Here is a 461,373-nt window from a genome sequence, read left to right as displayed (position 1 = left end):
GCGGTAAATTATTTGGTTCAGTAAGTACTAAACAAATCGCCCAAGCGTTACAAGAGCAACATGACATTAAAATCGATAAACGTAAAATGGATTTACCAAATGGAATTCATGCATTAGGTTACACTAATGTACCTGTAAAATTAGACAAAGAAGTTGAAGGTACAATTCGCGTGCATACAGTAGAACAGTAATAAGGATGAAATAAGAGGTGTAATCATTATGGATGGAATGTATGAACAAAACCAAATGCCTCATAATAACGAGGCAGAACAATCTGTCTTAGGTGCCATTATTTTAGATCCAGAATTGATTAACTCGACTCAGGAAGTATTGCTTCCTGAGTCATTTTATAGAGGTGCGCATCAACACATCTTTAGATCGATGATGAACTTGAACGAAGATAATAAAGATATTGACGTCGTCACAATCATGGATCAATTGTCACAAGAAGGTAGATTGAATGAAGCGGGTGGACCTCAGTATCTTGCAGAATTAGCGAACAACGTACCAACAACTCGAAATGTACAGTTTTATACAGATATCGTAGTTAAACACGCAATTAAACGTAAAGTGATTCAAGCGGCCGACAGTATTGCGAATGATGGTTATAACGATGAACTCGATCTCGATACAATACTTAACGATGCCGAACGACGTATATTAGAACTCTCATCTAGTCGTGAAAGTGATGGATTTAAAGACATTCGAGATGTGCTCGGAGACGTATATGAGAATGCAGAATTATTAGATCAAAATAGTGGTCAGACCCCAGGGATTCCGACTGGCTATCGTGATTTAGATCAGATGACTGCAGGCTTTAACCGTAATGATTTAATCATTTTAGCGGCACGACCATCAGTAGGTAAGACTGCCTTCGCTCTTAATATTGCACAAAAAGTTGCTACACACGAAGACCAATTTACAGTTGGTATATTTTCACTTGAGATGGGTGCAGATCAGTTAGCTACGCGTATGATTTGTAGTTCAGGAAACGTGGACTCTAATAGATTAAGAACTGGTATGATGACAGAAGAAGACTGGAATCGATTTACTATCGCAGTCGGTAAATTATCACGTACAAAGATCTTTATTGATGATACACCTGGTATTCGTATTACAGATATCCGTTCCAAATGTCGACGTTTAAAGCAAGAACACGGATTAGACATGATTGTGATTGACTATTTACAGTTAATTGCAGGCAGTGGCTCACGCTTTTCAGATAACCGTCAACAAGAAGTTTCTGAAATATCACGTACTTTAAAAGCGATCGCCCGAGAAATTGAATGTCCTGTTATCGCATTAAGTCAGTTATCCCGTGGCGTAGAACAACGTCAAGACAAACGTCCGATGATGAGTGATATTCGTGAATCAGGTTCGATAGAGCAAGATGCGGATATCGTTGCTTTCTTATACCGTGATGATTATTATAACCGCGGTGAAGAAGATGAAGACGATGACGACACAAACTTCGAACCCCAAACGAATGATGAAAATGGCGATATAGAAATTATCATTGCAAAGCAACGTAACGGCCCAACGGGTACTGTAAAACTACATTTTATGAAACAATACAACAAATTTACAGATATAGATTATGCGCATGCAGATATGTAAAAAATAGTATAACAAATTTTTTCCGTACGATATTAACAAATTTTGTTTAATCGTACGGTTTTTATTTCCGAACAAACGACATTTTATAAAGTAAAGTATGTATCACGTTTATTTATGAATGATTTTAAAAACATTGATATTAATGAGTTTAGTAAGATTCAATGATATGCTATAGATAGAGGTCATTTTGATAATTTATAAAAATATAATGTTCGAATTTTGTTTGCAATATACTTGTGGTATTGATAAAATACGAAATGGTTAATTGAGAAAACTTGGAGGTGCTCATATGTCATCAATCGTAGTTGTTGGGACACAATGGGGAGATGAAGGTAAAGGTAAGATTACAGACTTTTTAGCAGAACAAGCTGACGTGATTGCACGTTTTTCAGGCGGTAATAACGCAGGACATACAATTAAATTTGGTGGAGAAACTTATAAATTACATTTAGTACCATCAGGTATTTTTTACAAAGAAAAACTAGCAGTCATTGGTAACGGCGTTGTAGTCGATCCAGTTGCATTGCTAAAAGAATTAGATGGTTTAAATGAAAGAGGTATCTCTACAGATAATTTACGTATTTCAAACCGTGCGCAAGTTATTTTACCTTATCATCTCAAACAAGATGAATATGAAGAAGAACGCCGTGGAGACAATAAAATCGGCACAACTAAAAAAGGTATCGGTCCAGCTTATGTAGATAAAGCTCAACGTATCGGTATCCGTATTGCTGATTTATTAGATAAAGAAACATTTGAACAATTATTAAAACAAAATATTGAATATAAATCAGCTTACTTCAAAGGCATGTTTGATAAAGACTGCCCATCATTTGATGAAATTTTTGAAGAATATTATGCAGCTGGTCAGCGTTTAGCACCATTTGTTACAGATACTGCGAAAGTGCTAGACGACGCATTAATCGATGAAGAAAAGGTATTATTCGAAGGTGCCCAAGGGGTAATGTTAGATATTGACCATGGTACATACCCGTTCGTCACATCAAGTAACCCAGTTGCAGGTAACGTAACAGTCGGTGGCGGTGTAGGTCCTACATCAGTATCTAAAGTTATTGGTGTTTGTAAAGCTTACACATCTCGTGTAGGAGATGGCCCATTCCCAACAGAACTCTTTGATGATGACGGTCATCATATTCGTGAAGTCGGCCGTGAATACGGTACAACTACAGGTCGTCCGCGTCGTGTAGGTTGGTTTGACTCAGTAGTGTTACGTCATTCATGCAGAGCCAGTGGTATTACAGATTTATCTATCAACTCAATCGACGTACTGACTGGTTTAGATAATGTTAAAATCTGTACTGCTTATGAAATTGATGGAAAAGAAATTACAGAGTATCCAGCAAACCTTAAAGATTTAGAACGCAGTAAACCAATCTTTGAAACATTACCAGGTTGGACTGAAGATGTAACACAATGCCGTTCATTAGAAGAATTACCATTGAATGCACGTAAGTATCTAGAACGTATTTCAGAATTATGTAATGTAGATATTTCAATCTTCTCTGTCGGCCCAGACCGTAATCAAACAAATTTACTTAAATCATTATGGTAAACACTAAATAAAAGACCTTGTAGCTAGACCAATTCAGGTTTAGACTACAAGGTTTTTTCTTATATTAAGACTTACAATGTGCATCGCGGAAAGCAATTACACGATCCGCTGCTAATTCAAATCCAGGTTTCTGTTGTTGTTTGTTATCTATAATCTTACTTATATTACGCTTATATTCGTCTTGTTTGTCTAACATTGTCTTTACCGCTTCCTTTATATCGGTAGGTGTGACTGCTTCAGAATTTAACTGAATACCTAAGTTTAAATTTTCAATTTGTTGAGCCACAACAGGTTGATCTGCACTCTGTGGCATTGCAATCATCGGAACCCCTGATAAAATAGCTTCGTTTGTACTATTCATCCCTGCATGTGTAATAAATAGAGAAGTATGTTCTAATACTTCCATTTGAGGCACATAAGACTTTAGGATAAAGTTATTAGGTATTTTATCAAAATCTTCAAGTTGTTTATCCTCGCCTACAGAAGTGACTACAGTGATATTTAAATCTTTAAGCGCTTGAATACATTTATTGAAAAAACCAATATTTTTGTTAAATACTGTGCCGAGCGAAATATAAATTAATGGTTTCGAAGTATCTAAATTTTGTACAAATTCTGACGGTTGTGGTTTCTTAACAGACGGACCTGCAAAGTAATATCTATCTGAATCGAACAGTTCTTTGTTAATTTGGAAGTTCTCCATAACATAAGACAAGTTTAAATCACCGGGGTTATGCATAACTTCAAACCGATTAGGCACACGAACGTCATATTTAGTTTCAACTGCTTCTTTTAATTTATTGAAATTTTTATCTGCTTGTTTTAATTCATCTTCAGAAAGTATCTCTGCAAATTTATTTAATAGAAAGTCAAAGGTTTGTTTAGTATGTGCAAACGAAGTAACTGACGCAATAGTAGGTATGTTTAACTTTTGAGAAATAATATTGCCACAACCGAACATTGAATCATAGATTAAATAATCATACTGTTCATCTTGAATTTCTTCTAAAATTTGCGGAACAATGTGGTCTACGGTATTTAACAGTCCATTAATAACATTGTACAAATTATTTGGCTTAAATGTTGTGAATGCTTCTATGATAGGTTGCGTAGGAAGCGTTCGAACTTCCATATCAATATGATTGAACTTATCTTTGTATTGATCACTTGCATAATACACAATCTCTTCTCCGCGTTCGACTAATGCTTTACATAAAGCGATGGTTGGGTTGAGATGTCCTGTTGAACCAGGATTAACGAATAATATTTTAGACAACTGTTTAACCTCCTATTATGTATGTCCATTCATGCTATCAAACAACGATTAATATAAAAAATATTTAAATGCTTATTGCATCGTTGAATTGTTAAAAGAAAGGTTCATTTTATTGACTTAACATTTATCTTTTTTAATAATTTTAACCATTTTCAAAAGTTTACTTACTTTGTACAACAAAAGAGGAAAAATATACTAAAAACATTAAAAAAAGAGCTTGTCATCGATATAGAGAGTTGATATAATTTATTTTGTGCTTAAGAGAGGCTCCTTGGTCAAGCGGTTAAGACACCGCCCTTTCACGGCGGTAACACGGGTTCGAGTCCCGTAGGAGTCACCATCTTAGGTCCCGTAGTGTAGCGGTTAACACGCCTGCCTGTCACGCAGGAGATCGCGGGTTCGATTCCCGTCGGGACCGTATTGCCCATCCAAGAGGATGGGCATTTTTTATGCGAGAAAATAGCGTGATCTTGTTAAGAATCTGAGACTCAAATAGATAGCTCAGATTTTTTGTTAATTAGGCAGTAGACGTCGCGCTTATATTAAGCTCTACCAATCATCGTTATCATTGCAGGGGTGGGACAATGAAATCTCTATTAGAAAATGCGATTTCTGTCCTACTCTTTTTATTTTGCCGAAAAAGAGTATATTATTTATACTAAAAAGAACTCTATCATCACTTATTATTAAAAGACATATCAAATAAGTTACGATATGATAATAGAAGTGATATTATAATATAATCCAGTATTATAACTTTTTATTTACAAAGATAGAATTAGGCATGTATAAATGGTAAATTATAGGATAAGGGAACATGTAGATTCTTAAATGAAAAGTAAGATAATGAAGAAATGAGGTTTAATAATGGCTAGAAAAATTGTTGTAGTCGATGATGAAAAACCAATTGCTGATATTTTAGAATTCAACCTGAAAAAAGAAGGTTATGAAGTATTTTGTGCATATGATGGAAATGATGCTGTAGATTTAATTTACGATGAAGAACCAGACATCGTATTATTAGACATCATGTTACCAGGTCGTGATGGTATGGAAGTATGTCGCGAAGTACGTAAAAAATTCGAAATGCCGATTATCATGTTAACAGCAAAAGACTCTGAAATTGATAAAGTGTTAGGTTTAGAATTAGGTGCAGATGATTACGTAACGAAACCATTTAGTACACGTGAACTTATTGCACGTGTGAAAGCAAACTTACGTCGTCATTATTCACAACCAGCCCAAGAGGTTGAAGAAGGTACAAACGAAATTATTATTAAAGATATTGTGATTTATCCTGATGCTTATTCAATTAAAAAGCGTGGCGAAGAAATAGAATTAACACATAGAGAATTTGAATTGTTCCATTATTTATCAAAACATATGGGGCAAGTAATGACACGTGAACATTTATTACAAACTGTTTGGGGTTATGATTATTTTGGTGATGTACGTACAGTAGATGTAACAATTAGACGGTTACGTGAAAAAATTGAAGACGATCCTTCACATCCTGAATATATTGTGACACGACGCGGTGTCGGATATTTTTTACAACAGCATGATTAGAGGCTATTTTCGATGAAATGGCTTAAGCAACTTCAATCTTTACACACGAAACTCGTTATCGTCTACGTGTTACTGATTATTATCGGTATGCAAATTATCGGTTCTTACTTTACCAATAAACTTGAAGAAGAATTAACTTCAACTTTTAAGAGTAATATTCAACAATATGCGAAGCAGATAGAGATTAATATTGAAAAAACGTACGATAAGAAAAAGCAAGGTAACACTCAAAAAGCAGTACAAAACTTATTAAGTGAATATGCCAACAGACAAGAAATTGAAGAAATCCGGTTTGTGAATAATGACCAAATCATAATGGCAACTTCAAAGCAGGCTACACGTAGTTTAATTGGTCAAAAAACGAACGATAATTCAGTACAAAAATCATTATCTATAGGTGAGGCGAATAGTCACACTGTATTAAAAGATTACGGTAATGGTAAAAAACGTGTATGGATTTATAATTTACCGGTTAAAACTTCAAACAATAAAACAATTGGCGATATTTACATAGAAGCAGATATTAATAGTGTTTATAATCAATTGAGTGATATTAACCGAATCTTTATTGTAGGTACAGGTATTTCATTATTAATTACTGTAATATTAGGTTTCTTTATCGCAAGAACAATCACGAAACCTATTACTGATATGAGAAACCAAACTTCAGAGATGTCTAAAGGTAACTATACACAACGTGTGAAGATTTACGGAAACGATGAAATTGGTGAGCTCGCACTTGCCTTTAATAACCTATCTAAACGTGTTCAAGAAGCACAAGCGAATACTGAAAGTGAGAAACGTAGACTAGATTCCGTAATCACACACATGAGTGATGGTATTATCGCAACAGATAGACGAGGTCGTGTGCGTATCGTAAACGAAATGGCACTGACGATGATGGGTACTATTAAAGAAGAAATCGTTGGTAAACATATGTTGAAACTTCTTAAACTGGAAGATGATTTCTCTTTAGATGAAATACAAGAGAACAACGATAGCTTCCTGTTAGACATCAATGAGACGGAAGGCATTATTGCACGTGTTAATTTCAGTACAATCGTACAAGAAACAGGCTTCGTTACAGGTTATATTGCCGTGTTACACGATGTTACTGAGCAACAACAAGTTGAACGTGAACGTCGAGAATTCGTTGCCAACGTTTCACATGAGCTACGTACACCGCTTACATCTATGAATAGTTATATCGAAGCCTTAGAAGAAGGCGCTTGGAAAGATGAAAGCTTAGCCCCTAAATTCTTGTCCGTTACGAGAGAAGAAACTGTCCGCATGATTCGACTCGTGAATGATTTATTACAACTTTCTAAAATGGACAACGAATCTGAACAAATCACAAAAGAAATTGTCGATTTTAATCGCTTTATCAATAAAATTATCGATCGTCACGAAATGTCAGCGAAAGATACGACATTTGTACGAGAAATGCCAGAACAAGCCATCTTTACAGAAATTGATCCAGATAAGATGACACAAGTGTTTGATAACGTTATTACAAACGCGATGAAATATTCTCGTGGTGATAAACGTGTTGAGTTTCACGTGAAACAAAACGCATTATATAATCGTATGACGATACGCGTGAAAGATAATGGTATCGGTATCCCGATTAATAAAGTAGAGAAGATTTTTGATCGCTTCTACCGTGTAGATAAAGCACGTACACGTAAAATGGGTGGTACTGGATTAGGTTTAGCGATTTCTAAAGAAATTGTAGAAGCACACAATGGTCGTATTTGGGCTAACAGTGTGGAAGGTCAAGGTACCTCAATCTTTATTACATTACCGATTGAGATAATAGAAGATGGTGATTGGGATGCGGAGTAAAGATTTTATTAAGTCAATCATCCTATTGCTATTAGTATTGATGAGTATCATATTGACGTATAAGACTTGGAACTTTTCACCGAATTTAACTACAGATATTAAAAGTGAAAACGATAGTGATAAAGAAACCAAAGCACGACACATTGGTAACCCTAAAGACCATGCAACAAATCAAGTCATCACTCCATATCAGATCGTTCATTCAAATAAGGACGAAACGAAAGGTTTAATTGCTACGCATGATAATATCGATGCAATCATTAAACCATTAAGAAATAAAACAGTACTTAAATCAGATCAAATGCATAGTAACCATAACCTCATTATTCCTGATTTAAGTAATGACTTTTTGGTACTTGATTTTTCATATGATATGCCATTATCAACATATTTAGGTAGGGTATTGAATATCAAAGCGAAAGTACCTAAAAACTTTAAATTTAATCGACTCTTAATTGATAATTACAACAACGGTAAAATAAAATTATACGCAATTAGTGAAGACCGACATGACGTCGTACGTATGAAAACAAACATCAAAGACCAACAAATTAATAACAAATTAAAAGAAAAGCATAAAGAAATGCAACCTTATACTGAAATCATCACAAATAAAGATTCAGTAGACAAAGCGACGCATATTTTTGCACCAAGCAAACTTAAAAACTTAAAAACATATCACACGATTTATAAAAATATTGGTGTTGAAAGTATGAATTCGATCCTCTTTGACGATTCTGTCGTTGTAAGAAGTTCCAACAGTGGTAACACAACTTACAACAATAATACAGGTGTTGCAAATTATAATGATAATAACCAGAAATATCGTTATACTAATTTAAAAGAGAATCAAGATCGAATAAAAAATATGAAGACGACCATCCCGAGTACAGTAGACTTTATTAATAAACATGGTGGATTTACTGATGATTTCCGTCTTTTCTCAACTGACAACAAAAAAGGTAATCTTACTTATCAAATGTTTATTAAAGGGCGACCAACATTTAGTAATGATAATTTGAATAGTATTGATATTTCATGGAGTGAAAGAGGCCTATTCAGTTACGCTCGTACACTCATCAAAGCGAACGTCACTATCGATAGTGGTGCCGATGACGTGAACTTACCAGGCGCTGAAAAAGTGCGTTCCGAATTAGCAAATAACCATGATATTGACTTTGAAAAGGTAACAGACATGACGATTGGTTATAAGATGGAAAGTCAATTAGATAGTGATAATGAAACGCAGAGTAACAGTGAGTTTAAACCAGAATGGTATGTCGAATATGATGGTAAATGGCGAGCATACAATGATGGGAGGCTAGAATAAATGAACTGGAAAAAGACGAAAACGTTATTAATCTTTGTATTTATTCTAGTGAACATCATGTTGGTCTTTACTTACATCGATAAAGTTAAAAAATCTAACATCAACGATATCGGTAAAGAAAATGCTGTAAACTTCCATCAAGAAGGCATTGAAATTCCTGATAAACTACCCAGCGTTAAAAACGTAAAAATGCAATTAGTCACTGCACGTTCATTTGATTTCACAAATTTTGCCAAATCTCATTCAGATGTTACACGTACAAAATCAGGAGAAGCAGCCAAAGGTAATCTTAGCGATGAGATTGATGTAGGAAATGATCAATACAGCGATTTAAAATCATACATCCAAAAGAATGTCTACAAAGGCGATGATTATGAACTCAGTAAGATTGACGATAATGAAGTCACTTTCGAACAAACTTATAATAATTATCCGATTATGGACAATGTCAAAGCACGTTTAAAGTTTAAGGTAGATAGCGATGGAAAGACTTCAAGTTATACTCAAACAGCGATGAAGTCTATCAAACCATCAAATGGTGCGAACAATGATAAAAAACAAGTAAACAGCGCTAAAAAAGCTATCGAACAATTATACTTTAACCGCTACTTGAAGCGGAATGATGAAGTCAGAAATGCGCGTCTTGGCTATTATACAGTAGTCGAAGAACCTAACGTACAAGTGCTTCAAGCCAATTGGGAAATCAAAGTCAATCATAAAGGTAAGATTACGACATATTACGTCGAAGCGGCATCAAATAACCCTAAGATTAATAAGAAAGATTAACCAATTGAATGTGCTTGGAGGGGTTTATCAGTCTATTACACATAAGCTGATAAACCTCTCTTATTTTTGTAGAATTTGAAAATGATGGGGGGTTAACGCAGTATTTAAAAATTGTAAACTGAGTTGGGTGAAATAATCCAATTTACAGTCATCAACGTGGAAAGTATGTTAAAATTAAATACTGTTAACGACAAACGTGTGAAATAAAACACACTATTTTAGATAAAAATAATTGAAATAATTTAAAAATATAGACTGAAGGTACAGTTACATCACACAAACGGAAGACTACCTTCGATAAAACGAACACCTTTACGCTAAGTGAAAAAGCTTGATTTAAAGGCGTTCTGGCGATGTTATAGATTAGAAAGGGTGAATCGCTTGATACAAATGAGTGTATTAGCAAGTGGTAGTACAGGTAACGCCACTTATGTAGAAAGTGATAAAGGCAGTTTACTAGTAGATGTTGGTTTAACAGGGAAAAAAATGGAAGAACTGTTTGGCCAAATCGACAAACAAATCAAAGAATTAAATGGGATTCTCGTTACGCACGAACACTCAGACCATATTAAAGGTTTAGGAGTGCTGGCACGAAAATATGGACTGCCTATTTATGCGAATGAGAAAACATGGACAGCGATTGAAAAGAAAGATAACAAAATTCCAATCGATCAGAAATTTATCTTTAATCCATATGAAACGCATTCCATTGCAGGATTTGATGTTGAATCATTTAACGTTTCACACGACGCAATAGATCCACAATTTTACATTTTCCATAACAATTATAAGAAGTTTACGATGATTACCGATACAGGTTACGTTTCAGATCGAATGAAAGGAATGATCCAAGGCAGCGATGCCTTTATCTTTGAAAGTAACCACGACGTCGATATGTTACGCATGTGCAGATACCCTTGGAAGACGAAACAACGTATACTAAGCGACGTTGGACACGTATCTAATGAAGATGCGGGACATGCAATGGCTGATGTAATTACAGGTAATACAAAACGTATTTATCTTTCTCATCTATCACAAGACAACAATATGAAAGACTTAGCACGTATGAGCGTCGGTCAAGTACTTAATGAGCGTGATATTGATACGGAAAGAAAAATTTTGTTATGCGATACAGACAAAGCACAAGCAACACCAATATATACACTTTAAATGAGTTGGATAATTAAAATAATTTATTTCATGAAGCTGAGGCAAGAATAGTTGTCTCAGCTTCTTTGTGAATTAGTGGGACTGTGAAATCTCTATTAGAAAATTCAATTTCTGTCCCACCCCCATTAATGATAGTTAAAGTTTATGCACAGGATTATAAATATAAACTTATAAGAAGGTAAGACGGACTCGTACGTGAATATAAGTTTAGAGTAATTAAACTTGAATTGTGAATAAGTATGTATATTGGACGTAAGTTATCCACTAAGTTGTTCATAGTTATCCCAAACTGTGCACAATACACAAGGAAATGCCCACATTATACACAGAGTTATCCACATAAACACAAGTTATACACTCTTTTCTGTGTATAATATCCATTTATTGTTCATAAAAACACTGCATAATTGGTATAATAGAGAAAAGTACTGTTAATAAGTTGATAACCTGTGGATAAGTTATTGGATTTATCCACTTTGATATATAGGAGGTCACAATGAAAATTACAATCCTTTCAGTAGGTAAACTTAAAGAGAAATACTGGAAACAAGCTATTGCAGAATATGAAAAACGCTTAGGCGCATACTCTAAAATAGAAATCGTCGAAGTTCCAGATGAAAAAGCCCCAGAAAACATGAGCGATAAAGAAGTCGAACAAGTAAAAGAAAAAGAAGGGCAGAGATTACTCGCTAAAATCAAACCACAATCCACAGTCATTACCTTAGAAATTAAAGGCAACATGCTCACTTCAGAAGGACTTGCTAAAGAATTAGAAGGAAGAATGACACGCGGCCAAAGCGACTTCACATTTATTATTGGAGGCTCAAACGGCCTGCATCAAGACGTCTTAAATCGCAGCAACTACGCACTCTCATTCAGCAAAATGACCTTCCCACACCAAATGATGCGCGTCGTCTTAATCGAACAAATCTATCGTGCATTTAAGATTATGAGGGGCGAGGCGTATCACAAATAAAACTAAAAAGAGAGTGAGACAGGAATCGAGTTTTTTATAAAGATTTCGTAGTCTCACTCTATTTTGTATTTAGAAGTACAATCATTAAAATTTTAAAGTTGTGTGGTATTTAAAGACTTTATATTTAATTGTTGTTCAAAAGCATGTAAATCTAATGAAGTCGACAGTGATTGCTTAGCCACAGTGATTGTTTTTGGCATCGTAGGAGTTAAATCAAAATAGTTATCACTGAATATACAATCATCTTTATTTAGATCAAGTTCGACGTATTTTGCCATTTGAGTAGAAGTCAAATGAATGATATATTCTTGCTTGTTTTCTTCAATTGAATACGTAATTTCTGGTGTTTTAAACTGGAACGCTTTTGGTGTTACAAAAAGCTTAACACCTGTGGCTATGATAGAATTTGATTCATATAATGTATATTCAAGATATACTTCTTTTAATTGTGCTTGAGTTAAATTATGGAATTGCAATGGTGTGTATTCACTGTGTTGATGGACATCCACATATACGTCAATAACTGAAGTGTCTAATGTATGGTTATTTTGTTTAAGTGACCATTTTAAAGAACCGTGAAATGGCGATGGTGAATCATTAGCGACCGTTATCGAAACGGTGTGGTTTTTAATAGTGACAACGGGTAAAATAGGAGCGTAAAAACGCTTGGTTAAATATTGCTGTGCCTTCCATCGACCAAAGTAATCTATGCCTGACCATGAAATGGTTGGCCAACAATCATTCATCTGCCAAATAAGGACACCTCGACAGTAATCATTTTCTGAACGGAAATGTTCAATTGAATATTGCATTACAATAGCTGCTAGCACTTGTGACAGATATACATAATCTGTAAAATTTTGAGGCCTTTTAAATTCAGTTTGCATATAGTTATCGATAATAGCATTACCATCTTTACACTTCTGATGTGCCAACATGATAGGTGAATTTGGTGATTGTGCTGATTTATCTGCAAATGTGCGAATGGTTTTTATGTTGGGATAACTTTGGAAACCCATTTCAGAAATAAAACGTGCATCTATATTTTGAATCGATTCGTAAGGTGCTTGCCCATCATATGCTAGATAATAATGAAAATCACCGTCTCGTGCGTAATCGAAAATGGATTGTGTATCTTTTTCAGATTTGGTATTGGGTGATGAATGTGCATAAGGTATTTGAGGTGCGATCTTGTGGACAATATCAGGTATTAATTCAATAAATATTTTCTTGTAGCGTCGTTGCATTAAACTTTTAATATGTTCATCCGTAATTTTAGGTGCATCAAAGAAGGCACGTGTATTTTTTGTAAGTGGATCATCACTTGTTAACATCGTGTAGGTCATGTCGATTTCATTATTGCCAAATAATAAAATTAAACTTGGATGATGTGCAATACGTTTAATATTCTGTGTGAGTTCAACAGTAATATTTTCTAAAAACGCTGCATCGGTTGGATAAGATTGACTCGTAAACATACAATCTTGAATGACTAAAATGCCATATTGATTACATAAATCAAAGAATTGAGTTGAAGGGTAGTATGCCCCGCCCCAAACACGTATACAGTTGATATTTGAATTTACACAATCTCTAATTTGAGCAGGTAAATCATATGCACGTGTCTGATTTAATATCGCATCACCAATAATCATATTGGTACCTTTAATAAAAATAGGCGTGTTATTGATAAGAAATTCGAATTTAGAACCGTCGCGATCATTCTCGCGATTTAATTCAATGGTTCTGAGGCCAATTGCATAATCTGTACAATCAATTAATTTATCTTCTTTATACAAGGTAACGTTTACTGTGTATAAAGATTGCTCACCATAGCCAATGGGCCACCATAAATGTGGGTGCTCAATCAAGAATGTGTGTTCTAGCATTTGCTCATCGTTTACAGTGACTGAGGTTATCAGTTTCTTATTAGGATCATATAAAGTAAGTACTAAAGATAGGTCTTGCGTAACGACTGAATCAGAGCTGACATTTAATTCAACAGTGTCTTTATGATGTGTTTGCTTAAATTGAAGCTGTGGAATATTTGCATCATTTCCAAATTGAATTGAAATGGACTTCCATATGCCAGAATCAGGCAATTTAATGCCCCAATCCCATCCAAACATGCATTGTGCTTTTCTTAAATAAGCTAAATCATTCGAACCTTGTTGTTCCATATTTTTTAAATACTGTACAGGTGAAGAGAACTTAATTTCTATTGTGTTTTCACCGTTAACTACATAAGGTTTGATATCAATGTCATAGTGACGATACATATTATTTGTTTCTATGATTTTATGATTATTGATAAAAATTGTCGCCAAGGTATCAAGACCGTCACAACTTAATACAATTTTATTACTACTTAATACGTTAGTGTCTATAGTAAATGTTCTAGAAAAACTATAATCATAATTAAATAAATGTTGAATTTGGTTTTCATTATTTGCGTAATAAGGATGATCGATTAAACGGTTTTCAAGTGCGCCACTTATGACAGTACCAGGAATTGTTACCGGAATATCATGTAAATATTTATTGCCTGTTAGATTATTTAATATCCAAGTCCCATTTAAATCTATTACATTCATTTTATCGAACTCCTCAAAAATTTTACTCTTCGTATAATTTATAAAATTCTCTGTGTTAGACCACGTATGTTTTGATTCGGAAATTCAAGGTGTAAGTACATAAAATGTATAGAACAAACCAGGATAAATAATTAACCGAGCTTGTACTCCGCTTTGATTAACTTTAGTGCGATAGTTCTACTCTCACTTAATAACATTTCGTCTGCGCCCATTTAAATCAACATTGACAGTATATGTTTATAGTACCACAAGCAGGTGAAACATACGGATTCGTTAATTGATCGTTCTGTTCATACGTTATATTAATATTTGTTGTTTCTTTTATGGTCGGTGGTTTGAAACAAAAATCACATCTTTACAGACATCAGGTTTATCCTTTACAAGCGATCGAATAAAAAATATTATTTAATCAAGTTGGAGTTATGAATATAAGTATTATAGATTGTACTTATAATAGAATGCACAGATACAGTGTATTGCTTAAATCGATTATCCAAACTTTAATAGAAAATAGTGATGATGAATTTACAAAAGGAACACTTACACAGCGTGAAATTTATATGTTAATTAAAAATGTAGATGAATTCAAAAAGAAAGAAATAACAATTGAAGAAGTCGATAATATGTTAAATTTACTTTCTAATCCTTTAATAGGTTGTGTTGGGAAAGAAAAGGATGGTTATTATGCAAAAGGTTCTCTCGTAGATGCACAACTAAAATTTGGATTTTACTATTATTGCATCAATTAAATAATAATTTCTAGGCGTCTCTAGAAACAGATGTGCTGCTAAAACAATTTTATAAATTAAAAAGAGACATTAGCTATTTGCTAATGCCTCTTTTTATTGCCCACACCCTCATCAAAATTACAAAAGTTTCAAAAACTGTATTACGATTCTTGTTCGTCCATTTGGGCTTCAAATTCATCGAGTAATGCGACTGCTTCGTCAGTTGTGTTTGTTTGCATCAGTTGATGTCGTAGTTCGCTAGCCCCTCTGATGCCACGGACATAGATTTTAAAGAATCTGCGTAATGGTTTGTATAGGCGAGGTTCATCTTTTGAATATTTGTTGAATAATGCTAGATGTAATCTCAATAAACCTAATAGTTCTTTACTTGTATGTTCGCGAGGTTCTTTTTCAAATGCAAAAGGATTATGAAAAATGCCTCTGCCAATCATGATACCGTCGACGCCATATTTTTCAGCAAGTTCAAGACCTGTTTGTCTATCTGGGATATCACCGTTAATAGTTAATAGCGTATCTGGTGCGATTTGGTCACGCAGTTCTTTGATCGCTTCAATTAATTCCCAGTGTGCATCGACTTTACTCATCTCTTTTCTAGTACGGAGATGGATTGATAAGTTTGCAATGTCTTGTTCGAAGACGTGTTTCAGCCAATCTCTCCACTCATCTATTTCATAATAACCTAGACGTGTTTTAACACTGACCGGTAGACCTCCCGCTTTAGCAGCTTGAATGATTTCAGCTGCAGTTTCAGGTCGCAGAATCAGGCCAGAACCTTTACCTTTGCTTGCGACATTAGCTACTGGGCAACCCATATTTAAATCAATACCTTTAAAGCCCATCTCTGCCATGCCGATACTCATTTCTCTAAAATGCTCTGGCTTGTCTCCCCATATATGAGCCACCATAGGCTGTTCATCCTCACTGAACGTTAGACGTCCGCGTACACTATGAATACCTTCAGGATGGCAGAAACTCTCAGTATTTGTAAATTCAGTGAAAAACACATCTGGTCTACCTGCTTCACTCACAACGTGACGAAAGACGATATTCGTAACGTCTTCCATAGGTGCCAAAATGAAAAATGGACGTGGTAATTCACGCCAAAAATTTTCCTTCATAATATATTTAAACCTTCTTTTCTATAAATGTTTCTACTTTTTATCCATAATGATATTACTATAAATTATCAAATTACACAAAAGGATTTTTTCCAGTAACTAACTTTATAAAGAAATATTTGTTCGTTATCCAAATTGGTCATGACTATGATAATTCTACCAACGCAAATTATTACAAACAATTACTTTTTATATAGATATTTTTGATACAGTTTATTTCCTGGAAAATATTTATAAGTAAAGGTTGAATGAAATAAATGTGTATTTATGCTTTATAAGAAAAGATTGAACTACTTCAAAATTAAAAAAGTTTTGTTTTATTCGAAGATTGCTAAACTACAACTATTTGTTATAACCCTGTGACATTGTTGATATAACGCGGATGTAACAGGTTTGTTTCTTTTTATTTTCGTCTTATTGTGTAATCATAAAATTATCCTAGATAAGGAAAAAGAATATGTTGTATAAAAAATTAAAATCGGCACGAGAAGAAAGTGGATTAACTCAATCAGAAGTAGCTAAAAAATTATATGTAACTAGGCAAACTGTTTCTCGGTGGGAACAAGGTAAAACATTACCTAATATTTATGTTATTCAAAAATTGAGTAATCTTTATTGTCTATCCTTAGATGAATTAGTAGAAAATACCGTGTTTGAAAAAGAAGAGGTGAAAAATATGAAAAAAATAAATTTCTTTGCATTATTTGGAGCATTAGTTTTTAATATTTTTCTATTTTCCTTAGTTATTTTGTTTTTAAGTGGAATATTAATACTTTCATATGGAATTTCATTAATAATGATTTTTAGTCCTTTAATTTTTGTTGTTTTTGTCTTAACAGGTATACAAGATTTTAATGTATTTCAATTAATTTTGACTATATTTTTCATAGGTATTGGTTTATTTTCTATTCCTTTACTAAAAAAATCACTTTTACGTCACTTGATTTTATTAAAGGCTATTTAAAATATAACCATAAATCAATAATGTATTGATTATGGTGAACTTAGATTATTTATTTATTTACGAAAATTTCATAAAAAATTCAAATTAAAGAGAGTAAGTTAACTTACTCTCTTTCTAAATGCGTGTAAATGTTAATGATGGCACCAATAATAAATATGATGAAGAAAATGATAAATCCATATATTTCAGTAGAATGCACTTCTTCATGGGATAAAAATTTATTCATTAACAAGAATAAGGTGTCTAATGAAAATATTAATAGTAAATGTAGGTAAATCGTTAGGAACCCGGTTTGACTCGTAGTGTTTTTGTCGGTCATTTTATAATGATAAGTGTAGAAAATAAATAATATAGTGATGAATATGAAACTAAATACGTATTTAATGTCTAGATCTGTCAATTTTATATTCTGAATTAATAATACAAGACCTTCGCCAAATATTAATATTACTAGTAAGCTTAATCTTTCAGTTAAATGATTGAAAAATACAGGATTTCTATGTGAAATTTTGTAAAAGTATAAAGGAAATGTAGCTACTATTAATATTCCGACAAAATAAACCCAAAAGTTAATCGGTGCAGGTAAAAATAGTGAAATGATAGAAATAATAATTGTTAGTATTAATCCTGTTGTATACGTTTTCACTAGTTTTCCTTCAACATCTTTATTATCAAGGAAGTGGTTCATGTAATATTGTATGACGATACTTAAATATATGATTGTTGACATGATAACAAACGGTTTAAAGGTTTGTTGGAATTCTGCGTTTATTGCTTTTGATAATATAATAATTAAATACATATCTATAAATACGAATAGGTATTGATACCATTTTTTGTTAAAAAATCGATTTACTAAAAGTGTTCTGTAAATCCATATAGAGAAAAACACAAGAAATAGCATGAAACTTTTTCCTAAATCTTCATAGGCCATTAAATTGTCCGATATACTTTCTACAGTTTGATTTATGGTTGATAGAACATAAACGAATATTAAATCAAAGAATAATTCCGTCATACTGACATCTTTTTTATCTATTCTTTCCATTATTTCACATCTTAATTTTATAAACAGCCATCTTCATATTACAACATGAGACATTATTTATTAATGTGTCTTATAACTATCGTTAAACTATTTACCTCTTATGAATAGGGTTTAATCATAATCATCAAAATGAAGCTTTTAGTAAAACACCCAATTCAATGTTTATAATCACACATTAATGTATAATTTAAGTGAAAATCTTAAGAAGAAATGTGTATTTTAAATTTTCTCTAGGTATGTAGCTTTTTATAACTTAAATAAGTTAAAGGAGACTAGGATTATGAGTAAAATTATGATTGTTAATACAAGTACGAATAATTTTGAAGGTACTAGTAAACCGACAGGTCTTTGGCTTGGAGAACTTGTTCATTTTTATGATTATTTTAATGCTTATAATCATGAAATTAATTTATTTAATATTGATGGTGACACTACGCCAATTGATCCTGTTAGTTTAAAACCATTGATGTTAGATAGTGTAACGAAAGCGTATTTCAATGATGAATCATTTATGGAATTATTAAGAAATTCTAAGTCTATTGAAGAAGCAAATCCTACAGAATATGATGTGATTTATTTTACTGGTGGGCATGGTGTGATGTTTGATTTTCCTAATAATGACACGATTCAACATGCAGTAAATGAAGTATATAATCATGACGGCGTGGTTGCTGCAGTTTGTCATGGTATAGCGGCTTTATTAAATGTAAAAGATAAAAATGGTAGATATTTTATTGATAAAAGAGAAATCACGGGCTTTTCAAACATTGAAGAAGTATTAGCAAATCGTAAAAATATCGTGCCATTTATGTTAGAAAGTGAAATTAAACGACGTGAGGCACGTTATAGCAAAGCCAAAATTCCATTTACGCCTTATGTTAAAGTGGATAATAGATTGGTAACAGGACAAAATCCACAGTCGCCAAAACAAGTTGCAGAAGCGGTTGATCATATACTTAGAAATGATGTTTGAGAATAAATTTATTCATAATTTAAAAATATTTCATGCACGGCATAATAATAAATGAATTTTACAAGTTTATATAAAGTTTAACTGTCTGAGACAAAAATAGATGTCTCAGACTTTTTTCAACTAGGCAGTAAATCTCTTAATTAAAAACGCTCTTATATCAATAATAATTATCCTTGCAGGAATAGGACTACGAAATCCCTATTAGAAAATTATATTTCTGTCCTACTCTTTTTTTATAATTTATAAAAAAGAATAAAACAACACAATATTTATGATATATTGTTATTGGAATACATATTTTAAATTTATTTGTATTACTTTCAAATTTTAAAAGGGGTGGAGAAAATGAAAAATATTAACAAATTTTTATTAACATTTGGTTCACTTAGTTTGGCTATGACTTTAACGGCGTGTAGTAATGGGGAAAAAACAGAAAAGCATGATAATAATAAGGAAAAACAAGAGGCTACGACGGATAAACAAGACAAACCAAAACAGGAAAGTAATCAATCTGAGACACAAAAAAATGAAAATAAGAAAAATGACAATTCACAAGAAAATGAACAGAAATTAGACGATAAAACTAAATTAGCTTTAGCATTTTTCGCGAAAGGCACTGAAAAACACATGTTGTCGAGAGACGAAGTTTTAACAGGTGTTTTCACAGTAAGAAATGGTAGTGAGTCTGAAAAGAAACAATTATATAAGCTCGTGTTGTCAAAAGAGGATTCGGTCGTAAATGCACCTCAAGGTATGAAATTTTACAAAGTTTATCCATCTATTGGTAATTTTACGTCTATCATCGGTATCAGTGATAAAAAAATAATTGCAGCTAGTACCCAAAGTAGACTAGACTACAAACAACTCTTGAGAACAGGAAAAGAATTTAATACACAAGATTTATATAAGCAATTTAAAAATAATTCATCCTTACCGGAATTAGCGAATAAAATCGAAATTTCGAACCAAAGCCCTGCGGAAGATAAAGAGAAACTAAAAGTTATGAAGAACATGAGAGCACGGTAACTATGGTACATTACCGATCACAAATTTATCAAATAATTACAGAATTTAACGGTCAACCGATTGATACAGATAAGTACTTAGTTGATAATGTAAAGCAAAAAGATGATGGTGGATGGCTAGTTAACTACCGTGATAAAAGAACCGCAGAAATCGTAGGTACTTTTACAACAGAAGGAGAAAATAAAATTGTTAAAAAAGACGCTGATGGTAATGTCATTAAAGAAAAAACATATGAAGAGTAACTTCAATCAAATTAATTTTCTTCCATAAAACGTGTAAGGGTATTTGAAGATAATACTAACAATAAATGCAGTCTAGCATTATAAAAAAATGGCAAGAATGGAATTAACCATTCTTGCCACTTTACTATTTATCATAGACTTTTAATTAAAATTTGTCTTTTAAGTCTTTCGCTTTGTCTTTAAGTTCTTCTTGTTTATCTTCGTCATTTTTGATTTCTTCGGCTTTATCTTCTGCTTGTTCTTTGAATTCGTCAAATTTACTCATAATAAATGCCTCCTTTAAATGATATATAACTATTATTCCTCAAAAGCAGGACTTTAAACATTTATTGGAAAACAATATTTAAATTCAGTAATAATTGTCAATTTTCATTTGAGGTTAGACTGCCGTTTTAGTGACCTCACTGTGACTTGCGTAAGGAATCAATTGCTGACACCATATCGTCGTTAATGACTAATGTCGCATCATCATCGTAAGGCGTTGTATCTTTATTAATAATAATTAAGTTCTCTCCTTCAAAATTTGAAATGAGTCCTGCTGCGGGTTGAACAATTAACGACGACCCTAAAACGACGAGTGTGTCTGCAGTTTTTAATTTATGAAGTGCATTAAAAATAGTACCTTGATTTAACATTTCACCATATAAGACAATATCGGGTCTAATAGGGTTTCCGCATTTATCACAATGGCGTAAATGATTTTGTATAACTTCATGTTTTGTATATTTATGTTGGCAATGGAGACAGAAGAATTGATTTAACGTTCCATGTAACTCGTCCACGTTTTGACTACCTGCATCAGAATGTAGACCATCTATATTTTGAGTAATAACACCGTTGGATTGATGTTTCTTCTCAAGTTCTGCAATCCATTGGTGTACAGTATTTGGTTTTTTATCGGCGAATAATAAATATCGGTGACAAAAATCTATAAAGCCTTCTGGGTCACTTTCTAAATAATCGGAACTTAATATATATTCAGGTGAGTAGCCTTTTTTAGTGATTTCATCGTTTAGACCACCGATTGAGCGGAAATCCGGTATCCCGCTTGCGACAGAAATACCTGCCCCTGTGAAGAAAGCGATATTTTCTGAATTTCTAATAATATCATCTAGTTGTTGTATTTTATGATTCATTGATTTCACTCCAATAAATATTAATATCAGGACCAACGATTTCACGTTAATTGTAAAATGCTGCAAAGCGTTTAGCAAATTTCAAAGTTATGTAATGTCTGTCAGTTCGCTCCGCATACCAACCCCAAAAAACCCTCACTAATATTTACTATTTACATCATTTGAATATTCTGGTAACTTTATAAGTAGTAAACGCTACATAAATTAATTTTATGTAGTTTTTATTTCAATTAATTTTGAAAGCGCTTTCTAAAACAAAGGGGAACGAGGCTATGAAACAAAAATTAAAAATGCCGAATACTTTTGTCATATTATTTGGCCTTTTATTCATCGTATGGATATTAAGTTTCATTATTCCTTCTGGTGAATTTGCGAGAAAGGGTTCAAATGATGAAGTTGTAGCTAATAGCTTCAAGTATATTGATCATGTTTATCTCAATATTTTAGATTTCTTTATGGCTATACCTAAAGGAATGATTGAGACCGCTGATTTAATATTTTTAGTGTTAATTATGGGTGGGCCGTAGCGGTAATTGAAAAACAGGGGACTTTCAATGCTGCGGTGTCAAAACTTATTGATAAGTCTGGCGGTAATAAATACATTTTAATTGTAGTTATTGGTATCGTATTTGGTTTTATTCATGCTTTTGGTGTGAGTGCGAATGCAGTTATTGCGTTTATTCCATTGGGGATTATTTTAGCTAAGAAATTGAAATTGGATGCCATCGCAGGTATCGCAATCGTCTATTTAGGTTACTATGTTGGGGCCGTTGCACCGATATTTGATCCAATTGCGTTAGGTGTCGCTCAAACGATTGCTAAATTACCTATTTTCTCAGGAACTATGATGAGAATTTATATGTTCATTGCATTTATGATTGTCACTTTGATTTATACGTGTATGTATATTCGAAAGATTTCTAAAGATCCGAGTAAAAGTATTATGGGTGAAAAGAAGTTTTCTGATGAGATTATTCAAGATAACCCGGATAGAGACGTTCCATTCACTTGGAGACAACAATTGATCATCTTATGCTTTTTCTTAACGATAGGTATTTTTGTATATGGCTCATTACAAAAAGGATGGGGCGTTGAAGAATTAGCAGCATTATTCATTATTGATGGGATTGTTACCGCAATCATTGCTAAAGTGAAACCGAATGATTTTGTTGCAACGTTTATGGATGGGGCTCGAAATATTTTATTCGGCGCATTAGTAATTGGTGTAGCACGTGGTGTGACTGTGCTTATGGAAGATGGGAAATTTATCGACACGATTGTTAACGGCGTGTTTGTACCTTTAAGTCATCTGTCACCAATGACTGGTGCAGTAGCAATGTTTATTTTTAACCTATTATTCAATTTATTAATTCCTTCAGGTAGTGGTCAAGCAGCAGTTGTCATGCCTTTAATGACGCCATTGGCAGATATTTTACATGTTACAAGACAGACGGCAGTCATCGCATTTAAAATGGGTGACGGTATTACTAATATGATTACACCAGTTTCAGGAACACTTATGGCAGTACTTGCGATTGGTGGAGTTCCATTTGGAAAATGGTTTAAATTTGCGTTTCCACTCGTAATTTATTGGTCAATTGTAGCGATTATATTTGTAATTATCGCTGTTCTAACAAATTATGGTCCTACGTAAGAGGAATATATTTAAAGGAGTGCTTCCATTATGAAAGAAATAACTTTCCAAAACCCAAGTTTATCTACTTATGATGTATACGAGTTTAACGATAATGAGGAAGGTCCAGAAATTGTTTTTACAGCTGGGATTCATGGTGTAGAACAAACTGCGATTCACGTAGCATTTCAGTTAATAGAATTACTACCTAACTATTCAATAAAAGGTAAGGTAAAGATTATTCCGATTGTAAACAAACCAGCTTATTTTAATAGAACGAGAACATCGCCTTATGATAATTTGGATTTGAATCGAATTTTCCCAGGTAATAAAGATGGTTCCCAATCGATGCAATTAGCGCATCATATTTGGCAAGAAACACGGGAGGCAGATTACATCATTGATTTGCATTGTTGTGGGCAGCATGGATCGAATTACGTGATGAGTTTGTATCAGGATTATGAAGAACAATATAAATTAGCAAGCCAGATTGGAATTAAACATGTGGTGCGTTCAGGCGGCGCTTCTGGACAATTGTTTTTAGAAGCTTGTAAAGTTGGTCAGCAAGCAGCACTTTTAGAATTAAAAGGTGGCCAGCCTGATGGAATGGTTGATTTAGAAACTGCTCAATTCGCACTGAAACGCATGTTTAGTTTATTGAATTCAATCGGTGTCATTAAGACACAACATGGTAAAAATGATGTTGCAATAGATGACCTTATTTTTCATGAAAATATAGAAACAATAAGTGCAACCAAACACGGCTTCTTTAATCCTAAACGACACTCAGGTGAACATTGTTTCAAAGGAGATGCATTAGGTGAATTAGATGATGAAGCAATTTTAGCACCGTATGATGGTTTAATTGCCGCAATTAATTATCCATGTTATACATTTTCAGGGGAACGAATGGTAAGATATGCTAAACTTTATGAAAATAATTAAAGGAGCTTAAGTATGGCGAATGTTATTACATCAATCATTGAAGATAAATACAACACACTTTCCACAGGGAAGCAGAAAGTAGCTAACTTTATTTTAGACAATTTAAATGAAAGTTCTTATTTAACTTTGATTCAAATGCAGAAAAAGGTTGGCGTCAGTGAAGCAACGATAATTCGCTTTGCATATACAATCGGATTTAGTGGTTATTCTGAATTACAGGCAGCTATAAGAGATAGTATCTTTCAGACCAATCAAGATGTAGATGAGACGAAAGGGACATTTGATTCAATTGAGAGAGACGTTCAGTTGATACGCGAAGGTGCTGATAAAATAGACCACGCTACTTTAACAAAGGCTGTTAATTTAATACATGAAGCAAATAAAGTTTACATCATTGGTAAAAACACTTCGAAAGCGACTGCAGAATGGTTCGGATATGTATTAAGCACTTATAGATCTAACGTGATAATTGTTTCTCAAAGTAATTTAAATCAATATAAGTTAGATATGATGGAGAACGATTTACTCATTACAATTTCATTCCCAAGATATCATCGCGAAACTTTTGATTTCTTTAATTATGCAAAGTCACTAAATCTTAAAACAATCAGTGTTACAAATAATACTTTATCTCCATATTATCAACCTTCTGATGTGGCGATTTTAGCCAGAACAAATAGAGATGTGAGTGGGTATAACGAAATAGCACCTGTGATTAGTATTTTAAACCTTGTATTTAGTAGTTATAGAGAAGAATATAATGAAGAAGTTCAAAAACGTATTCAAAAATTAGAAGAACTCAATGATGATTCAAATAATTTAATTGAATAGGAGCGTTAGGCAATGAACGTGATACAAACATATTTAACTGAACATGAACAAGAAATTATAGATGATATTAAGACATTCGTGAAAATAGAATCACCAACCGCTGATAAGCAAGCAGTTGATGAAGCGGGTGCTTGGCTATGTAACAAGATTCAGTCATATTTAGACATTAAACCTCAAATAATTGAACAAGAAGAGACCGGCAACCACATTCGTTTTGAATTTGGTGAAGGTGAAGAGCAAATATTAATTAGTGGTCATTTTGATACGGTGTGGCAAAAGGGTGACTTACCTTTAGTCGAAGAAGATGAAACCATTTATGGCCCTGGTGTCATTGATATGAAAACAGGCGATGTCCAAATATTATGGGCATTAAGAGCGTTAAAAGAACATGATACGACAACGAACAAAAAAATAGTCGTCTTATTTAATGGCGACCATGAAGGTATTGCATCTCCTACATCACGTCCTTACATTGAATCAGAAGCACGCAACAGTAAATTTGGTTTAGTGGCGGAAGCTGCAACAGGTGAAACTGGTGCACTTAAAACCTTTAGAAAAGGCATCAATAGATATACGATTCAATTTAAAGGGAAAGGTTCGCATTCAGGCAATGATCATCAATCAGGACAAAGTGCGATTCAGGAAGCTGCACATCAAGTCATTGATCTGGAAAATATGACCGATTATGAACAAGGTACAACAGTGAATGTTGGAGAAATTCAAGGTGGTTCTGGAATTAATGTAAGACCTGAACATGCACAAATTAAAGTTGATGTTCGTATAACGACACCACAAAATGGCAAAGAGATTAATGAACGCATCCATGCTTTGAAACCATATAATAATCAAGTTGAGATTGAGATTCAAGGTGGAGAAGTACGACCAGTGATGATGAAGACCGAACAAACAGAGGTATTATTCCAACAAGCCAAAAGCTATGCTCAATCAATAGGCTTTGAACTCGAACAAGTTGCCGTTGGAGGAGGAAGCGATGGGAGCTTTATTGCTGCTCAAGGAACACCTACCTTAGACGGATTAGGGGGCGTAGGCGGTGGCCCTCACGCAAGAAACGAACATATAAATAAAAAGTTTGTAGTGCCAAGAACAACATTACTTACTGAGCTAATCAAAAACCTATAAAGTCTTTCATAAGGTACAAAGAAGAAATTTCGTAAAATTAAGCGCTGGTTACGAACCAGCCTTTTTTTAATGATAAGATTTATAAAATCACTATATAAGCTCCTTTTTAAGTATGGTATTATATAATTAAAATAATAAGGTTTTTTAGAATATTATTACTATTGAATGTTTGTCAATCGTTATATAATTCATACAATTGGGGGCATCTGAGATGAAAAAATTAATAATAGGCATCGTGTTTATAAGCATAATCCTCATGGCGTGCTCAAATCAGTGGCGTAAGGATGACGCTAAGCCAGGTAATACAGACGCACATAAAAAACAAGGAACCAATAACAATCATAAGAAAAAGATAAAAAATGGAGTAACATTTATAGACGATATTTTAATCGTAAATAAGAAAATACCACTACCATCAGATTATAATCCAGGTGTTGATAAATCTGCTAGAACTGCTTTAACGAAGCTACTAAATGATGGAAATAAAAAAGGACTCAAGCTCACAATCACGAGTGGTTTTAGAAGTTATCAAAGACAACAAACATTATTTAATAATTACGTGAAAAAAGATGGGGAGAAAGCAGCAAATAAATACAGTGCGAAACCCGGTAGTTCAGAACATCAATCTGGGTTATCGTTTGATATAGGCTCAACTAAGACACCTCAAGTTAATTTCAATACAGATTTTGTTAAGACGAAAGCAGGTAAATGGTTGAAAGCACACGCACATGAATATGGGTTTATTATAAGATATCCGAAAGGCAAAGAAACGATTACTGGGTATCAATACGAACCTTGGCATATACGTTACGTTGGTAAGAAACATGCTAAAGCTATTTATGAATCTCATCTTACATTAGAAGAGTACCTTGGGTTATAACCTGGGAAATAAAAAGAGTCTGAGACAACTATTTTTGTCTCAGACTCTTTTTCAACTAGGCAGTAGAGGTCTGAATTGAATATGCGCTTATATCAAGCTTTTCTCAATTCTAGTCATCCCTGCCAAGGTGGAACTACGAAATATCTATTAGAAAATTCGATTTCTGTCCTATTCCCTAATTCATATGTGTTTTAAGTTCCAGTTGAAGCGGCTAATGGGTAATGATCTGAATAATCGTTATATTGATAATCTTTACCCCATGATGTGACCGACCATTGTGGTGACTTAGCTTTGTGTACTTTGTTATCCCATGAACTTGGTTGTGCATGATCTTTATCAGGTAGAATGTAATCTAAATGTTGCGGTGCTAGTTTTGGATAATTGTAATGTGCAATACCATTTGTTTGCGTGTCCCAACTATAATTATGCCCACTGAAAGATGTAGGTTGCGTGACATTTAAATGATCGAACATTTGACTATATTCATCAGATCCTTTGATTACATTAAGGTCACCACCGATAAAGACAGCTTCATCTTTAGGGATTTGTTTATCTTTAATGAACTGGCGAATTTCATGCATTTGACTTTCTCTAATTGTGCGGTCTTTTCCTTTTATACATGAACCATCTTCAGCTTGTAAATGTGTTCCAATGATATGATACGGTTTTCCATTTTTATTTATTTTAATATATGCAAAACCTTTATTACTGAATCCATCTGCGCCACAGCCATTTTTATAAATGTGTTGTTCTTTTTCTAAAATAGGCCATTTACTCACAATATTTACACCCCCATTTACTACTTTAGCAGGGTTATAAGAGCCTGAAGTACGATTCCAACCTTCTTTATTTTTTCCAACGATAGGTGTTTGATATGGATATTGTGATGATAAATTATTTAAAAATTGAGTTGTTGCTTGTTTATCGAATAATTCATTAAAAATGATAACGTCTTGATTTTGTATGTAATTTGCTTTTGGAATTAAATTAGCGCGTTGCATTTGTCCCCAGTTTGGATAAATTGCTTGTGGCATAAAGTAGACATTATGTGTCGTAATTTTAAAATCATCTGGGTATTTCGCAGCATCTGCTTTATGATAAGAAAATATTGATACACTCGTAAGCAGTGTAATAATCAATATTGCAATAAATTTACGCCCATTTAAGTAGTTTTTTAAAATCAGAAGCGCCTCCTATAAGATGTTTATTTCAATATTAATATATCAAATAAGTTATTCTATTTTTTCAAATTTACTATTTATTTAAAAAGTAATATGAGTGTAATGGAATTCGAGTTGCTCTCAATGCTTAATAATTGTAATACTTTAAATATCTAAACAACAAAATAATATAGATATTAGTATTTTGATGAAGTATATATATTTCTACCTTAATGTAATTGTTTTTTACAATTATGTTTCGTATAATATAATTATCAAATTATGGGGGAAATATGTATGGAAGATACTCAAAATCAAGTAGTGAAAAGTTACAAAGAGTTTTGGACAAGGTTTTTAGATGTAAAGGGAAGATCTAGAAGAGCGGATTATTGGCATCAATTTTGGATTAATTTTGTTATTTCATCACTTTTAGGGATTGTTTCTGCTGGGTTTCTTAGCAGTCTGTTTGCTTTAGCGATCATTATTCCAACATTTACAGTCATGGTGAGACGTCTACATGACACCAATCGTACGATGGCGTTAGCGATAGTGTCATACATTAGTGGATTTATTGCAACGTTTGCTGCGGTTATGTTTGTATTTGCTATAGTCGCCGCTGCAAGTGCGAGTGGTTCTGGTGTGATTGGACTTACATTAATCGCAGGCGCGTTTGGGACAGTCGTTGCAGGTCTAGTGGCACTTTATACGTTAATCGTGTTAATCATTCCTGGTGACAACACACCAAATAACTATGGTGATGGCGGAAGTTGTTTAAAGCATACTCAAGGAAACTTCTATAATCAACGACCTCAATCTGAATCATATGCACAAAATTCTACTGGTACTACAGCTACCAACAATAGTGTACAAATTGATGAGAATACAATGACTCAAAATGAAAATAATAAATCACAATATTAAAGTTACATAACTTACCAAGAATCGAAACGATAGAGATGTCGTTTCGATTTTTTGATTTCTATACCTAAAATTTAATCAGTAATTTTCTCAAATGTGGTTAAACAATAATTAAATAGAAATTTAAAAGGAGTGTTTAGCGTGAAACAACAAAACGATATTGAAGTTGTAACATTACAGTTTGAAGATGATGGGGCTATTCCTAACAACCCCCATTTTCCCGTACTCATTTATAAAAATGCAATGGACAGTAACGACCAATTAACAGAAATAATAAATGAAAATATATGGGGGAATTCATGGGTAAATGGTGTTTTTCCATATCATCATTTTCACAGTAATGCACACGAATTACTTATTGTTCTGCAAGGGGAAGCTCAAGTGCAATTAGGTGGAGAACAAGGTGAAACGGTGCATGCTGAAACAGGAGATGTTGTTATCTTACCAGCAGGAACGGGACATAAGCGATTAGATGCAAGTTCAGACTTTAAAATTTTAGGTGCCTATCCAAATGGTGACACGCATGATATGTGTTACGGAGAACAAAGTGAACGTCCTCAATCACTTGAAAATATAAAATCAGTACCACTTCCAGAAAGCGATCCAATTTATGGCAAAGAAGGTCCGCTATTCGAGCATTGGAAAGCGTAAGAATGTGATTGTTGTGCTATTTAATAAAATCCCTCCCTCTTAATATATGAGCTGAATATTTTAATAATTCATTTTAAAATCATATAATATAGTAACAAACAGAATATAATTCGAGTTATAAGCAAATGTATATAGATATGTGTTTTTAAAATATAGCACGGTAAGGAGTGTATAAATATGACAAACATTAACGTTAGAGATTTTATCAATGAAAGTTATGGTCTATTTATCAATAATGAATTCCAACAAAGTAGCAGTGGCGAAACACTTACTGTATCAAACCCAGCAAACGGTGAGGATTTAAGTAAAGTCGCACGTGCAAATAAAGATGATGTCGACAAAGCTGTGCAAGCTGCGACAGATGCTTTTGATAGTTGGAGTAAGATTTCTAAAGAAAAACGTGCGGATTATTTATTAGAAATTAGTAGAAAAATGCATGAAAATACTGAGCGTTTAGCAACAGTTGAATCATTACAAAATGGTAAGCCATATCGCGAAACATCAACAATTGATATTCCTTTCGCGGCAAATCATTTTAAATATTTTGCTAGCGTCTTAACAACGGACGAAGGTTCAGTGAATGAAATCGATGAGAATACAATGAGTCTCGTTGTACATGAACCTGTGGGTGTTGTCGGTGCTGTTGTAGCATGGAACTTCCCAATGTTATTAGCATCATGGAAATTAGCGCCAGCACTTGCTGCAGGTAATACAGTTGTGATTCAACCTTCTTCTTCAACTCCGTTATCATTAATTGAAGCGGCTAAGATTTTCCAAGAAGTATTACCAAAAGGTGTGGTAAACATCTTAACTGGTAAAGGTTCTGAATCAGGTGACGCGATCTTTAAACATGAAGGCGTGGACAAATTATCATTCACTGGTTCTACTGATGTAGGTTATGGCGTAGCTGAAGCTGGTGCAGAACGCATTGTACCAACAACGTTAGAGCTTGGTGGTAAGAGTGCCAACATTATTTTCGATGATGCGAACTTAGATCAAGTCGTTGAAGGTGTACAACTTGGTATCTTATTCAACCAAGGTGAGGTTTGTAGTGCAGGATCTCGTTTACTCGTACAATCATCAATTTATGATAAATTAATTCCTAAATTGAAAGAGGCATTTGAAAATATTAAAGTCGGAGATCCATTTGATGAAGATGTGAAAATGAGTGCTCAAACTGGTCCAGAACAAATTGAAAAAATCGAAAGCTACGTTAAAATGGCCAAAGAAGATGAGGGTGCTAACATTATCACAGGTGGCGAACGCATCACAGATAATGGCTTAGACAAAGGTTATTTCTTCCAACCAACAATGATTGAAATTGACAGTAACAAATATAAATTAGCGCAAGAAGAAATCTTCGGTCCAGTACTAGTAATCGAGAAATTCGAAGATGAAGCAGAAGCTGTGAAAATTGCTAACGATTCAGAATATGGCCTTGCAGGTGGTATCTTTACAACAAATATCAACCGTGCATTAAACGTATCTAAAGCAATGCGTACAGGCCGTATTTGGATTAACACTTACAACCAAATCCCAGCAGGCACACCATTCGGCGGTTACAAAAAATCAGGAATTGGTCGTGAAACTTACAAAGGTGCTATCAAAAACTATCAACAAGTTAAAAACATCTTTATTGATACAAGTAATGACACAAAAGGTATGTACTAAATTCTGAATTAAGGACTACTCAGTTTTAAAAATACCTTAAACCAATCGCTAATAAATTTTAAAAATTAAACAAATATCAGTAACTACCCAAAGTTTTAAGACAAAGCTTTGGGTAGTTTTTTTATTTTATGAAATTCTACACGGCTCAACGAATTCAGCCATTCTGTATAAAGCGTAAAAATGCACATTTTTTGAAAACGCTTACAAACAGAGTTATAATATACTAAAAATTTCAAAGGGGTTGTTATGATGGTAAATGTTAAGAAAGAACGCATGAAGATTTACGTATTGGACAATGGGCGCATGCAGATGGACAAAAATTTGATGATCGCGAACTCGAACCAAGCAACGACCGACAACCCGAATCAACCCAATGAATTACACGAATTTCCGATTTACACAGTGTTTATTGATCATCCTGATGCGAAGATTTTATTTGATACTGCTTGTAATCCAAATGCGATGGGAGACGAAGGACGCTGGATTACGGCTACGCAAAAGGCCTTTCCTTATTTCTCAGATGAATCATGTCACTTGCCAAATCGACTAGAACAACTAGGCGTAGATCCAAAAGAAGTCGATATCGTTGTCGCTTCACATTTACATCTAGACCACGCTGGCTGTTTAGAATACTTTACGAATGCAACGGTCATCGTGCATGATGATGAACTAAGTGGTGCGATGAAAGGTTACGCTCGTAATCAACAAGAAGGGGCATATATTTGGAGTGACATCGATGCATGGATTAAAAATGATTTAACTTGGAAGACAATTGCACGTGATCAAAATTACTTACATTTAGTCGATGGCGTTAAAGTCTTAAACTTTGGCAGTGGTAATGCATGGGGAATGATTGGCCTAGAACTTGAAACTGAAGAATTAGGCACACTGATACTAGCATCTGATGCAATTTATACCAAAGAAAGTATGGAGCCTACGTTGAAACCACCTGGCATTTTATATGATTCAATCGGTTGGGCAAGATCTGTAGAAATGATTAAGCGTCGAGCTAAGGAAAAGAACGCCAAAATTTGGTTTGGACATGATCGTGAACAATTTGCTGGCTTCCGAAAATCTACAGACGGTTATTACGAGTAAGGGGATGGTACAATGGAAACAAGAGCAGCAGTATTGTATGAAATGGGACTTGAAGCACCTTATGAAAAATCAAAACCTTTAAAGATTGAAACGTTACAGTTAGATGAACCGAAACCACATGAGGTACTATTAAAAATTCATGCGGCAGGCTTATGTCACTCAGATTTATCAGTGATTAATGGTAGTCGTCCGAGACCATTACCGATGGCTTTAGGTCATGAGGCGACTGGTGAGATCGCGCAAGTTGGGAGCGATGTAACTGATTTCGAAGTGGGTGATCACGTAGTTTGTACATTCATACCGAGTTGCGGTAAGTGTATCCCTTGTAGAGAGGGACGTCCAGCACTATGTGAAAATGGCGCTGCTTCTAACGAGGCCGGTGAAATGTTAGAGGGAGGCTACAGACTCTCTAATAAAGATGGTACAGTACATCATCATCTCGGTGTTTCTGGCTTTGCTGAATATGCGGTCGTATCTGAGAACTCTTTAGTTAAAATCAATCCTGAAATTCCATATGAACGTGCGGCAGTCTTTGGATGTGCGGTGATCACAGGTATCGGTGCAGTAATGAACACAGCACAAATTCGTCCGGGTAGTAATGTGGCAGTCGTTGGACTCGGTGGTATTGGTTTAAATGCGATTCTCGGCGCGAAACTAGCGGGAGCTAATGAAATCATCGCTTTAGATATTAATGAAAATAAATTCGAACTAGCAAAAACATTAGGCGCGACAGCTGTCTTCAATTCAGGCGACGAAGATATCGTGGATCAAATTAAAGATTATGTATCAGGCGGTGTCGAGTATGCTTTCGAAACAGCTGGCGTTGTCCCTGCTATGAACGTAGCATATGCAATTACAAAGTGCGGTGGCACAACAGTGCCAACAGGTCTTCCAGATCCTAAAGCTAAATTCGCCTTTCCACAGGTTACTTTAGCTGCTGAAGAACGTACAATTAAAGGTTCGTATGTAGGAAGTTGTGTCCCATCTCGTGATATCCCTCGATTTATTAGTTTATATCAACAACAGCGATTAAATGTTGATCCATTGATTAGTAAAACGATTAAACTCGACGAAATTAATGAAGGCTTTGACCAATTGGCAAGTGGTGACGTAGGTCGCTTAATTGTCACAATGTATAATTAATCCCCATTGAAAGTTCAAAGTTTAAGTATGGCTAAAATAAATATTACCCAGGAAATATAAAGAGCCGATGATTCGGCTCTTTTTTTATGTCTTATATGAAATATAATCATTGTTTAACACGAAAATAATGACATTTGTCATATTTAATTGATGACAAAGTGAACTAATCACCCTTATGAATATTTGATAATCTTTAATTAAAGAAAAGGAGGGTGTTGTATGATAGAAATTAATGACTTATCAAAACGATTTGGAAAGCAACAAGTACTTGAACATATTTCTTTAAATATAGAAGAAGGCCAATGTACCGCATTAATTGGAAAAAACGGCGCAGGCAAATCGACACTTATTAATATTATAATTGGTCACAGTGCTTTAGACACTGGAACAATCAGTGATCCAGAACAATTAATCAATAATCAAAGTATGGGAATCTTATTTCAAAGAACACAATTTCCTAAATTAATGAAAGTAAAAGACTTATTTAATTTGTATCAATCATTGTATAAAAACCCGATGAGTAAGCAACGTTTTCTAGAAATTACACAGTTCAGTGCACGACAAATGAATCAAATGGCGACAGCGCTATCAGGTGGGCAACAAAGAATATTAGATTTTGCTCTGACTTTAATAGGGAACCCACAATTAATTATTTTAGATGAGCCTACGTCAGCAATGGATATTGAGACTAGAGAGCATTTCTGGTCAATTATTCGTGCGTTAAAGAAAGAAAATAAAACAATTCTATATACTTCTCATTACATTGAAGAGGTTGAGAGAATGGCTGATCATATTGTGTTACTCGACAAAGGTAAGATACAAATGGACGACACACTCGAAAGTATGAAAGAAAAAGAACGTCTATCAATCCTTTATTTACCAAAAAAATATGAAGAAGTGACTGAAAAACTGAGTGAAGGTTGTAAAGTGATTCAAGATGATTCAATCACTAAAGTTCAAACGACCAACGTGAACGAGGTTCTACCCGTTTTAGTTCAATATGATGTCGATTTAAACGAAATTGAAGTTCGCAAGACGTCATTATTAGAGATGATGTTCCAAGATAGTAATGAAGAGGAGGTGACGTCATCATGATGGCTGTCTATTTATCAACAGAATTGAAAGTATTATTCCGTAAAAAGCTTTATTTATTAATCTCGATATTGCTTCCAGTTGCATTTTATCTATTGTTTACGTCTATAATAGACTTACCAGCGAATCAACAGCAACAGTATTATAAAGAATACATGTATAGTATGGCGGTATTTAGTTTAATGAGCTTTTGTTTAATGTCCTTCCCATTAGATATGATTGAAGAGAGAAATAACGGTTGGTATCGTCATTTGATGGCGACACCGCTGAGAGCTAGTCAGTACTTTAGCGTCAAAGTGATTCGTACGATGATTCAGTTCGCGCTAGCAATTATCATTATGTTTACGGTTGCTCATGCCTATAAAGGTGTGACAATGTCTCTTCAAAACTGGATATTATCAGGGATTACTTTATGGTTTGGGGCAAGCTTGTTCCTTACTTTAGGATTAGTTATTGCTCAACTGAAAGATAGTCAAAAAGCAAGCAGCCTAGCGAATTTACTCAATTTAGGGTTAGCGATTGTAGGTGGATTATGGTTTCCAGTCAACACCTTTCCTAAATGGATGCAACATATCGCCACTAAAACACCGACCTATTATTTAAAAAATATCGCATACGATTTTGGTAAAGACCATGGCGTTAACATAGACTCGTTTGTAAAGCTCGTTGGATATAGTTTAATCTTCTTATTTATTGCTTTAATGATTAATAAAAAAAGAAAAGAGATTTAAAATGCAAAACAAAAATCAATTAAGGAAACAGTCTAAAGATGTTGGTAAAGATCTAGGTAAAATGTATAAAAATAATAATCCTTTATTAATGCGGTTTGTAGCGCTTGTTTACATTTTATTTCCTATATGGGGATTATTTTCTGATAAAAAGAGCGACCAATCATTGTATATCGTCGTCTTAATTATATTTTCATGTTCCTATATCATTATGATTTTTTATGCACACGTTTTGAAACGAAATACGACTTTTATATTGCTCGTGATACATTACATCGGGATTTGTTATTTTGTCTATGCTGGTTTACCTTTCAATTGTTTATTTTTATTCTATAGCTCTTTTGCATTACCATTTATATTTAGAGTAAAAATAAAGTCGAAAGAATTTTACGCTTTTATTTCGACGATGTTGATTTGTGCGATTATCATTATCATACTGTATCCAGATTCATTTGTGGAAATAGTAATATTTTACTTTGTAATATTAGCGATCATGTTAAACAACTATAGAATGTTAAAAGAGCACCAATTTAAGAAAGATTTAGAAGAGAAAAATCAACGTATCAATGTCTTAATTGCTGATCAAGAGCGGAATCGAATTGGCCAAGATTTACATGATTCGTTAGGCCATGTATTTGCGAGTTTAACTATGAAATCTGAGTTGGCCACGAAATTGATCGATAAAGATCCAGAAGCTGCGAAAAACGAAATGATTGCAGTAAACGAACTGTCCCGTGACGCATTGAATAAAGTAAGAGTAATCATTGATGACCTCAAAGTCCAATCTTTTGAAGAAGAAGTGACATCGGTTGAAAGGGTTTTACATGATGCGAATCTCAATTTTGAATTCCATAACAAAAGTGCTGCCCAATCACTTAATCCTGCAAAACAATCCATACTGTCTATGATATTAAAGGAAGCCATCAATAATGTGATTAAGCACGCACAAGCAACGAAAGTAACGGGTGAGCTAACAGAATCTCAAGAAACGTTAACTATGATTATTTGTGATAATGGTGTTGGTATCGATACAAACAAAGTCCCACAATTAAAAAGTATTTCCAATCGAGTGAAATTACTCAACGGTTCGCTCACCGTGAAATCTGATAACGGGACGAAAATAGAAATTGAGATACCTAGAGGTGAAGTACAATGATTTCAGTCGTAATAGCAGAAGACCAACGCATGTTAAGACAGGCCATGGTGCAACTCATTAACTTGAATGAGGATTTAGAAATAGTAGGAGATTTTGAAAATGGTATTGAAACCTTACTATTTATAGAAAAATCTCATCCCGATGTCGTCATTTTAGATGTTGAAATGCCCCAAATGACAGGACTAGAAGTGCTCGCAAAAATTCAAGAACTGAATATTCCCACGAAAGTTATTATCGTAACGACATTTAAACGTCCAGGCTACTTTGAACGCGCAGTTGCTAATGATGTAGATGCATATGTACTCAAAGAACGCTCAATTGATGATTTAGTGGATACAATCCATAAAGTAATGGAAGGGGGCAAAGAATACAGCAGTTCTTTAATGACGTCGTTATTTACGGATTCGAATCCACTCACACATAAAGAACAAGTCGTACTTCGAGAAATCGGTGAAGGACTCAGCAGTAAAGAAATTGCAGAAAAACTGTATTTATCCAATGGCACAGTCAGAAATTACACTTCAACAATCATTGATAAACTCGAAGCCGAAAATCGCTTCGATTCATGGAAAAAAGCCGTGGATAAAGGGTGGATTTAAGTATTAGATAAGAAAATAAAAAGACAAGCGTCTGCACTTTTGATGAAAAAGTACAGCGCTTGTCTTTGTTTGTGGAAGATTTGAAACTCAAAATCTCCTATATTTAGATGTGAACGGCTTATTCAGGGTCGCCGTTTTCATCATATTTTGTAACATAACCGTCTTTATCAATAATATAAGATCCTGCTAAATTACCATCTTTATCAGTAAATGAGAATCCCCATTCTCCATTGCCTTTCTTTTCAGGCTCTTTATAATTATATTCAGATGTATCTAAATAGTCACCTTCATACGATTCAACAATATCTATTACGTTATCACGTGTAACATAAGGCGCATCATTACTGTTTTGAGCTACACCGTCTTTGGAATTATTGCTATTAGCTGATGTATCGTTGTCTGGATTATCATCATTTTGCGCATTATTGTTGTTATTAGATGAAGCGTTATTGTTCGAATCAGAGTTGTTGTTTTCGTTATCATTACTTTCTTTATTATCATTGTCTTGTTCATTATTCTTCTTATCATCTTTACTCTGAGATTGCTTACTCGATTTATCAGAGTCATCCCCGCCACCCGTATTGATGTTAATGTCACATGCCGTCAATAAAATTGAAGCGGCAAATAATGGAATTGTTACATATTTAAATTTCATATACATACCCCTTTTGCTAATATTTAATAACTATTATATACAAAAAGAGTGATAAAATCTAATTAATTTTATAAAAAGTTGTATTGAATTTTAAGGCTTATTCCACTTTTCTTACATTAATTTTATGATTAGGTTTTATTTTTTTCGTATTTTACCTCGTTGGTTTGAAGTTTAAATTATTTGTAAAGCCGAGATTTTGATATTCTTTCCGATTAAAAATAAATTCCTCTCTTTTATAACTCAATGCTGTACCTGTTGAATTTCCCGTACTCTGCAATTCTAATTTTGGTGCTTTTTTCGTTGGTATATTATATTTTTCTCTCAATTGTTTAACATTATAATCTTCGTTTGAAAGTTGATATTCAACAGTATATATAGGTACATTCGGGTTATAAGAAAAGTTTCCATTAGTATAACTTGACAAATCTTTGTATATCGCATATTGGGAGAAAAATTTGAAACTTTCTATTTTATCTTTTAATTTCGTATCATTAACTTTTTTTGTTAAAATAATTTTATTATTTTTTAGTTTAACAGGGTATTTCTTTTCGTGAGAAGTTGGAGCCCCCTTTTCATCTTCATAAATATTATCGATGAAGTAGAATCCATGCGCTTTCTTTGTATTTCTATCTAAATAGAGTGTCATTCCTTCTGCTGTTAATGCGCTTCTATTTTCATGGACAAAGGAAGAACTTAAAATCCATTGACCTTTATCATCTTTATCGAAGTTTTCATCACGATGGCCTTCTTTATCATAAAGATCTTCAAGATTTTTGATAGGGTACATTCCTAATGTACTAGAAAATTTTTCTCTAATTTGTTGCTCGTGGTATGATTTGTACAACGTCCAAGCACCGCCTATTAAAAAAAGAATAAATGATAAAATGATGATTATAATATATCTCTTTTTAGTTTTCATAAATTCACACCATTTCTAAAATTGGTAACTATTCAAATATTCAATGTTATTTGGAAAACGATGTTCGTCTTTTATTTCATCAAATTGAGCAAGAATTTCTCTATCTGATACGCCATAAAACTTAGCTTTTTCAATTTCATAACTAATCATTGAAACAACACTCATTGTTTCGGAATTTGCAGTTAAATTTTTAGGGTCTATTCGAAATTTTGTATTCTTATTAAACATATGCTCACCTCGTAGGCTGATATTTAATATAGTCATTTGATTTGACAAGTTTTTGTTTGCTTCGTATGAATAAATATTCTACTTTTTTGTATCCGACTGAGGAACCTTCTAAATTTCCAGTTCCACTCAATTCAAGTTTTGGTGCTTTATTGGAAGGAATATCATAGTGTTTTCGTAATTGTTTAACATTGTAATCATCGTTTGAAAGTTGATATTCTACAGAATACATTGGTACATTAGGATTATATGAAATATTATTTTGGTCATAGTTTGATAGTTCTTTAAAATTTGCATATTGTGAGAAAAACTTAAAATTCTTTATTTTATGTTTCAACTACCCAAACCTTTCATTTAAAAACCATAAAAGATATAGAAAAAATAAACAAAAGATTCAAATCTGATATTTCTAAATCAATTAAAAAATTTGAAGGCGAAGTCGACAATAGTCATTCAGCTATATTGGTTGAAGACCAAATTAATAAATACCAAAGAGAACTCAAAAATATCTTGAAGGGTGTTAATGAGTCGGGTGACCATGCAAATAATGCCATATCTAACGTTTCACATTTAACTACTGCTAAAAAAATTAAATTAGATCGTTTTGATAATGAAAAACAAGACTTGGATAAGCATATTGATAAGACTATTGAAAAATTAACAGATTTCGATGCGAATAATTCAATAGATGGTGATAGAACAGATAATTTAATTACTGAGTTAGATGGGTTAAGTTCTTATGTGAAAAATTTATCACCCAATCGTTCACGAATTAGCTCTACTAGTAAAAAAATTGAAAATGCTAAAGCAAGACACAAAACAAGTGAAACTCTAATAAGATGGCAGAAGTTTATGGAAACGACAAGTGAAAAAATATATGATATGCCTGGATTAAGCCATAAATCATATCAAGCAATGAAACAAGCAGGGCAAGAATATTTTGCAGTAAAGCAAGTAGGCGATGGGAGTGCATATAGAGGGTTCAAGAAATATATTAAAGTGAGAGATATAAATCAGATTATAAATAATATGGATCAAAAACGTCTAAGTAAAATGGCTACCGTATTAAATACTGACAGAGGTAACATAAAAGTTAAAAATGTTTTAAAACATGCAGGAGAATTTACAAAAAACAACCCTTTTAAAAAGGGAAATTTAGTTACATGGATGTCAAAAGTACAGAATTACGATAGCCAAAGTGCAGAAGTTTTACGGCGAAGTTTAAAAGAGAAAAACTTCCAATTTACTTTTAGTGAAAGTAAAAAGTTTTTTGATACTGCAGAAATGAAAAAAGCAGCAAGTACAGAATTTAAGAATACATTTACTGGTGAAAACTTTAGAAATGCATTTTTAAAGAAAGAAAATTTCAAATCTAAAACAGCTGCCAAAAATAATATTAAAAAATATTGGAACGATGATGTTAAAGGTAGAACAAAAGGATTCGCAAAAGAATTCAAAAGTAATAATGTACTAGGCAAGTTAGGTAAATTAACGAAACTAGGTGGCAAAGTGTTAAAACCCTTAGCAGTTGTTTCTGCTATAACTGATAACTTAGATAAAAAATCAGGACAAGAAAAAGCTATTGGGATGGGGGTTGATTTAGCTGCTATTGGTGGTAGTGCTGCAGCTGGAGCAGCTATAGGAACTGCAATACCAGTGCCAGTCGTAGGTACTTTAACTGGAGCTGTATTCGGAGCTGTAGTAGGAACGCTAATGGATATGAAAATACCTGGCCTTAACAAATCAGCAACACAATTGGCTAAAGATGGTATAAATGCGGGGGTTAATAAAATTAAAGAAGGCGGAGCTAGCGCGTGGAAGAGTGTAACATCAGGTTTTAAAACTGCATTTACATAAAGGAGATTAAATTTATGAATACAAAAGAAATTTTACAACATTTAAAGATGGCTTATTTAACGCCATATTCATTAGTTTTAAATATAATTATTTCAATTTTTTACATTATCCCATATTTCACAATAAAAAAAGATTTAGATACATCGATACCTTTATATTTAAAAGTGTTTATATTTTTATGGATATTATTTGTAATTTTATCACTTATACAGGAACGAAGAGTGCTAAAAGTAAAAAATTCCAAAATGACAGCTATCAGATATTTAGTTATTACCATATTGGCAGCATTCGTGATACCACTAGCTACAAGTACAATTTATATTTTTGCTGCTGAACTTCAGTATCATGAAGTGTTTGATATTTGGTTACGGTTGGCATTAAGTGTAATTATTTCTTGGTTTGGTTCACATTTGGTGTTAGGAAGAGCATTCGAAGTAACTAAATTATTTAAATTGAAATTATTTACTTATATAGGCTTTATAATAATTATTATTCCTTTTATTTATTTAGCTTATATAGGATTTATTGTACCAGCCGGGCAGGATGAATCAAATAAATTTATTTGGGTTAGTTTATTGGTACTATTTGGTGCCCATTTATTTATAATAACCCCTTATGCTTATCTCGGTGAATATTTTAAAAAATTAAAGAATCCTACTGAAGAAGGTGGAGAATGATGGAACTTGGAATGTTAGTCATGCCTTTTTGTGTGAAAATCACTTTTGACATTGATGAAGATGATGACTGGATTGAAGGGCTTGATACTGTTAATGAATTTTTCAAGGACAAAGATATTTATCCCACTGGACCTATTGTGTTTCAAAGAAAACCAATAGGTATTGGGGAATTTGAGTATACTGCTTATATTTCATTAAATGATGAATTGAAAGATATACCAGAACTAAATATTGAATATATTGAAATGTTAGAAGTAGGACCTACACTTTCTGAAAAATGTTTTGAAGAAGAGGAATTTGAACAAGTTTATAGCCAAATAGAATTTGCAGCTAAAGAAAACAACCTCCAAATTAAAGACCAACCTTATTATCACGTTATGGTAGATTATTTTGGTGGCACGGCGTTTGAAATTTATGCTCAATTAGAACTTAGTGATGGTGATGTCTATGAATAAACATAGCTATTCCAACATTATGTTAAAAAATGTTGCCTATAGAACATATTTAGACATTACCACTGATGACTATCAAAGTGTATTTAATGATTTTATTGATTTGTGTGAAAGTAAAGGTGTTAAGCCAACAGGACCATTGAATTTTGCTATTACACAGGTCGATTTGCAAAAAAGGATGAATATAGAGCTATTTATACCTGTTAATAAAGCTTTTAAATCAGATGCAAGTTTGAACTATAGAACATACTTTTATATTGGTATGTTATTACAAGGCAGAATTACTTCTAACAACTTTATAGAAGATGAAATTGCTTTGTTAGAGGAAATGACACAATTTGCTAAAGAAAATAATCTAACATTTGTATCACCTTATTATCATACTTTTAGAACGGATAATAGTGGTGAAAGAGCTTGGATTGATGTAAAAGCTAAAGTATTTGAAAATGATTAAATATTTTAACTTGAGCACGTAGTATGAAATGAGGAGTTAGTCACATGGTTATCGCTGTCCTAATTGGATTATTCTTATTATATTATGCAGTTATTGTTGTAAGTTTATTTAAATCAGAAGGATTTTCCTTCATCTCGTTGTTAATAGATATTGGAATTGTAACAGGCTTAATCGCTATTTACTTTATATCAGGCAATTTGTTTGGCCACGATTTGAGTAACATATATTTCTTCACGATTAATGGATCATTTGTTTATATGTATTTTGCAATTAAATATTTTTGGATTAAGCCTAAATTATTACAATACATTATTCAAAAAGAACATGGCGAGACTGAAGCTGAAATGGAAGCGGCAGATGAATTAGAAGTTGATTTACAAACTTCTAGAATTCGCTCAATCTATTATGTCATTATTGCGATTGTCTTATTAATTATATCTAAAGTACGCATGGTTCCAGAATTAAAAGCTGATGCGCTATCAATGAATCCAGTCTATATATTCCTTGGTATCATCATAATATTCATCTGGTTAATCATAGATATTTATCGAAAGAAAAAGTATGGCATTTTCTTATTTAAAACATTTGTGCCATTAGTAGTAACAATATGGATAATTATCGCAACAATTATTTTACAATAGTTAGCTATTGCTATTTAATTGTTGGGTTTTTATAAAAAATTATATGTTTAAAGGAGTTTTATTCAACATGGAAAAATCAGGAAAAGCTTTAAAAGTCTGGACTTGGATTTTTATCGTATTAACAGTAGTAGTACCATTATTTGCGATAGGAAGTATCATTTGTAGTATTAATTATAAAAAATATGATGCTGAAAAAGGAGCGAAATTACTTAAAATTTCGATTATAGTAGGCTTAGTTGTCTTCATCTTAAATGTCTTCTATTTGTTAACTTAAAATAGATTATTAAGTCCCATTTTGAAATATTCATTTTTAAAGGGGGATTAATTTGTTCAGGAGTACGATAACAATGCGTATATTTTAAGGTTTACAGGCACAGTAGGTCCTATAGGCATCGATATTGACACAGTACTCAAGAGCAGTAAGATGAGTGGTAAAGGAGTTGAAGATGTTGGAAAAAGTGACAAACTATGATGAGCTATTACAGAATGTGGACTCACAAGATTTCTTCATGGTCTATGTGATGTCAGAAGGTTGTAGTGTGTGCCATGCAGATTTCCCAAAAGTGCAAGACCTCGCGAAAACTTATAGTATCCCCAGTGTCTACATGATGATTAACGAAATCCCAGAAGCGGTAGGTCAACTTTCACTCTTCACATCGCCCGTTGTTATCCTTTATTTCGAGGGAAAAGAAATCCATCGCCAAGCACGTTTCATCAACTTTGAAGAACTCGAATATAGAGTAAGACAAGTGAGTGAATTGTAAAATGAAAAGCTGGAATAGATCGTTGATACAAATTGCATAATTAGTTGTGAGTATATTCATCTAGTCTTACAATTATCATATACAACATTTTGAAAGGACGGAATGTTATGACAAACGAAAAAGGTTGCATGAAATGTGGTCATACAGAAGTTGAAGAAGGGACTGTTTCCATGACTGGCTCAGGGTTGTCTAAAATGTTTGATATACAACACAATAATTTTAAAACAGTGACATGCAAAAATTGTGGTTATACAGAGTTTTATAAACAAGGCGTTAATGAGTCTATGGACATTTTAGATTTGTTTTTTGGGTAAGACACAAAACGAGAAATTTATGTAGTACAGAAGTACAACTTCTTATTTTCATGGAATAATATTGTTAAAAGAAAGGTAGATGACTAACAGTCACCTACCTTTCTTTTTAAGCCTCATTAATTATTTTTTAACGGCTGGAATGTCTGCAGGTGCCCATTCTAATTCTTCTAGACTTGCAATATCTTTCCAAATGATTTCTTTATGCTCTGTTAACGTTGGGTGTTTTTCATGTAATTTACATTTGTATGTATGAAGATTTACGATACCAAAGTCATACTCGTAAGCTGTGGAAGTAATCTTATCACCGACTTCTACATCACATAACATTTCTTCATTAATTTCTCTTTTCAATGCTTCTATTTCAGATTCGTTTTTTTCAACTTTACCACCCGGGAATTCCCACATTAAAGGTAAACTCATATTTTCACTTCTTTGAGCGCACAGCACTTTATTTTCAGAAAAAATCACTGCGCCTACAACTTCAATTTGTTTCTTCACACTACGACCTCCAATATCTTATTATCAACTTTATTGTAACAAAATTAAATATATGTAGTAACGATTTCCGAATTTCTGAAAAATGACAGTTTTAACAATCATTAAAATGAATAAGGTATGTCTAGTATAGAAAACGACTTAGTCGAAATTTTTGAAGGGGTTAGCATATTGAGTGCAAATTAACTAAAATACATGAAAAAACCGGACTGATGTTAGACATCGGTCCGGTTTTTTTGGGCTATATAATTTTTGCGATTGATGAAATAATGTTTCATCTCCGCATACCTACATTTTATATTAAAATCGATAGAAAAAAAAGACCTTTTTATATAAATTTATATTAAATATTTTGTAATAATGATGAAGTTTAGTCTAATTTTCAGTAATTATATTTGAGTAAATTTATCAAGTTTATCAATTATTTCATTTTATAAAAGGGCTTTCACAACGTAATTAGTCGAAATATTCAGTTAATTGATTTCTGTATTTTATGTTTTTACTTCATTTTTGCTTTGTAGAAAAAAATCATTCAATCTAACACCTTAACGCAACGAGGGTGGGAGATTCACCGTATTTGGTCTATCGATTGGTACGAAAATAAAGATAAAGAAATTGAAAAACTATTGAATAAAATTGTTTAATTTAATATTATTAAACTTAAGAAAGATAAAAACTAAAAGGGGATGTCTAACATGATTAAACGAACGGCAGAACGTGTATTAGCATGGATTGGTGTAGGTTTCCATGTACTTTCTTTACTATCCATAATATTCTTTTTATTTGCATTTAGTGTTGGTGGTTCTTCAGCAAAGCAAAGTATTATTTCTGAAGGAAGCACACCAGCTGATGCAGAGGCAGCAGTTGGAATGATGACTGGCATATTTATTGCATTATTAATTGGTGGCCTTATTATATTAGCATTAGCGATTTTTGCAGCAATTAAAATTGGCAAAAAGAACAAAATGTCAGGTATTATTTTAATTATAATTGGTATTTTATCTATCTTTAGTGCAGGTATTTTCTGGTTAATCTCAGGAATTATGCTATTAGTTAGAAAGCCAAAGCAATCTATTTATGACTCAAATGGATATTCTAACGATCATTACCAAAATTCAACTCATAACAATAATAACTTAAACCAAAACAGAAATAACGATTATAATCCAAATCATAATAATAGCTACGAAAACAATAACAACAATGACTTTAACCGCAACAATCAAGACAACCAACGTAATGAGTTTAATCAAAATAATGACCAAAATCGTGATTTAAATCGAGACAACAATGAACGCCGTGATTTCGAACAAGATAATCATGAACGTCGCGATTTTGACCAGAATAATCATCGTCAATCGGATGCTCAAAGTAATGATAGCTTTGCACAAGACAAATCTGATTATGACAAAAAAGTAGATGACGACCCGTATAAATACTAATATTGAATTGATAGTAACAACAATTTTATATTAACTAAACTTGGCTGTATAAAGAACAGCCAAGTTTTTTTATTAAACTTTAACCCAATATAGATTTTTTATAGATTTATATTCAATTATCTAATAAAAGTTAGGTTTTCTTTAATAATTTAACAATATGGGAATTACAAAGTTATTTTACAGTGTAGGGTGGAGGTGGCGAAATTGAAATCAATTTTAGTTAAAGGTATGGCGGTGGCGACAACTTGTGCGTTTTTGTTACCTATAGGTAAAGCACATGCGGCGGCTGATCAGTATGAAGTGAAGGTTTTTGCAGATGCGGATAAAGTTGTTAAGGATAATAGACATATTGATCACGATATTTTAGAAAAGTTAGGTTCTGAAGACAAAGATGAGGACTTCAACGTACAGTATATTGATGATCAGAATGAATCAAATCACCAAAATGGTGTTACATATCGTGTCAGAAAGTCAGAAAATGATGACACACATAAATATCAATATAAGAAAAGATATCCAATCGAAAATGGCAATGTTGATGCTGCGATAAATCAAGCTAAAGCAGATGGTTTTGATGGTGATGAGTTTGAAGTTGAATATGGTGAAAATAAACAAACTTTAAGTGTCACTAAAGAATCGGAAGAAGATTTGAATTTAGATGGAACAGAACTACCAAATGCTTCAGATAGCCTGAAGTCGTTAAAGTCTTTTGCATCTTCACCGTATGACGCGCTATTAAACAAGATCAATGATCCGAAAGCAGTTGGTCCTGTGCATTTCGAACGTCATAAAGGTAAAATTGATGACAATAACGTTAAAATTGAAAACTGGGAAATTGGTAACAAAAATGTTGTAGAACTTTCTGCAAAAGTTAATACCGAATCAGAAGCTAAAGCAGTACAACAATCAATTGTAAACAAATTAGATAATTTAGATATTCATGAAACGCAAGATCAGTTAAAAACTGATTTGATATTCTCTATTTACTAATATTTATTAAAAGGACACGTTATTTGGGTGATTTCTCAAATAGCGTGTTTTTCTATATTAAAAATACTTTCCCTTATTCTTTATGTTACGTTGTTTATAGACAAACTAACAGAAATATTTTCACGAAGATTCTATATTTGAGAAAAGCCATTGAGATGGAGGGTTAATTTTGTTAACTAATAAAGAAAGTTTCAGGTTATTATATCAATCAATTAATGAATTATCGGTAGAGCTAGGAAGTAATCAATTGGATACGAAATCTATAAGCTTATTGTTTTTAGAGTTTAATTTTGAATATGAAGTTTTTGAGAAAGTCCATATAGCAATTATTAAATATATTGCCCATCGCCAGGTCGAAGAAATTAAATATAAGGATTTATGTTCAATTATTGATGACAATATACCTGATGATCGTTTCGTCACTGAATATATCAAATAGCACATGATTATAGGATTTGCTAATAATTATCATCCGGAATTACGACTTTTAGCTTCTACAATCCAAAACGAATTAGCTACTTCTATGAATAGTTCAATCGACTTATAAACACTTTGAATAAACTATCACATAAACAACAAAGCGTCTGGGACTTCGATAGCCCAGGCGCTTTTCTATGTTTACCGTCGTTTGATGTGAACTTGTATCCGGTATTTCCCGGGTAATTTGCTTAAATAAAAGAAATTAATATTTCACACGCTTGTTAACCTACATTTATTGATTGTTTTTCTTGTTTATCCAAGAAGTAGAGATGTCCATTGCTTCACGCGCTGCGTTTGTTTGATCTAGTGGGTTCAGCATTACGAAGTCATGGATTGTACCTTGGAAGCGGATTTGCGCAACGTCTACACCAGCTGCTCTTAATTTGTTTGCGTATGCTTCGCCTTCGTCACGTAATACGTCGGCTTCTGCGTTTAAAATCATTGCTGGTGGTAAGCCTTCAAGTTCTTTTTCATCTGCACGTAATGGTGAAGCTGTGATTTCAGCTCTTTCGTCTGGATTTGTTGTGTACTGATCCCAGAACCATTGCATGCCCTCTTTAGTAAGGTAATAATCTTCTGCAAATGCATTGTAAGACTCTGTATCAAATTCAGCATTTGTTACAGGATAATATAATAACTGTTGACTAATTGGTAAGCCTTCACGCTGCTTTGTCATGATTGTCATTACGGTAGACATATTGCCGCCTACTGAGTCACCAGCGACTGTTAATCTTGTGATATCTAGATTCTTTTCTTCTGATACATTTCTTAATTGTTGTAAGACGTCATAGTTTTGCTCAATTGCTGTTGGGTATTTTGCTTCTGGTGATAATGAATACTCAGGAAATACAACAACTGAATTCGTTCTTACAGCTAATTCTCTTACTAATTTATCGTGCGTGTTGGCATTTCCGAAGACCCAACCTGCGCCGTGAATATAATAAATCACTGGCAGTTTCTCTTGATTACCTTCAGGGCGAATAAATCTGACTGGCACGTCGCCCCAGTTCTCAGTTGAAAATGTTGTATCTTCAATGTCTACTTTATGTTTTTCTACCGGAGATGATTGTACTTTTTCAAGTAATGCTCTACCATCTTTTGGTTCTAATTCGTAAATGCGCGGATGCGGTTTATTATCGTCACTAAATTGTTGAGCAGCTTGTTCTAATACAACTTTATTATTCATCATCATGCTCCTTTGTGGAAAGAATTATATTTTTCACTTTCCTCTTGTTACACATTTACAAACATTTGAACGAGCGTTTCAATATGATGTTGCAACTAACTACATGTTCTTGCCTTCCAAATAGAATTGATTAATAAAGTTTTGAATCATTGGCGATATAAAGCGATCATCACGATAGATGATTGAGATGTGGCGGTCGGATGGTTGGTTAGGTAATGGTTTCGCAATAAGGTTGGAATAATGTTCAATTGCCGTCGCGCTCAGTAAACTTAACATCTTTGAGTCGCTTATTGTCGAAATGATGCTACTCATACTGTTTGATTCCATGCGTACGTTGAGATCAATTAAATGATCTTTACGCCATTCATCAATACTTTCACGTGTTGAGCCACTATGGTGAATGACGAAAGGGTATTTTAGAATTTCTTTTAGTTCTAAATTATCTTCTTGAGCGAGTGGGTGTTGACGATCCATGACGAGCATTAAGGGATTTTTAAATAATCGTTTAATTTTAACGTCAGAAGTTTGTAAACCTTTCTCTGCAATGACACCGACTTCTACTTCTCCTGCTTTCACTTTTTTAATAATAATAGGTGCGGTATCTACAGTTAATGAAATATCGATGTCGGGATATTCGTTGATATATTTTTTTAATGTATTAGGTAGAGCGCTGTATATCGGTGAATGACTGGCACCAATTTTCAAAGTACCTCGGTTAGACTTCTCGAAGTCTTTCATCGTATCTTCGGTTTCTTGCATGAGGTGTAAGATTTTATTGGCATTAAAATACAGTGATTTTCCAGCTTCTGTCAGATTAAAATGTTTACCTTTTTTACTATACAGTTTGACCCCATAAAGTTCGTTTAAGTTCTTCAAGTGAAAAGTGACAGTCGGTTGTGTAATACCTAGAATTTCCGCAACGGCGATTTCATTTTGCTCTTCGACAAAGTATTTAAAAATCATCAATTGTTTTGTATTCAATGTGTCCGCTCCTTAATATAAAGTTTCTCTATATAATTATATATCATACATGTATATCTTTGATTTGTAGTTAACAAGTTATTTAATGTTTATTAACAATCTTTTTATATAGTGTAACCAGAGGTGAAGGAATCGTGTTTAAAGTAGTTAATTTGAAAAAGTCGTTTAACGGAAAAGAAGTTATCAAGAATATTGATTTAACGATTGAGCACGGTCGGTTTATATCGTTGTTAGGTCCTTCTGGTTGTGGGAAGACGACGTTATTAAGATTAATCGCGGGTCTCGAACAGCCGGATCAAGGTCGCATTGTGAATGGGGATGACGTTTTTTACTCGGATAAAGATAATATTTTCAAAACACCGAGTAAGAGAGAAATTGGTATGGTGTTTCAGGACTTTGCATTATGGCCACATATGACCGTTTTCCAAAATGTTGCATATCCACTGAAGGTGAGAAAGGATACGAACAACATGAAAGAACGTGTCATGCAAGCATTGTCGGAAGTACAGTTAGCAGATTATCATGATTTACCGATTCATCAATTATCAGGTGGTCAACAACAGCGTGTGTCGCTAGCAAGGGCAATCATTTCACAATATAAATTAATATTGATGGATGAGCCATTATCAGCACTCGATGCTGGATTACGAGAAGATATGCGTCTATTGATTCAACGTTTAGTTAAGAATTACCACATGACAGCAATATTTGTAACACATGATCAGTACGAAGCGATGACGATGTCGGATGAAATCGCGGTGATGCGCAATGGTAAAATCGTCCAATTCGGTTCTCCAGAATCGTTATATCATCATCCGAAAAACAAAGAGGTTGCTACATTTATTGGTAAAGGTACTTTTGTAGAAGGACAAGTACGCAACAATGTGTTTACAAGCACATCAGGCATTGAGGTTAAGAGCGAATCAGAAATTGCAGACGGACATTACGGTTTACTTGTGAGACCGGAACTTGTACATATTTCAGAGCACGGCTTAGATGCGAAAATATTAACGAAGAGCTTTACTGGTGAACGTTATCAATATACTGCACAAGTTAAAGATAACGAGATGATGTTTTACGACGATAAAGCTTATCAAATTGGAGATAACGTTAAATTAACATTTGCATTATCACAAAATCATTTTATTTCAATGGAGGGGTAAGAAATTATGAAAAAATATGTTAAACATTTGGGTGTAGCATTAACAGCAGCAGTCGTATTAACGGGGTGTCAAAACAAAGAGGAAACAGATAGCGGTAATAGCAACGGGGGATCAGGAGATAAAAGTTCAGGCGGCAAAGGGGATTTAGTATTATACACAGCTGGACCAGATGATTTAGTAAAAGATATGGTTAAAGACTATGAAAAGAAATCTCATAAAAAAGTAAAAGTGTTCCAAGGTACTACAGGTGAAGTACTTGGACGTCTAGAAGCAGAACAAGATAATCCGAAAGCAGACGTAGTACAATTAGCTTCTTTACCAGCTGCGATAGATTATAAGAAAAAAGGTCTAATCGAACCTTACAAAGTTAAAAACCACAAAAAATTATACAAAGACTGGATCGATAAAAAAGGCTATTATTATGGATTTAGTGGTAGTGCTTTAGGTATGTCATACAACACTGACAATGTTAAAAAAGCACCAAAAGACTTAAAAGATTTAACAGATAAACGCTTTAAAGACAAAATTGCAATTCCTGACCCATCTGAATCAGGTACAGCGCTTGATTTACTTTCAATTAAAGTAAATAACGAAGGTCAAAAGGCTTGGGACGACTACAAAGCATTAAAAGAAAACGGTATGAAATTAGCAGGTGCGAACAAACCAGCATTAGAAACAGTCATCAAAGGTAAAAATGATGTCGTATACGGTGGCGTAGACTATATGGTTTACAAAGCTAAAGCAAAAGGTGAACCAGTTGATATTAAATATCCTAAATCAGGTACAGCGATTTCACCAAGACCAGCATTTATCTTAAAGTCTTCAAAACATAAAGATGAAGCAAAAGATTACATGGACTATGTAACGAGTAAAGACGGTCAAAAAGAAGTTGACGATCATTACTTAATCCCTGCTGATAAGTCACAAGAGAAAAATAAACACAAAGCAAAACGTTCAGAAATTAAAGAATATAAATATGATTGGGAATCACTTTCAGATAAGAGTGAAAAAGTTCTAAAACAATTTACAGAAATGATGAGATAGTATGAAATCAAACTTATTCATGAAACGTACGAATCAAATTATCGCATTTATTGTGCTGTTTCTACTCATTATCTTGCCGCTAATAATGATATTAGTGAAAGGATTTATTCCAGAAGCGGGCACATCATTTTTCGGTAATGTGGCTCAGTTATTCAGCAGTGATAGTTTAAAGGTATTGTGGAATTCGATTATGCTTGGCATCGCGGTCGTAATATTGAGCACGGTGCTAGCATTACCTTTAAGTTATATTATGACAAAGACACCGTTAGCGAAGTATCAGTTTTTAGATATTTTAATTATGATTCCGTTCATGACACCACCGTATATTGGTTCAATGGGTTGGATGTTAACGATGCAACGCAACGGTTTGTTGGAACAAATTAGTCCAATCTTTGCGCACATCACACCGTATTTCTTTTCATTCTTTGGAATGGTCTTAATCATGAGCTGTCACTTGGCACCATTTCTATACGTTGTGCTGAAAAATGCATTACTCAAAGTACAACAGTCTCAAGAAGAGGCAGCATTGATTTATGGCGGCGGCTTTATGTACCGTTTCCGTAAAATTGTAGCTCCGTTATTCATGTCAGGTTACAGCATGGGTGCGCTATTAGTCTTCGTCAAAACAATCGGAGAATTTGGTACACCGGTAACAATGGGTAACCGTATCGGCTACCGTGTGTTAACTTCAGAAATTCACCATAGTACATCAATTTGGCCGATTGATTTCCAACATGCTGCACTATTATCGACACTATTATTAGGTGTCAGTATGGCAGTTTGGGGCTTCCAACAATGGTTCCAATCACGTACAAACTTTAAAGTGAACGTGGGGAAAGGCCAGAAAGTCATGATGCAGACAAGCAAGAAATGGTTGATTATCGGCATTATCTTCGTAGTATTTGAGTTATTTTTAACAATCGTATTACCGTACATCAGTATCTTCTTAAGTTCATTTATGAAGAAATCGTCGGCAGGACTGAAATTAAGTAATTTCACCTTACAAAACTTTGTCGATGTGCTAGTTGGTAATGGTGGCATCGCGTTAACGAACAGTTTCATTTTAGCCATATGCTCAGCAACTTTAGCATCAATCATTGGTTTATGGGTCGTTATGGTTACGCAAAAACGCAATAAACTTGGTAAATTTATCGACTTTTCAAGTTTACTACCTAATACAGTGCCAGGTATCATTGTTGTTATTGGTATCATTTTACTATGGAACAATAAAGCGAATCCTGTGCCACTGTACAATACAATATTAATATTAGTGTTAACATATACTATTTTATATATTCCGTATGCCGTGCAGAATATTAAAAACGTTAACCAAAACATTAGTAAGAATTTAATTGAAGCGGCAGAAATATCTGGCAGTACAGGCTGGACGTTGTTTAGAACAATCACGTTACCATTATTAAGACCAGGCATCATTTCTGGATGGATTTTAATATTCTGTATTTCAATGCGTGAATTAGTCGGGTCATTAATGTTAAGACCTCCGAATACAGATACGTCATCTACGTTTATTTACCGACAATTCGAACAAGGTAACTCTGCCCAAGGTATGGCGATGGCACTGTTATCTATCGGTATAACGTCAGTTATCTTAATTGCGATGGAACGTTGGCAACGTAAAAAATCATTAAAGTAATAAAGTTATAGTGTATGAACGATTGAGGGGGTATCAACGATAGGATATCAAAGCAGGCTATTCGTATCATCAGATATCCATGGTTACGGTACTTTATTCGTAAAGTTACTAAAAAAAGCAGGCTATGATGCGGATGTAGATCGATTATATTTATTAGGAGATTACGTCAACAAAGGACCCAGTTCAGTCGGTACACTACGTATTATCAAAGATTTACATCAACAGGGAGCGACCGTATTACTCGGCAACCACGAAATGAAATGGCTACAAAGTGATCAACCAAATGTACAACCGTGGCTCCCTTTTATTAAGAAAATGAAAACACTTGCTATGGATTCGTCATATCTGTTTGTACATGCAGGCATTGAGGCCGGACGTCCATTAGACAACCAAGTTCAAGCTCACGTGACAGGACATGAAAATGTGCCACTCGCACGCAAATACAAAGGCCATAAAATTATTCATGGCCACGTACCAACATTTCGATATGGCTGTGAATTAGATGAGGTTTATATTGATAAAGATTCGATGTGTATCGACACAGGTGCAGGTCATCAAGGTTACGTGTCTCTCGTAGACTTAACAAACAACATACAATACTTTATCAGTGTTGTAGAAGGAAAAACCGTGTATAAAAGAAATTTGAAATAATGAATAAAGAAGCTAAAACATAAATACTAGCAATAAGCCCATCAAAGATTCTTTAATCTTTGATGGGCTTAACTATATATTAATACTTCGTATATAGAGACACTTACCGACGTTACTAGGTATGGTGATTCTTATTGAAGATGATAAAAATTACTTTAATAATATTGTTGCTCGCTTACCTAGGGGGCTGGGTCGAGCCTCGGTCTCGACACTCATCCTTCTCCCTTAGGTGTCTCGCAAACTATACTTAGATCTTATATGTTATTCAAGAACCTTTTTGTATGTGTTAGTTGAGTGTATATATTCTATATCTAACAATTAGGGACTTTTCTTTCTAGGCAATTTGAATTTTATACTCTTAGTGAAACTTAAAATATCCAATTAAATTAGCTTAGTAACTTTATGAGTAATCGTGTTAATTCGTTTTTGAACATGAGTACTGTGAGTAGCCGACCGATTTAAATTATCGATATAGAAAGTTGTAATATCAAATATACCTGAAATATTTAAGGGATATTTAAGTACACGATAACCTAGACGTTTATTTAAGCGGTGAAACCATTCGCTGCCACCTAAAGTATAGATAATAATTGCCTTTTTATCTTTCCATAACCCATTTTTTAAAAACTTTTTATCTTTAAAACTAAAAGCGTAATCAGGCCAAAAGGTCGTATCAACAAATCCTTTCAATAACATTGGCATATTGAACCAATAGAGAGGATAAATAAAAATCAGAGTATCACTCTGTTCCATTATTTGAATATGTTGTTTCCATGTTTCCGATAATGGTTGATGATAACCTTGAGTTAGGCGAAAATCATATTGATTACACTGTAAATCAATAACATTGACCGTTTGTGAGAAGTTGATATGAGTACGGATGTTTTTAAATAATTCCGCACATACACCGTCTCGGTTGCCAGCATAAATAATACTAATCATTTAGTATCACCTCGCTCGAGTAAATCCAATATGATCTCTTCATTTTCTTGATATTTCATGTCTTTACATAAAACATTAATTTGCTTGAATTGATTTAATATATGCCTTTGCAGATTAATGTGTTGCTCTAATTCCTCAATTTTATTTCCTAGGTAATCACTAGAAGCCATGTTGCATTCAACAGAAATAGGTTGATTAAATAAATATACGATGTATTTAATCTCTTCCAAAGATAGATGGAATAACTTTAAATTACATATTAATTTTAAATTTTTGATTGTTTGCTTATCAAAATAGCGATAACCATTACTATCTTTAGGTACTTTAAGTATACCTTGTGTTTCGTAATAGCGAATCATAGACTTTTTAATACCTAATTGATTGGCGACTTCTCCAATGTACATAACCATCATCCCCTTAATCTTTAATTACAATAAACATAGCATTAAAGTTTACTTGAAGGTCAAGACTAAAGGAATTTTAAGACTTCCGGGTGTGTGACGTATGACAAACGGGAGACTAACCTTACATTGTTAATAGTGGACTTATATAGGTTTTTGAACTTTACGTTTAAATTGTAGTTTAAAATACGTTTAAAAATGTAAGATAATTCTTTCTATTGTGAAAAGTCTGAAAATAGTCTTGACTTGGATGTTTTTCTTGCCTATAATCAAATATCATATCATTTTAGTAAGAATTACATAGGAGGGAATTGGAGTGATCGAATTTCACAATGTAAATAAAGTATTTCGGAAAAAAGATGAAGAGATACACGCCTTAAAAAATATCACGTTTACTGTTGATAAACACGATATTTTCGGTGTGATTGGGTATAGTGGTGCAGGAAAAAGTACATTAGTGCGACTCGTTAATCAACTCGAAAGAGCAACAGATGGTCAAGTGATTGTAGATGGACATGAATTAGATACATATAAAGAGAAAGATTTAAGGAACGTAAAAAAAGATATAGGTATGATTTTCCAACATTTTAATTTATTAAATTCTAAAACAGTGTTTAAAAATGTTGCCATGCCACTAGTTTTAAGTAAAAAAAGTAAAGAAGAGATTACTCAAAAAGTGAACGAAATGTTAGAGTTCGTTGGTTTGGCTGATAAGAAAGATCAATTTCCAGATGAACTTTCAGGTGGACAGAAACAGCGTGTGGCAATAGCTCGTGCGTTGGTCACAAATCCCAAAATTTTACTTTGTAATGAGGCAACGAGTGCGTTGGACCCAGCAACGACACAATCTATATTAAATTTATTGAGAAATGTTAACCGCACCTTTGGCGTAACGATATTACTAATAACACATGAGATGAGTGTGATTCAGAGTATTTGTAATCGCATAGCAGTGATGGAACATGGAACAGTTATAGAATTAGGAACGGTGAAAGAGGTTTTTAGTCAACCTCAAACGCATACGGCAAAGAATTTTGTATCTACAGTTATTGATACAGAACCAACGCAAACATTGCAAGATAGTTTTAATCAACGTGAGGATCATAATTACACGGATTACAAATTATTCTTAGATTCAAATCAAATTCAACAACCACTCGTAAATGATTTAATGCATAAACATCAGTTAAATGTAAATATTTTATTCTCATCAATGTCGACGGTTCAAAATGATACAGTTTGTTATTTGTGGTTGAGATTTGAACATGATGCCCATTTTAAAGATACCGATATCGAAGCTTTTTTCAAACAACGATATATTCAATATGAGGAGGTGTAATAATATGTTTGGTTCAAGTATTACGAGTTCTCAGTTATTTGAAGCACTTTATCAAACTTTATATATGGTAACGGTGGCGCTTGTCATTGGTGCATTAATTGGTATTCCATTAGGGATATTACTCGTTGTAACCCGTAAAAATGGAATTTGGCCGAACAATATTTTGTATCGGACTTTAAACCCGATAATAAATATATTTAGATCCCTTCCATTTATTATTTTACTTATTGCGATTGTACCCTTTACTAAGTTGATTGCTGGAACTTCAATAGGAACAACGGCTGCAATTGTCCCATTAACAGTCTATGTGGCACCTTATATTGCACGTTTAGTAGAAAATTCCTTGCTAGAAGTTGATGATGGTATTATCGAGGCTGCTAAAGCAATGGGCGCTTCACCTATTCAAATCATACGTTATTTCTTGTTACCTGAAGCATTAGGGTCACTAATTTTAGCAATAACGACTGCAATTATTGGACTTATTGGAAGTACGGCAATGGCCGGAGCAGTTGGCGGTGGTGATATTGGTGATTTAGCACTCGCTTATGGCTACCAACGTTTCGATACGACCGTCATTATCATTACTGTTGTTGTATTAGTTATCATCGTCCAAATCATTCAGTCATTAGGTAATTATATTTCAAAACGTATACGCAGAAATTAAACAAGGAGTTGTAAAAGTTATGAAAAAGTTAATAGTATTAGCAATTGCAACATTATTTTTATTAGCAGCATGCTCAGGTGGTAAAGACAAAGTTACAATAGGTGTTGCTTCAAACGATACAAAGGCTTGGGAAAAAGTTAAGGAATTAGCTAAAGATGAAGGTTTAGATGTTGAAATTAAACAATTCTCAGATTATAATGTTCCTAATAAAGCTTTGAGTGACGGTGACATTGATATGAATGCTTTTCAACACTTTGCATTTTTAAATGAGTATAAAAAATCACATAAAGACGCTAAAATCTCAGTGGCTAGTACGACAGTATTAGCACCTCTGGGTATCTATTCTGATAAAATTAAAAACGTGAAAAAAGTTAAAGATGGTGCAAAAGTTATTATTCCAAATGATGTTTCAAACCAAGCACGTGCATTAAAATTATTAGAAAAAGCAGGTCTAATTAAGCTAAAAAATAACTTTGGATTAAATGGTACGACTAAAGATATTAAATCAAATCCAAAACATTTAAAAATTAAAGCCGTAGATGCTCAACAAACCGTACGTGCATTGTCAGATGTTGATTTTGCAGTCGTAAATAATGGTGTTGCATCAAAAGCTGGTAAAGATCCGAAAAATGATCCAATCTATTTAGAAAATGCTAAATCAGATTCAGTAAAACCATATATTAATGTAGTCGCAATCAATGATAAAGATAAAGACAGCAAGAAAATTAAAAAAGTAATTAAATTATATCACTCTAAAGAAGCTCAAAAAGCATTAAAAGAAGATACGAAAGATGGAGAAAAAGCTGTAAACTTATCTAAAAAAAAATTAAAGATATCGAAGACAGTTTAGAAAAATAAGTGAATGTAAAAAGAGCTTAACGTAATGATGGTGAAGTACAAATTATTAAAAAAGATAAACCTGTATCGAATCACTTCAAATTTCATAATTTAGTCGGTGTTTCTATATGTATACATCTAGTGAAGGTACAAAAGGATACGATGAATCAGCGAAGCGACTATCGAATGTTGAAGGTTACCAGGCCGTTGCGAATATGAATAAATCGGTTAGGAAGTACTTGTTTGCTGATAACGGTAAAGTATACTACTATATCTTTAAACCAGATGATACGATAACGTTATCTAGTGGTTTCTCATATAAAGATTTCAGTGACAAAGATCCAAACTTAAAGCCTAACGTTGTGTTCAAAGAAACACACAACAAAACATTGAAAAAAGAATGGAAAAACAAGTTGAAACAGTATAAAGATGTTAAATAAAAATTTTTACAGTTGCGTAACATATGATTCAAACTCCCCCTTTGTATGAAGGGGGAGTTTCTTTTTTATCAAGTATATTTCACACCCCACTTTACTTTAAATTATCGTTAAATGTGTTAGTTTGAAAATATGCATTATCACAAAACTGTTTTTATAGACATAAATGTAACTTTAAGTTATTAATTTTTTATTTATATGATATATTTAAAAGGAATACATAGAGAATTGAGGGGATAGGTTTGGCATACCAAAGTGAGTATGAACTTGAACAAGCATTAATTGAACAGTTGAAAGGAAATAGTTATGAAACGGTGACTATCAACAATGACCAACAAATGCTCGACAACTTTCGTGCGATTCTGAATGAACGACATGCCGACAAATTAGATGGGCAACCACTAACAGATAAAGAGTTCCAGCGTTTGTTAACGATGATCAATGGTAAGGGGATCTTTGAGAGTGCACGCATACTCAGAGATAAGTTACCGTTAAAGCGTGACGATGAATCAGAAGTTTATTTATCATTTTTAGATACGCGTAACTGGTGTAAAAATAAATTTCAGGTGACGAATCAAGTCGCTGTGGAAGATAAATATAAAGCGCGTTATGACGTGACGATTTTGATCAATGGTTTACCTTTGGTTCAAATAGAATTGAAGCGTCGTGGTGTAGATATTAACGAAGCGTTTAACCAAGTGATGCGTTATCGTAAACAAAATTTCACAGGTTTATTCCGTTACATTCAAATGTTTGTCATTAGTAATGGTATCGAAACGCGCTATATTTCGAATAATGATGGTGAAATATTCAAAAGTCATATGTTTTATTGGAGTGATAAAAATAATAAACGCATTAACACTTTAAGTGATTTTGCGGATTCATTTTTACGTCCATGCCACTTAGCGAAAATGATTTCTCGCTATATGATTATTAATGAAACGGATAAATTATTGATGGCAATGCGTCCGTACCAAGTTCATGCAGTAGAAGCATTGATTAATCAAGCTACGGAAACTGCAAACAATGGCTATATTTGGCACACGACGGGAAGCGGTAAGACGCTCACTTCATTTAAGACGAGCCAAGTCCTCTCAGAACAAGAAGATATTAAAAAAGTCATTTTCCTCGTTGACCGTAAAGATTTAGACAGTCAGACAGAAGAAGAGTTTAACAAATTCTCTAAAGGTGCCGTTGATAAAACGAATAACACACAACAATTGGTACGTCAGTTAAACGATAAAAGTTTACCACTAATTGTTACAACTATTCAAAAAATGTCGAAAGCAATCCAAGGTAATGCGGAATTATTAGAGCAGTACAAGACAGACAAAGTCGTGTTCATCATTGATGAGTGTCACCGTAGTCAGTTCGGTGATATGCATCGTATCGTGCGTCAGCACTTTAATAATGCGCAATTCTTTGGTTTTACAGGAACGCCTCGATTTTTAGAAAATAGCAGTCAAGATGGCCGTAGTACAGCTGATATCTTCGGCAAATGTTTACACACATATTTAATTAAAGATGCGATTCACGATGGTAACGTGCTCGGGTTCTCAGTTGACTATATTAATACATTTAAAGATCAAGCCATTAAGACTGAAAATGAAGATATGGTTGAAGACATTGATAAAGATGAAGTGTGGATGTCTGACCGCCGTGTTGAATTAATCGCACGTCATATTACAGAAAATCATAATAGCTATACGCGTGATCGCCAATATTCAAGTATTTTAACAGTGCAAAGTATTCCTGCACTCATCAAATATTATGATGCATTTAAGAAGATTGCTTCAGAATATAATAAACCGCTAACGGTTGCAGGTATTTATTCATTCCAAGCGAATGAAGATGATAAAGAAGGCGAGCAAACGTATCATTCTCGAGATAAATTAGAAGAAATGATGCAAGATTATAATGCACGCTTTGGCACTAACTTTACAACAGATACGTTCTCGGAGTACTTTAACCACCTGTCAAAAAATGTGAAAAAAGGTGTTAAAGATAATAAAATTGATGTACTTATTGTCGTAAATATGTTCTTAACTGGTTTCGACAGTAAGGTATTAAATACACTTTACGTCGATAAGAATTTAAAATATCATGACTTAATCCAAGCGTATTCGCGTACAAATCGTGTGGAAAAAGAAACGAAACCTTTCGGCAAGGTCGTAAATTATCGTAATCTCAAGAAAAATGTCGACGATGCTTTAAAGTTGTTCTCTCAAACGGAAGACACAGATCGTGTGTTAATGCGTAGTTACGGTGAATATAAATCAGAATTTGAAGAAGCCTTGAAAGAGTTGAAGCAAATTGCACCATCACCTCAATTTATGGATGAAGTGCAAGACGAAGAAGGTAAAAAGGAATTTGTTGAAGCGTACCGACTTCTTTCGAAATTAATATTAAGAATGAAAGCGTTCGATGATTTTGAATTTACTGTAGACGAAATCGGTATGGATGAACAAGACTTCGAAGATTATAAGAGTAAATATTTCGCAATTTATGATGAAGTTAAACCGAAAAAAGGTCAAAAGAACAAAGTCTCAATCCTCGAAGATATTGATTTCGAAATTGAAATTTTAAGTAATGATACAATCAACGTTTCATATATTATGAATCTGGTAAGACAAATCGATCTTGAAGACAAGCATGAACAACAACGTAACCGCGAACAAATTCGTCGTATTTTAGACAATGCGGATGATCCAACATTACGCCTAAAACGTGACTTAATTAGAGAATTCATTGATGAAGTCGTGCCGAAATTAGATCAAGAAGACGATATTGATGAAGTTTATATCGAATTTGAAAATGCGAAACGTGAAGAAGATTTTGGTAACTTTGCCAAAGAAAAATCACTCGACGAACAAGCTTTAAAGACGATTACATCAGAATTTCAATATAGTGGTGTTGTAGATAAGAATAGCTTAAAAGATATCGTCGGTAAGATGCCACTTAAAGAAAAGCGTAAGACGAAAGCTGCAATTGCGAACTTTGTTGAAGAAGTAACCGAAAAATATAGCGTGTAGAGAGATAGAATTTCAAGAGTTAGGACATCACCATCGTTACAATGCGCCCGTGATGTCCTTTTTCATCATAAATGTGATATACATCAGTAAAATGTTATACTCAATATAAAGAAAAACGTCGCAAACAATACAATTATTTAGGAGGCAGTAAGAATGTCAATTACTGAAAAACAACGCCTGCAACAAGCAGAATTACATAAAAAGTTATGGTCGATTGCCAATGACCTTCGTGGCAATATGGATGCCAGCGAATTCCGAAATTACATATTAGGGCTTATTTTCTACCGATTTTTATCAGAAAAGGCCGAACAAGAATATAATGAAGCTCTAGAAGGCGAAGACCTTACATATGAAGAAGCATGGGCAGATGAAGACTACCGCGAAGACTTACAGGAAGAACTTATCGATAATGTTGGTTACTTTATTGAACCGAAAGATCTCTATGCGAACATGATTAAAGAAATCGAGAACCAAACTTTCGATATTGAACATTTAGCGAATGCGATTCGTAAAGTTGAAACGTCTACACTTGGTGAGGACAGTGAAGAAGATTTCATCGGTTTATTCAGTGACATGGATTTAAGTTCATCACGTTTAGGTAATACGGTGAAAGAACGTACAGCACTTATTTCTAAAGTTATGGTTAACTTAGCCGATTTACCATTCGTACATAGCGAAATGGAAATTGACATGTTAGGTGATGCATACGAGTTCTTAATCGGTCGATTCGCCGCTACAGCAGGAAAAAAAGCTGGAGAATTCTACACTCCACAACAAGTGTCTAAGATTTTAGCGAAAGTAGTGACAGATGGTAAAGATAAATTAAGAAACGTATACGATCCAACATGTGGTTCAGGGTCATTATTATTACGAGTTGGTAAAGAGGCCAACGTTTACCGTTACAATGGGCAAGAACGAAACAATACGACATACAACTTAGCGCGAATGAACATGTTATTACACGATGTACGCTATGAAAACTTTGACATTCAAAATGATGACACATTAGAAAATCCAGCTTTCCAAGATGAAAAGTTCGACGCCGTAGTAGCCAATCCGCCTTACAGTGCGAAATGGTCTGCGGATAGTAAATTCAATGATGATGAACGTTTCAGCAATTATGGTAAATTAGCACCTAAATCGAAGGCAGATTTCGCATTTATTCAACACATGGTGCATTACTTACATGATGATGGCACAATGGCTGTCGTGCTTCCTCACGGGGTGCTATTCCGTGGCGCGGCAGAAGGCACAATTCGTAAATATTTAATCGAAGAGAAAAACTATTTAGACGCTGTAATTGGTTTGCCAGCCAATATTTTCTACGGTACAAGCATTCCAACATGTATCTTAGTCTTTAAAAAGTGCCGTAACACAGACGACTCCGTGTTATTTATTGATGCATCAAATGAATTTGAAAAAGGAAAAAATCAAAATAATTTAACCGATGAAAATGTAGAAAAAATCATTGAAACATACAAAAACAGAGAAACTGTAGAAAAATATAGCTACAACGCACCATTATCAGAAATCGAAGAAAACGACTTCAATCTTAACATTCCACGCTACGTTGACACATTCGAAGAAGAAGAACCAGTTGATTTAGACCAAGTCCAACAAGACCTAGATGAAATCGATAACGAAATCTCAAAAGTCGAATCTGAAATCAACAGTTACTTACAAGAATTAGGAGTGCATAAACGTGACTAATGAAAAAAAGAATGTACCGGAGTTAAGATTCCCTGAATTTAGTGGGGAGTGGGAAGAAAGGAAGTTAGGAGATGTAGCAAAAATTACAATGGGGCAAAGTCCTGAAAGTAAATATTATACAGAAGATGAGAGTGAGACAATACTAGTCCAAGGGAATGCAGATTTAAAAAAGGGACGTGTCTTTCCTAGGATATATACAAAGCAGGTTACTAAAATGGTGACTAAAGGCGACATATTACTAACAGTAAGAGCACCTGTAGGAAAATTAGCCATCGCTCAAATGAATGTATGTATAGGACGAGGTGTTTGTTCAATTAACTCAGGATTATTTACATACTATTTTTTAGAAAAATTTTATATAGATGGAAAATGGTTTATGTTTTCACAAGGAAGCACTTTTGAATCTGTTTCAGGAAAAGACATTAAGAAATTGAAGATATTATTGCCTAATAATGTCGAAAAAAAACATATAGTGGATTTCTTCAGCAAACTCGATCGTCAAATTGAACTCGAAGAACTAAAATTAGAAAAGTTGGAAGAACAGAAAAAAGGTTACATGCAAAAAATATTCTCACAACAACTTCGATTCAAAGATGAGAATGGGAACGATTTTCCAAAATGGGGAAGAATGAGTCTAGATGATTTAGGTAGATCATATACTGGTTTATCTGGAAAAACAAAAAAAGACTTTGGATATGGAGAATCATATTTTATAACATATAGGAACGTTTTCAAAAATACTATTGCATCGTCTGACTTAGTTGAAAAAGTTAATATTAACGAATTTGAAAACCAAAATAAAGTAGAATATAAAGATATATTAATTACAACTTCCTCAGAAACTCCACATGAAGCAGGAATGAGTTCAATATGGTTATATAGTGCAAAGAATATGTATTTAAATAGTTTTTGTTTTGGGTTTAGGGTGACCACAAAAAATATTGAACCAATATATTTAGCGAGAATTTTAAGAAGCAGTCAGTTAAGAAAGAGAATAACTATAATAGCTCAAGGCTCTACACGTTTTAATGTTTCAAAAAATGAACTTTTAAAATTAAAAGTTCATTTACCTATATTAGAAGAACAAAGAAGAATTGTTGATTTTTTAGATAATATCGATAAAATGATTGAAAATCAATCTAAAAAAATCGATTTATTAAAAGAACGCAAAAAAGGCTTTTTACAAAAGATGTTTGTTTAAGATTTCCTACAAAAGTTCGTGAAGGAGGCTAAGGATGGGTGATATCAAGTTATTTGATATATCTGGTGAGAAAGCTTATGAATTGAAGGGAGCGGCTGTTGTTATAGAAAGATCGCTCCAAGAGATTATTGAACATAATACAGAAAGTTTATTAGGTATTACATTTTTAGCCTCAGAATATACAACTGGTAAAAAGCATTCAGGTCGCATTGATACTTTAGGAATTGATGAGAATTATTCTCCTGTGATACTAGAATATAAACGTGCGACAAATGAAAATGTTATTAATCAAGGGCTATTCTATTTAGATTGGTTAATGGATCATAAAGCAGAATTTGAATTATTGGTAATGAAAAAGGTTGGTAAAGAGGTTTCTGATAAGATAGATTGGAAAACGCCTCGCTTGTTATGTATTGCTGGCGGGTTTACGAGATATGACGAATACGCTGTTCAACAAATTAATCGTAATATTGAACTCTACCGTTACAAACAATTTGATAACCAATATTTAATGTTAGATTTAATTAATGCTACAGTAGCGAAAAATGCTGAGAGTTACGTAAATCAAAAATCATCAAGTAGTACTGCCAATCATCCAATACAACTTACAGTTAATGAGAATATTGAAAAAGCAGGTCAAGAACTGACGGATTTATATCATGAACTGTATGATTATTTAGATGCATTGGGTGATGATGTACAAGTGAAGGAATTAAAGTATTACATTGCCTTTAAACGAATTAAAAACTTTGTTTGTGTAGAAGTGTACCCTAAACAAAATAAAATACAACTTTACGTTAAAGTAGATTTAACACAAGTAAACTTTGAATCAAGCTTCACTCGTGATGTGACGAATGTTGGACATTACGGTACGGGGAATTTATCTATCACAATTAAAAACCAACATGACTTAGAAAAAGCAAAACCATATATTGAAGAAAGTTATAATAATAATTAAGCGTCCGGGTCACACACCCAGACGCTTTTTCATATCACATTTTAGTCCGTGTTCTACGTGAAACATTCATGCTTTTAAATAATGAAATCTAAATCGAAATAATGATCAACTTTCTGAGTAAACCAAAACTTAAAGGTCTTGTTTTTTGAATACATTTAACGATAATAGGTATGAGCCAACAATACTGATCAGACCAAAAACGCCAAATATGCCTGCGCCGATAAATGTGCTAGGTATTTCTGCAGCTGCTGTATAAGAAAAGTCAGATTTGATGATGTTTGGCAAAATAATACCAAAATAGAATACAAAATAAATTAATAACATAATGATTGCGACAGCTATCATTATCACGTTTGAATTTTCAGGACCGAATTTAAATGTTAATGGAAAGATAATGGTATATACACCAGCAGCTCCAATTCCAATTAGGGCAGTAACTAACATGACTTTAAAGCTTTGTGTAAATATTAATGAAACTATACTCCCGAGGATGAGGCCTGCTAATATGAGTATCCCGAAATATGCGTAATAACCTTTAACATAAAGGCTGCGTCCTGTCGGTAAAGTCGAAATGTAATACATCCATTTTGAGTCCTTTTCATGTTTGATGTTGTCTGTAACAGGTGAAATTAGGAAAACCATAGGTAAAAAACAACACATGTATGGGTTGATGAATGCGAATAGAATACTAGCAATAATGCCTATAACGAGATTTGTATACAGTGATTTTTTCGAAGTATAAAAACTACTTAACATTAAACCTTTCATTATCTATCACCTCGCATAATCAGTTTGGTGGCATCGTCTATACCTTCAATTGGACGTGCTCCTGTGACTTCTTCTCTACGATTGACTAGTGTTATACATGTATTATTTCGTTTTCTCGTCGCAACTAAAGTATGATTTGGAATGTTGAATTCTGCTTCAGGTTGTTCAATAATGCCGTAGTGGTCTAATAAATACTGTTTATCTTCTTCTAAGATGATTTGACCATTTTTCATAAATACCAATCTTGTAGCGAGTTGCTCAATATCTTCTGAAATATGAGAAGAAATCAACACACCGTTACCTTCAGCAATATAGTCTTCCAATATTTCCATCACTTCTTCACGCCCTGAAACGTCCATTCCTGCAGTAGCTTCGTCTAAGAAGAGTAAACGACTGTCATGTGCTAATGCGATGGATAGGGCAGCTTTCATACGCATGCCTCGTGAAAATGTTTTGATGAGTCTGTCTTTAGGTAAGTCAAAATAATCGATAGTTGAGAAAAATTTATCACTATTCCAAGTTTCAAAGATATTCTGAAACACTTTATTAATATCGGTTAACGCTAATTTATTTGGAACACGTAAATCATCAAACACGACACCGATATGTTCTTTATGACTTGAATCATTGCCAGTCACAATTTGGTCGAAAATTTGAATTTCACCAGAATCTTTAAAGCGATTACCTACTAACGTATTGATTAAAGTTGATTTACCTGAACCATTCTTTCCAATTAAACCAACAACCTCTTTCGGTTTAATAGATAATGAAATATCAGAAAGTTTAAATTCTGCTTTATCATAAGATTTATTTAAATTATGTACGTTCAATAGATGTTCCATGACGAGCCCCATTTCTTTAAGATATTCGATATTTCCCAAGTGACACAATTAAATTATTATTTATAAAATTTACGAATTTTAAATATATAACCAAATGTATTATAACAAAATAATATTAATATAATGAGTAATCCAGGTGCTTGGTTGATGTTTGTTCTTAAAGAGAATATGCCCAATAATAAACCAGCTGCCATGAGCATAATAATATTGAATGTATATATTTTATACATTGATACCAATGCAATATGACGTTCACCTTCATCCATCATATATAAAGTTTTTTCTGTATAATTTTTTTCACCTAATTTTGGGTAACGCGAGTCAAACTTTTGAATAAAGAAACCATACATCACACTAGGGATAACTGTGATTATATTTGGTAGTAGCATATATAATTGGTCACTGTCATTGGTACTATTTCCTATTGCAACAAGAAAGACTACCAATATTCCTATAAAAATACTTAAATAAGTAATGAAATTAGATTTTAGGAGTTCAATGTTTGCTTTTCTTTCGTATAAGTCTGCATCAGTATCGCTTTCATCATTATCTATCTTTCTTTTATAACTTAATGCCTTTTTTTGTACGAAAAATAAAGCGATCATTAAGCATATATTTATAACTATGCCAATAGTGGACACAATGCTTACGTAATGATGATTAGCAAAATTATTGCGATCTAATAAATTGATATTTTCTGATACACCAATCAGTCCGCCAATTATTCCACCAACTATCCCCCCAAAAAGTACCATCATTAAATAACGTCCTACTTTCATAAATCTTCCTCCTCTACGATAAATATGTTTTCTACAGGTTCGTTAAATATACGTGCAATCTTGACTGCGGTTAGAATGGATGGCGTGAAGTCGTTTCGCTCGATTAAAGAAACGGTTTGCCGGGAGATGCCGGCTTTCTTTGCGAGTTGAGTTTGATTGTAGCCATCGCGTGCACGTAATTCTTTCAATCGATTTCTCAATATTTATCAACTCCTCGCCTATAATATATATTACTTTAGTCATTTTGACAACTATATTTGTCAAAATGACGTGTATATTAGACGGTTTCTGACTCGAAATGATGTCGTTCAGCCTTGTCATAAAGGTTATTTGAGATGTATGAAACTTTTTCAGAAAAAATTCAATTAAATCACAAAATTGTTAGGGTAAGGGTATATTTGAAGTGGAAAATTAGAAGACATATGAAATTATCTTTTCATGATTCCGAGGGTTTTGAGCTTCTAGTTGTTTTAAACGAGTTCGGTGTAACACAATATGCTTTAACAATTAATATCAATAAAAAAACAGTCGAGCACCTGTTTAAGATGCACGACTGTTTCTATTTATACTTTATTCTCTTTAACGTTGTTGTCTATGTTGATCTCTTGCTTTTTGTTTTACGTCAAGTTGTGCTAGTAATGGATCGTGGTCACTCGCACGACCTGAAACTTCTGTAAAGTCACTATTTACGTGTACTGGATCTAACTTTGTATAATTTGCAAGGTTATCAGAAACGAGTACGTGGTCTAATGCTTGTGAATTACCTTGGTAATTATAAGAATAACGTTGAGATGTTGGTAAGCTATAAATCATATTGTGCATATGATTACCTTCTAAAGTTTTTAATGGTTTAGACCATTGGAAATCGTTGTAATCGCCGACTGACACAATGTTTGCGTTAGGGTTCTCTTGATGAACTTGTTGCACGAAACGGCCAACTGCATTAGCGATTTCAGTTCGTTGCGTTTCACTTGGTAATTGTGGTGGTTGTTGGCTACCGAAGTATGGCGTGTCACCACGTTTAGAGTTCCAGTGATTTGCAAGTACGATGACTTTTTCGCCATGGAATTTAAATTGAGCAGCTAATGGCTTTCTTGAATCATCGAATGCTGGATTTTGTGGATCGATACGGCCAGGATTTAAAGTTAAATTACCATTTTTATAAGAAACTGGTGTATTCGCGTCACCTTGTTTGATTGAATCATCGAAGTCTACACGTTCAGGATTATATAAGAAACCTACACGGATGTTTGCGTTAGGTTGACCACCATCAGCATTCATCACAGGGTCGATATTAACGTATTTGTATTCAGGACCACCATTTTGTTTAATTTTATTAATTAAACGTTGGTAAGATTCGTTGGCATTTGGGCCACCAGCATTAGGACCGTCGTTATCTTGAACTTCAGTCACACCGATAATATCAGGGTTTTTCATGTTTTTAGTAATACCACCAGCGATTTTATTAGCTTTATCTTCAGTTGTCGTTTTTGTATTGTTTGAGAAATTCTCTAAGTTATAAGAAGCGATATTTAACTTTTGGTTACTTGGTTGGATTGTTGTCGGTTCAGGTTGTGATTGACCATCTACATGTGCACGTTTCATATCATCTAAATCAACGTTCAGTTTATAGTTTTGGAAACCGTAGTTTACATAACCGATAATAGGGCCTTTAAACTTATCGCCAGTCTTCACATCGAAGTCACGGGCTTGATAGTTGTCATACATTTTGAAAGGAATGCGTTCGCCATGTTGATTGTTTGGTGTTAATCTTACGCCGCCATGTGTCGTTTCTTCTGGTTGACTATCTTGTACTGTAAAGACGTCTCCGTGTTCTTGTGGGCCAACCGCTCTCACATCATTTGTCTGAACGCGCATGCCTTCAAGTGATTCCCAGTAATCAATTGCGTATTTGTTTCGGTCGAATGTCTGGAATTGATCATTCGCTGAAATTTTATTTGGTACGTTTTTGATTTGAACCGGTTGAGGTAATTGTTGATTACGTTTCTCTATAGAAACGTTGCCACCACGGTCATCACGTGCATTGATTTGTGTCACAGGTAAGTCAGTTTGTTGTTTATCGGCATATCCATCGATGTAATATTCATCAACTGTCCCTTTAACGTTGACTAAATCACCCTTTTGTACGCCGTAATCATTTTTACCCATGTAGACAATCAAACCTTCAGAAGTATTTGGATTATCGTCTTTCATGCTATCGGGTGTTTGAATATGTACGTATTTCGCACCATATAGTTCGTATTCATATGTAACAATACCTTGTACGTTATTTACCTTTTTACCGTCGTATGGTGAGTGATGTCCTTCACCTTGAATATCGTGAATAGAAACACCTTGATTATTTGAAGTTTGTTGTGTTTCTGATTGAGAAGATTGTGTTTGTGGCTGTGTTGAAGTTGTTTGTTGTGTCGTAGATGTTTGCTGAGTCCCTTGTTGTGATGCTTCTGGTTGTTGTGTACTTGCAGCTGGTTGCTTAGTTGTAGTGGCATGAGATACAGAAGGTAAGAGTGCAAGTAATGCCGCAGAAGCCATTAAAGTCGTAGTGATCTTCTTCAAAATTCATTCCCCCTTAATTGAAAATTATATATTCAGTTTAGCAAATCTATTTAGTCGTAAAGTAAATATCACGTAAACTTATATTAAATATTAAGTGTAAAATGAAATAATTACGCGATATTTTAATTGTGATTTAAAATGTTTTGAGATAACTAACAACATGACTTTTCTTATAAAAAATTAATTTTACAAAGTATGTTAAGCTATAAATGTAAAAATACTTTGAGCGAAAGGTGATAACATGTTAAGTAAAGATAATAAAGCATCTATTAAAATTGTGCTTGCTTATCTAAGCTTTATTGTTGGAGCTGGTTTTACAACGGGTCAAGAGTTGTTGCAGTTCTTTGTAAATTATGGGAATTTTGCTTATATTGGAGCTATACTAACAGGCATTATCGTTACGTTTGGTACGAGACAAATTTCGAAACTTGGTTACAGAGTAGATGCAGATACATATGATATTTCTTTAAATCACTTATTTGGAGACAAACTCGGAAAACTTATTGATTTCTTAATTATATTCTTCCTATTTGGGTTGACCGTTGTCATGGTAGCAGGTGGGGGTTCAGCGTTAAATCAAGGCTTTCATTTGCCTATTTGGGTAGGATCTTTACTTATTGTCATTTTATTATTTATCGTATTGCAGTTGAATTTTGACAAGATATTAAAGGTATTAGGGTTTGTCACACCGTTTCTAGTTATCGTAGTATTTATCATTGCTGGAACAAATATATTACATCCGACAATTCCATTTTCAGAAGTGGGTCGTCATATTGATAGTTCAAAGACCTCAAGTCATGTTTGGTGGTGGGATGCGGTAGTATATGGTGGTTTAATCATTGGCAATAGTTTCAGTTTCTTAACAATAGTAGGGAATGATGCGATCAGTCATAAAACTGCAAGACGAGGCGCTTTTTTAGGTGGTCTTGCATTTAGTATTTTATTAATCATCATGGTTGCAGGTTTATTGGCCAACATTGAAACAGCCAATAAAGTTGATATTCCTACGTTATTATTAGCGAAAGATATTCATCCTTTAGTCGCTATACTCATGTCAGCCGTTATGTTCGCTGTAATCTTCAATAGTTGTATCGGGATGTTGTATCCTTTCTTAAAAAGATTTACCCAACCTCGAACAAAACAATACACAATACTACTTACAGTATCATTAGTATTATCATTCGTGCTCAGTTTTGTTGGTTTTGTCGACCTTGTTAACTTTGTTTTTAAAGTATTCGGTTATATTGGATTATTTATTACATTCACTTTACTTATGAGATGGATTTATAATAAATTCAGTAAAGATAAGTTGATTTAGTTCAAAGTAGGAAAATTTTATATATAAAGATAACCAACCTCAAAGCTTGTTTGGAGTTTTGAGGTTGGCTTTTTTAAAATCTTCCGCAAAGACTTAATCTACCATTTTAATAATCACTTAACAGTTATGAGATACAATAAATGGGTATTACATAAATTTCTGAAAAGGGTTTGATTAGATGAAACAGTTGCAGGTGTGTAACAAACGTGACTTACTAGAGATTGTCGAAAATATTGATACGCAAAAGACATCGAAAATGTTGTTATTTATTGCGCTAGGGACGGTATTCTTAGATGCATATGATCTAACAATATTAGGTACGTCGACTGATCAGATTAAAAAGGAATTTCACTTAAGTCCTACGATGTTATCAGTCGTTATGACAGTGATGCCATTCGGTGCATTATTCGGTGCGATATTGGGCGGGCGTTTCGCTGATAAAATTGGCCGAAAAAAGATATTTTCCGTGTCGCTCCTTCTATTAATTATCACAGCATTAGGTGCTGCATTTTCACCGAATGTGATTTTACTCATTCTATGTCGGTTTGTAATGGGATTTGCGATAGGAATGGATAGTCCAGTCGTATTTACATATATCGCAGAAATTAGTAATAAAAGTGATAAAGGTCGTAACGTCAACTACTGGCAAGTGGTATGGTACATTTCTATGGTTGCTTCGGCTCTTTGTGTCATTATGTTCTTCTTACTTGGGACAGGCGATCATTTATGGCGTTTCGCAGTAGGTTTTGGGGCAGTCATTGCACTCGTGTTGTACATTTTAAGACTGAAATATTTAGATGAAAGTCCGATATGGATTGTCAATCACAGACCGTTAAACGAAGCGGCTCAATTTGTAGAACAACATTATCATCTCAAGGTGAATTTAATTGAAGATGATACAACGACACCAGTGAAGAAGCAATCAGATCAAGCACTTCAAGCGTTATTAAGTAAACGCTACTTCCCTCGACTAGCTTTAGCAACCGCCATCGCAACTTTACAAGGGATGCAATACTATGCGATAGGGTTATACATACCACTCATCGCAACTTACATTATTGGTGACGGGAAACTAGAAAGTTTATTAGGGACAGCAATCGTTAACATTGCTGGGATTGTAGGTGCTTATTTCGGTGCAAAGTTCACATTGCGTTTCGGAGCACGCAAGCTAACGATGATTGGTTTCGGTTTAGTACTGCTAGCCATGTTATGTATCGGTTTAATGTATAAATCATTACCAATGATCTTTAACACGTTATTTGTAGCAGTGTTCTTATTTGGCCATGCTGGTGGTCCAGGTACACAAGGTAAGACAATTGGGGCGATGTCCTTCCCGACAAGTCTACGTGGACGTGCAACTGGAGTCGTCGAATCCGTGAGTCGCTTAGGTAGCATTAGTGGGACGTTTGTCTTCCCGGTCGTCTTAGCTGCGGCAGGTCTGTCTAACACAATGTTAATACTCGCGGCGGTTCCTTTTGTCGGTTTCCTTGTTACTTTCTTAATTAAATGGGAACCTGTTGGTAAAAATGTTGAAAATGAAGCATAATTTAATATTTAAAAAAAGAGCCACGTCAGTGTTAGAACTGAGGTGGCTCTATACGTTGCTATAGATTCAACAGTGAATCCTTTGCCGTGTTTCTTCCATTTAAATGGGGGTTTCTCATACTTTACCTATAAATTGAATAAATCATTAAAGGATTCAATCATTGTCGGATGCGTATAAATATTATCTCTTAAGACGTCATAGGTAAGGTTTTGATCTATAGCTAATTTAACCATATTGATTAATTCTTCAGATTGCAGACCATAAAGGGATGCACCGAGAATATGTCCTGTTTCTTTGTTTGCCACAACTTTAAATAAACCGCGTGCATCGTTATTGATTTTATGACGAGGGATAGCTTTGACTGGTAAACGATTTTCTAAAATTTCATAACCTTGCTCGCGTGCTTGCTCTGCAGTTAAACCGACACGGGATAATGGGGGATCAATAAACATCGTATATGGGATAGCCCCTCTATTGTCAGTTGTACGCTTGCCTGTATCAAATAGTTGGTCACGAACAATTCTAAAGTCATCTAACGAGACATATGTAAATTGAGGACCTCCTTTTACATCACCTAAGGCGAAGATATGAGGGACGTCCGTACGTAAATGTTCATTCACTTTAATCTCACCGTGAGAACCAAGTTGTACATCTGTTTGTTCAAGGTTTAAGTCAGTATTAGGTTGACGCCCCGTTGCGACTAATACTGCATCGGCATGAAAATCACCTTTCGTAGTAGAAACTGTCACACCTTGATCATTGTCAGTAAAGTTTGTAGTCTCCACATTGTGTACGATATTAATCCAATTATCGTCCAAATCTACCTCTATAGCTTGAACAATTTCTGCATCTTCATTTGGCAAGATAGACTCATGTCGATTTAACACAGTGACTTGTGTTCCAAAATTGGCAATGATTGAAGCGAATTCTAATGCGATATAACCCGCACCAATAATCACAAGTTGTTCTGGTTGTTTAGTCAAATTCATAATACCCGTTGAATCATAAATATGTTGTGAAGATTCGATTCCTTTAATTTGCGGGATAACAGGTGTTGCACCAGTATTGATAACAATATGATCTCCTATGATGGTTTGTTGATGATTGCCATCTTTATCATATAAAGCGATTTCGTTATTAGATACAAATTGTGCCTTATTATCAAATATCGTTATATTCTCTTCATCAGCTAAGTTGTGGTAGTTTTTACTATTGAGTGCTGAGACCACATTAAATTTTCGTTGAATCGCATCTGAAAATTGTTTCCCTAAAACGCCATCATGTACAAGAGTTTTCGAAGGGATGCACCCTATATTAATACATGTGCCTCCATACATCTTTTGTGACTGTTCAACTACCGCAACCGATTGACCTTGTGTTGCAGCATATTTAGCTAAAGTTTTTCCTCCTTTTCCAAATCCAATGATAATTAAATCAAAGTTATTCATTTTTTTCCTCCTCTAAAATACTATGCAATGTCTCTTCAATCGTGAATTTTTCATAATAGTTCGTTAAAACTTCGCATTCGTGTTGTGCATGTTTTTCCATCACTTTGCTTACGCGACTCGCTATTAAGCATTCACTACTTTGGTTGCCCGTATATAAACGGCGTGTTGATTTTGTAGATTGAAATAATTGGAAGAGCTCTGATAGTTTAACCTTTTTAGTTTTTTCATTTGCTTTATAACCACCACGTTGTCCTTGAGTGGAAGTAATAAACTGTTTCTCTAATAATGGTTTGCTTACTCTACGTAATTGCACAGGATTAACACATACTAATGTTGCTAATTGTTTGCTGCTAAATTGTTCATCATCATGCTTAGCTAAAAATGTTAACAAATGAACTGCAACGTTAAATTCAAAGTTCATAACTATCTATTCCCCTTTTTAATGTAACTATTATAGTTACATTAAAACACATTTAAATTTAAGAAGAAAGTATTTACATACTTGAGTTAATGTTATCTCTTTATTAATATTTTTAACTTTTGAACTATTCCAGTTTGTAAAAATACAACAGGGTATAATTAAATTGCGGGGTATTTGATGAGGGTTTGCAAACTATTTTCATCGATTGATTCGTGTCAAACTATGTTAAGTACGTGGGATTAATAAAATATTTCTATTATTACGAATTCGTATCAAAAAATTTTCTGTTGCATTACAACATTTAGGGTGGTATCTTATATCTAAAGAATAATTTGTAATTATTCATATTTTATTGGGGAAGATCTTTTGAATATGAAAAAATCTAAAAGACTAGACTTTTTGCCAAACGTTCAAAATAAGTACTCGATCCGTAAATTCACGGTGGGAGCGGCTTCGATTTTAGTTGGAGCTACATTAATTTTTGGGGCAAGTGGCGATGCAAAAGCTGCTGAAGAGACATCATCAAATAGCACAAGCGATCAATCAACATCTGGGGATGCTAACAAAGAAGAAAGCACAACAGATACATCAAATACAACCGCATCAAGTGAAACAGTAACTGAAAGCCAAACACAAAGCACAGAAGAAGCGACAAAAGAAGAACCAACATCAACTGAACAATCGAGCACAGAAGCACCTTCTACAGAACAAAACAATGTTGATACTACAACAACACAAACTAACGATACAACTGCCGATATCACTTCAGTAAATGACGAAGCTTCAGCGGTTGAATACTACAAAGAAGCTGCTAACGTTTCACAAAGTGACGCTGAAACAGCTGTTAACGATTTAAACTTAGATACTGAAAACGTAACTTCATAACAACTTCAATTCGCTTTACTTAACCAAATTGCAAATGAACAAGATGCAAATACAGCATTAGCAACTTCATCAAGAATTGCGAGTGTTAACGAAGAATCAATCAGTCTTTTATCAAACGAAGCATTCACTACAGAATCTGTAGGATCACCTTCAGAAGTAATTGTAGCTGATGCAATTGCGAATGGTTATATCGATTCAGCAACAGACATGACAAATGCTGCGAACACATTATCAGGTCGTGCATGGGTAGTTGATACAGGTACACCTTCAACAATGAGTAACGGTTTAACACCAGTTCCAGAAGGTACAACAGTATACATGCAATGGATTGATAAAGATGGTTCAGTATCTCCAACATATTCTGCTCAAACAACGAACCAACTTTCAAGTTCAGACGGTTCACAAGCGGGTCCTGGGGCTTACGCTTTCGATTTAAGAGATGGTTGGACAGATGCTAACGGAACTACACATACTTATAATGCGACAGATGGTCAATATTACCGTTTATGGATTCCAGACTATCAAACTGCGGACGGTAATACAGCAACAATGATCCGTCAAGCTGGTGGATTCTTCCCAGGTTCATTTGTTAACTCAGTAACAAATTCAAACTTAGGTCAATTCCCATTAATCGGTACAAATATGCAACGTACTGGTATTTATATGACGGTGGAACCTGAAAATAATTACATGACTACAGATCAATCACAATGGATTCATGATACTGAAGGCCCATTAAGTGCACCAGCAGTAAGTTTAGACGCACAAAATAGTATCTCAGGTCAAGTATGGTTAGAAACTGGGGCTGGAGACCAAGCTAACTCAGGTACAGGTCCTAACAACAATATTGCTGATCCAGAAGCTGCAGGTTACACAGTTGTGATGTCATCATTAACAGCTGAAGGTGCTCAAGCTTATAAAGATCAAGTTGAAAGTTTAGCTGAAGATCAAAGAGCTGCAGCAGCAAAAACTTTATTAACAGATCACCCAGAATATATTTCAGCAACAGTTTATGGTGAAACAGACGAAAACGGTCGTTACACATTACGTTTCCCTGAAGGAACTTTAAATGATGATTACATTTATGGTTATGTAATGGATCCTGACGGTAATGTGGTTAATGCTTATTCTTCTTATACGAGTCCAGAATTTAGAAGACCTAACGCAAACCTTTCATGGACACCACAAACTGCACCAGCGCAAAACTTAATTGAAAATCCAATGTGGTACAACGTAAACTTCGCATTAGTACCAACTACAGATTTAGGTATTGATATTCTTGATTACAACAATACTGATAAACCTGCAGTCGCTGGCGATGTTGTAAACATTGATTTAACAGGAACTCAATTATCACCTTTACCAACTCATATCGAATGGAGAGATAAAGATGGTAATGTAGTACAATCTACTGGAGACATTACTTCTTTAACTGATGGTGAACAACAAGCGACATTCACTGTACCTGATACTGCAGTTGATGGAGATGTTTATACAGCAGTAATCGTATCAGGTGGTAACGATATTGCAGCTGATTCATTCATCGTAAAAGTAACAGATGCTCGTACTTACGAACCAACAGTTGGTAGTGTAGAAAAACCATACGGAGAAGCAACAACAGATGCGGACGTAACAGGAGCAGTAACAGTACCTGATTATCCAACAGATGGAGAACAACCGGTTATCACAGTAGACGATCCAACACAATTACCAGACGGAACAGTACCAGGAACATCAAATGTAGATGTGACAGTGACATACCCAGATGGCACAGTAGATCACGTCCAAGTACCAGTAACAGTTGGAGAGCAAGCAGATAACGATGCATACGATCCAACAGTAGGAACAGTAGATAAAGACTACGGTCAACCAACAACAGAAGGTGACGTAACAGGAGCAGTAACGTTCCCAGATTACCCATCAGAAGAAGAACAACCAGTAGTAACAGTAGATGATCCTTCACAATTACCGGACGGTAATACACCAGGTACAACAAACGTAGACGTAACTGTAACATATCCAGATGGCACAGTAGATCACATTACAGTTCCAGTAACTATTGAAGAACCAATTGATTCTGATGCAGATGCTGACGCAGATGCAGACAGCGATGCTGACGCAGATAGCGATGCGGATGCGGACAGCGATGCTGATGCAGATAGTGACGCCGACGCGGATGCGGACAGCGATGCCGATGCAGACGCAGATAGCGATGCGGATGCGGACAGCGATGCTGATGCAGATAGTGATGCCGACGCAGATAGCGATGCGGATTCAGACAGTGACGCAGACTCAGATAGTGATGCCGACGCAGACAGTGATGCGGACTCAGATAGTGACGCAGATGCAGACAGTGATGCCGACGCAGATAGCGACGCTGACTCAGACAGTGATGCCGATGCAGACGCAGACTCAGACAGTGACGCAGACGCAGATAGCGACGCAGACTCAGACAGTGATGCGGACGCAGACAGCGATGCAGACGCTGATAGCGACGCAGACTCAGACAGTGACGCCGATGCAGATAGTGATGCCGATGCAGATAGCGATGCGGACGCAGATAGTGATGCAGACGCAGACAGTGATGCAGATGCAGACTCTGACTCAGACAGCGACACTGACAACAATGTAGACGATGAAGATGATGATAATTCTGAAACTGGTGCAGTTGCAGGAAATGACAACAATAACCAATCAGGTTCATCTTCACACAATGGAGAAAAAGCAAATAACGCTAATAACCACGGACACAAAGCGGATAATGCTAAAGGACATGACAAACATGATTCAAAAGCATTACCAGATACAGGTGAAAATGGAAATAACAATGCTACAATCTTCGGTTCATTATTTGCAGCATTAGGTTCACTACTACTATTCGGTAGACGTAAAAATAAAAAAGAAGATAAATAATATCTGATTTTCAGCCAGGCCTTTAATTAGGCCTGGTTTTTTTAATTTATGCTAAATATTTTATATTTAAGTGCCTGACTGTAATCGTTAAATCATTCTTTTATAAGAAAAGGGTTGATTTTCTATAAATCTATAGTAAAATTTTAAAACGTAACTATTACGATTTAAGGAGAGGTTTAAATGTACAAAAAAGGTCTCGGTTTACTGTGTTCAGGAGTTTTAACGGTGGCTTTAGTCGGATGTAATAATACAGATAATAAAGAAGGTAAGGGAGAAAAGGTGACGACGAAAGATAAATTAGAAGTTAAGACGACTGTCTATCCACTAAAATCGTTCACTGAACAAATAGGAGGCAAATATGTCGATGTTAACTCTGTTTATCCAAAAGGCATGGATACCCATACATATGATCCAAGTCAAAAAGATATGGTTAACATAGGAAAATCAGATTTATTTATATATACAGGCGATGATTTAGATCCAATTGCTAAAAAAATAGCTAAATCTATTAATAAAAAGGATAAAACTTTATCATTAGAGCCTTCTATCAAAAAGGATTTACTAAAAAATGAAGAGCATGAACATAGTCATGAAGAGGAACACGACCACGAAGGGCACGAACATGAGCATGAACATGAACATCATCACCACGGTCAATATGACCCACATGTATGGTTAGATCCTGTATTAAGTCAAAAGTTTGCAAAATCAATAAAAGATGAACTCGTTGAAAAAGATAATAAACATAAAGACTATTATGAGCAAAACTATAAAAAGCTAAGTAGTGATTTGAAATCAATAGATAAAGATATGAAGAAGATAGGTAAAGATAACAAAGGAGAAACTGCCTATATTTCACACGATTCTATTGGTTATTTAGCTGACAGATATGGTTTCAAACAAGAAGGTATACAAAATATGAATGCTGAAGAACCTAGTCAAAGTGATTTAACAAAAATCGCGAAGCAAATTAAAAAAGATAAAGTAAGATATGTCTTAACTGAAGAAAATGTATCTAATAAGGTTTCCGAAACAGTAAGAAAAGAAACAAAAGCAGAACCTTTAAAATTCTATAATATGGGTTCTCATACGAAGCAACAAGATAACGAGAAAAACAATTATCAAACATTTATGAAGAAAAATATGAATCATATTGAAAAGGCGTTAAGTGATAAATAAGGCTTTTTATTTTTAACGTTTAATCGTAATGATTTCAATTTAAGGTGGTATAAAAATGAAAAAAGTACCAGTGACGGTATTAAGTGGATATTTAGGTTCAGGTAAAACAACATTACTCAATCACATTTTAAATAATCGAGAAGGACGTCGTATTGCAGTAATTGTAAATGATATGAGTGAAGTGAATATTGATAAAGATTTAGTTGCAGATGGTGGTGGTTTATCGAGAACGGATGAGAAACTCGTTGAACTATCTAATGGTTGTATTTGTTGTACTTTAAGAGATGATTTATTGAAAGAAGTAGAACGCATCGTACAGAAAGGCCATATTGATTATATTGTTATAGAATCTACTGGAATTTCAGAACCAGTACCTGTTGCACAAACATTTTCTTATATAGATGAAGAGATGGGGATAGATTTAACTTCAATTTGTCGATTAGATACGATGGTTACGGTGGTTGACGCGAATCGTTTTACGAATGATATCAAATCAGAAGATTTACTCGTGGATCGTGACCAAGGTGTGGACGATACGGATGAACGTACGATTGCAGATTTATTAATTGATCAAGTAGAATTCTGCGATGTATTGATTATTAACAAAACAGATCTAATCTCAGAGGATGAATTAGTTAAACTGGAACAGGTATTAACGCAGCTACAACCTGAAGCGAAGTTAATTAAAACGACACAAGCGCAAGTTGATATTGATGAGGTGTTAAACACGCAAAGATTTGATTTTGAAAAGGCAAGTCAGTCTGCCGGATGGATAAAGGAACTCACAGACGGCGGTCATGCGAACCATACTCCAGAAACTGAAGAATATGGGATTAGCTCGTTTGTTTATTCGAGAAGGTTACCATTTCACGCAGAACGTTTCCATAATTGGCTAGAAAGTATGTCAGACAATATTGTTCGGTCTAAAGGTATTGTATGGTTAGCTCAATACAATAAGGTAGCGTGTTTATTATCCCAAGCAGGATCGTCTTGCAATATCAGTCCTGTAAGTTACTGGGTAGCAGCGATGTCACCAAATCAAAAAGAAAGTATATTACGCGAAAGACCGGATGTAGCTGAAAGTTGGGATATAGAATACGGAGATCGCAACACACAATTTGTGATTATCGGTACTGATCTAGATCAGAAACAACTTGAAGCTGAATTAGATGCATGTTTATTAAATGGTGAAGAAATTGAAAGTGATTGGTCACAATTGAATGACCCATATCAGTGGAAAATTCGACCTGCCACATCAGTATAATTGAAAAAAAGTCTGAGACAACTATTTTTGTCTCAGACTCTTATTTTAGATAAAGTAATTTTAATGATTTACGCATTTTATAATATTGGTAGTCACCTTGTCCTGTTTCTCCTATAAATTGATAGCCTTGCTTTTTATAGAGTCTTTGGGCAGGGACTTTCTCAACATCTACCGTTAAGGAAATATGCGTAAAGTTTTTATTTAATGCAAGTTGTTCAGCGTAAGTTAACAATTTTTGGCCCAAGCCATTGCCTCGATAAGATTCTAATGTTGCTAACATGCTAACGTGATATTCGTTAAGATCTCCTTCGTCTAAGTTAATGACCGTAAGGAGGTCTTATTTTGATTTTTGACACTTGAACAACCTCCATTTTATAGTTTCCATTCACAATCCATATTTCAAAATTGGTATAGACGAGATAAGTTCAAATTTATCATAGCATCGTTCATTGTTTGGATAAAAGTTAAGTAAAATTCATTAGCGATTAATTGGAAAAATAATTAATTACTTTTAATTGGAAATATATATGTAATATTCATTTTATTAGAAATTAACGCTACATTAACAATGGATATATATGATAGATGTTGTATGAAGTTTTTTTATCGTATAGGAAAGGATGGTCATCGTGGAAGAGTATTTTGCTAAAATTTTAGAATGGATCCCGCGCTTAATCGTTAATATCTTTATCTAATCACTTTGCCATTTATGACATTTTATAAAATTAAATAGAGGTGCTAAAAATGAAAACGAGACAAAACAAATATAGTATTCGTAAATTCAGTGTAGGTACGGCATCTGCTTTAATTGGTGCGCTACTATTCATCGGTGGAGGCCAAGCGCAAGCAGAGGAATCACAAGAACAAACATCACCAGAGACAACACAAGCACAATCTATCGATAATAAATCTGATGAAACGCAACAATCTCATTCAACAACTCAAGATAATCAACCAACAATACATAAAGCACAAAAGCCTTCACAATCTGAAAATAAACAGAAAAATGAAACCATAACAAGTGATAAACATTCAGAAAATTCAGACGAAAATAAACGATTACAACAACAAGAACATTCAAATGTAGATCATTCTAGGCAAGAAACACCTAAATCTTCAGAACAAACTTCATCAGAAACACAACCTTCATCTAAAAAAACAGACGATACAACATCAGAAGTAACAGACAAACACTCTGACAAAAAAGAAAACCAGCAAGAAGGACTATCTGATGACCAACAGAAAAATGCTAAACAAGAAGATCGTTCTGATGCGGAACAACTTAATGAAGACAAAGGTTTCAACACGCAATTATACGATCACAAAGAAGAACAAACTAATAAGAAATCGGAGCATCAACCACGAGCTGAAAAAGAAGATAAAGCACAAACTGAAAAAGAAGAGGCAACACAAACATCTGAAATTAATGACGAGGACAAATCAACAGAAACACAACCAACATCACATGTTTCTACGGAACATACATCAAAGTCAGATGAAACAACAACTGAAGATAAAGATGAGAAAGACGTAGCAACAAAAGATTCTACAGAAACGCAAACAGAGGAAGCACCACAAACTGAAGAAAATCAACCATCAGAATCTAAGGGTGACAATGATTCATCTGAAGACGAACAAAATAACGAAGAAGAATCAACGAAAGAAGCATCAACTAAAGACGATGAAAGAACAGAACAACAACCTTCAGAAGGTGAAGAAGACACATCTTCATTAGAAAAGTCACAAGAAGATTCAACTGAGGAGAAAGCAACTGAAGCACAACCTAAAACAGATGAACCACACGATGTATCTCAATCAAATGAAACAGAAACATCATCTAGCGAAGTAGCTTCCACAGAAGAATCGACTTCAGAGGATCAATACACACAACAGACAGAAGAGGTTCCTACTGAAGACACGTCTCAACAATCAGAAGAAAATCGAAATGATGAGAATCGTTTCCCGTTAGCAGGTGAACGTACAAGTGAACAAACACAAGATAGACCAACTACGCAACAGCAACCCAATCGTACTGTTTCACTTGAAGATTTAGAAAATACACCAATGTTACCTGGAAGTTCTCAAAATCAAGATGATAAACAACAACAGAAAGAACTTGCTGCTTTAAAAGCTAATTCACAAGCAACGACAAATAACAACAATACTAAGCTCACGCCAGAAGCAACGACAGATCAAACAAATAAAGTTGCAAAGCAAGCGGAATACAAAAATGAAGATCCAATCATTTTAGTTCATGGATTCAATAGTTTCGTCGGTGAAAATGCAGACGGTGAAAATAACTGGGGCGGAGAAGTATTAGATATCGGACAATATTTAGAAAATAATGGATACGAGTCTTACCAAGCGAGTATTAGTGCTTATGGAAGTAACTATGACCGCGCAGTAGAGCTCTATTATTACATTAAAGGTGGTACTGTCGACTATGGTGCTGCCCATGCAGAAAAATACGGACACGCTCGTTACGGTAAGACATACGAAGGTGTTTATAAAGATTGGCAACCAGGTCAAAAGGTGCACCTCGTAGGCCATAGTATGGGTGGTCAAACTGTACGTTATTTAGAAGAAATGTTGAGAAACGGTAATCAAGAAGAAATTGAATACCAAAGACAACACGGCGGTGAAATTTCACCTTTATATCAAGGTGGACATGATAATATGGTATCTTCAATTACTACAGTTGTGACACCACATAACGGTACGCACGCTGCTGATTTATTAGGTAATGAAGACTTTATTAGACAAGTGGCTTACGATTACATTACGTTAAATGGTAGTAAAACGGCTAAAGTTGATTTTGGTTTATCACAATGGGGTCTTAAACAACGTGAAGATGAGACATATCTTGAATATGTTGATCGCGTGAAGAAGACGAGCAAGATTTGGACTACAAAAGATAATGCTTTCTATGATTTAACTACACAAGGTGCAGAAGAACTTAATAATAAAACGACTTTAAATCCTAATATCGTTTATAAAACTTACACTGGTGAGTCTACATATGAAGGACTTAACGGTGAGCAAAAAGCAGATATCCATATGGCACTATCTAAAATCTTAACGGCCAACGTCATTGGTAAGGTGCCTGAGAAAGAATGGCGTGAAAATGACGGACTCGTTTCAGTGATTTCAGCACAACATCCATTTGGTGAAAATAGCACAGCTGCTACTGATCAAGTTCAAAAAGGTATCTGGCAAGTGACACCAACAAGACATGACTGGGATCACAGTGATTTCGTAGGTCATGACAAAACAGAACAAAATGTAGATGCAGAAGAATTAAAGAAATTATGGGGCGGTATTGCTGAAGACGCCGTGAAAGCCGAACATGTAGTAGGTTAAATTTGATTTTAGAAATGATAAAGGAGGTCTTGTGATGACTGCTTCAATTCCTGAATTAATCGAATCATTCTTCAATGTAGTGAAAGTATTATTTTCATAAAATATTAAATATATCAAAGGGCTAGCGACTTGAACATAGCCCTAAACATATATGAACCCTTCACACATAGGCGTGTAGGGTTCTTTTATTTATTGAGTTATTATATTTAGTCTTTTTTAAAATTTTATAATTCATCAGATATTAAAATATAGAACACAGTATCTTTCATTTTTGATTAAATCTAATCATGTTACAATAATTAAGTTGAATTAAGCGTATAACTAGGGGCTGAAACTTAATTTAATAGACTTTGAATGAAGGAGTTTTTTCAGTGAAAGATGAACAATCACTTAAGAAGCAATTATTGTCCTTAGATGGGCAAAAGTATGGCGCTTATAAACGTTTGAAGGGAACATATCAATTTAAAACGTTTCAACTTGCGATTGATCATGTACAAGTAGATCCATACGCACCACCTTCAAAGATGCGTGTGATTATCGACCGAGATACAACTGAAATACCAAATGAACTATTGGATTCTAAAGCGAAGCGTATTGCAGTTTCTGACTTTCTGGCTAGAACTTTTCATCAAGCGATTCGACACAACCAAAGTGGTAATAAACGAATGAATATTTCTATAGATCGTTGTGGACAAGAAATGTTAGAGCGCAGTGCGGTTGTAATAGGTGAACGTCAAATTGAAGCACGAATTGAAGTTGGTTTACCAGCAGCGGGACGTAAAATATTAGGTAAAGCAGCGATGCATACGATTATTGATACACTGCCACAGATCGTACAAAAAGGTTTAATGTACCATCAATTTGACCATAAAGCTTTAGAAGAACAAGTTACGTTAATGTTAGATCAAGAATATATAAGACAACAATTAGAAACACAAGGACTTGTCGCATTTATTGGTAATGATGCTGTACTACCGCGTAAAAGTGGTGTGTCAGATCAACCATTATCAAATGCAGTGTCATTTACGAGTCCTGAACGTTATGAAATCAATATGTCATTACCAAGTGGTAAGCAGTTGAAAGGCATGGGTATTCCTGAAGGTATTACGTTAATCGTCGGCGGTGGTTTCCATGGTAAGTCTACGATTCTCGAAGCACTCGAACGTGGCGTTTACAATCACATTGTTGGCGATGGTCGTGAATATGTGATTACACGTAACGATGCGATGAAGATACGTGCTGAAGATGGTCGTCATATAGAAAGCGTGAATATTAGTCCATTCATAGATAACCTTCCAGGTAAAAAGGATACACAACAATTTACGACTGAAAATGCCAGTGGTAGTACATCACAAGCAGCCAATGTGATGGAAGCCTTGGAAGCACAATCTTCACTATTACTCATAGATGAAGATACATCTGCGACTAACTTTATGATTCGAGATGCGCGTATGCAACAATTGATCGCACCAGATAAAGAACCTATCACACCATTTGCTAGTAAGGTAGCTCCTTTATACGATGATTATCATGTTTCTACTATATTAATTGTTGGTGGTTCTGGAGATTACTTTGATGTAGCAGACAACGTGTTGATGATGGATGAATATGTATTGAAAGATGTCACTTCAGATGCCAAAGCGATTGTTCAATCAGAAGCGGAAACTAATAAAGAAGCGAAACAACAATCATTTGGTGACATTCCGCACAGAACTCCGCTACGCTCTAGCTTTTCTAAACGTGGTAAAGACGATCGATTTAAAGTTAAAGGTAAGTATACGATAATGTATGGTAAAGAGCCGATTGATATTACTGGTTTAGAGCAATTGGTAGACCATAGTCAAACGCAAGCACTTGGAATGATGATTGATTACTATCAAAAACATCTGCTTAATGATCAAGATACGTTAGCAGAAGCGGCCGATAAATTGTACAACTATATTGAAACGCATGGATTAGATGCGATTTCACCTCATGATGGTCATCCTGGTAACTTAGCTTTACCAAGAAAACAAGAATTCTGTGGCACGTTGAATCGATATCGTGGATTGAATATTGCACATGGGAACCAGTAACGCTTTTTTAAATTTAAAAATATAGCACGTCTAATTAGAAATATTTTAATTAGTTGAAAACCAGGGTATAACAGACTAACGACATGACAAAAAGGGGTAGATGGTGTGAACTATATTAAATATTTAACTTCGGACGATGAAACGCGTATTTATACGAAAATTAATGATGTCGCCCAGCCTAAAGCAAATGTCATTATAGCCCATGGTTTAGCAGAATCATTAGAGAGATATGATGCAGTTACGGACTTTTTAAATATTAATGAATTTAATGTTATCCGATATGACCAGAGAGGACATGGTCGATCAGGCGGTCAAGAAACATATTATAGTCGCGTAGATGAAATAACTGAAGATTTATCGACAGTATTATCATTTGTAAAACAACACTTTGAAGGGCCAGTTTATTTACTAGGGCATAGTATGGGTGGTTATACAGTTACGTTATTTGGTACGAAATATCCAAATCAAGTGGACGGAATCATCACGACGGGCGCACTGACACGTTATAATACTAAGCTGTTTGGTACGCCTGACCAAAATTTGTCACCGCAAAGTTATTTTGACAATGAATTAGGTGACGGTGTGTGTAGTGACCCAGAAGTGATTAGAAAATATGAACAAGATGATTTAAATGCGAAACGTATTTCTATGGGGCTTGTCTTTACATTAATGGACGGTATAGATTACTTAAAAGCAAATGCTGAACAGTTCACAGATAATGTGCTGATTCTACATGGTAAAGAAGATGGCTTGGTGAGCTATAGAGATTCATTGCAACTGTTTGAACAAATAGGATCTAAACATAAATCTATTCATATATACGATGGTTTACAACACGAGATATTGAATGAAAGTTCGTATAATTACAGTATTTTTGGAGAAATTGTAGATTGGCTTAACAATGAATTGGAACATTAACCTTTAAAAATATATTGTGGATTCGACCAGAGTCACATCTTAAGTAGGTGTGTGGCTCTGGTTTTTTTACATTATAAGACATTGGATGCACGAGGTTATAAATATTGCTTATATAAAAAATTTCATTATACAATTAAAAATACTATCTCTAATTTTTAGTAAGATAAACTATTAAAAAATATAAAATTATAGTTGTTTAGTTTTTATGTTGTGATAAAATATATTTATATCAATTGAAAAGGGGATAAATATATGAAAAGATTTATTTAGTAGGTTTAGTTATTATTTTAACGTTAGTGCTATCAGCGTGTAGTGATGCACAAGATAAAGCACAAGGTAAATGGGAAACAAAGACCGCACAAGGTAAAATGACAATGGTTATTAAAAAAGACAAAATGAAAGTCGATGCTTCAGGTGTGACTTTACTTGAAGGTAAAATCATCGATAAAAACAAAGATAGTTTTATTGTGAAATTAAAAGATTATAAAACGAAACATAAGTTTACTTTCAAAGGGGACGACAAGTTGAAAGCTAAAGAAGGCAATACTTGGAAGAAAGTAAAAGATAAAAAATGGTTCTGTTGCAAAGTTGAATTTATAGTATAATTTTAACAAAAAGGAGTCTTCTGTATGAACTATTTCAGATATAAACAATTTAACAAGGATGTTATCACTGTAGCCGTTGGCTACTATCTAAGATATGCATTGAGTTATCGTGATATATCTGAAATGTTAAGGGAACGTGGTGTAAACGTTCATCATTCAACGGTCTACCGTTGGGTTCAAGAATATGCTCCAATTTTATATCAAATTTGGAAGAAAAAGCATAAAAAAGCTTATTACAAATGGCGTATTGATGAGACGTACATCAAAATAAAAGGAAAATGGAACTATTTATATCGTGCCATTGATGCAGAGGGACATACATTAGATATTTGGTTGCGTAAGCAACGAGATAATCATTCGGCATATGCATTTATCAAACGTCTCATTAAACAATTTGGTAAACCTCAAAAGGTAATTACAGATCAGGCACCTTCAACGAAGGTAGCAATGGCTAAAGTCATTAAAGCTTTTAAACTTAAACCTGACTGTCATTATACATCGAAATATCTGAATAATCTCATTGAGCAAGATCACCGTCATATTAAAGTAAGAAAGACAAGATATCAAAGTATCAATACGGCAAAGAATACTTTAAAAGGTATTGAATGTATTTACGCTCTATATAAAAAGAACCGCAGGTCTCTTCAGATCTACGGATTTTCGCCATGCCACGAAATTAGCATCATGCTAGCAAGTTAAACGAACACTGACATGATATATTAGTGGTTAGCTATATTTTTTTACTTTGCAACAGAACCATTTTTATTCTGTCTTACTCAGATTAATAATTATGCCCCTCTTTTCGATAAGTTGGCTTTCACCAAACACACGCAGGGTATAAAATAGATTTATAGACTAAGAAAAGTAATATTTATATAAAATGTGATTGAGCGCATTTGGATAATAGGAGGGAAAGACACGTTGGAACTCAAACATATGCAGTATTTTGTAGAGGTTGTAAATGAAAAGAGTATGACCAAAGCTGCAGCAAAGCTTTTTATTACGCAACCTACGATCAGTAATACAATTAAATTAATTGAAAATGAACTTGAAGTTACTTTATTTAGAAGGTATAAGAATCAAATCTACTTAACTGATGCTGGAGAAGCGTTTTTCTTTCAATGTAAAGAAATGTTGAAGATGTATGATAATATCCCAAATGAGTTAAGTAATTTATTAGAAATGAAAACAGGTCATCTTAAAATTGGTATTCCGACTATTATTAACATTAGAAAGTTAATTAAATTGATTTCACAATTTCATAAATTGTATCCTAATGTCTCTTTCCAACTTTTCGAAAACGGTAGTAAGAAAATAGAGCATGATATCTATTATGGTGATCTTGATATGGGGATTACTGTGTTGCCTACAAATAATGAGATATTCGATAATTTCTCTATATTGGAAGAGCGTCTAAAGTTAGTGGTGCATAAAGACCATGAACTAGCTAGTAAATCATCGATTGATATACAAGATTTAAAGGATCAAGAATTCATATTATTTAGTTCTGACTTTTTCTTAAATGACAAAATTATTAATACGTGTCGTAATCATAATTTCAATCCGAATGTCATCTTTGAATCAACGCAATGGAGCTTTATTGAAGAAATGTTACTCAATAATATGGGAATCTGTATTTTGCCTGAAGGTATTTTGCAATTGCTGGATAGCGATTTACTCACAATCGACATTAACGAGCCAACGATGAAATGGGAATTGGCTATTATTTGGAGAAAAGATGTCATTGTTGATTCCTTAACTAAAAATTGGATTAAGTTTATTCAAGAAAACTATTTACTAAAAAAATATTAGCTAAGGTCATTTGTGAAATTTATACCTTTATAAAAAATGGATATTTTATATTTATCTGCTCATCACATAAACTATAATACGTAAAAATAAATATTACGGGAGTTTTTTGATGGAAAGATATAAGTACCCTAAAGAAAGTAAGATTGTCAGTACGGATCAAGTTTTGATTAATGACTTGAACAATTACAATACCCTTTTCGGTGGCGTATTGATGAAGAAAATCGACAATAACGCGACCCTATCAGCACGTAGACATGCCAGAGTTAAAGAATGTGTTACAGCCTCAACTGACTCTGTAGAATTTTTACACCCCATTACACAATCTGATTCCGTTTGTATTGAGTCTTCTGTCGTTTATACGGGAACAAAATCAATGGAAATCTTCTGTAAAGTGATTTCAGAAGATATGATTACAGCAGAAAGAAAGATTGCTGCCATTGCATTTCTTACTTTCGTAGCCCTAGATGAGGATAAAAAGCCTATTACAATCCCTAAAATTAAACCCCAAACGGATGAGGAACAGTTTTTATACGATCACGGCGCAGAAAGAGCAGAAATTCGTAGAAATAAAAGAAAGCAAAGTAAGTTAATTCTAGAAGCATTAGATATCAATAAACCTTGGGAAGTGGAGTAGTGATTGAAGATGATTAAATTAAAAAATGAAATGGAAGAACTAAATCAATTAACTCAAGATTTCGACGAATTAAGAAAATCTAACCCTGATTTATTTAGCAATTTAGAATATATTGCCAGTCTCACAAGACAATTAAGTGTGCCATATAAATATTTAGGGCTCTTAATTTTTTCAAACGATGAAAAGACATTAGAGTTAAATAGACCCGCATTAATTAGTAATTCAGTACTAGATTTATACGAAGGTGAAGTTAAAAAGGTAAGCACGCATCCAGAGTTTAACGCTTTTGTAGAACTCGTTAATGATTATCAAAACGTGACTTACTCACAAATGTTTTTATTAATATTAGGTGCTGAGCCTAGCTTCGTATTCCAAAATACAATTATTAAATAATGAAGCGTAACCCCCAAAAAAAGAGGTTTTTGCAGTAGTTTCTGCAAAAATCTCTTTTTTTATCTATAATTCTTCTTCTATAAATTTTATGAGTTCTTTCGGTGTAAATTCATATTTATGGACTAACCATTGACGCAATACTTCAACTAACATCATACTCTTTACATCACAAATTAAATGCGGGAATCGTGACTCACGAATATGAGCGGCAAGTTCATCTTCGTGTTCTTCGCAATCCGTTTTAGCAAAAGCCCCTTCAAACATTTCATTGCTAATAATTTGTTGGAAGTCACGGAAGACATCCTCTTGTTTGGAAGAAAGTAATAAATGTCTGAATGTACTTCGGTGATCATCAATGTAATGAAATAAACTCTCAATCGCGTTTCGCTTTTGATGTATATGTTTGGTACCAAATAGTAATTCTCCAATATATTGCATAATATGGTACAATAAATCATTTTTATCTTCAAAATAACGGTAAAAGGTACTTCGATTGATTTCCGCTTCCTGACATATTTGTTGTACGGTAATGCTATCAAAGTAATGATGTTCTAATAGTTGATAAGATGTACTAATAATATGTCTGACGGTTCTTTTTTGTGCAGAAGTTTCCATTCCAACACTCCTCATTAACGCCTACATTTTCTCGAACTATAAATTTCAATAAATTTAAGGTACCACAATTATTCGTATTTTTCCAAAATGTAATAGCGCACATTATATTTTAGCGTATACTTTTATAAAAAACTGGGACATATCTTTACGATAATGTCCCAGTCGTCTGGAGAATTTAACAATTTTATTTATTAACTTTGGAGGTTTTATTTATATGAAAAATATAACAGCATCTTTATCAACTATTTTTTAATATCTTTAATCCAGTCATCTACTTTATTTTCATTGTTATCCACGTAGTCTTTCGCTACATCTTCAGGATTTTTTCGATCGACGAACATTTTCTTAGCTATTGTTTCTTCGTCTGAATGACTCCAATCATCTGACATACGTGTTCCAATTTGATATGCAGCTGGATGTGTTTTTTCAAAGTCTTTATTAAATACTAGATTAATATGTTGGTTATCATCACCATAAATTTTATTAGGGTCATCTAGCATTTTGAATTTCAGCTCTTTAGCAATCCAACTCGGTTCCATAGCTGTGAATAGAATTGGTTGTTGTGCTTGATGTGCTTTTTGAAGTTGTTTGAACTGTGCTTGGTCTGAAGATTCATTAAGTTCATAGTCTTTTAGATCGCCCGAACCAATTTCATCTTTCGTAGCCTTCATCACACCGTTTCTTGCATCAGTTCCTTGAATTTTGTGATTTACAGCTTTACCAAATTGTTCGTTGTCTTTTAAGTCACTGATAGAATTAATATTTTGTGCATATTGTGGTACAGCTAAACCAACTTTCACATCATCTACAAAGCTGTGTTTATCATACTTAGTTATCTTACTCTTGAACTTATCGTAGTATGATTTATCAACTGTTGGGAAGATCCCTGAAGCATGAAAAGCATCTTTATTGCCTGAAACGTCAGCATATAATGGACCACTTGCTTGTACAGGTGTTGTCGTCACATCATAGCCTGCTTTTTTCAATACTTCTGCAATAACTAAGGAACGGGCTGCAGAATTATCTGTCGCCACATATGGAATCTCTATATCTTTGTTACCAAGAGAAGGTTTTTTCTGACTAGAAGATCCATTACCACATGCACTTAGCACAATGGCTAAGGCAAGTGTGGCAATCAAACCCAGTATTTTTAAACTTCTGTGTTTGAACATTCACGATTCCCTCCTTTTTAATGTTTATTATCGTCATGAGCGTCATCATGGTGGTCATTCATGTAATACTCATCTTCATGATATTCATCGTATACTTCTTTGTGATGTGCTTTTGCATAGAGCATCAATGCATTGTATAGAATATTATGATCATCTGTTTTCCATACTAACGTTTGGTATAAATTTGTTGTTTTCAGTTCTCTTATTTTATGAGCATCTCCATGATGTGTATCGTCATTAAACTTTGAAAAATGCATGTAATTTTCATTATTAGATTTATCATTTTCAGAATGACTATCAACGCTATGATCTGTGTGTGTATGGTCATCATCATCATTATTATTATCTGATTCTAATGCCTTACCTTCAACATCTACATTTGGAATAATCGCTGCTAACCATTTTGGTAAATACCAAGAAGCGTTACCGAACATTTTTGTTAATGCTGGGATTAAAGTCATTCTTACGATAAATGCATCAAATAATACACCGAACGCAAGCGCTAATCCCATAGATTTAATTGTTGTATCATCTTGGAATACAAAGGCGATAAATACACTGAACATGATTAATGCTGCAGCTACTATGACAGGACCACTTTGTTTAATACCTGTGCGAATTGCATAATCGTTATCACCTGTCTTACTGTACTCTTCATGCACACGTGTCATTAAGAACAATTCATAGTCGATCGCTAAACCGAAGAGCAATCCAATTACTATAACAGGTAAGAATGCGAGTACTGGACCTGTGTTATCAACGCCAAAGAGACCGCCTAAGAAACCTTGTTGCATAACTAATGTTGTGAAGCCTAATGTCGCTAGTAACGTAAGTACGAAACCGAGTACTGCTTTCAACGGAACTATGATTGAACGGAATACAATCATCAATAATACAAAGGCTAATGCTACGATGACACCTGCGAATACTGGAATGGCACCGTTAAGTTTTTCTGACATATCGATGTTGATTACGCTTTGACCTGTGATTTCTGTATCGAAGTGGTAATCTTGTTGCGCTTGGTCATGATAATCACGTAGTTCATAAGTTAAATCTGTTGTTGATTTCGCGTTTGGCCCTTCTTCTGGAGTAATTGCAATCAATGCATAATGATTATTACCATTTAGTTTTGGTTTTGCTACTGAATCAACATGATCTAAATCTTGAATATCATGACGAATATTATTTAAATCATTATTAATTGATTTTTCGTTGCCACCATCTTTAGTATTTACAAGCATTACAATTTGGCCGTTATGACCAGCACCGAAATTATCTGAAATCAGTTGATATGTTTTATGCTCAGGTGAACCATCTGGTTTAATTCCATTATCTGGCATACCTAATCTCATTTGACTAATTGGTATAATTGCTAATGCTAAAATAAATATACTTAAAATCGCTGCAATCCATGGTTTACCAACTACAAATTTAGCCCAAGGATTATCTTTCTTTTCAACGGCTTTATTTTTCTTTCTATCTTTAATTTTAATTTGTTTATGGAAAATTGAGATTAACGCAGGTAATAATGTTAAAGCTGAAAATACAGCGAATAACACACTCAATGCTGAAGCAAAGCCCATCGTTGCTAAGAAATCAATGCCTACAAGGGATAAACCACAAACGGCCATGATAACTGTAGTACCTGCGAAGATTACTGCACTACCTGCAGTACCAACAGCTAAGGCAATTGCTTCAATAGGTTGGATGCCTTTTTTCACATTTTCTTTATATCTGAATAATATAAAGAGCGAGTAGTCGATACCGACTGCTAAACCAATCATAACTGCTAAGGTTAAAGTTACATTTGGAATATCAAATACCAATGTGAGTAGTGAGATGATACCAACACTAGAACCTAATCCAATGATGGCACTTACGATTGGCATACCTGCTGCAATTAGCGAACCAAACGTGATTAGTAGAATGATAAATGCTACCACAATACCAATCATTTCTGAATTACCGCCAACATCTGACTTCATCGCAGATGCACTTGCTTTTTCTATTTCAAGATTATGGTCTGCTTTTATATCTTGAATTTCATCATCAATGATTTTTTTAGATGAATCTTGTAATGATGTTTGTGGCGTAACGTAATTCACTGTAGCAATTGCAGTGTCGCCACCTTTATCAATTTGACCATCTTTATATGGATCTGACACGTTTAATACGTAATCATCTTTTTGTTTAATGTTATCTAATGCATCTTCAATATCTTTCTTCGTATCTTTATCTTTAATGCCATCATGTTTATGTGAATGGAAGACGACTTTCATCGCTGCCTTCTGACTATCCTGATGGAATTCCTTACTCATCTTATCGTTCGTATCTAGTGATTTTAAGCCATTCATAGTGATATCACTATTAAATTTAGGAGCATGGCTCATTAATGGTAGGATAATCACGAGTAGTAATATTAACCATGCAATGACACTAAACCACTTATGATTAGCTATAACTTTCCCTAGTTTGTATAAAAGTTTTGCCAATATTTTCCCTCCTATTTTTCTATTTTCACATCGGGCACGTATCTATTAATTAGTTATTGAACGTGTCATGTAAATTACATCAATTAATATATCAACTATTTTTTCATCATTACACCATTACTTTTTTTAATGTGTTGAAAAATGCAACACATTTTAAAAAATGACCAACTTTTGTTGTTTTTTATGATAAAAATGCAAAAGAAAACCTTGTGTTATAGTATTTTGTTTTTATTGATGTAAAAACATTTTTGCAACACGATGTATATATGTAGAATTTTTCGAGGTAAAATCAACATATTTTTAGTATTTAATTACATACGTATAGTGTAAAATTTATTGCGATGTTTGACCTGTTTTAATGAATATTTCTTCTAAACTTGGTTCGTGTAAATCAATCGCGTATACTTCCACATCATTGAGGACAAGTATTTTATTGATTGTTGAGACGTCCTGTTTAGATTTTAATGTTGCTTGGAGTCGATGCGGTTTCCAATGGCATTCCGTCACAAACTCACTCAATTTCTGTTCAATACCAGCTGTATCCAACGTTGAATCATTCATGAACTTAACATCTACTTTAATGTCTTGTTCTATTGAAGACTTTAAATATTCCATATCTCCTTGAACTTTAATACGTCCTTGATCCATGATTGCGATTTTATCACTTAGCTTTTCGACTTCATCGAGGTTATGTGAGGTGAAGAATACTGTAGTACCTTGCCTTGCAAGTTTTTTCATTAAATCATGAATCGTCAAAATTGAATTTGCATCAACACCAGACGTAGGCTCGTCTAAGAATACAATTTCTGGATTATTCAACATCGCTTGTGCAAATGCTAACTTTTTCTTCATACCAAATGAATATTTTTTCGCTTTTAAATGAATCGCATCATTCAGGCCAACGTCCTTTAATAATTGAACTAATTGGTCATTTTGCATTTCAGCTTTTAATAATTTATTGAAATATTTCAAATGGTCCAGTGCTGTCATATCGTCATATAATGTCGAATAATCAGGTAGTACGCCTACTTTTTCCTTGCGTGAAGCAAGTTGATACGTCCCGCTTGTAGGTTGAGTTAAACCAGTAAGCATATTAATAAATGTTGATTTCCCTGCTCCGTTTTTCCCTAAAAATCCAAAAATTATACCTTTTTCAACGTTTAAATTTACCTTGTTAACAACTGAATTCGTTCCATACACTTTTTCCAAATCTTTAGTTTCAATTGCATTCATTATAAATCCCTCTTTCTCATAACTAAGATACTAATAATGACGAATATAATTGATATTAAAATTGGCCCGACTGCAAATAGGGAAGTATTTTCGTAAAAAAGATAATGATACGGTGTAATGAAACTAATTATTTTTAGCAAGATATTGTGGGATACCGCTGACCATATACCAACTACTGTAAACATAATCGATAAAAATATACCTAACAAATTAGTAACTAATGGGTTCTTTATCAATGTTGAAAGTAGAATTGTTAAACCGATAAAGTATGTAACAAATGAAAATAACGAAAACCCTCTTACAAAATAGAACTGATGCGCAAAAATCATAATTAATAATAAAGAAACTAACAAACAAATAAACCAAAATATGACAATACTTAAATATTTACCAATGATGATATTCGTCCTACTTGTCTTCGTAGCAATAAAGCGTATCGTTCTCGTTTTCATTTCTTCATTAATAATGTTATGTGACAATGACAAAGTAAATAATGGGCCTGCAAACAATATGGTTAACATCAACCCTGTCGTATAAACATCATTGCCTGGCTGCATATCGATAAATGCAGCATATCTCTTCACACCCGCTGCCACTCCAACTGTTACTGCAAAGATGATGAACACAACAATTATTGATTTAATGCTCTTCATCTGTTTCTTCAACTCATGTAATGTAACGCTAAGCAAGCTGTTTCCTCCTTAAGTCCTTATGATTATTTTTATAAAATTATATTTATTCATCTATTATTATAAATTCCAACGGTATGATTAATGCATTAATTTTAATTTTAAAAGCGCAAAACAAAGCAGTTGAATTTATATAATAATGACATAATAATTTAAGGTTATCACACTAACGCTTATGCGTTAATTAAAATAAAGAAAACGTTAACAATTTTAGAGAAAAACCACTTATTAAAAATAATATATGTTACGGTAAAAATAAGTAATTTAATAATGAGGGATAAAATGACTATATTAATATTATTTTTAGATGCATTATTTTTTACGATTTTAATGATCGGGAGTTTATTCGGTTTATTTAAAGCTGTTTTTGATCCAATGGTAGTTTTAATTTTTTGGATAGCTAGTATTATTTGTTTAGTTGCAGCAATTTATATTAGAAAACACAATTTAAATAAATTCAAAAAGGAAGTTTCAGAGAAAGAGGAAAGCCCTTATTTACGTAAAAATGAATATTTTTACCAAGCACCTTTTTATTTATTTGGTGATATGCATATTAAAATACATGGGTTAGAAGATGGTCTTTGGAAACCTTATTTTAATAATAACTTTTTAAAATGGTTAAGTGACTATAACTTTATTTCTGCAACAGGTGTTAAAGTAACTTCTATGAATAATAAAGTCATATTAAAAAGAACAAAATTATACCAAATCCGTCCTTATTACCAAGTCTTTTTAAACGATAAAGAAATTGGGACACTTGAAATGGAAAGACTAATTAAGGGTGGAATTAAACAACAAACACCTTTTGTCTTCAAAGATAAGCATCATACATACAAATTTCACAATGCTTACTTTTCTACTTCAACAACAATAACAAATGAAGATAAACTAAAAATATTAAAATCTAATCGCTCGATATGGGATTTAAGTACAAATAGCTTTACGAATCGTAAAGGTGAAACGCATAACATTAAGCTAACTGAAGAAGCGACACCATATCCAGTGACGTTATGGATTGGATTATATATTCAAGTAATGATTAATAAGCAACAACAAAAATAATATGACATACTAAAAACCACCTGTAAGTTAAATACTTTCAGGTGGTTCATTCGTTAACGTTTTAATTTTCAGCTATACTACGATACTTTATAAATGAATAAAGTGCAGGTATTAACACTAATATAATAATGAGAATTATTGTGGCAGTAGTATTAATTAAATGAAAGATACTGAGTAATATTAAAATCACTCCACAAATTAAGTAAACACGTGAAGTAAATCTGTGTGTCTTTTTCCAAATCATTTCACTACTTCTTGTCCATTTATTACTTATACCTACCGTGTTGTTTTTGGGAACTTTGGGAAGATAATTACCTACGACGATTAATAATATCCCTACGATGATAGGTGTCACAAATTGAGGAGAAATATTATAACCAAATGCTTTTAAAATCATCATTAAACTTATGATATATACAAACAGTTGAATTATTGAATTCAGAAGGCTATTTAAACGATACGTATGCGAATATGCTCGTTGCTTATGATCTTTCAACAATTTTATATTAGAAATAAAGTATATCACTATAGCTAGGCCAATCATAAACAACGCTGCTAATACTTTGTGCGTTGACCAATTAACGTCACCATTTGAACTATATTGCATAGGTATCTCTTTTCTTAAAAATGGTAATGTACATAACCATGTTAAAATGTGCAATACAATAATCGACCACGTAAACTTTGTTTCTTTTAAAAGTGTTTTCATACAATGTCCCCTTTTTATTTATGAAATTGCGTAATCCACTTTATGACTTCCTCAAATACTGATAAATTCAAATGATAATAAATATACTTACCTTGTCTCTCAGAATAAATTAGGTCATTATACTTCAAAATCTTCAAATGCTGAGATACGCTCGCTTGACTCATATCAAAATGACTTGAAATTTCACTCGCCGTTAACTTCTTATCTTTAAGCATTTCTAATATGTCCCGTCTAGTCTGGTCCGACAAAGCTTTAAATACATCCCTCATAAAACACACCTTTCTACTACTCATTTAATCATTTAAGTAACTACTTAAATGTTATAGCTAAATTCATTAGATGTCAAATGCGTATATTAAATAAGCCTTTCGATAATAGCACTTAATTTTTGTAAAGTTGAATCTATTTCATCTCTTTTAATATATGAATATGAAAAACGTATGTGGTTGGCCGCTTCTTGGTCATATATTTCTCCTGGCTGTATGAGTATATTTTCATTTAGTGCATGATTAAATAGCTGTTTAACATTGACTCTACTATCTAATTCAAACCAAATGTAAAAAGACCCTTCAGGCACTTTCCATGTACCAAAAGATGATAAATATTTGTTTAAACATCGTATAAATTCATCTCGTTTACTTTCTAACTGTTTATTTAAATTTTCAATATGATTTACGTGATATTTTTCCAACCATTCTTTCGCAATGTACTGAGAAATAGAACTCGCACCATAATCATTTTGCATTTTCAAATCTGATAAATGTCTAATCACCTTTTTATCAGCAACTATCCATCCAATTCTTAAACCAGGGCTTACCGTTTTTGATAAACTCCCTAAATATAAAACATTATTACTATTTTCTAAAGATTTCATTGGCATTGTTTCTCGACTATCAAACATTAAATCCGCATAAATGTCATCTTCAACTATTGGTATGCCTCTTACATTACATTGATCTATTATTTTTTGTTTTTCACTTTTTGTATATGTATTTTGCGTAGGGTTATGTAAAGTTGGAATACAGTAAAAAATACTATTATTATAATCGCTGTTTACTTTAAATAGATTATTAATATTTCGCTTAATGTCTTCTATTTTAAAAGGAATAATATTAGCTCTAATATTGTGCCATGTACGAACTGAATTAATATAAGAAGGTGTTTCAATTATTATTTTAGATTGTGGTACTAATAATCCGTCAGCTATTAATTTTAATGCCTGTAATGCTCCGGAAGTAATACAAATATTATCTGTTTCACACTCAACATTCTTCCTCTTCATATACTTAACTATTTGCTGTCTTAATAATAAATTTCCTTTAGGTTCTTCATAATTAGTTGATAACTCCGTACCAGCAGATTTAACTATATCTGCAAATTTATCATTAGGAATCATATCTGGCCCTAACTCTCCCGTACCAACCCGAATTATATTATTATCAAATTCTAATTCATTAATCTTTTGTATGTAATAATGATTATTTTTAGAAATACTATTTCCAATAAAGTCTTGCCATCGTATATTACTTGTCATATACACGTGCCATTTATTCTCTGAAACAAATATTCCTCTTTTTTCAAATGAATCTAATATCCCATAACTTTTTAAAATATCTAACGCCTGAACTACAGTTGATCTATTCACGTGGTATTGGTTGGCTATTTCACGTTGAGACTGTAATTTATCTCCAGGTTTCAACAAACCATCATTTATTTGTTGTATCACATCATCCACTATCTTTTTATATTTGAACTCAGTCATAAAATCATCCAATCTGGTTGGTATTTTATTTCAATACTGGTAGGTTTTAAAAATTTGTTTTTATTATATCATACAACTATCGCAACAAATTAAATCGTTAGATTTATCATAAAATTACAAAGGTGTGGCATTTATGCAATCTATTATTCATGGATTTTTGTTATCCTTAGGTTTAATTTTACCTTTAGGTGCTCAAAATGTATTTATATTTAACCAAGCAGCAAACCATAAAAGTCTTTTCAAAACATTACCAGTTATTATTGCAGCAGGACTTTGCGATACATTTTTAATCACTTTAGCAATATTAGGCGTTTCTCTCATAATCATCTCCATGCCTATTTTACAAATTATGATTTACATTATTGGACTCATATTTTTAATGTATATGGCTTGGAGTTTATGGCATGAAAAACCTAGTACTTTCAATACCTACAATTCGATGAGTGCTAAAAAACAAGTCAGTTTTGCTTTATCTGTATCTTTACTTAATCCTCATGCAATTATGGATACAATTGGTGTTATTGGAACAAATGCTAATATTTACGATGGATGGGACAAAATCTTCTTTAGTTTAACGACTATTTCAGTTTCATGGATTTGGTTTCTCTTTTTAGCTATCGTTGGTAAAAAAATTGGTCATATAGATAAGTCTGGTAAATATATCGTTCTCATCAATAAATGCTCTAGTATCATTATTTTAATAATCAGTATTCTTATATTTAAAAGTCTTTTTGAGTTAATTTTTTAAATAACATCAAATTTCTATTTCAACATGACAATTTTGTAAGTTGATAGCCGAAATTGTCACTTGATTCAAATTACTTCTTTTTTGTATAGATTTACAATGAATATTGTAGAGAAATTGAACAGGAAAGGAGTAATTACTATGCAACTGCGTATTACGTCCCTTGATATTATACGAGGCCTTGCTATATGTGCTGTACTTTTCGTGAATATGCAATATATGACACCCGTTCCATCAGATACACACAATTTTACAAACGTTGATAAGGTTATTGAATCGATTTATTCTATTGTTATTAGAGGAAAATTCATTAGCGTCTTCACTATTTTATTTGGTATTGGTATAGGCATTTTTATAGATAATGCAAAGTTCAAAGAAAGACCGCCTTATAAATTAATGTTTAGACGTTTAATCTTTTTATTTGTCGTTGGTATTCCTTGTATGATTTTAGGTATGCCTTTCTTACAATACGCTTTCGTAGGATTCTTTGTAATGTTTGCAACTAAAATTAAGAAACCTTGGGTTATATTAGCAATATCATTTATTCCATTAATTTTTTCTCTTATAAATCTAATTATTCATAATGGTAATACGCCTAGTATGACATTAACTTTATTCTTCCTAATGTTATTCGGATTATATTTAAGCGAAAGTAAAATCATTTACAATCTTAAGCGTCATTACTACTTCTTATATACGACTTTACTTATCGCATGCATACCTGTCATAATTTGTTTAACTTTATACTATACTGGCACAATAAGTGGCAAGCTTGCACATGGTCTAGCAGAACCTTTCCAAGCAATTGGTTATTTAATGATTCTATTCCTTGTATTCCAATCATCATTTATGAAAAAAGTATTTACTCCATTTGAAAAAATAGGAAAAATGGCCTTTACTAACTTTATATTACAAGGCTTACTTATCATTATTACGTTAAGAATATTTGGATATCTCACACCAAAAGTAGGCATTTTTGTTTCAATCATCATTATCGTAATTAATGTATTACTCTCACACTATTGGTTAAAACACTTTAAACAAGGACCTCTTGAAAAGTTATGGCGCAAATGGACATATAAAAATGTAACTCAATCAAAAACGCAGTCAGCACAACATACAGTTAAAATATAAATATATTTTCAATACAAATAAGCCCCCAAAAGATAGAAAAATCTTTTTGGGGGTTTTTCAAAACCTTTTCACAATTTATCCAAAAATTATCAATAACGTCCCTAACATGAGTAGTATCATCTCAGTGGTTTTGTGTTTGATTAATTCACTTAAAGCAATCATAGCTATACCGATGATGAGTATTTGACCATCAAATTCCACATACCCTAATAAATCACTAATCATCATAATCACACCGTAAATCAATATGCCAATAAATATAATATTTAAAATAATGTTTAAAGCTTTCATCACATGACTCTCCCTACTTAGTTGAACATCCAAATTACCATTATTCATTTAATAAAAAATATTTCATTTCTTCTAAAAACACCTTTGACGCTTCTGACAATGGTTTGTCTTTTTTCCAAATTAAACTTAACTCTGATTGTATTGAGGGGTTAAAAGGAATAAATTTTAAAGGTTCTGTTGCAAAGTAAAAAAATATAGCTAACCACTAATATATCATGTCAGTGTTCGTTTAACTTGCTAGCATGATGCTAATTTCGTGGCATGGCGAAAATCCGTAGATCTGAAGAGACCTGCGGTTCTTTTTATATAGAGCGTAAATACATTCAATACCTTTTAAAGTATTCTTTGCCGTATTGATACTTTGATATCTTGTCTTTCTTACTTTAATATGACGGTGATCTTGCTCAATGAGATTATTCAGATATTTCGATGTATAATGACAGTCAGGTTTAAGTTTAAAAGCTTTAATGACTTTAGCCATTGCTACCTTCGTTGAAGGTGCCTGATCTGTAATTACCTTTTGAGGTTTACCAAATTGTTTAATGAGACGTTTGATAAATGCATATGCCGAATGATTATCTCGTTGCTTACGCAACCAAATATCTAATGTATGTCCCTCTGCATCAATGGCACGATATAAATAGTTCCATTTTCCTTTTATTTTGATGTACGTCTCATCAATACGCCATTTGTAATAAGCTTTTTTATGCTTTTTCTTCCAAATTTGATATAAAATTGGAGCATATTCTTGAACCCAACGGTAGACCGTTGAATGATGAACGTTTACACCACGTTCCCTTAACATTTCAGGTTCTGTTGCAAAGTCAGAAAAAATATAACTAATTATCATTTTAACATGGTAGTATTCCCTTAACTGGCCAACATGTGATTAATTTCGTAGCACGGCGAAAATCCGTAGATCTGAAGAGACCTACGGTTCTTTTTATATAGACCATAAATACATTCAATACCTTTGAGTGTATTCTTTGCCGTATTGACGCTTTGATATCTCGTCTTTCTCACTTTAATATGACGGTGATCCTGCTCAATGAGGTTATTAAGATATTTAGATGTACAATGACAGTCGGGATTAAGTTTAAAATCTTTAATCAACTTAGACATTGCCACCTTCGTCGAAGGTGCCTGGTCTGTAATTATCATTTGAGGTTTACCAAATTGTTTAATAAGTCGCTTAATAAACGCATATGCTGAATGATTATCTCGTTTCTTACGTAACCAAATATCCAATGTATGACCATCTGCATCAATGGCACGATATAAATAGCACCATTTTCCTTTTATTTTAATGTATGTCTCATCAACGCGCCATTTATAATAAGCTTTTTTATGCTTTTTCTTCCAAATTTGATACAAAATAGGAGCATATTCTTGAACCCAACGGTAGATCGTTGAATGATGAACGTTAACGCCGCGTTCTCTTAGTATTTCAGATATATCACGATAACTAAGCGCGTATCTTAAGTAATAGCCGACGGCTACAGTTATTACATCTTTATTAAATTGCTTATATCTAAAATAATTCATAGAGAACGCTCCTTTTTTGTTAAAATTATACTATAAAATTAACTTTGCAACAGAACCATATTTCAGATATATCACGATAACTCAATGCATATCTTAGATAGTAGCCAACGGCTACAGTGATAACATCTTTGTTAAATTGTTTATATCTGAAATAGTTCATACAGGGTTCTCCTTTTTGTTAAATTATACTATAAATTCAACTTTGCAACAGAACCAAAATTATTATCCTCATTTAAATGTCGGAATGTCATTTATTAGAGGTGCCGGCTATCCAAAACAACAATTTGATCAATCGCCAGATCATAGAGAAGCATTAATGGTTGGTAGTACACAGCAAATCGTTGAAAAGATTTTATATCAACATGAATTATACAACCACCAAAGATTTATGGCTCAAATCGACTTTGGTGGCGTACCATTTGACCAAATCATGAAAAATATCGAACTCATCGGTAATGATATTATCCCTCAAGTAAACAAACACCTCAAAAATAAATAATTTTAATATTAACTTAAAAAAAGAGTCTGAGACAACACGTGTTGTCTCAGACTCTTTTTCAACTGGGCAGTAGATGACTAAATTGAAACTGAGCTTATATCAAGCTTTTTCAATCCTAGTCATTCTAGCCGGGGTGGGACTACGAAATCATTGTTAGAAAATCGATTTCTGTCCCACTCCTTTTTCAATTTAGATAACTATTTCAAGCTTTTTAACAACGTATGATATAACGCTTCAGCTTCACCCTCTTGTTGTATACCGTATACATTCATACGCCCATCTTTAAATAAGGTCATTTCATAGTCTTTATAAGTCATCACTTTAGCAAATGGATTACTTTTCAACACACGTGTAGGGAGATACGCTACATGGTCGAAAGTATTACTATTAAATCTAAATAAGAAGACGTCACCACAACGTCCTTCAATTTTATTTTCTGTACGTTGGTTTAATAATTCGTAATTACCTTTAGCGCATACTGGACATTCAGAATCTTTCAATTGGTCGATATTTAAAGTACGATAATTAAATTCAAAGCAATCTAATGTGATTAATTTTCTAGAAAATCCATGTCCTGAGAGCCACCTTAATAGTTCTGATACTTGCATACTTGCAACTTGTTGAACTGCTGGTGGTAATACACCATTAATCGCACAACTTTCTCCTGTTTCAGGGATGGTTTGTAGCATGCATTTTAAACAAGGACCTTGATAATCTATCGCATAAACTGTACCTTTACTACCTACAGCAGCACCGTATATCCATGGTAATTGTAATTTGTGGCATGCTTCGTTGATTAAATATCGTATTTTAAAATGATCCATGCCGTCCATCACTATATTTGGGTTTACATTCGCAATTATTTCTTCAATGTTAGTATTCATCAGCTCTTGATATAACGCCTCTACCTCAACCTCTGAATTAATTTGTGTTAAGTGTTGTTGCAAAGCAATCACTTTAGGTAACATGTCCTGTGCATCGTATTCGTCATAAGTGGCTTGGCGATGCAAATTATCTATTTCTACGATATCCATATCAACTACCGTCAATTTACCGACGCCCATTCGAACTAACATCTCAGCACAATGACTGCCTAATGCGCCTGCACCCAATATCATGATATGTTGAGTTCCGAGTTGTTGTTGGCCTTGTTCACCAAAGCCATGAAATCGAGCTTGACGGTTATATCTCTGAATCATAAGAAACCTAAACCTTCTGTTGGACTAGATGCTTGAGCTGTATATTTAACAGGAATTCTTCCCGCTTCATAACTTAATCTACCAGCATTGATGCCAAGTTTCATTGCTTCAGCCATTTTCACAGGGTCTTTAGCACTAGATATAGCTGTGTTGAGTAAGATGCCATCTGCACCGAGCTCCATAGCGTGACAAGCATCTTTAGGAGAGCCGATACCTGCATCAACAATTACAGGGACATTCACTTTTTCAACAATATAGCGAAGGTTGAGTGGGTTATTGATACCTCTTCCTGTACCAATTGGTGAAGCTAGTGGCATAACTGCATGCACGCCTAATTCTTCTAGTCGTTTTGCTAATACGACATCGTTAGAAATGTAAGGACATACTGTGTAACCTTTATCTAGTAATACTTTACAAGCTTCAACTGTTTCTAATGGGTCTGGCAATAGTGTTTCATCATCGCCGATTACTTCAACTTTAATCATGTCACATACGCCTGCATGATTTGCAATTTCAGCTATACGAATCGCTTCTTTAGCTGATTTCGCACCTGCCGTATTTGGAAAAGTGACAAAGTTTGATAAATCTACTTCTGCTAATGGGTTTGGTAAGTCTTTGTCATATAAATTCATTCGACGTACTGCGAAAGTCAATACTTCAGTTTCTGATGCTTTAATCGCTGAAGTTTGTATTTCCTGATTCTCAAATTTACCTGTTCCTAATAATAACCTAGAGTTTAATTCAAATTGTCCAATTTTTAACATTTTATCCGCCTCCTACAAATTCTAATAATTCTAATCGATCTTGTTCTCTAACGATTTGATTGGGGAATTGTTCTCTCTTAATCAATTGTTCATTGTGCTCGACAATCACACGTTGTTCATCTAATTCAAGGCTTTGGAGAATCTCTTGAATATTCATTGATTGATCGAAAGTAAATTGATCACCATTGATGATGCAATGCATTGCGTTGCCTCCTTTCTATCTGAAAGCTTTCTAATATTTGAGGTCTATGCTGATTAAGTATCCATTGACTCATCAGTTCACCGATAATCGGCGAAAGTAATATTCCATTACGGTAATGACCTGTAATGACAAATAAATCTCTTGAAACTTCATCCATAATAGGTTGTTCATTTGTGCAATAAGGTCTTACCCCTGACCATTGCTTTAAGATTTTACTTTCTTTTAATCCTGGGACATGTTTGGTAGCACGCTCTAATAACCAATTTCTTCCTTCCTCAGAAACACCAACTGAGTAATCATCAAAATAGCTCGTTGCTCCTATTAAATAACGGTCTTTTTGTTTAGGGACGATATAACAACCGCTTGTCGTAAACAATGTAGTATCGAGATTGAGGTGTGGTTGTTCGACTAACAATACTTCTCCTTTAACACCTGTCACGCATTTATCTTGGATGTATGACCCTAATAATTGGCCACTCCAGGCACCACCAGCTACGACAACTTGTTGACCGATTAACACATCGTCTTGTGTTAATACTTTGTATCCTCCACCTTCGACTGATTGAATTGATTCGACCTCCGTTTTAAAGATACGGTCGATATTTCGTCTTTTTAATGAATGAAATAATGCTTTCGTATAATAATTTGCATTAATTTGATGGTCGTCTGGAATGTACATTGCTGTCCGGTTAGCTAAATGGCTATTACCACCTGTTAATTGATGCATACGATCTTCATTTAATAGCTCAACATCAGGATTATGTTGATGTAAAAATTGATATTGTTGTTCAATTGTAACGTTATCATTAGACTCATCAGCTAATTTGATGAGACCACTTTCGATATATTGAATATCAATACCAACTTCAGAATTTAATTCGTCACTCAAAGTTTTAAACATCTTTTGTGAACGTGTGGCGAGTTTGAATAAGTCACTATCTTCCAGAAATTCATTCTGAGCACCTAACATGCCACCCGCCTTATAAGAAGCATGCATACCAGGAACATCACGATCAATCACTGCAATATGCAAACCCGCTTCACTTAGCTTTCTCGCAACGGACATGCCCATCACACCAGACCCAATAACGATGACATCATACATAATCTTGCCACACCTCCTTTAAAGCACTCAGTTCATCCTCATGCGCTTTATCAAAAATTGAAATGCCTGCAATTCCACTAAACCCTTGAGGTAAATGTTTGAGTGTCTTACTGTTTATCCCACCTAGCGCTATTATGGGAATATCGTATTTCAATACACTAGAAATTTCTTGATCCGTTCTAGGTGGTTGACCAGGTTTAGACCCTGTTTCAAAAATATGACTAAACAATACAAAGTCTAAGCCTAGCGATTGTGCCTCACCCACGGAAGTTTCATAATGTGTTGATGCACTTACTTGAACGTTTGGATTATCTTGTTTAAATTGTGCTATTCTCGCATCTTGCTCTTTAAAATGAATTGCCCATAGTTCACATCGTTCAAGCACATCGATGTCACTATGAATAATGATTTTGTTTATAGGAAAGTAATTAAGTTTTAACTGTTCAATCCATTCGACTAAAAGTTCAACTTCCATCGGGGTCCGAATCATTAGAAAGTCTATATCTTGCTCAATCCTTCGATAATGTTCAATATCATGCTCATTTAATACTTTATACGGTGTAATCGCAATAAACATTTCCTCACCTCTATACAAAAAAACGTTATCTTTCCCGTAGGAAAAATAACGTTTAATAAAAGTATTTCGCTGATAGTAACGCCACTTTCCTACGCCAGTATAAACTGGATCAGGTTCAAGGAATTCCTCCGTCGTTACTTCGGTCTCAGCCCTTCTTCAAAGGCACTTCCAGTGGTTTATATATAATTTATAGTTTTTCGTTGTAATTTAATATAATTGTCATTCACATTTAACTTCATAATATCTTTAATTAGACGAGAATTCAACTCTAAAAGTTCAACTTAACGTGAACGTTTTAAGAGCTCTGATGTAATTGATTGTGTTTGTTGATAAACGTTTTGATAAATATCGAAATAGTTCATATACTGTTCATGCATTTTTGGGTCAGGTTTAAAAGTTGTGTCATAAACAATAAATTGATTTAACACGGCTTCCAAACTTTCGTACCAGCCTAGACCATTTACTGCTATAATCGCTGCCCCCATGCTTGGTCCTTCTTCATATTTTAATTTACTCACTTTTGTATTAAATACGTCTGCTTGTAATTGTAACCAGAAATTACTTCTAGCACCGCCACCAATGGCAACAACATGATCAATAGACTTTCCTTGGGATCGTAAATATTGAATAGAATCAAATAATGAGTATGTTACACCTTCAATTACTGCACGCGCCAAATCATTGTTTGTATGCATCACACTTAAGCCAATGAAACTACCTCTTATTGATGAATCTCCATGGGGCGTACGTTCACCTGACAAGTACGGTGTAAATAGCAACCCTCTACTTCCTACAGTTGATTGGCTCGCCATTTTAACAATTTCTGGATAATCAAACTGCGTTAACACATTATTCTTCAACCAATTTAGACTGCCACCAGCTGCTAATGTGACTCCCATTACATAGTCCATATCGTCTAACACGTGGTTAAAGTAATGCATATTATGTCTATATTCTTTACTTTGTTGATCTTCACATGACAATACAACACCTGAAGTGCCGATGCTACAAAGCGTGTCATTCGGATGGATAATACCAGCTCCAAGTGCTCCGCAAGCATTATCTCCTCCACCTGCAAACACTGCTACATCTTCGTTCAATCCTAACTCCTCTGCAACAAGCTTATCTACCATTCCTACAAAGTCTTGTGACGCAACAAGTTCGGGACAAATATCGCCAATTCCAAACAGATCTGCAATATCTTTGCGCCACTTCTTCTCCTTTGGATCTAGTAACAATGTACTTGAAGCATCAGAATATTCCATATGAACGTTGCCTGTTAATTTAAAGCGTACATAATCTTTAGGTAACATGAATGTTTTGATCTTACGCCAGTTATCAGGTTCGTTATCTTTCACCCATAACAACTTCGTTAATGTAAAGCCTTCTAACACTGGATTAGACACCACGTAGTCTCCTATTGTTCGAATGATTTGTTCACATTGTGGTGTAGAACGCGTATCATTCCACAATATCGCTGGTCTTATAGGCTGATTATGTTCATCAATAATAACTAAACTGTGCATTTGCCCTGAAAAAGATAATCCTTTAACTACGGCGTGCTTCATTTCATTTTGAGTTAATAACTGTTTAATCGCAGAGATTGTTGCTTGATACCAATCATCTGGATGTTGCTCACTATAGCCAGGTTGTAATTGCATGACTTCTAAAGGCTCGCTCTTCGTTTGAAGTACGTGACCACCTTTATCGACTGCAATCACTTTCACAGAACTCGTACCAATATCAATACCTAAAACAACGTCTGTCATTTTTCCAACCGTTCCTTTTTGAATTTATTTTATTGCTTTGGGAAAATTGCTTAATTTAAATATTCATTATATTTATAACACGATAAAAAATAAAATCAAATATATCGAGATAGAATGCTTTAACTTTAAATTAAAAATGCAACGGGACACTAACATTTTTAAAATAACAGTTTGGAACAATAAATCACGACAACTACGGTTATAGCACTTAATAAAGTTGATAAAAATACGATTTCTGCAGCTAATTCTGGATTATTATCGTATTCTTGAGCAATCACCGAACTATTAACTGAGGTTGGCATAGCTGAAGCAATAAATAACGTTTGTGCAATAACACCATCAATGCCCATAATTTTTATGATAAAGAATGCGATGACCGGTCCAACAACGAGTCGTATGAATATAAAAATATATGCGCGTGACCATTTCAATTTCATTTTAATTTTAGAAATTTGGGCACCTAATAATATTAAAGCTATCGCGATCATTGCATCCGCTACATAATTCGCTGGGGTCCATATAAATTTAGGTATAGGGATATTGGCATAATTTAAAATTAATGCAAACAATAATGCGTAAAGTACAGGCATCTTCAAATAACCAAGCAGTGCTTTCAATTTACCTACTTGTATTTTCTGTATTGCGAAAATACCATAAGAAAAAGTGAAGATATTTTGTAAAGACAATACGATGACTTGAACTGACATTGCAATCGGGTCACCTTTAAACACGAGATCGTTTACAGGTACACCATAATTACCAGAATTAAAAAATAAAATACTATTTTTTAAAGTTGTCGCTTCACCTTCTTCAACATTTCCTAATTTAGTAATTAACCATCCAATTATATAAAGTACGAGGACATAAAGTACAAAAAACAAAGCAATATAAAGCAACATACTAAATTTAAAATCTGTCTTGTAAAACTTAACAAAGATATAGCCTGGTACAAAGACATAAATATTGAGTTTAGCTAACGTATTTAAATTGAGTTGGAATTTCTTGTGTAAGATGTACCCCAAGCCAATCATAATGAATATCGGTAATAACACCGATTGAAAAATAAATAACATTGCACTCATCACGCATCCTCCTTTTTCTATAACTACTCACAAACTGAAGCATGATGATACATTTATCTTTTAACTATGTGAACGACTGATGAAATACTTTATTTCTTATTTTTACGTTTTTTCTCTTCCATGATGGATAATATTATAAATCCGATAACAAATATTGGGGATAACATTACTAATATCATCATTTTAACTCACCTCAAAATTTTCCTTCCGTTTTCTTAATTAAAGCTAGTATATATTAATTTAAAGCGATTTAGTTTAATTTTACGATTTTTATACATCAATATCATTGGTTTTGCTTTAATTTTATTATGCAATGACCTAATCGTATTACTTATATTTTAACATTAAAAAAAGAAGACATTTCACTCTTTTGAATGAAATGCCTTCTAAAGTTTACTTTTTATTTTTCTTAAATACATCGTCGATATGGGTTAATTGATCAACGAATTGTTCTATTTCTGCTTGGGTGAAGTGTTGTACTAATCTTTCTTTCACAGCTTCTGTCATAACGGCGGTAGCTTTTTGTAAAAACTGCTCACCCTCGTCACTTAATTGGATTAACTTAATTCTTTTATTTTCGGTATGTGCTCGCGTAACGTAGCCCATTTCTTCTAACTTACTAATACGTTTGGATGCCGCCGTTTTAAAAATATTTTGCAGTGCTGCAAGTTCATTAATCGTCACTTTGCCCTCAATTTGTATAATACGCATGGCTTCAATTTGTTCGCGTGAAAGTAAATTATCTAAACCTGTTTCTTTAACAATGCCGACAATTTCCTTATTCAAGCGCAACATGACGATTTGAAACCTATTGATTGCCTCTTCAATCGTTTGATCCATATTTTCCATTATAGATCCCCCTTGTTATGAAATCCTTATTTAAAGTTCATCGTAAATGGCAGTTTTTCTCTTTTATGAAACCATGTTAACACTATGAATTGTAATATCATCATCACGATAATGATAGAAATTAGCACAATCATTACGACAGTATAGCTGTAATGTCCTGCATTTGTAAAAATAGCTTCTCTGTATCCTTGAATAGCATACGACATTGGTGAAAACGGATTGATGACTTTAAAGAATTTAGCTGAGAGATCTATAGGAAACATACCTTCGCTCGAACTTAGTTGTAATACTAATAATATCATTGATAAAAACAACCCAATTCTATCAAGTAGCAGTACTAGGAACGACGTAATTGTGATTGCTGTAATACCCCATACCATTCCATTTAAAAAGAATAATCCTACACGATCAATTGGCATTTGCAATGCGAAAATAACCCAACAACTCATTAACAATGCGGCTACCGCACCTTGTATTACATAAAGTGTAAACTTGCCTGTAAGTTGTTTCAAAGGTGACACATCTTTAGTAATTGTCTTTCTTAGTGGATATACGGCACTAAACGATAGAGCAACTACAAATAAACTTACACTTGCCATATATGGAACGATTGATTCACCATAGTGGTCTACTGAAGTAGGATTGTTTTCAGTCGTTTTCGTAACTTCATTGATAGCTTTTTCATTGTTTTTCTCTAAATATGTGCCATTTTGTTGTGCGATTGAATTATCTAATTTTGATTTTAGTTCATCGTTATTTTTCTTAAGTTGATTTAAACCATCTGTTACATCTTGGTTGCCTGAAATTAATTTTTGAGCCGGTTGGCCGACCTGTGGTTCAAGTTGTTTTAAACCGTCCGTAACTTGTTGATTACCTGAAAGTAATTTAGATTCTGAGTGAGACATTTTACCTAATGCATCAGACATATCTTGATTGCCTGACTTGGATTTACTAGCACTAGCGAACATGTCCTCTAGATAATTGGAGCGAATATTTTGTTTAATAGAATCTGTTACAGTATTAATAGCTTTTTGTGATATTTGACTACCTGTGTAACTTGATCCAGGGTTGACTTGTGTTTCTAAATTAATTTTTTTAGGGTGTTTATTTAATAAAGTTGTCGCATTTTGTGAAGCATTTTCTGGAATAATGATAGTTCCAGTGGCTTCACCTGTTTTCAATTGATCAGCTGCCTTTTTTTCTGATACTTCTTGGAATTTAAAATTATCTTTGTCTTTTAATTTATCTACTAAATCATCACCAATCGTCACCTTCTTACCATTTAACTTTGCTGGTTTATCGTGGTTGACGATTGAAATTTTTAAGTTCTCTGTTTTTTCGTAAGGATTATAAATGGATCCTACAAATAAAGCAACATAGATTGTTGAAACTAACGCTATTGCAATAAGTGATACCAACAACATCTTATTTCTTAAAATAAATTTTAATTCATTAAACATATTTACCTTCCTTTTTCTATAGTACACCTGTTGTACTAATCGTTTTAAATTTATATAAGCACCCTTATTTTTATCGTTAACACCCAAAACAGTACACCCTGTGTACCATTACTCAAAAAAAATAATCCCAATAAAAGTTACAGATTAGAAATTTAGTACACCCCATGTACAATTAAGCATATTACTCCCTTTTAATTTTAATGTCAAGAAAAATTTACAATTAATTTACTTGTATTTATTCATTAAAATTGGTGGTATATGACAGTAATCATTGGGATATTTTTCTAAATGGTTTTGATGAATGTCTGCGCTTTTTACATAATTGCTTAAAGGTTTTACTTCGACCATAATACGTTCTTTATCATTTCGTTCATTTATAAATGCTTGAGCGACTTCTAAATGTGAAGCATCCTCACTGTAAAATCCTGTACGATATTTTGGACCTACATCTTCGCCTTGGTGGTTAACTGCATAGGGATCTATAATTTCAAATAAATAATTCATTAAATCTGACACTGACACTTGATGTGGATCATACGTAGTCTTCACGCATTCTGCATAACCATCGTATTCACCATCTAACGTATTTGTGTCACCATTCGCTCTGCCCGCTTCCGTTTCAATTACACCAGGCAACGTATTAATAAATGCTTGTACACCCCAGAGACATCCTCCAGCAAGATAAACTGTTTCCATTAAAATCCCTCTCTTAACAAGTATATAATTCAAAAATGCTCATGCGTTAAACTCACATGTATACAATGAAAATGAACGCATCAGCATAATTTAGTTTAATATTTATAAATCTAACATATCATAATAATTCCCACATACAGATTCAATAAGTGCTTTATTTCTTATTTGATGTAGCCATTCATCAGGAATATTATCATAACCGTAATAAAGCGCAGCAAGTTGTCCTACAATAGATGCAATTGTATCTGTATCTTCCCCTAGATTCACGGCTTGAAGTACGATTTCTTTATAGTCATCCCCTTGCATAAAGCATCAAATGACCGCTTCAAATGTATGCACAACATAACCTGAAGATGGAATTGCTTCAATATTTTTACCTTTTATCGTTGGACTGAGAACGCTTTTGTAAAATTGTTGATATTCCTTATTCAATTTTGCATATGAATGCTCACTAGATAAAAATTGAGTAATACGTTGCTCAGTTTCAATTATAATATCCTCTTTATCACGATTATCTTGTTCTAAATATTGAATAACAGTTTCTAACAACTGCAAATATACAAAACAACCAACAACTGAACGTTCATGACCATGTGTCAAACTAGAATATCGACGAGCTAGTGTTAAACACATTTTCATTCCCTGCCCATAAGTTAGAGGGAGGATTGCTGCAATTCTCATCAATGAACCATTGCCATTACTTCGTTCATCACTTAAACCGCAATGTTCTGCATCTGTCTCCAAATATTTCCATCTTTCAATCGCATTTTGAGTTTGTATACCGATATCAAATAGACCTGACGACGTCGTCATATAGTCCTCTTCTGCATATGCTACAAATGCATCCATAAGCTGATTTAAAGTTGTGTGTTTGGCCACGTGTTCAACTGTACAGAGTGTCATTGAAATATCATCTGACCACGACCCAGCAGGTAAATCATAGGTCCCATTTCCTATCATTTCTTGCGCTTGAAATTGCCCTCTTAATTTAAACTCATACGGAACCCCTAATGCGTCCCCAACAACTCCTCCCCAAATCATTGATTTTAAATAATTATTTTTCATCACATATTCACACCTATCCCTACTTAATAACCATCTTGAAAGTGACTTATAGAAGAAATTCCATTTATTTCGTCGATTAAAGTACTCATTTTTCTAATTATTTTATCACACTCTATCGAAATATTTTCACTACTATTAAAAAAATTATAATTTCATTATTGAGTCACAAATATTGATTCATTATGTAAATTTGATAAAATATATATTTGAACTTTTTAATACGATTAATAATGATATATCGCATAATGCTTAATATATAGATAAAGATTTCATTTTAAGAAAATAAAAATTTAAAAGGAGCGTATAAATATGGATTATAGAGTATTGCTATATTATAAATATACAACAATTGATGACCCAGATACATTCGCAATGGAACATTTAGATTTCTGTAAAAGTTTAGACCTAAAAGGACGTATCTTAGTATCAACAGAAGGTATTAACGGTACTGTATCAGGTACAGTTGAGGCTACAGATCAATATATGGAACAATTAAAATCTGACGCACGTTTCGCTGATATCACATTTAAAATTGATAAAGCAGAAGGTCATGCATTCAAGAAGATGCACGTACGTCCACGCCAAGAAATCGTAGCTTCTGGCTTAGATAATGATGTGGATCCAACTGACGAAACAGGTAAATATCTTTCACCTAAAGAATTTAAATCTGCATTAGAATCAGAAGATACAATCGTTATCGATGCCCGTAATGATTATGAATATGACCTCGGACATTTCCGTGGGGCAGTTCGTCCTGATATTAGACGTTTCCGAGACTTACCTGAGTGGATTAAAGAGAATAAAGATCAATTCATGGATAAGAAGATCGTCACATATTGTACTGGTGGCATTCGCTGTGAAAAATTCTCAGCATTCTTATTGAAAGAAGGATTCGAAGACGTAAGCCAACTTGAAGGTGGCATCGCAACTTATGGTAAAGACCCTGAAACACAAGGTGATTTATGGGACGGTAAGATGTATGTCTTCGATGAACGCATTAGTGTCGACGTCAATAACGTTGAGAAGACAGTAGTCGGTAAAGATTGGTTCGACGGCACGCCATGTGAACGTTACATTAACTGTAGTAACCCTGAATGTAATAAACAAATCCTTTCATCTGAAGAGAATGAACACCGTCATTTAGGTGCTTGCTCGTATGAATGTGCAATCAATGAACGTAACCGTTATATTAAAAAGCATGATTTAAGCGAAGCAGAAATTGAGCAACGTTTAGAAAATTTCAAAACACCAATAAATCAATAAAATGATATATCAAAAAAACCCTTCAACACAAGTTGCAATTAACTTGAACCGTTGAAGGGTTTTTTTGATTTAATTTAATTTCATAAAGCCGTTACCTAACACATCTCTTACGTCGTGAATAACAAGAAATGCATTTTCATCATTCGCATTAACAATCTTCTTAATACGACCAACTTGGTTTTGGGCGACTACAACGTAAAGAACTTGGCTTTTTTCTTGGCCATATCCACCTTCACCATTTAATAACGTTGAACCGCGTCCCGTCTCAACATTAATTTGTTGGCTGATTTCTTTATTATATTTCGACATAATCGTAATTGCTTTTTTAGGATTGAACCCTTCAATGACGAAGGACATACTTTTCTCTACGATAAACAACATGATAATTGTATATAATACATTTTCAACAGGTAAGACTAGCAAGAATGAAAGTACAATCAATGTATCGAGTATAAATAAAGCTTGAGATGTCTTGATTTCAGTATATTTGTCTATAATCTTAGCAATAACTGAAGTGCCACCTATCGTACTGCGAGCAGAAATGACAAAACCTGTCCCCATACCTATTAATAAGCCTGAAAATACACAATTTATAAAATCAGAACCGATATGCAAATTGAATTTCTCTGTTAACCCAATAAAAAACGAACTTGAAATAACAGTGATTAACGTGTAAATTGCAGCAGTCTTGCTTAAATATCTCCAACCAATAATAATAACGATAATATTAATGATTAGAGAAGATAGTGCTGGTGAAATACCTAAAGTGTACTTAAGATTTAACGAAATCCCTACTGTTCCACCTTCACCGAGGTTAGAGGCAAGTATAAACGCATTTACACCAATTGCAATTAAAAATGTCCCTAACAAACAAAAGAAAATATTTTTTAAATGTACACGATATTCCAAAAATACTCACTCCTTTATCGCAGTCTATTTTAAAGCACAGAATAAAAATTATTGCTGAACACAATGTTCTATATTATTAAACATATATGACTCTTTCAAATTTTTAAATGGTCATTTTTAATTTAATGAGTATTTTTATATTTTATATGATTTATTTTACATTTATCGGGAACATAGAAATTGAGGGGGATGAATATGCCAAAAGTAGAAGAAAGAATGATGAAAGATTTAGAAGTTAAATCACCAAGAGCGCGTAGCGACGAAGAATTCGAGCAAGATTTACAGCTTAACGCATTTGAGCGCTTAGGTAAAGACGTCGTAATTATTGAAACATTATCAATTATGAATATTGTTTTTGTAGTAACTATTTTCAGTTTAATCGGTGCTATTTTATTTTTATTTAAACGTAATTAAAGCACAAAGGGACAATTAAAATGATAAGACCTACCCGCAAAAGTGGTAGGTCTTAATTTTTTGATCAACCTATTAAGTCTCTTCTTCTATATCCAATATATCCTAACACTATTAAGACAATGCTTATTATCATAATGATTGTAAAAGGCATGACCTCAAACTCATCTTTAGGCATCTGTGGCAGCAAGTTGAGCACTGAAGTATGCTCCAGCCATTCAGGGAAGTCTAATAGGTTACCGAAGTAATCAATAACGAACGTATAGATTAAATAAGCATAAGCGTATTTACCGAATTTCGGCGCCCACCCAAGTGCTAGTGCAGTTATTCCGATAAATAATACTACAAATGGCAAATCATTATAGCCTGCCGTAATAAAGTCCATTAATGCTAAGTCACTGTTATGTTTCATCGATGCTTGTGCTACAAGACCTAAACCTAATGTTGTCACAACTATACCTAGCAAACCACTTAGAATAGCTGTGATGATACCTGTCCAATAAACTTTACTTCGCGACACATGTGTTGCATAGATTTGAGTAAAGTGTAATTGCTTTTCTTCAGAATATAATTTATTTACTAATATCATAGGTAATATCGTCACTAAACTAATTAAGACCACCATAATCGTACTCGTAAATGATACCTCTAGTGAATGATCTTTTGATGCAAACATTTGTTGCATCATTTTATTATTCTCTAAGAAATCTTGCATATCTCCATAAATTGAACCATAAGCAGCTCCCATCAATATAAATGTGAGAAGCCACCAAAAGATTAGCCCTTTAGTTATTTTGAAAAATATACCAGGAATAGAAATGAGAAATTTAGAGGCATGTGCTTTCCCTTTACGTTCAGGAATAAAGCTCGAACCCATGTCTCGTGAATTTTCTAACATCATTGCAATGAATATTAAGAGGATACAAAGTATCAAATTATAAATGATTGGTGACCAGTTGTTATCTGTAAACGGATAAGTGAGGTATGCCCACCCTAGTGGATTAATCATTGAATAATCTTTATTCGAAACGTCTGTCCCTGCTCGGATAATATATAATATGCCAATGATACCAAGTGATAATCCATTGGCGGAGGATGATGTTGGCATTAATTGGGCCATGACTAGCGCAATACTTGTCCCAAACATACCTGCCATTCCGATTGTTATCCCAAAAATTATTGCACCTTTAACAGAAATTGTATCCATCTGATAACTTACTATTATCAAAGTACTTAGTAATGCTATCAACACATTAACAACTAGCATTTCAACGATGACTGCAAGTGAATTAGCTTGTCGTCCTATTTGATATGATCGAACCAATTCCGTAAGTCCCGACTCTTCTTCCTTACGTGTATGTCCAACCACATGTAAGACAGATAATATCAATGCTAATAACGCACAAAATAATAGCATTTCTTGTGCGTATAATGCCCCTAAAGTATAATCTGAACCTGAATTTATAGGCGTGGGACCGACCATTGAAATCATAGCAGGATTTTGAAATGTTTCATATAAACCTAGTAAAGCTTTGTCTTCACTCATTTCTTTAAAAGACGGTATAAAACCTACTGAAAATAATGTAACACATAAAATCCATAATAATAATTTCTTCCAATCGCGTTTAAGATATTGCAATAACAACATGTGCGAACCATTAAATCTTTCTTTCATCAACGAGGACCTCCTTTCATCATTTATTTCTCATAATGATGGATAAATAATTCTTCGAGTGTAGGTGGTTTTGATTCAACATTTTTGATATTCAGTTGCGTCGCTTTACTAAATACATGGTTAAGATCTTTCTTATCTACCGTAAAGGTTGCTTGATTATTACTCTGGCTGAAATCACTGACACCTTGTAAAGTTGATAATTGCGTAACATCTTCCTCTGTTTCGATTAATATTTTAGTACGCGTTAAGTGACGTAATTCATCGAGTGTGCCCGTCTCAATTACCTTGCCTTCTCTAATAATCGCAACTCTATCTGCCAAACGTTCTACCTCGCTTAAAATGTGGGAAGATAGTAAAATCGTTTTTCCAGCTTTTTTAAGCTTTTCAACTTCTTTTTGGAACACAACTTCCATCAACGGATCAAGACCAGATGTTGGCTCATCAAAAATATATAAATCTGAATCTACTGCCAGTGCTGCGATAAGACCGATTTTTTGACGATTCCCCTTGGAATAGCCTTTTGCTTTTTTTCTAGGATCTAATTCAAATCGTTTAATAAGCTCGTCACGTTTTTGTTGGTTTCCTTTACCGTGTAATTTCATAAATAAATCGATAATTTCGCCACCTGTTAAATTACCCCATAACGCAATATCACCTGGAACATAAGATAACCGTTTATGAATTTTTATACTTTGTTGCCAAACATCTTCGCCAAATATTTTAGCCTCCCCTCCGTCTTTTTTAATGGAACCTAATAAAATGCGCAACGTTGTGGACTTACCAGCACCGTTAGGACCAATAAACCCTAAGACTTCCCCCTCATTTATTGAAAAAGAAACATCTTGCAACGCTTTAAATTTACCAAAAGACTTGTGCAAACCATTGACTTTCATAATTTCTTCCATAGTCATAACCTCCCTTTGTTTAAAATGACCTATTTATAAAATGCACGTTTTAATATTTGGGCGTATGCGTTCCATTCCTTTAAATATTGATCACCAAATTGGGATATATCTTCAAAAGTTTCTATTTGTTGCATCGCTTTGTCTCCAGAACCTAACATTGTCCAATTTAGTATTTCTGTTGCTTTTTCTATATCTATATCATCACGAAACTTTGAATAATCTATATTGGAATATATCTTTTGCATCCCATGCTCATATAAAGTAGATAATTTACTTTCAATCATTGGTTTCACTTCTATTGATGTCTCATTAACTGTAGATTTTAGAAAATCAAATATCTCAGGGTGTGTTTTTTGAACTTTTAACTTTTGAAAGCCAACATTTTCAATCCTTTTAAATAAATCCGTTTCGTTCAGATCGATTTTTTCATACATTTCTTCTAATATTTGCACACTATAATCTATTAAATAGAGAAATAGGTCTTTTTTATTATTAAAGTAATTGAACAAAGAACCTTTTGAAATGTTGGCCTGTTTTACGATTTCATTTGTCGACGCTTTATCAAACCCGTTCTTTTCGAACGTTTTAATAGCGGCGTTAATAATTATTGTTTTTTTAGTGGTAGTTAAATTTTCGAATTTTGAATGAGTCATTATGAGTGCCTCCATATATAATGTGACCAGTTTGGTCAATTACAGATTACACCTTTTGACCATTTTGGTCAATTAGTTTTTAAAAATAAAAACATCCCTCATGATTTTTTGAACAAATTGGTTTTATAATATATATGGGTGTAGTTGTTTTAAATACATAATATATATAGAAAAGAAGTGATTACATATATGAAATTTGACGCATTTAATGTCGGCGATACTTTTAAAACAAATACATATCACATTACCGAAGAAGATATCATGCAATTTGCGACATTTTATGATCCACAGTATATGCATATTGATAAAGAGAAGGCAGAACAAGGACAATTTGGAGGTATTATAGCTTCTGGGTTTCAAACATTATCTTTGTCGTTTAAGTTGTGGGTTGAAACGGAAAATTATGGAGAAGATATTATTGCAGGTACACGCATGGATAACGTGAAATTTACTAAACCTGTGTTCCCTAACGACACAATATACGTCGTTGTCGAAGTAATTGATAAAAAATCAACAAAAAAAGAGAGCGGTTTACTCACAATACGCATGTCCACCTATAATCATCATGATCAACTCGTATTTAAAGGGGATTTAGCAACGATTATCGCTAAATAATATAGAAGAAGCCGATGAAGTCACTGACTTCATCGGCTTTTTTAAATTACATGATTAATTGAATTATGCAGTTACCCATTGTGAAGGGCCAGCTGTGTTGTAAAGATCCATTGCTGCTTGGTCTTGTACTGACTCTGGAGCTTTAGTTGGTGAAACACCTTTGTATTCATCAGGTGCTACTGAATCCCAAGTGCTTTGTAGGAATTGATATTTACCTGCTGCACCCGTAGATGGGTTAACAGCGTGAGTATCGCCACCTGATTCACGTTGAGCGATTTGTTTTAAGTGATCGTTAACTTGTACTGATGAACCTGAAGAAGCTTCGTTTGATGATGATTTGCTTGAAGTTTGTTGTGCTTCTTGGTTTGGTTGTTGTGTAGTTTCTTGTTTAGGTTGTTGCGTTGTTGATTGTTTTGGTGCTTCTTGTTGTGGTGATTGTTCAGCTGAAGCTTGTTTAGTTTGTTGTTGTGATTGGTGAGAAGTTTGGTCACCATGGTTTGCTGAACCTGGGCCATAACTCCATGACCAATATGTGCCATCTGATTCAAAGTCATAGTTTAATTTGTCATAGTTAAAGTTATAGTTATAAGAACCTTCATGTAAAGGTGCTTTGTTTAATTTTTCTGGGTTATGTTGAGCTGTATTCGCTAATTCAGCTTTATCTACATTTTGTTCTGCTGCGTCTGCTGAATGTCCTGCTGCAATTCCTGTAGCGCCTAATCCTAATGCTAATGTTGAAGTAATTAATGTTTTTTTCATTATATAAGTCCTCCTAATAAGGTAAATTGTTTTTTGATTAATTTGCTAATTACTACTGTAACATTCGAGAATAGGGCGTAGGTTACAGCGAAATAAAAAAAACACCTACTTCATTACACCAGAATTACATCATTCAATGCATATTACACGACTACTTTCGACGGCTGAAGACTGGCATGCACCTTTAGATTTATTTTAATTGACAAAAAATACTGTAACACATGTGAAATAAAGTATTCACACATATCTGATTTGAACGAATATTCATTTTATTATTCCTAGACTTTCACCTTTTATAAATGGAAAATCTTTGAAAGTTAATTTAGTTCGATTCATCTTATAAATTATTTACCCAACCTACCAATAAGAATATGCACAATCAGGTTCTGTTGCAAAGTTGAATTTATAGTATAATTTTAACAAAAAGGAGTCTTCTGTATGAACTATTTCAGATATAAACAATTTAACAAGGATGTTATCACTGTAGCCGTTGGCTACTATCTAAGATATGCATTGAGTTATCGTGATATATCTGAAATGTTAAGGGAACGTGGTGTAAACGTTCATCATTCAACGGTCTACCGTTGGGTTCAAGAATATGCTCCAATTTTATATCAAATTTGGAAGAAAAAGCATAAAAAAGCTTATTACAAATGGCGTATTGATGAGACGTACATCAAAATAAAAGGAAAATGGAACTATTTATATCGTGCCATTGATGCAGAGGGACATACATTAGATATTTGGTTGCGTAAGCAACGAGATAATCATTCGGCATATGCATTTATCAAACGTCTCATTAAACAATTTGGTAAACCTCAAAAGGTAATTACAGATCAGGCACCTTCAACGAAGGTAGCAATGGCTAAAGTCATTAAAGCTTTTAAACTTAAACCTGACTGTCATTATACATCGAAATATCTGAATAATCTCATTGAGCAAGATCACCGTCATATTAAAGTAAGAAAGACAAGATATCAAAGTATCAATACGGCAAAGAATACTTTAAAAGGTATTGAATGTATTTACGCTCTATATAAAAAGAACCGCAGGTCTCTTCAGATCTACGGATTTTCGCCATGCCACGAAATTAGCATCATGCTAGCAAGTTAAACGAACACTGACATGATATATTAGTGGTTAGCTATATTTTTTTACTTTGCAACAGAACCTTATATTTTAAATAGAGAATTTGATAAATAAAATTTAGAAGTCAGGTGGATTATTGATGTCTATTATAGAAATATTAATAAAGTTAAGTCCAGTAATAGGTATATTATTACCATATTGCATTAAATTAATAAGCAAAGTTTTTATAGGGAAAGATAATGTAAAGCTAATAACACGCAGCTTTACATTATCGATATTTACACTTATTAGTTCTATCATACTGTTAGTATTCATCATGCTACTCGCACATATAAAGATATCGAATAATGATACAGATATCATAAATGCTTTCACAATTTTAGTCTTAGTGATTTTATCATATGCTGCTTTAGCAAGCTTAATGATAAAACTATACTATAAATCCAAACATGCTTACTCTATTGCAGCAAATAGTATGAATGCAAAAAATCATAGTGAGCATATACAAAAGGTCTTTGATGAGCAATTAACCATTATTAGTAATAGAGTTGAGGATGGGAACTTTAAAATAGATGGTAAATTAAAATATATAGAAAGCCTAAAATATAAAAAGGAATCAAAGCAAACTAGGAATTACAGATGGTTTTCAATTATAAGTTGGCATGTTATACCATTAGGTTCACTAATAGCTATTTATAATTTAAACGGAACTCATTTTAATACGTGGTATGTAAGTATAAGCATATTGTCTTTATCTGTAATCATAAACAGTTTTATAATTCATTCAGATATTAAAATATTTGATGGAATTATACCATTAACAATGAAATTAGTAGAAAGACACCATAATGAATATAAGAAACAAATGAATAAATACTATAAAAAGTAATCTAAGTATTCTCTTATTTAAAGAGAATACTTTTTTATTTGTTTAAATTAAGACGCTGAGAAATGGATTACATTGCATCGAAAATTAAAAACTAAGGAGTGTTATACGTTTATGTTAGCAATTATGTTCACCTTAACTTTCATAATTTTTATGATTTCAGTAACATTTGAAATTTTTTACGAAGTATTATTAAAACCATTATTTAATATATATCTTAAGCATAATAATAAACATAAAATTATGGTTGATAAATCAACCAATTAGTAATTTACAAAATATTTCACTAAAAAGAAAGGTGATAATTATAGATCAGGGCATAAACATGTGAAGCAATATAGAAAAAATTAAAAAAGCAAAAGAAAAGAGGATATTTGTTATGAGTAGTTTTGTTCATACAGAAAAAGAATTTAATAAGTTAGGTAAATTTTTCAAAGAAGAAATAAAATTAGATTCAGAGCTAACAGATAATATTATATTTAATTTATATCAATTTGAAATAATCAGTGTAAATGCAAGATATAAAGAAAATAATCCTGCTGATATTCAAATGTACAAAGGTTTTAAGTATGATGAGTTAGAATTGTTAACTGGTTATGATGCTTTGAAGCTTTTAGATAGTATCAAGTACCAAGCAGCTGATATGAAATCAGAAATTCTTTGGGAAACTGTTTTGAATGTTCATCAAAAACTAACTAATGGCATTATCAAAGTTCAAAGTTTAGAAAAAGATTATCAAGAAACAGCAGACTATGAAATGTCTACATGTTGGTAATAACATTTAAAAGAAACGTTTATTAATCATAAACGTTTCTTTTTAATAATATAATTAAAAAATGGAGTGAATAAAATGAATCAAACATTAAAAGAAGAAATTAAAGATATAGGGTTCCAAACAGCCAACGTCGAAAAAGATCAATGGTATGAAGAAGATTTTGAAAATATCCAACGAACATTACTTAGTTTATATGATGGTATCTATGGATTAGATAATGATTCAAAACAATCATTTTTAGAAAATTTATTAATCGAACCTAGCAGAAGCAAATACTTGAAAGATAACTTTGAATATTTAGAACTATCCACTTTTGGTTTAATTGATGAGTTTGAATTTTGCGAAACTATGAATGATTTTGTGGAGTCGGTACTCGATGGTTATGGAGTTATAACGAAGAATAATTTTATTGTTACTTTACAAACATTATAAAGGAGACATTAATATGACAAAAGAAAATCAATATAGTCAATTTAAAAGTATGGTCAGTGATAAATTAGAAATTATCAAAGAACAAAACTTTTCAAACGATGATTTCGATGTCGATATATTTGGATGTATCGTTGAACTAACAACAATGATTTTTACTACTATAAGATTAACAGAAATAACAGAACAACAAATTGAAAATTTTATTAAACATGAAATCAATATGTCGCTTGATGAGTTATCTGAATTAGAAAATTCATTCTATTAATTATAAGTATATTAATAAAAATAGGAGTGATCAAAATGGTAAAAAAAGAATTTGGAAATTTAAATGTTGAGTTAGTAAAAGGTAATTATACAAATGGTAGATTAGCAATTAATATGTTAGATTGTGCTACAAAAGAAATTATGTGTAGTTTAACAGTGAATATTCCAGAAGCAATGTTTTTTGGTGAAGTATTAGAAGATACAAATACAAATGAAGCATTGGTAAATCATATTGATGGATTTGATTATGTTTTTATACTTCAATGGTTGGAAGATAATAATTTGATTGAAGATAACACTTTCGTTGGTGAAATACAAAGTGGTTTTAATTTCTATAAAGGTGTAGAGTTTAAATCGAATGTAATTTCAAACATGAGATCAATTGATGAATATTAGAGAGGACATTTTAGTTCTCTCTTTTTTTAAAATCAAATTATTCAATCAATGATTTGTATAATAATATTATTTCTGTAATACTCAAAATAAAATAATTAATAGTGATAGCAGAAGCTATCACTTAGTAAATAATAAAACAAAATAAAAACGAAAAGGATGATCTATATGAATAATAATAATATTAAAAATGTACTAGGGTATTTCGTTGAACAATTTAATACTAATAATGCGTATGAATATGAAGTAATTGATTTATATGACTTCGATAGCAGTAACGAATTTAATGTATCAGTTATCGAAAATTATGAAGGTAGTGCAGTAAACATGAAAGACATTTTGATTAATAAAAATCAAAAAGATTTATCAGTAAGTGACTTAAAAGATGCAGCTAAACAAATTTGTGCCTAATAAAAAGGGAACTATGTGTAATTACATAGTTCCCTCTTTTTTGTAATAGTTAAAATGAAATTAATTAATAGTGATAGCAGTAGCTATCACTTAGTAAATAATAAAATAATAAAAAAGGATAAGGTGATTACAATGAGTGAATTACAAGTAGGAAATATTTTAAATTATTATTTAGAAGAAGCAGATTTAAATTATAGAACATTTGATATTTATAACTTTGAAATTAATGATAAAGGTGAAGGTGTTTGGAATACAGATTATTCACAAGTTGAATTAGAGGGAGAATTTGGACAAAAAATTATTACGTTCAATAAAGATATTAAAGATCTATCTTTATTAGATTTAAGAAATGCAGTAAAAGAACTTTGTGCTTAATGCATAGGGTTCTTTTTTTAGTTTCCTCTTTTTTTAATGAATAAATCTAAAAGATAATACCAGTGTTACTTAATGAATTAAGTAACACTATTTTTATAATTTAAAAACTAAAAAGGAACTATTTAAATTATAAAAGTATATCTAATGTTCCTATTAGCGTCACATTTTCTATACATCTATTTGCTGATGAGCAGCTAAATAGAAGTACTAAATACTAATTTTCTCGTATTTAGTACTGTTTGATTGTAATAAAATCTCGTTATTCACTTTGACTTTATTACTAATCAATTATTTTTTATGCTAAAAGCAGAATAAAAAATAAGAGCATAAGGAAATCCAGTACCACTTTAGGTGGTATTCAGCATAGCTGAAGGATTATCTTATGTTCGTCTTGATTAAGTGTTCTTTTTAAAATTATCATAAACGCTGATATAACAATACTTATAGTTAATATTAAATAAGAATTGATCGATACTATAACCTCTAATATTGCATACTATTTACAATTGTTACAAGACCACTTTAAATTGTCTTAATACTATTATTTTTGTTGATTTCATAGGCTTCAGTCGACGTCAATCCTATAAATAGGATTGATTTTTTTACCCAAATCCTATTAATCCTATTACTTTTTAACTTTTTTATTATTCTATAAATATTTCTAAATGCTCTAAAAAGTATCTTAAAATTGCAATAAGAGTATTTAAAATTTAAATAGTTCTTGTGATAAAGTTTTTTTAAAAGTAGTGATTTAAATCGTGAAAATTATAAGTATTATTTTAGGGATTTTAGTTATTCTTTCTTAGTTATTTGCGATGAGAGAATATAGAAAAGGGAACGAAAAGACGGAAAAAGGGAAGTTAGTTATATTACTTGCTTGTTTGTTAACGATTATTATGACTTTAATGCGAATCTTTGATTAGACTATGCATTTGTTTTTATTCACTTTAAATAAAAAAACGTGAAGTAAGAGAACTTGCAACTTACCTCACGTTTTATACCTAAAATATCTTATTCACTCATAATTTGACATTTATTCACATAGCCATTATAAATATAAAATCTCACATCTTTATTACCAATTTTGTACTTATATACTTCACCCCATGCTGAAGTAGGAGAGTAAGAATTTGGTTGGCCATAATTTTGAGTTAAAGTATTTTTATTAATAGATTTTCCATCGAGAGAGAAGAAAACACCATTAGCTTTATTCTCAGATACACCATAAAGTGTTTGATCGTATAAATTTATTCGATTGTCACCGGTTGGATTCTTTGATATTTGATAGCCGTTGATAGTAAAATTATCGTATTTCAATGACTCTTTGAAATTTTTGTCTAATATAAATCCACTTTGATACGCAGTATAACCGTCATAATTATAATAAGGTTCAATAGACTCTTGCGCCTGTGCTTCCGTTGCATTAAATAGTTCGGGCGTTACAGAGAAACCCAAAACAATACCACTAGCTAGAACAATTTTAGAAAATTTCTTCATAAAAAACCCTCCTAATTATTTATAATTCATCTATCATTATTACAAAGATATCACGAAAATTCATCAATTATTACAAAATTATTACAAAAATATTACATAAAATTCATCTGAAGTTATCGCTTTATCAAATTCGAAATTTAAAACACCAACTCTTTTTTTCGTGACTATAATAGTTAAACTTTGTTTAATTATGAGTTCTTTTTATGTAGTGCCCATAGACAAATTGGGGTTCTGTTGCAAAGTTAAAAATCATGTAATATTTATACTGAAAAACGAAAAAAAATTAATACTAACAAAACTCTTTACTGTTAAAACAATATTTGCTTTTATAGTTTTGTATAGATGTGCATATAATTTTAACTTTGCAACAGAACCGTTTAATATCTAGATATACAAATTAAGAACAAAAACATCAACTGTTTTTCTTTAAGGTAAGTCGCTATCACAAACTTTGGCGAGGGAGTGAGCGACTTCTTTTTATTTTGATATTAATATAACACTATCAAAAGACTTGGTCTAATTAGATCAGGTCTTTTTTAGTACCAAAACTTATTACATAATCAAAATTAAAATTATCTATAAAGCAAGTTACATCAAGGAACTTAAAATCTGTCGGTACGGGAACTTAAATTTTGTTGCTTTATTCCAATTGCTTTATTGACGTTGAGCCTCGGAACCCTTAACAATCCCAAAACTTGTCGAATGGTCGGCTTAATAGCTCACGCTATGCCGACATTCGTCTGCAAGTTTAGTTAAGGGTTCTTCTCAACTTCAATAAATTTTCTCGGCATAAATGCGTCATTTAAAGCTAGTTAATCATCTATACTTAATTTAAAAATTTCTTCTTTCTTCTCAGTTAATTCTTTAAATATAATTTTCGGTTTTTTTTCAGAAAGCAATATGTCAAAAGCCTCATTATAGATAGCTTTCGCTTCTTTAGATTTAGATGTAGAAACTCTACTATAAATATTTCCTATCTCTTCAAGTAAACTAGCGCTTTTTTTATAGTAAACTAAGCCGTCTTTATTCGCTTCAAGGTCAACCAAACCATTTCTAATTCCATATTTTAAAGCGTAATAAAGTAAAATAGCCGAAAATATTATATATATAAATATCAAATTAATACCTCCTTTTTTAACAAACTTTATCACAAGAACTATTTAAATTTTAAATACCTGTTATAATATTAATATAGCAATGAGAAGTGACGGCTTCTCCTTCAGAAATCATCAATCAATGATTTCTTTTATAAGCGTTAATAAGGCTTTTAACGGATTAATTATTTCTGTTAAAAGCCTTATTTTTATCTATCCAAATCAAAACCTTTACCTTTGCCTTTACTACGCATCTTACTATTCTCAAATTGCATACGTTTCACTTCGTTATCTTTTCGTTGGAACATACGTTTATCATTGTCATCAACAATAACCATTTCTCTGTATTTATCTTTAAAATTACTTTTAACTTTATTATCAATCATATTAATCCCTTTATGATAAACATCTTCCCCAACTGCTTGTTTGATTATTTTACATCCACTTTTCACAAGACTTATATCTGATTTATGCTCTCTTATCACTTCATCACGTTCATTTGCTACTTTTTTATTTTGTTTCTTAAGTTTTGAATTTTCATCCTGTAAACGACTAATATGCTCTTTATCTTGCTTACGTTCTTTTCCTGAGTTTAATTCTGTGAATGTTGGTTCTAAACGAGCAGCTAACGCTGATCGTTGTTTAAGTATTTTATAATCATCTTCAGAAATAATTACCTTACCTGTTGGCTCTTTCTCTTTTGAAAATATACTCGGCTTTTTATATTCATGCTCATATTCGTCATTTATAGGCTCATTTAGGACTTTCACTAAATTTTGGTATTGTTCTTCTTCTTTTTCTTTATCAGCTCTTATTTGGTCTCTCAGTGCCTTCTCATGCTCTCTTTGCTCTTTATATTTCTCGATATCACTATCTATCTTCTCAAATGTGCTTATAAGGTCATCTTGTTTCTGTTTTAAATCATCTATTTTTCGAGACTCTTGAGCATTTTGATTATTTAATTCTTTCACTTTCTGTTTCAATTTCGGTATTTTAACTTTCTCCCAATCATCAACTTCATTTTTCATCTCGTCATATTGTTTTTTCATCGGTTGCAATTCTTCGTCATAATGTCTTAGCAATTTGTTCTTATCAGATACTTGTTTTTCAGCATGCGTAGCTAATCTTCTAGCTTTATTTTTCTCTTTCTCATGATATTGCGTTTCACTCTTATATCTTTCAACCTGCTTATGCTTACGCTCTGTTTTATGTTTGGATTCTCCACGCTCTAAATTATGCCCTTTATCATTCAAGTATTGATTAAATCTATCTTGAAATTCCGTTAAAGCTTTTTTATTCCCAACAACATCTTTAGCACTTAAACGACCATCATCTGTAATTGGCACAACACCATAATGCATATGTGGGGTTTTCTCGTCCATATGAACGGTTGCATAGAGTAAATTATCTTTTCCGTACTCATCTTCTAGAAATTGCTTTGAATCTTCAAAAAAGGCCTGTATTTGTTCTTGTGACTTAAAATCAAAAAATTCATTATCTGACGTAATAATGCCATCAACATGTTTAACTGCATCACTTCGTATTTTTCTATTGCCTGTATAATTTTCTTCAATTTTTTCATCAATCATCGAATTAAATTCAATCGGCTCATCATTAACTAAATCATAATTTAAATATGATTTTTCTAAATCTATATCTAAATTTTCATAGTTTTTATTTTCTCTTTGTACATGTTTTTGAATACCTGTTGTATTTGTTTTTCCTTTGACTTTAGCAACTCGAATTATGGAATAAGACATATTAAATTCCCTCCACTCATTATGTTTTTAAGGACTTTATTTCTATTAAGTATAAACACACTAGACTTATTTTATAAGTCGTTAAATCGTGTGCTCTGCGAGGCATGTTTTTGCTTACGCAAAAAATGGACTGAACAAGTCAGTCCATAAGTTCAAAACCGAAAACCCCAGCAACCAAAAATGGTGGTTGCTATATATTCATAAATTCTAAAAATAATTTATTTAAACGCCTTAGTTTTAATATTCTTATCTCTTAAGAATTTTTCTACTTCTTTTTGCTTCTTACCATTTACTTCTTTTTTATATTGTTTATTAATTCTATCTATTTTAGCTATATCTTTTGTTGATAGATTATCTGAATCAGAATTTTTATTTATTTTTTGAACTTGATTATTTAATTTTTTTAGATATTGATTAGAAGATGTTACATAATCCTTAGTTTTAAGAGAACCATCTTTATATCCCTTTGGTAAATCATTATTTTTTACATAGTTAGAAAAATTATTATCGTTCTTATTATTCATTTCAGTTAGATCGTTTAATTTTTTTAACTCGCTCTTATTCAATTTATCTTTACTACTTAAATGTTCTATATTCTTGAATAACGCATGATATGTATCTAAATATTCTGAGATACTACTTCTAATTTCTTTTTTACTAATTTTTTTATTATTTTCGTCAGATGAAAACACCTTTTTAGGTATTGTAGGTAGTTCATTTTTTTTATTCGAAGTTTCCTTTTTTGACGTTTCTCCAGAGTTACCACAAGCAGTTAAACCAAGTAATAAAAAGGAAATCACTACTAATATGAAAATCTTTTTTGCATTCATCTAAAAATCCCCTTTTTAAATATTTTCTTCTAAAAATAAATACTATCATAATATAGAACTAAAATAATTTAACTATTTCCAAAAACTAAAATCATGCTGCCAAAAATCAATCTGCTTTTGCAATTGTTTTTCGTTCGCTTTTAAAGTCGATTTCATTAATTCCGTTAAATCAATTGGAGATATTTCTCTAATCAATTTTTTAAATTTAGTCTTAGTATTCTTACTTAGCTTTCCCCACATACTTTCTTCATGCAACAAAGTATAAACCATAGCTTGCTCATTAATTTTTGCTAAAGTAGTCCACGCAGGTTTTAAAATATGTAAATCATTAAAACAATCATTCCAGTAATCAACCATATCTCTTTTTAATTCAACTTCTACACGCCATAGATGTTCAGACATAACTTCAACATCTGCATTATCTTTACGTTCTTGTTTTTTATTATAAATTCTAATAAATCTATCACTATCCCGAACGCCAAAATATTTTGTTTCTGGCTTGCCATTACGACCATAAAAAATAGTTTTCTTAACTGCTTTATCAGTCATTGCATAGTAATCGCTCAAATCATCTTCAAAATCAAAGGCTAAATCTAATCTTGTAAAACCGTCATCTTCCATGTAGTCGATAATATTTTGTTTTAACCAAAGCATTTCTTCATGTGTAAGTTTATTTGGATTAAATTCAACACGCATATTACGTCTATCCCACGCATCTGCTTTTACTTTGTCATACTCAATATAGACTTTTTGGTTCTGTTGCAAAGTTAAAAATCATGTAATATTTATACTGAAAAACGAAAAAAAATTAATACTAACAAAACTCTTTACTGTTAAAACAATATTTGCTTTTATAGTTTTGTATAGATGTGCATATAATTTTAACTTTGCAACAGAACCAATTGTACTACCATGTTTTTGATGTTAAAATCATACAAGTATTAAAAACAAAAAATTCAGATAATAAATCATTATACTGCAAGTAAATTTCAAGTAATGGAGGAAAATATGTCGAATAAAAACCAAAAATTAAATGAGAGTTTTGCAGAAGAAAAAGCGAGAGTGCGACTATACAAATCTGGAAAGAATTGGGTTAAAGCTGGAATTAGAGAAATACAACTAATGAGAGTGATGGGTTTACCTTTTGCAGGTCAAAAAGTGTCTATTGGTGAAGAATTGAATTCTCAAAAATCAAAATTCAAAAAAAATGCGTTGAAAACATCAGCTTTAGTAGGTGGAGCATTTACTTTCAACATGTTAAATAACCACGAAGTATTTGCTGCATCGGAAACACCTGTAACTTCTGAAATAAGTTCTAATAGTACTACCGTAGGTGATCAAACATCTACTACAGAAAGTAAAGACAGTACTGCAAGTACAGAAAGTAAAGACAGTACTGCAAGTACAGAAAGTAAAGACAGTACTGCAAGTACAGAAAGTAAAGACAGTACTGCAAGTACAGAAAGTAAAGACAGTACTGCAAGTACAGAAAGTAAAGACAGTACTGCAAGTACAGAAAGTAAAGACAGTACTGCAAGTACAGAAAGTAAAGACAGTACTGCAAGTACAGAAAGTAAAGACAGTACTGCAAGTACAGAAAGTAAAGACAGTGCTGCAAGTACAGAAAGTAAAGACAGTGCTGCAAGTACAGAAAGTAAAGACAGTGCTGCAAGTACAGAAAGTAAAGACAGTGCTGCAAGTACAGAAAGTAAAGACAGTGCTGCAAGTACAGAAAGTAAAGACAGTGCTGCAAGTACAGAAAGTAAAGACAGTGCTGCAAGTACAGAAAGTAAAGACAGTGCTGCAAGTACAGAAAGTAAAGACAGTACTGCAAGTACAGAAAGTAAAGACAGTACTGCAAGTACAGAAAGTAAAGACAGTACTGCAAGTACAGAAAGTAAAGACAGTACTGCAAGTACAGAAAGTAAAGACAGTACTGCAAGTACAGAAAGTAAAGACAGTGCTGCAAGTACAGAAAGTAAAGACAGTACTGCAAGTACAGAAAGTAAAGACAGTACTGCAAGTACAGAAAGTAAAGACAGTACTGCAAGTACAGAAAGTAAAGACAGTACTGCAAGTACAGAATTAGGATCATCTATAGTTCAAAGTAGCGATAATTCAACGAGTACTTCGACAACTCCATTACGTACATTTAGTAGGATGGCTGTAACTACATTCGCAGCAGCAGCAGCAACTTCAACAACAAATACTTATACAGGTGCAGGGACTGATACAAATTATAACATTCCAATTTATTATAAATTAACAACTGTTAATAATGGAACGTCTATGACTTTTACGTATACAGTTACTTATGATAATCCTGCTACTACGACGGTTGAAAAACCTACAGCATTGTCTAATAGTTATGCAATATACAACACAGGAACAACTTATCAACCGATGTTTACACTAGGCAGTGCATATGGAACACCTTCAACAGCGACAAGTTATATTACCGATTCAACAGGTGCTCAAGTTAGTAATCCAAGAGCAAACACAACTAATATAAACAAACAGGGTAGTGGATATACTTGGGCAAACGGCTACCAAATGAATGGATCCCAAGCTAAACAAGGATATGGTTTAACCACAACTTGGACAGTTCCTATCAATTCTAGTGGAGACACTTCTTTTACATTTAACCCATACTCTACATCTGTGACAGGTGGGACAAACTTCTTTAATGGTCAAAAAGTGACTGTAACAGATCCAACTAGTGCGTCAACAAGTACTGCAAACTCACAAAGCGCGTCAACAAGTACTGCGAACTCACAAAGCGCGTCAACAAGTACTGCGAACTCACAAAGTGCGTCAACAAGTACTGCGAACTCACAAAGTGCGTCAACAAGTACTGCGAACTCACAAAGTGCGTCAACAAGTACTGCGAACTCACAAAGCGCGTCAACAAGTACTGCGAACTCACAAAGCGCGTCAACAAGTACTGCGAACTCACAAAGTGCGTCAACAAGTACTGCGAACTCACAAAGTGCGTCAACAAGTACTGCGAACTCACAAAGCGCGTCAACAAGTACTGCGAACTCACAAAGTGCGTCAACAAGTACTGCGAACTCACAAAGTGCGTCAACAAGTACTGCGAACTCACAAAGTGCGTCAACAAGTACTGCGAACTCACAAAGCGCATCTGATTCAACATCAGTAAGTGCATCTGATTCAACATCAGTAAGCGCGAGCGATTCAACATCAGTAAGTGCATCAGACTCAGCGTCAACAAGCGCATCAGATTCAACATCAGTAAGTGCATCAGACTCAGCGTCAACAAGTGCATCAGATTCAGCGTCAGTAAGCGCGAGCGACTCAGCGTCAACAAGCGCATCAGATTCAGCGTCAGTAAGCGCAAGCGACTCAGCGTCAGTAAGTGCATCAGATAGTGCGTCACTAAGCACAAGCGTGTCTGATTCGAACTCAATGAGCGCATCTGATTCAACATCAGTAAGTGCGAGCGACTCAGCGTCAACAAGTACATCTGACTCAGCGTCAGTAAGTGCATCAGATAGTGCGTCACTAAGCACAAGCGTGTCTGATTCGAACTCAATGAGCGCATCTGATTCAACATCAGTAAGTGCGAGCGACTCAGCGTCAACAAGTACATCTGACTCAGCATCAGTAAGTGCGAGCGACTCAGCGTCAACAAGTACATCTGACTCAGCGTCAGTAAGTGCATCTGACTCAACATCAGTAAGTGCGAGCGATTCAACGTCAGTAAGTGCATCAGATAGTGCATCACTAAGCACAAGCGTGTCTGACTCAACATCAGTAAGTGCGAGCGATTCAACGTCAACAAGCGTGTCTGATTCGAACTCAATGAGCGCATCTGACTCAACATCAGTAAGCGCAAGCGATTCAGCGTCAGTAAGTGCGAGCGATTCAACGTCAACAAGCGCATCAGATTCAGCATCAACAAGTACATCAGATTCAGCATCAACAAGTGCATCTGACTCAGCGTCAACAAGTGCATCTGATTCAACATCAGTAAGTGCGAGCGATTCAACGTCAACAAGCGCATCAGATTCAGCATCAACAAGTACATCAGATTCAGCATCAACAAGTGCATCTGACTCAGCATCAGATAGTGCGTCACTAAGCACAAGCGTGTCTGATTCGAACTCAATGAGCGCATCTGATTCAACATCAGTAAGTGCGAGCGACTCAGCGTCAGTAAGTGCATCTGACTCAACATCAGTAAGTGCGAGCGATTCAACGTCAACAAGTGCATCTGACTCAGCATCAGTAAGTGCGAGCGATTCAACGTCAACAAGCGCATCAGATTCAGCATCAACAAGTACATCAGATTCAGCATCAACAAGTGCATCTGACTCAGCGTCAGTAAGCGCATCAGATAGTGCGTCACTAAGCACAAGCGTGTCTGATTCGAACTCAATGAGCGCATCAGATTCAGCATCAACAAGTGCATCTGACTCAGCATCAGATAGTGCGTCACTAAGCACAAGCGTGTCTGATTCGAACTCAATGAGCGCATCTGATTCAACATCAGTAAGTGCGAGCGACTCAGCGTCAACAAGTGCATCTGACTCAGCATCAGTAAGTGCGAGCGACTCAGCGTCAACAAGTACATCTGACTCAGCGTCAGTAAGCGCAAGCGACTCAGCGTCAACAAGCGCATCAGATTCAGCGTCAGTAAGCGCAAGCGACTCAGCGTCAGTAAGTGCATCAGATAGTGCGTCACTAAGCACAAGCGTGTCTGATTCGAACTCAATGAGCGCATCTGATTCAACATCAGTAAGTGCGAGCGACTCAGCGTCAACAAGTGCATCTGACTCAACATCAGTAAGTGCATCTGACTCAACATCAGTAAGCGCAAGCGATTCAGCGTCAGTAAGTGCGAGCGATTCAACGTCAACAAGCGCATCTGACTCAGCATCAGTAAGTGCGAGCGACTCAGCGTCAACAAGTACATCTGACTCAGCGTCAGTAAGCGCATCAGATAGTGCGTCACTAAGCACAAGCGCATCAGATTCAGCATCAACAAGTGCATCTGACTCAGCATCAACAAGCGCATCAGATTCAGCATCAGTAAGCGCAAGCGACTCAGCGTCAACAAGCGCATCAGATTCAGCGTCAGTAAGTGCATCAGATAGTGCGTCACTAAGCACAAGCGTGTCTGATTCGAACTCAATGAGCGCATCTGATTCAACATCAGTAAGTGCGAGCGACTCAGCGTCAACAAGTGCATCTGACTCAACATCAGTAAGTGCATCTGACTCAACATCAGTAAGTGCATCTGACTCAACATCAGTAAGTGCATCTGACTCAACATCAGTAAGCGCAAGCGATTCAGCGTCAGTAAGTGCGAGCGATTCAACGTCAACAAGTGCATCTGACTCAACATCAGTAAGTGCATCTGACTCAACATCAGTAAGCGCAAGCGATTCAGCGTCAGTAAGTGCGAGCGATTCAACGTCAACAAGCGCATCAGATTCAGCATCAACAAGTACATCAGATTCAGCATCAACAAGTGCATCTGACTCAGCGTCAGTAAGCGCATCAGATAGTGCGTCACTAAGCACAAGCGTGTCTGATTCGAACTCAATGAGCGCATCTGATTCAACATCAGTAAGTGCGAGCGACTCAGCGTCAACAAGTGCATCTGACTCAGCATCAGTAAGTGCGAGCGACTCAGCGTCAACAAGTACATCTGACTCAGCGTCAGTAAGCGCAAGCGACTCAGCGTCAACAAGCGCATCAGATTCAGCGTCAGTAAGCGCAAGCGACTCAGCGTCAGTAAGTGCATCAGATAGTGCGTCACTAAGCACAAGCGTGTCTGATTCGAACTCAATGAGCGCATCTGACTCAACATCAGTAAGCGCATCAGATAGTGCGTCACTAAGCACAAGCGCATCAGATTCAGCATCAACAAGTGCATCTGACTCAGCATCAACAAGCGCATCAGATTCAGCATCAGTAAGCGCAAGCGACTCAGCGTCAACAAGCGCATCAGATTCAGCGTCAGTAAGCGCAAGCGACTCAGCGTCAGTAAGTGCATCAGATAGTGCGTCACTAAGCACAAGCGTGTCTGATTCGAACTCAATGAGCGCATCTGATTCAACATCAGTAAGTGCGAGCGACTCAGCGTCAACAAGTGCATCTGACTCAGCATCAGTAAGTGCGAGCGACTCAGCGTCAACAAGTACATCTGACTCAGCGTCAGTAAGTGCATCTGACTCAACATCAGTAAGTGCGAGCGATTCAACGTCAACAAGTGCATCTGACTCAGCATCAGTAAGTGCGAGCGACTCAGCGTCAACAAGTACATCTGACTCAGCGTCAGTAAGCGCAAGCGACTCAGCGTCAGTAAGTGCATCAGATAGTGCGTCACTAAGCACAAGCGTGTCTGATTCGAACTCAATGAGCGCATCTGACTCAACATCAGTAAGCGCATCAGATAGTGCGTCACTAAGCACAAGCGTGTCTGATTCGAACTCAATGAGCGCATCTGACTCAACATCAGTAAGCGCATCAGATAGTGCGTCACTAAGCACAAGCGCATCAGATTCAGCATCAACAAGTGCATCTGACTCAGCATCAACAAGCGCATCAGATTCAGCATCAGTAAGCGCAAGCGACTCAGCGTCAACAAGCGCATCAGATTCAGCGTCAGTAAGCGCAAGCGACTCAGCGTCAGTAAGTGCATCAGATAGTGCGTCACTAAGCACAAGCGTGTCTGATTCGAACTCAATGAGCGCATCTGATTCAACATCAGTAAGTGCGAGCGACTCAGCGTCAACAAGCGCATCAGATTCAGCGTCAGTAAGCGCAAGCGACTCAGCGTCAGTAAGTGCATCAGATAGTGCGTCACTAAGCACAAGCGTGTCTGATTCGAACTCAATGAGCGCATCAGATTCAGCATCAACAAGTGCATCTGACTCAGCATCAGATAGTGCGTCACTAAGCACAAGCGTGTCTGATTCGAACTCAATGAGCGCATCTGATTCAACATCAGTAAGTGCGAGCGACTCAGCGTCAACAAGTGCATCTGACTCAGCATCAGTAAGTGCGAGCGACTCAGCGTCAACAAGTACATCTGACTCAGCGTCAGTAAGCGCAAGCGACTCAGCGTCAACAAGTGCATCTGACTCAGCATCAGATAGTGCGAGCGACTCAGCGTCAACAAGTGCATCTGACTCAACATCAGTAAGTGCATCTGACTCAACATCAGTAAGCGCAAGCGATTCAGCGTCAGTAAGTGCGAGCGATTCAACGTCAACAAGTGCATCTGACTCAGCATCAGTAAGTGCGAGCGATTCAATGTCAACAAGCGCATCAGATTCAGCATCAACAAGTGCATCTGACTCAGCATCAGATAGTGCGTCACTAAGCACAAGCGTGTCTGATTCGAACTCAATGAGCGCATCTGATTCAACATCAGTAAGTGCGAGCGACTCAGCGTCAACAAGTGCATCTGACTCAGCATCAGTAAGTGCGAGCGATTCAACGTCAACAAGCGCATCAGATTCAGCATCAACAAGCGCATCAGATTCAGCATCAACAAGTACATCAGATTCAGCATCAACAAGTGCATCTGACTCAGCGTCAGTAAGCGCATCAGATAGTGCGTCACTAAGCACAAGCGTGTCTGATTCGAACTCAATGAGCGCATCAGATTCAGCATCAACAAGTGCATCTGACTCAGCATCAGATAGTGCGTCACTAAGCACAAGCGTGTCTGATTCGAACTCAATGAGCGCATCTGATTCAACATCAGTAAGTGCGAGCGACTCAGCGTCAACAAGTGCATCTGACTCAGCATCAGTAAGTGCGAGCGACTCAGCGTCAACAAGTACATCTGACTCAGCGTCAGTAAGCGCAAGCGACTCAGCGTCAACAAGCGCATCAGATTCAGCGTCAGTAAGCGCAAGCGACTCAGCGTCAGTAAGTGCATCAGATAGTGCGTCACTAAGCACAAGCGTGTCTGATTCGAACTCAATGAGCGCATCTGACTCAACATCAGTAAGCGCATCAGATAGTGCGTCACTAAGCACAAGCGCATCAGATTCAGCATCAACAAGTGCATCTGACTCAGCATCAACAAGCGCATCAGATTCAGCATCAGTAAGCGCAAGCGACTCAGCGTCAACAAGCGCATCAGATTCAGCGTCAGTAAGCGCAAGCGACTCAGCGTCAGTAAGTGCATCAGATAGTGCGTCACTAAGCACAAGCGTGTCTGATTCGAACTCAATGAGCGCATCTGACTCAACATCAGTAAGCGCATCAGATAGTGCGTCACTAAGCACAAGCGCATCAGATTCAGCATCAACAAGTGCATCTGACTCAGCATCAACAAGCGCATCAGATTCAGCATCAGTAAGCGCAAGCGACTCAGCGTCAACAAGCGCATCAGATTCAGCGTCAGTAAGCGCAAGCGACTCAGCGTCAGTAAGTGCATCAGATAGTGCGTCACTAAGCACAAGCGTGTCTGATTCGAACTCAATGAGCGCATCTGATTCAACATCAGTAAGTGCGAGCGACTCAGCGTCAACAAGTGCATCTGACTCAACATCAGTAAGTGCATCTGACTCAACATCAGTAAGCGCAAGCGATTCAGCGTCAGTAAGTGCGAGCGATTCAACGTCAACAAGTGCATCTGACTCAGCATCAGTAAGTGCGAGCGATTCAATGTCAACAAGCGCATCAGATTCAGCATCAACAAGTGCATCTGACTCAGCATCAGATAGTGCGTCACTAAGCACAAGCGTGTCTGATTCGAACTCAATGAGCGCATCTGATTCAACATCAGTAAGTGCGAGCGACTCAGCGTCAACAAGTGCATCTGACTCAGCATCAGTAAGTGCGAGCGATTCAACGTCAACAAGCGCATCAGATTCAGCATCAACAAGCGCATCAGATTCAGCATCAACAAGTACATCAGATTCAGCATCAACAAGTGCATCTGACTCAGCGTCAGTAAGCGCATCAGATAGTGCGTCACTAAGCACAAGCGTGTCTGATTCGAACTCAATGAGCGCATCAGATTCAGCATCAACAAGTGCATCTGACTCAGCATCAGATAGTGCGTCACTAAGCACAAGCGTGTCTGATTCGAACTCAATGAGCGCATCTGATTCAACATCAGTAAGTGCGAGCGACTCAGCGTCAACAAGTGCATCTGACTCAGCATCAGTAAGTGCGAGCGACTCAGCGTCAACAAGTACATCTGACTCAGCGTCAGTAAGCGCAAGCGACTCAGCGTCAACAAGCGCATCAGATTCAGCGTCAGTAAGCGCAAGCGACTCAGCGTCAGTAAGTGCATCAGATAGTGCGTCACTAAGCACAAGCGTGTCTGATTCGAACTCAATGAGCGCATCTGACTCAACATCAGTAAGCGCATCAGATAGTGCGTCACTAAGCACAAGCGCATCAGATTCAGCATCAACAAGTGCATCTGACTCAGCATCAACAAGCGCATCAGATTCAGCATCAGTAAGCGCAAGCGACTCAGCGTCAACAAGCGCATCAGATTCAGCGTCAGTAAGCGCAAGCGACTCAGCGTCAGTAAGTGCATCAGATAGTGCGTCACTAAGCACAAGCGTGTCTGATTCGAACTCAATGAGCGCATCTGATTCAACATCAGTAAGTGCGAGCGACTCAGCGTCAACAAGTGCATCTGACTCAACATCAGTAAGTGCATCTGACTCAACATCAGTAAGCGCAAGCGATTCAGCGTCAGTAAGTGCGAGCGATTCAACGTCAACAAGCGCATCTGACTCAGCATCAGTAAGTGCGAGCGACTCAGCGTCAACAAGTACATCTGACTCAGCGTCAGTAAGCGCATCAGATAGTGCGTCACTAAGCACAAGCGCATCAGATTCAGCATCAACAAGTGCATCTGACTCAGCATCAACAAGCGCATCAGATTCAGCATCAGTAAGCGCAAGCGACTCAGCGTCAACAAGCGCATCAGATTCAGCGTCAGTAAGTGCATCAGATAGTGCGTCACTAAGCACAAGCGTGTCTGATTCGAACTCAATGAGCGCATCTGATTCAACATCAGTAAGTGCGAGCGACTCAGCGTCAACAAGTGCATCTGACTCAACATCAGTAAGTGCATCTGACTCAACATCAGTAAGTGCATCTGACTCAACATCAGTAAGTGCATCTGACTCAACATCAGTAAGCGCAAGCGATTCAGCGTCAGTAAGTGCGAGCGATTCAACGTCAACAAGTGCATCTGACTCAACATCAGTAAGTGCATCTGACTCAACATCAGTAAGCGCAAGCGATTCAGCGTCAGTAAGTGCGAGCGATTCAACGTCAACAAGCGCATCAGATTCAGCATCAACAAGTACATCAGATTCAGCATCAACAAGTGCATCTGACTCAGCGTCAGTAAGCGCATCAGATAGTGCGTCACTAAGCACAAGCGTGTCTGATTCGAACTCAATGAGCGCATCTGATTCAACATCAGTAAGTGCGAGCGACTCAGCGTCAACAAGTGCATCTGACTCAGCGTCAGTAAGCGCATCAGATAGTGCGTCACTAAGCACAAGCGCATCAGATTCAGCATCAACAAGTGCATCTGACTCAGCATCAACAAGCGCATCAGATTCAGCATCAGTAAGCGCAAGCGACTCAGCGTCAACAAGCGCATCAGATTCAGCGTCAGTAAGCGCAAGCGACTCAGCGTCAGTAAGTGCATCAGATAGTGCGTCACTAAGCACAAGCGTGTCTGATTCGAACTCAATGAGCGCATCTGATTCAACATCAGTAAGTGCGAGCGACTCAGCGTCAACAAGTGCATCTGACTCAGCATCAGTAAGTGCGAGCGACTCAGCGTCAACAAGTACATCTGACTCAGCGTCAGTAAGTGCATCTGACTCAACATCAGTAAGTGCGAGCGATTCAACGTCAACAAGTGCATCTGACTCAGCGTCAACAAGCGCATCAGATAGTGCGTCACTAAGCACAAGCGCAAGCGACTCAGCGTCAGTAAGTGCATCTGACTCAACATCAGTAAGCGCAAGCGACTCAGCGTCAACAAGTGCATCTGACTCAGCGTCAGTAAGCGCATCAGATAGTGCGTCACTAAGCACAAGCGCATCAGATTCAGCGTCAACAAGTACATCAGATTCAGCATCAACAAGTGCAAGCGATTCAGCGTCAGTAAGTGCATCAGATAGTGCATCACTAAGCACAAGCGTGTCTGACTCAACATCAGTAAGTGCGAGCGATTCAACGTCAACAAGCGTGTCTGATTCGAACTCAATGAGCGCATCTGATTCAACATCAGTAAGCGCAAGCGACTCAGCGTCAACAAGTACATCTGACTCAGCGTCAGTAAGTGCATCAAATGTCACTTCGAATGCAACTTCTAATAGTGCATCAACTGGAGAAAGTACAAACTCATCTAATGTAGTGCAACAATCAAATCATAAAGATAATAGTGATGAGAACAAAGAACTTCCTGAAACCGGTAATAGCAATGACGCTAATAATACAAATGTATTAATGGGAGCTGTTCTTTCATTACTTGCTGGATTAGGTTTAATGAAGAGATCACGTAAAAACAAAGAAGATAAAAAATAACAATAGATTTTAATCTATAATAATATGAAGTAAAACAAAGAGGCTAAGACATAATATTGAGTTTACGTGATAGTAAATCAACTATGTTTTTAGCCTCTTTGCACTCATATTAAAATTTAAGAATTTTAGGTGAAAAAATGTTAAGAAATAAAGAATTCAAAGTTTTGCATAAAAGAATTATTTTTACAATACTCATTCTTGTCATATACATACTAGGAAGTAATATTTCTATAATTGGTAATGAATCAATTAAATTTAACCATGACAGTTTTTTTAAATTAGCTATTTCAAACGTCGGTGGAGATTTAAACTCATTGAATGTATTTTCATTGGGGTTAGGCCCATGGTTAACAGCAATGATTATTATCATGTTATTCAACTATAGAAATGTAGATAATATTGTTAAGCAGACTCGTTCTGAAAAGCAAATAAAGGAAAGACTATTAACAATACTCATAGCAACGATACAAGCATATTATGTTATCCATACCTATGTTCAGAATAATATAATACAGAGCACAAATATTCTGTTACTTGTATTAGTTTTACTAACAGGGACATTATTTTTGGTCTGGTTGGCTGATCAAAATACTACTTATGGAATTGGTGGACCAATGCCAATTGTATTAATGAGTTTAATAAAATCGTTATTTCATCAACAATTATCTAATATAAATATAACAACAACATTATTTATTGTGATTGGTTTATTAATTATAGCGATGCTAATACTTCTCTATATAGAATTATCAGAGTATCGGATTCATTATAAAGATATAATGAACATGGCTACACAAAATTCACATTCATATCTTGCCTGGAAATTAAATCCAGCAGGAAGTATGTCTATAATGATAAGTTTATCTTTGTTTCTATTGTTAAATAGTGCTATTAACTTAATTGGAAACTTACTTCTGAATAAGGAAATGAATGTAGCAATTTTTGGTTTTGATAATCCTGTAGGTATTACAGTATATATTGTAATACAAATCATTTTTGGATACTTACTATCTAGATTTTTGATTAATACTAAAAGGAAATCTAAAGAATTTTTAAAAAATGGAAATTACTTTGTAGGTATTAACCCTGGTGAAGAAACTGAGCGATATTTAAATAAAAAAGCAAGAAGAATTTGCTGGTTTGGTTCAATTACAGTGACATTGATTTTAGCAGTGCCCTTGTATTGTTCATTATTGATTCCAGAGCTTTCAAAAGAAATATATTTTTCAATACAACTTATTGTATTAATTTATATTGGTATAAGTATAACCGAAACATTAAGAGCATATTCTTATTTTGATAGATATAAAAGCATATTAGACAAATATTAGGGAGGAATTTTTAATGAGATATTTTATACCGGCGTGGTATAGTAGACAAAACTTGTGGAAAGACCATACCCTCCCCTTCTATTATAAGCCGGATAAAACAGAGTTTGATGACATGATTAGCTTAATGTCTATGCATAAGAAAAATGGTTATAAATATAAGGTGCTAGTATTAAATTATTCACCTAATTTAAGGTTGTTTTTACATAGACACGATTTATTTGAAAGTGATTATTGGTCTGTTTTTGATGTGTTACAAAGTGCTCCAAACACATTACCTAGAGCTATTGATTATTTAGATTTGAACTGGCCTAAAGACACAGAGTTTGTATATTCACCGTTTATGGTAGAAGCAGTTATAAGCGAAAATACGTATTCTCAAGTTACGTTTAATCAAGAGGGATATGTACTTCATATACATGAATATGAAAATGGATTGCAACAACAAAAGATGATATTTGACGATAGAGGATTTATATCTTCAATTATTAAATATGAAAATGATAATGAGGTTAAACAAACTTATTTAAATGTATTGGGTGAAAAGATACTAACTGAGGACTTAATAACAGGAGAAGTATTAGTTAATAATACAGTTAAAAACTTATTAGACCATAGTAAATATTTGAATATGTTGGAAATAATAGAAGAGATTGTTGAAAAATTTTATAAAGATCAAATAACATTATCAGACAATTTTATTGCTGCTTCTGATGAAAGACATAATCAGTTAATCACACGTTATTTTGAAGCAAATCAATTATGTTTTTCTCTATTTTCAAATAGAAATAGAGAAATAACGCCACATTTAATTCACTCCATGCAACCTGCAAAAAGTTGCTTAGTTGACACAAAAGAAAATGAAAGAGAATGTAATCTTATTGCTAATAACAATTCAATTGACATGAAAGTGTCTAGAATTACACCCTTTGATACTGAAAAAATACCAAATATAAGTTCACAGTTATATAATGTGCATATTGGTTTTTGGATATATAATTTATCAAGAGATGTAGTAGAGACTACAATAAATCAATTATATAATTATATAAAAAATAAAGAAAACTATAAAGTTACTATTTTAATGAAAGATATAACAAGCAAAACGCCGAAATGGTTATCAGACATAGTAAAAGAAAAAAATGAATTATATAATGAAGAACAAAAAACTTTAAGTGAAGAAATGGCTGATGTGTTAGAAGAAGAAATAGAATTTATAGAAATAATTAAAATTGAATCAGTCCTATTTGAAGAAGATTTAATTAGAACAATGTCACAATTAAGAGTAGTTATAGATTTGGGTGATGAACCGGATTTATATCTACAAATTAGCGCAATAAGTGCAGGAGTACCTCAAATTAATATGATAGAAACGGATTATGTGACACCTAATGTAAACGGGTTAATAATACCAAGTTCATCTAATATTACACAGGCACTAGATTACTTCTTACTAAGTTTGAAAAACTGGAATTATTCTTATGCATCTTCCATAAAATTAGTAGATGAATTTAGTTCGACTAAGATAATAAGAGAAGTGGACCGTTTGATAAAAGGAGAGTTACATGGTTAGAAAATTTAACATATTGCAAATCGGCGGAGAAGATTTAGAACCTATTTTCCATGATAAAAAAAACGTGTACATCGATTATCTTGATCCAATACTATTTACATTTGAAAGTGGATATGAAGAAGCAATTGAAAATTTAATAGATGAAATTGGTTCCTTTAATTTAGTATTTATTCAAACAACGTATTCTCAAGAATTGATGAAAGTTATTGAATTAGTAGGAGAGCCATATACGATTTATGTAGATGAAAAATACTGGGATTTTCAATTTGAAAATGATCCTCGAGTAAAATATAAATTTATTAAACCATTACTTTATAAATCAACAGATGAGTTGCATCATAAATTAAAAGCGGGTGCTTTTACTAAGCAATACGGAGATAAAGTCTTTCCAATTAAAGGAGAGGTAAGTCCTAGTTTTGAAGGAGAATTTGAATACTTAGGTAACAAGGAGCTCGTTTTATCTGGAGATTTTGGGGAGTCGTATACTCCAATTGTTAGCTGGAACCAAAATTTAGTTTATGATAAGAATATGATGGTACAATTATGGCCAGAATTTTTTGTAGAGGGAAATGTTGATATCCAATATGTCATTAGATTAATCCCATTTGGCTCATTAGAACATACAAAAGATGTTATAACCGTAACAAAGGATGATTTAAAACAACCTTTGGAATTGATGCCAAGACCTTATGATGCAAACATTTCTATAGTGGTAAAAGCTAAGGGGACGGGTGTTGTACATCTTAGGGCAATCCATAAACGTTGGTCTCGTGCAGAAATGGGCCAATTTATAATGGGTGGTCAACGTTATAACGATGAAAATGGCGAAGAGTTTATACACTATTTCAATCCTGGTGATTTAAAGCCTCCACTAAATGTATATTTTAGTGGGTATCGTTCAGCAGAAGGGTTTGAAGGATATTTTATGATGAACAGTCTAGAAGCCCCATTTCTACTTATTGGAGATCCTAGAATCGAAGGTGGATCCTTTTATCTTGGCTCTGAAACCTATGAAAATAACATAAAAAAAATTATTAAAGAAGCATTGGAATATTTAAATTTTAAAGAAGATGATTTGATATTATCTGGATTGTCGATGGGATCATTTGGCGCATTATACTATGGTTCACAATTAACCCCAAGAGCTGTGATTGTTGGTAAACCTTTAGTTAATATTGGTAGAATTGCTGAAAATATGAAACTAAAACGACCCAATGATTTTGGAACGGCACTAGACATTTTGATGTCACAAGCAGGCACATTTAGTAAACAAAATATCAATCATTTGAATAAGCGTTTTTGGGAAAAATTTAAGCAAAATGAAGTTGAAAATACTACTTTTGCTATCGCATATATGCAAAATGATGATTATGATGATATAGCTTTTGATGATTTAATGTCTTTGCTAGGAGAATCCAGAACACATGTCATGACACGTGGCGTTCCTGGTAGACATAATGATGATTCGGCAACTATAACAAGTTGGTTTGTAAACTTTTATCATATTATTTTAAATAATCAATTCGGGAGAGAGTAATATGAACCAAAACAATCGATTTGATATCACCTGGACAAAGATACATAAAAGTACTTTTATGTATGGAACTAAGCTAAAATTTAAGAACAATTTTGTCAGCATGGACAATTCGTTGATGCCCTCAGGAATGGTGATACATGAATGGAACATGTTATCAAGTTATACAACAAATAAACAAGTGCCTTCATTACCACTATTGAAAAAAGGGAACAATTATAAAATTAATTTTGATTATGATGTCACACCTGAAAGATCAGTGTATTTTAAAATTGTTTTATCTAAAAAGAATGGTGAAAAAATTAAAACTATGATTATCGAAGATGATGATATTGAGTTTAAATATCCAAAAGATGCCTATTCTTATAAGATTGAATTAATGAATGCTGGATTTCAGCATTTACAATTTCGCCGAATTATTATTGAAGACCAACATATAGAGAACAGTCACTCAACTATATCAACTGATATTAGTGAAATGATAGATAAAATCAGACACAATAAAGTATAAAATTCAGAAAGAGGTGTCATAATGACAGGTAAATTTGATAATACTATTAATAAGATGCGGTTAAAAAAACTAAATAAAACATTAAATAGTATCAATAAAATGAGTCATGTTTTTTCTGAATATACTGATGAAGCATTAAAAGCAAAAACTCAAGAATTTAAAAAGAGAATAATGGAGTCTAAAGCGACTTTAGATCAAATTTTGCCAGAAGCATATGCTGTTGTAAGAGAATCTGCCTACCGTGTACTAGGCATGTACCCCAAAGATGTGCAAGTGCTAGGAGCTATAGTAATGCATCAGGGAAATATAGCAGAAATGCAAACCGGAGAAGGCAAAACGCTAACTGCAACGATGCCCTTATATTTAAATGCATTAACAGGTAAAAGAGCATTTTTAATTACGACTAATGATTACTTAGCCAAAAGAGATTGCATGGAAATGAAACCATTGTATGAATGGTTAGGCTTAACTGCATCATTGGGATTTATAGACATTCCAGATTATGAATATGAAGCTGGTGAAAAGCAAAATCTATATGCACATGACATCATTTATACTACAAATGGGCGTTTGGGCTTTGATTATCTTACAGATAATTTAGCAGATCACAAACGTACTAAATTTTTACCTGAATTACAGTTTGCAATTCTAGATGAAGTTGATTCAATCATTTTAGATGCAGCACAAACACCACTCGTTATATCTGGTGCACCACGATTACAATCTAATTTATTTGATATTGTAAAAGAATTTGTACATACTCTTAAAGATGGGCAACATTTTAAACTAGACAAAAATAAAAAAGAAATTTGGCTAACAAAACAGGGTATTGATAAAGCAAGTAACTACTTTAAAGTTCATCATTTGTATGATGAAATTAATTTTGATTTGGTCCGTATTATCAATTTATCACTGAGAGCAAAGTATTTATTTGATTACAATTTAGATTATTTAGTATCAAATGGAGAGATTGTGTTGATTGATAGGATTACAGGTCGAATGCTTCCAGGTACAAAATTACAGTCAGGTTTGCATCAAGCAATTGAAGCTAAGGAAGACGTTGAATTATCCATTGATAAGAGTGTGATGGCTACAATTACATTTCAAAACTTATTTAAACTCTTTGACAAATTTGCAGGAATGACTGGAACAGGCAAACAAGGAGAAAAGGAGTTTTTTGAGTTATATTCGAAAATCGTAGTTGAGATTCCCACTGACAAACCTATTCAGAGACAAGATTTAGAAGATAGAGTATTCGCAAATATGGAAGAAAAAAACCAAGCTATCATTGATTTTGTGGTTGAAAAACATAAAAAATCTCAGCCAGTTCTTTTGATAACTAGAACTGCAGAAGCAGCTGAATATTTTTCAGCTAATCTATTCCAATTAGATATACCTAATAACTTATTAATTGCTCAAAATGTTTCTAAAGAAGCTCAAATGATTTCGGAAGCAGGCAATAGAGCAGCAGTCACTGTGGCTACAAGTATGGCAGGACGTGGTACAGATATTAAATTAGCAGAAGGAGTTCATGAAATTGGTGGTTTAGCAGTCATCATTAACGAACATATGGAAAATAGTCGTGTAGATAGACAGTTAAGAGGGCGTTCTGGTCGTCAAGGTGACCCAGGGGTATCTCAAATATTTGTTTCATTAGATGATTACATTGTTAAAAAATGGAGTCAATCTAAAATGATAGAGAACGACAAGTTGAAAAAAATTAATAGTGAAATTTTAGAAAATAGTAAGATTTTCCAAATGAAAGTTAATAACATTGTAAACAAAGCACAGACTGTTTCAGAAGAGACATCTATTGTTCAACGTGAGATGGCTAATGAATTTGAAAAAAGCATTAGTGTACAAAGAGATTTAATTTATAAAGAAAGAGACCGTATTTTAGATATGGTTGACAAAAACCAATTTGATTATAAGCAATTAGCTAAGGATGTTTTTAGAAACGATTTAAAAAAATTTAATATAAATGATAAAAAAGACATAATTAGCTATATCTATAAAAATCTATCTTTCAACTTTGAATCGAATAATGTAAAGATAGATGTATTTAACCAAGAGGCAATTGTTAACTTTTTAATACAACATTTTATACATCAATTTGAGGATAATCAAAAGAAAGCATCAGATCCATATTTCATATTACGCTACATACAAAAATCAATTATTAAAGCAATCGATATGGCATGGATTGAACAAGTAGATTATCTTCAACAACTAAAATCTAACGTTAATAATCGTCAAAATGGCCAAAGAAATGCCATATATGAATACCATAAAGTTGCATTAGAATCATATGAAATTATGACTATGAAATTAAAGCGAAATATTATAAGGAATTTGTGTTTAAGTATTATTACATTTGATAAACATGGAGATCTTGTGATTTATTTCCCATAACATATAGGGGGGGGTACGATGACTGTATATAATGTGAATTTTGGCATAGGTTGGGCAAGTAGTGGTATTGAATATGCTCAAGCATACAGAGCTAAATTATTGAGACAGTTGAATAGAAATATAAAATTTATTTTTTTAGATTTCATATCTTCTGAAAACATCCAAACATTGACTGATAATCTAGGATTTAAAGATGATGAAGTAATTTGGTTATATCAATATTTTAGTGATATAAAAATCGCACCAACAACTTATACTTTAGATGATTTAATAGGTGAAATCGGTAACGAAATTACACATATAGAGGATAATGGCAAAATCAAAAGATTGTATTTTGATTATGATAAAAGTTCATTTTCAACATGTTATATGAAAAATGCAGATAAAAATTATGTGGATAGAGTGGAGTTTGTCATTGAAGGCTATTTAGTAAGAAAAGATTTCTTTAGTTATACGAGAGTGTTTTCTGAATATTATGCCCCTTATCAAAATTATGCCAAGATATATATGAGACAGTTTTACAATGAAGATGGAACAATTGCATATAAGGAATATATAGATGATAAAGAAAGTGTCTTTGTCTTTGACGATGCACAGCTCTATAGTAAATCAGAATTTGTTGCATATTTCATGAATAAATTAAATTTATCAAATAAAGATATCGTAATCTTAGATAGAGCTACAGAAATTGGTCAAGCAGTATTACAAAATAAAGGCGCTAGTAAATTAGGTGTGGTAGTTCATGCAGAACATTTTATTGATAATGCCACCGATGGCGATAATATATTGTGGAATAACTACTATGAATATCAATTTAGAAATGCAAAATTTGTGGACTTCTTTATTACTGCGACCGATTTACAAAATCGTATTTTAAGTCAACATTTTTCTAAATATACTTATGATAATCCATTAATCAGAACAGTTCCTGTAGGTAGCTTAAATCAACTTATTCATCCAGAGAAAAAGAGACTGCCATATTCAATGCTAACAGCATCACGACTGGCTAAAGAGAAGCATGTAGACTGGATTGCTAAAGCAGTTGTGAAGGCCAAAAAAGAAATTCCTAAATTAACGTTTGATATATATGGTCAAGGTGGAGAAAAAGATAAAATAGAACAAATTGTTTATGAAAATAATGCGCAAGAATATATTACATTAAAGGGCCATGTTAATTTGCAAGATGTTTATTCAAAGTATGAATTATTTGCATCTGCTTCACAAAGTGAAGGTTTCGGTTTGACATTGATGGAGGCTGTAGGCTCTGGTTTAGGAATGATAGGATTTAATGTAAATTATGGTAATCCAACATTTATTCGTAATGGTGAAAATGGATATCTGATGTCTGAAAATGTAGAATCTGCAGATGAAGAAGAGAAGATTAATGAACTAGCTTCATATATTGTGAAATATTTTAAAAATGGACCAAAAAATCCAGAACGCACATCATATGAAATTGCTAGCGAATTTTTAACTCAGAAAATAGTAGAAAAATGGAGTATGCTAATTAACGAGGTGCTACATGATTAATATATTTGATAATTATCATTTTAATTCACAATTATTACATCGTTCATTGAAACTTGCAGGGTATCAACATTTGACAATTTGTTTAGAGGATGATGGCTTTTTACCAGATGATGTTACCTCTCCTTACCAATTTTTCGCTCAAAATCCAATTAAACAAACTGATAAACCTTTATTCTTTAATGAAGTAGAGGTGCCAACCCACTGGGAAATTACAGGTACAAATGATATGGGTAAAATAAAAAATTTAGGGGAAATAAGAGGTAAAATTTTCTATCAATCCAATTTCAAGTCTCGTATTGTAAACCGAGTTGAGTGGTTGGATAATAAGCAACGATTACGCATAGTTGATTTTTACAATAAGAAGGGGTTTAAATTTGCTGAAGCTATTTATGATTTAGCTGGTAAAGCTATAATGAAAAAGTACTTTGATCACCTAGGCAAAGAAATTATCTATGAAAATTATGTGACTGGAGACTACGTATTAAACTGGAAAAACAAGACACACTTTTTCAAGTCTCAAGAAGCATTTGTCATATATTACTTAAAACAACTAAATGTAGATTTGGATGTAATTATCTTTAATTCACTAGCGATGCCTTTTATCGCGTTATATAGAATGAATACAATTGGAAAGGGAATTCTCGTTTGGCAAGAAAATAGTCATGGAACTATTCCAGGAAATATGAAACTTATGTTTGATGAATCGTTAAATAGAAATTATTCAATCATAATACCAAATAGAGATGAATATCTAAAAATTCGCCAAGGGCTTTGTGATAAAGAACGTGATAAAGTAATTAGAGGTGGCTATCTTTATAGTTACCGAAAGCAAAACCAATTTACTAGAAATATATTAACTTTAACAAATTCCGATCAATTGCTCTGTATTGAAGAATTAGTAAAAAGTAATAGTGAATATCAATTTCATATAGCAGCTATTACAGAAATGTCTAATAGGCTATTAGATTTAATGAAATATGATAATGTTCGATTGTATCCAGTGGCGAATGAAGAGACAATTGAATCATTATATCAACGATGTGATATTTATTTAGATAACAATAAAGGTAATGAACTATTGAATGCAGTTGGTCGAGCATTTGAAAATGATATGGTGATATTTGCAACGCATGATGAAGCACATAATCGTATGTTTACAGCGCCTGAAAATATTGTTATGAAAAAAGATATTAATAATTTGACAACAATGTTGCAAAAAATGTCTAATAGTAAGAAAACATATCTAACTAGATTACAATTACAGAAAAATTATTCAAATGAAATTGAACCTGAAAAACTCATTAATAAAATTAAGGTTATGTTGCAAAGTTAATTTTATAGTATGATTTTAACGAAAAATAGATATAAGCAATTTAATAAAGAAATAATCACTGTAGTCATTGGCTACTACTCATCTAATATAAATTATTTACATAATAAATGATTATGTAAACCAAATACAAATGGACAAACGGCGTCATATATGTCACTTTACTTGATATATGAGAATGATTTTACCTAATAAATAAGAAAAGCAATGTACAATATCAAAGTGTACATTGCTTTTCTTATTATCGATTACTATGACTAAACTATTACTCAGTTTTTTTATAACCCAGTAAATTTTTAACTGACAAGATAAATCCAATAAATAAAATAATAGAAGCCATAATCCATAGGACAATATACCCATGAATCATATTATGGTGGTTCTTAAATATTTGTATAGTGATAGAACTTACAGATGAATATAAAGCAATTCCCAAATTTTGAATCATTCTTTGTAATGATCCAGCTGTAGCTTGTTGTGATTTTTTGACTAAATTTAAAATACTTCTAGTATTAATAGGTAAGTATATACCACATCCAAAGCCAAAGAATAATAACAGTACAATAAGTTTCCATATCAATAGGTTATATTGAAGTAGACCAATAACTAAATAAGATATTCCCATCAGTAATATACTTAAAGTTAGCAATAATTGATTGTTGAATTTTTTTGTTAGTTTATTAGAAAATTGTGACATAATAACCATTCCTAATGGCGCAGAAAGGTTAACTATTCCTACAATCAATGTATTTAACTTAAGATTTTGTTCTATATAAAAAGGTGGGATAATGAAACCTAAAGACATAGAACCTCCTAAAGTGAAAATGCCAAATAGTAGGGACAACATCATTTTATTTTGTAACCATGTTACAGGAATTAATGGGAATTTAACTTTTGATTCCCACTTTATAAATAGCCATAAACTAATCAAAAATATTATCAAAAGAACGATTATAAACTGAGATTTTAAAAAAGTTATAGCTAAAATGAGTGAGGATAACATTACAACCATTAAAATATTGCCTATAAAGTCAAAATTTAATTTAAATCTTTCCTCGTTTAATTCTCCTATGAAAACCTGGTTTATGACTACTATAAGTATGATGATAGGTATATTAATCCAAAAAATCATAGACCAATTACTAAAGTTTAATAATATAGAGCCTATACTTGGCCCAAGTATAGGTCCTAAGCCGAGTGCCATACTAAATATACCTAAACCCTTTCCTTGTTTATCATTAGAAACATAAGATGTAATAAGTGCAGCTGCCGTTGCTTGTACCATAGCTGCTCCTATACCTTGTATAGCTCTAAAAATAATAAGGAAATACTCTGTTGAAGATAATGCGCATAATAAAGAAGCTATTCCAAATAAGATTATGCCGAAATTAAATATTTTTATTTTTCCTATAGCGTCTGATATTTTACCAAACAGAGTGATAAATGATACTAACATAAGTGTATATAATGTTACTGTCCACATCATTATAGTTAAATTTGAATCAAATACGTTTGTTAGTGTAGGTAAGGCCACATTAATAATGCCAGTATCTAATGTTGATAAAAACATACCTAAACTGGTGACTAGTATAATTAAATTTTCGTGAATGAGGCTGTTTCTTTTCATTTTAAAACCCACCTTTCAACTTTTATAAAACAAGTATAAAATAAGAATATTTAAATGAATGTCGAAATAAATGCTTGTTATACTAGTGATATATAAAGGGGGTATTAACTATGAATATTTACAGTAATATTACTCAAACTGCTCAATTAATAGGTGACGCTACAAGAATGTCAATATTAATGGATTTATCTGGTATGCACGCACTAACAGCAAGTGAATTGGCAAAGTCAGCAAATGTTTCTCCCCAAACAGCAAGTTCTCACTTAAAAAAATTAATAGAAGGTAATCTTATTATAGTAAGACGGCAAGGCAGGTTTAGATACTACCAGTTATCTAATGAAGAAGTAGCTAAAGCTATTGAGTCAATTGCCAATGTATCAGGACCTTTAGTTTCCAATTCGTTAAATGATTTTACAAAAAAGAAAAAACTAGAATTTGCTAGAACATGTTATGGACATTTGGCTGGAGAACTGGGTGTTAAAATTACAAAGGCTTTAATGACAAAAGGATACATAAAAGAAACTGATAATTCTCGTTATAAACTGACACATGACGGAGAATTATGGATTAGTAAGTTAGGTATTAATATTGCCAAACTAAATATTAATGTTCATTCATTGCCGTTACATATTGATTGGACGGTAAGACAAAACCACCTGGCTGGCCCTTTATCGTTAGCTTTAACGAAAAAATTTTTAGAACTAGGATGGTTAAGAGAAGGGAATATGAAAAGAGAAATAATTCTCACACCATATGGCAAAAAAGCATTATGCGAAGAATTAAATTTATGGTCAACGAAAGTGTGCAAAAAATAACCATTTTCTGTACACTCGTTTTTTATGTCTAAATAAGTATGTATTACATAGAATTATGTGTTCAAAAACCCAACAAAAAATCTATGTTCAAAAAAGATCTTGTGATTAAGTTATGGTACACTGAAGGTGTATATAGGAGGTTTGTATTTTGAAAATAGGTTATGCAAGAGTTTCAACTGGATTACAAAATTTAAATTTACAGGAAGATCGATTAAATACACATGGTTGTGAAAAGATATTTAATGACCATATGAGTGGTTCAAAAAGTAAAAGACCTGGTTTAGATAAAGCAATTGAATTTGCGAGGTCAGGAGATACCATTGTTGTTTGGAGACTAGATAGACTAGGACGTAACATGGAGGATTTAATCACATTAGTTAATGAACTTAACGAACGAGGCGTGAGTTTTCATAGTTTAGAAGAAAATATAACGATGGATAAATCAAGTTCTACAGGACAATTATTATTTCATTTATTCGCAGCATTTGCAGAATTTGAACGTAATTTAATTTTAGAACGTTCTTCAGCTGGCCGAATTGCGGCACGTGCAAGAGGAAGATATGGAGGGAGGCCTGAAAAATTAAATAAACAAGATTTGAATTTACTTAAGACGCTTTATGATAATGGCACACCCATTAAAACAATAGCAGAACAATGGCAAGTTTCACGTACAACTATTTATCGTTACCTCAATAAATTGGAGGACAAGGAAGATGAAAAACAAGGAGAAGTATCTAACTAATTTTTCTGAAGCCAAACGTAAAGAAGCTACTCAAAAGTACAATATAATAAAACCTTTTATCTTGGGAAATCAATCTTTATCAAGTATTTCTAAAAATAAGGACATTGCATTAAGTACACTTTATAGGTGGAATAAATTATATAAGGAAGAAGGGCTTACTGGTCTAATTCATAATACAAGAGTTGATAAAGGTGATCATAAATTAGAACAAAACATAATTGACGAGATTAAACGCCTTTCACTCAAGAATAAAAGAAATAGTATTGCTACAATTCATAGGAAAATCGTTAATTATTGTATAGAAAATAATTTTGATAAACCAAGCTACAAACAAGTTTATAGTATTATTAAAGCAATGCCTAAGTCTGTTATTGATTTCTCTAACCAAGGTGAAAAATACTATCAAAATAAGTACGATTTAATACAAATAAGAGAATCCTCAAGACCCAATGAAATATGGCAAGCCGACCATACTTTGCTAGATGTCTATATATTAGATCAAAAAGGTAACATCAATAGACCGTGGTTAACCATTATTATGGATGATTATAGTCGTGCAATTGCAGGCTACTTTTTAACATTTGATAGTCCTAATGCCAAGAATACTGCCCTAACACTACATCAAGCTATTTGGAATAAGAGTGATACAAGATGGCCAATATGTGGGATTCCTGAAAAGTTCTATACTGACCATGGAAGTGACTTTACTTCACATCATATGGAACAAGTCGCTGTTGATTTGAAAATTAATTTAATGTTTTCAAAAGTTGGCGTGCCACGAGGTCGTGGAAAAATAGAAAGATTCTTTCAAACAGTCAATCAAACATTCCTAGAGCAAATTCCTGGATATATAAACAATAACGATGAGTTTAAAAATTTACTAGAATTTCAAGAGTTCGAAGAAAAATTACGCCAATTTTTGATTGAAGACTATAATCACAAAGAACACAGTTCTATTGGTTGTTCACCAACAAGTCGATGGAATAGTAATCTCTTTTTCCCCAATATGCCCAGTAGTTTAGAACAACTCGATTTACTCTTACTAGAGATTCCTAAATCTAGAAAAATCCATTCAGATGGTATTCATTTTCAAGGATTTAGATATAGTAATACGAATTTAGCAGCTTATGTAGGTGAATATGTACTGATTCGTTACAATCCCAATGATATGGCTGAAATACGCGTGTTTTATAGAGATGAATTCCTTTGTACAGCTATATCTCCTGATTTATCTGATTATTCAATTGATATAAAGGATATACAACATGCTCGTAGTCAGAGAAGAAAGCACTTGAAACAAAACGCTATTAGCCCTAGTACGACTGACTTAATAAAAGAAGAAAAAAATCAAAGTTATTCACCTCACAAGATAGACAAAAATGTCAAAAAGCTAAAGAGGTATCATAATGACTAAAAAACAGAAGTTCATTGAAACAAAAGAGTACAAACGATTTGCTGAATTTTGTGATGCTTGTATTAAATATCAGTATATTGGTATATGTTATGGTCAACCAGGTGTGGGTAAAACATTATCTTCACGATATTATACCAATTGGGATATTATTGAAAACCAGGTTAACCATAGGGGCTGGAAAGATTTAGCTAATAAAACAACGGACGATATATTATCTGTAGACAAAATATTTTATACTGCACCAGCAGAAAAGCAAACAAGATTGAGTAGTGACTTACACAGTATTAATGGAAGTATTGATTTGGGTCAAAAATTACATGTTTTAAATAAATACGAGCATGAACATAGTGAAAATTTTAGTGATGCATTCCAAGACATTGAACTCATTATAATAGACGAAATTGATAGACTTAAAGTGCAACATTTAGAGCAATTAAGATCTATCTATGATGAACGTGACCTAGCAATGGTATTCATTGGTATGCCAGGTATTGAGAAAAAACTATCTCGTTATCCTCAACTATATTCTCGTATAGGTTTTGCACATGAATTCGATAATTTAAGCAAAGATGAAACACATCATATATTAGAGTATAAGTGGCAAGATCTAGGAGTTGATTTAAAACTTGAAGACTTCACTGACTATGAAGCTATAACAACTATTATTAAAATCACTAAGGGTAATTTTAGACTTATTCATCGCTTGTTTGCGCAGATAGATAGAATTATGGATATAAATGGCTTAGATAAAATCAGCACCGAGGTTGTAGAAACAGCAAGAGACAGTTTGGTCATAGGTATACGATAATAGAAAAAGCAACGTACCATATTAAAGTACGCTGCTTTTTCTCATTTATTAAGTGAAATTATTCTCATATACCAAGTAAAGTGACATACTGATATGATGATACACTTATGTTGTCATTAGGGTATTACACCTATAATGTTTGTGGCGTTCTAAAATGAAATTTGAGGAGTACTTAACAAAATGAAATTTGGATATGCAAGAGTCTCAACTGAGGAACAGCATCTGGAAAATCAAATCAATTGGTTAATTGAGCAAGGAGTTGATCGCAAGAATATATTTGTAGATGAGATAAGTGGTACAACAAGTCCTTACGAGCGTGATGGTTTTAAAAGTTTATTAAATGCCAAAATCAGACAAGGTGATGATCTATATGTTTTCAAATTAGATCGTCTAGGACGTAAGGCAAATGTCGTTGAAGAAATGGTACGTGAGTTGCTAAATGATGGTATTATACTTCATTCCAAAGATTTACCCGATATACCAGCCAATGATAAATATGGCATGGGTAAGTTATTGCTTAATGTAATGTTGTCCGTTCTAACATTTCAAGCCGAAACAGAACGTTTATACATGCTTGAGCGTCAGCGTGTAGGTATTGAAAGAGCTAAAAAAGAAGGACGTTATAAAGGTAAGAAAGTAAAGTATTCAAAAGATAGTGATAACCCTCAAGGTCGAGTTATTTATGAAAAAGTAGTAGAGGTATTAAAGAATGGAGGAACAATCAGGGGCACAGCTAAAAAGTATGGTCTAGGTATGAAAACTGTTCAACGTATAAAAAATGAAATCAAACGTGAATCGGAGTGATCTTACAATGATAAAAGATAATAAAATAATTCAAAGAATGATCCAAGATAAAATGAATGAGCAAAATTTAGATCTATTGTTACGTATATTAAATAACTTATTTGAATTAGAACCAAGAGAATACACAAGAATAAAAAATAGTACTGAACAAATAGTACCTACATTAGAAAAGAAGGGTGGTTATTTACCTGAACATTCAAAACATATTCTTGAAAAAATATTCTTTAGGTTAGCTGATTGTGAATGCGAAGTAGAATCGGAAATGAACTTGTATTTTATAATAATTGATCAAGAAGTAATTTACGAAAATATAGTAAACGAATTACGACCTAATAAAGATAATTTAAATGTTGAACTTGATGATAATGGTGAAATAGGAGCATTTATAAAGGATTATAAAGAAATACAACGAATATCTGAAAAATATGATGTTGATATTACATTAGTAATCAAAATATTACACAAATTACAGAATGAATCGGAGGAATAAAATATGAATGCTAACTTTGCTGAATATGTAACAGAAGAAGAAAAAGAATATTATATACAGAATTATTTAGATGAGTATGAGCCTAAAGAGTTTAATAAAATACTTTATGGATTATTGAATTACAAAGAGAAAGAGAGAGTTGTTGATTTAGAAAAAGATATTGAACACTTTAGATCTAATTCAGAAAAAGAACTTGGTGATTTTATGGACTTAGTAGACATGCAACAAGCAAAAGGTGAATTACAAGAGTTTGAAGAAGATCGAATGGAGGCGTATCACGATTATGTATAGCAATGAAGATATCAAAAAATTAAGAAGTAATTTTTTAGAAAAGACCAAAACATTATCAATTTGTATATGTAGAAGAATTGGAATTTGAAGAACCTTAAAAACCTAAAAATCAGTCTAGGCGTTAGTCCTAGACTTACGTTTTTTAGGTTAAAAGAAAGGAGCTAACCTTTAAGGTTAGCTCCTTTTTGTGTTCTCTATTTTGATAATTCACTTGTCCTTATGATAATTCACAAAATTAATAACGTATACTATTGTCATTAAAAGAAATGGTATTGTTAGCAATAATGTATTTAAACGCCCTATATTCGATACCCATAAAAAGAGTGTTAGCATTAATACATAATTGATTATTACTATAAAGAGTATAGGCCATCTGTACATTTTATTCTCCATAATTATCACACCTTAATTAGCAACCTGCTACGTAGCCACCTGAAGCACCGCCGATACCTCCACCGACTGTACCTACAACGCCACCACTTACTGTACCTACAACTGGTAATGTAACTGTACCCACACCAGCACCTGTAAGACCTCCTGCTGTTGCTCCTCCTACAGCACCGCCTGCTGTTCCGATAACACATTTAGCAACAGACCCTTTTTTCTTTTTACGGTCTTGTTGATTAGGAACTACCTGCATACCTAATTTACCTTTTTCTTCAAAATAAACTATGTTTACATTTTTACCGTTTTTGTCTTTAGCTGTTGATGGTAATTGTTCTGTTTTATTTGTATTTTTATCTTTTAATGTAGCTATACCATTTTCATCTACATTGTATGTAATATTTTTATTTAAATCAATTCTACCCATATTGTCATCAATTTTTACTATTTCACCAGCACTTTTAGATGATGCTTTTTGTGTTTGGTTATTTTCAGCAGCTTGTGAATGATTGTCCGCTAAACCAGTGCTAACAGTCATACCAGTTATGATAGCAAATGCAGCAAAGCCTTTAACTACTTTTGATTTTACGTTATATGCTTTTTCCATATGTCATCTCTCCTAATATGTATTTGTTTTGTATCTATCTATAAATTACCATTTATATAGTTTTAAAAGTTATTGTAGTTCATAAGTGTCTGTATTTTATTCATATTCGTTGAAATATTGACTTTATTAATTAAATTTAAATATAATATGTCAAAAAAAGGATGTAACTATTTTATGAAACGAATGTTATTTTGCTTTCTAATATTATTATTTTTAGCAGGATGTTCAAATAGTAATCATCATAAACCTAAAAATAAAATTGTGGAGTATGGTGATTTCAAATGTCCTTATTGTAAGCAAGTAGATGATCACATCATGCCTAAACTAGAAAAAGATTATATTGATAAAGGGAAAGCTGACTATCAATTCGTGAACATGGCTTTTTTAGGTAAAGACTCAGTAACAGGTTCTCGTGCCGCTCATGCTGTTGAAAATATAGCGCCTAAAAAGTCTTTAAAATTCCAAAAACTTATGTTTTCAAAACAACCTAACCATGAGAACAAATGGATTACTAGAAAGTTAATTGATAAGCAAATAGACAAATTGAATTTAAGTAAGAGTAAAACAAATAAAATCAAAAAAGATTATAGAACGAAAAATAGCCAATCATGGAAAGATGCTAAAAAAGATGTGCGACGCTATAAAGATAAAGGTGTGAAAGAGGCACCAACGGTTTATGTGAATGATAAGAAGTTGAAAGATCCTTATAGTTATAAGGAATATAAAAAGTATCTAAAATAAATAAAATTTATAACGACATAGATAAAACATCTTTGTTATTTTGTTATATTATAGGTTCTGTTGCAAAGTTGAATTTATAGTATAATTTAACAAAAAGGAGAACCCTGTATGAACTATTTCAGATATAAACAATTTAACAAAGATGTTATCACTGTAGCCGTTGGCTACTATCTAAGATATGCATTGAGTTATCGTGATATATCTGAAATATGGTTCTGTTGCAAAGTTAATTTTATAGTATAATTTTAACAAAAAAGGAGCGTTCTCTATGAATTATTTTAGATATAAGCAATTTAATAAAGATGTAATAACTGTAGCCGTCGGCTATTACTTAAGATACGCGCTTAGTTATCGTGATATATCTGAAATACTAAGAGAACGCGGCGTTAACGTTCATCATTCAACGATCTACCGTTGGGTTCAAGAATATGCTCCTATTTTGTATCAAATTTGGAAGAAAAAGCATAAAAAAGCTTATTATAAATGGCGCGTTGATGAGACATACATTAAAATAAAAGGAAAATGGTGCTATTTATATCGTGCCATTGATGCAGATGGTCATACATTGGATATTTGGTTACGTAAGAAACGAGATAATCATTCAGCATATGCGTTTATTAAGCGACTTATTAAACAATTTGGTAAACCTCAAATGATAATTACAGACCAGGCACCTTCGACGAAGGTGGCAATGTCTAAGTTGATTAAAGATTTTAAACTTAATCCCGACTGTCATTGTACATCTAAATATCTTAATAACCTCATTGAGCAGGATCACCGTCATATTAAAGTGAGAAAGACGAGATATCAAAGCGTCAATACGGCAAAGAATACACTCAAAGGTATTGAATGTATTTATGGTCTATATAAAAAGAACCGTAGGTCTCTTCAGATCTACGGATTTTCGCCGTGCTACGAAATTAATCACATGTTGGCCAGTTAAGGGAATACTACCATGTTAAAATGATAATTAGTTATATTTTTTCTGACTTTGCAACAGAACCCGATGTTTACTAGTTTTAGTAAAGATAAAGCAATCCCATCTTTACCCATATTAAAAAAGGGTTGCACGTATCATTTTAACTTTGATTACACAGTAACACCTGAAAATAGTATTTATTTTAAATTGATTTTTTATAAGAAAAATGGGTCTGTCATCGATACAAAAATTATTAACGACCTTGATATAGAGATTTATTATCCTAAAGATGCACATACGTATAAATTACAAATGATCAATGCTGCGTCACAATCACTCAAATTTAAAAAGCTTACAATCTGTGAAGTGAATGAACAGATAAATACTGTACAAATAGGTGAGTTATTAAACAAAAATGAAGCACATCAAATGTTAAATATAATCTTTGTGGAACCTACTACGCAACAACAAACGACTGTATCTTCAGAAGCTATACGTAAGTTTGAAAACGTGTTACTTATTAAAGGTTGGTATAACGGAAAGTTAACGGACGGAATGTCTATGATAAAGCAGCATCTCACTCAGAATTATTCTGATTGCGAGTTGAATTTAATTGGTTATGGCCCTTTATCAAATGAATTTTCTAAAGCCATGAGTCATATAATAGAGGGTCAACCTTTTATAACATTCCATCAAAATACTTCGTTTGCCAAAAAATTATCTGAAGTCATAGGTGAAAATAATCAATCCCATCCAATCACAAAACCATATGTATACTTTGATACGGAAACACATCGACCACATGGTATGGAGGTCATGCAACCTGTATTAAATAAAACGCGTTATTTGGAGTATCTTGATATACGTACTGTAAAAAACGGAGGTACCAATGAAACAAAAAATAGATTCAATAATTAATTCAATGAGATTAAGCCGTTTAGAAAAGACTTTACGTAAAATCAATGAATATAGCACGAAATTTGAGTCATTCACTGACGAAGCACTTCAACAAAAAACAAGTGACTTTAAACAAAGACTCAAGGATGGAAAAGTAACCTTGAACCAACTATTACCCGAGGCGTATGCAGTTGCACGTGAAGCGAGCAGACGTGTGTTAGGCATGTACCCGAAAGAAGTACAAGTATTAGGAGCCATCGCTTTACATGAAGGTAATATCGCAGAAATGCAGACAGGTGAAGGTAAAACATTAACAGCAACCATGCCACTGTATTTAAATGCATTGACTGGACGCGGTGCATTTTTAATCACAACCAATGATTATTTAGCCAAACGTGACTTTCTCGAAATGAAACCTTTATACGAATGGCTTGGTTTAACGAGTGCGTTAGGTTTTGTTGATATCCCTGATTATGAATATAAAAAAGGCGAGAAGAAAGCCATCTTCAATCATGACATTATTTATACGACAAATGGTCGTTTAGGGTTTGATTATTTAATCGACCACTTAGCCGATCATATAGATGACAAATTTTTACCAGATTTGAACTTTGGGATTATTGATGAGGTGGATTCTATAATTTTAGATGCTGCGCAGACACCTTTAGTTATTTCAGGTGCACCACGTGTGCAATCGAACTTATTTAATATTACAAAAGGTTTTGTTGACACATTAGTAGAAGATGAACACTTTGAAATGAAAAAGTCTAAAAAAGAAATATGGCTAACTGAAAAAGGTATCCAAGCAGCGAATGATTATTTCAATGTTGAAAATATATATGGTGAAAAATACTTTGATCTAGTTCGAAATATTAATTTAGCGTTACGTGCACGTCACCTATTTGAATCGAATTACGATTATTTTATAAATAATGGTGAAGTTGTATTAATAGATCGTATTACAGGTCGTATGTTGCCAGGTACAAAATTGCAATCCGGATTACATCAAGCGATAGAAGCGAAAGAAGATGTTGAAATATCTAGAGATTTGAGTGTTATGGCTACAATTACATTCCAAAATCTTTTTAAACAATTTGATGAATTTTCAGGGATGACTGGTACAGGTAAGTCGGGCGAAGCAGAATTTTTCGATTTATACGCTAAAGTTGTTATCCAAATACCTACCGACAAGCCTATACAACGCATAGATTATAAAGATCGCGTATTCTTAAATATTAATATTAAAAATAAAGCCATTATCGAAGAAGTGAAAAGGTTACATGAAGCACAACGCCCCGTGTTACTAATAACGCGTACAGCTGAAGTGGCTAAATATTTTTCTACTCAGTTATTCCAAATGGATATTCCGAATAATTTACTTATCGCACAAAACGTAGCGAAAGAAGCACAAATGATTGCTGAAGCAGGACAACTAGCTGCTGTAACTGTTGCGACAAGTATGGCAGGGCGTGGTACCGATATTAAATTAGATCGTAAAGTGCATGAACTTGGTGGACTAGCCGTTATTATTAGTGAACATATGGAAAATAGTCGTGTAGATAATCAATTAAGAGGTCGTGCGGGAAGACAAGGTGACCCAGGAACTTCGCAAGTTTTTATATCACTAGATGATTTCTTAGTGCAAAGATGGGGCGAGACCGCGCTGAATAAAAATAAACAGTTACAGTCTATGGATAATTCCAAGTTAGAACATAGCCGTGTGTTTCAACGTCGAGTTCATAAAGTTGTGACGAGAGCACAACGTGTGTCAGAAGAACAAGGTGTTGCAATGCGAGAAATAGCTAATGAACATGAAAAAAGCATAAGTATTCAAAGAGATTTAGTTTATAAAGAAAGAGATAAAGTTTTATCTTTGAAAAATGTTGATGATTTTAATTTACAATCATTAGCGCGTGACGTATTCAAAGAAGATTTCATTTTAAAACACAATCAAATTACAGAATCATTATTGTTAGACTATATTTATAAAAATATAAGTTTTAAATTTGATGGTGATCTTTCTACTATTAACATTACAAATAAATCAGAAGTTCTAGAATTTTTGATGGAACAATTTAACAAACAGCTATCGGAAAATAAAGCTCAGCTTAAAGATGATTATTTTCATCTAAGATTTACTCAAAAATCAATCTTAAAAGCGATTGATAGTGGTTGGATTAACCAAGTTGATAATTTACAACAGTTAAAGGGTAGTGTGAATAATAGGCAGAATGGTCAACGTAATGCGATTTTCGAATACCATAAAGTAGCATTAGAATCTTTTGAATATATGGGAAGTAAAATAAAAGGAAATGTAGTTAAAAACCTATGTCAAAGTATTATTACTTATGATGATGGTGATTTAGTAATACATTTCCCATAATTATGAGGTGTACTGAGATGACAATTTATAATATAAACTTTGGTATAGGTTGGGCCAGTAGTGGTGTTGAATATGCTCAAGCATACCGTGCTAAGTTGTTGAGGAATACGAAACATGACATGAAATTCATATTTTTAGACTTTATTCAATCTGAAAATATACAAACGTTAACGCAAAATCTTGGATTTAAAGATGATGAAGTCATTTGGTTGTATCAATATTTTTCTGATATAAAGATAGCTCCGACAACATATACGGTTGAAGATGTCATCGCAAGTTTAGGAAATAAAGTGACCAAAACTGAACAAAAAGGAAAGATAAAGCGTTTATTTTTAAATAATGCACAGACGTTTGTGACGTGTTATTTAAAGGATCAGGAGAAAGATATTGTAGATCGTGCGGAATTTGTTGTTAATGGCATGCTCATTAGAAAGGATTTTTACAGTTATGTGAGGATCTTTTCAGAATATTACGCTCCGCATGATAATAAAGCGAAACTTTACATGCGCCAATTCTATAACGAAGATGGATCGATTGTTTATAATGAATACATCGATGGTGATTCGAGCGTTTATGCTTTTAAAGATGCGAAACTCTACAGTAAAGAAGCATTTGTAGGTTATTTTATTCAAAAACTAGAGCTGACGAACCAAGATATTTTAATTTTAGATAGAGCTTCTAAGATTGGTCAGTCAGTGTTGCAGAATAAAGGTCAAAGCAAAATTGGTGTCGTTGTACATGCCGAACATTTCAGTAAGAGCATCCAAAATAAACAACATATTCTATGGAATAATTATTATGAATATCAGTTTTCAAATGCGCATGAGATTGATTTCTTCATAACGGCGACAGATTTACAAAACGATATTTTAAGTAAACAGTTCGAACAATACGTCGGTTATATTCCTCGCATTCGAACGATACCAGTTGGCAGTTTAGATCAATTGAAAAAATCTAAAAAACGTCGTAATCCTTATGCGATGATTACAGCTTCACGCTTAGCAAATGAGAAGCATATTGATTGGCTCGTGCGTGCAGCTATAAAAGCGAAAAAACAAGTTCCGGAACTTACCTTTGATATTTATGGTGAAGGTGGAGAAAAAGGTAATATTGCGCGTATCATTGAAGAAAATGACGCCAATGATTACATTAAATTGTTAGGTCACGTCAATTTAGACGATGTTTATGTAAATTATGAACTATTTGTTTCTGCATCGACGAGTGAAGGCTTTGGTTTAACGTTGATGGAAGCGGTCGGTTCAGGATTGAGTATGATTGGATTTGATGTAAATTATGGAAATCCAACATTTATTCGTCATAAAGGAAATGGCTATTTAATTCCAATTGATTTAGATGAAGACAGTAACGAGGTCATTGTAAACTGTTTAGCTAAACATATGGTTAACTATTTCAATAAAGGTTTAAAGCAGTCGCATGAAACTTCATATGAAATAGCTGAGCCATTTAAAACTACTAAAATCGTGAAAAAATGGAAAAATCTAATTAAAGAGGTGCTCCATGATTAATTTATTTGATTATTTTGATGCTAAAACTGAACTGCTATATAAATCATTACAACTTGCAGGGCACAACAATCCGACGATTGTGCTACATGATGACGGCTTTCTACCTGATGAGGTAATGTCCCCGTATCGATTCTTCGCACATAATCTCGTTTCACCTCAAGATAAACCAAGATTTTTTAACGAAATCGAAGTACCTAGATTTTGGGAAATTGAAGGGAATAACGATGAAGCGTGGATTAAAGAGTTAGGCGAAAAACGTGGGAAAATTTGCTATCGCCCTAATGATAAACCGAGAATTGTTCAGCGTGTTGAATGGTACGATAAAGACAAAGTTGTGCGTTTTGTTGACCATTATACAAAAACAGGTATTAAATATGCGCAAACGGTATATGATAAAAAAGGTAAAGCTATTTTGAAAAAATATATGGATAGAAACGGCAAAGAAATTATCTATGAGAATTACGTCACACGTGATGTTGTACTAGATTGGGAAGGTCAAACATATTTCTTTGATTCTGAAGTTGCTTTTATTTTGTTTTATATTGAGCAATTAAATATCGAAATGGATGGATTTATTATTAATTCACTTGCGACTTCATTTGGCGTGTTATACAACCTCGAAACAAAAGGTGAAGACGTTCTGTTTTGGCAAGAACAAAGTAACGGTGTCATTCCTGGCAATATGAAAATGATTTTTAATAACGAGATGAGACGCAAGTTTAAAGTGAATGTGCCAAGCCGTTTAGAATATCAAACGTTGATGAACTATACACAAGATTCAGAGAAGAAATTTATACGCCCATCAGGTTATCTGTTTAAATATGACAAGAAAAACCAACATTCGGAAAATGCATTAATCATGACAAATTCGGATCAAATTGAACATATTGAAACAATTGTTATGACATCACCGAATATTACATTCCACATAGCTGCAGTTACAGAGATGTCTTCTAAGTTGATGAACTTAGAGCAACACCCTAATGTCAAACTGTATCCAACGATTACAAATGATAAAATACAGAAACTATATAAGACATGTGACGTCTTTTTAGATATTAATGAAGGCAAAGAAATTGTAGGTGCCGTACAAAAAGCATTCGACAACGACATGCTTATCCTTGGTTATAAGGAAATAGCTCATAATCGTAACGTTACGTCACCGACCAATTTATTCTCTAAAGTGAATGAATTACCTAACTTAAACGAAACTTTAACGTATATCTTTGAAAGTAAAGAAGCATTCGACCAACGTTTAGAGAGCCAAAAATTAAACGTCAACGAAGTGTCTAAAGCACAATTTAACGCCGCTTTAAATGCTGTTATTGAGTAAGCTATAATAGGATAAAGTAAAACAAAGAGTCTGAGACCAAACAAATGTCTCAGACTCTTTGTCAATTAGGCAGTAGGTGACTGAATTGAAAAGGCGATTATATCAAGCTTTTCCACTCCTAGTCGTCCTTGCTGGGATGGGATTACGAAATCTCTATTAGAAGATTTGATTTCTGTCCCATTCCCAAAAAACTGCTGATAAGAGGAATTTATTGCCGACAGTTATAAGCTACACGTTTTAAATTTTGTAATACATACATATCAGTTTGGTAAAAACTATTTTTTAGAACACTGTGAACAATAAACTTTTTGATTCTTTGCCCATTGTTTTACGTTTGTTATTCCCTTTAAATCCTTATTATTTATGGCAATCATGATGTCTTCATTGTCGTCGATTTCTTTTTTACAGTTATAACATTCTAATTTTGCTAAAAACATTTTTAACCACCTCTACTAAATAGTAGCATTAAATTTTATTCATTTTAATTAATGATGTGGTTGGTTTCAAAAACTATAAATCAATCTTCAAATAAGTATTTCAACTTCCCTATAGAGACTATCATCCTACTCTTCCGGTTGTTGGGCCAACAGTAAAGTATAAACAGTATCAAGTATCGGTGTGTGTAGTTGATGTTTTCGTGCACATTGATATAAGAATCCTTGGATACCATCAATTTCAGTTGGTCGTTGTGCTAACATATCGTAATACATGCTCGTTCCCATTTCAGGAGGATAGCTCTCATAAATATCCATAATGTCACTGACGGTGGAAGGTTCCAACACTATTCCTTCAGCTTTTGCAATAGAGATGCCTTCGTTAAGTAATTGATTGCACAACTGTTTCATATTTGGCTTTTCCATCACTTTGACGGGTTGTTGTGTCAAAGCAGTTATTGTATTAATACCTGAATTAACGAGTAATTTATACCAAATTTTTTCTTCTATTTGATCGGTCAATTCAATAGATAATTTAGTATTCTGAGCAATCTCAAATAACTGTTGAGTACGTGAATTATTGTCCATAATCAGAGTATGATCTTGAAAATGTGTGATGTGATTCTCTTGTTTCTGACCACTTATATATACGACAGCTTGATAGACATTTGGGTGTTTAATATGACCTAGTTGGCCATAGCCATTTTGAGCGAGAATAATAGTAGTATGGGAACCAATTAAATGATTTATTTGTGATAAGACGTTCTGAAGTTGAGGGATTTTTACGGCTATGATTAATATATCAACAACTTTTGAGAAATCATTGATTGCAGTTACTTGTAATGTCGAAGTTTGATCAGGCGTTTCATATGAGTGATAGTTCAGTTGTTTATTCGAACGACCGAGTAAGTGGACGTTGTTATATTTCTCTTGTAAATCTTTAGCAATCGTACTACCTACTGCACCAGGACCAATAATTGCAATTTGAGTCATATTGTCATTCCTTTTTATGTATAGTTTGTTAATATATGGATATTATTAAAAATATAACAAATTATGGGTGGGATTTTAATTGAAAACAATAAAACAATTCATCACGATGAAAGAAGAACAAGAAAAGATTTCAATGTTAACAGCATATGATTATCCGAGTGCAAAACAAGCTCAAGAAGCTGGAATTGACATTATATTAGTCGGAGATTCACTTGGTATGACGGTACTAGGTTATGAGAGTACAGTTCAAGTAACGATGAGTGATATGATTCATCATGCGAAAGCGGTGAAAAGAGGGGCGCCTGACACATTTACAGTCGTCGATGTACCATTTGGTGCAGTTGGTATTAGTAGTTCTAAAGATCTTGAATATGCAGTTAAGTTATATCAAGAGACAGAAGCAAATGCGATTAAGATGGAAGGCTCCTATCTCACTGAACATATTAGAAATTGTACGAATATCGGAATTCCTGTCGTATCTCATTTAGGCCTAACGCCACAAACAGTTGGTATCACGGGCTACAAAATGCAAGCTTCGACAAAAGAAGCAGCACAACAATTAATTAACGATGCCATTACTGTTGAAGAAGCAGGTGCAGTGATGGTGGTATTAGAGGCTGTTCCTAGTGATTTAGCAGAGGAAATTGCTCATAAATTAACGATTCCAGTTATCGGTATAGGTGCAGGTAAAGGCACAGACGGACAAGTATTAGTTTACCATGACGTTGTGAATTACGGTGTCGATCATCAGCCTAAATTTGTAAAACGCTTTGGAGATTTTTCATCGGGCGTGGATGCACTTGCTCAATATAATAAAGAAGTTAAAGCTAATGCATTTCCAGATGAAGCGCATACTTATAAAAAACAAGTGTTAGGTGAGGAATCATAATGACTGAATTAATTACTACCATTCGAACTATGAATTTAATATCACAACGTTATCATCAACAAGGTAAATCAATAGGGTTTGTTCCAACGATGGGGTCACTACATGAAGGACATTTAGAGATGATGAAGCAATCTGCATCCGAAAATGACATTACTGTAGTGAGTATCTTTGTTAATCCTCTTCAATTTGGTCCAAATGAAGATTTAGACAACTATCCAAGAGATATCGATAGTGATTTTGAAAAAGCTCAAAGTGTTGGGGTCGATTATGTATTTTATCCGAGTGAACAAGAAATGTATCCGGAAAGACCAACAATCGAAGTTAAAGCTGGAGAGTTGGCGACTGTACTTGAAGGTAAACAACGACCTGGACACTTTGATGGCGTTGTCACAGTTGTGAATAAATTATTTAATATTGTACGTCCACAGCGTGCGTACTTTGGTAAAAAGGATGCTCAACAATTAGCAATTGTAGAAAAAATGGTCGATGACTTTAATCAACAAGTACAAATCGTTCCTATAGATATAATACGAGAAGCGGACGGTTTAGCTAAAAGTTCACGTAATGTTTATCTTACTGAACAAGAAAGAACGGAAGCGCCACATCTTTATCAAAGTTTAAAGTTAGCGCACTCACTATATGAAGATGGCGAACGTAATAGCGATAAGATTATTGCAGAAACGACTGCTTATATTAAAGCGCACACAAGTGCTGATATTGAAACTGTCGCAATTTATAGTTATCCAGAACTTGTAGAACAGTCGCATATTTCAGGCAGTATATTTATTTCGTTAGCGGTTAAATTTACGCAAGCACGTTTAATAGACAATATTATTATCAAATCAGAGGAAAGCTAACTACATTATAGTAAGCCAAAAATTATTTTAGGCGTGAAATTAATCTCTATTTTACAATTGTATGACGTTGATTTATCATATTTATGAAGGGGTATTGTACGTATAGTACGCTTATAGTGAATTTCTATAATAAAGACGTCAAGGTCATTATTATTTATCAATTAGCTATAGCTATCTTAGTAAAAATAGAAAGGTGGTAAATAATGAGTAATTCAGAATCTAAAGACGTCATTTTAATCGGCGCCGGAGTGTTAAGTACGACATTTGGTTCATTTATTAAAGACTTAGCACCAGATTGGAATATTAAATTATTTGAAAGACTAGAAAAACCCGCAATTGAAAGTTCAAACGAACGAAATAATGCCGGAACTGGACATGCCGCATTATGTGAGTTGAACTATACAGTTGAACAAAAAGATGGTTCAGTAGACGTAGAAAAAGCAAAAGAAATCAACGAGGAATTCGAGATTTCTAAACAATTTTGGTCTCACTTAGTAAAGAGTAACCAAATTCAAAACCCACAAGAATTTATCCGTCCTTTACCACATATTAGCTTTGTGCAAGGGCCACGCAACGTGAACTTCTTGAAGAAACGTTTTGAAGCGTTATCAACTGTTCCAATGTTCAAAGAAATCGAATACACAGAAGACCACAACAAAATTAAAGAATGGATGCCTTTAATGATGGAAGGCCGTGATCCTAACGAAACAATCGCGGCAAGTAAAATCAATGAAGGTACAGATGTTAACTTTGGTGAATTAACTAGAAAGATGGCTAGCAATTTAGCAAAGCAAGATAACATCGATATGTATTATAAACACGAAGTTCTTGATTTCAACCGTCGTAAAGATGGCAAATGGGAAGCTAAAATCAAAGATCTTAGAACGAAGAAGATTGAACACCATATCGCTGATTATATCTTCATCGGTGCAGGTGGACATGCAATTCCATTACTACAAAAAACTGGTATCCCAGAAAGCAAACACTTAGGTGGATTCCCAATTAGTGGTGCATTCCTAGTTTGTAACAACCCAGAAGTTGTTGCTAAACACGAAGCCAAAGTTTATGGTAAAGAGCCACCAGGCACACCACCAATGACAGTACCACATTTAGATAGACGTTATATTCAAGACCATAATTCATTATTATTTGGTCCGTTCGCAGCAATCGGCCCTAAATTCTTGAAAAACGGCTCTAACTTGGACTTATTTAAATCAATCAATCCAAGCAATGTGTTAACAATGGTATCTTCAGCATTCAAAAACTTCCCATTAGTTAAATACTCTATTCAAGAAGTATTAGCTAAAAAAGAAGATCGCATGAAAGAATTACGTAGATTCGTTCCAGATGCTAAAGATGAAGATTGGGATATCCACGTTGCAGGTAAACGTGTTCAAGTTATCAAAGATACAAAAGAACACGGTAGAGGTTATATCCAATTTGGTACAGAAGTCGTTAATTCTAAAGACCATTCAGTGATTGCATTATTAGGTGAATCACCAGGGGCTTCTACTTCAGTTTCTGTAGCATTAGAAGTACTTGAAAAGAACTTCCCAGAGTACATGGATAAATGGACTCCAGAAATTCAAAAAATGATTCCATCATATGGTAAATCATTAATCGAAGACGAAGCGTTATTAAGACAAGTACGTCAAGCAAGTGCTAGTGAATTACAACTTAACAACGTATAATTCGTTTTAAGTCTAAGATATAAATAAAAACCAACCCGAAAGATTAATTTCTTTCGGGTTGGTTTTCTTTATATTAATTATATTGTATTTGTTCATATACATAGAGAGTCGTACGAACAATACTCATACTTTATATATTGATATATAATATAAAGTTATAACACACATTAGATAATAATTTATAAGAGTGAGATTGAAGACTATTGTTGTAAACAAATTGCGTAAAATTTGAAAATTTTATGTTTAAAAAGGGTGTAAAATGTATATAGATTAGTAAATCAATCTATAGAGGGTGTCGTTATATGTTTATGATTATTCGCTATAGTAGAGGGAACACATTGTTTTATTTGAGAAATAATTCAAATGATCCTATCTATTCTAGAGTAGTCGCAATGCCTGATTACCAGTATAAAGAAAGTGTAAGTATTTTTGCTGAAAAGTTAACAAAACACGTCGATGCGACTATTAATTCAGTAAGGTTTATCGTCCTTGAAATGAACCACTTAGAACAATCTAACATAGATGACATTGATGAAGTTCGAGATTACCTCGAGGATAGTTTAAATACGCAAGTGATCATGACCAATGATATTATGGAATTTGATTATGATATGTATTTAGCTAAAAGTTAATAATCAAAAGAGAGGTTGAGGCTGAGGCAAAATAGTTGTCTCAGCTTCTTTGTCACCTATTGTGACTACGAAATCTCTATTAGAAAATTCGATTTCTGTCCCACTTCCAACCTCTTAAATTTATTTAATAAGACAAATTGATTTATTCACTTTTAATAGTTAATGCAATAATGAATGCACAAACCATAAATAAAGTAATCATTAATACTACGCCCGGCCATTGTATGAAATTATAAAATACTCCAGCTAATGTACCGCCGACCGATGAACCGATGTAATAAAATAGTAAATAAAGGCTAGATGCTTGAGCTTTATGATGTTCTGCACGTGTCGCAACGATAGAGCTCGCGATAGAGTGTCCACTGAAAAATGCATACACTGAAAATGCGAGTCCAAGTATTTTAAATATTAGGAATGGTAACATCGTCACCCATACACCAAAAATCAATAAAAGTATGCAAAATTTTAATGCGTTTAAAGTGCCTAATTTAGCACGTAACTTCGCATTTAAAATAGAAGACATCATGCCAATTAAAAATAATAGATAAATTAAACTAATCATACTTTCTGACATGTTGTATGGTTTGTGACCCAATACAAAACCAATATAGTTAAAAGCTGCTATATTACAACCAAGTAATAAAAAACCTAGCGCAAATGGTTTTAAGAGACGTTTATTCTTCAGATGATGGCTATAACTTTTCAGTAAAGTAGATATTGAAAAACTTTGCTTTTCAAAATTCTTTGAAGCTGGCACTAAAATAATAAAAAGTATTGCAGCCACTACACTGATAATACCAATTGCACCAAGACCGACTTGATAACCATATATACTTGAAATATAGGCAGTAAATATTCTACCAAATGCACCGCCGACTGCATTACCACTAATGTAGATGCCCATTGCTTCAGGTAAATTCGTAACTGAGATTTCTTCACCAATGTAGGCCATGGCAATCGAAGGTAGACCTGCTAAACAAATACCTTGTATAAATCTGATAATAAGAAATACATTAAAATCTGTGACAAATGCTTGTATTAAAGCCAGTATCGAAACAGAAATTACTGAGAATATCATTACAGGTTTACGACCAAGGACTTCGGATATCGCTCCGAAAAAGAGCATTGCTATGGCGAGCGTTAACGTAGTTGTTGATAGTGCCAAACTGGATAATGTTTCACTAACATGGAACGCTTTCGTGAAATGAGGTATCAAAGGTTGAACACTGTATAATATTGAAAATATGGTGAAACCTGAAATAAATAAGGCGATAATAATTCGCGTATACGCCTTTGTCCCTTTTGTTGCGCGAAGTTCGTTGGCTAATTCCATCTGTGTCATCCTTCTCTATAATTGTTAGTTTTATGGTAGCATGGAACTAAGGATTAAAAAAATGCATAATAATCATGATATCTATGCGTTTCGTACATAAGGAGGGGTAAGATGGAGTGGCATCACCTTGAATACTTTAAACATCTTGCGAATACTGAAAATATGTCATTATCAGCTGAACAATTAATGGTCAGTCAATCGGCCTTGAGTAGAGCGATTAAACATTTGGAAACGGAACTCGGTGTGCCATTATTTCATCGTACAGGACGAGCGATTACATTGAGCAACTATGGTAAATCTTTTTTAATAACGGTGAATAATATTTTAGATGAGATGGCTATTTTTCAAACAAATATTTCAAATGCAACAGACGAATACTCTGGTGAACTCACAATTGGCTTTTTGCATTCAGTTGGAGCAGGTTATATGTCAGAATTTCTGAAAACATTTAAAAAACAATATCCCAATATTCGATTAAAACTCGTTCAAAATCATGCTAATAAATTATTGAAAATGCTAGACGATGGTGAAGCTGATATTGTAATAACGTCGTTAGTTAATAAAGATCCAAACACAATCTTTGAACCGTTAATTACTGAAAAATTGTATATTACGATTAATGAAACGCATCCATTTTCGAACTATAATCAAATTGAAATAAATGCATTACGTGATGAAAATTTTATTTTATTGAAAAAAGGTTTCTCGTTACGAAAGCAAGTAGATGATATTTTAAAATCATACCAGTTACAGCCTCAAATCAGCTTTGAAGGTGATGAAATTATAACCATCGCTGCATTTATTAGTTCAGATTTAGGTGTGTCCATATTACCGCATTTAAGAGAAATACAAATTCCTAATTTAAAGCAAATACCTATAAAAAACCATGATGCTACACGTACGATAGGCATTGGTTATAAAGCAAAGAACATAGCCATACCTGTCATTGCGGAAACAAGAAAATCTTTATTAGCTTATTTTAAAGATTTCGAGTAAATCTACGTTAGATAAGTTGTAAAATCTGAGGTTTCATATCATAATAACTATAAATTCATTATAAAGGAGTGGCGTTATGTTTACGGTTTATGGTCATAGAGGGTTACCGAGTAAAGCCCCTGAAAATACGCTTGCTTCATTTCATGCTGCAGCAGATATAAAAGAATTAAATTGGTTAGAATTAGATGTAGCAATAACAAAAGATAAACGGTTACTCATTATTCATGATGATTATTTAGATCGTACAACGGATATGGTAGGAGAAATTACACAGCTAAACTGGTCTCAAATGCAACAAAGTTCAGCAGGTTTATGGTTTAGTGATGAATTTGAAAATGAAAAACTACCGACATTTGAAGATATTATTGCTTTAGCTAATGATAAAAAAATGAATTTGAATGTTGAATTAAAAGGCGTTTCTGGACCGAATGGACCACAACTATCCGAAGAAATGGTACGCCAAGTTTCTGAAAAACTTAAACAACTTGATAACAGTTTAAAAGTATTAATTTCTAGCTTTAATATTCCATTAGTACATTTATCAAAGCAATATATGTCGGAATACCCAAGAGCTGTATTATTTAAGACAGCAGCTTTTAAAGATGACTGGCGCACAATTATGGATTTTTGTGACTCTCAAATCGTCAATATTGAAGACGCACGCTTAACAGAAAAGCGCGTGAAGATGATTAAAGATGCTGGATATCAACTTAACGTTTGGACTGTTAACAAAAAAACACGTGCGAACCAATTAAAAAATTGGGGTGTAGATGGTATTTTTACAGATAAAGCAGATCAAATGATGCAATTACAAGATGAAAAGTCAAAATAATAACAAAAATTTTTAAAGGAATGTGGATGATGACATTAGACAATAACGACTATGAAAATCTATTGTTTTATTTTGCCTATAAAACTTTTATCAATACAGCTGACGAAATTATAGAACAACATGGATTGAACCGACAACATCATCGTTTTTTGTTTTTTATAGAAAAAGTACCAGGCATTACAATTAAAGATTTGTTAAAGAGTATGGAAATTTCTAAACAAGGCAGTCATGCTTCATTAAAAAAATTAAGAGATGAAGCTTATATTGAAGAAAAAACGTCTGAATATGATAAACGTGTTAAAGTGTTATATCCGACTGCCAAAGGGACAAAATTAGTGAAAGAACTCAATAAAGCTCAAAATGATTTGTTCCAGGATATTCAGAAAAAAGTTGGCAATGATTGGTATGCCATCATGGAAGAATTCGCCTCACATCGTCCAGGCTTCCACGAAGTTAAATATTTGAAAAATGAAGTAAACAAATAAAAGAATAGTTGAGGATATTAGTTTCTGATATTAAGCCCATTAAAAGGATTTTAATAAAATCTTTTTAATGGGTTTTTACTTTCCAATGATTCGTATTTTTAAACAACGTTCGGACGTAAACGCATTGTATTAAAGTAACGTTCAGTTCGGATTGTTGAAGTGTAAAATTATTAGTTCTACTATAAATATAAAGAGGAGTGATATGATGAACAAAATTGCTATTGCTGGTGCTGGCGCAATGGGTGGTCGTATTGGAACACACATTGCTAATGCTGGTTATGATGTAACTTTAATAGATTATTGGGAAGATCATGTGCAACAAATCAACAATAATGGTCTTGAAATTCAGACAGAAACTGAAACTTACACAGTAGACATTAAAGCGAAACATCCAGAAGATGTGTCAGAACAATTTGATTTAGTCATTATTTTGACTAAGGCGATGGAATCGGAACGTATGATTAACGATTTACTGAATGTAGATGCTATCCAAGATGATACTGCTATATTAACGATGATGAATGGACTAGGACATGATGAACGATTTTCAAAAATTGTACCTATGAAACAAGTATTCCTTGCTGTAACAATGTGGACGGCTGGTCTTAGAGGCCCTGGACAGTTGCTATTAGAAGGTACAGGCACAATTGAATTGCAACGTGCAGATGGGCATGCCGATGATCGTACTGAAAAGATTAATAATATATTCAACTACGCACAGCTCAACTCTAAAATTAGTGACAACGTATTTCATTCTATATGGTCTAAGGCGACATTAAATAGTGTATTAAATCCGCTATGCACAATTCTAGACAAAACAATAAATGAATTTGCGCAATATACTAATGCTCGTAAAATGATTACTCCTATTATTGAAGAAATTGTTGAAGTGACTAAGCAAAAAGGCGTGTCATTGTCAGTAGATGAGTTGGTAGAAAAAATAGAAAATGCTTATCCTATCGAAGCTCAAGGTTTACATTATCCTTCAATGCACCAAGATTTATACAAGGGCCGTTTAACAGAAGTTGACTATCTCAACGGACAAATAGTTGAATATGGTAAAGCGTTTGATATCCCTACGCCAAATAATGAAATGTTAACGCATTTAGTACATCAACTAGAGATGAAAAAGTAAGAAGGGACGCAATATAAGTCAATATTATTGACCTTATTTATTAAATACGATACCTTGATAATGTAAGAAGTTCTTATGAAGGGGAATGATAATATGAAAAAACGAGTAGGACAATATTTATTAGATTGTATTCACGCGTTAGACATAGATAAGATTTTCGGAGTTCCTGGTGACTTTAATTTAGCATTTTTAGATGATGTTATTGATAGACAAGATATGCAATGGGTAGGTAACACAAACGAATTAAACGCAAGTTATGCAGCAGATGGATATGCACGTATCAATGGTATGGCTGCTATGATTACGACATTTGGTGTCGGAGAATTAAGTGCAGTTAATGGTATTGCAGGATCATATGCAGAACGTATACCTGTTATTCAAATTACAGGTGCGCCTACAAGAGCTGTTGAAAATGCTGGAAAATATGTACACCATTCTTTAGGTGAAGGTAACTTTGATGATTACCGCAAAATGTATGAACCGATTACAACTACACAAGCTTATATTACACCTGAAAATGCACAGACTGAAATTCCAAGAGTGCTTGAAGCAGCGTATAATGAACGCAGACCTGTGCACATTCACTTACCTATAGATGTAGCAGGTGAAGAAATCGAAGTTAAAGAATCATTCCAATTATCATCAACAGAAAGTAATGATATTGACCGTTATATAGAAATGGTGCACGAGAAATTACAAAGTGCATCTAAACCTGTGATTATTGCGGGCCATGAGATTAATAGTTTTGATTTACATGATCAATTAGAACGCTTTGCACGAGAAAAACAAATTCCAGTCGCTCAATTATCACTAGGAAAAGGTGCATTCAACGAAGAAAGTCCATACTATATTGGTATTTATGATGGCGTATTGGCAGAAGACCAAGTTCGAGAATACGTTGACCAAAGTGATGCGATATTAAATATCGGCGCTAAATTGACAGATTCAGCAACAGCTGGTTTCTCATACGAATTTGATTTAGATGATGTTGTGATGTTGAATCATCGTAATTTCAAAATGAATGAAACAACTGCAGATCATATTGCACTTCCAGAATTATTAGAAGGACTAAACAATATGGATTACAAAAATGATTCAGATTTCCCACAATATCAACGTGTTGAAAATCAAGATTTTGAATTGAATAACAATGCTTTAACACAAGAAACGTATTTCAAAATGATGCAAACGTTTATACAACCAGATGATGTTATTCTTGCAGAACAAGGGACATCGTTCTTTGGTGCATATGACCTAACATTAAGCCGCAGTAATACGTTTATAGGTCAACCATTATGGGGCTCAATCGGTTATACGTTACCATCAACTTTAGGTTCACAAATTGCAGATACAACACGTCGTAATTTATTACTCATTGGTGACGGTTCACTACAGTTAACAGTTCAAGCGATTTCTACAATGATGAGAGAACAAATTAAGCCAGTGATTTTCGTTATAAACAATGATGGCTATACAGTTGAACGTAAAATTCACGGAGAAACAGCTCGCTATAACGATATTAAAATGTGGAACTATCAAATGTTACCTGCTGTATTCGGCGAAGATGAAGCGGTATCAGTGCACGATGTAAATACAAGTGAACAACTTCAAGCTGCATTTGATCAAATAGAACGTGAAACAGATAAGATGCACTTAGTAGAAGTGAAAATGGCAGTACACGATGCGCCAGAAAAATTAAATGAAATGGGTAAAGTTTTCGCTAAGCAAAATGGCTAAGTAAAGGTTCACTCAAATTATGCAAAAAATTAAGTGGGACAGAAATCGATTTTTCATATAGAGTTTTTGTACGCTCACCTAATTGACAAAGAGTCTGAGACATAAATTTTTGTCTTAGGCTCTTTTTTTATATCAATATGCACTATTTAAAAAAGTAACTAACTATTCACTCATTTGTGGAAAATTTATTTCACTGTTCATTCTATAAAAACAAGTCATATCAAGTGTTTGAGCAAACAATTTATATAAAAATGGAAAATAGATAACGATATATCTTGACTGATAACGATATATCGTTTATTATTTCGATATATCGAAATAAAGAAAGGTGATTTATATGTTTAAAAGACATTTTCAAAAAAGACAAGCAGCATTCGCACATCGTTTAATGGATAAAGACGGCTTTGGTTTTGGCAAAGGTCATGAAAGATTCGGAGGACCATTTGCAAAAGAAAGATTTTTCAAAAAAGGTAATTTACAATTTGTTATTTTAAAAATGTTACAAGGCGAGTCTAAACACGGATATCAAATCATAAAAGATTTAGAAGAACAATTTAGAGGATTTTATTCACCAAGTCCTGGCTCAGTGTATCCAATATTACAAATGTTAGAAGATAGAGAGTTTGTATCTATCGAAAAGGACGGTAAAAAGAAAGTTTATTCTATAACTGAAGAAGGCGAAACATTTTTAGCTGAAAATATGGATGACGCCATGTTACAAAGATTAGAACAATTTAAAAATATGGACTTTGAAAAAATGAAAGCTTTTAGAGCACAACTTCAAGATTTATTTAAGACATTTATTATAAAAAGTAAAGAAGCAATGAAAGATAAAGAGAAAAAAGCAAAATTCGACGCATTTGTAGAAAAAACGAAAAACGATTTAGATGACTTATATAGTGAAAGAGAGGGATAAAAATTGGCAGTAAATAAAAACCATAAAATCGCTATTATCGGTGGTGGCCCTGGTGGGTTAATGCTCGGATTGTTACTTCAAAATGCAGGATACCAGTTCACTATTTTTGAAAAAGGAGAACCGACTATTAATAGTGAGAGAGGCGGTTCACTAGATATTCATGAAGAAAGTGGGCAAGTTGCATTAAAAGAAGCAGGTATTTTGGAAGAATTTAAAAAACTTGCACGTTACGATGGTGAAGATACAAAAATTGTAGGCAAAGATGGTACAGTCTATTACGAAGAAACTGCAGAAGGTGAAGGCGGTCGTCCTGAAATTGATAGAGGAGAGTTATGTGATTTAATCAGAACACATATCGATTCAAGTCATATTCAATACGGTTATAAGTTCAAGTCATTAGAGCAATTCAAAAACGGTCAAGTAGAAATCACATTCAATGAAAATGAAAAACAAATTTTTGATTTTGTGATGGGGGTAGATGGTGCATTTTCTAAAGTAAGACCTTACCTCACATCAACAGATATTGAATATACTGGAATTTCAATGATAGAAATCAATATAGATGACGTAAAAAACAAATATCCAGATTTAGCTGCCTACAATAAAAACGGGAAAATGATGGCACTCGATCAAAATCAAGCTTTATTAGCACAACTTAACGGCGATGGACGAATAAAAGTTTATGCTTCATATAGAATGGATTATGATAAATTAGATGACTATAAGAAACTGTCACCATCTGAACTAAAACAACAATTATTGAGAGATTTCCATGACTGGGATGCTTCATTATTACAATATATAGAATCTATGAATGATGACATTTTATTTAGACGTATTTATAAACTACCAATTAGCTTAACGTGGGAAAGTAATGGTTCAATTTCATTGATGGGTGATGCAGCGCATGTCATGAGTCCGTTCGCAGGTGAAGGCGTGAATGCAGCTTTATATGATGCGTATCTATTTGTTGAAGCTCTAAAGCAAAAAGATACATTATATCCAGCAATTCAATATTATGAACAAGAAATGTATAAACATTCTCGTGAAAGTGCTCAAGGCTCACAAGACAATTTAGAACGCATGTTTTCACAAAATGCAGCTGAAAAATTAGTAGAGCTTTTCAAATAATTTAGTTGAAAGAATTGTAAGTGAAAATGATTTTAGTATCAGATTGACCTTATGATAATTAATTGACATATAAGATTGAGTGATTAAGATTATGAGTAAGATCTTATTCTTAAATAAATAAAAGGGGTCAATAATTATGAACATTGGAATCGTTGGTGCAGGCAAAATTGTAAAAGAAGCTTTACCAGTATTTGAGCAAATGCAAGATGTGACGTTTCACAGCATCGTCTCATCCGGCCGTAACCCTCAAAATATTGAAACATTACAGAAACAATATAATATCAAGCATGCATACGAAGATTTCACCCAATTTATAACAGATGAATCGTTAGATGTTATTTATCTTGCTGTACCTAACCATTTACATTTTAAATTTGCAAAGCTGGCCATTGAACATCAGAAACATGTTATTTGTGAAAAACCCTTCACATTGACGAAAGCAGAGTTGCAAACGTTACAAACATTATCACAAGAAAATAATGTAATCATCATTGAAGCAATTAATAATTTATATTTAAATAACTTTGAAACTTTAAAAAATTCACTGCAAGAAATAGGACATTGTAAAATAGTGCAATTCAACTATTCACAGTATTCTTCTCGTTACGATAAATTTAAACAAGGAGAAGTTCAACCTGTATTCGATCCCGATAAAGGTGGCGGAGCATTAATGGACTTAAACGTTTACAACGTGCATCTTGCAGTTGGATTGTTCGGCATGCCTCTTCGTGTGACATATTTCCCAAATATAGAACGAAATATTGATACTTCAGGGGTGCTCATTCTAGAATATGAAAGTATGAAAGTCGTTTGTGTGGGAGCAAAAGATTCAACATCACCAAATCAGTCCACGATACAAGGCGATGTTGCGACATTACAAATTAATGGTCCAACCAATGAACTAAACGAAATAGAATTAAGATATAACGATGGTGGCGTTCAAATGTTTAAAGATCATCAAGATAAACATCGCATGTATGATGAATTTTTAAAAATCACTGACATCCTCCAACATAAAGATTACACATTTGCTCAACAACAACTAGAACATAGCATTAACGTAATGGAAGTGTTGGAACTGGCGTTAAAGAGCGCGAATATTGAAGTAGGACCATCTATATAATAAATAATATTTTTAGTGAGAAAGGTTCAGCGATTTATTGAAATTGCTGAACCTTTTTTGTATTACTTACACTATAAACTATGAAAATAAGTACTTATAATGTTTTGAGTTAATTTTTTTAGCAATTGTGGAGAGTGTTGTATCGTATATTCAAGGGATTGAGGTCGATCTGTTAAACTAAATGCTCCGATGACACCGTGTTGTTGGCATTGTTTGAAATCTACATCAACTGTGCCCCCAATAAATATCACTGGTACATTAAAGCGTTGTGCACAATGAGCAATACCAATAGGTGCCTTTCCAAAAAAGGTTTGGTGATCAATCTTTCCTTCGCCTGTAATGACTAAATCAGCATGTGGTAAATAGCTTTCTAAATTTGTATGTTTAATTACTACTTCAATGCCATCTTCAAAATAACTAGGGAAGAACGCTTTAAAAGCACCACCAAGTCCACCTGCAGCACCTGCACCAGGTAAATGATGAAGTTTCACATTTTGATATTGATTAATCACATCTGCCCAATGTTTAAGGTTGTTATCAAGCTGACGTTGTTCTGTTGTCGTTGCGCCTTTTTGTGCGCCAAACACAAATGACGCACCATTGGAACCAATAAAAGGATTTTGGACATCTGTAGCTATGATAAATTTGCTTGTTGAGATGCGTTGATCAAAATGTGATAAGTCGATGTGTTCGACTTGGCTTAAAGACTCGCCTCCGAAACCAATTTCATTACCGGCCTTATCAGTTAATTGAGCCCCCAATGCTTGTAACATACCAGCGCCACCATCATTAGTCGCAGAGCCCCCAATTGCCAAAATGAAATCTTTGTAACCTTGATCTAAAGCATGTTTAATCAGTTCTCCTGTACCAAATGTTGTTGCTTTCATGACGTTCATTTGGGATGAATTCACATGTGTGAGTCCTGATGCTTCTGCCATTTCAATGACACAAGTGCTTCGGTCGCCTAACACGCCATATCGTGCGTTAACTTGAGCATCTAATGGACCTGTTACGTTAACTTCGATAAACTGTCCATTTGTTGCATGTACTAATGCTGGCATCGTGCCTTCACCACCATCGCCAATAGGGAGGTCGTGAACTGTAGCATCAGGAAAAAGTTCATATATACTTTCTGACATATATTGTGTAATTTCAAAGGAAGTCATACTACCTTTAAATGAATCGGGTGCTAAAATAATATTCATCATTTTCACCTTCCGTACAACGTAATTTATTTCTATTATATCTTTTTTAGTACCGTTATATATATGAAGACACTTTTTCATCTATATAGGAAAAGGGTAAATAACAAAAAACTGTAGAGCATTATTAGCATGATTTGATAATTAAAAGTTTAAAATCACAAAAATAAAACTTCACAAATTGCAAATTTGATTATATAATTTAATTAAGTTATTACCTAACATTACTATACAAATTATTCTATATAGTTTTTGGCGTGAAATCCTAGGTCATTTATGTCAGGCAATGTATATTGTTAAGTAGTAACCTAAAATAACATCAATTGGTGTATTACATAGTGAAGGAGATGAACAACACGACAACATAGACTTACATGAATTCCTTAGTTATAAAGTCACTATGCTTTGAAGGGTGAAGGTGTTATTTATTTAAAATAAAACACAAGCCGTTAATTTGTGTTTTTGAATTGTTACTTTTATGTATCAACTATACTTTTTGACATTATGCATTGAGTTTAACGTGAATAGTGGTATAGGCGTCCCAACGTTTATATCATGTTCTGACAGAAAGTTGAACTACCTTACCGAATAATTACGTATTGATTTACCTCTCAAATTGTATTCCACTCATTTATGAATTACATAGAGTTTAAACAAATTTTATGTCCTCGTTTAATTTTTGAATTTCCTAGATCAACTTTTCCTCTTGAAATAAATTGATTCTGCAGAATTATTAAAAGGCATGTGCTTCCCTTTGGTAATTGTCGCTACCAATATGGATAGCATCACTTTTAATTAAACATAGTTTGTTTTCCCGTAGCTATTTTTATATTCATTTATAGTAACCGGTACTTATGTAAATTTTAATGAGCGTGAACTACAATGCCAAGTATCCATTGGGTACTTGGTTTTTTTGTGCGCTAAATAATGCTATTGCTTGAAAATGAATCTATGCCACCTATACTTAAATTAGAAAGTATTTAATATAAAGAATAATTGACTTAAACAAAGGAGACTAATTATGTTAAAAACAGTTACACCTTATTTATTTTTCAAAGGTAATTGTAAAGAAGCGGTAGAATTTTATAGTGAAGTATTTGAAGGTAAAGTATCTGAAATGAAAACATATGGAGAAGTAGATGAAAAATCTGTCGATAATCCAGATCGTATCATCCATGCGCGTTTAGAAGTAGATGACCAAGTATTTATGTGCTCTGACGTACCAGATGAAGATTTAAACGTGAGAGACAATAGAAATGTTTATCTAGTATTAGAATTTGATAGTGAAGAAGCAATCAAAGATGTATATGAAAAGCTTAAAGCTGATGGCGACGTTCAAATGGAACTTGCTGACATGTTCTGGGGCGCAAAGTATGCTAAATTAATTGATAAATACAACATTGGTTGGGATTTAAACTATACTAAACCTCAAAATAAATAATATTGGTTGAGGTTAGTGACAGTGACGCCTTATACGGAAATACGTTTATAGAAAAAAGCGACTCATTTTGACTGAGTCGCTTTTATTTATTGTATTGAATAAGGATTAACCTTGGATTTTGTTTACTGAAGCATCATAGATAGAGTCTACAGTTTCAGCTAATACTTTATCGAATTCTTCTTGTGATTGACTTACGTTTAAGTCGTTGATTAGTGCACGTGAGAAGCTTGCGATTAAACCATCGTTTTGTTTAAGTACTTCATTTGCATGTGCTCTGCTATAACCACCAGAAAGTGCTACTACACGTACAACATTTGGATGATCAATAAGTGATTGGTATTGGTTTACTTTTGTAGGAATTGTTAATTTCAACATAACAAGTTGATCATCGTTTAAGTTATTTAGTTCTTCTAAGATTGCATCTGATAAGTAAGCTTCGATTTCTGCTTTGTCTTCAGCTTCAATATTTACTTCTGGTTCAATGATAGGTACTAAACCAGCTTCGATAATTTGTTTAGCAACTTCGAATTGTTGCTTAACGATTGCGTCGATACCTGATTTGTTAAATTCAAGGATGTTTGAACGCATTTTTGTGCCGAAGATTTTATGATCGTTAGCACGGTTTAATAAGTCATCTAAATCAGGATTAGGCTTCATTAATTGAACGCCATCTTTTTTCTCGTCTAAACCTTTGTCGATTTTTAAGAAAGGTACAACACCTTTATCAGCTAGATAATCTCCAGTATGTTTACCTTCAACTTCACGGTCCATTGTTTGTTCAAAAAGGATTGCGCCAATGATTTTATCTGATGTGAATGAAGGTGAAGAAACGATTCGTGTACGCATATCGTGAACAAGTTGGAACATTTCGTCATCATTATTGTATTGATCTTCTTCAACGCCGTAACCTCTAAGTGCTTTAGGAGTACTGCCACCACTTTGGTCTAATGCTGCGATGAAACCTTTACCATTTTTAACTTTGTCTAATTGTTCTTGATTCATACTTACAACTCCTTTTCGTATTGTCACTTCATAGTATGATAAAATTTCCTCTCTAACGCAAGTGGGGAGCCTCTTTATTCACAATGAGTACATATCTATTTTAAAAATTTTAGAAAAAGGTATTCACCTAAATAAGTACTAAAAATATTCGTTACAAATTTAATCAAATAAGGGTTGGTTTGTTTAAACTCAATAAAATATTTATTCGTCTATTATGAATAAATATGCATAAAAACAAATTTGTAATGTTTGTTCAGTTTGTTAAGTTAAAATTTAACACTATGATTGTGGAGATTTTAAACAGCGCTAAAAATATTGTAACTATATATTTATTCATAAAATGCATTTGTGAAAATTGAATGCGGTTTGCATTTTTATTTAATCTTCGTTAATCTCAAAGTTATGAAAACAAGAAAAGGGCGATGGTAGTTAGTCTAATCAATGTAATCAATTTCCATACAATTTTATTATGAGGAGTGCTCAGAAATGAAAAAATCTAAAGTTATGGATTGGCCTACCTTTATAGGTACAGTAGCTGTATTATTATTTTCAGTTATACCTATGATGGTGTTCCAAAAGGCAAGTGCTGATGTAATTACGAAACTCAACGATGCTGTGTCAAATAGCATTGGTGCAGTTTATCTCTTACTCGGGCTTGTAGTATTTGGATTTGTATTGTACATAGCATTTGGGAAATACGGGAATGTAACGTTAGGACGTGCTACGGACAGACCAGAGTTTAATAACTTCAGTTGGGCTTCTATGTTATTCTGCGCCGGTATCGGTTCAGACATTCTTTATTGGGGTGTCATTGAATGGGCGTACTATTATCAAGTACCACCACATGGCGGCAAAGGAATGACGGATAGTGCGTTGTCTTACGCTACTACATACGGTATGTTCCACTGGGGTCCTATTGCCTGGGCAATATATGTACTTCCAGCTTTACCAATAGGTTACTTAGTATTCGTTAAAAAGAAACCCGTCTTCAAAATTAGTCAAGCTTGTCGACCAATATTAAAGGGGCAAACAGATAAGCTATTAGGCAAAATTGTTGATGTTGTATTTATCTTCGGTTTATTAGGTGGTGCGGCCACTTCACTAGCATTAGGTGTACCGATGATAGCAGCAGGTGTTGAGAAATTAACAGGGTTAGATGGACAAAATATGTGGATGCGAACACTTATCCTTGTATTAATCACAATCGTATTTGGTTATAGTTCGTACAGTGGTTTAAAGAAAGGTATTCAAATATTAAGTGATGTGAACGTTTGGATTTCATTATTCTTATTAGTATTTGTGTTTATTGTAGGACCAACAGTCTTTATTTTAGAAACGACTGTTACATCTGTTGGTGAATTATTGAAAAACTTCTTCCAAATGGCGACTTGGCTTGAACCGTTCGGCGGTATTGGAGGAAGAAAAGAGACAAACTTCCCACAACAATGGACAATCTTCTATTGGTCATGGTGGATTGTGTATGCACCATTTATCGGGTTGTTTATCGCTCGTATATCAAAAGGACGTACTTTAAAAGAAGTCATTTTAGGTACGATTTGTTACGGAACGTTAGGTTGTATTTTATTCTTCGGTATCTTTGGAAACTATGCGGTATATTTACAAATTTCAGGACAGTTTAATGTCATTGAATTCTTAAATAAACATAGTACTGAAGCAACAATTATCGAAGTGATGCATCAGTTACCGATGGGTAATATTATCGTTATTTTATTCTTATTGGCAGCGTTCTTATTCTTAGTGACAACATTTGACTCTGCCTCATATATTTTAGCTTCAGCTACGCAAAAGCGTGTAGTCGGTGAGCCTATTAGAGCAAACAGATTGTTCTGGGCGTTTGCATTAAGTTTATTACCATATTCATTAATGTTAGTAGGCGGAGAACAAGCGATGAATGTGTTGAAGACTGCATCGATACTAGCGAGTGTCCCTTTAATAGTGATATTCGTCATCATGATGGTCTCATTTATTAAAACGCTTGAAGGAGATCGACTTAAATTACAAGAACGTGCAGATAAATATAAGAAAGTTGAAAGAAGATCATTAAGAATCGTTCAAGTAAGTGAGAAAAATAAAGAAGAAGACAATTTATAATAAAAGATTAAAAACCGGTCAAACAGCGAAAAGTTTGATCGGTTTTTTCTATATTATTGAAAGAAATGTCGGTACATTTTTTGAAAGAACTATTGGAAGAGATTGAGCTGTATATAATTTGGAATATCGGTACAACTGTCTTAATATGGGGGTGAAGAGGTGTGTCATTTTACATTTGACACTGTATTATTGGCTATGCTAATATAACTTTATAAAATTTGTTAAATAAAAATTTAACAAACTTAACGGAGGTCGTACTGATGGAACTTGAACTTGTAAAAAATTTATCACGCCGTCAATATATTGATGGTGAATGGGTAGATGGAAGCAACAATGAAACGAGAGAAATCATAAATCCATATAACCAAGAAGTCATCTTTGAAGTAGCAGAAGGAACAGAAGAAGACAGTGAACGTGCTATTCTAGCTGCTAGAACAGCTTTTGAAAATGGCGAATGGACAAATGAAACAAGTGAAAATAGAGGTAAGAAAGTTAGAGCGATTGCCGATAAGATTGTAGAACATAAAGAAGAATTAGCTAGACTTGAAACATTAGATACAGGAAAGACACTAGAAGAATCATATGCAGACATGGATGATATTTCAAATGTGTTCTATTTCTTTGCTGGATTAGCAGATAAAGATGGTGGCGAAATCATTGATTCTCCAATTCCAAATTCTGATGCTAAAGTTGTGAAAGAACCAATTGGTGTTGTGACACAAATCACACCATGGAATTACCCATTATTACAAGCATCATGGAAGATTGCTCCAGCATTGGCAACAGGTTGTTCTTTAGTTATGAAGCCTAGTGAAATTACTCCGTTAACAACAATTCGCGTATTCGAATTAATGGAAGAAATTGGCTTCCCTAAAGGTGTAATTAACTTAGTACTTGGTGCAGGTGCTAAAGTAGGAAATCCATTATCAACACATAAAGATGTAGACTTAGTTTCATTTACAGGTGGTATTGCTACTGGTAAACAAATTATGAAACAAGCTGCTGACCACGTAACAAACGTAGCATTAGAATTAGGTGGTAAGAACCCTAATGTCATCTTTGATGATGCAGATTTCGATTTAGCAGTAGACCAAGCTTTAAACGGCGGTTTCTTCCATGCTGGTCAAGTTTGTTCAGCAGGTTCACGTATCATCGTGCACAACGATATTAAAGCAGACTTTGAAAAAGCTTTAATCGAGCGTATTAAAAATATCAAAATGGGCAATGGTTTTGATGAAGAAACAGAAATGGGTCCTGTCATTTCAGCTGAACATAGAGAGAAGATCGAAAAATATATGGAAGTTGCAAAATCAGAGAACGCAACAATCGCAATTGGCGGTAAACGTCCAGAGCGAGAAGACTTACAAGACGGATTCTTCTTTGAACCAACAGTAATCACAGATTGTGATACTTCAATGCGTATAGTTCAAGAAGAAGTGTTTGGTCCTGTTGTGACAATCGAAGGATTTTCAACTGAAGAAGAGGCAGTTCAATTAGCTAACGACTCTATTTATGGATTAGCAGGTGGCGTATTCACTAAAGACATCGATAAAGCTGAACGTGTTGTTAAGCAAATGAGAATGGGAACTGTTTGGATTAACGACTTCCATCCATACTTCGCTCAAGCGCCATGGGGTGGCTATAAACAATCAGGTATCGGTAGAGAATTAGGCCATGAAGGTTTAGCAGAATACCAAGTTGAAAAATTAATCCTACGTAATACGAAACCAGAACCAGTGAATTGGTTCGGCAAACAATAACAGCAAAATTTTTGCGATGATTTAACTTTAAACTAACAAGGAGGCATATACATGAAGAAATCATATGATTATATCATTATTGGTGGAGGTAGTGCAGGTTCTGTCTTAGGTGGCAGAATCAGTGAAGATGCATCAAACAGTGTACTTGTTTTAGAAGCAGGACGCAGTGACCATCCATGGGACTTATTAATACAAATGCCAGCAGCGTTGATGTATCCAGCAGGTAGTAAATTATACGATTGGATTTACGAAACGAACGAAGAACCTCATATGGATGGCCGTAAAGTAGGTCATGCACGTGGTAAAGTGCTAGGTGGATCAAGCTCAATTAACGGTATGATTTACCAAAGAGGTAACCCAATGGACTATGAAAAATGGGCGAAACCTGAAGGGATGGATAAATGGGATTTCGCACATTGCTTACCATATTTCAAACGTTTAGAAACAACATTTGGTGCTGAGAAAGATGATAAAATGCGTGGTCATCATGGTCCAATCAAGTTAAGACGTGGACCAGCAACGAACCCATTATTCCAAGCATTCTTCGACGCAGGTGTTGAAGCAGGTTATAACAAAACTCCAGACGTAAATGGTTTCCGTCAAGAAGGCTTTGGACCATTCGATAGTCAAGTACACAATGGTCGTCGTGTTTCAGCATCAAGAGCTTACTTACATCCAGCGATGAAGCGTAAAAACTTAGACGTACAAACACGTGCATTCGTTACGAAATTAAACTTCGATGAATCAGGTAAGAAAGTAACTGGAGTTACATTTAAGAAGAATGGTAGAGAACATACTGTAACTGCTAAAGAAGTTATTTTATCAGGTGGTGCGATTAACTCACCACAATTATTACAACTATCTGGTATCGGTGATTCTGAACATTTACGTTCTGTAGGCATCGAACCACGTTTACACTTACCAGGTGTAGGTGAAAACTTTGAAGACCATTTAGAAGTTTATGTACAACATAAATGTAAACAGCCTGTTTCTTTACAACCAAGCTTAAATTTATTCAAAATGCCATTTATCGGATTACAATGGATCTTTGCGCGTAAAGGTGCAGCTGCATCTAACCACTTTGAAGGTGGCGGTTTCGTACGTTCAAACGATGAAGTTGATTATCCTAACCTTATGTTCCACTTCTTACCAATCGCAGTAAGATATGATGGTACGAAAGCACCAACAGCACACGGTTACCAAGTGCACGTTGGTCCAATGTACTCAAATTCTCGTGGACACTTAAAGATTAAATCTAAAGATCCATTCGAAAAACCAGATTTCGTGTTTAACTACTTATCAACTAAAGAAGACGAACGCGAATGGGTAGAAGCAATTAGAGTAGCGAGAAATATCTTATCTCAAAAAGCATTAGATCCATTTAACGGTGGCGAAATTTCACCAGGACCAGAAGTTCAAACAGATGAAGAAATTCTTGAATGGGTTAAACGTGATGGTGAAACTGCATTACACCCATCATGTAGTTGTAGAATGGGTCCTAAATCAGACGAAATGTCAGTTGTAGACCCTAACACATTCAAAGTACATGGTATGGAAAATTTACGTGTCGTTGACGCTTCAGTGATGCCACGTACGACAAATGGTAACATCCATTCTCCAGTATTAATGTTAGCAGAAAGAGCTGCTGACGTTATCCGTGGTAAGAAACCACTTGAACCAGAATATGTAGATTTCTATCGTCATGGTGTACATGACAAAGACGCAGGTACAATGAAATAATAAGTAGACAATAAGGGACGTTTGATTTATTTTAGCCCTTGTTAAACCTTAAAATCGTTGGTGCTTAAAGTTTAATGTAGCGCCTAAAGAGCTTTTAAAATTATAGCTATGAAAATCAGGTTACCACCCGATTTTCATAGCTTATTTTTTTATTTTTTATACAGTCTCTAATTTTGATCCTTCTTGATTGATATTAGATGATGATGAAGTGTTCAATATACTACTTGAAGTACTGTTGACACTTTTAGAATCTTGTTGTGCTGCTTCAACCGTTCCCCCAACTGAACCTATAAAGAAAGTCGCCACTGACACTGTAATAATACTTTTTATAAAATTCTTTTTCACAATATAAAACCTACAATTAAAATAAAAATATGATATAATAACAATTAATTATAAACGCAAAATTTTGTTTTTAGAAAGGGGCTATATAGCTGTGAAATTATATGACAATGTCATGCGAATACTAGTAGTAATAAGTTTTATCGTTTGTATAAATAGTTTATTTAATTTCAATGAAGATCTTAAAGTTTATATTAATATTGCAGCAATAATAATAATTATATTGCTAGCTGTTATAGGTTTTATACTAGCTAGAGTTAAAAATAACAATGATTAGAAAATAAAAAGATAAATAATATATACAGTTTGAGTTCATATAACACTTTATTATGTTAACTCCAATAAACGCCCTCAAACCTGTGATATCAAGCTTTGGGGGTGCTTTAGATTATACGTTGTTTATACAACTTAAATTGACCTGTTTTCAGGTATTTTCATCTGAATATGTTTTGTTTCTTTATTTAGTTTGAGGTGGTAAATATTTTATTCATGCCCTAAGCTTGTGAACATGTATAGTAATTACTTAAACATTTTAATTTTACTTAATGAGGTCGCCGGTTTGTTTCTGTTGGAGTGATTGACATAAAAAAGTTGGGAGTGGGACAGAAATCGAATTTTCTAATTGAGATTTCGTAGTCCCACTCCGGCAAGGATGACTAGATTTGGAAAAACTTGATATAAGCGCTTTTGCAATTCAGTCATCTACTGCCTAATTGACAAAGAAGCTGAAACAACTATTCTTGTCCCAGCTTCAAGCAGTATTGTTAACGTTATTATTGTTGTGAATCTTCTACGATAAGTTGGGCAATCTCTTTCGATGATTTGCCTTGTTCTACTGAGCAGAAATCTTCATAAAATTGCTTAATGTTAGATTTATAATCTGTTGCAATTTTGTCTATATGTTTCAAGTCTTCAGCTAGTTGATAAGCGTCTTGATAAATAGGACCTGGTAGATCTTTATGATAGTCCAGGTAGAAACCTCTTAAATCTTTACCATATTTGTCTAAGTCGTACGCAAAGAAGATTTGTGGGCGTTTTAATACACCGTAATCGAACATTACAGATGAGTAATCAGTGATTAAACAATCTGTAACTAAATATAGTTCTGAAATATCATTATAATTTGAGACATCGATTGCAAAATCTTCATAACCACGTAAATCTAACGCGTTTGAAATGAGGTAATGCATTCTTAATAGGACTACATAGTCGTCTCCTAATTGTTGTTGTAAATTATCCAAATCGATTTTTAAATCAAATAAATACTTACCTTTTTTAACAAATTCATCATCACGCCATGTTGGTGCATACATGATTACTTTTTTGTCGGCTGGAAGATTTAAGTTTTCTTTGATTTGTGCAATGTAGTCTTCATCATTTGCATGGTTAACTAATACATCATTACGCGGATAGCCAATTTCTAAAATTTGTTCAGGTGGCATCCAGAATGCTGTTTCAAAGATTTTTGAAGAATATGCGTTTGGAGAAACTAAGTAATCCCAACGACTTGTTTCTTCTCTGAAATTACGTTTGTAATTTTCAGTTGTCGTCCCTGGCATACGAATGACTTTCATATCGTTAGCTAGACGTTTGAGTGGTGTACCGTGCCAAGTTTGAATGTAAACTTGGTTCTCTTTTTTATTTAAATAAAGTGGTAATCTCGCATTTGAGACCCAATATTTTGCTTTAGCATAAGCATCATAATATGCTGCAGAACCTTTTTTCACCTTTTTACCTGGACCAGGTAAATGAACTTTACTTGGGTTTTTAAAGACCCAAATAAATTCGAAATTTGAATGGTATTTCATCATATATTCATAAATATACTTTGGACTGTCGCTATAGTTTTTACCACCAAATGATTCAAATACAATCGTATTTGATTGAACTTTGTCTTTGTTATCAGTTAGTTGATAGCGTGCTCGGTTTTTATTTTTACTACCTAAGACGATGCTCTTAACAAGACGTGCAGTTTTGCGGAAACGGTTCACTTTAGCTGCTTGTTCTTTCTTATTAAGCATCAACATAAGCGTTTCAAAGATAAATAATGGCTTTTCATTTTTAAATACAATTGGCGCAATCTCGCGTGCCATATTTGGTAATATATCAGAATGTGTTTGATAACGTGTAGCTGTCTTTCTTGCTGAAGGCTCAAATGATTGTTTGAACATCGTTGCCATTTTTTTCTTAATAAAAGTTTGGTTTTCAGATGGGGCACGTTGGATTGAATCAAAGAAACTGTGTACGTAGTCATCGAATATAATGTTAAAGTCTTGTTGTGATAATGCTGGATTTAAGAAAGGATCATAAACCTCTCCTCGAATATAGAATGGGAAACGGCTAACACGTACGAATGTTTCTGCGTATTTAATATATTCTAAAACGAACGACCAGTCGATAAATACTGATAAATCTTCATTAAATTCAATTTGATGACCACGGACAATCGCAGTTTTGAAAATAATATTACTCGCAGAATGTTTACGTAAAAATTGATTTGATTTCGTCTTAGTATATAAATAATCTGCCTTTACTAAATCTTGGTCAATGTATTGTGGTACATCTAACGTAAATGAATGGATAGGTGCAATCAATGCATCCATTTGATTTAATTTCTTCATATAATAATTTAAAGCATATGAAGCTAAATAATCATCCGAATCAACAAAAATAAAGTATGGTGAAGTCACTTGCTCCATAGCGACATTTCTCGCATGGGCATGACCCATATTTTGTAGTAGGTCGACTTCTTTAACATTGATGTCCCAACCTTTTAATTGTTCGGTTGCGATAGTTTTCGATTGGTCTGTCGAGCCATCATTAACTAAGATGAGCTCAAAATCTTGATATCTTTGTTGCTTTAAGCTATTAATGCATCTTTCTATATAATCTTCTGAATTATAATAAGTAACGATTACTGAAATAGAATTCATTGTATAACCTCTTTTAACTGTTTTATATCATTATGTATCGCATTTCGTAAGTCTGATACATAAAATGGTTAATTTGTAATAATAAAATTCGACGTAAAAATTGTTCGAATAACTTTAAAGTATATATTATAACATTTTTTTGTATAAATTATGAAATATTTAGTGTTTATATAAATGGTTTTATATGCATTTTGACCAGAAATTCACATTAATACGTTTCATTATACTACAAAAGCAGTTATAAATACTCGGACATAAGATTGAGATGGGAGTGCGACAGAAATCGAATTTTCTAATAGGGATTTCGTAGTCTCACCTAATTGACAAAGCCTCTAAGTCATCTATTTTTCTCAGGTTCTTAGTTCAATAAATTTTAAGCAGCTTAAAATATTACTTGTGCAAACAGTTTAGTTGAAATAATTAATTAATTGAGTATAATTTGTTGTTGTGAGTAATAATAAAGGAGTAATATCAATGATTAACAATAATTTTGAAGATATTTTAATGAATCGTAAATCAGTAAAAGTGTTTGATGAACAAGTCAAAATCCCTGAAGAAGAAATGCAAGAAATGATACAAAAGGCAACTAAAGCGCCATCCTCAGTTAATATGCAACCTTGGCGTTTCTTAGTTGTACAGAGTGAAGAAGGTAAAGACAAATTACGCCCCCTAATTAGATTTAATACACGTCAGAATGATACATCAGCAGCCATGGTTGTTGTATTTGGAGACATGCACAATTATGAGTTTGGTGAAGAGATTTATAATAACGCGGTCGCACACGGAATGATGCCAGAAGATGTTAAAGAAGAAATGTTAGCTAAAGTGATCCCATATTATAAAAGTTTATCTAAAGCAGAGATGAATGATATCGTAAAAATTGATAGTAGTTTAGCTGCAATGCAATTTATGCTTGTAGCAAGAGCTTATGGATATGATACAAATCCAATCGGCGGATTTGAACGCGATCAAATTGCGCAAGCCTTTGATTTAGATGAAGAACGTTACGAACCTGTAATGATTATAGCGATAGGTAAAGAGAAAAACCCAGGACATGATTCATATAGACTATCTACTGATCAAGTTACGCGTTTCGTATAATCACTTAGAAAATTAATAATGAAGTTAAAAAATTTCGTATTTTCCTTAAGACATATTATGCATAGTAACTTCGGTAAGCGTCTTTTATAATAAATAAGCCCATCAAAGATTGATAATCTTTGATGGGCTTAATGCTGAGTAGCTATGTCTTAAACTCGGTTATTTTTAAACGTCAAAACCAACAGTTACACAGCATTATTGAATAGGTTATTTCACCTTTTTGGCTAGATTTGTAATGTATTCAAAGAAAGCATCATGTCGGACATTGTGTATCAACGAAATCTCACGTCCTGAGTCATTGTCTATCATCGTACGACCCTGGCTAGGCCCTTCTGCAATAACGGTAGTATAACATTGCGTTTTGTCGACGAGTTGTGGTTGGCCCACGTATGCCGTAGTCAATACATCCCATAAGAAATATGTCTCGTTTGTTTGGAAATGTGTTAACGGTGGAACAAGTGCGTAACTGATGCCTAAAAAGTCTACGCCTTCAAATTGTCGTTGGCGTGCCCACATTTGTCTAATGTCCCATGTAAGAGGGACTTGGTTTGTGCTTTCTAAAGCTACCATATCTATTGTAATATCTGAATCAAATACGCACTTTACTGCTTCTGGATCCCAAAAGGCATTCCATTCAGCTGTACCATCGTGCTCTGGCTCTTCAACATTACCTCGTTCAAGAAAAGTGCCGCCCATCCATACTAAACGCTCTATAGATTTAGTGATTTCGGGACGCATGTGTAGTGCTTTAGCTAAATCTGTAAGCGGACCTGTAAATAATAAAGTAACTGGTTCAGTACTCAACTGTAATTGTTCGATGATATCTTCATATGCTTCTCGCTTTGTGGGTTGGGCGTTTTGTAATGGTTGTTCATTTAATATAGGTAATGCGTCCATGTAGAACGCATGCATACGCCATTCTTTAGGGAAGGGATTCTTACCACGTTCTTTTGAAGCGGTCACTTGTAACGGTTTGTGACTAAAACGGTTGATGATTTTTTGAGATGCGCTTACGGCTGGCTCTACATAACAATCTGCACCAATCACACTTACACCTAGTAAGTCTACATCATCCATTTGTGAAAGAAGAAATAAAGAAATTAAATCGTCTACACCACCATCGTGATTAAAATATACTTGTTTCATATACATGATGCCTCCTTGAACACTAATTCATAGTTATTATAGCAAAAATCTTCATTACTCAATATGTTGTACATTTTAGTGATGGTTATTTTTATAAATTATGTTGTTTGCCTAATATATGTCATTGTACGCTTTTGTTTACAAATGACATCTTAGGTTATGCTAATAATAAAAATGATTAGAACGGGGGATATATGTGAAATTTAATAAGAATAAAGTGCATCACGTCGATCCGAATCAGACTAAAAAAAGTGTGATTGCTACTGGGATAGGCAATGCGATTGAGTGGTTTGATTTTGGGCTCTATGCACAACTTGCAGTGATACTCAGTGCGAACTTTTTTGGGGATTTACCTGAGGAAATGCAAATCATTTCGACGTTTGCTGTCTTTGCATTTGCTTTTATTGTTCGACCTATTGGGGGTATTTTCTTTAGCCATTTAGGTGATAAATTGGGAAGAAAGGTAGTATTATCTACCACAATCACTTTAATGGCACTATCTACGTTAGTTTTAGGTTTACTACCTACCCAACACCAAATAGGCATTTGGGCGCCCATTTTATTACTATTAGTTAGAATGATTCAATCATTTTCAACTGGCGGAGAATACGCAGGTGCAATGACTTATATAGCGGAAACTGCTCCGGATAAAACGAGAGGAAAATTAGGTAGCGGTTTAGAAATAGGAACATTAATCGGAAATATCATGGCCGCTATTTTAGCAGGTTTGATGTACAGCATATTGAGTGATCATCAAATGGAACAATGGGGATGGAGAATTCCATTTATCTTAGCTGCACCATTAGGTATTGTTGGTGTGCTTCTAAGATCTAGATTAGATGAAAGTCCCGCCTATGAATCCACGTTAGAAGAAAAGGAAGAATTAGAATACTCCTATATTGATATTGCTAAATACTACTGGAAAGATATTATTGTTTGCTTTACAGGTGTTGCATTCTTAAACGTGGCAAATTATATGGTGTTATCGTATATGCCATCATTTTTAAACAAAACAATAAATTTAGGTGGTACGGTAGGCTCCATTTTAAGTACAGTAGTCATGGGGGCGATGATACCAGCAGTATTTTTCTTTGGTTGGTATAGCGACAAGGTAGGGAACAAACGTACAATCATCTTCGGCCTGGCAGGATATAGTTTATTCTCTGTACTTGCGTTCTGGCTTATGTCTATACCAGTGTTACCTATTGTGATTGTAGGCTTAATCATTATTGCTTTATTTATGTCTACATTTGAAGGTGTTATGCCATCCTTACTGCCAAGCATGTTCCATACGAAAGTACGCTTACGAACTTTATCGCTCGTATATAATATTGGCGCAGCGATATTTGGAGGTCTAACGCCGTTTATATTATCAACATTGGTTCAAACAACGGGGCAACAAATTGCACCATCTTATTATTTAATGTTGATTAACGTAATTGGACTCATTATATTTTTAACTATGTTTAAGTCAACTTCTAATAAATCATTAAGAGGTTCCTATCCAAACGTAGAAAGTGAAGAAGAATATAAAGAAGTGATTCAAAATCCTAAAGATGCTTTATGGTGGGATGATGAATCAAAATAAGATTCGACATCAGTAAGAGGAAGCGTTTCTTTTTCTAAATAAATATTTTCTTTAGTTCACTAAACGTCACAATTTCTAATAATATATATTTGAGTAACATCATATTTTTAATGAAACTTGAGAACTGTGAGGCATAATTAGGATATTTTTAAAAGAGTGTGTAAAAAAATTATTATAGAGTATTATGTAAATAATTTGTTTTATTTAGTTTAAAAATAAGATCTAAAAGCTTGATATAACAATGATTTTAGCATTTCAAACTTATAAAAAATGTATTTAACGAAAAATTGTATTTTGTATAATTAAGTAACGTGTAAAAATAGTCGTTAATCAATGAGAACGATAACGTTGAAACCGATTTATAGCTTAAATTGATTATGCAGAAATTAACGTAATAACGTATGAATATACATTAATATTAATAGATTTATAGTTTTTATGCCTCGTTGACTAGAATGTTAATGAGAGTATAATAACATGTATACATGAAGTTGTATAATTCATACATATACATTCATGGATATAAAAGACAAATAGTGGGAGTTTTTATGGAAAATCAACAGAAAAATAAAAAAATTAATTTGGCGCAGCTTGTACTTTTAGGATTAGGGTCATTAATTGGTTCTGGGTGGCTATTTGGTGCCTGGGAAGCCTCATCAATAGCAGGACCCGCTGCTATCATTTCTTGGATTATTGGATTTATCGTTATTGGTTCTATTGCATATAACTATATTGAAATAGGAACAATGTTTCCCCAATCAGGTGGTATGAGTAACTATGCGCAATATACTCATGGTTCTTTACTTGGATTTATAGCTGCATGGGCGAATTGGGTTTCACTTGTAACAATTATTCCAATTGAAGCCGTATCAGCCGTACAGTATATGAGTACTTGGCCGTGGGACTGGGCCAAATTCATGGGCGGTTTAATGAAAAATGGTTCAATTAGTAATGTTGGTTTAATGGCTGTATTCGTAATAATCATTATCTTTTCATTATTAAATTATTGGTCAGTTAAACTCTTAACTTCATTTACAAGTTTAATTTCTGTATTCAAGTTAGGTATTCCATTATTAACAATTATTATGTTAATGATATCAGGATTTGACGCAGGAAATTATGGACATTCAGCAAGTACGTTTATGCCTTATGGTTCTGCACCTATTTTTGCTGCTACAACAGCATCAGGTATTATTTTCTCATTTAATGCATTCCAAACAATTATTAATATGGGATCAGAAATTGAGAAACCGGAAAAAAATATTGCACGTGGTATCGCGATTTCACTTACATTAAGTGCAGTGTTGTACATTGTTTTACAAAGTACATTTATTACATCAATGCCAAGTGATATGATTCATAGTAAAGGTTGGAGTGGTATTAACTTTAACTCTCCATTCGCAGATATGGCGATACTATTAGGTGTAAATTGGCTAGCGATTTTACTTTATATTGAAGCAGTTGTATCACCATTCGGTACAGGTGTTTCATTCGTTGCAGTAACAGGTCGTGTTTTACGTGCGATGGAAGAAAACGGACATATTCCAAAGTTCCTAGGTAAAATTAACGACAAATACAAAATTCCACGTGTTGCGATTATCTTTAATGCAATCGTCAGTATGATCATGGTTTCACTATTTAGAGATTGGGCCACTTTAGCAAGTGTTATTTCGACAGCAACGCTAGTAGCATACTTAACTGGTCCTACTACAGTCATTTCACTTAGAAAAATGGCTCCTAAAATGATGCGACCATTCCGTGCGAACATGTTGAAATTCATGGCACCATTCTCATTCGTTCTAGCATCATTAGCGATTTATTGGGCAAAATGGCCTACAACAGCTGAAGTTATCTTTATTATCATTCTAGGTTTACCGATTTATTTCTACTATGAATATAAAATGAATTGGAAACATACAAAACAACAAGTGGGTGGAAGTTTATGGATTATATTATATTTAGTCGTCCTTTCCATCATGTCATTTATTGGTAGTAAAGAATTTAACGGTATGAACTGGATTCATTACCCATATGACTTTATTGTGATTGTTATCGTAGCGATTATATTCTATATTCTAGGTACGACAAGTCACTTTGAAAGTAAATACTTCAGACGCGCTAAGAAGATCAACAAAGATATGCGCACGAACTTAAGAGAAGAACGTAAAGCAGAAAGATTAAGCGAACAAGAAAATGCATAAGTCAGTTTAAAGATTAAGAACATATGTCCTGTAAAAGAGCCTGGGACATAAATCCCAGAAAAATAGCACTCAGATGATTTAATTCAATTCATCTGAGTGCTTCTTTTTTTACAATACTTCGTATTGTTGGCTCGCTTTCTTAGGGGGCAGCTTCAGCCTGTAGTCTTCAGCTTGTCCAGTTCCCTCAAGAGTCTCGCCAAAATACTTCACATTTATATATAATTTTACGCTAAAATACTTTAAAAAAATAAGGCCTTACGTATAATTTAATAAACGCTTTTTTATATTATTTTAATAAACGGTAAAGAACAGTGAATTCGATGTTCTAGACGGTTTTTGGTTTTCAAAAATCTTTATATGGATGATCCGATTGTATAACGTTATTTTGTACTGTACGTTGTTAAAAGCTCGATATAAAAATCGATGAATTTTAAGTACATATCTTTTTCAACAGCTTCATCAACTTGATGGGCGCCACTACCAGGTCCAAATACGACAAATGGGAATGATTCATCTTTACTACGTAATAAGTTTGATGCATCTGTTACGCCGCCGAATGCTGAAGATTTAAGTTCTTTATCAAACATGCGCTCACCAATCGATTTAGCAGTGTCGACGAGTTTGTTTTGGCCAGATGTACTTACGTGTTCTAAATCAAGATATAAATCACTTTCTAATTGTGCACCCTTTGCGTTATGTCGTTCTAGTGTGTTGTCGAATAGTGATTTAACCTTTTCGTTATTATATTCAGGAATCGTACGTATATTAAATTCAGCTGATGCAGCTTCTGGTACAGAATTAACTTGGTTACCACCATTGATAATTGTGTTGCTAATCACAAGTCCGTTTAATACATTTTCTAATTCACTGTCAGAAATATCTGATGAAAGTGACTCTTTAAATTTCTCTTTGATATTTGTGAAATCTAAAGTTTTACCTTTAACATCTTCTGTGATTTGAGCGTAAGATTCATCTATATCTCGAATAAATGAAAGTAACGGAGTAATTGCATTTTCACCTACAACTGGCATAGAACTATGTGCAGATTTACCTGTAGAATTGATGCGATAATCCATAGAACCTTTATGAGCATAAACAAGGAAGTCTTGGGATGGTTCAGCAATAACTAAAGCATCTACATCGTCCATATAGCCTTTTTCATGTAATTGAGCAGAACCTTTTTGTTCCACTTCTTCTCCTGTTGTGGCTAAAAATCTAATTCGACCTTGTTTAAGTGCATTTGCATTTTTAATCTCAATAAGAGAAATTGCTAATGCTGCTAAGCCTGATTTCATATCTGCTGCACCACGACCATATAAAAATCCATCTTTTTCTGTTAGTTTGAATGGATCATAACTCCATTGGTCACGGTCACCTTCTGAAACGACATCCATATGGCCAGAAATACCGATAACTGGAGATCCTTCTCCAATTTCAGCAATTAAATTTGCACGACGTTCATCAACTTTATCAATCGTTGAATCAATGCCATGTTGTGCAAATAACTTTTGGAAGTATTCACAAACCTCAAGTTCGTTGTCATTTACAGTATTAATTCCAACAATATCTGATAATATTTGAATTTTGTCTTCTGTTGAAAATGTGCTCATTTTATCCACTCCTTTAATTAAATTATACATCTGTGAAATATATTTGATAAGCAATGCCCATTATAAGCAAGAACAAATCATATAGATTAATGGTAAATACTTAAATTTATTTATGAAAAAAGACACGTCCTCTCATGAAATAGAGACGTGTCTTTATATAAATTTATTGATTGTAAGTTTTACTTATTAGCTTTGTTTTACAACTGGTATCCACATTTCACCGTAATAATTATCTTCTTGTTTACCCATTATTACAGCTGCGTTAGGTCCGCCTTGATAAGCTACATCGTTTAATTGAGGTAGCACTTCACCAAATGCTGAACCTGTTAATAATTCGCTTAATGCTTTTTCAGTTTCTGCCTCGCCTTTAACGACAAGATAATCGCTTTCAGGGAATTCTATAGCTCTTGTTGCTTCAGGTAAGCTCTCTTCAGTCATAACACCTGCATAATGCATCATTTTATTATTTACTGCTTCATTTGCGATGAATAAATAATCATTTGTGGCTACTGACTTTAATTTTTCAATGTCGCCATTTTCGTGTACGTTGTCCCAGAATTCTGATTTTTCCTTACTAATGCCCTCGTAATCTGTATAATCGCTTTTAAGTTCTGTGCCAATACCTAATACTGTAAAACTGTCTTTTTGCTCTACTGAATATTGTGTCATCTGAAAATGCCTCCTTAAAAAGTTAGATCGATATCATTTCTCTTGATGTTAAGTTTATAGTAACATTTAATCATGTCAAAAAATGATACTGTTTAGGAGTGTTTATGAAAAAAGTTGAAAGAATTAATACAATGATGCGCTATATAAGTAACCGTTCTTTTTTTACGATTAGTGAAATTATGCATGAGTTCGAAATTTCTAGATCTACAGCTATTAGAGATATCAATGAAATTGAAAGTATGGGGATGCCTTTAGAAGCGGAAGTCGGTAGAGATGGGGGATATACAGTTATGAATAATTCTGTACTGCCTTCCATTCATTTTACAGATAATGAAGTGAAAGCATTGTTTATTGCATTTATGGCGTCTCGAAATCAGCAGTTACCTTATTTAGAAAGTCGACAATCGATTGCTGAAAAGTTATTAGGCCTCATCCCTCAAAATCAGCAAGATAATCTTGTTTTATTAAATCAAATACTATTATTTGAAAGTACACATCCAAATAACCCGAATATTTTAGATCTCTCTGATTTACCGAACCCGATTTTAGAAAAACTGATAGGACTATTTTTAGAGCACAGATATATTTCTATCACAATAGAGGGACAGGATCAGCATGTCGGTGTTCCTATTTATCTTCTACATCTTTATCGTGAAAAACATTTGTGGTTGATGGAAGGCTTTGATTTGAATGATGAAATTAAAAAGACATTTCATATTGATCGGTTAATAGATGTGGAAGTTTATAAACCTCATAAGAAATGGAGTAAGCGTAAAATCAAACATAAATTAGCTCATCAAGAACTCGACCCCAATTTAATGATTGAATTAGGCCCTCAAGCAATAGCTCAATATCATAAATATCACCCATTTAAGTTTACATTATCATTTATGGATCCATTTCAGACACAAGCTATTTTAAAGGAATGGGTCGACATGAGTGACAAACAGGTAATAGCAGATATTACAAACTGGATTTTATTTTTAGGAGAAGATATAAAATTGAAGTTAGTACCTAATGTTATTTTAGATAATTTAAAGCAGAGGTCACAAACATATCAATGAAACTGAAGAGATAGACGAATTATAGAAGGGGATCGTGAGGTAGGGTATTGTAGTTAAATAATGAATGATGTATTACTTATTATCAATAAACCATTGTTCATTAATATAAGATAAAGTAAAACGTGTGGTTTCAATTTTTATTGGATAAGCTTTTGAAGATTGATCAGAGAAATCCCATTTCTTTTCTTCAGAAGTTAGTATAATATAACTTTCATCCTGGGAGTCCCCGATGAAATTGAAATTTTCAGCAGTAGGATAAGCATGGTTTACAGTTTGAAGATGGTAATCAGAAAGTGCTGCATAAACATTTAACAAATCGTTACAGACAAAACCAATTTCACTAATTCTTATAAATTGCGCATAATCACTTATGTTTGAATTGCGAGCGATTAATTCTACGACATTCCCAGATGGATCATTAAAATAAAATGAATGAGCATAAAAAGTATCAAAGGTGGCTGTGTGTTGACCTTTTTCAGTTAATAAAAATAATATGTTCAAATAATGACGCTTCATTTCATTAAAGTGATTATATGGAATATCAATTGCAAAATGGTAAAACGGTTGGTTCATTTCGTGTGACTTTTGAAATAGTAATTGCGTTTCGCCAATCGTAACTTTAAACGCCATTGCGTTTATAATTTGAACTGGGCATTCTAATGTATCTTTATAAAAGTGAAATGTATCTACTAAATTTGCAGTAAATAATGTTATCGATTTGAGCTTCATAAGCGTACACATCCTAACTCAAGCTTTCCAATATATTTATTTGTACTGTATCAAAAAATAGACTTAGTTGGTAATATTAGACGGCTCAATGAGAAAAAAATATAATACATTATTTAAAGAAGGATATTATCAAATAAAAAACCCTCATGAACTGAATTCATGAGGGTTTTGTTTGGGGAGATTCGAACAAATGTAATAAGGGATAGTTTTTTGGGATAGTTAACTCATTTGCCTTTTTAAATTTTGTAACGAATAGAAAAATAAATTTGGGGTTAGGGTTTTTTAATGAATTGTTTAAAAATTATTTCTCTTGGAAACCGCCTGAAACGAATTGAGAAGCGATTTGTTTGATTACTTTGATGATTAAGTCGAACATGGTACTTCACCTCCGTGGTAATTATATTTACATCAATATTGTAAAACTTTTTACTTAATTTTTTATAAATAATGCATAAATCATTAAAAAAACTTCAAAATTGTACTTTTTAACATAATTTTTTTGCCTAACTGATTAAAATGAATACCCATTTTTAAATCCAATATTTTCATCAATCTCACTTATCAAATTCAAAAATATGCAGAAAAATGCATAAAAATTATTGAAAATTGCGTAAATTTAGATTATTATGAATTGAAATAGAATATATAGGAGTGATTTATATGGGGCGTACACAACAGATATAAAACAATTAGGTTTGTTTAAAGGTAAACATTTTTTAAAAACTTTAGACTTTACCAAAAAAGAATTAAATAGTTTAATCGATTTCACAGGTGAATTAAAGGAAAAGAAGAAACATGGTATACCACATCCATTTTTAAAAGGAAAAAACTTAGCTTTACTATTTGAAAAGCCCTCAACGCGAACACGTTCTGCATTTTGTGTTGCAGCGAATGATTTAGGAGCGCATACTGATTACTTTGGTCAAGGTGATCTTCATTTAGGTGTGAAAGAATCTATTGAAGATACTGCTAAAGTGTTAGGGAGAATGTATGATGGAATTGAGTTTAGAGGTTATCACCAGAAAGATGTGGAAACATTAGCACAACATGCAAATGTCCCAGTATGGAATGGTTTGACAAATGAATGGCATCCTACACAAATGATTGCTGATTTCTATACAATGAAAGAAAATTGGGGAACATTTAAGTCTAAGACATTAACCTACGTAGGAGATGCAAGAAATAATGTCGCTCATGACCTATTAATTACAGGGGCAACATTAGGAGTAAATATCAGAATAGCAGCACCTAAATCTTTGCAACCTTCCTCAGAAGTACAATTACAGGCAAAGAAAATTGCGCAAATGAATGAAAGTGACATTTTAATAACTGATGATCTTCAGCAAGCCGTGTACCAAACGGATGCACTATATACTGATGTATGGTTTTCGATGGGTGAAGATCAATCTGTAATAGAAGACCGCATAAAGTTATTATCACCTTATTGCTTAAACCAAAGTGTGATTGAACAATCAGCCAACTCGAATGTTATCGTATTACACTGTTTGCCTGCATTTCATGATTTGAATAGTCAACTAAGTAAACAGATTTATGATAAATATGGTATTTCAGAAATGGAAATAACTGATGAAGTCTTTAAAGGCGCACATTCTGTAATTTTCGAACAATCTGAGAACAGATTACATTCCATTAAAGCAATTATGGCAGTGACGTTAGGTGATTTATTTTAATATTTAGATAACCAAGTGGTTGAAGCTAATTAAATTTAGGATAACGTATATTTCGTACTTAAATTTAATGTAGCAACAATCACTTTTTGTGTTTTTGAAAATCTTCAACAATTAACAGTTTAAGGCGTTTATGAAATTAATATTGTAAACGAAATGATGAAATTAGTTTACATTAGTGGTATCCTCTAATTATATTAAAGTTATGGGGGAATTTTAATGGAAATTGCAAAACGCATATTAGATGGTGAGGACTTAACAAAAGAAGAAGCGTTATCCATCTATACTGATGATTCAATTGATACTTTAGATTTAGTTGATGAAGCGTATCAATTACGCAAACATTATTATGGCCATAAAGTTAAATTAAATATGATTTTAAATGCTAAAAGTGGTATTTGTCCTGAGGATTGTGGATATTGTGGCCAATCACGAGATATGAAAGTTAAGACACGTTACGCACTTGTATCAAAAGATAAGATTTCACAAGGTGCTACTGTTGCGAATGATAACAAAATAGGTACATATTGCATTGTAATGAGTGGTAGAGGCCCAAGTGATAAAGAAGTCGATTACATAGCGGATACAGTTGAAGAAATTAAAGCGAAACATCCACAATTAAAGATTTGTGCATGTTTAGGTATTGCGAACGAAGACCATGCTAAAAAGTTAAAAAACGCTGGGGTCGATCGTTATAACCATAATTTAAATACAAGTAAAAACTATCATAGTGAGGTAGTTACTACGCACACATATGAACAACGTGTGGAAACGGTAGAAACGATGAAGAAACATAATATTTCACCTTGTTCTGGCGTGATTTGTGGTATGGGTGAATCAAATGAAGACCGTGTGGATATGGCATTTGCTTTAAAAGCATTAGATGCAGATAGTATCCCAATTAATTTCTTACATCCAATTAAAGGAACTAAATTTGGTGATATGGATGAATTAACACCGATGAAATGTTTGAGAATTTTAGCGTTGTTTAGACTAATCAATCCATCTAAAGAAATTCGTATTGCAGGTGGACGTGAAGTAAACCTTAAAGCATTACAACCTATCTCATTGATGGTTGCGAATTCGATTTTTGTTGGTGATTATTTAATTACAGGAGGACAACCTAACAAATTAGATTTTGACATGATTGAAGATATGGGATTTGAAATTGATGAAAATCATATGATGTCAGAAGTATAAGAATGATTTATCGTTAAGATAATCGTTGTTAATAATAGAAAAAGGGCAGGGCCATATATGTCTTAGCGCAGGCGTGTGATGTACAACGCGTGTTTTAAGTTTAAAACATAAGCGGTCCTACCCATTTTTTATATTTATTCACGCATTTCTTTATAAACTTGGTGACTTTGATATACGCATGATAATAGTGGAGCTTCAATATTATACTGTTGTGCTAACTCTAGTAAATAACCTTGTAAATGATCTGTTTCTATTTTATGTCCTTTTTCCATGTCGCGTTGCATTGAAGTCTTGAAATGATAAGATAATTTATCAAATGCTGACATATACTTTTCAACGATATTATCTGAAAGTGGGGCTCCATGTTGTTGCATAATTGAAGCGACTTCATCATAAAGTGATCTGACAAAGTCAGTTCCTCCATTACTATCGCGAATCGGTCCAACGGGTGCATGCATTAATGTTGTAACACTAGAAAGTACTGTTATCATTAGATATTTATTCCACATACCTTTATTAATTTGAGTACTATGGATAAATTCAGCTTTCGTATTAGAAAAGGCTTGTTCTATTTGTCGTGCACGTTCACTATCTTTATTATTTAATTCGCCAAAGAATAGTTTATCAAAATCACTCGAATGCACAACTTCACCATTCGCATTGAGTGTAGTTTCAATCACACAGTAGCCACCCATGACTTTTTCATTACCAAATTCAGCTTGTAGTTCTTCAATGTGTTCGATACCGTTCAATACAGGTATGATTACTGTTTGATCATGTACAAAAGGTTTCAAATCTTCTATTGCATGTTTCAAGTGGTATGATTTTGAAGAAAAAATAACGACATCAAATGGATCTACTTGTTCTTTTTTAGTGATTAGTTGTGGAGTGAAATGATAATCTCCTTTTTCACTTTGTATGGACAACCCACGTTTTTCTAGCGTGGCTTTACGTTTTGGTCTTACAAGAAAAGTGACATCTTGTCCACTTTCAGCTAAACGACCACCAAAGTATCCACCGATGCCTCCAGCACCTAAGACGAGAATACGCATCGACACCAACTCCTCTATGTATATTAATTGTACTTAATGTTTATATACCACTATTTTAATGCTCTACGCATATACAAAGAAATTCAATGGTGTAAAAATGATATGTGAGAAGGTGAAAATAAAGGGGAATGAACAAGTATATTAAAAAGTAATTATATACTTATAAAGCTACAAAGTAGGAAATAATAATTATTTTTCAAAATTAATGTACTTATAAATGAATTGTAAGAGGTGATGATTTATGAAAATTAGAAATAATAAAAAATATGGTTGGAAGGATATTCAATGGAATGATTTCTCCTTGATATTATTCTATATATTTGGACTTATATTTGTATCGCTTATTAGTATGATTGTGGTAAATAGTATCCCCGGTTTAAAGTTTAATGAAAAAGGCGAAAGTGGACATATAAGAGCGTTATTAACTGACATAAGTGTTTGTATACTATTAATTTTAGGTTGGATTATTTTACATAAAGAAACATATCGCCGACAAATAAAGCAAGGTTTATACAATATTAAGAAAAATTGGAAACTGATTGTGATGACACTTATCATTGTCATAATTTTAAAGATTGTTATCGGCTCATTGATAGATCAATTTGCTCCTCCACAATGGCAGTTTAAGGAGTCTGAAAATGATCAATCGATAAGTGAATTATTAACAGGATTTTGGTCAAAAGTTTTCATGTTTATATCAGTAGTCATTGTAGCCCCATTAATTGAAGAGTTTTTATTTAGACATTTGTTAATTGGTGAGTTAGGTAAAAAGTTCAATTTTGTTTTTATGTCGATTGTTTCTATAGTGGCCTTTGCTTATCTTCACGTAACGAATGCCAAGTCACCGCTAGAAATTATATTGTATTTAATAATTGGTGCAGCACTGGTCTTTGTCTATATGAAGTCAAACCGTAGCTATGCAACTTCAGTATGTTTACACAGTGTATATAATTTGGTTTCATTTATAGGAATGATTTCAATTTCACAATAAGTGAGCCGGTGTTTCACAAGGAACAATTAAAGAAATGTAAAAAACAAGTGACATGAATAATTATTGAATGGCATTTTTGAATTATTAATTTAATTTTAAGTTGAGTCGTATTTAAAAACCGAGTAAAGTTGTAATTTATATCTTTTAAAATACCGAATAATATTGATTTAACAGTATTTGTTGAATTTGATATTATTCGGTATTTTTAACTGAATATAATAAATTCCAAATTTATATAAAGATTTTGTAAAAATAATGATTATTTTAAGTAATTACTTTTTGATAATGATATGGTGTATTTATGTGGAAATATAGAGGGGAGGATTAATGACGAAAAATGCAACTAAGCAGAGTCAAACGATTATATAGTCATAGGTATCTGCCTGGTTTAGATGGCTTTCGTGCAATTGCGGTAATTGCAATTATCATCTTTCATTTAAATGCACAGTGGTTGCCAGGTGGTTTTTTAGGGGTAGACACATTTTTTGTAATTTCAGGTTATTTGATAACAGCTTTACTATTGTCGGAATATGAAAGAGAAGGTTCTATTGATTTAATAGCCTTTTGGAAGCGGAGAATCAAACGGTTAATACCAGCAGTTATATTCTTACTTGGGGTTGTACTAACTTATGTCGTATTATTTGAACCGAAATTAATACTAGACATTAAGCAGGATGTTGTTGCAGCGTTTTTCTATGTATCGAATTGGTGGTACATCATTCAAAATGTAGATTACTTTAATCAATTCGAAAGTGCACCGTTAAAACATTTATGGTCTCTTGCGATTGAAGAACAGTTCTATTTAGTTTACCCAATTATTTTATTATTATTATTGAAATTCGCAAAAAGGCGAGAAACTTTCTTCACCTTATTAATTGTTTCGTTAATTTCATTATTATTGATGATTATTTTATCTCATTTCAATAATGGGCAATCACGGGTTTATTTTGGTACGGACACCCGTTTACAAACATTGTTACTCGGTGCTTTATTAGCAATGGTTTGGTCCCCATTCAGCATGAAATCTAATATTCCTAACTCCCGAAGATCTTTAATAGATGTGCTCGGTGCTTTAGGATTTATAGGTTTAATCATCATGTTCTTTACTACATCTAGTAAAGCGGGATGGTTATACAATGGTGGATTTTATATTATTTCATTTTTCACGTTATTTATAATCGCTAGTGCGGCGCATCCATCAGGTTGGTTCGCTAAGCTTATGGGAAATAAATGGTTTGTTTATATAGGTAAACGATCATATAGTTTATATCTATGGCACTATCCAGTTATTACGTTTGTACATAGTCACTTCGTAGATGGTCAGATTCCATTTTATGCATATTTATTGGATCTTATATTGATGTGTCTCATGACAGAGTTCTCTTATAGGTTTATCGAAAAACCTGTTAGAAAACACGGTATCAAAGCGTTTGCTATTTCACCTACAAAGAGAAAACAATTTTACAGAATGGCCATTGCTGCCATCTTAGTTGTTCCTACTCTATTGTTGTTTAGTGGACAATTTGATGCGAAAGGTAAGAAATTCCAAGAACATAAGCAAACTTCTTTTAATAGCACAAAATCAAAAGATGACAAACAATCTAACAAGCAAAAACAAGGATTTGAAGGTCAAATTAAACCTATGCTTATTGGTGACTCAGTCATGGTTGATATCGGTAAGTATTTCCAAAAACAAGTACCGAATGCGAAAGTTGATGGTAAAGTAGGCCGACAATTGACAGACGCAAATAACTTAATTAATAGTAAATACGAAAATTATTGTAAGCCTAACAAAGACATCGTTCTTGAATTAGGTACAAACGGTGACTTTACTGAAGGTCAACTTAATACACTTATTAAAAAATGTAATGGCGCTAACATCTACTTAACGACGACTCGCGTGCCAAGAAAGTATGAGCAACATGTCAATCAGTTAATTCATGAAGCAGGTAAAAAGCATAAAAACGTTCATGTTGTTGAATGGTATAAAGCCTCAGAAGGCCATCAAGAATACTTTGCGAAAGATGGTATCCATCTACAACCTATAGGTTCGAAAGCATTATCTAATTTAATTATTAAGGAAATTAAAAAAGTGCATAACGCAGGATAAAAACCAACTGTAGTGCTAAATACCTTTTACACATTCAATATAACATGTATATGTATCCATTAAATTTCATTGGGATAACGTTTTATTACAATTATGTTTTGTTAATGTTTAGATTAGATTGAGTTTAATTTTAGTAATTTGTTAAAGTAATGGACTGATGTGTGGGTTTGCCTACGCATCAGTCTTGTTTTATTTTCTTAAAATATTCAATAATAGTAATTGTAACGGCATATATGAGAGTTTAAAAATTGAATTAAATCCATTGGAGGTTAAGCTATATGAAAATCAATTCAGTTTTATCAGGGGTAATTTTAATTATTTTGCTTATCGGTTCTATATTATTGAACATATTCGGTGTACCACGTATGGTAAGCATAAGTTATGATTTAGTTGCAATTATAATAATTATCTCTTTATTTTTTATTCCTACGAAAAGAAAATGATGTTAGTAGAGTGTTAAAAAGAAAAAATATTATATAAAAAAACGTTAACTTCCCAAGTTAACGTTTTTTTAATAAGTTAAGTGATTAATTTTCTATAATTTCTCATATTAATTTCATTCACTTATCTTTTTCCCAAAATAGACAAAATCAATTTCGGTTGGGCAATTCCTATTAATAATGATAAGTTAATTAAATTCATTTCTTTACATGAATTGGTATACGTTTCTTGTTTAGTTAAATAATGAGGATTGGAAATATAATTTATTAGAATTTTTATATCTTATCAAATCAAACTATTGTCCCAACCGTTGCGTAAATGAAAAAGTTTCGGAGAATCACGTAAGCTATGATATGTGACGTTTCAAACAAGGGGTATAATCGTTTATGCTAAAAGGAATACAATTTAAGATAAAATTTCGCGGATTTTATCGCAAGCATATTTATATTCAACTTTAGAAGGGTTTACGTCGAATTTGAACTCTAAATATGCTAACAACTTGTGATATTCGAAAGTAGACAAATCATTCGGAATATCAATAGAACGTAGTTTTAAACTTTCCATAATATAACACCTCACACTTTTGATTACTTATTACATCTTAACACTAAAATATGCCTTTGTTTTTTCAAGAACATTACAATGTAATTAAGTTTAAAACGGCGAACGTTTCAGTTGTTGAAGGGGGTTGTGACATTAAAAATGGGATATTATGCATGTTGAAAGACGGGCGATTTTTACTCGTCTTTTTTATGTGACATTTGTGTAATAGACTTTGTAATATTTCATAATTTTCATTAAAGATAGTAATTTATTTGAACAGAATATCGAGTCATGACAAGTCGTTTAAATTGCTTTATTATTAGTGTTGAAGACAATTAACGGAGGTTTACGTATATGCCATTATTTTTAGAACCAGTATTTCAGGAACGTATTTGGGGTGGCGCAGCACTCAAGTCTTTTAATTATGATATACCTAATGATTCTACTGGAGAATGTTGGGCGATTTCAGCTCACCCTAATGGACCTAATATCGTGAAAAATGGAAAGTACCAAGGGGAAACTTTAGACGAAGTATGGCGAAATGACCAAGCTTTATTTGGTGAAAATGAAGAAAGACCTTTCCCTTTATTGACGAAAATATTAGACGCTAATGATAAATTATCCGTTCAGGTCCATCCTAACGATGATTATGCTCAGAAGCATGAAGGAGAGTTCGGTAAGACAGAATGTTGGTATATTTTAGACGCTAAAGAAGGTGCTGAAATTATTTACGGAGTTAATGCTGAGTCTCAAAAAGAACTAATTCATATGATTGATCACAAGCAATTTGATCAACTATTTAATAAAGTGAAAGTCCAACCTGGTGAATTTTACTATGTGCCTGCGGGAACTGTTCATGCGATTGGCGCAGGGATATTAATTTTAGAGACGCAACAGTCTTCTGATACTACTTACCGGATATATGATTATGAACGTACAGATAAAAATGGTAAACAACGAGAATTACATTTAGAACAAAGTAAAGATGTAATTAATTTGGATGAAACGTCTCCAAATACGAAACCAAAATATGAAACGATTCAAGGTCATTCGTATACACAGTTTGTCTCTAATTCATTTTTTACTATTGAGCGTTGGATAATAGATGGCCATTTAGATTATTCTAAACCATATCAATATTGTTTAGTTTCTGTTATAGATGGTCACGGCACTGTGCGTACCGAACAACAATCTTATGATGTAGAAAAGGGGACGCATTTTATCTTAACTGTAGAAGATGAAAACATTGAATTTAACGGTGACATGACGTTTGTTGTGAGTCACGAATAAAAAACAACGCGCCATATAGGCCATTTATAATAGAGGTGACAGAATATGTTAAAACTTTGTGTTGATATTGGCGGCACAAAAACAATTGTTGGAGTCGTGAATGAACATTCTGAAATTATAGATCAGAAAAGATTTCAAACTTTCACATCCGACCCACAACAACAATTTAGTGAGATTATTGAAATAGCCCATCAATTTACGCAGCATTATGAACAACTAGATAAATCTATTTTGAATATTGCGATGCCAGGTCCTTGTGATTATAGAAAGGGAATATTTTTAAATCCACCGAATTTGCAAGCTTATAATCAATTCGACGCTGGACAGTATATCGAAATGAATAGTGATTTCCAACCGAACTTTGTAAATGATACGGATGCAGCAATCATTTCTGAGTATCAGCATATTAAAGATGAAACTGATAATTTTATCTATATTACCATTAGTACAGGTGTAGGGATGGCATATGTTAAAGATGGTCTTTTGGTTTCCGGGGTTGATGGAAACTTTGGTGAAGTAGGTCATACAATTATTAAAGGTAATAGCGATTATCTGTGCCCTGTGTGTCAGCAGTATGGATGTGTTGAAAATGAAATCTCAGGTACTGCAATGAGTAGAAAGGCAAGTGACTTATTACAAAGAGACGTTTCAACACGTGAAGCTATCGATATGTATATGAAACGAGAAAATCAAGCTATTACTGAAATGATAGATGAGGTATTAACGCTGACGCAACAACTGTGTACAAATTTAATAAGTATATTTAATACGTACCATATTGTGTTAGGTGGTGGCGTGACGCAAAGTAAATTACCTTATAGTGAGAAAATAATAGACTATGCAAAAGCACACCATCTCATAAAAGATGTACCACTGAAAGTTAAAGTCAGTGATTTAGAAGCGAACGTTTTAACAGGTTTATATTATATTAATGAATAAAATTAAAGTCGAGATTGGGTTTTCTATTTGCCAACCTCGACTTTTTATATTTGTATTTACAGCAGATTAATTTCAATATTTATAGTCTGTTTCTTTTTACCTTCCAAAGATGACTAATGTTCAATGATTTAGACAGTTGATCAGAAATTAATAGTCCTAATGCGATAGATCCCGCAATCAGTATTGCACGAATAAATGTATCTGATGCTTCTGCGAAATTTAAAGTCACGAGTTGTTGTGTAGCTCTAAATGCGATACTTCCTGGTACAAGAGGAATAATGCCTGGAATCATAAATAATACCACTGGCGCCTTAAAGACACGACTCATAATATGACTGAGTAGTCCTAATGTTAGGCTTCCTAATAAACTGCAATAAATGCTATCCATATTAAGATATTCGTGAAGAATAAAGTAAACTAAATATCCCGAAGCGCCAGCAAATCCAGCTGGAATAAATATTCTTCTAGGTGAATCATAAATGACATTAAAGAAATAAGAAGCGCTAAAACTACATATAAATGTAAATAAGATTGTCATATGTCATCCTCCTTAAAATATTGAGTAGGCAATAGCAATTCCTGAACCTATAGCAAATGCTATGACTAAAGCTTCTAGAAATTTAGCAGTGAACATTATCATATGGCGACTAAATAAATCTTGAATAGCCGTTGTAATTAAAACTCCAGGAACAATTGGCATAACGGAAGCAATCATCGAAGGTCCGAAGCGGTCTCCCACATGAAAGAATTCTGAACCAAGAATAACGATAGAACCTAACACAATTGATCCGATAAATTCAGGTATAAACATCGTTAATGATTTTCGTTGCAACAATTCAATAATGCAAAATCCAATAGCACCAGCAATTAAAGTCGTAATTAACTCTTTCAATGAACCACCTTGTAGATATAAAAAGCTAATCGATATTAACCCAGCAGCGATGACCTTTTTCCATAGCGCAATGCTTAATGACGATTGATCCACACGTTTAAGCAATGTATATGCTTCGTCAATTGAAATCTTGTTGCTCGTTAACTGTCGTGAAATAGAATTAACTTGGTATATTTTAGATAAATTTGTAATATTTTTATTGATTCTCAGTATTCGTGTATCATGCTCTTCGCTTAATGAAAAGTTGATAAACACATTAATAACATAACCTTGACTTTGATAATATCCCATACAAATTGCAATACGACGCATCGTATCTTCTATTCTGGAAACTTCTGCACCAGATGCTAAAAGAATCTTTCCGGCGAGCAGTATGACATTCATCGTAATTTTATCTTGTTGACGTTGCATATACTGACCTCCTCAAATTAATAATTAAAATTATTATCCCAATATTGTGAAAACAAAGCAAAGGGTAATGTTTATTTTACAATGTGGTCACATAGGAAGATCGACCGAGAGGAGTCTGAGGGTTGTGTCACCGAAGTCTCCCAAGTAGTCTAAAAGTGGGACTACTAAGCTGGTTTTCAATTTAAAAATTTGCAATACGTACGTTTTTTGTCTATAATCCTTAGCTGTGTGGTAAGATTTAATGGTATTAATATTTGGAGGTTAACGATGATAACTTTTGACTTAATAGGTCATACGCCACTAGTGTTGTTAAAGTCTTTTAGCGATGAAAATGTTCAAATTTACGCTAAATTAGAGCAATTTAATCCTGGTGGCAGTGTGAAAGATCGATTAGGTAAATATTTAATCGAGCAGGCAGTGGAGGAACATGGTTTAAAAAGTGGAGATACTATCGTGGAAGCTTCAGCTGGTAATACAGGTATAGGTTTAGCCATTGCAGCGAATCATTTCGATTTGAAAACAGTAATATTTGCGCCTGAAGGATTTTCAGAGGAAAAAATTTCTATCATGAAAGCGCTAGGTGCAGTTGTTAAACGTACGCCTAAGGATGGGGGCATGAAAGAAGCGCAAAGAGTAGCTAGAGCTTATGCTAAATCAAATGGTGCATTATATATGAACCAATTCGAGTCGGAACATAACCCACGAGCTTATGAAGACACTTTAGCTAAAGAGATAACAGATGAGTTGCCAGAGGTTGATTATTTTGTAGCTGGTGTAGGTTCAGGTGGCACATTTACAGGGGTAGCTCGTCATATGTCTACTTTAAATGTTGAAAATGTTATCGTCGAACCAGAAGGATCTATTTTAAATGGGGGACCACAACATCCTCATGATATAGAAGGGATAGGTTCTGAACAATGGCCTCAATTTTTACCTAAGTCATTAGTGAGTGATATTATAACAGTCAGTGGTGCAGATGGCTTTAATAATGTAGCGCAAATAGCTAAAAAAGAAGGTCTGTTAGTAGGAAGTTCGTCAGGTGCCGCATTACAAGGTGCACTTGAAATTAAAAAACATTTAAATAAAGGTGTAATCGTAACGATTTTCCCAGATGGAAGCGATCGTTATATGTCTAAACAAATATTCAATTATAAGGAGAATGTATGATGAATAAAAAAACACAATTAATTCATGGTGGCAAGACAACGGATCCGTATACAGGTGCAGTAACAACACCTATTTATCAAACGAGTACGTATGAACAAGATGCTATAGGTGATTTACGCCAAGGTTACGAATATTCTCGTTCAGGTAATCCAACACGTACTGCATTAGAAGGATTAATTGCTGATTTAGAACATGGTCAACATGGCTTTGCCTTTGGTTCAGGAATGGCCGCAATTAGTGCAGTAATAATGTTGCTAGACGAAGGAGATCATTTATTAATTAATTCGGATGTGTATGGTGGTACGTACAGAGCCTTAACTAAAGTATTTACACGCTATGGTATAAAAGTAGACTTTATAGATACGACACAAATTGATTCTGTAGAATCATATATTAAACCTGAAACGAAGATGCTTTATATCGAAACACCATCAAACCCATTATTACGTGTCACAGATATTAAAAAAACAGCTGAAATTGCTAAAAAACATAATTTGATTTCAGTCGTTGATAATACGTTTATGACACCATATTTCCAAAATCCATTAACTTTTGATATCGATATCGTATTACATTCAGCAACGAAATATATCGGCGGACATAGTGATGTAGTAGCTGGTTTAGTTGCAACAAATAATGCTGATTTAGCAGAACGCATCGGTTTCATTCAAAACTCAACTGGTGGTGTGCTTGGACCACAAGATAGTTATTTATTAATCCGCGGTATTAAAACACTTGGCTTACGAATGGATCAAGTTCAACGTAATACACTAGCGATTGTTGAGATGTTACAAAGTCATGAGGCAGTACAAGCAGTATTCCATCCAAGTATTGAATCACATTTAAATCATGACATTCACCAATCACAAGCAAGTGGACACACAGGTGTAGTAGCATTTGAAGTAGCTGATATTGAAACAGCTAAGAAAGTCATCAAGGAGTCTAAACTGTTCACACTTGCGGAAAGCTTAGGCGCGGTAGAAAGTTTAGTATCAGTTCCTGCATTAATGACACATGCTTCAATCCCTAAAGACGTTCGTGAAAAAGAAGGTATTGCTGATGGCTTAATTCGTTTATCCGTTGGTATTGAAGATACTGAAGACTTAGTAGCAGATTTAAAACAAGCTTTAGAAAAATAGTTTCAATATGAATCATAAATAAAGGTCAGAAAGCTTAAATGTTTAGAATATTTGGGCTTTCTGACCTTTTTAATTTATGTGCAATTTTTATTTTACTTGTCAAAGTATTCGCTGATTTTATCTTTTATTGAAGATAACTTGTCATCAATATCATTTAACAGATTGTTCACCTTAGATTGATCTTCGTTGTTTTGTTGTGCAGTATTCGCTTTTTCTAATTTATCAGCTTGTTGTTGAAAATCTTGTGTGAGTTGTTGGTCTGTATCATTTTGAACGTTGCTTTTCAGATTATCGATTTTATCTTGAATTTTGTTAATAAGATCTTCACTATTTTGATTATCTTGTATTTGTTCTTTAGCTGTTGAAATTTGATTGTTGATATCACTAGATTGCGCTTGTTGTTGATAATCTTGAGATGCGTTAGGTTGCTTATCGCCAGTCTGTTGATTATTAGAGCTTTGTTGTTCATTAGCAGTTTGTTGTTGATTATTAGATTGTGTATCGTTCTTATTCATGAAGAAAATTGTGAGACAAATTGCGACGATAGCAACGAGTAGTATGATAATACCAGTTAACCATTTTTTGGATTTTGATGATTTTTCATTTTCATATTCTAATTGTTGTTCACGTCTTTGATCTCGTTCATTGTAATAGCGTTGTTCCATCTTTCTATCGTCTACATAATCATATTTATTTTTTTCCGTTCTTTTCATATAACCACTTCCTGTTATTTTAAAGAAATTACATCTTTTCATATATTTTAATGACTTTTATCAAATTTTGGAAGTTATTTTCTTAATGATAGGGCCAAAGTATGACAAAGATCATTTTGAAGTGGTTTATTTGTTTCTCGGTATTCCTATAATATGTCCTAATTGTTTAGGAATTTCAAAATCCGGTTGTTGATTATAATAATTAATAATTTTTTCATATATTTCATCTGGGAAAGTAGCACTGCGGCGTGTACGATTATTAACAGCCATCATCATCACTTCATAAGTTGCAGCCCGTTCATCGTGTTCATTATACATCGTTAAAAATAAATGTACTCGTTTCTCATCGTAATCATATAAATGAGACTTAATATAAAATGTTTCATTTAGTAGTAATTCATTTAGGAAAGAGACATGAGCCTCTATACTAAAAATTGTAATTTCTTGGTTTTGTCTATAGGAAATTGAAAAATCTATAGATCGGAAGAAATCCACGACTGCATCACTAAAAACTGAGTAATACTGTGCATCGTGCATATGGTTGTTATGATCAATCCAATTAGGTTGGACTGTATTTCTGTAAATAAATTCGTTAGACATTCAATCACGCTCCTAGTTTTAAAATGCGAACCTCCGCCATTGTATCAATAATTGTATTAAGTATATATCAATAAGCTAGAAATCAGAAAGCTGATTTTAGTAATACAAAAAAGAGTGAGATTACTATCTCACTCTTTTACATAACCTTATGCTTTATGTTTTTTTGAATGTCTTACACCGTAAATGAAATATATTAATAGTCCAAATATGAACCAAATAAGGGTGTAAAGTTTTGCTTCTCCACTTAATCCCCAAAATACAACCGCTACACAGATAAACGAAATAATTGGTAACACTGGATAGAGTGGCATTTTAAATTGTGGAACGGGTAAATCTTTCCCTTGTCTTGGTCTTAAAGCAAACATTGCAATAGATACAAACATAAACGCCACAAGTGTTCCTGCTGAAATAAGTTGTGCTAAGAATGAGAACGGGAACATTGATCCGATGATTACTGCAATGATTGTTAATATGACTAATGATCTGTTAGGTAAGTTATTTTTATTTAAACCACCTAACCAAGAAGGTAATAAGCCATCACGACCGAATGAGTACAACAGACGAGAACCTGCCATCATCATACCTATAAGTGCGGTAAACATACCGATGACTGAGATTGCTTGAACAATTGCGGCAACAACGCCAAAGCCACTTTGTCGTAAAGCCCAACCTACTGGTTCTGCGTTTCCAGCATAGTCTGAGTATTTAAACATCCCAACGAGCACGAGTGCCACGGCAACAAATAGTATGACCGCAATTGCTAGTGAACCTAAAATACCTCTAGGCATTGTTTTTTGCGGATTTACAGCTTCTGCAGAGTTTGCAGCAATTGAGTCAAATCCGATATACGCTAAGAAAATCATTGAAACCCCAGCGTATATACCTTGCCATCCACCAAATGATCCTGCTTTCGTCATACGGTGTTCAGGTATAAATGGCACGTAGTTATTTATATTAATCACTGTTAAACCTACAACGATAAATAATAAAACTGCTAATACTTTAAGTACTACGAGAATATTTTCGATACGAGCTGTAGAAGTTGTCCCTTTAGCTAATAATAATCCCGTTAAAATAATAACGATTGCGGCAGTAATGTCGATGACACCACCATCTGTCCCAAAAGTATTTGCTAATGACTTAGGTAATTTGATACCTAATGGCGATATCAAACCTCGTAAGTTTGCGGAAAATCCAGATGCTACAAATGCCACAGCTATAAAATACTCGGCTAATAATGCCCAACCTGCAATCCAGCCAAACACTTCCCCAAATAATACATTGATCCAAGAATATGCGGATCCAGCATACGGCATGGATGATGACATCTCAGCATATGCAAACGAAACGAGTGCAGCAACAATCGCTGCGAAAATGAAGGATAATGCTACAGCAGGACCTGTATGATCAGCTGCAACAACCCCCGGTAATGTGAAGATAGATGTTGAAACAATTGTACCCACACCTAAAGAAATAAAATCCTTAACGTGTAAAGTACGATCTAAGTGTGCGTCTTTCCCTTTATAAACGGAAGGATCTTCTTTGGTAAATATCTTTTGCATAAAATTTGTCACTTTAAACCTCTCCCATAAAAATTGCAATTCACTAACATGAGTAAAAATATAATTCATATCATAACACATTTTCACTATAGATTTTAGATAATTCTGAAATTTCTTTTATTTTTTTGCTTTAAAACGGTAACGTGTCTTCTGTAATTTTATAAATAAGCTAAATGAATAACTCTATATCTTTAGTTTTTATATGATTAGTGTACAGAAATATGTTTTACTGAGTATAACTAAATTAAATTGAAAGTGGTGAATCAAATGGAAATACAATCAGCTTGGCTTAACTTACCTGTAAAAGATTTAGAGGCGAGTGAAAAGTTTTTTGAGGAAATTGGTTTTACAATTAAGAAACAAGAAGGCGTAATCGATAAAATGAGAGGCATTGAGACGGTAGATAACAAAGTGATAATGCTGATCGAACAAAGTCAATTTGAAAAAGTAGCACGTTTAAATGAAATCGGTAAAAATGAAGCACTCGTTTCAATTTCAGTTAAAACAAACGAACAAGTAGATGAATTGTTAGAACTTGTAGAACGTGCGGGTGGTAAAGTATTAGAGAAAGGAACTGTACACGAAGGTTTCTATGGCGGCTTATTTAGTGATGTTGATGAGCATTTATTTAATGTGATTGCAATGTAATCAAAATAAAACTCAATTTGCCGTAAGACAAATTGAGTTATTCACTGAGTGTTATTTAATGATAAGTACTGGGATGTTAGCACTATTTGCAATTTTATGTGTTACATTACCCAGTACATTTTTTATATTGGGACGTGCGCGTTTATTACTCATCACAATGACATCGTAATTGTTTTCGTTAATTTCTTCTAAAATAGATTGCTTAATATAACCTGATTTGAATTTAACTGAGACATTTAAATCACGAGATTTTAATTCGTCAATAAAAGGTTTGAGCTGTTCTTTTTTCTCTTCAACAAGCTCTTCGAAATGTACATTTTTATAGCGTACAGATGTTTCTAATTCACTCTCACTTATAACATTAAATATAGTAATTTGTGAGTCGTCAGAGGCTGAAGTGAGACGTTCAAGCTCTGCAGGGACGTTATTGAACTTATTATCGAAATCATAGGCTAGTAATATATTTTCATACATACGATGACCTCCTTTAGTTCTATTATAACGCAACGTTGTTAACTGTGAGAGAAAATTGATTCAAGTTATTACTCAACATCTAGACCGATAATTTCGCTAACATTTTGGTATCCGTTTGACTCTAAATATTGTGCAAGTGATTTATTTAATTTTTTAGTTAAACCAGGTCCTTCATAAACGAGAGAACTATATATTTGCACAAGTGATGCACCGTTTCTTAACATTTTTATTACGTCTTCACTAGTGAAAATACCACCAGTACCAATGATTAAGAATTGGCCTTTTGTATATTTGTACGCGTAATTTATCATTTTTAAATTACGTTCAAATAGAGGTTTACCACTAAGCCCACCAGATTCTTGGCGATGATCAGAGCTTAAACCGTCTCGTTGCTGAGTTGTATTGGCCAATATGATACCATCAAATGTTTCGACGATATGGTCGAGCATACGTCCTAGATCTTCAAGTTTTAAGTCTGAAGTTAACTTAATAAAGATTGGAACAGAAAGTTCTGTTCTTTGTCTGAAGTTCTGAATGGCTTCACATAGTTGTGAGAATTCACTTTTATCATGGAACTTTTGAAGATTTTCTGTATTAGGTGAACTAATATTAACAGTAAAGAAGGTTACATCGTGTTTAAACGTCTCCATTACTTTAATGTAATCTTGATAACGCTCTTCGTAAGGTGTAACTTTATTTACGCCGACATTTAATCCGACTGGGATGTCATAGTGGTATTTACGTAAATTACTTAACGCTTTATTCATTCCTAAGTTGTTAAAGCCCATACGGTTGATAAGCGCTTGGTCTTCTACGAGACGGAACATTCTTGGTTTAGGGTTCCCATGTTGAGGTTTTGGTGTGATACCGCCTAATTCTATTGCGCCGAAACCAGCGTTTTCCAAAGCTTTAGGCACTTCACATGATTTATCGAATCCCGCTGCCAATCCAATAGGGTTACGAAACTCAATGTTATTTAAATTTTGTTGTAAACTCGGATGGTCATAGTGGTACATTTTTTTAATTAATGGTAAGAGTTGTGAATAATGTTGGACAAATTTTAAAGCATCTAAAGTTTTACCATGTGCTTGTTCAGGTTCATATTTAAATAAAAAAGGTTTGATGATTTTATACATAACAGTCAACTCCGTCGTTGAAATTTTTTGTTAATCATGATTGGGAGTGGGACAGAAATCGAATTTTCTAATAAAGATTTCGTAGTCCCACCCCGGCAAGTATGACTAGGATTAAAAAAAGCTTGTTATAAGCGCATTTTCAATTCAGACATCTACTGCCAACTTGATAAAGTGTCTGAAAAACTTATTTTTGTCTCAGACTCAATTTGTTTTATTTACCTCTATTAGACTAGCATTTTCTATAGATTATGCCTAGCGGAAATTAGTGATTAAATATGTATGTGAAGATTAATTTTCGAAAATAAGGAAATATAACAATATGTTAGATATCCAATGATGAAGGAATGTTAATGGCACAATTATGGGAAGAACAACTTCCATTAAATAATATTAAATCGATTAGGCCAGTAGCTGGTGGTGATGTCAATGAAGCATTTAAAGTTAACACATCAGATGAAACATACTTTCTACTCGTACAACGTCAGAGAAAATCATCTTTCTACGATGTTGAAATAGCAGGTTTGGAACTGTTTGAGAAAGCAAATATCACTGCACCTCGTGTCATAAAAAGTGGAGAGATCAACGAAGATGCCTATTTATTATTAACTTTCTTAGAAGAAGGTACGACCGGGAGCCAAGAAGCATTAGGGGAACTTGTCGCGAAGCTACATAGCGTGCAACAACCTGATAATAAGTTCGGATTTGATTTACCACATGAAGGTGGCGATATTTCATTTGATAATACGTGGACTGAATCATGGGTAACATTATTTGTTGAACGTCGATTAGACCATTTGCGCGATGAATTGGTTAGAAAAGGCTTGTGGGCAGATGTTGATGTAGAAACGTACGAACAAGTACGCTCACGAATTGTTGAAGAATTAAGTAATAAACGTAGTAAACCCTCACTCTTACATGGTGATTTATGGGGAGGGAATTATATGTTCCTAAATGATGGCTCTCCAGCGTTATTCGATCCAGCCCCATTTTATGGTGATAGAGAGTTTGATCTAGGTATTACAACTGTGTTCGGAGGCTTTACAGAATCATTCTACGAGACATATGATAAACACTTTCCATTGGGAGATGGTGCACAAAAACGTTTAGAATTTTACAGATTATATTTATTGATGGTGCATTTAGTTAAATTTGGTGCGATGTATGATAGTAGTGTACGTCGTTCGATGCAACAAATTATAACTGATTTCCCTCGTGGATAGATCAGTTTACAATTTATATTTGATTAATTTTAGGTTTTTCTATAAATTTAAATCATAAAACAATTTTAGTGGAGGTTTAGAAACATTATGAAAAAAACGCTTGCGGGTCTTACATGCTCGTTAACTTTATTATTGCCGTTAGCCGCAAATAACGCTTCAGCACATGCAGAAACAAATTCACAAGATACGCAACAACAATCGACACAAACACAACAAAAGACAAATGATACTGAGCAAACACCACAAGTTATCAATGAAGTTATTTTACCGAACGAAGATCGTCATCAAATTACGAATACAACATCAGGACATTATCAATCAATTGGTTTTATTAACGCAGGACAAAACATTGCTTCAGGTGTCGTAATAGATGACAATACAGTGTTAACAAATAAACACGTAGCGAATCTTTCAGATAATTTGACTTTCGCACCTGCAGCTAAAGATAGTGCTACATACCCATATGGAAAATTCACTGAGAAAGACGTGCAAGCTTATCCAGGTGATTCAGATTTAGTGCTTGTACACTTTAATAAAAATTCTAAAGGTCAATCTTTAGGTGACGTGGTACAACCAGCTTCAATTCAAGATGCTTCAACTGCTAGCAAGGGCGATGCTATGACTGTTACTGGTTATCCAGGTGATAAACCAATGGCTACGATGTGGGAAAGTAAAGGTAAGATTATTGAAAATCAAGGCACAGAATTAACATATGGTGCAAGTACGTTTGGAGGAAATTCAGGTTCTCCTGTATTTAATAGTAATAACCAATTAATCGGTCTTCATCATGGTGGCGTTGATGGACAAACAAATAACGCTGTGGCTATGACTGGAGATGTACTACAGTTTATTAACAACAATAAATACTAAGTCAGTTCACTATTCTATAAAGATTTCCCCCTTTGGTAGATTGTTCAATTGCCTTATACTTTATTGTATTTTGCAATACAAACAATTTATTAAAGGGGATTTTTATATTTTTATAGCTTTATGATGAATTATTTTGTCGATAAAATAAAACAGTTTCAAAAAAATAAAAATCGTGCTAAATGTAGTTATGATGCATTGTTTACGAATTCAGAGGAGGTTACAGAAGAAAATTTAAGGTTAATATTAAACGATTCGGGGAAAGATGTAAGTTATGAAAGGGCTTTAAATAAAAATTAAGGGGTAGAAACGATGTCGAAACAATTAAAGAGAGAGTTAAGTAATCGACACATACAGTTAATTGCCATTGGTGGTGCCATTGGTACTGGATTATTTTTAGGAGCAGGACAGTCGATTCATTTAGCAGGGCCGTCTATTTTACTTACATATATTATAGTTGGTTTTGTATTATTCATGTTTATGAGAGCTATGGGGGAAATGTTATTATCCAACACGGATTTTAACTCATTTGCAGATATTACACATAAGTATGTTGGGTCGTTAGCTGGATTTATTACAGGTTGGACTTATTGGTTAACGTGGATTGTGTCTGGTATGGCTGAGGTAACAGCAGTTGCAAAATACGTTTCATTTTGGTTTCCTCAAATACCGAACTGGTTAACAGCACTAGCCTGTGTACTTCTATTAATGTCTTTCAACTTACTTAGCACAAAGTTATTCGGGGAATTAGAGTTCTGGTTTGCATTAATCAAGGTTGGTACGATATTAGCACTCATTGCAGTTGGGATTGTAATGATTGTTATGGCTTATAAGACATCTTACGGACATGCAAGTTTGACTAATATTTATAGTCATGGTGGCATGTTCCCTAACGGTGCATCAGGCTTCTTTATGTCATTCCAAATGGCCATATTCTCATTTGTTGGAATTGAAATGATTGGGATTACTGCTGGAGAAACGCAAAATCCACATAAAACAATTCCAAAAGCAATTAATAATGTGCCATTTAGAATCTTAATATTTTATGTAGGTGCGATTGCTGTTATCATCTCAATCGTTCCTTGGAATAAGTTAGATCCAGATGGCAGTCCATTCGTAAAATTATTTTCATTAATTGGTATTCCATTTGCAGCAGGATTAATCAATTTTGTAGTGTTAACAGCTGCAGCGTCAGCTTGTAATAGTGGTATCTTCGCGAATAGTAGAACATTATTTGGACTAGCTGACAGAAAGCAAGCGCCACCGAAATTTCAAGTTACTAACAAGAAAGGTGTTCCGCTTACAGCAATTATAGCTACATCATCATGTTTATTAATTGCAGTACTATTAAATTATTTCATTCCAAATGCAACGACCGTATTCGTTTATATTAGTACAATTTCTACGGTATTAAATATTGTAATTTGGACATTGATTATTTTTGCATATTATCGTTATGCTAAATCACAGCCTGACTTACACAAGAAAAGCAAATATAAACTACCAGGCGGTAAATTGATGGCATTGTGTATTATCGCATTCTTTATATTTATCTTTGGTGTGTTATTAGTCAATCCTGAAACGCGTATCGGAGTAATATGTGCGCCGTTATGGTTCTTGTTACTCGCACTGATGTACAGACAATATAAAAAGCATACTGCTGAGGATGAAAGTTAAAATACAATATAATGAAGAAACTCGGAATATTTAGTAAGAGCAGTTATTTCTATTTAATGCGTTTAAATAGAAATAACTGCTTTTTTGTGGAATAGTTAAAGATAAAATATTTAAAATAGGACAATCGTGAGAGAAAAACAATAGTAGTTTTAAAGGATGAACCATATTATGAGAAAAATAATCACATTATCGGTAATATATATTGTCATCATTTCAGTTCTTATCATGTTATGGATGTACAAAGATCCAATTCAATATAACGTAAGCAGTTATGTAGAAGAATTCAATCAAAGTATGAATGAAGATAGTAGTGGAAAATTGTCTCATGTTTTTGATCAAAGTAGAGAAACTGAGACATTTGGAGAATACAAATATAATGACTTCAAAGGTAAGCATTACGGTATTGATTACGATATTCCTAAAAAAACACCAGTTAAAGCAGCGTCCGATGGAGAAGTAACACGCACGTTCAACGATGAATATGGAGGGAAGGTCGTACAAATTTCTGAAGATAATGGACGATATTATCAATGGTATATGCATTTAAATGAAATTAAAGTAAAGGAAGGACAACGTGTTGAAGCGGGAGAAGTGATTGCTCTATCAGGTAATACTGGTAAAAAGACTTCCGGGCCACACTTGCACTTTCAACGTATGAAAGACGGGTTAGGAAATGATTATGCAGAAAATCCACACAGTTTTATAGATAAACTTCCAGATGGAGAAAAAAGCTTATATAAATTAAAGAAGTAGTAAATGTATATTACTTATGATTTGAAATATATGTTTATATGTATAGTTTTAATTGCATATTAACTTCATTAACAAATGTTAATTGAAGTTAAACACACTGAAAATTCATCAAACACACCATAATCAAGCACTTTCTGTAACTTGTAAAGTGATTTTTTTAGAAAAAATACTTAAAAAATATCAAAAAAGAACCCCCTAATTATATTACGTTATTGTTACATTGGATTACGTTGTAATATTTCTGAAAATAAAGACATAGAAGTGTGTTCGCTCTAAAAGGTTGTTGTAAAGGTGTTTATAACTATTTTTGTATAGTTAAATCAATCATTTAATCATTACAATACAAAACTAATAGGTGTCAATATTACAGAAAAGGTCTGTTTTTGTAAATTTTTGTTATATAGGTGTAATACAAATCTGTGAAATTTATGATATATTACTTATGGTCAAAAAAAACGAACAACAATTTTAAAAATTAACTTGCACAAACGATATTAAATTAAAAAAGTAAAACAAAACTTAAATGGAGGATTTTTTTATTATGAAAAAGTCAATTTTAGCATCGTCATTAGCAGTAGCATTAGGTGTAACAGGATATGCAACTCAAGCAGATAACAATGAAGCACACGCTTCTGAATCAAATATCGATAAAGCACATTTAGCTGAATTAGCACAAAGCAATGCTAAAGAATTAAATGAAAAACCATTACACGCTGGTGCGTACAACTACGATTTCGTATTAAATGGTTTCGAATATTCATTTAAATCAAATGGTGAAAAATGGTCATGGAGCTACAAACAAGTAGGTTCACAAAGCGCTGCTTCACACAGCACAGCTTCAAACACTTCACATAAAGATGTAAGTGCTCAAGTATCTCACCATTCAAATGAAAAATCATCTAACCAAGTTAGTGCTCAAAAACAATCAAACAACGTTCAAGTTGAAGCAGTTCAAGCTCCAAAAGCTTCTTCAAACAACAACGTTCAAAAAGCACAAACAAGCACTCAATCATCAGCATCATCAAATGATACTTCAAGCATTGATGCAATTGCTCAACAAATGGCAGAACGTACTGGTGTATCTGCATCACAATGGAAAGGTGTTATCCAACGTGAAAGTGGCGGAAACCCACATGCAGTTAACGCTTCATCAGGTGCATACGGTTTATTCCAATTATTAGGTCACGGTGAACATTCAGGTATGTCAGTTCAAGAACAAATTAACACAGCTGCTCAAGTTTACAAACAACAAGGTTCAGGTGCATGGGTAGGTTGGTAAGCCGACCTTAACTAAGTAAGTAATATTTAGTTAACCTAATTAAAGAGCGACTCTTCGGAGTCGCTCTTTTTCTATTCGCTTTATTTATTTGAATATTCTGATAAAATAAAAGTAATTGAAATATTTTGTTGAGAAAGATGGGAGTGGGACAGAGATCGATTTTTTAATAAAGATTTTGTAGTCTCACTAGTAGACATAGAGTCTAAGACAAATATTATTGTCTCAGACTCTCGTATTTTTAATGAAGGAAGGTATTATATGGAACTATCAAATCGACTAGCTCAAATACCGGATAGCTATTTTGGTAAAACAATGGGCCGTAAAGTAGAACATGGCCCTTTACCACTTATAAATATGGCTGTAGGCATCCCTGATGGCGATACGCCTAAAGGTATATTAGATGAATTTTCGAACGCATTATATAAACCTGAAAATCAAAAATATGTCGCTTTCCATGGTAAAGATCAGTTTAAACAAGCGATTGTTGATTTTTATGAAAGACATTATCAAGTTTCTTTAGATAAAGAAGATGAGGTTTGTATCTTGTATGGAACTAAAAATGGACTTGTGAATTTACCTCAATGTATTGTAAATCCGGGCGAGACCGTTCTATTACCTGACCCTGGTTATGCAGATTATCTTGCTGGTGTGCTACTTGCTGATGCTAAACCACAATCTTTAGTGTTAGAACCGCCTCGTTATTTACCAAAATGGGACCAAATTAACAAAGAAACTTTAGAAAATACACGTCTTGTTTACTTAACTTATCCAAATAATCCAACTGGATCAGCTGCGTCACAAAAAGTGTTTGATGATACGATAGCACAATTTAAAGGGAGCAAAACAAGGATTGTGCATGACTTTGCTTACAGTGCATTTGGTTTTGAACATGACAATCCTAGTATTTTACAATCTGAGGGTGCTAAAGATTTAGCGATTGAAATTTATTCATTATCAAAAGGTTTTAACATGTCAGGTTTTAGAGTAGGTTTCGCAGTTGGAAATAAAGAAATGATTCAAGCTTTAAAGAAATTCCAATCACACACTCATGCAGGTATGTTTGGCGCTTTGCAAGATGCAGCTACGTACGCTTTAAATAATTATGATGACTTTTTACAGCAACAAAATACAACATTTAAACGTCGAAGAGATCAATTTACTGCAAAACTAGATGAGGAAAATTTGCCTTATGAACCAATGACGGGTGGGATATTCCTTTGGTTAAAAACGCCACCTGACTTTGATGGTGAAAGTTTCGAAAAATATTTACTAAAGGAATTATCTATACTCGTAGCTCCTGGAATACCATTTGGTGAACACGGTCGCAATTATGTGAGAATCTCATTAGCCTTAGATGACGATCAATTGATGGAGGCAACAGAAAGGTTGTTATCCATTAGTCATTTATATCAATAAATCATGTACAGGAGATGGTCAGTCATGACAAAAATAAAATTATTTGGAGTTAGAGAAGAAGATGTTCCTTATATTGAAAGTTGGGCAAATCAACATCAGGTAGAAGTTGATTTAGACGCTGAATTATTAACAGTTGATACAGTGGATCGTGTGCAAGGATTTGATGGTGTTTCATTATCACAACAAATCGAACTAGATGAAGAAGTTTATAAAAAGTTAAATGAATATGGTATTAAACAAATTGCTCAGCGAAGTGCCGGCTTTGATTGCTATGATTTCGAGTTAGCAGAAAAATATAACTTAATTATATCTAACGTGCCATCATATTCTCCACATTCAATCGCTGAATATACCGTTTCACAAGCGCTAAATTTAATTAGAAACTTTAATGATATCCAGCAAAAGACTGCCGAATACGACTTTAGATGGCAACCTGCTATACTATCTCGTTCAATTAAAGATTTAAAAGTAGCAGTAATCGGTACAGGGCGTATAGGGCGTATTGTGGCGAAAATCTTTAGCCAAGGCTTTGGTGCAGAGGTAGTCGCATACGACGTCATACAACATAAAGAAAATGAATCATTTTTAACGTATAAATCTACATTAGATGAAGCAATTAAAGATGCAGATATTGTCACAGTACATATACCTGCAACAAAAGATAGTACGTATTTATTTAATGAAGAAAGATTTAATACTTTCAAAAAAGGCTCTGTCTTTATCAATTGTGCGCGTGGATCAATTGTTGATACGAAAGCGCTATTACGAGCTTTAGATAATGGTACAATAAAAGGCGCTGCGCTGGATACGTATGAAGGCGAAAAAGGTTTGTTCCCAAGCGATTCTCGTGGAAAAGGTATTAAGGATGAAATATTAAAGCAATTAATAGCAAGAAAAGATGTTATCATTTCTCCACATATTGCATTTTATACAGATGATGCCGTTAAAAATTTAATCGTTGATGCACTCGATGCCACACTCGACGTTATAAATAATGGTGACACAGCGTTACGTGTAAATTAATTGTTGATTATGATTGAGAAAAAATAAACGCCAATTTCTATTTAAATAGATAGAAATTGGCATTTTTTGTTGAATTATATATTTTTTTAATGCTTGTTATTTAACATCGTAACCTTGATCTTCTATCGCATCTTTCATGTTATCGAAAGATACGTCCGTTTCATCATAGTTTACTGTGACGTTGTTATCTTCTAAACTTACATCCGCTGAAGATACCCCATTAAGGTTTGTTAATGCAGATTCTACTGCGTGTTTACAATGATCACAACTCATGCCTTCTACTTGAATTGTTTCAGTTGTCATAAGCACACCTCCTTAAGATAAGCATTTTTTCTATATATACTTTATACCCATTGTAACTATAATTTCATGCGTTTCAATCTGAGTGCATTGGTTACAACACTGACAGAACTTAAAGCCATCGCTGCGCCAGCAATCCATGGTGCAAGCAGACCGAAAGCAGCGATAGGTATGCCAGCTACATTGTAACCTAATGCCCAGAATAAGTTTTGGCGAATATTACGGATTGTTAATTTACTTGTATTAATAGCTTTTGGTAATAGCATTAAGTCTCCGCCAAGTATGGTAATATCTGCAGCTTCAATGGCAACTTCCGTACCTGTTCCGATAGCAATACCGATATCAGCTTTTACTAATGCAGGTGCGTCGTTAATACCGTCACCGACCATCGCAACTTTTTTATTTTCTTGTTGGAGTTTAGAGATGGTTGAAGCTTTTTCTTCTGGTAAGACTTGCGCATACACAGTATCTATATTGACTTGTTTAGCGATAGATTGTGCAGTTCGCTCGTTGTCACCCGTTAGCATCGCAACTTGAATACCTAAATCGTGCAATTGTTGAATTGCTTGAGCTGCGGAATCTTTTACCGTGTCTGCTACAGCGATAATACCACTGAGTTGTTGATCAATTGCAATCAACATAGCTGTTTTACCTTCATCTTCAAATTGAGTCATTTGTGATGTTAACTCAGTATGGGCAACGTTAGAATCTTGCATTAATTGACGATTACCGATGAGTAGTTGTTTGCCATCGACTTTAGCTTGGATACCACGACCAGGTAAGGCGTTAAATTCATCAACATCATAAAGGTCTAACTGTTGCGAAGTTGCGTAATTAACGATTGCTTCGGCTAATGGATGTTCTGATTGGTGTTCTGCACTTGCTAATAATTTCAATGTAGTGGTATCACCTTTAAAATCAGTCACCTCTGGAACACCTTTAGTAATCGTACCGGTCTTATCCAATACGATCGTATCTATTTCGTGTGTGCGTTCAATGTGTGCGCCACCTTTAAATAAGATGCCATTTTCAGCAGCTTTCCCAGTTCCTACCATTATAGAAGTAGGAGTAGCTAAACCGAGTGCACAAGGACACGCGATAACGAGTACCGCAATAGCAGCAACTAATGCAGGTTCGAATTGTCCTGTTTGTACGAGCGTAATCCATATTATAAACGTTAAGAGAGCAATACCTACAACGATAGGGACAAAGTAACCTGAGATGATATCAGCTAGTCGTTGAATCGGTGCTTTTGAACCTTGGGCTTCTTCGACGACATTTATAATAGAAGAAAGTGCAGTATCTTTACCTACTTTCGTTGCTTTCATTGTAATCGTACCGTTGTTATTCATAGTGGCACCGATAACGCTATCATTTTGTGCTTTATCAATTGGTAAAGATTCACCTGTTAACATCGATTCATCTACGGAAGTTCGACCTTTGATAATTGTACCGTCTACAGGTATTTTTTCCCCCGGTTTGACGATAAGCATATCGCCTTCATTGACTTCTTCAAGTGGAATCATAATTTGTTTGTCATTGCGAATAACGCGTGCTTCTTTAGCTTGTAATTGTAACAATTCGCTTAAAGCATTGGTTGTTTGACTTTTGGCGAGTGTTTCTAAATATTTACCAAATAAAATGAGTGTGATCAGTACTGCGCTCGTTTCAAAATAAAGGTGCGGTTCATAATTTGAACGTACTAACCATTTAATTAACTCGTAAATACTGAAAACATACGCAGCACTCGTGCCTAATGCTACAAGCACATCCATATTTGCTGAACCATTACGTAAGTTTTTGTAAGCTCCAACATAGAACTGCCAACCGATTATAAACTGTATTGGTGTCGCGAGTGCGAATTGGAACCACGGATTCATGATGAAATGTGGTAACGGTAAATGAAATAAATGTACTAGCATCGTCAACAATAAAGGTAAAGTGAGTATCGCAGAAATGATGAGCTTTGTACGTTTACGTTTGATTTCTTGATGTTTTGCGGACTGTTTCTCTTTAGCACTTTGTTTAAGGCTCGCATCATAACCTAAGTGTTGAATCTTAGCTATAAAATCAGATTCTGAAACAGTGTTTGGATTATAAGATATGACTGCATTTTCAGTCGTTAAATTCACATTTGCATTTGTGACTCCATCCATGCGATTGAGTCCTTTCTCAATGCGATTAGAACAAGCAGCACAAGTCATCCCTTGAACATCTAGCTCTATCTTTTCTGTGGCAATGTCGTAGCCTGTCTTTCTAATAGTGTTCGTTATTGCTTCTGGAGTAGTGTTATCTGGGTTGTAGTGAACAGTAGCCTTTTCAGTCGTTACGTTGACATTGGCATCAACGTCTTCCATACGATTGAGGTTCTTCTCAATGCGATTGGCACAAGCGGCACATGTCATGCCTGTCACATTGAAAGTAGTCTTTTTAGTTTCGCTCATAAATTCCCTCTCCTTACATTATAAGATTGTGTAATGAATACGTTTTTGTTAACTCTAATATACCCCCGTAAGGTATATGGGTCAATGACTTTGTTTATAAAATGAATTGAGTTAGCTATTATAGAATTACTCAAATACATAAAGGAAGTGACAAATTTGTCATTTCACAGCGATATTTTGTTAGTTAAAACAAACGATGAATATAAAAATCTTTAATATGATATAGATGTAGAACAAAAGAAGGAGTGAAATAGATGTCAATTTTAAAAGTTGAAGGTTTAAGAAAAACTTACGGAAACAGATATAAAAAACAAGAAGTATTAAAAGGGTTAGATTTTGAAATTGATAAAGGTGAATTTGTGACAATCATGGGACCTTCAGGGTCTGGGAAAACAACTTTACTTAACGTAATCAGCTCAATCGATTACATTACGAGCGGGATTGTCGAAGTGAACGGCAACCAAATTAACAAAATGAGCAATCGTCAGTTAGCAAACTTCAGAAAAAGAGAAGTAGGATTTATCTTCCAAGATTACAGTGTGCTACACACATTAACAGTCAAAGAAAACATTATGCTACCTCTATCAATCCAAAAAATGTCTAAAAGTGAAAAAGAAAAAAGTTATAAAGAAGTAACTGAAGCTTTAGGCATCGATGAACTAGGTGCGAAATATCCAAACCAAATTTCTGGTGGTCAACAACAAAGAACAGCTGCAGCACGTGCTTCAGTACACAAACCGGCAATTATCTTTGCCGATGAACCAACAGGCGCACTCGACTCAAAAAGTGCACAAGACTTATTAAAACGACTACAAGATATGAATAAAAACATGAATTCTACAATTGTTATGGTCAGTCACGATCCAGTTGCTGCAAGTTATTCAAATCGTGTCATTATGTTGAAAGATGGCAACATTCATTCAGAAATACGCCAAGGAGATGACACAAATCAAGAATTCTATAAAAATATTATCCACATGCAAACAGCCTTAGGTGGTGTGGCAAATGAACTTTAATCAAATCGTATTAAAAAACTTCCGACAAAATTTACGACATTATGCGATGTATATATTTTCACTAATATTGAGTATTATTATTTACTTCAGCTTTGTCACATTAAAATATACACATAGTATTAATAATGATAATTCCGCAAAAATAATCCAGAAAGGGTCTGAAGTTGGTGCGAACTTTCTATTCGTTATCATTATTGTATTCCTAATGTATGCCAATTACTTATTTATTAAACGTCGTACACGGGAATTTGCACTGTTTCAACTAATCGGATTAACACGTAAAAATATCATGCGTATGATTATTATTGAACAGTTGGCAATGTTTGTTTCTACCGGGGTAATCGGTATATTAATCGGTATATTTGGTTCTAAGTTATTGTTGATGATTGTTCTGAAAATGTTGAATATATCCATAAGTGTGAAACTCACTTTACATTCACAAGCGCTAATACAAACAATTTTATTACTGTTTTTAGCATTTGTTTTCATCGTTATTCATAGTTACCTCTTTTTACGTAGACGTAGTATATTAACGATGATGAAAGATAATACGCAAGGGGATGCAAAAAACGCGAAGATTTCAATTTTCGAAGTGATCTTCGGTATTATTGGAATTGTGATGATCGTATATGGTTATTATTTAGCCAAACACTTTATGAATTATCTTGACAAGTTACAAATTATATTACCATTTATAATTTTGTTCCTAACTACAGTTGGGGCGTATCTATTCTTTAGAAGTTCAGTTTCCATGATTTTCAAGACATTGAAACGCTCTAAAAAAGGGAATGTCTCTATCACTGATGTAGTATTTACGTCTTCTATTATGCATAAAATGAAGAAAAACGCGCTTGCATTAACGATTATTGCTACAATTTCAGCTATAACGGTAACAGTTCTATGTTTCGGTGCTATATATAAAGCAAGTACAGAAACTATAGTGAATGAAACATCGCCTCAAGACTTCAATGTATATAAAGAAAAACAGGCACAACAATTTGAGAATAAGTTAGATGAGCACCATATACCTTTCAAAAAAGATTATAAAGAAACTGCTAGCGTAAAATTAAAGAAAGATAATGTATTTGAAAAACCTAAAGCGATGCCGAAACAAGATAATATAATGACTGTTACTAGCAATAAATTTTTCCATGATGATGATATCCATGGTAATCAGATTAAACTCATTAATACACAAACTATGGGGGCAGGTATGTTTAAACATCATTTAGGAAATTCTATTCAGTTCGATGGACTAAATAATTCAACTTTTAAAGTTAATAAAGAAGACAAGAAAGTAGTATTTTCTGGAGAATTAACTCATAATGCTCCTGTAATATTAGTTAAAGACCAAGATTACAACAAGTTGAAACACCATGCTAAAGAGATACATTCACAATACGGTTTTGATTTGAAAAATCAAAAAGATTGGTCAAAAGCTAATAAACTGTATAAGTCATTATTCCCTAAAAAAGAACAGCAGAGTCACACTACTAAAAAGGAAATCACTAAAACACTCGATTCTTCTAATGGAATTATATTATTTGTTTCTTCATTCTTAGGACTTGCATTCTTAGTGGCGGCAGGTTGTATTATTTACATTAAACAAATGGATGAAACGGAAGACGAAATTTCAAACTTCCGTATTTTACAACGTATGGGATATACACATAGAGATATGATGACCGGTTTAGGATTAAAAATATTCTTCAATTTCTCATTACCACTTGTCGTATCGCTATTACATGCATTCTTTGCATCAACGATTGTCATGAAATTATCCGGTGTTATCTCGATGATGCCTGTGTTTATTGTCATGGTAATTTACACACTAGTTTACTTCATCTTTGCTATAATGGCATTTATACATTCTAACCGAGTAGTTAAACATTCTATTTAATAAATATAAAAAAGCTCCAATGAGTGGTGATTCCCTCTCATTGGAGTCTTTTTTTGCTGGTTTTAAATATTGAATGAATTTTAGTCATTGGATTTTACAAAAAGTTAGTTTGAGTTTTTCGTTGAACGTAATTAAAAGAAATCTGAAGGTTTGATATCATCAAAATTTATATTTTTAAGTCCTTCGAAATTAAGGTTTTCAACGTTTTCTAATACATGGCTATTTTGTAATTGCGCATAATAATTCGAAGCTTCAGATGCAACGTCGTGTTCTTGGAACGTTTTTGCTATACCTAAGATTAACAAAATGGCAATGGCAGCTCGTAAAATTGTTTTCATTATACATGACTCCTTTATAGGTTTATATCAATATTATAATTGAGATGTATCATGTATACATGCGTCCGAAGTATAGAAAGTGTGTCATACTTTGGCTGTATAATGCACGTTGAATAGCTATAGACCAAACGCAATCGGTAGCCAGAAGTATGAAAAGACTGAGATGACAATAATCGCCACAATATTCAATATAAAACCAGCTTTAACCATGTCTTTCATTTCGAGTTCATCTGCACTAAAGACAGCGGCATTCGGTGGTGTTGAAATAGGTAACATAAATGCACATGTTGAAGATAGTGCTACGATACCCATTATAATAAATGGATCTGCATGAATTGCAGCCGCAAACCCGATACTGACTGGCATCAACATATTAGATACTGCCGTGTTAGACATCACTTCAGTTAAGAATAAAATCGCTGTCGTTAATACGATAATAATTAATATGATTGGTAATGGTTTCACGACGCCGAGAAGTCCACTAAACCATTTCGTAAGTCCTGAATCTTCGAATGCAGCAGCTAATGAAAGACCACCACCAAATAATAGTAGAATGCCCCACGGTAACTTCGTCATATCATCCCAGACGAGAAGGCCACCTTTTTTAGATTTCGCAGGAATTAAGAACCAATAGGACAGCACCAAACATTGCGATTGTCGTATCTGTAATATGGAGCGAGTCAGGTAATACATTGCCTGCCATCCATAAAATACTTACGAGTAAGAACACGAGCCCTGTTAACTTTTCTTCGATAGACATAGGTCCTAAATCTCGCAACGCTTTTTTAGCAAAATCAGAAGAAACGCTATTGGCATCTTCTACTTTGAACAACCATTTCGTTAAAATGAAATAAAGTGCTGTTAATAGAATAATTGTCAATGGTACGGCGAATAACATCCATTGTGCAAATGATACTGATCTATGTAAGCTCGATTTCGCTACAGCGGCGAATACTGCATTTGGTACGGAACCAATTAATGTAGCAAGGCCACCAATAGATGCTGAATAGGCGACTGTTAATAACAATGATTTACTAAATTTATTCGCAGACTGTGGTTTCAGGAATTGTGCTTCTTTAATTTCTTTAATTAATGCGAGAGCAATCGGTAACATCATTAAAGCGGTCGCAGCATTTGAAATCCACATTGAAATAAACGCAGTCGCAATCATCGTTCCTAATATGATGCGATTACTATTTGCTCCCATCATCGAAATAATATTCATTGCGATACGTTTATGTAAATTCCATTTTTCAATGGCTAAGGCAATAATAAAACCACCCATATACATAAAGACGATTGGATCAGCGTACGCACTTGCAGCAACCTCTTCTTTAGTACCACCAGTAATCGGTAACAAGATTAAAGGAATTAATGATGTGACTGGAATAGGTAAAGCCTCGGTAATCCACCAAGTTGCAACTAATAACGTGACCGCTAGAACAGCTCTCGGTGCGTGCTCCAATCCGGTTACACTAGGTATAAAATAAAAGATGATAAATAATATAGGTCCTAGTATAAGGCCGATTTTCTCTTTCATAATAAACATCCCCTTTGTTTAAAAAAGCTATAATTTTAAGATATCAGTATAATTCTTGTAAAACAATCACTTTTCAGAAAATTAAAAAAATAAGTTGTGAAGCGGAAAAATGTCGTTTAGTATGAAATACCATTACATCTTAGTTAATACAATTCCTCAAAAGAGATGACGCTTAGTCTTTATCGTGTTAATGTAATAAATGGATTTTAAAATGATGGAGGGTAAAAAATTGACTGAAAAAGACAATATGATTAATGGCGAATGGTATAATGCAAGTTCTGACCACACATTAGTTGAAGACCGTTTACAAGCTAAAGATCTATGTGCTGAGCTCAATCAAACAAAACCAAGTAATAAAGAAAAACGTACAACGATTTTAAAAGATTTATTTCATTATGAACCAAATCATTTAGAGCTGTTAAGTCCATTCCAAGTAGATTATGGATATAACATTTTTCTAGGGAAAAATATCTTTATTAATCATAATTGTTATTTAATGGATTGTGCGCATATCGTAATTGGGGATAACGTATTTATCGGTCCAAATTGTGGAATATATACCGCAACGCATCCATTAGGTGCTAACGCCCGTAATTTAGGTATTGAGAAAGCATCACCAATCACAATTGGTAATAACGTTTGGATTGGGGCAAACGTTATCGTATTACCAGGTGTAACAATTGGTGAAGGTGCAGTCATCAGTGCTGGAAGTATCGTTACTAAAGATGTTCCTGAAAATGTATTAGCAATGGGATCACCAGCTGAACCTTATAAAAAAATTGATAACGAATAATATAAGCAAAAGCACGACCTCGCCGTTGAAAAACGACTTGGTCGTGCTTTTATTTTAATATGGTATATCATTAATCCATTTTGCCTACTTGATAACTTTCGTAAACTTTTTCATATTTAATCTTACCAATGCCTCCTACAATATACTTACCGAATTTAAATAAATTAAAGAGATAGGCAACGCATATAGATAGACATAGCGTAATAATTAAATTAAATACAATATTCTTAAACGGGTTATCTCCATTTAACAATCCTAAATCATGTACGAAGAAATAATGTATCGCATAAATGCAAAATGAGTAATTACTAATGTACAGAATAAACTTTGGAACGTATTTAATATATGCTGAAAATAAGAAAAACATTAAAATTACCATCGTTACATAAAACGGAATATCAAATCGTTTAGATTCAACCCATGTGCTAAAGCCCGAAACATAATTAGTGACAAGTATCGTTATGGCCAATAATGTTCCGAGAATGATTGCCCACGTATACTTTTTTATCTGTGTCATAAATGTTTCGTAATAAATACCAATATAAAAACCGAGTAAGAAATAACTGACCCAACCAAAGAACAACATCCAACCTTCACGTTCCCAAAACAATCCAATGATAGGAAGGTCTGGTTGAGGCCAGAATTGTCTGAACGCCCAATAAATTGTAGCGAATATGATTGAGCCAATAACAACAGGCAGTGGCTTCAATTTCACAAGATATTTCGCGAATAAATAATGTAAGGCATAAAACTGGAAAATGATTACAATAAAATACGTAATTGCACCACCGTGAAACATCGTATCACCGACGTTTCTTATATATTGTTGTAATGAATCTGGTTTTAAATAGAAATAGGAGATTCCCAAGTTTATCAATATGTAAGGAATACCTAGGTAGATTAACTTTTCTTTGAAGAAGCCTGGCTTCGTAGTTACGTGATAATTTTTAGCTAGTAAAAATTCTGAAATAAAAACAAATAACGGCGTGCTAAACATTAATAGCAATTGTATTAATCTGATTAGCGTATCGTGTTCAACGTGATTCATCTTTGAAAAAGTAGTCGTGATGGAATGTATACACACAATACTAAGACAAGCTATCGTCCGCATCCAAAAGATAACGGAGGTATATGTTTTCATGCTAGAAATTCCTTTCATTCAAAATCATAGTTTACATTCTTTCAATATAATTAAATATTAAAATAACATAAAGTTATAAAACTTTACATAACAATGAGATTACAGTTTGAGTTGTATAAATACGAAATAAATCGATTTGACGCTTCTAACTTAATTTTTATAAATTACCAGAATAAAGTTATTTAAAAATTTGACGAAATTATAAGTATTTTCAGAAAAATAAATGCAAGCGATTGCATTTAGTAAATGAAGTAGCTACAATGGAGAAAGAAATGGATTGATTTCAATTCAGTTTACAATTTACAAACTCAGGGGGTAGAGAAATGGTAGTAAATTATAAGAACGAACCAGGTATAGATTTTACAGATAATAAGAACGTAGAATCTTTCAAAGAGGTATTAAAAAAAGTTAAAGGTGAATTAAACCAAAAAATTCCTTTAGTGATTAATGGTGAAGAGAAATTCACAAAAGATACTTTCCAATCAATCAATCCAGCGAACACTTCTGAAGTTGTCGCGGAAATTTCAAAAGCTTCAAAAGAAGATGTAGATAATGCATTTGACGCAGCAAATGAAGCTTATAAATCTTGGAGAAGATGGTCTCATAAAGACCGTGCTGAATTCTTAATGAGAGTTGCAGCAATCATCAGACGTCGTAAAGAAGAAATCTCAGCTGTTATGGTATACGAAGCAGGTAAACCATGGGATGAAGCTGTAGGCGACGCTGCAGAAGGTATTGACTTTATCGAATACTATGCAAGATCAATGATGGAATTATCAGAAGGTAAAAAGGTATTAGATAGAGAAGGCGAACACAACCAATACTTCTACAAACCAATTGGTACTGGTGTTACAATTCCACCATGGAACTTCCCATTTGCAATCATGGCAGGTACTACTTTAGCACCTGTTGTTGCTGGTAACACAGTATTATTAAAACCAGCTGAAGATACAGTATTAACAGCTTATAAACTAATGGAAATCTTATTAGAAGCTGGATTACCTAAAGGTGTAGTTAACTTTGTACCGGGTGATCCTAAAGAAATCGGTGACCATTTAGTAGATAGTGTTCATACGCATTTCGTAACATTCACTGGTTCTCGCGCAACTGGTGTGCGTATCTTCGAACGTGCTGCTAAAGTACAAGAAGGTCAACAATTCTTAAAACGTGTTATCGCTGAAATGGGCGGTAAAGACGCAATCATCGTTGATAAAGATATCGATACTGATTTAGCTGCAGAAGCAATCGTAGGATCAGCATTTGGTTTCTCAGGTCAAAAATGTTCAGCTTGTTCAAGAGCTATCGTGCACAAAGATGTACACGATGAAGTACTTGAAAAATCAATCAAGTTAACTAAAGAACTTACTTTAGGTAACACTGAAAACAACACAAACATGGGACCAGTCATCAACCAAAAACAATTCGATAAGATTAAAAAATATATTGAAATTGGTAACAAAGAAGGTAAGTTAGAACAAGGTGGCGGCACTGATGGTTCTACTGGTTACTTCATTGAACCAACAATTTTCTCTGGTATGAAATCAAGCGACCAAATCATGCAAGAAGAAATCTTCGGACCAGTTGTAGGATTTATCAAAGGTGATGATTTCGAGTCAATGTTAGACATCGCTAACGATACTGACTACGGTTTAACTGGTGCAGTTATTACAAACAACCGTGAAAACTGGCAAGAAGCAGTATCTTCATTCGATGTAGGTAACTTATACCTAAATCGTGGTTGTACAGCAGCTGTTGTTGGCTATCACCCATTCGGTGGTTTCAAAATGTCAGGTACGGATGCTAAAACAGGTAGCCCAGACTACTTATTAAACTTCTTAGAACAAAAAGTCGCTTCAGAAATGTTCTAATTTATAGAAACATTTTATTATGTGCGGAGAAAGTTCCCATTCATATGGGAGCTTTCTCTTTTTTTATATTAAAAATTAGTGTACTTTTAATATATATAAAGAACGATTTTCTGACTGTTATAATAAAGTTGTATAGATATTTAATTGAATTATTGCTAGAATCATTAGTGAAGATAAATGTAAAAGTTTACATGGGTGTTGTATCGTGTATATATGAATTAATAAATGAAAAAGAAAAGGATGATAATAATGAATGGTGATAAACAAGTTTCAACATTACTAGATGAATATAAGAAACCATTAAAGAAACTATTTAAATATGACAAATCGAAAGCTTTAAAGTTTGATAAAGAAAGTAGAAGCGAGGTTGTTAATCAAAAAGGGATCTACGTCATTTTTAAAAATAAGAGCCCTTTATTTGTAGGTCAAGCTGGTGGTTATATGACTGGTTATAAACTTACACAAAAAGACCTTAACGATAAACTTGCACAATACAACTTAAAATCAACTGCCGGTACAGCAAAATTCAAAAGAACGTATGTACAAGATCAAAAATTAGACGAATCAGAAGTGAATAATATTAAAGCGGAAGAACAAAATTTAAGATTCCAATATATTAAAGTGAAAAACAATCCTGCAATGATTAATTTATTAGAAGTTTTAGCATTAGAATATGCGAAAGACAATAAAATTGATTTATACAATTTTTCATAATTACTAACAATTAAGTAGGAAAAATCTAATCTCAAATAACGATACACCGATTAAGCCTGTGCCATACGAAGTCACAGGCTTAATTGTTTATCTTTTAAAATAGAGGTGCTTATGAATGTATAAAACAGAATATCAATCACCTGTCGGTCAAATAACATTAACGTCTGATGGCAAACATCTCACTGGGTTGTGGTTCCCTAAAAATGATATAACCAAAAACGATGACTCACAATATACGCATCGCCCACAGTTACAAATTTTCGAAAAAGTCACAGCATGGTTGGACGCTTATTTCTCAGGAAATAACCCTGAGATTGACTTTCCTCTTCAGCCTGAAGGCACTGAATTTAAGAAACAAGTGTGGGACTTATTGTTAGAAATTCCATTTGGTCAAACACTATCTTACGGAGAGTTAGCTGAGAAAGTCGCAGTAAAACGTAATAAAGCTAAGATGTCAGCACAAGCTGTAGGCGGAGCTGTGGGGAGTAACCCAATTTCAATCATTATTCCATGTCATCGCGTAGTCGGTAAAGATGGTAATTTAACAGGTTATGGTGGTGGCATTGAGACGAAAGTAAAGCTGTTAGAGACAGAACAACTCGATATGAACCAATTCTATATCCCTAAGAAAGGCAATAAAATATAATAAAAACCTTCCTATATTTAATAAACAGAATGAGATCACCAATTAAATTGCGCAAAATTACTAAGTTGCACTATTAGCTTAGTATGTTAGTGTTTAGGTTGTCTTAAAACAAATATAGGGAGGCATAATGTGTGGAACACAGGGAAAAGAAGTTTTCTAAAGTATTTATATATGCGGCAGCAATTGTAGGTATACTTGTCATATTTGGTGCAGTGACACCAAAAGCATTTGGCAGTATTACAGGGGATATCTCTACATGGGTATCAAAGACCTTTGGTTGGTATTATATGGTTGTATATGCACTTGTGTTAGCGTTTTGTATATTTTTAATTTTTAGCCCGATTGGCAAATTAAAGTTAGGTAAACCAACGGATAAACCTGAGTTTAAGACGGTCTCATGGTTAGCCATGCTATTTAGTGCTGGCATGGGAATTGGTTTAGTGTTTTATGGTGCTTCTGAACCAATTTCACACTATTTATCTCCGCCAACTGCTAAGCCAGAATCTAAATCTGCAATGGCAGAAGCATTTAAATATTCTTTCTTAGATTATGGCTTTCATCCATGGGCTGTTTATTGTCTAGTAGCACTCGGCTTAGCATATTCACAGTTTCGTAAAGGCGAGAATGGATTGATTTCGAGAACTTTAAGACCTGTGTTAGGTAATAAAGTAGATGGCACAACAGGTGTCATTGTGGATGTGTTAGCCGTTTTTGCGACGATTATAGGTGTTGCGATGTCTCTTGGCGTTGGCGCAGTCCAAATTAACGGAGGTTTAAGTTATTTATTTGGCTTACCAAAAAATGTTGTCGTCCAGGGTATTATAATTGCAGTTGTAACAGTATTATTTTTATACAGTGCCTGGAGTGGACTGAGTAAAGGAATTCAATATTTAAGTAATTTAAATATGATATTAGCCGGATTATTGTTACTCGTATTATTTATCGTAGGTCCAACAGTGTTAATACTTAATATGATGACATCTGGATTTGGTGATTATTTATCAACACTTATTTACGACAGTTTAGATGTCGCTCCGTTGAATAAACAAAAGTCTGATTGGTTACAAACTTGGACAATTTATTATTGGGGCTGGTGGATGAGTTGGAGTCCATTCGTCGGTACGTTTATCGCCAGAATTTCAAAAGGTCGAAGTATTCGTGAATTTGTCATTGCCGTACTTGGTGTTCCTGTTATCATTAGTGTGATTTGGTTCAGTACTTTTGGTATGACTGGTATATCAGTAGGGCAGCACCATAAAGGTATATTTAAAATGCCACCAGAAACGCAGTTATTCGGTATTTTTAATGAGTTGCCATTTGGTACGATATTATCAATTATTGCGCTAGCATTAATTGCATCATTCTTTATTACTTCTGCCGATTCCGCAACATATGTATTAGGAATGCAAACAGCATTTGGTACACTTAACCCATCAGGCTTTGTAAAGATCGTATGGGGGATTTCATTAGCAGCTATCGCATATGTCTTATTGTTAGCCGGTGGAGACACAGGTTTAGCAGCGATGCAATCGGCAGCTATTATTTCTGCCTTTCCATTTAGTTTTGTCGTCATATTGATGATGATTTCGTTATTTAAAGATGCAAATGCAGAACGGAAATATTTAGGATTATCGTTACAACCTCATAAACAAAATATAAACTCAACAAAAGAACAACAATCACACATACCTCGTTAAACGAAAAAGAAACTATAAAAGAGCTCCTAGTGACGTTCAACACGTCAGCTAGGAGCTTCTTTTATGATTCGCTAAAAAGTGGTTTTAAGTGCTTTGATTATTGATTTAATGTATTATATTGACGAATATGATCATTGATACTTTCTAGATAGAAGATTTCATTTTTCTCATCAGCAAGTTCAACATCGTGATCAAATTCTAAATTATCGAAACGTTTAAAGAATGCTTCGTAATCATCAACAGAAATTTCTGTACGGTTATTTAATAAAGCTTTGTGACCTTCGATATCAAGTACATCTTTGAAGCCATCAACAAGTTGGCCACTGAAGAATTCACCAACTGAACCTGAACCGTAACTGAATAAACCGATGCTATCTCCAGCTGATAGGTTTTCATGAGTTTCAAGTAGTGAAATTAAACTTAAATAAAGTGATCCTGTATAGATATTACCAACATAACGATTGTAGTATGTTGCAGCATCATAACCATTAGTTAAACGTTCTTTAGTTTCGTCGTTGATGTCATCTGTTAAGATTGAATCAAGTGCTTTTTTACCCATTTTAGTGAATGGTACATGGAAGCATAATGATGCAAAGTCATCTAGTTGTTTGTTCGTACGACGTGCGTACTCAGACCAACTTTCTTGGAAGGAACGAATGTAAGCATCTTTAGATAATGCACCGTCAACAAGTGGATATGGTTGTCCTGTCGGTCTCCAGAAATCATACACGTCTTCAGTGTATGCTACTGCATCGTCATTTAGTTCAAGTATACGTGGGTTTTGTGATACCATCATAGCAACGGCACCTGCACCTTGTGTAGGTTCGCCTCCTGAATTAAGGCCGTAACGTGCTGTATCACTCGCAATTACAAGTACCTTTTCATCTGGACGCTTTGCGATGTAATCCTTAGCCATTTGAATAGCTGGTGTTGCAGCATAGCAAGCCTCTTTCATTTCAAAGCAACGTGCAAATGGTTGAATACCTAGCAAGTTGTGGATTTGAACTGCTGAAGCTTTGGCTGAATCGATTGCTGATTCTGTAGCAACGATAACCATGCCGATTTGTTTTTTATCGTCTTCTGTAACGATGGATTGAGCTGCATTAGCACCCATCGAAACGATATCTTGGCTCATCGGACTTACAGCCATTTCAGTTTGTCCAATACCGATTAAAAATTTATTTGGATCGACTTGACGTGCTTCGGCTAGTTTCGCCATATCTACATAGAATTTTGGAACGTAAAAATTGATTTGATCAATACCGATTGACATAAGTGTATCGACACCTTTCTGTATATAAATATCATTTGAATCATAACAAAACGTGTAGATAAAATACAATATTTTAATTTTTTAGAAAAAAGGAGTTTGAATATGAATAAAGTAGCTATTGTAAGTGCAAAACGTACCCCTATCGGGAAATTTAGAGGAAAATTAAGAAATTACTCAGCCGTGGAACTCGGTATCCATTCTTTAAAGGCTGCAATGAAAGCGGTTAAATTATCACCAGAACTTGTGGATCAAGTTATCTACGGTAATGTATTACAAGCGGGTAGTGGCCAAAATCCAGCCCGTCAAATTGGTATTAAATCAGGCGTACCGAACACAGCACCTGCAATGACTATCAATGAAGTTTGTGGTTCAGGCTTAAAGTCAATCATTCTAGGTAAACAACTTATTCAACTTGGTGAAGCAAAAGTTGTTGCTGTAGGTGGAATTGAGAGTATGACAAACGCACCTAAACTCGTATTAAGTGAAGATGGCAAACCAGTTCCTAGCTTTATGCATGATGGTTTAACTGACGCATTTTCACAATCACCAATGGGAGATACTGCAGAAGCGGTTGCTGAAAAGTTTAATATTACGCGTGAACAACAAGATGCTTTCGCAAATGAATCACATCATAAAGCGAGTCAAGCTGTAGAAGCAGGGAAATTTGATAATGAAATTGTTCCGTTAGAAGATGCAGATGGTGAACTTATGACAAGCGATGAAGGCATCCGCGGTAACAGTAGCATTGAAAAATTAGGCACTTTAGATACAATCTTTAAAGCTGATGGTACTGTAACTGGTGGTAATGCTTCACCAATCAATGATGGTGCATCTACTGTGATTTTAATGGATGAGGCATACGCGAAAGAAAATGGCTTTGAAAAATTAGGCATCGTAGGCGATTATACAGAAATTGGTTATGATCCAGCGTATATGGGTTACGCACCATATCACGCAGTGTCTCAATTATTAGAAAAAACAAATCAAACAATTGATGATATAGATGTCGTTGAAATGACAGAAGCATTTGCAGCACAAAGTATTCCAGTAAGAGATCATCTGAAACTTGATGAAGATAAGTTGAACTTATATGGCGGCGCAATTGCCCTAGGTCATCCAATCGGAGCTTCTGGTACACGTTTAGTCACAACATTAGTCAACGTGTTATCACAAGAAAATAAACAAAATGGTATAGCAACTGCTTGTATTGGTGGCGGTATGAGTATTGCGTTATCAGTGAGTAAGGGGAATCAATAATGGAGCGCTTAAGTAAGGAGTTTCGTCATAAATCAAGAGCCGATAAATTACAAGAACTAGAAGAGAAATCATGGTTAACTTCAGAGAATAGAGACATGTTACTTAATCATCCTTTAATTCCTGAAGAAATTGCGAATAGCTTAATTGAAAACGTCATCGGTCAAGGTGCACTACCGGTTGGATTATTACCGGAAATTGTTGTCGATGAAAAATCTTATGTCGTTCCAATGATGGTAGAAGAGCCGTCAGTCGTTGCAGCTGCAAGCTATGGTGCTAAACTTGTTAATCAAACAGGTGGTTTCAAAGTTGTTGAAAGTGAACGATTAATGATTGGTCAAATCGTCTTTGATGACGTGGAAGATACAGCTCAATTAGCGAAGACAATTCAAGGCTTAGAACCTAAGATTAAAGAAATAGCCGATGAGGTTTACCCTTCAATCATTAAAAGAGGTGGGGGTTATCGTCGTATTGAAATAGATACGTTCCCAGCTGAACAGTTACTTTCATTAAAAGTATACGTTGATACGAAAGATGCGATGGGTGCGAATATGCTCAATACAATTTTAGAAGGTATTACTGCTTATCTTAAAAATGAACTTGAGCAAGTTGATATTTTAATGAGTATTTTATCCAACCATGCAACTGCATCTGTAGTAAAAGTACAAGGTGAAATAGATGTTGATGCATTGACGAAAAATGGCCGTGATGGTAAGGAAGTAGCGCATCGTATGGAACGTGCTTCTAAATTAGCGCAAGTGGATATTCATCGGGCAGTGACACATAATAAAGGTGTTATGAACGGTATACATGCTGTCGTACTTGCAACAGGAAATGACACTCGCGGCGCTGAAGCAAGTGCACATGCTTATGCAAGTAAAGATGGACAATATAGAGGCATTGCGACGTGGCATTACGATGAACAGCGTCAGAAACTCGTCGGTACAATCGAAGTGCCAATGACATTAGCAACAGTTGGTGGTGGAACTAAAGTATTACCAATTGCACAAGCATCACTCGATTTAATGAACGTCGAATCAGCTCAAGAACTTGGTCACGTTGTAGCTGCAGTTGGTTTAGCTCAAAACTTCTCAGCATGCCGTGCACTTGTCTCTGAAGGTATTCAACAGGGTCATATGCGTTTGCAATATAAATCACTTGCCATCGTTGTCGGTGCGAAAGGTGATGAAATTGTAAAGGTAGCTGATATGTTACAACAGGAACCACGTGCAAATGCACAAGTAGCTGAAACAATACTTAACCAATTACGTTCTGAAAGTAATGAATAAATTCTATAACACTGACTTATAAGAAAGTAATCATATAATAGTTTTGTAAGCGTACGTTTTAAAGAATCTTTTGCTTTTATCAATGTGTTATTAACAAAGGGGAGATCGTTTATGACTCATTCAAATATTCCAGCTTTAACATATAAAGGTGACGCCAATACTGCTGTTCCATTACAAGCACACGAACAACAGCTTCAAACAGTTACCGCTGACCACTGGTTGAAAATTTCTGACGAAGGATTACAACTTGAAGGTTTATGCTTTAATAGAGATGGAGATTTAATACTTTGTGAAGTTTTTGGTGGAAGTGTGTTCCACGTAAAGTTACCTAATAAACGCGTAACGAAATTGTTCCATTCTGAAAAGCAAAATCCAGCTGCAGTTAAAATACACAAGGATGGGCGTTTGTTCGTTTGTTATTTAGGCGATTTCAAGGATTCGGGCGGTATCTTTGCCGTAGATTCGAATGGAGAACACCACGAAGATATTGTTTCTGATGTTGAAACAGAATACTGCGTTGACGACCTTGTATTTGATAGTAAAGGTGGTTTCTACTTTACTGACTTTAGAGGGTACTCTACGAACCCTAAAGGGGGCGTTTACTATGTTGATCCTGAATTCAAATCAGTTTCGCCTGTCATTCAAAACCTTGCTGTAGCCAATGGTGTTGCATTAAGTACAGATGAACGTACGTTGTGGGTGACTGAGACGAATGCGAATCGTTTACATCGCATTGATTTAGAAGAGGATGGGGTAACAATTGAACCATTTGGCGCCTCTATTCCATATTACTTTACAGGGCACGAAGGACCAGATTCATGTTGTATTGATAGTGACGATAATTTATATGTTGCGATGTACGGTCAAGGACGTGTGCTCGTATTTAACAAATACGGTCATCCAATAGGTCAAATATTGTTACCGGGTCGAGATGAAGGTCATATGTTACGTTCGACACATCCGGCATTTATACCAGGAACAGATCAACTTATTATTTGTTCAAATGATATGGATAATGATGGAGATTCATGGTTATTTACTGCAAAAGGCTTTGCGAAAGGTCACAATAGTTATCAATTTCATTAAATGAAGGGACAGCTCAATTCAATTATTAAAATGTGAGTTAGGTATCTCACATTCAGAGGGTGCGACAGAAATCGAATTTTCTAATAGAGATTTTGTAGAACCACCTCGTCGACAAAGAGTCTGAGACATCTATTTATGTCTCAGGCTCTTTTAACTTTAAAAAACAAGATAAGTAGGATCAATCAAACTAACTATTGCGATATATAGTTTTGATTTTAGGTTTATTTTTAATAAAGATTATTTTTGAATGCATAGTGAAATATAACTATTTAAGATGTAAAAAACATTAATAAATTAACAATACACCATTGTAAACGCTTACATATTCGGTTATGATTTATGTAATAAAAGGGAGGCGTTTTATTTTGGGTAAAAAATCAGAAAATTCGGATAAAAATCATAAAACGAAAAAGCCTTTAGGGCTTACTTCAGCATTAGTAACTTTAACAATAATGATTTCAACGATGTTATTTACTGTGGCAGTCCTAGAGAAAGAACCGCATATACCATTGATGATTGGTACAGCTGTAGCAATACTAATTACAATGTTACATGGATATGAATTTAGTGAAGTTGAAGAAATGATGTATAAAGGGATTAGACATGCTTTACCAGCAATCGTGATTATTATTTTAGTAGGTCTTATTATTGGCTCTTGGATTGGGAGTGGCGTCGTAGCTACAATGATTTACTACGGCTTGCAATTAATTGATCCAAGATTTTTCTTAGCTGTAGTTTTAATCTTATGTGGAATCGTGGCTCTGGCGATTGGTAGTAGCTGGTCAACGATGGCTACAGTTGGGGTAGCATCGATGGGTATAGGCATAAGTATGGGTATTTCACCTGGGATGGTAGCAGGTGCAGTTATTTGTGGGTCTTATTTTGGAGATAAAATGAGTCCATTATCAGATACGACAAACTTAGCTTCAGGTCTCACAGATGTTGATTTATTTGAGCATATTAAACACATGTTCTATACAACGATTCCTGCATTAATTATTGCGGTAGTAGCATTCTTCTTTATGGGCTTACAATTTGGTGGTAAACATTTTGATACTAAGAAAGTCGAAGGTATCTTAACTACAATGCAAGATAATTTCACGATTTCACCGTGGTTATTACTTATTCCGTTAATCGTAATTTTACTTGTAGTCGTTAAAGTACCTGCGATTCCAGCCATTTGTGTCGGTATTATCCTCGGATTTTTTGCACAAATCTTTGTGCAAGGAGATAGTCTAACTGATGCTCTAACGGCACTTCAAACAGGATATAAAATAGATTCAGGAAATAAAATGGTTGATGAATTGTTTACACGTGGTGGGCTTGAATCAATGTTCTATACTATTTCATTAACGTTGGTAGCAATGACGTTTGGTGGAGTATTAGAATACTCAGGAATGCTTTCTGCACTTATAAATGTCATTTTAAAATTTGCAAAATCAACAGGATCGCTTATTGCTTCAGTAATTGTGTCATGTATAGGTACTAACTTTACTTGTTCAGAACAATACATATCGATTATTGTTCCATCAAGAATGTACGCGAGTACTTTTAAAGAAAAGAATTTACATCCTAAAAATTTATCTCGAGCTTTAGAAGACGGTGGTACGTTAACTTCAGTGTTTGTACCTTGGAACACATGTGGTGTATTTATCGCATCGACTTTAGGTGTATCCGTAATGGAATACGCGCCGTTTGCAATTGTTAACTATTTAGTACCAATAATTTCTATTATATACGCTTATATTGGTTTTAAAATTGTAAAATTAAACGATGATAGAGACACTTCTTTAAAAGAAAAACCATTAAGCCAAAGTAAACCGGTTTAATTTACAACAATAAATTTTATATCTAATGAATTAAAACCAGGACGACAGGGTTCGTTTAGTCAAATTTTGCACTGAGAGTTGTTTTGACTTAAACCTTGTTGTCTTGGTTATTTTTGTTATAGATAAGAATATTGAAAATTTCTCATTTTAACGTATACTATTGGTTATATGAGTAGATTAAGTAAGGGAGAATGTCGATGGATATCAAACATATGCAATACTTTGTTGAAGTGGTTAACCAAAAAGGGATGACGAATGCATCTAAATCATTATATATTGCCCAACCGACGATTAGTAAAGCGATTAAAGATTTAGAAGAAGAGCTAGACATTGTATTATTTGATCGGAGTAAACGCCAACTTGTCTTAACAGATGCGGGTAGAATATTTTATCAAAAATGTAAGGAAATACTAACCTTGTATAAAGATTTACCGAAAGAAATAAATAGTTTGCTTGGGTTAGAAACAGGACATATTAGCATAGGTTTATCAGCGGTTATGAATATGAACAAATTTATTCATATACTAGGTGAATTTCATCAAAAATATCCAGACGTCACTTACAATCTAGTTGAAAATGGTGGAAAAATGATTGAAACCCAATTAATTAATGATGAAATTGATATTGGTATAACAACTTTGCCCGTAGATCAAACGATTTTCCATTCTATCCCTCTTTACCAAGAAGAGTTAAAACTCATTGTCAATCCAGAGCACCACTTAGCGAAATATGATGAAATTGACATGCATATGTTGAAGGACGAAGACTTTATTCTATTTAATGAAGACTTTTATTTGAATGATAAAATTATTGAAACAGCGAAAAATTCTGGTTTTGTGCCTAATACTATTTCTAAAATATCTCAATGGAACTTCATAGAAAATTTATTAAATGCCCATTTAGGTGTCAGTATCTTACCTGAAAATATTGTTTCGATGTTGGATCAGAACTTTAAAAACATTAAAATTAATAATTCCTCAATGCGTTGGGAATTAGGTGTGATTTGGAAGAAAGATAAATATTTAAGTTACGCAACGAGACAATGGATTGATTTTTTAAAAGCAAGATTATAACCGTTGTGATTTTGTGTTGGCTATAAGAATATTTAATAGAAGAAAATGGCAATACTTAGACATTTTAGGATGATATGATCTAGCACCACGATGAAGTTTGGATTCATCGATTTCATTAACATGTCGTGACATATCATTTGTGGGTATAAGAACTTAAGTTTCCATTGGTAGTGTAAGTTGAGTCATTTTATATTCTTTATACATAAGGCATCTAGTTAATTTAGTTTATTTGTGGTTATTAAATTATACCTAAGGGCCTTATTTTTAAAGTATTTTAATGTAAAATTACATATAAATGTGAAGTGTTTTGGCGAGACTCTTGAGGGAACTGGACAAGCTGAAAACTACGGGCTGAAGCTGTCCCCTAAGAAAGCGAGCCAACAATACGAAGTGTAGTATAAAAAAGAAGCACTCAGATGAATTGAATTAAATCATCTGAGTGCTATTTTTCTGGGATTTATGTCCCAGTCATTTTTAAGTTTGTCACTCAAGGACTTTTTGCGGTTATTTGATTAGTTGTAATAAATGAGGGATCGAAATCCTATGTATAATAAAATATAATATATTTCAATGTATTGAAACGTTTTCATAGATAAAAGTAATGGGTTATATTGAAAATATATATTTTTATTATAAAAGTTCGTGTTTTATACTAGTTGATGTGATAAAACAACAGCAAATGCGAACTCTTATAAAAGGGATGATGCGAATGCAACTCGTTCAAAAGGCAGTGAGAGTCATTATACAAGCTGCAATCATAATGTGCATTACGTATGTAGGTAATGTTTTGCAGCAGTTTTTCCATATACCTATTGCAGGCAGTATTGTAGGATTAATTTTGTTTTTCGTTCTTTTACAATTAAAAGTAATCCCGCCTAAATGGATTGACGAAGGTGCTAATTTCTTCTTAACGACGATGGTTTTTTTCTTTATTCCATCGGTAGTAGGGGTAATGGACATATTTTCAGAAATTAATATGAACTTCATCTTATTCTTTTCTATGATATTAATCGGAACTTGTTGTGTAGCTTTATTATCAGGTTTCATTGCGGATAAGATGGTTTGTAAATGGAAATATGGGAATGGTGACAGTTAAATGATAATATTTCAATCTATAATTATGATTCTATTAACGATTATCATGTATGTTGTCGCCAAGAAATTACAAGAAAAATTCAAAAGTCCATTTCTCAACCCTGCACTTATTTCCGCAATAGGCATCATCGTGATTTTATTATTTTCCCATAAAAATTATCACGATTATATGGTCGGTGGAAAATGGATTAATCAATTATTGAGCTGTACAGTGGTATGTTTAGCATATCCTTTATACCAAAATCGTCATAAAATATTAGCTTATTCAAAGGTAATATTTACGAGCGTTTGTTCAGCTGTAATTATGAATTTCTTATTCGTGTATATAGTATTGAAGTTATTTGGCTATTCAAAAGAGGTTATAGTAACAATGTTACCGCGTTCTATTACAGCTGCAGTTGGAATTGAAGTTTCGCATCAATTAGGTGGAACGGATACTCTGACTGTCATGTTTATTATTACGACAGGGCTTGTAGGTAGCATAGCGGGTTCCTATTTATTGAGGATAGGACGCTTTGAAACTTCAATTGCCAAGGGATTAACATACGGCAATGCTTCACATGCATTTGGTACAGCGCGTGCACTCGAAATTGATTTAGAATCAGGTGCTTATAGTTCCATTGGTATGATACTCACTGCAGTCTTAAGTTCAATCTTTTTACCGATACTTATCCTTATTTTATATTAATAAGCAAATCGTTGTTTTGATTCAAAATAGAATGGTATTTATAATTATGATGTTATACTAAAATTATTGAAATTTGAAAGGGGCTATTTTAACGATGGCAAAGATTAAGGCAAATTATGCATTAGTTAAAGCTTTAGAAGCATGGGATATTGATCACTTATATGGTATTCCAGGTGACTCTATTGATGCGGTAGTCGATAGTTTAAGAACAGTAAGAGATAGTTTTGACTTCGTACATGTACGTCACGAAGAAGTTGCAAGTTTAGCAGCAGCAAGTTATACAAAATTAACTGGTAAAATCGGAGTAGCGTTAAGTATCGGCGGACCAGGTGTTGTTCATTTATTAAACGGTATGTACGACGCAAAATTAGATAATGTACCACAACTTATTTTAGCAGGACAAACTGATAGTACAGCACTAGGTACAAAAGCTTTCCAAGAAACTGATATTCCTAAAATGGTACAAGACGTTGCAGTTTATAGCCATCAAATTTCTGAAAATGATAAAGATATTTACGGTATTGTAAATGAAGCAATTCACACAGCTTACGAGAAAAAAGGTGTATCTGTACTGATCTTACCGAACGACTTATTATCAAGAAAAGTAAAAGATACAACAAATAAAGCAGTTGATACTGCACCACCAGCACGTGTAATTCCAAAACCACGTAGCATTAGAAAAGCAACTAAATTAATTAACAAGAGTAAACGCCCAGTTATGTTACTTGGATTAGGAGCTAAAAAAGCTTCTGACGAAGTACGTGAATTTATTGAAGCGGCTAAAATCCCTACAATTATCACACTTCCAGCGAAAGGAATCTTACCTGATTCACATCCTTACAATCTAGGTAACTTAGGTAAAATTGGTACAAAAACATCTTATCAAACAATCCAAGATGCAGATTTACTCATCATGGTAGGTACAAACTATCCATATGTAGATTATCTACCTAAGAAAAATATTAAAGCGATTCAAATAGATAATAATGAAGAAAATATTGGACACCGTTTCGACATTAATGTAGGTATCCACAGTGATAGTAAATTAGCTTTACAACAATTAACTGATTCAGTTAAACATGTTTCAAATCGTGACTTCCTAAACAAAACATTAGAAAGAAAAGCAACGTGGGATTCATGGATGGCAGAAGACATGCAAAATGAAAGCTCACCAATTCGTCCAGAACGTTTAATGGATTCAATCAACCAAGTGAGAAAAGACGATGCGATCTTCTCAATCGACGTTGGCACTTCAACAGTATGGTCAACACGTTATTTAAACCTAACTGTTAACAATAGATTTATCATTTCAAGTTGGTTAGGTACAATGGGCTGTGCTTTACCAGGTGCAATCGCAGCTAAACGTGCATATCCAAACCGTCAAGTTGTAGGTATTGCCGGCGACGGTGCATTCCAAATGGTAATGCAAGACTTCGCAACTGCAGTACAATACGATTTACCAATGACAATTTTCGTATTAAACAACGAACAATTATCATTTATCAAGTATGAGCAACAAGCAGCAGGTGAATTAGAATACGCAATTGACTTCACTGATATGGACTTAGCTAAATTTGCTGAAAGCTGTGGCGGTGTAGGTTACACATTAAAAGATCCAAGCAGAATCGACGAAGTAGTTGAAGAAGCAATGGCTCAAAATAGACCTACAATCGTTAATGTTTATGTAGACCCAACAGCTGCTCCATTACCAGGTAAAATCGTTAAAGACGAAGCGATGAACTATGGTAAATGGGCTTACCGTTCAATCACTGAAGATAAGAAATTAGACTTTGATGAAATCCCACCAATGTCAACTGCAATTAGAAGATTCTTCTAAGATATAGATTTAATGATTATACTACCTTCGAAGCACATCATGTGTGTTTCGAAGGTTTTTTTATGTTCAAAATAATAGAATTATACTCGATTAATAGTTTAATTAGAAATTTATTTTTCTGAAAAATCTGAAAAGTAGTTGAGTTCGTTTCAAGGAAAGTGTAAGTTATAAAAAAGAATACTTTTGAGAATGTAATAAATTTTGTATAAAGCAAGAACCTAGGGGAGAGGGTTAACTATGATAAAAGAGAAAATGAATAAACTGAATTTAAAAATGCCTCACACATATGCTTTATTATTAATCATTATTAGTCTTGCGGCGTTAATGACCTATTTAATTCCTGCTGGGGAGTATAAGCGTCAAAAGAAAGAAGGCGAAACGCAAGTTGTGTCAGGTACATATCATCACATTGAGCAACATGGTGCACATTTTTTAGATATATTTCGTGCCTTTCCAGAAGGTCTTATTTCAGGTGGAGAAATTGTGTTTTATATCTTTTTAGTTGGTGGTGCTTTTGGAATTGTACATAAAACAGGTGCATTTGAAAATGGTGTGAATAAAATGATGCAAGTCCTAGGAGCATATAAAGTATTAATGATTCCAATAACGATGATTATTTTTTCAATATTAGGCTTTTCCATTGGTTTGGCTGAAGAAACAATAATATTTGTGCCTATCGGTATTATTATTGCACGTAGTTTAGGATATGATGCGATGACTGGTACAGCGATGATTATACTAGGAGCAGCGAGTGGCTTTCTCGGAGGGATGTTGAATCCATTCACTGTCGGTGTTGCTCAAACAGTTGCCGAGTTACCGATGTTTTCTGGTTGGGGATTACGCTCTATCATCTATATCTTTATATTAATTGCGGCTATTTCAACGGTTATGCTATATGCACGTAGTATCAAACATGATAAGACAAAAAGTATTGTATACGAATTAGAACAAAAAGAACGTGCAGACGTTGAAACGCAATCTACATTAAATTTTAGCAAAAGACAATTAAGTTGTTTAATTGTGATTGTCCTTACGATTGTTTTCAATATCTTTGGCATATTTATGTATGGGTGGTCATTTAATCAGATGAGCGCTAATTTCGTTCTCGCCGGTATTATTGCAGGCATCATTGGTGGGTTAGGATTAAATGGTACATTTGATGCCATGATTGAGGGTATGAGAGATATTTTATTCGGTGCAATGGTTGTAGGTTTTGCTAAAGGTATAGTAGTTATATTAGAAGATGGGAAAGTCATTGATACGATTGTGCACAGTATGGCAATGTTATTAGAAAGTGTGCCAGCTTCAATCGTGATTATCTTAATGTTTGGGTTACAATTTCTATTGAATTTCTTTATCCCTTCAGGTTCAGGACAAGCCTTAACAACGATGCCGATTATGGTACCGATATCGGATTTATTAAATATTAACCGTCAACTCACAGTCCTCGCATTTCAATATGGAGATGCGATTAGTAACGTGTTATTCCCAACATCTGCCATCTTAATGGGAACGTTAGCTGTTGCAAAAATTAGCTATACACAATGGCTTAAGTTTGTATGGAAACTGCTCATCGTTTGGGTTATTATTTGTTGCTTAGGTATGTCAATTGCTTTAATTATAGGATATTAATACATTTTGGTGAGGAACATCTATATCAAAAATCGTTTGCAGTAAATCATTTTCGTTAATTATGAAATTATTGCTTAATTTTTAAAATGTTACACATATTTAAATGCGATTGTAACTTTTGATTTAATGGTATAGGTGTTCTTTTTATATGAGTAAGTTATAATATAACTGGATAGTAATTAAAGTGGTATAGCGTATTAAATGAGTAGGAATTAGTTGTGATTTGCACTTCAAACAATAGATTAACTTATAAAAAATACATGACCATTCTGAATATTACTATCCAAAGGCCATGTATGATGTGAAACTGTATGATTTATATCAGTCATTTGAACTGAATTCGAAGGTTTCTCCTGATTTGGCAATTCTTCTGAGTTCGGTGAAGTATGCGTCGTGTTAGAAGCTTCACTGTTATTTAGAAGCTCACGATCGTGTAAATAACCCCCATCAAGGACAGCACCTTTCATATCATTTCCTTGCAAACTACCAATGAGAATCATCAATAAGTATCCAGTACAGAGGATTAATACAATTGCAAGGTAAATTGAAACAACTAGTTTAACTTGTTTACTCATGTTCTGCCTCCTAAATAGGTCGTAAGGAAAGTATTATAAATAAGTTAACATTTAAGTTTTAATATGTTGTAAAGATGCAGTAAATTTTTTGTTTTTATGAATATATTAAAGTTTGGAAGGAGGAAATATAAATTTATTAAATATACATATAAAATCTCTTACATATTTATTAATGTATAAGTCTGATTTTCAGGGGTTTTAAGGTTAGGTAAGTGTAATTAGACACACTTTGTAAATCTAAGTTTACAAAAAGTTAATAAAAAACTAAAACTTTTAAAACCAAATCAATAACAACATGATAGCATTACACTATTAGAAGGTGGGGTCTATTTATTTAGTCCCAAAAACCTTTCAAATAAACGCATATTTGTGTGTTTTGAAACTTTTATTTTAGACTACATATTGTTTTGTAAAACTGAATATAAAATGTAAATACGTTGATGAAAAGAGGGAAAACATTGCCACTTATCATAATTTGTGTAGGACTTATTCTATGGTTAGGCATTATTGAGAAGAGAAGACACGCTAACCGATTAGAGAGAATTCCTATTCGTATAAATATAAATGGTATTAGAGGAAAATCAACAATTACCAGATTGATTTACAGTATCTTGCGTGAAGATCAGTATCGTGTTATTGGCAAAACTACAGGTACTGATGCAAGAATGTTATATTGGTTCACGCCAAGAGAATATCCGGTATACAGAAAACCTCAAGGTGCTAATATTGGCGAACAAAGAGATATCGTTCGTAAAGTTGTAAAACAAAAAGGAAACGCCTTAGTAAATGAATGTATGGCGGTTAATCCAGATTATCAAATTACCTTCCAGAAAGAATTGGTTAAAGCCAATATTGGCGTTATCGTCAACGTGATGGAAGACCATATGGATGTTTTAGGTCCAACATTAGATGAAGTTGCTCAAGCCTTTAAAGCGACAATTCCGTATAAAGGACATTTAATTGTAATGAAAGATGATTATACGGATTATTTCGCTAAAGTAGCCAAGCGACGTAAGACTAAACTTATCGTTGTCGATAAAGATGATGTACCAGAATCATTCTTAAGAAAATTTGATTACATTGTCTTTCCTGATAATGTTGCAATCGCTATGGGGGTTGCAGAAGCATTAGATATAGATAGAGATACAGCATTACGTGGTATGTTAAACGCGCCACCAGATGTCGGTGCGGTTGAAGTTAAATACTTCAATGCAAACAATACTACGAATGTTTATGTTAATGCTTTTGCAGCTAACGAGCCTCAATCCACAAAGGCAATATTAAACAAAGTTGAGTCATACAACTATCCTTATCAGAAGAAAGTCATTGTATTAAACTGTCGTTCAGACAGGATTGATAGAACAAGACAATTCGTTGAAGACTTTGTTAAAGATGTTGAATTTGATACATTGATTTGTACTGGAAAGAGTACGCAATTAGTTACACAAGTCATGAATGAATTACCAGAAAAAAGATATTTGAATTTCGAAGGCAAAAACATCAAAGCTGTTCAAGAAGCTTTATATGAAGAGTCACAAAACGCATTAATCTTTTGTGTAGGTAATATTCACGGGCCAGGTAAAGAAATAGCGCAATATATAGAAGGGATCAAATAATATGATAGGTTCAGAGTTATATTTTTCATTATTTGTAGGCATCGTACTTAGTTTAATCTTTGCTGAAAAGTTCGGTATTAGTCCAGCAGGTCTTGTTGTACCTGGGTATTTAGCATTAATTTTCGACCAACCAGTTATGTTATTATCCGTACTTATCATAAGCTGTATTACATATTTCATTGTTAATCACGGCGTAAGTAAATTCGTCATTTTATATGGACGTAGGAAATTCGCTGCAATGATACTTACGGGTATGGTTTTGAAATTTATATTCGACCTCATTTATCCACTCACGCCATTTGAAATGGTTGAGATGTCAGGTATCGGGGTTGTTATTCCAGGAATCATCGCTAATACGATTCAAAAACAAGGTGTTATTATCACTTTATCTACATGTATGTTATTAACATGTATTACTTACGTCATCTTATTCTTTTATAGCTTTATCAATTAGTAAGGAGTATGAAAATGAAGCAATCTAAACGATTATCCATAGATGAACGTGTTCTAAAATGGACAAAACGGCATAAAAAGAGAAATTCTCTTTATACAGGTATTATCTTAATAGTGGCCATTGTACTGATTGTGTTTGTGATGTCATCAGAAAAAATACAACCGGTTAAAGCTATGAGTAAAGCGCAAGGCGATATAAGAATGACGTATTTAGGCAACATTGAATTGAATAAACATATTCGAAAAAATAATATACACAAATCATTCAGTGCAGTTTCAGATATTTTAAAAGGAAGCGATTTTTCTACTGCTAGTTTGAATTATTCTAAGTTCTCTAAAAATAAGAAGAAAGATATCAATTCAAATATAGAAAACGTTATGTTTTTAAAAGATTTGAACATAAAGAGTTTAAATATTATAAACCAAGTTACAGACAATATCACAGCTAGAGATTTCGGTAGGGCAGTTGATGCTCAAGTTGGCGAAAATTATTTAACTGGTAACGGGTCAAATCCTATTAACAGTAAAACTGTACAACAAACAGTTAAGAATAAGAAAGTCGCTAATGTTTCATTTACTGATGTAGAATCTGATTACACAGATCCATTGAAAAATACTACTTCAATTAGTTTAGAACCAAGAATATTTATTCCATTGGTTAAGAAATTGAAAGAAAATAATGATTTCGTGGTTGTAAATGTTGATTGGGGTATTACAGATGAAAGAAACGTAACAACAAGACAAAGAGAATATGCACATGCACTTGCTGATGCTGGCGCAGATGTCATTATTGGTCACAACAGTGTACCACAACAAATAGAACACTATAAAAACACAGACATCTTCTATAGTTTAGGTAACGTGACGTCTGAAGGTTTCCTTTCTAAGAAAAAACATGGATTAGCAGTTCAGCAGAATTGGAAAGGAAAACATTCTAAATTCATGATAACGCCAATTAAGTCACAGTCAGGTCAAATTACTGCAGATAAACCAAATAAAGTTGAAGAAATTAAGCTATTGAATAATCTTGAAAGTAAAAGCGTTAACCTTAAAAAAGAGAATGGAGGTTATGTATATGAAAATTAAACAAAATTGGGTAGGCATAACAGTCGTCTTAGTTATATTGGTTATTTTCCTTTTGATTACTTTTGCGAAAGCCAATGAAGGATTGGATTCACACGAACAACACGACCTCGATAATTCTCGACATCAATATTTATCTAAAGGAGCTTGAGTATGAGTATTTATAATAGAAGGACGCTCATCGTAATATTTCTCCTTACAATAATAGTTTCGTTTATCTTTTTTCTAATTACGAAAAAAGATAATTATAATAAAGATGAACTATATGAAAACAAAATCGCCGATCATGATCAAAATACGTCGAAAAAAAATTACGGTGTAGCTTCAAACAACGCGATAGCCACAAAAGTTGGTGAGAAAATCTTAAGAGATGGCGGTAATGCTGTAGACGCATCAGTTGGTGTATCTTATGCTCTAGCCGTGATAGAACCTCATTCCTCTGGTTTAGGTGGGGGAGGCGCAATGCTCTCTTATGATGGCAAGCCAAATTCAGAACCTAAGCAATGGCAATATAAAGATATTTCTTCTTATAATTACAAAAACAAAGACCAGACAGGTACGCCAGGGTTTGTGCGTGGTCTCCATGATGCACATAAAGAAGGCGGTAAAATGGATGAGAAGAAAATACTGAATTATGTTATTCCACTTGCTGAAGATGGCTTCGAAGTAGACTCAGAATTAGAACGAAGCTTGAAGTTATATGGTTCGGATGTAGACAGAGATTCTCCTTTCTTTGATGGACATCAAACGAAAAGAGAAGGAGATGTAATCAAACAACCAGCCTTAGCAAAAACATTGAAAAAAATCAGAGACCATGGACCTGATTACTTCTATAATCATATCGGTAAGAGTATTTCTAAACAAACTGATGGTAAGTTGATTAAGAAGGACTTTAAAAATTATAAAACTGTTAAAAAAGCGCCGATTAGTACAGATTATCTAAATACTAAAATTTATTCAGCATCAAACCCATTAGGTGGTGCATTAATGCTTCAAGGTATGAAGATTGATGAAGCAAAAGATAATGAATCTGTACCAGGAAATCGTTTAGATTTCATTACGAGTGTTTTAAAATCAAGAGAATTAATGTACCGAAACAGAGATATTGTAAACGGTCAGGACAATAATTCTAGCAAATATCTTTCGGAAGATTACTTACTTGGTAAATTTAACGAAGTTAATGCGAATGTAAATGCGAATCCAAATCCAAACCAATTTAATGCAAACCCTGATCAAACGAGTACTACACACTTTGTTGTAGTAGATAAGAAAGGTCATATTACTAGTACAACAAATACGTTATCAAGCTTCTTTGGTTCAGGTAAATTTGTTAAAGAAGGATTCTATTTAAATAACTCATTATCAAACTTCTCAAATGATCCAATGAGTCCAAACTATAAAGGTAAACATAAACAACCTAGATCATTCACGGCACCAAGTATTGTTGTTGGACCAGATTATTATTTAGGTATCGGTACACCAGGTGGTAACAAAATCCCTACTACAATCAACCAAGTACTTGTTGATTACTTACGTGGTGACGGAACGCTTCAAGAATCAATCGATAAACCTCGTTTCTATAATGATGGTCATATTATTTATTACGAGAATGCTACAAGTAAGAAAGATATCGATATATTCAAGAGTCTAGGATATCAAGCAGAACTTAAGCGTAATGATGCCAACTTTGGTAGTGTTCAAGCAGCCTTATATAATCGTAAAGATAAATCGGTTGAAATTGGACACGACGTTGGTAACAGATAATATAACTGATTATCTTAATAAAGAGATGATGAGATAAGATAAAGCCCCTCAAAAAGATTTTAAATAAATCTTTTTGAGGGGCTATTTTTATTTGTTGATACATATTTATTTTTAAAAAGAAACTACTTTACCAACCTTGTCCAGCTGTATCATAATCATTTAATTCGTCATTCATGTAAGCCTCGATTGTTCTTTCTAGCACGTCTAAAGCGTAATCTAGTTGCTCATATGAGATGACAAGAGGTGGTTGGAAACGTAGTACATTGCCTGCAACAGCAATAATTACAATACCTTCTTCGAAACAGCGATTACAAATTTTTAATGCTGCATCATTATTGCGTGATTTACTTTGTTTATCAGAAACGATATCTATACCAATTGATAAACCTTTACCACGTACGTCGCCTACGATGTCGTATTTTTCTGTCCAGTTGTCCATACGTTGACGTACATAATCACCTTTGTCTGCACTTGCTTGTAATAAATTTTGATCTTCAATCATTGAAAGCGTAGCTAAAGCTGCTTCACAACTAACTGGATTGGCACTTGTCGTAAAGAGATGTGCAGGTGCTTCTAGGTAATCCATTATTTCAGCTCTTCCGATGATTGCTGACATCGGTAATCCACCGGCTAACGATTTACCAAATGTGATAATATCAGGTTCGATATTGTAATGTGTAACTGAACTCCATGTGCCAGTACGTCCTAGTCCTTGTTGTATGTCATCAACTGCTAATAGAATTCCATGTTCTTTACATAATGATTGAAGTGCTTCAAAGTAACCTTCTACTGGTTCTAATAAACCACCATCACCTTGTATTGTTTCAATCATAATACATGCTACTTCCTCAGCTGGAACATATTTTTCAAACATTTCTTTTAATGGTGCGAGGTATTCATCCACTGTATTGGACGTCGGCGCGCCATATAACCCACGATAATTATCAGGGAAAGGAATATGATAGAAACCAGGTAACATCGGGCCGTATTTTTTACGCATATTTAAACTAATGGCAGACATTGATAAAGCACCATAAGTAGACCCGTGATACGCATTTACGAAACTTATAATATAGGGTCTTCCTGTATATGCACGAGCGAGTTTAACGACACCATCGTTCGCATCTGATCCAGATAAACCAAAGAGCACACGTTTTTCATAGTCCCCTGGTGAAATTTCACAGAGCTTTTTACCTAGTTTCACGAGTGGTTCTTGATACATATACGCGGGTGTATAGTGAATAAATTGATCTACTTGATTTTTGATAGCTTCAGTGACAGGTTCTGGTGCGTGGCCAACATTTTGTGAACTAGCACTTGATAGTAAATCGATGTATTCCTTTCCATCGACATCAACTAATGTCGCACCATAGCCATGAGATATTGCTAATGGAAAGTAATTAATCCTTCCTGGATTAGCAAAATATTTACTATCTTCATTAATAATATCTGTTGATTTTGACATAATTCATAGTCCCCTTTGTGTGTTGTAATACTTTATAAATGGTAGAAAGTCGAATAGAAAGTTTTAACAATTCTATTTGAGATCTACGCCGTAATCAAAGAAAATAGTAAGGTTTAAAATGGTTGATATATATGAATATACTAATAATTTTTTGACTTGTAAATATTTTCAGAAAATTAAATATAAAAATCTAAAAGATTGTTCAACTTTTTTGTGATTAATTGTAACAAAGGGGACAATATAATGTACTTTTGCTTATTTTAAGAGTTATGTAAAAATGGAAAACATACTATAAAATTCACGGTGTATGTTCAAATAAGCAAAAGTACCACTTGAGTAAATTATTCGTAATTGATCATTAAATAATGTATTGAAGCATCATCTAAGCTTAAATTAATCGCTTTGTGATGATTGTGTTTATTATAAGTTGCAAATGGATAATTCGAATGATTAATGTGATTTAACATTGTTGTGTTGATGGATGTTCTATATAAACTAGACGAAATCAAACACTTAATATTACCATGCTGATTATTCAATAAACGAGAAAAGATTGGAAAATCTCTATTAATATGGTGGGCTATCTCTATTTTTAAATGGTTAGATTGAGTTTCTGTAGCACGATGATGATATAACAATATGTGAAATCGTTTGTCTTGTTGAAATATGATGCCGTTATTAATTAACGTGACATTCTGATTCATAAATGGTTGTAACATGTTATAAACATGAACCATAGGCATCAAACTTTGATTATGATCTATTACCATTAATTGATTCTCATCAATAGAATAGAGAGGGTAACCAAGTCCCGCTATGGGATAATCAAAATCTATCAGAAATTGTGTGAAATAAATATGGCTGGCACAAATTGTATGTTTAAAATACTTAATAAGTGCAGGGTGTGTAATGTTATTAAACACAAGTTTCTGAGTCATCGTCCTACCACATAATTCAATTAAATGCTTAAGTTGTTGTTTGATTTCAAATGCATGATGGTTGTTATGCTTTGACTTCAAACTGATATATGTCGATAACTGAATAAGGTCCATATTGATGTAGTAATAATCGACTTGTATCGAATGAATGTGTGAAATGATATCAGTTAAGTTTTGTCGTTTTTCAATAAAATGATCAATAACGAGTGCCGTTTTCAACCCTTGATACGGCTGGAGAACCGAATGAATTAAATTATAATTTTCTGTCGTAATCAATTGGGATGGTTCGAATAACAAACAAAGTTGTCGGATAAGTGATTGTTCTTTGTCATGTGCTTTAATCAATTTCAAAATTTTATGCTCGAATAACTGAAAGCTATCGAGAGAATGAATGTTAAAAGTTAAATGATATTGCTTTTGAATCAACGTAACGATAGCATTGAAAAGTTTCTGACTATCTAGAACATTAAAATGCTCTACATTTGTATTCTTAATTAGAAAATTGATATTTGAGAAATGTTGTAAAATACGATTCTCTAGTTGTTGGTCAGCCACGACAAGTAAATCATAAAGGCTATTCAGGTGGATAATGACATAATGCCCATTGATATGGATGTTAGGTTTAAGTTTAGTTAAATCAATTTTGAGTACATCATCATTCGGTTTCGTAAGGGCTTGTGTTTGATTATAACTTTTTAAAAATACTACTAATTCTTTATCTAAAACTTTTAATTTGTAATTATATGTGTCGCTAGTCGCTCTATATTGATATTTATATTCTTTAGGAGGTATTTTTAAATAAAATTTAAAATGTTTCGTAAATATAGCCACGTTGTTGAAATTATATTTGACTGCAATATTACTAATACTATATTGATTGTTAATTAAATCATAAATAGATAAAGAAATTCTTAATGAATTGATATACGATTTATAATTGATAGACATATGTTTAGAAAATAGTATAGAAATGTACGACTGTGATATATAAAAAGCATCAGCTAAATCTTTAGTAGTCAGTGCTGTATCAATATGACTATTAATATAATCGACAATCTTGCGTAGTAATGGATGTTTAGTATAGTAAGCAGGTAAATATGTATTGTTTAATTGTACCTTAGCATAGTCGAGTAAATATTGAATAACTTCTTTGATATAGGCATGTATATTCTTATTGTGACAATAAGCTTCAAATAAATCATGAGTGATAAGGCGTTTAAATGATGTGAAGTTTACGATTTGTTTAAAGTCGTAGTATATATAATTTAAGTTTGATGCTTTTTCACACAACAACTGTAACGGGATAGCAAGTTCAATGAGCTGTTCTACCTTTTCGTATTGATAGAGATCTGTATTGTTTATAATTAAACCTTCAGAAATAGTTAGCGACTTGCCGTTTAAATTTATATTACATGGCTTACCTAAAGGAATGAGTATGATGATTTTATTAATATTTCGCGTTAATAAGGATGTATAGTTGTTTCTTAAAGTTAGTGTAGTCGTATTAATCAATAATATCACCTTTGTTTAAATATAAAACGAGACCTTTTCGTTTAACGTTATTTTACTATTCTGTCCTAAAATTAAAATGGTAAATAGGAAATATTATTAAATGGTAGGTCAAATGTCATAAATCATACATGTGACGTTGCAGAAATTAAAGTTTTGTAAGCAGTTATTTATAAAAACAGGTGGTGGGATAAAAATTTAGGAGAAAAAAGTAGTTATTAGGCGGTAGATTGATCAAAATATATCAATTGAGTGTGGAATTAGGCAAGTAAAAAATACTTCTATATAGAAGAAGATCTAAAGTCACTAAAAGTAGCAACTTTAGATCTCTTTTTCAAATAGAGCGAGACAGCGGATTAAACAGTAATTTGGAAGAGAAATCGTACCAATTATTTAACCTGAGATGTCTATACTTTATTTGTGAGAAGGAAATTTTATATCATTGGGGTAAATGGGAATATAAAGCTTGGTTTGGGAATGTATTAAACGATGATGACTTTAAAGCTTGAACTGATATAAAAATAGTTTCCGTCTCTTATTTATATTATATAACTTTAATTGTAAAACCACAATATAAATTTAGAATTAAAAAAATAGGAGATGAAATGTTGGTTTTATATAATTTCTCTTCAAAACGAAACACATTTTTATATACAAGGGTCCCTACGTGAATATGTAAAGGTGTAAGATATTTATTATATTTTAATATTTCTGTTTAAAAATTATTCAAAAGTGTAAAATAAGAATAACTTTATTATAGAAAGAGAGGGGTAAAAATGTATAAGGCGATTATTTTTGATGTGTATGGAACTGTTTTTGATTTAGATTCTTTAAAAAATGAAATGATTGAATTTGACGAATCCTTAGCAAATCAAATTTCACGTGATTGGCGAGAAACACAAATCAATCATATGTTTATTAGACAAATAATGCACCGATATATACCCTTTGATGAATTAACTAAAAACGCTTTGCGTTATACATTAAATGTACATAATATTCAGTACAATAGAGAAGATATTAATCGTTTGTTTGATGCATTTCTAAAATTATCTTACTATAAAGAAATTCCGAGAGCACTTTCTGATATTAAAGCATTAGGTGTTGATATAGGGGTCCTTTCGAATGGAAATGATAGTATGCTCATGCCTTTAATTGATAACTCAGAGATTGCAGAATTCTTCGACACGGTGATTAGTGTTAATGAAGTGAAACAATACAAACCTAGTGAGGCAAGCTACGCACTCATATTAGATTATTAAAATGTTCGTAGAGAAGATGTCCTATTCGTTTCTTCTAATACTTGGGATGTGACAGGAGCCAATAACTTTGGCTTTGATACAGTATGGGTTAACCGTAATGATACGTTATTTGATCAAAATGGAGACGATCCAACAATTACAGTGAATCACTTGAATGAATTAGTAAAATGGTTGGAACTGAACAATTAGGGTAAGACAACTTATAGAACCCAAATGTGGTTCAGTGTTAATACAAATAGAATATAAACAAAGTTGTTTATATTCTATAAATTTTTGTATTTTCAACTAAAAAATGTTAACTTTTATTTATAATTTAATAACAATTGCTAGGGGTGCTTGTTAAGAGCTGAAAGAGATTATATATCTCAACCCTTTGAACCTGATCTAGTTAATACTAGCGTAGGGAAGCCGGTCACAATGTCTTGATACATTTGTTAAATAGATTTTTAAGGGATACTATATTCCAATCGTCTTTTACATATGTATATTTATGTAGATTAAGGTCATTGTGTATCAAAATCAGGTCTCCTAGCAATAATACATGCTAAGGAGTTTTTTTATGGAACAAGAAAAGATTGAATTAAAGAAACAATTCCCATCTAGTCGTAGAATTTGGGTGAATGGTGAAGATGATGATATTAAGGTACCATTCCGTGAAATCGAACTTTCACCAACAACTACTGAAGAAGGTACAACTGAAAACGAGCCTGTAGTTGTATACGATACGGCAGGCCCATATCATGATGACTCATATCAAATTGATGTGCAACAAGGTATTCCTCAATTAAGAAAAGATTGGATAGACCAACGCCAAGATACACAACGTTATGAAGGGAGAAAAGTACAGTCCCTTGATAATGGTTTTAAAAAAGATAACCATAAAAAGTTTGTAGAAACACCTTTTAAATATCAACCACGTAAAGCAGAAAGTGGACGATGTGTGACACAAATGCATTATGCGAAACAAGGTATTATTACGAAAGAAATGAAATTCGTCGCAACAAGAGAAGATGTATCTCCTGAATTTGTGCGTTCAGAAATTGCTAGAGGACGTGCAATTATTCCTAATAATGTAAACCATCCAGAATCAGAACCAATGATTATAGGTAAAAACTTCCAGGTGAAAATCAATGCTAATATCGGTAACTCAGCTGTAAGTTCATCGATTGAAGCGGAAATTGAGAAGTTAGTATGGGCGATCCATTGGGGTACAGATACGATTATGGATTTATCTACAGGTAAAAACATTCATGCGACACGTGAATATCTGTTAAGAAACTCTCCAGTGCCTGTAGGAACTGTGCCAATTTATCAAGCGCTTGAAAAGGTTGACGGTATTGCTGAAAATTTAACATGGGAAATTTATAGAGACACGTTAATAGAACAAGCTGAACAAGGTGTAGATTACTTTACGATTCATGCAGGCGTATTATTACGTTATGTCCCAACAACGGTGGATCGATTGACTGGTATTGTGTCACGCGGTGGCTCAATTATGGCGCAGTGGTGTTTAGCACATCACGAGGAAAGCTTTTTATATACACACTTCGACGAAATTTGCGAAATATTAAGTGCTTATGATATCTCTATTTCATTAGGTGATGGGTTACGCCCAGGTTCTATATATGACGCTAATGATGAAAGCCAAATATTAGAACTTGAAACGCTTGGTGAATTAACAAAAATTGCTTGGGAACACGATGTTCAAGTGATGATTGAAGGTCCAGGTCATATTCCTATGCAGAAGATTAAAGAGAATCAAACGTTAGCAGATTTCCATTGTCAAGAAGCACCATTCTATACATTAGGACCATTAACAACGGATATTGCACCAGCATATGACCATATTACATCAGCAATTGGAGCGGCACAGATCGCGAGTCATGGTACAGCAATGTTGTGTTACGTTACACCTAAAGAACATCTCGGATTACCAAATAAAGATGATGTACGTGAAGGTGTAGTCACATATAAAATTGCTGCTCATGCTGCCGATTTAGCTAAAGGTTTAAAAAATGCTCAAAAAAGAGACGATGAAATCAGTAGAGCACGTTTTGAGTTCAGATGGTACGATCAATTTAATTTATCTTTAGACCCAGATAAAGCGCGTGCATTCCATGATGAAACGTTGCCTGCCGAATCTGCTAAAGTCGCACACTTCTGTAGTATGTGTGGTCCTAAGTTTTGTTCTATGCGTATTTCTCATGATTTACGAAACAGCGAGGAATTACAACAATTTAAAGAAGAAGGTTTAAAAGAAAAATCAGAAGAATTTATCTCTGAGGGTAGTAAAATATACCACTAAATTTGTCTGTCTAAAATGAATATAGATAATAAATATTGAGGCAAACCCTACGCGATTTAAAGTGTAGGGTTTGTCTTTTTATTTATTAAATGCTAGATACAATGAGATGGACAAATCTTTAGCAAAAGCATAAAAATATGTCATCATAGTTAGAGATTTTACTGTTCTATAGTACGGTGAAATAAGTCCGATTGTTATGATGTTTCATATTCAATTGTGCTATACTGAAAGTAAATTTCTATAATGGGAACAAGGAGTTATATTAAATGAAAAAATGGGGAAATCGACTCATAACAATACTCGGTATCGTACTTATTCTCGCTGCAATTTACCTATTTGCCAAACCACACATTGATGAATATTTTGCACAAAAAGAGAACGACAAGCAGGTTCAAAAATATGATAAACAACAACAATCTAAAGCTAAGGCAGAAATACCTAAAGATAAATCAAAAATGGCGGGTTATATTTCAGTGCCAGATGCTCATATTAAAGAAGCAGTCTATCCAGGTCCAGCCACACCGAAACAATTAAATAGAGGCGTGAGCTTTGCTGAAGCAAATGAGTCATTAAATGATCAAAATATTGCGATTGCGGGACACACATATGAAGGTTCTTCGACTTATCAATTTTCAAACTTACACAAAGCAAAAAAAGGAAGTAAAGTTACATTTAAAACTGGAAAAGAAAAGCGTAAATATAAAATCACTAAAATTAAAGATGTAAATCCTAATGATGTCAAAGTTTTAGATGAGCAGAAATCGAAAAAACAACAACTCACTTTAATTACTTGTGATGACTATAATGCTAAAACGGATACGTGGGAAAAACGTAAGATTTTCGTGGCACAAGCTGTCTAGTTTTTAGAAATTTCAAAACATATTACTTTAATCGGAATAAAATAATCGCTTATACTATAAATTATAACGCAACTTATTTGAAAGGAAGGCATGAACATGACACAAATGCAACAAAAAATAATCGAAGCATTTAATTATAGACATGCGACAAAACGTTTTGATGCAAATAAGGAAATAGAGCAGTCTGATTTTAAAACTATTCTTGAAGCTGGGCGACTATCACCAAGTTCACTCGGGTTAGAACCATGGAAATTTATCGTTATCCAAAATAAAGAACTAAGAGAGAAGTTAAAACCTATTAGTATGGGGGCGCAAGGACAATTAGAAACTGCAAGTCATTTTGTGCTCATTCTAGCGCGTAAAAATGTAACGTTTAAATCACCGTACGTACAACATTTATTAAAAAATGTGAAAAAGTATGATGAAAGTACTTTCCCTGCTGTAGAAGAGAAATTTGATAATTTCCAAACAGGTTTTCACATCAATGATAATGCACGCACTTTATTTGATTGGGCGAGCAAACAAACATATATCGCTTTAGTTAATATGATGACATCTGCAGCATTACTTGGTATCGATTCTTGCCCTATGGAAGGGTTTGACTTAGATCGTGTAACCCAATTATTAGAAGATGAAGGCATTATTGATTCTGAACAATTTGCACCTTCAGTGATGGTTGCATTTGGTTATAGAGAAACTGAACCCAAAGACAAAGTAAGACAATCAACTGAAGATGTTATTGAGTGGATTGAGTAATTATATACACGTGTTCATTATAAATAAGTTATTATTATATGTATTTTCCCAACTTTGTTATAATTATGTTTAAGAACAAAATTTATGGAGGTTAAAAAGATCGTGCGCTTTTATTTCAAAGAGAACTTTTTTAATGCTTCAAAGTCGACAATCGATGTTTTTAATGAGAATGATGAAGCTGTATACAAAATGCAGTTGTTTTATACGTCAGCAACACAAGAGGCTTTTGCAATTTTCGGCGGAAAAGGTAAACAAAATTTCGAAATCACAGATGGTCATGATACGTATCGCATAACTCAAGAGAAAGCGATAAGTGGGAAAATTAAAACCCCATTTAAAACCGTATGGGACGTTGACAAAAATGGGAATAAATTTGGCGTTTTCCGTACTAAAATGGGCTTAAAACCAACGATGTTATTCGAAGGTAGCCAAGGTGACACTTTAAAGTTCCAATCAGGATTTATTTCAAGAAGTGTATCCGTAAATGACGGACGAAATGAGATTATGAATACTAAATCTCAACGCTTTAAAATCGCCTCTCGTCATGACATTGATATCCATACTGACGAATATCATCCGGCGATGTTAATTATGCTATTCCAAGTATTTTACGAATTCCAAGAACAACAACGCAGAAAATCTAGTTGAACAGATCTAGATTTCGATTTTGATTTTTAATCACTATCGAAATCTATTCAGTGAAATGCATTTTAATAATAAACACGCGACGTTTTTCATATCAACGTCGCGTGCTTTTTTTATAGTTAAGCATTGATGTGCTTAGTCATGTTGTTGATAAACATCTTGGTAATCATCACTTTTTTCCATTACTTTCTTAGCAAATGGGCAAGTTGCAGTAACTTTTAAGTCGTTTTCACGTGCATAATCAACGACTGTTTGTACAAGTTTAGACCCAATACCTTGGCCTCCCATTTCTTCAGGCACGCCTGTATGGTCGATATTAATAAGATTATCATCTTCTTTTTCGAAAGTAATTTGTGCTTTTGGATTCTCTTCGTTATCACCAATATAAAATTTATTTGATCCTTTTACGATTTTAGCCATACATATCTCTCCTTTGGCAATGTTCTTACTATATAAATATCCGTATAAGAAAAATTTAAACTGAAGTCAATAATGGGTATTTTACGAATTAGTGAAGTTTTTAGTTGAAACCATTGAAATATTTAGTAAATAAGTATATAGTTTGAACGGAATCTTTTGAGTTGGAGGCGTGTTTTTTTGAAGAAAAGTTTAGTAATCATTTTAATAAGCATGCTTATCGTCGTACTAAGTGGTTGTAGTCAATCTAATCATTCAGAGCATAAGCAGGTCTCAGAAAGTAATAAATTAAATATCTACACGACCGCATTTGCATTTCAAAGCTTTGCTCAACAAATTGGTGGGAAGTATGTGAAAGCCGAATCGATATATCCCCCCGGTGCAGATGCACATTCGTTTGAACCAACTCAAAAAGAAATGATAAATATTGCTAAAAGTGATTTATTTATTTATTCAGACGAAGAGATGGACCCTGTGGCAAAGAAAATTGCACAATCCATCAAGGATGATAATTTGAAATTACCAGTAGTTCAGGGGATAGATCATCATGACCTTATTTCAAGTCATGAGCATGAGCATCACCATGATGACCATGGAGGCCATCATGAAGGCGAAAGTCATGATCCACATGTTTGGTTAGACCCTGTATTAGATAAGAAGCTAGCTTATAATATTAAACAAGATTTAATTCGAAAAGATCCCAAACATAAAAAATATTACAATCATAATTATCAAAATTTAAAACAAGATTTAACACAAATCGATGAACAGTTGAAAGCAGTAACGAAAAATCCAAAAAGAGATACGGTCGTGATTTCTCATGATTCTATCGGTTATCTAGCACATCGTTATCACTTTAAACAACAAGGTGTTAGTGGCATAAATAATGAAGAACCGACACAACAAAATTTAGTCAAAATAGTTCATAGTATTAAAGATTCAAAACAACCATATGTGCTTTACGAACAAAACATTTCATCTAAAGTTACGAACGTCATTGAAAAAGAATCAGATACACAACCATTAGATTTTCATAATATGGCTATGCTAACTAAAGCACAAAAGAATGATAAAAACATTACGTTCCAATCACTTATGAAAAAGAATATCCACTCTTTAGATAAGGCACTTAATCAATAAAGAGGGTTTTGAGACACAAATACACAGTATTGAGCGTTTACAATCTGAAGCTTAATTCTCAAAAAAAGCGAGCTAATCCATTAAGGGTTAGCTCGCTTTTATATTAAAAATTTAATGATTTTGCCCGTACATACTTGAATAAGTTATGGTTCAATCATGTAGTCGCGACACGATTAAGGTGGGATACAAGTGATCAATGTCTCTTGCGTTAAGAAAGCGTTTCTAAGGCATTGCTTTAATCATATCTAATATATGAGACTGTTGTATTGTAATACTCTTCTAAACCATGAATTCCATCGGCGCCACCAAGTCCAGATTCTCTCCAACCTGAGTGAAATCCGTTCACTACTTCTTCAGCTTCGCAGTTAGCATAAACTTCACCGAACTTTAGTTGTTCAGAGGCAGTCATTACATCTTTTAAGTTTTCTGAGAATACATATGATGAGAGGCCAGCATTTGTGTCGTTCGCTTGTGTAATGGCTTCATCGTAATCCGTGTATGTTACGACTGGTAATACTGGGCCAAAGATTTCTTCTTTGAAGGCTAAATCGGATGGTTTAACGTTGTCTAAAATTGTAGGTGCATAGAAATAACCAGGACGATCGATAATGTGACCACCTGTTACACAGTTTGCTCCATTGTGGATAGCTGATTGGACTTTGTCATCGATACTTTGTAACTGAGCTTCATTAATAATTGCACCATAATCTGTAGCTTCATCGTATGGATCGCCAACTGTTAACTGTTCCATCTTATCTTTTAAGGCTTTGATAAATTCATCATGTACTGATTGGTGAACGAAGATACGTTCAGGGCACGTACATACTTGTCCGGCATTATTAATACGTGCAGTAACAATATAGTCTGCAGCTTTTTCTATATTCGCATTTTCAGTAACAAGTACAGGTGCATTACCGCCAAGTTCTAAATTTACCTTTTTAACATTTGAGGCGCTTTCTGAGTAAACGGATTTACCAGTACGCATACTTCCAGTTAGTGAAATTAATTGAATGTCAGGGTGCTGTGCAAGTTGTGTACCGACAGTTTCACCTTTACCTGGAACGATTTGAACAAGACCTGCTGGTATAGTTGATTCGCGAATCAGTTCGGCAATTTTTAAAGTTATGAGAGAAGTTGCTTCACTTGGTTTGATGACTACTGAACAACCTGTCACAATAGCAGGGATGACCTTTCTCATCAATACTAAAATAGGTGCATTCCAAGGAACGATACCGGCAGTAACACCGATGGGCTTTTTCGTTAATAATATCGTTTCATTTTCCCGACTATTTTGTAGAACTTCGCCTTTATTTGACATACTGAGACTTGTCATATAATCGATAAAATGAATAGATTTTTCAATTTCACCTTTTGCAGAAGCTAACGTTTTACCTTGTTCTTTCACATATAAATCAGCTAATGCGTCTTTATTTTGTTCTAGTAATGGGATGAGTAATTTAGCATGATCTGCTCGTTTTGGTTGAGGGACTTTTTCCCATTCAAGTTGTGCTTGCTTAGATTTTTCTACTGCTTCGTTAACTTCTTCTTCAGATGCAAAAGTAACTGTATCTATTGTTTCTCCTGTAGCAGGGTTAATCACATCTATTGAGTCTGTTGATTTACTTTCGATAAATTCATTGTTTATAAATAGTTTGTTCATTTCTAAACACCTCCACATTATAAAAATACCACTTTAGGTAAATTTAAAAACTATCTGACTATTCAGTTATATTATTTTATGTTTAATTTTAAATTTATAATTGATAAAAAAGGAAAGAAATTATAAACTATAAATAAGGGAGACTATATAATCATTTTCAATAAACTACATTACTAACGATTATAATCAGACAAGTGAATTTTGAGAGTAATTATAATTTGGCTCGAATTTGATAGAAATGGGAAGTAGTTGATTTAATTGGATCGAACAAAAAATGCTTTGAATACATTTGTAGGTATTCATAGAACCGCGGATTATCTTGAACAAATTGTAAAAAATGATGTCAAAAGGTATGGTTTAAATATTACAGAATTTGCAGTTATGGAATTACTCTTTCATAAAGGGGATCAACCAATTCAACGAATAGGGAAGAAAGTTTTGATAGCTAGTAGTAGTATCACGTATGTAGTTGATAAACTAGAGAAAAAAGGATACGTAAAAAGGTTACGTCTTGAAAAGGATAGACGTGTTATTTATGCCTCGCTAACCGATGAAGGTCATGAACTTATGGCTTCAGTATTTCCGCATCACGCTGAAACATTAGATAATGCATTTTCAGTACTTACTGATGAAGAACTCCTCAACCTCCAGAATGCCTTAAAAAAGTTATCAAGATATACGAAAACAAATAAATGCAGTTGATTATTCATACTCCAACTTTTTACAGAAAGGAGAATAGATATTGTCTTTAAAAGAAATGTACGAAGAACTCATTAACAAACAATGGGAAAGAGACGAATTATTGATGGTAGGTGTATATTGCCTCATAGGTAGTTTTTTATTAACACCTATTTTCGGAATTCCAGGTGGCATCATTGCTTATTTTGCATTTGAAGATGAAGCATTTAAGGAAAAAATGAAACGTCGCAAGCAACAACATAAAGATATAAATTGATCAATTTTATTAACGTGATTCACAAAGTACTTTATATTATGTGTTTTTCATAACTGTATGAATAATCTGAGTCTGAGACAAAAAAGGTGTCTCAGACTCTTTTTTAATTAGGCGGTAGATGTCTGAATTGAAAATGTACTTATATCAAACTATTTCAACACATAGTCATTTTTACCAGGCTGGTGTACAAAACCTCAATTAGAAAATTAGTGTGTATATTTTACAACAAGATGACAGTGGTATGAGGTAATAGTAAAATAATTGACACATTTGTAATAAAAATGTAATATTAAACTATACTTAGTGTTAGGGGTGTTGAAAATGAAAAAAATTGTTAAACCGTTACTTGCAAGTGGAATTTGTGTCGCAACTGTCTTTGGTGTCAATTTTGCTCAATCAGGTCACTCTCATGAAGTCGTACAAGCATCTGAAATCCCTTATTATCAATTCAATGGCTACACTGGTAATCAATCAAGCTTTATCTTAGATAATGCTTTCGTCAATGCAGTAAGATCAGGTCATGTTACTTTTAATAATACAAGTGTTGATAATGAACATAGTGCTAACCAAGGTAAAGAAGTTACTTATGCATACGATCAAAAGTTTTATAAAGTTTCAGGAAATGTTGCATCAAGTGTAGAGTTTCCAATAGCTGAAGGTCAAGTAACAGTCGATGATCTTATAGATCACTACGGAGAAGACTATAGATATCAACCAGCGCATACTGATGCAGCTGATGAATCAGATGATGGTATGTATAGTTTTAACTTTGATAAACATAATATTACGTTTACTGTTTATCATAACCATGTAATCAAAGTTACTATTGGATAATAAGAACAATAATTGTATATTACGTTTTTATAGCAATAAATAACCCTACATCATAGTCTTCTTATGACTATGATGTAGGGTTATTAAATTACATAAGTCCGATAAGTTTCATCCATAGTGAACCGATACCGAACCATACGATTAAATAGAATATGGCTAGTATTGCATTCATTGTCCACCAGCGATTTTGTGAAACGTAGCCTGCAGAATAAAGTATTGGTGCAGGACCACTACTATAATGTGTTGTTGATGCCATTAAGTTACCAAAGAAACCGAGCATCAATGCACTGTATAAAGGAGGTGCGCCTGTAGCAATTGCAACACCAATTAATGCGGAATACATCGCACTTACGTGAGCAGTTGAACTTGCGAATAAATAGTGTGAATAGAAGTAGAATAGTACAAGTATAATCAATACTAATGGCCAACTTAATCCACCTAAGTTACTTGAAATAGCTTTACTTAACCAAGGGATAAATCCTAACTTGTTAAGTTGGTTAGCCATCATTACAAGAATAGAGAACCAAATTAATGTGTTCCAAGCACCTGTTTCTTTAAGGACATCATTCCAAGTTAAAACGCCTGTGATAAGTAATAACGATAAAGCGATAAAGGCAGTAAGCGTTGCGTCAATGTGAATGACACTACCTAGTATCCAAAGGATTAATGCAATTAAAAAGATTCCAATCATGAATTTTTCATTTTTATGCATTTTACCCATTTCATCTAATTCACCTTGTGCCCATGATTTCGCATTAGGTGTAGATTTGATTTCTGGTGGATAAATCTTATAGATGATGAAAGGTACCAAAATTAATGAGATGATACCTGGAACGAGCGCGACTAAGAACCAGTTCATCCAAGTAATATTAACGCCTTGATCTTTAGCAAGGGACTGGGCTAATGGGTTACCTGCCATCGCTGTTAAGAACATCGCAGCTGTAATCATATTACCTTGGAATTCTGTAAAGATTAGGAATGCACCCATTTTACGCTCTGTACCATCTTCCGGTTTAGAACCAAATGAACGAGAAAGTGCATTGATAATAGGGAACATGATACCACCAGCACGCGCTGTATTACTTGGTGTGGCAGGAGCTAATATTAAATCAACGCCGAGTAATGCATAACCTAAGCCTAATGTTTTCTTACCGAATAACTTTACGAATTGTAATGCAATACGTCTACCTAAGCCTGTTTTCACAAATCCACGTGATATGAAAAAGGCCATTGCAATTAACCAAATACTACTGTTACCAAAACCAGCCATAGCTGTGTCTGTTTTGACTGTTCCTGTAAGTACAGTCAGTGAGAAACCAATCATTGCGACTGCGCCAATTGGTAGTGGTTGGGTAATACAACCGATAATCGTAGCAACAAAGATTGCGAACATATGCCAAGCTGTAACGTCTAATCCTGCTGGTCTAATAGGGGTTAATAGCCAGAGGATAATGCCCACAACAATAGGAACGATAAACTTCTTATAATTAATATCTTTATTCATCAATATTCACCTTTCTTATTTATAAATTAAATTACTTACGTGAATAGAAAGTTAATTAACCACTATCAAAATAGTAGTAATTATATTGATGAAAATGGGGTGGCGGGTGATGATGCCATATAATTACTTCAATATAGTCATCTCTTTTCTATATAAATATTTATAAAATTCATATTCAATTATAGTTTGATATCTAGGTCCTGTAAAGATGACAATCATTATCAATGAATGTGTAAAACATGACAACGCTGCGATATTCTATTATAATCATTTCTTCGTATTTTTTCGAAATGAAATGGGAATTTGTAGTTATATTAAAATTTTGAAAAGTGTACGAGAAAATTAAGTTTAATTAAATGCGTAAATATGAAATTTTTGATAACATACCTTTTTTAGTACGTGCTAAAATAAGTTTAAATGAGTAATAGAAAATAAAAGATGTTTGAGATAGAGAAAGGAAAGAGGGAGTACATGTGTCATTACTAAAATTACCACTTATCCTGGTTATTGTTATATTTTTAGCTTTAGGTATATTTAGTCAGTGGCTAGCAACAAGAATCAAATGGCCATCGATTGTTGTTATGGCGATCATAGGTCTATTAGTTGGACCTATTTTAGGATTAATAAATCCACAAGAAAGTTTAGGGCACTCTGTTTTTAGTCCACTCGTATCGTTAGCAGTGGCAATCATTTTATTTGAAGGTAGTAGTACGCTAGACTTTAGAGAGCTTAAAGGCATTTCGAAAGCTGTCATAAGAATTATTACGATTGGTGCGGGGTTAGCTTGGATACTAGGTGCCGTTGCCCTGTATTTAATTTTTGGATTTCCAATCGAAATTTCGTTAGTACTAGGCGGGCTGTTCTTAATCACTGGGCCTACCGTCATACAGCCGTTGTTGAAACAAGCGAAAGTACATAAAAATGTAGATTCGATATTAAGATGGGAAAGTATTATCCTTGATCCAATTGGGCCTATGTTAGCTTTAGGGGCTTTTTACTTATTTGAAATCGTTGAACAAGGCTTTGAATTACAAATTATTGTAAGTTTCATTGTTCGATTGGTTATTGCAATTGCGATTGGTTTTGTCGCATCATTTATCTTTATGTGGTTTATTAAACGTGATCACATACCGCAAAACTTAATGCCACCAATTCAGTTAATATTTATATTACTTATTTTTGCAATTTGTGATGAATTTTTACCAGAATCAGGTTTATTAGCGGTTACAATATTCGGTTTAATGATGGCACGAATGAAACGTCACGATTTAATATTTAAAGAATCTGACCATTTCATTGAAAATACATCGACGATTATGATTTCAACGGTCTTTATATTAATTACATCGTCACTTTCATTAGATGTGTTGAAAAATGTTGTAAGTTGGCAATTATTTTTATTCTGTTTCGTCATGATTGTATTAGTTCGACCACTTTCGATCATTCTGTCTACAATAAATACAGAAATTTCAACACGAGAGCGCGCGATGGTCTCTATGATGGCGCCGAGAGGTATTGTAGTTCTAACTGTCGCACAATTTTTCGGTGGTTTATTTGTCCAAAAAGGTATGCCAATGGCGCAATATATTACACCAGTGACTTTTGGATTAGTATTTGTGACAGTGGTGATTTACGGCTTCACATTTGTACCATTGAGTAAAGTCATGAAGTTATCTAGTAATGAACCGCCTGGTGTTATACTCGTTGGTGAGAGTATGTTTTCTTATCATTTAGGTTCTAAATTAAGAGAACATAATATACCAGTTATGACGTTCAATTTATTTGATAATAAGAAAGATAGAGCAAAAGAAATGGATTTAGAAGTGTTTGAAGGAAACTTATTATCGAGTAATGATCGGATTTATTCAGATCTTACACGTTACAATAAATGTCTGTTAATGACACAGTCATTTGTATTTAACAGTTTGGCGTTTAATGAGTTGGTTCCTGAGTTTGGATTGAAAAATGTGCAAATGATGCCAGTTTCATTTACGGACGAACATGCGCGTAGTAATCTTGACGGACCGATAAGAAATCACATTTTATTTGATTGGAATTTCACTTCACATTGGTTTAATCGATTTGTTGCTGAAAATAATATTTTGGAAATTCCAGTTAAAGAAAAATCACAACTCACAGCTCATGATATGGTGTTATATCATATTAGTGAAAATAAGGTTGTAACATTTAAGAAAATGAACAACGATGTGCTTAATAAAGAAGAGGGTACGATAGGTTATTTAAAAGATGCGTACTTGCATCGCAATATTTAATAAATCAAAAACCACTTTGAGATACGAATATCTCAAAGTGGTTTTTTTGTTAATTGATGAAACGATCATGCATAAGTTCTTTTAATACGTTGATTTCATCTTGAATTTCTTGTCCAGTGTTCGTGTCTCTAATTTTTTTACGTGTAAGTTCTTCATCAACTACACGTCTTATTGAAAGTTCATCTGCACCATTCAATAAGACATGCTCTTTACTATTGAATTGTTGGTGGGCAACGAGCTGCATACCAAATGAATTGTATAATAATGTATATCCAGCAATACCTGTTGTTGATTGATATGCTTTTGAAAATCCACCATCAATGACGATCATTTTACCATCAGCTTTAATAGGATCTTCCCCGTCTATTTCTTTAACAGGTGTATGACCGTTAATAATATGACCTTGTTCTGGATCTAAATCAAAGTCTTTTAACATTTTTTTACACATATCAACGTCTTCACGTAAGTAGTAGTATGGATTTTTCTCTTCTTTGTGAGATGCTTTGTCTTTAATAAAGTAACGTTCAAATGTTGTCATCGCACGTTTACCGAATAATGAAGAGTATTTACCTGTCCATAAGTACCAAACGAGATCCGTTGCAAGATCATCTTGTTGATCTTTATGATCGAATGCATGTCTTACATAATATTCAAAGTTATCTAATAAATCACAACCGTGATGCTCAACATCATCGATAACCATAGACTCCATTTCACCATTTTCATCGACTGGAATACAACCATGAATTAATAAATTACCATTATAACGTAGATATAGGTTACCCTTTTGCATTAAGAACGTCATATGACGTTTTAACTTTTCTGATTGTTGCACAGAAAGTAAAAGTTTATTGATAACCTCTTCTTCTTCCTCTAATAATTCATTAGGGTTATCTGGGTTTAACGTGTGGAAACAAGTATTTTCTAAAGGATATGTTTTCCCATAAATTGTAGCTTCCATTTTGTCAAAATCAATACTTTCTAGTACAAGTCGATCTTCCATTTCAAACGTTGGGCGTCGTTTAATGATTGGTGCTTCAAGTTTGAATTGAATCATCGCAATAGCTTGTTGAATCTTAGTAATTTGTTCACGTTCTAGTTCTGTTAAACCTTCTGCATTTTTCGGGCGAAAAGCTGGATTTTTACCGTCGTAATATTTTTCAGCTAATGTAAGTAACGGTCTCAAATTAATTCCATAAGCATCTTCTATAATATCTAGATTGTCGTAGCGAGCACAAATACGTAATAAGTTTGCTAAACATACCTTTGAACCTGCATAGGCACCAATCCAAAGTACATCGTGATTTCCCCATTGGATATCTACGGAAGGATATTCGATCAGTGTATCCATAATCTTGTCTGGATCTGGTCCACGATCATAAATGTCACCAACAACATGTAAGTGATTGACCACGAGATGTTGTACAGTAAATGATAAGCCGATGATGATGTCATCAGATTGTTCTAACTCTACGACTTGTTTCATTAACTTTTCATAATAGGACTGTTTATTATTGTATTTATTACTTTTATAAAGAAGTTCTTCGATAATAAAGACGAAGTTTTTTGGTAACGTTTTGCGTAACTTAGTACGCGTATACTTTGATGATGCATATGTAATAAGTTTGATAAGACGATTGATTGTCGTTACATACCATTCATTTAATTCTGCTTTTGATTCACATGCATTTTTAACGAGATTTAACTTTTCCTCTGGATAGTATACAAGTGCTGAAAATTCATTAATTTCTTCTTCGGATAGTTTATCTTTAAAGATGTCATTTATTTTAGAACGGACATTACCTGAACCGTTACGTAATACGTGTTGGAAAGAGTGGAATTCACCATGTAAGTCACTAACAAAGTGTTCTGTACCTTTAGGTAGCTCAAGAATTGACTCTAAATTGATAATCTCAGTAGCTAATTCTTCTTTATTGTTGAATTGTTCTGCTAATAAATCGAGATACCTGCTCTTCACACTTTTCTCTGTAGCATTATGCATAATTGTGTCACTCCAGTTGTAATATTTAGTGAATTGAATAAAGCGTTTTCATATTATATTTATTATTATATCATCATTTGGCTTACGATTCTTCCTCCTTTAATACTTTGTTCAATTTTAAGTAACATTAAACGGTAAAATTAATTCTTTTTATTTTGATGATGTTACTCAAATATAAAAATGAGTGAGAAAAGCCATTTTTTATATACAAAATTATTGAAAAGTGAATATTATTTATTATAAGTTAAAATATTTCATATATGTACAAGCAATATATTAGGTTTAAATAGTTGAATTTAAGGCTTTTTACAATGTAAAAATAACAATTATTATAAAAATATTCAGAATACCCTTTTATTTTCTCTAATATTTTGTATAATTAATGCATGTAACAAAAATAAATATTAGGGGGATAACTTATGTTTACATTGGGAGCGACTTTATCAAGTCAAGTTAATACAAACTGGCAAACATATATAATGCTGACACTGTATTTTGTTATTTTATTAGGTATTGGTTATTATGCTTATAAACAATCTACAGGGAATGTTAGTGAATATATGCTGGGAGGTAGAAATATCGGGCCTTACGTAACTGCATTGTCAGCTGGTGCTTCTGATATGAGTGGTTGGATGATCATGGGATTACCAGGAGAGGTCTATTCAACAGGTTTATCAGCAGCGTGGTTAGCAATCGGTTTAACGATTGGTGCATACATAAACTATATCGTTGTAGCGCCTAGGCTTCGTGTATATACAGAAAAAGCTGGAGACGCCATTACATTACCAGATTTCTTTAGAAACCGACTAGATGATCGATCTAACATTATCAAGATTATTTCTGGTGGTATTATTGTTGTATTCTTTACGCTATATACGCACTCAGGAATGGTATCTGGTGGTAAGTTATTTGATAGTGCCTTTGGTTTAGATTACCACCTTGGATTAATATTAGTATCTGTAATTGTTATATTGTATACATTTTTCGGCGGGTATTTAGCTGTATCTATCACTGATTTCTTCCAAGGGGTAGTAATGATTATCGCTATGGTCATGGTACCATTAGTTGTAATGATGCAACTAAGTGGGCTAGATACATTTTCACATGCAGCAGAATTAAAACCAACAAATTTAGATTTATTTAAGGGGACAACAATTGTTGGTATTATCTCATTCTTTGCATGGGGACTTGGATACTTTGGTCAACCGCATATTATCGTACGATTTATGTCTATTAAGTCAGTGAAACTATTACCAACGGCAAGAAGATTTGGTATCGGCTGGATGGCTATCAGTTTATTAGGTGCAGTTGCAGTTGGACTTGTAGGAATTTCATACGTAGATGAAAGACATGTGCAGTTGAAAGATCCAGAGACGCTATTTATTTTAATGGGACAAGTTTTATTCCATCCATTAGTAGGTGGATTCTTACTTGCAGCTATTTTAGCAGCGATTATGAGTACGATTTCTTCACAATTGTTGGTAACATCAAGTTCTTTAACAGAAGATTTTTATAAATTAATCCGTGGTGAAGATAAAGCTAAAGAACATGAAAAAGAGTTTTTATTAGTTGGTCGTTTATCAGTTATCGTAGTAGCCATTGTTTCAATTATGATTGCATGGTCACCAAATGATACAATCTTAAACTTAGTAGGTAATGCTTGGGCAGGATTTGGTGCAGCATTTGGACCACTCGTGTTGTTATCACTTTATTGGAAAGGCTTAAGTCGTACAGGTGCAGTAAGTGGTATGATTTCTGGTGCGATTGTTGTAATTCTTTGGATTACATTAGCCAAACCTTTAGGGAAAGTGAATGACTTCTTTAATTTATACGAAATTGTACCAGGTTTCTTAACAAGTTTAATCGTGACAATTGTCGTGAGTAAATTCACAAAAAAACCTCAAATCGATGTCGAAAGTGACTTGAGAGAAGTTAAAGCACTCGTGAACAATAAGTAATGTATTTTTGAAAAAATATGATAAAAAATTTTGGTTTAACCATCAAAATATATAACCTGGGAAATTAGCATAGAATAAAGCCCATCAAAATGATTTGAATTTAAATCTTTTGATGGGCTACTTTTATATATAATTCATCTTGGTTGTCTTCGGTTAAGGAAAAATTATTTAACGATCACAGTTACGCTACAATTATAAATTAACGAACGCGTTTTTTGTTTTTATTTTTATAAAACTTCACGATTAAATAAATGACAACGATAGCAATGATAACGTACATAATGTAAGAATATGTGTGTAAGCTATTCATTAATAAATCCCAATTATCACTTAATGCACGGCCGAGTAAAATGAGACCAAAGTTCCAAATCGTTGTACCGATTAATGAAATAATCGTAAACGCAACGACGTTCATTCTATTAATACCAGCTGGTATCGTAATTAATACTCTTAATACAGGAATGAAACGACATACAAACACTGCCACTGCACTATATTTATCAAACCAATCGTTTGCGCGTTCTACATCTCGACCTCTTAATTTAATCCATTTACCATATTTATCGACAAAGCGATATAACTTTTCTTCAGATACTAGGCGACTAATGTAATAAAGTGTTATGAGTCCTATAAGAGATGCAATTGTTGAAATAATAAATAACATTGCGATATCTAGGTCTGATTTAACTGACATTAAGCCAGAAAGTGTAAGTATAATTTCAGAAGGTATAAACGGTAAGATATTTTCTAATAGAATTAATATCGCTATGGCCGCATAACCCCATGTATTTATAAACTGAGTTAATATGTGTTCCATTGTTTTGAAATAAGCTCCTTTGAAAATAAAAAATATAATTTTTGGACATTCGTATTTATTATAGTCTAATTTAGCGAATAATCCACAAAAAATCTCTACTACTTTCGTATGTACTTTACTTAAAGTATAAAAGTTTTGGTTATTATAGTAAATTTAAGAATACTTATCATGACAAAAGAGAAAGAAAAAAGAATTGTAATCGGTTACACCTTGTGGTAATATCAAGAGATAATATTGGCCAATCGTTGGCTAGTAACTTCTTAGAGAAAGCGAGAATCATATGGAACAGAAAAAATCAAAAATCAGGTGGTATTTTGCAATAGCATTCTTTATTATCGGAGTTATCGCTTATATGGATCGCTCTAATATTTCAATTATTGCAGGGCCTATGATGGAAGACTTAAATTTAAATAAAACGCAATTCGGAATGTTGGCTTCATTTTTCTCATTGGGGTATGCATTAATGCAAGTCCCGTCAGGATTATTGGCTGAGAAATTTGGGCCTAAAAAAATGCTTTCTATCGCGCTTGTTTGGTGGAGTGCATTTACGATATTAACAGGTGTAGTGAAAAACCACGGTTTGTTATTTGCTATCCGTTTCTTATTTGGTATAGGTGAAGCGCCTATGTATCCTTCAAACGCAGTCTTTAATTCATACTGGTTTGCAAAAGGCGAAAAGGGACGTGCTTCAAGTGTTTTATTAGCTGGTTCTTACTTTGGACCGGTTATAGCACCTGTAGTAACGATTTCAATCGTTAATATGTTTGGGTGGCAAGCAGTGTTTTATATCTTTGGTCTGATCGGAATAATCATTGCAGCTTTATGGGTAATTATTTCAAAAGATTTACCAGAGCAACATAAAATGGTTAACGAAGCGGAAAGAAAATACATTATGGAAAATCGTGATGTATTAAATACAGAAAAAACAAAAGCCCCTTGGAATATATTTTTAACAAGATTTAGTTTTTATGCATTAGCCGCACAATACTTCGTAGTTCAATTTGTCGTGTCACTATTTTTAATTTGGTTACCTACTTATTTAACGGAACAATATCATGTGAAATTAAGTGATCCAGATATGGCATGGGCAGCTGGCGCACCATGGATTGCGATGTTCATTTTAATATTACTTGCTGGAACGATTTCAGATAAAGTATTACAAAAAGGAAAATCTCGTTTCATGGCACGTGCTGCAATCGCTATTATTGGATTTTTAGTCTTTTGTTTCTCACTCTTTATGTCAATTCAATCGGATAATTTAGTCGTCAATGTGATTTGGTTATCTCTTTGTTTAGGTGGTATTGGTGTTGCTACAGGGATGAGCTGGGCAGCAGCTACCGATTTAGGACGTAATTTCTCAGGTTCTGTGTCAGGTTGGATGAACTTATGGGGGAATATTGGAGCGTTAATCAGCCCCCTATTAGCAGGTTTCTTAGTAGATATTGTAGGTTGGATTGTTACATTAGAACTTGTAATTATTCCAGTAATATTTGCGATTATAATGTGGTTCTTTGTACAACCTGATAAACCACTAATCGTTGAAAAGGACAAACTATAAATTTTAAGTGTTGCTTAATGATTATAGTGAAGAGTCTTGGACATAAATCTCAGAAAAATAGCACTCAGATGATTTAATTCAATTCATCTGAGTGCTTCTTTTTTATACAATACTTCGTATTGTTGGCTCGCTTTCTTAGGGGACAGCTTCAGCCTGTAGTCTTCAGCTTGTCCAGTTCCCTCAAGAGTCTCGCTGAAAACTTCACATTTATATGTAATTTTACATTAAAATACATTGAAAATAAGGCCCTTACGTATAATTTAATAAGCACAATTAATCTTAATTAACGAGGTGCCTTATGGTTAAAGATTATAACATGTCTCAACTTATTTTTTATTATTCGTAGATAATTTCGTATTTCAGAACATTAGCTATTTAACTAAACAAAATTACTTTTAATTTCTTAATATGTGATTAATTACGTTTACATGAAGACCACTATTTTTATATCCTTCTAAAATGTCAAACACTTGCTCCATAGGAATTTCAGGTAAATCTCTTATCTCACAAAGTTTCTTTTTAAACACTTTTTTACTTACTTTTTTATCATTAGCTGTTAAATCAAATAGATATTTATTTAAATGCTCAATTTCATCTACTGAATACCAATAACGTAGTAATACTAAGTCTTTCGTTTTTAAATTTGGAGCTAACTCTTCTTGTAATACATCAATCGATTGTTTAATCAATAACAGTTTTGATTCTAACTCTTCATTATTCATTGAACTACTCCTTTGAAAGATATAATAGAAGTCTATTCATCATGATAATATCAAAAATATTAATTATTTAAAGTACATATTAATCACATAGCTATTGTATCTTGACTTAAACATGTATAATTTTAAATAAAGGAATGTTTGCACTAATAGAGAAATAAGAACGTAACAATAGTAAGGAGCGTTGATGAAATGTTATATCAACATGGTACGTTAGGTACGTTGATGGCTGGTTTATTGGAAGGAACGAGCACAATTGATGATATTTTGAAACATGGTGATTTAGGTATCGGAACTTTATCAGGTTCTGATGGAGAGGTTATTATATTAGATCGTATCGCTTACCATGCAAATGAATATGGTGAGTTTAAACGTTTAGAAGGAAGTGAACTTACGCCATACGCTGCGGTTACACCGTTTAAAGTAGATAAATCATTTGAAGTGCGCAATATTACTGATGATGAAGCAATTCTCAATGAGGTAGTTGATAGAGCGAAAACCCAAAATGCATTTATTGCAGTGAAAATTACAGGTAAATTCGAAATGATGCATGTACGCATGATGCCAAAACAAAATCCACCATATGAGAAATTGATTGAATCCGCAAAACGTCAACCAGAATTTAAATATGAGCAAGTTGATGGTACAGTTGTTGGGTTTTATGCGCCATATTTATTTCATGGCATTGCTGCAGGTGGATTCCATTTACACTTTGTCGATGACGCAAGAACAGTTGGAGGACATGTGTTAGATTTTGAATTAAATAAAGGGATTGTTGAAATAAGTGATATCGAAACGTTAGAACAACATTTCCCTGTGGATAATCAAGCGTTCCGTGATACAGAAATTGATTATTCAACAGTAAATGAGGACATAAAGGAAGCTGAATAGCCCATGTAACTGAGTGAATGATTGTATCCAGATGAATACTATAACTTTTGTTGAATTTTAGAAAAAGGTATAGCTCAAACAGTGAAAAATGTTAAAATAGTAGGGCGTTCAATTCAGAATATGAAAATTCGTGGATACACGAAAGAACTTTCGGAATAACTAATTGATAAATGGGGTTGGACAACATTCGTCAATGATTGAATTAGACCATCATCAGCGTTTGTATACCGACCTCACTTTTTACTGTTTACATAAAACTGTGATTCACTTGATATACATGTTTAAACGCGAGTGATTCAATGATTTATTAAATATGAGGAGGTGTAGGGAGACGTTGAATCATTATTTTAAATCACTACTTGAATTTAATTCTATGAAAGTCGACGTGAAGAAAGGCTTTCGTCAAGGTATGTTAATGTTTGTCCCTCTAATAATAGGTTATTTAGTTGGACATTTCATGACAGGGTTGTTAATTGCAACAGGAACTTTGGCACATATTTATGTGTTTGGTGGTACTGCACAAGCGAAATTACGTATTGTAATATTTTGTACTTTAGGGCTTTCATCTGCAATGGCGTTAGGCTCCCTTACTGCTAACCAACCTATTATATTTGGGTTACTCTTATTAGTCATATCTGTTGTAGCGTATTTTATTTTTAGTACCTTTAAAATACCGGGACCATCTTCTATATTTTTCATCGTCGCATATAGTTTACCGACTAATTTCCCTGTAGCACCTGAAGAAGCATTATATAGAGGTGCTTGTATGTTTACAGGTGGTGTATTAGCAACGATTGTTGTCGCTTTAGTCATTTTATTTTCAAGAGAATCTGCAGAAATGAAAGCTGTGCAAAATGACTTTAATATGATTAAACAATTGGTTTATAACTTTGATGATCCTAAAGCATTCGCAAAAGCTTCACAATTTGCAGTTTCTACCTTTAGAACTTCAGATGACCAATTGATGACATCAAGCATTACTAACTTTAAGACATCCCCTCGATTTCAACGTTTATTATTACTACATAATACTGCACAAGGGATACATTCTGACTTATTAGAGCTTAATGAAAGTGGTGCAAGACCGCTTCCAAATGATATTAAAAAGATGACAGACTTTGTGATTAAACTTGTTTTTGCTAAAGGTCAAGTCAATAATCGTTGGAATCAAACGATTGATGTTGGTGATGAATATAAAAACTTAGTGGATAACATATTTAAAGTAGATGTAATTATGAACGCTTCCGATGAACGTTTAGCCCATGAAGTGGATATTCGTATGCCAATATATGGCCATCGATTGTTAATGAATTTAAACTTAGAATCAATTGTCTTTAGAAATACTTTACGTTATATCGTTATTATGGCAATTTCGATTATGATTGCACTGCTATTTGATTTTGACAAGGCGTATTGGGTGCCTTTAAGTACACATACGATTTTGACTGGTACGCACACTTTACACAGTTTCGAACGAGCAGGCGCCAGAGGTATCGGAACGATTGTCGGCGTGTTAATACTATCCCTCATTTTACTCGCACATCCACCTATACCAGTGGCTATTCTATTATTAGCGATTTCGGCAGGTATTACAGAAATGATTGTTGGTGCTAATTATTCATATGGCGTGATATTTGTCACGTTACAAGTACTATTGTTAAACGGTTTAGCCTCAGGGCATTTAACGATACTCAATGCATTACCTAGGGTAGTAGATGTGATTACAGGAATTATTATTGCTGTGGTTTGTTTACTATTTATAGGACGTAAGACATCCTCATTGATGCTTCCAAAAACATTGGCCGAAGTTACGAGACATGAAGCGCGATTGTTTCATTATATTTTCTCTAGTAATCAATATGATTCTTTAAAAGAAGACAAAAAAGAAATGTTGAAACTCAGCGTGCACTTAAATAACATGATTCAAATGTATAACAGTGCTAATGGTGAATTATCGAGTGATAAGAAAGAACTGCAATATTATTATCCAAGTATTTATGCCTTGGAAGAAATGAGCTTTATTTATACGCGTGCATTAAGTAATGAGAAAAGGTATTTCGTAGATGATGAAACGATGGGAAGATATTTACTCATCTTCGAAAATATTGCAAAACACTTTGAAAGAGGTACACATATTAAACCTTTAGAGGTGCCCGCATTACCTCAATACACATATATCCGAACAACATTAAAAAACATACAAAATAACTGTATTAAAGAACGATAATTTAAGATGGATGTAGGTTAGTCATTTCATGCTATTTGAAATGTTCTGTAGCTTACGTCCATCTTTTATATTGTGAAACAACGCATTGGGTGAAAAGATCGATTTAAGGGTAAACAATCAAAGACATATTAAAACGAAGGAGGATTCATCATGCCTTGGACAATGAATGACTATCCACAAAGTTTGAAAAACTTAGATCAGTTAGAGAGAAAAAAAGCGATAGATATTGCGAATGCCATGCTCAAAGATGGTTATGAAGAATCAGAGGCGATTCCAATTGCGACGAAACAAGCGGAACAATGGTATAAAGACGCTACTAAAGAAGAAAAAGAAGAGTTAAAGAATAAAAAAATAACGCAACATGATAAAGATGAAGATGCTAACCCTGAATTGAATGATAAGGACGTACATGTGTATTTTGAAGATGATGTTTGGAAAGTGAAAACAGATGGTGCTAAACAAGCCTATGCGACTTTCGACAAAAAAGAAGATGCAATGAAACGTGCGAGAAATACTGTAGATAATAGATCGACAGAGATTATTGAACATAAAAAAGACGAGTAATATAGGTCAATATGAGCTGAATTGTTACCGATCCACCTTAAGCAACTTATCGTTCTTAAGGTGGATTTTTGTGTGATTACTGACTTTTGGGCTGTTATAATTTAATGTTTAATACTAATTTCGATATAATAATAAATGGTTAGTATAAAAATGGAGGCACAAAAGATGTATGTCGAACGAAATAATTCCCAAAATGTTGAAGACTTAAAGGCAGACTTTAGAGAGAATTTTGGAGAATTTACAAGTTCTGAAGCGGCATTTGAATCATTGATCGGTTTTGTTTCTTTAGAACAACTATATTCTTCAGCATTAAAGGAAATTAGTACAAAACTTGATATATTAGATGATCATTTCCAACAAATGTATAAACATAATCCAATTCATCATATGGAACGTCGCGTGAAGGAAATGCGTAGTTTAATGAAGAAATTAAAACGTAAAGGGTTACCCATTTCAACTGAAGCGGCAAAAGAGCATATTCAAGATATCGCTGGTATCAGAGTTATTTGTAATTACCTTGATGATATTTATATGATTGAGTCGTTATTACTTAAACAAGAAGACGTGAAACTGCTTAAACGTAAAGACTATATTAAAAATCCAAAAGGCAATGGCTATCGCAGTTTACATATCGTCGTAACAGTACCTGTGTTTTTAGCGAATGCAGTAGAGATTGTACCAGTAGAAATACAAATACGTACGATTGGTATGGATATGTGGGCGAGCTTAGAACATAAGATTCGTTATAAAAATAGTACCGATACTGAACAATATAAAACTGATTTACACGAATGTGCAGAAGAAATCACCGCAATCGAAAATAAAATGCAACGTATTCATTCTGAAGTATTCACTAACTAATGTAAGTTAATTTCATATGTTTATGTTCCCTTTATGAATAAGCATTTTCTAAAACTTTAAAGAAAAGGTTGATAGTGACGTTACGTCATTTACTAGACTAAGCCTCAAGGAGGTAATTAAAATGACAACATATCAGACAGGGGAACTTGCTAAGTCGTGTAATGTATCGGTGAGGACCGTCCAGTATTATGATAAAGAAGGGTTGTTACAATCCAATCAACAGGGAAACGATCAACGTCGAATCTTTGATGAAATAAGTAAAGAAAGATTAGAAATCATTATAATTTTGAAGTCTTTAAATTTCGGTTTAAAAGACATCAAAGCGATATTGAATGATGATAATGGTTTAAAAGTTGTGCGTTCGCTTGTCACACAACAAGAAAGACTATTAGAACAAAAACGTGACGAGATCCATGAAACATTAAAGCAAATCCATAAATTTAAGCACTATGTTGGTGAAGATGTAGAAGCCCCGTTACCCAAAATAATCGAAACACATCAACTAATGAATGACAGTGCAACAGAAACACGTTTATTAAAATGTATTGGCAAGCGATTTATACCGTTAGTGTTACTACAATATAGCTCACTGTTAGTAAGTATTTTGAAACAAACATGGAAACCAATATTATATACTTTCCCACTATTGTTCGGCGGTGCAACGTATTTGGCGAATATAATCTATAAAGATTTAAAATATCTTTGTCCACATTGTCAGCAAATATTTAAACCATCATTTACACAATGGGCGAGTGCGAAACATACTCCGCGTACACGTCAATTGACATGTACGCACTGCCATACTCAAAGTCACTGTATTCCAGTTGTTGAGGGCACACATTAATAAGATATTACTCAAAAATGATTTTTATTTCCTATGGAGATAGAAATCATTTTTTGTTTAATATAAAATGTGTATTTTGACACGTCGGGCAGAGTGCTAGGGGTCAAGTTATCAGAAATAAAACATATGACTGTCTAATTTGAAACAGAAATTCATATTGTATAATTAATAACTATGTTTAAGATTTATGTTAAAAAGTGCATAAAACAAACGAATGCAAGCGCTTGCATAAAATAGTGAGTTGTATTACCATACTTGTATACAAGTATTTCGAACGTTAAAGAGGTGATGAATCAGTGGAATTTGAATATCCCGAAAGATGGCTTGAGAATGGCTCGAAAGGTGAATTAATAGCAGCCGAAATTCGACTCATGATCGTCGATGGCAAAATCACTCCAGAAACTTTACTTACTGAAAATCAAATCGCAAAGGAATTTAATGTCAGCCGATCACCGGTGCGTGATGCTTTTAAATTATTGAAGCAAGACCAGCTTATTCATTTAGAAAGAATGGGTGCAGAAGTCTTACGTTTTGATGAAAAGGAAAAAAGAGAGCTCTATGATCTACGTATTATGTTAGAGTCTTTCGCGTTTAATCGAATAGGAGAACAAGACCGTTCATATATTGTTAAAGAGTTGAAAAAACAATTGGAAATGATGAAAGTATCCGTACAGTTTGAAGATGCTGAGTCATTTACACAACACGATATGAAATTTCATGAGGTCACTATATTAACTTCAGGTCATCAATATTTAAAGTCATTTTGGAATAATTTAAAGCCAGTAATGGAAGCACTTATATTATTATCAATGAGAAAAAGAATGCAACATGACCCAAAAGATTTCGATCGAATTCATCATAATCATTCAGTATTTATAGAAGCGGTTGAACAACAAGATCCAGAAAAATTACGACAAGCATTTCATTTAAACTTTGATGATGTAGGCGATGATATTGATAGTTTCTGGTTAAGTAAATGAACTTAATCATATAAAAATGAGGAGGGCGCGCCATGAAATATATGATTGGTGTAGATATAGGGACGACGAGTACAAAGTCAGTGCTCTACGATGAAAATGGTCAATTTATTATGAAACATAATATTGGATATACTTTAAACACACCAAATGTTGAAACTTCAGAGGAAAATCCCGATGAATTATTTGATGCTGTGCTAATGACAGTAAAATATGTCATGCGTGAATCAAAAATAGCTAAAGAAGATTTGAAACTCATTTCGTTTAGTGCACAAATGCATAGTCTCATTGCCATGGATGACAAGCATCAAAGATTAACGGAAAACATTACATGGGCGGATAATCGTTCAGCTCGATATGCAGAAAAATTAAAAAACGAACACGATGGTTTAACTATTTATCAACGCACTGGAACACCGATACATCCGATGTCTCCATTATCTAAAATATATTGGCTGAAACATGAACAAAAAAATATTTACGACCAAACTGCGTTGTTTGCAGATATTAAAACATACATTTTCCATGAATTATTTGAACAATATGTCATTGACCAATCAATGGCTTCAGCTACGGGGATGTATAATTTAGAGTCAATGACGTGGGATAAAGAAGTATTGGATTTATTAGGAATAAAGGAATCACAATTACCAGAAATCGTACCAACGACACATATTTTAAAAGGGATGAAACGACGCTATGCTACTTTAATGGGCATAGATGCAGATACGCCTGTCGTAGTTGGAGCGAGCGATGGTGTATTATCGAATTTAGGTGTGAATGCATTCAAAAAAGGCGAAGTTGCCGTAACGATCGGGACTTCAGGTGCCATTAGAACGGTTATTGATAAGCCACGCACAGACTATAAGGGGTGTATCTTCTGTTATGTATTAACCGAAGACCACTATGTCATAGGGGGACCGGTTAACAATGGAGGCGTCATTTTACGCTGGCTTAGAGATGAAGTGTTAGCAAGCGAAGTTGAAACTGCTAAGCGTTTAGGTGTTGATCCGTATGATGTGCTCACACGTATAGCAAGTCGTGTTAAACCAGGTGCAGATGGATTATTATTCCACCCTTATCTAGCAGGAGAGCGTGCCCCATTGTGGAGCGCTGATGCGAGAGGTTCATTCTTTGGTTTAACTTTATCACACAAAAAAGAACACATGATCCGTGCAGCATTGGAAGGTGTATTATTCAATCTTTATACCGTATATTTAGCTCTGATAGAAGTTATGAATGAAACACCTTCAACAATTAAAGCGACAGGTGGATTTGCCAAAAGTGAAGTTTGGCGTCAAATGATGTCAGATATTTTCGATACAGATTTAATTGTTCCAGAGAGCTACGAAAGTTCTTGCCTAGGGGCGTGTGTATTAGGTATGAAAGCACTTGGGGAGATTGATGATTTCTCTGTTATTGAAGACATGGTAGGAACGACAAATGCACATCAACCTAACCAAGATAATGTGAGTATTTATCAACAACTCGTCTCAATATTTATTAAATTGAGTCGATCGTTAGATGAAAGCTATCATGAAATCTCAAACTTCCAAAGAAATCATATATCAACATAAAGTAACTGTGGAAATCGCAAGAACGTGTAATTCTTGCGTTTCCATAGCAATTTTAAAATAAAAAGAAAGCGCTATCATAATAAGTTTGTTATTAAAATACAACTTATTATTTGCTTTGAAAGGGGAGACCTGTATGTTTGAAACAATTTGGCCGTTAATTACGGTTGTTATAGGGATTATTTTATTATTATCACTCATCATATTTATGAAATTAAATACATTTATAGCATTAATTATTACTTCAATTGTTACTGCAATTTTATTGGGCATGCCTTTAGATAAAATTATTGAAACGATTGAAAAAGGAATGGGTAGCACATTAGGCCATATCGCATTGATATTTGGACTGGGTGCCATACTTGGTAAATTACTTGCAGATGGGGGCGGTGCTACACGAATTGCTGATACATTAATCAATAAGTTTGGACATAAGCATGTACAATGGGCCATGCTAATTGCTGCATTTATTGTAGGTATCGCACTGTTCTTTGAAGTTGGATTAGTCTTATTAATACCACTCGTATTTACAATTGCAAAGCGTGCGAATGTTTCACAACTCAAACTTGGATTACCTATGGTCGTAGCATTATCGGTTACACATGGTTTCTTACCACCACATCCAGGGCCGGTAGTTATTGCGAAAGAACTGAAAGCCAATCTAGGGCAAGTATTACTTTATGGGATGATTATTGCGATTCCGGTAACAATTATTGCTGGACCAATTTTTAATAAAATGGCTGAAAAGATTATTCCTTCAGCTTATCGTCGTGAGGGAGATATTTCAGCTTTAGGTGCGCAAAAAGAGTTTACTGAAGCTGAGATGCCAAGCTTTGGAATTAGTATATTAACAGCTATTTCACCTATTGTATTAATGTTAATTGCTACGATTGTGCAATTGATTACAGGACATGAAGAAGCTAAGAACGGTATCGAAAGTTTTATTTACTTTATTGGTACTGCAGGTACGGCGATGTTAATCGCAGTCTTACTAGCAATGTATACGATGGGATTCAAACAAGGACGTAACAATGCAGAAATCATGGATTCTGTATCAAATGCGATTTACCCAATTGGCATGATGATCTTGATTATTGGTGGTGGCGGTACCTTTAAACAAGTATTAATCGATGGGGGCGTAGGTGATACAATATCTAAATTATTTGAAGGTACTGAGATGTCACCGATTCTATTAGCGTGGATTGTTGCAGCAGTTCTTAGAATTGCACTAGGTTCTTCAACTGTTGCTGCGATTTCCTCCACTGGTATTGTAGTCCCCTTACTGCAATCTTCTGATGTCAACGTTGCACTTGTCGTACTTGCTATTGGTGCTGGTAGTGTTATATTATCTCATGTTAATGATGCTGGATTTTGGATGTTTAAAGAGTACTTCGGTTTAACCGTAAAAGAAACATTCTTAACGTGGTCGTTACTTGAAACAATTATTTCTGTCTCAGGACTTGTCTTTATATTGTTATTAAGTATATTTGTTTAAATAAATTGATAGACCAAGATGTTAGGCCAAGATGAGGTGCTGACATCTTGGTTTTTATCGTTAGTGTTTTGATTACTAGGTTTAAGATGAATATTGACTATTTTGTGAAAATAATCACAAATAGCTTCTCAAAACAATCATGAAGCGTTAATATAAAAGTGTAATAAAGATTAAAGAAAACACGGAGTGACTTATATGAGAAAGGTCATAGAAGAAGTTATCTTTTCAGAAGAAAGTAGTTATGAAATTTACACACATACGGGTGTAAATCAAGGTATTATTAATGACATTAAAGATGGATACAGATGTATTGACTATATAACATTTTCAGATGCGGAGAAATTGTACAACTATGGATTGGAAAAACAACAGCAACTTGTTATAAGTTAAAAAACTGTAACCATCGTTAGTATTGGGGTGGGTTAGTTTTATCATATTTATTTCATAAAACACTCATCTCATGCATGTTTTTCTCCCTAGTATGAATCTCTTTCATGATTTATGCCGCGCCCTTAAGTATCGCTTAGTGCGTTTAGGCTCTTATGCCTAAACAAAAATAGAGCTCTGTGAGGTTGTAATACAATCTACACAGGGCTCTTTTTACTTTTACGATGTAATATATTAAACATAAGCACTAAAGTTTTCTTTAACTTCGTTATAACTATATTCAATATTAAAAATGCTGAGACGTATTTTATCTTCCGATGTGTAAGGAATACGTAGATAATTATGTTTAGAGACAAATGATCTAAATGATTTTTCTAATCGTTTACGTTGTGCAATTTCCATTTTAGTCCATTCTTCTTCAGTAAATAAATCTTCAAATTTAAAATTAAAGCTTGTCTTGTCAATCGTCTCTCTTAATTGGGCAACTCTTTGTTCGAATTCCATATGATACCTCCTATAATCTCACGGTATATATTACATATATACCCATTTTACGTTTTAATATTTTGAACTAGAACAGTCCGTTTAAATCTCAAAGACTGCAGTACCGTTACAGTGATTGTTACAATGAGTTTATAATTAAGATTTTGAGATGAAAGGATGAATGAAATGAAACAATTACAAGGTCAAGTTGCAATTATCACAGGTGCAAGTAGTGGTATAGGTGCTGGCATAGCACAAGAATTTGCTAATCATGGGATTAAGCTTGTACTATCAGGGCGTAATCAAACACGTTTAGATTCAGTTGCTCAACAAATTAAACAACAATCACAAGCAGAGGTCACTACTGTTATAGCTGATGTGACTAAACAAGAGGAGGTTGAACATTTAGTAGCCCAAGCCAAAGAAATTTATGGACAAGTTGATATTTTAGTTAATAGTGCTGGCAAAATGCTTTCCTCTGCTATTAGAGAAGGCGCGGTTGAAGATTGGAATGATATGTTAGATATTAACGTAAAAGGTACGTTATATGGTATAAATGCTGTCTTACCGACATTCCTAAACCAATCCAGTGGACATATCATTAATATTGCTTCAATTTCTGGATTTGAAGTAACAAAGACAAGTACGCTTTATAGTGCTACAAAGGCAGCTGTACATTCAATTACACAAGGTCTTGAGAAAGAGCTCGCTAAGACAGGTGTGCGTTCTACTAGTATCTCACCAGGTATGGTTGATACACCGCTTAGTGGTGGTTCCGATTGGGGCGGACGTAAAAAGTTAGATCCAAAAGATATTGCAGAAGCTGCGATTTACGCATTAATGCAACCGAGTCATGTGAATGTGAATGAAGTTACAGTTAGACCTGTTTAAAACAATTATTTAGATAAATTCATATCATCTGTAATGTTAAAATCACCATGTTCTAAATACTCTAGTTTTGCAGTTAAAATGTTATCAATTTCATTTAATTCATTGATTTTTTTACGAATTTTTTGTTGATATTGTTTTATAAATATTTTGCTTTCGTCGGTTGATAAATTTTGAATTTCACTGATTTGGTTTAATGTAATATCTAGGTTTTTTAAATATTTAACTAATAATAGCCATTTCACGTGTTGTTCAGTATATTGTCTATAATTATTATTGTCACGGAGAATATGATTAAAGACGCACTTTCTTCTAAAGTCCTTTATACATTAGCATTGTCGCAAAAGTTACAAGGAACTTCAGTGACAGCAAATCTGTTCCATCCGGGCTATGTGTCCGACTCGAATTTATTACTTCCAAAATCCAAAATAGGTAAGTTTGGCTATAAAATTTTAATATTCAAAGTCTTTTCAGAACCAAATCCAGATGTTGGTAAGAAATTAGTTCTTGATACGGATTTATCACAAACATCAGGTAAATTCTTTAATGAAAAAAGAGAAATCGTGCCATTGTCAAACAAATATAGTCAAGACAAGATAGATCAAATATTTGCCCATAGCAAACAATTTTAAGATTAAGTTCTTTTATAAAAGGCCGTCAAATACAAAAAAGCGAGGTAGCAATCTAACAATTGCTACCTCGCTTTTTATATAATAAAGAACTATTTTAGTTAATTATTTTCTAAAACTGTTTCGAATTTTTGAGAACCAACTATTTCTAGAGGCAACCGGTACATTTTGTGGTTGAGAAACAGCTTTTTTGAATTTAAGACCTGTATCTATAGATTCTTTCATTAAGTATGCTTGAGAATCTAATGGTGACAAGTCATTTTGTACATAATGATAGTTTCCTTCACTATCTTGATAGCGTCCTTTTTGATTATCTGATAGTTGTAAGTTCATAAAGTCTAGTAGACGTTTAGCAATTTCTCTATCCTCAACAGGGAATAAGATTTCAACACGTTTAATCATGTTACGCGTCATCGCATCTGCAGATGAAAGATAAATCTTTTCATCTCCATTATTATGGAAGTAATAAATACGTGAATGCTCTAGGAAGCGGCCAACAATACTTACTACTTCGATATTTTCACTGACACCAGGGATACCTGGTTTTAAGCAACAGATACCACGAATAATCAACTGTACTTTAACACCGGCACAAGATGCTTCAAATAACTTCAAGATAATTTCCTTATCTGTTAATGAATTCATCTTCATGATGATTTTACCATTACCGTGTTCTTTGTGTGCTTGGATTTCTGTATCTATGCGTTTTAAGAAGATATCACGGATATCAAATGGTGCTACGATAAGTTTGTTGTATTCCGGTTTCATAGAATAACCACTTAAGTAATTGAAGAATTTAATTGCATCTTCTGCGATTTCTTCGTTTGTTGTAATGATACCCATATCCGTGTAAAGTTTTGCTGTCTTATCATTGTAATTTCCAGTACCTAAGTGAACGAATGAAGTTAGCTTATTATTTACACGTTTTACAACAAGTGAAATCTTACTATGTGTTTTTAAGTGCGTCATACCATAGATTACGTGACAACCTGCATCTTCAAGCATTCTCGCCCAGTGTACGTTATTTTCTTCATCAAAACGTGCTTTAAGTTCAACAAGTACTGTGACTTGCTTACCTTTTTCTGCAGCTTCTTTCAAGCTGTTGATAATTGGTGAATCTTTACTTACACGGTATAGCGTTTGTTTGATTGCGATTGTGTTTGGATCATCTGCCGCTTCACGAATGAAATCAACGATAGGTTCGAATGATTCATATGGATGATGGAAGAAGATATCGCGTTTTAAAGATAAATCAAATACGTCATTGTTACCTAATGAACTAGGAATTTGTGGCACATACTTGTTGTATTTTAAATGTTTTAATTTGTTTGATAAATGACCAACTAAATCTGATAACATTGTTAAATCTAACGGACCGTCTAAGAAATAAAGGTCGTTATCATGTACATCTAATTGGTTGATAATCCAAGCTACGTCTTCATAAGTGGCTTGTCGACCATCAACTTCTAAACGTACTGCTGAACCACTCATACGTTCTTTTAAGAAACGTTCTATTTCGATTAATAGATCTTCTGCGCCATCTTCATGTATTGTTAAATCGGCGTTTCTAGTAATACGGAAAGTGAAAGTATTTAACACTTCAAATCCAGTGAATAAATGATTGATAAAGAATGTAATGACATCTTCAATCATTACAATATATTGTTTATCTCCTTCGTTAAATGCTGAGAAACGAGGGATTAAAGAGGGTATTTGAACGATAGCTGAATTAATCGCATCTTCTGTATCGATATCTACGAAGATATTTAAGCTTTTGTTATTTAATTTTGGGAATGGATGGTAAGCGTCAATTCCTAATGGCGTTAAAGTTGGTAAAATATTTGTTTTGAATTCTTTTTCCAATTGTTGTAGTAATGATTCCGGTAGTTCTTCTGGTTTTACGATTTCAACGTTGTGATCTTTTAATTCTTCAACTAATTCGTTATAACGTTTGTATTGTAAATCTACATATTTGCTATTTTTAATTTTAATTTGATCTAGTTGCTCTCCAGGCGTTAATTGAGCCTTGTTCTCTGGCTTGTCGTAACCCATTTTTACTTGATCTTGTAGTCCAGCGACACGAACCATGAAAAATTCATCTAAATTCGAGCTGAAAATAGATACAAAGTTTAATTGTTCAAGTAAAGGGTTATTCTGATCTTTAGCTTCTTGTAATACACGAAAGTTAAAGTCTAACCAACTGAGTTCTCTATTGTTATAATACTGTGGCAAATTTAAGTTGTTTTCTCCCAAATTACTTTGCATAACGCTTTTTACACCTCATTATAGTCTTGATTACATAATTTGCTAAATATAACTTATCATATAAATATTAAGATTTTGTAAAGATTATAGAAAGATCTGCTTTTAGTATTTTTTCGATGTGTTTCTTCTGACGTTGTGCTTGATATTCTTCTGCGATAGGTTCACCAGAACTTTCTACGTATAATGTAAAGTGTTTATCTTCTTTTTCAAGTTTAACCTCTTTAACTGAGTTTGTATGAGAGATATTCATTGCATTAACGAATTTAATGATACCCCCTAAGTATTGTACATTCTCAAGTTCCTTGCCGTGCAACCATTTTGTCTCATGACTATAAAATTTTAATAAAGACTTGTTTTTAAAGCTAGCTAACAATGCAAGTTTAACACGTTCTTCATGTCTAAAACCATCAATCATTGAATTTGCGATAAGATAATACGTATGTGGTGAACTTGAATCAGAATCTATAAAGCTACCTAAATAGTATAAGAAAGCACCGTCGATAAAGAGTTGTTTTTCTTGTTTAGAAACCTCTATCTTCTTTAAGTCTATCAATTGATTTAATAACGATTGTGCTAGTTTCACACGTTGTTCAGCATTCTCTTCTTCAATCCCATATTCATTCGCTAGATGATATAGAGCATCTTTGCGTATATTTTGCTTTTGGAATTCTTTAGGGTAGTGTTCGCTTAACAACTTCATCACATAACCTTCGCGTAATCCCTTACGTGAAAATGTGAACTGTGTTGCACTGATTTTATCAAATAAAGCTTTAAACACTGCAACAGCTGGTAAGATAATGTCTACACGATCTCTACTCAAACCATCAATGTCTTTTAAGTCATCACGTGAGCTTTTTCTAATTATTGAATATACTTCATCAATATCGTCTTCTGACATCGTATAGTTATGAACACCACCAATTGGGTAAGAATGTTCAGATTGATGAATACGTGCAACATTTCGAGCTGATCCACCGATACCGACTAATGAAATATTATGTTTTTTCAACCATGGTAGTTGATCAAATTGTTTTGATAAAAATTTCTCCATCGCTTTGATAGCCGATTTATCATTGTGATCTTTACCTTCAAAGAATTTCTTTGTTAAAGTAACGACACCAAAAGGAAAACTGTGTGCTTCGATTAAATTTTTATCTCTGAATAAAGTTACTTCAGTAGAGCCCCCACCGATATCTACAGATACACCATCCTCTACATCTGTTGTATGTGTGATGGCATAAAATCCATAAAATGCTTCGTCCTTTTCAGGAACAATGGTAATATCAATTTTTAATTCCTTTTTAATATGTTCTATGATTTTTTTACTGTTTGTAGATTGTCTTATTGCGGCAGTAGCAATAGGGTGTAATGCATTTACATTAAATTTGTTAGCAACTTTTTTGAAGCTACGTAATGCTTTAGTGAGTACTTCAATACCTTCTTCATTCATCATAAGATCTTCTGTTAAATATTGACTAAGTCGCGCTGGTGTTTTGATATTTAGTATTTCATTTAAACCTGACTTAGTATCAAATTCAAATATAACAAGCCTAATTGTATTCGAACCAATATCGATTAAACCTATACGTTCCATTTTTGCCTCCTAGAAAATTATGAGGATAAAGTTCATACCGTAAATCTATTACCCTTTTATATTGTATATATTACATGATTTAAAATGATTTGTATGCAATATAAAAGGATATAAACACAAAAAATTAAGTTTAGTAATTCAATTAAGTAAATTTTATTTTACATGTAATGGACCACCAGGACCTAAAGGCCATCCGAGTAAATACCAAACAATCATGAATAACGGCCATACGATACTTAATATGATTGTATAAGGCATCAAACTAGATAAGAGTGAACCGAGTTTCATGTTTTCATCGTATTTTTGTGCATAGGATAACAACAACGGTAAGTACGGCATCATCGGTGTAATTGGGTTACTTATTGAATCACCTATACGGTATAACATTTGAGTTAAAGCTGGATGGAATCCGACTAACATTAACATTGGAATAAAGATAGGGGCTAAAATACCCCATTTAGCTGAGGCGCTACCAATTAATAAATTAATGAGAGAACTCAATAATATGATACCTATGATTAACAGCACACCGTTTTGTCCTTTTAACAATTCGGCTCCATTTACAGCGACTACAACACCGAGGTTACTCCATTGCAGAAAGGCGAGTAATTGTGCTGCAAAGAATACGATAACGATGAATGAACCCATCGAAGCCATTGAATCAGCAAACATTTTACCGAGATCTTTAGAATTGTTAAATTCCTTCATTAACAAACCGTACACGAGACCTGGTACTAAGAACAGAATTAGTATTAATATACCTACACCGTTAATAATCGGTGCATCTTCGAGCAGACTACCTGTTTTCGCATTACGTAAGAAACTATTTTCCGGTATAGCTAATAAAATGATAACTGCGATGACTAAAAAGAAACTGATGTTAGCCCAAAATACAGCGCGATTCTCTTGAGGTGTTAATTTCGTCTTTGATTCATCGATATTGATATCTGCGTCTGAGGCGTTATACCTCCCTAAACGCGGAATGACGAAACGCATTGTGACCCAATATACAGCTGGTAATAAAACGATGACACTTGCAGCTATAAAGTACCAGTTCATCGCAACATTAATATGAGGGTTATCAGAAACAATTTTGGCGGCTGGTTTAGTAAATGCATAAAGTAATGCATCAGACATTCCAATTAACACATTCGCAGAAAATCCGCCAATAGCGGCTGCGTATGCCATCGCCAAACCGGCAATTGGGTGATAACCAAGTTTGATAAACACCATCGCCGTTAATGGTGGTAATACGATAGGTGCTGCATCACCAGCAGCATTACCTAAAATACCAATTACAATAATAATAGGGATGATTATTTTTTTAGGTGCTTTATTAACAACTTGAATCATTAATTTATCGAAATAACCTGTACGTTCAGCGACACCTATACCGAGCATGACTGCGAGAACAAGACCTAATGCTGGAAACTCAGAGAAATTTTTAATTGCATCGTTTAACATCATCGCAATACCGTCTTTACTGATTATACTTTTTACTTCGACGGTTTTACCTGTCCCTGGATGTTTGACTGACACATGAAATAAAGAAACAATCCAAGTGATAAGTGCTAAACCTACACACATGAGAAAGAATAAAATACTTGGATCAGGTAAACGGTTACCTACTTTTTCTACAACATTTAAAAACCTATTAATTATGTTCGGTTTTTCCTTTACATTTGAAGTCATTTTTCTACCTCCCCCAATAAGTTACCGAAAGTATAACAAATTATATTAACAAATAGAACGAAAATTCAGAAATATCACAATTTTAGTTGATTTGATTGTATATTTAATTACATTTATAAAGTGTCAAAGTATTTAAGAATGATTTTTGTCGTATTAAAGACATGTATGAAATGTTTTGTTATTACAGCTTTAGGAAAAAATAATATTGAAATGGAAAAAAGGAAGGAAGAAGGGAATAATTATGGGAAGATTAGATAATAAGATTGCAGTGTTAACAGGTGCGAGCACAGGAATTGGCGCTGCAACGGCTAAAGTAATAGCAGATGAAGGCGCCCATGTCATTGCAGTAGACGTAGCTGAAAATGTAAAAGAAACAGTTGAAGAAATTAAAGAAGCGGGCAATGAAGCGACAAGTTATATCGTAGATATATCAGATGAACATGCTGTTGAAAACTTGGCCCAAAACATCAAAACAACGTTTGGTCGTGTTGATGTTTTATTCAACAATGCTGGTGTAGATAATGCTGCGGGTCGTATCCATGAATACCCAATAGAAGTATTTGATAAAATCATGGGTGTCGACTTAAGAGGTACATTTTTAATGACGAAATTTATATTGCCACTCATGATGGATAATGGTGGCTCAATAATTAATACTGCCTCATTCTCAGGTCATGCTGCAGATTTAAATCGTTCAGGATATAATGCCGCTAAAGGAGGCGTAGTTAACTTTACGCGTTCAACAGCGATTGAATATGGAAGAGAGAATATTAGAGCGAATGCGATTGCGCCAGGTACAATTGAAACACCACTCGTTGATAAATTAACAGGCACTGCAGAAGAGGAAGAAGGTAAAGCATTTAGAGAAAATCAAAAATGGGTTACGCCATTAGGTCGTTTAGGTAAACCTGAAGAGGTTGCTAAACTTGTTGCTTTTCTAGCATCAGATGACAGTTCGTTTATCACTGGAGAGTCAATCACGATTGATGGTGGTGTAATGGCTTATACTTGGCCAGGAGAAATGTTAAGTGATGATAGTTGGAAGCGTACGACAAAATAATAAATGAGTGAACCATACAAATCCCCCGCTGGAATTCCAGTGGGGGATTAATATGTTTTTCATACTTTTTAGATTAAATTACCAAGTTAAATCTTCTATGACTTCATCGTTTAATGATTTTACGATTTCAGTTACAAGGGCAACAGAGTTTTTATAATCGTCTGTGTGTAATACTGAAACATTTGAGTGCATGTAACGTAATGCTACGCCTATTGAAAGTGTTGGGATACCTTCATTAGCGAGGTGGATACTACCGGCATCCGTACCGCCACCTGCCATTGAGTCTAACTGAATATCTATGTTGTGTTGCTTAGCGAGTTGTTTCACATGTTTGAGTAAGCCAACGTGGCCCACATTTGAAGCATCCATCACGATAACAACAGGGCCTTTGCCCAATGCTGTGTCGCTTACTTGACCTGACATACCTGGCGTATCATATGCGACGGCTACGTCTACTGCAATTGCTAAGTCTGGATTGATTTTATTAGCTGCGACCTTTGCTCCACGTAAACCAACTTCTTCTTGCACATCTGCACCAGAATATAAATTGATATCGATATCTTCATTTTGTAGATTATCTAAAACATCAATAGCTAATGCACAACCGTAACGGTTATCAAATGCTTTTGAAGTTAAATATTTGTCATTGGCTAAAGTTTCAAATTCACTGTAAGGTGTGACCATATTACCAATTTCAACGCCTAATTTTTCCGCTTCTTTTTGATCATCTACGCCGATATCGATGAACATATTTTTTATTTCAACGTTCTGCTTACGTTCTTCCTGAGATAAAATATGTGGTGGTTTAGAACCGATAATACCACGAATTTTCTTACCTTCATCCGTAGTTACTGTAACTTTTTGTGATAACATTACTTGATTCCACCAACCACCGATTGGTGTGAAGCGTAAATGGCCTTGCTCATCTATCTTCGTAACGAGAAAACCAATTTCATCTAAATGACCTGCCACCATTAATTTCTTACTTCCTTGTGCTGCAGATTTTTTACCGAAGATGCCGCCTAAGTTATCTTCAACGATTTCATCACTGAGAGGAGATAAATATTCACGCATACGCGCTTTAACGTCCATTTCATGACCTGCTATACCGTCCACTTCAGTTAAAGATTTTAATAATTTAACTGTATCTTTCATCATAAAACCTCCTACGTTCATGTTAATTACAATTCTAGCACGAATAACAGTAAAAGATGATTAATGGGCTTATGGTTTTGAAGATACATAGAATGTATAAAAAATGAGCCACCGATTATGATTTGGCAGAAAGTAACTGCCTATCATTCAAATCGAATGGCTCAATGATATATTATTTCTGTTCTATTAACTTAAGTTTGTAATCATGGATAGATTGCAATTCGCCGCTTTTCTTTTTAATGATGATGTGATCTTGATTAATTTGGGTAGGTGATTCAACGCCTACAGCTGCTGAAATATTATAAAGACCTTCGTGTAAACTTGTAATATAGTTTGTGACACGGTATTTTTTCTCATCAACGATTAATCCTTTTTCACGTTTAGGGTTAGTAGTCGCTACACCTACAGGACACGTATTTAAGTGACATTGTTGACTCATAATACAACCTACACTAATCATCATGCCACGTGCAATGTTGACTAAATCTGCACCTAAGCCCAATGCAATTGCAATTTTATCTGGAGTGATTAATTTACCAGAAGCAAAGATTTTAATCTTATCTCTGATACCGTGTTTTTCAAGCATTTGTGATACGATTGGCAACGCTGTAAATAACGGTAAACCGACGCCATCTTGTAATTCTTGGAACGTTGCACCCGTACCGCCTTCGCCACCATCTACTGTAATGAAGTCTGGATATTGATTTGTTCGTACCATTGTAGATACGAGTGATTCAATTTCGGCTACATTGCTTACTACAATTTTAAAGCCAACTGGTTTTTGTCCATGTTTCTTTAAAATTGAAACCCAATTTAATAAATCTTCTGGTGAATCTAAATCAGTGAAACGGTTAGGTGAATTAATTGTTTTCCCTGGTTCTACTTTACGAATTTCGGCAATTTCTTTAGTTACTTTATTTCCTTCCATATGGCCGCCTCGTGTTTTAGCACCTTGGGCCAGTTTCAGTTCAAATGCTTTAACTGTTTCTTTTCTCGCTATATCTAAAAATGCATTTAAATCAAAATGACCGTCTTTGTCTCTTACACCGAACAATCCAGGTCCGATTTGGAAAATAATATCTACACCACCAGATAAATGGTGTTTAGAAAGGCCACCTTCACCAGTGTTCATCCAAGTATTGGCCATACCTAAACCTTTTGATAGGGCTGTGATTGCATTACTACCTAACGCACCATAACTCATGCCTGATTGACCAACGAGACGCTTAACACGGAATGGGTGAGCGAGTTCGGAACCAATCACTATTTGATGCTCATCGTGTAAATAGTAAGGATCAATTTCTGTTTCCTCACGATGTTCTTCACGATCAAATAAACGTTCGTTATCAATCTTATAAAGGAAAGTTGAAATCATTGGTGATTGATCAATTTTCAAGTCTGACTTTTGATGAGGGAACATTGTGTTCTGTATGTAAAAACCATCTTCGTACTGATTTTGAGTACCAAAACTCGCCATTCTTGAATTATATTTCCCTGCTAGCACAATATTTTTATAATCATTTCTTGAAAAAGGCTTGCCTTCTGTATCTGCTAAAAATAAATATTGTCTTAATTCAGGTCCTATCTTTTCGCCGAAGTAACGTACACGTGCAAGTAACGGATAATTTCTTAGTACACTATGTTGTTTCTGACGCTTATCTTTAAATAGTAATATCCCTGCTATGACAAGGATACTTAATAAAAATGCTACAATAATGACATTTACAATTAATTGTAAAATTGTTAAAAAAGTCATCCCAATACCCCCTTATATATTGTATATTTTACATTAAATAGTACTATTTACCAATGAATTAATTAATATAGAATAAAAATTTAGAATACTTTTTTAGTATATTTAAAAATTGAAACTATCTTCCATCTATTTATATGCTACGCTCGATAGAAGAAAACAATTTAAATAACTATAATGAAGTATTTTACGGTGTTTAATTGCATTATTTTAGTGGAACAAATCAATGGTATGTCATAAAAAAGTTATATATTTCAAAATTTGTTGTTTTATAATGACGGTATTACACATACAATGGATAAGTGAATATACTGTGTTAAATTTCAGGAGGGTATCAGATGTTAGAAATGCGCAACGTGTCATACGAGGTAGATAATCAACGCATCATCAAAGGTATTGATTTGAAAGTATCTGAGGGGGATACAATTGCCATCGTAGGACCTTCGGGGAGCGGTAAGAGTACACTCTTTAGACTAATGAATCATTTAATTAGCCCTACAGACGGCACTATCACTTTTGAAGGTAAACGATATGAGGATATTCAACCAGAACAATTACGTCGAAGTATTAGTTATCTGTTACAAGAAAGTGACTTATTTGATAAAACAATTGGTGAGAACCTTGCCTTTCCATCAGTAATTAGAGGTGAAACGTTTGATAAATCTCGTGCTTCATCACTATTAGATGCGGTTGGATTAGGGCATTATGAATTTGATAAACGCGTCGAACATCTATCAGGAGGAGAGCGTCAACGTATAACGATAGCACGCCAACTGATGTACAAACCTAAAGTGTTGTTGTTGGACGAAGCAACAAGTGCATTAGATACAGCAAATCGAGATAAAATAGAACGTCTTATATTTGATTTGGCTGATGAAGGTGTAGCGATGTTATGGATTACGCATAGCAACGACCAAAGCATACGTCATTTCAAACGAAGAATACAAATCGTCGATGGTCAAATAGATAAGGAGGAAAGTTTAAGATGAGCAATACAGCATTAGTATTAACCGGTTTATTATTACTCTTTCCTATAATTGTATCTTACAAAGAGAAATTACATATCATCAAAGATTTATTAATCGCTACACTAAGAGCAGTCGTACAACTTGTCATCTTAGGTTACTTACTGCATTTTATTTTTAATGTAAACCAAAAATGGTTACTTGTGTTATTCGTACTTATCATCATTATTAATGCTTCCTGGAATACAATCAGTCGTGCGTCTTCAGTGATGCATCATGTGTTCTGGATTTCTTTTGTATCTATCTTTATAGGTGTGACCTTACCTTTAATAGGTGTCGTACTTACAGGCGCTATTGATTTTAAACCGAATGAAATTATTCCTGTAGCCGGTATGTTAGGTAGTAATGGCTTGATTGCGATTAACCTAGCTTATCAAAATCTTGATAGAGAATTTGTTAAAGAAATGAGTCAAATTGAGTCTAAATTAGCATTAGGTGCAAATCCTAAATTATCTTCAAAAGCAACAATTAGACAATCTATTAAGACAGCAATCGTACCAACGATTGATTCGGTGAAAACGTACGGTATTGTGTCTATCCCAGGTATGATGACCGGTTTAATTATAGGCGGAGTCGATCCGTTAGATGCCGTCAAATTCCAATTAATGGTTGTGTTTATTCATACAACAGCAACGATTATGTCAGCCCTGATTGCGACATACCTCAGTTATAGACAATTCTTTAATAACCGTCATCAACTCATTGCTAGAGATTTAGTTAATGAAAAATAATTTAATTTACACCACTTTGTGTTCGTCTCTCTTAGATTAACAAAGTGGTGTTTTTTAATGAAATCTAGCTCATAGACCTCTAACAATGTCTAATTACATTGACGTATGGTTTATAATAGAATAGTTGAAAAAATATTAGAGGAGGCGATGAATTTGATGTCACCCATGCGTATTATCACTTTTATATTAAGTATCTTTATCGTAGGCATGGTGGAAATGATGGTGGCAGGCATCATGAATTTAATGAGTCATGATTTGCATGTAAGTGAAGCTATCGTTGGACAACTTGTCACGTTGTACGCAATTACATTTGCGATTGCAGGGCCTATCCTTGTGAAATTAACGAATCGATTTGCGCCAAAACCTGTCTTATTGTGGACGTTATTTGTGTTTATCGCCGGAAATGTCATTATTGCAGTAGCACCTAATTTCCCTATATTAGTAATAGGAAGAATTTTATCTTCTGCAGCAGCGGCATTAATCGTTGTGAAAATTCTAGCATTAACAGCTCTGTTAACCTCACCAAAACACCGCGGGAAAATGATAGGAATTGTCTACTCAGGGTTTAGCGGTGCAAATGTATTAGGTGTACCGATTGGAACCATTATAGGAGACTGGATTGGTTGGCGTTTTACATTTCTATTTATAGTTGCTGTCAGTGTGCTCGTAGGTATATTAATGTTTATTTATGTCCCTCAAGTTCAAGCGCAACAAGTTGAACAAACGACAGAAAGTGCCAAACAACATAGACCCTCTCGTATCTTAAACACTACAGAAATTATAAAATATTTAGGTATCACATTCTTATTATTAGTAGCTAATTCGATAACTTTCATTTATATTAATCCACTTATGTTAAAAAGTGGCCATACTTTAACTTTCGTTTCAATTACTCTTTTAATTAATGGTATTGCAGGTGTCATAGGTACTTCAGTAGGTGGATTTTTATCAGATAGGTTAACGAGTAAACGCTGGTTAACAATTGCCACTGCAGTATTTATGTGCATGTTGCTTATTTTAAATACAACATTCTCTATGACGGTATTGTTATTAATTGTTATTTTTATTTGGAATATCATGCAATGGAGTACGAACCCAGCAGTACAAAGCGGTATTATTGAACATGTTGAGGGAGATACTAGTCAAGTGATGAGTTGGAATATGTCTAGTTTAAATGCCGGTATTGCAATTGGGGGCATCATCGGCGGCTTAGTTGTTTCTAAACTCAACGTATATGCGACCACATATTGTTCGGCATTAATTGCATTTATTGCTCTAATATTAATCATTAGTTTGAAAAAGGTTCGAAATGATTAAACAAATTTAAATAGTAAGTAAGTTGGTTTGTTGTCAGAAATTTTATATAATAACCTCAAAGAAAGTCGTATAAAATTACTCGAAAAGGGGTTACACACTAATGCCAGAACAAGAAAGCCATCCAAAAGTAGATGCTTATATAGAAAGACAAGACAAATGGAATGAATCGTTTAAATTACTTCGTACTTTATTACAAGAAACAGAATTAACAGAAGATTATAAATGGATGCACCCTTGTTATACATTGAAAAATAAAAATGTTGTGATTGTTCAAGACTTTAAACATTATTGTGCATTGTTATTTGAAAAAGGTGCAATTATGGAGGATCGTTACAAAACATTAATTCAACAAACAAAGAATGTTCAAGCAGCACGCCAACTTAGATTTGAAAGCTTAGATGAAATTGAACAACGTAAAGAGGAAATTAAATGGTATATAGACGAAGCGATTCGAATTGAAAAGTCTGGTAAGAAAGTGCCAATGAAAAAAACAGAGGATTTCGAAATGCCTGTTGAATTGCAAAATAAATTTGAGGAAATACCTGAATTGAAAGAAGCATTTGACAAATTAACACCTGGAAGACAACGTCAATATATGTTGCATATTGGACAAGCCAAAAGAGAGCAAACACGACAACAACGCGTTGAAAAATATGTCGATCATATTTTAGCTGGAAAAGGTATGAATGATAAATAATTTTATATAAAAGATATCAATAATCAAGATATTGAAGTCGTATATTGTGAGTTAGTTCTTTAAGATTAGCTCTTATAAAAGCACTTCGGTATCTTGATTTTTTTGCTCCAATTAAAATATTTTTTAATTTTAAGATTTTATAGTTTTAAGGAAAATTAACGATTTTCACTATTATGTTATAATTAATTTGTGAAGTGATTACTTGAAATAGATGTAGAAATTAGAAAATCGTAAGGGTTATTTGTGCAGTTGTTTATACATATTTTAGTCTTTTTAGAATTTGTAATACATACACAAGTAGCCCTAAGTTTATTTGCGGTTATTTTAATATTGAGACTCTACATAAAGAAAGGAACTGACCAATGTTAAGTATTGAAAATTTAACTAAGATTTATAGCGGTGGAAAAAAGGCCGTCGACAATATTTCTTTAGATATTGAATCCGGTGAATTCATTGCTTTTATTGGTACCAGTGGGAGCGGTAAGACAACTGCATTACGAATGATTAATAGAATGATTGAAGCTACAGACGGAAAAATTTCGATTAATGGACAAGATGTGCGAAAGATGAACCCTGTCGAATTACGCAGAAAGATTGGCTATGTTATTCAACAAATCGGGCTTATGCCGCATATGACGATTAAAGAAAATATTGTCCTCGTACCTAAATTATTGAAATGGTCTCAAGAAAAGAAAGATCAAAAAGCGAAAGAACTTATTAAACTCGTAGATTTACCTGAGTCCTTTTTAGAACGTTATCCTTCTCAATTATCAGGAGGTCAACAACAACGTATAGGTGTTGTACGTGCGCTCGCAGCAGAACAAGATATCATCTTAATGGATGAGCCATTTGGTGCACTTGATCCAATTACTCGAGACACATTACAAGATTTAGTGAAAGAACTTCAACAAAAGTTAGGTAAAACATTTATATTTGTAACCCATGATATGGATGAAGCGATTAAGTTAGCTGACAAGATATGTATTATGTCAGAAGGGCAAGTCGTACAATTTGATACACCAGATAATATTTTACGTAATCCTGCAAATGACTTTGTACGCAACTTTATCGGTCAAAATCGTTTGATTCAAGATAGACCTAATATGCGTACTGTTGAGGATGCGATGATTAAACCAGTCACAGTGAACGTTGATAGTACATTAGACGAAGCGGTTACAGTGATGAGAGAAAAACGTGTAGATACGTTATTTGTCACTGGTAAACATCAGAGGTTACTCGGATATCTGGATATTGAAGACATCAATCAAGGTTTACGTGCTCAAAAAGAACTTATTGATACGATGCAACGAGATATTTATCGTGTGAGAATAGATAGTAAATTACAAGATTCGGTAAGAACTATTTTAAAAAGAAATGTGCGAAACGTGCCTGTGGTTGATCGTGATGAAGAAACGCTCATAGGTTTAATTACAAGAGCGAATTTAGTAGATATCGTTTATGACAGTATTTGGGGAGAACCTAGTGATACAACTCATGACGATGGCATTGTTGACCCAGTACATGAAGGGGATGTCCGACCATGATGGCTTTCTTAAATAAATACGGCGGTCAACTCGCATCTAAGACATTTGAACATTTCTACATTTCAATGATTGCCTTGCTCATAGCGATAATCATAGCTGTGCCATTAGGAATATTATTATCGAAACATAAAAAGGTTGCCAATGTAGTATTAACAGTAGCGGGCGTCTTACAAACGATTCCTACTTTAGCTGTCCTAGCTGTAATGATTCCTATCTTTGGTGTAGGGAAATTACCAGCCATTGTCGCTTTATTTATATACGTATTGTTACCGATTTTAAATAATACAGTTATCGGCGTACAAAATATTGATAAAAATATTAAACAGGCTGGTGCAAGTATGGGCATGACACAATTTCAATTAATGAAAGATGTGGAACTACCTTTAGCCTTACCACTTATTTTAGGCGGTATTAGATTGTCTTCAGTTTATGTCATTAGTTGGGCAACGCTAGCGAGTTATGTCGGCGCAGGTGGTTTAGGAGACTTTGTATTTAACGGTTTAAATTTATATGATCCGATGATGATTGTGAGTGCAGCGATTCTCGTTACGTTATTAGCACTCATTGTGGATTTCATTTTATCACTTGTTGAAAAATGGGCCGTACCTAAAGGCTTAAAGGTAACTAAATAACAAAGGAGGACACTCATGAAGTTTAAATATATAATCACGTTGCTTGTATTGTGTCTGACAGTGTTAAGTGGTTGCAGTTTGCCCGGTCTAGGCAATCAACGTTCCGGTTCAGAAATTAAAATCACAGCATTAGCGACGAGTGAATCACAAATTATGTCTCATATGTTGAGACTACTCATTGAACACGATACAAAAGGAAAAATAAAACCAACAATTATTAATAATCTCGGTTCGAGTACGATTCAACATAACGCTTTAGTAAATGGTGATGCGAATATGTCAGGAGCCCGCTATAATGGGACAGACTTAACAGGTGCATTAAAAGAAAAGCCAATCAAAGATCCAAAGAAAGCGATGGAAGCAACGCAACGTGGCTTTAAACAGAAATATCATCAAACGTTCTTTGATTCATATGGATTTGCTAATACTTATGCATTAATGGTGACTAAAGAAACCGCAAAAAAATATCATTTAAATACAGTTTCAGATTTGAAAAAACATAGTAAACAACTTCGAATCGGTGTTGATAGTTCTTGGCTTGAAAGGTCCGGAGATGGATACAAAGACTTTTCGAAGGACTATGGTATTGAATTTAAGAAGGTAAGACCTATGCAGATTGGTTTAGTTTATGATGCGTTAAATTCTAACCGTTTAGATGTTGCGGTAGGTTATACAACAGACGGACGTGTAGACGCCTACAATCTCAAAGTACTTAAAGATGATAAACGTTTCTTCCCACCGTATGCGGCAAGTCCTGTTGCCACAGATGAAATACTGAAGAAGCATCCTGAACTGAAAGATACGATTAATAAAATGAAGGGGCAAATTTCAACAAAAGAAATGCAACAGATGAATTACAAAGCAGACGGTGAAGGGCAAGAACCGGCTATAGTCGCTCAAAACTATTTAAAAGCACATAACTATTTCGAAAATAAAGAGAAAGGTGGTCACCATGAATGAAAGGTAACTTAATTCAACAGATTTACGAATATTATACGATGAACTTTGGCTACCTCTGGGATTTATTTATTAAGCATTTATTGATGTCGGTTTACGGTGTTTTATTTGCAGCTATTATTGGTATACCTATTGGCATATTGATTGCTAGATATTCTAAGTTATCATGGATTGTTATAACAATTGCAAATATCATTCAAACTGTGCCAGTTATTGCGATGTTAGCGATATTAATGCTAGTGATGGGGCTCGGGCCAACCACAGTAGTCATTACAGTATTTCTTTATGCATTATTACCTATTATTAAAAATACATTCACAGGTATTCAAGGTGTAGATGCGAATATTAAAGATGCAGGTAAAGGTATGGGCATGACACAAAACCAAGTGTTACGGTTAATCGAATTACCGTTATCTTTATCAGTAATTATTGGCGGATTAAGAATTGCTTTAGTTGTTGCTATCGGTGTAGTTGCCGTTGGTTCATTTATCGGTGCACCGACATTAGGAGATATTGTCATTCGTGGGACAAATGCAACAGATGGTACGACGTTTATCTTAGCAGGTGCCATTCCAATCGCACTCATTGCGATATTAATTGATATAGGCTTGAGAGCACTTGAGAAAAAGTTAGACCCAGCTAATAGAACAAAGAAACCTCAACCTCAAAAGGTAGAATAAATATGAATAAGGAGTGACCAGTGATGGCGTTTTTATCATTAAATTATAAATCAAAGACGATTGGTAAAGATCAAACATTGTCTGTAATCTTACCTGAAGATGATAGTTATTTTGATAGTAAAGCCCAACCGAAACAATTGAAATCGTTAATGCTATTACATGGATTATCGAGTGATTCAACGTCTTATGTAAGATATACAAGTATAGAACGTTATGCGAATGAGCATCAATTAGCCATCATCATGCCAAGTGCAGATCATAGTTTTTACAGCAATATGAAATATGGCCATAGTTATTATGATTATATATTAGAAGTTTATGACTATGTGCACCAAGTGCTGCCATTGTCACGTGAACGTAAAGATAATTTTATCGCAGGTCATTCAATGGGCGGTTATGGCACAATGAAATATGCTTTAACCCAAGGTGCTCGTTTTGCAAAAGCTTGTAGCTTATCGGCAGTGTTTAAGGCTGAAACGTTTATGTATATTAACTGGCCTGACTTTTCACCTGAGGCAATTGCAGGAACTAACAAACAAACGCAAGGCACTGACCTTGATTTATATCATCTTGTTGATCAAGCGGCAGAATCAAAAATGCAGTTACCTGAATTATTAATTATGTGTGGTCGCACAGATGAATTGTTTGATGAAAATGTTCGGTTTATACATTACTTAGATGACAAAGGCATTGATTATCAATTTAAAGATGAACCTGGGAATCACGATTATGCTTATTGGGATCATGCTATTAAACAAGCAATCGAATGGATGGTAGAAAGTTAACTATGCATTCATTCTCTGTAAACTTTATCATTATGGGCATAATGTAGGGGGTGGGACAGAAATCGAATTTTCTCATAGAAATTTCCTAGTCTCTCTAGTTGACATAGAAGCTGAGACAACTATTTTTGTCCCAGCTTCTATTTTTATGTCTTTTTTATGAGAAATCATAAATCGATAATTCACATTGCTTGTATTTAGAATTGTAAGAGGTAAAATGTTATTTTGGGTATAAATATTGGATTTAATTTTCAAAATAATTTATGAGATGGTTTAAGTTGTTTTTTTTATAATTTAATTTAAACGATTATAATGCGACAGCTCAAGTTTAAATAAGATTATATCCTAGCACTTAATATTTATTTATAAACATCAATTTGAATTTATCTCGTATAAAGTAAGGTATATAAATATTTGTTTAGTGTACTCCAACATATTGAGGATATTATAGGAGGAAGTAAGTATATGGAGTCATCACAAACCTTTGAAGGAGATAATAGACTTCTTTTTGGAATATTTTTAGGTGTAATAACGTTTTGGTTATTCGCACAATCACTCGTCAATATAGTCCCTGATTTACAATCTTCGTTCAATACAAATTATGGAACGATCAATGTAGCAGTGAGTTTAACAGCATTACTCTGTGGTTTGTTTGTTGTAGGTGCAGGGGGTCTAGCGGACCGTTATGGTAGAGTGAAGATGACCTATGTGGGATTAATACTTAGTGTCATTGGTTCATTGTTTATTATTATTACTGGCTTAACGCCATTCTTAGTTGTAGGCCGAGCAATACAAGGCCTCTCAGCAGCGTTCATTATGCCTTCTACATTAGCGATTATTAATGAATATTACATAGGAACAAGACGTCAAAGAGCATTGAGTTATTGGTCAATTGGCTCTTGGGGAGGTACCGGCGTTTGTTCATTCTTCGGCGGTATTATGTCTACATTTATTGGTTGGAGATCAATCTTTGTAATCTCAATCCTCGTTGCGCTCCTCGCAATGTATTTAATGAAACACACACCCGAGACGAAAGGATTAACGAACATAGAAAAAGAACAAGGTAAATTTGATTATGTCGGTTTAGTATTACTGATTGTTTCGATGTTAAGTATCAACTTGATTATTACGCAAGCTGCAGATCACGGTATAACATCACCATTTATTCTAAGTATGATTGTTGCTTTTATTATGTCGACTGTTGCGTTTGTATTGTATGAACGCAAATTACGCAATCCGCTTATTGATTTTTTATTATTTAAACATAAAGGATATAGTGGGGCGACGATTTCTAACTTTTTACTTAACGCAGTCACAGGAACACTGATCGTTGGGAATACTTATTTTCAATCTGGATTGCACTTTAACGCCTTTCAGTCAGGTATGATGACACTTACATATCTAGTGGCAGTACTTGTGACGATTCGTGCAGGTGAAAAGCTCATGCAAATGATGGGAGCCAAACGTCCAATGCTATTAGGTGCAGCATTGAATACGATAGGTATTTTAATGATATCGTTATCCTTTTTACCATTAACGCTATATATCATCATGTGTGTATTAGGCTACCTCATTTATGGTTTAGGGCTGGGGGTTTATGCAACACCGTCCACAGATACAGCAGTTTCTACGGCTCCAGAGTCAAAAGTTGGCGTAGCTTCAGGTATTTATAAGATGGCCTCATCGTTGGGTAATTCATTTGGGGTAGCCATTTCAGCTGCCATTTATGGTATCGTTACATCTGCGACCAACATCCATTTAGGGGCAATGTATGGTTTATGGTTTAATGCTTTGTTAGCTTTATTAGCATTTACAGCAGTACTCATATTAGTGCCGAAAGGACAATATAATACGTAAACATTTGAAATATTTAACAGAAAAGGATGATATTTTAATGGTAGAAGCGTATAAAGATTTCTGGAAACGATATTTTGACTTTAAAGGCAAGTCGAATGTTCAAGAATTTTGGACGCCAGTACTCACACATATCGTTTTAGTAATTATCGCTATAGCTATTGTTAGTGGTATAGAACATTTACATATGCTTTATTTGAAAAATATTGTATTTACGTTCTTGGCTATATTAGGTTTATCAATTATTATTCCTACGTTAGCAGTTACTGTAAGACGCTTTTACGATGCAGGTAGAAAAAGATTATCAGCGGTTATATTATTATTTTTAGCTATAATATTAAACATATGTGCTGATTTTACGCATATTTACTTATTGTCTTTCTTTTGTACGGCACTTGCAAAATTAATGAAATTGATAATAGTGCTTACCGCGTTAAGGTCATCAAAAGATGTTTCTGCTGAGGAATTGAAATGGATATAACATCATTTTTCAACCTTTGAAAAAGTAAATAAAAAATTGTATTACTTAATAAAGAGGAAGTTATCGTATTTGAGTGCGATAGCTTCTTTTTTGAAAAAGAAACCGGTTTAGGTAAGATAGTTATAAATCGTAAATAAATAAAGGGGTGTGCGTTATGAAAATATTAGTGGCAGGGTTTGAACCGTTTGGAGAAGATATAGTAAATCCCGCATCAGAAGTGCTCCAACTTCTTCCTAAAACAATACAAACACATAAAATTGATACTTTAGAAATACCTACAACATTTAACGAAAGTAGTAAAGTGTTAGAACAAGAGATGAAGCGATATCAATATGATGTGGTGTTAGTTATCGGACAAGCAGGAGGTCGTTTCGAAATTACACCAGAACGTATAGGTATTAATTTAGATGATGCACGTATTCCAGACAATAATGGCAAGCAGCCGATAGATGAGCGTATTCAAGAGGGTGGAGCGTCAGCGTATTTTTCAAATTTACCGGTGAAGAGAATCACAAAAGCAATTCGAGACGTGGGTATCCCAGCACGTTTATCACATAGTGCTGGAACCTTTGTATGTAATCATATACTTTATCAATTGGGCTACATGCATGAACAATACTTTCCAAATTTAAAGTTTGGATTTATTCATATTCCTTATATTCCAGAACAAGTCATACAAAAAGGTGAAACGCCGTCCATGTTTCTCGATTTGATTGCTAAAGGTCTGATTACTGCACTCGAAGTGATTGTTTCATATGAGGATGACATTAAAATTGCATTAGGTGAAATACACTAAGTTATACCAATCGACCACACGAGATATTCCAGTGGTACGTTTTTTAAATCTCATGTTTATTACGGTGGTAGTTCATACGGATTTCATTATAATATTTACCAAAATAAACGGTCTTTTTATCTGATGTTTTCTCAAAACCAATTTGTTCATAAAAGCGGATAGCACTAGCGTTCTGTTCAACAACCCATAACGTAATATCATCAGGGTAGGAGAGTTCTAAAGCACGTTGCATCAATGCATAACCAATCATGTGATGTTGATATTCTTCTAACAAATAAATATCAAATATTTCACTCCAATTGTCAGAGGCTTTGATTTCATGGGTTTTGCCATAAGAGATGAAGCCGACAACTTGGTTTCTAACAGTTGCTACAAGCGTAGGGGTATTGTGTAAAGATGAGGTACTTAAAAATTGATGTTTATCTAAATGTTTCAAATAATTATTCTCTAAAAGATTATTATAAGTAGTAAGCCAACTTTCATAATGCACGATTGCGGCACTTTGTTTATCATCATCATTAATAGGCCTAATTGTAAATTCCATTTCGCTCCTCCTCGTTCATGTCGGTGATTTTAGCATAGCACTTTAAGTAACTAAAAGAAAATAAGGTGTGAAGCACATGAAATATTTAATAAAAAATCCCACAAAGTTACTAACTTTGTGGGATGAGTTAAATATAGGCTTTAATTCGTTTCATCTCGTGCTTCTGCTTTTTTGATTCTATCTTCGAGTTCTGCCGCTTCTTTTTTAGCTTTTTTATTGTAATAGCCATGTGCTAAATGCATTTGGATAATTAGGAATAAACCACCTACTGTCCAATATAAACCGAGTGCACTTGCTGACTGTAAAGAAATGTATGTGATGATAATAGGTGAAGCAATCATCATAAAGTAATACGTTTTTCTTTGATCTTTTGGATAGTGAATTGAGTTGACTAAAGGTTGGAAGAAATAAATAATGGCCGCTATTAATGAAATCCATAAGTTCGGTTCAGTTAGATCGAACCAAAGGAAATTAGGATACTTTTCGATTCCGCCACCACTTGGATATTTTAAAGTTTGTATTAGCCCGAATAGAATAGGTAATTGAATAAAGATTGGTAAACATCCAACCATATTCTTGAAAGGACTGATTCCATATTTTTTGTATAGCTCTGATAGTGCTTTATTAACTTCCTGTTTCTCTTCTTTATGTTTTGCATCTTTAGCTTGTTTTTTCAATTCATCGATATGTGGTTGTACGACCTTTGTTTTTTCTCTCATCATATGCATACTTTTAACCTGCATGACCATTAATGGCATAATAATAAGTCTGATGATGATTACAATCGTGATTATGGCTAAGCCGTAGTTTTCACCATAGAGATGTCCGAGTCCGTGTAATAACATGTCGATAGGTTGTGTGAACACCATATCAAACCATGAATTACGGTGAGAATTTGTATGACTACTAGCAAATACATCATTACTAGCTGTTAATATTAACAAAGGGGTGAGTAATAAGGTTAGCCACTTACTGCGCATTAAATTTTTCCTCCAAAAAAATAAATAATCAAATATAACCATAACACAATTAAATATTAATTTTAAACATAACTGTGGAAAAGTGTAAATATATCTTGCGCGTGAGACAAGAAAAACGATAAAAAATAAGGAAACTAAGCAAAACATTTAAGTGTTATATGTATGAAGTGTCATAATAACGTTGTTAACTAAAGTAAGGAAGGTAATAAGGATGAGGATTGGTGCAATTTCAGATTTACATATAGACCGTCATAAATCTTTAACTCCGGAAGATTATTTAAAAATTATGGTACGTACTTTGCAACGTGAAGAAGTAGATTTATTGTTAGTCGCAGGTGACGTTTCTAACAATTATAAATTGACGCATCAATTTCTGGAACAAATTGAGCGACAAACATCGATAACTGTTAAATTTATACCAGGTAATCATGACTTTTGGTCGACAGATACAGATTTAAATTCAAATGAAATATTAGAATATTATATGAAAATGGATGCATGTTTAATAGGAAAGCCTTTCGTTATTAACGACGAATGGGCAATTGTTGGCAACACAGGATGGTACGATTATACGTACGCAAGTCCAAAGTTTTCATTGGAACGTATAGCGAGACGCAAATATTATGGAGCGACATGGCAAGATAAGGTGAAGATAGATTGGGAGACGGAGGACCAACAATTATCAAAAAAAGCAGCAAAACAAGCCGAGAAAGACTTACAAGCGGTAAAAGATAAAAAGGTTATTCTAATGACACATGTCGTTACACATCCTAAATTTGCAGTACCTATGCCGCATCGCATATTTGATTATTTTAATGCGTTTATAGGTACGTCTGACTTTAATAATTTTTATGAGCGTTTTAATATTCGACATAGCATCATGGGGCACGTGCATTTTAGAAGTAAATTTGAAGAAAATGGTATTATGTATTATTGTCCATGTTTAGGCTATGGTCGAGAATGGCGTACAGATAATATTGAGACAGAGATTGACCATGCATTAGAGGTTATAGAAATTGAATAAAAAGAAACAGGGAACGATACAACGTTCCCTTTTTTTAATTTAAGCATTTGTTTTTGTATTTTTATTAGTATATTTTAAAGCAAAGATCAGAATAATAATTAATAGCGTCGTTACTACTAATATAATTGCATAAGGTGTAGTATTGAATTCACCTTTTAAACCTACAAGAGGTGACATCACTGCACCGAGTATAAATTGGAAGAGCCCTAATAAACTAGAGGCATTACCACTACCACCTGTACGTGATTCCATTGCCAATGCGAAGCTGAGTGGTCCAAAACCGGTCACCGGACAAACATTTAAGAAGAATGCAACAATGAGAACCCATATAGGGAGATGCATCGTAAGGGCCACTATAATTAAAATAACACCGCTGATTTGAATCATTGTTAATATGATGAGTAATATACGACGATCCACATATTCAACGAGTTTAGCGGTTAGTTGACTTGTAATAATCAACCCAATCCCATTAATAGAAACGAGAATACTAAATTGTTGAGGTGTGAGTTCGTAAATCTTTTGAGTGATGAAAGGTGCTGCTGATGAAAAGCTAAATAGCATTACATACGTTAACCCTTGTAGTAACATTGGTATAACAAATGAAGGTCGACGTAATAAATAACCAAAGTCTTTAAAAATTGCACCAAAATTTAATTTAGTAATATCGCTCTGTTTTGTTTCTTCCATAAAGAGAATCGCAAATAATAAAATAATAAAGCTCACAATCGTTAATATTAAGAAGATTGCCTTCCAATTTGCGATGGATAAAGCATATCCGCCAATAAGTGGGGCAATAATTGTAATTATTCCGTTAACGACGAGCAAAGATGCGAGTCCTTTAGCTAAAGTTTGACCTTTATGTTTATCACCGACTGAGGCTTTTGCAATTACGATGGCGCCACCGCCCGTTAATCCTTGAATTAATCTCAATACGAGTAACCATGAGATCGAAGTTGTAAAGATCGCGATACCAGATGCTAATGTATAAATTGCGATAATGATGAGGGCGACCTTTTTACGACCGAAGGCATCTGATAGAGGACCAAAGATAAATTGTCCAATCGCAAGACCAATCATCGCAAATGATGACGTTAGTTGTGCTTGTGAAGTTGTTATTTTAAAGTCACTTTGAATACTTGGTAATGACGGCACATACATATCTATTGTGAGTGGGCCGAAAGTAGTCATTATACCTAAGACGATAATAATAATTAAAGGTATTTGACGTGTTGTTGCTTTGTTCATATGTGGTACTCCTTTTGAACGCTTGCGCATGTGTTTGTTTTGTTTCTAACTAGGTAATTATCCCATATGCATGTAAAAATGCAACGTTTAATTTATAATATTTAGTGTTCGTTATTTAACTAAAAATGATTATATAAATCATATCATAACCGAATAGATATTTTGAGGACGTAGAACATAAAAATACATACTTAAGTTAAACATCGTGTTTATCTTGTACTGTTCCTATCAAGTATATAAAATATGTTAATATTGGAGAAGTTGAATCCGGGTAAGAGCAATGAATTAAAGGAGAAACACATGAAATTAAAGAAGACGCATTATGAAATTATTAAATTTATCATTGTTGGTGGGATTAACACTGCAAATTACTATGCCGTGTATTTACTGTTATTAAAAGGGATCGGACTGAACTATATGATAAGCCATATTACAGGTTTTATTTTTAGTTTTGTCGTTTCATACTTTTTGAATTGTTATTTTGTATATAAAGTGAAACCGACGTGGAAGAAATTTTTAGCATTTCCATTAACGCAAGCGATTAATATGGGCATGCAAACCTTACTACTATATATATTTGTAAAATGGTTCCACATTTCATCCATCATTGCACCATTTGCAGGTCTGATTATAACGATACCTGTGACATTTGTACTGTCTAAATACATTCTTAAAGATAAATAAGATATTTTGATAAATTAATTTGAAAGGCTGGGAGCAAAACTAAATGTGCTCCCAGTTATTTTTATGCTAAAAATTTTCTAAATATCTATGCAATTTTTAGGCAATGTTAAAAAATATTTTTATTAATTTGTATTAAATCATTTCCTGAAAAAAACAGTTGTCATGCGTGATTTAATCATTCATACTAAAATCCCAACATAAATAAAGGTGGTTGTAGTTCATGTCCCAAACTGAAAATTTAAAAGTAGCACAAAGAGGTGCATTTTTAAGTTTAATCGTCTATATTGTAATGGCAATTGTAAAATATGCAGTCGGTTATATTTATGATTCTGCTGCAGTTCGTGCCGATGGTATTAATAATATGACGGATATCATTGTATCTTTAGCAGTCATTATAGGGTTGAAGATTTCAATCAAACCACCAGATAAAAATCACCCATACGGCCATCTTAAATCAGAAAATATATCTACATTGTTAGTATCATTTATCATTATGTTTGTTGGACTTCAAGTTACAATCGAAAACTTTCCTCGAATATTTATAGGAAAACATCCTACACCTAATTTGATCACAATTTATATCAGTATACTCAGTGGTGCGTTGATGTTAGCAGTATTTTTTATAAATAGACGTTTGGCACGCCGTACGAATAGTAGTTCATTAAGTTCTGCTTCGAAAGACAATTTATCTGACGCCCTCGTAAGTATCGGAACAGCAGTTGGATTACTATTTACACAAATGGGCTTACCTATTTTAGACTCAATCCTAGCAACGATTCTTGGTCTTATCATTATATATACAGGCTTTGGTATTTTTAGGGAATCCATTTTTACATTGAGTGATGGCTTTAATGAACAAGACTTAATTGAATATAAAAACGATGTATTAGAAATAGAATACGTCATCGCGGTTCAAAATATTAAAGGACGCTATCATGGTAGCAGTGTGTTTGTGGACGTAACCATCGTCGTGGATTCACATTTATCTCTTGAAGAAGCTCATAATATTTGTGATGCAGTTGAGCGTCACATGCATAAAAAAGGAATTTCATCTATTTATGTTCATCCAGAACCAGCTTCAATACAGGACCAACATGAAGCGGAAAGTTAAATAACGTGGTTATACTAAAAACTCCGTTGAAAGCATACACTTTCAACGGAGTTTTTTTATATTAAATGTTATTGGAATTCAAATTATGAAGATACTTTAAAAAATTACCACCAGCCGTGTGCTTCACGGAATTCAATTGCTTTATCAATTGAACCATAACGTTCTTCAGCGTAATTAATCATACCTTTTGTTTGTTCTTCAACTGAACCAGAACCCCAAGCTTCTTTTGTTTGTCCTAGACCTTTATAACCTGCTGGATTTACGGCATCTGGATTACCACCTGATTCTGGTAATACAACTTTTTCCCAAAGTTCTTTTGTGCCGCCAGCTTCGATGAACTCTTTATATACGCTATCTGTAGATTGTGTAGTCGTTTCAGAAGCATCAGCTGTATTTACACTTGCTCCTGCACTATATCCTGTTGCTGCAATTGTTAATGACGCGAAAGATGCTAATAATAACTTTTTCATAAATAAAAGTCCTCCTAATTTAATTTTAAAAATTTAAAATTATTAACTAAGTAACTAGATATTTTATTAATTCAACGATGCCTACTATATCATCAAATTCAAATGTGTAGGTTACAGTCATTTTAAAATGCATTTCTATTTATGATAAAAATAAGACAATTATTTCAATGAAAAGCGAGTATTGTCATATTTGTTTATAGTAAAATCCATTAAAAACGAGATAATCATTTAACAGAAAGCGTTTTAAAGTGATAAGATGCAATTGAACGATTTGTAATATTTTGTAATAACCAATTTCAAAATAAATTTTAAAAAGAAGGTAGTGAGATTATGGCAAGATTAGTTTTATGTAGACATGGCCAAAGTGAATGGAATGCTAAAAACTTATTTACTGGATGGGCTGATGTTGATTTGTCAGAAAAAGGTCATCAAGAAGCTAAGACAGCAGGAGAAAAGCTTAAAAATAATAACATCCAGTTAGATGTCGTTTATACATCATTACTGCAACGTGCGATTAAAACAACGTACCATATATTAAATGAATCACACCAATTATATCTTCCAACTTATAAACATTGGCGATTAAACGAACGTCATTATGGTAATTTACAAGGATTAAACAAAGATGATGCACGTGATGATTTCGGTGAAGAACAAGTGCATATTTGGAGACGTTCATATGATACTGCACCACCAGCTCAAGATGAAGATCAAAGACAATCTTATATCAACGACCCTAAATATCGTGATTTAGATGCGAGAGTAATGCCTGATGCAGAAAGTTTAAAAGATACGTTGGTACGTGTGAAACCATATTGGAATGATCATATTGCACCACAATTATTAGCAGGAAAAACTGTATTAGTTTCAGCGCACGGCAATTCATTACGTGCATTAATTAAATATTTAGAAGATGTGAGTGATGAAGACATTACCGGGTTAGAAATTAAGACAGGTGAACCTCTTGTTTATGAACTAACTGATGATTTGAAAGTTGAAGATAAATACTATTTATAGTTGAAAAATCATTTTCATGATTCAACTAATGGTTAAATAGGTAGTTATACAAAAATGTTTAATAACAATCAAGATGGAATTAGGAAAAAGGTGACAAATGAGTGTTTTTTATAAAACTCATTATTATTAATACATCCTAATTTCATCTTTTTTATATTTTACATAATTCAGTGAATTTTTTAACAATCAATTAACTTAAAGATGCAACAATGTGGTATACTAGTTAGTCCGAGTAAAAAAGTCAGACTGATGAACGATTTTTGAACGAGATAGATGCATTTCATATGATAACTATTTATAAAATCTGTATAATGCGTTAATGCATGACTTAAAGCTTACGGTTCACAATTAAGAGAGGTAAATATGTCACATAAAACGAAATTAACGATGATTATTGTAATGTTATTTGGGGGCTTCTTTGGTCTCTTGAACGAAACATTATTAACCACTGCATTACCAAGTATTATGAAAGATTTTGATATTGATTACACACAAGTTCAATGGTTGACTACGGCTTTCTTACTTGCAAATGGGGTTGTCATACCATTATCTGCAATGGTGATTCAAAGGTTTACAACAAGACAAGTTTTCTTAACGGCGATCACCATTTTCTTCTTAGGTACAATTATTGCAGGTTTCAGTCCAAACTTTAGTATTTTATTATTTGCTAGAATTATTCAAGCATTAGGTTCAGGAATCATGATGCCCCTCATGATGACGACAATATTAGATGTGTTTGAACCACATGAACGTGGGAAGTATATGGGAACGTTTGGATTAGTGATCGGTTTAGCTCCAGCTATTGGTCCAACTTTATCAGGTTATTTAGTTGAATATTTCAATTGGCGTTCATTATTCCATGTTGTTGCGCCAATTGCTGCACTAACATTTATTGCTTCATTTATATTTATTAAAAATGTCGGTACAAACAAAAAAGTACCTATCGATTTAATTTCTATTATTTTATCCAGTTTAGGTTTCGGTGGTTTACTATACGGTACAAGTTCAATATCTCGTGATGGTTGGGACGATCCAATCGTTTTAACTACGATTATTGGCGGTATTATCTTGATCGTGCTATTCGTATTAAGACAACGTAAGTTAGAAACAACACTCTTAGATTTTTCAGTATTTAAGGATAGTCAATTTACAGTCGGAATTATTATCATGGCATTTACGATGATCGCGATGATTGGTTCTGAAACTGTGTTACCAATGTTTGTACAGAACATTATGAAAGATTCGGCATTACAATCTGGTTTAATTCTTTTACCAGGTGCGATTGTAATGGCTATTATGTCGGTTATTTCAGGCTTACTTTATGAAAAGTTCGGTGCTAAAATTCTTGGGATAATCGGTATGTTAACTGTTGTAATCACAACATCGTATTTTGTAGTAATGGATGAAAATACAGCTCCAGCATTATTAGCTACAATTTATGCTATTCGTATGATCGGTATTGCACTTGGACTTATGCCGTTAATGACACATACGATGAATCAATTACCGAAAGAAATGAATGCACATGGTTCATCAATGACGAATACGGTTCAACAAATTGCAGCTTCTATCGGTACTGCAGGTTTAATTACAACTATGAATCAAGTCGCAAAGAATTTCTCACCAACTATGAGTGATTATAAAGGGATGAACAAGAAAGAAATGGCTGCACAAATTCAAAAAGATGCATTATTAAATGGTTACCATGGTGCGTTTTGGTTTGCGGTTATTATTTCAATCATTAGCTTGATTTGTGTATTTATGTTGAAAAGCAAAAGAAAGTTAAATGAAGAAGCGAATAACACAGCTGAATAATGATTCATAAACCCCTATCAATTTTTTAGTAGATTGATAGGGGTTTTTCAGATTTTATGTATCGTATTCCAAAGTAATAGATGGGTTTGATGTTCTAAAAAACCCCCTCAAACTTTTTGAAAGTTGAGGGGATTTATATTTGAAGTTTTTATAATTTACCAATCGCTTTGCCGAGTGTGTAGGCTGCTGTATTGATAGGTTTAACGAAATCGCCGATATATTCTTCAACGTCTGCGTTAAAGCCTTTTTTAAATTGTTGTACACCAGCGTCTTCAGCATCCTCACTAAAGTCACCTGTAACACCATAGAAATTGTATCTATCAATGCCATGTGCTTTGGCAAATTTAATCATTTCCCATTGTAATTTATATGCACCCATATAAGGGTTATATTTAGGGTTTGAGCCACTTGATAAATAATAGACTTCATGGTCATTGTATATATAAATAGCTGCAGCTAAATCTAATATTTCACCATCAGATTTAATAGTATTTTCTGTATCATCAATTTTTCTGCGTGTACTATTTAATTGTTGCGTGATTTGTGTATGTTTTGTCTTTTGTTTTTTCGAATTAGGGCTTTCTTCTAATGCTGATTCAACCTCAGATAATTGAGTTTGAAGTGTATTCAGTTTAGTCGTTAAGTTCGATAAATATTTTGTTAGATCTACATACGCTAATCTTAAAGAAGCATTGCCTTTATAGGCTTGTTGTAATTCTTCAAAATAAGGCTCGTCACGGAAACTGAAACCGTGTTTCTCTTCTGCCATTTTAAATAGTTTAAAGAAACGATCTGTTTCTTCGATTGGAAGCGTGCAAACATCTACGCCCATTTCTTCTGTACGCTTAATATTTCTTCGTGTTTGGTAATCCATTTCTTTAAGTAATTGTTTTTCAGATTTACCTTGTAAGTCTAATACGGATAACCAACGTGCTTGGCTTGTTTTTGAGTAGCCCACTGTGAAACCTTCATGTTTATAACCGAGTGACTCTAAAGTATTTATTAAAATACGGTTATCATAAGATTTCACTATTTCACCGTCAGCATTTCTTAAATTTTCTAAAATATAGGGATCTAAGCGAACGTAAAGACAGTTATGCTTTTTTAAGTAAGATGTAAGTGATTTAAAGAAGAAATTCACTAAAGCGATATTATTATAATCTAATACGGGGCCACGTTGGCTGTAGAAGTATTTAAAATATTTTAAAGCACGTGCTTCAGTAAATAATCCAGCAGCAATCACTTCATCATTATCATCTTTGACACCTAGTAAATGAGCATTATTGTAATCATGTTCAAGATGTTCATAATTTAAACGTGATTGTGTATAATGTGAGAAGTTTTCTGTTGTAAATTTTTCGAATTCATCAGGGGTAATTTTCACAAATTGCATAATTTAGTAATTCCTCCTTAAAAAAGCAACCCAATGTACATGTATTATATCAAAGTTAAATATAAATAGCATATCAAAAGCAAATGATTAAAATGGTTTAGTGTCCCAATTTAAATGTTGTGCTATAGGTTATATCATATTAAAATGCACTAGTATATTTAAAAATTTAGGTGTATGATGTAGTATACGGAAATACATGTGTTTATTTTAGAAAATAACATAGATATAGATTATAGTTTGAAGGTGACTTGATTTAATGAAGAAATTTACAATATTATTCGCAATCGTAGCATTATTTCTTTCTGCTTGTAGTAGTGGAAAATATGCTGGAGAAATAGATAAAGCTGTTCAGAAACAAGAGAAATACCAAAAGAAATTAGCACATAAACGTAAAGGTGATGTAGATAAAAAATTCGATAAAAAAGAAGCGAATATTTACGTTTATGGAAAAGGTAAATACGTTACTATCGCGTATAAACCATTAAAAGGTGATGCTGAAGAGCATTATTTCACTTATAAAGTTAAAAATGGCAAAGCACATTACTTAAAAGACTTTAATTCTAAAGGTTACACACAAAGACATGAGGCCGACTATAAAGAAGAAAATATGAATAAAAATGAGTAATGCGTTGTTTGTCTAACAAACAATCGAGGTGTACACAAAAGTTAAATGAAAAAGTTATTTGTTACTCTGTGCTTTCTTTTGTCAATTATAGTCCTGAGTGGGTGTAACAATATTGACAATCTCCATAAAGGAGAAGAGACAACAAAAGATGGTAAAGTGAAAATTATTGAATATGGTGACTACAAATGTTCATATTGTAAAAAGGTAGAACAACATGTACTACCTAAGCTGAAAGAAAATGATATTGATAAAGATAAAGTAGATTATCAATTTGTTAATATTGCTATTTTAGGTGATGATGCACTCCTCGGTTCACGTGCAGGGCATGCGGTTCAACAATATGCCCCAAAACAATACTTAGCATTTCAAAAACGCATGTTTGAACAACAACCTAAGTCTGAAAAAAATTGGATTACTAAAAAGTTAATCGATAAACAAATCGACGCTCTAAAAATTGATAATCAGAAAAAAGCTAAGATTAAAGAGGCATACAAATCAAAACAAAGTTCTGCATGGAAAGTTGCAAAGAAGGATCAACAACAAGCTAAAAAAGATGGTGTAACGGTAGCCCCTACAGTTTATGTTGGTGGGGAAAAACTAGAGGATCCATATAAATATGCCAACTATAAACGATTGATTGATAAACACACACAGAATGATAAGGACAATTAAAGTTTATTGTGTTTTTTTGAAATAACATATAAGTATTGAGTAATAACAAAACGAATTATTGATATAAGTATAAGCCCCTCAAAGATTCTTTGAGGGGCTTAATGGTTGTTATTTATGTCCTGGATTTTTTAGTATTTATACATTTCTTAAATAATAATGAAGTAATTAACACTCATTAGAACGGGTAGAGTGGTAATGAAAAACTTTATATTGTTAAATAGCACCTCATTTTTCCGAAGTACAACGTTTATTTTTAAGTAGTGAGTTTTCATGTTTGATATATTATATGTATTTGGTATAATGAATATATCGAAATGATTATTAGGAGGTAATGTAGGATGGCAAAATTAAACTTTGATGCAGCACATTCAGCTGTTGAATTTTCAATTAAACACTTAGTAATTTCAAATGTAAAAGGTAGATTTAACGAATTTGAAGCAAAACCAGAAGGTGACGTAGAAGATTTAAGCTCATTACAAGGTGAATTTATCATTAACGCAAAATCAATTGATACACGCGTAGAAGATCGTGATAATCACTTACGTGGCGAAGATTTCTTAAATGTTGAACAATACCCAGAAATCAAATTCGAAGTTACAAAAGCAGATGAAAAATCAGTAACTGGTAATTTAACAATTAAAGATGTAACAGAAGAAGAAACATTTGAACTAAATTATGAAGGTAAAAGTAAAAACCCAATGAACGGTGCAACAACAGTTGGTTATATCGTTAACGGTTCAATTAATAGAGAAAAATATGGCATCACTTTCAACCAAAAACTTGAAACAGGTGGCGTAATGATCGGTAAAGACGTACACTTCCAAGTAAGCTTAGAATTTGCAGTAGAAGAATAATTCATTTTAAAAGAAACCAGCCATTTCATCAACTCAATGAAATGGCTGGTTTTTTTATGTGAAATTTAATTTTTAGATCGTTTGTCTTTATAATATGCATATATAGTATAGCCTATAAAAGCACAGTTAAAAATAATAAGTCCTATTAATGAAATAATAAGAAAATTAGTATTGGTATAATCTTTTCCAGTGACTAGCAAACCGATAATTTCAGGTAGACAAAGTCCTATGAGAATCAGACCGAAAAATTTTTGTTTTTTAATAATAGTTATAATTACGGAGATAACTAATAATATGCTCCCCATTATAATGTTGGTAATAAAGCTTGGATTCCAAAAAGTAACAAGAGGATAGTGACGAGTTAACCATTCTAATCCAATGAATAGTAAGAAAGCTGTAACTGACCATATACCAACTACAATATACGTTTTTTTATTATCTCCCCAACGTACAATCGCTTTTTTTAAAACAATTAAATCAAAAATAAATACTAATAGATAACCAAAAGTAATATATAATATTAGACTTAAACTTAATGTGAAAGAGTTGTCTATCATACGTGGAATAATAAATATCAATATTAAGAATGTTGCTAAATAATAGATGAATTTGCCTAAACCGGTGTCTCGACTCAGTTCTTCTGAGAAATTATCAGCGTATGCTTTGATAGGTGTATTGACTATACTAGAAACATCTTCATTGTTCGCTTCTGCTATCGCAAGATGATCGTGTAATTCATCTATAATTTCTTCAATTTCAGTTTCATTTTTACCTCTTAAGAGCAATTCGGCTTTCAGTTTTATTAAAAAATTTTCAGCTTTGTCACTCAACATCATCAACACTCCTCATTAAATTATTCATACCGTGATTCAAATAGTTCCATTTATACTTAAATTTATTTAATTCTGCTAAACCAGAGTCAGTAATTGAATAGTATTTCCTTCTTGGACCACCACTGTCAGACTTCTTTGTTACTGAAGAGACGTAACCTTTCTTACTTAACCTCAATAAAACTGGATAAATACTACCATCACTAATTTCTGGAAATTGTTGGGCCTTTAACTTATCTAAAATTTCATAACCATATGTTTCGTTTTGTGCGATTAAGCTTAAAATTGCGCCATCTAGCAAACCTTTCATCATTTGATCGGATATAGACATCGTATCCCTCTTTTCACTATCTTATATAGTAAGATAGTATGGAAATAATCGTTTGTCAACTACCTTACAATAAAAGATAGTGCATTTTACGAAAGACGTTGTTTCTGACAAAAAAATATTGTATTGAAAGCTATGTAAACGGGTAATGGTACTTAAAAAGGGGGCGATATGACATGACGACAGCATTACCAAATATTGGAAAGCCTGCTAAAAATGCTTTAGATAATTTAGGAGTAACTACATTAGAAGAGGTCGCCGAATATGAACGTTTGGCATTATTAGATACGCATGGGGTAGGGCCTAAAGCAATAGAGAGATTGCAAACTGCATTAAAAGAAATTGGATTAAACTTTAAACACGAAGCCATTACTAACCTACCATTTGAATTCGAAGGAGATTTAAATTGCGATAATGCCCCGAAACGACGTAGGATGATTGATTTTATCATCGGGATTGCAACGATTGATGATGCATTATTGAAAAAGATAGCCGACGACAATATGGTTTGGGAAATAGCTGGCTATAATCAAGAAACATATAGTTTGGAAGATTTCATTAGCGAGCTCAATGAACATAAAACAGCCATCACTTCTATTGAAGTCAAACATAATATCTCTCATGGTAAAATGGGATCAGTGGATGGTAAACAAATAACTAAAGATGGTACCATTACACATTTTGCCGACTTTTTTGAATTTGAAAGTCATAAGAAAGATGCAAAAATTAAAAAAGTGACATCATATGTCATTATGGAAGAAGAGGATGATTAAATGGCTTTAAGAGTAGAAGAAAATAAAATTATTTTCACTAGAAAGTTTAATACGACAAAAGAGAATATATTTAAAGCTTATACAGAGCAGGATTTATTTGAAAAATGGTTCCATCCAGAAGGGGCAACATTAGAAGTATTCGAATTTAATGTCGAAACAGGTGGAAAAGCATTTTTCGCTATCAAAGCACCTGAGGCAACAAGTTATACAGTTGCACAATATAAACGTGTTGAAGCACCTTATTTAATTGATTACTATGATTATTTTGCTGACGAACAAGGCAATATAGATCAAAATATGGACGGTATGCACAATACGATTCGTCTTATAGGGCATGAAGATAACTCCTCGACAGTTGAATCAGTAGCTGAATTACCAGATGCGGAAGCCGCTCAAAAATTATTAGATATGGGCGTGGAAGCTGGAATGAATAGCACATTTGATAATTTAGAAAAGTTAGTTCAAAAAGAATTTAATAAATAAAAAAGGGAGTGAGACAGAAATCGAATTTTCTAATAGAGATTTCGTAGTCCCACCCCGGCAAGGATGACTAGGATTGAAAAAGCTTGTTCTAAGCGCATTTTCAATTCAGACATCTACTGCCAAATTGATAAAGAGTCTAGACACCTATTTTTGTCTCAGACTCTTTATTCTTTAGTTAATAATTTAATGCCTTTAGCAATATTTTTAATAAATAAAATGAGTGCGATGATACCGAATATTACTAACACGATAATGGCACCAGTTTGCATCATTTCTGGATTATCAAAAGGTTTATCAGGAATTTCTGAATAGAATATGTCAGCTCCCTTTGCAATAAAGAACATAATCCATAGAACAATCTGGTTAAAGAAAGCTTGCTTTCCATGTTGTGCCGATTGTTTTTTAGAAATAATCCAGACAAGTAATGGAAAAATCACTGGCGCGAATAATATACTAAAATAACTTAGTGCTGATAATACGTTATCGTTATTATTTCTATTTTCGATGTGTAACATCTCCAATTACTATTCAAACATACGTTAAATAAAAATGATATCTACCTTACAGTTTTGTTAGATAAGTATGAATAAAATGATTATTTGAGAAGCGGGTGCGTGTAAGTATTTAATAATGATATAATAATATAGTCGCCTTAACTTCCATAGGCGAACCTGACTATGGAAGGAGGTGAATTCATGAATCTCATCTTTGTGAGTATTATTGCACCCATCATCTCTGGGTGTATTGTTGCGATGTTCACGTTTTGGCTAAACAATCGTAACAGATAGGCGACATGAGCCTCACCGTAAAAACCCCCAATCTATGACCGTAGATTGGGGGTTTGGTGATTCATGAATCTTATCTTTGTTAACTAGATTATAACATGAGGTTATATAAAAAAGCAAAACACAATAATTGACTGAAAGTCTGTGAAAGGCGTAATGTGTCCATATAATTATATTATTCTAATGTCGCTTATAGAGTAAAGTAGCTTAAAAGGATGTGAAAAAATGTCAGATTACAATATTAGAATTGCTGATACTTCAGATGCTGAAGAAATTCAAGCAATAATGTATGATGCGTTTACACCACTTAGAGATTTAGGGATAGATTGGCCATCAGTAAATGCTTCAGTATCAGATGTTAAGAAGAATATTATTGATAATACTACATTTGTGTTAGAAATCGAGGGGGAAATCATATCGACAATTACAGTGCGTTACCCTTGGGGAGGGAAAAGACGAATTAGTATTTATCCCTTTGTGTGGTGGTTTGCAACGAAACCATCATATGACGGTCAAGGGATAGGAAGTTATTTATTGAAATATGTAGAAGAAACGTTTTTACGAGATACACTTAAAGCAGCAGCTGTCACACTTGGCACATCAGCACGCAAGCATCCATGGTTACTCGATATATATAAGAAACGTGGCTATGAAATTTACGCTGAACATGAAAGTGAAGATGGTGATTTAGGCGTTATTATGAGAAAGGTATTAATTCCAGAGAAGTTCGATGAATCTATTTTAGGACCTCCACCATTTTAATATAAAAAACGGGGAGCGGAACAGCAATCGAATTTACTAATAAAGATTTCTTAGTCCCACCCCGGAAGGATGACTAGGATTGAAAAAAGCTTGATATAAACGCATTTTCAATTCAGTCATATACTGCATAGTTTAAAAAGAGTCTGAGACATCTTTCTTTGTCTCAGACTCTCTTTCTTTGTATTAGTCAATTTGAATATTTGATACAGGTTGTTCTGCTTTAGGTTTTTTAGGTAATGTGATTTCAAGAATTCCATTAGTATAAGAAGCTTTAATAGCTTGTTCATCAATATTTTCAAAAGAAAATTGACGTTTCATATCGTTGAAACTACGTTCTTGATGAATAATACGTCCATTATCATCTTGTTCAGTTGTTTGCGTTGTTTGTTTTGCTTCAAGTGTTAGTAAATTATTTTCGAATTGTAATGAAATGTCGTCTTTGTTAAATCCTGGAAGTTCTGATTGTAAAATATAAGCACCTTCAGTTTCCTTTACATCAGTCTTAATCATGTTGTTTCCAGGGAATTGTTCGAAAAATGTACGTCCGAAATCTTTAATTAAGTTGCTAGGGTTCATGTCTGAAATTGAATTGTTGAATGGTTTAGATTCAAAAGCCATACATATCACTCCTTAATTTGTTTATTAAAATAAAACAATCGTTATTTGCAATTGAGCTTGTGATATAGGTAATGTAACAGTTAATATCACATTTGTCATTTATACAGTCATATTGTGTCAGTCATTATTGAATAAATAACTATAACTAGCCTTTATTCATAGTTGAAATAAAAAAAATCTTACAAGTTCATTGTAAGACAATAGTCAAAGAAAGTCAAAGTCAAAACATTGGTAAATAAAATTTTATAGGAGTAGAGTGTAATAATGCTTAATTGAATACGAAAAATAAAAATGGAATAAGGAGGGGTATGGGGGAATAGAGGTACGAAAAAGTATTAATTGAACGCGGATAGAGATCAATATGACTTTTTAATACCTCGTTTATATTAAATATTGTCAGTAAAATGATTGTTTACAAATTTCTGTAGTGATTCTTTGAGTTCAATTGCCTCATCGATGTTCATATCTAAATCACCGAAAACCTTTTTGGATATATCTAATAACGGGTCTTTTATAGAAACCCCTTTTTCTGTTAATGAAATCTTTAAACTACGTTCATCTTCGAGCTCTCTTGTACGTGTCACATAACCTTTTTTCTCAAGCTTTTTGAGTAATGGTGTTAACGTACCAGAATCTAAAAATACACGTTTACCTAGTGTTTTAATATTAATTTTCTCGTCTGATTCAATAGCAAGTAGCACTATATATCCCGTGTAAGTTAGATCGTACTCCTTTAAATATGAAGTATACTTCTTTATTACTTCTTTTGAAGAAACATAAAATAGAAAACATAGTTGTCGCTCTAAATAACTATCTTTTTTCTCCATTAAATCACCCCTTTTGAAAACTAACGATATTATGAACCGTATTTATTGTCAAGGAACGGTTGTGCACCCTTTTAAGTAAGAATTTATAGTATTTTAAGTTGTATGTGTTTACTCTCAATTAAAATAAAATATTGTAACATATTTTGCATAGATGATTTTGTGAATATAAAAAATGCAATGTTGTTTAATTAATCTGCACAACGTTCAATTATAATTATAAATAAAAACCTTATGAATAGAAACAAAAACTTGTCGATAATATAAGAAAATTTTGTTACAAACTGAACTTTCCTCTTTAATAATGTAATATTTTCAGTCATACTATTACCGTTATGAATTAAATTAGGTGATTCCAATAAAATGTATGATTTATTTTTATGATATAGTACGTTTTAATTGTTGATGGAAGGAGTATAACAATGAAGACATTTTTAAAAGTATTTGGATTGCTTGTCATTTCGTTAATTTTAGCAATTGCTTTTTTCTTAGGTCTTAGAACATACCAAGGACATAAAAACCTTGAGCTTGTAGATCATTATTTAAAGGAAGAACATCTAACTGATAAAGTTAAATCAGAGAAAACGTTATATAGTGCGAAAAAAGGATTGTATTATAAACAAATTAAATTTAAAGATGACAAAGGTGTCGTGTATGATGTACAGCCAGTTAGTACTTATAAAGGTATAGTCGTTCAAGGCTTTGATTCAGAAACTAAGAAAGAAGTACGTGATGCCAAACATAATAAGTTTGATGAGAAATACAAAATGAAATAATTAATATGAGTTTAATCAAACTATTGATGATTACAATATAAATTAAACGAGCTATGTGTCGTTACGTAGCTTAAATAAAAGGATTGTTTCCTAAGTTAGAGGAAACAATCCTTTTTATTTGTTAAGGTAAAATATTTGCAATTGAGATACTTAATGTTACTCAAATATAAAATACAATAATATAGCTTGAAAATTTGAGACTATTCCAATAGAAAAAGGATCTTAAAATGTAATTAGACACCGTATGACTGATTTTACTAGATTTTTAAGAAATAACACATAGCTATTAAACATGTTACTTATTTATAAAATAGAATGGTATATTGATAATATAGTTGTCAAAATACACTATATTATCAATTTTGTTATATCTAACTAAAAATTATTTTGGTATAATAGAGAAATGTCAGAAAAGGGGAGACATAGCATGACAAAAATTAAGAACATTAGCTTGCCGATGCAAGTAATTATTGCATTGGTCCTTGGTGTGATTGTAGGGTTACTCCTTTATGGTCACGATGAACTTGCCAACTATATTAAACCGTTTGGCGATGTATTCTTAAATTTAATCAAAATGATTGTGATACCAGTTGTGTTCTGTTCATTAGCTTTATCTATTTCAAACGTAGGTGAGTCAAAAACAGTAGGTCGATATGGACTGAAAACAATTGTGTATTTTGAAATTATAACAACTATAGCAATCGGATTAGGTATTATATTCGCAAATTTATTTAAACCTGGAGCAGGATTAGATCCTGATAAATTGCCTAAAGGTGATATATCAACATATCAATCTTCAGCGAAAGCAGCAGAGGAATCTACATATGGTAATCATTTTATTGATACTATTGTAAATATTGTACCAACCAACTTTTTTGAAGCATTAACTAAAGGTGAGTTATTGCCTATTATATTCTTTGCAGTATTCTTTGGTATCGCCTTATCGGCTGTAGGCGAAAAAGGCGAACCAGTTAAAGCTGTCTTAAGTGGTACGTTAGATGCAGTATTTTGGATGATTAATAAAATCCTAAAATTAGCACCAATTGGTGTGTTCGCATTTATTTGTACAACTATTATGACATTCGGGGCTTCTGCTTTATTACCACTATTAAAATTATTGTTAGTGGTTATTGGTTCAATGGTATTTTTCGTAATTGTTGTACTCGGTATTGTGGCGTGGATTTGTGGCGTAAACATATTCTCAATTATGAAGATTTTGAAAAACGAATTAGTTTTAGCATTTTCAACTTCAAGTTCAGAGTCAGTGTTACCGGTTATAATGAAGAAAATGGAACAATTTGGTGCACCAAAAGATATTACTTCATTTGTAGTGCCAATAGGATATACGTTTAACTTAGATGGGTCAGCATTATATCAATCAATCGCAGCGTTATTTGTTGCACAAATGTATGGTATAGATATGTCGATTGGTCAACAAATCGTATTGATGGTGACATTAATGGTGGCATCTAAAGGTATGGCCGGCGTTCCTGGTGTATCTATCGTAGTATTAATTACAACATTAACTTCAATGGGATTACCTGCAGAAGGTCTTGCACTTATTATCGGTATTGACCGATTATTAGATATGGTAAGAACTTGTGTCAATGTTATGGGTAACGCCCTTTCAACTGTTGTTATTGCTAAATGGGAAAAGGTTTATGATAAAGAAAAAGGTAAAGCATACTTGAAATCAATTTAAATAATATAAATTCTGACATTTATGAAAGTGCAGGCGTTATTAATTAACGTCTGCATTTTTATTTGGGATGGAGTAATGTTCAAAGAAGTTGAGCATTAATTATTCGTTGGTTAAAATTGAAATCAACGAAATTTTCATTGAAATACGATTTAAGTAAGGAGATTAATGTATGCTTCATCACATATATTCCGATTATTATAAACAACCTGCGAAAATTACAGAAAAAAAGCCTGAGATACACGGGGTCGTTTTGCACGATGATGCAGAAAATAATAAAGCAGTTGATTATATTCAATGGTTGCAACGCCGTATTGATAAAGATGAATTAGAAAAAGGTTGGGCCTGTGTTTATGTAGATAAAGAAAGTTGTTATTGGTTTCATCCTTCTAACTATATAGAGTGGCATTGCGGTGAACCATTTGCAAATGCACATTTTATTGGTATAGAAAGGTGTCAGTCATTAATTAATGGTGTTTTATCAGATAAAGCCTTTATGGAAAATGAAGAAACAAGTTATTGGATAGCAGCTTTGTTACTAAAAAAATATAATCTTCCTATAACAAGAGAAACTGTGCGACTTCATAAAGAATTTTCAGATACAGCGTGTCCAGCACGTGCGTGGCAAGTTCATCTAGGCGATGTACCAACAAATGAGAAAAATATAAATAAATTGAAAGATTATTTTATTGAACATATAAAACGCTACAGTGACCAAATTACCAAAGATGACCTCGACGTACTTGGATAAATGGTAAAAAACATTGGCTTAATATATAGTAGCTATTGCGTTATAAAGTGAAAACGATTACAATAATTATAAATAAAATTGGAACCGGTTCTACAACTGGGAGGTTGATTTATGAATTATAAAAAATCTGCTGAAAATATCATTCAAGCGATTGGCGGAGAAGAAAATATCGATGCCATGGCACATTGTGCAACAAGACTAAGATTAGTATTAAATGATGAAAGTAAAGTACAAGAGAAACAATTATCAGAGATGGATGTCGTCAAAGGGACATTTTCAACTGGGGGACAATATCAAATTATAATCGGTTCAGGTACTGTGAATAAAGTATTTGCTGCTATGGAGCAAATCACAGGTAAAGAAGCATCTACTTCATCTGAAGTGAAAGAACAAGGCAATAAAAATATGAACCCCTTCCAAAGGTTTGTAAAGATGTTATCTGATATCTTTGTACCTATTATTCCGGCTATTGTAGCTGGTGGTCTATTGATGGGGATTAATAATATTCTGACTGCACCTGGTATATTTTATGATAAACAATCATTAATTCAAGTACATGACCAATTTAAAGGTCTTGCAGAAATGATTAATATATTTGCGAATGCACCATTCACACTATTACCGATTTTGATAGGGTTCAGTGCTTCCAAACGATTTGGAGGCAATCCATTCTTAGGAGCTGCTTTAGGTATGATATTAGTACATCCTGAGTTAATGAGTGCATATGATTACCCTAAGGCATTAGAAGCTGGTAAATCCATCCCGCATTGGGATTTATTTGGTCTGAAGATTAATCAAGTCGGTTATCAAGGTCAAGTACTACCAATGTTAGTGGCATCTTATATATTAGCTACGATTGAGAAGGGATTACGTAAAGTTGTCCCGACTGTATTAGATAATTTAGTTACACCACTTGTTTCTATATTAACGACAGCATTTGTTACATTTTTATTTGTCGGACCTTTAACAAGAACTTTAGGTTACTGGTTATCAGATGGTTTAACATGGTTATATGAGTTCGGAGGCGTAATTGGTGGTTTAATATTCGGTTTACTTTATGCTCCGATTGTAATTACAGGTATACATCATAGCTTTATTGCGGTGGAAACACAATTGATAGCTGACAGTACCAAAACTGGCGGATCATTTATCTTCCCAATTGCAACAATGTCTAACGTTGCACAAGGTGCAGCAGCAATAGCTGCGTTCGTTATTGTAAAAAATAATAAAAAGTTAAAAGGTGTTGCATCTGCAGCAGGTATTTCTTCATTACTAGGAATTACAGAACCAGCAATGTTTGGTGTGAATTTAAAGTTAAAATACCCATTCATAGGAGCGATTATCGGTTCAGGAATAGGATCAGCGTATGTTGCGTTATTTAAAGTTAAAGCAATCGCTTTAGGAACAGCAGGCCTGCCTGGATTTATTTCAATAAGTGGGGCACATAGTGGATGGTTACATTATGGAATTGGTATGGTTATTACATTTATTGTTACCTTTGGCGTAACATACAGTTTATCTTTTAAAAAGAAATACCGTGAAGTAAAATAAAACTTTCTATGGTTATAAGAAAAAACCTGACGTGTTGAACGATAAGTTCAACACGTCAGGTTTTTTGTGTGTTAAGTAAAATGAAGTCATAATTTCTGTTTTCGCCAAAGGAAGGCGCCAACAACCGTAACTAATACTAAAGAAATAATGATAACAATTGCCCATGATGTATAACTATGATCATCAATTGGTAATGGAACATTCATACCGAAGAAACTAAATACAATCGTAGGTAATGTTAAAAATACTGTAAACAACGTCAATGTCTTCATCGTATTATTCATTTCGTTAGATAATAAAGAGGCATATGAAGTTGTAATACTTTCAAGTATTTCCGTGTAAAGCTGAGTGGTCTCTATAGCTTGGTTACTCTCGATGATTAAGTCTTCGAGTAATTCTTCATCTTCGTCGAATCGCTTAATCGCTGGAAGTCTAAATAACTTTTTGATAATGACGTCGTTTCCTTTCAACGCAGCTAGGAAGTAGACTAAACTTTTTTCAACTTCCATTAAATTATAAAGTTGCTTATTGGTAACATTATTTTTCAAATCACGTTCGATGCGTAATCTTGTTTTGTTTAATAGTCTAAGGTTTCTATTATAGTGATTGGCGATTGTTAATAATATATTTAAAGCAAAACGACTATGGAAATGCAAATTAATATTTTGACGTGCAAAGTTGTTTAGAAATTCATTTTCTACATTACACACAGTTAAAATTCTTTTATTTCCTATAATAATACCTAATGGAATCGTAATGAAAGAAAGTACTTTTAAATTTGTGTCATTAACGATTGGAAAATCGACGATGATAAGTGAATAACCTGTATCTTCGTCATATTCAACACGTGCACTTTCTTCTGAGTCTAAGGGGTCACGAATAAAATCTTCCGGGATATCATATGAAGTCATCAGTGTTTCAATTTCATCTAAAGTGGGGTCTACCACATTTATCCATGTAGGACGATTATCTAAAGGACATTCAATCACTTCATGCGTTTCAGAATGTTTAAAAGGCCTGATCATTCCACACATTTCCTTTCTTAACAATGTATTTTTTAATATTAGCGAAATTTGTTGTCGTTAGCAACTTAACTTTATAATTTTTATTGCACCTGTTCATTTGCCATCAATCGTAACGGTCCATTGAAGATAATTTTAAATATATGATTTACGAGTTCGTCAGGAGGCATCCGATCTTCATCTAGAACCCAATACTTAATAATTGAAATCATTGCACCGTAAGTGTAACTGTGGAAATATGCTAGAGGTATATTAGAAACGGTCCTGGAAGGAGCAAGTTGCTTTTCCATATTTTGATACATTAAAGCAGCTAATTTTTCTTCCAATTGATTTGTACGATTTAAAGTAAAAATCACTTTGTAAAATTCTATATTTTTATATATATAAGCTACTATTTTTTTTAAGATATTTTCAAAAAAACGCTCTGCAAAAGTTTCAATATCTACACTGTTATCAATTATCTCATTGAGATCCACATTCCGTGCCAAACTTTGAACATATTCATCTTCTATCTCGGATAGTAAATAATATTTATCTTCATAATGTAAGTAAAATGTCCCTCTATTTATATCTGCTTTATTTGCGATATCTTGTATCGTGATTTTTTCTAGGTCTTTTTCTTTAAGTAATTCTAAAAAGTTGTTCTGGATTGCTTCTTTCGTTTTTCGAATGCGTCGATCTTGAACCATAACGTAACCTCCAATCATAAATAGACAATTTGCAACAGTTTGTTGATTAACGAACAGTATGTGGGAAATTGGTCATTGCTTGTCTTATATATTTAATTATAATAGACAATGTATTAAATATTCAACACATTGTTTATTATTTTAAAGGAGGTATACAAAGTGAATATTTTTAAAAGTAAATTATTTTGGTTTGCGCCCGTCGTTTTATTATTATTGATGGTCATTTTTTCAGTTGCTTTTTATCCGGCATTCAATCCAAAACCGAAAGATTTAAAAATAGCGATAGTTAATCATGACAAAGGTACTAAAATTCAAGATAAAAAAGTCGATATTGGAAAAAACTTAGAAGACAAGTTAAAGGATAGTGATTCTGATAAAGTCAAATGGGTTTCAGTAGATAGCGAAAAAGATGCACGTAAAGGTTTGGAAAATCAAAAATATTATGGTGTAGCAGTGTTAGAAAAGAACTTTTCTAAACATGCCATGAGTAAAACACAAAAAGTTGCCATGGACAGTAAAAAACAAGAAATGCAAGATAAAGTTAAATCAGGTGAAATTCCACCTGCACAAGCGAAACAAATGCAACAAAAGATGTCTAAATCAGGTGGCGCTCAAAATATAAATGTTAAAAAGGCACATATAAAAACGTTTGTTAACGGTGGCGGTAATTTACAAACAACACAAATGGCCTCACAAATTTTAGAAAAAATTGGTACAAACGTAAATAATCAAATAACTAAACAAGGACTTTCTACTTTAGATAAACAACACGTGAAAGTAGATGCGAAAGATATTCATGCATTGACAAATCCTGTTAAAGTAGACAGCCATAAGACGAATAAGGTGAAAGACCATCAAGCTAACGGTAACGCACCGTTCTTAATGTTTATGCCCGTATGGATGGGTTCAATTATAACTTCTGTATTATTATTCTATGCATTTAGAACTGCAAATAATGTAGGTGTAACACAACGTCTAATCGCTGCTGGTGCTCAAATAGTTGCAGCAATCGTCACTGCATTTATTGGTGGGTTTGGCTATGTATACTTTATGTCTGGCGTACTCGGCTTTGACTTTAATGACATAAATAAAATGGCAGTATTTGTTTCACTCGCAATCTTAGGATTTATAAGTTTAATATTAGGTACGATGAGTTGGATAGGTATGGTATCAATACCAATCTTTATATTACTCATGTTCTTTAGTATGCAAATGGTCATGTTACCTAAACAAATGTTACCGAAATTCTATCAAGATTATATTGTAGATTGGAACCCATTCGTGCATTATGCAAATAATTTAAGAGAAATACTTTATATGGGACACTCTATTGAGATGAATAGCACGATGTGGATGTTTATTGGATTTATGATATTTGGTATTATTTCAGTATTATTAGCTTCCGTTGTGAAAAAACATAAAGGTAAACGTTCTGAAATTCCTTCATAGATAAATTTGAATTTTAGGGAGCGAGGACAGAAATCGAATTTTCTAATAGAGATTTCGTAGTCCCACCCCGGCAAGGATGACTAGGATTGAAAAAAGCTTGTTCTAAGCGCATTTTCAATTCAGACATCTACTGCCAAGTTGATAAAGAGTCTGAGCCACCTATTTTTGTCTCAGACTCTTTTTAAATAAATTATTTAAGTGTTGGAACAATAATAAGCTATAGAAGATCACTCTTTACTAAATTGTCACTTTATTTTATGAATGTATGTCTTATAATGACATTGAGGAGGAAGGCTGATGCGTAGGATATTGTATGCTTTTTTGATTTACACAGTAATCGGTTTATTAAGTGGATTTTATTATAGAGAGCTAACAGTGGCCCATCATTTTCATGGTGATACACAATTAGCTTTAGTACATACGCACACGTTAATGCTAGGCATGTTTATGCACTTAGTATTATTAGGTTTAAATAAAGTGTTTAAATTAAGCAGTTATTATTTATTTAATTGGTTCTTTATTATATATAATATAGGAGTAGTAGCAACAATCGCGATGATGTTTTTAAAAGGAACTTACCAAGTTATTGGCAATAAGGTTCCCGAAACATTTGCTGGGTTCGCAGGAATAGGACATACAGTTATTACTGCTGGCTTTATTTTATTATTCTTTTTATTAAGAAATGCGATTGTTAAAGACCCTAAATCTTAAAATATTTAAAACACGCGTGAATAAATTGAACATTCGGAAACACCTTTATGAGTTAGCTCATGGAGTTTTTTTGATATATGTAACCTGTTAGAAAATGGGTTAATTACTGAGGTGCTTTTTGTTTATAAAGTTATGTTTTTGATATTGATAATGATTTTCAATTATAGGATAATGAAATAAAGAGATGATTGGAAAGTTTGGAGGGATGACGATGGATGATGTCATCATTATCGGCGGAGGACCCGCTGGTTTATACGCTAGCTTTTATGCTGGTTTAAGAGGTATGAAAGCGCGCATTATCGATATTCAAGATAAACTTGGAGGCAAGATGCAAATCTATCCTGAAAAAATTATTTGGGATATTGGTGGTTTAGCACCGAAACCCTGTTATGAAGTTATAGAGGACACAATCGCACAAGGTTTACACTTTAAACCTGAAGTTAATTTGAATGAACGGGTCGTTGATATACGTAAGATCGGGGATCAACAGTTTGAAGTGGAAAGTGAGCAAGGGCATGTCTATAAGGGAAAGTCGGTTATAGTAGCGATTGGTAGTGGTATCATTAACCCGAAGCAATTAGAAATTAAAGATGCTGAAAGATACAAATTGACCAACTTAAATTACGTCGTTCAGTCGTTGAAAAAATTTAAAGATAAAGATGTGTTGATTTCTGGTGCAGGAAATTCAGCCCTCGATTGGGCAAACGACTTAAATGGTATTGCAAACAGTGTTACTTTAATTTATCGGCGTGATGAAATTAAAGGTTACGAAGCAATGAAAGATATATTAAGGAATTTAAACGTCAAACAGATGCCAAACACGCATATTTATCAATTAATTGGAGATACTACCCAAACTAAAATAGACCAAGTTGTGCTAGAGCATATTGATACGAAAGATAAAGAGATGTATCACTTTGATGAAGTCATTATCAGCCATGGGTTTGATATCGAAAATGCATTACTTGAACAATCCACCACACGTGTTGATATGATGAATGAGTATAATATTAAAGGCTTTGGCAATACATCAACAAGTGTTGAAGGTCTCTTTGCATGTGGTGACATCATATACCATGAGGCGAAAACACATTTGATTACGAGTGCATTTAGCGATGCAGCGAATGCGGCCAATTTAGCTAAACGATATGTTGAGCCAGAAGCAAATGCTGAAGGATACGTATCAAGTCATAACGAAGTATTTAAAGCATCCAATGAAGTTATTATGAAAAAATATCTATAATGGAATGTAAAACATAGTCTGGCAGAGAAATAGTTGAATTAATGAGGTTAAGGAGTGTGAAAAAAATGGCTGAAATAAAGTTTTCTGCTCCGAATGTAGCAGAATATTGTCATTTAAGAAAGATCGCGGGCTTAAGTGAAAAATCAGAAACGGCAGCAAAGAACGGATTGGGTAATGCTTGCTTTGATGTCACTTTATATGAAGACGATAAACTAATCGGTATGGGAAGAGTAATAGGAGATGGTGGAACTGCTTTTCAAATCATTGATATTGCTGTAGATCCTCATTATCAAGGTATGGGTCATGGAAAAGCAATTATGCAACACATTATGGAGTATATAGAAACTGTAGCGGTATCAGGCACATATGTCAGTTTGATAGCAGATTATCCTGCTGATACTTTGTATAAACAATTTGGTTTCATTTCTACAGAACCGAAATCAACAGGCATGTATTTACATTATAAATAGATAAAATAAAACATAGGACGTAGAGTATTTGCTCTACGTCCTATGTTTATCTACTTAATCTTCAAATTTGATTACAATACGACCGGAGTTATTATGTTCTAAAACTTCATTAATGTATTGTTCTATGTCTTTGAATTCTACAATTTGTTTAATGTCATGTAATTTATCTGGTTTTAAATCACGGGATAAACGTCCCATATATGTTTACGACGGTTCATCGCTGTATATACTGAGTCAATACCTATAACATTTGCACCTCTAAGTATAAATGGGAACACTGAAGTTTCAAATTGCGTGCCACCTGTCATTCCGATAACTGCAACGCTACCTTCATAATCGAGTTGTTTAATTATTTGTGATAAACTTTCGCCACCAATAGGGTCAATTACTGCTTGCCATTGTCTCTTGCCTAATGGTTTTGAATCACTTTCTTTAATACGTGATATGACTTCTTTAGCTCCCAATGTTTTTAAGCGGTCTTCAACGCCTTGTTTACCAGTGCTCGCAATAACATCGTAACCAATAGAATCTAACATCATAGTAGCTAATGTACCTACGCCACCCGTTGCGCCGCGAACAAGCACATCATCTTTTTCAACTGAAAGTCCATTATGTTCAAGTCTTTCAATAGCTAAGCCGGCTGTATATCCTGCTGTACCATAAATCATAGCTTCTTCTAATGTTAAATCTTTTGGAAGCGGAACGATCCATTCTTCTTTTACACGTGCATATTCACTAAAGCCACCATAGTGATTTGTACCAAGTTCATAACCTGTAACAACGACTTCGTCCCCTTTATCAAAGGTATTCGTGTCAGAACTTTCAACGACACCAGCTATATCAATACCTGGAACCATTGGATATGATTGTACAATTTTAGTATTGGCTCTTGTGGCTAACGCATCTTTATAGTTAATACCTGAATATTTAACTTTAATAAGAACTTCACCTTCAGGAAGATCATCAAAGGTTAGTTTTTTAAATTCATTGGTTACGTTACCATCTTTTTCATCGACGACAAACGCATTAAATGTTTCAGTCATTTTAGTACTCACTTCCTTACATACGTTTTTTTTATCTATATTTAAAAAACACTACCAACTTTATCATTAATTTTAGCTTAACACAATAAGGCTCAAACCTGTGAAGAGTAAGAAAGCGCTTTACTTATGATTTGTTTTAAATTCACATTTTCAATTTAAATTTTTCATAAAAACCACATATATTGTTTGCGAAACTTTTACTAATTTAATACATATATCTTTCTACTTTCAGTTAATTCTACTGTTAAGTAACTTAGGTAATGATTACTGAGGTGTAAAATCTTAATTGATATACATTTGAATACAAGTAAATTGGTGGAAAATAATCTCGTTGTATAATGTAAATTTTTATTACATATATTACGACAACACCCTTTTTATTAAATGAATGTAAATAAATAATTTAGTACTTTGATATAGTGTAACTTTTTTATTTAAATGCAAAAAAGTTTAGATATTTAATGTTTATGATTTTATTGAACGTGTATAACGTACTAATTCTCATTGATGCTCTTGCGATTATTTCATTTAAAAGTAATTTCAAGAGGACAGTGAGTATTAAAATTCAAGGAGGTATTTTCTTTTATGAGAAAACTATTAGCCGGTTTCTTAACACTATCATTAGCGTTAGCAGCTTGCTCAGGCGGTAGTGGTGATAGCGGTAGTAGTAAAGACGACAGCTCAAAGGATAAAACTGAACAAAAATCAAAAGATAAGGAAAGTAATGATAGCTCTGATAAAGGTTCAAGTGAGGATAGCAGCAGTTCAGACAGCGGCTCTAGCTCTGATAGCTCATCATCAAAAGACTCAGGCTCAAGCAGTGATTCAGGTAGTTCATCTTCAGAAGACTCAGGCTCAAGCAGTGATTCAGGTAGTTCTTCATCAGAAGATTCAGGCTCAAGCAGTGACTCAGGTAGCTCATCATCAGAAGACTCAGGCTCAAGCAGTGATTCAGGTAGCTCATCTTCAGAAGACTCAGGCTCAAGCAGTGACTCAGGTAGCTCATCATCACAAGATTCTGGATCAAGCAGTGACTCAGGCAGCTCATCTTCACAAGATTCAGGCTCAAGCAGTGACTCAGGTAGCTCAAGCGACAGCGGTTCATCAAGCAGCGAATCATAATCCATTAAGAAAAGTAAGTTAATTATTGAAAATTAAAATTATTAAAAAGTAAAAAATTCTAGGAGGAATTAATCATGAAAAAGTTTTTAGCAGGATTCTTAACAGTATCATTAGCATTAGCAGCTTGTTCAAATAGTGACGACGGTGGTAAGAAAGACGATAGCTCAAAAGATAAAACAGAAGAAAAATCAAAAGATTCTAAGAGCAAAGAAGACAAAGGTTCTTCATCAGATAGCTCATCATCAGAAGACAGCGGTTCTTCATCAGATAGCTCATCTTCAAAAGATAGTGGATCTTCATCAGATAGCGGTTCTTCTTCATCAGAAGATAGTGGTTCAAGCTCAGACAGCAGTTCTTCATCTTCAGAAGATAGTGGTTCAAGTTCAGACAGCGGTTCTTCATCTTCAGAAGATAGTGGTTCAAGCTCAGATAGTGGTTCTTCATCATCACAAGATTCTGGATCAAGCAGTGACTCAGGTAGCTCATCATCAGAAGATAGTGGTTCTACTTCAGGCGGTTCTAGCTCAGATAGTGGTTCTTCTTCATCTTCAAGTGACAGCTCTCAATAATAATATAAGTGTTAGACAATAAGGAGGCCTTTCTATTATGAAGAAATTTCTAGCAGGCTTTCTAACACTATCTTTAGCCCTAGCAGCTTGTTCAAATGGTAGTGATGAAGGCGGCAACAAAAAGGACGATAGTTCAAAAGATAAAACAGAAGAATCGTCATCAAGTAAAGATAGCAAGAAGGACAACGATAGTTCTTCTTCATCTAGTGATGACAAAAGCTCAGATAAGAGTTCAGATAGCTCATCATCAAAAGACAGCGGTTCTTCATCAGATAGTGACTCGTCAGATAGTAGCAATTCAAGTGATAGCGACTCTGACAGCAATAGTAGTTCGTCAAATAGTGGCGCTGCGTCAGCAGGTTCAAGTGCTTCTAATGGAGCTTCTAACAATGCGTCAAACAGTAATGCGAACGCTAACAATGTAAATAATAGCAGTGCTAATAATAATACTGCTTCAAACGGACAAACTACACGTTATGTCCCACCTTATCAAGGTCAAAGAGCAGCAGCTGTTTCAGAAAGCGTTTCTAACGGTAATGTTAATTCACAAGATGCTTTAAGACATTTACCAAACTTCCAGAACTCACTTAATAACGCTTCAGCTCAAGTTAAAGCTGCAACTGGCCAACAACACACATATAATGACTACAGTTTAAGAGGTAGTCATGGAAATTATAGTTATGTCTTTAGTTTCCAAAACCAGGCTAAACCAGGCACTTATACAGTTGCTACAGTAGATCAACAAGGCATCGTAAGAATTGTTGATTCTGCTTACCAACGATAAGTAGCTAATTAAATAGAAAAATAGCTGGGCAACACTTTCAATTTTGAAAGGTTGTCCAGCTTCTTTATGTTCTCGATAAGATCATTAGGTTATTTGTTTTTAAAAGACTTTTGTATGATGTGTGATAAAGTCTCAAATGCATGATTATCATCATTCACAAATTGGCTTGACTTGATTTGTTTCATTTGATGACTGATTAAATCATTTAATAAAGCTTTTGAGTCGCTATAACGTACAGTCGCTAAATCATCCATTACATCCTCATAGACCCCACGTTCTGAGACATATCGCTCATGGTTTGGTGTATATTGACATACAATTTTGTCTACTGTAATCGCATCATAAATAATAGATGAATAATCTGTCAGTACTACATCAGAAACTAAAATTAAATCTTGAGTTTCTATATGATCAGGCGCAATAATTGCATTATCTGGTTTGAACGCATTGCGGTCTTCATTGTGTGCTTTATAAATAACATTATATTTATTTAATAAACCATCACTAATTGGTAGCAAATCTTCTGCTTTCGTTTTCCACGTAGGAGCATAAAGTAGTGTTGGTTTGTCATGATTTAATCGTAATTCTTTTTTAATGAAGTTTTGATAAGGTAGGTCATGTTGTTTATCTAATAAATATCTGACTCTAGGATAACCTGCACTTAAAACTTTCGTGTGTTGCTGTGGGAAAGCAGACTTAAACGTATCGATAATTGCATCATTATCAACAACTAAATAGTCTTGTTGTATCCATTTATTATATTTTCTAGCTCTATAGTTATAAATATTTTGATTTTGATGTGGCTCACGACTATCTAAAAATAACTTTTTAATCGGTGTTCCATGCCATAATTGTATAATTGTGCCATTTGGTTTTAAATCATCAGGTATGTAGCTTTCAAGAATAACGACACGTGCTGTTTCTATGAGTTCTTTTGCTTTATGATCGTCAGGTTTAATAAAGTTTGGTCCATTGACATCTTTCGTTATAAAGTAAATAGGTAATTTAGAGAAATGCTTAGCAAAATGGTTAAATAAATAGCGTGAATTACCTCTGAATTGATAATCAAAACCTAAAAATACAATATGATCTTGAAGTTTTGATTTGTCTTTGCGATAAATATAACTCATTTGTTTGTGTTTCTTTAATGCCTTTTTCTCAATGGTATTGTATAGCCAATGCGGTAATTTAAATCCTGAATTTTTCAACATTTTATCTGTGGTGCGCAATTGTTCTGGAGCTAAAGTATCTTTGGCTTTAAATGGAATTGAATGATGATGTTGATAAGCCAATTTATTTAAATTAAATGCTGTTGTATTTAATGGTTGTAATTGTTTAACGCTTTCCCAAACATTTGGGCTTGTTGAAAATGTTTCTTTGAAATCAAAAACAACATGACTATCTGTAACAATGTCTTCTTGTAATAAGGATAAGACAACCAAATCAAATAGTGCATTGACGTAATGATGATTAATCATATGTTGTATGGTCTCAATATGGAAAATAACATTTGGATAATGGTTGATATTTTCTATCCAGTCATCGAATGTGATTTGCCTCTTTCCGAAGTAACGACAATCATTTAAATAGTGTTGGTCAATGGTATAATCGACAACAATTGTACAAGGGTGGAGTTCGACAGCGTCTAATTGCTCTTGATATAGATTAATTCTCTCATCTGTGACTATGAAATGTGTATAGCCTTCAGCTGTTGCATCTGTTAATCGTGCATCTAACTCAGACCATTTTTGAATTGTTAATTGTTTAATCATTTATATCCCTCTAGTTTATATTTATAAATACTATTCTATCACGTTGTTCTTATGAGTTTAAAGACACACAGTGCTATTAAATAAATATTTATATAAGGTGATTTAATATTTATGCACTAAAATTTTGAAGATCGTAAAAATGGAGTTGTATTTGCTGGAAAAGGTGTTATACTTTAATTGTGAAATGATTCACAAATTAAATGTGAGGATTTTAGTGATAAAAAATATAGATGAAAGAAGAAGTGAATCAAAATGTTTGTTGAAAGTTTTAACCCCTTTAATAATGTATGGCTCTCAAGTCTCATTGCTGCTATACCAATTATATTATTCCTGTTGTGTTTAACCGTGTTTAAGATGAAAGGTATATATGCATCTATTACAACCGTTATTGTTACTTTAGTAATTGTGTTATTTTTCTTTAAGCTACCAGTAAATATAGCTTCTGGCGCAGCTATAGAAGGTTTCTATCAAGGTATTTTACCTATCGGTTATATAGTAATGATGGCTGTATTATTGTATAAGCTAACGAATAAAACAGGCCAGTTTAAAGTCATTCAAGATAGTATTTCTAGTATTTCTCAAGACCAACGTATTCAATTACTCTTAATTGCTTTCGCATTTAATGGCTTTTTAGAAGGCGCAGCAGGCTTTGGTGTTCCTATTGCTATTTGTGCACTACTACTTACACAATTAGGTTTCGGGCCATTAAAAGCCTCTATGTTGTGTTTGATTGCAAATGCTTCTGCAGGTGCTTATGGTGCGATTGGTATCCCAATTCAAGTTGTTGATTCGTTGAATTTACATGGTGACGTTTCGAGTTCTGCCGTTTCCCAAACATCTGTGTTCACCTTAGCGATAATTAACATGTTTATTCCGTTTTTATTAGTATGGATCGTTGATGGTTTTAAAGGTATTAAAGAAACATTACCTGCAATATTAGTCGTAGGTGTGACATTCACTATAGGGCAAGGTCTCATCGCAATGTTTATTGGGCCTGAATTAGCTGACATTATCCCTCCTTTACTTGCCATGCTAGCTTTAGCTTTATTTTCTAGAAAGTTCCAACCTAAAAATATTTTTAGAGTAAATAACGATAAAAAAATTGAAACACCTGACAAACATAATATTAAGACATTAATTTACGCATGGAGTCCGTTTATTATTTTAACAATTGTAGTAATGATATGGAGCGCACCTCAATTTAAGAAACTATATGAACCAGGTGGACATTTAGCTTTTCTAGCAACACAAATAGAAATTCCTGGAACATATAGTGATGTAGCACAAAAGGCAATAACACTTCCTTTCAATTTCATTGGCCAAACAGGAACAGCCATCCTTATTGTAGTGTTGATAACTTTTGTCATGTCTAAAAGTGTTAAATTCAGCTCACTGTTACAATTATTAAAAGAAACATTCTTGGAGTTATGGCTTTCAATTATTACGATTTGTTTTATATTAGTGATTTCGAAATTAATGACCTATGCAGGTTTAAGTACTGCATTAGGAAATAGTATTTCAAAGACAGGTAACGTATTTCCGTTACTTTCACCTATATTAGGATGGATCGGAGTATTTATGACAGGATCAGTAGTGAATAATAATTCACTCTTTGCTCCGATACAAGCCGCTGTATCTAATAACATTGGCGCGAATGGGGCATTATTCGTATCGGCCAATACAGTTGGTGGGGTGGCTGCTAAACTGATATCACCTCAATCAATTGCAATTGCCACAGCCTCTGTTAAACAAGTAGGGAAAGAATCAGAACTTTTAAAAATGACATTACGTTATAGTATTGGTTTACTTGTATTTATTTGTATATGGACATTTGTTTTAAATTTAATTATGTAAATGCTCTAAAATAAAATTAGCATTTTAATAACAAAAGCCACTAAATTCCTTTAATGTTTGAGGAAACTTAGTGGCTTTACTGTATGTGTCATAGTTTTGCCTGAAAATTGAGGACTTGATATGGTGGCATACTTTAGCTATTTAACATTGAAATGAAACTTTCATAGACTTTATCTGGAGAATATTGTTCAACAGTTTTATAACCATTTTCAATGAGTACATGTTCTTTCAGTTCTTGGTTTATTAATCTAAGTAATAATCTTGATAGTGCCTTTATATCGCCGTGTCCGATTAAATAACCGTTAATATTATTTTCAATGATGGAATCAGGGCCAACATTTCCATCAAAACTTACAATAATGCTACCTTGATTCATTGCTTCTAAAATGACCATGCCAAATCCTTCATTACGAGAAGGGATGACAGTGATTTCACTTTTTGCTAATTGTTCATTAAGCTGTTGTGTTTGCCCTTTTAGTCGGACGATTTCTTGGAGGCCATTTTCGTCGATTAAACGTTGTAATTTATCCTTTTCTTGTCCTTCGCCAAAGATTTCTACGATATAGTTAAACTGGTTGAGATGTTGTTTAATTGGTATAAGACTTTGTATGAGTAAGTCGAAACCTTTTTCATATTCTAACCGTCCTGCGGCAGTAATGAGCTTAGACTTTGATAAAGATAAGCGTGGTTCTGACAAAATATTTGGGATTACGTAAACCGGACGAGAAAGATGTCTTTGATAAACACGTCGATCTATAGAAGTAAGTGTAGTAATTTTATCTAAACGTTCGTACGCTTGAATGATTTCGTGTTGGTACGATTTGGGATGGGCAGAGAAATTCATATGTTCCATCCCGATTTTTTCAATATGCGAAGCCACATGATTTCCTATTAAAATATTGAAACTTGCTCGAGTACCCACAATGACGTCAGTAGAAATATTGTTCAGGGCTTTAATCATTTTACGTTCAACGTAACGAGAAAATTGGTTTATTCCTGGTTCGAATTGAGAAATTTTCTTAGGTTGGTTCATAGAAGTATATCGCCTGATACGGTTAAAGAAAATACTGATTAAATTCTTAGGGTGAGGTCGATAATCGATTAATGGTTTAACTATGATAGATGGGTGGAGTTCAAAGTATGGTGAAGATTGGGCTTTAAATACAGAAATAATTTCTACATGATGACCTTTTTCTGCAAGCGTATTTGCAAGTTGTGATATCGCCTTTACTGTTCCTCCTATAGCATAGACGTTATGCATAAAAAATGTGATTGACTTCATTTGGGGACCTCCCATAAGTTTGAATTCGAAATTATTGATAATTATAGCATGTATTGAAATAAATTCACCTATCATAATAAATTATATGTGAAATGTAATTATTTAATCATGTTTATAACGATACTTTTTCCAAAAAAATGTATTTCAAACATTTTAATTTTTGTCATTTCAACAAAATTTGTGTAGAATTTCTGAAATCCCTTTTTTCAGAAGATAATAAGGTATATAATTAAGAAAGTATAGATATTTGTCTAGTGTTTGTATGATTCTAAAAAATATCATTAATAATAACTGACTTTTTATTTTTTAAACTTTAGAAAACGCTTTATCAAATTAGATGTAACAGTAATCAGATGAAGTAATTATTTCTATAAACATATCAGAAGGGGGACTGTATTTGTTATGACTACACAACATAGCAAAACAGATGTCATCTTAATTGGTGGCGGTATTATGAGCGCAACGCTAGGAACATTATTAAAAGAATTAACACCAGAGAAAGAAATTAAATTATTTGAAAGATTGTCTGAACCTGCTAAAGAAAGTTCAAACGCATGGAACAATGCTGGGACTGGACACTCAGCTTTATGTGAGTTGAACTATACTAAAGAGGATAAAGACGGTTCAATTGATATTGAAAAAGCAATTAAAATTAATGAACAGTTCCAAGTATCAAAACAATTTTGGAGTTATTTAGTTAAGCAAGGTCAATTAAAGAATCCAGAATCATTTATAAAACCAGTGCCACATATGAGCTTTGTACAAGGTGTGCAAAATGTAGATTTCTTAAAACGTCGTGTTGATCGTTTAAGCCAAAACATCCTTTTTAAAAATATGGTTATCACTGATGATAAAGAAAAAATTAAAGAGTGGACTCCTTTAATTATGGAAGGTCGTACTTCTCATATTCCTATGGCAATTACATATGATAAGACAGGTACTGACGTAAACTTCGGTGAATTGACTAAGAAATTATTGAGCAATCTTGAAGCGAAAAATGCAGAGCTTAACTATGGCCAAGAAGTTCAAGACTTGAAAAAACAAAAAGATGGCACTTGGGAAGTTAAAATTAAAGACTTAGACTCAGGTGATGAATATTTCGTAGAGAGTAATTTCGTATTCATCGGTGCAGGTGGTGCGAGCTTACGTTTATTACAAAAGACAGGTATTAAAGAATCTAAACATATCGGCGGTTTCCCTGTAAGTGGTTTATTCTTAGTTTGTAGAGAACCATCTATTACTGAAAAACATCTTGCAAAAGTGTATGGTAAAGCTCCAGTGGGTGCGCCACCAATGTCAGTTCCTCATTTAGATACACGTTATATTGATGGTGAGAGAACATTATTATTTGGACCGTTCGCTGGCTTTTCACCTAAATTCTTAAAAACAGGTTCTAATATGGATTTAATTAATTCTGTTAAACCAAATAATTTACTAACAATGTTAGCAGCAGGTGCAAAAGAAATGAAATTAACGCAATATTTAATTTCACAATTAATGTTATCTAGTGAAGAAAGAATGGATGACTTAAGACAATTTGTACCAAATGCTAAAAGTGAAAACTGGGAAATTGTCGTTGCGGGTCAACGTGTCCAAGTTATTAAAGATACTGATAAAGGTAAAGGTACTTTACAATTTGGTACTGAAGTCATCACTTCTGAAGATGGTTCATTATCAGCATTATTAGGTGCTTCACCTGGTGCATCAACAGCAGTTGATATTATGTTAGATTTATTGAAACGTTGTTATAAAGATGAATTCCCTCAATGGGAAGAGAAAATAAAAGAATTAGTACCTTCATTTGGTATGAAACTTTCTGATAACGAAGCGTTATATACTCAAATTAATCAAGAAGTTAAAAACAACTTAAAAATCGATTAATGCATTTGATTTTTATTATAAAAAAACAGTGAAGACTGAAGGTCTTCACTGTTTGACTGTCGACAAAGCTTATAACTTTGTGGGCAGTTTTTTTATGCAAAAATTTTCAAGGCGCTACTTCATTTTGTAGATAGACATTTTTCCCTTGGGAGCCAGCGCATAATTACTGTCCAATTGCACATAAAGTTGTAATGGCTCATTAATATACGAGTAATTTATATTTAAGTTTGTCATGAGTGGCTAGAGGGCAGTTCAATGGTGAAAGTTGTACCTTGGCTAATTTGACTTTCAACCTGGATGGTACCTTCATGTAATTCAATTATTGCTTTAGCAATTGCAAGGCCAAGTCCGTTGCTGTTGTCATTTTCATGATTTACTTTATAGAACCGTTCGAATAAATGTGCTTGTGTTTCAGTATCCATGCCTAGACCATCGTCTGTGATTGTACAAATAATAGCAGTGGAAGTTTGGTTTAGAGTAATTTCAATCGTGCCATGTCTTTCCGAATATTTAATCGCATTTGTAATCAGGTTTTGAAATGCTTGATACAATAATCTTTCATTACCATCATAATTTATTTCATTTAAGTCAGACATAATAATAAGGTCTTTTTGATTTGCTGCAAATTGCTCATGTCGAACTATTTTTTTCAGTAATTGATTTAATGCTACAGTGTCTGTGAATTTTAAATGTGTACCATTGTCGATTTCAGATAATAATAGGAGTTCTTTCGTTAAATCACTGAGTTGTGTCGTTACGCTGTGAATCTCATTAATATATGAGTCACGTAATACAGGATCTTTAGAGCTTTGTAATTGATCTAATAAATGATGTATATGTGTTAAAGGTGTTTTAATTTCGTGAGAAACATTCTGAACGAAGTGTTGTCTCATATCATCGACTTGCTTTAAAGAAAGTCGCATATCATTAAATCGATATTGCAATGTTCCAAGTTCATCTTCACGTGTTTGTTTAATAGGTGTAGTAAAATCTCCTTGCATCAATCGATGTGTTGCTTGTTTTAGTTGTTGGATGGGTTTGATAATCGAATACGTTGCTGAAATCGTTAATATAATTGAAAAAATCAATAATAACGCGATTAATATTGCAAGAAAGATTCTAAATTCGCTAAAGGTCTTTCCTATATCAGGTCGCATAAATACCGCGAGTTCACCTTCTTTAGTGTTAAATGTAACACCGACAGTATTCTTTGTTGTATTTTCAAAGAAGCCTGTGATGAAAAGATTATAAGGCAAAGATTTAATACCATGGTAATCGTGGCCGTTTAATACTTTATCAATCTGGTGTTTGGATATATTATCTTTTCTAAAATGAGCACCATAAAATGTTTTCTTTCCTGAAGTATTTACAGTCATAAGTTGATAGTTCATTTCGCCTATATGTTTAAAGAAGTTCTTTGACTCTTCTTGAGGCATTTCACTGTGGAACGTTCTAGAATCCTTTAACGTTCGCATAATTTTAGCATCGTTATTTGCTTTTAAATATTGGTGGTAAATAATATTAGTACATAGAAAGCTTGCTACAGCACTGACTAATAACATGGTGATGAGATAAATAGCTAAGCGCGTATAGAGTGATTTAAACATGAGCATCTACCTTATAGCCAAGTCCGCGAACTGTTTGAATTGTAACGTTGGCTTCTAGCTTTTCGAGTCGTTTGCGCAATCGTTTAATATGGACATCTACAGTACGTTCATCACCTTCGTAATCAAAACCCCATATTTTTTCAATGATGTCATCTCGACTAAAAACTTTATGTGGGTTAGAAGCCAGTAAAAAGAATAATTGAAACTCTTTATTTGGTAAATTCATCGTTTTATTGTGCGTTTGAATTTCTAAATAAGATTGGATTAACGTGAGGTTTCCAATATTTAATTCTTTATTAGCATTAATATTATATCTTTTCAGAACAGCTCTAATTCTAAATATAAGCTCCTTTACTTCGAAAGGTTTTGTGACGTAATCATCAGTTCCTGTAATATAAGCTTGTTCTTTGTCGCTTAATGCATCTCTGGCTGTGAGCATAATGACTGGGAGTTCAAAGTCTTCCTTTAAAGTTTGACATAACTCAAAACCATTCATTCCACTCATCATAATGTCTACAATTACAATGTCGACTTGTTGGGTCTCAAGGTAGTCTAATGCACTTTCCCCACTCGTTTGCACTACAGTATTTAAACCTTCTCTTTCTAAATGCGTTGAAACATATTCTAATATTTTAGCGTCGTCGTCAACAATAAGACATGTTGTCATATGAATAGGCTCCTTAAAATAATTATTAATATCAATGTTACGTGATGTATATGTAAAAAACAATAAACCTAAAAAATTTCATTAAAGTTCATATTGAGTTCATATCTAGGATATAGACTTAATATATACATTATTGAGAGGGAGTGACCAAATTATGAAATTAGCATGGCAAGAGATTAAATTCTATAAATTTCGATTTATGTTAATCATGTTAATTATATTATTATTAGGCGTAATGGTGTTATTTATTAGTGGATTAGCGCAAGGTCTTGCTAGGGAAAATATTTCAATGTTAGATAATTTGAAAAGTGAAAAATATGTGATGCAAGATACGAAACAACCAAAAATCGAAAAATCTATAATAAACCCAACACAACAGAAGAAAATAGAAGACATCATAAATCAAAAACCTCTGAAAATTGCACCTCAAACATTAAAAGTTGATGGAAACGAAGAAGATGTACTCATGACGAATAAGGTTAAAAATAAGAAACCGAAATTAATAGATGGCCATTTTCCAAAGAAAAAGAATGAGATTGTTATCAATGAAAAGTTAACTGCTAAAAATATAGCAATAGGGGATACGATTAAAACGACAAAAGGAAATCGTTTAACTGTTTCTGGTGTGATAAAAGATACAATGCATGCACACAGTTCAATTGTGATGGCATCTAATAAAGGGTTTAATCATCTGAATAAACATAGCAGTATGGTTTATCCATTATCACACCTAAACCATAAGCAACAACAGAAATTGAATGATATAAAAGGTATCAAAGTATTTAGTAAGGATGACATTACAAATGAAATTCCAAGTTATAAAGCTGAACAAGCACCACTCAATATGATGATTACGAGCTTATTTGTAATTTCTGCAATCGTATTAAGTGCATTTTTCTATGTAATGACGATACAAAAAATTTCTGAAATTGGAATATTAAAAGCAATTGGTATTAAAACTAAGCATTTATTAAGTGCATTAATTACCCAAATATTAATTACGACATTGATAGCGGTACTTATTGCAGTTGGAGTAATTAGTTTATTGTCTCTTATTATGCCGGTTTCAATGCCATTCCATTTAACTATTGCGAATATCTCACTCGTCGTAGTGGTCTTTATTGTAGTTGCATTGATTGGTGCTACATTATCTTTAATAAAATTATTTAAAGTAGATCCTATAGAAGCTATTGGAGGGGCTGAATAATGTCGTTAGAAGTAAAGAATATTAATAAATCCTATGGACAAGGTGATTCAAAAACACAAGTATTAAAAGGTATAGACTTTGAAATTAAAAAAGGTGAATTTGTGATACTGACTGGTGCTTCCGGTTCAGGCAAAACAACATTATTAACGATATTAGGTGGATTGTTAACACAAGATAGCGGAGAAATCATATTTGATGACAAACCTTTATTTTCAAAAGATAACAAAGCAGTTGATCTACGCTTAAATGAAATAGGGTTTATTTTCCAATCCTCACACCTTGTCCCTTATCTAAAGGTAAGAGCACAATTAACAGTGATAGGTACTGAAGCAGGCCTCTCGAAAAGGGATGCAGTTAAAAGAGCGGACGAATTATTAAAACAAATTGGACTCGGACATCGATTAGATGTCTTTCCGCATATGTTATCTGGAGGAGAGAAGCAACGTGTTGCGATTATGCGCGCATTTATGAATAATCCTAAAATCGTGTTAGCAGATGAACCTACAGCGAGTCTAGATGCCCAACGTGCTACCGAGGTCGTTGAAATGATTAAATCACAAGTACAACAAAAAGACATGATTGGGTTGATGATCACACATGATCAAAGGTTATTTGAGTTTGCAGATCGTGTTATAGAATTAGATGATGGAAAAATCGTAAATAAATAACAAAATAAACGAGTTATTAAGTACTATAATGGTTGAAAAAGGCAATTTCTATTGAAATAATATAGAAATTGCCTTTTACTTTGATTGAATTGTAAAAAAGTGTCTTATTGTATATAAAAATTTATGTGCTATACATGCTTGTATATATAGAAAGCACAATAAGGCACTTTAATAGAAAAATGGTAATATTCATTTTATATAAACAGTAGCAAAAAATAATAAAGCAAAATACACAGTTAATAACCGTTTATATTGGAACATAAGGGCTAAAAAGTCACGTATCATTGCATATTCTAAAAAATGATAAGGCGTATGACTTCCTAAACCATGGAATTTCAGCTTTAATTTTTGACCTAAACGTAATGCGCGCATGATATGAAATTGACTTGTCACACATATAATATCAGCTGATTTTGTTTCCCTTTCTGATATAATTCTTTTAGTGAATTTAATATTTTCATACGTGTTAGTTGATTGGTTTTCCATGATAATCCTATTGTTTGGCACACCTTGTTGATGTAAATAACGTTGCATTGCTAATGCTTCTGATATAGGTTCGTCTTCTCCTTTGCCACCGCTTACTATGAAATGTGATTGAGGATTTAATTTATAAACATTTAATGCTTGATCTAAGCGATTTGCTAACATAGGAGGGACTTGTTCATTAAAGATACCAGCCCCAAGGACTAGTATATATTTATAATCTTCGTTGATATGCTTATATTGATAACTTGAGATATTTGATACATAAATAATAAAGGTAAATAATGCACTGAGTGCAATTGATGCGAGCCATAAAGCGATTGCACTAACGATGGGTAGCTGAGAGATGTATACTAAAATGCAAGTGAGTAAAGCGATTTTATAAATAATTGGAAATAGTCGCTTTAAAAATTGTAAACTCTGTTTATTTCGAAAGAATACTCTGTGTTTAAATAGTAGTAATAAACAGCCGATAATAATGAGTATAATGGAATCGATAGGCCAAGTCTGATTTATGATATGTACGAGAATGACGATGTATCCGAGCGAAATCATACTAAAATAGATATTGATATGTGTTAAAATTTTAAAGTTAAAAAACAGCCCAATTAAATAGATTCCTATAATTAAACTACAAACAAGCGTAAAGATATTCATGGTTCACCTCAAGTTATTTATCTGTATATTAAATGTAGTTGAATCAACAGAATTAAGCAACTGAATATATCGGTTTTAATATTTGTGAAGTATTCAACAATGTCTTCCTAGTCATATGATGTGAAATAAACAGTAGTACATGGCAGAATAACGCACAGCGTTTTTGAATTAAATTAGACTAAATATGTATATCAATCACATATTAAAACAGATATAATAATAGAGATAGTATAAAATACACTTTCATGGCTTCGTAGCATAAATCGAATAAGGTGAGACATTGATTTTGGATGAGGAAATCGTTAATATAGGTCGAGTATCTATTCATTTAAACTAACGTAAAGAATATAAAGAAGAGGTGATAATGATGCGACAATGTCCTAATTGTAAACGTGATGTAGAAGACAGCAAACATCAATGCCCACATTGTGGATTCCAGTTGTATGGTAAACGTACTAATAAAAACAATGACAAGTCTGAAGAAAAGTCAGGCAACAAGACAACACTTACGAAAGCGCAAAAGATCATCCCTTGGGGTATAGCAGGTTTTATTATTATTTTACTGATTATCATCTTCTTTTTATTACGTAATTTTAATTCTCCAGATGCTCAGTCAAAAATATTACTTAATGCGGTAGAAAATAATGATACACAAAAGCTTTCTACGTTATTGAGTACGAAAGAAAATAATGTCGACGATACTGAAGCGGCTCAATACATAAAGTATATTAAGAAAGAAGTTGGGCTAAAACGATTTTCGACAGAAGTGAAAAGTAAAATAAAAAATTTAAATGAGAGCGATAATAAAGTTTCTTCAAATATTTTGGCTAACAATGGTGATAGTGTTTTAAAAATAACTAAAAATGGAACGCGTTACTTATTCTTCGATAACATGAATTTTACAGCTCCGACAAAAGAAGCAGTTGTTAAACCTAAATATAAAACAACTTATTTATTCAAGTCAGATGGTAAACAGAAAAAAGTTATTGCTGAAAAAAATCAAAAAACATCATTAGGTAAATTTATTCCAGGTGAATATATATTGGATGCGAAAAAGAAAATGTCTAATGGTCAGTTTATCGGTCAGTTGAAATTTGATTTTAGAGATAGTGATAGTGGCACTGTTAATGTTAACGAAGATTTTAATGAAGCTTATATCAATGTAGATTTAAACGGGGCGAAGAATATAGATAAGAAATCAGTTAAGGTTAAGATAAACGATAAAACATTTAACTATAAAAAAGGTCAATCTATAGGTCCATTCCCACAAACAAAATCACTAACAGTTTCAGCAGAAGGGAAAGCTAAAAAGAAAACATTTAAATCTGCAAAGACGACAGTCATCCCAGATAACTTAAAAGAAGATACCCAAGTATCAGTAGAGTTTGATGATGATGAAATTAATAAGTATGTGAAGAAAAAAGAGAAGGAATCGAGTAGTTTTAGCGATAAAATCTCTAAGTTTCTAACAAAATTCACGTCAGCCCACAATAAGGCGGATAATAAAGGTGAATTTGCTTTAGTATCTCCATTGTTAAAGAAAGACTCTGATTCATATAAATCGATTAAAAAGTCGGTCGATTCTGATGATAAGTTAAAACTCAACCAGCCTCAGATTACTGATGTTGTGAAAAAAGGTAAACAATTCTATGTCACAGCAACATCATTGAAAGATAACGGGGAATATGAAAAATCTGACTATCAATTAGAAGGTACAAATAAAGCGAATGATTTAAAGTTAGTTAAATACGATGAGTAAAGTTAATTGTTTGAATCTGAGACATAAATAAATGTCTCAGATTTTTTGTCTATTAAGAGGGAGCACGAAATCTCTTTTAGAAAATTCGATTTCTGTCCCACGCCTTTTTTCTCTAAAATTTAAATAGTATAAATAATATATGGATTGTTCAATATTATGCACTTTCAAGCTATAATAGTTTATATCATTTTTATAGTTAAACTATATTTTAATATAGATGATTGGAACAGGAGGTCTTCAATGACTGAAAAAGAAACGACCAATAAACAATCAACATTATTTACAATTATATTAGGTGCTTTAACTGCAATTGGTGCTCTGTCTATAGATATGTTTTTACCAGGTTTGCCTCAAATACAAAGTGACTTTAATACAACAACGACACATGCACAGATGGCAGTTTCGATGTTCTTGATAGGACTTGCGTTAGGAAATCTATTCGTAGGGCCGATATCTGATGCGTTGGGAAGAAAGAAACCACTCATATTCGCAATGGGATTATTTACATTAGCGAGTATCGGAATATGTTTCACGAATAGTATTGAATTTATGTTAGCCTTGCGTTTTGTTCAAGGATTATGTGGCGGTGCAGGTGCTGTGATTTCTAGAGCGATTGCGAGCGATTTGTATAGCGGGAAGCAGTTAACACAGTTTCTAGCATTACTAATGTTAGTCAATGGCATTGCGCCAATCATTGCTCCCACTATTGGAGGAGGTATTATTACATATGCTAACTGGCGAATGGTCTTTATCGTATTAACTGTGTTTGGCATATTGATGCTCGTAGGCTCAACAATTAAAGTAAATGAAACATTGACTTCTGAACATCGAGAACCACCTCAAATCCTGATAATTTTTAGAAACTTTCTAACTTTATTACGAAGCGCCCACTTTGTATTACCGATGCTGATTCAAGGCGTTACGTTCGTAATGCTATTTAGCTATATTTCTGCCTCACCCTTTATTACTCAACGCGTATACAGTTTGACTGCACAACAATTCAGTTATATGTTTGCGGGGATAGGAATTACCCTGATTATTTCAAGTCAACTTACAGGTAAGTTAGTCAATTATATCGAACGTCAATATTTATTACGCACTTTAACTGCCATACAAATTATAGGGGTAGTTTGTGTAGTCACTACACTTACTGCGCACTTACCCATAGTGGTGTTAATTGCAGGTTTTATATTGTTAGTTGCTCCTGTGACGGGTGTTTCAACGTTGGCTTTTTCAATTGCTATGGATGAAAGTACTGTCGGTAATGGAAGTGCCTCAAGTTTACTTGGATTAATACAATCATTACTTGGCGGAGTTGCTTCATCACTCGTAGGTTTAATGGGGGAACAAAATATCATACCATATGTAGTTATTATTATTGTGGCAGGCATATGTTTAATCGTATTACAAACTTTAAATTATATTGTATTCCGAAAAAGTAATATTTAAATAGTAAAAAGCGATCAATCTAAGCAAATGTAGATTGGTCGCTTTTCTATCTTAATTGTGTCATTGTCTTCTTACTCTTAGCACATTCTCAAGCAAAATTTTTGCTAGCTCTTCAGGGGTTTCTTGACAACCTTTGTAAATCCAAAAGTATATAACTCCAATTTCACCTCCGACGATATAAGTGACCATTTGTTTTTGATGTTCTATCGACGAATAGTTTTTTAACATTTGTTGATATACTTGTTTCGTATTTTTAATATAATCTTTAATTAACGAACGGTTAGGATGAACTACAATGATTGCATGAAAGAAAGTATAATGTCGACGTACGTACGTTAATAATATTTTGAAAAATTTATATACTTTGATATTCCTGTTTGTTTTGTTTTTTAAACTGTTATTGAGTGCATCTAATAATTTTAAATATTTTTGTAAATGGTGGGCTTGAATTTTTGAAATGAGGTCGTATTTATCTTCAAAATATTTATAAAAAGTAGTTCTGTTTACACCACTATAAGCACATAACATTTTTATTGTTATTTCCTCAAAAGGATATTCCTTTAATAATAAAATCATATTTTGAATAATCTTACGTTTTGCGGTTGATTTCATATATTCTCCTCACCAGTCATGTTTTAGATAGGTCAACACATTTGATGCAAGTGTTGGTGTTTTTTTCATATCTACGTTCTTATAATAAATAAGGTGACTTATAAAAGCAAATAGGAGGTAAGTGGAATGAAAAAAATGGTTTTAATAAATATCATTACCATTGTAGTTCTTGTAATCATAGGCGTAGTTGGTTTCCATTTTTATAACCAAGCTACAAGTTTCGTCAGTACTGACAATGCCAAAGTAGATGGCAAACAAATCAAAATTTCTGCCCCAGCAAATGGTGAGGTCAAATCTTTAGATGTTAAAGAAAATGACAAATTAGATAAAGGTGACAAAGTCGCTGAAATCGCAGCTAAAGGTGATAACGGCCAATCTCAAAATATGGATATTAAAATGCCACAAGATGGTACAATCGTGAAAACGGATAGCACAAAAGGATCTATGGCTCAAGCAGGTACACCGATTGCATATGCGTATAATTTAGATGATTCTTACATCACAGCAAATGTTGATGAAAAAGATATTAAAGATGTAGAAGAAGGTAAAGATGTAGATATCAAATTAGATGGTGAAGATTCAAACATTAAAGGTACAGTAGAAAGCGTTTGAAAAGCAACAGCTTCTAGTTTCTCATTAATGCCTTCATCTAATAGCGATGGCAATTATACAAAAGTTTCACAAGTGATTCCAGTTAAGATTTCACTTGATTCTAAACCATCTGAAAATGTTGTTCCAGGAATGAACGCTGAAGTTAAAATTCATAAAAATTAAGGGGGGTCTTTAAATGTCAGCGGCCTTCATAGTGATTTACGTAATTATAGCGCTCATTCTAGTTGGTTTGATTAACTTATTCTTTGTTAAAGGAAGAAAAAAGAAATCAAAACAAACGATGGAACAATCAACATCTAATCACAATACTTCAAATGAAAGTTATCAATCTAAATTTAATGTGCGAGATCAAGAAAAACAATCTGAAGATGTTGAAAGCAATGCACGTCACAACGATACACAATCAACACAAAGTAAAAACGACACAACTCAAGAAGTAAACGATAGTAATACTGAAGATAAAGATCATGAAAAAATCAATCCTCAATCAGATGAAGCAATTGTAAACGAGAAGCTTAAAAATAAACATAGTTCATTTATGTTTGGTAAAGGGACATCTCAAACTAAAATATTAATAGCAATGATATTTGGTATGTTTATTGCGATTTTAAACCAAACGCTATTAAACGTTGCCTTACCAAAAATAAACACTGACTTCAATATTTCTTCTAATACAGGTCAATGGTTGATGACAGGTTTCATGCTAGTGAACGGAATCTTAATCCCGGTCAGTGCATTCTTGTTTAATAAGTATTCTTATAGAAAATTATTCTTAGTTTCAATGTCTTTATTCACGTTAGGTTCTCTCGTCTGTGGTTTATCCGGTTCATTTACAATGATGATGGCTGGTCGTGTGTTACAAGCGATCGGTGCCGGCGTCTTAATGCCATTAGGAACAAACGTGTTTATGACGATATTCCCACCTGAAAAACGTGGTGCTGCTATGGGTACACTCGGTATTGCGATGATTTTAGCCCCCGCAATTGGCCCGACGTTATCAGGTTATATCGTTGAAAATTACCACTGGAACGTGATGTTCTACGGTATGTTTATTATTGGATTAGTTTCGTTACTCATTTCTTATGTATGGTTCAAAGTATACCAAGTTACTTCAAATCCTAAAGCTGATATTCCTGGAATTATTTGTAGTACCATTGGTTTTGGTGCACTGTTATATGGATTTAGTGAAGCGGGGAATAATACGTGGACATCACCAATTGTTCTTATTTCACTTATCATTGGTATCATCTTCATAGTCTTATTTGTTGTACGTGAAATGACAATGCGTGTACCAATGTTAAATATGGAAGTGTTAAAATACTCAGGCTTCACACTTACGACAGTCATCAATATGATTGTAACGATGAGTTTATTCGGTGGTATGATCTTATTGCCACTATATTTACAAAATATGAGAGGATTTACGGCAATTCAATCAGGACTTCTACTGCTTCCAGGTGCATTAATCATGGGTGTAATCGGTCCGATTGCAGGTCGTTTATTAGATAAGATTGGTATCAAACCATTAGCTTTAATCGGTACAGGTATTATGACCTTTGCGACATGGGAATTAACGAAGTTAAATATGAATACCACATATGGACATTTAATGTTAATTTATATTATTCGTTCATTTGGTATGAGTTTTATTATGATGCCAATAATGACTGCAGGTATGAACGCATTACCTCAACGTTTAATCCCTCATGGCAATGCGTTATCTAATACGTTAAGACAACTTGCAGGTTCAATCGGTACAGCATTATTAGTTACAGTGATGTCTACCCAAACTACAAAGCACGCTGCAACATATGCACAAGATTTAGATAAAACGAGTCCATTTATTAAAGATAGACTACAAGAAATGGCTCAGGCAATGGGTGGCGAACAAATGGCCACACAACAAATTCTACAATTTGTACAAAAACTTGCTTCTATCAATGGTGTTAATAGTGCATTTATCGTTGCTACTGGATTAAGTGGTTTAGCATTTATTCTCAGTATCTTCCTCAAAGGAAAAGAACATTATATTTCTAAAGAAAAATAACGATAGCATAAAAAAGCCCAAGTGCGATAATTAGCACTTGGGTCTTTTTTTGTATTCATTTAAATAAACACATATTTCAAATTAATGTACGCTACGGTTTCTAAAGAACAAACTAATAAACAACAGTGCCAGGGCACAAATTAATAAAATAAATGCATTGTGAATCGCATTGGATTGTGTAACAATCTGATCAGGTTTAACAGATAATGAAAATTCATTTATTTTATCAGCGATTCTGTTTGCAATATTGTTTATTAAATAAGAAAAACCGAATGTGATGACGAACATGATTGCTATAATGAAAAAGTTTAAAATCTTTAATGCAGTTCTATTAAATAGCATTGTCAAAATAGTTAAAATAATACTGATAATACCTGCAATAAAGAAGGCGTAAAATACAATAATTAATTGGTCAATGACTTGTTGGAGATTATCGATATTTTGAATGTTTAAGTTCAAATTGCCAATATCATTCATAGTATTTTGGAAATCCGTCAATTGGTGAAAGTTAATCGTTTTATCGACAAAGACTAATTTAAAGATAGGATCTTTAAACATACTGTAAACGGAAATGGTCACTAATATCAGTACGATAAATTGGATAATTAAACTAATCCATGATCTTTTCTTCTTTCCTCGTGACATAACTCTATGCAAGGGTTCATGTGTCAAAGTATGTTCGAAATCCCTGAGGTGTTGTTTTTGAGACATAACATGCTCCTTTCTAACAAGTGGTCACTATTGAATTATTTTAGAATATTTAAAATGAATTTGTTATAATATGTAACAAGTGATTTATTTTAAATAAAGTACGAATGTGGTTTTCAAACTAGTGATCTTTTTATTATTCTCATTATATTATACGAGTTTCTAATTGTCATGATATACATTTCCTCATCATATTTAAAGAATTACATGTTACCGTTAATCATAAGGGGCTACTTAATATTACTTAGATAGGATTGATAATAGATGAAATCAAAGTTAGCAACGAAATTTATTAACAAATATTTATTACCACAAAGATCAATACTGTTTAAGGATGAACAGCATTTTGAAAAATTTTTAACTAAAAGAGAAAGTGTAAATGCAAAAAAGCATAAAAAACCTGAAACGCTTAATGTTAAATCAGATTTAGATAAAGATGCTCTAGGTGATATGCAATTATTTAGATTTAGATTTAGACATAGTCACGAGAAAAAAATATTATATATTCATGGTGGGTATAACATATTTCAGCCATCAGCATTCCATTGGCGATTTATGGATAAGCTTGCCTTAAGTACTTTGTATGAAGTGGTGATGCCTATTTATCCTAAGACACCGTCATTTCATTTAGAAGACACATATCAAGCCGTATTAAAAGTTTATGAGCAACTATTATCTGAAGTACAAGCACAGGATATAGTGATAATGGGTGATGGTACTGGTGGCGCATTGGCACTGAGCTTTGTGCAGCAATTACAAGCAAATAATCAGCCACTACCTAATAAAGTTTATTTAATTTCACCAATGTTAGATGCACAATTAGATAATAATGAAATTACGTCACAATTAGAAGATAAAGATGTCATCGTCAAAAAGGATGGACTTAAAAAGATACTCCAACAATGGGCTGGCGACGTACCATTGGATGATGCGCGCATTTCCCCTATAAATGGCAATTTAATCGGACTGCCTCCAGTGTTTATGTTTGGAGGTACAAGAGAAATTTACAATCCTGATATGGTTAAGTTAGAACAAATCTTAAAATCTGAACAACAACCGGTTCATTATTTTGAATATCCAAAAATGGTGAATGCTTTTGCACTATTACCAATCAGAGAATCTCATAAAGTAGTGAAACAAATTGTAAATACGATTAATCAATAGAACACGACGCCTTAATGCGTATGCTAAAAGAAGGCGAAAATACTTAACAAGGCAGGACACAATGAGTGTTTTAAACAGTTGGTTTAACCGCACAATTTGTCCCGCCTTGTTTTTTAATTGGTCTTATTCATTTGTTCAAAAACGAATTGTTGCCCTAAAGCATGATAGTACTTTGATATAACTTGTTCAAAATCATCATTTGGTTCAGACATATTAGAAAAGTATTTTTTGTTACTATCTAATTGTTCTTTAACCATTTGTTCAGTTGATTTATAACTCGATAAAAATTCACTTTCGTCTGGATGTTGCTCTATTAAATTAAAGATGTGGTCTGTTGCTCGTTTCTGACCTTGGAGGTAACTTATTTCAATTCCACGTTTGATGAGTTTTGTATCTGGACCATTTATGACGAGTGCTTTCTCTTGATTTAGTTCTGTCAGCTGAGCTTTAATTTCATCGTATATGTCATAAAGTTGAGAATGAATCGCATCTTTTTTAGATTGTGTCATGATTAACGTCCTCCGTCTCATTTCGGAATATCTATACGATGACCGAGTTGCTTCGGCCAGTCAATTTGTGGTTGTTCTTTATAGTACTGCTGAATTTGTTTGGCATATTGTTCAGGAAACGGTGCAGTTTTACGTGTCTCTCTACTTATGCCTAACATCATAACTTCGTTCGTTGCTACAGTTGTGCCGTCCGGTTTAGTCATTATATTGAAAAAGTGAACGCGTTTCTCATCATAATTATAAATATAAACATTTATTTCGAAGGCCTCATTTTTTAGTAATTCCGCTAAATAACTTGTATGTTCTTCAACAGTAAACATCGTGTATTTTAACTGTTCTCTTTCCTCGAGGGATAATCCATTTTCGTAATTAAATTCATTTATAGCTTTACTGAATAAAATATTATAATTTGCATCATGCACATGACCATTGTGATCAATCATATCTTCCGTAACTGTTTGTGTTAGTTTGAAATTTTTAGACATAGTGCAATCTCCTTTCTGTTAAGAATTTGAAAATATTAAATAACATTCGGATAACTTATTAAGTAATCATCATACATATTTCCCGATTCGTGATAAAATAAAGTAAACGATTTGAGGTGATTGTAATGACTGTCATGATAAAGTATAAAACTGAACAAAATACTTTAGCTTCAGTGAATCATGTTGATGACATACCTGAAAATGCGTCATTCATATGGTATGACTTTGATGATCCTACTGAATCAGAAAGTCACATGTTATTAACGGATTTTAACTTTAATAAACTAGAAATTGATGATACAGTAAATGGGACGCCGAGAGCAAAATTTAAAGCGTATGATACATATCAATATATGGTGTTTCATGATTTGAATCAACCTAATTATTCCATAAAGGCCTTGAATATTTTTATCCATGACAATACATTAATTACATATCACCATCATGAATTTGATATTGAACAACAAATTGAATACATCATACAGAAATATAATGATTTAAAGGTAATAGATATCGTTTTATTTCTTTTAGATCAATTAGTGGATCAATATTTTGATAAGGTTCATGAAGTAGAGGATCGCGTATTTGAGTTTGAGGATCATCATATAGAAGATAGCGCGAACCCATCCTTTATGGATAAGGTATATCGATTACGTTCAAAGATTATTAAACTCCAACGACTTATCTATCCGATGCATGAATTGGTTGATGATTTGAAAGAGAGCCCTAAATTACTTGTAGATGATAAAAATCATCTGTATATTCAACATATAGAAGATCATTTAATTAAACAAATTCACATATTAAAGCAATCTCAAGAAATGACAAATGAAATTAGAGATAACAATTTATCTTACACTTCTTTTAAAATGAATCGCGTTATGCAAGTGCTTACGTTAGTATCGGTTATATTCTTACCATTAACTTTAATCAGTGGTATTTATGGTATGAACTTTGAGAATATGCCAGAATTAAAATGGCACTACGGTTACTTTATCGTACTTGCTGTCATGTTATTGATTAGCATAAGTTGTATTGTGTATTTCAAAAAGAAGAAGTGGTTTTAATATAATTGAAAAAATGACTATTTAAAAAAGCTAGAATAAAGATTAAAGGTAGGAGACGACATGAGTGATTTAAAAAGAGAACAGCGAAAAAATGAACACGTTGAAATAGCTATGGCTCAAGAAGATGCCAATATTTCTGATTTTGATGGAATGCGTTTTGTTCATCATTCTATCCCAAACATTGATGTGAAAGACGTATCATTGGAAAGTGAATTAAAAGACTTCACATTACAGCAACCACTTTACATCAATGCGATGACAGGCGGAAGTGACTGGACGAAACAAATCAATGAGAAACTTGCTAAAGTAGCAAAAGAGACGAACATGGCTATGGCTGTGGGGTCAACTCATGCCGCACTACGAAACCCTGATATGGCATCTTCATTTAGCGTGGTAAGAGATGTGAATCCAGAAGGTATTATTTTTAGTAACGTAGGTGCTGATGTACCAGTAGATAAAGCGATTGAATCAGTGAAATTACTTGATGCTCAAGCTTTACAAGTACACGTGAATGCACCGCAAGAGCTAGTTATGCCAGAAGGGAATAGAATATTTTCTACATGGATTGATAATTTATCACAAATTGTTGCTCGTGTTGACGTCCCTGTCATTGTTAAAGAAGTTGGTTTCGGGATGAGCAAAGAGACGATTAAACAATTAAATGAAATAGGTATTCATTACGTAGATGTAAGTGGTCGTGGAGGTACGAACTTTGTTCATATTGAAAATGCGCGTCGCGAACACAAAGATATGGACTATTTAAGTATGTGGGGACAATCTACAGTTGAGTCGCTATTAGAAAGTACATCATATCAAAATGATATGAATATATTGGCAAGTGGTGGTGTGCGTACACCATTAGATGCAATCAAATGTCTCGCTTTAGGTGCGAGTGCTGTAGGTATGTCAAGACCGTTCTTAAACCAAGTAGAATCTAATGGTATTGACGCAACTATAGAATATGCAGAGCAATTTACTGAACATATGAAAAAGATTATGACAATGCTTGATGCACAAAATATAGATACTTTAAAACATAGCCAAATTATATATAGTAATAAATTGTTATCTTGGATTGAACAACGCGGTTTAGATATTAGATAACTTAAAAAGGGAGCGGGACAGAAATCGAATTTTCTAATAGAAATTTCGTAGTCCCACCCCGGCAAGGATGACTAGGATTGAAAAAAGCTTGTTCTAAGCGTATTTTCAATTCAGACATCTACTGCCACATTGATAAAGAGTCTGAGACACTTATTTTTGTCTCAGACTCTTTTTATATTTGTTTACTCCGTATTTATTTAAATAAATTTATAAATGTCATCACGATAGGTACACCAAGTAAATCTATTAAAAATGCACCTACGATTGGTACAACGAGATATGCTTTAGGTGATGCACCGAACTTTTTAGTAATAACATCTAAGTTTGCCATCGCATTAGGCGTTGCACCTAAACCGTGTCCTAAGAAACCGCCGATCATTACGGCAGCGTCATAGTTTTTACCGAGACCACGGAATACAACAAAGACAGAAAATAAGACGATAAAGATAACTTGTACTAATACGATAATAATAAGTGGAATAGCGAGTTGGTACACTTCTGTTAACTTAATGTTCATCAGTGCGATTGACAAGAACAATCCGAGAGAAACATCGCTAATATTATCCACGATTTTCATATCGATAAGATTTAAATTACCATATTCTGAAATATTTCTAATTATAACTGCTACAAACATCGCACCAACATAGATTGGAATGTTTTGGCCAGTTAAATCAGAGAAAGTGTTTCCTATGTATGAACCAATCGCCATACATACTACAATAATTGTGAATTGTATAATAAATACAGTAGTTGGTTTCATACGATTATGTAAATGTTTATTACCGTCGACTTTACCGTAGTCTGTCGTAGTAGCATGAATATCTTCTGGCTTTAAATTGTATTTCTTAATCAAGTATTTCACGACAGGGCCACCAATTAAACCGCCAGCCACGAGTCCGAGTGTAGCTGCCGCTAATGCTGCAGTTAAAGCTGAATCCACACCCATTTCTTGTAATGTCTTACCGTAAGCAGCAGCGTTTCCGTGTCCACCTTCCATTGACATTGAACCAGCAGTCATACCTAGTAAAGGAGGTATATTTAATACTTTAGCTAGAGAAACACCAATGATATTCTGACAGATGGCAAGTAAGCCACAAAAGACAAAATATAAAATTAATACCTTTCCACCTAATTTTAATAATTTAAGTGAAGCGCCGAGACCTATTGTAGTGAAAAAGGCCATCATAAAGAAATTCTGAATAAACTCCGAGTCCAATTTGATTGTAATTATGTTTAATGATTCTAAAATCGCTACAAGTATAGAAAATAGTAATCCGCCTATAACAGGTGCTGGAATACATAAGCGACGTAAAATAGAGACGTTATTTGCAATATATGTACCAAGTAAATATAAGACACTTGCTAACGCTAACGTTGTAATAGCATCTAGTTTTAACATATTCTTCCCCCTTATTAAAATATAGCTTCAAACAAAGGTTAAATTGACCGTTAAAATATATATCTAAGAAAACGTTTACAAAAACCCACGATAGCTATTATACATAAAAAAAACTATAGATGCTAGGAAAAAATATAATAATTATATAAATCACTAAACATTTTTAATGACGAAAAGCGATTTTTGATATAATATATATCATAGTGAAATAATAGGAAATAAGGAGTAAAAATATGTCTGATTCATTAAGAAGTCAAAAGCAGTATGGTGCTTTGGCGTTATTGCCGCTCGTCATCTTTTTACTATTATATATAGGGGTAGGGATTACCTTTACAATAATGGGCAAAGAAGATGCATTTAATCAGCTACCACGTCATGTTGCAGTATTTATAGGGATTGTTATAGCATGGACATGTTATGATCGCAAAACGTCATTCGCAAAAAAGGTACAAATCTTTACAGAAAACGCAGGTAACTCAAGTATTGTAAATTTAGGGTTGATCTTATTACTTGCCGGTGCATTTTCAACAGTTACGTCTGAAATGGGCGGTAAAACAGCGATGGTCAATATGGGATTATCTGTTATACCACCGAGTTTATTAATCCCTGGTATATTCATTATGAGTGGATTTGCAGCATTAACATTAGGTACATCCACAGGCGCACAAGCAGCCTTTATACCAGTAGGTGTCGCCGTTGCGCAAGCAGCTGATTTGAGTGTTGCTGCTGCCGGTGCGGCAGTTATAGCTGGTGCTTATTTCGGTGACAATTTATCAATTATTTCAGATACTACGATTGCTGCTACAAACGGTGTCGGTGCAAAAATGAAAGATAAATTTAGAATGAACGTCTTAATAGCAGTACCTGCAGCAATTATCACAGCGATATTTTACGCAATTATAGGTGGCACAGGTCATGTAAAAGGTGATTTAAGTTTTAACTTTTTAAATATATTACCTTATATATTCGTCTTAGTTGCAGCAATTGCAGGTTTAGATGTTGTCCTCGTATTAATTATTGGAATTATCATGGCAGGATTACTTGGTATCGTGCAAGGCAAATTTGGAGTGTTTGATTTTACGAAATCTATCGGAGACGGCATGGAAAGTATGTTCTTAATCTTTTTAGTCGCTTTCCTAGTATCAGGATTAGTCGCGTTGATTAGATATTATGGTGGTATCGATTGGATTATCAAGACGATGAAAGAAAAAGCTAAAGGTCGTAAAAGTGCGGAATATGTAATCAGTCTAATGTCAGGTATCTTAGCGGCAGCGCTTTCTCATAATACGTTAGCAATTATTATTTCAGCACCGATCGCTAAAGAAATCGGCGATGAATACAAAGTTCCACCTAAACGCATGGCAAGCTTACTCGATATATTCGCGTGTTGTGCGTTAATGGTCTTACCACACGATAGTGGGATGTTAATGGCAGAAAAATACGGCCATGTGTCTTATTTAGATGTGCTACAATATTCAATCTATCCTGTCATATTTATATTATGTACGGTAATTACAATTCAGTTCGGATTATTAGATAGACCAAAGAAGACTAAGTAGGAATTTTAAAGAAAATTAAAATTTTTAGTATTTAAATAAAAAGAAGCAGGGACATAGATGCATGTCTCTGCTTCTTTTTTATCGCCATGTTTCTTCTGGTAACTGCATGTCTGATTTACGCATTTTTGAAACGTAGGGATTACCATGTACGGTGTAGCGTAAGGGTGTATGGGTCCATTCGCCTTTATTAGGAATGCCAACACGTGCACTTTCGTCAATATGACGTGGAAATTTTCGACGCTTTGTATCAATCTTGAGACGTCCTTCATTCAATCTAGAGCCATCGAGGTGTCTTGGTATATTAAATGCTTTCGTCCATTTACCGGGGCCATTGGTTAATTCGTAACCCCTCTTACCTCTGTTTAATTGCATCGTTTCAATGTTATCCTCAGGTTCTACTGCTCTGATGAGCACTCCTTCTGGTACACCTTCTGCTTGAGTTACAAAGTTGATTAGTAAATGTGTGTGCATAACATGTCCGTAAATTGTACCACCTGATTTATACAATGAGCGAACTTTAGGTGTTTGTTTGCCATTATATCCATGTGCGGCTCTGTCTTTAAACCCGAGATAGGCTTCGGTTTCAACGATATAACCTGTATAGGTATGTATATCATCTTGGAATATCACGCGAACGCCTAATAAATCTTTTGCAATTGAACACGTATCTCTTGTTAAAAAATCCATTATTATGCCTCCATCGCTAAGTGTAATTTTAAGATAAAGTTGGTACTTTAAATATTTTTGAAAAATAATATTACTTTTTATAACTAGTTTTGTTAAACTATAAATGTATTAGATAAGTACTATGTATCAATAAATACATATACCCTAAATATACATAAATTTGTTAATTGTACATATTGTTACTATCTAATAATTATAAATAAAAAGTAGGGGACTTATGGAGAAAAAAGTAGGTTTTAAGGAAGCTTTGAAGCTTTTCTGGCAAAACTATGTTAATTTCAAGGGACGCTCTCGTAGAAGTGAATACTGGTATATGACGCTATGGCATATAATCTTTATGATACCAGCCTATGCCTTAATATTTATCGGAATGGTTATGGCTATCGCTGGTTTTGGTGATAACAATGGTGGCGTTGGTACGATAGGTTTAATTGTATTATTTTTAGCTTGGATATACCTTATCTTGTATGCATTAGCAACATTTATTCCAAATATCTCTATATTAGTGAGAAGATTTCATGATACTGGCCGTTCGATGCTTATGCCTTTAATTGGTATTGGCGCAGGTATTTTTGGATACATTATTCTCATCATTATTTCTTCAATGGATCCAGAATTCAATAGTGTCGTTAGTATCTTGTTTTCATTAATTATTTATTTAATTATGATAGGTTTAGGCATTTATAATTTTGTAATTACTTTATTGGACAGTGAACCTAATAATAATAAATATGGTCCAAGTCCAAAATATCATTCACAAAATAACCATGTAAATAATCAGTATAATTCAAACATTTAATAAAAAAACGGTGCATTTATATATGCGCCGTTTTTATTTTAATCGTGAGAGATGTGGATATGATTGGCCGAGTAGATCGTGAAGAGCTTTGTAACGTTCGAACTGTTTTTGATAGGCTGTGACTTTATCTGGATTGGGTTGCTTTCGATAATAAACAGGTTGTTTCATATACTCAACAGTTTCTCGTAAAGAATTATAAGCGCCTCCTACAGTGGCACCTAGCATTGCCGCACCTAAAGCGGTAGCGTTGGTAGAATCAATGACGACAACTTCTTTATTTAATACATTTGAATAATAACGATATAAATTAAAAAGGCTTAACAAAAGGTTTTATAGCGATTTAAGGTTATTTTTAACATAAAAAAAGGGCAGAAAAAGGGCAACTTGTGAAAGTTTTGCAATTTCTGTCCTTATTTATTTGCTTATTTTTTCTAATTTATTCATCATGTCTTTATCCATTTGTTCAGTAACATGAGAATAAATTTTTAAAGTTGTATTATGGTCGGTGTGTCCGACACGTTCCATAATAGCTTTTAATGACACACCTAATTGTGAAAGCATAGAGATGTGGCTGTGACGCATGGAGTGACTGGATATATGCTTTTTAATGCATACGTTTTTTGCAGATTTCTGAACAATTTTATTTATTGAAACTGTATTTAGAGGATTACCTTTTATGTTTGTAAATATAAAACCTCTATCGTTATATTTTGGTTCCCATTGAGCTAGCTTTTTATTTTGTAACATTGCTTTTTTTAGTATGTCGCAACTTCTTGAAGTTAAAGAAATGGTTCTATAAGAAGATTCGGTTTTAGTTGTATCTTTGATTCCGTATCCATTGCCTTGTTTTGTCCAATGTATCGTTCCATCAATCTCAAGCGTTTTATTTTTAAAATCTATGTTCTTAGGTTGTATTGCTAACAGTTCGCCTACACGCATACCGTTTAATGCTAAAAATTCAACAATATATGATGTCATTAATAGGTTTTGTTTATTTGCTTTTACATCAGTTTCATCAATCGAATTATAAATATTTTCTACAAGTTTATCAATCTCATGCTTTTCCAGATAATTCTCACGTTTTGCTTTTATTTCTTCCCTAGATTTAGCTTTTTTAGGTATGATAACTCTATCTATAAAGTCAATATTATTAATGTCATAGTGATTTTTAGCATAATTTAATATGTTTTTAACTGTTGACCAGTTATGCGTTAAATAAGCATGCGAGACTTCTTTATGAGCCTCATCAATAAATTCTTGTAATATCACATTATTAATATTCTTTACTAGAACATCTTTAGGGATATATTTTTTTATAAATTTAATGTTACATTTTCTTAAAACAATCGTTGTTTGTTTTGCACCAGAAGTTTTTTTATACGTATCTAACCACTCATCACATAACTGATGAAATGTTAAAGTTTTAATGTTGTTCGGTGTTTTATCCTTAATCTTAGCCTCTATACGCTCATTTAAGCGTCTCTGAGCCTCTTTTTGTGATTGCTTACCCTTTTTATTCATATTGACGCAAACCCGTCGCCATTTATCTGTGTAGGGGTCTTTATACTTCTCATAAAACCGATATTTAAGTTGGCCATGTTTATCGGTGTATTCCTCATACCACATTTATAATCACTCCTTTCTATTCGTTTGGTATTCTCTTAGAATATCGTCGATGTTTTTAGTTATAAATGATTCAATATCTTGCGATTTACTTAGCTGAATTGTTTTAATTAAATCGTTAGTGAATAATTTTTTAGTGTTATTTTCTCTTATTTCATAAAATTGTGGGTAGTCTTTTAATGTATCTAAATCGGGGTATTTCATTTCATATTTATCTAAAATTCTATATAAATTAGTAAATAAATCATGCATATCTTTTAATAGATTTGGGTCTAAATTATTTATAGCATTCACATTTATAATTGAATCGCTTAATTCAGGGAACTTATTTGTATTTGGTTCAATCGTCATTATTTTCTTTTCACTGTCATATTTTTCTAAATCTCTTAAAATTTGCAGAACCTTACGCCTAATTGAATGTATTAGGTTTGGATTAGATATGTGTTCACGTTCGTATTCATTTACAAATATGTTTAGCATAGGCCAACAATAATTAAATAGTCCATCAATATCATCTATCGTATGTACTTCCTCACTATATAGAGGGTCATTAAAAACTGCGTTTATACCTCTTATAATCAAGTCATTTCTTTTATTTACGTCAAAAAAGCGTAATGCCTTACCGTCATGCGTAGTATTTGGATACATATCTATTAAATGGTTGTAAAATTCTTTTCCGACTTTTAGAGTTTTATCATCTAAACCATGTAATAAATAATCGACACTTACATTACCAAGTTCGGCAATTTTTTGAAGTCTTTTTTTATTAGGTAATTGCTTACCATTTTCCCAATTTGATACAACGCCAGACTTAACAGATTTATTTTTATCAATAGTTTCACCGAATTTAGTCATGGATTGTCCAAGTTCAAGGCGTATATTTTTGATTCTTTTGCCCACTCCAATTTTATCCAAGTATATCACCTCATAAGCGATTATATAACATATTGTTATGTTTTGCTATGTTTTTTGTTGACTTTTTCATAACGCTATGTTTTACTATGTTTAGGAGGTGGCAAAAATGAACAAAATAGCTGGTTATCGAAAAATGTTAGGAAAAACACAAGATTCAATGGCTGAAGAATTTGGAATATCTACACAGTCATACAGAATGAAAGAGAACGGAAAAACAAACTTTAATATTAATGAAATGACCTTATTTAGAGATATGTTAAGAAAAAAACTTTTTCCAAAAATTACCATTGATGAAATTTTTTTTAGTTAGTTCACTATGAATTACTATGTTAGGAGGAAAAATATATGCCACATACAAAACTGCAAGATATACCAACAAAACAAAATACAGCAGTCGAACCCGAGCAAGTTGTATTTTATCCAAAGTTCGCACAACCGAAAGCATTAGGGCAAGTGTTCGGAATTTCAACGAGTACGGTAAGACGTTATTTAAAGCAATGGGAGGACGATAACAAAGGAGTTCAAGATTTATATTTTTATCTTTCTCCAACATTGAAAGTCATTAATATTCAAAAGTTTGAGGAGTATTTTAAGAAATGCAACAAGGAGTGGTTATAATGGTTCGTTATTCATTAACTGTTGCTTTTATCACTGTTGTAGCGTTTGAAATAGGTTTGCTCACAAGTAACATGTACCTTGCCATTACGACACAAGTATTAACAAGTATTTTAGCTATACCATTAAATAATAAGGAGATTGATGAAGATGAAGAAATTAAATAAACAGGATTATAAAACAATTATGGCAAAATTATATATAGATAGAATGGAAAACGATAAAGAAATGGAGAACGAACAAAGATATTCTAGGGACTTTTCTCTTATCAAAAGTACGCACCCAGACATGAATGATGAAGATGTTGAAAAATTAGCAATGAATTTTACAGCTATGAATAACTATTCAGAGTTTGCCAAAAACGTCATGATATTATCACAGAATTCAAAAAAATACGAAGTTGTGAAGTTTGCTCGTGAAGATGATTTAAACGATTTGTATTTAGCAAAGAAAGAAATTGAAAAATTAATCAAACAGATTCAAGCAGAGCACAAAGACTATTTAGTTTTTTATGAATAAGGGAGGGTTAACCTAATGAATCAAGCACATTTTGAACTAGAAAATATCAAAATTAGATTGGAAACACTTAAGGATAAAATTAGCGATGTAGTTCAAGCACATCAATGGCTTATTGAAGATGTTTATACTTGTACTGCTGATGAACTCATAGCAAGTAAAGAAGAGAGTGAAAGCTATTTATTAGCGTATGAGGAAAGCAGGATACAACACAATCATACTGAACAGCTTTTAATAAGTTATCTCAATGATTTTGATGCAATTATCAAAAACGTTGAGCAATTAGACGCAAAAAATACGCTATCTGATGAAAGTTTGGCGACTGAATCAGATAACGCATAACGAAATTACCAATGTATATTGGTGTGATTATTGTAACATGACTCCACTTTGTACAAAAAGGAGGCAAGAAGATGGATGAAGTTTCATTATATAAGAAACATGTTAAGTTTCATCAAACATTAGATAATGTGGATTCTCCCAACTTATCTAAAATTAAAGAAATAAGCAAGCGAATACATTTTGCGTCTATTAGTTCAGAAAAACAAATATTTAATAATTTGGGCAACGTTTACCACACAGAAAAATCAGATTACGGGGATTATATAAGTAATCTCACTATAGATTATATCATAATTCCTAAAAACATTGGGTGTGTTTATGGGCAAGTGAACACTAAAAATGTTGAACAAGATGGCAATGATGAAAAGAAAGCAACATTTAAAAATAGTAGATTTAACAACTACGCTAGATTTATCGTTGATTTAATGACACATAAAGTTGTTTTTTCAAAAGTGTTGCAATGTTTTGTTATAGCGAAGAATAACACCTACGAAAAAGTAGACGAAACTAGTTTTTTACTAAATTATCCAGTAGACAAGAAACATCAGATAGATGATTTTTTAAAAATTATGATTGAAATATATCAAGAGCATTTCAGCGATGAGCATGATTATAAGATATTGCAATATTCGTTTGCTGGTAATGACTGGATTTATAATTGTGATTCATTAGAATACAAAAAACATACACCGAAACCGAAAGAATTATATGCCTTGAAATACGATGTGGATAAAAAAGACATCAATACTAGCATAGTCAAAGATTTCTTTGATTCATTTACTGATAGCGAAGAGAGTAAAAACAATGTAAGGCTATTACACGCCTATGCGATGTTTCGTAAAATGAACCTTATTCATGCAGAAAAATGGTTCTTACTTAAAGATTTCGGACGAACTGGAAAAGGATTATTTATAGAAACATTAAAAAAGTTATTGAAGGTCAATCGTGTTAACTTTGATAGTTTATTAGCTGGTGGCTTTGAGGCCTCTAACGAATGGTTGAAATTTTACGGAACTGATGTAGCTCACGCTAATGAAACGGGAGAAATTTCCCCGAAAATGATGCGTATATTAAGAAAAATAGCGACTGGTGAAACGATTACTGGTAGAGGTATCGGGAGTAATTCATATAAGTTTGATAATAGTTCAGTTCTTATATTAGATACTAATGAAAGTGTAGATACTGGGGAAATAACTGCTAATACTTCCCGAACTGTAAAAATTGCATTTAAAGACAGACCGAAAGATGAAACTGTAGACGAAAGACACAAGATATTTAAACCATATTGGGATTTTATTAAACCGAATAATGAAAATTCAGAAATAGCCTCAGTATCATTTTTGATTGCAAGTTTAGAATACCTTAAAGAGATTGGAAAAGAATTCATTTTTAATCATGTAACATTAAAAAATTACTTTAGTGAAGATGATTTAACTGAAACACAGATTGTTATTTTACAGACATTAGCAAAACAAGGTTTTATCCCTGCCGGAGATGAAACATTACGACCTTTGATTGAAGAAGATTATAAAAACTTGAAAAATAAGCGAGCTAAAGAAGATATGAAAAAAATCGGTGTTGTGGTCAATAAACAAAAAAAGATTGAAGGAATTAATGCGAAAGTACATCTAATTGGTAACCCTGTTCTTTTTAACCTTGCATTAAAATTACTAAAAGAATCATAAATTGGTAACCCTTAAGTAACCCTTAGGTAACCCTTATAAAGTTTAAATTTTTTTCTCGGTAACCTATGTAACCATTATTCAAAAGTGTAATAGTACACCAAAATTAAAAAGAAGGGTTACGGTAACCCTTAGGTAACCCTTAGGTAACCTTTATAAATTCGATGATAACAGCTTGTAACCCTTATAACCTTATTTGAAAAGTATACAGATTTTTATTAAGTAAATTGGTAGTAGGTATGTAGGAAAAAAATAGGGGTACAAGGGTTACCTTCTAATTAGGAGGTGCAAAAATTTGTCAGGTTATCATGTTGCAAAACATTTATTAAATAAAGAAATTCAAATTATACCCTTAGATGTATATAAAAAACCCATAGTAGCCTTTAAGGATATCGAGATAGATTCACAGTTTATTGAGAGTAATCAACACTTATATGAAAGTACGCATGTACTTGGTGTTCTTGCTCGTGGTTTATGGTGTGTCGATATTGATGTTAATCATACAGATAATGAAAATGGGTTCGATAGCCTCAAAGAAATACCTTATTACGATGAGTTTGTTAACAATATGAATAATACGTTAGTACAAACAACAGCGAGTGGAGGTAAGCACGTCATATTTAAAAAGCGAAATGATATCAAATATAGTCAGAAAATCAATTACTTACCTTCTGTTGATATCAAAGCTCATTATAATACCTATTTTGTACTTGCTGGCAGTCGCACAAACAAGGGTACTTACACGCATAATGGAAACGATGTTACACATTATAATGGAAAGTTTGAAAAGCGTATTTTTTCTAAACGGGGCAATTATGAAAAACAATTAATGGAGCGATTCTCAGTTAATAATGTACTACCTCATTACGATTTTACGGACTTTAAAGGAGGTGGTAAAGGAGGAGAAGGGAAACGAGCTTATAAACGTATTATAGAAGGTACTAGTAGTTTTAGAAATGATGACCTCTTCAAAGCAGTATCTTACGCTGTTCAATATAATGTTGATATCGAACCCTTACGCATATTGATAGGAGATAATAAGAATGGCGATGTATTGACTGCAGACCAATGGGAAAGGACTGTAGAGAGTGCCAAAAACTCAAACACCCCACGACTTAGATAACAAAGCTAAAAACATTGGTTTAATAGTTGGAATATCAGAAGAGGTATATTTTTGTTCAATAAGCCATGTTTCAGTGTTATATGTTGAATTAATCAATAATGAGTGGGTTGCATGGCGTGAAACCTATTTACCATATAGTAAACAATGTAAAAGTTATAAATATATTGCTAGAGGTAATTTCGATTTAATTATAGCAAGGTGCAAACAATATTTAAAATTTATAAAAAAGAAAAGAGGATTATGATATGTATATATTAGAATTAGAAAATGATTATTTTAACAATAGAGGTAGCGAAGTATTAAACTTGTTTATGTGGGCAGTATCTAAATATAATGATGAGGCGATTCAATTTAAGATGAAAAACGACCCTTTCAATATGTTATTTATTTATAATAACGGAAAGTTATTTGCCAAAATGGACACGGAAAAAAACAATAAAATCAATGAGATATTTGAAGTCGCATCAATTAAACACATTGAAAGGTTATTGACTTCGATTGAACACAACTATACAGGGATAAAATTAGAAAGTGGCGATATGACTTTAGAAGAATGGATTTTTAATAATTTAACAGAAGTTTATTTCTTGGTAGGACTTGAAACAATCGCCGAAACTCAAAATGCTAATATATTTGAATTAACTGGGCGTGAATGCAATGTTGAGGAAGTTGAGGGACAACAAAGCTGTATCAATGATTGTATAGGTGTATTAGAGTGGTGTTACCAGTCAGCTATAGCGTTAAATAACCCTAGTAAAGAAGTGGTTCAAGCGTTAAGGTTAGTTACTGATTATGTTCAAGATGAAGAAGTAACTGAATCGGATTTTGAAAAGCTTAAAAGTACATTGATGGAACTTAAAAACGCAAACAAGACCATGTAAGGAAGTAAGATTATATGAGTGAATATAAATGTTTGCCAATTAATGTTGAACATCAAGCAAATAAAGGAATGGGATAAATATATTATAGATGATTAAGCAATTTAAGGCCTGTACATTAATTTGTGCAGGTCTTTCTTTACAATTTGTATAAATAAAATATATAAAATACGAACTTATGGAAGTCTGAGGGAGGCTGTGAAACTTATATCAATATTCTATTAACATTGTAATTCCAGTAAATTCAATGTCTGTTAACATTTTGAATGTGTCGTAAAAATACGAACAATAAATTGCTATTAAGTGGATAAAATTATATAATTAGTGTATAGGGAGAAAAAACGAAAAGTAGGAGAATAGGAGGAAAGTAGGACACAATTAAGGAGGTGTTTTACTTGTCAACGACTAAAGAAGTACCTACTAGATATTTACAGGTTTACAATATTATTGATAATACACCAGACACATATATTACTAATAAAAAAATCATTAACATCTTAGGTCTGGAATATAATGCAAATACTGAAAGATGGCTTAGGCAGGTTATTAATGAGCTTGTGGAACTATACAGATATCCAATCGGTTGCAGTTATAAGAAGTACGCACGAGGCTATTACATCATACGCACACCAGAGCAAAAAGAAGAGGCTATGCGAAGTATTCGAGTGCAAATAAATGGAAGCTTAAAACGTTATGACGCTTTGAAAGAAATGGAGATTATGGAAGTAGTATAGTGGGGAGCTGGTGGATTTAATGGTTTTAAGTGATTATGAACTATTAACCCGATTCAATCGGCGTTATATGGAATGTCACATACAAGATATCCAGTACGATATTAATACGATGTATGAACGTAACTTACCACATTTAGTTTGTGATGCTAACAGTGAAATGATTTATTACGAGAGTTTCAGCCTTGAAAATCTTGCTATCTCAATCATGGAACAAAAAGCAAAGCTTGAAAAGTACATACGAAAATGTGAATACCATTTAAATTTACTAGAAAAAGCTACAGCATCTTATACCAACGCTGAAAAAGATGCTATTCAACAGTTCTTTGATTCTGATGGTAAACAGTCGCACCCTGTTATAAGCCGTTTAAAACACGATTTAATGGACTTATTGAATTATTATAGGAATCAACGCAACATGGCAGTAAATGACGAAATACAAGCCCGTAAACGCCTTAGAATCGAAAGGGGTAAAGCCCGTAAAAGAGCAAAGCTCGAACGATTGAAAAAAGAAAGACAAAACAGGAAAGAGGTAGCTTATTAAATGGGTAAAAGTAATAGCTTTGATGGTTTAATTAATCATTTAGATTCTATGCTTAATAGTGTCGATGATGATGCTGATGAAATATTAGAACGTAATGCCAGAGAATTAACGATTGAGGCTCAAAAGAATGCTAAAAGTGTCATGAACAAAGGTTATTGGACGGGTACCCTTGCCCGAATGATTGAAGATACTAAATCAGGTCATCTAAATTATGAAGTAACCTCAAACGCACATTATTCAGCATATCTTGAATATGGGACAAGATACATGGAACCAGAAACATTTATGTTCCCAGCTTATCAAAAGATACAAAAAAGTATTCAATCTGATTTCAAAAAAATATTCGGTTAATCTAGGAGGTAATACAGTGAAAACGCAACATTTATTTGATGAGTATGATGAATTTGTAAATAACCAAACTCAAAACATTGCAAACCTTGAGCAAGAACGCAATAGCTTGAGAAAAGAGAACGACCAGAACCAACAAGAATATAAGCGATTAGTTGCTAATGGTGAAGATGATGAGGCTGATAAACTTTATTCAACGATTGCAAACAATGATGATAAAATTAAAGCAATGACAAAACGTTTAAACATGAAAAAAGAAGTGTCACAAGAGGCTAGAGATAGAAAAACGGTTGAATTAATTAAACATCAGGCCGAATTACCACATTTATACAATGATGAAAAACAAGACGTGTTAAACAAGTTACAAGACGTTGTTGAAGAATATAACGCATTGATGGACAAAGTGAATGACATTAATGAACGTTACAGAGATGAGCACCGTGAATTTGTTTTATTATACAATCACGAACATATCCACGAAAAAGAATCATTAAGACGTGAATTAAACCCATACTTTAGAGAGGGTTATTACAGTGACTATATAAATAAAGGTGCAGATTTACCATTTATCAATATGAAAAATAATAAACTTCAATTTAAAAAAGGGGTGTAACCATGACGGAAATCATTAGAATGAACAACACAGATAAAACAATTAATAAGTTATTAGATAGTGAGCTTATTGATGAAGAACTAGCCACAGCAATCAAAAATTCAGTGAACTCAGATATTAAAAAAAGTGTGCAACTTAGTAAGAAAGCAATCGGAAATGGTAAGGGTCAAAAAAACTTGAAAGAATTAGCGAATAAAAATCGCATTGTAAAATAAACATGACGAGGGTAGGCCATACCTACCCTTTTTCTGTGAGGTGATTGATATGGCAAAATTAACGAATAGGCAAGAAAAATTTGCTGTTGAGTATCTTAAGACGTTCAATGCAACCCAATCAGCAATTAAGGCAGGGTACAGCGAAAACACTGCTAGAGTTTCAGGAAGTAGGTTATTGCATACGGATAAGGTTAAAGACTTCATTAATGAGCATAAAGAAAAAATGATAAATGAAGATATCTTACAAGCTAATGCAGTCCTTTATTTGCTATCACGTACAGCAGTCGGCGAAACAATGGACACAAGAGCCTTTGTATTGCGAAAAGGGGAATTTATGGAGAATCCAACCACGAAAAAATCAGAGATAGTGTATAATGACCATATTGAAAAAATTGAAGTCCCTGCTAAATTATCAGACCGTAATAGAGCCCTTGAGTTGCTTGGGAAGTACCACGCTTTATATACGGATAAAAAAGAAATTCAAGGCGATACACCTATTTTAATAAGCATAGGAGAATGGGACGAAGAATATGAAAAACAAATAGATAACACTTATCCTAATGCTACGAAAATTATAGATGATATACCTGATAATAATTAACTGTTACACTATTTTCTAAAGTAATAACTTTCAATAATACTTATTTCCCCATCTATTAAGTTAGGTGGGGTTATTTGTGTTCTGAGAGAGCCTCTCTCGTGCATCGAAATTAGTTTAAGTGATACATAGGGTAGTAAAGTGTTATATACCGTTCTCACTGATATAATAATAGTGTGAATATAATCAATGTGGGGGCTAATGATGATAACTATTGAGAAATACGATATAAGGAAGTTAGAGGATTATATTAAGCATGTAGAACAGTATAGAATAGAGCTTGCAACGACGCATGAAGATGATAAACGCAAGGCCAATCTTAAGAATGTTGTTGAGGGCATGGATAAGATAATAAAAGAATCTGACGATGATACATTAGACATGATGCGATTAAGATACTGGGAATGTCCCATTGGTTGCAATGAATGGGTTGATATCGCTGATTACTTTGGTACGAGTAAAACAAGTATATTAAGGCGACGTAATGCATTGATATTTCAATTAGCTGAGAATATTGGATATGTTTAATGTATATTGATAGAATTATAATAAATAACTATGTTATAATATAGTCACGACACAAAAATAAATAAATCGCATTGCTTTGCTACTGAATACATTTTTTTGTATTTGGTGGCTTTTTTATTAAGTGGAAATCTGTTGATATATGTTAACGTTTTAACGTGTTAAAGGGATGATGTATTGAGTTGGAATTTTAAGGGCGAAAAAAGGGCACCTAAATGGAAATAAGGGCAAACCTATGAAAAATAATCAGTGTTAAAAATCGACATAATTACTGATTTAATAAGGTTATGGAAGTTTTAGGGAATGAAAACAATATATAATTATTATTACATTTGTATAAATATCAACGAGTAATTCACTTTTTAGTGGTATGCCGCCTGTAGCATAAACGGTATGAATAGGTACGTCGTTATCTTCAAACTGTTGCATAATGATTTTCGTCCCATATGCCGTAGCTTCTAAATACGCACGATGGACCATTTCAAAAGGTGTATTTAGCGTTAAACCGAAGATACTACCTGTTAAATGGCTATCATTTAAAATATTACGATTACCATTATGCCAATCTAAAATTGTGACATGTTGTTGTTCAATATCTATGTCTGATGCGAGTTTTTCTAACTGCTCTAATATTGAAATATTAGCCTGATTCGCTTGATCAACGATAGATTTAGGTGCTTGGTTGGCAGAGTATTTAAATAAATCTCCGACCGCTGCTTGGCCTGATTCATAAGCATACAGACCAGGGATAATTGCATTTTTAACAGAACCAGTGATACCTGCGATAGGCACTTGTTTAGGGTCAAGCATAAGATGGCATGTGCTCGTACCTATAACTGAAGTGAATTCACCTTGTTCGATAGCACCCACACCAAGCACGCCTGATTGAGCATCGATGATATAAGGTGACACTTGTACCTTATCCGTTAATCCCCATAGATTTTGATAACTTTGAGTGAGGTTGCCTGCACTTTCACCAATGTCAATGACAGGTGCTTCACATTTGGATTTAATAATTGCAGGTAATTCTGGATCTACTGCTTTGAAAAAGTCATAATTAAATCCAGTTTCTTCATTATGGAATCCTTTAAAACCGATGCCACAATTTGAACGTATATTGTTACCCGTTAATAAACTGACAATATAATCCCCAGCTTCCATAATATAAGCCGTCTGCTCTAATATTTCTGGTGCTTGTTCTTTTATTTCTAAAATTTTTGGAACCATCCATTCGCTATTCACATTATGACCATAATAATCTAACCAATTTGATTGATGTTGGTCACTTATTTTTTTCATATATGAAGCTTGATCTTGAGCGCCGTGGTGTTTCCATAATTTAACATAAGCATGAGGGTTATTTTTTAGATTGTCATGTGTATGCATAGGTTTAAAGTGTTCGTCTAAGCAAACAATCGTACAGCTCGTAAAGTCTATACCTATTCCGATGATATTATCTGTATCTACTTTGCTTTGTTCTATAACATTTTTGATGCCTTCTTCAAGAATTAAAGTATAATCTGTCGCGTTTTGGAGAAAATAGTTATGGGGTAAAGGCGAGCCATTGAGTTGCTCTGAAATTGTGCCATGTGGATAATCTTTCTCATATGAGGAGACAATACTACCATCGTCAGTATCTACTAAAAAGACACGACCTGATAAAGTACCAAAATCTATACCAATACTGTAACTCATTTAAATCCCCCTAATTACTTTGATTATTATAGTTACAAATATCATAGTTCTATCCTTTGAGGTTGTAAAGTATACGTATTTTTGAGAGTTTTTTTATAATTTTCGAATCATATCGTTATAGTACATTATTTAATGATATGATTGGTCTAACTGAAGTGTTGAATTTAGTTAAGGGGTGATTTTAATGTCTTTGCAAATCAATCATGTCACAAAAAAGTATAAAAATTTTACGGCAGTTAATGATATTTCATTATCGTTAGAAAAAGGGAAAATGCTTGGATTTTTGGGAAGAAATGGGGCAGGTAAGACAACGACATTTAGAATGATATTAGGTTTGACACCTATTACTGATGGCACGATTACATATAACAACCGTCCTATAAATAAAACGATACATAATAGAATTGGTTATTTACCTGAAGAACGCGGGTTGCATCCTAAAATGAAAGTCTACGATGAGTTGCGATATCTTGCTAAGTTAAAAGGGATGAATGCCACAGAAATAAATGAAAATATCGATTATTGGCTCAAACGTTTTGGTATTGAAGAAAATAGAAATAAAAAAATAGATTCATTATCTAAAGGTAATCAACAGAAGATACAGTTACTGGCAAGTATGTTACACCAACCAGAGTTATTGATTTTAGATGAACCTTTTAGCGGATTGGATCCTGTAAATGTAGCATTACTTAAGTCTGCGGTTAAAGACTTAAACGATAAGGGTACAACTATTATTTATAGTTCTCATCGTATGGAACATGTTGAAGAACTTTGTGATGATGTGTGTATATTAGATAAAGGCGAATTAGTTGTATCAGGGCCCATTGACCAAGTTAAAGCGAATCATGATAAGAAAAATGTCATTATTGAAACAGATTACGAAATGAAAGAAATTGAAGATTTAGAAGGTATTTTAAACATTAAACGCACGAAAAGGGAAATCGAAGTATTGATAGAATCTGAAGAAGTTGCTGAACGTATTTATGAAATTGTAACTAATTATGGATTTGTAAAACGATTCCAAGTTCGTGAGCCATCACTGAACGAAATATTTATTGAGAAAGTAGGTGGGGCGCATGAGTAAATTTCTTGCTACTTTTGGATTAACTTATAAAAATAAAATTAAAACGAAAGCATTTATGATATTTACTGTTATTGTCATTTTGCTCATGATTTTAGGAGCTAATATTAATAAAATTGTAGACTTGTTCGATGGAGGTAACGACAAAATTGGTGTTGTTACGAACAACGAGCAAATTTATAAAACGCTAAAATCACAAGGCAGTAAGCTATATGATGATGCTTCTTTCAAAAAGGTTTCTGACAAAAAAGCACATCGATTGGTCAAAAATGAAAAACTAGATCGTGCTTATATTATAAAAATAAAAGATAAAAATCAGTTATCTGCTAAGATTTTAAGTCGTGATACAGTATCAAACGAAGATAAACAAAAGCTAAAAAGTGTATTAACCACGATGCAGACACAAATTGTTGCACATGATTTAAAACTATCACCACAGGATTTGAAACAACTACAAAGTCATAGTGCTGTGGATTCTGAAGTGATTACAAAGCATGGTAAGCAGTCACAACTGAATGCGTCTGAAAAAGGTTTTAATATGATTATTATTTATATTGGTGTCATGTTGATGTTTTTCATTATATTGAATTATGGAAATCAAGTCGCGATGGAAATTGCTACAGAAAAAACTTCTCGTGTCATCGAAATGATTATAACGAGTGTGTCACCGATTAAACATTTATTTGCAAAAGTGCTTGGTGTTGTTTCCGTTGCACTAACTCAAATATTAATTTTTATTGTGGCTGGATTAATCTGTTTCTTCGTTTTTGACATTAAAAAGATGTTAAAGGGATTCAAATTAGAACCTAATGGGCTCACACTACAAATTGCGATAGTTGGAATAATATCCTTAATACTCGGTATATTGACGTATGTATTTTTAGCAGCAATACTCGGTTCAATTACTGCACGCATTGAGGACATTAGTCAAACTTTAATGCCGATGACATTGTTAAGTATGATCGCATTTTACATTGCGTTATACAGTTTAATGCAGTCAGAAACCATTTTTACTAAAGTTGCGAGTTTTATACCGTTTGTATCGCCTTTCGTCATGTTCGTAAGGGCTTCGTCACCAGATGTAGCCATTTGGGAATTTATACTAAGTTTCTTACTTTCAATCATCACCATTATCATCTTAGTGTGGTTAGCCGTACGAAGTTATAAAGATTCAATCTTAAACTTTGATCAAAGTTTCTTTAAATCGATGAGACGTATTTTCAAAAAAAGTTAAGTTGCATGTATAAAAACAGATATCAAATATATGAAAAGGGATAGAAATCATGGCATTTAGATTTCTATCCCTCTTTTTTTACTATTTTGAATCAGTGATAGTATGTACTAATCGAAAAACTGTAAAATGGTCAAAAGAATCGATAGTAAACAAGCAACAAGCATAACGCTTTGTGATTGTGGCGTTGATTCTTTACCTTGACGATATATGAAGAATACGAATACCCACGCGAGTATAACTAAAATACCTAAAGTTATAGCTAATACTTTCACTTTAATGCCCCCTTTAATTATTAGGCTATCATACTGCTAAGGTGAAATGTACACCTTATTTACAGGTAACATTTTTGCAGATTGTTTGTTAAAATTTAAGAATTACTATAGAAAACTTTTTGAAGAAATTGTTACAATAGTAGAGACGATATATAGTATATAGGGAGAAATATCAGTCTATATTTAGGGACGTTTGATAGTAGACAGATAGTTGGAATGTTAATGATTATAGTAGGGGACATAAAAGTTGAGTTAACAACAAAAGAAGAAAACATGCTAGAGTTTAGGCGCTTATTACGCTTGTAGAGTAGATATTTATTATAAAAACGATGTCATTGTTATTGAATGATGCATTTTAATATGTCTTTTTAAGCGTTTGATTTGAAAGGGAGTAATGTCAATGATTGCGAAGGTAGAAAAACAAAGTAATGATATTGATTTAATTAAAATTGATAATGAAGAAACGAAAATCGTCTTTTCTAATTATGGTGCGCGCATCGTTTCATGGAAATTTGATGATAACCTGATAGTTCTAGGAAATGTAGTTGAGGCAGATGAATTTTACTTTGAAAATCCATTTAAGTTTGGTGCAACGGTAGGGCGTTATGGTGGGCGAATTGCTAACGCCACGTTTGAGTTAGATGGAAAAACATACGAACTACCTAAAAATGATGGTGAGAATAATTTACATGGCGGACCGAATGGTTTAGATGATAGATTCTTTGATTATGAGATTAAAGAACAAGTGGGTCAAATACAAATTGTTTTCAAAACGCAAATCAAGAATAAGGATGATTATTTCCCAGGTGATATTCAATTGGAAGTTATTCATACTTATGATGTTAACCATAGATGGACAATTGAGTATAAAGCAACTGCTTCAGAAACAACACTCTTTAACCCAATGAATCATGTATATTTTAATTTAAACCGTGATAATAAAGTAGTGGATAATCACTTTATTAGTAGTGAAGCATTAAAAATGTATCCATTAGCAGAAAATAATATTGTGACTGACACAACACCGATAGATTTAATCAATGTATATGAATCAGATAAAGTACAATTAAAGGATATATTCGAAAGTGATTACCCAGAAATTAAACAACAGATGGCACAATTCGGTGGTTTGGATCATCCTTTTGATATTCATAATGGTTATATGACGATAGAAAATGATCATTTTATGCTTTCCGTAGAAACAGACATGCCTAATGTGGTTATGTTTACTTTCAATCATCCGAAGTCATGGGAAAGCGATTTTAATATTTATAAACCGCATTCAGGTTTTACTTTAGAGACACAGTGTATGCCTAATGACATTAATTTATATGGTGATCAGGCATCGTCAATTTTAAAGGCTAATTCACCTTTTTATTCAAAAACAGTATTTCAAATAAACGAAAAATAATACATACATTTGGTGATAAAACCGACGTATTAAAAGTGCGATTTAGGCAATCTTGTAATTGACCTGAATCGCACTTTTTAAATAGAAAGATATATTAACTTAGTGATTCTTTATTTTTTTCTGAGATTTTAATCGCACGATTGAGAAACTTTTGCAATTTTTCCTTTCTAGCGTCAGTAAGATATGGATTATTTAATGCGTACTGTAAACGTTCGATATTTTTCTTATCGTTATAATAAATATCATTCAATTCAAACACAGTGAGTGCCGTTTCTGGTTCAGCCTGTTTGATAAGTGTTAAATCGTCGGTTTGATTTACATAACCTTCTTTCACTACTCTAAAATAGAATCCAGTTCTACCAGATTGGGACATACGTTTCACAAGGTCTGGGATTTGATATTTAGCTTGAATCTTCCAGCACGGTTCGCGAATTTCGGAAACTTCAATGATTGCTTCACCGAGTTGAAACTGGTCACCAAAGTGAATTTTCTGTTCATCGATGTCTTGTGCAGTTAGGTTTTCACCAAACATTGCGTATTCAGGTAACACATTGAGGTCATTTTCCCAAAGTTTATAGTTGTTTTTACTGTATAAGCAAACTGCTTTTTCAGGTCCACCATGATCTTTATATTCCTGCTCATCTTCCGTAAAACCTGTGTGAGTTAAATACATTTTATCGTTAAACTTTTCTTTGTTTAAAGCAGAACGCATAGGTCTCTTTTTACTATAATCTAACGATTCAACTTTGCCAGTTGTGATAGCTATTAATTGATATGTTTCCATGATGATTTCCCCTCCTATTGTTAATTATTTTATCATAATTAACAGAATAAACTTGATAAATATCCAAAGATAAATCTGTTTTTTTAAGCTATGTATTTTACTTAAAGTCATGTACAATGATAGTAAATATAAGTGTGTAAAGGGGTAGCATGATGAATAAAGACCAATTGAAAAAGAGCACATTTAAAGATGCATTAGCACAAATTCAAGATGGGATGGTTATAGGTATTGGTTCTGGTTCTACTATAGAGCTTCTCATCCCAGAATTAGCTACAAAGTTACAACAAGAAAGTATTGAAATCACAGGTGTGTGTACCTCAAATAAAACAGCCTTTATCGCTAAAGAACACGGTATTAAAATTTTTGATGTGAATGACGTTCAACACATTGATATCGCCATTGACGGGGCTGATGAAATTGATCGTGAATTAAACTTAATTAAAGGTGGCGGGGGCGCACTGTTTAGAGAGAAAGTCATTGATTCAATGGCCGAAAAATTTATCGTATTAGCAGATGATTCGAAATGTGTCGATTATCTAGGAGAGACATTTAAATTACCTGTGGAAGTTGATAAATTTAATTGGCTCTTAATTGCTAAAAATATTGAAAGTATTAAGCAAGTGAAAGCGATCCGTAGAATGGTAGATGATGTACCATTTATTACCGATAATGGAAATTACATATTAGATTTAGAGATTAATAATCATATAGATGCATATGAAATGCATGAGTATTTAATACACTTGATAGGTGTATTAGAAACAGGATATTTCTTAGACGTCACTGATCAGGTCATTATTGGTTCAACTTCAGGTGTTAAAGTGATTAATAAATAATTACAAATAGAAAACCCCAGCTTTGAGTTTGTTCAAAGCTGGGGTTTTTTCAAGTTATTTAAGATTGTTATCTACGGTGACGACGTTTGTTCTTTATGCTGAATGGTGAACGTTGACGGTTGTTTTTAGGCGCATCACTCTTGTTTTGATCAAAAGTTGTTGATGCATTTTCATTTTGTGATGTCTCAGGTTCTAATGAATCTTTAACCTCACTCACAACTGTGGATGTACGTTTTCTTTTGTGTTTCTTTTGTTTCTTTAAATCTGTGTCACGTTTCGACTGTTGTTTGCTTTTTCGTTCAGTAGATGATTCGACAGGTGAACGCTGTTGTTGTGAGAATGCAGTATCTTCTGCCGTTTCACTATGAGGTTGTTTATTAACTTCTGTTGAATCATTATCTAAAGGTTCATTGTGCGTTGGATTAGTGATACGTGATGTTTCTTCTGTCGTTGTATCGTCTGTGTCATGAACATCGTTTTCTTTTTCAGAAGTTAGCGATTGATCTGATTCGTCTACATGAGACGTTTCAGCTGCTGTTGTTGAATGCGTAACATTCATTTGTTCATCATGATTAGAAACAACATCGTCCTCTTTATCTATATGTTTATTGACGCTCTCTGATGATTGTTGGTTGTCAGATTTTGTTGCTGAAGATTGATTGTCACGAATGTTTGTATGTTCATCGTCTTCATTAGGTGTTTCCTGTTGATGATTTACTTTGTTCGTCTCGTGGTTATTGTGTTGATGAGTAGAATCATTCACATGGTCGAAATAATTATTATCTTCTACTTCATCAAGATTACGATTGGTAGATTTATAAATTAAACCGCGAATAATCGTGCTCAATAGTATGTAGACAATTGCTACAAATACTGTAGAGAATGCAATAATTTTCATAGAAAGTATATTACCGAGTTCTTCATTAAATAAGTAAAGTAGTCCAAATGACATCATTAAATTAAATAATGTAGCAATATAAATTGTGCGACCTTTTGTGCCTCGTATTAATTCTCCGACAATGATTGAAAATGCAAAGTAGAATAATAAATTGTATAGCATGAATTCTACGCCGAATACTAATTTAATATTCCAAACTGCAAAAATAATACCAACGACAATAGAAGCAAAAAATGTTGCCATTCTGTTTTCAACGATATTTTGTAAATATACTCGGAAGCCTAACTCAACACAGAAAGCCATTAAAACTTGACCTATTAAAACAATAAGAAATGGAACTGAGAAATCTTCAGATTGTAATAACACAAAACTATCAGCAAATATATTTAGACTAACCATTGAGATGATAAATATAACTAACGGCAAAATAATAGCTAATAACAACCGTTCGATTACTTTTAAATCTATAGAAAGTTTAAAATGCGCAAGTTGTAACTTTTTATATCTAAATACAATGATACAGAAGATTGCGCCTAATAAAGGAGCCAAAACACTTAAATCAAATACATAGTATTTAAATGGTGTAGCACCTTGAAAATCTTTCAGGATAATGGGTGCAGCGAATGCGATGATAGTAAAAGTAAATATCATCATTGCCCATTGAAAGCCTGGAATACGTTTATTATTCATTGTGTAACCTCCATTAGGTACAGAAAAATCATTTTTCACCAATTATACATACAAATTTATAAGAAATAAATTAATATTAAGGATTTATCATTGAAATGTAATATTATGACTAATATCACTAACTATCATAAAGCTTTAAATAATAAAAATATTAAAGCCGTGTGTGTTTGCCTCAACATAAATATGGATTGAATTGATATAGCTGTGGGCGTATACTGAAATTGTGAAGCTAGCAATCGAAAGGGGAATTACGATGTATAATTTGTCAAACAAAGAATTGTGGCAAGGAAGAGTGGACAGTGAAACAGATTCAAGTCATTTCAGGCACTTTCAAACAATCAATTTCCGAAACATTTCAGACAGTTTTGATGAAGAACAACATGGGGTAGGTATGATTGGTTATGCGGTTGATAAAGGTGTTGAATTAAATAAAGGGCGTGTAGGTGCCAAAGAAGGTCCTGACGCGATTAAAAAAGCATTCGCAAATTTACCAGTTATGCGCGATACTCAAATTTATGATTATGGTAATGTTGAGCATGATTATGAGAGATTAGAAGAAACACAAAAAGAATTCGGTCATTATGTAGCACAATCAATCCAACGTCATAATCAAACATTTCTTCTAGGTGGTGGACATGACATTGCGTATGCTCAGTATTTAGGTGTACGTGAAGCGCACCCTGACGCATCAATAGGTGTAATTAACATCGATGCACATTTCGATACACGTAAAGAAGAAGGCTCAACATCAGGTACAAGCTTTAGACAGATCTTAGAAGGAGACGACAATGCAAACTATTTAGTATTAGGTGTTCAAGAAGGCGGTAATACACAAGGATTATTCGACTATGCTGAAGAGCGCGGTGTAGGTTATGTGTATTCAGACGAACTTTTACACCAAATCGCTCCTCCAATTAAAGATAAAGTAGAAAGATTTATGAACGACCATGATGTTATTATGTTTACAATATGTATGGACGTCATTGACAGTGCTTTTGCACCAGGTGTTAGTGCCAATGCTGTACTAGGACTGTTTCCTCATATTGTTCTAGAGATTGCTAAACGTATTATACCAAATGAGAAAGTATCAACTATTAGTATTGCTGAAACAAATCCAAAATATGACATCGATCAGCGAACTTCAAAGTTAACAGCTAATTTCTTCCACCATTTCATTCTCTAAATTTCCAAAAATCGATGCATTGATTAATTAAAGAAAGTACCCGTTTAGGGTGCTTTCTTTTTTTGAGGTAGTTGATATAAATCGCACGTTTGATTTTAGGTTTGATTGTCACAATTTCTAGGTTACGTGTATTGAATGATTGATAGTAAACTTGAGGGATAATCGCATAACCCATTCCTTTATGCACATAGTTAGTAGCTGCTTCAAATCGGCTCACTTCAATTACAATATTAGGATGAACGTTCATTCTATTGAAGTATTCATCGATATGTTTGCGTACTTGTGATCCTTTCATAGGTACGATTAGCGGATAATGTGCAACAGCCTTTGTTTCCCTTTTGTTAAATACATTCTCAGGGGTTAGTAGAACATAAGATTCTTCGTATAATTTAATCGATTCAATATTTTCATGTTCTATTTTTTCATTGGTTATTGCGATATGATTTTCAAAATTGAGTAGCTGTTCTAAGATTTTATTTTGATCATGAACTTCAGCTACATAATAAGTTTGATCCTGATTATATCGGCGATGATTAGATATAATTTGTGAAATCCATTGATTTGTAGATTCAAGTATAGATAACTTAATCTTAGGTGCATGACTCATATTAAGGTCATGCATTTTTTCCAATGTTTGATGGTAGTGTTGAATTAAGTCTTGAGCATAATGATAGAATTGAATACCTTTTTCAGTAATTTTAATATCTTTCGTAGTTCGAATTAATAAATCGTACCCTAAATCTTCTTCCATTTTTTTAATTGTTGTAGTTAAAGAAGGTTGACTAATGTGCAAATAATTAGCAGCTTTCGTGAAACTGTTGTAGTTAACTACTGCTACAAAATACTCTAATTGAATAATTTTCATATACTTACCCCCTTATATTTCATCCATTTATAACTTAAAGCTATCAATAATTAGTTTATTTATATTGGTCGTCTATATCATATCATAATATACTGATAAATATAGAGGGAGGTGTACTTTCATGTTAGGGGCGTGAAGTACATGTGGAAGTTTTTTGTGTATAGTTTAATAGGTATTATTGTCTTTTTCATACCTATAACCCTTTTCGGAGAATCAACAATCTTAGTTGATCATATCGTGAAGTGGATAACCGCATGGGTCAAACCGATTTTACCGTTTTATGTACTGTGCTTAATTATAATTGGAGCTGTACTTCCATTTGTTAATAAAGAATGGAATAAGTCTAAAACGAGTATTGTGTTTTCGTTATTTAAAGTGTTAGGCGTTTTTATTGCGATTATGGTCGTTTTTCATATCGGACCTCATTTTATTTTGAAGAAAGATATAGGGCCTTTTTTGTACGATAAGTTGGCAATGCCATTAAGCTTATTAATACCGATAGGAGCTATTTTATTATCATTTTTAGTTGGATATGGATTACTAGAATTTATTGGTGTGCTTTGTAGGCCAATCATGCGGCCCATATTTAAAACACCAGGTAAGTCGGCAGTGGATGCAGTTGCCTCATTCGTAGGAAGTTACTCTATAGGTTTACTTATAACGAATAGAGTTTATAAGAATGGTGGCTACACTCATAAAGAAGCTGTCGTAATCGCAACTGGATTTTCAACAGTTTCTGCTACATTTATGATTATTGTCGCGAATACTTTGAAAATTATTGATTTTTGGAACTTGTATTTTTGGTTCACACTTGTAGTAACATTTATTGTTACTGCTATTACGGTACAACTCCCACCTATAAGATTTGAAAAGAATGACACCTTCGAAAATCAACCGTATCAAAAAGAAGTGCGCAGAGATATGCCTTTACTTAAAGAGGCATGGTTAGAAGCTAAACAAGCAGTAGGACAGGCGAATTCACTAGTAGATAATGTTAAAGAAAATTTACGCGACGGTGTGTTAATGACGATATCAATACTACCTTCAATAATGTCTATTGGTTTAATAGGTTTATTGATAGTTGAATTTACACCAATTGTTGAATATGTAGCCTATATATTTTACCCATTTATTTCAATCTTCCCAGTTAAAGATGTAGGCGTTTTAGCTCAAGCTTCAACAATTTCGATTGTTGAAATGTTGTTACCTTCAGCAATTGCACAAAGCGCTGATTTAGCTACACGATTTGTGGTGGCAGTAACAAGCGTTTCGGCTATCATATTCTTTTCAAGCGTTGTACCCGTTATTTTATCTACGGAAATTAAGGTTTCTATAAGTAAATTAGTGGTCATATGGTTTGAAAGAGTAGTATTAACGTTATTAATAACAATTCCTTTTGCGTTATGGATTTTCTAAATGTTTAAAGTGTATTTAAATCTAACGAGGAGTGATTTAAGTGAGAAAAATTGAAGCAAAAAAAGGTTTAGACATTGAATGTAAAGGTTGGGAACAAGAAGCAGTATTGAGAATGTTATACAACAACTTGGATCCAGAAGTTGCTGAACGTCCAGAAGACTTAGTTGTATATGGTGGTATCGGTAAAGCTGCTAGAAACTGGGATGCATTTGAAGCTATTGAAGAAACATTACGTAATTTAGAAGCGGATGAAACAATGTTAGTTCAATCAGGTAAACCAGTAGCAGTGTTTAAAACACACGAAGAAGCACCACGTGTATTATTATCAAACTCAGTATTAGTTCCTGAATGGGCAAACTGGGATCATTTCAATGAGCTAGATAAAGAAGGCTTAATCATGTACGGTCAAATGACTGCGGGTAGTTGGATTTATATCGGTTCACAAGGTATTGTACAAGGTACGTATGAAACATTTGGTGAGCTAGCTAATCAACATTTTGATGGTGATTTAAAAGGTACCGTAACATTAACTGCTGGTCTAGGCGGTATGGGTGGTGCACAGCCACTTGCTGTTACTATGAATGGTGGCGTAGTTATCGGTGTTGATGTCGATGAAACACGTATCGATAAACGTATCGAAACGAAATATTGTGATGTTAAGACAAGCGATTTAGATGAAGCATTACGACTAGCAGAAGAAGCAAAAGAACAAGGCAATGCTTTATCTATTGGTTTAGTAGGTAATGCAGTTGATGTACATCAAGAAATTTTAGACAGAGGATTTAAAGTTGATATCGTAACAGACCAAACAAGTGCACATGACCCATTAAATGGTTATGTACCTCAAGGTTATTCATTAGAAGAGGCTAAAGCATTACGCGATAAAGACCCGAAAGAATATGTGAAAAAATCAGAATCTTCAATGAAAAAACACGTAGACTTAATGTTACAATTCCAAAAAAATGGTGCGATTGCATTTGACTATGGTAATAACATTAGACAAGTTGCATTTAATAATGGTTTAGAAAATGCATTTGATTTCCCAGGATTCGTGCCAGCGTACATTAGACCATTATTCTGTGAAGGTAAAGGTCCATTCCGTTTTGCTGCTTTAAGTGGAGATCCTAAAGATATCGAACGTGCTGATGAAGAAATGAGAAAGTTATTCCCAGAGAATGAAAAACTTATCCGTTGGTTAGATTTAGCACAAGAAAAAATCGCATTCCAAGGTTTACCATCACGTATTGCATGGTTAGGTTATGAAGAACGTGCGAAAATGGGGTTAGCTTTAAATCGTTTAGTACGAGAAGGGGAAATATCTGCACCTATCGTTATCGGTCGTGACCACCTTGACTCAGGTTCAGTTGCAAGTCCTAACCGTGAAACTGAAGGAATGAAAGATGGTTCTGATGCTGTAGGTGACTGGGCTGTATTAAATGCTTTAATCAATACAGCAGCAGGCGGTTCATGGATTTCATTCCACCACGGCGGTGGCGTAGGTATGGGTTATTCATTACATGCTGGTATGGTTGTTGTTGCGGATGGCTCTGAACGTGCAGATCGTCGTTTAGGACGTGTATTAACTACAGATCCGGGTATGGGAGTAGTGAGACATGCTGATGCAGGTTATGAATCTGCAGTAGAAGTTGCAAAGGAAAAAGGTATTCACATTCCAATGATTACAGGTAAAGGAGACAAATAATGAACGATTTAATTATTCAAAACATTAAACAATTAATTTTACCGAAATCAACAGACCGTCCTTTAAAAGGGAAAGAGTTAGACGAACTAGAAACAGTTGAAAATGGTACAGTTGTAGTTAAAGACGGCAAAATCGTTTACTCAGGTGCACATACGGATGAATATGAAGCGGAAGAAGTTATTGACGCAACAGGTAAAGTTGTTTCACCTGCACTTGTAGAAGCTCATACACACCTTGTACATGGTGGCTCACGTGAACATGAAATGTCACTTAAAAGACAAGGTGCTTCTTATTTAGAAATCCTTGAACAAGGTGGAGGCATCCTTTCAACTGTAGAATCTACACGTAAAGCAACTGAAGAAGAATTATTCGAAAAAGCTGAGAAGAACTTGCTAACAATGGTTCAACACGGTGTGTTAGCTGTAGAAAGTAAAAGTGGTTATGGTTTAGATAAAGAAAACGAATTAAAACAGTTACGTGTATCAAATCGTTTAGCAGAAAAATATAATTTAGATATGAAACATACTTTCCTTGGGCCACATGCAGTACCGAAAGAAGCAGAATCAAACCAAGCATTTTTACAAGAAATGATTGATTTATTACCAGAAGTTAAAGAATATGCTGACTTTGCTGATATTTTCTGTGAAACTGGCGTATTCACAGTGGAAGAATCAAAACAATATATAGAAGCAGCAAAAAAAGCAGGATACGATGTTAAGATTCATGCAGATGAAATCGATCCTTTAGGTGGTTTAGAACTTGCGATTGACGAAGGTGCAATTTCAGCAGACCATTTAGTTGCTTCAAGTACAGAAGGTAAAGCGAAGTTAAAACACAGTGATACAGTAGCGGTGCTATTACCAGGTACAACATTCTATCTCGGTAAAGAAGATTATGCAGACGCAAGAGGCATGTTAGATAATGAAGGTGCTATCGCAATCGCAACAGACTTTAACCCTGGTAGTTGTGTAACGAACAACTTACAACTTGTTATGTCTATTGCAGCTTTAAAATTAAAATTAACTCCAAATGAAATTTGGAATGCTGTGACAGTCAATGCTGCAAAAGCCATTGATGTTGATGCTGGTACAATTAATGAAGGTGACAAGGCAAACATCGTTATTTGGGATGCACCAAATCATGAATATATCCCTTATCACTATGGTATCAACCATGCACAAAAAGTTATTAAAGATGGTAAAGTGATAGCAGATAATCACTTTGAACTTTAATTTTATGAAATAAATCGAATAAAGTTTTTAGGAACTTAGTGTTCTAACGTGAAGAAAGGCAATTTCTATTGAAATAATATAGAAATTGTCTTTTCTTTTAACTAAATAATATGAAAGGTTTTTAATTATAGCTGACCCATGTTGGGTATTTTAATGCTTGCCGCTCTATCAGATATATTATTGATAAGCACTAGATGTCCTATAGATTATTAAGAATATTTTGACAATTATGATAAAATGACAAGTATAAGTACAAAAGTGTAAAATGTTTAGTCATCTATCTTAATTGGATTAATGAAAATAGAGAAAGGTCGTGGCAATGTATGCCTAAATATGAAGATTATGTGCAATGGAGAAGAACGTTTCATCAATTCCCAGAGTTATCTGAGTATGAATATGAAACAACTAAACGTTTGAAACGTATACTAGAATCTTATGATATTAAAATATTAGATTTACCTTTAGAAACAGGCCTTGTCGCAGAGGTAGGCCAAGGTGATGATTTTGTTGCTGTAAGAACGGACATCGATGCTTTACCAATACATGAGCAAGTCGTGCATGAATTTACTTCAACAAATGATGGTGTGATGCATGCGTGTGGTCATGACATTCATATGGCTAGTATTTTAGGGGTGGCCACTGGTTTAAAAGAGATAGAACAAGAATTAGATGGACGTGTACGTATTATTTTCCAACCAGCTGAAGAACTAGGTCATGGAGCATTTTCAATTACTGAAACGAAAGCAATAGATGGAGCAAAAGCTGTCTTAGGCTTTCATAATTATCCTTCAATGAATATTAATGAATTCGCAATTAAATCAGGCGTATTAACATCAGCTGTAGATCGATTTGAATATAAAATCCAAGGTAAAGGTGCACATGCTGCAAAACCTGAACAAGGGAATGATCCAGTCGTGGCACTAGGACAACTGATCAACAGCGTTCAATCTATTGTAAGTAGAAATTTATCGGCATTTGATAATGCAGTAGTTACAATAGGAGAAGTATCTTCTGGTAATACATGGAATGTCATTGCTGATCAAGCATACGTACAAGGTACTGTTAGAACATTTGATTCAAAGGTTCGCGAACGAATTGAATCACGCCTACATGCGATAGGTAAAGGGATTGAAACGACATTCGATTTAGAAGTAGAGACACGATATCAACATTTACCAGGTGCAGTTGTAAACGATGAACAACTGACGCAAGAAGCGATTAAAGTAGCGAAACAATTAGACTATGACGTGAAATTGATGCAAGAACCGCTGACGATTGGCGAAGATTTTGCTGGATATTCACAGCAATACCCGAGTGTCTTTGCGTTCATAGGATCAAACAGTAAATATGATTTACATCATCCGAAGTTTGATCCTGACGAGCGCATATTAGAAAAGGCTCCACAATATTTTATTACATTTGTTCAACAATTATTGAACGGTGAAACTGAAGAATCGTAATAATGCATAAGATTTATTTCACATGGGTACAGACTAAATAAGTCAATATTTAAGGAGTGATTGTATATGGGTGCACAAGATCCAAGAAATAAATTTTCAAGCGCAGATTTTCCAAAACAAGAACAACCGGTACCAGGACTACAGAAAGAACTAGATCCTAAACCGGATTGTGGTGAAACTTCATATGAAGGACATGGACGTCTTAAAGATTATAAAATGCTTGTAACAGGCGGAGATTCATCAATAGGCCGTGCTGCTGCCATCGCATATGCTAAAGAAGGTGCAGATGTGGCGATTAACTATCTTCCAGCAGAACAAGAAGATGCTGAAGAAGTCAAGCAAGTCATTGAAGAAGCTGGACGTAAAGCAGTCTTAATTCCTGGTGACTTACGTGATGAACAATTTAACTACGATCTCGTTGAACAAGCACATAAGCAATTAGGTGGCTTAGATAATGTAACGCTAGTGGCGGGGCATCAACAATACAGAGATGATATTCGCGGTTTCGATACGGCATCATTTACTGAAACATTTGGAACTAATGTTTATCCAATCTTTTGGACAGTACAAAAAGCGTTAGATTACTTTGAAGCAGGGGCAACGATTACTTTAACGTCATCTGTTCAAGGTTATAATCCAAGCCCAATCTTACATGATTACGCAGCGACGAAAGCGGCTATCATTTCACTCACTAAAAGCTTGTCTGAAGAATTAGGAGCACAAGGTATCAGAGTGAATTGTGTTGCTCCAGGTCCATTCTGGTCACCATTACAAATTTCAGGTGGACAACCCCAGTCTAAAATTCCTGAGTTTGGACAAAAAGAAGTACTCGGTCGTGCAGGTCAGCCAGTAGAACTTGCAGGTGTTTATGTACACTTAGCGGCTGAAGAATCTAGTTATACAACAGGCCAAGTTTATGGTGTAACTGGTGGTACCCAAATCGACTAAAAATATACACAAAGGTTAGGATATCTTAAGTAATATTTCGTAGCACAATTTTGTAAATGTAAACAAATAAAGCGAGTACACAACAAATTAAAGGTGTCCTAACTTTGTTATATTATTTTTTGCTAATGAAAGGTTACGTGATAAATTATGAAAAAAATAGATGCGTCAACGATTTCAAAGGTACAAAATTATAAATTGTTAACGGGTAGCATCATACCGAGACCCATCGCATTCGTTACTTCACAAAATAAAGAAGGTATATTGAATGCTGCACCATTTAGTTTTTTTAATGGGGTTAACAGCGAACCACCAATGATTATGTTTTCTGCGACACGTAGTGAAGGTCAACGTAAAGATACTTCATTGAATATCGAAGAAACAGGAGAATTTGTACTGCATATTACTGATGAAAACAATGTAGAACACATTAATCGCACTGCTGCACCTTTAGAGAGAAAAGCTAATGAGTTAGCACGTACAGCGTTTACTACCATCGCTTCAGATGAAGTGAAAGTGCCAGGTGTAGCACAAGCAAAAGTACGTATGGAATGTAAGTTAGATCAAATCATTCCACTTGGTGACTCTAAAAATGGTGCTGATCTCATTATTGGTGAGATTGTGATGTACCATATCGACGACGACGTATATATTGAAGATAGTAAAATTGATGCCTCAAACCTCAATCCAGTTTCACGTTTAGCTGGTAATAATTATGCGTTAACTGGAAAAACATTTTCATTAGAACGACCAACTGAATAAAATCTATGTATGTTTTTACATGTAAAATAAGTTGGTAATATAAAATATAGAGGCGTTCAATAATTTTCCGTGAATAAGATTGACGAATGACTCTCAATCATGTAGTGTAATGTAATAAATTAATAACTTATCAAGAGAAGTGGAGGGACTGGCCCTAAGAAGCTTCGGCAACATGTTAAATGTGCCAATTCCAGTAGCATAATTGATTTATGCTAGAAGATAAGATGATATGTGAATCGTTAACTCTTTTCTTCTAATTATTATAAGAAAAGAGTTTTTTTAGTTTAAAAATTAAAATAATTATATTTGATAGAAAGAAAGTAGGTAAATCATGGTTCAAACAAATAAAGGTAGCGCAAAGGCATTACTTCCCTTAATTGTGTTTATCGGTATGTTTTTAGGTGTTGGGATAATTACTGGTGATTTTTCTACAATGCCACTCAACGTAGCTATTTTAGTTGCTTCATTGTTTGGTTTGTTTTTAAATCGTAAAGAATCATTCCAAAATAAGATTGAAATTTTCACAAAAGGCGCAGGTCATTCGAATATTGTACTCATGATGGTAATCTTTTTATTAGCTGGCGCATTTTCCAAAACGACCGAGAACATGGGCGGCGTTAAATCGACTGTTAATTTAGGTTTATCACTGATTCCTGAAAACTTATTAATCGTAGGTTTATTTGTGATTTGTATGTTTATTTCAATCTCGATGGGGACTTCAGTGGGAACTGTAGCTGCGATTGCACCAGTTGGTTTTGGTTTGAGTCAGGCTACAGATGTTTCGGCAGCTTTAGCTATGGCGACTGTAGTCGGAGGCGCAATGTTTGGTGATAATTTATCGATGATTTCCGATACAACTATTGCAGCGGTAAGAACTCAGAATACGAAAATGAGCGATAAATTTAAGGTCAATATTAAAATAGTATTACCAGGAGCCTTACTAACAATTTTAATACTTTGGTTATTGACGAACGGTGTACACGTCGATGCATCTAAAGATTATGCTTATAATATCATTAAAGTTATTCCATACTTATTTGTACTTATCCTGGCACTTGTAGGGGTCAACGTAATTATTGTCCTTATCGGTGGTATTGCTTTATCAGCAATTATAGGGTTAGTCGATGGGTCATTTGGTTGGAAAGGATTACTGTCAGCTATTTCCAAAGGTATCATCGGAATGGAAGATATTGCGATTATCGCTTTACTCATTGGCGGACTGGTGGCGTTAATTGAACATAACGGTGGTATAACTTGGCTATTAAATTTTGTACGACGTAGAGTGAAATCGAAACGTGGTGCTGAACTTGGTATAGCAAGTTTGGTCAGTGTTGCAGATCTTTCTACAGCAAATAATACAATTTCAATATTAATGGCAGGTCCATTGGCCAAAGAAATCTCAGAAGAGTATGATGTAGACCCACGTAAATCTGCTAGTATTTTAGATATGTTCGGTAGTTGTTTCCAAGGACTAGTACCTTACAGCCCCCAACTTATCGCAGCAGCAGGTGTCGCATCAATATCACCATTTGAACTGGTGCCTTATTCCATATATCCAATTATATTAGGCCTCTCAGGTTTAGTTGCAATTCTATTTGGATTACCGCGATTAAAAAAATCGTAACCTATATAACTTGAAACGAATACTGAGTAATATAAATTTTTTAAAGCTAAAATAACAATTTTCAATACTAATTTTGTCGAAACTGAGAAAGAATCAAGAGTAAAGGTTTGAATTATAGTATTTTTGTTTAGAAAAGATATAGAATCAGTTAGAATGTACTTAAGAGTGAAAGTAGGTGAACGAGAGTGGCTAAATATAATGTAGAAAATGAAAATGTTGAGATTGAACTCGAACGTTTATTTAAAGTCGAGCCCGCATTATTATATCAAGCATGGACAGATCAACGTTTCTTAAAACAATGGTTCATGACCTCAGAAAGAACAAACAAATTAATACATGTAGAGCCTAAACAGGGTGGCGAATATAAGATTGTCGATGTTTATAAAGGAAAGCAAAATATAATAACAGGTCAATACCAAACATTAACACCATTTGAGTATATCGTGATGACTGTAAGCATGCCTGAATATAGTGATTCAGAAGATCAAATTAATGTAGAAATATTTGAACGAGAACCAGGTATCACACAAATGGTCTTTAATTATAATGCTTATGTACCCAAAGAAAGAAGACTTACGACATTAGAATATAAGCAAAAGAAAAAGGAATACCACGACTCTACCGCTCATGGTTTTGAAACACTTTTTGATAAATTACAAGTTGTTTTAGAAGACTTTGAAAATAATATGTAATGAACAGCTCATTTGTATAAAATGATATATAAATAACAGCATATGTATATATAGCAAAGGGATTGGGATATAACAGTGTTGACCTTTATAACAAGAAAGCCACCTCAAAAGATTAAATTCATCTTTTGAGGTGGCTTTTTCTAACATGTATAACTTGGTCTCTTTAACTTTCATAGATATACGGCTACATACTACAAAATTAAAGAAATAACGTTATAATACGATTGACAAGTTAATGGCCTACTTAAATCAATATAGAAAGAATTTTGTGTTGAAAATTACTTATGAAAAATATAAATACTATGAAGTTCTTGCATTATTAATATAATTTGGATTGCACTTTGCACCGTGGATATCAATATTATGTGTGGCAATTTGATAGATAAGTTTAGAAAAAGTTGAAGATGTACAAGAGACAAAAAGTTTATTCTTATTGAAAGTATATCTTAAATCTTCTGTGTTTTTAATGTAATTCGTAATATCGATTACTTTATCTTTAATAAATGGGTCGATGAGTCCATCAATATTAACAACAAAACGTTTTGTAGACACTAATAATTGTTGTGTGTCAATGAGTTCTTGATTGTCACATTTATCTAAAATTTGATAAATAGCATAATTATGGAAGCTTAAATAAGTAATCATATACGGTAATTGTCGTTTTGGTAAGTTTAACTCTAATGCATAAATTTGTTTCGATTTATATATCGAAAAGTTCAAAGACTTACAAAAATGTGTATGTTTGAGTAATTTAATAAGTTTTTTTCGAGTAGTTCTTTGATGAAGTCCCCCAATATTCAATAAAAAACTTTCTGTTTTATCTAAAATCATGGTATACCTCCGTCCGTTTAATGAAAGTTCGTAATTTCCCAACTGATAACATTGGTTATGCGAATTTAAAAGCTTCCCAAGGCTTAAAAATGATTATATAACCAATATTTGAAAATATTTGTTAATTTACTTTAAATTGTAGCACTGTTTTTGTAAGAATACACTAGGTCTTTGGAACTAAGTTAAAATAATTTAATTTTCGCAATTAAGTGTTAGAATATTTAGAAAACTATATTGTTTCTGCTATTAAAGTGTGATACATTTCCCTTTATAGATATATAGAAGAAATGAGGGGGAAAGATGTTAAGAAAAGTAAGTCGTTTTGCAACTAATACATTTTTAGTATGGATGTTAGTTGCAGCATTTATTGGTTTTGTGTTTCCAAATGAGCTTGCCAAATTAAGTGGATGGGTTCCGTATTTACTTGGAATCGTTATGCTCGGAATGGGGTTAACCATCAAACCACAAGATTTCAAAATTGTTTTTCAAGCACCCCGCGCAGTCATAATAGGGGTGATCTTACAGTATACAATTATGCCTATCGCTACGTATTTAATAGCGAAACTCTTCCATTTACCTGCAGAAGTTGCGATAGGAGTAATACTTGTTGGATGTTGTCCAGGTGGGACATCGAGTAATGTGATGAGTTATTTAGCAAATGCTAATGTGGCTTTGTCTGTAGCAATAACGAGTGTTTCTACGTTGCTAGCACCGTTTATCACACCATTTTTAATTTATTTATTTGCACATCAGTGGTTGCATGTGTCATTTATGAGTGTGTTTTGGTCAGTGGTACAAGTTATATTGATTCCAATTTTACTAGGATTAATTTTACAGAAACTCTTCCGAAACTTAGCAGAAAAAACGGCACATGTTTTACCTATTGTCTCAGTTGTTTCTATCTCACTCATATTGGCGTCTGTAGTAGGTGGAAGCAAATCACAGATTTTAGAAACAGGTTTACTTATATTTGTAGTCGTGGTGCTACATAATGTAGTAGGGTATACGTTAGGATATACTTTAGCGAAAGTCTTCAAACTTAAACGCCCTGATAAAAAGGCTGTTTCAATAGAGGTAGGTATGCAAAATTCTGGCTTAGCAGTGTCGCTAGCTACTGTACATTTTAGTCCATTAGCAGCTGTGCCTGGCGCAGTATTTAGTTTAGTGCACAATATTAGTGGACCGATATTAGCGAAATATTGGAATAAACGATAATTTAAGCGAAATGTTAGATATATGTTTTTGGGAGTGGGATAGAAATTGAACTTTCTAATAAAGATTTCAAAGTCCTACTAAATTTACAAAGAGTCTGAGACACCTATTTCTGTCTCAGACTCTATTATTCATATACAATGAAAGATAAGCAGTTAAATAATGCTATAAAGGAGGATGAGACATGTATAGAGCAGTTATATTTGATTTTGATGGTACGATTGTTGATACTGAACAACATTTATTTGATACAATCAATCATCATTTACAGCAATACAATAAACCAGTGATATCATTAGATTTCTATAAACAATCAATCGGAGGAGCTGCAACGCAATTACATACATATTTAGAGGAACAACTTGGTACAGAAAGAAAAGAGGAAATATATAAAGAACATCATCAATCAAGTGAGTTTTTACCGATAAATGAGGATATCCAAAAGTTAATGGCATTTTGTAAAAAGCGTCATATACCGATGGCCATTGCGACGAGTAGTTATCGTAAAGATATTATGCCTATATTTAATCGTTTGAATTTAGATGAGTATATAGAGGTAGTCATCGGTAGAGAAGATGTAGATGCGATCAAACCAGAACCGGATCCATATTTAACTGCCGTTCAAAGTTTGAATTTCAATCCAGTTAACTGTTTAGCAATTGAGGATTCAGTCAATGGAGCTACTGCTGCAATAAATGCAGGATTAGATGTCATCATTAATACAAACGAGATAACAGCTAAACAAGACTTTAGTTCAATTGCGTATACAGATAAAGATTTATCAGCAGATGAAATGATCGAGAAGTATTTTGAAAAAAGTGGGAGTTAATCATATATGAATGGATATATTATTTTATTCTTCTTAAGTGGACCATTGATTTTAGCAATAAGTAAATTATGGTTAGGACCGAAATTTGATAAAAATAAAACCATTCAATCTCAATTTAATTATTTTTTAATAGAGACAATGGCGTATCTTGTGTTTGCTGGTTTAGTTTATTATTTGGTATTGAAAAGATTTTACTAAAAGTAATGAGGCAAAAGGAGCCATTATATTTTTTACAAAAAATGAGTTTGGAGGCACGTTTATTACTGCCTCCAAACTCATTATGATATTCAATCTATTTATAGAATAACGCGATTAAGATTAATATAAGTAAAATAGTATCTATCCCAAACATAATTGCAAAACGTGTTGTTTTTTCACCGTTCGCTTTAGCTTGTTGGTACTTTTTGAAGTTTGGAATTATACTCAATATTAATAACACGATTAATATAAGACCTATGACCATATTCATTGTCGATCACCACCTGATTTGCGTTTCTCTATCCATTCCCATATATAACCAGCAAGCACACCGATAATAAGTCCTACAATGATACCAACTTTTATAGCTGAAAAAATTGCGGTAAGTAATATTGCTAGCAATAGGCAAATAGGGATCGTAATTCCAAATTTATATTTACGCTCTGGCGAATTTAATATTGAAAATAAAGTGTAATATAACAACGCAAAGACAATTGTGGCTATGATTCCTCTAAGTATGACGTTACCGATAGAGGCGTGACTCTCACTAAAGTAACTAAATATACAAAAGAATAAGCCAAACAGAATTGAAAGTATAACTGTTCGTTGGGTTAAAGTTTTATTCATAAATAACTCCTTAAGTAAATCTTATATAGATTATATCATAATCATACATAGACATTATATTTTTGTAGTTGAACGAATGGAACTATTTCATTACTAGTGCGCTGTAAGACTTTTATGAAGGGTCAATAACGAATGACTAAATTAACCATTAAAAAGTAAAAATACATAAAAATTTTATTCAAATATGACGATTTGTTTAAATAGGAAATACAATTGTACATGTAATCGTTTACATTTTTCAAAAAATTGTTTAAATTTTAAAGATTTATAGTACAATAACGACATGACAAGTGATTAATGAATATGGACTGATATAAGAAAGAGATGGGGTTTATAAAATGAATGATAATAATGAGTTACAAAGGGGACTCAGTGCTCGCCAAATGCGAATGATTGCATTGGGTGGAACAATTGGTGTCGGTCTGTTTATGGGTGCAACAAGTACAATTAAATGGACAGGGCCTTCAGTAATTTTTGCATATTTAATTGCAGGTTTATTTATATTTTTAGTTATGAGAGCAATGGGAGAAATGGTTTATTTAACACCTACTTCAGGATCATTTGCTAATTTCGCAGGAGATTACATACATCCAGTCGCAGGCTATTTAACAGCATGGAGTAATATATTCCAATGGGTTGTCGTTGGAATGAGTGAAGTTATAGCCGTCGGTGAATATATGAATTTCTGGTTCCCACATTTACCACAGTGGATCCCAGGTGTTATTGTCGTGCTGTTATTAGCTGGAGCTAACTTAGTTTCAGTTAAAGCTTTCGGCGAATTTGAATTTTGGTTTGCAATGATCAAAGTTGTAACAATTATCTTAATGATTATCGCTGGTATTGGATTAATCTTCTTTGGTTTCGGTAATGGCGGTAACCCAATTGGATTATCGAACTTATGGTCACATGGTGGGTTTATGCCACACGGATGGTTAGGTTTCTTCTTTGCATTATCAATTGTAATTGGTTCATATCAAGGGGTTGAATTGATCGGTATCACTGCCGGTGAAACAAAAGATCCTCAAAAAAATATTAAAAGTGCAGTCAACGGTGTTATCTGGCGTATATTAATCTTCTATATCGGAGCAATATTCGTCATTGTAACCGTCTATCCTTGGAATGATTTAGGTAATATTGGTAGTCCATTCGTTGCGACATTTGCCAAAGTAGGTATTACATTCGCTGCTGGTTTAATAAACTTTGTTGTATTAACAGCTGCCATGTCAGGATGTAACTCAGGTATCTTTAGTGCAAGTCGTATGATGTTAACACTATCTAAAAATGGTCATCTACCTAAAGTCTTTACGAAAGTAATGAAAAATGGTGTACCACTTTGGACAGTATTAGCGATTTCAATCGGAATATTGATTGGTGCATTATTAAATGTGATTTTACCTTTATTTATTAAAGGTGCGGATAGTATTTTCGTCTATGTTTACAGTGCTTCAATCTTACCAGGAATGGTGCCGTGGTTTATGATATTAATAAGTCATATGAGATTTAGAAAGCATTATCCTGAAAAAATTGAAGGGCATACGTTTAAAATGCCTGGAGGAAGAGCGACAAGTCTTGTGACAATGATCTTCTTTATCATTGTGCTAATTGGAATGTTATTCAATAAAGAAACTGTCGTTTCAGTTATAATCGGAATTGTATTTTTATTATTTATGACAGCATTTTATTTCATAAAAGGCTATCATAAGTTAAGTAAAGACGAACAAATATTAAAATAATTAGGTCTATATTTAAATGATCACTTAAATATTACATTTTGTAAGTTAGCTATAAACGTAGTGCCTATAGGTACTATTGTTTATAGCTATTTTTTTAGATGATACACATAACAAAGACGATTGATTTTTAAAATTATCTACAGTTTACATAAAATTTACTATATTACAAAATTGCCTCAACGTTCATGTACTATAATTTTATTTGTAATAATTAATACATAAAGGGGTTTTAATTAATGAAAATGTACAAAAAGTTTGCAACAGCTTCTTTAACTAGTGCAATCGTATTAGGTTCAGCATTTGGTGGAGCTCAAACAATTCACGCTTCTGCAGGTGGTCAAGCACCAGGGAATGATTCAGACGTAACTTACATGGGAAATACTAAAAATCCTAAAAATGTAATTTTCATGGTTGGCGATGGTATGGGACCTTCTTATAATTCAGCTTACCGTTACTTCAAAGATAAACCAGAAACGAAAGAAATGGAAAAAACAGCTTTCGATGATTATTTAGTAGGGACACAACGTACAAACCCTGATGATCCAGATGAAAACGTAACTGACTCAGCTGCGGGAGCAACAGCTTTCAGTTCAGGACATAAAACATACAACGGTGCTATCGGTGTTGATGGTAACAAACAAAAACTTAAAACAGTATTAGAACAAGCTAAAGAAAACGGTAAATCAACTGGTTTAGTTTCAACTGCTGAAATCACAGATGCTACACCAGCAGCATATGCAGCACACGTTGATGACCGTGACAAAAAAGATGAAATCGCTCAACAATTCTACAATGATACAATCAATGGTCAACATAAAGTAGACGTTCTTCTTGGTGGGGGAGCTAAATACTTCGGTAAAGAAAACGGAAACTTAACTGATAAATTCAAAAAAGACGGTTACGACATCGTAAACAATAAAACACAATTACAAAATTCTAAAAATAACCAAGTATTAGGTTTATTCTCTGATGAGAACATGCCATTACAAATCGATGCACCAGCTAAAAACCCTAAATTAGTAGACATGACTGACAGTGCAATCAACCGTTTACAACAAAATAATAAAGGTTTCTTCTTAATGGTAGAAGGTGCTTCAATCGATAAATCAGGTCACCCTAACGATATCACTGGTGTAATGTCAGAAATGCAAGGTTTCGAAAAATCATTCGACTACGCAATGAACTATGCTAAACAACATCCTGATACATTAGTTGTAGCAACAGCTGACCATTCAACTGGTGGTCTTTCAATCGCTAAAGGTAAAGATTACAAATGGAACCCAGATGCAATCAAGAAAATGAAACATTCTGGTTCTTACATGACTCAAGAAATTGCTAAAGGTAAAGATCCTGAGAAAGTAATTAACGAAGGTTATGGTTTCGAATTATCTAAAGATGATATGAAAGCAATTAAGAAACAAACTAAAAACATTAAGAAATACAACGAAGACGATAAAGACTATGCAGCTGAATTACAAAAATTACAAGACGCTATCCAAAAGCCAATTAACGATGAATCACACACTGGTTGGACTACTAACGGTCACACTGGTGAAGACGTAAATACTTACGCATTCGGTCCTGGTAGCGATAGATACCAAGGTAACATCGACGATACTGACGATGCGAAAAACATCTTTGACTTCTTCAGAAACTCAGCTAAATAATCGTTAACTACAATAAGTTCAAAAAACGTACTGGCTATTAACAGTCAGTACGTTTTTTCTTTATAATAAAAACACTCAGTTTTGATTTCATTAAAAATCACTAACTGAGTGTTTTGTATTTATATTTATTCTGAATAGTTTTGACGTTCATACAAAATTTAATGTTTGAAGCGTATAGTAGATAGATGTTTACGATAATTGTCTAATGCCATTTTGGATTGTGTGATTGAATCGAGTGCTGTTTGATAATTTAATGCGATATAGCGATAATATAATACATCAACTGTAAATAATTGTGCAAACAGAGAAGTTGTAGCTGCCATACGCAATTCGTTTTCATCAGTTTGACCATAGATTAACGTATGATCTGAAATTTGAGTGATAGGATTGTTTGCATCACTCGAAATTGTGATAAGTGAAATATTATAATCCTTTGCAACTCTTGCCATGGATATCATTTCGCTATGATTACCTTGGTTCGTAACGAAGATAATACAATCTCTTTCGTCATGTGTGGCTAATGTCGTCATAAACAGATGTGTTTCCTGTAATAATCGGACGTTCAGACCTACACGAGATAGCTTTTGAAATAAGTCCGTGACTATAATGAATGAAGCACCATATCCAAATAGAAAAATAGTACGTTTATGTTTTAATATGTCGCAAATTTCGTCGATATTTTTACTATTGATTTGGTTTGATACGAAATTCATCGTATCTTTGGCTCTTGTTAACATTTTTGATTTAATCGCATCAACAGATTCATTCACCATTAATTCCATATGGTTATTATTAATTGTATCTTCAGGCAAATAACGGGAAATGGCTATCTTTAATTCCTGGAAACCTTGCCCTGTAATTTTTCTACTAAAACGTACAATTGAAGCCGTACTCGTATCTATTTTTTCAGATAAATCTTGAACTGACATATTTATAATCTTATGTGGTGCATTTAATATAAAATCTGCAATTTTCTTTTCAGTTCTTGTAAATTGTGAATATTGGCTATCTATCTTGTATAAAACGTTGGTCATCATCAATCCCCTAAACTATCAGTTTCTCTCATATCTTTTGTCGTACCTAAGAAATAAGTGAAGATGAAACCACCTATATAAGCGGCAAGTAAGCCTGCAATATAACCTAGATACATATTATCCGAGATAAGTGGTAACAATGAAACACCGCTTGGGCCAATCGCTTTGGCTCCGATATGTCCAATACCTCCGATGACAGCACCACCGATACCTCCACCAATACATGCAGTGATGAAAGGTCTGCCTAATGGTAATGTTACACCGTAGATTAATGGCTCACCAATTCCTAAGAAACCAATAGGTAAAGCACCTTTAATCGTATTACGTAAAGTAGTGTTTTTCTTACAACGTACCCATAGTGCTAATGCGGCACCTACTTGACCTGCGCCAGACATCGCTGCAATCGGAAGTAAGTACGTCGCACCTGATTGGTTGATCATTTCGATATGAATTGGTGTGAAAATATGATGCAATCCTACCATAACAAGTGGTAAAAAGAAAGCGCCTATAATGAAACCACTAAAAATACCACCTATATTTATAATACCATTAATTACTGAAACCAAACCGTCAGAGATAAAGCCAGCAATAGGCATAAATATGAAGATTGTCATCAAACCTGTAACTAATAGTGAAATAGTAGGGGTAATGATGATATCAATCGCGTTAGGCACAATTTTGTGTAATCGCTTTTCAATCATACTTAAAATCCATACTGCAAAGATAACTCCGAGAATACCACCTTGACCGGCTTGTAGAGGTTCGCCAGTGAAGATGTTTGTAATAGCTGTCTTCTCAGTGAGTCCAGTGAGTAATGTCGTACCACCAATTACACCACCTAAACCTGGTGTAGCTCCAAATTCTTTGGCTGCATTAATACCTGTGAAAATAGCAAGATAGGCTAGCATCCCATCTTTAATTACGTTAAAAATGGTAACTAATTGAGTGACCCATGCTCCGGAAATCATGTGAGCTGCTAATAAGTTACTTAAGACAGCACCAATACCTCCAATTAATCCAGCACCGATAAATGCGGGGATTAATGGAATGAATATATTGGCGATTACTTTCAATACACGATTAAACTTACCATTTTTTTGCTTACTTTTAACTGCTGCTTTATTTTTCTTCGCTCGTTCTTCAGCGTTCGTCTTGAAATCTGATTTATCATGAGGAATAGTTTCGCCTAATTTAACACCACTTAAATCAGACATATGCTGGGCTACTTTATTCACAGTTCCAGGGCCGACAACAACTTGAATGCGCTCGTCCTTAACAACTCCCATAACCCCTTCAGTGCTTTTGAGATTGTCATAATTGACTTTGTCTTCATCTAGCACTTTGATACGGACACGCGTCATACAGTTAATTACACTATCCATATTATCCATGCCACCGACTGCCTTGATAATATCTTCAGCTAATCTTTGTTCTTTAGTCATATGGATGACCTCCTTTATTTAAAATATGTAATATATTGGTTTATTGATCTTTAATTGCTTGTTTAACGATATTGTTGTTACGTTTTAATCTTTCTTGAGCAGCTTCTCGATTGATATCACATAAATGCATGACAACTGCTACTTTGACGTCTGAGCGGGCAGTTTCATATAACTTCTGTGCTTGCTCGTAGGTAATATCACAAATATCTTGGATAATTCTAATTGATCGGTCGACAAGCTTTTGATTTGTGGCTTTAACATCAATCATTAGATTGTCATAAACTTTACCTACTCCTACCATTGTTAGTGTTGAAATCATATTGAGTATTAACTTCTGTGCAGTACCTGCTTTTAATCGTGTTGAACCTGTTAATACTTCTGGTCCTACAGCAACTTCGATAGGAAATTCAGCGCTTTCACTAATTTCAGTGTTGGTATTACAAGCTATTGAAACAGTATGTGCGCCTAAATGTTTTGCATAATATAAACCACCTTTAACGAAAGGTGTGCGACCGCTTGCGGAAATACCTATGACGACATCTTTATTATTCAGTTCAATTTCTTTTAAGTTTGTTTGAGCAAGCATTTCATCATCTTCGGCACCTTCGACGGCTTCTGTCATAGCACGTGAACCTCCAGCGATAATACCAATAACATCACCAGGGTCTGTATTGAAAGTAGGTACACATTCTGCGGCATCGAGTACGCCTAAACGCCCACTCGTTCCAGCACCTATATATATGATGCGCCCTCCATTCTTAAATTGTGTTGTAGTTACTTCAATAACCTTTGCAATTTGTGGTAATGCAGTGTTGATAGCTTGTGAGACACGTTGATCTTCTTGATTCATTGTTTTCAAAGCTTGTTGAATAGACATTTCATCTAAATGCATGGTAGCTTCATTTCTTGTTTCTGTTGTTAAATGTTTCATTTGTTTACTCCTTAATCTCTTCCTTTTTAACTTTAAAATCGAATGTATCTGAAGGGCTTAATATATCAATCAAAGCAACATCTCGTTGTATTACATGACCAATAACATTGATATTTGGATGCGCAGGTAGAGTTTGTTTTATAATCTGTAATTCACCTTGGTAACGACCATTGAGGTGATTATCTACTGTGATTGCGCCTCTTGCTCTTGTTTGATTTGATTTAGGTTGTATCTCACTATTGCAATAGTGACGAGATTCTTGAGACCGTATAACATGTTGTGGGTTATCAGGTCTTACTGAATGAGGTTGTTCTACAATATACGCTACTTGGTCATCTGTGAGTTGAATAGAGATGGTAAAGTGTCTGTTTTGTAAATATTGCATTAATTGTTCCGCTAATTCAGGTGTAAGGTACGGATCACCAACTAAAATATGTTCCACATTCGTATCTTTTAAACGTTGTGCTGCTGCGATAGGATGAATCTTTCGAGTCGATTCCAATGTAGGTAATCCTTTATAAAGTGGTCCTCTATATTCAGAACCTGCAACAAATGCATAGATGTCAGCTTGAGTATTGTGATGCAAGATGCGTTCATTTTGTTGTTGAACAAACGTTTCCGCTAGACCAGTATCAGGACGAGGGTAGTAATTATGGCAGTAACATAACTTTGAAAAGTCTTGAAGTTGTTGTTTGAGCTCAGATAGTAACTCTTCACTTACAATACTTGCGTTAAGACAGCATTGATAGCCGCGTAATGTGATTGCATCGATGGATTGCGTGGAGGTCTTATTATCAATACGTATAATAAATTGCGCAGTATTATAACGTTGCAATATATTAAAAAATCGTTCATTCAGGAGATCAGGGTTGATATCTATCATATACGTCACTTGATAAGTGGCTAGTTCTTCTAGTAGTTCTGTAAAATAGTGATATTTTGTTTGTTCGTCTTCTTCAGGAATTTGTACAGATGTGAAAATTGTTGTGTACCCTAATTCAACCATTTGTTTAGCATAAGCTTTATCGAACGGTTTACCGAGATAAATTGAAAAACCATGCACTTCGTATCACTCCTACATAAATGTAATCGTTTTCATATGTATTATACAATATATGAAATAGTATTACAATTTACTATTTTAAATTTTTATAAAATGAAATAATGTTACAAAAAGACAGATAATAGTTTGCGTATTTCGTGAAGTCGATTTTGTAATGTAGTGATATGACCTGCAGTATTACCTACAGTGAATTCAACGATGGGGTGGCTGTGTTGCTCAGTTAGAAATTGGAAATATTGATAGTGTATGAGCGAATGTTTACAGAGGTTTGATTTTTCTAAATAGTTTAAATCGGTAGCGACGAATTGATGAATTTGTGTTTGATATTTATGCTTATTTTTATCATCAGTAATAATTGCAAATTTATAAAGTTCGAAATGATTGAGTAGTTGCGTAATATTTTGGTCTAATTGGTGATATTCTAGTTGATACATTCTATTCTTCCTTTCATTTATAAATACAATATCCATCATAGATATTATAAATACTGTTAATTGCGATATAATTGTGAATGTATTATTGTACAAATGCATAGAAGTTGATTAGAAAGAGATATGTGAGAGAGGGAATGAATTTGACGTCATGGAAACAAAAGTTTGAAAAATTAAATGGTTATGATTTTTTAACAATACCGATTTTAATAGTGAGCTTAATCATATTATCGTTATTAGGCATGGGCTACCGTTTATACTTTGTAGGTGAAATTTCTAAACAACAAGAAGTGATGTTTGGGGCAATTATTCAATTGATGTCATATATTATTGTGATATTGAGTATTTATCTCATACATTTTGAACGTATTGATGAGTTTGTGCGTTGTATTAGATATCAATTATCGTATATTAAACAACATATCGTATTATTAGTGATTGTGTTTATCGGATTGTATGTTCTAACGTATTGTTATAATGCGTTGATACAATTTATGCCGGGAAAAATGCAGTTTAACGAAACACAAAATGAATTAAAGTTATCAGTTTTATTTGATAATCCAACATTTTTACCGATTACTTTTATATTTGTAGTTATCGCAGCGCCAATGATTGAAGAGTTTATATTTAGACACTTGATTATTGGAGAATTGGGAAAAATATTTAATTACTATATAATGGGCGTGGTTTCAGCAGTATTATTTACTCTGATACATGTAACAGGAGCTCACTCTCCATTAGAGTTTGGGAGTTACATCATATTAGCCTCTGGATTGGTATTAGTATATTTAAAATCAGGAAGAAAGCTAGGTGCAAGTCTGTTTATACATGCTTTGAATAACTTTGTAGCTTTTGTGATAAGTGCTTTCTTCTAATATTGCGTAGTTAAATCCAACTGATTTATTAACTTTCAGTTGGATTTAAAAATTGGTGATAGTTACTAATTGTAATATCTTGGGTTTTTATCGTTTTTTCGAAAGAATAAGCGATATCTTGAATAGCAGTAATTGGAATTTCATTAGTAGTACCTAAACCAATTTCAAAGATAACAGCTTTCCAAATACCGTCTTTACAAAGTAATCCTATAAATATAATGTTTTCCGTATATGTTTGATTATCTTGTTGGTACTCGACAGACATCACATTTCTCTCCGTACAATAAATTAATACATCTGAAAAAATTTCAGGTAAATCTGGTTGGTGATGGTTGTCGAACTTAATATATCGATCTAACTTTTTTAACGTGCGCCTCATTTTTGTGTATGGAAGGTTAAGGCATTTTTTTATAATTGCTTGAATTTCTTCTCTGTACGGTAAAGTCGAGTAAGATTGACTTTCATTTAATACTAAAAATAAAGCAGACAACTGACTCTCTGTGAGTTCGATTGAGTAGCTACTTTGTGTTTCTCGTAATTGATAGCCACCGAGTTTACCATGTTTAGCTAATATCTTTACACCTTGATCTTCTAAATCTTGTATATCTCTTAAAATGGTGCGTTTGGATACTTTCATATTTTGTGCTAATTCCGTAGCGGTTATCTGTCTATTTTTTTGAATAGCTTGTACGAGTTTATTTTGTCGCTCTCGTTTATTCATCAGAAAGTCACCTCCCGAATGATTACATATTACATTTAGTATAGCATAAATGCTTTTGTGACGATATTTAGAAAGTTTTTTCTAAATATTTTTTAGAAAACGCTTACATTACGTGAAAATATGTGATACTATATAGTTAGTAACAAGGGGGTTACGAATAGATGACAAAGGGGTAGGCTATTTTAAATAGTTTTGTTTACATGTATTCGTACAAGTTACTTATATCAAACATCTTCAATATTTATTACTTACTTTCCTTTCTATTTGCCGGCTAGCTAAGCTAGTCGGTTTTTTTGTAGTTCATTTTATTTTTGGGACGTACTTTTTATAAGTGAATCCTAACATCTATATATGTAAGTTTCATTACATATGATAGAATGAAGGCGATTATTTACATAGAAAGCTCAAAATAAAAAAATGAGGTGTAGACATGAAAGTGGAACAATTAAAAGATATAGATAATGCAATAAATAAATGGTTTGCTACGCTCGATGACATCATTCCGAAACTCATAGAAGAAATGGTAACGAGCACTAAGAAAAATCGCTTTGATTTAGTTACAAATGTAGACAAAACAATTCAACAAAATTTTGAGCAATATTTAGCTGAACATTTCCCAGAACATCAATTGTTTGCTGAAGAAAAATCAAACGCTGACGTTCAACCTAAAGAAGGTCACGTGTGGGTCATGGATCCAATTGATGGTACGACGAACCTTGTAAAGCAACAAGATGACTACTGTATCATTTTAGGTTATTTCGTCGATGGGGAACCGATGTTGTCATATATTTATGATTATCCTAAAGGTGAGTTATACAAAGCTGTAAAAGATAACGGAGCATATGTTAATAGTGAACCTCTAACGCCTCCTGAAAAGTTAAATCTTGAAGATGCAATTATTTCATTCAATGCATTAGTATTGAATGATGCCACACTGCATCAATTATTTGATTCAGCTTTTAGCTTTAGATTTATAGGTTCGTGTGGACTTGATTCACTTAGAGTGATCAAAGGACAATTTGGTGCACATATCAATACAAATCCAAAACCATGGGACATTGCGGCTCAATTTTTATTTGCGAAAGAATTAGGATTGAAAATGACTACGTTAAATAATGAACCATTAGATTTCTCTACAGCTGGACCATTTATTATTAGTAATACAGCATGCCACGAACACATTTTAGAGATTATGAATTCAGACGGAGGATATGCTAAATCGTAATTGTACTTCGATACAATAATAGGTCTAAGGTACTATGTTCAATCACTATAATTACTATATAATTATCTTAATTGAATATAGAATGGAGACCGATAAAATTGAAAAAAATAATATTATGGTTACTAGGTATAGTCTTCATCTTAGTTATTGTTGCAGTGATATATATATTGGATATAAACTATTTGCAGTAGGTGATGCAATACATCAACCACTCGATAGAGATAAATCGAATTTGCGAGATAAGAAGGTTAACTTGAAAGATGGAGATCCATTTACGATTGCTTTATTTGGAGTAGACTCAAATGCTGAACGTAATGCACAAGGCGCTGGGCAAAGAAGTGATACAATTATGGTGCTATCCATTAACCCTAAGAAAAAAACAACAGAAATGGTAAGTATTCCACGAGACACGCAAGCTAAAATAGTTGGTAAAGGTTCCACAGAAAAGATTAATCATGCATATGCATACGGGGGACCTGACATGGCAGTTAAATCACTTGAGAAATTACTAAATGTCCCAATTGATCATTATGCTACGATTGACATGGACGGTATGCAACAAATGATTGATACAGTGGGTGGCATCGATGTCACAAGTAACGCGACATTCTCATATAAAGGTTACCAGTTTACCCAAGGTGAAAAGTCACATATGGATGGTAAAGAGGCGATGGCATTTTTACGAAGTCGTAAAGAGAATGGGGCAGGTGGTGACTTTGGTCGCCAAGCGCGTCAACAACTTGTAATCCAAGTATTAGCAAACAAAATGACAAGCACAAGTTCTATCACACATTTCAATGATTTGACGAAACAAATTGAAAAAAACGTGAAGACAGATCTTAAATTAAGTGAATTATATACAGTGCGTAACCATTATAAAAACGCCAATAAAAATGTCCATAAACAACTATTAGAAGGTCAAGGTGGTATCCAAAATGATGGTTTATACTATTACGTTCCGAGTGATGATTCGTTGAGTCAAATTGAATCAGCGATTAATGACAATTTAAACCAATAAAGGCATAAATATAAAATAAATTAATTACTAAAGTCAGGGATATCAATCCTAGTGAAAAGTCGCCTCAAAAGATTAAAACAATCTTTTGGGGCGGTTTTTTTATTATTGATGAATAAAGAAAATCAAATGGTAGTCAAATGCTTTCTATAAAGAAAAAGGGGAATAACGTAAAATATCTTAACATTAAATCATTTTAGTTATACAATAAAAATAACATGACTTAAAAGCGTGGGGCTTTTTATAAGTGATGTGGCTGACATCGAATTAAGAAGGGCATAAACAATAGAATTCTGAGGGGTTGAACATATGCAAGAGCATTTAATTGTGTCATTAGACGGTAAAGATTACTTAGTCGAACCGGGCACAAATTTATTAGAATTTATTAAATCACAAAATACCTTTGTGCCATCTATTTGTTATAACGAATCGTTAGGCCCAATTCAAACGTGTGACACTTGTACTGTAGAAGTTGACGGACAAATCACTCGCGCTTGTGGTACAACGATTGATAGACCAATGGTAGTAAATACTACTTCTGATAACGTACAATCTAGCCAAAAAGAAGCTTTGGACAGAATTTTAGAGAAACATATGTTGTATTGCACAGTATGTGATTACAATAATGGAGATTGTGAAATTCATAATACGATGGATCAATGGGGTCTTGAGCACCAAACATATGAATATAAAGAAAAACCATACGAAAAAGATTATGGACCTTTCTATCGCTATGATCCAAATCAATGTATCCTTTGTGGACGTTGTGTGGAAGTGTGTCAAGACGTTCAAGTCAATGAGACACTAACAATTGACTGGGAACGTCAAGAACCACGCGTCATTTGGGATAATGATACTTCTATTAACGATTCATCATGTGTAGGATGTGGGCAATGTGCAACAGTTTGTCCATGTAATGCAATGATGGAAGTGAATATGGAAGGAAATGCGGGTTACATGACAGACTTAGAGCCAGGATCATTAGCTGCAATGATTGATCTTACTAAAAAAGCAGAACCTGGTTACGGTCCGTTATTTGCAGTTTCTGATTCAGAAGCATCTATGCGTGAAGAACGAATTGAAAAAACAAAAACGGTATGTACATACTGTGGTGTAGGTTGCTCATTCGATGTTTGGACAAAAGACAGAGAGGTATTAAAAGTTCAGCCACAACATGAATCACCAGCTAATAAAATTGCTTCTTGTGTAAAAGGTAAATTCGGATGGGATTACATTGACTCAGACGAACGATTAACAAAACCACTTGTTCGTAAAGGTGACCAATTTGAAGAAGTAGAATGGGATGAGGCGTTACAAGTCATCGCTGATAACTTTAAAGAAGTGAAATCGAAGCTTGGTTCTGACGGTTTAGCCTTTATTTCTTCTTCAAAAGCAACAAATGAAGAATCATATTTAATGCAGAAATTGGCACGTCAAGTCATTGGTACTAATAATGTAGATAACTGTTCACGTTATTGCCAAGCTCCAGCAACTAAAGGTTTATTTAGAACTGTTGGTCACGGTGGGGACTCAGGATCCATCGATGATTTAGAAATTGCTGATATGGTGGTACTTGTTGGTACTTGTTGGTACAAATACTGCAGAAGCACATCCAGTAATTGCATCACGCATAAAACGCGGACATAAACTATATAATAACACTTTAAATGTGTTTGATATTCGTAAGCATGAAATGGCAGACCGTGCTGATAACTTCTATCAACCGAAACCAGGTACAGACCTTGTTTGGTTATCAGCGGTTACGAAATATATCATCGACAACAACTTACATGATCAAGCATTCATAGAAGAATGGGTGAACGACTTTGACGCTTACTACGAATCATTAGCTCCGTTTACGATGGACTTTGCTGAAGAAACAACAGGTATCGCTAAAGATGACTTAATAGATTTTGCGCAACAAATGGTTAAAGCAGAGACAGTTTCTATTTGTTGGGCGATGGGTGTCACACAACAAGATATCGGTAGTGATACGTCAACAGCTATCTCAAACTTATTGTTAGCTACTGGTAATTACAGAAAGCCTGGTACAGGTGCATATCCATTACGTGGACATAATAATGTTCAAGGATGTAGTGATATGGGAAGCATGCCAGATAAATTCCCTGGTTACCAAGGTGTAGCTGATGATGAAGTTAGAGCGAAATTTGAACAGGAGTACGGTGAACAATTACCAGCAGAACCTGGTAAAGATAACCATCAGATGATGGAAGGTATTCATAACGGAGAAATTGACTCATTATATTTATATGGTGAAGATACTGGCATTGTTGATTCAAATATTAACTTTGTGCAGTCTGCTTTAGAAAAGGTAGGATTCTTAGTTGTACAAGATGAATTCTTCACATTCACTGCTACATTTGCAGATGTTGTACTTCCTGCCAGTCCATCATTAGAAAAAACAGGTACATTTACGAACACTGAACGTCGTATTCAAAGACTTTATAAAGCGTTAGAACCTAAAGGTGATTCCAAACCAGACTGGGAAATCATTCAATTGGTTGCGCAATATCTAGGATATGATTGGAACTATACGCATCCTAGCGAAATTATGGACGAAGTCGCTCGTGTCACTCCGCTTTATTCAGGTGTAAATTATGACCGTTTAGAAGGATATAACAGTTTACAATGGCCTGTGCATGAAGATGGTACAGACGAACCATTACTCTATCTTGAAGGGTTCAACTTCGATGATGGAAAAGCAAAATTCTATCCATTAACGTTTGATAACTTCTACAAGGTCAACGAAACATACGATTTACATGTGAACAATGGTCGTTTATTAGAACATTTCCACGAAGGTAATATGACGTATAAAGTTCCTGGTTTAGAATATAAGATGCCACACCCATTCGTTGAGGTGTCGCCTGAATTAGCAAAAGAACGTGATATTCATGAAGGTGCGGAAGTTAAACTCATTTCAGATACAGGTGAAGCGATATTGATTGCTACTGTTACAGATCGTGTAAAAGGCAAAGAAATATACATTCCATTAAATAACAACGCTATGGTACACGGTGATCATGGTGCGATTAATAAATTAACGAATAGTGACGTAGATAAAGATACTGACACACCATCATATAAAGCTACAAGCTGTCGCATGGAAGTGAAGACACGTCGAGGTAAATCACCGTTGAACCCGACAAACTTCCGTGTCAATAAACAACGTATGCCACAACATAGTGTGCGCGTTGAAGATAAATGGAAACGTGATGACTACGTATTCCCAGGAAGTCAGGTGGATCAATAATGGCTGAAAGAATAACTAAGATTAAAAAACAAGAAAAAACTGAAGCGGAAATTAAGCAAGAATCTTTAGCGGAAGTAACTGATGCAATTGCTGAAAATAAAGATAGTATACTAAAAGCGATTAACTTAATTAGCACATTAGATGACGCAAAAATATTAGACGCTTTAACAGGTGCAGTTAATAGTAGAGGCGTTATTGCGAATAAGTTCTCTGTAGAATTAAATAAAGAACAATATACAGGACTAATTTCTAACATGGCTTCACTCGTATTCTTATTAGGAGATTTAGATGTAGACGATTTATCTGAACTGTTGAACAAAGTAAACAAAGGTCTTCACGTAGCCAATCAAGCAAATCCTAACCAAAAGACTTCTATGACCGGATTGATGCGTATCCTTAAAGATGATGAAATGAATCGTAGTTTAACTTATATGTTGAATATGTTAAAAGGCATGTCTAGATAATTGAATACTAAATACTTAAAAGAGCAAGATGATGAAATCTTTCTAGATTTCCGTCTTGCTCTTCTTTGTTTAGGTACATCGATTATTATTTTTAATAAAGCGTCTGGTAGGTTTTCTTTAATTTAGAAATGATATATTGCATTATTTAGAAATATGATACAATTTCAATGATAAGTAACATATTTTCAAAGCAGTAAGGAGAGGAAACGCTATTAACCCGAACATGATAAAAATAATGGCAATCATTTCTAATGTTTTTCTCGTTATCGGTATTATTTTCTTGGTAATGATGAACATCCCGATGACCATCACAATGTTTGTATTATCATTAGCAATCAGTTTAACAATTTTCAATACATTATTTAGAGATAGAAAAGGTATGAAGATTGCGATTAATGTTTCATTTATCATCGTCATGTTAGCAATTATCTTTGCATACCTCGTCTTAACGAAATAACAAATCAAACAAGTTAAGGGGTTTTAATTCATATGAATGAAATCACAAAGCGCAAATTAACACTGACGTTTTTGGCAATCATCATACTAACATTTGTAGTTTTACTGATTATAAATGAAACGAACTTGTTTAATAAACAACAAACACATTCATTTGAAGATGCGGCGAACCGACAAGTTAGTAAAGGTACTTTAAATGTTAAAGAAAAAGACGGTCGTTTTGTTAATGCTTCAAAATCTGAAGTGAAAAAAGCCATGACGGTTAACAGTGATGAAGATAATTTAAATCATATGGATGTTTCTGAAAAGGTTTCTATTTCTGAATCAGAACTCAATGATATATTAAAAGATAAAGGTATTCTAAAAAATAAAGCTAAAACATTTCTTAAAGCACAAGATAAATACGAAGTGAATGTTATTTATCTTGTCAGTCATGCTTTAGTTGAAACAGGGAATGGTAAATCACAATTAGCACAAGGCCTCAAGAATGGCAAGAAAAAATACTATAACTTTTACGGTATTGGCGCTTTTGATAAAAATGCAGTGAAAACAGGTAGTAGTTATGCTAAGAAACAGCAGTGGGACTCACCTGAAAAGGCTATTATGGGCGGTGCAAAGTTTGTAAGAAAACATTATTTTGATAATTACCAATTATCACTTTATCAGATGCGTTGGAACCCTAAATCACCTGGCAAACATCAATATGCGAGTGACATCAATTGGGATCGACGCATTGCACATTTTATGAAACATTATTATAAGCAATTAGGTATTAAAAAAGATCACGTGAATAAAGATTATTATTTATAACTTTAAAAGATAACAGAGTGTTTTTTAGCATATTTGTTATCTTTTTAGTTTGAAAAGTTATATTATTAAAGATAAGTGAAATACGAAATGTAGGATTTGGAGTGAATTTAAATGAAGATTGCGATAGTCGGCGCAGGAATAGGTGGACTTACGGCAGCAGCACTACTAATTGAACAAGGCCATGAGGTCAAAGTATTCGAAAAAAATAATAAGGTTTCAGAAGTTGGCGCAGGTATTGGAATAGGTGGCAATGTTATTAACAAATTAAATAATCATGACCTCGCAAAAGGATTGAAAAATATTGGGCAAATCATCGATACGTTACAAGTACGTGATGAAAAAGGAAAAATATTGTCAGCTGTTAAACTTAAAGATAAAACAGTCAACCTTACGATGTTACGACAAGATCTTATCGAGACGATTCAATCGTATGTTCCAAGTTCAAATATTTATTTAAATCATCGCATTAATAAGTTAGAAAATAGCCCACTAAAAGTGACGTTACATTTTGAAGAACAACAATCAGAGGCATTTGATCTTTGTATTGGTGCAGATGGCATTCACTCTATAGCGAGAGAAACATTGTATCCAGAAAGCAAAGCAGAATATCAAGGTTATACTGTTTTCAGAGGTTTGGTTGAGGAGGCGCATTTAGAAGATAATAATGTAGCTAAAGAATACTGGACCTCTAAAGGAAGAGTAGGGATAGTACCACTATTAAATAATCAAGTGTATTGGTTTATTTCGATAAATGCTAAAGCTGATGATAAAACGCTTAAAGGATTTGGTAAACCTCATTTACAAGCACGTTTTAACCACTTCCCAAATGAAGTGAGACAAATATTAGATAAACAAAGTGAAACAGATATTTTGTTACATGATATTTACGATATCAAACCATTGAAGTCTTTTGTTGATCAACGTGTTGTATTACTTGGAGATGCAGCACATGCGACGACACCAAATATGGGTCAAGGTGCAGGCCAAGCAATGGAAGATGCTGTTGTGTTAGCGAATTGTCTAGCTACTTATAACTTTGAAGAAGCTTTACAACGTTATGATAACTTACGCGTAAAGCACACGAAAAAGGTAATTACTAAGTCTCGTTCAATTGGTAAAATAGCACAACTTCAAAACCGTTTAATCGTTGCGATTCGTAATAAATTTATTCAATTGATGCCAAATTCTATGATAGGAAAACAGACGCATTTCTTATATAAGACAAAATCTAAATAATGAATAAAAAAAGAGCAGGACTAGAAAATAAGATTTTCCGTCCCGCTCTTTTTATTTGTTAATTTACTACGTATTTCGGTTGTTGATCATTCATTTTACGAATAGCATCATTTGCCACAATTTTAGACATCATATCGCGGGATTCAAATGTAGCATTACCGATGTGTGGTGTCAGCACTACATTATCTAGTGATTTTAAAGCGTCTGTAATCTCAGGTTCAAATTCATAGACATCAAGTGCTGCGCCTTCGATTTCTTTATTTTTTAATGCTTCTACTAATGCGGCTTCGTTCACGATTGGGCCACGTGCAGCATTGACTAAATAACTCGTCGATTTCATCATTTGAAGTTGTTCAGCATCAATATGATGGTGAAGTTCAGGTGTATAAGCAGCATTGATAGTGACAAAGTCAGAATGCTTTAATAAAGTTTCTAAGTCCACATATTTAGCACCAATTTCGTTTTCTTTTTCAGGTTTTTGATGTGGACCTGTGTATAACACATCCATATCAAACGCTCTTGCACGTTTTGCTACGGCACTACCAATCTCACCTAGACCGATGATTCCAATTGTTTTACAAGAAACTTCTCGCCCTCTAAAGAATAATGGGGCCCAACCATCAAAGCCTGTCGTGCGACATAGTTTGTCACCTTCAGGAATACGTCTAGCTACTGCGAGAACTAAAGCAAATGTGAGTTCAGCTGTAGAGTTTGTAGAAGCTTTAGGTGTGTTTGTTACATCTATTTGTTGTTCACGTGCGTAATCAACATCTACGTTATTGAACCCGGCACCATAATTTGTAATAATCTTCAATTGTTTACCGGCATCAATGATTTCTTTATCTACTTGGGTTGAAAGAAGACTTACGAGTACATCTGCATCTTTGACACCTTGTTTTAAAGTTTCTTTATCGATAATGCCTTGTCCATCGAACATTTCTATTTCATAACCCTGATCTTTTAATAATTTTAAGCCGATTTCAGGGATTTGACCTGCAATATAAACCTTTACCATAGATAATCACTTCCTTTTATTTAAAGTATAGTAAATTACCCTTTGCGTAACAACGAATAATGGTTCGTATAAAGATGTTTATGCGTCTGTTTCAAAAGTTATTTTACTAACCGTAAACCAATAATCGAAACAATGATGAGCGCAATAAAGAAAATACGTTTTAGATCTTTCGATTCATTGTAGAATATCATTCCAATTAAAGTGCCACCAGCTGTACCGATACCACTCCAAATTGCATAAGCCGTCCCCATAGGTATATCATTCATAGCAATTTTTAAAGTAGTAAAGCTACAAATAAAAGTGATTGCTAATAATACAACTAACCATTTCTTTTTAGTGCGTGTGATTTCATTTAAGATAACGACACCAGCGACTTCCATTAAGCCGGCTACAAAGAGAATGATCCATGCCATTATTCATCGCCCTCCTCAGTGGCCAGTTTTAAGCCCATAATACCGATAACGAGCAGGATGATAAGTGATATTTTAATGATATTGAAAGACTCACCAAAAAAGACGATATCAACAATGACTGTACCTACTGCACCAATCCCTACAAATACAGCATATACTGTGCCTACAGGGAGGTGTTTACATGCAGAAATCATTAGGTAAAAGCTTAAAGCAATTACGAATAAGACAAATAACCAACTCCACCATGAATTTGCAGTGTTAATTCCTGTAACCCAAATTATCTCAATAAAACCAGCGAAGATCACTTTAAGCCATTGCATTGTACATCCTCCTTATTTTCCACTATCCTATATTCTCTCAAACGTCATAGAAACCTGCAATAAAGCTGATTTGAAAAAAACGCACTTTAATATGTATAGATTGCTAAGATTATGTTTAAACGAAAGAAATCTATGGTATATACAAAATAAAAATCCTACGGTTATACTTTTTCAAGTTAACACATAGGATTATTGTAGCGATTTTATTTTATTGTAGAGACATATTTAAATTATTCTTATACGTGAATATACGTATATGAATCAGCAGAGCTTGAAGAGATTGTACGAGTACTTTTTACGAATGGTCCACCTGAATAGTTCATTTCAGAAATTTTTACGGCACCACTGCTCGTAACATCTTCAACATAAGCAACGTGACCATAAGGGCCTGAGTCTGTTTGTAAGATTGAACCTTCAGAAGGTGTGTGGTTTACTTTATAACCAGCTGCTGATGCTGCAGTATCCCAATTATTTGCATTTCCCCAAAGTGTACTGATTTTTCCACCAACACGGTTATATACATACCAAGTACATTGACCTTCAGTATATAAGTTGCCATCTGCAATTGATGATCCACTTTCATTTGTAGTTTCTGCCGCGTGTGCTTCGTTACCATGATCTAATCCCACTGCTGCTGCGCCTAAACCTGCCACTAAAGTAGTAGCTGTTAATAGTTTTTTCATTTTAAAAGTCCTCCCAATTAAGATTAAGCATTTATATTTATATAAATAATCAATGATTTCTCCGTGCTTTTTTACGACAAGTTACACTCTAACAAATAAATAATCATTTGTGGGGGATGTTATAACTTTGTAAAACAATTAAAAAAACCTCTCATGTCTTTGTAATAAAAGTATGAGAGGTTACAGTGCGTCTACAACTTAATCATTGGCATTGAACTGGGAAATAACGATGTTGCCACGCATATTTTTTATTTTAAATATTACAGAGCTTGTAAAAAATCGCAATATTTTGAGTACAAATTATTTGAAGAATGGAATTGAAAGTGGTGGCAGGTAATCTTCACCTTGATACGCTTTAATTGCTCCGACAATTGTAAAAATAAACATTAAAATTGCTATGATTGGTGCAATGATAATTCCAATTAGAATAAACATTAGTAATGTAGAAATCGTTAGCCAGATTGAATAAGAAATAAAGAAATTCCAATAGTTTTTACCTGTTCTATCAATAAATGTGGATTCATCCCTTTTTATTATCCAAATTATTAAAGGTGCTATGAAACTTCCAAAAAAACTTGAAACGTATATTAATGCTGCCATTAACCGATCGTCATCAGTTGGTTGATTCTGTATTGCTTGAGATGGGTTCTTAGTATCAAATTCATTCATATATTGACTCCTCCTTGTTTATTAAACATTGTAACATAATATTTTCAATATTTTATTAAATTATTGTAATTTAAATCGTGTGTAAAACCTCCATCTAATTGACTATTTCGTTGTTTACTGCATGCCTAATAGGTTATAGAATATAGGGATACATAGAAATTAATTTTTTATTAAGGAAAGAGGGAAGGACTATGAAAATTGCAATTGTCGGCTCTGGGAACGGCGCAGTAACTGCTGCAGTAGATATGATTTCAAAAGGGCACGAAGTTAAATTATACTGTCGAAATCAATCAATACATAAGTTTGACGAAGCCATGAAACAAGGTGGATTTACGTTTAATAATGAAGGGGAAGAATCATTTGTTGAATTTACTAATATCAGCGATGACATGGAATATGTTTTAGAAGATGCTGAAATTGTACAAGTAGTTATTCCTTCTTCATTTATTGAGCATTACGCTTACATGATGGCGCCTCATATTAGTAATGACCAAATAATCTTATTCAATATGGCAGCTGCTATGGGCTCAATACGCTTTATGAATGTACTTGAAGATATGCATATAGATGTGAAACCTATATATGCAGAAATGAATACTTTAACGTATGGGACACGCGTGCAATTTGATAAAGCGCAAATAGATCTATCACTAAATGTTAAAAAGGTTTATTTCACAACATTTGATAAAGAATCACTAAGTGAGACGTTCGATAAAGTAGAAAAAATGTATCCACATATAGTGAAGGAAGAAAGTTTATTAAAAACAAACTTAGAAAATGGTAACCCAGAAGTTCACCCTGGGCCTACGTTATTAAATGTAGGACGTATCGATTATGCGAAAGAATTTTCTTTATATGCTGAAGGTATTACTAAACATACGGTGCGTTTATTACATGCTGTAGAATTAGAACGTCTAACATTAGGTCGTAAATTAGGATTTGAATTATCCCCTGCTAAGGAAGCACGTATTGAACGTGGTTATTTAGAAGAACAAGACGAAGATGAACCATTAAATAGACTATTTAATGAAAGTCCAGTGTTTTCACAAATTAAAGGGCCAAATAAAGTGAAAAATCGTTATCTTACTGAAGATATCGCCCACGGTCTTGTGTTATGGTCTAGTTTGGGCAGAAATATCGGGGTGCCAACACCGAATATTGATGCTATCATCATTATTGCGTCAACAATATTAGAAAGAGATTTCTTTGAAGAAGGGTTGACTGTTGAAGAATTAGGGACTGATAAATTAGGTTTAGATTAATTTAAACTTAAACGAGCAAAAATTTTATAGGGGGATTGAGTATGACTAAACATACAAGGCAACCTACTTTTCTAGAATCCATTTCTACAATTATTGTAATGATTATAATTGTTATAACAGGATTTGTAGGATTTGAAATTCCAATTCAGCCATTACTTATTTTAGCATCAGCGTATGCTGCTTGGATTGCTAAACGCGTAGGATTAACGTGGAATGATTTGGAAGAAGGGATTACGAAACGTTTGGCAACAGCTATGCCAGCGATTTTCATTATACTTTCTGTCGGAATAATAGTAGGTACTTGGATGTATTCTGGCACGGTACCAGCATTAATTTATTATGGATTACAATTCCTAAATCCTAATATCTTTTTAGTATCTGCATTTATCATTTGTGCATTAACTTCTGTAGCTACTGGAACTGCATGAGGTTCAGCATCTACAGCTGGTATCGCTTTAATGGCTATCGGTACGAATCTAGGCTTAAGTGAAGGTATGGTAGCAGGTGCTATCATTGCCGGGGCAGTCTTTGGAGATAAGATGTCGCCACTTTCAGACACTACAAATTTAGCAGCATTAGTGACTAAGGTGAATATATTTTCACATATTAAAGCGATGATTTGGACGACGGTACCCGCATCATTAGTCGGCATCATAGTTTGGTTTATCGCAGGTAGTCAACATGGTGGCAGCGCGAAATCTTCACAAATAAAATCGATGTTACATGAATTATCTCAAATATATAATATAAACATCTTTGTTTGGATACCTGCAATCGTAATTATCGTTTGCTTACTTTTTAAAATGAATACAGTACCCGCAATGCTGATTTCAAGTTTAAGTGCTATCATCGTAGGTACTTTCAATAACGGTTTCAAAATAGTCGATGGGTTTAAGGCAACGTTTGATGGCTTTAGTAAAGGTATGGTACCGAAAGACGCTTTAGGTGCTGGAGGCTTATCTGATAAGGCTGTCACTTTAATTGAACAAGGCGGTATGATGAGCATGACACAAATCGTAGTGACGATATTTTGTGGTTATGCCTTTGCCGGTATCATTGAACGTGCAGGATGTTTAGACGTCATCTTAAAATCTATTTCTAAAAATATTAATAGTACAGGACAATTAATATTAACGACAGTCATTGCCAGTTTGATTATGGTGCTTGCAGCAGGTGTTGCTTCAGTAGTCATTATCATTGTGGGTGTATTATTAATGGATATGTACGACAAAATGGATTTAGATCGTACAAATTTATCAAGAACACTTGAAGATTCAGGAACAATGATTATACCACTGATTCCATGGGGAACTTCAGGAATATATTATACACAACAACTCGGTGTTAACTTCAGTCAGTTCTTTATATGGGCAGTGCCTTGTTATTTATGTGTGATATTCGCTATCATTTATGGCTTTACTGGTATAGGCATAAAGAAAAAGAAACAATAAAATATTCAAAAATATGAGATATACCTTAAATGAAACTATTAAAGTAATTAAAAACAACTTATTTTAAATACCTATTAAAAGTTTAAAAACATCAATTAAGGATAAATATAGATTAGATGAGATGAATTACTAATGTCATTAGGATTTTTGTAGCGATTTTTCTAGGGACAATAATGTTCATCAATATTCATAAATAGATGTAGATTTAAATATCCTTCTATTACTTATCTCGGTTCTATATTGGATTTTGTAGCGAGGTACAATATAGAACCGTTTTATTTAGGGAACTATCTTTCGTATATAATGAGAGAATATATAAAAAGCCGATTCAAAAGCTTAAATCTTTTGAATCGGCTATCTTTATATTATTAATTAAAGATTAGTGAATGTAGTTGTAGCTTGAAGCTTGGCTTGCAGAGATTGTACGTGTAGTTACAACTCCAGGCCCTTGACCATAGTTCATTTCAGAAACAGTAACAGAACCGTCACTATTTACATTTTCAACGTAAGCAACATGTCCATATCCACCAGCACTTGTTTGTAAAATAGAACCTGATGAAGGCGTGTTATTTACTGTGTAACCAGCTGCTGATGCTGCGCTAGCCCAGTTATTAGCGTTACCCCAAGTTGAACCAATCTTTCCTCCTACTTTGTCATATACATAATATGTACATTGACCAGCAGTGTATAGGTTAGTTGATGAACCTGAAGCACTTGAAAGTGATACTGATGAACTTGATGAACGAGTTGAATTTGTTGATTTAGATGAACTTGATGGTGCGTTAGTTGTACTTACTGAATAATTGTTATTTGAAACTTTGTGATTATTATAAGATCTGCTGTGATTATTATTAGCAGTATAAGATTCTTGTGAATAGTTATTTCTGTGTGATTGTGTAGCTTGTTGGTTATTGTAGCTATAACCTTGACTACCTTGGTTTAATGAATTTGGACTCCAGTTACCTTTCCATGAGTAGTGGTATTGTCCCTGTTGGTCAATTGTGTATGAATATTCATATGATGTTGGGTCGTTAGGGTTGTATCCACCATTGTTATTTTCTGCTGCATCTGCTTCGTGTTGTGCAAAACCAAAAGTAGCGACTCCGGCTGTAGCGATTGTAGCTGTAGCGATTTTTTTCATTGTTAAATATCCTCCTAAAATAGATAAAAATTTATTCCCAGTCTCAAATGACTAACTTTAATATTTTTCGTTGTTTTAACGACAAGCAATACTCTACCAAAAATTTTTATGTTTGTGTGGGATGTTATCATTTTGTAATTTAGTTCTAATAAATTATGTGTATATGTAACAAATAACAGTTAAATGTCACAATTTAAAAAGTGCATAATATCAATGTTTTGATAGTGTTTAGTTACTGGTAATTCTCAACAGTATTACGTTTTTGTAATATAACAGAATATTTCAAGTTCTAATGCATGAGTGTAATTTGTTATTGAAATGCATTTAATTATATCGTCCTCTGCTCAAAATAATTTCCTATTATAAGCAGACAATTTTTAGCTAAATTGAAGAGAAAATCTGAGTAGTTGACAAGGAATAAAAAAAGGATTACGATATTGGTATAAAAATTATACTGATTAAGGAGGAAAGTGTCATGAGAATAGAACTTGGTTTAACGTCTTTTGCGGATAACAGTGACATTTATACTGATGAAGGACGTTCTGACGCGATCACTGCAGGAGAACGAATTAGAAATATTATAGAAGAAATAGAAGTAGCAGACCGTAATGGTCTAGATGTTTATGGGTTAGGAGAACATCATCGACCTGATTATGCAGTATCAGATCCGGTATCAGTATTATCTGCTGCAGCTCGAACTACTAATAATATTAAATTAAGTAGTGCTGTTACTGTATTATCTTCAGATGATCCAGTTAGGGTGTATCAACGTTTTTCAACATTAAACGCAATTTCGAATGGACGAGCAGAAATCATTGTAGGTAGAGGCTCATTTATTGAATCATTCCCATTATTTGGTTACAATCTTAATGATTATGATGAGCTTTTCAATGAAAAAATTGATTTGTTAACGCACATCAATCATAATGAAGTTGTAAATTGGAAAGGGCATTTTAGACCTTCAATTGAAGGTTTAGGCGTTTATCCAAGATCAGAGTTTGGACCAATTCCAATCAGTATAGCAACTGGCGGTACTCCAGAATCTTCTTTAAAAGCTGGGGCTTTAGGATTACCAATAACTTATGCGATCATAGGGGGAGACCCAAAACGTTTCAAGGGACACGTTGACGTTTATAAAGCAAACGCTGAAGCGTACGGACATGACGTAGATAAATTACCAATTGGAGTACATTCATGGGGCTATATTGCTGAAACAGATGAACAAGCAAGAAGAGAGTTCTTCCCTTCAGTTAAAGCTAGTCATGATGTCTTAGCGCGTGAAAGAGGTTGGCCTCCATATAGTGAGAACAGTTTTGAAAGAGAGCTGGGACCTAATGGTGCTTTATATGTAGGTAGTCCTGAAACAGTTGCGCAAAAAATAATTGATACTGTTGAAACATTAGGGATTACACGATTTATGCTACACACTCCTGTTGGTTCAATGCCTCATGAAAAAACAATAAATACGATTGAACTCTTGGCAAAACGTGTAAAACCTATTGTAGATAAATATTTTGAGGATAAAGAGAAGGAGAGTATGTAAATGATTTTACGTTATTTAACAAATCTAAAGTTAGCTAAAGAATTATATGGAGCTTCAAAACCTAAATTAAAAGGTGACCAAGGCATGAAAGATACATTCGAAAATGTCTTCAATATGCCTTCAAATTCTGTACCTTTAGCAGGTGCATTAGAAGCATTAGCTGCACTGTTTTTCACATTCAGTTTTGCAAGTAAAAACTTATCTCGTTTAGGCTCAATATTTACATTTGGTGTATTAGGAATGGCAGCATTTAAACACTTTGAAGCAGGCCACGGTAAAGCAGGTGCGAAACATGCTTTAGATTTACTTGGTTTAGCTGCATTAAGTTTCCTAGACACTTTAGATTGTAAGAAAAAATAAATTTATACAGTAAAATAAGTCTGAGACATTTGTATTCAGATTAAGAGAAAACGATGGTTTCTATGGAGAGAAGTAGAAACCATCGTTTTTTATATTAAATATTTATTTACAAGGGTGCAGGCGTGTTTAATAATTAATCCCGAGTTATCAGATAAAAATTGCATAAAATAGAAAACGATTGTTACATGTATGGATATTAAAAATTAAAATTTTGAACAATTTAGTAATAAAACAAGTGTCTAAACATTAAAAATTGGAAAATAAAATTAAACATTAATAAATGAATGGTAATTATTCAGATTTTGCATAGTTCATTTTATTGAACTAATAGCATAAAGTGGTTTAGTATAAATGTATCTTATCGTTTTTATTTATTATTATTTATAAAAACAACAAGAAATAACACAAGGAGTGATTTTATGAAACGCAATAATTTTGAAACATTAAATGATTTAATCACAGTATTCCAGCAAGGGAAACAATTTTTTAAACTATCAAAAAACGAATATAAGTTGAATTACGAAGAAATTTTTATTTTAAACTACATTTATCAAACTGAAGATAATAACATTACAGCAAAAACAATAGCCGAGTATTCAGGTTTAAAGCCATATTACCTAACAAAAGCATTACAAAAGCTAATTAAAATGGACTATTTAAGTAAAACAAGAAGTGACTTGGATGAACGTGCAGTCGTAGTAAACGTTAGTAATGAACAACGTAAGCGCATTGAACAAACAATTGAATCATTACAAATGCAACTGCAAAAAATGTAAATCTCTAATAAAAAGTATTAAAAGATTGATAAGTTTTTAAAAAATGAAATATTCCACTTATATTTAATTTTAATACTTATTGAAATATGCTATACTTCTTTTTGTAGAATGAAAGCGCATACAAAATGCATAAAAAAAGAAGGGGATTTTTATGAATTTAATCATAGGGGTTATTTTTTTAGGGTGTGTTTTATGTTTGTTTACGTTGTTTACGAATAAGGCACCTAATGGCGGAAAAGCAATGGGTGCATTAGCAAACGCTGCTATCGCATCATTTCTTGTTGAAGCATTTCACAAGTATGTCGGTGGAGATTTGTTTGGATTAACGTTCTTAGGTAAATTAGGAGAAGCAGCAGGTGGATTAGGTGGTGTAGCAGCTGCAGGACTTGTAGCGTTAGCGATGGGAGTATCTCCAGTATACGCATTTGTTATCGCAGTTGCATGTGGCAATATGGATTTACTACCTGGATTTGTTGCCGGATACATAATGAGTTTTGGTATGAAATGGATGGAAGAGAAGGTGCCAGATGGCTTAGATTTAATTGCAGCTATTATCGTTGTTGCTCCGTTGACACGTTTAATTGCAATGGGTACAACGCCACTCGTTGATGCGACGTTAGTACAAATCGGGAACATTATTAAAGAGTCAACAACGTCAAGTCCGATACTGATGGGTATAGTCTTAGGTGGTATTGTAACAGTCGTTGCAACAGCGCCATTAAGTTCAATGGCTTTAACTGCTTTATTAGGTCTGACAGGCACTCCGATGGCAATTGGTGCTTTAGCGGTTTTCGCATCATCATTCATGAACTACGTGTTCTTTAAACGTATGAAATTTGGTGATTGTAAGACAACAATTTCAGTAGCGATAGAACCATTGTCACAAGCTGATATTGTTACAGCAAATCCAATTCCGGTCTACGTCACGAACTTTGTTGGTGGGGCAATTTCTGGTGTAATTATCGCAATGTTTGGCCTTGTTAATGATGCCACAGGAACTGCGACACCGATAGCTGGCTTTATGGTCATGTTTGGTTTTAACCACCCAGGAACGGTATTACTTGTCGCTGGAATGTGTGCAGTCTCTAGTGCAATTTGTGGCTACGTTGGTTCACTTGCCTTTAAAAATTATCCAATCATGACGAAAGATGAATTACAACATGGTGCGATGCCTAAAAAAGTAAAAAGATATTATGCACTAAAAAGAAAATATGCTGAAAGCTTAGCTTAATATAAATAAAAACAAACTGTTGCTAATTTATATCAGTTCAACAGTTTGTTTTTTTATGTTTATGAAGTTGGTTGTAAATGTTTGGTCGTTTTATGTTCAAGTTTATTAAAGATAAATTCGAATATCGCCGCTAACAACCAGTAGAATATTGCTGCCACTGAATAGACAGCTACAAATCGGTAGCCTTCATTTGCAATCACGTGACTGATCGCCATGATTTCTGTAACTTGAATTGCAAAAGCGAGAGAAGTTCCTTTTAATAACATGATATATTGATTTTCAATATTTGGAAGTGCATAACCAAAGGCTTGAGGTAACACGATTCTTCTATATATGTTGAACTTGGATAACCCTACAGTTTGGGCAGCCTCGATTTGAGCATCATCCACAGATTGCAAACCACCTTTAATTGCTTCGCTTAAATATGCTACTGCATGGAAAGAAAAGACGATAAAGGCTATCACTAACGGTGGAAACAAATCAGGGTTAATTGACAAATGCAACTTACTATTCAACGTGAGAATCAGTGCAGGCAGACCATAATAAACTAAAAATAATTGTACAATTAATGGAGTGCTTCTGAAAAAAGAATTATAAATTACGATAAGTTGTGATAATACAGGAATACGTTTAACACGAATGATTGCAAATAGTGTACCTATCGCAAGCCCCACTACCATCGCTACGATTGAAATAGCTAAAGTTTTAGGCACACCTTTGATTACCTCGGTCACTGTATATAATAAAAATGACATTGCTATGCACCTCCTATACTTGATATGGTTTCTGAGCGCGTTTATTAATTAGTGTAAAGACACCTTGTATAATAAGTGCGATCATCCAATAAATAATTGAAATTACAATATAGACTTCTAGCATGCCTAAACCATAATTATTTCCGATAATCAATTTAACTTGACCCATCATATCAATAATACCAATTGTAAATGCAAGCGAAGTATCTTTGACGAGTTCAATAATTTGAGTCGTTAAGTTAGGTATACTATTACGTAATGCTTGCGGAATAACGATATCTTTTAAAATTCTTGGATAAGATAAACCTACCGATAGTCCTGCTTCAATTTGACTATATTCGACAGATTGAAAACCAGCACGAATAATTTCTGATAAATAAGCACCTGTATGCAATGAAAAAGCTAGAATCACGAAAAATAATCTACTAAAATGATTAATATCTATATGAATGAGTAACAACACTTGAGGTAAAGCAAAATAGACTAAAAATAATTGTACTAACAGTGGTGTGCTTCGAATGAATGAAATGTATACACGTACGATAGGTGAAAGTATTTTTATTTTTTTAATACGGATCGTAGCTAATATAAATCCGATTATAATAGCAAAGATAAGTGAAATAATAATCATCAATAATGTTAGTGGTAATTGTTGTAAAACTTGTGCAAATAAGTCTGGCCAGTTTACTGAATTTGACATTATTCCACCTCCAATTTATCTTTATTTTTATTTATATCTTCTAGACTATCGAAGATGTTAATATCGAAATATTTTTTAGAAAGTTTTTGTAACTTCCCTTCGTCTTTTAACTCCTGAGTCGCTTTATCAATATCGTCATGTAATTTTTGTTGTTTTTTATTATAGACAATATGAAGCGGTTCTTTCTTAACGATGCCTCCAATTTTAACATCGGCGTTAATTTGTTCTTGTATTGCAGTATAAGTATTCCAATTTAAGAACATTGCATCACGGCGTTGTTGACTTACCATTTTTAAACTATCACCATTGGAAGGTTCTTGGATTGTATCTATATCAATTTTTGAATCATGAGATTTATTATATTGCGTTAAGATAGAATATAACCCACCACTTGGAGCCATTGGTGTTAACTTTTTATTTGGTAAATCGTTTAAGCTATGGATATTGTTTGTATCTTTATTAACGACTAATAACGGTAATGCGTAACTATATGGGACATCTTGATAAAGAAATTGTTTCTCACGTTCAGGAGTTTTGAAGAACCAGTTGATACCCATATCGAACTTACCGGAGCCGATACCAACTAAATTAGATTCTTCTTCGCCCACTTCATATTTAAAATCATATTGGGGCAATTTCTTCTCTAACATTTTCATATAATCCATATCTAAGCCGACAAATTCATTTTTCTTATTTGTATAAAGGTAGGGTGGATTGACTTCAGCAGATAATGCAACTTTAACTTCTTTTTTATGACCTTTACCAGATTGATCATCCTGAGAATTGCAGGCTGTTAAAGTGATAATCATTGTTAAAAATAATGCAATCATGAACCATTTTCTTATTGTCACTATAGTTCACGCTCCGTTCCTACTTTATTTAAGAAACGATGGATTCTATCTGAGTCTGTTTGTTCTAACACCTCATTAGGCGTGCCATGATGAATGATTTTGCCTTCGTCAATAAATAAAATTTGATCCGCAATTGCTTTTGCAAATTGTATTTCATGTGTAACGAGTACCATTGTCATACCTTCTTCAGCAATTGATTTAATTAGCTTAAGAATACTTTGTATCGATTCAGGGTCGAGTGCAGAAGTCGGTTCATCCAATAACAGCACCTCAGGATTGAGCGCTAAGGCACGTACGATACCAACACGTTGACTTTGCCCTCCTGATAGTTGTATTGGGTATTTATCTTTATGTGATGTTAAATGAACGCGATCCAAATAAGATAAAGCGATTTCTTCTGCTTCCTTTTTATTATGTCCTTGCCCATATATAAGGCCTTCAGTGATATTTTCGAGAATTGTTTTATTTTTAAATAGATTATAATTTTGGAAGACCATCGCTGATTTTTGGCGTAATTGGGTCACTTCTTTTTTACTATGTTTTGCAGTATCAAATATTTGATTACTAATTTGTATTGTTCCAGATTCTGGCATTGCAAGCCCATTTAAAGTTCTTAATAGAGTGGTTTTCCCTGATCCACTCGGTCCGATTATTGCAGTCACTGTCCCTTTTTCTTGTGAAAAGCTCACATCGTTTAGCGTTGTATTTGATTTATATTTGTGTATAAGGTTATTTACAGTAATCATTCTATTTGCCCCCATTTTCTAATATATAAAAAGTATCACAATATATCCTATCGGTAAAGTAGGGATTAAAGGAATTTAACTTTATTTCATAAAAGTTGAGTGTTAAACTAAGATTAAATAATTTTATATAAAGTTAACGATGAGGTGATTGTTTTGAAATATTCCGCGTTAATACATTCGGATATTCAAAAGAAATGGATAGAAAAATTCGATTCGATTAAAGATCAGTTTAAAGAAAAAGCGGAATACAATGATGTTCATTCACGTTTCCCTTATGAAAATATTGAATGGTTAGTGAAAGAAGGGTACACATTACTTACTCTACCTAAAGCATATGGTGGTGAAGGTGCTACAGTCGAAGATATGGTTATCCTTCAAACCTATTTAGGTGCGATTGACGGTGCCACTGCTTTATCAATTGGGTGGCATCTTAGCGTCGTTGGACAATTGTATGAGCAACAAATGTGGGAACAAGACATGCTAGATCAATTTGCTAAGGAAATTAAAGAAGGCGCATTAGTTAATAGAGCTATTAGCGAGGCAGACACTGGAAGTCCTACACGTGGTGGTAGACCTGCAACGTATGCTGTAGAACAAGACGGTGAAATCGTTGTAGATGGTGTGAAGACATTTACTTCTATGAGTAAAGGACTCACACATTTTGTCGTAAGTGCTTATGATCAAGCTTTAGAAAAAGTGGGCTATTATCTCATAACAAAAGATATGCCAGGTGTTGAAATTGCAGATAACTGGAATATGATTGGTATGCGTGCGACTGAAAGTCATGATTTAGTACTTAATAACGTACGAATTCCGAAAGAAAACTTTGTTGAAATCCGTGGCGAAGGTGGAAAAAAACCAAATGGTTGGATTCTTCATATTCCTAGCGTTTATTTAGGTATAGCACAAGCTGCTAGAGACTATGCTATAGATTTCGCAAAATCATATAGCCCAAATAGTATTGATGGAACAATTGGTGAAATAACAACAGTTCAACAAAATATAGGTAAGATGGAATCTTTATTGTTATCAGCAAGACATTTCTTGTGGAGTACAGCTGCGATGTATAATCATACTTCTGAACCGCAACAATTGTGGAATGAAACATCTGCAAGTAAAGTTCTAGTAATGAATCAAGGATTAGAAGTTATCGATTTAGCAATGCGTATCGTTGGTGCTAAGAGCCTTGAAATGGAACGACCTTTACAACGTTACTACCGTGATATGCGTGCGGGCATTCATAATCCACCGATGGAAGATATGGCGTACACGAATATTGCTAAGTCAGTTCAAGGATTGTTTTAAAATAATAGAGAGAAACTTATCATTTTGACAATTTACTATGTTTTACAAAAATATATAGAACAAATAAACCCTTACCTAAAAACAAAGGTAAGGGATTTTATTTTAAAATAATATCTATTTGAATCACTCATTAATATGTTCGCTTTCTATTGTTACTAATGAAATATCTATCAATTTTCAAATTTCTTATTGTCAAATTTCAAATTTATCTATATAATCTTTATTAACTGATAATCATTTTCAATGGAGGAGACATAATGAGAAAATTATTAATTCCGTTAATTGCTTTAGTATTAGTTTTAGCAGCATGCGGTAATAAATCGGATAGCGGCTCAAAAGATAGCAAGGCAGAAACTAAGTCATATAAATTAGATAACGGGAAATCTGTAGATGTGCCTAAGCACCCTAAACGTATTGCAGTGGTAGCACCAAGTTATGCAGGTGGTATTAAATACCTAGGTGGTAACATTGTAGCTGTTAACAAACAAGTCGATAACAGTAAAATACTTAAAAATAAATTTAAAGGTGTAGAAAAAATAGGTGACAACGATGTAGAGAAGGTAGCGAAAAAGAAACCTGATTTAATCGTCGTACTTTCTACAGATAAAAATATTAAGAAGTATAAAAAGATTGCCCCAACTGTACCTTATGATTATGCTAAACATAAATATTTAGACCAACAAGAAGAATTAGGTAAATTATTAGGAAAAGAAGACAAAGTTAAAAAATGGAAATCTGAATGGGAATCTAAAACTAAAAAAGATGGTCAAGCAATCAAAGATAAAATTGGGTCTGACGCTACAGTTTCCATCTATGATGAGTTCGATAAAAAGCTTTACACATACGGCTCTAACTGGGGTCGAGGAGGCGAAGTTTTATATCAAGCATTCGGTTTGAAAATGCCATCTAAATTAGAAAAAGCTGTGAAAAAAGATGGTTGGAAAGAAATAAAACAAGAACAAATTGCAGATTATGCTGGTGACTATATCGTTTCTACAAGTGAGGGTAAAGCTAAACCTTCATATGAAAAAACAGACTTATGGAATAACATTCCTGCTGTTAAGAAAGATCATGTAGTCAAAGTTCAAGCAGAAACATATTGGTATAATGATCCATATACATTAGAACATATGAGAACTGACTTGAAGAAAAAGTTGTTGAAATAAAATTATAAAATAGATTATCAGTGTAATTATGTTATTAATATAAATGGGAACATAGAGCCTAAGACAGTTGTGTTGTCTTAGGTTCTTTTTTGAGATGAGCCCCCTAAGGGCACAGGTGCACGAAAATTTAATAATTTATACTAGAAGTATGTTATTTTATGAAAAAGAAAAGTTTTTCCCATCAAATGTAAACTTTTTGTTTTTATATGTTTACATTGGTGGTATAATCATGAAATTGAGGAGGTTTATAAATATGACAACAAAAAATTTGATTTTTACAGCACTTATGACAGCGATTATAGCGGTCTTAGGTTTCGTCCCATCGATACCGTTGCCATTTATGCCTGTACCTATTGTAGTACAGAATATTGGTATCTTTTTAGCTGGGATATTACTCGGACGTAAATATGGTACGCTCAGTGTAATTGTATTCCTATTACTCGTAGCTGCTGGTCTACCGTTATTATCAGGTGGTCGCGGAAGTATCGGTTCTTTTGCAGGCCCATCAGCTGGATTTTTATTTTTATATCCTGTCGTTGCGTATCTCATTGGTTTAGTGAGAGATTTATATTATAATAAAATAAATTTAATTATATTACTTGGTGCAACGTTAGTCATTGGAGTATTAATGTTAGATATCGTTGGTACGATTATTATGGGAATGATTACCAACTTACCATTTACTAAATCAATCACATTTTCACTAGCATTTATACCAGGAGACGTTGTTAAAGCGATTATAGCAAGTGTTGTAGGAAATATTTTATTAAATCACACACGTTTCCAACAATTACTTAAATAATCGTAACTATTTAAAAAGGTGATGCCAATATGATAAGTATGAAAGATATTTATCAGCAAGGACAAATATATTCTAAAAATGAAAGTGAAACAATATACTTAACACCAGATGAACTAGACGTTTTTGATGCTAATAAATGGGTTTATCATCAAATGCCTTCATTAACTAAATGGAAGCACGATTTGGAATACCAATTAACATTACATTTGTCTCAACATTCGAATCATCTGGCATTTACCTTTCCTGAAAATGAATCACTTAATCATGATTGGATTGACACAATTAAAGGACATGGCTTTGAAATAGGTCTCATGGAACTTTACGCGATTAAAGCTAATCATTTAAAACTGAAACATAATTCAAATGTACATATAGAATATGTAACTTCTAACAATTTAGACGATTATATAGATGTATTTCGCCAATTTTCATTGCCTTTTGGCGAAACATTTACTGAAAATAATGTTACTCGAATTTATACAGACTTTGATAAAGATGCAAAATCACGAATTGTCGCATATAGAGATGGTACCCCTGTAGGGATATTGGATATGATTAGCTCCCATCAATTTATTGAAATTGATGGGTTTGGGGTACTTGAGCCTTACCAGCGTCAAGGTATAGGTAGTGCGATGCAAAGCTTTGTAGCTCAAGTTGATCGTAATAAGACAATTATCCTTATTGCAGATGGACAAGATAGTGCGCGCAATATGTATATAAAGCAGGGGTATAGATTCGTGAGTCGTTGCTATCAAATCGTTAATGAAGAAATGGTTTAATTATGTAACTCTCTATTTTTGAAATGCCTACTATAATAATTTAATTAATAAGCGGGAATTAGAAATCTATATTTAGATTTCGTTCCCGCTTTCTTTTATGCGTTCTGGATGACTATATATATTAAAGTGACCGTCTCTTATAAAACCAATTGCCGTAATGTTCAAATCGTGTGCGAGTTCGACCGCTAACGTTGTTGGCGCTGACTTGGAAAGAATCATGCCGACCCCAATTTTTGAAGCTTTTAATAATATTTCAGAAGAAATACGTCCACTAAATATTAAAATTTTATCTCTCACAGGAATATGATTTTGAATACAATATCCATACAATTTGTCTAAAGCATTATGACGGCCGATATCTTGTCTGTGTTCAAAAAATGCATCAGCATCTGAAATAGCCGCGTTATGCAAGCCACCTGTTTGTTTGAATATCCTACTCGCTTTCTGTAGTTGTTCCATCATATTGATGACTTGTTGCGGTTGAATTGCCATTTTGGTCATAGAAGTTTTAGCGATAGCTGCATCATTATGAAAGTAAAATGCACGACTTTTTCCGCAACATGAAGCAATCATACGTTTGGTAGAATATTCAAAACGTTCCCCAAGAGGGTGTGTGAGTTTTACGTGTGCGAACCCTTTACTATCGTCTATTTGTATAGATTGTAAATCGTCTCTTTTTAAAATTGCGCCTTCAGAAGCTAAAAAACCTAACACAAGTTCTTCTAAATGGTTTGGGCTACAAATAACTGTAGCAAATTCCTCGCCGTTGACATTAATCGTTAATGGAAATTCGGTTACATAGTGGTCTGTCTTTTCTTTAAGTTCACCGTTTTCGTATCTAATGATAGGTTTGTTTTTCTGTACGTCTTCATTCATTTTATAACCCCATTTCATCTTCAATTCTATTTTATCGCATTCCTCATATTAAACAAAGATTAGGAGGTTGCTTGCACTTTTGTTTTTAAACAGTGAGTCATATAATAGAGAAGAAGGAGTTAATGTTTATGAAAAAAAGATTATTAACAGCTTTTATAACTTTAGGGTTAATTTCTTCAACGGTAGCAGGTTGTGAAATGCCCCGAAAGAACGAGTCTCAAACATCAAATGACGATAAACACACATTACATATAGCAGCAGCTGCAAGCTTAACTGATGTGACTAAAGCATTAGAAAAAGCTTTCGAGAAGCAACATAAAGGCGTCAACATAGAATTTAACTACGGTGGTTCAGGTTCACTTAGACAACAAATTAAAAATGGCGCTCCCGTAGATGTATTTATGTCAGCGAACACGAAAGATATAGATGCTCTCAAAGGTAAAGCCAATAATAAATTTATATACGCTCAAAATAAACTTGTTTTAATTGGTCAAAAGGATACGAGATATAAATCTGTGAAGTCTTTAAAACAAGAAGATAAATTAGCTATTGGTGAACCTAAGTCAGTCCCTGCAGGTAAGTATGCACAGCAATATTTAACAAACCATCATTTATACAAACAAGTTCAACCGAAATTAGTGTTCGCTAAAGATGTTAGACAAGTGTTAAATTATGTTGAAAAAGGTAACGCACAGCTTGGATATGTTTATCAAACAGATTATTATCAAAGTAAGCGCAACAATTCAAACCAAGTTAAAGTCATTGATCATTTATCATTAAAACAGCCTATTAAATATGAAGGCGCAACGGTATCGGATAAAAAAATGGGCAAACAGTGGATGCAATTCTTAAAGTCTAAGCAAGCTAAAAAGATTTTGAAAAAATATCACTTTGAGGTATAGGGGGTAACAAGATGCCGGATATTACACCGTTTTGGATTTCTTTAAAGGTGGCAATTATTAGCACAATCATAGTTACATTATTCGGTATACTAATCGCGAAATGCTTGTATCATCGAC

General features: G+C 33.6%; 423 protein-coding genes, 2 tRNA genes, 19 pseudogenes and 3 riboswitches (2 of these 447 cut by a window edge). Of the genes and pseudogenes, 291 read left to right on the top strand and 153 right to left on the bottom strand.

The window, feature by feature from the left end; translation table 11 throughout:
• From rplI to QQM35_RS03165, 3 genes are all read left to right on the top strand, one after another.
• A protein-coding gene (rplI, locus tag QQM35_RS03175) for a 50S ribosomal protein L9 (RefSeq protein WP_251521653.1) crosses the window boundary here: on the top strand, positions 1 to 191 show its final stretch. 256 nt of this gene lie to the left of the window's left edge; only the last 191 of its 447 coding nucleotides appear in the window; its start codon lies off the left edge, out of view; it ends in the stop codon at positions 189 to 191.
• A 28-nt stretch (positions 192 to 219) separates the two neighbouring features.
• The gene (gene dnaB / locus QQM35_RS03170; RefSeq protein WP_251521655.1) at positions 220 to 1,617 is read left to right on the top strand and encodes a replicative DNA helicase; all 1,398 of its coding nucleotides are present in this window, start codon (positions 220 to 222) and stop codon (positions 1,615 to 1,617) included.
• A 289-nt stretch (positions 1,618 to 1,906) separates the two neighbouring features.
• Complete coding sequence (locus QQM35_RS03165; protein ID WP_251521657.1) at positions 1,907 to 3,190, top strand: adenylosuccinate synthase; 1,284 nt, start codon at positions 1,907 to 1,909, stop codon at positions 3,188 to 3,190.
• Between the two features lie 64 nt (positions 3,191 to 3,254).
• On the opposite strand, the gene QQM35_RS03160 is transcribed toward QQM35_RS03165, so the two are convergent.
• Positions 3,255 to 4,466 (bottom strand): macrolide family glycosyltransferase, encoded by a 1,212-nt coding sequence (locus QQM35_RS03160; RefSeq protein WP_251521659.1) that lies wholly within the window; start codon positions 4,464 to 4,466, stop codon positions 3,255 to 3,257.
• A gap of 265 nt (positions 4,467 to 4,731) precedes the next feature.
• Between QQM35_RS03160 and QQM35_RS03155 the strand changes: the two genes are divergently transcribed.
• The 8 genes from QQM35_RS03155 (at position 4,732) to rlmH (ending at position 12,145) form a co-directional block, all read left to right on the top strand.
• A tRNA-Glu gene (locus QQM35_RS03155) sits at positions 4,732 to 4,806 on the top strand.
• 5 nt (positions 4,807 to 4,811) lie between these two features.
• Positions 4,812 to 4,884: transfer RNA gene (locus QQM35_RS03150), tRNA-Asp, on the top strand.
• 449 nt (positions 4,885 to 5,333) lie between these two features.
• Entirely contained in the window at positions 5,334 to 6,035 is a 702-nt protein-coding gene (gene yycF / locus QQM35_RS03145; RefSeq protein ID WP_251521661.1) for a response regulator YycF, read from the top strand.
• Between the two features lie 12 nt (positions 6,036 to 6,047).
• Positions 6,048 to 7,880, top strand: coding sequence for a cell wall metabolism sensor histidine kinase WalK (gene walK / locus QQM35_RS03140; RefSeq protein WP_251521663.1), 1,833 nt, complete (start codon positions 6,048 to 6,050; stop codon positions 7,878 to 7,880).
• A complete protein-coding gene (locus QQM35_RS03135) occupies positions 7,870 to 9,210 on the top strand; it encodes a YycH family regulatory protein (protein ID WP_251521673.1) in 1,341 nt (446 codons plus the stop codon). Before walK ends, QQM35_RS03135 begins: the two co-directional genes overlap by 11 nt.
• A complete protein-coding gene (locus QQM35_RS03130) occupies positions 9,211 to 9,996 on the top strand; it encodes a two-component system regulatory protein YycI (protein WP_251521676.1) in 786 nt (261 codons plus the stop codon). It begins immediately after the preceding gene.
• Positions 9,997 to 10,368: 372 nt separating this feature from the next.
• Entirely contained in the window at positions 10,369 to 11,169 is an 801-nt protein-coding gene (locus QQM35_RS03125; RefSeq protein WP_251521679.1) for an MBL fold metallo-hydrolase, read from the top strand.
• Between the two features lie 496 nt (positions 11,170 to 11,665).
• Positions 11,666 to 12,145 (top strand): 23S rRNA (pseudouridine(1915)-N(3))-methyltransferase RlmH, encoded by a 480-nt coding sequence (rlmH, locus tag QQM35_RS03120; protein ID WP_251521682.1) that lies wholly within the window; start codon positions 11,666 to 11,668, stop codon positions 12,143 to 12,145.
• A gap of 92 nt (positions 12,146 to 12,237) precedes the next feature.
• Here rlmH and QQM35_RS03115 read toward each other — a convergent pair whose 3' ends face one another.
• Complete coding sequence (locus QQM35_RS03115) at positions 12,238 to 14,739, bottom strand: beta-mannosidase (protein WP_251521685.1); 2,502 nt, start codon at positions 14,737 to 14,739, stop codon at positions 12,238 to 12,240.
• 476 nt (positions 14,740 to 15,215) lie between these two features.
• On the opposite strand from QQM35_RS03115, the gene QQM35_RS03110 reads away from it, so the two are divergent.
• The gene (locus QQM35_RS03110; RefSeq protein ID WP_342610500.1) at positions 15,216 to 15,488 is read left to right on the top strand and encodes a hypothetical protein; all 273 of its coding nucleotides are present in this window, start codon (positions 15,216 to 15,218) and stop codon (positions 15,486 to 15,488) included.
• 140 nt (positions 15,489 to 15,628) lie between these two features.
• Here QQM35_RS03110 and QQM35_RS03105 read toward each other — a convergent pair whose 3' ends face one another.
• A complete protein-coding gene (locus QQM35_RS03105; RefSeq protein ID WP_251521691.1) occupies positions 15,629 to 16,606 on the bottom strand; it encodes a tRNA dihydrouridine synthase in 978 nt (325 codons plus the stop codon).
• Positions 16,607 to 17,063: 457 nt separating this feature from the next.
• Here QQM35_RS03105 and QQM35_RS03100 point away from each other — a divergent pair, with 457 nt between their 5' ends.
• A complete protein-coding gene (locus QQM35_RS03100) occupies positions 17,064 to 17,570 on the top strand; it encodes a helix-turn-helix transcriptional regulator (protein WP_251521694.1) in 507 nt (168 codons plus the stop codon).
• Positions 17,571 to 17,673: 103 nt separating this feature from the next.
• Here QQM35_RS03100 and QQM35_RS03095 read toward each other — a convergent pair whose 3' ends face one another.
• Positions 17,674 to 18,618 carry a low temperature requirement protein A gene (locus QQM35_RS03095; protein ID WP_251521698.1) on the bottom strand — a complete coding sequence of 315 codons (945 nt, stop codon included), beginning with the start codon at positions 18,616 to 18,618 and terminating at the stop codon, positions 17,674 to 17,676.
• A gap of 280 nt (positions 18,619 to 18,898) precedes the next feature.
• Between QQM35_RS03095 and QQM35_RS03090 the strand changes: the two genes are divergently transcribed.
• The 3 genes from QQM35_RS03090 (at position 18,899) to QQM35_RS03080 (ending at position 20,859) form a co-directional block, all read left to right on the top strand.
• Positions 18,899 to 19,591 (top strand): type 1 glutamine amidotransferase domain-containing protein, encoded by a 693-nt coding sequence (locus QQM35_RS03090; protein ID WP_251521701.1) that lies wholly within the window; start codon positions 18,899 to 18,901, stop codon positions 19,589 to 19,591.
• A 345-nt stretch (positions 19,592 to 19,936) separates the two neighbouring features.
• A complete protein-coding gene (locus QQM35_RS03085) occupies positions 19,937 to 20,617 on the top strand; it encodes a hypothetical protein (RefSeq protein ID WP_251521704.1) in 681 nt (226 codons plus the stop codon).
• A 2-nt stretch (positions 20,618 to 20,619) separates the two neighbouring features.
• On the top strand, positions 20,620 to 20,859 hold the full coding sequence (locus QQM35_RS03080; RefSeq protein WP_251521707.1) for a hypothetical protein: 240 nt from the start codon (positions 20,620 to 20,622) through the stop codon (positions 20,857 to 20,859).
• 401 nt (positions 20,860 to 21,260) lie between these two features.
• Here QQM35_RS03080 and QQM35_RS03075 read toward each other — a convergent pair whose 3' ends face one another.
• Entirely contained in the window at positions 21,261 to 21,995 is a 735-nt protein-coding gene (locus QQM35_RS03075; protein ID WP_251521709.1) for an NAD-dependent protein deacylase, read from the bottom strand.
• Positions 21,996 to 22,267: 272 nt separating this feature from the next.
• Here QQM35_RS03075 and QQM35_RS03070 point away from each other — a divergent pair, with 272 nt between their 5' ends.
• The 6 genes from QQM35_RS03070 to QQM35_RS03045 all read left to right on the top strand — a co-directional run bounded on the left by QQM35_RS03070 (position 22,268) and on the right by QQM35_RS03045 (position 27,424).
• Positions 22,268 to 22,522, top strand: coding sequence for a hypothetical protein (locus QQM35_RS03070; RefSeq protein WP_342610499.1), 255 nt, complete (start codon positions 22,268 to 22,270; stop codon positions 22,520 to 22,522).
• A gap of 35 nt (positions 22,523 to 22,557) precedes the next feature.
• Positions 22,558 to 23,649 carry a YfcC family protein gene (locus tag QQM35_RS03065; RefSeq protein ID WP_342610498.1) on the top strand — a complete coding sequence of 364 codons (1,092 nt, stop codon included), beginning with the start codon at positions 22,558 to 22,560 and terminating at the stop codon, positions 23,647 to 23,649.
• A 30-nt stretch (positions 23,650 to 23,679) separates the two neighbouring features.
• Positions 23,680 to 24,573 (top strand): succinylglutamate desuccinylase/aspartoacylase family protein, encoded by an 894-nt coding sequence (locus QQM35_RS03060; protein WP_251521712.1) that lies wholly within the window; start codon positions 23,680 to 23,682, stop codon positions 24,571 to 24,573.
• Positions 24,574 to 24,585: 12 nt separating this feature from the next.
• Positions 24,586 to 25,404, top strand: coding sequence for a MurR/RpiR family transcriptional regulator (locus tag QQM35_RS03055; RefSeq protein ID WP_251521715.1), 819 nt, complete (start codon positions 24,586 to 24,588; stop codon positions 25,402 to 25,404).
• Between the two features lie 12 nt (positions 25,405 to 25,416).
• Positions 25,417 to 26,544 carry a M20 family metallopeptidase gene (locus tag QQM35_RS03050; protein ID WP_251521718.1) on the top strand — a complete coding sequence of 376 codons (1,128 nt, stop codon included), beginning with the start codon at positions 25,417 to 25,419 and terminating at the stop codon, positions 26,542 to 26,544.
• 211 nt (positions 26,545 to 26,755) lie between these two features.
• On the top strand, positions 26,756 to 27,424 hold the full coding sequence (locus QQM35_RS03045) for a M15 family metallopeptidase (RefSeq protein ID WP_251521721.1): 669 nt from the start codon (positions 26,756 to 26,758) through the stop codon (positions 27,422 to 27,424).
• 191 nt (positions 27,425 to 27,615) lie between these two features.
• Here QQM35_RS03045 and sph read toward each other — a convergent pair whose 3' ends face one another.
• Positions 27,616 to 28,551, bottom strand: coding sequence for a sphingomyelin phosphodiesterase (gene sph, locus QQM35_RS03040; protein ID WP_418129332.1), 936 nt, complete (start codon positions 28,549 to 28,551; stop codon positions 27,616 to 27,618).
• A gap of 330 nt (positions 28,552 to 28,881) precedes the next feature.
• Here sph and QQM35_RS03035 point away from each other — a divergent pair, with 330 nt between their 5' ends.
• The 9 genes from QQM35_RS03035 (at position 28,882) to QQM35_RS02995 (ending at position 37,640) form a co-directional block, all read left to right on the top strand.
• A complete protein-coding gene (locus QQM35_RS03035; protein ID WP_251521725.1) occupies positions 28,882 to 29,505 on the top strand; it encodes a DUF805 domain-containing protein in 624 nt (207 codons plus the stop codon).
• Positions 29,506 to 29,643: 138 nt separating this feature from the next.
• Positions 29,644 to 30,153, top strand: coding sequence for a cupin domain-containing protein (locus QQM35_RS03030; protein ID WP_251521727.1), 510 nt, complete (start codon positions 29,644 to 29,646; stop codon positions 30,151 to 30,153).
• 177 nt (positions 30,154 to 30,330) lie between these two features.
• Positions 30,331 to 31,824 (top strand): aldehyde dehydrogenase family protein, encoded by a 1,494-nt coding sequence (locus QQM35_RS03025; RefSeq protein ID WP_251521730.1) that lies wholly within the window; start codon positions 30,331 to 30,333, stop codon positions 31,822 to 31,824.
• Positions 31,825 to 32,073: 249 nt separating this feature from the next.
• On the top strand, positions 32,074 to 32,922 hold the full coding sequence (gene ahlS / locus QQM35_RS03020) for an AhlS family quorum-quenching N-acyl homoserine lactonase (RefSeq protein ID WP_251521733.1): 849 nt from the start codon (positions 32,074 to 32,076) through the stop codon (positions 32,920 to 32,922).
• Positions 32,923 to 32,934: 12 nt separating this feature from the next.
• A complete protein-coding gene (locus QQM35_RS03015; protein WP_251521736.1) occupies positions 32,935 to 34,065 on the top strand; it encodes a zinc-dependent alcohol dehydrogenase family protein in 1,131 nt (376 codons plus the stop codon).
• 219 nt (positions 34,066 to 34,284) lie between these two features.
• The gene (locus QQM35_RS03010; protein WP_251521739.1) at positions 34,285 to 35,160 is read left to right on the top strand and encodes an ABC transporter ATP-binding protein; all 876 of its coding nucleotides are present in this window, start codon (positions 34,285 to 34,287) and stop codon (positions 35,158 to 35,160) included.
• Entirely contained in the window at positions 35,157 to 35,888 is a 732-nt protein-coding gene (locus QQM35_RS03005) for an ABC transporter permease (RefSeq protein ID WP_251521743.1), read from the top strand. Before QQM35_RS03010 ends, QQM35_RS03005 begins: the two co-directional genes overlap by 4 nt.
• Positions 35,889 to 35,949: 61 nt before the next feature.
• Positions 35,950 to 37,041: a sensor histidine kinase gene (locus QQM35_RS03000; RefSeq protein ID WP_251521949.1), complete on the top strand. Its 1,092-nt coding sequence runs from the start codon at positions 35,950 to 35,952 to the stop codon at positions 37,039 to 37,041.
• On the top strand, positions 37,038 to 37,640 hold the full coding sequence (locus QQM35_RS02995) for a response regulator transcription factor (protein ID WP_251521746.1): 603 nt from the start codon (positions 37,038 to 37,040) through the stop codon (positions 37,638 to 37,640). Before QQM35_RS03000 ends, QQM35_RS02995 begins: the two co-directional genes overlap by 4 nt.
• Before the next feature lie 118 nt (positions 37,641 to 37,758).
• On the opposite strand, the pseudogene QQM35_RS02990 reads toward QQM35_RS02995, so the two are convergent.
• The 4 genes and pseudogenes from QQM35_RS02990 to QQM35_RS02975 form a co-directional block, all read right to left on the bottom strand.
• Positions 37,759 to 37,980: pseudogene (locus QQM35_RS02990) on the bottom strand (hypothetical protein); the annotation flags it as partial.
• Positions 37,981 to 38,446: 466 nt separating this feature from the next.
• Entirely contained in the window at positions 38,447 to 39,214 is a 768-nt protein-coding gene (locus QQM35_RS02985) for a tandem-type lipoprotein (RefSeq protein ID WP_251521749.1), read from the bottom strand.
• A 15-nt stretch (positions 39,215 to 39,229) separates the two neighbouring features.
• Positions 39,230 to 39,442: a hypothetical protein gene (locus QQM35_RS02980; RefSeq protein ID WP_251521752.1), complete on the bottom strand. Its 213-nt coding sequence runs from the start codon at positions 39,440 to 39,442 to the stop codon at positions 39,230 to 39,232.
• Positions 39,443 to 39,446: 4 nt separating this feature from the next.
• Positions 39,447 to 39,776: pseudogene (locus QQM35_RS02975) on the bottom strand (Csa1 family protein); the annotation flags it as partial.
• Positions 39,777 to 39,778: 2 nt separating this feature from the next.
• Here QQM35_RS02975 and QQM35_RS02970 point away from each other — a divergent pair.
• From QQM35_RS02970 to QQM35_RS02935, 8 genes and pseudogenes are all read left to right on the top strand, one after another.
• A pseudogene (locus tag QQM35_RS02970) lies at positions 39,779 to 41,296 on the top strand (T7SS effector LXG polymorphic toxin); the annotation flags it as partial.
• Positions 41,297 to 41,310: 14 nt separating this feature from the next.
• A complete protein-coding gene (locus QQM35_RS02965) occupies positions 41,311 to 41,973 on the top strand; it encodes a DUF5079 family protein (RefSeq protein ID WP_251521755.1) in 663 nt (220 codons plus the stop codon).
• Positions 41,973 to 42,428: a DUF5085 family protein gene (locus QQM35_RS02960; RefSeq protein ID WP_342610497.1), complete on the top strand. Its 456-nt coding sequence runs from the start codon at positions 41,973 to 41,975 to the stop codon at positions 42,426 to 42,428. Before QQM35_RS02965 ends, QQM35_RS02960 begins: the two co-directional genes overlap by 1 nt.
• Positions 42,421 to 42,879, top strand: a complete 459-nt coding sequence (locus QQM35_RS02955; protein ID WP_251521761.1) for a DUF5085 family protein — start codon at positions 42,421 to 42,423, stop codon at positions 42,877 to 42,879. Before QQM35_RS02960 ends, QQM35_RS02955 begins: the two co-directional genes overlap by 8 nt.
• A gap of 44 nt (positions 42,880 to 42,923) precedes the next feature.
• Positions 42,924 to 43,520 (top strand): DUF5080 family protein, encoded by a 597-nt coding sequence (locus QQM35_RS02950; RefSeq protein WP_251521764.1) that lies wholly within the window; start codon positions 42,924 to 42,926, stop codon positions 43,518 to 43,520.
• 67 nt (positions 43,521 to 43,587) lie between these two features.
• A complete protein-coding gene (locus QQM35_RS02945) occupies positions 43,588 to 43,794 on the top strand; it encodes a hypothetical protein (RefSeq protein WP_251521767.1) in 207 nt (68 codons plus the stop codon).
• 172 nt (positions 43,795 to 43,966) lie between these two features.
• Positions 43,967 to 44,284, top strand: coding sequence for a thioredoxin family protein (locus QQM35_RS02940; protein ID WP_251521770.1), 318 nt, complete (start codon positions 43,967 to 43,969; stop codon positions 44,282 to 44,284).
• A gap of 107 nt (positions 44,285 to 44,391) precedes the next feature.
• Complete coding sequence (locus tag QQM35_RS02935) at positions 44,392 to 44,598, top strand: zinc ribbon domain-containing protein (protein WP_251521773.1); 207 nt, start codon at positions 44,392 to 44,394, stop codon at positions 44,596 to 44,598.
• A gap of 120 nt (positions 44,599 to 44,718) precedes the next feature.
• On the opposite strand, the gene QQM35_RS02930 is transcribed toward QQM35_RS02935, so the two are convergent.
• Positions 44,719 to 45,096 carry a (deoxy)nucleoside triphosphate pyrophosphohydrolase gene (locus QQM35_RS02930; RefSeq protein ID WP_251521776.1) on the bottom strand — a complete coding sequence of 126 codons (378 nt, stop codon included), beginning with the start codon at positions 45,094 to 45,096 and terminating at the stop codon, positions 44,719 to 44,721.
• Positions 45,097 to 45,620: 524 nt separating this feature from the next.
• On the opposite strand from QQM35_RS02930, the gene QQM35_RS11435 reads away from it, so the two are divergent.
• The 4 genes from QQM35_RS11435 (at position 45,621) to QQM35_RS02915 (ending at position 47,964) form a co-directional block, all read left to right on the top strand.
• Positions 45,621 to 45,737, top strand: a complete 117-nt coding sequence (locus tag QQM35_RS11435) for a hypothetical protein (protein WP_418129329.1) — start codon at positions 45,621 to 45,623, stop codon at positions 45,735 to 45,737.
• Positions 45,738 to 45,788: 51 nt separating this feature from the next.
• Positions 45,789 to 46,535 carry a DUF4064 domain-containing protein gene (locus QQM35_RS02925; RefSeq protein WP_342610496.1) on the top strand — a complete coding sequence of 249 codons (747 nt, stop codon included), beginning with the start codon at positions 45,789 to 45,791 and terminating at the stop codon, positions 46,533 to 46,535.
• A 204-nt stretch (positions 46,536 to 46,739) separates the two neighbouring features.
• Positions 46,740 to 47,525 (top strand): hypothetical protein, encoded by a 786-nt coding sequence (locus tag QQM35_RS02920; protein ID WP_418129120.1) that lies wholly within the window; start codon positions 46,740 to 46,742, stop codon positions 47,523 to 47,525.
• A 169-nt stretch (positions 47,526 to 47,694) separates the two neighbouring features.
• A complete protein-coding gene (locus QQM35_RS02915; protein ID WP_251521782.1) occupies positions 47,695 to 47,964 on the top strand; it encodes a hypothetical protein in 270 nt (89 codons plus the stop codon).
• A 273-nt stretch (positions 47,965 to 48,237) separates the two neighbouring features.
• On the opposite strand, the gene QQM35_RS02910 is transcribed toward QQM35_RS02915, so the two are convergent.
• The gene (locus QQM35_RS02910) at positions 48,238 to 49,191 is read right to left on the bottom strand and encodes an alpha/beta hydrolase (protein ID WP_251521784.1); all 954 of its coding nucleotides are present in this window, start codon (positions 49,189 to 49,191) and stop codon (positions 48,238 to 48,240) included.
• A gap of 99 nt (positions 49,192 to 49,290) precedes the next feature.
• The gene (locus QQM35_RS02905) at positions 49,291 to 50,172 is read right to left on the bottom strand and encodes a LysR family transcriptional regulator (protein WP_251521787.1); all 882 of its coding nucleotides are present in this window, start codon (positions 50,170 to 50,172) and stop codon (positions 49,291 to 49,293) included.
• 134 nt (positions 50,173 to 50,306) lie between these two features.
• Between QQM35_RS02905 and QQM35_RS02900 the strand changes: the two genes are divergently transcribed.
• From QQM35_RS02900 to QQM35_RS02885, 4 genes are read left to right on the top strand one after another with little or no spacing between them, the layout of a single operon-like run.
• The gene (locus QQM35_RS02900; RefSeq protein WP_251521790.1) at positions 50,307 to 51,335 is read left to right on the top strand and encodes an ABC transporter ATP-binding protein; all 1,029 of its coding nucleotides are present in this window, start codon (positions 50,307 to 50,309) and stop codon (positions 51,333 to 51,335) included.
• A gap of 6 nt (positions 51,336 to 51,341) precedes the next feature.
• Positions 51,342 to 52,379: an extracellular solute-binding protein gene (locus QQM35_RS02895; protein WP_251521793.1), complete on the top strand. Its 1,038-nt coding sequence runs from the start codon at positions 51,342 to 51,344 to the stop codon at positions 52,377 to 52,379.
• A 1-nt stretch (position 52,380) separates the two neighbouring features.
• Positions 52,381 to 54,033: an ABC transporter permease gene (locus QQM35_RS02890; protein WP_251521796.1), complete on the top strand. Its 1,653-nt coding sequence runs from the start codon at positions 52,381 to 52,383 to the stop codon at positions 54,031 to 54,033.
• Between the two features lie 21 nt (positions 54,034 to 54,054).
• Positions 54,055 to 54,684 (top strand): metallophosphoesterase, encoded by a 630-nt coding sequence (locus tag QQM35_RS02885; protein ID WP_342610579.1) that lies wholly within the window; start codon positions 54,055 to 54,057, stop codon positions 54,682 to 54,684.
• 381 nt (positions 54,685 to 55,065) lie between these two features.
• On the opposite strand, the gene QQM35_RS02880 is transcribed toward QQM35_RS02885, so the two are convergent.
• Both QQM35_RS02880 and QQM35_RS02875 read right to left on the bottom strand, forming a co-directional pair.
• Positions 55,066 to 55,626 carry an NAD(P)H-dependent oxidoreductase gene (locus tag QQM35_RS02880; protein ID WP_251521799.1) on the bottom strand — a complete coding sequence of 187 codons (561 nt, stop codon included), beginning with the start codon at positions 55,624 to 55,626 and terminating at the stop codon, positions 55,066 to 55,068.
• The gene (locus tag QQM35_RS02875; RefSeq protein ID WP_342610495.1) at positions 55,623 to 56,030 is read right to left on the bottom strand and encodes a MerR family transcriptional regulator; all 408 of its coding nucleotides are present in this window, start codon (positions 56,028 to 56,030) and stop codon (positions 55,623 to 55,625) included. Before QQM35_RS02875 ends, QQM35_RS02880 begins: the two co-directional genes overlap by 4 nt.
• A 313-nt stretch (positions 56,031 to 56,343) precedes the next feature.
• Here QQM35_RS02875 and QQM35_RS02870 point away from each other — a divergent pair, with 313 nt between their 5' ends.
• The 9 genes and pseudogenes from QQM35_RS02870 (at position 56,344) to QQM35_RS02835 (ending at position 66,205) form a co-directional block, all read left to right on the top strand.
• Entirely contained in the window at positions 56,344 to 57,366 is a 1,023-nt protein-coding gene (locus QQM35_RS02870) for a methionine ABC transporter ATP-binding protein (RefSeq protein WP_342610494.1), read from the top strand.
• Positions 57,367 to 57,370: 4 nt separating this feature from the next.
• Positions 57,371 to 58,030 (top strand): methionine ABC transporter permease, encoded by a 660-nt coding sequence (locus tag QQM35_RS02865; protein WP_251521808.1) that lies wholly within the window; start codon positions 57,371 to 57,373, stop codon positions 58,028 to 58,030.
• A gap of 19 nt (positions 58,031 to 58,049) precedes the next feature.
• Positions 58,050 to 58,880: a dipeptide ABC transporter glycylmethionine-binding lipoprotein gene (gene gmpC, locus QQM35_RS02860; protein WP_342610493.1), complete on the top strand. Its 831-nt coding sequence runs from the start codon at positions 58,050 to 58,052 to the stop codon at positions 58,878 to 58,880.
• A gap of 115 nt (positions 58,881 to 58,995) precedes the next feature.
• The gene (locus tag QQM35_RS02855) at positions 58,996 to 59,307 is read left to right on the top strand and encodes a hypothetical protein (RefSeq protein ID WP_251521814.1); all 312 of its coding nucleotides are present in this window, start codon (positions 58,996 to 58,998) and stop codon (positions 59,305 to 59,307) included.
• A gap of 239 nt (positions 59,308 to 59,546) precedes the next feature.
• Positions 59,547 to 62,336, top strand: a complete 2,790-nt coding sequence (locus QQM35_RS02850) for a type I restriction endonuclease subunit R (protein WP_342610492.1) — start codon at positions 59,547 to 59,549, stop codon at positions 62,334 to 62,336.
• A 153-nt stretch (positions 62,337 to 62,489) separates the two neighbouring features.
• A complete protein-coding gene (locus tag QQM35_RS02845; RefSeq protein ID WP_251521819.1) occupies positions 62,490 to 64,046 on the top strand; it encodes a type I restriction-modification system subunit M in 1,557 nt (518 codons plus the stop codon).
• Positions 64,039 to 64,669 (top strand): annotated as a pseudogene (locus QQM35_RS11430) (restriction endonuclease subunit S); the annotation flags it as partial. The gene QQM35_RS02845 and the pseudogene QQM35_RS11430, both read left to right, overlap by 8 nt.
• A gap of 5 nt (positions 64,670 to 64,674) precedes the next feature.
• Positions 64,675 to 65,247, top strand: a complete 573-nt coding sequence (locus QQM35_RS11425; protein ID WP_418129327.1) for a restriction endonuclease subunit S — start codon at positions 64,675 to 64,677, stop codon at positions 65,245 to 65,247.
• A 34-nt stretch (positions 65,248 to 65,281) separates the two neighbouring features.
• Positions 65,282 to 66,205: a DUF5655 domain-containing protein gene (locus QQM35_RS02835; RefSeq protein ID WP_342610491.1), complete on the top strand. Its 924-nt coding sequence runs from the start codon at positions 65,282 to 65,284 to the stop codon at positions 66,203 to 66,205.
• Between the two features lie 129 nt (positions 66,206 to 66,334).
• Here QQM35_RS02835 and QQM35_RS02830 read toward each other — a convergent pair whose 3' ends face one another.
• The 5 genes from QQM35_RS02830 to QQM35_RS02810 form a co-directional block, all read right to left on the bottom strand.
• Positions 66,335 to 66,973: an ABC-2 transporter permease gene (locus tag QQM35_RS02830; RefSeq protein WP_251942375.1), complete on the bottom strand. Its 639-nt coding sequence runs from the start codon at positions 66,971 to 66,973 to the stop codon at positions 66,335 to 66,337.
• On the bottom strand, positions 66,973 to 67,815 hold the full coding sequence (locus QQM35_RS02825) for an ABC transporter ATP-binding protein (RefSeq protein WP_251942376.1): 843 nt from the start codon (positions 67,813 to 67,815) through the stop codon (positions 66,973 to 66,975). Before QQM35_RS02825 ends, QQM35_RS02830 begins: the two co-directional genes overlap by 1 nt.
• Positions 67,816 to 67,871: 56 nt before the next feature.
• Positions 67,872 to 68,594 carry a DUF3169 family protein gene (locus QQM35_RS02820; protein ID WP_342610490.1) on the bottom strand — a complete coding sequence of 241 codons (723 nt, stop codon included), beginning with the start codon at positions 68,592 to 68,594 and terminating at the stop codon, positions 67,872 to 67,874.
• Complete coding sequence (locus QQM35_RS02815; protein ID WP_251521837.1) at positions 68,591 to 68,794, bottom strand: helix-turn-helix transcriptional regulator; 204 nt, start codon at positions 68,792 to 68,794, stop codon at positions 68,591 to 68,593. Before QQM35_RS02815 ends, QQM35_RS02820 begins: the two co-directional genes overlap by 4 nt.
• 379 nt (positions 68,795 to 69,173) lie before the next feature.
• Positions 69,174 to 71,171: an endonuclease/exonuclease/phosphatase family protein gene (locus tag QQM35_RS02810; RefSeq protein ID WP_251942378.1), complete on the bottom strand. Its 1,998-nt coding sequence runs from the start codon at positions 71,169 to 71,171 to the stop codon at positions 69,174 to 69,176.
• A 241-nt stretch (positions 71,172 to 71,412) separates the two neighbouring features.
• On the opposite strand from QQM35_RS02810, the gene QQM35_RS02805 reads away from it, so the two are divergent.
• Complete coding sequence (locus tag QQM35_RS02805) at positions 71,413 to 72,489, top strand: hypothetical protein (protein WP_342610489.1); 1,077 nt, start codon at positions 71,413 to 71,415, stop codon at positions 72,487 to 72,489.
• 178 nt (positions 72,490 to 72,667) lie between these two features.
• Positions 72,668 to 74,035 (top strand): MFS transporter, encoded by a 1,368-nt coding sequence (locus tag QQM35_RS02800; RefSeq protein WP_251521846.1) that lies wholly within the window; start codon positions 72,668 to 72,670, stop codon positions 74,033 to 74,035.
• 125 nt (positions 74,036 to 74,160) lie between these two features.
• Here the strand turns inward: QQM35_RS02800 and merA are convergent, their stop codons facing one another.
• Both merA and hypR read right to left on the bottom strand, forming a co-directional pair.
• Positions 74,161 to 75,483 carry a hypothiocyanous acid reductase MerA gene (gene merA / locus QQM35_RS02795; protein ID WP_342610488.1) on the bottom strand — a complete coding sequence of 441 codons (1,323 nt, stop codon included), beginning with the start codon at positions 75,481 to 75,483 and terminating at the stop codon, positions 74,161 to 74,163.
• Positions 75,476 to 75,904: a redox-sensitive transcriptional regulator HypR gene (gene hypR / locus QQM35_RS02790; protein WP_251521852.1), complete on the bottom strand. Its 429-nt coding sequence runs from the start codon at positions 75,902 to 75,904 to the stop codon at positions 75,476 to 75,478. Before hypR ends, merA begins: the two co-directional genes overlap by 8 nt.
• Positions 75,905 to 76,276: 372 nt before the next feature.
• On the opposite strand from hypR, the pseudogene QQM35_RS11420 reads away from it, so the two are divergent.
• The 4 genes and pseudogenes from QQM35_RS11420 to QQM35_RS02770 form a co-directional block, all read left to right on the top strand.
• Positions 76,277 to 76,424 (top strand): annotated as a pseudogene (locus QQM35_RS11420) (YSIRK-type signal peptide-containing protein); the annotation flags it as partial.
• Positions 76,425 to 76,996: 572 nt separating this feature from the next.
• Complete coding sequence (locus tag QQM35_RS02780) at positions 76,997 to 79,702, top strand: Rib/alpha-like domain-containing protein (RefSeq protein WP_342610486.1); 2,706 nt, start codon at positions 76,997 to 76,999, stop codon at positions 79,700 to 79,702.
• A gap of 180 nt (positions 79,703 to 79,882) precedes the next feature.
• Positions 79,883 to 80,881 (top strand): metal ABC transporter solute-binding protein, Zn/Mn family, encoded by a 999-nt coding sequence (locus tag QQM35_RS02775; protein WP_342610485.1) that lies wholly within the window; start codon positions 79,883 to 79,885, stop codon positions 80,879 to 80,881.
• A 55-nt stretch (positions 80,882 to 80,936) separates the two neighbouring features.
• Positions 80,937 to 82,145 carry a GTP-binding protein gene (locus QQM35_RS02770; protein WP_251521854.1) on the top strand — a complete coding sequence of 403 codons (1,209 nt, stop codon included), beginning with the start codon at positions 80,937 to 80,939 and terminating at the stop codon, positions 82,143 to 82,145.
• A gap of 40 nt (positions 82,146 to 82,185) precedes the next feature.
• Here the strand turns inward: QQM35_RS02770 and QQM35_RS02765 are convergent, their stop codons facing one another.
• Positions 82,186 to 82,467: a GNAT family N-acetyltransferase gene (locus QQM35_RS02765; RefSeq protein ID WP_285813507.1), complete on the bottom strand. Its 282-nt coding sequence runs from the start codon at positions 82,465 to 82,467 to the stop codon at positions 82,186 to 82,188.
• 422 nt (positions 82,468 to 82,889) lie between these two features.
• Between QQM35_RS02765 and lip the strand changes: the two genes are divergently transcribed.
• The 8 genes from lip (at position 82,890) to QQM35_RS02725 (ending at position 91,942) form a co-directional block, all read left to right on the top strand.
• On the top strand, positions 82,890 to 85,505 hold the full coding sequence (gene lip, locus QQM35_RS02760; RefSeq protein WP_342610484.1) for a YSIRK-targeted triacylglycerol lipase: 2,616 nt from the start codon (positions 82,890 to 82,892) through the stop codon (positions 85,503 to 85,505).
• A 371-nt stretch (positions 85,506 to 85,876) separates the two neighbouring features.
• The gene (locus tag QQM35_RS02755; RefSeq protein ID WP_251521869.1) at positions 85,877 to 87,580 is read left to right on the top strand and encodes an ABC-ATPase domain-containing protein; all 1,704 of its coding nucleotides are present in this window, start codon (positions 85,877 to 85,879) and stop codon (positions 87,578 to 87,580) included.
• Positions 87,581 to 87,685: 105 nt separating this feature from the next.
• The gene (locus QQM35_RS02750) at positions 87,686 to 88,498 is read left to right on the top strand and encodes an alpha/beta hydrolase (RefSeq protein WP_251521872.1); all 813 of its coding nucleotides are present in this window, start codon (positions 87,686 to 87,688) and stop codon (positions 88,496 to 88,498) included.
• A 296-nt stretch (positions 88,499 to 88,794) separates the two neighbouring features.
• A complete protein-coding gene (locus tag QQM35_RS02745) occupies positions 88,795 to 89,103 on the top strand; it encodes a hypothetical protein (RefSeq protein WP_342610483.1) in 309 nt (102 codons plus the stop codon).
• 24 nt (positions 89,104 to 89,127) lie between these two features.
• Positions 89,128 to 89,802 (top strand): IS6-like element IS257 family transposase, encoded by a 675-nt coding sequence (locus QQM35_RS02740; RefSeq protein WP_060550996.1) that lies wholly within the window; start codon positions 89,128 to 89,130, stop codon positions 89,800 to 89,802.
• 222 nt (positions 89,803 to 90,024) lie between these two features.
• The gene (locus QQM35_RS02735; protein WP_251521907.1) at positions 90,025 to 90,915 is read left to right on the top strand and encodes a LysR family transcriptional regulator; all 891 of its coding nucleotides are present in this window, start codon (positions 90,025 to 90,027) and stop codon (positions 90,913 to 90,915) included.
• Positions 90,916 to 91,024: 109 nt separating this feature from the next.
• The gene (locus QQM35_RS02730; protein ID WP_251521905.1) at positions 91,025 to 91,549 is read left to right on the top strand and encodes an acyl-CoA thioesterase; all 525 of its coding nucleotides are present in this window, start codon (positions 91,025 to 91,027) and stop codon (positions 91,547 to 91,549) included.
• A gap of 9 nt (positions 91,550 to 91,558) precedes the next feature.
• Entirely contained in the window at positions 91,559 to 91,942 is a 384-nt protein-coding gene (locus QQM35_RS02725) for a hypothetical protein (RefSeq protein ID WP_251521904.1), read from the top strand.
• A gap of 63 nt (positions 91,943 to 92,005) precedes the next feature.
• On the opposite strand, the gene QQM35_RS02720 is transcribed toward QQM35_RS02725, so the two are convergent.
• The 5 genes from QQM35_RS02720 to QQM35_RS02700 form a co-directional block, all read right to left on the bottom strand.
• Positions 92,006 to 92,557 carry a TetR/AcrR family transcriptional regulator gene (locus QQM35_RS02720; RefSeq protein WP_251521901.1) on the bottom strand — a complete coding sequence of 184 codons (552 nt, stop codon included), beginning with the start codon at positions 92,555 to 92,557 and terminating at the stop codon, positions 92,006 to 92,008.
• Positions 92,558 to 92,799: 242 nt separating this feature from the next.
• Positions 92,800 to 93,729: a glycine betaine ABC transporter substrate-binding protein gene (locus tag QQM35_RS02715; protein ID WP_251521899.1), complete on the bottom strand. Its 930-nt coding sequence runs from the start codon at positions 93,727 to 93,729 to the stop codon at positions 92,800 to 92,802.
• 17 nt (positions 93,730 to 93,746) lie between these two features.
• Positions 93,747 to 96,221: an MMPL family transporter gene (locus tag QQM35_RS02710; protein WP_342610481.1), complete on the bottom strand. Its 2,475-nt coding sequence runs from the start codon at positions 96,219 to 96,221 to the stop codon at positions 93,747 to 93,749.
• Between the two features lie 333 nt (positions 96,222 to 96,554).
• Positions 96,555 to 97,454 carry an ABC transporter ATP-binding protein gene (locus QQM35_RS02705; protein ID WP_251521895.1) on the bottom strand — a complete coding sequence of 300 codons (900 nt, stop codon included), beginning with the start codon at positions 97,452 to 97,454 and terminating at the stop codon, positions 96,555 to 96,557.
• A complete protein-coding gene (locus QQM35_RS02700; protein WP_251521892.1) occupies positions 97,454 to 98,143 on the bottom strand; it encodes an ABC transporter permease in 690 nt (229 codons plus the stop codon). Before QQM35_RS02700 ends, QQM35_RS02705 begins: the two co-directional genes overlap by 1 nt.
• 282 nt (positions 98,144 to 98,425) lie before the next feature.
• On the opposite strand from QQM35_RS02700, the gene QQM35_RS02695 reads away from it, so the two are divergent.
• On the top strand, positions 98,426 to 99,205 hold the full coding sequence (locus QQM35_RS02695) for a hypothetical protein (RefSeq protein WP_251521890.1): 780 nt from the start codon (positions 98,426 to 98,428) through the stop codon (positions 99,203 to 99,205).
• 61 nt (positions 99,206 to 99,266) lie between these two features.
• On the opposite strand, the gene QQM35_RS02690 is transcribed toward QQM35_RS02695, so the two are convergent.
• The 3 genes from QQM35_RS02690 to QQM35_RS02680 form a co-directional block, all read right to left on the bottom strand.
• Positions 99,267 to 99,914, bottom strand: coding sequence for an SdpI family protein (locus QQM35_RS02690; protein WP_251521888.1), 648 nt, complete (start codon positions 99,912 to 99,914; stop codon positions 99,267 to 99,269).
• Between the two features lie 14 nt (positions 99,915 to 99,928).
• Entirely contained in the window at positions 99,929 to 100,183 is a 255-nt protein-coding gene (locus QQM35_RS02685; protein WP_251521887.1) for an autorepressor SdpR family transcription factor, read from the bottom strand.
• An 86-nt stretch (positions 100,184 to 100,269) separates the two neighbouring features.
• Positions 100,270 to 101,676 (bottom strand): PLP-dependent aminotransferase family protein, encoded by a 1,407-nt coding sequence (locus QQM35_RS02680; RefSeq protein WP_251521885.1) that lies wholly within the window; start codon positions 101,674 to 101,676, stop codon positions 100,270 to 100,272.
• A gap of 133 nt (positions 101,677 to 101,809) precedes the next feature.
• On the opposite strand from QQM35_RS02680, the gene QQM35_RS02675 reads away from it, so the two are divergent.
• Both QQM35_RS02675 and QQM35_RS02670 read left to right on the top strand, forming a co-directional pair.
• Positions 101,810 to 102,424: a LysE/ArgO family amino acid transporter gene (locus QQM35_RS02675; protein WP_251521883.1), complete on the top strand. Its 615-nt coding sequence runs from the start codon at positions 101,810 to 101,812 to the stop codon at positions 102,422 to 102,424.
• A gap of 138 nt (positions 102,425 to 102,562) precedes the next feature.
• Positions 102,563 to 103,555 (top strand): DUF418 domain-containing protein, encoded by a 993-nt coding sequence (locus QQM35_RS02670; protein ID WP_342610480.1) that lies wholly within the window; start codon positions 102,563 to 102,565, stop codon positions 103,553 to 103,555.
• 75 nt (positions 103,556 to 103,630) lie between these two features.
• Here QQM35_RS02670 and QQM35_RS02665 read toward each other — a convergent pair whose 3' ends face one another.
• The 4 genes from QQM35_RS02665 to QQM35_RS02650 all read right to left on the bottom strand — a co-directional run bounded on the left by QQM35_RS02665 (position 103,631) and on the right by QQM35_RS02650 (position 105,551).
• The gene (locus QQM35_RS02665; RefSeq protein WP_251521879.1) at positions 103,631 to 103,846 is read right to left on the bottom strand and encodes a hypothetical protein; all 216 of its coding nucleotides are present in this window, start codon (positions 103,844 to 103,846) and stop codon (positions 103,631 to 103,633) included.
• A gap of 229 nt (positions 103,847 to 104,075) precedes the next feature.
• Positions 104,076 to 104,696 (bottom strand): IS6 family transposase, encoded by a 621-nt coding sequence (locus QQM35_RS02660; protein WP_342610479.1) that lies wholly within the window; start codon positions 104,694 to 104,696, stop codon positions 104,076 to 104,078.
• Between the two features lie 20 nt (positions 104,697 to 104,716).
• Positions 104,717 to 105,391, bottom strand: a complete 675-nt coding sequence (locus QQM35_RS02655; protein WP_002512555.1) for an IS6 family transposase — start codon at positions 105,389 to 105,391, stop codon at positions 104,717 to 104,719.
• Between the two features lie 25 nt (positions 105,392 to 105,416).
• Positions 105,417 to 105,551 (bottom strand): hypothetical protein, encoded by a 135-nt coding sequence (locus QQM35_RS02650; RefSeq protein ID WP_425356336.1) that lies wholly within the window; start codon positions 105,549 to 105,551, stop codon positions 105,417 to 105,419.
• 60 nt (positions 105,552 to 105,611) lie between these two features.
• On the opposite strand from QQM35_RS02650, the pseudogene QQM35_RS02645 reads away from it, so the two are divergent.
• Positions 105,612 to 105,890, top strand: a pseudogene (locus tag QQM35_RS02645) (LLM class flavin-dependent oxidoreductase); the annotation flags it as partial.
• A gap of 197 nt (positions 105,891 to 106,087) precedes the next feature.
• Here QQM35_RS02645 and QQM35_RS02640 read toward each other — a convergent pair.
• From QQM35_RS02640 to QQM35_RS02585, 12 genes and pseudogenes are all read right to left on the bottom strand, one after another.
• Positions 106,088 to 107,089, bottom strand: a complete 1,002-nt coding sequence (locus tag QQM35_RS02640; RefSeq protein ID WP_342610478.1) for a ThiF family adenylyltransferase — start codon at positions 107,087 to 107,089, stop codon at positions 106,088 to 106,090.
• Entirely contained in the window at positions 107,086 to 107,853 is a 768-nt protein-coding gene (locus QQM35_RS02635) for a thiazole synthase (protein ID WP_251517125.1), read from the bottom strand. Before QQM35_RS02635 ends, QQM35_RS02640 begins: the two co-directional genes overlap by 4 nt.
• Position 107,854: 1 nt before the next feature.
• Positions 107,855 to 108,055, bottom strand: coding sequence for a sulfur carrier protein ThiS (gene thiS, locus QQM35_RS02630; RefSeq protein ID WP_251517123.1), 201 nt, complete (start codon positions 108,053 to 108,055; stop codon positions 107,855 to 107,857).
• The gene (thiO, locus tag QQM35_RS02625) at positions 108,033 to 109,160 is read right to left on the bottom strand and encodes a glycine oxidase ThiO (protein ID WP_251517121.1); all 1,128 of its coding nucleotides are present in this window, start codon (positions 109,158 to 109,160) and stop codon (positions 108,033 to 108,035) included. The genes thiS and thiO overlap by 23 nt, the downstream gene beginning before the upstream one ends.
• Positions 109,153 to 109,737 carry a thiamine phosphate synthase gene (locus QQM35_RS02620; RefSeq protein ID WP_251517119.1) on the bottom strand — a complete coding sequence of 195 codons (585 nt, stop codon included), beginning with the start codon at positions 109,735 to 109,737 and terminating at the stop codon, positions 109,153 to 109,155. Before QQM35_RS02620 ends, thiO begins: the two co-directional genes overlap by 8 nt.
• Before the next feature lie 69 nt (positions 109,738 to 109,806).
• Positions 109,807 to 109,917, bottom strand: a riboswitch (TPP riboswitch).
• A gap of 101 nt (positions 109,918 to 110,018) precedes the next feature.
• Complete coding sequence (gene xylB, locus QQM35_RS02615; protein WP_342610477.1) at positions 110,019 to 111,506, bottom strand: xylulokinase; 1,488 nt, start codon at positions 111,504 to 111,506, stop codon at positions 110,019 to 110,021.
• A gap of 158 nt (positions 111,507 to 111,664) precedes the next feature.
• Positions 111,665 to 112,588 (bottom strand): AEC family transporter, encoded by a 924-nt coding sequence (locus QQM35_RS02610; protein WP_251517115.1) that lies wholly within the window; start codon positions 112,586 to 112,588, stop codon positions 111,665 to 111,667.
• A gap of 92 nt (positions 112,589 to 112,680) precedes the next feature.
• Positions 112,681 to 112,767, bottom strand: a pseudogene (locus QQM35_RS02605) (hypothetical protein); the annotation flags it as partial.
• Positions 112,768 to 112,981: 214 nt separating this feature from the next.
• A complete protein-coding gene (locus QQM35_RS02600) occupies positions 112,982 to 113,437 on the bottom strand; it encodes a MarR family winged helix-turn-helix transcriptional regulator (protein WP_251517113.1) in 456 nt (151 codons plus the stop codon).
• Between the two features lie 26 nt (positions 113,438 to 113,463).
• Positions 113,464 to 114,897 (bottom strand): YhgE/Pip family protein, encoded by a 1,434-nt coding sequence (locus QQM35_RS02595; RefSeq protein WP_251517111.1) that lies wholly within the window; start codon positions 114,895 to 114,897, stop codon positions 113,464 to 113,466.
• Positions 114,898 to 115,122: 225 nt separating this feature from the next.
• The gene (locus QQM35_RS02590; protein ID WP_251517109.1) at positions 115,123 to 115,593 is read right to left on the bottom strand and encodes a peptide-methionine (S)-S-oxide reductase; all 471 of its coding nucleotides are present in this window, start codon (positions 115,591 to 115,593) and stop codon (positions 115,123 to 115,125) included.
• A 102-nt stretch (positions 115,594 to 115,695) separates the two neighbouring features.
• A pseudogene (locus QQM35_RS02585) lies at positions 115,696 to 116,634 on the bottom strand (ADP-ribosylglycohydrolase family protein).
• A 333-nt stretch (positions 116,635 to 116,967) separates the two neighbouring features.
• Here QQM35_RS02585 and QQM35_RS02580 point away from each other — a divergent pair.
• Positions 116,968 to 117,921 (top strand): rhodanese-related sulfurtransferase, encoded by a 954-nt coding sequence (locus QQM35_RS02580; RefSeq protein WP_342610476.1) that lies wholly within the window; start codon positions 116,968 to 116,970, stop codon positions 117,919 to 117,921.
• Positions 117,922 to 117,990: 69 nt separating this feature from the next.
• On the opposite strand, the gene QQM35_RS02575 is transcribed toward QQM35_RS02580, so the two are convergent.
• Positions 117,991 to 118,830 (bottom strand): YitT family protein, encoded by an 840-nt coding sequence (locus tag QQM35_RS02575; RefSeq protein WP_251517105.1) that lies wholly within the window; start codon positions 118,828 to 118,830, stop codon positions 117,991 to 117,993.
• A gap of 195 nt (positions 118,831 to 119,025) precedes the next feature.
• Between QQM35_RS02575 and QQM35_RS02570 the strand changes: the two genes are divergently transcribed.
• The gene (locus QQM35_RS02570) at positions 119,026 to 119,244 is read left to right on the top strand and encodes a hypothetical protein (RefSeq protein ID WP_251517103.1); all 219 of its coding nucleotides are present in this window, start codon (positions 119,026 to 119,028) and stop codon (positions 119,242 to 119,244) included.
• A 64-nt stretch (positions 119,245 to 119,308) separates the two neighbouring features.
• Here QQM35_RS02570 and QQM35_RS02565 read toward each other — a convergent pair whose 3' ends face one another.
• Genes QQM35_RS02565 through QQM35_RS02555 form a run of 3 tightly spaced genes read right to left on the bottom strand, consistent with a single transcriptional unit; the run spans position 119,309 to position 122,474 of the window.
• Positions 119,309 to 120,916, bottom strand: coding sequence for a tetronasin resistance protein (locus QQM35_RS02565; RefSeq protein WP_342610475.1), 1,608 nt, complete (start codon positions 120,914 to 120,916; stop codon positions 119,309 to 119,311).
• A 23-nt stretch (positions 120,917 to 120,939) separates the two neighbouring features.
• Positions 120,940 to 121,821 carry an ABC transporter ATP-binding protein gene (locus tag QQM35_RS02560; RefSeq protein WP_251517099.1) on the bottom strand — a complete coding sequence of 294 codons (882 nt, stop codon included), beginning with the start codon at positions 121,819 to 121,821 and terminating at the stop codon, positions 120,940 to 120,942.
• Positions 121,822 to 121,850: 29 nt separating this feature from the next.
• On the bottom strand, positions 121,851 to 122,474 hold the full coding sequence (locus tag QQM35_RS02555; protein ID WP_251517096.1) for a TetR/AcrR family transcriptional regulator: 624 nt from the start codon (positions 122,472 to 122,474) through the stop codon (positions 121,851 to 121,853).
• 189 nt (positions 122,475 to 122,663) lie between these two features.
• Here QQM35_RS02555 and QQM35_RS02550 point away from each other — a divergent pair, with 189 nt between their 5' ends.
• Positions 122,664 to 123,089: a MaoC/PaaZ C-terminal domain-containing protein gene (locus tag QQM35_RS02550; protein WP_251942398.1), complete on the top strand. Its 426-nt coding sequence runs from the start codon at positions 122,664 to 122,666 to the stop codon at positions 123,087 to 123,089.
• Positions 123,090 to 123,152: 63 nt separating this feature from the next.
• Here QQM35_RS02550 and QQM35_RS02545 read toward each other — a convergent pair whose 3' ends face one another.
• Positions 123,153 to 123,848, bottom strand: a complete 696-nt coding sequence (locus tag QQM35_RS02545; RefSeq protein ID WP_342610474.1) for a transglycosylase family protein — start codon at positions 123,846 to 123,848, stop codon at positions 123,153 to 123,155.
• Positions 123,849 to 124,286: 438 nt separating this feature from the next.
• On the opposite strand from QQM35_RS02545, the gene QQM35_RS02540 reads away from it, so the two are divergent.
• The 8 genes from QQM35_RS02540 to QQM35_RS02505 all read left to right on the top strand — a co-directional run bounded on the left by QQM35_RS02540 (position 124,287) and on the right by QQM35_RS02505 (position 128,473).
• Complete coding sequence (locus QQM35_RS02540) at positions 124,287 to 124,961, top strand: IS6-like element IS257 family transposase (RefSeq protein WP_060550996.1); 675 nt, start codon at positions 124,287 to 124,289, stop codon at positions 124,959 to 124,961.
• A 115-nt stretch (positions 124,962 to 125,076) separates the two neighbouring features.
• Positions 125,077 to 125,826: a hypothetical protein gene (locus QQM35_RS02535; RefSeq protein ID WP_342610473.1), complete on the top strand. Its 750-nt coding sequence runs from the start codon at positions 125,077 to 125,079 to the stop codon at positions 125,824 to 125,826.
• Between the two features lie 376 nt (positions 125,827 to 126,202).
• Positions 126,203 to 126,598 carry a hypothetical protein gene (locus tag QQM35_RS02530; protein WP_342610472.1) on the top strand — a complete coding sequence of 132 codons (396 nt, stop codon included), beginning with the start codon at positions 126,203 to 126,205 and terminating at the stop codon, positions 126,596 to 126,598.
• A gap of 75 nt (positions 126,599 to 126,673) precedes the next feature.
• Complete coding sequence (locus QQM35_RS02525; RefSeq protein ID WP_342610471.1) at positions 126,674 to 127,030, top strand: hypothetical protein; 357 nt, start codon at positions 126,674 to 126,676, stop codon at positions 127,028 to 127,030.
• Between the two features lie 13 nt (positions 127,031 to 127,043).
• A complete protein-coding gene (locus QQM35_RS02520; protein WP_046467673.1) occupies positions 127,044 to 127,295 on the top strand; it encodes a hypothetical protein in 252 nt (83 codons plus the stop codon).
• A 35-nt stretch (positions 127,296 to 127,330) separates the two neighbouring features.
• Positions 127,331 to 127,690, top strand: coding sequence for a hypothetical protein (locus QQM35_RS02515; RefSeq protein ID WP_342610470.1), 360 nt, complete (start codon positions 127,331 to 127,333; stop codon positions 127,688 to 127,690).
• Between the two features lie 165 nt (positions 127,691 to 127,855).
• A complete protein-coding gene (locus QQM35_RS02510; protein ID WP_342610469.1) occupies positions 127,856 to 128,098 on the top strand; it encodes a hypothetical protein in 243 nt (80 codons plus the stop codon).
• A 132-nt stretch (positions 128,099 to 128,230) separates the two neighbouring features.
• Positions 128,231 to 128,473, top strand: a complete 243-nt coding sequence (locus QQM35_RS02505) for a hypothetical protein (RefSeq protein WP_233666184.1) — start codon at positions 128,231 to 128,233, stop codon at positions 128,471 to 128,473.
• A 1,011-nt stretch (positions 128,474 to 129,484) separates the two neighbouring features.
• Here the strand turns inward: QQM35_RS02505 and isaB (QQM35_RS02500) are convergent.
• The 5 genes and pseudogenes from isaB (QQM35_RS02500) to QQM35_RS02480 all read right to left on the bottom strand — a co-directional run.
• Positions 129,485 to 129,970, bottom strand: coding sequence for an immunodominant staphylococcal antigen IsaB family protein (gene isaB, locus QQM35_RS02500; RefSeq protein ID WP_340129205.1), 486 nt, complete (start codon positions 129,968 to 129,970; stop codon positions 129,485 to 129,487).
• 812 nt (positions 129,971 to 130,782) lie between these two features.
• A complete protein-coding gene (locus tag QQM35_RS02495) occupies positions 130,783 to 131,088 on the bottom strand; it encodes a hypothetical protein (RefSeq protein ID WP_103301686.1) in 306 nt (101 codons plus the stop codon).
• A 1,016-nt stretch (positions 131,089 to 132,104) separates the two neighbouring features.
• Positions 132,105 to 132,824: pseudogene (gene mobV / locus QQM35_RS11415) on the bottom strand (MobV family relaxase); the annotation flags it as partial.
• Between the two features lie 218 nt (positions 132,825 to 133,042).
• The gene (locus QQM35_RS02485; RefSeq protein ID WP_342610467.1) at positions 133,043 to 133,654 is read right to left on the bottom strand and encodes an NDxxF motif lipoprotein; all 612 of its coding nucleotides are present in this window, start codon (positions 133,652 to 133,654) and stop codon (positions 133,043 to 133,045) included.
• Between the two features lie 72 nt (positions 133,655 to 133,726).
• Positions 133,727 to 134,407: pseudogene (locus QQM35_RS02480) on the bottom strand (replication initiation factor domain-containing protein); the annotation flags it as partial.
• Positions 134,408 to 134,650: 243 nt separating this feature from the next.
• Between QQM35_RS02480 and QQM35_RS11410 the strand changes: the two are divergent.
• The 10 genes and pseudogenes from QQM35_RS11410 to gtfB (QQM35_RS02435) all read left to right on the top strand — a co-directional run.
• Positions 134,651 to 134,791 (top strand): annotated as a pseudogene (locus QQM35_RS11410) (KxYKxGKxW signal peptide domain-containing protein); the annotation flags it as partial.
• Between the two features lie 196 nt (positions 134,792 to 134,987).
• On the top strand, positions 134,988 to 135,743 hold the full coding sequence (locus tag QQM35_RS02475; protein WP_012818124.1) for a hypothetical protein: 756 nt from the start codon (positions 134,988 to 134,990) through the stop codon (positions 135,741 to 135,743).
• Between the two features lie 2,042 nt (positions 135,744 to 137,785).
• The gene (locus QQM35_RS11405) at positions 137,786 to 145,216 is read left to right on the top strand and encodes an LPXTG cell wall anchor domain-containing protein (RefSeq protein WP_425356338.1); all 7,431 of its coding nucleotides are present in this window, start codon (positions 137,786 to 137,788) and stop codon (positions 145,214 to 145,216) included.
• Positions 145,217 to 145,353: 137 nt separating this feature from the next.
• Positions 145,354 to 146,547 carry an accessory Sec system protein translocase subunit SecY2 gene (gene secY2, locus QQM35_RS02465; RefSeq protein ID WP_012818143.1) on the top strand — a complete coding sequence of 398 codons (1,194 nt, stop codon included), beginning with the start codon at positions 145,354 to 145,356 and terminating at the stop codon, positions 146,545 to 146,547.
• 13 nt (positions 146,548 to 146,560) lie between these two features.
• Positions 146,561 to 148,117 (top strand): accessory Sec system protein Asp1, encoded by a 1,557-nt coding sequence (asp1, locus tag QQM35_RS02460; RefSeq protein WP_002497257.1) that lies wholly within the window; start codon positions 146,561 to 146,563, stop codon positions 148,115 to 148,117.
• Positions 148,110 to 149,654: an accessory Sec system protein Asp2 gene (asp2, locus tag QQM35_RS02455; RefSeq protein ID WP_002437001.1), complete on the top strand. Its 1,545-nt coding sequence runs from the start codon at positions 148,110 to 148,112 to the stop codon at positions 149,652 to 149,654. Before asp1 ends, asp2 begins: the two co-directional genes overlap by 8 nt.
• Before the next feature lies 1 nt (position 149,655).
• Complete coding sequence (gene asp3, locus QQM35_RS02450) at positions 149,656 to 150,162, top strand: accessory Sec system protein Asp3 (protein WP_002496426.1); 507 nt, start codon at positions 149,656 to 149,658, stop codon at positions 150,160 to 150,162.
• Positions 150,163 to 150,183: 21 nt separating this feature from the next.
• Positions 150,184 to 152,574: an accessory Sec system translocase SecA2 gene (gene secA2 / locus QQM35_RS02445; RefSeq protein WP_012818141.1), complete on the top strand. Its 2,391-nt coding sequence runs from the start codon at positions 150,184 to 150,186 to the stop codon at positions 152,572 to 152,574.
• 18 nt (positions 152,575 to 152,592) lie between these two features.
• Entirely contained in the window at positions 152,593 to 154,104 is a 1,512-nt protein-coding gene (gene gtfA / locus QQM35_RS02440) for an accessory Sec system glycosyltransferase GtfA (RefSeq protein WP_012818140.1), read from the top strand.
• Entirely contained in the window at positions 154,097 to 155,437 is a 1,341-nt protein-coding gene (gene gtfB / locus QQM35_RS02435; RefSeq protein ID WP_012818139.1) for an accessory Sec system glycosylation chaperone GtfB, read from the top strand. The genes gtfA (QQM35_RS02440) and gtfB (QQM35_RS02435) overlap by 8 nt, the downstream gene beginning before the upstream one ends.
• A gap of 262 nt (positions 155,438 to 155,699) precedes the next feature.
• Here the strand turns inward: gtfB (QQM35_RS02435) and QQM35_RS02430 are convergent, their stop codons facing one another.
• Complete coding sequence (locus QQM35_RS02430; RefSeq protein WP_012818138.1) at positions 155,700 to 157,061, bottom strand: MFS transporter; 1,362 nt, start codon at positions 157,059 to 157,061, stop codon at positions 155,700 to 155,702.
• 110 nt (positions 157,062 to 157,171) lie between these two features.
• Here QQM35_RS02430 and QQM35_RS02425 point away from each other — a divergent pair, with 110 nt between their 5' ends.
• The 7 genes from QQM35_RS02425 (at position 157,172) to QQM35_RS02395 (ending at position 162,425) form a co-directional block, all read left to right on the top strand.
• The gene (locus tag QQM35_RS02425; RefSeq protein ID WP_012818137.1) at positions 157,172 to 157,876 is read left to right on the top strand and encodes an ArsR/SmtB family transcription factor; all 705 of its coding nucleotides are present in this window, start codon (positions 157,172 to 157,174) and stop codon (positions 157,874 to 157,876) included.
• Positions 157,877 to 158,024: 148 nt separating this feature from the next.
• Positions 158,025 to 158,618, top strand: coding sequence for a recombinase family protein (locus QQM35_RS02420; RefSeq protein WP_000690636.1), 594 nt, complete (start codon positions 158,025 to 158,027; stop codon positions 158,616 to 158,618).
• Positions 158,590 to 160,032, top strand: a complete 1,443-nt coding sequence (locus tag QQM35_RS02415) for a Mu transposase C-terminal domain-containing protein (RefSeq protein WP_251521910.1) — start codon at positions 158,590 to 158,592, stop codon at positions 160,030 to 160,032. The genes QQM35_RS02420 and QQM35_RS02415 overlap by 29 nt, the downstream gene beginning before the upstream one ends.
• Positions 160,025 to 160,840 (top strand): AAA family ATPase, encoded by an 816-nt coding sequence (locus tag QQM35_RS02410; RefSeq protein ID WP_002508781.1) that lies wholly within the window; start codon positions 160,025 to 160,027, stop codon positions 160,838 to 160,840. Before QQM35_RS02415 ends, QQM35_RS02410 begins: the two co-directional genes overlap by 8 nt.
• Positions 160,841 to 161,020: 180 nt before the next feature.
• A complete protein-coding gene (locus QQM35_RS02405) occupies positions 161,021 to 161,644 on the top strand; it encodes a recombinase family protein (RefSeq protein ID WP_049427001.1) in 624 nt (207 codons plus the stop codon).
• A gap of 7 nt (positions 161,645 to 161,651) precedes the next feature.
• Entirely contained in the window at positions 161,652 to 162,134 is a 483-nt protein-coding gene (locus QQM35_RS02400) for a hypothetical protein (protein ID WP_002504408.1), read from the top strand.
• Between the two features lie 3 nt (positions 162,135 to 162,137).
• On the top strand, positions 162,138 to 162,425 hold the full coding sequence (locus QQM35_RS02395) for a hypothetical protein (RefSeq protein ID WP_049427006.1): 288 nt from the start codon (positions 162,138 to 162,140) through the stop codon (positions 162,423 to 162,425).
• A 409-nt stretch (positions 162,426 to 162,834) separates the two neighbouring features.
• Here QQM35_RS02395 and QQM35_RS02390 read toward each other — a convergent pair whose 3' ends face one another.
• The gene (locus tag QQM35_RS02390; protein ID WP_044466834.1) at positions 162,835 to 163,416 is read right to left on the bottom strand and encodes a hypothetical protein; all 582 of its coding nucleotides are present in this window, start codon (positions 163,414 to 163,416) and stop codon (positions 162,835 to 162,837) included.
• A gap of 174 nt (positions 163,417 to 163,590) precedes the next feature.
• On the opposite strand from QQM35_RS02390, the gene QQM35_RS02385 reads away from it, so the two are divergent.
• The 7 genes from QQM35_RS02385 to gtfB (QQM35_RS02355) all read left to right on the top strand — a co-directional run bounded on the left by QQM35_RS02385 (position 163,591) and on the right by gtfB (QQM35_RS02355) (position 171,215).
• Positions 163,591 to 164,157, top strand: coding sequence for a DsbA family protein (locus QQM35_RS02385; protein WP_044466833.1), 567 nt, complete (start codon positions 163,591 to 163,593; stop codon positions 164,155 to 164,157).
• Between the two features lie 108 nt (positions 164,158 to 164,265).
• Positions 164,266 to 164,400 carry a hypothetical protein gene (locus QQM35_RS02380; RefSeq protein WP_425356336.1) on the top strand — a complete coding sequence of 45 codons (135 nt, stop codon included), beginning with the start codon at positions 164,266 to 164,268 and terminating at the stop codon, positions 164,398 to 164,400.
• A 25-nt stretch (positions 164,401 to 164,425) separates the two neighbouring features.
• Positions 164,426 to 165,100, top strand: coding sequence for an IS6 family transposase (locus QQM35_RS02375; protein ID WP_002512555.1), 675 nt, complete (start codon positions 164,426 to 164,428; stop codon positions 165,098 to 165,100).
• Between the two features lie 63 nt (positions 165,101 to 165,163).
• Positions 165,164 to 165,994 (top strand): accessory Sec system protein Asp3, encoded by an 831-nt coding sequence (gene asp3 / locus QQM35_RS02370; protein WP_342610465.1) that lies wholly within the window; start codon positions 165,164 to 165,166, stop codon positions 165,992 to 165,994.
• Positions 165,966 to 168,356, top strand: a complete 2,391-nt coding sequence (secA2, locus tag QQM35_RS02365; RefSeq protein WP_342610464.1) for an accessory Sec system translocase SecA2 — start codon at positions 165,966 to 165,968, stop codon at positions 168,354 to 168,356. The genes asp3 (QQM35_RS02370) and secA2 (QQM35_RS02365) overlap by 29 nt, the downstream gene beginning before the upstream one ends.
• A 17-nt stretch (positions 168,357 to 168,373) precedes the next feature.
• Positions 168,374 to 169,882: an accessory Sec system glycosyltransferase GtfA gene (gtfA, locus tag QQM35_RS02360; RefSeq protein WP_251517141.1), complete on the top strand. Its 1,509-nt coding sequence runs from the start codon at positions 168,374 to 168,376 to the stop codon at positions 169,880 to 169,882.
• Positions 169,875 to 171,215 (top strand): accessory Sec system glycosylation chaperone GtfB, encoded by a 1,341-nt coding sequence (gene gtfB / locus QQM35_RS02355; protein ID WP_251517143.1) that lies wholly within the window; start codon positions 169,875 to 169,877, stop codon positions 171,213 to 171,215. Before gtfA (QQM35_RS02360) ends, gtfB (QQM35_RS02355) begins: the two co-directional genes overlap by 8 nt.
• A 275-nt stretch (positions 171,216 to 171,490) precedes the next feature.
• Here gtfB (QQM35_RS02355) and QQM35_RS02350 read toward each other — a convergent pair whose 3' ends face one another.
• Together QQM35_RS02350 and QQM35_RS02345 are read right to left on the bottom strand one after the other, a co-directional pair.
• Positions 171,491 to 171,652, bottom strand: a complete 162-nt coding sequence (locus QQM35_RS02350; RefSeq protein WP_251517145.1) for a hypothetical protein — start codon at positions 171,650 to 171,652, stop codon at positions 171,491 to 171,493.
• A gap of 126 nt (positions 171,653 to 171,778) precedes the next feature.
• On the bottom strand, positions 171,779 to 172,642 hold the full coding sequence (locus QQM35_RS02345) for an oxidoreductase (protein ID WP_251517146.1): 864 nt from the start codon (positions 172,640 to 172,642) through the stop codon (positions 171,779 to 171,781).
• Between the two features lie 79 nt (positions 172,643 to 172,721).
• Here QQM35_RS02345 and panB point away from each other — a divergent pair.
• The 4 genes and pseudogenes from panB (at position 172,722) to QQM35_RS02325 (ending at position 176,711) form a co-directional block, all read left to right on the top strand.
• Positions 172,722 to 173,538 (top strand): annotated as a pseudogene (gene panB, locus QQM35_RS02340) (3-methyl-2-oxobutanoate hydroxymethyltransferase).
• Positions 173,531 to 174,388 carry a pantoate--beta-alanine ligase gene (gene panC, locus QQM35_RS02335; protein WP_251517150.1) on the top strand — a complete coding sequence of 286 codons (858 nt, stop codon included), beginning with the start codon at positions 173,531 to 173,533 and terminating at the stop codon, positions 174,386 to 174,388. Before panB ends, panC begins: the two are co-directional and overlap by 8 nt.
• Positions 174,389 to 174,591: 203 nt before the next feature.
• Positions 174,592 to 176,079 (top strand): malate dehydrogenase (quinone), encoded by a 1,488-nt coding sequence (mqo, locus tag QQM35_RS02330; protein WP_251517152.1) that lies wholly within the window; start codon positions 174,592 to 174,594, stop codon positions 176,077 to 176,079.
• Between the two features lie 302 nt (positions 176,080 to 176,381).
• A complete protein-coding gene (locus QQM35_RS02325; protein ID WP_251517154.1) occupies positions 176,382 to 176,711 on the top strand; it encodes a hypothetical protein in 330 nt (109 codons plus the stop codon).
• 142 nt (positions 176,712 to 176,853) lie between these two features.
• Here the strand turns inward: QQM35_RS02325 and QQM35_RS02320 are convergent, their stop codons facing one another.
• Positions 176,854 to 178,044, bottom strand: coding sequence for an MFS transporter (locus tag QQM35_RS02320; RefSeq protein WP_251517156.1), 1,191 nt, complete (start codon positions 178,042 to 178,044; stop codon positions 176,854 to 176,856).
• Positions 178,045 to 178,155: 111 nt separating this feature from the next.
• Here QQM35_RS02320 and QQM35_RS02315 point away from each other — a divergent pair, with 111 nt between their 5' ends.
• The 8 genes from QQM35_RS02315 to QQM35_RS02280 all read left to right on the top strand — a co-directional run bounded on the left by QQM35_RS02315 (position 178,156) and on the right by QQM35_RS02280 (position 186,399).
• Positions 178,156 to 179,040 carry a LysR family transcriptional regulator gene (locus QQM35_RS02315; RefSeq protein WP_251517159.1) on the top strand — a complete coding sequence of 295 codons (885 nt, stop codon included), beginning with the start codon at positions 178,156 to 178,158 and terminating at the stop codon, positions 179,038 to 179,040.
• Between the two features lie 76 nt (positions 179,041 to 179,116).
• Positions 179,117 to 179,872, top strand: a complete 756-nt coding sequence (locus QQM35_RS02310) for a glycerophosphoryl diester phosphodiesterase (RefSeq protein ID WP_251517162.1) — start codon at positions 179,117 to 179,119, stop codon at positions 179,870 to 179,872.
• 29 nt (positions 179,873 to 179,901) lie between these two features.
• Entirely contained in the window at positions 179,902 to 180,357 is a 456-nt protein-coding gene (locus QQM35_RS02305) for a MarR family winged helix-turn-helix transcriptional regulator (protein WP_251519036.1), read from the top strand.
• Positions 180,358 to 180,562: 205 nt separating this feature from the next.
• A complete protein-coding gene (locus QQM35_RS02300) occupies positions 180,563 to 181,492 on the top strand; it encodes a ketopantoate reductase family protein (protein ID WP_251519038.1) in 930 nt (309 codons plus the stop codon).
• A 93-nt stretch (positions 181,493 to 181,585) separates the two neighbouring features.
• Entirely contained in the window at positions 181,586 to 183,229 is a 1,644-nt protein-coding gene (locus QQM35_RS02295) for an alpha-keto acid decarboxylase family protein (RefSeq protein ID WP_251517165.1), read from the top strand.
• 337 nt (positions 183,230 to 183,566) lie between these two features.
• Complete coding sequence (locus tag QQM35_RS02290; protein ID WP_418129056.1) at positions 183,567 to 184,145, top strand: PadR family transcriptional regulator; 579 nt, start codon at positions 183,567 to 183,569, stop codon at positions 184,143 to 184,145.
• 3 nt (positions 184,146 to 184,148) lie between these two features.
• Positions 184,149 to 185,276, top strand: a complete 1,128-nt coding sequence (locus QQM35_RS02285) for an FAD-dependent oxidoreductase (protein ID WP_285813482.1) — start codon at positions 184,149 to 184,151, stop codon at positions 185,274 to 185,276.
• Between the two features lie 136 nt (positions 185,277 to 185,412).
• Positions 185,413 to 186,399, top strand: a complete 987-nt coding sequence (locus QQM35_RS02280) for a Gfo/Idh/MocA family oxidoreductase (RefSeq protein ID WP_342610463.1) — start codon at positions 185,413 to 185,415, stop codon at positions 186,397 to 186,399.
• A gap of 71 nt (positions 186,400 to 186,470) precedes the next feature.
• Here QQM35_RS02280 and QQM35_RS02275 read toward each other — a convergent pair whose 3' ends face one another.
• Positions 186,471 to 187,604, bottom strand: coding sequence for a glycerate kinase (locus QQM35_RS02275; protein ID WP_251519044.1), 1,134 nt, complete (start codon positions 187,602 to 187,604; stop codon positions 186,471 to 186,473).
• Positions 187,605 to 188,622: 1,018 nt separating this feature from the next.
• Between QQM35_RS02275 and QQM35_RS02270 the strand changes: the two genes are divergently transcribed.
• Positions 188,623 to 189,042 carry a VOC family protein gene (locus QQM35_RS02270; protein WP_251517174.1) on the top strand — a complete coding sequence of 140 codons (420 nt, stop codon included), beginning with the start codon at positions 188,623 to 188,625 and terminating at the stop codon, positions 189,040 to 189,042.
• A 105-nt stretch (positions 189,043 to 189,147) separates the two neighbouring features.
• Here QQM35_RS02270 and QQM35_RS02265 read toward each other — a convergent pair whose 3' ends face one another.
• Positions 189,148 to 190,044, bottom strand: a complete 897-nt coding sequence (locus QQM35_RS02265) for a fructose bisphosphate aldolase (protein WP_251517177.1) — start codon at positions 190,042 to 190,044, stop codon at positions 189,148 to 189,150.
• Positions 190,045 to 190,530: 486 nt separating this feature from the next.
• On the opposite strand from QQM35_RS02265, the gene QQM35_RS02260 reads away from it, so the two are divergent.
• The 3 genes from QQM35_RS02260 to betA all read left to right on the top strand — a co-directional run bounded on the left by QQM35_RS02260 (position 190,531) and on the right by betA (position 195,656).
• Positions 190,531 to 192,156, top strand: a complete 1,626-nt coding sequence (locus QQM35_RS02260; RefSeq protein ID WP_251517179.1) for a BCCT family transporter — start codon at positions 190,531 to 190,533, stop codon at positions 192,154 to 192,156.
• Positions 192,157 to 192,416: 260 nt separating this feature from the next.
• Complete coding sequence (gene betB / locus QQM35_RS02255) at positions 192,417 to 193,916, top strand: betaine-aldehyde dehydrogenase (RefSeq protein WP_251517182.1); 1,500 nt, start codon at positions 192,417 to 192,419, stop codon at positions 193,914 to 193,916.
• Between the two features lie 51 nt (positions 193,917 to 193,967).
• Positions 193,968 to 195,656 (top strand): choline dehydrogenase, encoded by a 1,689-nt coding sequence (betA, locus tag QQM35_RS02250; protein ID WP_251517185.1) that lies wholly within the window; start codon positions 193,968 to 193,970, stop codon positions 195,654 to 195,656.
• 156 nt (positions 195,657 to 195,812) lie between these two features.
• Here the strand turns inward: betA and QQM35_RS02245 are convergent, their stop codons facing one another.
• Positions 195,813 to 196,001, bottom strand: a complete 189-nt coding sequence (locus tag QQM35_RS02245) for a hypothetical protein (RefSeq protein ID WP_251517188.1) — start codon at positions 195,999 to 196,001, stop codon at positions 195,813 to 195,815.
• A 770-nt stretch (positions 196,002 to 196,771) separates the two neighbouring features.
• A complete protein-coding gene (locus QQM35_RS02240; RefSeq protein ID WP_251517191.1) occupies positions 196,772 to 198,931 on the bottom strand; it encodes a bifunctional glycosyltransferase/CDP-glycerol:glycerophosphate glycerophosphotransferase in 2,160 nt (719 codons plus the stop codon).
• Between the two features lie 474 nt (positions 198,932 to 199,405).
• On the opposite strand from QQM35_RS02240, the gene QQM35_RS02235 reads away from it, so the two are divergent.
• Positions 199,406 to 200,032, top strand: coding sequence for a nitroreductase family protein (locus QQM35_RS02235; RefSeq protein WP_251517194.1), 627 nt, complete (start codon positions 199,406 to 199,408; stop codon positions 200,030 to 200,032).
• A gap of 207 nt (positions 200,033 to 200,239) precedes the next feature.
• Here the strand turns inward: QQM35_RS02235 and QQM35_RS02230 are convergent, their stop codons facing one another.
• Entirely contained in the window at positions 200,240 to 201,178 is a 939-nt protein-coding gene (locus QQM35_RS02230) for a nucleoside hydrolase (RefSeq protein ID WP_251517197.1), read from the bottom strand.
• 196 nt (positions 201,179 to 201,374) lie between these two features.
• Between QQM35_RS02230 and QQM35_RS02225 the strand changes: the two genes are divergently transcribed.
• Entirely contained in the window at positions 201,375 to 202,766 is a 1,392-nt protein-coding gene (locus tag QQM35_RS02225; protein ID WP_251517200.1) for an MFS transporter, read from the top strand.
• A 548-nt stretch (positions 202,767 to 203,314) separates the two neighbouring features.
• Entirely contained in the window at positions 203,315 to 204,967 is a 1,653-nt protein-coding gene (locus QQM35_RS02220; protein ID WP_251517203.1) for an APC family permease, read from the top strand.
• A gap of 380 nt (positions 204,968 to 205,347) precedes the next feature.
• Here QQM35_RS02220 and QQM35_RS02215 read toward each other — a convergent pair whose 3' ends face one another.
• Together QQM35_RS02215 and QQM35_RS02210 are read right to left on the bottom strand one after the other, a co-directional pair.
• Positions 205,348 to 206,577: an ArgE/DapE family deacylase gene (locus tag QQM35_RS02215; RefSeq protein WP_251517206.1), complete on the bottom strand. Its 1,230-nt coding sequence runs from the start codon at positions 206,575 to 206,577 to the stop codon at positions 205,348 to 205,350.
• 186 nt (positions 206,578 to 206,763) lie between these two features.
• Positions 206,764 to 207,246: a GyrI-like domain-containing protein gene (locus QQM35_RS02210; protein ID WP_251517209.1), complete on the bottom strand. Its 483-nt coding sequence runs from the start codon at positions 207,244 to 207,246 to the stop codon at positions 206,764 to 206,766.
• Positions 207,247 to 207,350: 104 nt separating this feature from the next.
• On the opposite strand from QQM35_RS02210, the gene QQM35_RS02205 reads away from it, so the two are divergent.
• Positions 207,351 to 208,310: a helix-turn-helix transcriptional regulator gene (locus tag QQM35_RS02205; RefSeq protein WP_251517212.1), complete on the top strand. Its 960-nt coding sequence runs from the start codon at positions 207,351 to 207,353 to the stop codon at positions 208,308 to 208,310.
• Positions 208,311 to 208,382: 72 nt separating this feature from the next.
• Here the strand turns inward: QQM35_RS02205 and QQM35_RS02200 are convergent, their stop codons facing one another.
• Positions 208,383 to 209,039: a hypothetical protein gene (locus QQM35_RS02200; protein WP_251517215.1), complete on the bottom strand. Its 657-nt coding sequence runs from the start codon at positions 209,037 to 209,039 to the stop codon at positions 208,383 to 208,385.
• Between the two features lie 695 nt (positions 209,040 to 209,734).
• Between QQM35_RS02200 and argF the strand changes: the two genes are divergently transcribed.
• Together argF and bioB are read left to right on the top strand one after the other, a co-directional pair.
• Positions 209,735 to 210,730: an ornithine carbamoyltransferase gene (gene argF / locus QQM35_RS02195; RefSeq protein WP_251517218.1), complete on the top strand. Its 996-nt coding sequence runs from the start codon at positions 209,735 to 209,737 to the stop codon at positions 210,728 to 210,730.
• Between the two features lie 216 nt (positions 210,731 to 210,946).
• Positions 210,947 to 211,927 (top strand): biotin synthase BioB, encoded by a 981-nt coding sequence (gene bioB / locus QQM35_RS02190; protein ID WP_251517221.1) that lies wholly within the window; start codon positions 210,947 to 210,949, stop codon positions 211,925 to 211,927.
• A 134-nt stretch (positions 211,928 to 212,061) separates the two neighbouring features.
• On the opposite strand, the gene panE is transcribed toward bioB, so the two are convergent.
• On the bottom strand, positions 212,062 to 212,979 hold the full coding sequence (panE, locus tag QQM35_RS02185; protein WP_251519046.1) for a 2-dehydropantoate 2-reductase: 918 nt from the start codon (positions 212,977 to 212,979) through the stop codon (positions 212,062 to 212,064).
• Positions 212,980 to 213,220: 241 nt separating this feature from the next.
• Here panE and QQM35_RS02180 point away from each other — a divergent pair, with 241 nt between their 5' ends.
• Together QQM35_RS02180 and QQM35_RS02175 are read left to right on the top strand one after the other, a co-directional pair.
• Entirely contained in the window at positions 213,221 to 213,970 is a 750-nt protein-coding gene (locus QQM35_RS02180; protein WP_251517224.1) for a CPBP family intramembrane glutamic endopeptidase, read from the top strand.
• A 337-nt stretch (positions 213,971 to 214,307) separates the two neighbouring features.
• On the top strand, positions 214,308 to 216,080 hold the full coding sequence (locus tag QQM35_RS02175; protein WP_251942424.1) for an acyltransferase family protein: 1,773 nt from the start codon (positions 214,308 to 214,310) through the stop codon (positions 216,078 to 216,080).
• Between the two features lie 846 nt (positions 216,081 to 216,926).
• Here the strand turns inward: QQM35_RS02175 and QQM35_RS02170 are convergent.
• Positions 216,927 to 217,085: a hypothetical protein gene (locus QQM35_RS02170; RefSeq protein ID WP_251517229.1), complete on the bottom strand. Its 159-nt coding sequence runs from the start codon at positions 217,083 to 217,085 to the stop codon at positions 216,927 to 216,929.
• Between the two features lie 333 nt (positions 217,086 to 217,418).
• Here QQM35_RS02170 and manA point away from each other — a divergent pair, with 333 nt between their 5' ends.
• Entirely contained in the window at positions 217,419 to 218,354 is a 936-nt protein-coding gene (gene manA / locus QQM35_RS02165; RefSeq protein ID WP_251517232.1) for a mannose-6-phosphate isomerase, class I, read from the top strand.
• A 45-nt stretch (positions 218,355 to 218,399) separates the two neighbouring features.
• Positions 218,400 to 219,293 (top strand): ROK family protein, encoded by an 894-nt coding sequence (locus QQM35_RS02160; RefSeq protein WP_251517235.1) that lies wholly within the window; start codon positions 218,400 to 218,402, stop codon positions 219,291 to 219,293.
• A 79-nt stretch (positions 219,294 to 219,372) separates the two neighbouring features.
• Here the strand turns inward: QQM35_RS02160 and QQM35_RS02155 are convergent, their stop codons facing one another.
• Both QQM35_RS02155 and QQM35_RS02150 read right to left on the bottom strand, forming a co-directional pair.
• Positions 219,373 to 219,831: a threonine/serine exporter family protein gene (locus QQM35_RS02155; RefSeq protein ID WP_251517238.1), complete on the bottom strand. Its 459-nt coding sequence runs from the start codon at positions 219,829 to 219,831 to the stop codon at positions 219,373 to 219,375.
• 12 nt (positions 219,832 to 219,843) lie between these two features.
• The gene (locus QQM35_RS02150; protein ID WP_251517241.1) at positions 219,844 to 220,596 is read right to left on the bottom strand and encodes a threonine/serine exporter family protein; all 753 of its coding nucleotides are present in this window, start codon (positions 220,594 to 220,596) and stop codon (positions 219,844 to 219,846) included.
• Positions 220,597 to 220,863: 267 nt separating this feature from the next.
• On the opposite strand from QQM35_RS02150, the gene QQM35_RS02145 reads away from it, so the two are divergent.
• The gene (locus QQM35_RS02145; RefSeq protein ID WP_251517244.1) at positions 220,864 to 221,763 is read left to right on the top strand and encodes a PLP-dependent cysteine synthase family protein; all 900 of its coding nucleotides are present in this window, start codon (positions 220,864 to 220,866) and stop codon (positions 221,761 to 221,763) included.
• Positions 221,763 to 222,902, top strand: a complete 1,140-nt coding sequence (locus tag QQM35_RS02140) for a bifunctional cystathionine gamma-lyase/homocysteine desulfhydrase (RefSeq protein WP_251517247.1) — start codon at positions 221,763 to 221,765, stop codon at positions 222,900 to 222,902. Before QQM35_RS02145 ends, QQM35_RS02140 begins: the two co-directional genes overlap by 1 nt.
• Before the next feature lie 92 nt (positions 222,903 to 222,994).
• On the opposite strand, the gene QQM35_RS02135 is transcribed toward QQM35_RS02140, so the two are convergent.
• The 3 genes from QQM35_RS02135 to QQM35_RS02125 all read right to left on the bottom strand — a co-directional run bounded on the left by QQM35_RS02135 (position 222,995) and on the right by QQM35_RS02125 (position 225,777).
• Positions 222,995 to 223,615: a hypothetical protein gene (locus QQM35_RS02135; protein ID WP_251517250.1), complete on the bottom strand. Its 621-nt coding sequence runs from the start codon at positions 223,613 to 223,615 to the stop codon at positions 222,995 to 222,997.
• 126 nt (positions 223,616 to 223,741) lie between these two features.
• Positions 223,742 to 224,215: a thioesterase family protein gene (locus QQM35_RS02130; RefSeq protein ID WP_251517253.1), complete on the bottom strand. Its 474-nt coding sequence runs from the start codon at positions 224,213 to 224,215 to the stop codon at positions 223,742 to 223,744.
• Between the two features lie 146 nt (positions 224,216 to 224,361).
• On the bottom strand, positions 224,362 to 225,777 hold the full coding sequence (locus QQM35_RS02125) for an APC family permease (protein WP_418129320.1): 1,416 nt from the start codon (positions 225,775 to 225,777) through the stop codon (positions 224,362 to 224,364).
• A gap of 267 nt (positions 225,778 to 226,044) precedes the next feature.
• Here QQM35_RS02125 and QQM35_RS02120 point away from each other — a divergent pair, with 267 nt between their 5' ends.
• Positions 226,045 to 226,425: a VOC family protein gene (locus QQM35_RS02120; protein ID WP_251517259.1), complete on the top strand. Its 381-nt coding sequence runs from the start codon at positions 226,045 to 226,047 to the stop codon at positions 226,423 to 226,425.
• Between the two features lie 51 nt (positions 226,426 to 226,476).
• Here the strand turns inward: QQM35_RS02120 and QQM35_RS02115 are convergent, their stop codons facing one another.
• Complete coding sequence (locus QQM35_RS02115; RefSeq protein WP_251517261.1) at positions 226,477 to 226,899, bottom strand: universal stress protein; 423 nt, start codon at positions 226,897 to 226,899, stop codon at positions 226,477 to 226,479.
• Between the two features lie 68 nt (positions 226,900 to 226,967).
• Positions 226,968 to 228,035 (bottom strand): quinone-dependent dihydroorotate dehydrogenase, encoded by a 1,068-nt coding sequence (locus QQM35_RS02110; protein ID WP_251517264.1) that lies wholly within the window; start codon positions 228,033 to 228,035, stop codon positions 226,968 to 226,970.
• 350 nt (positions 228,036 to 228,385) lie between these two features.
• On the opposite strand from QQM35_RS02110, the gene QQM35_RS02105 reads away from it, so the two are divergent.
• From QQM35_RS02105 to QQM35_RS02075, 7 genes are all read left to right on the top strand, one after another.
• Positions 228,386 to 229,255, top strand: a complete 870-nt coding sequence (locus tag QQM35_RS02105; protein WP_251517267.1) for a fructosamine kinase family protein — start codon at positions 228,386 to 228,388, stop codon at positions 229,253 to 229,255.
• Between the two features lie 87 nt (positions 229,256 to 229,342).
• Positions 229,343 to 230,125 carry a serine protease gene (locus tag QQM35_RS02100; protein ID WP_342610462.1) on the top strand — a complete coding sequence of 261 codons (783 nt, stop codon included), beginning with the start codon at positions 229,343 to 229,345 and terminating at the stop codon, positions 230,123 to 230,125.
• 309 nt (positions 230,126 to 230,434) lie between these two features.
• Positions 230,435 to 231,799, top strand: a complete 1,365-nt coding sequence (locus QQM35_RS02095) for an amino acid permease (RefSeq protein ID WP_251942432.1) — start codon at positions 230,435 to 230,437, stop codon at positions 231,797 to 231,799.
• 168 nt (positions 231,800 to 231,967) lie between these two features.
• Positions 231,968 to 232,552 carry a M23 family metallopeptidase gene (locus QQM35_RS02090; protein WP_251517272.1) on the top strand — a complete coding sequence of 195 codons (585 nt, stop codon included), beginning with the start codon at positions 231,968 to 231,970 and terminating at the stop codon, positions 232,550 to 232,552.
• A gap of 541 nt (positions 232,553 to 233,093) precedes the next feature.
• Entirely contained in the window at positions 233,094 to 233,831 is a 738-nt protein-coding gene (locus tag QQM35_RS02085) for a transglycosylase family protein (protein ID WP_342610461.1), read from the top strand.
• A gap of 258 nt (positions 233,832 to 234,089) precedes the next feature.
• Entirely contained in the window at positions 234,090 to 235,247 is a 1,158-nt protein-coding gene (locus QQM35_RS02080) for an aminotransferase class I/II-fold pyridoxal phosphate-dependent enzyme (protein WP_251517294.1), read from the top strand.
• A gap of 24 nt (positions 235,248 to 235,271) precedes the next feature.
• Positions 235,272 to 236,270: a D-lactate dehydrogenase gene (locus tag QQM35_RS02075; protein ID WP_251517327.1), complete on the top strand. Its 999-nt coding sequence runs from the start codon at positions 235,272 to 235,274 to the stop codon at positions 236,268 to 236,270.
• A 96-nt stretch (positions 236,271 to 236,366) separates the two neighbouring features.
• Here QQM35_RS02075 and copZ read toward each other — a convergent pair whose 3' ends face one another.
• On the bottom strand, positions 236,367 to 236,573 hold the full coding sequence (gene copZ, locus QQM35_RS02070; RefSeq protein WP_251517329.1) for a copper chaperone CopZ: 207 nt from the start codon (positions 236,571 to 236,573) through the stop codon (positions 236,367 to 236,369).
• Positions 236,574 to 236,629: 56 nt separating this feature from the next.
• Positions 236,630 to 239,014 (bottom strand): heavy metal translocating P-type ATPase, encoded by a 2,385-nt coding sequence (locus QQM35_RS02065; RefSeq protein ID WP_251517331.1) that lies wholly within the window; start codon positions 239,012 to 239,014, stop codon positions 236,630 to 236,632.
• A gap of 254 nt (positions 239,015 to 239,268) precedes the next feature.
• Between QQM35_RS02065 and QQM35_RS02060 the strand changes: the two genes are divergently transcribed.
• Complete coding sequence (locus QQM35_RS02060) at positions 239,269 to 240,030, top strand: ABC transporter ATP-binding protein (RefSeq protein WP_251517333.1); 762 nt, start codon at positions 239,269 to 239,271, stop codon at positions 240,028 to 240,030.
• The gene (locus tag QQM35_RS02055) at positions 240,020 to 241,930 is read left to right on the top strand and encodes an FtsX-like permease family protein (protein ID WP_251517335.1); all 1,911 of its coding nucleotides are present in this window, start codon (positions 240,020 to 240,022) and stop codon (positions 241,928 to 241,930) included. Before QQM35_RS02060 ends, QQM35_RS02055 begins: the two co-directional genes overlap by 11 nt.
• Positions 241,931 to 242,061: 131 nt before the next feature.
• On the opposite strand, the gene QQM35_RS02050 is transcribed toward QQM35_RS02055, so the two are convergent.
• Together QQM35_RS02050 and QQM35_RS02045 are read right to left on the bottom strand one after the other, a co-directional pair.
• Positions 242,062 to 242,268, bottom strand: a complete 207-nt coding sequence (locus QQM35_RS02050; RefSeq protein ID WP_251517337.1) for a hypothetical protein — start codon at positions 242,266 to 242,268, stop codon at positions 242,062 to 242,064.
• Between the two features lie 117 nt (positions 242,269 to 242,385).
• Positions 242,386 to 243,808: pseudogene (locus QQM35_RS02045) on the bottom strand (SLC13 family permease).
• A gap of 229 nt (positions 243,809 to 244,037) precedes the next feature.
• Between QQM35_RS02045 and QQM35_RS02040 the strand changes: the two are divergent.
• Entirely contained in the window at positions 244,038 to 244,601 is a 564-nt protein-coding gene (locus QQM35_RS02040; protein ID WP_251517339.1) for a sugar O-acetyltransferase, read from the top strand.
• A 70-nt stretch (positions 244,602 to 244,671) separates the two neighbouring features.
• Here the strand turns inward: QQM35_RS02040 and QQM35_RS02035 are convergent, their stop codons facing one another.
• Positions 244,672 to 245,742 (bottom strand): acyltransferase family protein, encoded by a 1,071-nt coding sequence (locus QQM35_RS02035; protein WP_251517341.1) that lies wholly within the window; start codon positions 245,740 to 245,742, stop codon positions 244,672 to 244,674.
• A gap of 323 nt (positions 245,743 to 246,065) precedes the next feature.
• Here QQM35_RS02035 and pruA point away from each other — a divergent pair, with 323 nt between their 5' ends.
• The 4 genes from pruA (at position 246,066) to QQM35_RS02015 (ending at position 250,667) form a co-directional block, all read left to right on the top strand.
• Entirely contained in the window at positions 246,066 to 247,610 is a 1,545-nt protein-coding gene (gene pruA, locus QQM35_RS02030; RefSeq protein ID WP_251517343.1) for an L-glutamate gamma-semialdehyde dehydrogenase, read from the top strand.
• Between the two features lie 249 nt (positions 247,611 to 247,859).
• Positions 247,860 to 248,324, top strand: a complete 465-nt coding sequence (locus QQM35_RS02025; RefSeq protein WP_251517346.1) for a hypothetical protein — start codon at positions 247,860 to 247,862, stop codon at positions 248,322 to 248,324.
• A gap of 115 nt (positions 248,325 to 248,439) precedes the next feature.
• Positions 248,440 to 248,970, top strand: a complete 531-nt coding sequence (locus tag QQM35_RS02020) for a methylated-DNA--[protein]-cysteine S-methyltransferase (RefSeq protein ID WP_251517347.1) — start codon at positions 248,440 to 248,442, stop codon at positions 248,968 to 248,970.
• A 131-nt stretch (positions 248,971 to 249,101) separates the two neighbouring features.
• Positions 249,102 to 250,667 carry a BCCT family transporter gene (locus QQM35_RS02015; protein ID WP_285813483.1) on the top strand — a complete coding sequence of 522 codons (1,566 nt, stop codon included), beginning with the start codon at positions 249,102 to 249,104 and terminating at the stop codon, positions 250,665 to 250,667.
• Positions 250,668 to 250,764: 97 nt separating this feature from the next.
• Here the strand turns inward: QQM35_RS02015 and QQM35_RS02010 are convergent, their stop codons facing one another.
• Complete coding sequence (locus QQM35_RS02010) at positions 250,765 to 251,940, bottom strand: hydroxymethylglutaryl-CoA synthase (protein ID WP_251517349.1); 1,176 nt, start codon at positions 251,938 to 251,940, stop codon at positions 250,765 to 250,767.
• A 102-nt stretch (positions 251,941 to 252,042) separates the two neighbouring features.
• On the opposite strand from QQM35_RS02010, the gene QQM35_RS02005 reads away from it, so the two are divergent.
• The 9 genes from QQM35_RS02005 (at position 252,043) to QQM35_RS01965 (ending at position 263,723) form a co-directional block, all read left to right on the top strand.
• Positions 252,043 to 253,197 carry a thiolase family protein gene (locus tag QQM35_RS02005; protein WP_251517351.1) on the top strand — a complete coding sequence of 385 codons (1,155 nt, stop codon included), beginning with the start codon at positions 252,043 to 252,045 and terminating at the stop codon, positions 253,195 to 253,197.
• Positions 253,197 to 254,483 carry a hydroxymethylglutaryl-CoA reductase, degradative gene (locus tag QQM35_RS02000; protein WP_251517353.1) on the top strand — a complete coding sequence of 429 codons (1,287 nt, stop codon included), beginning with the start codon at positions 253,197 to 253,199 and terminating at the stop codon, positions 254,481 to 254,483. The genes QQM35_RS02005 and QQM35_RS02000 overlap by 1 nt, the downstream gene beginning before the upstream one ends.
• Positions 254,484 to 254,594: 111 nt before the next feature.
• On the top strand, positions 254,595 to 255,569 hold the full coding sequence (locus tag QQM35_RS01995; RefSeq protein ID WP_251517355.1) for an SMP-30/gluconolactonase/LRE family protein: 975 nt from the start codon (positions 254,595 to 254,597) through the stop codon (positions 255,567 to 255,569).
• Between the two features lie 332 nt (positions 255,570 to 255,901).
• A complete protein-coding gene (nhaC, locus tag QQM35_RS01990; RefSeq protein WP_418129029.1) occupies positions 255,902 to 257,398 on the top strand; it encodes a Na+/H+ antiporter NhaC in 1,497 nt (498 codons plus the stop codon).
• 197 nt (positions 257,399 to 257,595) lie between these two features.
• Complete coding sequence (gene cidR, locus QQM35_RS01985; protein ID WP_251517359.1) at positions 257,596 to 258,471, top strand: cidABC operon transcriptional activator CidR; 876 nt, start codon at positions 257,596 to 257,598, stop codon at positions 258,469 to 258,471.
• Positions 258,472 to 259,180: 709 nt separating this feature from the next.
• Positions 259,181 to 259,567 (top strand): CidA/LrgA family protein, encoded by a 387-nt coding sequence (locus QQM35_RS01980; RefSeq protein ID WP_251517361.1) that lies wholly within the window; start codon positions 259,181 to 259,183, stop codon positions 259,565 to 259,567.
• Positions 259,568 to 260,254 (top strand): LrgB family protein, encoded by a 687-nt coding sequence (locus QQM35_RS01975; RefSeq protein WP_251517363.1) that lies wholly within the window; start codon positions 259,568 to 259,570, stop codon positions 260,252 to 260,254.
• Between the two features lie 94 nt (positions 260,255 to 260,348).
• On the top strand, positions 260,349 to 262,091 hold the full coding sequence (locus QQM35_RS01970) for a pyruvate oxidase (protein WP_251517365.1): 1,743 nt from the start codon (positions 260,349 to 260,351) through the stop codon (positions 262,089 to 262,091).
• Positions 262,092 to 262,328: 237 nt separating this feature from the next.
• Positions 262,329 to 263,723: a YfcC family protein gene (locus QQM35_RS01965; RefSeq protein WP_251517367.1), complete on the top strand. Its 1,395-nt coding sequence runs from the start codon at positions 262,329 to 262,331 to the stop codon at positions 263,721 to 263,723.
• Between the two features lie 242 nt (positions 263,724 to 263,965).
• Here QQM35_RS01965 and QQM35_RS01960 read toward each other — a convergent pair whose 3' ends face one another.
• Positions 263,966 to 264,298, bottom strand: coding sequence for a hypothetical protein (locus QQM35_RS01960; protein WP_251517369.1), 333 nt, complete (start codon positions 264,296 to 264,298; stop codon positions 263,966 to 263,968).
• Positions 264,299 to 264,756: 458 nt separating this feature from the next.
• On the opposite strand from QQM35_RS01960, the gene pgsB reads away from it, so the two are divergent.
• The 4 genes from pgsB (at position 264,757) to QQM35_RS01940 (ending at position 269,214) form a co-directional block, all read left to right on the top strand.
• The gene (gene pgsB / locus QQM35_RS01955) at positions 264,757 to 265,914 is read left to right on the top strand and encodes a poly-gamma-glutamate synthase PgsB (protein ID WP_251517371.1); all 1,158 of its coding nucleotides are present in this window, start codon (positions 264,757 to 264,759) and stop codon (positions 265,912 to 265,914) included.
• 1 nt (position 265,915) lies between these two features.
• The gene (gene pgsC, locus QQM35_RS01950) at positions 265,916 to 266,368 is read left to right on the top strand and encodes a poly-gamma-glutamate biosynthesis protein PgsC (protein WP_251517373.1); all 453 of its coding nucleotides are present in this window, start codon (positions 265,916 to 265,918) and stop codon (positions 266,366 to 266,368) included.
• Positions 266,369 to 266,382: 14 nt separating this feature from the next.
• Complete coding sequence (locus tag QQM35_RS01945; RefSeq protein ID WP_251517375.1) at positions 266,383 to 267,453, top strand: CapA family protein; 1,071 nt, start codon at positions 266,383 to 266,385, stop codon at positions 267,451 to 267,453.
• 150 nt (positions 267,454 to 267,603) lie between these two features.
• Positions 267,604 to 269,214, top strand: a complete 1,611-nt coding sequence (locus QQM35_RS01940; RefSeq protein ID WP_342610459.1) for a gamma-glutamyltransferase — start codon at positions 267,604 to 267,606, stop codon at positions 269,212 to 269,214.
• Between the two features lie 127 nt (positions 269,215 to 269,341).
• Here the strand turns inward: QQM35_RS01940 and QQM35_RS01935 are convergent, their stop codons facing one another.
• Together QQM35_RS01935 and QQM35_RS01930 are read right to left on the bottom strand one after the other, a co-directional pair.
• Complete coding sequence (locus QQM35_RS01935; protein WP_251517380.1) at positions 269,342 to 270,679, bottom strand: aspartate aminotransferase family protein; 1,338 nt, start codon at positions 270,677 to 270,679, stop codon at positions 269,342 to 269,344.
• Between the two features lie 341 nt (positions 270,680 to 271,020).
• Positions 271,021 to 273,129, bottom strand: coding sequence for a helix-turn-helix transcriptional regulator (locus QQM35_RS01930; RefSeq protein WP_251517382.1), 2,109 nt, complete (start codon positions 273,127 to 273,129; stop codon positions 271,021 to 271,023).
• Positions 273,130 to 273,902: 773 nt separating this feature from the next.
• Here QQM35_RS01930 and QQM35_RS01925 point away from each other — a divergent pair.
• The 6 genes from QQM35_RS01925 (at position 273,903) to QQM35_RS01900 (ending at position 278,957) form a co-directional block, all read left to right on the top strand.
• Positions 273,903 to 274,388, top strand: a complete 486-nt coding sequence (locus QQM35_RS01925; RefSeq protein WP_342610458.1) for a haloacid dehalogenase type II — start codon at positions 273,903 to 273,905, stop codon at positions 274,386 to 274,388.
• A 48-nt stretch (positions 274,389 to 274,436) separates the two neighbouring features.
• A complete protein-coding gene (locus tag QQM35_RS01920) occupies positions 274,437 to 274,577 on the top strand; it encodes a hypothetical protein (RefSeq protein ID WP_342610457.1) in 141 nt (46 codons plus the stop codon).
• A gap of 129 nt (positions 274,578 to 274,706) precedes the next feature.
• Positions 274,707 to 274,811, top strand: a riboswitch (TPP riboswitch).
• A 136-nt stretch (positions 274,812 to 274,947) separates the two neighbouring features.
• The gene (gene thiC, locus QQM35_RS01915) at positions 274,948 to 276,693 is read left to right on the top strand and encodes a phosphomethylpyrimidine synthase ThiC (protein WP_251942452.1); all 1,746 of its coding nucleotides are present in this window, start codon (positions 274,948 to 274,950) and stop codon (positions 276,691 to 276,693) included.
• Positions 276,694 to 276,959: 266 nt separating this feature from the next.
• Positions 276,960 to 277,553 (top strand): class A sortase SrtA, encoded by a 594-nt coding sequence (gene srtA / locus QQM35_RS01910; RefSeq protein ID WP_251517386.1) that lies wholly within the window; start codon positions 276,960 to 276,962, stop codon positions 277,551 to 277,553.
• Positions 277,554 to 277,649: 96 nt separating this feature from the next.
• Entirely contained in the window at positions 277,650 to 278,309 is a 660-nt protein-coding gene (locus QQM35_RS01905; protein ID WP_251517388.1) for an NAD(P)H-dependent oxidoreductase, read from the top strand.
• 99 nt (positions 278,310 to 278,408) lie between these two features.
• Entirely contained in the window at positions 278,409 to 278,957 is a 549-nt protein-coding gene (locus QQM35_RS01900; protein WP_251943899.1) for a tubby C-terminal domain-like protein, read from the top strand.
• Positions 278,958 to 279,089: 132 nt separating this feature from the next.
• On the opposite strand, the gene QQM35_RS01895 is transcribed toward QQM35_RS01900, so the two are convergent.
• The gene (locus QQM35_RS01895; RefSeq protein ID WP_251517399.1) at positions 279,090 to 279,374 is read right to left on the bottom strand and encodes a GNAT family N-acetyltransferase; all 285 of its coding nucleotides are present in this window, start codon (positions 279,372 to 279,374) and stop codon (positions 279,090 to 279,092) included.
• A 177-nt stretch (positions 279,375 to 279,551) separates the two neighbouring features.
• Between QQM35_RS01895 and QQM35_RS01890 the strand changes: the two genes are divergently transcribed.
• Entirely contained in the window at positions 279,552 to 280,511 is a 960-nt protein-coding gene (locus tag QQM35_RS01890; protein WP_251517402.1) for a metal ABC transporter solute-binding protein, Zn/Mn family, read from the top strand.
• Positions 280,512 to 280,746: 235 nt separating this feature from the next.
• Here QQM35_RS01890 and aldA read toward each other — a convergent pair whose 3' ends face one another.
• The gene (aldA, locus tag QQM35_RS01885) at positions 280,747 to 282,171 is read right to left on the bottom strand and encodes an aldehyde dehydrogenase (RefSeq protein WP_251517405.1); all 1,425 of its coding nucleotides are present in this window, start codon (positions 282,169 to 282,171) and stop codon (positions 280,747 to 280,749) included.
• A 258-nt stretch (positions 282,172 to 282,429) separates the two neighbouring features.
• On the opposite strand from aldA, the gene QQM35_RS01880 reads away from it, so the two are divergent.
• The 3 genes from QQM35_RS01880 to isaB (QQM35_RS01870) all read left to right on the top strand — a co-directional run bounded on the left by QQM35_RS01880 (position 282,430) and on the right by isaB (QQM35_RS01870) (position 283,960).
• Entirely contained in the window at positions 282,430 to 282,873 is a 444-nt protein-coding gene (locus QQM35_RS01880) for a MarR family winged helix-turn-helix transcriptional regulator (protein ID WP_251517407.1), read from the top strand.
• 40 nt (positions 282,874 to 282,913) lie between these two features.
• The gene (locus QQM35_RS01875) at positions 282,914 to 283,126 is read left to right on the top strand and encodes a VraH family peptide resistance protein (RefSeq protein WP_251517411.1); all 213 of its coding nucleotides are present in this window, start codon (positions 282,914 to 282,916) and stop codon (positions 283,124 to 283,126) included.
• Between the two features lie 321 nt (positions 283,127 to 283,447).
• Complete coding sequence (gene isaB / locus QQM35_RS01870; protein WP_251517413.1) at positions 283,448 to 283,960, top strand: immunodominant staphylococcal antigen IsaB family protein; 513 nt, start codon at positions 283,448 to 283,450, stop codon at positions 283,958 to 283,960.
• An 88-nt stretch (positions 283,961 to 284,048) separates the two neighbouring features.
• Here isaB (QQM35_RS01870) and QQM35_RS01865 read toward each other — a convergent pair whose 3' ends face one another.
• Complete coding sequence (locus tag QQM35_RS01865) at positions 284,049 to 285,464, bottom strand: anion permease (RefSeq protein WP_251517417.1); 1,416 nt, start codon at positions 285,462 to 285,464, stop codon at positions 284,049 to 284,051.
• A gap of 473 nt (positions 285,465 to 285,937) precedes the next feature.
• Between QQM35_RS01865 and QQM35_RS01860 the strand changes: the two genes are divergently transcribed.
• Positions 285,938 to 287,737, top strand: a complete 1,800-nt coding sequence (locus tag QQM35_RS01860; protein WP_251517420.1) for a cation:proton antiporter — start codon at positions 285,938 to 285,940, stop codon at positions 287,735 to 287,737.
• A 49-nt stretch (positions 287,738 to 287,786) separates the two neighbouring features.
• Here the strand turns inward: QQM35_RS01860 and QQM35_RS01855 are convergent, their stop codons facing one another.
• A complete protein-coding gene (locus tag QQM35_RS01855; RefSeq protein WP_251517423.1) occupies positions 287,787 to 289,739 on the bottom strand; it encodes a fructose-1,6-bisphosphatase in 1,953 nt (650 codons plus the stop codon).
• A gap of 419 nt (positions 289,740 to 290,158) precedes the next feature.
• On the opposite strand from QQM35_RS01855, the gene putP reads away from it, so the two are divergent.
• The gene (gene putP / locus QQM35_RS01850; protein WP_251517426.1) at positions 290,159 to 291,697 is read left to right on the top strand and encodes a sodium/proline symporter PutP; all 1,539 of its coding nucleotides are present in this window, start codon (positions 290,159 to 290,161) and stop codon (positions 291,695 to 291,697) included.
• Between the two features lie 199 nt (positions 291,698 to 291,896).
• Here putP and QQM35_RS01845 read toward each other — a convergent pair whose 3' ends face one another.
• Entirely contained in the window at positions 291,897 to 292,514 is a 618-nt protein-coding gene (locus QQM35_RS01845; RefSeq protein WP_251517429.1) for a DedA family protein, read from the bottom strand.
• A 280-nt stretch (positions 292,515 to 292,794) separates the two neighbouring features.
• Here QQM35_RS01845 and QQM35_RS01840 point away from each other — a divergent pair, with 280 nt between their 5' ends.
• Positions 292,795 to 294,072 (top strand): MFS transporter, encoded by a 1,278-nt coding sequence (locus QQM35_RS01840; protein ID WP_251517432.1) that lies wholly within the window; start codon positions 292,795 to 292,797, stop codon positions 294,070 to 294,072.
• Positions 294,073 to 294,467: 395 nt separating this feature from the next.
• Here QQM35_RS01840 and QQM35_RS01835 read toward each other — a convergent pair whose 3' ends face one another.
• Positions 294,468 to 294,794: a hypothetical protein gene (locus tag QQM35_RS01835; RefSeq protein ID WP_251517435.1), complete on the bottom strand. Its 327-nt coding sequence runs from the start codon at positions 294,792 to 294,794 to the stop codon at positions 294,468 to 294,470.
• 189 nt (positions 294,795 to 294,983) lie between these two features.
• Here QQM35_RS01835 and budA point away from each other — a divergent pair, with 189 nt between their 5' ends.
• From budA to QQM35_RS01790, 9 genes are all read left to right on the top strand, one after another.
• Positions 294,984 to 295,682 (top strand): acetolactate decarboxylase, encoded by a 699-nt coding sequence (gene budA / locus QQM35_RS01830; protein ID WP_342610456.1) that lies wholly within the window; start codon positions 294,984 to 294,986, stop codon positions 295,680 to 295,682.
• Positions 295,683 to 295,995: 313 nt separating this feature from the next.
• Positions 295,996 to 297,909 carry an FUSC family protein gene (locus tag QQM35_RS01825; RefSeq protein WP_418129016.1) on the top strand — a complete coding sequence of 638 codons (1,914 nt, stop codon included), beginning with the start codon at positions 295,996 to 295,998 and terminating at the stop codon, positions 297,907 to 297,909.
• A 150-nt stretch (positions 297,910 to 298,059) separates the two neighbouring features.
• Positions 298,060 to 298,473: a DUF2188 domain-containing protein gene (locus QQM35_RS01820; RefSeq protein WP_251517441.1), complete on the top strand. Its 414-nt coding sequence runs from the start codon at positions 298,060 to 298,062 to the stop codon at positions 298,471 to 298,473.
• A 165-nt stretch (positions 298,474 to 298,638) separates the two neighbouring features.
• Positions 298,639 to 299,334, top strand: coding sequence for a GTP pyrophosphokinase (locus QQM35_RS01815; RefSeq protein WP_251942460.1), 696 nt, complete (start codon positions 298,639 to 298,641; stop codon positions 299,332 to 299,334).
• Positions 299,335 to 299,455: 121 nt separating this feature from the next.
• A complete protein-coding gene (locus QQM35_RS01810) occupies positions 299,456 to 300,178 on the top strand; it encodes a MerR family transcriptional regulator (RefSeq protein WP_251517446.1) in 723 nt (240 codons plus the stop codon).
• A 296-nt stretch (positions 300,179 to 300,474) separates the two neighbouring features.
• Positions 300,475 to 301,158 (top strand): GntR family transcriptional regulator, encoded by a 684-nt coding sequence (locus QQM35_RS01805; protein WP_251517449.1) that lies wholly within the window; start codon positions 300,475 to 300,477, stop codon positions 301,156 to 301,158.
• Between the two features lie 32 nt (positions 301,159 to 301,190).
• Positions 301,191 to 302,732 (top strand): gluconokinase, encoded by a 1,542-nt coding sequence (gntK, locus tag QQM35_RS01800; RefSeq protein ID WP_342610455.1) that lies wholly within the window; start codon positions 301,191 to 301,193, stop codon positions 302,730 to 302,732.
• A gap of 133 nt (positions 302,733 to 302,865) precedes the next feature.
• Positions 302,866 to 304,224: a gluconate:H+ symporter gene (locus QQM35_RS01795; RefSeq protein WP_251517454.1), complete on the top strand. Its 1,359-nt coding sequence runs from the start codon at positions 302,866 to 302,868 to the stop codon at positions 304,222 to 304,224.
• A 195-nt stretch (positions 304,225 to 304,419) separates the two neighbouring features.
• Positions 304,420 to 304,614 (top strand): hypothetical protein, encoded by a 195-nt coding sequence (locus QQM35_RS01790; RefSeq protein WP_251517457.1) that lies wholly within the window; start codon positions 304,420 to 304,422, stop codon positions 304,612 to 304,614.
• A 231-nt stretch (positions 304,615 to 304,845) separates the two neighbouring features.
• Here QQM35_RS01790 and QQM35_RS01785 read toward each other — a convergent pair whose 3' ends face one another.
• A complete protein-coding gene (locus QQM35_RS01785) occupies positions 304,846 to 305,115 on the bottom strand; it encodes a DUF1413 domain-containing protein (protein WP_251517460.1) in 270 nt (89 codons plus the stop codon).
• 165 nt (positions 305,116 to 305,280) lie between these two features.
• Here QQM35_RS01785 and QQM35_RS01780 point away from each other — a divergent pair, with 165 nt between their 5' ends.
• Positions 305,281 to 305,985 carry an SDR family oxidoreductase gene (locus QQM35_RS01780; protein WP_251517463.1) on the top strand — a complete coding sequence of 235 codons (705 nt, stop codon included), beginning with the start codon at positions 305,281 to 305,283 and terminating at the stop codon, positions 305,983 to 305,985.
• A 5-nt stretch (positions 305,986 to 305,990) separates the two neighbouring features.
• Here QQM35_RS01780 and QQM35_RS01775 read toward each other — a convergent pair whose 3' ends face one another.
• Positions 305,991 to 306,272: a MerR family transcriptional regulator gene (locus QQM35_RS01775; protein WP_285813492.1), complete on the bottom strand. Its 282-nt coding sequence runs from the start codon at positions 306,270 to 306,272 to the stop codon at positions 305,991 to 305,993.
• Between QQM35_RS01775 and QQM35_RS01770 the strand changes: the two genes are divergently transcribed.
• A complete protein-coding gene (locus QQM35_RS01770) occupies positions 306,273 to 306,614 on the top strand; it encodes a hypothetical protein (protein ID WP_342610454.1) in 342 nt (113 codons plus the stop codon).
• A 102-nt stretch (positions 306,615 to 306,716) separates the two neighbouring features.
• On the opposite strand, the gene QQM35_RS01765 is transcribed toward QQM35_RS01770, so the two are convergent.
• The 3 genes from QQM35_RS01765 to QQM35_RS01755 form a co-directional block, all read right to left on the bottom strand.
• Positions 306,717 to 308,876, bottom strand: coding sequence for an RNA degradosome polyphosphate kinase (locus QQM35_RS01765; protein WP_251517471.1), 2,160 nt, complete (start codon positions 308,874 to 308,876; stop codon positions 306,717 to 306,719).
• Positions 308,877 to 308,943: 67 nt separating this feature from the next.
• Positions 308,944 to 310,470, bottom strand: coding sequence for an exopolyphosphatase (gene ppx, locus QQM35_RS01760; RefSeq protein WP_251517473.1), 1,527 nt, complete (start codon positions 310,468 to 310,470; stop codon positions 308,944 to 308,946).
• 153 nt (positions 310,471 to 310,623) lie between these two features.
• Positions 310,624 to 312,162 carry an AbgT family transporter gene (locus QQM35_RS01755; protein ID WP_251517476.1) on the bottom strand — a complete coding sequence of 513 codons (1,539 nt, stop codon included), beginning with the start codon at positions 312,160 to 312,162 and terminating at the stop codon, positions 310,624 to 310,626.
• A 241-nt stretch (positions 312,163 to 312,403) separates the two neighbouring features.
• Here QQM35_RS01755 and QQM35_RS01750 point away from each other — a divergent pair, with 241 nt between their 5' ends.
• Positions 312,404 to 313,222 carry an SDR family oxidoreductase gene (locus QQM35_RS01750; RefSeq protein WP_251517479.1) on the top strand — a complete coding sequence of 273 codons (819 nt, stop codon included), beginning with the start codon at positions 312,404 to 312,406 and terminating at the stop codon, positions 313,220 to 313,222.
• Positions 313,223 to 313,300: 78 nt separating this feature from the next.
• On the opposite strand, the gene QQM35_RS01745 is transcribed toward QQM35_RS01750, so the two are convergent.
• Positions 313,301 to 314,377 carry a M42 family metallopeptidase gene (locus QQM35_RS01745; RefSeq protein WP_251517482.1) on the bottom strand — a complete coding sequence of 359 codons (1,077 nt, stop codon included), beginning with the start codon at positions 314,375 to 314,377 and terminating at the stop codon, positions 313,301 to 313,303.
• Between the two features lie 172 nt (positions 314,378 to 314,549).
• Entirely contained in the window at positions 314,550 to 316,133 is a 1,584-nt protein-coding gene (locus QQM35_RS01740) for an FMN-binding glutamate synthase family protein (RefSeq protein ID WP_251517485.1), read from the bottom strand.
• Positions 316,134 to 316,468: 335 nt separating this feature from the next.
• On the opposite strand from QQM35_RS01740, the gene QQM35_RS01735 reads away from it, so the two are divergent.
• The 12 genes from QQM35_RS01735 to pcp all read left to right on the top strand — a co-directional run bounded on the left by QQM35_RS01735 (position 316,469) and on the right by pcp (position 327,626).
• Positions 316,469 to 317,119: an ABC transporter ATP-binding protein gene (locus QQM35_RS01735; protein WP_251517488.1), complete on the top strand. Its 651-nt coding sequence runs from the start codon at positions 316,469 to 316,471 to the stop codon at positions 317,117 to 317,119.
• A complete protein-coding gene (locus QQM35_RS01730; protein WP_251517491.1) occupies positions 317,116 to 317,886 on the top strand; it encodes an ABC transporter permease in 771 nt (256 codons plus the stop codon). Before QQM35_RS01735 ends, QQM35_RS01730 begins: the two co-directional genes overlap by 4 nt.
• A 156-nt stretch (positions 317,887 to 318,042) precedes the next feature.
• The gene (locus QQM35_RS01725; RefSeq protein WP_251517495.1) at positions 318,043 to 319,203 is read left to right on the top strand and encodes an MFS transporter; all 1,161 of its coding nucleotides are present in this window, start codon (positions 318,043 to 318,045) and stop codon (positions 319,201 to 319,203) included.
• 100 nt (positions 319,204 to 319,303) lie between these two features.
• Complete coding sequence (locus QQM35_RS01720) at positions 319,304 to 319,900, top strand: YdeI/OmpD-associated family protein (protein WP_251517498.1); 597 nt, start codon at positions 319,304 to 319,306, stop codon at positions 319,898 to 319,900.
• 362 nt (positions 319,901 to 320,262) lie between these two features.
• Positions 320,263 to 321,444 carry a betaine/proline/choline family ABC transporter ATP-binding protein gene (locus QQM35_RS01715; protein WP_251517500.1) on the top strand — a complete coding sequence of 394 codons (1,182 nt, stop codon included), beginning with the start codon at positions 320,263 to 320,265 and terminating at the stop codon, positions 321,442 to 321,444.
• A complete protein-coding gene (locus QQM35_RS01710) occupies positions 321,441 to 322,076 on the top strand; it encodes an ABC transporter permease (protein WP_251517503.1) in 636 nt (211 codons plus the stop codon). The genes QQM35_RS01715 and QQM35_RS01710 overlap by 4 nt, the downstream gene beginning before the upstream one ends.
• Positions 322,077 to 322,091: 15 nt before the next feature.
• Positions 322,092 to 323,036, top strand: a complete 945-nt coding sequence (locus QQM35_RS01705) for an osmoprotectant ABC transporter substrate-binding protein (RefSeq protein WP_251517506.1) — start codon at positions 322,092 to 322,094, stop codon at positions 323,034 to 323,036.
• Entirely contained in the window at positions 323,033 to 323,713 is a 681-nt protein-coding gene (locus QQM35_RS01700; RefSeq protein ID WP_251517509.1) for an ABC transporter permease, read from the top strand. The genes QQM35_RS01705 and QQM35_RS01700 overlap by 4 nt, the downstream gene beginning before the upstream one ends.
• A gap of 23 nt (positions 323,714 to 323,736) precedes the next feature.
• On the top strand, positions 323,737 to 324,498 hold the full coding sequence (locus tag QQM35_RS01695) for an alpha/beta hydrolase (RefSeq protein WP_251942475.1): 762 nt from the start codon (positions 323,737 to 323,739) through the stop codon (positions 324,496 to 324,498).
• A 462-nt stretch (positions 324,499 to 324,960) separates the two neighbouring features.
• A complete protein-coding gene (locus tag QQM35_RS01690) occupies positions 324,961 to 326,352 on the top strand; it encodes an MFS transporter (RefSeq protein WP_251517514.1) in 1,392 nt (463 codons plus the stop codon).
• A 37-nt stretch (positions 326,353 to 326,389) separates the two neighbouring features.
• Positions 326,390 to 326,830, top strand: coding sequence for a DUF805 domain-containing protein (locus QQM35_RS01685; protein ID WP_251517516.1), 441 nt, complete (start codon positions 326,390 to 326,392; stop codon positions 326,828 to 326,830).
• A gap of 154 nt (positions 326,831 to 326,984) precedes the next feature.
• The gene (gene pcp, locus QQM35_RS01680; protein ID WP_251517519.1) at positions 326,985 to 327,626 is read left to right on the top strand and encodes a pyroglutamyl-peptidase I; all 642 of its coding nucleotides are present in this window, start codon (positions 326,985 to 326,987) and stop codon (positions 327,624 to 327,626) included.
• 43 nt (positions 327,627 to 327,669) lie between these two features.
• On the opposite strand, the gene QQM35_RS01675 is transcribed toward pcp, so the two are convergent.
• Both QQM35_RS01675 and yidC read right to left on the bottom strand, forming a co-directional pair.
• Positions 327,670 to 328,170: a GNAT family N-acetyltransferase gene (locus QQM35_RS01675; protein WP_251517522.1), complete on the bottom strand. Its 501-nt coding sequence runs from the start codon at positions 328,168 to 328,170 to the stop codon at positions 327,670 to 327,672.
• Positions 328,171 to 328,310: 140 nt separating this feature from the next.
• A complete protein-coding gene (gene yidC / locus QQM35_RS01670) occupies positions 328,311 to 329,150 on the bottom strand; it encodes a membrane protein insertase YidC (protein WP_251517525.1) in 840 nt (279 codons plus the stop codon).
• A gap of 211 nt (positions 329,151 to 329,361) precedes the next feature.
• On the opposite strand from yidC, the gene QQM35_RS01665 reads away from it, so the two are divergent.
• Positions 329,362 to 330,174 (top strand): metallophosphoesterase, encoded by an 813-nt coding sequence (locus QQM35_RS01665; RefSeq protein WP_251517527.1) that lies wholly within the window; start codon positions 329,362 to 329,364, stop codon positions 330,172 to 330,174.
• A 39-nt stretch (positions 330,175 to 330,213) separates the two neighbouring features.
• Here QQM35_RS01665 and QQM35_RS01660 read toward each other — a convergent pair whose 3' ends face one another.
• Positions 330,214 to 331,422: a multidrug effflux MFS transporter gene (locus QQM35_RS01660; protein WP_251517530.1), complete on the bottom strand. Its 1,209-nt coding sequence runs from the start codon at positions 331,420 to 331,422 to the stop codon at positions 330,214 to 330,216.
• 300 nt (positions 331,423 to 331,722) lie between these two features.
• Here QQM35_RS01660 and QQM35_RS01655 point away from each other — a divergent pair, with 300 nt between their 5' ends.
• Positions 331,723 to 332,106 (top strand): GtrA family protein, encoded by a 384-nt coding sequence (locus tag QQM35_RS01655; protein WP_251517533.1) that lies wholly within the window; start codon positions 331,723 to 331,725, stop codon positions 332,104 to 332,106.
• A 220-nt stretch (positions 332,107 to 332,326) separates the two neighbouring features.
• Positions 332,327 to 333,217: a cation diffusion facilitator family transporter gene (locus QQM35_RS01650; protein ID WP_251517535.1), complete on the top strand. Its 891-nt coding sequence runs from the start codon at positions 332,327 to 332,329 to the stop codon at positions 333,215 to 333,217.
• Between the two features lie 104 nt (positions 333,218 to 333,321).
• Here QQM35_RS01650 and QQM35_RS01645 read toward each other — a convergent pair whose 3' ends face one another.
• Positions 333,322 to 333,687: a hypothetical protein gene (locus tag QQM35_RS01645; protein WP_251517538.1), complete on the bottom strand. Its 366-nt coding sequence runs from the start codon at positions 333,685 to 333,687 to the stop codon at positions 333,322 to 333,324.
• A 330-nt stretch (positions 333,688 to 334,017) separates the two neighbouring features.
• Between QQM35_RS01645 and QQM35_RS01640 the strand changes: the two genes are divergently transcribed.
• Together QQM35_RS01640 and QQM35_RS01635 are read left to right on the top strand one after the other, a co-directional pair.
• Positions 334,018 to 334,704 carry a 2,3-diphosphoglycerate-dependent phosphoglycerate mutase gene (locus tag QQM35_RS01640; protein WP_251517541.1) on the top strand — a complete coding sequence of 229 codons (687 nt, stop codon included), beginning with the start codon at positions 334,018 to 334,020 and terminating at the stop codon, positions 334,702 to 334,704.
• 363 nt (positions 334,705 to 335,067) lie between these two features.
• Positions 335,068 to 336,519 (top strand): MDR family MFS transporter, encoded by a 1,452-nt coding sequence (locus tag QQM35_RS01635; RefSeq protein ID WP_342610453.1) that lies wholly within the window; start codon positions 335,068 to 335,070, stop codon positions 336,517 to 336,519.
• 148 nt (positions 336,520 to 336,667) lie between these two features.
• On the opposite strand, the gene QQM35_RS01630 is transcribed toward QQM35_RS01635, so the two are convergent.
• Positions 336,668 to 337,912, bottom strand: coding sequence for an aminoacyltransferase (locus tag QQM35_RS01630; RefSeq protein ID WP_251517546.1), 1,245 nt, complete (start codon positions 337,910 to 337,912; stop codon positions 336,668 to 336,670).
• Between the two features lie 256 nt (positions 337,913 to 338,168).
• On the opposite strand from QQM35_RS01630, the gene QQM35_RS01625 reads away from it, so the two are divergent.
• The 3 genes from QQM35_RS01625 to QQM35_RS01615 all read left to right on the top strand — a co-directional run bounded on the left by QQM35_RS01625 (position 338,169) and on the right by QQM35_RS01615 (position 340,063).
• On the top strand, positions 338,169 to 338,537 hold the full coding sequence (locus tag QQM35_RS01625) for a cystatin-like fold lipoprotein (protein WP_251517548.1): 369 nt from the start codon (positions 338,169 to 338,171) through the stop codon (positions 338,535 to 338,537).
• Between the two features lie 45 nt (positions 338,538 to 338,582).
• Positions 338,583 to 339,209: a DsbA family protein gene (locus QQM35_RS01620; RefSeq protein ID WP_251517552.1), complete on the top strand. Its 627-nt coding sequence runs from the start codon at positions 338,583 to 338,585 to the stop codon at positions 339,207 to 339,209.
• A gap of 338 nt (positions 339,210 to 339,547) precedes the next feature.
• Entirely contained in the window at positions 339,548 to 340,063 is a 516-nt protein-coding gene (locus tag QQM35_RS01615) for a YceI family protein (protein WP_251517562.1), read from the top strand.
• A gap of 65 nt (positions 340,064 to 340,128) precedes the next feature.
• Here the strand turns inward: QQM35_RS01615 and QQM35_RS01610 are convergent, their stop codons facing one another.
• Both QQM35_RS01610 and QQM35_RS01605 read right to left on the bottom strand, forming a co-directional pair.
• On the bottom strand, positions 340,129 to 340,899 hold the full coding sequence (locus QQM35_RS01610) for a hypothetical protein (RefSeq protein ID WP_251517578.1): 771 nt from the start codon (positions 340,897 to 340,899) through the stop codon (positions 340,129 to 340,131).
• Positions 340,886 to 341,224: a PadR family transcriptional regulator gene (locus QQM35_RS01605; RefSeq protein WP_251517580.1), complete on the bottom strand. Its 339-nt coding sequence runs from the start codon at positions 341,222 to 341,224 to the stop codon at positions 340,886 to 340,888. Before QQM35_RS01605 ends, QQM35_RS01610 begins: the two co-directional genes overlap by 14 nt.
• 173 nt (positions 341,225 to 341,397) lie before the next feature.
• On the opposite strand from QQM35_RS01605, the gene QQM35_RS01600 reads away from it, so the two are divergent.
• Positions 341,398 to 341,994 carry a DNA-binding protein gene (locus QQM35_RS01600; RefSeq protein WP_251517582.1) on the top strand — a complete coding sequence of 199 codons (597 nt, stop codon included), beginning with the start codon at positions 341,398 to 341,400 and terminating at the stop codon, positions 341,992 to 341,994.
• On the top strand, positions 341,995 to 342,477 hold the full coding sequence (locus tag QQM35_RS01595; protein ID WP_342610451.1) for an SRPBCC family protein: 483 nt from the start codon (positions 341,995 to 341,997) through the stop codon (positions 342,475 to 342,477).
• Between the two features lie 164 nt (positions 342,478 to 342,641).
• Here the strand turns inward: QQM35_RS01595 and QQM35_RS01590 are convergent, their stop codons facing one another.
• On the bottom strand, positions 342,642 to 342,992 hold the full coding sequence (locus QQM35_RS01590; protein ID WP_251517585.1) for a DUF4870 domain-containing protein: 351 nt from the start codon (positions 342,990 to 342,992) through the stop codon (positions 342,642 to 342,644).
• 162 nt (positions 342,993 to 343,154) lie between these two features.
• Here QQM35_RS01590 and QQM35_RS01585 point away from each other — a divergent pair, with 162 nt between their 5' ends.
• Both QQM35_RS01585 and QQM35_RS01580 read left to right on the top strand, forming a co-directional pair.
• Positions 343,155 to 343,265, top strand: coding sequence for a type I toxin-antitoxin system Fst family toxin (locus QQM35_RS01585; RefSeq protein WP_342610450.1), 111 nt, complete (start codon positions 343,155 to 343,157; stop codon positions 343,263 to 343,265).
• A gap of 222 nt (positions 343,266 to 343,487) precedes the next feature.
• On the top strand, positions 343,488 to 344,024 hold the full coding sequence (locus QQM35_RS01580; protein ID WP_251517590.1) for a GNAT family N-acetyltransferase: 537 nt from the start codon (positions 343,488 to 343,490) through the stop codon (positions 344,022 to 344,024).
• Positions 344,025 to 344,207: 183 nt separating this feature from the next.
• On the opposite strand, the gene QQM35_RS01575 is transcribed toward QQM35_RS01580, so the two are convergent.
• On the bottom strand, positions 344,208 to 344,642 hold the full coding sequence (locus QQM35_RS01575) for an Hsp20/alpha crystallin family protein (RefSeq protein ID WP_251517593.1): 435 nt from the start codon (positions 344,640 to 344,642) through the stop codon (positions 344,208 to 344,210).
• Positions 344,643 to 345,028: 386 nt separating this feature from the next.
• Positions 345,029 to 345,469, bottom strand: a complete 441-nt coding sequence (locus QQM35_RS01570) for a MarR family winged helix-turn-helix transcriptional regulator (RefSeq protein WP_251517596.1) — start codon at positions 345,467 to 345,469, stop codon at positions 345,029 to 345,031.
• 419 nt (positions 345,470 to 345,888) lie between these two features.
• Here QQM35_RS01570 and QQM35_RS01565 point away from each other — a divergent pair, with 419 nt between their 5' ends.
• The 4 genes from QQM35_RS01565 to QQM35_RS01550 all read left to right on the top strand — a co-directional run bounded on the left by QQM35_RS01565 (position 345,889) and on the right by QQM35_RS01550 (position 350,243).
• Positions 345,889 to 346,242 (top strand): DUF3139 domain-containing protein, encoded by a 354-nt coding sequence (locus QQM35_RS01565; protein WP_251517599.1) that lies wholly within the window; start codon positions 345,889 to 345,891, stop codon positions 346,240 to 346,242.
• 427 nt (positions 346,243 to 346,669) lie between these two features.
• Positions 346,670 to 347,944: a cation:dicarboxylate symporter family transporter gene (locus QQM35_RS01560; protein WP_251517603.1), complete on the top strand. Its 1,275-nt coding sequence runs from the start codon at positions 346,670 to 346,672 to the stop codon at positions 347,942 to 347,944.
• Between the two features lie 169 nt (positions 347,945 to 348,113).
• Positions 348,114 to 348,692, top strand: coding sequence for a peptidoglycan recognition protein family protein (locus QQM35_RS01555; protein WP_251517605.1), 579 nt, complete (start codon positions 348,114 to 348,116; stop codon positions 348,690 to 348,692).
• Between the two features lie 111 nt (positions 348,693 to 348,803).
• Positions 348,804 to 350,243 carry a sucrose-specific PTS transporter subunit IIBC gene (locus tag QQM35_RS01550; protein WP_251517608.1) on the top strand — a complete coding sequence of 480 codons (1,440 nt, stop codon included), beginning with the start codon at positions 348,804 to 348,806 and terminating at the stop codon, positions 350,241 to 350,243.
• Between the two features lie 86 nt (positions 350,244 to 350,329).
• Here QQM35_RS01550 and QQM35_RS01545 read toward each other — a convergent pair whose 3' ends face one another.
• Together QQM35_RS01545 and QQM35_RS01540 are read right to left on the bottom strand one after the other, a co-directional pair.
• Positions 350,330 to 351,268, bottom strand: coding sequence for a magnesium transporter CorA family protein (locus QQM35_RS01545; protein WP_251517611.1), 939 nt, complete (start codon positions 351,266 to 351,268; stop codon positions 350,330 to 350,332).
• A gap of 80 nt (positions 351,269 to 351,348) precedes the next feature.
• A complete protein-coding gene (locus QQM35_RS01540) occupies positions 351,349 to 351,954 on the bottom strand; it encodes a TetR/AcrR family transcriptional regulator (RefSeq protein WP_342610449.1) in 606 nt (201 codons plus the stop codon).
• A gap of 159 nt (positions 351,955 to 352,113) precedes the next feature.
• On the opposite strand from QQM35_RS01540, the gene QQM35_RS01535 reads away from it, so the two are divergent.
• The 4 genes from QQM35_RS01535 (at position 352,114) to QQM35_RS01520 (ending at position 355,827) form a co-directional block, all read left to right on the top strand.
• Complete coding sequence (locus QQM35_RS01535; protein WP_251517616.1) at positions 352,114 to 353,403, top strand: YhgE/Pip domain-containing protein; 1,290 nt, start codon at positions 352,114 to 352,116, stop codon at positions 353,401 to 353,403.
• 297 nt (positions 353,404 to 353,700) lie between these two features.
• Positions 353,701 to 354,114, top strand: coding sequence for a DUF2871 domain-containing protein (locus QQM35_RS01530; RefSeq protein WP_251517619.1), 414 nt, complete (start codon positions 353,701 to 353,703; stop codon positions 354,112 to 354,114).
• Between the two features lie 211 nt (positions 354,115 to 354,325).
• Entirely contained in the window at positions 354,326 to 355,357 is a 1,032-nt protein-coding gene (locus QQM35_RS01525; protein WP_251517622.1) for an NAD(P)/FAD-dependent oxidoreductase, read from the top strand.
• 65 nt (positions 355,358 to 355,422) lie between these two features.
• Entirely contained in the window at positions 355,423 to 355,827 is a 405-nt protein-coding gene (locus tag QQM35_RS01520) for a GNAT family N-acetyltransferase (protein ID WP_251517624.1), read from the top strand.
• 54 nt (positions 355,828 to 355,881) lie between these two features.
• On the opposite strand, the pseudogene QQM35_RS01515 reads toward QQM35_RS01520, so the two are convergent.
• Positions 355,882 to 356,870, bottom strand: a pseudogene (locus tag QQM35_RS01515) (acryloyl-CoA reductase).
• A 585-nt stretch (positions 356,871 to 357,455) separates the two neighbouring features.
• Here QQM35_RS01515 and QQM35_RS01510 point away from each other — a divergent pair.
• From QQM35_RS01510 to QQM35_RS01500, 3 genes are all read left to right on the top strand, one after another.
• Positions 357,456 to 357,992: a hypothetical protein gene (locus tag QQM35_RS01510; RefSeq protein ID WP_342610448.1), complete on the top strand. Its 537-nt coding sequence runs from the start codon at positions 357,456 to 357,458 to the stop codon at positions 357,990 to 357,992.
• A 74-nt stretch (positions 357,993 to 358,066) separates the two neighbouring features.
• Positions 358,067 to 358,561 carry a hypothetical protein gene (locus QQM35_RS01505; RefSeq protein WP_342610447.1) on the top strand — a complete coding sequence of 165 codons (495 nt, stop codon included), beginning with the start codon at positions 358,067 to 358,069 and terminating at the stop codon, positions 358,559 to 358,561.
• 37 nt (positions 358,562 to 358,598) lie between these two features.
• Positions 358,599 to 359,345, top strand: coding sequence for a hypothetical protein (locus QQM35_RS01500; RefSeq protein ID WP_251517637.1), 747 nt, complete (start codon positions 358,599 to 358,601; stop codon positions 359,343 to 359,345).
• An 89-nt stretch (positions 359,346 to 359,434) separates the two neighbouring features.
• On the opposite strand, the gene QQM35_RS01495 is transcribed toward QQM35_RS01500, so the two are convergent.
• A complete protein-coding gene (locus QQM35_RS01495; protein ID WP_251517639.1) occupies positions 359,435 to 361,117 on the bottom strand; it encodes a CDP-glycerol glycerophosphotransferase family protein in 1,683 nt (560 codons plus the stop codon).
• A gap of 252 nt (positions 361,118 to 361,369) precedes the next feature.
• On the opposite strand from QQM35_RS01495, the gene QQM35_RS01490 reads away from it, so the two are divergent.
• Complete coding sequence (locus QQM35_RS01490; protein WP_251517642.1) at positions 361,370 to 362,971, top strand: L-lactate permease; 1,602 nt, start codon at positions 361,370 to 361,372, stop codon at positions 362,969 to 362,971.
• Between the two features lie 133 nt (positions 362,972 to 363,104).
• On the opposite strand, the gene QQM35_RS01485 is transcribed toward QQM35_RS01490, so the two are convergent.
• On the bottom strand, positions 363,105 to 364,253 hold the full coding sequence (locus tag QQM35_RS01485; RefSeq protein WP_251517644.1) for a glycosyltransferase family 4 protein: 1,149 nt from the start codon (positions 364,251 to 364,253) through the stop codon (positions 363,105 to 363,107).
• A gap of 402 nt (positions 364,254 to 364,655) precedes the next feature.
• Between QQM35_RS01485 and mqo (QQM35_RS01480) the strand changes: the two genes are divergently transcribed.
• Positions 364,656 to 366,134, top strand: a complete 1,479-nt coding sequence (gene mqo, locus QQM35_RS01480; RefSeq protein WP_251517648.1) for a malate dehydrogenase (quinone) — start codon at positions 364,656 to 364,658, stop codon at positions 366,132 to 366,134.
• A 230-nt stretch (positions 366,135 to 366,364) separates the two neighbouring features.
• Here the strand turns inward: mqo (QQM35_RS01480) and QQM35_RS01475 are convergent, their stop codons facing one another.
• Positions 366,365 to 367,741 carry a HAMP domain-containing sensor histidine kinase gene (locus QQM35_RS01475; RefSeq protein WP_251517650.1) on the bottom strand — a complete coding sequence of 459 codons (1,377 nt, stop codon included), beginning with the start codon at positions 367,739 to 367,741 and terminating at the stop codon, positions 366,365 to 366,367.
• The gene (locus QQM35_RS01470) at positions 367,734 to 368,408 is read right to left on the bottom strand and encodes a response regulator transcription factor (protein ID WP_251517653.1); all 675 of its coding nucleotides are present in this window, start codon (positions 368,406 to 368,408) and stop codon (positions 367,734 to 367,736) included. Before QQM35_RS01470 ends, QQM35_RS01475 begins: the two co-directional genes overlap by 8 nt.
• Positions 368,409 to 368,562: 154 nt before the next feature.
• On the opposite strand from QQM35_RS01470, the gene QQM35_RS01465 reads away from it, so the two are divergent.
• Entirely contained in the window at positions 368,563 to 369,615 is a 1,053-nt protein-coding gene (locus tag QQM35_RS01465) for an ABC transporter permease (RefSeq protein ID WP_251517656.1), read from the top strand.
• Positions 369,615 to 370,283, top strand: coding sequence for an ABC transporter ATP-binding protein (locus QQM35_RS01460; RefSeq protein WP_251517658.1), 669 nt, complete (start codon positions 369,615 to 369,617; stop codon positions 370,281 to 370,283). Before QQM35_RS01465 ends, QQM35_RS01460 begins: the two co-directional genes overlap by 1 nt.
• A gap of 189 nt (positions 370,284 to 370,472) precedes the next feature.
• Here the strand turns inward: QQM35_RS01460 and QQM35_RS01455 are convergent, their stop codons facing one another.
• Positions 370,473 to 371,423: a YdcF family protein gene (locus QQM35_RS01455; protein WP_251517660.1), complete on the bottom strand. Its 951-nt coding sequence runs from the start codon at positions 371,421 to 371,423 to the stop codon at positions 370,473 to 370,475.
• Between the two features lie 364 nt (positions 371,424 to 371,787).
• On the opposite strand from QQM35_RS01455, the gene QQM35_RS01450 reads away from it, so the two are divergent.
• A complete protein-coding gene (locus QQM35_RS01450; protein WP_251517663.1) occupies positions 371,788 to 373,182 on the top strand; it encodes a TcaA second domain-containing protein in 1,395 nt (464 codons plus the stop codon).
• 240 nt (positions 373,183 to 373,422) lie between these two features.
• Positions 373,423 to 374,631 carry a multidrug effflux MFS transporter gene (locus tag QQM35_RS01445; protein WP_251517666.1) on the top strand — a complete coding sequence of 403 codons (1,209 nt, stop codon included), beginning with the start codon at positions 373,423 to 373,425 and terminating at the stop codon, positions 374,629 to 374,631.
• Positions 374,632 to 374,691: 60 nt separating this feature from the next.
• On the opposite strand, the gene QQM35_RS01440 is transcribed toward QQM35_RS01445, so the two are convergent.
• Entirely contained in the window at positions 374,692 to 375,243 is a 552-nt protein-coding gene (locus QQM35_RS01440; protein WP_251517668.1) for a TetR/AcrR family transcriptional regulator, read from the bottom strand.
• 126 nt (positions 375,244 to 375,369) lie between these two features.
• Between QQM35_RS01440 and QQM35_RS01435 the strand changes: the two are divergent.
• Positions 375,370 to 376,017: pseudogene (locus tag QQM35_RS01435) on the top strand (HlyD family efflux transporter periplasmic adaptor subunit).
• Positions 376,018 to 376,030: 13 nt separating this feature from the next.
• A complete protein-coding gene (locus QQM35_RS01430; RefSeq protein WP_251517674.1) occupies positions 376,031 to 377,902 on the top strand; it encodes a DHA2 family efflux MFS transporter permease subunit in 1,872 nt (623 codons plus the stop codon).
• An 81-nt stretch (positions 377,903 to 377,983) separates the two neighbouring features.
• On the opposite strand, the gene QQM35_RS01425 is transcribed toward QQM35_RS01430, so the two are convergent.
• On the bottom strand, positions 377,984 to 378,613 hold the full coding sequence (locus QQM35_RS01425; RefSeq protein WP_251517676.1) for a hypothetical protein: 630 nt from the start codon (positions 378,611 to 378,613) through the stop codon (positions 377,984 to 377,986).
• Between the two features lie 261 nt (positions 378,614 to 378,874).
• Here QQM35_RS01425 and QQM35_RS01420 point away from each other — a divergent pair, with 261 nt between their 5' ends.
• Positions 378,875 to 379,774 (top strand): alpha/beta hydrolase fold domain-containing protein, encoded by a 900-nt coding sequence (locus QQM35_RS01420; protein ID WP_251517678.1) that lies wholly within the window; start codon positions 378,875 to 378,877, stop codon positions 379,772 to 379,774.
• Positions 379,775 to 379,887: 113 nt separating this feature from the next.
• On the opposite strand, the gene QQM35_RS01415 is transcribed toward QQM35_RS01420, so the two are convergent.
• Together QQM35_RS01415 and QQM35_RS01410 are read right to left on the bottom strand one after the other, a co-directional pair.
• On the bottom strand, positions 379,888 to 380,283 hold the full coding sequence (locus QQM35_RS01415; RefSeq protein ID WP_251517681.1) for a hypothetical protein: 396 nt from the start codon (positions 380,281 to 380,283) through the stop codon (positions 379,888 to 379,890).
• 17 nt (positions 380,284 to 380,300) lie between these two features.
• Entirely contained in the window at positions 380,301 to 380,768 is a 468-nt protein-coding gene (locus QQM35_RS01410) for a thioesterase family protein (protein ID WP_251517684.1), read from the bottom strand.
• Between the two features lie 125 nt (positions 380,769 to 380,893).
• Here QQM35_RS01410 and corA point away from each other — a divergent pair, with 125 nt between their 5' ends.
• Both corA and fni read left to right on the top strand, forming a co-directional pair.
• Positions 380,894 to 381,835: a magnesium/cobalt transporter CorA gene (gene corA, locus QQM35_RS01405; RefSeq protein ID WP_251942511.1), complete on the top strand. Its 942-nt coding sequence runs from the start codon at positions 380,894 to 380,896 to the stop codon at positions 381,833 to 381,835.
• A gap of 60 nt (positions 381,836 to 381,895) precedes the next feature.
• A complete protein-coding gene (gene fni / locus QQM35_RS01400) occupies positions 381,896 to 382,939 on the top strand; it encodes a type 2 isopentenyl-diphosphate Delta-isomerase (RefSeq protein ID WP_251517689.1) in 1,044 nt (347 codons plus the stop codon).
• A 193-nt stretch (positions 382,940 to 383,132) separates the two neighbouring features.
• Here the strand turns inward: fni and gltS are convergent, their stop codons facing one another.
• Positions 383,133 to 384,341 (bottom strand): sodium/glutamate symporter, encoded by a 1,209-nt coding sequence (gltS, locus tag QQM35_RS01395; RefSeq protein ID WP_251517692.1) that lies wholly within the window; start codon positions 384,339 to 384,341, stop codon positions 383,133 to 383,135.
• Between the two features lie 233 nt (positions 384,342 to 384,574).
• Here gltS and QQM35_RS01390 point away from each other — a divergent pair, with 233 nt between their 5' ends.
• On the top strand, positions 384,575 to 385,900 hold the full coding sequence (locus QQM35_RS01390) for a Na+/H+ antiporter NhaC family protein (RefSeq protein ID WP_251517695.1): 1,326 nt from the start codon (positions 384,575 to 384,577) through the stop codon (positions 385,898 to 385,900).
• A 78-nt stretch (positions 385,901 to 385,978) separates the two neighbouring features.
• Here QQM35_RS01390 and QQM35_RS01385 read toward each other — a convergent pair whose 3' ends face one another.
• The gene (locus tag QQM35_RS01385; protein ID WP_251942513.1) at positions 385,979 to 386,587 is read right to left on the bottom strand and encodes a DNA-3-methyladenine glycosylase; all 609 of its coding nucleotides are present in this window, start codon (positions 386,585 to 386,587) and stop codon (positions 385,979 to 385,981) included.
• A 217-nt stretch (positions 386,588 to 386,804) separates the two neighbouring features.
• On the opposite strand from QQM35_RS01385, the gene QQM35_RS01380 reads away from it, so the two are divergent.
• Complete coding sequence (locus tag QQM35_RS01380) at positions 386,805 to 387,386, top strand: DUF805 domain-containing protein (protein ID WP_251517702.1); 582 nt, start codon at positions 386,805 to 386,807, stop codon at positions 387,384 to 387,386.
• Between the two features lie 33 nt (positions 387,387 to 387,419).
• Here QQM35_RS01380 and QQM35_RS01375 read toward each other — a convergent pair whose 3' ends face one another.
• The 3 genes from QQM35_RS01375 to QQM35_RS01365 form a co-directional block, all read right to left on the bottom strand.
• A complete protein-coding gene (locus tag QQM35_RS01375; protein WP_425356335.1) occupies positions 387,420 to 387,710 on the bottom strand; it encodes a hypothetical protein in 291 nt (96 codons plus the stop codon).
• 90 nt (positions 387,711 to 387,800) lie between these two features.
• Positions 387,801 to 389,012 (bottom strand): tyrosine-type recombinase/integrase, encoded by a 1,212-nt coding sequence (locus QQM35_RS01370; RefSeq protein WP_251517704.1) that lies wholly within the window; start codon positions 389,010 to 389,012, stop codon positions 387,801 to 387,803.
• A 6-nt stretch (positions 389,013 to 389,018) separates the two neighbouring features.
• Positions 389,019 to 389,924, bottom strand: a complete 906-nt coding sequence (locus tag QQM35_RS01365) for a helix-turn-helix transcriptional regulator (RefSeq protein WP_342610446.1) — start codon at positions 389,922 to 389,924, stop codon at positions 389,019 to 389,021.
• A gap of 106 nt (positions 389,925 to 390,030) precedes the next feature.
• Here QQM35_RS01365 and QQM35_RS01360 point away from each other — a divergent pair, with 106 nt between their 5' ends.
• The 15 genes from QQM35_RS01360 (at position 390,031) to QQM35_RS01290 (ending at position 398,657) form a co-directional block, all read left to right on the top strand.
• A complete protein-coding gene (locus QQM35_RS01360; RefSeq protein WP_342610445.1) occupies positions 390,031 to 390,234 on the top strand; it encodes a helix-turn-helix transcriptional regulator in 204 nt (67 codons plus the stop codon).
• 35 nt (positions 390,235 to 390,269) lie between these two features.
• Positions 390,270 to 390,542, top strand: a complete 273-nt coding sequence (locus QQM35_RS01355) for a helix-turn-helix domain-containing protein (protein ID WP_342610444.1) — start codon at positions 390,270 to 390,272, stop codon at positions 390,540 to 390,542.
• Positions 390,542 to 390,706 (top strand): hypothetical protein, encoded by a 165-nt coding sequence (locus tag QQM35_RS01350; RefSeq protein WP_342610443.1) that lies wholly within the window; start codon positions 390,542 to 390,544, stop codon positions 390,704 to 390,706. The genes QQM35_RS01355 and QQM35_RS01350 overlap by 1 nt, the downstream gene beginning before the upstream one ends.
• Entirely contained in the window at positions 390,690 to 391,058 is a 369-nt protein-coding gene (locus QQM35_RS01345) for a hypothetical protein (protein WP_342610442.1), read from the top strand. The genes QQM35_RS01350 and QQM35_RS01345 overlap by 17 nt, the downstream gene beginning before the upstream one ends.
• A gap of 15 nt (positions 391,059 to 391,073) precedes the next feature.
• Positions 391,074 to 391,397: a DUF1474 family protein gene (locus tag QQM35_RS01340; RefSeq protein WP_342610440.1), complete on the top strand. Its 324-nt coding sequence runs from the start codon at positions 391,074 to 391,076 to the stop codon at positions 391,395 to 391,397.
• Between the two features lie 71 nt (positions 391,398 to 391,468).
• Positions 391,469 to 393,082 carry a phage resistance protein gene (locus tag QQM35_RS01335; protein ID WP_342610439.1) on the top strand — a complete coding sequence of 538 codons (1,614 nt, stop codon included), beginning with the start codon at positions 391,469 to 391,471 and terminating at the stop codon, positions 393,080 to 393,082.
• Between the two features lie 292 nt (positions 393,083 to 393,374).
• The gene (locus tag QQM35_RS01330) at positions 393,375 to 394,202 is read left to right on the top strand and encodes a bifunctional DNA primase/polymerase (RefSeq protein WP_342610438.1); all 828 of its coding nucleotides are present in this window, start codon (positions 393,375 to 393,377) and stop codon (positions 394,200 to 394,202) included.
• Positions 394,203 to 394,447: 245 nt separating this feature from the next.
• Positions 394,448 to 395,083: a hypothetical protein gene (locus QQM35_RS01325; RefSeq protein WP_342610437.1), complete on the top strand. Its 636-nt coding sequence runs from the start codon at positions 394,448 to 394,450 to the stop codon at positions 395,081 to 395,083.
• Between the two features lie 392 nt (positions 395,084 to 395,475).
• Positions 395,476 to 395,814: a pathogenicity island protein gene (locus tag QQM35_RS01320; RefSeq protein ID WP_251517738.1), complete on the top strand. Its 339-nt coding sequence runs from the start codon at positions 395,476 to 395,478 to the stop codon at positions 395,812 to 395,814.
• Between the two features lie 10 nt (positions 395,815 to 395,824).
• Positions 395,825 to 396,355: a hypothetical protein gene (locus QQM35_RS01315; RefSeq protein WP_342610436.1), complete on the top strand. Its 531-nt coding sequence runs from the start codon at positions 395,825 to 395,827 to the stop codon at positions 396,353 to 396,355.
• On the top strand, positions 396,356 to 396,706 hold the full coding sequence (locus QQM35_RS01310; protein ID WP_251517749.1) for an HK97-gp10 family putative phage morphogenesis protein: 351 nt from the start codon (positions 396,356 to 396,358) through the stop codon (positions 396,704 to 396,706).
• A 16-nt stretch (positions 396,707 to 396,722) separates the two neighbouring features.
• Positions 396,723 to 397,316, top strand: coding sequence for a pathogenicity island protein (locus QQM35_RS01305; RefSeq protein ID WP_342610435.1), 594 nt, complete (start codon positions 396,723 to 396,725; stop codon positions 397,314 to 397,316).
• A gap of 2 nt (positions 397,317 to 397,318) precedes the next feature.
• Positions 397,319 to 397,531, top strand: a complete 213-nt coding sequence (locus tag QQM35_RS01300; RefSeq protein ID WP_251517755.1) for a hypothetical protein — start codon at positions 397,319 to 397,321, stop codon at positions 397,529 to 397,531.
• A 49-nt stretch (positions 397,532 to 397,580) separates the two neighbouring features.
• Positions 397,581 to 398,132 carry a terminase small subunit gene (locus QQM35_RS01295; protein ID WP_251517758.1) on the top strand — a complete coding sequence of 184 codons (552 nt, stop codon included), beginning with the start codon at positions 397,581 to 397,583 and terminating at the stop codon, positions 398,130 to 398,132.
• Positions 398,133 to 398,333: 201 nt separating this feature from the next.
• On the top strand, positions 398,334 to 398,657 hold the full coding sequence (locus QQM35_RS01290; RefSeq protein WP_251519053.1) for a transcriptional regulator: 324 nt from the start codon (positions 398,334 to 398,336) through the stop codon (positions 398,655 to 398,657).
• Between the two features lie 321 nt (positions 398,658 to 398,978).
• Here the strand turns inward: QQM35_RS01290 and QQM35_RS01285 are convergent.
• Positions 398,979 to 400,349, bottom strand: a pseudogene (locus QQM35_RS01285) (ribulokinase); the annotation flags it as partial.
• Positions 400,350 to 400,533: 184 nt separating this feature from the next.
• On the opposite strand from QQM35_RS01285, the gene QQM35_RS01280 reads away from it, so the two are divergent.
• Together QQM35_RS01280 and QQM35_RS01275 are read left to right on the top strand one after the other, a co-directional pair.
• Complete coding sequence (locus tag QQM35_RS01280) at positions 400,534 to 401,433, top strand: ABC transporter ATP-binding protein (protein WP_251517761.1); 900 nt, start codon at positions 400,534 to 400,536, stop codon at positions 401,431 to 401,433.
• A complete protein-coding gene (locus QQM35_RS01275; protein ID WP_251517764.1) occupies positions 401,426 to 402,664 on the top strand; it encodes an ABC transporter permease in 1,239 nt (412 codons plus the stop codon). Before QQM35_RS01280 ends, QQM35_RS01275 begins: the two co-directional genes overlap by 8 nt.
• A gap of 107 nt (positions 402,665 to 402,771) precedes the next feature.
• Here QQM35_RS01275 and QQM35_RS01270 read toward each other — a convergent pair whose 3' ends face one another.
• On the bottom strand, positions 402,772 to 402,936 hold the full coding sequence (locus QQM35_RS01270) for a hypothetical protein (RefSeq protein WP_251517766.1): 165 nt from the start codon (positions 402,934 to 402,936) through the stop codon (positions 402,772 to 402,774).
• A gap of 400 nt (positions 402,937 to 403,336) precedes the next feature.
• On the opposite strand from QQM35_RS01270, the gene QQM35_RS01265 reads away from it, so the two are divergent.
• Positions 403,337 to 404,347: an aldose epimerase family protein gene (locus tag QQM35_RS01265; RefSeq protein WP_342610434.1), complete on the top strand. Its 1,011-nt coding sequence runs from the start codon at positions 403,337 to 403,339 to the stop codon at positions 404,345 to 404,347.
• Between the two features lie 94 nt (positions 404,348 to 404,441).
• On the opposite strand, the gene QQM35_RS01260 is transcribed toward QQM35_RS01265, so the two are convergent.
• Positions 404,442 to 405,131, bottom strand: a complete 690-nt coding sequence (locus tag QQM35_RS01260; RefSeq protein ID WP_251517771.1) for an MOSC domain-containing protein — start codon at positions 405,129 to 405,131, stop codon at positions 404,442 to 404,444.
• Between the two features lie 149 nt (positions 405,132 to 405,280).
• Here QQM35_RS01260 and QQM35_RS01255 point away from each other — a divergent pair, with 149 nt between their 5' ends.
• Entirely contained in the window at positions 405,281 to 405,967 is a 687-nt protein-coding gene (locus QQM35_RS01255; RefSeq protein WP_418128974.1) for a ribose 5-phosphate isomerase A, read from the top strand.
• 67 nt (positions 405,968 to 406,034) lie between these two features.
• Here the strand turns inward: QQM35_RS01255 and QQM35_RS01250 are convergent, their stop codons facing one another.
• Entirely contained in the window at positions 406,035 to 407,555 is a 1,521-nt protein-coding gene (locus QQM35_RS01250; RefSeq protein ID WP_286009863.1) for a CPBP family intramembrane glutamic endopeptidase, read from the bottom strand.
• A 253-nt stretch (positions 407,556 to 407,808) separates the two neighbouring features.
• Between QQM35_RS01250 and hutG the strand changes: the two genes are divergently transcribed.
• Entirely contained in the window at positions 407,809 to 408,738 is a 930-nt protein-coding gene (gene hutG / locus QQM35_RS01245; protein WP_251517776.1) for a formimidoylglutamase, read from the top strand.
• Here the strand turns inward: hutG and QQM35_RS01240 are convergent.
• Positions 408,728 to 409,603, bottom strand: coding sequence for a LysR family transcriptional regulator (locus QQM35_RS01240; protein WP_251517779.1), 876 nt, complete (start codon positions 409,601 to 409,603; stop codon positions 408,728 to 408,730). The genes hutG and QQM35_RS01240 overlap by 11 nt on opposite strands.
• 141 nt (positions 409,604 to 409,744) lie before the next feature.
• On the opposite strand from QQM35_RS01240, the gene QQM35_RS01235 reads away from it, so the two are divergent.
• The 8 genes from QQM35_RS01235 (at position 409,745) to QQM35_RS01200 (ending at position 419,436) form a co-directional block, all read left to right on the top strand.
• Complete coding sequence (locus QQM35_RS01235) at positions 409,745 to 411,019, top strand: YjiH family protein (protein WP_251517781.1); 1,275 nt, start codon at positions 409,745 to 409,747, stop codon at positions 411,017 to 411,019.
• Between the two features lie 40 nt (positions 411,020 to 411,059).
• Positions 411,060 to 412,721 carry a urocanate hydratase gene (gene hutU, locus QQM35_RS01230; protein ID WP_251517783.1) on the top strand — a complete coding sequence of 554 codons (1,662 nt, stop codon included), beginning with the start codon at positions 411,060 to 411,062 and terminating at the stop codon, positions 412,719 to 412,721.
• The gene (gene hutI, locus QQM35_RS01225; RefSeq protein WP_342610433.1) at positions 412,721 to 413,953 is read left to right on the top strand and encodes an imidazolonepropionase; all 1,233 of its coding nucleotides are present in this window, start codon (positions 412,721 to 412,723) and stop codon (positions 413,951 to 413,953) included. The genes hutU and hutI overlap by 1 nt, the downstream gene beginning before the upstream one ends.
• Before the next feature lie 323 nt (positions 413,954 to 414,276).
• Positions 414,277 to 415,413 carry an amidohydrolase gene (locus QQM35_RS01220; protein WP_251517788.1) on the top strand — a complete coding sequence of 379 codons (1,137 nt, stop codon included), beginning with the start codon at positions 414,277 to 414,279 and terminating at the stop codon, positions 415,411 to 415,413.
• 66 nt (positions 415,414 to 415,479) lie between these two features.
• Positions 415,480 to 416,361, top strand: a complete 882-nt coding sequence (locus QQM35_RS01215; protein ID WP_342610432.1) for an SDR family oxidoreductase — start codon at positions 415,480 to 415,482, stop codon at positions 416,359 to 416,361.
• Between the two features lie 147 nt (positions 416,362 to 416,508).
• The gene (locus QQM35_RS01210; protein ID WP_251517795.1) at positions 416,509 to 417,120 is read left to right on the top strand and encodes a flavin reductase family protein; all 612 of its coding nucleotides are present in this window, start codon (positions 416,509 to 416,511) and stop codon (positions 417,118 to 417,120) included.
• A 124-nt stretch (positions 417,121 to 417,244) separates the two neighbouring features.
• A riboswitch (SAM riboswitch) is annotated at positions 417,245 to 417,346 on the top strand.
• Between the two features lie 105 nt (positions 417,347 to 417,451).
• Positions 417,452 to 418,744 carry a Na+/H+ antiporter NhaC family protein gene (locus tag QQM35_RS01205; protein ID WP_251517797.1) on the top strand — a complete coding sequence of 431 codons (1,293 nt, stop codon included), beginning with the start codon at positions 417,452 to 417,454 and terminating at the stop codon, positions 418,742 to 418,744.
• A gap of 185 nt (positions 418,745 to 418,929) precedes the next feature.
• A complete protein-coding gene (locus QQM35_RS01200) occupies positions 418,930 to 419,436 on the top strand; it encodes an SRPBCC family protein (RefSeq protein ID WP_251517800.1) in 507 nt (168 codons plus the stop codon).
• A gap of 300 nt (positions 419,437 to 419,736) precedes the next feature.
• Here QQM35_RS01200 and QQM35_RS01195 read toward each other — a convergent pair whose 3' ends face one another.
• Positions 419,737 to 420,267, bottom strand: a complete 531-nt coding sequence (locus QQM35_RS01195; RefSeq protein WP_251517803.1) for a hypothetical protein — start codon at positions 420,265 to 420,267, stop codon at positions 419,737 to 419,739.
• A 300-nt stretch (positions 420,268 to 420,567) separates the two neighbouring features.
• Between QQM35_RS01195 and QQM35_RS01190 the strand changes: the two genes are divergently transcribed.
• The 3 genes from QQM35_RS01190 to QQM35_RS01180 all read left to right on the top strand — a co-directional run bounded on the left by QQM35_RS01190 (position 420,568) and on the right by QQM35_RS01180 (position 422,506).
• A complete protein-coding gene (locus QQM35_RS01190; protein WP_342610431.1) occupies positions 420,568 to 421,482 on the top strand; it encodes a bile acid:sodium symporter family protein in 915 nt (304 codons plus the stop codon).
• Between the two features lie 181 nt (positions 421,483 to 421,663).
• On the top strand, positions 421,664 to 422,308 hold the full coding sequence (locus QQM35_RS01185; RefSeq protein ID WP_251517808.1) for an HAD family hydrolase: 645 nt from the start codon (positions 421,664 to 421,666) through the stop codon (positions 422,306 to 422,308).
• A 6-nt stretch (positions 422,309 to 422,314) separates the two neighbouring features.
• Positions 422,315 to 422,506, top strand: coding sequence for a hypothetical protein (locus QQM35_RS01180; RefSeq protein ID WP_251517811.1), 192 nt, complete (start codon positions 422,315 to 422,317; stop codon positions 422,504 to 422,506).
• 94 nt (positions 422,507 to 422,600) lie between these two features.
• Here the strand turns inward: QQM35_RS01180 and QQM35_RS01175 are convergent, their stop codons facing one another.
• Positions 422,601 to 422,777 carry a hypothetical protein gene (locus QQM35_RS01175; protein WP_251517814.1) on the bottom strand — a complete coding sequence of 59 codons (177 nt, stop codon included), beginning with the start codon at positions 422,775 to 422,777 and terminating at the stop codon, positions 422,601 to 422,603.
• Positions 422,774 to 423,133, bottom strand: coding sequence for a hypothetical protein (locus tag QQM35_RS01170; RefSeq protein ID WP_251517818.1), 360 nt, complete (start codon positions 423,131 to 423,133; stop codon positions 422,774 to 422,776). The genes QQM35_RS01175 and QQM35_RS01170 overlap by 4 nt, the downstream gene beginning before the upstream one ends.
• A gap of 338 nt (positions 423,134 to 423,471) precedes the next feature.
• Between QQM35_RS01170 and QQM35_RS01165 the strand changes: the two genes are divergently transcribed.
• Together QQM35_RS01165 and QQM35_RS01160 are read left to right on the top strand one after the other, a co-directional pair.
• Entirely contained in the window at positions 423,472 to 424,866 is a 1,395-nt protein-coding gene (locus QQM35_RS01165; protein ID WP_342610430.1) for an amino acid permease, read from the top strand.
• Between the two features lie 236 nt (positions 424,867 to 425,102).
• Positions 425,103 to 426,533: an alkaline phosphatase gene (locus QQM35_RS01160; protein ID WP_251517824.1), complete on the top strand. Its 1,431-nt coding sequence runs from the start codon at positions 425,103 to 425,105 to the stop codon at positions 426,531 to 426,533.
• Positions 426,534 to 426,691: 158 nt separating this feature from the next.
• On the opposite strand, the gene QQM35_RS01155 is transcribed toward QQM35_RS01160, so the two are convergent.
• The 5 genes from QQM35_RS01155 to QQM35_RS01135 form a co-directional block, all read right to left on the bottom strand.
• Positions 426,692 to 427,567: a MurR/RpiR family transcriptional regulator gene (locus QQM35_RS01155; protein ID WP_251517827.1), complete on the bottom strand. Its 876-nt coding sequence runs from the start codon at positions 427,565 to 427,567 to the stop codon at positions 426,692 to 426,694.
• A gap of 2 nt (positions 427,568 to 427,569) precedes the next feature.
• Positions 427,570 to 429,009, bottom strand: a complete 1,440-nt coding sequence (locus QQM35_RS01150) for a PTS transporter subunit EIIC (RefSeq protein ID WP_251517830.1) — start codon at positions 429,007 to 429,009, stop codon at positions 427,570 to 427,572.
• Between the two features lie 40 nt (positions 429,010 to 429,049).
• Complete coding sequence (murQ, locus tag QQM35_RS01145; RefSeq protein ID WP_251517833.1) at positions 429,050 to 429,940, bottom strand: N-acetylmuramic acid 6-phosphate etherase; 891 nt, start codon at positions 429,938 to 429,940, stop codon at positions 429,050 to 429,052.
• A 4-nt stretch (positions 429,941 to 429,944) separates the two neighbouring features.
• Complete coding sequence (locus QQM35_RS01140; RefSeq protein ID WP_251517837.1) at positions 429,945 to 431,003, bottom strand: MupG family TIM beta-alpha barrel fold protein; 1,059 nt, start codon at positions 431,001 to 431,003, stop codon at positions 429,945 to 429,947.
• Positions 431,004 to 431,107: 104 nt separating this feature from the next.
• Positions 431,108 to 431,437, bottom strand: coding sequence for a hypothetical protein (locus tag QQM35_RS01135; protein WP_342610429.1), 330 nt, complete (start codon positions 431,435 to 431,437; stop codon positions 431,108 to 431,110).
• Between the two features lie 140 nt (positions 431,438 to 431,577).
• On the opposite strand from QQM35_RS01135, the gene QQM35_RS01130 reads away from it, so the two are divergent.
• A complete protein-coding gene (locus QQM35_RS01130; RefSeq protein WP_251517843.1) occupies positions 431,578 to 432,309 on the top strand; it encodes a CPBP family intramembrane glutamic endopeptidase in 732 nt (243 codons plus the stop codon).
• Positions 432,310 to 432,337: 28 nt separating this feature from the next.
• Here the strand turns inward: QQM35_RS01130 and QQM35_RS01125 are convergent, their stop codons facing one another.
• Positions 432,338 to 433,030 (bottom strand): helix-turn-helix transcriptional regulator, encoded by a 693-nt coding sequence (locus QQM35_RS01125; RefSeq protein ID WP_251517846.1) that lies wholly within the window; start codon positions 433,028 to 433,030, stop codon positions 432,338 to 432,340.
• Between the two features lie 430 nt (positions 433,031 to 433,460).
• Between QQM35_RS01125 and QQM35_RS01120 the strand changes: the two genes are divergently transcribed.
• From QQM35_RS01120 to QQM35_RS01090, 7 genes and pseudogenes are all read left to right on the top strand, one after another.
• Entirely contained in the window at positions 433,461 to 434,255 is a 795-nt protein-coding gene (locus QQM35_RS01120) for an inositol monophosphatase family protein (protein WP_251942542.1), read from the top strand.
• 71 nt (positions 434,256 to 434,326) lie between these two features.
• Positions 434,327 to 435,273 (top strand): annotated as a pseudogene (locus tag QQM35_RS01115) (LCP family protein).
• 306 nt (positions 435,274 to 435,579) lie between these two features.
• Positions 435,580 to 438,544, top strand: a pseudogene (gene fdhF, locus QQM35_RS01110) (formate dehydrogenase subunit alpha).
• Positions 438,544 to 439,008 (top strand): DUF1641 domain-containing protein, encoded by a 465-nt coding sequence (locus QQM35_RS01105; protein ID WP_251517857.1) that lies wholly within the window; start codon positions 438,544 to 438,546, stop codon positions 439,006 to 439,008. The pseudogene fdhF and the gene QQM35_RS01105 overlap by 1 nt, the downstream one beginning before the upstream one ends.
• Before the next feature lie 223 nt (positions 439,009 to 439,231).
• Entirely contained in the window at positions 439,232 to 439,465 is a 234-nt protein-coding gene (locus tag QQM35_RS01100) for a hypothetical protein (RefSeq protein ID WP_418128961.1), read from the top strand.
• A 32-nt stretch (positions 439,466 to 439,497) separates the two neighbouring features.
• The gene (locus QQM35_RS01095; RefSeq protein WP_251517864.1) at positions 439,498 to 440,274 is read left to right on the top strand and encodes an N-acetylglucosaminidase; all 777 of its coding nucleotides are present in this window, start codon (positions 439,498 to 439,500) and stop codon (positions 440,272 to 440,274) included.
• A gap of 111 nt (positions 440,275 to 440,385) precedes the next feature.
• On the top strand, positions 440,386 to 441,510 hold the full coding sequence (locus QQM35_RS01090; protein ID WP_251517867.1) for an FAD-dependent monooxygenase: 1,125 nt from the start codon (positions 440,386 to 440,388) through the stop codon (positions 441,508 to 441,510).
• 58 nt (positions 441,511 to 441,568) lie between these two features.
• On the opposite strand, the gene QQM35_RS01085 is transcribed toward QQM35_RS01090, so the two are convergent.
• The 5 genes from QQM35_RS01085 to QQM35_RS01065 form a co-directional block, all read right to left on the bottom strand.
• On the bottom strand, positions 441,569 to 442,525 hold the full coding sequence (locus tag QQM35_RS01085) for a 2-hydroxyacid dehydrogenase family protein (RefSeq protein WP_251517870.1): 957 nt from the start codon (positions 442,523 to 442,525) through the stop codon (positions 441,569 to 441,571).
• Between the two features lie 98 nt (positions 442,526 to 442,623).
• Complete coding sequence (locus QQM35_RS01080; RefSeq protein WP_251517873.1) at positions 442,624 to 442,938, bottom strand: DMT family transporter; 315 nt, start codon at positions 442,936 to 442,938, stop codon at positions 442,624 to 442,626.
• Positions 442,938 to 443,258, bottom strand: coding sequence for a DMT family transporter (locus QQM35_RS01075; protein WP_251517875.1), 321 nt, complete (start codon positions 443,256 to 443,258; stop codon positions 442,938 to 442,940). The genes QQM35_RS01080 and QQM35_RS01075 overlap by 1 nt, the downstream gene beginning before the upstream one ends.
• Positions 443,259 to 443,494: 236 nt before the next feature.
• The gene (locus tag QQM35_RS01070; RefSeq protein ID WP_251517878.1) at positions 443,495 to 443,941 is read right to left on the bottom strand and encodes a CHAP domain-containing protein; all 447 of its coding nucleotides are present in this window, start codon (positions 443,939 to 443,941) and stop codon (positions 443,495 to 443,497) included.
• Positions 443,942 to 444,241: 300 nt separating this feature from the next.
• Positions 444,242 to 444,610: a DUF4870 domain-containing protein gene (locus QQM35_RS01065; RefSeq protein ID WP_251517880.1), complete on the bottom strand. Its 369-nt coding sequence runs from the start codon at positions 444,608 to 444,610 to the stop codon at positions 444,242 to 444,244.
• 191 nt (positions 444,611 to 444,801) lie between these two features.
• Between QQM35_RS01065 and QQM35_RS01060 the strand changes: the two genes are divergently transcribed.
• Both QQM35_RS01060 and nhaC (QQM35_RS01055) read left to right on the top strand, forming a co-directional pair.
• Entirely contained in the window at positions 444,802 to 445,872 is a 1,071-nt protein-coding gene (locus QQM35_RS01060) for an NAD/NADP-dependent octopine/nopaline dehydrogenase family protein (RefSeq protein WP_251517883.1), read from the top strand.
• Positions 445,873 to 445,913: 41 nt separating this feature from the next.
• Positions 445,914 to 447,323 (top strand): annotated as a pseudogene (gene nhaC / locus QQM35_RS01055) (Na+/H+ antiporter NhaC).
• 379 nt (positions 447,324 to 447,702) lie between these two features.
• On the opposite strand, the gene QQM35_RS01050 reads toward nhaC (QQM35_RS01055), so the two are convergent.
• Positions 447,703 to 448,464, bottom strand: a complete 762-nt coding sequence (locus QQM35_RS01050) for a CHAP domain-containing protein (RefSeq protein WP_251517886.1) — start codon at positions 448,462 to 448,464, stop codon at positions 447,703 to 447,705.
• A gap of 475 nt (positions 448,465 to 448,939) precedes the next feature.
• On the opposite strand from QQM35_RS01050, the gene QQM35_RS01045 reads away from it, so the two are divergent.
• From QQM35_RS01045 to QQM35_RS01030, 4 genes are all read left to right on the top strand, one after another.
• On the top strand, positions 448,940 to 450,007 hold the full coding sequence (locus QQM35_RS01045) for an LLM class flavin-dependent oxidoreductase (RefSeq protein ID WP_251517890.1): 1,068 nt from the start codon (positions 448,940 to 448,942) through the stop codon (positions 450,005 to 450,007).
• Positions 450,008 to 450,367, top strand: a complete 360-nt coding sequence (locus tag QQM35_RS01040) for a hypothetical protein (protein WP_251517893.1) — start codon at positions 450,008 to 450,010, stop codon at positions 450,365 to 450,367. It begins immediately after the preceding gene.
• A 419-nt stretch (positions 450,368 to 450,786) separates the two neighbouring features.
• The gene (locus QQM35_RS01035; RefSeq protein WP_251942552.1) at positions 450,787 to 451,143 is read left to right on the top strand and encodes a transcriptional regulator, SarA/Rot family; all 357 of its coding nucleotides are present in this window, start codon (positions 450,787 to 450,789) and stop codon (positions 451,141 to 451,143) included.
• A gap of 151 nt (positions 451,144 to 451,294) precedes the next feature.
• Positions 451,295 to 452,374: a PTS sugar transporter subunit IIC gene (locus QQM35_RS01030; RefSeq protein WP_342610428.1), complete on the top strand. Its 1,080-nt coding sequence runs from the start codon at positions 451,295 to 451,297 to the stop codon at positions 452,372 to 452,374.
• Positions 452,375 to 452,433: 59 nt separating this feature from the next.
• Here QQM35_RS01030 and QQM35_RS01025 read toward each other — a convergent pair whose 3' ends face one another.
• From QQM35_RS01025 to QQM35_RS01010, 4 genes are read right to left on the bottom strand one after another with little or no spacing between them, the layout of a single operon-like run.
• Positions 452,434 to 453,129, bottom strand: coding sequence for an amino acid ABC transporter permease (locus tag QQM35_RS01025; protein WP_251942556.1), 696 nt, complete (start codon positions 453,127 to 453,129; stop codon positions 452,434 to 452,436).
• Positions 453,130 to 453,142: 13 nt separating this feature from the next.
• Positions 453,143 to 453,829, bottom strand: coding sequence for an amino acid ABC transporter permease (locus QQM35_RS01020; RefSeq protein WP_251517913.1), 687 nt, complete (start codon positions 453,827 to 453,829; stop codon positions 453,143 to 453,145).
• On the bottom strand, positions 453,829 to 454,638 hold the full coding sequence (locus QQM35_RS01015) for an amino acid ABC transporter substrate-binding protein (protein WP_251943907.1): 810 nt from the start codon (positions 454,636 to 454,638) through the stop codon (positions 453,829 to 453,831). Before QQM35_RS01015 ends, QQM35_RS01020 begins: the two co-directional genes overlap by 1 nt.
• A 41-nt stretch (positions 454,639 to 454,679) precedes the next feature.
• Entirely contained in the window at positions 454,680 to 455,426 is a 747-nt protein-coding gene (locus QQM35_RS01010; RefSeq protein ID WP_251517916.1) for an amino acid ABC transporter ATP-binding protein, read from the bottom strand.
• A gap of 153 nt (positions 455,427 to 455,579) precedes the next feature.
• On the opposite strand from QQM35_RS01010, the gene QQM35_RS01005 reads away from it, so the two are divergent.
• The 4 genes from QQM35_RS01005 to QQM35_RS00990 all read left to right on the top strand — a co-directional run bounded on the left by QQM35_RS01005 (position 455,580) and on the right by QQM35_RS00990 (position 459,478).
• Positions 455,580 to 456,731 carry an acyl-CoA dehydrogenase family protein gene (locus QQM35_RS01005; RefSeq protein WP_251517919.1) on the top strand — a complete coding sequence of 384 codons (1,152 nt, stop codon included), beginning with the start codon at positions 455,580 to 455,582 and terminating at the stop codon, positions 456,729 to 456,731.
• Between the two features lie 257 nt (positions 456,732 to 456,988).
• Positions 456,989 to 457,897 carry an ABC transporter substrate-binding protein gene (locus tag QQM35_RS01000; protein WP_342610427.1) on the top strand — a complete coding sequence of 303 codons (909 nt, stop codon included), beginning with the start codon at positions 456,989 to 456,991 and terminating at the stop codon, positions 457,895 to 457,897.
• 253 nt (positions 457,898 to 458,150) lie between these two features.
• Positions 458,151 to 458,699 (top strand): biotin transporter BioY, encoded by a 549-nt coding sequence (locus tag QQM35_RS00995; protein ID WP_251517924.1) that lies wholly within the window; start codon positions 458,151 to 458,153, stop codon positions 458,697 to 458,699.
• Positions 458,700 to 458,728: 29 nt separating this feature from the next.
• Positions 458,729 to 459,478 carry a GNAT family N-acetyltransferase gene (locus QQM35_RS00990; RefSeq protein ID WP_342610426.1) on the top strand — a complete coding sequence of 250 codons (750 nt, stop codon included), beginning with the start codon at positions 458,729 to 458,731 and terminating at the stop codon, positions 459,476 to 459,478.
• 72 nt (positions 459,479 to 459,550) lie between these two features.
• On the opposite strand, the gene fdhD is transcribed toward QQM35_RS00990, so the two are convergent.
• Complete coding sequence (gene fdhD, locus QQM35_RS00985; protein ID WP_342610425.1) at positions 459,551 to 460,354, bottom strand: formate dehydrogenase accessory sulfurtransferase FdhD; 804 nt, start codon at positions 460,352 to 460,354, stop codon at positions 459,551 to 459,553.
• 128 nt (positions 460,355 to 460,482) lie between these two features.
• Here fdhD and modA point away from each other — a divergent pair, with 128 nt between their 5' ends.
• Positions 460,483 to 461,256, top strand: coding sequence for a molybdate ABC transporter substrate-binding protein (gene modA, locus QQM35_RS00980; RefSeq protein ID WP_251517931.1), 774 nt, complete (start codon positions 460,483 to 460,485; stop codon positions 461,254 to 461,256).
• Positions 461,257 to 461,267: 11 nt separating this feature from the next.
• Positions 461,268 to 461,373, top strand: partial view of a molybdate ABC transporter permease subunit gene (modB, locus tag QQM35_RS00975; protein WP_251517933.1) — the 5' end (the start) only. The gene runs 566 nt beyond the window's last position; the window shows 106 of its 672 coding nt (coding positions 1-106); it begins with the start codon at positions 461,268 to 461,270; its stop codon lies off the right edge, out of view.

Source organism: Staphylococcus hsinchuensis, from assembly GCF_038789205.1.
GTDB classification, from domain to species: domain Bacteria; phylum Bacillota; class Bacilli; order Staphylococcales; family Staphylococcaceae; genus Staphylococcus; species Staphylococcus hsinchuensis.
This window is presented reverse-complemented; position numbering and strand designations above follow the sequence as displayed.

Excerpts from the sequence above, each read along its gene's own strand:
- dnaB (WP_251521655.1), top strand. The coding sequence starts at position 220 with ATGGATGGAATGTATGAACAAAACCAAATGCCTCATAATAACGAGGCA.
- QQM35_RS03165 (WP_251521657.1), top strand. The coding sequence starts at position 1,907 with ATGTCATCAATCGTAGTTGTTGGGACACAATGGGGAGATGAAGGTAAA.
- yycF (WP_251521661.1), top strand. The coding sequence starts at position 5,334 with ATGGCTAGAAAAATTGTTGTAGTCGATGATGAAAAACCAATTGCTGAT.
- walK (WP_251521663.1), top strand. The coding sequence starts at position 6,048 with ATGAAATGGCTTAAGCAACTTCAATCTTTACACACGAAACTCGTTATC.
- QQM35_RS03135 (WP_251521673.1), top strand. The coding sequence starts at position 7,870 with ATGCGGAGTAAAGATTTTATTAAGTCAATCATCCTATTGCTATTAGTA.
- QQM35_RS03130 (WP_251521676.1), top strand. The coding sequence starts at position 9,211 with ATGAACTGGAAAAAGACGAAAACGTTATTAATCTTTGTATTTATTCTA.
- rlmH (WP_251521682.1), top strand. The coding sequence starts at position 11,666 with ATGAAAATTACAATCCTTTCAGTAGGTAAACTTAAAGAGAAATACTGG.
- QQM35_RS03115 (WP_251521685.1), bottom strand. The coding sequence starts at position 14,739 with ATGAATGTAATAGATTTAAATGGGACTTGGATATTAAATAATCTAACA.
- QQM35_RS03105 (WP_251521691.1), bottom strand. The coding sequence starts at position 16,606 with ATGAAGGAAAATTTTTGGCGTGAATTACCACGTCCATTTTTCATTTTG.
- QQM35_RS03100 (WP_251521694.1), top strand. The coding sequence starts at position 17,064 with ATGTTGTATAAAAAATTAAAATCGGCACGAGAAGAAAGTGGATTAACT.
- QQM35_RS03095 (WP_251521698.1), bottom strand. The coding sequence starts at position 18,618 with ATGGAAAGAATAGATAAAAAAGATGTCAGTATGACGGAATTATTCTTT.
- QQM35_RS03090 (WP_251521701.1), top strand. The coding sequence starts at position 18,899 with ATGAGTAAAATTATGATTGTTAATACAAGTACGAATAATTTTGAAGGT.
- QQM35_RS03085 (WP_251521704.1), top strand. The coding sequence starts at position 19,937 with ATGAAAAATATTAACAAATTTTTATTAACATTTGGTTCACTTAGTTTG.
- QQM35_RS03080 (WP_251521707.1), top strand. The coding sequence starts at position 20,620 with ATGGTACATTACCGATCACAAATTTATCAAATAATTACAGAATTTAAC.
- QQM35_RS03075 (WP_251521709.1), bottom strand. The coding sequence starts at position 21,995 with ATGAATCATAAAATACAACAACTAGATGATATTATTAGAAATTCAGAA.
- QQM35_RS03070 (WP_342610499.1), top strand. The coding sequence starts at position 22,268 with ATGAAACAAAAATTAAAAATGCCGAATACTTTTGTCATATTATTTGGC.
- QQM35_RS03060 (WP_251521712.1), top strand. The coding sequence starts at position 23,680 with ATGAAAGAAATAACTTTCCAAAACCCAAGTTTATCTACTTATGATGTA.
- QQM35_RS03055 (WP_251521715.1), top strand. The coding sequence starts at position 24,586 with ATGGCGAATGTTATTACATCAATCATTGAAGATAAATACAACACACTT.
- QQM35_RS03050 (WP_251521718.1), top strand. The coding sequence starts at position 25,417 with ATGAACGTGATACAAACATATTTAACTGAACATGAACAAGAAATTATA.
- QQM35_RS03045 (WP_251521721.1), top strand. The coding sequence starts at position 26,756 with ATGAAAAAATTAATAATAGGCATCGTGTTTATAAGCATAATCCTCATG.
- QQM35_RS03035 (WP_251521725.1), top strand. The coding sequence starts at position 28,882 with ATGGAAGATACTCAAAATCAAGTAGTGAAAAGTTACAAAGAGTTTTGG.
- QQM35_RS03025 (WP_251521730.1), top strand. The coding sequence starts at position 30,331 with ATGACAAACATTAACGTTAGAGATTTTATCAATGAAAGTTATGGTCTA.
- ahlS (WP_251521733.1), top strand. The coding sequence starts at position 32,074 with ATGGTAAATGTTAAGAAAGAACGCATGAAGATTTACGTATTGGACAAT.
- QQM35_RS03015 (WP_251521736.1), top strand. The coding sequence starts at position 32,935 with ATGGAAACAAGAGCAGCAGTATTGTATGAAATGGGACTTGAAGCACCT.
- QQM35_RS03010 (WP_251521739.1), top strand. The coding sequence starts at position 34,285 with ATGATAGAAATTAATGACTTATCAAAACGATTTGGAAAGCAACAAGTA.
- QQM35_RS03005 (WP_251521743.1), top strand. The coding sequence starts at position 35,157 with ATGATGGCTGTCTATTTATCAACAGAATTGAAAGTATTATTCCGTAAA.
- QQM35_RS03000 (WP_251521949.1), top strand. The coding sequence starts at position 35,950 with ATGTATAAAAATAATAATCCTTTATTAATGCGGTTTGTAGCGCTTGTT.
- QQM35_RS02995 (WP_251521746.1), top strand. The coding sequence starts at position 37,038 with ATGATTTCAGTCGTAATAGCAGAAGACCAACGCATGTTAAGACAGGCC.
- QQM35_RS02985 (WP_251521749.1), bottom strand. The coding sequence starts at position 39,214 with ATGAAAACTAAAAAGAGATATATTATAATCATCATTTTATCATTTATT.
- QQM35_RS02980 (WP_251521752.1), bottom strand. The coding sequence starts at position 39,442 with ATGTTTAATAAGAATACAAAATTTCGAATAGACCCTAAAAATTTAACT.
- QQM35_RS02965 (WP_251521755.1), top strand. The coding sequence starts at position 41,311 with ATGAATACAAAAGAAATTTTACAACATTTAAAGATGGCTTATTTAACG.
- QQM35_RS02960 (WP_342610497.1), top strand. The coding sequence starts at position 41,973 with ATGGAACTTGGAATGTTAGTCATGCCTTTTTGTGTGAAAATCACTTTT.
- QQM35_RS02955 (WP_251521761.1), top strand. The coding sequence starts at position 42,421 with ATGAATAAACATAGCTATTCCAACATTATGTTAAAAAATGTTGCCTAT.
- QQM35_RS02950 (WP_251521764.1), top strand. The coding sequence starts at position 42,924 with ATGGTTATCGCTGTCCTAATTGGATTATTCTTATTATATTATGCAGTT.
- QQM35_RS02945 (WP_251521767.1), top strand. The coding sequence starts at position 43,588 with ATGGAAAAATCAGGAAAAGCTTTAAAAGTCTGGACTTGGATTTTTATC.
- QQM35_RS02940 (WP_251521770.1), top strand. The coding sequence starts at position 43,967 with ATGTTGGAAAAAGTGACAAACTATGATGAGCTATTACAGAATGTGGAC.
- QQM35_RS02935 (WP_251521773.1), top strand. The coding sequence starts at position 44,392 with ATGACAAACGAAAAAGGTTGCATGAAATGTGGTCATACAGAAGTTGAA.
- QQM35_RS02925 (WP_342610496.1), top strand. The coding sequence starts at position 45,789 with ATGATTAAACGAACGGCAGAACGTGTATTAGCATGGATTGGTGTAGGT.
- QQM35_RS02910 (WP_251521784.1), bottom strand. The coding sequence starts at position 49,191 with ATGAATAATAAAGTTGTATTAGAACAAGCTGCTCAACAATTTAGTGAC.
- QQM35_RS02895 (WP_251521793.1), top strand. The coding sequence starts at position 51,342 with ATGAAAAAATATGTTAAACATTTGGGTGTAGCATTAACAGCAGCAGTC.
- QQM35_RS02890 (WP_251521796.1), top strand. The coding sequence starts at position 52,381 with ATGAAATCAAACTTATTCATGAAACGTACGAATCAAATTATCGCATTT.
- QQM35_RS02880 (WP_251521799.1), bottom strand. The coding sequence starts at position 55,626 with ATGATTAGTATTATTTATGCTGGCAACCGAGACGGTGTATGTGCGGAA.
- QQM35_RS02875 (WP_342610495.1), bottom strand. The coding sequence starts at position 56,030 with ATGTACATTGGAGAAGTCGCCAATCAATTAGGTATTAAAAAGTCTATG.
- QQM35_RS02865 (WP_251521808.1), top strand. The coding sequence starts at position 57,371 with ATGTTTGGTTCAAGTATTACGAGTTCTCAGTTATTTGAAGCACTTTAT.
- gmpC (WP_342610493.1), top strand. The coding sequence starts at position 58,050 with ATGAAAAAGTTAATAGTATTAGCAATTGCAACATTATTTTTATTAGCA.
- QQM35_RS02855 (WP_251521814.1), top strand. The coding sequence starts at position 58,996 with ATGTATACATCTAGTGAAGGTACAAAAGGATACGATGAATCAGCGAAG.
- QQM35_RS02845 (WP_251521819.1), top strand. The coding sequence starts at position 62,490 with ATGTCAATTACTGAAAAACAACGCCTGCAACAAGCAGAATTACATAAA.
- QQM35_RS11425 (WP_418129327.1), top strand. The coding sequence starts at position 64,675 with ATGAGTCTAGATGATTTAGGTAGATCATATACTGGTTTATCTGGAAAA.
- QQM35_RS02835 (WP_342610491.1), top strand. The coding sequence starts at position 65,282 with ATGGGTGATATCAAGTTATTTGATATATCTGGTGAGAAAGCTTATGAA.
- QQM35_RS02830 (WP_251942375.1), bottom strand. The coding sequence starts at position 66,973 with ATGAAAGGTTTAATGTTAAGTAGTTTTTATACTTCGAAAAAATCACTG.
- QQM35_RS02825 (WP_251942376.1), bottom strand. The coding sequence starts at position 67,815 with ATGGAACATCTATTGAACGTACATAATTTAAATAAATCTTATGATAAA.
- QQM35_RS02820 (WP_342610490.1), bottom strand. The coding sequence starts at position 68,594 with ATGAAAGTAGGACGTTATTTAATGATGGTACTTTTTGGGGGGATAGTT.
- QQM35_RS02805 (WP_342610489.1), top strand. The coding sequence starts at position 71,413 with ATGTTAAGTAAAGATAATAAAGCATCTATTAAAATTGTGCTTGCTTAT.
- QQM35_RS02800 (WP_251521846.1), top strand. The coding sequence starts at position 72,668 with ATGAAACAGTTGCAGGTGTGTAACAAACGTGACTTACTAGAGATTGTC.
- merA (WP_342610488.1), bottom strand. The coding sequence starts at position 75,483 with ATGAATAACTTTGATTTAATTATCATTGGATTTGGAAAAGGAGGAAAA.
- hypR (WP_251521852.1), bottom strand. The coding sequence starts at position 75,904 with ATGAACTTTGAATTTAACGTTGCAGTTCATTTGTTAACATTTTTAGCT.
- QQM35_RS02780 (WP_342610486.1), top strand. The coding sequence starts at position 76,997 with ATGACAAATGCTGCGAACACATTATCAGGTCGTGCATGGGTAGTTGAT.
- QQM35_RS02775 (WP_342610485.1), top strand. The coding sequence starts at position 79,883 with ATGTACAAAAAAGGTCTCGGTTTACTGTGTTCAGGAGTTTTAACGGTG.
- QQM35_RS02770 (WP_251521854.1), top strand. The coding sequence starts at position 80,937 with ATGAAAAAAGTACCAGTGACGGTATTAAGTGGATATTTAGGTTCAGGT.
- lip (WP_342610484.1), top strand. The coding sequence starts at position 82,890 with ATGAAAACGAGACAAAACAAATATAGTATTCGTAAATTCAGTGTAGGT.
- QQM35_RS02740 (WP_060550996.1), top strand. The coding sequence starts at position 89,128 with ATGAACTATTTCAGATATAAACAATTTAACAAGGATGTTATCACTGTA.
- QQM35_RS02730 (WP_251521905.1), top strand. The coding sequence starts at position 91,025 with ATGGAAAGATATAAGTACCCTAAAGAAAGTAAGATTGTCAGTACGGAT.
- QQM35_RS02725 (WP_251521904.1), top strand. The coding sequence starts at position 91,559 with ATGATTAAATTAAAAAATGAAATGGAAGAACTAAATCAATTAACTCAA.
- QQM35_RS02720 (WP_251521901.1), bottom strand. The coding sequence starts at position 92,557 with ATGGAAACTTCTGCACAAAAAAGAACCGTCAGACATATTATTAGTACA.
- QQM35_RS02715 (WP_251521899.1), bottom strand. The coding sequence starts at position 93,729 with ATGTTCAAACACAGAAGTTTAAAAATACTGGGTTTGATTGCCACACTT.
- QQM35_RS02705 (WP_251521895.1), bottom strand. The coding sequence starts at position 97,454 with ATGAATGCAATTGAAACTAAAGATTTGGAAAAAGTGTATGGAACGAAT.
- QQM35_RS02695 (WP_251521890.1), top strand. The coding sequence starts at position 98,426 with ATGACTATATTAATATTATTTTTAGATGCATTATTTTTTACGATTTTA.
- QQM35_RS02690 (WP_251521888.1), bottom strand. The coding sequence starts at position 99,914 with ATGAAAACACTTTTAAAAGAAACAAAGTTTACGTGGTCGATTATTGTA.
- QQM35_RS02685 (WP_251521887.1), bottom strand. The coding sequence starts at position 100,183 with ATGAGGGATGTATTTAAAGCTTTGTCGGACCAGACTAGACGGGACATA.
- QQM35_RS02680 (WP_251521885.1), bottom strand. The coding sequence starts at position 101,676 with ATGACTGAGTTCAAATATAAAAAGATAGTGGATGATGTGATACAACAA.
- QQM35_RS02675 (WP_251521883.1), top strand. The coding sequence starts at position 101,810 with ATGCAATCTATTATTCATGGATTTTTGTTATCCTTAGGTTTAATTTTA.
- QQM35_RS02670 (WP_342610480.1), top strand. The coding sequence starts at position 102,563 with ATGCAACTGCGTATTACGTCCCTTGATATTATACGAGGCCTTGCTATA.
- QQM35_RS02665 (WP_251521879.1), bottom strand. The coding sequence starts at position 103,846 with ATGAAAGCTTTAAACATTATTTTAAATATTATATTTATTGGCATATTG.
- QQM35_RS02660 (WP_342610479.1), bottom strand. The coding sequence starts at position 104,696 with ATGATAATTAGTTATATTTTTTCTGACTTTGCAACAGAACCTGAAATG.
- QQM35_RS02655 (WP_002512555.1), bottom strand. The coding sequence starts at position 105,391 with ATGAATTATTTTAGATATAAGCAATTTAATAAAGATGTAATAACTGTA.
- QQM35_RS02650 (WP_425356336.1), bottom strand. The coding sequence starts at position 105,551 with ATGAACTATTTCAGATATAAACAATTTAACAAAGATGTTATCACTGTA.
- QQM35_RS02640 (WP_342610478.1), bottom strand. The coding sequence starts at position 107,089 with ATGATTCAGAGATATAACCGTCAAGCTCGATTTCATGGCTTTGGTGAA.
- QQM35_RS02635 (WP_251517125.1), bottom strand. The coding sequence starts at position 107,853 with ATGTTAAAAATTGGACAATTTGAATTAAACTCTAGGTTATTATTAGGA.
- thiS (WP_251517123.1), bottom strand. The coding sequence starts at position 108,055 with ATGCATTGCATCATCAATGGTGATCAATTTACTTTCGATCAATCAATG.
- thiO (WP_251517121.1), bottom strand. The coding sequence starts at position 109,160 with ATGTATGATGTCATCGTTATTGGGTCTGGTGTGATGGGCATGTCCGTT.
- QQM35_RS02620 (WP_251517119.1), bottom strand. The coding sequence starts at position 109,737 with ATGTTTATTGCGATTACACCGTATAAAGTATTAAATGAGCATGATATT.
- xylB (WP_342610477.1), bottom strand. The coding sequence starts at position 111,506 with ATGACAGACGTTGTTTTAGGTATTGATATTGGTACGAGTTCTGTGAAA.
- QQM35_RS02610 (WP_251517115.1), bottom strand. The coding sequence starts at position 112,588 with ATGAGTGCAATGTTATTTATTTTTCAATCGGTGTTATTACCGATATTC.
- QQM35_RS02600 (WP_251517113.1), bottom strand. The coding sequence starts at position 113,437 with ATGGAAAATATGGATCAAACGATTGAAGAGGCAATCAATAGGTTTCAA.
- QQM35_RS02595 (WP_251517111.1), bottom strand. The coding sequence starts at position 114,897 with ATGTTTAATGAATTAAAATTTATTTTAAGAAATAAGATGTTGTTGGTA.
- QQM35_RS02590 (WP_251517109.1), bottom strand. The coding sequence starts at position 115,593 with ATGGAAACAGTTTATCTTGCTGGAGGATGTCTCTGGGGTGTACAAGCA.
- QQM35_RS02580 (WP_342610476.1), top strand. The coding sequence starts at position 116,968 with ATGGATTATAGAGTATTGCTATATTATAAATATACAACAATTGATGAC.
- QQM35_RS02570 (WP_251517103.1), top strand. The coding sequence starts at position 119,026 with ATGCCAAAAGTAGAAGAAAGAATGATGAAAGATTTAGAAGTTAAATCA.
- QQM35_RS02565 (WP_342610475.1), bottom strand. The coding sequence starts at position 120,916 with ATGAAAGAAAGATTTAATGGTTCGCACATGTTGTTATTGCAATATCTT.
- QQM35_RS02560 (WP_251517099.1), bottom strand. The coding sequence starts at position 121,821 with ATGGAAGAAATTATGAAAGTCAATGGTTTGCACAAGTCTTTTGGTAAA.
- QQM35_RS02555 (WP_251517096.1), bottom strand. The coding sequence starts at position 122,474 with ATGACTCATTCAAAATTCGAAAATTTAACTACCACTAAAAAAACAATA.
- QQM35_RS02550 (WP_251942398.1), top strand. The coding sequence starts at position 122,664 with ATGAAATTTGACGCATTTAATGTCGGCGATACTTTTAAAACAAATACA.
- QQM35_RS02545 (WP_342610474.1), bottom strand. The coding sequence starts at position 123,848 with ATGAAAAAAACATTAATTACTTCAACATTAGCATTAGGATTAGGCGCT.
- QQM35_RS02540 (WP_060550996.1), top strand. The coding sequence starts at position 124,287 with ATGAACTATTTCAGATATAAACAATTTAACAAGGATGTTATCACTGTA.
- QQM35_RS02535 (WP_342610473.1), top strand. The coding sequence starts at position 125,077 with ATGTCTATTATAGAAATATTAATAAAGTTAAGTCCAGTAATAGGTATA.
- QQM35_RS02530 (WP_342610472.1), top strand. The coding sequence starts at position 126,203 with ATGAGTAGTTTTGTTCATACAGAAAAAGAATTTAATAAGTTAGGTAAA.
- QQM35_RS02525 (WP_342610471.1), top strand. The coding sequence starts at position 126,674 with ATGAATCAAACATTAAAAGAAGAAATTAAAGATATAGGGTTCCAAACA.
- QQM35_RS02520 (WP_046467673.1), top strand. The coding sequence starts at position 127,044 with ATGACAAAAGAAAATCAATATAGTCAATTTAAAAGTATGGTCAGTGAT.
- QQM35_RS02515 (WP_342610470.1), top strand. The coding sequence starts at position 127,331 with ATGGTAAAAAAAGAATTTGGAAATTTAAATGTTGAGTTAGTAAAAGGT.
- QQM35_RS02510 (WP_342610469.1), top strand. The coding sequence starts at position 127,856 with ATGAATAATAATAATATTAAAAATGTACTAGGGTATTTCGTTGAACAA.
- QQM35_RS02505 (WP_233666184.1), top strand. The coding sequence starts at position 128,231 with ATGAGTGAATTACAAGTAGGAAATATTTTAAATTATTATTTAGAAGAA.
- isaB (WP_340129205.1), bottom strand. The coding sequence starts at position 129,970 with ATGAAGAAATTTTCTAAAATTGTTCTAGCTAGTGGTATTGTTTTGGGT.
- QQM35_RS02485 (WP_342610467.1), bottom strand. The coding sequence starts at position 133,654 with ATGAATGCAAAAAAGATTTTCATATTAGTAGTGATTTCCTTTTTATTA.
- QQM35_RS11405 (WP_425356338.1), top strand. The coding sequence starts at position 137,786 with ATGAGCGCATCTGATTCAACATCAGTAAGTGCGAGCGACTCAGCGTCA.
- secY2 (WP_012818143.1), top strand. The coding sequence starts at position 145,354 with ATGTTAAGAAATAAAGAATTCAAAGTTTTGCATAAAAGAATTATTTTT.
- asp1 (WP_002497257.1), top strand. The coding sequence starts at position 146,561 with ATGAGATATTTTATACCGGCGTGGTATAGTAGACAAAACTTGTGGAAA.
- asp2 (WP_002437001.1), top strand. The coding sequence starts at position 148,110 with ATGGTTAGAAAATTTAACATATTGCAAATCGGCGGAGAAGATTTAGAA.
- asp3 (WP_002496426.1), top strand. The coding sequence starts at position 149,656 with ATGAACCAAAACAATCGATTTGATATCACCTGGACAAAGATACATAAA.
- secA2 (WP_012818141.1), top strand. The coding sequence starts at position 150,184 with ATGACAGGTAAATTTGATAATACTATTAATAAGATGCGGTTAAAAAAA.
- gtfA (WP_012818140.1), top strand. The coding sequence starts at position 152,593 with ATGACTGTATATAATGTGAATTTTGGCATAGGTTGGGCAAGTAGTGGT.
- gtfB (WP_012818139.1), top strand. The coding sequence starts at position 154,097 with ATGATTAATATATTTGATAATTATCATTTTAATTCACAATTATTACAT.
- QQM35_RS02430 (WP_012818138.1), bottom strand. The coding sequence starts at position 157,061 with ATGAAAAGAAACAGCCTCATTCACGAAAATTTAATTATACTAGTCACC.
- QQM35_RS02425 (WP_012818137.1), top strand. The coding sequence starts at position 157,172 with ATGAATATTTACAGTAATATTACTCAAACTGCTCAATTAATAGGTGAC.
- QQM35_RS02415 (WP_251521910.1), top strand. The coding sequence starts at position 158,590 with ATGAAAAACAAGGAGAAGTATCTAACTAATTTTTCTGAAGCCAAACGT.
- QQM35_RS02410 (WP_002508781.1), top strand. The coding sequence starts at position 160,025 with ATGACTAAAAAACAGAAGTTCATTGAAACAAAAGAGTACAAACGATTT.
- QQM35_RS02405 (WP_049427001.1), top strand. The coding sequence starts at position 161,021 with ATGAAATTTGGATATGCAAGAGTCTCAACTGAGGAACAGCATCTGGAA.
- QQM35_RS02400 (WP_002504408.1), top strand. The coding sequence starts at position 161,652 with ATGATAAAAGATAATAAAATAATTCAAAGAATGATCCAAGATAAAATG.
- QQM35_RS02395 (WP_049427006.1), top strand. The coding sequence starts at position 162,138 with ATGAATGCTAACTTTGCTGAATATGTAACAGAAGAAGAAAAAGAATAT.
- QQM35_RS02390 (WP_044466834.1), bottom strand. The coding sequence starts at position 163,416 with ATGGAAAAAGCATATAACGTAAAATCAAAAGTAGTTAAAGGCTTTGCT.
- QQM35_RS02385 (WP_044466833.1), top strand. The coding sequence starts at position 163,591 with ATGAAACGAATGTTATTTTGCTTTCTAATATTATTATTTTTAGCAGGA.
- QQM35_RS02380 (WP_425356336.1), top strand. The coding sequence starts at position 164,266 with ATGAACTATTTCAGATATAAACAATTTAACAAAGATGTTATCACTGTA.
- QQM35_RS02375 (WP_002512555.1), top strand. The coding sequence starts at position 164,426 with ATGAATTATTTTAGATATAAGCAATTTAATAAAGATGTAATAACTGTA.
- asp3 (WP_342610465.1), top strand. The coding sequence starts at position 165,164 with ATGTTTACTAGTTTTAGTAAAGATAAAGCAATCCCATCTTTACCCATA.
- secA2 (WP_342610464.1), top strand. The coding sequence starts at position 165,966 with ATGAAACAAAAAATAGATTCAATAATTAATTCAATGAGATTAAGCCGT.
- gtfA (WP_251517141.1), top strand. The coding sequence starts at position 168,374 with ATGACAATTTATAATATAAACTTTGGTATAGGTTGGGCCAGTAGTGGT.
- gtfB (WP_251517143.1), top strand. The coding sequence starts at position 169,875 with ATGATTAATTTATTTGATTATTTTGATGCTAAAACTGAACTGCTATAT.
- QQM35_RS02350 (WP_251517145.1), bottom strand. The coding sequence starts at position 171,652 with ATGTTTTTAGCAAAATTAGAATGTTATAACTGTAAAAAAGAAATCGAC.
- QQM35_RS02345 (WP_251517146.1), bottom strand. The coding sequence starts at position 172,642 with ATGACTCAAATTGCAATTATTGGTCCTGGTGCAGTAGGTAGTACGATT.
- panC (WP_251517150.1), top strand. The coding sequence starts at position 173,531 with ATGACTGAATTAATTACTACCATTCGAACTATGAATTTAATATCACAA.
- mqo (WP_251517152.1), top strand. The coding sequence starts at position 174,592 with ATGAGTAATTCAGAATCTAAAGACGTCATTTTAATCGGCGCCGGAGTG.
- QQM35_RS02325 (WP_251517154.1), top strand. The coding sequence starts at position 176,382 with ATGTTTATGATTATTCGCTATAGTAGAGGGAACACATTGTTTTATTTG.
- QQM35_RS02320 (WP_251517156.1), bottom strand. The coding sequence starts at position 178,044 with ATGGAATTAGCCAACGAACTTCGCGCAACAAAAGGGACAAAGGCGTAT.
- QQM35_RS02315 (WP_251517159.1), top strand. The coding sequence starts at position 178,156 with ATGGAGTGGCATCACCTTGAATACTTTAAACATCTTGCGAATACTGAA.
- QQM35_RS02310 (WP_251517162.1), top strand. The coding sequence starts at position 179,117 with ATGTTTACGGTTTATGGTCATAGAGGGTTACCGAGTAAAGCCCCTGAA.
- QQM35_RS02305 (WP_251519036.1), top strand. The coding sequence starts at position 179,902 with ATGACATTAGACAATAACGACTATGAAAATCTATTGTTTTATTTTGCC.
- QQM35_RS02300 (WP_251519038.1), top strand. The coding sequence starts at position 180,563 with ATGAACAAAATTGCTATTGCTGGTGCTGGCGCAATGGGTGGTCGTATT.
- QQM35_RS02295 (WP_251517165.1), top strand. The coding sequence starts at position 181,586 with ATGAAAAAACGAGTAGGACAATATTTATTAGATTGTATTCACGCGTTA.
- QQM35_RS02290 (WP_418129056.1), top strand. The coding sequence starts at position 183,567 with ATGTTTAAAAGACATTTTCAAAAAAGACAAGCAGCATTCGCACATCGT.
- QQM35_RS02280 (WP_342610463.1), top strand. The coding sequence starts at position 185,413 with ATGAACATTGGAATCGTTGGTGCAGGCAAAATTGTAAAAGAAGCTTTA.
- QQM35_RS02275 (WP_251519044.1), bottom strand. The coding sequence starts at position 187,604 with ATGAATATTATTTTAGCACCCGATTCATTTAAAGGTAGTATGACTTCC.
- QQM35_RS02270 (WP_251517174.1), top strand. The coding sequence starts at position 188,623 with ATGTTAAAAACAGTTACACCTTATTTATTTTTCAAAGGTAATTGTAAA.
- QQM35_RS02265 (WP_251517177.1), bottom strand. The coding sequence starts at position 190,044 with ATGAATCAAGAACAATTAGACAAAGTTAAAAATGGTAAAGGTTTCATC.
- QQM35_RS02260 (WP_251517179.1), top strand. The coding sequence starts at position 190,531 with ATGAAAAAATCTAAAGTTATGGATTGGCCTACCTTTATAGGTACAGTA.
- betB (WP_251517182.1), top strand. The coding sequence starts at position 192,417 with ATGGAACTTGAACTTGTAAAAAATTTATCACGCCGTCAATATATTGAT.
- betA (WP_251517185.1), top strand. The coding sequence starts at position 193,968 with ATGAAGAAATCATATGATTATATCATTATTGGTGGAGGTAGTGCAGGT.
- QQM35_RS02240 (WP_251517191.1), bottom strand. The coding sequence starts at position 198,931 with ATGAATTCTATTTCAGTAATCGTTACTTATTATAATTCAGAAGATTAT.
- QQM35_RS02235 (WP_251517194.1), top strand. The coding sequence starts at position 199,406 with ATGATTAACAATAATTTTGAAGATATTTTAATGAATCGTAAATCAGTA.
- QQM35_RS02230 (WP_251517197.1), bottom strand. The coding sequence starts at position 201,178 with ATGAAACAAGTATATTTTAATCACGATGGTGGTGTAGACGATTTAATT.
- QQM35_RS02220 (WP_251517203.1), top strand. The coding sequence starts at position 203,315 with ATGGAAAATCAACAGAAAAATAAAAAAATTAATTTGGCGCAGCTTGTA.
- QQM35_RS02215 (WP_251517206.1), bottom strand. The coding sequence starts at position 206,577 with ATGAGCACATTTTCAACAGAAGACAAAATTCAAATATTATCAGATATT.
- QQM35_RS02210 (WP_251517209.1), bottom strand. The coding sequence starts at position 207,246 with ATGACACAATATTCAGTAGAGCAAAAAGACAGTTTTACAGTATTAGGT.
- QQM35_RS02205 (WP_251517212.1), top strand. The coding sequence starts at position 207,351 with ATGAAAAAAGTTGAAAGAATTAATACAATGATGCGCTATATAAGTAAC.
- QQM35_RS02200 (WP_251517215.1), bottom strand. The coding sequence starts at position 209,039 with ATGAAGCTCAAATCGATAACATTATTTACTGCAAATTTAGTAGATACA.
- bioB (WP_251517221.1), top strand. The coding sequence starts at position 210,947 with ATGGAAATTGCAAAACGCATATTAGATGGTGAGGACTTAACAAAAGAA.
- panE (WP_251519046.1), bottom strand. The coding sequence starts at position 212,979 with ATGCGTATTCTCGTCTTAGGTGCTGGAGGCATCGGTGGATACTTTGGT.
- QQM35_RS02180 (WP_251517224.1), top strand. The coding sequence starts at position 213,221 with ATGAAAATTAGAAATAATAAAAAATATGGTTGGAAGGATATTCAATGG.
- QQM35_RS02175 (WP_251942424.1), top strand. The coding sequence starts at position 214,308 with ATGCAACTAAGCAGAGTCAAACGATTATATAGTCATAGGTATCTGCCT.
- QQM35_RS02170 (WP_251517229.1), bottom strand. The coding sequence starts at position 217,085 with ATGGAAAGTTTAAAACTACGTTCTATTGATATTCCGAATGATTTGTCT.
- manA (WP_251517232.1), top strand. The coding sequence starts at position 217,419 with ATGCCATTATTTTTAGAACCAGTATTTCAGGAACGTATTTGGGGTGGC.
- QQM35_RS02160 (WP_251517235.1), top strand. The coding sequence starts at position 218,400 with ATGTTAAAACTTTGTGTTGATATTGGCGGCACAAAAACAATTGTTGGA.
- QQM35_RS02155 (WP_251517238.1), bottom strand. The coding sequence starts at position 219,831 with ATGACAATCTTATTTACATTTATATGTAGTTTTAGCGCTTCTTATTTC.
- QQM35_RS02150 (WP_251517241.1), bottom strand. The coding sequence starts at position 220,596 with ATGCAACGTCAACAAGATAAAATTACGATGAATGTCATACTGCTCGCC.
- QQM35_RS02145 (WP_251517244.1), top strand. The coding sequence starts at position 220,864 with ATGATAACTTTTGACTTAATAGGTCATACGCCACTAGTGTTGTTAAAG.
- QQM35_RS02140 (WP_251517247.1), top strand. The coding sequence starts at position 221,763 with ATGAATAAAAAAACACAATTAATTCATGGTGGCAAGACAACGGATCCG.
- QQM35_RS02135 (WP_251517250.1), bottom strand. The coding sequence starts at position 223,615 with ATGAAAAGAACGGAAAAAAATAAATATGATTATGTAGACGATAGAAAG.
- QQM35_RS02130 (WP_251517253.1), bottom strand. The coding sequence starts at position 224,215 with ATGTCTAACGAATTTATTTACAGAAATACAGTCCAACCTAATTGGATT.
- QQM35_RS02125 (WP_418129320.1), bottom strand. The coding sequence starts at position 225,777 with ATGCAAAAGATATTTACCAAAGAAGATCCTTCCGTTTATAAAGGGAAA.
- QQM35_RS02120 (WP_251517259.1), top strand. The coding sequence starts at position 226,045 with ATGGAAATACAATCAGCTTGGCTTAACTTACCTGTAAAAGATTTAGAG.
- QQM35_RS02115 (WP_251517261.1), bottom strand. The coding sequence starts at position 226,899 with ATGTATGAAAATATATTACTAGCCTATGATTTCGATAATAAGTTCAAT.
- QQM35_RS02110 (WP_251517264.1), bottom strand. The coding sequence starts at position 228,035 with ATGTATAAAATCATCAAACCTTTTTTATTTAAATATGAACCTGAACAA.
- QQM35_RS02105 (WP_251517267.1), top strand. The coding sequence starts at position 228,386 with ATGGCACAATTATGGGAAGAACAACTTCCATTAAATAATATTAAATCG.
- QQM35_RS02100 (WP_342610462.1), top strand. The coding sequence starts at position 229,343 with ATGAAAAAAACGCTTGCGGGTCTTACATGCTCGTTAACTTTATTATTG.
- QQM35_RS02095 (WP_251942432.1), top strand. The coding sequence starts at position 230,435 with ATGTCGAAACAATTAAAGAGAGAGTTAAGTAATCGACACATACAGTTA.
- QQM35_RS02090 (WP_251517272.1), top strand. The coding sequence starts at position 231,968 with ATGAGAAAAATAATCACATTATCGGTAATATATATTGTCATCATTTCA.
- QQM35_RS02085 (WP_342610461.1), top strand. The coding sequence starts at position 233,094 with ATGAAAAAGTCAATTTTAGCATCGTCATTAGCAGTAGCATTAGGTGTA.
- QQM35_RS02080 (WP_251517294.1), top strand. The coding sequence starts at position 234,090 with ATGGAACTATCAAATCGACTAGCTCAAATACCGGATAGCTATTTTGGT.
- QQM35_RS02075 (WP_251517327.1), top strand. The coding sequence starts at position 235,272 with ATGACAAAAATAAAATTATTTGGAGTTAGAGAAGAAGATGTTCCTTAT.
- copZ (WP_251517329.1), bottom strand. The coding sequence starts at position 236,573 with ATGACAACTGAAACAATTCAAGTAGAAGGCATGAGTTGTGATCATTGT.
- QQM35_RS02065 (WP_251517331.1), bottom strand. The coding sequence starts at position 239,014 with ATGAGCGAAACTAAAAAGACTACTTTCAATGTGACAGGCATGACATGT.
- QQM35_RS02060 (WP_251517333.1), top strand. The coding sequence starts at position 239,269 with ATGTCAATTTTAAAAGTTGAAGGTTTAAGAAAAACTTACGGAAACAGA.
- QQM35_RS02055 (WP_251517335.1), top strand. The coding sequence starts at position 240,020 with ATGAACTTTAATCAAATCGTATTAAAAAACTTCCGACAAAATTTACGA.
- QQM35_RS02050 (WP_251517337.1), bottom strand. The coding sequence starts at position 242,268 with ATGAAAACAATTTTACGAGCTGCCATTGCCATTTTGTTAATCTTAGGT.
- QQM35_RS02035 (WP_251517341.1), bottom strand. The coding sequence starts at position 245,742 with ATGAAAACATATACCTCCGTTATCTTTTGGATGCGGACGATAGCTTGT.
- pruA (WP_251517343.1), top strand. The coding sequence starts at position 246,066 with ATGGTAGTAAATTATAAGAACGAACCAGGTATAGATTTTACAGATAAT.
- QQM35_RS02025 (WP_251517346.1), top strand. The coding sequence starts at position 247,860 with ATGAATGGTGATAAACAAGTTTCAACATTACTAGATGAATATAAGAAA.
- QQM35_RS02020 (WP_251517347.1), top strand. The coding sequence starts at position 248,440 with ATGTATAAAACAGAATATCAATCACCTGTCGGTCAAATAACATTAACG.
- QQM35_RS02010 (WP_251517349.1), bottom strand. The coding sequence starts at position 251,940 with ATGTCAATCGGTATTGATCAAATCAATTTTTACGTTCCAAAATTCTAT.
- QQM35_RS02005 (WP_251517351.1), top strand. The coding sequence starts at position 252,043 with ATGAATAAAGTAGCTATTGTAAGTGCAAAACGTACCCCTATCGGGAAA.
- QQM35_RS02000 (WP_251517353.1), top strand. The coding sequence starts at position 253,197 with ATGGAGCGCTTAAGTAAGGAGTTTCGTCATAAATCAAGAGCCGATAAA.
- QQM35_RS01995 (WP_251517355.1), top strand. The coding sequence starts at position 254,595 with ATGACTCATTCAAATATTCCAGCTTTAACATATAAAGGTGACGCCAAT.
- nhaC (WP_418129029.1), top strand. The coding sequence starts at position 255,902 with ATGATTTATGTAATAAAAGGGAGGCGTTTTATTTTGGGTAAAAAATCA.
- cidR (WP_251517359.1), top strand. The coding sequence starts at position 257,596 with ATGGATATCAAACATATGCAATACTTTGTTGAAGTGGTTAACCAAAAA.
- QQM35_RS01980 (WP_251517361.1), top strand. The coding sequence starts at position 259,181 with ATGCAACTCGTTCAAAAGGCAGTGAGAGTCATTATACAAGCTGCAATC.
- QQM35_RS01975 (WP_251517363.1), top strand. The coding sequence starts at position 259,568 with ATGATAATATTTCAATCTATAATTATGATTCTATTAACGATTATCATG.
- QQM35_RS01970 (WP_251517365.1), top strand. The coding sequence starts at position 260,349 with ATGGCAAAGATTAAGGCAAATTATGCATTAGTTAAAGCTTTAGAAGCA.
- QQM35_RS01965 (WP_251517367.1), top strand. The coding sequence starts at position 262,329 with ATGATAAAAGAGAAAATGAATAAACTGAATTTAAAAATGCCTCACACA.
- QQM35_RS01960 (WP_251517369.1), bottom strand. The coding sequence starts at position 264,298 with ATGAGTAAACAAGTTAAACTAGTTGTTTCAATTTACCTTGCAATTGTA.
- pgsC (WP_251517373.1), top strand. The coding sequence starts at position 265,916 with ATGATAGGTTCAGAGTTATATTTTTCATTATTTGTAGGCATCGTACTT.
- QQM35_RS01945 (WP_251517375.1), top strand. The coding sequence starts at position 266,383 with ATGAAGCAATCTAAACGATTATCCATAGATGAACGTGTTCTAAAATGG.
- QQM35_RS01940 (WP_342610459.1), top strand. The coding sequence starts at position 267,604 with ATGAGTATTTATAATAGAAGGACGCTCATCGTAATATTTCTCCTTACA.
- QQM35_RS01935 (WP_251517380.1), bottom strand. The coding sequence starts at position 270,679 with ATGTCAAAATCAACAGATATTATTAATGAAGATAGTAAATATTTTGCT.
- QQM35_RS01925 (WP_342610458.1), top strand. The coding sequence starts at position 273,903 with ATGTATAAGGCGATTATTTTTGATGTGTATGGAACTGTTTTTGATTTA.
- thiC (WP_251942452.1), top strand. The coding sequence starts at position 274,948 with ATGGAACAAGAAAAGATTGAATTAAAGAAACAATTCCCATCTAGTCGT.
- srtA (WP_251517386.1), top strand. The coding sequence starts at position 276,960 with ATGAAAAAATGGGGAAATCGACTCATAACAATACTCGGTATCGTACTT.
- QQM35_RS01905 (WP_251517388.1), top strand. The coding sequence starts at position 277,650 with ATGACACAAATGCAACAAAAAATAATCGAAGCATTTAATTATAGACAT.
- QQM35_RS01895 (WP_251517399.1), bottom strand. The coding sequence starts at position 279,374 with ATGGCTAAAATCGTAAAAGGATCAAATAAATTTTATATTGGTGATAAC.
- aldA (WP_251517405.1), bottom strand. The coding sequence starts at position 282,171 with ATGAACAAACTATTTATAAACAATGAATTTATCGAAAGTAAATCAACA.
- isaB (WP_251517413.1), top strand. The coding sequence starts at position 283,448 with ATGAAAAAAATTGTTAAACCGTTACTTGCAAGTGGAATTTGTGTCGCA.
- QQM35_RS01865 (WP_251517417.1), bottom strand. The coding sequence starts at position 285,464 with ATGAATAAAGATATTAATTATAAGAAGTTTATCGTTCCTATTGTTGTG.
- QQM35_RS01855 (WP_251517423.1), bottom strand. The coding sequence starts at position 289,739 with ATGCATAATGCTACAGAGAAAAGTGTGAAGAGCAGGTATCTCGATTTA.
- putP (WP_251517426.1), top strand. The coding sequence starts at position 290,159 with ATGTTTACATTGGGAGCGACTTTATCAAGTCAAGTTAATACAAACTGG.
- QQM35_RS01845 (WP_251517429.1), bottom strand. The coding sequence starts at position 292,514 with ATGGAACACATATTAACTCAGTTTATAAATACATGGGGTTATGCGGCC.
- QQM35_RS01840 (WP_251517432.1), top strand. The coding sequence starts at position 292,795 with ATGGAACAGAAAAAATCAAAAATCAGGTGGTATTTTGCAATAGCATTC.
- QQM35_RS01835 (WP_251517435.1), bottom strand. The coding sequence starts at position 294,794 with ATGAATAATGAAGAGTTAGAATCAAAACTGTTATTGATTAAACAATCG.
- budA (WP_342610456.1), top strand. The coding sequence starts at position 294,984 with ATGTTATATCAACATGGTACGTTAGGTACGTTGATGGCTGGTTTATTG.
- QQM35_RS01825 (WP_418129016.1), top strand. The coding sequence starts at position 295,996 with ATGAGGAGGTGTAGGGAGACGTTGAATCATTATTTTAAATCACTACTT.
- QQM35_RS01820 (WP_251517441.1), top strand. The coding sequence starts at position 298,060 with ATGCCTTGGACAATGAATGACTATCCACAAAGTTTGAAAAACTTAGAT.
- QQM35_RS01815 (WP_251942460.1), top strand. The coding sequence starts at position 298,639 with ATGTATGTCGAACGAAATAATTCCCAAAATGTTGAAGACTTAAAGGCA.
- QQM35_RS01810 (WP_251517446.1), top strand. The coding sequence starts at position 299,456 with ATGACAACATATCAGACAGGGGAACTTGCTAAGTCGTGTAATGTATCG.
- gntK (WP_342610455.1), top strand. The coding sequence starts at position 301,191 with ATGAAATATATGATTGGTGTAGATATAGGGACGACGAGTACAAAGTCA.
- QQM35_RS01795 (WP_251517454.1), top strand. The coding sequence starts at position 302,866 with ATGTTTGAAACAATTTGGCCGTTAATTACGGTTGTTATAGGGATTATT.
- QQM35_RS01790 (WP_251517457.1), top strand. The coding sequence starts at position 304,420 with ATGAGAAAGGTCATAGAAGAAGTTATCTTTTCAGAAGAAAGTAGTTAT.
- QQM35_RS01785 (WP_251517460.1), bottom strand. The coding sequence starts at position 305,115 with ATGGAATTCGAACAAAGAGTTGCCCAATTAAGAGAGACGATTGACAAG.
- QQM35_RS01780 (WP_251517463.1), top strand. The coding sequence starts at position 305,281 with ATGAAACAATTACAAGGTCAAGTTGCAATTATCACAGGTGCAAGTAGT.
- QQM35_RS01770 (WP_342610454.1), top strand. The coding sequence starts at position 306,273 with ATGATTAAAGACGCACTTTCTTCTAAAGTCCTTTATACATTAGCATTG.
- QQM35_RS01765 (WP_251517471.1), bottom strand. The coding sequence starts at position 308,876 with ATGCAAAGTAATTTGGGAGAAAACAACTTAAATTTGCCACAGTATTAT.
- ppx (WP_251517473.1), bottom strand. The coding sequence starts at position 310,470 with ATGGAACGTATAGGTTTAATCGATATTGGTTCGAATACAATTAGGCTT.
- QQM35_RS01755 (WP_251517476.1), bottom strand. The coding sequence starts at position 312,162 with ATGACTTCAAATGTAAAGGAAAAACCGAACATAATTAATAGGTTTTTA.
- QQM35_RS01750 (WP_251517479.1), top strand. The coding sequence starts at position 312,404 with ATGGGAAGATTAGATAATAAGATTGCAGTGTTAACAGGTGCGAGCACA.
- QQM35_RS01745 (WP_251517482.1), bottom strand. The coding sequence starts at position 314,377 with ATGAAAGATACAGTTAAATTATTAAAATCTTTAACTGAAGTGGACGGT.
- QQM35_RS01740 (WP_251517485.1), bottom strand. The coding sequence starts at position 316,133 with ATGACTTTTTTAACAATTTTACAATTAATTGTAAATGTCATTATTGTA.
- QQM35_RS01735 (WP_251517488.1), top strand. The coding sequence starts at position 316,469 with ATGTTAGAAATGCGCAACGTGTCATACGAGGTAGATAATCAACGCATC.
- QQM35_RS01730 (WP_251517491.1), top strand. The coding sequence starts at position 317,116 with ATGAGCAATACAGCATTAGTATTAACCGGTTTATTATTACTCTTTCCT.
- QQM35_RS01725 (WP_251517495.1), top strand. The coding sequence starts at position 318,043 with ATGTCACCCATGCGTATTATCACTTTTATATTAAGTATCTTTATCGTA.
- QQM35_RS01720 (WP_251517498.1), top strand. The coding sequence starts at position 319,304 with ATGCCAGAACAAGAAAGCCATCCAAAAGTAGATGCTTATATAGAAAGA.
- QQM35_RS01715 (WP_251517500.1), top strand. The coding sequence starts at position 320,263 with ATGTTAAGTATTGAAAATTTAACTAAGATTTATAGCGGTGGAAAAAAG.
- QQM35_RS01710 (WP_251517503.1), top strand. The coding sequence starts at position 321,441 with ATGATGGCTTTCTTAAATAAATACGGCGGTCAACTCGCATCTAAGACA.
- QQM35_RS01705 (WP_251517506.1), top strand. The coding sequence starts at position 322,092 with ATGAAGTTTAAATATATAATCACGTTGCTTGTATTGTGTCTGACAGTG.
- QQM35_RS01700 (WP_251517509.1), top strand. The coding sequence starts at position 323,033 with ATGAAAGGTAACTTAATTCAACAGATTTACGAATATTATACGATGAAC.
- QQM35_RS01695 (WP_251942475.1), top strand. The coding sequence starts at position 323,737 with ATGGCGTTTTTATCATTAAATTATAAATCAAAGACGATTGGTAAAGAT.
- QQM35_RS01690 (WP_251517514.1), top strand. The coding sequence starts at position 324,961 with ATGGAGTCATCACAAACCTTTGAAGGAGATAATAGACTTCTTTTTGGA.
- QQM35_RS01685 (WP_251517516.1), top strand. The coding sequence starts at position 326,390 with ATGGTAGAAGCGTATAAAGATTTCTGGAAACGATATTTTGACTTTAAA.
- pcp (WP_251517519.1), top strand. The coding sequence starts at position 326,985 with ATGAAAATATTAGTGGCAGGGTTTGAACCGTTTGGAGAAGATATAGTA.
- QQM35_RS01675 (WP_251517522.1), bottom strand. The coding sequence starts at position 328,170 with ATGGAATTTACAATTAGGCCTATTAATGATGATGATAAACAAAGTGCC.
- yidC (WP_251517525.1), bottom strand. The coding sequence starts at position 329,150 with ATGCGCAGTAAGTGGCTAACCTTATTACTCACCCCTTTGTTAATATTA.
- QQM35_RS01665 (WP_251517527.1), top strand. The coding sequence starts at position 329,362 with ATGAGGATTGGTGCAATTTCAGATTTACATATAGACCGTCATAAATCT.
- QQM35_RS01660 (WP_251517530.1), bottom strand. The coding sequence starts at position 331,422 with ATGAACAAAGCAACAACACGTCAAATACCTTTAATTATTATTATCGTC.
- QQM35_RS01655 (WP_251517533.1), top strand. The coding sequence starts at position 331,723 with ATGAAATTAAAGAAGACGCATTATGAAATTATTAAATTTATCATTGTT.
- QQM35_RS01650 (WP_251517535.1), top strand. The coding sequence starts at position 332,327 with ATGTCCCAAACTGAAAATTTAAAAGTAGCACAAAGAGGTGCATTTTTA.
- QQM35_RS01645 (WP_251517538.1), bottom strand. The coding sequence starts at position 333,687 with ATGAAAAAGTTATTATTAGCATCTTTCGCGTCATTAACAATTGCAGCA.
- QQM35_RS01640 (WP_251517541.1), top strand. The coding sequence starts at position 334,018 with ATGGCAAGATTAGTTTTATGTAGACATGGCCAAAGTGAATGGAATGCT.
- QQM35_RS01635 (WP_342610453.1), top strand. The coding sequence starts at position 335,068 with ATGTCACATAAAACGAAATTAACGATGATTATTGTAATGTTATTTGGG.
- QQM35_RS01630 (WP_251517546.1), bottom strand. The coding sequence starts at position 337,912 with ATGCAATTTGTGAAAATTACCCCTGATGAATTCGAAAAATTTACAACA.
- QQM35_RS01625 (WP_251517548.1), top strand. The coding sequence starts at position 338,169 with ATGAAGAAATTTACAATATTATTCGCAATCGTAGCATTATTTCTTTCT.
- QQM35_RS01620 (WP_251517552.1), top strand. The coding sequence starts at position 338,583 with ATGAAAAAGTTATTTGTTACTCTGTGCTTTCTTTTGTCAATTATAGTC.
- QQM35_RS01615 (WP_251517562.1), top strand. The coding sequence starts at position 339,548 with ATGGCAAAATTAAACTTTGATGCAGCACATTCAGCTGTTGAATTTTCA.
- QQM35_RS01610 (WP_251517578.1), bottom strand. The coding sequence starts at position 340,899 with ATGATGTTGAGTGACAAAGCTGAAAATTTTTTAATAAAACTGAAAGCC.
- QQM35_RS01605 (WP_251517580.1), bottom strand. The coding sequence starts at position 341,224 with ATGTCTATATCCGATCAAATGATGAAAGGTTTGCTAGATGGCGCAATT.
- QQM35_RS01600 (WP_251517582.1), top strand. The coding sequence starts at position 341,398 with ATGACGACAGCATTACCAAATATTGGAAAGCCTGCTAAAAATGCTTTA.
- QQM35_RS01595 (WP_342610451.1), top strand. The coding sequence starts at position 341,995 with ATGGCTTTAAGAGTAGAAGAAAATAAAATTATTTTCACTAGAAAGTTT.
- QQM35_RS01590 (WP_251517585.1), bottom strand. The coding sequence starts at position 342,992 with ATGTTACACATCGAAAATAGAAATAATAACGATAACGTATTATCAGCA.
- QQM35_RS01585 (WP_342610450.1), top strand. The coding sequence starts at position 343,155 with ATGGAAGGAGGTGAATTCATGAATCTCATCTTTGTGAGTATTATTGCA.
- QQM35_RS01580 (WP_251517590.1), top strand. The coding sequence starts at position 343,488 with ATGTCAGATTACAATATTAGAATTGCTGATACTTCAGATGCTGAAGAA.
- QQM35_RS01575 (WP_251517593.1), bottom strand. The coding sequence starts at position 344,642 with ATGGCTTTTGAATCTAAACCATTCAACAATTCAATTTCAGACATGAAC.
- QQM35_RS01570 (WP_251517596.1), bottom strand. The coding sequence starts at position 345,469 with ATGGAGAAAAAAGATAGTTATTTAGAGCGACAACTATGTTTTCTATTT.
- QQM35_RS01565 (WP_251517599.1), top strand. The coding sequence starts at position 345,889 with ATGAAGACATTTTTAAAAGTATTTGGATTGCTTGTCATTTCGTTAATT.
- QQM35_RS01560 (WP_251517603.1), top strand. The coding sequence starts at position 346,670 with ATGACAAAAATTAAGAACATTAGCTTGCCGATGCAAGTAATTATTGCA.
- QQM35_RS01555 (WP_251517605.1), top strand. The coding sequence starts at position 348,114 with ATGCTTCATCACATATATTCCGATTATTATAAACAACCTGCGAAAATT.
- QQM35_RS01550 (WP_251517608.1), top strand. The coding sequence starts at position 348,804 with ATGAATTATAAAAAATCTGCTGAAAATATCATTCAAGCGATTGGCGGA.
- QQM35_RS01545 (WP_251517611.1), bottom strand. The coding sequence starts at position 351,268 with ATGATCAGGCCTTTTAAACATTCTGAAACGCATGAAGTGATTGAATGT.
- QQM35_RS01540 (WP_342610449.1), bottom strand. The coding sequence starts at position 351,954 with ATGGTTCAAGATCGACGCATTCGAAAAACGAAAGAAGCAATCCAGAAC.
- QQM35_RS01530 (WP_251517619.1), top strand. The coding sequence starts at position 353,701 with ATGCGTAGGATATTGTATGCTTTTTTGATTTACACAGTAATCGGTTTA.
- QQM35_RS01525 (WP_251517622.1), top strand. The coding sequence starts at position 354,326 with ATGGATGATGTCATCATTATCGGCGGAGGACCCGCTGGTTTATACGCT.
- QQM35_RS01520 (WP_251517624.1), top strand. The coding sequence starts at position 355,423 with ATGGCTGAAATAAAGTTTTCTGCTCCGAATGTAGCAGAATATTGTCAT.
- QQM35_RS01510 (WP_342610448.1), top strand. The coding sequence starts at position 357,456 with ATGAGAAAACTATTAGCCGGTTTCTTAACACTATCATTAGCGTTAGCA.
- QQM35_RS01505 (WP_342610447.1), top strand. The coding sequence starts at position 358,067 with ATGAAAAAGTTTTTAGCAGGATTCTTAACAGTATCATTAGCATTAGCA.
- QQM35_RS01500 (WP_251517637.1), top strand. The coding sequence starts at position 358,599 with ATGAAGAAATTTCTAGCAGGCTTTCTAACACTATCTTTAGCCCTAGCA.
- QQM35_RS01495 (WP_251517639.1), bottom strand. The coding sequence starts at position 361,117 with ATGATTAAACAATTAACAATTCAAAAATGGTCTGAGTTAGATGCACGA.
- QQM35_RS01490 (WP_251517642.1), top strand. The coding sequence starts at position 361,370 with ATGTTTGTTGAAAGTTTTAACCCCTTTAATAATGTATGGCTCTCAAGT.
- QQM35_RS01485 (WP_251517644.1), bottom strand. The coding sequence starts at position 364,253 with ATGAAGTCAATCACATTTTTTATGCATAACGTCTATGCTATAGGAGGA.
- mqo (WP_251517648.1), top strand. The coding sequence starts at position 364,656 with ATGACTACACAACATAGCAAAACAGATGTCATCTTAATTGGTGGCGGT.
- QQM35_RS01475 (WP_251517650.1), bottom strand. The coding sequence starts at position 367,741 with ATGTTTAAATCACTCTATACGCGCTTAGCTATTTATCTCATCACCATG.
- QQM35_RS01470 (WP_251517653.1), bottom strand. The coding sequence starts at position 368,408 with ATGACAACATGTCTTATTGTTGACGACGACGCTAAAATATTAGAATAT.
- QQM35_RS01465 (WP_251517656.1), top strand. The coding sequence starts at position 368,563 with ATGAAATTAGCATGGCAAGAGATTAAATTCTATAAATTTCGATTTATG.
- QQM35_RS01460 (WP_251517658.1), top strand. The coding sequence starts at position 369,615 with ATGTCGTTAGAAGTAAAGAATATTAATAAATCCTATGGACAAGGTGAT.
- QQM35_RS01455 (WP_251517660.1), bottom strand. The coding sequence starts at position 371,423 with ATGAATATCTTTACGCTTGTTTGTAGTTTAATTATAGGAATCTATTTA.
- QQM35_RS01450 (WP_251517663.1), top strand. The coding sequence starts at position 371,788 with ATGATGCGACAATGTCCTAATTGTAAACGTGATGTAGAAGACAGCAAA.
- QQM35_RS01445 (WP_251517666.1), top strand. The coding sequence starts at position 373,423 with ATGACTGAAAAAGAAACGACCAATAAACAATCAACATTATTTACAATT.
- QQM35_RS01440 (WP_251517668.1), bottom strand. The coding sequence starts at position 375,243 with ATGAAATCAACCGCAAAACGTAAGATTATTCAAAATATGATTTTATTA.
- QQM35_RS01430 (WP_251517674.1), top strand. The coding sequence starts at position 376,031 with ATGTCAGCGGCCTTCATAGTGATTTACGTAATTATAGCGCTCATTCTA.
- QQM35_RS01425 (WP_251517676.1), bottom strand. The coding sequence starts at position 378,613 with ATGTCTCAAAAACAACACCTCAGGGATTTCGAACATACTTTGACACAT.
- QQM35_RS01420 (WP_251517678.1), top strand. The coding sequence starts at position 378,875 with ATGAAATCAAAGTTAGCAACGAAATTTATTAACAAATATTTATTACCA.
- QQM35_RS01415 (WP_251517681.1), bottom strand. The coding sequence starts at position 380,283 with ATGACACAATCTAAAAAAGATGCGATTCATTCTCAACTTTATGACATA.
- QQM35_RS01410 (WP_251517684.1), bottom strand. The coding sequence starts at position 380,768 with ATGTCTAAAAATTTCAAACTAACACAAACAGTTACGGAAGATATGATT.
- corA (WP_251942511.1), top strand. The coding sequence starts at position 380,894 with ATGACTGTCATGATAAAGTATAAAACTGAACAAAATACTTTAGCTTCA.
- fni (WP_251517689.1), top strand. The coding sequence starts at position 381,896 with ATGAGTGATTTAAAAAGAGAACAGCGAAAAAATGAACACGTTGAAATA.
- gltS (WP_251517692.1), bottom strand. The coding sequence starts at position 384,341 with ATGTTAAAACTAGATGCTATTACAACGTTAGCGTTAGCAAGTGTCTTA.
- QQM35_RS01390 (WP_251517695.1), top strand. The coding sequence starts at position 384,575 with ATGTCTGATTCATTAAGAAGTCAAAAGCAGTATGGTGCTTTGGCGTTA.
- QQM35_RS01385 (WP_251942513.1), bottom strand. The coding sequence starts at position 386,587 with ATGGATTTTTTAACAAGAGATACGTGTTCAATTGCAAAAGATTTATTA.
- QQM35_RS01380 (WP_251517702.1), top strand. The coding sequence starts at position 386,805 with ATGGAGAAAAAAGTAGGTTTTAAGGAAGCTTTGAAGCTTTTCTGGCAA.
- QQM35_RS01370 (WP_251517704.1), bottom strand. The coding sequence starts at position 389,012 with ATGTGGTATGAGGAATACACCGATAAACATGGCCAACTTAAATATCGG.
- QQM35_RS01360 (WP_342610445.1), top strand. The coding sequence starts at position 390,031 with ATGAACAAAATAGCTGGTTATCGAAAAATGTTAGGAAAAACACAAGAT.
- QQM35_RS01355 (WP_342610444.1), top strand. The coding sequence starts at position 390,270 with ATGCCACATACAAAACTGCAAGATATACCAACAAAACAAAATACAGCA.
- QQM35_RS01350 (WP_342610443.1), top strand. The coding sequence starts at position 390,542 with ATGGTTCGTTATTCATTAACTGTTGCTTTTATCACTGTTGTAGCGTTT.
- QQM35_RS01345 (WP_342610442.1), top strand. The coding sequence starts at position 390,690 with ATGAAGAAATTAAATAAACAGGATTATAAAACAATTATGGCAAAATTA.
- QQM35_RS01340 (WP_342610440.1), top strand. The coding sequence starts at position 391,074 with ATGAATCAAGCACATTTTGAACTAGAAAATATCAAAATTAGATTGGAA.
- QQM35_RS01335 (WP_342610439.1), top strand. The coding sequence starts at position 391,469 with ATGGATGAAGTTTCATTATATAAGAAACATGTTAAGTTTCATCAAACA.
- QQM35_RS01325 (WP_342610437.1), top strand. The coding sequence starts at position 394,448 with ATGTATATATTAGAATTAGAAAATGATTATTTTAACAATAGAGGTAGC.
- QQM35_RS01310 (WP_251517749.1), top strand. The coding sequence starts at position 396,356 with ATGGGTAAAAGTAATAGCTTTGATGGTTTAATTAATCATTTAGATTCT.
- QQM35_RS01300 (WP_251517755.1), top strand. The coding sequence starts at position 397,319 with ATGACGGAAATCATTAGAATGAACAACACAGATAAAACAATTAATAAG.
- QQM35_RS01295 (WP_251517758.1), top strand. The coding sequence starts at position 397,581 with ATGGCAAAATTAACGAATAGGCAAGAAAAATTTGCTGTTGAGTATCTT.
- QQM35_RS01290 (WP_251519053.1), top strand. The coding sequence starts at position 398,334 with ATGATAACTATTGAGAAATACGATATAAGGAAGTTAGAGGATTATATT.
- QQM35_RS01280 (WP_251517761.1), top strand. The coding sequence starts at position 400,534 with ATGTCTTTGCAAATCAATCATGTCACAAAAAAGTATAAAAATTTTACG.
- QQM35_RS01275 (WP_251517764.1), top strand. The coding sequence starts at position 401,426 with ATGAGTAAATTTCTTGCTACTTTTGGATTAACTTATAAAAATAAAATT.
- QQM35_RS01265 (WP_342610434.1), top strand. The coding sequence starts at position 403,337 with ATGATTGCGAAGGTAGAAAAACAAAGTAATGATATTGATTTAATTAAA.
- QQM35_RS01260 (WP_251517771.1), bottom strand. The coding sequence starts at position 405,131 with ATGGAAACATATCAATTAATAGCTATCACAACTGGCAAAGTTGAATCG.
- QQM35_RS01255 (WP_418128974.1), top strand. The coding sequence starts at position 405,281 with ATGATGAATAAAGACCAATTGAAAAAGAGCACATTTAAAGATGCATTA.
- QQM35_RS01250 (WP_286009863.1), bottom strand. The coding sequence starts at position 407,555 with ATGAATAATAAACGTATTCCAGGCTTTCAATGGGCAATGATGATATTT.
- hutG (WP_251517776.1), top strand. The coding sequence starts at position 407,809 with ATGTATAATTTGTCAAACAAAGAATTGTGGCAAGGAAGAGTGGACAGT.
- QQM35_RS01240 (WP_251517779.1), bottom strand. The coding sequence starts at position 409,603 with ATGAAAATTATTCAATTAGAGTATTTTGTAGCAGTAGTTAACTACAAC.
- QQM35_RS01235 (WP_251517781.1), top strand. The coding sequence starts at position 409,745 with ATGTGGAAGTTTTTTGTGTATAGTTTAATAGGTATTATTGTCTTTTTC.
- hutI (WP_342610433.1), top strand. The coding sequence starts at position 412,721 with ATGAACGATTTAATTATTCAAAACATTAAACAATTAATTTTACCGAAA.
- QQM35_RS01220 (WP_251517788.1), top strand. The coding sequence starts at position 414,277 with ATGCCTAAATATGAAGATTATGTGCAATGGAGAAGAACGTTTCATCAA.
- QQM35_RS01215 (WP_342610432.1), top strand. The coding sequence starts at position 415,480 with ATGGGTGCACAAGATCCAAGAAATAAATTTTCAAGCGCAGATTTTCCA.
- QQM35_RS01210 (WP_251517795.1), top strand. The coding sequence starts at position 416,509 with ATGAAAAAAATAGATGCGTCAACGATTTCAAAGGTACAAAATTATAAA.
- QQM35_RS01205 (WP_251517797.1), top strand. The coding sequence starts at position 417,452 with ATGGTTCAAACAAATAAAGGTAGCGCAAAGGCATTACTTCCCTTAATT.
- QQM35_RS01195 (WP_251517803.1), bottom strand. The coding sequence starts at position 420,267 with ATGATTTTAGATAAAACAGAAAGTTTTTTATTGAATATTGGGGGACTT.
- QQM35_RS01190 (WP_342610431.1), top strand. The coding sequence starts at position 420,568 with ATGTTAAGAAAAGTAAGTCGTTTTGCAACTAATACATTTTTAGTATGG.
- QQM35_RS01185 (WP_251517808.1), top strand. The coding sequence starts at position 421,664 with ATGTATAGAGCAGTTATATTTGATTTTGATGGTACGATTGTTGATACT.
- QQM35_RS01180 (WP_251517811.1), top strand. The coding sequence starts at position 422,315 with ATGAATGGATATATTATTTTATTCTTCTTAAGTGGACCATTGATTTTA.
- QQM35_RS01175 (WP_251517814.1), bottom strand. The coding sequence starts at position 422,777 with ATGAATATGGTCATAGGTCTTATATTAATCGTGTTATTAATATTGAGT.
- QQM35_RS01170 (WP_251517818.1), bottom strand. The coding sequence starts at position 423,133 with ATGAATAAAACTTTAACCCAACGAACAGTTATACTTTCAATTCTGTTT.
- QQM35_RS01165 (WP_342610430.1), top strand. The coding sequence starts at position 423,472 with ATGAATGATAATAATGAGTTACAAAGGGGACTCAGTGCTCGCCAAATG.
- QQM35_RS01160 (WP_251517824.1), top strand. The coding sequence starts at position 425,103 with ATGAAAATGTACAAAAAGTTTGCAACAGCTTCTTTAACTAGTGCAATC.
- QQM35_RS01155 (WP_251517827.1), bottom strand. The coding sequence starts at position 427,567 with ATGACCAACGTTTTATACAAGATAGATAGCCAATATTCACAATTTACA.
- QQM35_RS01150 (WP_251517830.1), bottom strand. The coding sequence starts at position 429,009 with ATGACTAAAGAACAAAGATTAGCTGAAGATATTATCAAGGCAGTCGGT.
- murQ (WP_251517833.1), bottom strand. The coding sequence starts at position 429,940 with ATGAAACATTTAACAACAGAAACAAGAAATGAAGCTACCATGCATTTA.
- QQM35_RS01135 (WP_342610429.1), bottom strand. The coding sequence starts at position 431,437 with ATGTATCAACTAGAATATCACCAATTAGACCAAAATATTACGCAACTA.
- QQM35_RS01125 (WP_251517846.1), bottom strand. The coding sequence starts at position 433,030 with ATGAATAAACGAGAGCGACAAAATAAACTCGTACAAGCTATTCAAAAA.
- QQM35_RS01120 (WP_251942542.1), top strand. The coding sequence starts at position 433,461 with ATGAAAGTGGAACAATTAAAAGATATAGATAATGCAATAAATAAATGG.
- QQM35_RS01105 (WP_251517857.1), top strand. The coding sequence starts at position 438,544 with ATGGCTGAAAGAATAACTAAGATTAAAAAACAAGAAAAAACTGAAGCG.
- QQM35_RS01100 (WP_418128961.1), top strand. The coding sequence starts at position 439,232 with ATGATAAAAATAATGGCAATCATTTCTAATGTTTTTCTCGTTATCGGT.
- QQM35_RS01095 (WP_251517864.1), top strand. The coding sequence starts at position 439,498 with ATGAATGAAATCACAAAGCGCAAATTAACACTGACGTTTTTGGCAATC.
- QQM35_RS01090 (WP_251517867.1), top strand. The coding sequence starts at position 440,386 with ATGAAGATTGCGATAGTCGGCGCAGGAATAGGTGGACTTACGGCAGCA.
- QQM35_RS01085 (WP_251517870.1), bottom strand. The coding sequence starts at position 442,525 with ATGGTAAAGGTTTATATTGCAGGTCAAATCCCTGAAATCGGCTTAAAA.
- QQM35_RS01080 (WP_251517873.1), bottom strand. The coding sequence starts at position 442,938 with ATGGCATGGATCATTCTCTTTGTAGCCGGCTTAATGGAAGTCGCTGGT.
- QQM35_RS01075 (WP_251517875.1), bottom strand. The coding sequence starts at position 443,258 with ATGCAATGGCTTAAAGTGATCTTCGCTGGTTTTATTGAGATAATTTGG.
- QQM35_RS01070 (WP_251517878.1), bottom strand. The coding sequence starts at position 443,941 with ATGAAAAAACTATTAACAGCTACTACTTTAGTGGCAGGTTTAGGCGCA.
- QQM35_RS01065 (WP_251517880.1), bottom strand. The coding sequence starts at position 444,610 with ATGAATGAATTTGATACTAAGAACCCATCTCAAGCAATACAGAATCAA.
- QQM35_RS01060 (WP_251517883.1), top strand. The coding sequence starts at position 444,802 with ATGAAAATTGCAATTGTCGGCTCTGGGAACGGCGCAGTAACTGCTGCA.
- QQM35_RS01050 (WP_251517886.1), bottom strand. The coding sequence starts at position 448,464 with ATGAAAAAAATCGCTACAGCTACAATCGCTACAGCCGGAGTCGCTACT.
- QQM35_RS01045 (WP_251517890.1), top strand. The coding sequence starts at position 448,940 with ATGAGAATAGAACTTGGTTTAACGTCTTTTGCGGATAACAGTGACATT.
- QQM35_RS01040 (WP_251517893.1), top strand. The coding sequence starts at position 450,008 with ATGATTTTACGTTATTTAACAAATCTAAAGTTAGCTAAAGAATTATAT.
- QQM35_RS01035 (WP_251942552.1), top strand. The coding sequence starts at position 450,787 with ATGAAACGCAATAATTTTGAAACATTAAATGATTTAATCACAGTATTC.
- QQM35_RS01030 (WP_342610428.1), top strand. The coding sequence starts at position 451,295 with ATGAATTTAATCATAGGGGTTATTTTTTTAGGGTGTGTTTTATGTTTG.
- QQM35_RS01025 (WP_251942556.1), bottom strand. The coding sequence starts at position 453,129 with ATGTCATTTTTATTATATACAGTGACCGAGGTAATCAAAGGTGTGCCT.
- QQM35_RS01020 (WP_251517913.1), bottom strand. The coding sequence starts at position 453,829 with ATGTCAAATTCAGTAAACTGGCCAGACTTATTTGCACAAGTTTTACAA.
- QQM35_RS01015 (WP_251943907.1), bottom strand. The coding sequence starts at position 454,638 with ATGATTATCACTTTAACAGCCTGCAATTCTCAGGATGATCAATCTGGT.
- QQM35_RS01010 (WP_251517916.1), bottom strand. The coding sequence starts at position 455,426 with ATGATTACTGTAAATAACCTTATACACAAATATAAATCAAATACAACG.
- QQM35_RS01000 (WP_342610427.1), top strand. The coding sequence starts at position 456,989 with ATGAGAAAATTATTAATTCCGTTAATTGCTTTAGTATTAGTTTTAGCA.
- QQM35_RS00995 (WP_251517924.1), top strand. The coding sequence starts at position 458,151 with ATGACAACAAAAAATTTGATTTTTACAGCACTTATGACAGCGATTATA.
- QQM35_RS00990 (WP_342610426.1), top strand. The coding sequence starts at position 458,729 with ATGATAAGTATGAAAGATATTTATCAGCAAGGACAAATATATTCTAAA.
- fdhD (WP_342610425.1), bottom strand. The coding sequence starts at position 460,354 with ATGAATGAAGACGTACAGAAAAACAAACCTATCATTAGATACGAAAAC.
- modA (WP_251517931.1), top strand. The coding sequence starts at position 460,483 with ATGAAAAAAAGATTATTAACAGCTTTTATAACTTTAGGGTTAATTTCT.